The 461,373-nt window shown below is 36.4% G+C and carries 434 protein-coding genes, 11 pseudogenes, 1 CRISPR repeat array, 1 riboswitch and 3 other annotated features (2 of these 450 only partly in view); of the genes and pseudogenes, 85 read left to right on the top strand and 360 right to left on the bottom strand.

Annotated elements, in window-relative coordinates:
• The 4 genes from IGJ34_RS03035 to IGJ34_RS03020 all read right to left on the bottom strand — a co-directional run.
• Nucleotides 1–766: the 5' portion of a YveK family protein gene (locus IGJ34_RS03035; RefSeq protein ID WP_111246904.1), read on the bottom strand. The gene continues 56 nt to the left of window position 1, outside the view; 766 of the gene's 822 nt are visible here — the first part of the coding sequence; its start codon is at nucleotides 764–766; its stop codon lies off the left edge, out of view.
• A gap of 154 nt (nucleotides 767–920) precedes the next feature.
• Nucleotides 921–1,736 (bottom strand): hypothetical protein, encoded by an 816-nt coding sequence (locus tag IGJ34_RS03030; RefSeq protein ID WP_430598100.1) that lies wholly within the window; start codon nucleotides 1,734–1,736, stop codon nucleotides 921–923.
• Nucleotides 1,737–1,830: 94 nt separating this feature from the next.
• A complete protein-coding gene (gene dapF / locus IGJ34_RS03025; RefSeq protein ID WP_430598099.1) occupies nucleotides 1,831–2,805 on the bottom strand; it encodes a diaminopimelate epimerase in 975 nt (324 codons plus the stop codon).
• Nucleotides 2,806–2,935: 130 nt separating this feature from the next.
• The gene (locus tag IGJ34_RS03020; RefSeq protein ID WP_430598098.1) at nucleotides 2,936–3,544 is read right to left on the bottom strand and encodes a superoxide dismutase; all 609 of its coding nucleotides are present in this window, start codon (nucleotides 3,542–3,544) and stop codon (nucleotides 2,936–2,938) included.
• 168 nt (nucleotides 3,545–3,712) lie between these two features.
• On the opposite strand from IGJ34_RS03020, the gene IGJ34_RS03015 reads away from it, so the two are divergent.
• The 4 genes from IGJ34_RS03015 to IGJ34_RS03000 all read left to right on the top strand — a co-directional run bounded on the left by IGJ34_RS03015 (nucleotide 3,713) and on the right by IGJ34_RS03000 (nucleotide 6,796).
• On the top strand, nucleotides 3,713–4,525 hold the full coding sequence (locus tag IGJ34_RS03015) for a DUF1189 domain-containing protein (protein WP_430598097.1): 813 nt from the start codon (nucleotides 3,713–3,715) through the stop codon (nucleotides 4,523–4,525).
• Nucleotides 4,526–4,642: 117 nt separating this feature from the next.
• Complete coding sequence (locus IGJ34_RS03010; RefSeq protein ID WP_430598096.1) at nucleotides 4,643–5,365, top strand: flavodoxin-dependent (E)-4-hydroxy-3-methylbut-2-enyl-diphosphate synthase; 723 nt, start codon at nucleotides 4,643–4,645, stop codon at nucleotides 5,363–5,365.
• Nucleotides 5,259–5,735: a flavodoxin-dependent (E)-4-hydroxy-3-methylbut-2-enyl-diphosphate synthase gene (locus tag IGJ34_RS03005; protein WP_430598517.1), complete on the top strand. Its 477-nt coding sequence runs from the start codon at nucleotides 5,259–5,261 to the stop codon at nucleotides 5,733–5,735. Before IGJ34_RS03010 ends, IGJ34_RS03005 begins: the two co-directional genes overlap by 107 nt.
• A gap of 98 nt (nucleotides 5,736–5,833) precedes the next feature.
• Nucleotides 5,834–6,796 carry a phosphoglycerate dehydrogenase gene (locus IGJ34_RS03000; protein ID WP_206838451.1) on the top strand — a complete coding sequence of 321 codons (963 nt, stop codon included), beginning with the start codon at nucleotides 5,834–5,836 and terminating at the stop codon, nucleotides 6,794–6,796.
• 59 nt (nucleotides 6,797–6,855) lie between these two features.
• Here the strand turns inward: IGJ34_RS03000 and IGJ34_RS02995 are convergent, their stop codons facing one another.
• Nucleotides 6,856–7,788, bottom strand: a complete 933-nt coding sequence (locus IGJ34_RS02995) for a glycosyltransferase family 2 protein (RefSeq protein WP_069653691.1) — start codon at nucleotides 7,786–7,788, stop codon at nucleotides 6,856–6,858.
• A 407-nt stretch (nucleotides 7,789–8,195) separates the two neighbouring features.
• On the opposite strand from IGJ34_RS02995, the gene IGJ34_RS02990 reads away from it, so the two are divergent.
• Nucleotides 8,196–9,683, top strand: a complete 1,488-nt coding sequence (locus IGJ34_RS02990) for a helix-turn-helix domain-containing protein (RefSeq protein ID WP_430598095.1) — start codon at nucleotides 8,196–8,198, stop codon at nucleotides 9,681–9,683.
• A 152-nt stretch (nucleotides 9,684–9,835) separates the two neighbouring features.
• Here the strand turns inward: IGJ34_RS02990 and IGJ34_RS02985 are convergent, their stop codons facing one another.
• From IGJ34_RS02985 to IGJ34_RS02940, 10 genes and pseudogenes are all read right to left on the bottom strand, one after another.
• The gene (locus tag IGJ34_RS02985; RefSeq protein ID WP_069653689.1) at nucleotides 9,836–10,147 is read right to left on the bottom strand and encodes a HesB/YadR/YfhF family protein; all 312 of its coding nucleotides are present in this window, start codon (nucleotides 10,145–10,147) and stop codon (nucleotides 9,836–9,838) included.
• 183 nt (nucleotides 10,148–10,330) lie between these two features.
• Nucleotides 10,331–10,996, bottom strand: a complete 666-nt coding sequence (locus tag IGJ34_RS02980; protein ID WP_069653688.1) for a potassium channel family protein — start codon at nucleotides 10,994–10,996, stop codon at nucleotides 10,331–10,333.
• A gap of 157 nt (nucleotides 10,997–11,153) precedes the next feature.
• Complete coding sequence (locus IGJ34_RS02975) at nucleotides 11,154–11,786, bottom strand: response regulator (RefSeq protein ID WP_069653687.1); 633 nt, start codon at nucleotides 11,784–11,786, stop codon at nucleotides 11,154–11,156.
• On the bottom strand, nucleotides 11,761–12,864 hold the full coding sequence (locus tag IGJ34_RS02970) for a sensor histidine kinase (RefSeq protein ID WP_430598094.1): 1,104 nt from the start codon (nucleotides 12,862–12,864) through the stop codon (nucleotides 11,761–11,763). The genes IGJ34_RS02975 and IGJ34_RS02970 overlap by 26 nt, the downstream gene beginning before the upstream one ends.
• On the bottom strand, nucleotides 12,861–13,592 hold the full coding sequence (gene liaF, locus IGJ34_RS02965; RefSeq protein WP_069653685.1) for a cell wall-active antibiotics response protein LiaF: 732 nt from the start codon (nucleotides 13,590–13,592) through the stop codon (nucleotides 12,861–12,863). The genes IGJ34_RS02970 and liaF overlap by 4 nt, the downstream gene beginning before the upstream one ends.
• Nucleotides 13,593–13,790: 198 nt before the next feature.
• Nucleotides 13,791–14,264 carry a transcription elongation factor GreA gene (gene greA, locus IGJ34_RS02960; protein ID WP_069653684.1) on the bottom strand — a complete coding sequence of 158 codons (474 nt, stop codon included), beginning with the start codon at nucleotides 14,262–14,264 and terminating at the stop codon, nucleotides 13,791–13,793.
• Nucleotides 14,265–14,524: 260 nt separating this feature from the next.
• On the bottom strand, nucleotides 14,525–15,961 hold the full coding sequence (mltG, locus tag IGJ34_RS02955; protein WP_430598093.1) for an endolytic transglycosylase MltG: 1,437 nt from the start codon (nucleotides 15,959–15,961) through the stop codon (nucleotides 14,525–14,527).
• A gap of 175 nt (nucleotides 15,962–16,136) precedes the next feature.
• Nucleotides 16,137–16,339, bottom strand: a pseudogene (locus IGJ34_RS02950) (H2O-forming NADH oxidase); the annotation flags it as partial.
• A gap of 142 nt (nucleotides 16,340–16,481) precedes the next feature.
• The gene (locus IGJ34_RS02945) at nucleotides 16,482–17,135 is read right to left on the bottom strand and encodes an HAD family hydrolase (RefSeq protein WP_430598092.1); all 654 of its coding nucleotides are present in this window, start codon (nucleotides 17,133–17,135) and stop codon (nucleotides 16,482–16,484) included.
• A gap of 65 nt (nucleotides 17,136–17,200) precedes the next feature.
• Nucleotides 17,201–18,070 carry an SPFH domain-containing protein gene (locus IGJ34_RS02940; protein ID WP_069653681.1) on the bottom strand — a complete coding sequence of 290 codons (870 nt, stop codon included), beginning with the start codon at nucleotides 18,068–18,070 and terminating at the stop codon, nucleotides 17,201–17,203.
• Between the two features lie 164 nt (nucleotides 18,071–18,234).
• Between IGJ34_RS02940 and IGJ34_RS02935 the strand changes: the two genes are divergently transcribed.
• Together IGJ34_RS02935 and IGJ34_RS02930 are read left to right on the top strand one after the other, a co-directional pair.
• Nucleotides 18,235–19,209, top strand: a complete 975-nt coding sequence (locus tag IGJ34_RS02935; protein WP_430598091.1) for a ring-cleaving dioxygenase — start codon at nucleotides 18,235–18,237, stop codon at nucleotides 19,207–19,209.
• A 20-nt stretch (nucleotides 19,210–19,229) separates the two neighbouring features.
• Nucleotides 19,230–19,850, top strand: coding sequence for a flavin reductase family protein (locus IGJ34_RS02930; RefSeq protein ID WP_430598090.1), 621 nt, complete (start codon nucleotides 19,230–19,232; stop codon nucleotides 19,848–19,850).
• Between the two features lie 32 nt (nucleotides 19,851–19,882).
• Here the strand turns inward: IGJ34_RS02930 and IGJ34_RS02925 are convergent.
• The 5 genes and pseudogenes from IGJ34_RS02925 to IGJ34_RS02905 all read right to left on the bottom strand — a co-directional run bounded on the left by IGJ34_RS02925 (nucleotide 19,883) and on the right by IGJ34_RS02905 (nucleotide 24,633).
• Nucleotides 19,883–20,068: pseudogene (locus tag IGJ34_RS02925) on the bottom strand (hypothetical protein).
• A 6-nt stretch (nucleotides 20,069–20,074) separates the two neighbouring features.
• Nucleotides 20,075–20,440 (bottom strand): iron-sulfur cluster biosynthesis family protein, encoded by a 366-nt coding sequence (locus IGJ34_RS02920; RefSeq protein WP_206836021.1) that lies wholly within the window; start codon nucleotides 20,438–20,440, stop codon nucleotides 20,075–20,077.
• 77 nt (nucleotides 20,441–20,517) lie between these two features.
• Nucleotides 20,518–21,009: a gamma carbonic anhydrase family protein gene (locus tag IGJ34_RS02915; RefSeq protein ID WP_430598089.1), complete on the bottom strand. Its 492-nt coding sequence runs from the start codon at nucleotides 21,007–21,009 to the stop codon at nucleotides 20,518–20,520.
• Nucleotides 21,010–21,139: 130 nt separating this feature from the next.
• The gene (gene efrB / locus IGJ34_RS02910; protein ID WP_069653676.1) at nucleotides 21,140–22,906 is read right to left on the bottom strand and encodes a multidrug efflux ABC transporter subunit EfrB; all 1,767 of its coding nucleotides are present in this window, start codon (nucleotides 22,904–22,906) and stop codon (nucleotides 21,140–21,142) included.
• Complete coding sequence (locus tag IGJ34_RS02905) at nucleotides 22,903–24,633, bottom strand: ABC transporter ATP-binding protein (RefSeq protein ID WP_069653675.1); 1,731 nt, start codon at nucleotides 24,631–24,633, stop codon at nucleotides 22,903–22,905. Before IGJ34_RS02905 ends, efrB begins: the two co-directional genes overlap by 4 nt.
• Nucleotides 24,634–24,827: 194 nt before the next feature.
• Between IGJ34_RS02905 and IGJ34_RS02900 the strand changes: the two genes are divergently transcribed.
• The 3 genes from IGJ34_RS02900 (at nucleotide 24,828) to rnjA (ending at nucleotide 27,395) form a co-directional block, all read left to right on the top strand.
• Entirely contained in the window at nucleotides 24,828–25,217 is a 390-nt protein-coding gene (locus IGJ34_RS02900) for a YbaN family protein (RefSeq protein ID WP_111246894.1), read from the top strand.
• A 293-nt stretch (nucleotides 25,218–25,510) separates the two neighbouring features.
• On the top strand, nucleotides 25,511–25,723 hold the full coding sequence (locus IGJ34_RS02895; RefSeq protein WP_010760376.1) for a DNA-directed RNA polymerase subunit epsilon: 213 nt from the start codon (nucleotides 25,511–25,513) through the stop codon (nucleotides 25,721–25,723).
• Nucleotide 25,724: 1 nt separating this feature from the next.
• Nucleotides 25,725–27,395: a ribonuclease J1 gene (rnjA, locus tag IGJ34_RS02890; protein WP_069653673.1), complete on the top strand. Its 1,671-nt coding sequence runs from the start codon at nucleotides 25,725–25,727 to the stop codon at nucleotides 27,393–27,395.
• 57 nt (nucleotides 27,396–27,452) lie between these two features.
• On the opposite strand, the gene IGJ34_RS02885 is transcribed toward rnjA, so the two are convergent.
• A complete protein-coding gene (locus IGJ34_RS02885) occupies nucleotides 27,453–27,902 on the bottom strand; it encodes a universal stress protein (protein ID WP_069653672.1) in 450 nt (149 codons plus the stop codon).
• Between the two features lie 176 nt (nucleotides 27,903–28,078).
• Here IGJ34_RS02885 and IGJ34_RS02880 point away from each other — a divergent pair, with 176 nt between their 5' ends.
• Nucleotides 28,079–28,228 (top strand): hypothetical protein, encoded by a 150-nt coding sequence (locus IGJ34_RS02880; RefSeq protein WP_167351501.1) that lies wholly within the window; start codon nucleotides 28,079–28,081, stop codon nucleotides 28,226–28,228.
• 639 nt (nucleotides 28,229–28,867) lie between these two features.
• On the opposite strand, the pseudogene tnpA reads toward IGJ34_RS02880, so the two are convergent.
• The 5 genes and pseudogenes from tnpA to IGJ34_RS02855 form a co-directional block, all read right to left on the bottom strand.
• Nucleotides 28,868–29,341 (bottom strand): annotated as a pseudogene (tnpA, locus tag IGJ34_RS02875) (IS200/IS605 family transposase).
• 180 nt (nucleotides 29,342–29,521) lie between these two features.
• On the bottom strand, nucleotides 29,522–29,722 hold the full coding sequence (locus IGJ34_RS02870; protein ID WP_010760372.1) for a cold-shock protein: 201 nt from the start codon (nucleotides 29,720–29,722) through the stop codon (nucleotides 29,522–29,524).
• A 148-nt stretch (nucleotides 29,723–29,870) separates the two neighbouring features.
• On the bottom strand, nucleotides 29,871–30,539 hold the full coding sequence (gene radC, locus IGJ34_RS02865) for a RadC family protein (RefSeq protein ID WP_069653727.1): 669 nt from the start codon (nucleotides 30,537–30,539) through the stop codon (nucleotides 29,871–29,873).
• A gap of 87 nt (nucleotides 30,540–30,626) precedes the next feature.
• Nucleotides 30,627–31,286, bottom strand: coding sequence for an HAD family hydrolase (locus IGJ34_RS02860; RefSeq protein WP_069653670.1), 660 nt, complete (start codon nucleotides 31,284–31,286; stop codon nucleotides 30,627–30,629).
• 75 nt (nucleotides 31,287–31,361) lie between these two features.
• On the bottom strand, nucleotides 31,362–32,681 hold the full coding sequence (locus tag IGJ34_RS02855) for a bifunctional folylpolyglutamate synthase/dihydrofolate synthase (protein ID WP_069653669.1): 1,320 nt from the start codon (nucleotides 32,679–32,681) through the stop codon (nucleotides 31,362–31,364).
• A gap of 374 nt (nucleotides 32,682–33,055) precedes the next feature.
• On the opposite strand from IGJ34_RS02855, the gene IGJ34_RS02850 reads away from it, so the two are divergent.
• The 3 genes from IGJ34_RS02850 (at nucleotide 33,056) to IGJ34_RS02840 (ending at nucleotide 37,053) form a co-directional block, all read left to right on the top strand.
• Complete coding sequence (locus tag IGJ34_RS02850) at nucleotides 33,056–35,623, top strand: YfhO family protein (protein WP_430598088.1); 2,568 nt, start codon at nucleotides 33,056–33,058, stop codon at nucleotides 35,621–35,623.
• A gap of 21 nt (nucleotides 35,624–35,644) precedes the next feature.
• A complete protein-coding gene (locus IGJ34_RS02845; RefSeq protein WP_430598087.1) occupies nucleotides 35,645–36,238 on the top strand; it encodes a TVP38/TMEM64 family protein in 594 nt (197 codons plus the stop codon).
• Between the two features lie 191 nt (nucleotides 36,239–36,429).
• Nucleotides 36,430–37,053 carry an immunoglobulin-like domain-containing protein gene (locus IGJ34_RS02840; RefSeq protein ID WP_430598086.1) on the top strand — a complete coding sequence of 208 codons (624 nt, stop codon included), beginning with the start codon at nucleotides 36,430–36,432 and terminating at the stop codon, nucleotides 37,051–37,053.
• 69 nt (nucleotides 37,054–37,122) lie between these two features.
• Here IGJ34_RS02840 and IGJ34_RS02835 read toward each other — a convergent pair whose 3' ends face one another.
• The 7 genes from IGJ34_RS02835 to IGJ34_RS02805 all read right to left on the bottom strand — a co-directional run bounded on the left by IGJ34_RS02835 (nucleotide 37,123) and on the right by IGJ34_RS02805 (nucleotide 46,779).
• A complete protein-coding gene (locus tag IGJ34_RS02835; RefSeq protein ID WP_430598085.1) occupies nucleotides 37,123–39,768 on the bottom strand; it encodes a valine--tRNA ligase in 2,646 nt (881 codons plus the stop codon).
• A 151-nt stretch (nucleotides 39,769–39,919) separates the two neighbouring features.
• Nucleotides 39,920–40,139: a binding site (T-box leader), on the bottom strand.
• 45 nt (nucleotides 40,140–40,184) lie between these two features.
• Nucleotides 40,185–40,676 (bottom strand): thiol peroxidase, encoded by a 492-nt coding sequence (tpx, locus tag IGJ34_RS02830; protein WP_430598084.1) that lies wholly within the window; start codon nucleotides 40,674–40,676, stop codon nucleotides 40,185–40,187.
• Between the two features lie 126 nt (nucleotides 40,677–40,802).
• Entirely contained in the window at nucleotides 40,803–41,456 is a 654-nt protein-coding gene (locus IGJ34_RS02825) for a redox-sensing transcriptional repressor Rex (RefSeq protein ID WP_430598083.1), read from the bottom strand.
• 160 nt (nucleotides 41,457–41,616) lie between these two features.
• Nucleotides 41,617–42,822: a tRNA uracil 4-sulfurtransferase ThiI gene (gene thiI / locus IGJ34_RS02820; protein WP_430598082.1), complete on the bottom strand. Its 1,206-nt coding sequence runs from the start codon at nucleotides 42,820–42,822 to the stop codon at nucleotides 41,617–41,619.
• A 43-nt stretch (nucleotides 42,823–42,865) separates the two neighbouring features.
• Nucleotides 42,866–44,014, bottom strand: coding sequence for a cysteine desulfurase family protein (locus IGJ34_RS02815; RefSeq protein ID WP_430598081.1), 1,149 nt, complete (start codon nucleotides 44,012–44,014; stop codon nucleotides 42,866–42,868).
• Between the two features lie 148 nt (nucleotides 44,015–44,162).
• On the bottom strand, nucleotides 44,163–45,884 hold the full coding sequence (gene ezrA / locus IGJ34_RS02810) for a septation ring formation regulator EzrA (RefSeq protein WP_069653929.1): 1,722 nt from the start codon (nucleotides 45,882–45,884) through the stop codon (nucleotides 44,163–44,165).
• A gap of 229 nt (nucleotides 45,885–46,113) precedes the next feature.
• On the bottom strand, nucleotides 46,114–46,779 hold the full coding sequence (locus tag IGJ34_RS02805) for an HAD family hydrolase (protein WP_430598080.1): 666 nt from the start codon (nucleotides 46,777–46,779) through the stop codon (nucleotides 46,114–46,116).
• A gap of 194 nt (nucleotides 46,780–46,973) precedes the next feature.
• On the opposite strand from IGJ34_RS02805, the gene IGJ34_RS02800 reads away from it, so the two are divergent.
• Nucleotides 46,974–48,326, top strand: coding sequence for an aspartate kinase (locus tag IGJ34_RS02800; protein WP_111246884.1), 1,353 nt, complete (start codon nucleotides 46,974–46,976; stop codon nucleotides 48,324–48,326).
• Between the two features lie 273 nt (nucleotides 48,327–48,599).
• Here IGJ34_RS02800 and IGJ34_RS02795 read toward each other — a convergent pair whose 3' ends face one another.
• The 4 genes from IGJ34_RS02795 to IGJ34_RS02780 all read right to left on the bottom strand — a co-directional run bounded on the left by IGJ34_RS02795 (nucleotide 48,600) and on the right by IGJ34_RS02780 (nucleotide 51,922).
• Nucleotides 48,600–49,118 (bottom strand): HAD family hydrolase, encoded by a 519-nt coding sequence (locus tag IGJ34_RS02795; RefSeq protein WP_111246883.1) that lies wholly within the window; start codon nucleotides 49,116–49,118, stop codon nucleotides 48,600–48,602.
• A gap of 205 nt (nucleotides 49,119–49,323) precedes the next feature.
• The gene (locus tag IGJ34_RS02790; RefSeq protein ID WP_430598079.1) at nucleotides 49,324–50,163 is read right to left on the bottom strand and encodes a Cof-type HAD-IIB family hydrolase; all 840 of its coding nucleotides are present in this window, start codon (nucleotides 50,161–50,163) and stop codon (nucleotides 49,324–49,326) included.
• 41 nt (nucleotides 50,164–50,204) lie between these two features.
• Nucleotides 50,205–51,038, bottom strand: a complete 834-nt coding sequence (locus tag IGJ34_RS02785; protein WP_430598516.1) for a DUF72 domain-containing protein — start codon at nucleotides 51,036–51,038, stop codon at nucleotides 50,205–50,207.
• A gap of 125 nt (nucleotides 51,039–51,163) precedes the next feature.
• Nucleotides 51,164–51,922 (bottom strand): acyl-ACP thioesterase domain-containing protein, encoded by a 759-nt coding sequence (locus IGJ34_RS02780; protein ID WP_069653934.1) that lies wholly within the window; start codon nucleotides 51,920–51,922, stop codon nucleotides 51,164–51,166.
• A 418-nt stretch (nucleotides 51,923–52,340) separates the two neighbouring features.
• On the opposite strand from IGJ34_RS02780, the gene IGJ34_RS02775 reads away from it, so the two are divergent.
• The 3 genes from IGJ34_RS02775 to IGJ34_RS02765 all read left to right on the top strand — a co-directional run bounded on the left by IGJ34_RS02775 (nucleotide 52,341) and on the right by IGJ34_RS02765 (nucleotide 55,086).
• Nucleotides 52,341–53,186, top strand: a complete 846-nt coding sequence (locus IGJ34_RS02775) for a helix-turn-helix domain-containing protein (RefSeq protein WP_069653935.1) — start codon at nucleotides 52,341–52,343, stop codon at nucleotides 53,184–53,186.
• Between the two features lie 235 nt (nucleotides 53,187–53,421).
• Nucleotides 53,422–54,006: a lytic polysaccharide monooxygenase gene (locus IGJ34_RS02770; RefSeq protein WP_069653936.1), complete on the top strand. Its 585-nt coding sequence runs from the start codon at nucleotides 53,422–53,424 to the stop codon at nucleotides 54,004–54,006.
• A gap of 30 nt (nucleotides 54,007–54,036) precedes the next feature.
• A complete protein-coding gene (locus IGJ34_RS02765) occupies nucleotides 54,037–55,086 on the top strand; it encodes a glycosyl hydrolase family 18 protein (RefSeq protein ID WP_430598078.1) in 1,050 nt (349 codons plus the stop codon).
• Nucleotides 55,087–55,148: 62 nt separating this feature from the next.
• On the opposite strand, the gene IGJ34_RS02760 is transcribed toward IGJ34_RS02765, so the two are convergent.
• The 5 genes from IGJ34_RS02760 to IGJ34_RS02740 form a co-directional block, all read right to left on the bottom strand.
• A complete protein-coding gene (locus IGJ34_RS02760; protein WP_430598077.1) occupies nucleotides 55,149–55,769 on the bottom strand; it encodes a recombinase family protein in 621 nt (206 codons plus the stop codon).
• A 43-nt stretch (nucleotides 55,770–55,812) separates the two neighbouring features.
• Nucleotides 55,813–57,954 carry a peptidase domain-containing ABC transporter gene (locus IGJ34_RS02755; protein WP_111246878.1) on the bottom strand — a complete coding sequence of 714 codons (2,142 nt, stop codon included), beginning with the start codon at nucleotides 57,952–57,954 and terminating at the stop codon, nucleotides 55,813–55,815.
• A 12-nt stretch (nucleotides 57,955–57,966) separates the two neighbouring features.
• Entirely contained in the window at nucleotides 57,967–61,080 is a 3,114-nt protein-coding gene (gene lanM, locus IGJ34_RS02750; RefSeq protein ID WP_430598076.1) for a type 2 lanthipeptide synthetase LanM, read from the bottom strand.
• 107 nt (nucleotides 61,081–61,187) lie between these two features.
• Entirely contained in the window at nucleotides 61,188–61,376 is a 189-nt protein-coding gene (locus IGJ34_RS02745; RefSeq protein WP_139844071.1) for a serine-rich class II lanthipeptide, read from the bottom strand.
• Nucleotides 61,377–61,488: 112 nt separating this feature from the next.
• Nucleotides 61,489–64,245, bottom strand: a complete 2,757-nt coding sequence (locus tag IGJ34_RS02740) for a SpaA isopeptide-forming pilin-related protein (protein ID WP_430598075.1) — start codon at nucleotides 64,243–64,245, stop codon at nucleotides 61,489–61,491.
• A gap of 254 nt (nucleotides 64,246–64,499) precedes the next feature.
• On the opposite strand from IGJ34_RS02740, the gene IGJ34_RS02735 reads away from it, so the two are divergent.
• Nucleotides 64,500–65,375 (top strand): Rgg/GadR/MutR family transcriptional regulator, encoded by an 876-nt coding sequence (locus tag IGJ34_RS02735; RefSeq protein ID WP_069653942.1) that lies wholly within the window; start codon nucleotides 64,500–64,502, stop codon nucleotides 65,373–65,375.
• Between the two features lie 29 nt (nucleotides 65,376–65,404).
• Here IGJ34_RS02735 and IGJ34_RS02730 read toward each other — a convergent pair whose 3' ends face one another.
• From IGJ34_RS02730 to IGJ34_RS02705, 6 genes are all read right to left on the bottom strand, one after another.
• Entirely contained in the window at nucleotides 65,405–67,624 is a 2,220-nt protein-coding gene (locus IGJ34_RS02730; RefSeq protein ID WP_430598074.1) for a VWA domain-containing protein, read from the bottom strand.
• Nucleotides 67,625–67,698: 74 nt separating this feature from the next.
• Nucleotides 67,699–68,358, bottom strand: coding sequence for a hypothetical protein (locus IGJ34_RS02725; RefSeq protein WP_069653944.1), 660 nt, complete (start codon nucleotides 68,356–68,358; stop codon nucleotides 67,699–67,701).
• 257 nt (nucleotides 68,359–68,615) lie between these two features.
• On the bottom strand, nucleotides 68,616–69,488 hold the full coding sequence (locus IGJ34_RS02720) for a BsaA family SipW-dependent biofilm matrix protein (protein WP_069653945.1): 873 nt from the start codon (nucleotides 69,486–69,488) through the stop codon (nucleotides 68,616–68,618).
• A 58-nt stretch (nucleotides 69,489–69,546) separates the two neighbouring features.
• Nucleotides 69,547–70,311 carry a hypothetical protein gene (locus IGJ34_RS02715; protein ID WP_083241757.1) on the bottom strand — a complete coding sequence of 255 codons (765 nt, stop codon included), beginning with the start codon at nucleotides 70,309–70,311 and terminating at the stop codon, nucleotides 69,547–69,549.
• Between the two features lie 35 nt (nucleotides 70,312–70,346).
• Nucleotides 70,347–71,393 (bottom strand): BsaA family SipW-dependent biofilm matrix protein, encoded by a 1,047-nt coding sequence (locus IGJ34_RS02710; protein ID WP_069653946.1) that lies wholly within the window; start codon nucleotides 71,391–71,393, stop codon nucleotides 70,347–70,349.
• A 93-nt stretch (nucleotides 71,394–71,486) separates the two neighbouring features.
• Nucleotides 71,487–72,218, bottom strand: coding sequence for a signal peptidase I (locus tag IGJ34_RS02705; RefSeq protein ID WP_240485858.1), 732 nt, complete (start codon nucleotides 72,216–72,218; stop codon nucleotides 71,487–71,489).
• Nucleotides 72,219–72,709: 491 nt separating this feature from the next.
• On the opposite strand from IGJ34_RS02705, the gene IGJ34_RS02700 reads away from it, so the two are divergent.
• On the top strand, nucleotides 72,710–73,279 hold the full coding sequence (locus tag IGJ34_RS02700; RefSeq protein WP_069653948.1) for a recombinase family protein: 570 nt from the start codon (nucleotides 72,710–72,712) through the stop codon (nucleotides 73,277–73,279).
• Between the two features lie 158 nt (nucleotides 73,280–73,437).
• On the opposite strand, the gene IGJ34_RS02695 is transcribed toward IGJ34_RS02700, so the two are convergent.
• The 3 genes from IGJ34_RS02695 to IGJ34_RS02685 all read right to left on the bottom strand — a co-directional run bounded on the left by IGJ34_RS02695 (nucleotide 73,438) and on the right by IGJ34_RS02685 (nucleotide 76,120).
• Nucleotides 73,438–73,752, bottom strand: a complete 315-nt coding sequence (locus IGJ34_RS02695; RefSeq protein ID WP_430598073.1) for a DMT family transporter — start codon at nucleotides 73,750–73,752, stop codon at nucleotides 73,438–73,440.
• Nucleotides 73,749–74,084 carry a DMT family transporter gene (locus tag IGJ34_RS02690; RefSeq protein WP_069653950.1) on the bottom strand — a complete coding sequence of 112 codons (336 nt, stop codon included), beginning with the start codon at nucleotides 74,082–74,084 and terminating at the stop codon, nucleotides 73,749–73,751. Before IGJ34_RS02690 ends, IGJ34_RS02695 begins: the two co-directional genes overlap by 4 nt.
• A 707-nt stretch (nucleotides 74,085–74,791) precedes the next feature.
• Nucleotides 74,792–76,120: an aminopeptidase C gene (locus IGJ34_RS02685; RefSeq protein WP_430598072.1), complete on the bottom strand. Its 1,329-nt coding sequence runs from the start codon at nucleotides 76,118–76,120 to the stop codon at nucleotides 74,792–74,794.
• 144 nt (nucleotides 76,121–76,264) lie between these two features.
• Here IGJ34_RS02685 and IGJ34_RS02680 point away from each other — a divergent pair, with 144 nt between their 5' ends.
• The 3 genes from IGJ34_RS02680 (at nucleotide 76,265) to IGJ34_RS02670 (ending at nucleotide 78,689) form a co-directional block, all read left to right on the top strand.
• A complete protein-coding gene (locus IGJ34_RS02680; RefSeq protein WP_430598071.1) occupies nucleotides 76,265–76,639 on the top strand; it encodes a GntR family transcriptional regulator in 375 nt (124 codons plus the stop codon).
• 14 nt (nucleotides 76,640–76,653) lie between these two features.
• Nucleotides 76,654–78,042: a DUF5808 domain-containing protein gene (locus IGJ34_RS02675; RefSeq protein ID WP_430598070.1), complete on the top strand. Its 1,389-nt coding sequence runs from the start codon at nucleotides 76,654–76,656 to the stop codon at nucleotides 78,040–78,042.
• Nucleotides 78,043–78,209: 167 nt separating this feature from the next.
• The gene (locus IGJ34_RS02670; protein WP_206849182.1) at nucleotides 78,210–78,689 is read left to right on the top strand and encodes a GNAT family N-acetyltransferase; all 480 of its coding nucleotides are present in this window, start codon (nucleotides 78,210–78,212) and stop codon (nucleotides 78,687–78,689) included.
• Nucleotides 78,690–78,821: 132 nt separating this feature from the next.
• Here IGJ34_RS02670 and IGJ34_RS02665 read toward each other — a convergent pair whose 3' ends face one another.
• The 14 genes from IGJ34_RS02665 to IGJ34_RS02600 all read right to left on the bottom strand — a co-directional run bounded on the left by IGJ34_RS02665 (nucleotide 78,822) and on the right by IGJ34_RS02600 (nucleotide 90,183).
• The gene (locus tag IGJ34_RS02665) at nucleotides 78,822–79,022 is read right to left on the bottom strand and encodes a cation transporter (RefSeq protein ID WP_069653955.1); all 201 of its coding nucleotides are present in this window, start codon (nucleotides 79,020–79,022) and stop codon (nucleotides 78,822–78,824) included.
• A gap of 31 nt (nucleotides 79,023–79,053) precedes the next feature.
• A complete protein-coding gene (locus IGJ34_RS02660; protein WP_430598069.1) occupies nucleotides 79,054–79,500 on the bottom strand; it encodes a CopY/TcrY family copper transport repressor in 447 nt (148 codons plus the stop codon).
• Between the two features lie 203 nt (nucleotides 79,501–79,703).
• A complete protein-coding gene (locus tag IGJ34_RS02655) occupies nucleotides 79,704–80,243 on the bottom strand; it encodes a dihydrofolate reductase family protein (RefSeq protein WP_206835057.1) in 540 nt (179 codons plus the stop codon).
• Between the two features lie 129 nt (nucleotides 80,244–80,372).
• Entirely contained in the window at nucleotides 80,373–81,053 is a 681-nt protein-coding gene (locus tag IGJ34_RS02650) for a uroporphyrinogen-III synthase (protein WP_430598068.1), read from the bottom strand.
• Nucleotides 81,050–81,958, bottom strand: coding sequence for a hydroxymethylbilane synthase (gene hemC / locus IGJ34_RS02645; protein WP_430598067.1), 909 nt, complete (start codon nucleotides 81,956–81,958; stop codon nucleotides 81,050–81,052). The genes IGJ34_RS02650 and hemC overlap by 4 nt, the downstream gene beginning before the upstream one ends.
• Nucleotides 81,959–82,005: 47 nt before the next feature.
• Complete coding sequence (locus tag IGJ34_RS02640) at nucleotides 82,006–82,791, bottom strand: formate/nitrite transporter family protein (protein ID WP_430598066.1); 786 nt, start codon at nucleotides 82,789–82,791, stop codon at nucleotides 82,006–82,008.
• A gap of 253 nt (nucleotides 82,792–83,044) precedes the next feature.
• Nucleotides 83,045–84,025, bottom strand: coding sequence for a uroporphyrinogen-III C-methyltransferase (gene cobA / locus IGJ34_RS02635; RefSeq protein WP_430598065.1), 981 nt, complete (start codon nucleotides 84,023–84,025; stop codon nucleotides 83,045–83,047).
• Nucleotides 84,026–84,027: 2 nt separating this feature from the next.
• Nucleotides 84,028–84,333, bottom strand: coding sequence for a nitrite reductase small subunit NirD (nirD, locus tag IGJ34_RS02630; RefSeq protein WP_069653962.1), 306 nt, complete (start codon nucleotides 84,331–84,333; stop codon nucleotides 84,028–84,030).
• A 1-nt stretch (nucleotide 84,334) separates the two neighbouring features.
• On the bottom strand, nucleotides 84,335–86,737 hold the full coding sequence (nirB, locus tag IGJ34_RS02625) for a nitrite reductase large subunit NirB (RefSeq protein WP_069653963.1): 2,403 nt from the start codon (nucleotides 86,735–86,737) through the stop codon (nucleotides 84,335–84,337).
• A gap of 175 nt (nucleotides 86,738–86,912) precedes the next feature.
• Nucleotides 86,913–87,347, bottom strand: coding sequence for a precorrin-2 dehydrogenase/sirohydrochlorin ferrochelatase family protein (locus tag IGJ34_RS02620; protein ID WP_430598064.1), 435 nt, complete (start codon nucleotides 87,345–87,347; stop codon nucleotides 86,913–86,915).
• A complete protein-coding gene (locus tag IGJ34_RS02615; protein ID WP_069653965.1) occupies nucleotides 87,335–88,072 on the bottom strand; it encodes a sirohydrochlorin chelatase in 738 nt (245 codons plus the stop codon). Before IGJ34_RS02615 ends, IGJ34_RS02620 begins: the two co-directional genes overlap by 13 nt.
• Before the next feature lie 10 nt (nucleotides 88,073–88,082).
• Nucleotides 88,083–88,730 carry a response regulator transcription factor gene (locus IGJ34_RS02610; protein ID WP_069653966.1) on the bottom strand — a complete coding sequence of 216 codons (648 nt, stop codon included), beginning with the start codon at nucleotides 88,728–88,730 and terminating at the stop codon, nucleotides 88,083–88,085.
• The gene (locus tag IGJ34_RS02605; RefSeq protein WP_430598063.1) at nucleotides 88,727–89,740 is read right to left on the bottom strand and encodes a sensor histidine kinase; all 1,014 of its coding nucleotides are present in this window, start codon (nucleotides 89,738–89,740) and stop codon (nucleotides 88,727–88,729) included. The genes IGJ34_RS02610 and IGJ34_RS02605 overlap by 4 nt, the downstream gene beginning before the upstream one ends.
• Nucleotides 89,741–89,754: 14 nt before the next feature.
• Complete coding sequence (locus IGJ34_RS02600) at nucleotides 89,755–90,183, bottom strand: GAF domain-containing protein (RefSeq protein ID WP_430598062.1); 429 nt, start codon at nucleotides 90,181–90,183, stop codon at nucleotides 89,755–89,757.
• Between the two features lie 101 nt (nucleotides 90,184–90,284).
• Here IGJ34_RS02600 and IGJ34_RS02595 point away from each other — a divergent pair, with 101 nt between their 5' ends.
• From IGJ34_RS02595 to IGJ34_RS02575, 5 genes are all read left to right on the top strand, one after another.
• Nucleotides 90,285–91,799 (top strand): amino acid permease, encoded by a 1,515-nt coding sequence (locus IGJ34_RS02595; protein ID WP_430598061.1) that lies wholly within the window; start codon nucleotides 90,285–90,287, stop codon nucleotides 91,797–91,799.
• Nucleotides 91,800–91,946: 147 nt separating this feature from the next.
• Nucleotides 91,947–92,705: a MurR/RpiR family transcriptional regulator gene (locus tag IGJ34_RS02590; protein WP_069653970.1), complete on the top strand. Its 759-nt coding sequence runs from the start codon at nucleotides 91,947–91,949 to the stop codon at nucleotides 92,703–92,705.
• Nucleotides 92,706–92,871: 166 nt separating this feature from the next.
• Nucleotides 92,872–93,291, top strand: coding sequence for an effector binding domain-containing protein (locus IGJ34_RS02585; protein WP_430598060.1), 420 nt, complete (start codon nucleotides 92,872–92,874; stop codon nucleotides 93,289–93,291).
• A gap of 337 nt (nucleotides 93,292–93,628) precedes the next feature.
• Nucleotides 93,629–94,954 (top strand): PTS sugar transporter subunit IIC, encoded by a 1,326-nt coding sequence (locus IGJ34_RS02580; protein ID WP_111246859.1) that lies wholly within the window; start codon nucleotides 93,629–93,631, stop codon nucleotides 94,952–94,954.
• Nucleotides 94,955–95,124: 170 nt separating this feature from the next.
• Complete coding sequence (locus IGJ34_RS02575) at nucleotides 95,125–96,555, top strand: 6-phospho-beta-glucosidase (protein WP_430598059.1); 1,431 nt, start codon at nucleotides 95,125–95,127, stop codon at nucleotides 96,553–96,555.
• 824 nt (nucleotides 96,556–97,379) lie between these two features.
• Here IGJ34_RS02575 and IGJ34_RS02570 read toward each other — a convergent pair.
• The 3 genes from IGJ34_RS02570 to IGJ34_RS02560 all read right to left on the bottom strand — a co-directional run bounded on the left by IGJ34_RS02570 (nucleotide 97,380) and on the right by IGJ34_RS02560 (nucleotide 99,504).
• Nucleotides 97,380–97,913 carry a DNA-3-methyladenine glycosylase I gene (locus tag IGJ34_RS02570; protein ID WP_430598058.1) on the bottom strand — a complete coding sequence of 178 codons (534 nt, stop codon included), beginning with the start codon at nucleotides 97,911–97,913 and terminating at the stop codon, nucleotides 97,380–97,382.
• A gap of 237 nt (nucleotides 97,914–98,150) precedes the next feature.
• Nucleotides 98,151–98,585: a DUF2188 domain-containing protein gene (locus tag IGJ34_RS02565; RefSeq protein ID WP_430598057.1), complete on the bottom strand. Its 435-nt coding sequence runs from the start codon at nucleotides 98,583–98,585 to the stop codon at nucleotides 98,151–98,153.
• Nucleotides 98,586–98,616: 31 nt separating this feature from the next.
• Nucleotides 98,617–99,504, bottom strand: a complete 888-nt coding sequence (locus IGJ34_RS02560) for an SDR family oxidoreductase (protein ID WP_206849211.1) — start codon at nucleotides 99,502–99,504, stop codon at nucleotides 98,617–98,619.
• A gap of 335 nt (nucleotides 99,505–99,839) precedes the next feature.
• Between IGJ34_RS02560 and IGJ34_RS02555 the strand changes: the two genes are divergently transcribed.
• Complete coding sequence (locus IGJ34_RS02555) at nucleotides 99,840–100,436, top strand: LemA family protein (protein WP_430598056.1); 597 nt, start codon at nucleotides 99,840–99,842, stop codon at nucleotides 100,434–100,436.
• 340 nt (nucleotides 100,437–100,776) lie between these two features.
• On the opposite strand, the gene IGJ34_RS02550 is transcribed toward IGJ34_RS02555, so the two are convergent.
• The 4 genes and pseudogenes from IGJ34_RS02550 to IGJ34_RS02535 form a co-directional block, all read right to left on the bottom strand.
• On the bottom strand, nucleotides 100,777–102,225 hold the full coding sequence (locus IGJ34_RS02550) for a glycoside hydrolase family 32 protein (protein WP_430598055.1): 1,449 nt from the start codon (nucleotides 102,223–102,225) through the stop codon (nucleotides 100,777–100,779).
• 26 nt (nucleotides 102,226–102,251) lie between these two features.
• Complete coding sequence (locus IGJ34_RS02545) at nucleotides 102,252–103,688, bottom strand: PTS transporter subunit EIIC (protein ID WP_069638981.1); 1,437 nt, start codon at nucleotides 103,686–103,688, stop codon at nucleotides 102,252–102,254.
• Between the two features lie 117 nt (nucleotides 103,689–103,805).
• Nucleotides 103,806–104,798: a LacI family DNA-binding transcriptional regulator gene (locus IGJ34_RS02540; protein ID WP_111247585.1), complete on the bottom strand. Its 993-nt coding sequence runs from the start codon at nucleotides 104,796–104,798 to the stop codon at nucleotides 103,806–103,808.
• A gap of 349 nt (nucleotides 104,799–105,147) precedes the next feature.
• A pseudogene (locus IGJ34_RS02535) lies at nucleotides 105,148–105,309 on the bottom strand (VOC family protein); the annotation flags it as partial.
• Nucleotides 105,310–105,574: 265 nt separating this feature from the next.
• Here IGJ34_RS02535 and IGJ34_RS02530 point away from each other — a divergent pair.
• Nucleotides 105,575–105,970, top strand: a complete 396-nt coding sequence (locus tag IGJ34_RS02530; protein WP_206838406.1) for a pyridoxamine 5'-phosphate oxidase family protein — start codon at nucleotides 105,575–105,577, stop codon at nucleotides 105,968–105,970.
• A gap of 160 nt (nucleotides 105,971–106,130) precedes the next feature.
• Here IGJ34_RS02530 and IGJ34_RS02525 read toward each other — a convergent pair whose 3' ends face one another.
• From IGJ34_RS02525 to IGJ34_RS02510, 4 genes are all read right to left on the bottom strand, one after another.
• Nucleotides 106,131–106,976: a VOC family protein gene (locus IGJ34_RS02525; protein WP_430598054.1), complete on the bottom strand. Its 846-nt coding sequence runs from the start codon at nucleotides 106,974–106,976 to the stop codon at nucleotides 106,131–106,133.
• Nucleotides 106,977–107,000: 24 nt separating this feature from the next.
• Nucleotides 107,001–107,597: a nitroreductase family protein gene (locus IGJ34_RS02520; RefSeq protein WP_069653894.1), complete on the bottom strand. Its 597-nt coding sequence runs from the start codon at nucleotides 107,595–107,597 to the stop codon at nucleotides 107,001–107,003.
• Nucleotides 107,598–107,758: 161 nt separating this feature from the next.
• Nucleotides 107,759–108,124, bottom strand: a complete 366-nt coding sequence (locus IGJ34_RS02515) for a DUF1304 domain-containing protein (protein ID WP_430598053.1) — start codon at nucleotides 108,122–108,124, stop codon at nucleotides 107,759–107,761.
• Between the two features lie 11 nt (nucleotides 108,125–108,135).
• A complete protein-coding gene (locus IGJ34_RS02510) occupies nucleotides 108,136–108,774 on the bottom strand; it encodes a nitroreductase family protein (protein WP_069653896.1) in 639 nt (212 codons plus the stop codon).
• A 103-nt stretch (nucleotides 108,775–108,877) separates the two neighbouring features.
• Between IGJ34_RS02510 and IGJ34_RS02505 the strand changes: the two genes are divergently transcribed.
• Complete coding sequence (locus IGJ34_RS02505) at nucleotides 108,878–109,186, top strand: ArsR/SmtB family transcription factor (RefSeq protein WP_430598052.1); 309 nt, start codon at nucleotides 108,878–108,880, stop codon at nucleotides 109,184–109,186.
• Nucleotides 109,187–109,231: 45 nt separating this feature from the next.
• On the opposite strand, the gene IGJ34_RS02500 is transcribed toward IGJ34_RS02505, so the two are convergent.
• The 9 genes from IGJ34_RS02500 to kdpA all read right to left on the bottom strand — a co-directional run bounded on the left by IGJ34_RS02500 (nucleotide 109,232) and on the right by kdpA (nucleotide 121,643).
• Complete coding sequence (locus IGJ34_RS02500; RefSeq protein WP_430598051.1) at nucleotides 109,232–110,173, bottom strand: NADP-dependent oxidoreductase; 942 nt, start codon at nucleotides 110,171–110,173, stop codon at nucleotides 109,232–109,234.
• Between the two features lie 193 nt (nucleotides 110,174–110,366).
• On the bottom strand, nucleotides 110,367–111,650 hold the full coding sequence (locus IGJ34_RS02495; protein ID WP_069653899.1) for an ABC transporter permease: 1,284 nt from the start codon (nucleotides 111,648–111,650) through the stop codon (nucleotides 110,367–110,369).
• Nucleotides 111,651–112,331: an ABC transporter ATP-binding protein gene (locus IGJ34_RS02490; RefSeq protein ID WP_069653900.1), complete on the bottom strand. Its 681-nt coding sequence runs from the start codon at nucleotides 112,329–112,331 to the stop codon at nucleotides 111,651–111,653.
• Nucleotides 112,332–112,586: 255 nt separating this feature from the next.
• Complete coding sequence (locus tag IGJ34_RS02485; protein ID WP_430598050.1) at nucleotides 112,587–113,708, bottom strand: glycerate kinase family protein; 1,122 nt, start codon at nucleotides 113,706–113,708, stop codon at nucleotides 112,587–112,589.
• A 117-nt stretch (nucleotides 113,709–113,825) separates the two neighbouring features.
• A complete protein-coding gene (locus tag IGJ34_RS02480; protein WP_430598049.1) occupies nucleotides 113,826–114,512 on the bottom strand; it encodes a response regulator transcription factor in 687 nt (228 codons plus the stop codon).
• Entirely contained in the window at nucleotides 114,497–117,172 is a 2,676-nt protein-coding gene (locus IGJ34_RS02475; protein WP_430598048.1) for a DUF4118 domain-containing protein, read from the bottom strand. The genes IGJ34_RS02480 and IGJ34_RS02475 overlap by 16 nt, the downstream gene beginning before the upstream one ends.
• Nucleotides 117,173–117,216: 44 nt before the next feature.
• Complete coding sequence (locus IGJ34_RS02470; protein WP_430598047.1) at nucleotides 117,217–117,735, bottom strand: potassium-transporting ATPase subunit C; 519 nt, start codon at nucleotides 117,733–117,735, stop codon at nucleotides 117,217–117,219.
• A 145-nt stretch (nucleotides 117,736–117,880) separates the two neighbouring features.
• The gene (gene kdpB / locus IGJ34_RS02465; protein ID WP_430598046.1) at nucleotides 117,881–119,941 is read right to left on the bottom strand and encodes a potassium-transporting ATPase subunit KdpB; all 2,061 of its coding nucleotides are present in this window, start codon (nucleotides 119,939–119,941) and stop codon (nucleotides 117,881–117,883) included.
• Nucleotides 119,942–119,960: 19 nt separating this feature from the next.
• Nucleotides 119,961–121,643 carry a potassium-transporting ATPase subunit KdpA gene (gene kdpA, locus IGJ34_RS02460; RefSeq protein WP_430598045.1) on the bottom strand — a complete coding sequence of 561 codons (1,683 nt, stop codon included), beginning with the start codon at nucleotides 121,641–121,643 and terminating at the stop codon, nucleotides 119,961–119,963.
• Between the two features lie 296 nt (nucleotides 121,644–121,939).
• Between kdpA and IGJ34_RS02455 the strand changes: the two genes are divergently transcribed.
• Entirely contained in the window at nucleotides 121,940–122,026 is an 87-nt protein-coding gene (locus IGJ34_RS02455) for a type I toxin-antitoxin system Fst family toxin (RefSeq protein WP_111248499.1), read from the top strand.
• A gap of 141 nt (nucleotides 122,027–122,167) precedes the next feature.
• Here the strand turns inward: IGJ34_RS02455 and IGJ34_RS02450 are convergent, their stop codons facing one another.
• The 3 genes from IGJ34_RS02450 to IGJ34_RS02440 all read right to left on the bottom strand — a co-directional run bounded on the left by IGJ34_RS02450 (nucleotide 122,168) and on the right by IGJ34_RS02440 (nucleotide 125,062).
• A complete protein-coding gene (locus IGJ34_RS02450; RefSeq protein WP_430598044.1) occupies nucleotides 122,168–122,641 on the bottom strand; it encodes a glutathione peroxidase in 474 nt (157 codons plus the stop codon).
• 84 nt (nucleotides 122,642–122,725) lie between these two features.
• Nucleotides 122,726–122,866 carry a hypothetical protein gene (locus IGJ34_RS02445; RefSeq protein ID WP_430598043.1) on the bottom strand — a complete coding sequence of 47 codons (141 nt, stop codon included), beginning with the start codon at nucleotides 122,864–122,866 and terminating at the stop codon, nucleotides 122,726–122,728.
• 111 nt (nucleotides 122,867–122,977) lie between these two features.
• Nucleotides 122,978–125,062 carry a helix-turn-helix domain-containing protein gene (locus IGJ34_RS02440; protein WP_430598042.1) on the bottom strand — a complete coding sequence of 695 codons (2,085 nt, stop codon included), beginning with the start codon at nucleotides 125,060–125,062 and terminating at the stop codon, nucleotides 122,978–122,980.
• A 189-nt stretch (nucleotides 125,063–125,251) separates the two neighbouring features.
• Here IGJ34_RS02440 and IGJ34_RS02435 point away from each other — a divergent pair, with 189 nt between their 5' ends.
• The 3 genes from IGJ34_RS02435 to IGJ34_RS02425 are packed head-to-tail and all read left to right on the top strand — an operon-like array spanning nucleotide 125,252 to nucleotide 129,007.
• Nucleotides 125,252–126,454 carry a M20 family metallopeptidase gene (locus tag IGJ34_RS02435; RefSeq protein WP_430598041.1) on the top strand — a complete coding sequence of 401 codons (1,203 nt, stop codon included), beginning with the start codon at nucleotides 125,252–125,254 and terminating at the stop codon, nucleotides 126,452–126,454.
• Complete coding sequence (locus IGJ34_RS02430) at nucleotides 126,451–127,848, top strand: MFS transporter (protein ID WP_430598040.1); 1,398 nt, start codon at nucleotides 126,451–126,453, stop codon at nucleotides 127,846–127,848. The genes IGJ34_RS02435 and IGJ34_RS02430 overlap by 4 nt, the downstream gene beginning before the upstream one ends.
• Nucleotides 127,849–127,861: 13 nt before the next feature.
• A complete protein-coding gene (locus IGJ34_RS02425; RefSeq protein ID WP_430598039.1) occupies nucleotides 127,862–129,007 on the top strand; it encodes an ArgE/DapE family deacylase in 1,146 nt (381 codons plus the stop codon).
• 85 nt (nucleotides 129,008–129,092) lie between these two features.
• On the opposite strand, the gene IGJ34_RS02420 is transcribed toward IGJ34_RS02425, so the two are convergent.
• From IGJ34_RS02420 to IGJ34_RS02410, 3 genes are all read right to left on the bottom strand, one after another.
• Entirely contained in the window at nucleotides 129,093–130,337 is a 1,245-nt protein-coding gene (locus IGJ34_RS02420) for an MFS transporter (protein WP_430598038.1), read from the bottom strand.
• A gap of 275 nt (nucleotides 130,338–130,612) precedes the next feature.
• Nucleotides 130,613–131,941, bottom strand: coding sequence for a dihydrolipoyl dehydrogenase family protein (locus IGJ34_RS02415; protein WP_430598037.1), 1,329 nt, complete (start codon nucleotides 131,939–131,941; stop codon nucleotides 130,613–130,615).
• A 220-nt stretch (nucleotides 131,942–132,161) separates the two neighbouring features.
• Nucleotides 132,162–133,598 (bottom strand): glycoside hydrolase family 1 protein, encoded by a 1,437-nt coding sequence (locus IGJ34_RS02410; RefSeq protein WP_430598036.1) that lies wholly within the window; start codon nucleotides 133,596–133,598, stop codon nucleotides 132,162–132,164.
• A 586-nt stretch (nucleotides 133,599–134,184) separates the two neighbouring features.
• Here IGJ34_RS02410 and IGJ34_RS02405 point away from each other — a divergent pair.
• Nucleotides 134,185–134,727: a LysM peptidoglycan-binding domain-containing protein gene (locus IGJ34_RS02405; protein ID WP_069653915.1), complete on the top strand. Its 543-nt coding sequence runs from the start codon at nucleotides 134,185–134,187 to the stop codon at nucleotides 134,725–134,727.
• A 117-nt stretch (nucleotides 134,728–134,844) separates the two neighbouring features.
• Here IGJ34_RS02405 and IGJ34_RS02400 read toward each other — a convergent pair whose 3' ends face one another.
• From IGJ34_RS02400 to cas3, 21 genes are all read right to left on the bottom strand, one after another.
• Nucleotides 134,845–136,380 carry a bifunctional metallophosphatase/5'-nucleotidase gene (locus IGJ34_RS02400; protein ID WP_430598035.1) on the bottom strand — a complete coding sequence of 512 codons (1,536 nt, stop codon included), beginning with the start codon at nucleotides 136,378–136,380 and terminating at the stop codon, nucleotides 134,845–134,847.
• Nucleotides 136,364–137,599, bottom strand: a complete 1,236-nt coding sequence (locus IGJ34_RS02395) for a metallophosphoesterase (RefSeq protein ID WP_430598034.1) — start codon at nucleotides 137,597–137,599, stop codon at nucleotides 136,364–136,366. Before IGJ34_RS02395 ends, IGJ34_RS02400 begins: the two co-directional genes overlap by 17 nt.
• A 17-nt stretch (nucleotides 137,600–137,616) precedes the next feature.
• Nucleotides 137,617–138,399, bottom strand: a complete 783-nt coding sequence (gene phnE / locus IGJ34_RS02390; RefSeq protein WP_430598033.1) for a phosphonate ABC transporter, permease protein PhnE — start codon at nucleotides 138,397–138,399, stop codon at nucleotides 137,617–137,619.
• Entirely contained in the window at nucleotides 138,396–139,175 is a 780-nt protein-coding gene (gene phnE / locus IGJ34_RS02385) for a phosphonate ABC transporter, permease protein PhnE (protein ID WP_206834176.1), read from the bottom strand. The genes phnE (IGJ34_RS02390) and phnE (IGJ34_RS02385) overlap by 4 nt, the downstream gene beginning before the upstream one ends.
• A complete protein-coding gene (gene phnC / locus IGJ34_RS02380) occupies nucleotides 139,175–139,939 on the bottom strand; it encodes a phosphonate ABC transporter ATP-binding protein (RefSeq protein WP_430598032.1) in 765 nt (254 codons plus the stop codon). The genes phnE (IGJ34_RS02385) and phnC overlap by 1 nt, the downstream gene beginning before the upstream one ends.
• Before the next feature lie 173 nt (nucleotides 139,940–140,112).
• On the bottom strand, nucleotides 140,113–141,051 hold the full coding sequence (locus IGJ34_RS02375) for a phosphate/phosphite/phosphonate ABC transporter substrate-binding protein (RefSeq protein ID WP_430598031.1): 939 nt from the start codon (nucleotides 141,049–141,051) through the stop codon (nucleotides 140,113–140,115).
• Nucleotides 141,052–141,527: 476 nt separating this feature from the next.
• Nucleotides 141,528–142,535, bottom strand: coding sequence for an ABC transporter substrate-binding protein (locus tag IGJ34_RS02370; protein WP_430598030.1), 1,008 nt, complete (start codon nucleotides 142,533–142,535; stop codon nucleotides 141,528–141,530).
• Nucleotides 142,536–142,574: 39 nt separating this feature from the next.
• Complete coding sequence (locus tag IGJ34_RS02365; protein WP_069653923.1) at nucleotides 142,575–143,339, bottom strand: ABC transporter ATP-binding protein; 765 nt, start codon at nucleotides 143,337–143,339, stop codon at nucleotides 142,575–142,577.
• 2 nt (nucleotides 143,340–143,341) lie between these two features.
• Nucleotides 143,342–144,433 carry a FecCD family ABC transporter permease gene (locus IGJ34_RS02360; RefSeq protein WP_430598029.1) on the bottom strand — a complete coding sequence of 364 codons (1,092 nt, stop codon included), beginning with the start codon at nucleotides 144,431–144,433 and terminating at the stop codon, nucleotides 143,342–143,344.
• A 26-nt stretch (nucleotides 144,434–144,459) separates the two neighbouring features.
• Nucleotides 144,460–145,083, bottom strand: a complete 624-nt coding sequence (locus tag IGJ34_RS02355) for a nitroreductase family protein (protein WP_430598028.1) — start codon at nucleotides 145,081–145,083, stop codon at nucleotides 144,460–144,462.
• A 324-nt stretch (nucleotides 145,084–145,407) separates the two neighbouring features.
• Complete coding sequence (locus IGJ34_RS02350) at nucleotides 145,408–146,031, bottom strand: PepSY domain-containing protein (RefSeq protein ID WP_069653926.1); 624 nt, start codon at nucleotides 146,029–146,031, stop codon at nucleotides 145,408–145,410.
• A 108-nt stretch (nucleotides 146,032–146,139) separates the two neighbouring features.
• Nucleotides 146,140–147,507, bottom strand: coding sequence for a sensor histidine kinase (locus IGJ34_RS02345; protein WP_069653927.1), 1,368 nt, complete (start codon nucleotides 147,505–147,507; stop codon nucleotides 146,140–146,142).
• Nucleotides 147,494–148,204, bottom strand: coding sequence for a response regulator transcription factor (locus IGJ34_RS02340; protein ID WP_069653928.1), 711 nt, complete (start codon nucleotides 148,202–148,204; stop codon nucleotides 147,494–147,496). The genes IGJ34_RS02345 and IGJ34_RS02340 overlap by 14 nt, the downstream gene beginning before the upstream one ends.
• Before the next feature lie 144 nt (nucleotides 148,205–148,348).
• On the bottom strand, nucleotides 148,349–148,885 hold the full coding sequence (locus IGJ34_RS02335) for an HdeD family acid-resistance protein (RefSeq protein WP_069653989.1): 537 nt from the start codon (nucleotides 148,883–148,885) through the stop codon (nucleotides 148,349–148,351).
• A 170-nt stretch (nucleotides 148,886–149,055) separates the two neighbouring features.
• Nucleotides 149,056–152,332: direct repeats of the CRISPR family, unit length 33 nt; unit sequence ATTTCAATCCACTAGCTCTATACAGAGCTAGAC.
• A 166-nt stretch (nucleotides 152,333–152,498) separates the two neighbouring features.
• Complete coding sequence (gene cas2, locus IGJ34_RS02330; RefSeq protein ID WP_206834183.1) at nucleotides 152,499–152,789, bottom strand: CRISPR-associated endonuclease Cas2; 291 nt, start codon at nucleotides 152,787–152,789, stop codon at nucleotides 152,499–152,501.
• A gap of 9 nt (nucleotides 152,790–152,798) precedes the next feature.
• Nucleotides 152,799–153,827: a type I-C CRISPR-associated endonuclease Cas1c gene (gene cas1c / locus IGJ34_RS02325; protein WP_430598027.1), complete on the bottom strand. Its 1,029-nt coding sequence runs from the start codon at nucleotides 153,825–153,827 to the stop codon at nucleotides 152,799–152,801.
• Nucleotides 153,824–154,477 (bottom strand): CRISPR-associated protein Cas4, encoded by a 654-nt coding sequence (gene cas4 / locus IGJ34_RS02320; RefSeq protein ID WP_430598026.1) that lies wholly within the window; start codon nucleotides 154,475–154,477, stop codon nucleotides 153,824–153,826. Before cas4 ends, cas1c begins: the two co-directional genes overlap by 4 nt.
• 1 nt (nucleotide 154,478) lies before the next feature.
• The gene (gene cas7c, locus IGJ34_RS02315) at nucleotides 154,479–155,336 is read right to left on the bottom strand and encodes a type I-C CRISPR-associated protein Cas7/Csd2 (RefSeq protein WP_430598025.1); all 858 of its coding nucleotides are present in this window, start codon (nucleotides 155,334–155,336) and stop codon (nucleotides 154,479–154,481) included.
• 3 nt (nucleotides 155,337–155,339) lie between these two features.
• Nucleotides 155,340–157,238, bottom strand: a complete 1,899-nt coding sequence (cas8c, locus tag IGJ34_RS02310) for a type I-C CRISPR-associated protein Cas8c/Csd1 (protein WP_430598024.1) — start codon at nucleotides 157,236–157,238, stop codon at nucleotides 155,340–155,342.
• Nucleotides 157,235–157,954 (bottom strand): type I-C CRISPR-associated protein Cas5c, encoded by a 720-nt coding sequence (gene cas5c, locus IGJ34_RS02305; RefSeq protein WP_207120875.1) that lies wholly within the window; start codon nucleotides 157,952–157,954, stop codon nucleotides 157,235–157,237. The genes cas8c and cas5c overlap by 4 nt, the downstream gene beginning before the upstream one ends.
• A gap of 17 nt (nucleotides 157,955–157,971) precedes the next feature.
• Nucleotides 157,972–160,407, bottom strand: coding sequence for a CRISPR-associated helicase Cas3' (gene cas3 / locus IGJ34_RS02300; protein WP_430598023.1), 2,436 nt, complete (start codon nucleotides 160,405–160,407; stop codon nucleotides 157,972–157,974).
• 1,284 nt (nucleotides 160,408–161,691) lie between these two features.
• Here cas3 and IGJ34_RS02295 point away from each other — a divergent pair.
• Both IGJ34_RS02295 and IGJ34_RS02290 read left to right on the top strand, forming a co-directional pair.
• On the top strand, nucleotides 161,692–161,964 hold the full coding sequence (locus IGJ34_RS02295) for a hypothetical protein (RefSeq protein ID WP_430598022.1): 273 nt from the start codon (nucleotides 161,692–161,694) through the stop codon (nucleotides 161,962–161,964).
• Nucleotides 161,965–162,063: 99 nt separating this feature from the next.
• Nucleotides 162,064–162,201, top strand: a complete 138-nt coding sequence (locus tag IGJ34_RS02290) for a hypothetical protein (protein ID WP_430598021.1) — start codon at nucleotides 162,064–162,066, stop codon at nucleotides 162,199–162,201.
• Between the two features lie 272 nt (nucleotides 162,202–162,473).
• On the opposite strand, the gene IGJ34_RS02285 is transcribed toward IGJ34_RS02290, so the two are convergent.
• The 4 genes from IGJ34_RS02285 to IGJ34_RS02270 form a co-directional block, all read right to left on the bottom strand.
• On the bottom strand, nucleotides 162,474–162,887 hold the full coding sequence (locus IGJ34_RS02285; protein WP_034683529.1) for a DUF3224 domain-containing protein: 414 nt from the start codon (nucleotides 162,885–162,887) through the stop codon (nucleotides 162,474–162,476).
• Nucleotides 162,877–163,497 (bottom strand): type 1 glutamine amidotransferase family protein, encoded by a 621-nt coding sequence (locus IGJ34_RS02280; RefSeq protein ID WP_430598020.1) that lies wholly within the window; start codon nucleotides 163,495–163,497, stop codon nucleotides 162,877–162,879. Before IGJ34_RS02280 ends, IGJ34_RS02285 begins: the two co-directional genes overlap by 11 nt.
• A 608-nt stretch (nucleotides 163,498–164,105) precedes the next feature.
• A complete protein-coding gene (locus IGJ34_RS02275) occupies nucleotides 164,106–165,044 on the bottom strand; it encodes a helix-turn-helix transcriptional regulator (RefSeq protein ID WP_430598019.1) in 939 nt (312 codons plus the stop codon).
• A 170-nt stretch (nucleotides 165,045–165,214) separates the two neighbouring features.
• Nucleotides 165,215–165,871: a Crp/Fnr family transcriptional regulator gene (locus IGJ34_RS02270; RefSeq protein ID WP_430598018.1), complete on the bottom strand. Its 657-nt coding sequence runs from the start codon at nucleotides 165,869–165,871 to the stop codon at nucleotides 165,215–165,217.
• Between the two features lie 251 nt (nucleotides 165,872–166,122).
• Between IGJ34_RS02270 and IGJ34_RS02265 the strand changes: the two genes are divergently transcribed.
• Both IGJ34_RS02265 and IGJ34_RS02260 read left to right on the top strand, forming a co-directional pair.
• Nucleotides 166,123–167,319 (top strand): MFS transporter, encoded by a 1,197-nt coding sequence (locus IGJ34_RS02265; protein ID WP_069654001.1) that lies wholly within the window; start codon nucleotides 166,123–166,125, stop codon nucleotides 167,317–167,319.
• Nucleotides 167,320–167,344: 25 nt separating this feature from the next.
• On the top strand, nucleotides 167,345–167,527 hold the full coding sequence (locus tag IGJ34_RS02260) for a hypothetical protein (RefSeq protein ID WP_206834195.1): 183 nt from the start codon (nucleotides 167,345–167,347) through the stop codon (nucleotides 167,525–167,527).
• 113 nt (nucleotides 167,528–167,640) lie between these two features.
• Here IGJ34_RS02260 and IGJ34_RS02255 read toward each other — a convergent pair whose 3' ends face one another.
• The 10 genes from IGJ34_RS02255 to IGJ34_RS02210 all read right to left on the bottom strand — a co-directional run bounded on the left by IGJ34_RS02255 (nucleotide 167,641) and on the right by IGJ34_RS02210 (nucleotide 182,674).
• Entirely contained in the window at nucleotides 167,641–168,462 is an 822-nt protein-coding gene (locus IGJ34_RS02255) for a MetQ/NlpA family ABC transporter substrate-binding protein (RefSeq protein ID WP_430598017.1), read from the bottom strand.
• Between the two features lie 17 nt (nucleotides 168,463–168,479).
• The gene (locus IGJ34_RS02250) at nucleotides 168,480–169,154 is read right to left on the bottom strand and encodes a methionine ABC transporter permease (RefSeq protein WP_083241759.1); all 675 of its coding nucleotides are present in this window, start codon (nucleotides 169,152–169,154) and stop codon (nucleotides 168,480–168,482) included.
• Nucleotides 169,151–169,882 carry a methionine ABC transporter ATP-binding protein gene (locus IGJ34_RS02245; protein ID WP_069654004.1) on the bottom strand — a complete coding sequence of 244 codons (732 nt, stop codon included), beginning with the start codon at nucleotides 169,880–169,882 and terminating at the stop codon, nucleotides 169,151–169,153. Before IGJ34_RS02245 ends, IGJ34_RS02250 begins: the two co-directional genes overlap by 4 nt.
• Before the next feature lie 15 nt (nucleotides 169,883–169,897).
• Nucleotides 169,898–170,911, bottom strand: a complete 1,014-nt coding sequence (locus IGJ34_RS02240) for a lipoate--protein ligase (protein WP_430598016.1) — start codon at nucleotides 170,909–170,911, stop codon at nucleotides 169,898–169,900.
• A gap of 359 nt (nucleotides 170,912–171,270) precedes the next feature.
• Complete coding sequence (locus IGJ34_RS02235) at nucleotides 171,271–174,564, bottom strand: KxYKxGKxW signal peptide domain-containing protein (protein ID WP_430598015.1); 3,294 nt, start codon at nucleotides 174,562–174,564, stop codon at nucleotides 171,271–171,273.
• Nucleotides 174,565–174,878: 314 nt separating this feature from the next.
• Entirely contained in the window at nucleotides 174,879–175,970 is a 1,092-nt protein-coding gene (locus IGJ34_RS02230; protein WP_430598014.1) for a tyrosine-type recombinase/integrase, read from the bottom strand.
• Nucleotides 175,971–176,801: 831 nt separating this feature from the next.
• On the bottom strand, nucleotides 176,802–178,229 hold the full coding sequence (locus IGJ34_RS02225) for a family 1 glycosylhydrolase (protein ID WP_430598013.1): 1,428 nt from the start codon (nucleotides 178,227–178,229) through the stop codon (nucleotides 176,802–176,804).
• 80 nt (nucleotides 178,230–178,309) lie between these two features.
• Entirely contained in the window at nucleotides 178,310–180,169 is a 1,860-nt protein-coding gene (locus IGJ34_RS02220) for a beta-glucoside-specific PTS transporter subunit IIABC (protein WP_206834201.1), read from the bottom strand.
• A gap of 5 nt (nucleotides 180,170–180,174) precedes the next feature.
• Nucleotides 180,175–181,023 (bottom strand): PRD domain-containing protein, encoded by an 849-nt coding sequence (locus tag IGJ34_RS02215; protein WP_206834202.1) that lies wholly within the window; start codon nucleotides 181,021–181,023, stop codon nucleotides 180,175–180,177.
• Between the two features lie 202 nt (nucleotides 181,024–181,225).
• Complete coding sequence (locus IGJ34_RS02210) at nucleotides 181,226–182,674, bottom strand: glycoside hydrolase family 1 protein (RefSeq protein WP_430598012.1); 1,449 nt, start codon at nucleotides 182,672–182,674, stop codon at nucleotides 181,226–181,228.
• Nucleotides 182,675–182,834: 160 nt separating this feature from the next.
• Between IGJ34_RS02210 and IGJ34_RS02205 the strand changes: the two genes are divergently transcribed.
• The gene (locus IGJ34_RS02205) at nucleotides 182,835–183,632 is read left to right on the top strand and encodes a MurR/RpiR family transcriptional regulator (protein WP_069654012.1); all 798 of its coding nucleotides are present in this window, start codon (nucleotides 182,835–182,837) and stop codon (nucleotides 183,630–183,632) included.
• Between the two features lie 40 nt (nucleotides 183,633–183,672).
• A complete protein-coding gene (locus IGJ34_RS02200) occupies nucleotides 183,673–184,275 on the top strand; it encodes a hypothetical protein (RefSeq protein WP_430598011.1) in 603 nt (200 codons plus the stop codon).
• A 112-nt stretch (nucleotides 184,276–184,387) separates the two neighbouring features.
• Here the strand turns inward: IGJ34_RS02200 and IGJ34_RS02195 are convergent, their stop codons facing one another.
• The 16 genes from IGJ34_RS02195 to IGJ34_RS02120 form a co-directional block, all read right to left on the bottom strand.
• Nucleotides 184,388–184,576 carry a carbohydrate-binding protein gene (locus IGJ34_RS02195; RefSeq protein WP_430598010.1) on the bottom strand — a complete coding sequence of 63 codons (189 nt, stop codon included), beginning with the start codon at nucleotides 184,574–184,576 and terminating at the stop codon, nucleotides 184,388–184,390.
• A gap of 91 nt (nucleotides 184,577–184,667) precedes the next feature.
• Nucleotides 184,668–185,459, bottom strand: a complete 792-nt coding sequence (locus tag IGJ34_RS02190; protein WP_069654015.1) for an LssY C-terminal domain-containing protein — start codon at nucleotides 185,457–185,459, stop codon at nucleotides 184,668–184,670.
• A gap of 22 nt (nucleotides 185,460–185,481) precedes the next feature.
• Complete coding sequence (locus IGJ34_RS02185) at nucleotides 185,482–185,634, bottom strand: hypothetical protein (RefSeq protein WP_206834206.1); 153 nt, start codon at nucleotides 185,632–185,634, stop codon at nucleotides 185,482–185,484.
• Between the two features lie 289 nt (nucleotides 185,635–185,923).
• Nucleotides 185,924–186,493 (bottom strand): LysM peptidoglycan-binding domain-containing protein, encoded by a 570-nt coding sequence (locus IGJ34_RS02180; RefSeq protein WP_430598009.1) that lies wholly within the window; start codon nucleotides 186,491–186,493, stop codon nucleotides 185,924–185,926.
• 382 nt (nucleotides 186,494–186,875) lie between these two features.
• Nucleotides 186,876–188,102 (bottom strand): hypothetical protein, encoded by a 1,227-nt coding sequence (locus IGJ34_RS02175; protein ID WP_430598008.1) that lies wholly within the window; start codon nucleotides 188,100–188,102, stop codon nucleotides 186,876–186,878.
• Between the two features lie 24 nt (nucleotides 188,103–188,126).
• Nucleotides 188,127–189,896, bottom strand: a complete 1,770-nt coding sequence (locus tag IGJ34_RS02170) for a glucosaminidase domain-containing protein (protein ID WP_069654019.1) — start codon at nucleotides 189,894–189,896, stop codon at nucleotides 188,127–188,129.
• Nucleotides 189,897–189,914: 18 nt separating this feature from the next.
• Nucleotides 189,915–191,057 (bottom strand): hypothetical protein, encoded by a 1,143-nt coding sequence (locus IGJ34_RS02165; RefSeq protein ID WP_430598007.1) that lies wholly within the window; start codon nucleotides 191,055–191,057, stop codon nucleotides 189,915–189,917.
• A 919-nt stretch (nucleotides 191,058–191,976) separates the two neighbouring features.
• Nucleotides 191,977–193,383 carry a glycoside hydrolase family 1 protein gene (locus IGJ34_RS02160; protein WP_430598006.1) on the bottom strand — a complete coding sequence of 469 codons (1,407 nt, stop codon included), beginning with the start codon at nucleotides 193,381–193,383 and terminating at the stop codon, nucleotides 191,977–191,979.
• A 22-nt stretch (nucleotides 193,384–193,405) separates the two neighbouring features.
• On the bottom strand, nucleotides 193,406–195,268 hold the full coding sequence (locus tag IGJ34_RS02155) for a beta-glucoside-specific PTS transporter subunit IIABC (RefSeq protein ID WP_069654021.1): 1,863 nt from the start codon (nucleotides 195,266–195,268) through the stop codon (nucleotides 193,406–193,408).
• A 95-nt stretch (nucleotides 195,269–195,363) separates the two neighbouring features.
• A complete protein-coding gene (gene licT / locus IGJ34_RS02150) occupies nucleotides 195,364–196,197 on the bottom strand; it encodes a BglG family transcription antiterminator LicT (protein ID WP_206834210.1) in 834 nt (277 codons plus the stop codon).
• 399 nt (nucleotides 196,198–196,596) lie between these two features.
• Nucleotides 196,597–198,531 carry a heavy metal translocating P-type ATPase gene (locus tag IGJ34_RS02145; RefSeq protein WP_069654023.1) on the bottom strand — a complete coding sequence of 645 codons (1,935 nt, stop codon included), beginning with the start codon at nucleotides 198,529–198,531 and terminating at the stop codon, nucleotides 196,597–196,599.
• A gap of 185 nt (nucleotides 198,532–198,716) precedes the next feature.
• Nucleotides 198,717–200,357, bottom strand: a complete 1,641-nt coding sequence (locus IGJ34_RS02140; RefSeq protein WP_430598005.1) for a peptide ABC transporter substrate-binding protein — start codon at nucleotides 200,355–200,357, stop codon at nucleotides 198,717–198,719.
• Between the two features lie 77 nt (nucleotides 200,358–200,434).
• Nucleotides 200,435–200,812 (bottom strand): OsmC family protein, encoded by a 378-nt coding sequence (locus IGJ34_RS02135; protein WP_069654025.1) that lies wholly within the window; start codon nucleotides 200,810–200,812, stop codon nucleotides 200,435–200,437.
• A gap of 146 nt (nucleotides 200,813–200,958) precedes the next feature.
• Nucleotides 200,959–202,221, bottom strand: coding sequence for a metallophosphoesterase (locus tag IGJ34_RS02130; protein WP_430598515.1), 1,263 nt, complete (start codon nucleotides 202,219–202,221; stop codon nucleotides 200,959–200,961).
• Between the two features lie 155 nt (nucleotides 202,222–202,376).
• A complete protein-coding gene (locus tag IGJ34_RS02125; RefSeq protein WP_083241760.1) occupies nucleotides 202,377–202,706 on the bottom strand; it encodes a thioredoxin family protein in 330 nt (109 codons plus the stop codon).
• Nucleotides 202,707–202,765: 59 nt separating this feature from the next.
• Nucleotides 202,766–203,545, bottom strand: coding sequence for a MerR family transcriptional regulator (locus IGJ34_RS02120; protein WP_206848461.1), 780 nt, complete (start codon nucleotides 203,543–203,545; stop codon nucleotides 202,766–202,768).
• Nucleotides 203,546–203,643: 98 nt separating this feature from the next.
• Here IGJ34_RS02120 and IGJ34_RS02115 point away from each other — a divergent pair, with 98 nt between their 5' ends.
• Together IGJ34_RS02115 and IGJ34_RS02110 are read left to right on the top strand one after the other, a co-directional pair.
• Nucleotides 203,644–205,386, top strand: coding sequence for an ABC transporter ATP-binding protein (locus tag IGJ34_RS02115; RefSeq protein ID WP_430598004.1), 1,743 nt, complete (start codon nucleotides 203,644–203,646; stop codon nucleotides 205,384–205,386).
• Nucleotides 205,386–207,161 (top strand): ABC transporter ATP-binding protein, encoded by a 1,776-nt coding sequence (locus tag IGJ34_RS02110; RefSeq protein ID WP_069654206.1) that lies wholly within the window; start codon nucleotides 205,386–205,388, stop codon nucleotides 207,159–207,161. The genes IGJ34_RS02115 and IGJ34_RS02110 overlap by 1 nt, the downstream gene beginning before the upstream one ends.
• Nucleotides 207,162–207,271: 110 nt before the next feature.
• On the opposite strand, the gene IGJ34_RS02105 is transcribed toward IGJ34_RS02110, so the two are convergent.
• The 13 genes and pseudogenes from IGJ34_RS02105 to IGJ34_RS02045 all read right to left on the bottom strand — a co-directional run bounded on the left by IGJ34_RS02105 (nucleotide 207,272) and on the right by IGJ34_RS02045 (nucleotide 216,675).
• Nucleotides 207,272–207,517 carry a hypothetical protein gene (locus IGJ34_RS02105; protein ID WP_069654030.1) on the bottom strand — a complete coding sequence of 82 codons (246 nt, stop codon included), beginning with the start codon at nucleotides 207,515–207,517 and terminating at the stop codon, nucleotides 207,272–207,274.
• A 473-nt stretch (nucleotides 207,518–207,990) separates the two neighbouring features.
• Nucleotides 207,991–208,086, bottom strand: a complete 96-nt coding sequence (locus tag IGJ34_RS02100; RefSeq protein ID WP_206834263.1) for a hypothetical protein — start codon at nucleotides 208,084–208,086, stop codon at nucleotides 207,991–207,993.
• Complete coding sequence (locus tag IGJ34_RS02095) at nucleotides 208,062–208,454, bottom strand: hypothetical protein (RefSeq protein ID WP_206834215.1); 393 nt, start codon at nucleotides 208,452–208,454, stop codon at nucleotides 208,062–208,064. The genes IGJ34_RS02100 and IGJ34_RS02095 overlap by 25 nt, the downstream gene beginning before the upstream one ends.
• Nucleotides 208,455–208,481: 27 nt before the next feature.
• Nucleotides 208,482–208,745, bottom strand: a complete 264-nt coding sequence (locus IGJ34_RS02090) for a hypothetical protein (RefSeq protein WP_206848453.1) — start codon at nucleotides 208,743–208,745, stop codon at nucleotides 208,482–208,484.
• 15 nt (nucleotides 208,746–208,760) lie between these two features.
• Nucleotides 208,761–209,072 (bottom strand): hypothetical protein, encoded by a 312-nt coding sequence (locus tag IGJ34_RS02085; protein WP_206848452.1) that lies wholly within the window; start codon nucleotides 209,070–209,072, stop codon nucleotides 208,761–208,763.
• A 19-nt stretch (nucleotides 209,073–209,091) separates the two neighbouring features.
• Nucleotides 209,092–210,450: a triacylglycerol lipase gene (locus tag IGJ34_RS02080; RefSeq protein ID WP_430598003.1), complete on the bottom strand. Its 1,359-nt coding sequence runs from the start codon at nucleotides 210,448–210,450 to the stop codon at nucleotides 209,092–209,094.
• Nucleotides 210,450–210,968: a hypothetical protein gene (locus IGJ34_RS02075; RefSeq protein WP_206848448.1), complete on the bottom strand. Its 519-nt coding sequence runs from the start codon at nucleotides 210,966–210,968 to the stop codon at nucleotides 210,450–210,452. Before IGJ34_RS02075 ends, IGJ34_RS02080 begins: the two co-directional genes overlap by 1 nt.
• Before the next feature lie 180 nt (nucleotides 210,969–211,148).
• A pseudogene (locus IGJ34_RS02070) lies at nucleotides 211,149–211,862 on the bottom strand (Mbeg1-like protein); the annotation flags it as partial.
• Nucleotide 211,863: 1 nt separating this feature from the next.
• A complete protein-coding gene (locus IGJ34_RS02065) occupies nucleotides 211,864–212,304 on the bottom strand; it encodes a hypothetical protein (protein WP_258379349.1) in 441 nt (146 codons plus the stop codon).
• A 217-nt stretch (nucleotides 212,305–212,521) separates the two neighbouring features.
• A complete protein-coding gene (locus IGJ34_RS02060; RefSeq protein WP_430598002.1) occupies nucleotides 212,522–213,265 on the bottom strand; it encodes a hypothetical protein in 744 nt (247 codons plus the stop codon).
• A gap of 2 nt (nucleotides 213,266–213,267) precedes the next feature.
• The gene (locus tag IGJ34_RS02055) at nucleotides 213,268–213,774 is read right to left on the bottom strand and encodes a hypothetical protein (RefSeq protein ID WP_430598001.1); all 507 of its coding nucleotides are present in this window, start codon (nucleotides 213,772–213,774) and stop codon (nucleotides 213,268–213,270) included.
• A 457-nt stretch (nucleotides 213,775–214,231) separates the two neighbouring features.
• Complete coding sequence (locus IGJ34_RS02050) at nucleotides 214,232–214,741, bottom strand: hypothetical protein (RefSeq protein WP_430598000.1); 510 nt, start codon at nucleotides 214,739–214,741, stop codon at nucleotides 214,232–214,234.
• A 605-nt stretch (nucleotides 214,742–215,346) separates the two neighbouring features.
• Nucleotides 215,347–216,675, bottom strand: a complete 1,329-nt coding sequence (locus IGJ34_RS02045; protein ID WP_430597999.1) for a hypothetical protein — start codon at nucleotides 216,673–216,675, stop codon at nucleotides 215,347–215,349.
• 775 nt (nucleotides 216,676–217,450) lie between these two features.
• Nucleotides 217,451–217,622: riboswitch (Lysine riboswitch) on the top strand.
• A gap of 154 nt (nucleotides 217,623–217,776) precedes the next feature.
• Here IGJ34_RS02045 and IGJ34_RS02040 point away from each other — a divergent pair.
• Complete coding sequence (locus tag IGJ34_RS02040) at nucleotides 217,777–219,360, top strand: ABC transporter permease subunit (RefSeq protein WP_206848444.1); 1,584 nt, start codon at nucleotides 217,777–217,779, stop codon at nucleotides 219,358–219,360.
• Nucleotides 219,361–219,403: 43 nt separating this feature from the next.
• Nucleotides 219,404–220,144 (top strand): amino acid ABC transporter ATP-binding protein, encoded by a 741-nt coding sequence (locus tag IGJ34_RS02035; RefSeq protein ID WP_069654034.1) that lies wholly within the window; start codon nucleotides 219,404–219,406, stop codon nucleotides 220,142–220,144.
• A 121-nt stretch (nucleotides 220,145–220,265) separates the two neighbouring features.
• Here the strand turns inward: IGJ34_RS02035 and IGJ34_RS02030 are convergent, their stop codons facing one another.
• Nucleotides 220,266–220,832, bottom strand: coding sequence for a TIGR00730 family Rossman fold protein (locus IGJ34_RS02030; RefSeq protein ID WP_430597998.1), 567 nt, complete (start codon nucleotides 220,830–220,832; stop codon nucleotides 220,266–220,268).
• 48 nt (nucleotides 220,833–220,880) lie between these two features.
• The gene (locus IGJ34_RS02025; protein WP_430597997.1) at nucleotides 220,881–221,519 is read right to left on the bottom strand and encodes a histidine phosphatase family protein; all 639 of its coding nucleotides are present in this window, start codon (nucleotides 221,517–221,519) and stop codon (nucleotides 220,881–220,883) included.
• A gap of 152 nt (nucleotides 221,520–221,671) precedes the next feature.
• On the opposite strand from IGJ34_RS02025, the gene IGJ34_RS02020 reads away from it, so the two are divergent.
• The 4 genes from IGJ34_RS02020 (at nucleotide 221,672) to IGJ34_RS02005 (ending at nucleotide 225,833) form a co-directional block, all read left to right on the top strand.
• Complete coding sequence (locus IGJ34_RS02020) at nucleotides 221,672–222,013, top strand: MazG nucleotide pyrophosphohydrolase domain-containing protein (protein WP_430597996.1); 342 nt, start codon at nucleotides 221,672–221,674, stop codon at nucleotides 222,011–222,013.
• Nucleotides 222,013–222,501 (top strand): GNAT family N-acetyltransferase, encoded by a 489-nt coding sequence (locus IGJ34_RS02015; RefSeq protein ID WP_069654038.1) that lies wholly within the window; start codon nucleotides 222,013–222,015, stop codon nucleotides 222,499–222,501. The genes IGJ34_RS02020 and IGJ34_RS02015 overlap by 1 nt, the downstream gene beginning before the upstream one ends.
• Nucleotides 222,502–222,616: 115 nt before the next feature.
• Nucleotides 222,617–223,969 carry a branched-chain amino acid transport system II carrier protein gene (gene brnQ / locus IGJ34_RS02010; RefSeq protein ID WP_430597995.1) on the top strand — a complete coding sequence of 451 codons (1,353 nt, stop codon included), beginning with the start codon at nucleotides 222,617–222,619 and terminating at the stop codon, nucleotides 223,967–223,969.
• A 355-nt stretch (nucleotides 223,970–224,324) separates the two neighbouring features.
• The gene (locus tag IGJ34_RS02005; RefSeq protein ID WP_430598514.1) at nucleotides 224,325–225,833 is read left to right on the top strand and encodes a helix-turn-helix domain-containing protein; all 1,509 of its coding nucleotides are present in this window, start codon (nucleotides 224,325–224,327) and stop codon (nucleotides 225,831–225,833) included.
• 162 nt (nucleotides 225,834–225,995) lie between these two features.
• On the opposite strand, the gene IGJ34_RS02000 is transcribed toward IGJ34_RS02005, so the two are convergent.
• The 59 genes from IGJ34_RS02000 to iolA all read right to left on the bottom strand — a co-directional run bounded on the left by IGJ34_RS02000 (nucleotide 225,996) and on the right by iolA (nucleotide 270,563).
• Complete coding sequence (locus IGJ34_RS02000) at nucleotides 225,996–227,210, bottom strand: ammonium transporter (RefSeq protein WP_430597994.1); 1,215 nt, start codon at nucleotides 227,208–227,210, stop codon at nucleotides 225,996–225,998.
• 81 nt (nucleotides 227,211–227,291) lie between these two features.
• Entirely contained in the window at nucleotides 227,292–228,038 is a 747-nt protein-coding gene (locus tag IGJ34_RS01995) for an ABC transporter ATP-binding protein (RefSeq protein ID WP_430597993.1), read from the bottom strand.
• A complete protein-coding gene (locus tag IGJ34_RS01990; RefSeq protein WP_430597992.1) occupies nucleotides 228,016–228,846 on the bottom strand; it encodes a dipeptide/oligopeptide/nickel ABC transporter ATP-binding protein in 831 nt (276 codons plus the stop codon). The genes IGJ34_RS01995 and IGJ34_RS01990 overlap by 23 nt, the downstream gene beginning before the upstream one ends.
• A gap of 14 nt (nucleotides 228,847–228,860) precedes the next feature.
• The gene (locus IGJ34_RS01985) at nucleotides 228,861–229,688 is read right to left on the bottom strand and encodes an ABC transporter permease (protein WP_206834230.1); all 828 of its coding nucleotides are present in this window, start codon (nucleotides 229,686–229,688) and stop codon (nucleotides 228,861–228,863) included.
• Nucleotides 229,688–230,620 carry an ABC transporter permease gene (locus tag IGJ34_RS01980; RefSeq protein WP_430598513.1) on the bottom strand — a complete coding sequence of 311 codons (933 nt, stop codon included), beginning with the start codon at nucleotides 230,618–230,620 and terminating at the stop codon, nucleotides 229,688–229,690. Before IGJ34_RS01980 ends, IGJ34_RS01985 begins: the two co-directional genes overlap by 1 nt.
• A 20-nt stretch (nucleotides 230,621–230,640) precedes the next feature.
• Nucleotides 230,641–232,236 (bottom strand): nickel ABC transporter substrate-binding protein, encoded by a 1,596-nt coding sequence (gene nikA, locus IGJ34_RS01975; protein WP_430597991.1) that lies wholly within the window; start codon nucleotides 232,234–232,236, stop codon nucleotides 230,641–230,643.
• Nucleotides 232,237–232,256: 20 nt separating this feature from the next.
• Entirely contained in the window at nucleotides 232,257–233,021 is a 765-nt protein-coding gene (locus IGJ34_RS01970) for a class I SAM-dependent methyltransferase (protein WP_430597990.1), read from the bottom strand.
• Between the two features lie 91 nt (nucleotides 233,022–233,112).
• Nucleotides 233,113–233,961 (bottom strand): urease accessory protein UreD, encoded by an 849-nt coding sequence (locus tag IGJ34_RS01965; RefSeq protein ID WP_430597989.1) that lies wholly within the window; start codon nucleotides 233,959–233,961, stop codon nucleotides 233,113–233,115.
• A gap of 1 nt (nucleotide 233,962) precedes the next feature.
• Nucleotides 233,963–234,574 carry an urease accessory protein UreG gene (gene ureG, locus IGJ34_RS01960; RefSeq protein ID WP_069641212.1) on the bottom strand — a complete coding sequence of 204 codons (612 nt, stop codon included), beginning with the start codon at nucleotides 234,572–234,574 and terminating at the stop codon, nucleotides 233,963–233,965.
• A 14-nt stretch (nucleotides 234,575–234,588) separates the two neighbouring features.
• Nucleotides 234,589–235,293: an urease accessory protein UreF gene (locus tag IGJ34_RS01955; RefSeq protein WP_069654046.1), complete on the bottom strand. Its 705-nt coding sequence runs from the start codon at nucleotides 235,291–235,293 to the stop codon at nucleotides 234,589–234,591.
• On the bottom strand, nucleotides 235,283–235,738 hold the full coding sequence (locus IGJ34_RS01950; protein ID WP_069641210.1) for an urease accessory protein UreE: 456 nt from the start codon (nucleotides 235,736–235,738) through the stop codon (nucleotides 235,283–235,285). The genes IGJ34_RS01955 and IGJ34_RS01950 overlap by 11 nt, the downstream gene beginning before the upstream one ends.
• Before the next feature lie 146 nt (nucleotides 235,739–235,884).
• Nucleotides 235,885–237,606: an urease subunit alpha gene (gene ureC, locus IGJ34_RS01945; protein ID WP_069641209.1), complete on the bottom strand. Its 1,722-nt coding sequence runs from the start codon at nucleotides 237,604–237,606 to the stop codon at nucleotides 235,885–235,887.
• 18 nt (nucleotides 237,607–237,624) lie between these two features.
• A complete protein-coding gene (locus IGJ34_RS01940; RefSeq protein WP_069641208.1) occupies nucleotides 237,625–237,951 on the bottom strand; it encodes an urease subunit beta in 327 nt (108 codons plus the stop codon).
• Between the two features lie 35 nt (nucleotides 237,952–237,986).
• Nucleotides 237,987–238,289, bottom strand: coding sequence for an urease subunit gamma (locus IGJ34_RS01935; protein WP_111248422.1), 303 nt, complete (start codon nucleotides 238,287–238,289; stop codon nucleotides 237,987–237,989).
• A 21-nt stretch (nucleotides 238,290–238,310) separates the two neighbouring features.
• The gene (locus tag IGJ34_RS01930; RefSeq protein WP_430597988.1) at nucleotides 238,311–238,829 is read right to left on the bottom strand and encodes an AmiS/UreI family transporter; all 519 of its coding nucleotides are present in this window, start codon (nucleotides 238,827–238,829) and stop codon (nucleotides 238,311–238,313) included.
• 462 nt (nucleotides 238,830–239,291) lie between these two features.
• Complete coding sequence (gene truA / locus IGJ34_RS01925; RefSeq protein ID WP_430597987.1) at nucleotides 239,292–240,038, bottom strand: tRNA pseudouridine(38-40) synthase TruA; 747 nt, start codon at nucleotides 240,036–240,038, stop codon at nucleotides 239,292–239,294.
• 19 nt (nucleotides 240,039–240,057) lie between these two features.
• A complete protein-coding gene (locus IGJ34_RS01920; protein WP_069654049.1) occupies nucleotides 240,058–240,855 on the bottom strand; it encodes an energy-coupling factor transporter transmembrane component T family protein in 798 nt (265 codons plus the stop codon).
• On the bottom strand, nucleotides 240,852–241,721 hold the full coding sequence (locus IGJ34_RS01915) for an energy-coupling factor ABC transporter ATP-binding protein (RefSeq protein ID WP_430597986.1): 870 nt from the start codon (nucleotides 241,719–241,721) through the stop codon (nucleotides 240,852–240,854). Before IGJ34_RS01915 ends, IGJ34_RS01920 begins: the two co-directional genes overlap by 4 nt.
• A complete protein-coding gene (locus IGJ34_RS01910; protein WP_069654051.1) occupies nucleotides 241,697–242,536 on the bottom strand; it encodes an energy-coupling factor ABC transporter ATP-binding protein in 840 nt (279 codons plus the stop codon). Before IGJ34_RS01910 ends, IGJ34_RS01915 begins: the two co-directional genes overlap by 25 nt.
• 255 nt (nucleotides 242,537–242,791) lie before the next feature.
• Nucleotides 242,792–243,961, bottom strand: a complete 1,170-nt coding sequence (locus IGJ34_RS01905; protein ID WP_430597985.1) for a M20 family metallopeptidase — start codon at nucleotides 243,959–243,961, stop codon at nucleotides 242,792–242,794.
• A 15-nt stretch (nucleotides 243,962–243,976) separates the two neighbouring features.
• The gene (locus IGJ34_RS01900; RefSeq protein ID WP_430597984.1) at nucleotides 243,977–245,176 is read right to left on the bottom strand and encodes a hypothetical protein; all 1,200 of its coding nucleotides are present in this window, start codon (nucleotides 245,174–245,176) and stop codon (nucleotides 243,977–243,979) included.
• 288 nt (nucleotides 245,177–245,464) lie between these two features.
• Nucleotides 245,465–245,848: a 50S ribosomal protein L17 gene (gene rplQ, locus IGJ34_RS01895; RefSeq protein WP_010761666.1), complete on the bottom strand. Its 384-nt coding sequence runs from the start codon at nucleotides 245,846–245,848 to the stop codon at nucleotides 245,465–245,467.
• Nucleotides 245,849–245,875: 27 nt separating this feature from the next.
• Nucleotides 245,876–246,814, bottom strand: a complete 939-nt coding sequence (locus IGJ34_RS01890) for a DNA-directed RNA polymerase subunit alpha (protein ID WP_010761667.1) — start codon at nucleotides 246,812–246,814, stop codon at nucleotides 245,876–245,878.
• Nucleotides 246,815–246,894: 80 nt separating this feature from the next.
• Nucleotides 246,895–247,284 carry a 30S ribosomal protein S11 gene (gene rpsK / locus IGJ34_RS01885; RefSeq protein ID WP_010761668.1) on the bottom strand — a complete coding sequence of 130 codons (390 nt, stop codon included), beginning with the start codon at nucleotides 247,282–247,284 and terminating at the stop codon, nucleotides 246,895–246,897.
• A 27-nt stretch (nucleotides 247,285–247,311) separates the two neighbouring features.
• Complete coding sequence (gene rpsM, locus IGJ34_RS01880) at nucleotides 247,312–247,677, bottom strand: 30S ribosomal protein S13 (protein ID WP_010766211.1); 366 nt, start codon at nucleotides 247,675–247,677, stop codon at nucleotides 247,312–247,314.
• Nucleotides 247,678–247,695: 18 nt separating this feature from the next.
• Nucleotides 247,696–247,812 (bottom strand): 50S ribosomal protein L36, encoded by a 117-nt coding sequence (rpmJ, locus tag IGJ34_RS01875; protein WP_002288710.1) that lies wholly within the window; start codon nucleotides 247,810–247,812, stop codon nucleotides 247,696–247,698.
• Between the two features lie 32 nt (nucleotides 247,813–247,844).
• Nucleotides 247,845–248,063, bottom strand: a complete 219-nt coding sequence (gene infA, locus IGJ34_RS01870) for a translation initiation factor IF-1 (RefSeq protein WP_002356224.1) — start codon at nucleotides 248,061–248,063, stop codon at nucleotides 247,845–247,847.
• Nucleotides 248,064–248,256: 193 nt separating this feature from the next.
• Nucleotides 248,257–248,907, bottom strand: a complete 651-nt coding sequence (locus IGJ34_RS01865) for an adenylate kinase (protein ID WP_069654054.1) — start codon at nucleotides 248,905–248,907, stop codon at nucleotides 248,257–248,259.
• Nucleotides 248,908–248,993: 86 nt separating this feature from the next.
• The gene (secY, locus tag IGJ34_RS01860; protein ID WP_069654055.1) at nucleotides 248,994–250,292 is read right to left on the bottom strand and encodes a preprotein translocase subunit SecY; all 1,299 of its coding nucleotides are present in this window, start codon (nucleotides 250,290–250,292) and stop codon (nucleotides 248,994–248,996) included.
• Nucleotides 250,292–250,735: a 50S ribosomal protein L15 gene (gene rplO / locus IGJ34_RS01855; RefSeq protein WP_069635452.1), complete on the bottom strand. Its 444-nt coding sequence runs from the start codon at nucleotides 250,733–250,735 to the stop codon at nucleotides 250,292–250,294. Before rplO ends, secY begins: the two co-directional genes overlap by 1 nt.
• A gap of 36 nt (nucleotides 250,736–250,771) precedes the next feature.
• Nucleotides 250,772–250,951, bottom strand: a complete 180-nt coding sequence (gene rpmD, locus IGJ34_RS01850; RefSeq protein ID WP_010761673.1) for a 50S ribosomal protein L30 — start codon at nucleotides 250,949–250,951, stop codon at nucleotides 250,772–250,774.
• 13 nt (nucleotides 250,952–250,964) lie between these two features.
• Nucleotides 250,965–251,465, bottom strand: a complete 501-nt coding sequence (gene rpsE / locus IGJ34_RS01845) for a 30S ribosomal protein S5 (protein ID WP_010761674.1) — start codon at nucleotides 251,463–251,465, stop codon at nucleotides 250,965–250,967.
• Between the two features lie 20 nt (nucleotides 251,466–251,485).
• Complete coding sequence (gene rplR, locus IGJ34_RS01840; RefSeq protein WP_010761675.1) at nucleotides 251,486–251,842, bottom strand: 50S ribosomal protein L18; 357 nt, start codon at nucleotides 251,840–251,842, stop codon at nucleotides 251,486–251,488.
• A gap of 96 nt (nucleotides 251,843–251,938) precedes the next feature.
• Nucleotides 251,939–252,475: a 50S ribosomal protein L6 gene (rplF, locus tag IGJ34_RS01835; protein ID WP_069645935.1), complete on the bottom strand. Its 537-nt coding sequence runs from the start codon at nucleotides 252,473–252,475 to the stop codon at nucleotides 251,939–251,941.
• A gap of 31 nt (nucleotides 252,476–252,506) precedes the next feature.
• On the bottom strand, nucleotides 252,507–252,905 hold the full coding sequence (gene rpsH, locus IGJ34_RS01830; RefSeq protein ID WP_010761677.1) for a 30S ribosomal protein S8: 399 nt from the start codon (nucleotides 252,903–252,905) through the stop codon (nucleotides 252,507–252,509).
• A gap of 35 nt (nucleotides 252,906–252,940) precedes the next feature.
• Nucleotides 252,941–253,126 carry a type Z 30S ribosomal protein S14 gene (locus IGJ34_RS01825; RefSeq protein WP_002356214.1) on the bottom strand — a complete coding sequence of 62 codons (186 nt, stop codon included), beginning with the start codon at nucleotides 253,124–253,126 and terminating at the stop codon, nucleotides 252,941–252,943.
• Between the two features lie 18 nt (nucleotides 253,127–253,144).
• Nucleotides 253,145–253,684, bottom strand: a complete 540-nt coding sequence (rplE, locus tag IGJ34_RS01820) for a 50S ribosomal protein L5 (RefSeq protein ID WP_010770625.1) — start codon at nucleotides 253,682–253,684, stop codon at nucleotides 253,145–253,147.
• Nucleotides 253,685–253,710: 26 nt separating this feature from the next.
• Nucleotides 253,711–254,019, bottom strand: a complete 309-nt coding sequence (gene rplX / locus IGJ34_RS01815) for a 50S ribosomal protein L24 (protein ID WP_010761679.1) — start codon at nucleotides 254,017–254,019, stop codon at nucleotides 253,711–253,713.
• Nucleotides 254,020–254,053: 34 nt separating this feature from the next.
• Complete coding sequence (gene rplN, locus IGJ34_RS01810; RefSeq protein WP_010761680.1) at nucleotides 254,054–254,422, bottom strand: 50S ribosomal protein L14; 369 nt, start codon at nucleotides 254,420–254,422, stop codon at nucleotides 254,054–254,056.
• A gap of 59 nt (nucleotides 254,423–254,481) precedes the next feature.
• Nucleotides 254,482–254,748: a 30S ribosomal protein S17 gene (gene rpsQ / locus IGJ34_RS01805; protein WP_010761681.1), complete on the bottom strand. Its 267-nt coding sequence runs from the start codon at nucleotides 254,746–254,748 to the stop codon at nucleotides 254,482–254,484.
• Nucleotides 254,749–254,771: 23 nt separating this feature from the next.
• Nucleotides 254,772–254,960, bottom strand: a complete 189-nt coding sequence (rpmC, locus tag IGJ34_RS01800) for a 50S ribosomal protein L29 (RefSeq protein ID WP_010766220.1) — start codon at nucleotides 254,958–254,960, stop codon at nucleotides 254,772–254,774.
• Complete coding sequence (gene rplP, locus IGJ34_RS01795) at nucleotides 254,950–255,384, bottom strand: 50S ribosomal protein L16 (RefSeq protein ID WP_010761683.1); 435 nt, start codon at nucleotides 255,382–255,384, stop codon at nucleotides 254,950–254,952. Before rplP ends, rpmC begins: the two co-directional genes overlap by 11 nt.
• A gap of 2 nt (nucleotides 255,385–255,386) precedes the next feature.
• The gene (rpsC, locus tag IGJ34_RS01790; RefSeq protein WP_010766221.1) at nucleotides 255,387–256,043 is read right to left on the bottom strand and encodes a 30S ribosomal protein S3; all 657 of its coding nucleotides are present in this window, start codon (nucleotides 256,041–256,043) and stop codon (nucleotides 255,387–255,389) included.
• Between the two features lie 208 nt (nucleotides 256,044–256,251).
• Nucleotides 256,252–256,599 (bottom strand): 50S ribosomal protein L22, encoded by a 348-nt coding sequence (gene rplV / locus IGJ34_RS01785; protein WP_010761685.1) that lies wholly within the window; start codon nucleotides 256,597–256,599, stop codon nucleotides 256,252–256,254.
• 21 nt (nucleotides 256,600–256,620) lie between these two features.
• The gene (gene rpsS / locus IGJ34_RS01780) at nucleotides 256,621–256,899 is read right to left on the bottom strand and encodes a 30S ribosomal protein S19 (protein ID WP_010761686.1); all 279 of its coding nucleotides are present in this window, start codon (nucleotides 256,897–256,899) and stop codon (nucleotides 256,621–256,623) included.
• 42 nt (nucleotides 256,900–256,941) lie between these two features.
• Nucleotides 256,942–257,772 (bottom strand): 50S ribosomal protein L2, encoded by an 831-nt coding sequence (rplB, locus tag IGJ34_RS01775; protein WP_430597983.1) that lies wholly within the window; start codon nucleotides 257,770–257,772, stop codon nucleotides 256,942–256,944.
• Nucleotides 257,773–257,810: 38 nt separating this feature from the next.
• Nucleotides 257,811–258,101, bottom strand: coding sequence for a 50S ribosomal protein L23 (gene rplW, locus IGJ34_RS01770; protein WP_010761688.1), 291 nt, complete (start codon nucleotides 258,099–258,101; stop codon nucleotides 257,811–257,813).
• A complete protein-coding gene (gene rplD / locus IGJ34_RS01765; protein ID WP_010761689.1) occupies nucleotides 258,101–258,724 on the bottom strand; it encodes a 50S ribosomal protein L4 in 624 nt (207 codons plus the stop codon). Before rplD ends, rplW begins: the two co-directional genes overlap by 1 nt.
• 25 nt (nucleotides 258,725–258,749) lie before the next feature.
• Nucleotides 258,750–259,379, bottom strand: coding sequence for a 50S ribosomal protein L3 (rplC, locus tag IGJ34_RS01760; protein ID WP_010766222.1), 630 nt, complete (start codon nucleotides 259,377–259,379; stop codon nucleotides 258,750–258,752).
• Nucleotides 259,380–259,403: 24 nt separating this feature from the next.
• On the bottom strand, nucleotides 259,404–259,712 hold the full coding sequence (gene rpsJ / locus IGJ34_RS01755; RefSeq protein WP_002389727.1) for a 30S ribosomal protein S10: 309 nt from the start codon (nucleotides 259,710–259,712) through the stop codon (nucleotides 259,404–259,406).
• Between the two features lie 428 nt (nucleotides 259,713–260,140).
• Entirely contained in the window at nucleotides 260,141–260,446 is a 306-nt protein-coding gene (locus IGJ34_RS01750; RefSeq protein ID WP_069654057.1) for a PTS sugar transporter subunit IIB, read from the bottom strand.
• A gap of 50 nt (nucleotides 260,447–260,496) precedes the next feature.
• Nucleotides 260,497–262,098, bottom strand: a complete 1,602-nt coding sequence (locus IGJ34_RS01745) for a solute:sodium symporter family transporter (RefSeq protein WP_083241767.1) — start codon at nucleotides 262,096–262,098, stop codon at nucleotides 260,497–260,499.
• 24 nt (nucleotides 262,099–262,122) lie between these two features.
• Nucleotides 262,123–263,016: a myo-inosose-2 dehydratase gene (gene iolE / locus IGJ34_RS01740; RefSeq protein ID WP_430597982.1), complete on the bottom strand. Its 894-nt coding sequence runs from the start codon at nucleotides 263,014–263,016 to the stop codon at nucleotides 262,123–262,125.
• Nucleotides 263,017–263,049: 33 nt separating this feature from the next.
• Nucleotides 263,050–264,078: an inositol 2-dehydrogenase gene (gene iolG, locus IGJ34_RS01735; protein WP_430597981.1), complete on the bottom strand. Its 1,029-nt coding sequence runs from the start codon at nucleotides 264,076–264,078 to the stop codon at nucleotides 263,050–263,052.
• 56 nt (nucleotides 264,079–264,134) lie between these two features.
• Complete coding sequence (locus IGJ34_RS01730; RefSeq protein ID WP_111248414.1) at nucleotides 264,135–265,139, bottom strand: Gfo/Idh/MocA family protein; 1,005 nt, start codon at nucleotides 265,137–265,139, stop codon at nucleotides 264,135–264,137.
• A gap of 216 nt (nucleotides 265,140–265,355) precedes the next feature.
• Entirely contained in the window at nucleotides 265,356–267,269 is a 1,914-nt protein-coding gene (iolD, locus tag IGJ34_RS01725) for a 3D-(3,5/4)-trihydroxycyclohexane-1,2-dione acylhydrolase (decyclizing) (protein ID WP_206835453.1), read from the bottom strand.
• Nucleotides 267,270–267,290: 21 nt separating this feature from the next.
• Entirely contained in the window at nucleotides 267,291–268,250 is a 960-nt protein-coding gene (gene iolC, locus IGJ34_RS01720) for a 5-dehydro-2-deoxygluconokinase (protein WP_069654062.1), read from the bottom strand.
• A 14-nt stretch (nucleotides 268,251–268,264) separates the two neighbouring features.
• Complete coding sequence (gene iolB, locus IGJ34_RS01715; protein WP_206848415.1) at nucleotides 268,265–269,083, bottom strand: 5-deoxy-glucuronate isomerase; 819 nt, start codon at nucleotides 269,081–269,083, stop codon at nucleotides 268,265–268,267.
• Nucleotides 269,084–269,102: 19 nt separating this feature from the next.
• On the bottom strand, nucleotides 269,103–270,563 hold the full coding sequence (gene iolA, locus IGJ34_RS01710; RefSeq protein ID WP_069654064.1) for a methylmalonate-semialdehyde dehydrogenase: 1,461 nt from the start codon (nucleotides 270,561–270,563) through the stop codon (nucleotides 269,103–269,105).
• A gap of 280 nt (nucleotides 270,564–270,843) precedes the next feature.
• Between iolA and IGJ34_RS01705 the strand changes: the two genes are divergently transcribed.
• A complete protein-coding gene (locus IGJ34_RS01705; protein WP_069654065.1) occupies nucleotides 270,844–271,599 on the top strand; it encodes a DeoR/GlpR family DNA-binding transcription regulator in 756 nt (251 codons plus the stop codon).
• A gap of 23 nt (nucleotides 271,600–271,622) precedes the next feature.
• Entirely contained in the window at nucleotides 271,623–272,015 is a 393-nt protein-coding gene (locus tag IGJ34_RS01700; RefSeq protein WP_430597980.1) for a tautomerase family protein, read from the top strand.
• Nucleotides 272,016–272,122: 107 nt separating this feature from the next.
• Here the strand turns inward: IGJ34_RS01700 and tuf are convergent, their stop codons facing one another.
• From tuf to rpsL, 4 genes are all read right to left on the bottom strand, one after another.
• Entirely contained in the window at nucleotides 272,123–273,310 is a 1,188-nt protein-coding gene (tuf, locus tag IGJ34_RS01695) for an elongation factor Tu (RefSeq protein ID WP_010761693.1), read from the bottom strand.
• Between the two features lie 139 nt (nucleotides 273,311–273,449).
• Nucleotides 273,450–275,537 (bottom strand): elongation factor G, encoded by a 2,088-nt coding sequence (gene fusA, locus IGJ34_RS01690; RefSeq protein ID WP_069654067.1) that lies wholly within the window; start codon nucleotides 275,535–275,537, stop codon nucleotides 273,450–273,452.
• A gap of 80 nt (nucleotides 275,538–275,617) precedes the next feature.
• On the bottom strand, nucleotides 275,618–276,088 hold the full coding sequence (rpsG, locus tag IGJ34_RS01685; RefSeq protein ID WP_010761695.1) for a 30S ribosomal protein S7: 471 nt from the start codon (nucleotides 276,086–276,088) through the stop codon (nucleotides 275,618–275,620).
• 56 nt (nucleotides 276,089–276,144) lie between these two features.
• Complete coding sequence (rpsL, locus tag IGJ34_RS01680) at nucleotides 276,145–276,564, bottom strand: 30S ribosomal protein S12 (protein WP_010761696.1); 420 nt, start codon at nucleotides 276,562–276,564, stop codon at nucleotides 276,145–276,147.
• 352 nt (nucleotides 276,565–276,916) lie between these two features.
• Here rpsL and rpiA point away from each other — a divergent pair, with 352 nt between their 5' ends.
• The 3 genes from rpiA (at nucleotide 276,917) to gpmA (ending at nucleotide 279,219) form a co-directional block, all read left to right on the top strand.
• Complete coding sequence (rpiA, locus tag IGJ34_RS01675; protein WP_206835424.1) at nucleotides 276,917–277,594, top strand: ribose-5-phosphate isomerase RpiA; 678 nt, start codon at nucleotides 276,917–276,919, stop codon at nucleotides 277,592–277,594.
• Between the two features lie 130 nt (nucleotides 277,595–277,724).
• Nucleotides 277,725–278,309 (top strand): recombinase family protein, encoded by a 585-nt coding sequence (locus IGJ34_RS01670; RefSeq protein WP_069654069.1) that lies wholly within the window; start codon nucleotides 277,725–277,727, stop codon nucleotides 278,307–278,309.
• A 223-nt stretch (nucleotides 278,310–278,532) separates the two neighbouring features.
• Entirely contained in the window at nucleotides 278,533–279,219 is a 687-nt protein-coding gene (gene gpmA, locus IGJ34_RS01665; protein WP_025869861.1) for a 2,3-diphosphoglycerate-dependent phosphoglycerate mutase, read from the top strand.
• 413 nt (nucleotides 279,220–279,632) lie between these two features.
• Here the strand turns inward: gpmA and IGJ34_RS01660 are convergent, their stop codons facing one another.
• From IGJ34_RS01660 to IGJ34_RS01605, 12 genes are all read right to left on the bottom strand, one after another.
• Entirely contained in the window at nucleotides 279,633–280,823 is a 1,191-nt protein-coding gene (locus IGJ34_RS01660) for an iron-containing alcohol dehydrogenase (protein WP_206848409.1), read from the bottom strand.
• Between the two features lie 328 nt (nucleotides 280,824–281,151).
• Entirely contained in the window at nucleotides 281,152–281,859 is a 708-nt protein-coding gene (gene deoD / locus IGJ34_RS01655) for a purine-nucleoside phosphorylase (RefSeq protein WP_069654071.1), read from the bottom strand.
• A 26-nt stretch (nucleotides 281,860–281,885) separates the two neighbouring features.
• A complete protein-coding gene (locus IGJ34_RS01650; RefSeq protein ID WP_430597979.1) occupies nucleotides 281,886–282,704 on the bottom strand; it encodes a purine-nucleoside phosphorylase in 819 nt (272 codons plus the stop codon).
• Nucleotides 282,705–282,714: 10 nt separating this feature from the next.
• Nucleotides 282,715–283,881, bottom strand: a complete 1,167-nt coding sequence (deoB, locus tag IGJ34_RS01645) for a phosphopentomutase (protein WP_069654073.1) — start codon at nucleotides 283,879–283,881, stop codon at nucleotides 282,715–282,717.
• A 131-nt stretch (nucleotides 283,882–284,012) separates the two neighbouring features.
• Nucleotides 284,013–284,975: an ABC transporter permease gene (locus IGJ34_RS01640; RefSeq protein ID WP_206848408.1), complete on the bottom strand. Its 963-nt coding sequence runs from the start codon at nucleotides 284,973–284,975 to the stop codon at nucleotides 284,013–284,015.
• On the bottom strand, nucleotides 284,975–286,108 hold the full coding sequence (locus tag IGJ34_RS01635; RefSeq protein ID WP_181429529.1) for an ABC transporter permease: 1,134 nt from the start codon (nucleotides 286,106–286,108) through the stop codon (nucleotides 284,975–284,977). The genes IGJ34_RS01640 and IGJ34_RS01635 overlap by 1 nt, the downstream gene beginning before the upstream one ends.
• On the bottom strand, nucleotides 286,101–287,666 hold the full coding sequence (locus IGJ34_RS01630; RefSeq protein WP_069654076.1) for an ABC transporter ATP-binding protein: 1,566 nt from the start codon (nucleotides 287,664–287,666) through the stop codon (nucleotides 286,101–286,103). Before IGJ34_RS01630 ends, IGJ34_RS01635 begins: the two co-directional genes overlap by 8 nt.
• Before the next feature lie 180 nt (nucleotides 287,667–287,846).
• On the bottom strand, nucleotides 287,847–288,944 hold the full coding sequence (locus IGJ34_RS01625; RefSeq protein WP_069654077.1) for a BMP family lipoprotein: 1,098 nt from the start codon (nucleotides 288,942–288,944) through the stop codon (nucleotides 287,847–287,849).
• Nucleotides 288,945–289,350: 406 nt separating this feature from the next.
• Entirely contained in the window at nucleotides 289,351–289,746 is a 396-nt protein-coding gene (locus tag IGJ34_RS01620) for a cytidine deaminase (protein ID WP_069654078.1), read from the bottom strand.
• Between the two features lie 24 nt (nucleotides 289,747–289,770).
• Complete coding sequence (gene deoC, locus IGJ34_RS01615; RefSeq protein ID WP_069654079.1) at nucleotides 289,771–290,433, bottom strand: deoxyribose-phosphate aldolase; 663 nt, start codon at nucleotides 290,431–290,433, stop codon at nucleotides 289,771–289,773.
• 17 nt (nucleotides 290,434–290,450) lie between these two features.
• Nucleotides 290,451–291,752, bottom strand: coding sequence for a pyrimidine-nucleoside phosphorylase (locus IGJ34_RS01610; RefSeq protein ID WP_430597978.1), 1,302 nt, complete (start codon nucleotides 291,750–291,752; stop codon nucleotides 290,451–290,453).
• 122 nt (nucleotides 291,753–291,874) lie between these two features.
• A complete protein-coding gene (locus IGJ34_RS01605) occupies nucleotides 291,875–292,903 on the bottom strand; it encodes a LacI family DNA-binding transcriptional regulator (protein ID WP_111248403.1) in 1,029 nt (342 codons plus the stop codon).
• A 249-nt stretch (nucleotides 292,904–293,152) separates the two neighbouring features.
• Between IGJ34_RS01605 and add the strand changes: the two genes are divergently transcribed.
• Complete coding sequence (gene add, locus IGJ34_RS01600; protein ID WP_069654082.1) at nucleotides 293,153–294,163, top strand: adenosine deaminase; 1,011 nt, start codon at nucleotides 293,153–293,155, stop codon at nucleotides 294,161–294,163.
• Between the two features lie 257 nt (nucleotides 294,164–294,420).
• On the opposite strand, the gene IGJ34_RS01595 is transcribed toward add, so the two are convergent.
• Both IGJ34_RS01595 and IGJ34_RS01590 read right to left on the bottom strand, forming a co-directional pair.
• Nucleotides 294,421–295,026, bottom strand: coding sequence for a class I SAM-dependent methyltransferase (locus IGJ34_RS01595; RefSeq protein WP_069654083.1), 606 nt, complete (start codon nucleotides 295,024–295,026; stop codon nucleotides 294,421–294,423).
• A gap of 10 nt (nucleotides 295,027–295,036) precedes the next feature.
• Nucleotides 295,037–295,627: a GDSL-type esterase/lipase family protein gene (locus IGJ34_RS01590; protein WP_069654084.1), complete on the bottom strand. Its 591-nt coding sequence runs from the start codon at nucleotides 295,625–295,627 to the stop codon at nucleotides 295,037–295,039.
• Between the two features lie 158 nt (nucleotides 295,628–295,785).
• On the opposite strand from IGJ34_RS01590, the gene coaA reads away from it, so the two are divergent.
• Nucleotides 295,786–296,709, top strand: coding sequence for a type I pantothenate kinase (coaA, locus tag IGJ34_RS01585; protein ID WP_430598512.1), 924 nt, complete (start codon nucleotides 295,786–295,788; stop codon nucleotides 296,707–296,709).
• A 136-nt stretch (nucleotides 296,710–296,845) separates the two neighbouring features.
• Nucleotides 296,846–298,402, top strand: a complete 1,557-nt coding sequence (gene guaA, locus IGJ34_RS01580) for a glutamine-hydrolyzing GMP synthase (protein WP_430597977.1) — start codon at nucleotides 296,846–296,848, stop codon at nucleotides 298,400–298,402.
• Between the two features lie 91 nt (nucleotides 298,403–298,493).
• Here guaA and IGJ34_RS01575 read toward each other — a convergent pair whose 3' ends face one another.
• Nucleotides 298,494–299,750, bottom strand: a complete 1,257-nt coding sequence (locus IGJ34_RS01575; protein WP_430597976.1) for a hypothetical protein — start codon at nucleotides 299,748–299,750, stop codon at nucleotides 298,494–298,496.
• Nucleotides 299,734–300,150 (bottom strand): hypothetical protein, encoded by a 417-nt coding sequence (locus IGJ34_RS01570; RefSeq protein WP_206835371.1) that lies wholly within the window; start codon nucleotides 300,148–300,150, stop codon nucleotides 299,734–299,736. The genes IGJ34_RS01575 and IGJ34_RS01570 overlap by 17 nt, the downstream gene beginning before the upstream one ends.
• A gap of 136 nt (nucleotides 300,151–300,286) precedes the next feature.
• On the opposite strand from IGJ34_RS01570, the pseudogene IGJ34_RS01565 reads away from it, so the two are divergent.
• Nucleotides 300,287–300,629 (top strand): annotated as a pseudogene (locus IGJ34_RS01565) (glutamine-hydrolyzing GMP synthase); the annotation flags it as partial.
• 232 nt (nucleotides 300,630–300,861) lie between these two features.
• Here the strand turns inward: IGJ34_RS01565 and IGJ34_RS01560 are convergent.
• Nucleotides 300,862–301,836 carry a hypothetical protein gene (locus tag IGJ34_RS01560; protein ID WP_430597975.1) on the bottom strand — a complete coding sequence of 325 codons (975 nt, stop codon included), beginning with the start codon at nucleotides 301,834–301,836 and terminating at the stop codon, nucleotides 300,862–300,864.
• A gap of 312 nt (nucleotides 301,837–302,148) precedes the next feature.
• Here IGJ34_RS01560 and IGJ34_RS01555 point away from each other — a divergent pair, with 312 nt between their 5' ends.
• Together IGJ34_RS01555 and IGJ34_RS01550 are read left to right on the top strand one after the other, a co-directional pair.
• A complete protein-coding gene (locus IGJ34_RS01555; RefSeq protein WP_430597974.1) occupies nucleotides 302,149–303,207 on the top strand; it encodes an AAA family ATPase in 1,059 nt (352 codons plus the stop codon).
• Nucleotides 303,207–305,450, top strand: a complete 2,244-nt coding sequence (locus IGJ34_RS01550; RefSeq protein WP_430597973.1) for a S8 family peptidase — start codon at nucleotides 303,207–303,209, stop codon at nucleotides 305,448–305,450. The genes IGJ34_RS01555 and IGJ34_RS01550 overlap by 1 nt, the downstream gene beginning before the upstream one ends.
• Before the next feature lie 118 nt (nucleotides 305,451–305,568).
• On the opposite strand, the gene IGJ34_RS01545 is transcribed toward IGJ34_RS01550, so the two are convergent.
• Nucleotides 305,569–305,802: a helix-turn-helix domain-containing protein gene (locus IGJ34_RS01545; RefSeq protein ID WP_430597972.1), complete on the bottom strand. Its 234-nt coding sequence runs from the start codon at nucleotides 305,800–305,802 to the stop codon at nucleotides 305,569–305,571.
• A 104-nt stretch (nucleotides 305,803–305,906) separates the two neighbouring features.
• Nucleotides 305,907–306,131: a helix-turn-helix domain-containing protein gene (locus IGJ34_RS01540; protein ID WP_010761745.1), complete on the bottom strand. Its 225-nt coding sequence runs from the start codon at nucleotides 306,129–306,131 to the stop codon at nucleotides 305,907–305,909.
• Between the two features lie 785 nt (nucleotides 306,132–306,916).
• Between IGJ34_RS01540 and IGJ34_RS01535 the strand changes: the two genes are divergently transcribed.
• Nucleotides 306,917–307,705, top strand: a complete 789-nt coding sequence (locus IGJ34_RS01535) for a hypothetical protein (protein ID WP_430597971.1) — start codon at nucleotides 306,917–306,919, stop codon at nucleotides 307,703–307,705.
• 484 nt (nucleotides 307,706–308,189) lie between these two features.
• Here IGJ34_RS01535 and IGJ34_RS01530 read toward each other — a convergent pair whose 3' ends face one another.
• From IGJ34_RS01530 to IGJ34_RS01495, 8 genes are all read right to left on the bottom strand, one after another.
• Entirely contained in the window at nucleotides 308,190–308,579 is a 390-nt protein-coding gene (locus IGJ34_RS01530) for a hypothetical protein (RefSeq protein WP_430597970.1), read from the bottom strand.
• A gap of 285 nt (nucleotides 308,580–308,864) precedes the next feature.
• Nucleotides 308,865–309,170, bottom strand: coding sequence for a hypothetical protein (locus IGJ34_RS01525; protein ID WP_430597969.1), 306 nt, complete (start codon nucleotides 309,168–309,170; stop codon nucleotides 308,865–308,867).
• A gap of 51 nt (nucleotides 309,171–309,221) precedes the next feature.
• Nucleotides 309,222–309,638, bottom strand: coding sequence for a hypothetical protein (locus tag IGJ34_RS01520; RefSeq protein WP_430597968.1), 417 nt, complete (start codon nucleotides 309,636–309,638; stop codon nucleotides 309,222–309,224).
• A 140-nt stretch (nucleotides 309,639–309,778) separates the two neighbouring features.
• Complete coding sequence (locus IGJ34_RS01515) at nucleotides 309,779–310,102, bottom strand: hypothetical protein (RefSeq protein ID WP_430597967.1); 324 nt, start codon at nucleotides 310,100–310,102, stop codon at nucleotides 309,779–309,781.
• A gap of 193 nt (nucleotides 310,103–310,295) precedes the next feature.
• Nucleotides 310,296–310,796, bottom strand: coding sequence for a hypothetical protein (locus tag IGJ34_RS01510; RefSeq protein ID WP_430597966.1), 501 nt, complete (start codon nucleotides 310,794–310,796; stop codon nucleotides 310,296–310,298).
• Nucleotides 310,797–312,251: a T7SS effector LXG polymorphic toxin gene (locus IGJ34_RS01505; protein ID WP_430597965.1), complete on the bottom strand. Its 1,455-nt coding sequence runs from the start codon at nucleotides 312,249–312,251 to the stop codon at nucleotides 310,797–310,799.
• Entirely contained in the window at nucleotides 312,244–312,606 is a 363-nt protein-coding gene (locus IGJ34_RS01500; RefSeq protein ID WP_208929529.1) for a hypothetical protein, read from the bottom strand. The genes IGJ34_RS01505 and IGJ34_RS01500 overlap by 8 nt, the downstream gene beginning before the upstream one ends.
• Nucleotides 312,607–312,613: 7 nt before the next feature.
• Nucleotides 312,614–312,880 (bottom strand): DUF3130 family protein, encoded by a 267-nt coding sequence (locus IGJ34_RS01495; RefSeq protein ID WP_430597964.1) that lies wholly within the window; start codon nucleotides 312,878–312,880, stop codon nucleotides 312,614–312,616.
• Between the two features lie 294 nt (nucleotides 312,881–313,174).
• On the opposite strand from IGJ34_RS01495, the gene IGJ34_RS01490 reads away from it, so the two are divergent.
• Together IGJ34_RS01490 and IGJ34_RS01485 are read left to right on the top strand one after the other, a co-directional pair.
• Nucleotides 313,175–313,948, top strand: a complete 774-nt coding sequence (locus tag IGJ34_RS01490) for a helix-turn-helix domain-containing protein (protein WP_430597963.1) — start codon at nucleotides 313,175–313,177, stop codon at nucleotides 313,946–313,948.
• Nucleotides 313,949–314,012: 64 nt separating this feature from the next.
• Entirely contained in the window at nucleotides 314,013–314,369 is a 357-nt protein-coding gene (locus IGJ34_RS01485; RefSeq protein WP_430597962.1) for a VOC family protein, read from the top strand.
• 849 nt (nucleotides 314,370–315,218) lie between these two features.
• Here IGJ34_RS01485 and IGJ34_RS01480 read toward each other — a convergent pair.
• Nucleotides 315,219–315,854, bottom strand: coding sequence for a putative bacteriocin export ABC transporter (locus IGJ34_RS01480; protein ID WP_430597961.1), 636 nt, complete (start codon nucleotides 315,852–315,854; stop codon nucleotides 315,219–315,221).
• A 14-nt stretch (nucleotides 315,855–315,868) separates the two neighbouring features.
• Nucleotides 315,869–317,917: a DUF1430 domain-containing protein gene (locus IGJ34_RS01475; RefSeq protein ID WP_430597960.1), complete on the bottom strand. Its 2,049-nt coding sequence runs from the start codon at nucleotides 317,915–317,917 to the stop codon at nucleotides 315,869–315,871.
• Between the two features lie 139 nt (nucleotides 317,918–318,056).
• On the opposite strand from IGJ34_RS01475, the gene IGJ34_RS01470 reads away from it, so the two are divergent.
• Both IGJ34_RS01470 and IGJ34_RS01465 read left to right on the top strand, forming a co-directional pair.
• Complete coding sequence (locus tag IGJ34_RS01470; protein ID WP_430597959.1) at nucleotides 318,057–318,527, top strand: hypothetical protein; 471 nt, start codon at nucleotides 318,057–318,059, stop codon at nucleotides 318,525–318,527.
• 841 nt (nucleotides 318,528–319,368) lie between these two features.
• Nucleotides 319,369–320,064: an arylamine N-acetyltransferase family protein gene (locus IGJ34_RS01465; RefSeq protein ID WP_111248058.1), complete on the top strand. Its 696-nt coding sequence runs from the start codon at nucleotides 319,369–319,371 to the stop codon at nucleotides 320,062–320,064.
• A 413-nt stretch (nucleotides 320,065–320,477) separates the two neighbouring features.
• On the opposite strand, the gene arsB is transcribed toward IGJ34_RS01465, so the two are convergent.
• From arsB to IGJ34_RS01450, 3 genes are all read right to left on the bottom strand, one after another.
• A complete protein-coding gene (gene arsB, locus IGJ34_RS01460; protein ID WP_430597958.1) occupies nucleotides 320,478–321,536 on the bottom strand; it encodes an ACR3 family arsenite efflux transporter in 1,059 nt (352 codons plus the stop codon).
• A 144-nt stretch (nucleotides 321,537–321,680) separates the two neighbouring features.
• A complete protein-coding gene (locus IGJ34_RS01455; RefSeq protein ID WP_111248060.1) occupies nucleotides 321,681–321,986 on the bottom strand; it encodes an ArsR/SmtB family transcription factor in 306 nt (101 codons plus the stop codon).
• A 330-nt stretch (nucleotides 321,987–322,316) separates the two neighbouring features.
• Nucleotides 322,317–323,825 (bottom strand): DUF1846 domain-containing protein, encoded by a 1,509-nt coding sequence (locus IGJ34_RS01450; RefSeq protein ID WP_430597957.1) that lies wholly within the window; start codon nucleotides 323,823–323,825, stop codon nucleotides 322,317–322,319.
• A 295-nt stretch (nucleotides 323,826–324,120) separates the two neighbouring features.
• Here IGJ34_RS01450 and IGJ34_RS01445 point away from each other — a divergent pair, with 295 nt between their 5' ends.
• Both IGJ34_RS01445 and IGJ34_RS01440 read left to right on the top strand, forming a co-directional pair.
• Nucleotides 324,121–324,447, top strand: coding sequence for a winged helix-turn-helix transcriptional regulator (locus tag IGJ34_RS01445; protein ID WP_111248062.1), 327 nt, complete (start codon nucleotides 324,121–324,123; stop codon nucleotides 324,445–324,447).
• 91 nt (nucleotides 324,448–324,538) lie between these two features.
• On the top strand, nucleotides 324,539–325,147 hold the full coding sequence (locus IGJ34_RS01440; protein WP_111248063.1) for a hypothetical protein: 609 nt from the start codon (nucleotides 324,539–324,541) through the stop codon (nucleotides 325,145–325,147).
• A gap of 289 nt (nucleotides 325,148–325,436) precedes the next feature.
• Here the strand turns inward: IGJ34_RS01440 and IGJ34_RS01435 are convergent, their stop codons facing one another.
• On the bottom strand, nucleotides 325,437–328,544 hold the full coding sequence (locus IGJ34_RS01435) for a hypothetical protein (protein WP_430597956.1): 3,108 nt from the start codon (nucleotides 328,542–328,544) through the stop codon (nucleotides 325,437–325,439).
• A gap of 618 nt (nucleotides 328,545–329,162) precedes the next feature.
• Nucleotides 329,163–330,947 carry a collagen binding domain-containing protein gene (locus IGJ34_RS01430; protein WP_430597955.1) on the bottom strand — a complete coding sequence of 595 codons (1,785 nt, stop codon included), beginning with the start codon at nucleotides 330,945–330,947 and terminating at the stop codon, nucleotides 329,163–329,165.
• A gap of 450 nt (nucleotides 330,948–331,397) precedes the next feature.
• Between IGJ34_RS01430 and IGJ34_RS01425 the strand changes: the two genes are divergently transcribed.
• Nucleotides 331,398–332,396 (top strand): linear amide C-N hydrolase, encoded by a 999-nt coding sequence (locus IGJ34_RS01425; protein WP_430597954.1) that lies wholly within the window; start codon nucleotides 331,398–331,400, stop codon nucleotides 332,394–332,396.
• 326 nt (nucleotides 332,397–332,722) lie between these two features.
• Here the strand turns inward: IGJ34_RS01425 and IGJ34_RS01420 are convergent.
• From IGJ34_RS01420 to IGJ34_RS01330, 19 genes and pseudogenes are all read right to left on the bottom strand, one after another.
• Nucleotides 332,723–332,852, bottom strand: a pseudogene (locus tag IGJ34_RS01420) (MerR family DNA-binding transcriptional regulator); the annotation flags it as partial.
• A 22-nt stretch (nucleotides 332,853–332,874) separates the two neighbouring features.
• Nucleotides 332,875–333,453: a histidine phosphatase family protein gene (locus IGJ34_RS01415; RefSeq protein WP_430597953.1), complete on the bottom strand. Its 579-nt coding sequence runs from the start codon at nucleotides 333,451–333,453 to the stop codon at nucleotides 332,875–332,877.
• A gap of 103 nt (nucleotides 333,454–333,556) precedes the next feature.
• Complete coding sequence (locus IGJ34_RS01410) at nucleotides 333,557–334,123, bottom strand: YdeI/OmpD-associated family protein (RefSeq protein ID WP_206848274.1); 567 nt, start codon at nucleotides 334,121–334,123, stop codon at nucleotides 333,557–333,559.
• Between the two features lie 11 nt (nucleotides 334,124–334,134).
• The gene (locus IGJ34_RS01405; RefSeq protein ID WP_111248069.1) at nucleotides 334,135–335,214 is read right to left on the bottom strand and encodes an acyltransferase; all 1,080 of its coding nucleotides are present in this window, start codon (nucleotides 335,212–335,214) and stop codon (nucleotides 334,135–334,137) included.
• Entirely contained in the window at nucleotides 335,211–336,173 is a 963-nt protein-coding gene (locus IGJ34_RS01400) for a glycosyltransferase family 2 protein (RefSeq protein ID WP_430597952.1), read from the bottom strand. The genes IGJ34_RS01405 and IGJ34_RS01400 overlap by 4 nt, the downstream gene beginning before the upstream one ends.
• Nucleotides 336,174–336,204: 31 nt before the next feature.
• Nucleotides 336,205–337,545: a hypothetical protein gene (locus IGJ34_RS01395; RefSeq protein ID WP_430597951.1), complete on the bottom strand. Its 1,341-nt coding sequence runs from the start codon at nucleotides 337,543–337,545 to the stop codon at nucleotides 336,205–336,207.
• A gap of 5 nt (nucleotides 337,546–337,550) precedes the next feature.
• Nucleotides 337,551–337,826 carry a hypothetical protein gene (locus tag IGJ34_RS01390; protein WP_430597950.1) on the bottom strand — a complete coding sequence of 92 codons (276 nt, stop codon included), beginning with the start codon at nucleotides 337,824–337,826 and terminating at the stop codon, nucleotides 337,551–337,553.
• Nucleotides 337,827–338,027: 201 nt separating this feature from the next.
• A complete protein-coding gene (locus IGJ34_RS01385) occupies nucleotides 338,028–338,780 on the bottom strand; it encodes a hypothetical protein (RefSeq protein ID WP_430597949.1) in 753 nt (250 codons plus the stop codon).
• Nucleotides 338,777–339,751: a DUF5067 domain-containing protein gene (locus IGJ34_RS01380; RefSeq protein WP_430597948.1), complete on the bottom strand. Its 975-nt coding sequence runs from the start codon at nucleotides 339,749–339,751 to the stop codon at nucleotides 338,777–338,779. The genes IGJ34_RS01385 and IGJ34_RS01380 overlap by 4 nt, the downstream gene beginning before the upstream one ends.
• The gene (locus tag IGJ34_RS01375) at nucleotides 339,748–342,351 is read right to left on the bottom strand and encodes a YfhO family protein (RefSeq protein ID WP_430597947.1); all 2,604 of its coding nucleotides are present in this window, start codon (nucleotides 342,349–342,351) and stop codon (nucleotides 339,748–339,750) included. Before IGJ34_RS01375 ends, IGJ34_RS01380 begins: the two co-directional genes overlap by 4 nt.
• Before the next feature lie 26 nt (nucleotides 342,352–342,377).
• Entirely contained in the window at nucleotides 342,378–342,923 is a 546-nt protein-coding gene (gene lepB / locus IGJ34_RS01370) for a signal peptidase I (RefSeq protein ID WP_258379324.1), read from the bottom strand.
• 126 nt (nucleotides 342,924–343,049) lie between these two features.
• Complete coding sequence (lepB, locus tag IGJ34_RS01365) at nucleotides 343,050–343,820, bottom strand: signal peptidase I (RefSeq protein WP_430597946.1); 771 nt, start codon at nucleotides 343,818–343,820, stop codon at nucleotides 343,050–343,052.
• Nucleotides 343,821–343,843: 23 nt separating this feature from the next.
• A complete protein-coding gene (locus tag IGJ34_RS01360; RefSeq protein ID WP_430597945.1) occupies nucleotides 343,844–344,509 on the bottom strand; it encodes a YccF domain-containing protein in 666 nt (221 codons plus the stop codon).
• Nucleotides 344,510–344,536: 27 nt separating this feature from the next.
• Nucleotides 344,537–345,610, bottom strand: coding sequence for a DUF916 and DUF3324 domain-containing protein (locus IGJ34_RS01355; RefSeq protein ID WP_430597944.1), 1,074 nt, complete (start codon nucleotides 345,608–345,610; stop codon nucleotides 344,537–344,539).
• Nucleotides 345,611–345,729: 119 nt separating this feature from the next.
• Complete coding sequence (locus tag IGJ34_RS01350) at nucleotides 345,730–346,539, bottom strand: WxL domain-containing protein (RefSeq protein ID WP_430597943.1); 810 nt, start codon at nucleotides 346,537–346,539, stop codon at nucleotides 345,730–345,732.
• A 31-nt stretch (nucleotides 346,540–346,570) separates the two neighbouring features.
• The gene (locus IGJ34_RS01345) at nucleotides 346,571–347,365 is read right to left on the bottom strand and encodes a WxL domain-containing protein (protein WP_430597942.1); all 795 of its coding nucleotides are present in this window, start codon (nucleotides 347,363–347,365) and stop codon (nucleotides 346,571–346,573) included.
• 1 nt (nucleotide 347,366) lies between these two features.
• Nucleotides 347,367–347,687, bottom strand: coding sequence for an LPXTG cell wall anchor domain-containing protein (locus tag IGJ34_RS01340; protein WP_181429493.1), 321 nt, complete (start codon nucleotides 347,685–347,687; stop codon nucleotides 347,367–347,369).
• 21 nt (nucleotides 347,688–347,708) lie between these two features.
• Nucleotides 347,709–350,873, bottom strand: coding sequence for a MucBP domain-containing protein (locus IGJ34_RS01335; protein WP_430597941.1), 3,165 nt, complete (start codon nucleotides 350,871–350,873; stop codon nucleotides 347,709–347,711).
• A 331-nt stretch (nucleotides 350,874–351,204) separates the two neighbouring features.
• Complete coding sequence (locus IGJ34_RS01330) at nucleotides 351,205–351,894, bottom strand: winged helix-turn-helix domain-containing protein (protein ID WP_111248082.1); 690 nt, start codon at nucleotides 351,892–351,894, stop codon at nucleotides 351,205–351,207.
• Nucleotides 351,895–352,156: 262 nt separating this feature from the next.
• Between IGJ34_RS01330 and IGJ34_RS01325 the strand changes: the two genes are divergently transcribed.
• The gene (locus IGJ34_RS01325; protein WP_111248094.1) at nucleotides 352,157–353,644 is read left to right on the top strand and encodes a helix-turn-helix domain-containing protein; all 1,488 of its coding nucleotides are present in this window, start codon (nucleotides 352,157–352,159) and stop codon (nucleotides 353,642–353,644) included.
• Here the strand turns inward: IGJ34_RS01325 and IGJ34_RS01320 are convergent.
• Nucleotides 353,634–355,169: a helix-turn-helix domain-containing protein gene (locus tag IGJ34_RS01320; protein ID WP_430597940.1), complete on the bottom strand. Its 1,536-nt coding sequence runs from the start codon at nucleotides 355,167–355,169 to the stop codon at nucleotides 353,634–353,636. The genes IGJ34_RS01325 and IGJ34_RS01320 overlap by 11 nt on opposite strands.
• A gap of 629 nt (nucleotides 355,170–355,798) precedes the next feature.
• Between IGJ34_RS01320 and IGJ34_RS01315 the strand changes: the two genes are divergently transcribed.
• Nucleotides 355,799–359,260 carry a M60 family metallopeptidase gene (locus IGJ34_RS01315; RefSeq protein ID WP_430597939.1) on the top strand — a complete coding sequence of 1,154 codons (3,462 nt, stop codon included), beginning with the start codon at nucleotides 355,799–355,801 and terminating at the stop codon, nucleotides 359,258–359,260.
• Between the two features lie 139 nt (nucleotides 359,261–359,399).
• On the opposite strand, the gene IGJ34_RS01310 is transcribed toward IGJ34_RS01315, so the two are convergent.
• The 4 genes from IGJ34_RS01310 to IGJ34_RS01295 all read right to left on the bottom strand — a co-directional run bounded on the left by IGJ34_RS01310 (nucleotide 359,400) and on the right by IGJ34_RS01295 (nucleotide 362,464).
• Nucleotides 359,400–360,317, bottom strand: a complete 918-nt coding sequence (locus IGJ34_RS01310; protein WP_430597938.1) for a helix-turn-helix transcriptional regulator — start codon at nucleotides 360,315–360,317, stop codon at nucleotides 359,400–359,402.
• An 86-nt stretch (nucleotides 360,318–360,403) separates the two neighbouring features.
• Complete coding sequence (locus IGJ34_RS01305) at nucleotides 360,404–360,898, bottom strand: DUF1456 family protein (RefSeq protein ID WP_206834133.1); 495 nt, start codon at nucleotides 360,896–360,898, stop codon at nucleotides 360,404–360,406.
• A gap of 118 nt (nucleotides 360,899–361,016) precedes the next feature.
• A complete protein-coding gene (lacD, locus tag IGJ34_RS01300) occupies nucleotides 361,017–362,006 on the bottom strand; it encodes a tagatose-bisphosphate aldolase (protein WP_430597937.1) in 990 nt (329 codons plus the stop codon).
• Nucleotides 362,007–362,095: 89 nt separating this feature from the next.
• On the bottom strand, nucleotides 362,096–362,464 hold the full coding sequence (locus IGJ34_RS01295; RefSeq protein ID WP_069654130.1) for a hypothetical protein: 369 nt from the start codon (nucleotides 362,462–362,464) through the stop codon (nucleotides 362,096–362,098).
• Nucleotides 362,465–362,689: 225 nt separating this feature from the next.
• Between IGJ34_RS01295 and IGJ34_RS01290 the strand changes: the two genes are divergently transcribed.
• Both IGJ34_RS01290 and IGJ34_RS01285 read left to right on the top strand, forming a co-directional pair.
• Nucleotides 362,690–362,845: a hypothetical protein gene (locus IGJ34_RS01290; protein WP_430597936.1), complete on the top strand. Its 156-nt coding sequence runs from the start codon at nucleotides 362,690–362,692 to the stop codon at nucleotides 362,843–362,845.
• Nucleotides 362,846–362,863: 18 nt separating this feature from the next.
• A pseudogene (locus IGJ34_RS01285) lies at nucleotides 362,864–363,774 on the top strand (LacI family DNA-binding transcriptional regulator).
• A 158-nt stretch (nucleotides 363,775–363,932) separates the two neighbouring features.
• On the opposite strand, the gene IGJ34_RS01280 reads toward IGJ34_RS01285, so the two are convergent.
• The 5 genes from IGJ34_RS01280 to IGJ34_RS01260 all read right to left on the bottom strand — a co-directional run bounded on the left by IGJ34_RS01280 (nucleotide 363,933) and on the right by IGJ34_RS01260 (nucleotide 366,988).
• Nucleotides 363,933–364,331, bottom strand: coding sequence for a DUF1801 domain-containing protein (locus tag IGJ34_RS01280; protein ID WP_430597935.1), 399 nt, complete (start codon nucleotides 364,329–364,331; stop codon nucleotides 363,933–363,935).
• Between the two features lie 173 nt (nucleotides 364,332–364,504).
• Nucleotides 364,505–365,230 carry a YebC/PmpR family DNA-binding transcriptional regulator gene (locus tag IGJ34_RS01275; RefSeq protein ID WP_111248088.1) on the bottom strand — a complete coding sequence of 242 codons (726 nt, stop codon included), beginning with the start codon at nucleotides 365,228–365,230 and terminating at the stop codon, nucleotides 364,505–364,507.
• A 408-nt stretch (nucleotides 365,231–365,638) separates the two neighbouring features.
• On the bottom strand, nucleotides 365,639–365,848 hold the full coding sequence (locus IGJ34_RS01270) for a hypothetical protein (RefSeq protein WP_430597934.1): 210 nt from the start codon (nucleotides 365,846–365,848) through the stop codon (nucleotides 365,639–365,641).
• 77 nt (nucleotides 365,849–365,925) lie between these two features.
• Complete coding sequence (locus tag IGJ34_RS01265) at nucleotides 365,926–366,321, bottom strand: YxeA family protein (protein WP_069654133.1); 396 nt, start codon at nucleotides 366,319–366,321, stop codon at nucleotides 365,926–365,928.
• 202 nt (nucleotides 366,322–366,523) lie between these two features.
• Nucleotides 366,524–366,988, bottom strand: coding sequence for a VanZ family protein (locus IGJ34_RS01260; protein ID WP_069654214.1), 465 nt, complete (start codon nucleotides 366,986–366,988; stop codon nucleotides 366,524–366,526).
• 161 nt (nucleotides 366,989–367,149) lie between these two features.
• Here IGJ34_RS01260 and IGJ34_RS01255 point away from each other — a divergent pair, with 161 nt between their 5' ends.
• Nucleotides 367,150–368,955: a M3 family oligoendopeptidase gene (locus IGJ34_RS01255; protein ID WP_069654134.1), complete on the top strand. Its 1,806-nt coding sequence runs from the start codon at nucleotides 367,150–367,152 to the stop codon at nucleotides 368,953–368,955.
• 92 nt (nucleotides 368,956–369,047) lie between these two features.
• On the opposite strand, the gene IGJ34_RS01250 is transcribed toward IGJ34_RS01255, so the two are convergent.
• The 8 genes from IGJ34_RS01250 to IGJ34_RS01215 all read right to left on the bottom strand — a co-directional run bounded on the left by IGJ34_RS01250 (nucleotide 369,048) and on the right by IGJ34_RS01215 (nucleotide 383,471).
• Nucleotides 369,048–370,349, bottom strand: a complete 1,302-nt coding sequence (locus tag IGJ34_RS01250; RefSeq protein WP_430597933.1) for a coiled-coil domain-containing protein — start codon at nucleotides 370,347–370,349, stop codon at nucleotides 369,048–369,050.
• A gap of 372 nt (nucleotides 370,350–370,721) precedes the next feature.
• The gene (locus tag IGJ34_RS01245) at nucleotides 370,722–372,041 is read right to left on the bottom strand and encodes a coiled-coil domain-containing protein (protein ID WP_430597932.1); all 1,320 of its coding nucleotides are present in this window, start codon (nucleotides 372,039–372,041) and stop codon (nucleotides 370,722–370,724) included.
• A 244-nt stretch (nucleotides 372,042–372,285) separates the two neighbouring features.
• Nucleotides 372,286–372,801, bottom strand: a complete 516-nt coding sequence (gene mreD, locus IGJ34_RS01240) for a rod shape-determining protein MreD (protein ID WP_069654137.1) — start codon at nucleotides 372,799–372,801, stop codon at nucleotides 372,286–372,288.
• 1 nt (nucleotide 372,802) lies between these two features.
• The gene (gene mreC / locus IGJ34_RS01235; protein ID WP_069654138.1) at nucleotides 372,803–373,663 is read right to left on the bottom strand and encodes a rod shape-determining protein MreC; all 861 of its coding nucleotides are present in this window, start codon (nucleotides 373,661–373,663) and stop codon (nucleotides 372,803–372,805) included.
• Nucleotides 373,664–373,849: 186 nt separating this feature from the next.
• Complete coding sequence (pnp, locus tag IGJ34_RS01230; RefSeq protein ID WP_206834127.1) at nucleotides 373,850–375,964, bottom strand: polyribonucleotide nucleotidyltransferase; 2,115 nt, start codon at nucleotides 375,962–375,964, stop codon at nucleotides 373,850–373,852.
• A gap of 210 nt (nucleotides 375,965–376,174) precedes the next feature.
• Complete coding sequence (gene rpsO / locus IGJ34_RS01225) at nucleotides 376,175–376,444, bottom strand: 30S ribosomal protein S15 (RefSeq protein ID WP_010770485.1); 270 nt, start codon at nucleotides 376,442–376,444, stop codon at nucleotides 376,175–376,177.
• 155 nt (nucleotides 376,445–376,599) lie between these two features.
• Complete coding sequence (locus IGJ34_RS01220) at nucleotides 376,600–380,223, bottom strand: BspA family leucine-rich repeat surface protein (RefSeq protein WP_430597931.1); 3,624 nt, start codon at nucleotides 380,221–380,223, stop codon at nucleotides 376,600–376,602.
• Nucleotides 380,224–380,852: 629 nt separating this feature from the next.
• The gene (locus IGJ34_RS01215; RefSeq protein ID WP_430597930.1) at nucleotides 380,853–383,471 is read right to left on the bottom strand and encodes an Ig-like domain-containing protein; all 2,619 of its coding nucleotides are present in this window, start codon (nucleotides 383,469–383,471) and stop codon (nucleotides 380,853–380,855) included.
• A 293-nt stretch (nucleotides 383,472–383,764) separates the two neighbouring features.
• Between IGJ34_RS01215 and def the strand changes: the two genes are divergently transcribed.
• Entirely contained in the window at nucleotides 383,765–384,328 is a 564-nt protein-coding gene (gene def, locus IGJ34_RS01210; RefSeq protein WP_069654140.1) for a peptide deformylase, read from the top strand.
• Nucleotides 384,329–384,380: 52 nt separating this feature from the next.
• On the opposite strand, the gene IGJ34_RS01205 is transcribed toward def, so the two are convergent.
• From IGJ34_RS01205 to IGJ34_RS01195, 3 genes are all read right to left on the bottom strand, one after another.
• Nucleotides 384,381–385,157, bottom strand: a complete 777-nt coding sequence (locus IGJ34_RS01205; protein ID WP_430597929.1) for an HAD family hydrolase — start codon at nucleotides 385,155–385,157, stop codon at nucleotides 384,381–384,383.
• 119 nt (nucleotides 385,158–385,276) lie between these two features.
• Entirely contained in the window at nucleotides 385,277–385,390 is a 114-nt protein-coding gene (locus IGJ34_RS01200; RefSeq protein ID WP_240485862.1) for a hypothetical protein, read from the bottom strand.
• A 263-nt stretch (nucleotides 385,391–385,653) separates the two neighbouring features.
• Nucleotides 385,654–386,451, bottom strand: a complete 798-nt coding sequence (locus IGJ34_RS01195; protein WP_430597928.1) for a formate/nitrite transporter family protein — start codon at nucleotides 386,449–386,451, stop codon at nucleotides 385,654–385,656.
• A 338-nt stretch (nucleotides 386,452–386,789) separates the two neighbouring features.
• Here IGJ34_RS01195 and IGJ34_RS01190 point away from each other — a divergent pair, with 338 nt between their 5' ends.
• Together IGJ34_RS01190 and rpsD are read left to right on the top strand one after the other, a co-directional pair.
• Nucleotides 386,790–388,130 carry a TPM domain-containing protein gene (locus tag IGJ34_RS01190; protein ID WP_430597927.1) on the top strand — a complete coding sequence of 447 codons (1,341 nt, stop codon included), beginning with the start codon at nucleotides 386,790–386,792 and terminating at the stop codon, nucleotides 388,128–388,130.
• Nucleotides 388,131–388,495: 365 nt separating this feature from the next.
• The gene (rpsD, locus tag IGJ34_RS01185; RefSeq protein WP_010766410.1) at nucleotides 388,496–389,107 is read left to right on the top strand and encodes a 30S ribosomal protein S4; all 612 of its coding nucleotides are present in this window, start codon (nucleotides 388,496–388,498) and stop codon (nucleotides 389,105–389,107) included.
• A 137-nt stretch (nucleotides 389,108–389,244) separates the two neighbouring features.
• Here the strand turns inward: rpsD and IGJ34_RS01180 are convergent, their stop codons facing one another.
• Both IGJ34_RS01180 and IGJ34_RS01175 read right to left on the bottom strand, forming a co-directional pair.
• Nucleotides 389,245–389,916 (bottom strand): ABC transporter ATP-binding protein, encoded by a 672-nt coding sequence (locus IGJ34_RS01180; RefSeq protein WP_069654144.1) that lies wholly within the window; start codon nucleotides 389,914–389,916, stop codon nucleotides 389,245–389,247.
• A gap of 17 nt (nucleotides 389,917–389,933) precedes the next feature.
• Nucleotides 389,934–391,019, bottom strand: a complete 1,086-nt coding sequence (locus IGJ34_RS01175; RefSeq protein WP_069654145.1) for an ABC transporter permease — start codon at nucleotides 391,017–391,019, stop codon at nucleotides 389,934–389,936.
• A gap of 191 nt (nucleotides 391,020–391,210) precedes the next feature.
• Between IGJ34_RS01175 and lepB (IGJ34_RS01170) the strand changes: the two genes are divergently transcribed.
• Complete coding sequence (gene lepB, locus IGJ34_RS01170; protein WP_069654146.1) at nucleotides 391,211–391,756, top strand: signal peptidase I; 546 nt, start codon at nucleotides 391,211–391,213, stop codon at nucleotides 391,754–391,756.
• Nucleotides 391,757–391,810: 54 nt separating this feature from the next.
• Here lepB (IGJ34_RS01170) and IGJ34_RS01165 read toward each other — a convergent pair.
• The 13 genes and pseudogenes from IGJ34_RS01165 to IGJ34_RS01105 all read right to left on the bottom strand — a co-directional run.
• Nucleotides 391,811–392,218 (bottom strand): annotated as a pseudogene (locus IGJ34_RS01165) (plasmid recombination protein); the annotation flags it as partial.
• Between the two features lie 152 nt (nucleotides 392,219–392,370).
• Complete coding sequence (locus IGJ34_RS01160; RefSeq protein WP_430597926.1) at nucleotides 392,371–392,709, bottom strand: hypothetical protein; 339 nt, start codon at nucleotides 392,707–392,709, stop codon at nucleotides 392,371–392,373.
• Nucleotides 392,710–392,767: 58 nt separating this feature from the next.
• On the bottom strand, nucleotides 392,768–393,100 hold the full coding sequence (locus IGJ34_RS01155) for a hypothetical protein (RefSeq protein WP_111248182.1): 333 nt from the start codon (nucleotides 393,098–393,100) through the stop codon (nucleotides 392,768–392,770).
• A 4-nt stretch (nucleotides 393,101–393,104) separates the two neighbouring features.
• Nucleotides 393,105–393,392, bottom strand: a complete 288-nt coding sequence (locus IGJ34_RS01150) for a hypothetical protein (RefSeq protein ID WP_111248183.1) — start codon at nucleotides 393,390–393,392, stop codon at nucleotides 393,105–393,107.
• A gap of 15 nt (nucleotides 393,393–393,407) precedes the next feature.
• Complete coding sequence (locus IGJ34_RS01145; protein WP_430597925.1) at nucleotides 393,408–394,964, bottom strand: cutinase family protein; 1,557 nt, start codon at nucleotides 394,962–394,964, stop codon at nucleotides 393,408–393,410.
• 18 nt (nucleotides 394,965–394,982) lie between these two features.
• A complete protein-coding gene (locus tag IGJ34_RS01140) occupies nucleotides 394,983–395,366 on the bottom strand; it encodes a hypothetical protein (protein WP_430597924.1) in 384 nt (127 codons plus the stop codon).
• 72 nt (nucleotides 395,367–395,438) lie between these two features.
• Nucleotides 395,439–395,748, bottom strand: a pseudogene (locus IGJ34_RS01135) (WXG100 family type VII secretion target); the annotation flags it as partial.
• Nucleotides 395,749–395,870: 122 nt separating this feature from the next.
• A complete protein-coding gene (locus tag IGJ34_RS01130; RefSeq protein WP_430597923.1) occupies nucleotides 395,871–396,209 on the bottom strand; it encodes a hypothetical protein in 339 nt (112 codons plus the stop codon).
• 211 nt (nucleotides 396,210–396,420) lie between these two features.
• A complete protein-coding gene (locus IGJ34_RS01125; RefSeq protein ID WP_111247019.1) occupies nucleotides 396,421–396,834 on the bottom strand; it encodes a hypothetical protein in 414 nt (137 codons plus the stop codon).
• Between the two features lie 72 nt (nucleotides 396,835–396,906).
• On the bottom strand, nucleotides 396,907–397,224 hold the full coding sequence (locus IGJ34_RS01120; RefSeq protein WP_430597922.1) for a WXG100 family type VII secretion target: 318 nt from the start codon (nucleotides 397,222–397,224) through the stop codon (nucleotides 396,907–396,909).
• Between the two features lie 128 nt (nucleotides 397,225–397,352).
• Nucleotides 397,353–397,904, bottom strand: a pseudogene (locus IGJ34_RS01115) (hypothetical protein); the annotation flags it as partial.
• 1 nt (nucleotide 397,905) lies between these two features.
• A complete protein-coding gene (locus IGJ34_RS01110) occupies nucleotides 397,906–398,307 on the bottom strand; it encodes a hypothetical protein (protein WP_242596470.1) in 402 nt (133 codons plus the stop codon).
• Between the two features lie 69 nt (nucleotides 398,308–398,376).
• Nucleotides 398,377–398,694 (bottom strand): WXG100 family type VII secretion target, encoded by a 318-nt coding sequence (locus tag IGJ34_RS01105; RefSeq protein ID WP_430597921.1) that lies wholly within the window; start codon nucleotides 398,692–398,694, stop codon nucleotides 398,377–398,379.
• Between the two features lie 560 nt (nucleotides 398,695–399,254).
• Here IGJ34_RS01105 and IGJ34_RS01100 point away from each other — a divergent pair.
• Complete coding sequence (locus IGJ34_RS01100) at nucleotides 399,255–399,698, top strand: hypothetical protein (RefSeq protein ID WP_069654147.1); 444 nt, start codon at nucleotides 399,255–399,257, stop codon at nucleotides 399,696–399,698.
• A 90-nt stretch (nucleotides 399,699–399,788) separates the two neighbouring features.
• Here the strand turns inward: IGJ34_RS01100 and IGJ34_RS01095 are convergent, their stop codons facing one another.
• The 11 genes from IGJ34_RS01095 to IGJ34_RS01045 form a co-directional block, all read right to left on the bottom strand.
• Nucleotides 399,789–400,412, bottom strand: a complete 624-nt coding sequence (locus IGJ34_RS01095) for a DUF1054 domain-containing protein (protein WP_206834122.1) — start codon at nucleotides 400,410–400,412, stop codon at nucleotides 399,789–399,791.
• Nucleotides 400,413–400,440: 28 nt separating this feature from the next.
• Nucleotides 400,441–401,010 carry a GNAT family N-acetyltransferase gene (locus tag IGJ34_RS01090; RefSeq protein WP_069654149.1) on the bottom strand — a complete coding sequence of 190 codons (570 nt, stop codon included), beginning with the start codon at nucleotides 401,008–401,010 and terminating at the stop codon, nucleotides 400,441–400,443.
• Between the two features lie 74 nt (nucleotides 401,011–401,084).
• Nucleotides 401,085–401,852, bottom strand: coding sequence for a tryptophan synthase subunit alpha (gene trpA / locus IGJ34_RS01085; protein ID WP_111247165.1), 768 nt, complete (start codon nucleotides 401,850–401,852; stop codon nucleotides 401,085–401,087).
• A complete protein-coding gene (gene trpB, locus IGJ34_RS01080) occupies nucleotides 401,849–403,042 on the bottom strand; it encodes a tryptophan synthase subunit beta (protein WP_430597920.1) in 1,194 nt (397 codons plus the stop codon). Before trpB ends, trpA begins: the two co-directional genes overlap by 4 nt.
• 37 nt (nucleotides 403,043–403,079) lie before the next feature.
• On the bottom strand, nucleotides 403,080–403,670 hold the full coding sequence (locus tag IGJ34_RS01075; protein ID WP_111247163.1) for a phosphoribosylanthranilate isomerase: 591 nt from the start codon (nucleotides 403,668–403,670) through the stop codon (nucleotides 403,080–403,082).
• The gene (gene trpC / locus IGJ34_RS01070) at nucleotides 403,667–404,425 is read right to left on the bottom strand and encodes an indole-3-glycerol phosphate synthase TrpC (protein ID WP_430597919.1); all 759 of its coding nucleotides are present in this window, start codon (nucleotides 404,423–404,425) and stop codon (nucleotides 403,667–403,669) included. Before trpC ends, IGJ34_RS01075 begins: the two co-directional genes overlap by 4 nt.
• Nucleotides 404,426–405,439 carry an anthranilate phosphoribosyltransferase gene (gene trpD, locus IGJ34_RS01065; protein WP_069654154.1) on the bottom strand — a complete coding sequence of 338 codons (1,014 nt, stop codon included), beginning with the start codon at nucleotides 405,437–405,439 and terminating at the stop codon, nucleotides 404,426–404,428. It abuts the gene before it with no gap.
• 1 nt (nucleotide 405,440) lies between these two features.
• The gene (locus IGJ34_RS01060; protein WP_111247160.1) at nucleotides 405,441–406,016 is read right to left on the bottom strand and encodes an anthranilate synthase component II; all 576 of its coding nucleotides are present in this window, start codon (nucleotides 406,014–406,016) and stop codon (nucleotides 405,441–405,443) included.
• A complete protein-coding gene (gene trpE / locus IGJ34_RS01055; protein WP_430597918.1) occupies nucleotides 406,013–407,377 on the bottom strand; it encodes an anthranilate synthase component I in 1,365 nt (454 codons plus the stop codon). Before trpE ends, IGJ34_RS01060 begins: the two co-directional genes overlap by 4 nt.
• 326 nt (nucleotides 407,378–407,703) lie before the next feature.
• Nucleotides 407,704–407,930: a binding site (T-box leader), on the bottom strand.
• A 69-nt stretch (nucleotides 407,931–407,999) separates the two neighbouring features.
• A complete protein-coding gene (gene pepT, locus IGJ34_RS01050) occupies nucleotides 408,000–409,235 on the bottom strand; it encodes a peptidase T (protein ID WP_430597917.1) in 1,236 nt (411 codons plus the stop codon).
• 38 nt (nucleotides 409,236–409,273) lie between these two features.
• Entirely contained in the window at nucleotides 409,274–410,950 is a 1,677-nt protein-coding gene (locus tag IGJ34_RS01045) for a peptide ABC transporter substrate-binding protein (RefSeq protein WP_430597916.1), read from the bottom strand.
• A gap of 144 nt (nucleotides 410,951–411,094) precedes the next feature.
• Nucleotides 411,095–411,330, bottom strand: a binding site (T-box leader).
• A 326-nt stretch (nucleotides 411,331–411,656) separates the two neighbouring features.
• Here IGJ34_RS01045 and IGJ34_RS01040 point away from each other — a divergent pair.
• The 3 genes from IGJ34_RS01040 to IGJ34_RS01030 are packed head-to-tail and all read left to right on the top strand — an operon-like array spanning nucleotide 411,657 to nucleotide 412,629.
• Entirely contained in the window at nucleotides 411,657–411,944 is a 288-nt protein-coding gene (locus IGJ34_RS01040; protein WP_430597915.1) for a zinc-ribbon domain-containing protein, read from the top strand.
• Between the two features lie 51 nt (nucleotides 411,945–411,995).
• On the top strand, nucleotides 411,996–412,295 hold the full coding sequence (locus tag IGJ34_RS01035) for a zinc ribbon domain-containing protein (protein ID WP_069654161.1): 300 nt from the start codon (nucleotides 411,996–411,998) through the stop codon (nucleotides 412,293–412,295).
• A complete protein-coding gene (locus tag IGJ34_RS01030; protein WP_083241771.1) occupies nucleotides 412,285–412,629 on the top strand; it encodes a DUF2085 domain-containing protein in 345 nt (114 codons plus the stop codon). The genes IGJ34_RS01035 and IGJ34_RS01030 overlap by 11 nt, the downstream gene beginning before the upstream one ends.
• Nucleotides 412,630–412,895: 266 nt before the next feature.
• On the opposite strand, the gene IGJ34_RS01025 is transcribed toward IGJ34_RS01030, so the two are convergent.
• The 4 genes from IGJ34_RS01025 to IGJ34_RS01010 all read right to left on the bottom strand — a co-directional run bounded on the left by IGJ34_RS01025 (nucleotide 412,896) and on the right by IGJ34_RS01010 (nucleotide 416,770).
• A complete protein-coding gene (locus tag IGJ34_RS01025) occupies nucleotides 412,896–413,858 on the bottom strand; it encodes a siderophore ABC transporter substrate-binding protein (RefSeq protein ID WP_430597914.1) in 963 nt (320 codons plus the stop codon).
• Nucleotides 413,859–414,102: 244 nt separating this feature from the next.
• The gene (locus tag IGJ34_RS01020; protein ID WP_069654163.1) at nucleotides 414,103–414,861 is read right to left on the bottom strand and encodes an ABC transporter ATP-binding protein; all 759 of its coding nucleotides are present in this window, start codon (nucleotides 414,859–414,861) and stop codon (nucleotides 414,103–414,105) included.
• On the bottom strand, nucleotides 414,858–415,826 hold the full coding sequence (locus tag IGJ34_RS01015; RefSeq protein ID WP_069654164.1) for an iron chelate uptake ABC transporter family permease subunit: 969 nt from the start codon (nucleotides 415,824–415,826) through the stop codon (nucleotides 414,858–414,860). Before IGJ34_RS01015 ends, IGJ34_RS01020 begins: the two co-directional genes overlap by 4 nt.
• The gene (locus IGJ34_RS01010) at nucleotides 415,823–416,770 is read right to left on the bottom strand and encodes an ABC transporter permease (RefSeq protein WP_111247152.1); all 948 of its coding nucleotides are present in this window, start codon (nucleotides 416,768–416,770) and stop codon (nucleotides 415,823–415,825) included. The genes IGJ34_RS01015 and IGJ34_RS01010 overlap by 4 nt, the downstream gene beginning before the upstream one ends.
• 198 nt (nucleotides 416,771–416,968) lie before the next feature.
• On the opposite strand from IGJ34_RS01010, the gene IGJ34_RS01005 reads away from it, so the two are divergent.
• Nucleotides 416,969–417,418 (top strand): YueI family protein, encoded by a 450-nt coding sequence (locus tag IGJ34_RS01005; RefSeq protein ID WP_430597913.1) that lies wholly within the window; start codon nucleotides 416,969–416,971, stop codon nucleotides 417,416–417,418.
• Nucleotides 417,419–417,563: 145 nt separating this feature from the next.
• On the opposite strand, the gene gshAB is transcribed toward IGJ34_RS01005, so the two are convergent.
• Nucleotides 417,564–419,831: a bifunctional glutamate--cysteine ligase GshA/glutathione synthetase GshB gene (gene gshAB, locus IGJ34_RS01000; RefSeq protein WP_069654167.1), complete on the bottom strand. Its 2,268-nt coding sequence runs from the start codon at nucleotides 419,829–419,831 to the stop codon at nucleotides 417,564–417,566.
• 229 nt (nucleotides 419,832–420,060) lie between these two features.
• Here gshAB and IGJ34_RS00995 point away from each other — a divergent pair, with 229 nt between their 5' ends.
• Complete coding sequence (locus IGJ34_RS00995; protein WP_430597912.1) at nucleotides 420,061–420,555, top strand: cysteine hydrolase family protein; 495 nt, start codon at nucleotides 420,061–420,063, stop codon at nucleotides 420,553–420,555.
• Between the two features lie 197 nt (nucleotides 420,556–420,752).
• Nucleotides 420,753–421,631 carry a YitT family protein gene (locus tag IGJ34_RS00990; protein WP_069654169.1) on the top strand — a complete coding sequence of 293 codons (879 nt, stop codon included), beginning with the start codon at nucleotides 420,753–420,755 and terminating at the stop codon, nucleotides 421,629–421,631.
• Between the two features lie 453 nt (nucleotides 421,632–422,084).
• Here the strand turns inward: IGJ34_RS00990 and ftsY are convergent, their stop codons facing one another.
• The 35 genes from ftsY to IGJ34_RS00815 all read right to left on the bottom strand — a co-directional run.
• The gene (gene ftsY / locus IGJ34_RS00985; RefSeq protein ID WP_430598511.1) at nucleotides 422,085–423,281 is read right to left on the bottom strand and encodes a signal recognition particle-docking protein FtsY; all 1,197 of its coding nucleotides are present in this window, start codon (nucleotides 423,279–423,281) and stop codon (nucleotides 422,085–422,087) included.
• Between the two features lie 33 nt (nucleotides 423,282–423,314).
• Nucleotides 423,315–424,142: a Cof-type HAD-IIB family hydrolase gene (locus IGJ34_RS00980; RefSeq protein WP_430598510.1), complete on the bottom strand. Its 828-nt coding sequence runs from the start codon at nucleotides 424,140–424,142 to the stop codon at nucleotides 423,315–423,317.
• 146 nt (nucleotides 424,143–424,288) lie between these two features.
• A complete protein-coding gene (gene smc, locus IGJ34_RS00975; RefSeq protein ID WP_430597911.1) occupies nucleotides 424,289–427,867 on the bottom strand; it encodes a chromosome segregation protein SMC in 3,579 nt (1,192 codons plus the stop codon).
• Nucleotides 427,868–427,890: 23 nt separating this feature from the next.
• A complete protein-coding gene (gene rnc, locus IGJ34_RS00970; protein WP_069654172.1) occupies nucleotides 427,891–428,583 on the bottom strand; it encodes a ribonuclease III in 693 nt (230 codons plus the stop codon).
• A gap of 247 nt (nucleotides 428,584–428,830) precedes the next feature.
• The gene (ndk, locus tag IGJ34_RS00965) at nucleotides 428,831–429,238 is read right to left on the bottom strand and encodes a nucleoside-diphosphate kinase (protein ID WP_111248041.1); all 408 of its coding nucleotides are present in this window, start codon (nucleotides 429,236–429,238) and stop codon (nucleotides 428,831–428,833) included.
• A 285-nt stretch (nucleotides 429,239–429,523) separates the two neighbouring features.
• Nucleotides 429,524–429,934, bottom strand: coding sequence for a hypothetical protein (locus IGJ34_RS00960; RefSeq protein WP_206848223.1), 411 nt, complete (start codon nucleotides 429,932–429,934; stop codon nucleotides 429,524–429,526).
• A 1-nt stretch (nucleotide 429,935) separates the two neighbouring features.
• Nucleotides 429,936–430,565 carry a hypothetical protein gene (locus IGJ34_RS00955; protein ID WP_430597910.1) on the bottom strand — a complete coding sequence of 210 codons (630 nt, stop codon included), beginning with the start codon at nucleotides 430,563–430,565 and terminating at the stop codon, nucleotides 429,936–429,938.
• 319 nt (nucleotides 430,566–430,884) lie between these two features.
• Entirely contained in the window at nucleotides 430,885–431,427 is a 543-nt protein-coding gene (locus IGJ34_RS00950; protein ID WP_430597909.1) for a hypothetical protein, read from the bottom strand.
• A 77-nt stretch (nucleotides 431,428–431,504) separates the two neighbouring features.
• A complete protein-coding gene (locus IGJ34_RS00945) occupies nucleotides 431,505–431,663 on the bottom strand; it encodes a hypothetical protein (RefSeq protein ID WP_430597908.1) in 159 nt (52 codons plus the stop codon).
• A 128-nt stretch (nucleotides 431,664–431,791) separates the two neighbouring features.
• Nucleotides 431,792–432,259: a hypothetical protein gene (locus IGJ34_RS00940; RefSeq protein ID WP_111248036.1), complete on the bottom strand. Its 468-nt coding sequence runs from the start codon at nucleotides 432,257–432,259 to the stop codon at nucleotides 431,792–431,794.
• A gap of 360 nt (nucleotides 432,260–432,619) precedes the next feature.
• The gene (locus IGJ34_RS00935; RefSeq protein WP_430597907.1) at nucleotides 432,620–433,264 is read right to left on the bottom strand and encodes a hypothetical protein; all 645 of its coding nucleotides are present in this window, start codon (nucleotides 433,262–433,264) and stop codon (nucleotides 432,620–432,622) included.
• A gap of 309 nt (nucleotides 433,265–433,573) precedes the next feature.
• Complete coding sequence (locus IGJ34_RS00930) at nucleotides 433,574–434,152, bottom strand: hypothetical protein (RefSeq protein ID WP_430597906.1); 579 nt, start codon at nucleotides 434,150–434,152, stop codon at nucleotides 433,574–433,576.
• 411 nt (nucleotides 434,153–434,563) lie between these two features.
• The gene (locus IGJ34_RS00925) at nucleotides 434,564–434,734 is read right to left on the bottom strand and encodes a hypothetical protein (RefSeq protein WP_206848216.1); all 171 of its coding nucleotides are present in this window, start codon (nucleotides 434,732–434,734) and stop codon (nucleotides 434,564–434,566) included.
• A gap of 319 nt (nucleotides 434,735–435,053) precedes the next feature.
• Complete coding sequence (locus IGJ34_RS00920) at nucleotides 435,054–435,362, bottom strand: DUF4176 domain-containing protein (RefSeq protein WP_111248395.1); 309 nt, start codon at nucleotides 435,360–435,362, stop codon at nucleotides 435,054–435,056.
• Complete coding sequence (locus tag IGJ34_RS00915; RefSeq protein WP_111248396.1) at nucleotides 435,355–435,948, bottom strand: hypothetical protein; 594 nt, start codon at nucleotides 435,946–435,948, stop codon at nucleotides 435,355–435,357. Before IGJ34_RS00915 ends, IGJ34_RS00920 begins: the two co-directional genes overlap by 8 nt.
• A complete protein-coding gene (locus tag IGJ34_RS00910) occupies nucleotides 435,945–437,372 on the bottom strand; it encodes a T7SS effector LXG polymorphic toxin (protein ID WP_430597905.1) in 1,428 nt (475 codons plus the stop codon). Before IGJ34_RS00910 ends, IGJ34_RS00915 begins: the two co-directional genes overlap by 4 nt.
• 29 nt (nucleotides 437,373–437,401) lie before the next feature.
• Nucleotides 437,402–438,112 (bottom strand): DUF4176 domain-containing protein, encoded by a 711-nt coding sequence (locus tag IGJ34_RS00905; protein WP_430597904.1) that lies wholly within the window; start codon nucleotides 438,110–438,112, stop codon nucleotides 437,402–437,404.
• Nucleotides 438,112–438,423, bottom strand: coding sequence for a TIGR04197 family type VII secretion effector (locus IGJ34_RS00900; protein WP_111248113.1), 312 nt, complete (start codon nucleotides 438,421–438,423; stop codon nucleotides 438,112–438,114). The genes IGJ34_RS00905 and IGJ34_RS00900 overlap by 1 nt, the downstream gene beginning before the upstream one ends.
• A 22-nt stretch (nucleotides 438,424–438,445) precedes the next feature.
• Nucleotides 438,446–438,880, bottom strand: a complete 435-nt coding sequence (locus IGJ34_RS00895; protein ID WP_430597903.1) for a DUF5082 domain-containing protein — start codon at nucleotides 438,878–438,880, stop codon at nucleotides 438,446–438,448.
• A 34-nt stretch (nucleotides 438,881–438,914) separates the two neighbouring features.
• Nucleotides 438,915–443,378 (bottom strand): type VII secretion protein EssC, encoded by a 4,464-nt coding sequence (gene essC / locus IGJ34_RS00890; protein ID WP_430597902.1) that lies wholly within the window; start codon nucleotides 443,376–443,378, stop codon nucleotides 438,915–438,917.
• Complete coding sequence (gene essB, locus IGJ34_RS00885) at nucleotides 443,359–444,531, bottom strand: type VII secretion protein EssB (protein WP_069654465.1); 1,173 nt, start codon at nucleotides 444,529–444,531, stop codon at nucleotides 443,359–443,361. The genes essC and essB overlap by 20 nt, the downstream gene beginning before the upstream one ends.
• A 13-nt stretch (nucleotides 444,532–444,544) precedes the next feature.
• The gene (locus IGJ34_RS00880) at nucleotides 444,545–444,805 is read right to left on the bottom strand and encodes a type VII secretion protein, YukD family (RefSeq protein ID WP_069654466.1); all 261 of its coding nucleotides are present in this window, start codon (nucleotides 444,803–444,805) and stop codon (nucleotides 444,545–444,547) included.
• Between the two features lie 14 nt (nucleotides 444,806–444,819).
• Nucleotides 444,820–445,314, bottom strand: coding sequence for a hypothetical protein (locus IGJ34_RS00875; protein WP_430597901.1), 495 nt, complete (start codon nucleotides 445,312–445,314; stop codon nucleotides 444,820–444,822).
• A 31-nt stretch (nucleotides 445,315–445,345) separates the two neighbouring features.
• Nucleotides 445,346–448,720 carry a type VII secretion protein EsaA gene (gene esaA, locus IGJ34_RS00870; RefSeq protein WP_430597900.1) on the bottom strand — a complete coding sequence of 1,125 codons (3,375 nt, stop codon included), beginning with the start codon at nucleotides 448,718–448,720 and terminating at the stop codon, nucleotides 445,346–445,348.
• A 283-nt stretch (nucleotides 448,721–449,003) separates the two neighbouring features.
• Nucleotides 449,004–449,300, bottom strand: a complete 297-nt coding sequence (locus IGJ34_RS00865) for a WXG100 family type VII secretion target (RefSeq protein WP_010761887.1) — start codon at nucleotides 449,298–449,300, stop codon at nucleotides 449,004–449,006.
• Nucleotides 449,301–449,482: 182 nt separating this feature from the next.
• Nucleotides 449,483–449,902, bottom strand: coding sequence for a DUF6075 family protein (locus IGJ34_RS00860; RefSeq protein ID WP_206850205.1), 420 nt, complete (start codon nucleotides 449,900–449,902; stop codon nucleotides 449,483–449,485).
• A 364-nt stretch (nucleotides 449,903–450,266) separates the two neighbouring features.
• Nucleotides 450,267–452,045, bottom strand: coding sequence for an ABC transporter substrate-binding protein (locus IGJ34_RS00855; RefSeq protein ID WP_206834109.1), 1,779 nt, complete (start codon nucleotides 452,043–452,045; stop codon nucleotides 450,267–450,269).
• A gap of 17 nt (nucleotides 452,046–452,062) precedes the next feature.
• Entirely contained in the window at nucleotides 452,063–452,968 is a 906-nt protein-coding gene (locus IGJ34_RS00850) for an ABC transporter permease (RefSeq protein WP_430597899.1), read from the bottom strand.
• A 31-nt stretch (nucleotides 452,969–452,999) separates the two neighbouring features.
• The gene (opp4B, locus tag IGJ34_RS00845) at nucleotides 453,000–453,962 is read right to left on the bottom strand and encodes an oligopeptide ABC transporter permease (RefSeq protein WP_069653298.1); all 963 of its coding nucleotides are present in this window, start codon (nucleotides 453,960–453,962) and stop codon (nucleotides 453,000–453,002) included.
• On the bottom strand, nucleotides 453,962–454,906 hold the full coding sequence (locus IGJ34_RS00840; RefSeq protein WP_069653297.1) for an ABC transporter ATP-binding protein: 945 nt from the start codon (nucleotides 454,904–454,906) through the stop codon (nucleotides 453,962–453,964). Before IGJ34_RS00840 ends, opp4B begins: the two co-directional genes overlap by 1 nt.
• On the bottom strand, nucleotides 454,906–455,913 hold the full coding sequence (locus IGJ34_RS00835) for an ABC transporter ATP-binding protein (protein WP_430597898.1): 1,008 nt from the start codon (nucleotides 455,911–455,913) through the stop codon (nucleotides 454,906–454,908). The genes IGJ34_RS00840 and IGJ34_RS00835 overlap by 1 nt, the downstream gene beginning before the upstream one ends.
• A gap of 400 nt (nucleotides 455,914–456,313) precedes the next feature.
• Entirely contained in the window at nucleotides 456,314–456,553 is a 240-nt protein-coding gene (acpP, locus tag IGJ34_RS00830; protein ID WP_010761893.1) for an acyl carrier protein, read from the bottom strand.
• 143 nt (nucleotides 456,554–456,696) lie between these two features.
• Nucleotides 456,697–457,695: a phosphate acyltransferase PlsX gene (plsX, locus tag IGJ34_RS00825; RefSeq protein WP_111248944.1), complete on the bottom strand. Its 999-nt coding sequence runs from the start codon at nucleotides 457,693–457,695 to the stop codon at nucleotides 456,697–456,699.
• A 334-nt stretch (nucleotides 457,696–458,029) separates the two neighbouring features.
• Complete coding sequence (recG, locus tag IGJ34_RS00820; protein WP_430598509.1) at nucleotides 458,030–460,084, bottom strand: ATP-dependent DNA helicase RecG; 2,055 nt, start codon at nucleotides 460,082–460,084, stop codon at nucleotides 458,030–458,032.
• A gap of 235 nt (nucleotides 460,085–460,319) precedes the next feature.
• A protein-coding gene (locus IGJ34_RS00815) for a DAK2 domain-containing protein (RefSeq protein ID WP_430597897.1) crosses the window boundary here: on the bottom strand, nucleotides 460,320–461,373 show its 3' portion. It continues 620 nt past the right edge of the window; 1,054 of the gene's 1,674 nt are visible here — the last part of the coding sequence; its start codon lies beyond the right edge, outside the window; the stop codon is at nucleotides 460,320–460,322.

Below are 461,373 nucleotides of genomic sequence, written 5' to 3'. Positions count from 1 at the left end.
CTTTTGGTATCTCTCTATTAAGATTTCGCGGCTCTGCTGAAGGTATCCCTAAATTTGATGGTGTACGAATTGCTTTCGCATTTAATTCTTTCACCGTCATATTTGGGACTACACCTAGTATTGTAAAACCAAGTTCATCTTCCACAAAACTGTCATCTTTGATTGTTTTATCAAATAATTCTAAAATGAAGGCTAACGCTATTCCGAACATAATACCCAGAGCTAACCCGATGATCAAGTTGATTTTATCGTTTGGCGAGACAGGCTTTACATTCGCTATTGCTGCTGATATAATCGTAATTTTATCAACATTTAGCATATCTTTAGCCTGCTCTTGGAAAACTAAAGCAGTCTGATTCGCTATATTTTGGGCCACGATTGGATCCGTTACTTTAGAAACAATCGAAAACATCTGTGAATTTTGTGATTGATTTACTGAAATACTTGCTTTTAATTCTTCGACAGATAAATCATTTTGATGCTCTGTTTTCATCCTTTGTTGTACTTCGGTCATTACGGTATCACTTTTGATCAAATCTTTATACGTGTTGATCATTTGTAGGTTTCCATTTATATCATTGACATTCGTTGTTTCATTTTGCGGTAATCGAACGATTAATTGCGCTTGAGAACTATACTTTGGCGTGATGACAAAGTAAGTCAATATTCCAGCAACACCTAATCCCAAAAACATACTGATAATGATTAAGCCAATACGTTTTTTTAATACTCCAATTAATTCCTGTAAACTGATTGTCTCTTCCATTTTTTCCTCCAATTAACTACATACAAATAATTATAAATTCTAGCTGAATCAAGTACAAGGTTATTCACGAAGAATCATTATCAATTATTTCAGCATTTGTTAAAATAATTGATAGATTATATTTTTAAATTATAAAATTACTTTAATATCACGGTTATTCACTTCCTAGAACTTCTTCTTGTTCCTCTAGGGATTCTGTAGTTTCTTCTTTTTCTAGCAGAGTATCGATTACATCTAATTTGTCTGACAAGTCTTTTTTTAATGTTTCATTTTTTATCTGAGGCAATTGATTAAAAATAAGAATAACATTTTCGATCGTTGCGTTACTCGTCAACACACCATCTTGCTCCATCATATCAATGGATTGTTCTATATCCTTATATTGTTTGACTTGTGCATCCATTTCATCTAACAAAGATATGATCGCTTGGTTCCATTGCGTTTCAGCTTTAGAAACACTATGCCGTATCTTTAAAATCTTTTCTGCCGTTGTACTTTCCTTTATGATCGCTTCTTCATTATTTGCTGCCCAGTTAGTCGGCGTTTGCATTAATAAAGCAGTCACTTGGTTTTGAATGTTTTTTTTATTTTTGATATCTTCTATTTTAGCTACTAATTCTTCTTTTGCTTGCCTTACTTCGGAAGTATCTGCAGTAAAATCTTTCTTTTCTACACCAAAATCGTCCGCTTCAGTCTTCAAGGTATTAATATTTAGTTGAATATCCTTTAGTTCATCTTCTTTGATTCGATCTGCTAAAAATTCTTCCTGATCGTTTTGATAAAATTGACTAATTTGTTTAGTTAGCTGGTTGATTTTTACCGTTTCATCTTTTAACGTTGATTTTATATGCTCGATTTTTCGTTGCTGTTCCTTTTTACCATTCGATCTAATTCCTAAAAGACAAATACTAATTGAAATAAGAATGACAATTATGTAAATACCTTTCCCAACCCTATTACTTTTTATCACCTTTACACCCCTTTTAACGATACCTTTCTTTAGATGTTCCATTTCTTTTGTTAGGATATTTTAGGCATACCAATCCCAAATATCTGCAGTTCATCTACTTTATTGATGCTAAAAATTCTATATAATCTGCTTGTTCAGTGGTTTCTTTAATCATTGCTTTTTCAAAGTGACCTTTGGTAAAGTCTGTTAAAGTGCCAGATATCAAATGAGTAATTGTTGCATTGCCAATTAATTCCATCCAATATCCATCTGAATCATCTTCATGTACCACTGTTTTTACCATGCCACCCGTATTTTTGACAGTGATTGTTTCATTAAATTCACCATTATTTAACAATACATACATTAAACTACTGGCACACATGGCAGTTCCACACGCACTGGTAAAGCCAACGCCACGTTCGAAGGTCCGAACAAATAGCTCGTTTTTTCCTACTATTTCTACAAAACTTACATTAACACCATCTGGAAAAATTGGATTTTCGCCATTTACATAGGTTGCAATTCGTTCAAATTCTGTTCCCATAAGCGTTTTGTGATCTACAAACGCTATCAAATGAGGATTGGGAACTGCTACGACTGAAAATCTCAGCTCACTAGATAATTCTGGGATCACTTCATCAATGATCGTATTATTTTTAGTATGCATCGGAATTGCTTCTGCTTCAAAGCGAACAGGAGAAATCTCCACTTGATATGTTGCCACTTGAGCAGCTAAATTAGGCGCTTGTCTTACTTTAAGATCTGCAAACATCGTTTCTACAGTGAACGATGTTTTGTTGTATTTTTCGGCTAAATATCTTGCAACTGTGCGCAGTCCGTTACCACACATACTGGCTTCGCTACCGTCACTATTGATTACACGCATCTTCGCTAATGATTCACCTTTAACTACTCTTTCTACAAGTAATAAGCCGTCTGCTCCATTGAGTAAACCAGTCTCTCTATCACACAAATAAGTGCGTAAATCCTCGATTTCTTCATCTGTAAAGGAACGTTTCAATTGCGTTTCATCTAATAAAAAGAAATCATTTTCTGACCCATGAACTTTTTGCATCGTTATATTCATTATAAACTCCTTTACACAGTGCTTTCTGTATTTTTATTCCTAAGTATTAGTATGCCATAAACAAAAAGAGGAAAACAGTGTAATTTACTGTTTTCCTCAAAAATTTTCTAAAAATTCTATTTTTTTCAGATTATTTAGCTGCAACGAAGCGTTTATTTACTTCATCCCAGTTTACTAAGTTCCAGAATGCTTCGATATAATCTGGACGTACATTTTTATAATTTAGGTAGTAAGCATGTTCCCAAACGTCTAAACCTAAGACAGGTGTTTTGCCATCCATCAATGGTGAATCTTGATTAGGTGTTGACGTAATTTCTAATTTGCCGTTATTTAGAACTAACCATGCCCAACCAGAACCAAAACGTCCAGTTGCAGCTGTTTTAAATTCTTCTTTTAATTTATCAAAGCTGCCGAATGCTGCATCAATAGCCTCTTTGATATCGCCAGTTGGTGCGCCGCCTGCGTTAGGGGCCATGATTTCCCAGAAGAATGAGTGGTTCGCATGTCCACCGCCATTATTACGTACAGCTGTACGAATATCTTCAGGAATACTATCCATATCAGAAATCAACTCTTCTACAGATTTAGTCCCAAGTTCAGAGTGCTTTTCGATTGCCGCATTTAAATTCGTCACATAAGTGTTATGGTGTTTGTCATGGTGTAGATGCATTGTTTCTACATCAATATAAGGTTCTAATGCATCATAAGCATAAGGTAAATCTGGTAACGTGTAAGTCATAAAAAATTCCCTCCATTAATTAGGTATAATGTTTCATACAATTATAGCATAACAGATTTTATGGTAACCTTCAAAGTAATTGCTTACAAATTTTGGGCAAAACTTGTATTTAACAGTTATCTCCTTTAAAATGACGAGTATACTCAATTTCAAGTCAGGAGAGAATTTATGAGCTCATTTATCCTTTTTAAACAGTCATTATTTCAGTTAACGCATCTCCATCAGGCTAAAAAAATGCCCTTTTGGAAAGTCATTTTATATGTTGTTTTTTTAAGCGCTATCCTTGCTCTTCCAATAACCAAACAACTTTTTTCTATAATGCAAGATATCAAAAGTGATGGTCAAAAAATTGCTTCAAAGTTACCAGATTTCACTATCACTGATGGAAAACTAAAAACAGCTAGCAAAACTGAAGGATTCATTTATCAAACAAACTCCATCATTTTTACCTTTGATCCTGAAGGGAAACGATCACTTAACGATGTCACTGCTGATTCCGTCGGCACTGCTGTTGGTTTAGGATTGTTGCAGGATGAATTTGTTGTGGCTTTCCCTAAATCAGGCGCTGCAGATTCGTTACTGGGTGCTAATCAATTTGAAATTCCTTATTCCAAAGGGACCTTAGATGGTTTAAACAGTAAAGATTTGAAAGAATCTTTAGATGGAGCTAGTTTTCCTTTTTGGATTAAACTAATTGTGTTTGTCTTTACTTTATATCCTACATTTCTTAACTTGATTTTTAATTTGCTTATGATCACAATCGGTGCAAATCTTTATAGTAAGATTCGCTTGTACAAACTACGTTTTTTAGATTGTCTAAAGATTTCAACCTATTGCGCTACACTTCCTGTGATTGCCAGTAGTATTCTACATTTTATTAACCGTTCTTTCGACGATAGCTTTTTGATTGTCTTCGTTTCTTTGGTAGTCTTTTTCTTTGCTACGCGTAATGAAACACGTCAAGAACCACCCTTAGCTTAATGTTAAATCAGATACATCTTCTTACTTTCACTGGTGTGTGGATACATGATAAAATAAATGATGAATAATACTGGTTAATCCGCAATATAATAGAGCAGTAGTAAGGAGAGAATCATTATGGGAGACTTGACTCATCGTAAAAACACACGTCACGTTAAGGTTGGAGACATAACCATTGGTGGAACTGACGAATTATTTATTCAAAGTATGTGTACAACTAAAACACATGACATTGATGGTACTGTAGCCCAGATCAAGCGTTTAGAAGAAGCTGGCTGTCAAGTTGTTCAGGTGGCAGTACCAGATGAAGCCGCGGCAGAAGCAATCGGTGCTATCAAAAGTCAGATATCGATTCCTTTAGTTGCTGACATTCATTTTGACTATCGTTTAGCCTTAAAAGCGATTGAACAAGGTGTTGATAAAATTAGAATCAATCCTGGAAATATCGGACGCAAAGATCGTGTGGAAAAAGTTGTCACTGCATGTAAATCTAAAGGTGTCCCAATCAGGATCGGTGTTAACGCGGGTTCTCTTAAAAAAAATTTCTTGCAACAATATGGTTATCCTACTGCTGAAGCGATGGTCGCTAGTGCTGTTGAGCATATAAAAATACTTGAAGATTTGGATTTTTACGATATTATTGTTTCATTAAAAGCAAGTGATGTTCAGTTAGCCATTGAAGCTTATACTCTGGCTGGGCAAACATTTGATTATCCTCTACACTTAGGAATCACTGAAGCAGGGGACCAAATTTTCTGGTGGAATAAAATCTGCAGCTGGACTTGGTGCTCTACTGTCTTTATGTATTGGAAATACTTGTCGTGTATCATTATCTGCTGATCCTGTAGAAGAAATCAAAGTGGCTAAAGAAGTCTTGAAAGCATTTGGCTTAGCAAGTAACGCGGCTACGTTGATTTCTTGTCCTACTTGCGGACGCATCGCAATTGATTTGATTCCAATTGCGAATGAAATCGAAGAATATATCGAAAAAATCAAGGCACCAATTAACGTTGCGGTTTTAGGTTGTGCCGTTAACGGACCTGGTGAAGCACGAGAAGCTAATATTGGAATAGCTGGTGGAAACGAGAAAGAGATGCTTTTCAAAAAAGGAAAGATCATTCGAACAGTTCCGGAAGAAATCATGGTTGATAAGTTGAAAAAAGAAGTTGATAGTCTTGCAGCAGCATATGCTCGTGGCGAAAAAAGATAATTTATGTAGGTGGAAAAAAGATTGTTACTTGCAATAGTTCAATCTTTTTTTGTTTGAAGGGCTTTTTTGTTACAATGAATGAGCGAGGGGGAATCAACATGGGACAACCAGTCATCTATCTAAATGAACAGATGAAAACAGGACAAGTTGAAACAATCAGACAAAGTGCTCCTGATTATATTGTTATTGATGCTACAAGAGAATCACCACAAGTGATTGAAGATGATATCGAGATCATGTTAGGTTGGGACAAAAATTTAGGTCAGCGTTTATTGGATTCTGAAACAAGCCACTTAAAGTGGGTTCAATCTATTTCTGCTGGTGTGGATACATATGATTTAGATCGCTTTTCTGAAAAAGGTATCTTACTGTCTAACGCTAGCGGAATTCATAGCATTTCAATTACAGAACATGTTTTAGGTGTTCTACTAGCTGAGTTTAGAGGTATTCGTACTAGTATCAACAATCAAGCAAATAAAGAATGGACAAGAGAGACTATTTCCTATAAACAATTGTCCATGCAAAAAATGCTAATTGTCGGCACTGGCCATATCGGTCAACAGCTTGCTAGCTTTGCAAAAGGCTTAGGTATTCAAACTTACGGTGTGAACACTTCTGGTCATGTAACGAATGGTTTTATCGAATGCTATTCTCATACAAATATGAGCCGCATCGTGAATGAAATGGATATCGTCGTGAACATTCTTCCTCTGACCGAAGATACTTATCAAATGTACAATGAGCGAATGTTTTTGGCAATGAAACGCGGAACCGTCTTTGTAAATGTTGGACGGGGACCTTCTGTTAATACCAATGATTTGATTCATGCACTAAACACAGAACAGTTACGATTTGCTGCTCTAGACGTTTTTGAAGAGGAACCGTTGCCTTCTGATAGTCCGTTATGGGACATGGACAATGTTTTGATTACGCCACATATCTCTGGTTTAACACCTGAATTCAAAACAAAACTATTAAAGATTTTTAGTCAAAATCTTACTCAATTTCTAAAAGATGGGACACTAGCTAAAAATGAAATAACCTTACATCAAGGGTATTAAACGATAAAAAATACTGTTTCGAATCATTTTATAGTGATTCGAAACAGTATTTTTTATTATTATTGATCTTTTTCCGTTTCCTTCACGAGATAAATTGGGCGTTTTTTTGTCTCCAAGAAAATTTTCCCAATATATTTTCCGATGATTCCTAGACAAAGCAACTGAAGTCCGCCAACAAATAAAATAATGCAAACCATTGATGGCCAACCACTAGTAGGATCTCCTTCGATAATCGTTCTAAAGAAGATAATCAGCATCGCAATGACTGATCCCACACATGAAAAAGCGCCAATATAAGATGCTAAATTCAGTGGTGCTTCTGAAAAGTTGACGATCCCATCAATCGAATAACTTAGTAGACTCCAAAAGGACCACGAAGTGGAACCAGCTATACGTTCGCGATTTTCATAAGAAAGATACTCTGTGTTAAACCCAACCCAACTAAAAATACCTTTTGAAAAACGATTGTACTCAGTCAATTCTAAAATAGCATCCACCATTTGACGTGTCATCAGACGAAAATCTCTCGCTCCATCTACCATCTCTGTTTCGCCGATTTTGTTCACTAATCGATAAAACATTCTAGCAAAGAAACTACGAATAGCAGGTTCACCTTCTCGATCTCCTCGTCTTGTCCCAATGCAATCCAACTCTTTATTTGTCTCTAACATTTGAATCATTTTTGGTAACAGCTCAGGTGGATCTTGCAAATCCACATCCATCACTGTAATCAAGTCCCCTTTGGCTTCTTTAAGTCCTGCATAGAGTCCCGCTTCTTTTCCAAAATTTCTAGAAAAAGAAAGATAGCGAACTTTTTCAGGGTGCTCTTTATATAACTTTCTCAGTGCGCTTAGTGTTTGATCTTTTGATCCATCATTAATAAATATGTATTCTATGTTATGTTGAATGTGTGAGCTTACTTTCTCCACTTCTTCAAAAAACAACGGAATTGATTCCTCTTCGTTGTAACAAGGAACAATAATAGATAGCATGAAATTTCCTCCAAAAAAAGTATTCTTTGTTGATTATAGCATACATCTACGACAGAATAATATAAAAACTATAAATAGTATTGCGTATTCTAATTTGTATTTACATCCAAAAACAAATCTCGAAAAAAATCAGCGTAATATAAATAACAAACATTGTTTTATCCCAATCAGAGAAAAATCATCACCGATATTAAGGACATAGCTTTTCTAAGCAAAAAAAGAATTATTTAACTATTTTTAAATAATTATTACGTTTTTTATTTTTGTTTAATTTCTAATTGAATTCCCGCAGGTAAATGGTTATCATAGATACAGTAAATGATTTTCATATACAATCCATTATTTTTGTAAAGTTAATCACTTTTATTATTAAAAAATCATCATTCATTATTAAAGGGAGACTAAATATGCTAGCAGATATTTTATTAGATGATGTTGCTCAACGTAAAATCAACGTCTTCAATCACTTATTGAGTACGGCTGACGGTACATATAGCATACATTATTTTGAGCAATTTACAGATTTTTCATACGCCCGCTTGAATTCATTATTTTCTGAAATACATGCAGACCTTATGGAAAAGCAAGGTCTTGAGTTATTAACGGTTCAAGGAAAAGTACATATCGACTCTTCAACGTTGCGTGATATTCCATATTCTCAATTTTTATTTCGCAAAAGTCTACCTTATAAGTTTTTACTTGCAACAATTTTAGAAAGAAATTACACGATAGAAAACTTTTGTAAGGACCACTTTATTAGTCGGGCATCCATTATTCGCAGACTCCAACCACTGATCAATTATTTAAAAGATTTTGACATTCAACTAAATTGTACCAAACTTCAGCTGACTGGAAAAGAAAACTTGATCCGCATTGTTTATTTAAATTTCTTTTGGATTGCCTCTTACGGAGAAGACCTATTTCTAGCTTTAGATGAAACAAAAAGAGGCTTTGATTTATTTGATCCGGAAGATCATCAGTGGATGACTTATATAGAGCCTAGAGAATGGTATTTATTAACGACAATCTCTCAATTGAGAATCAAAAAAAAGCACTTCATTATCGAACCTCCATTTAAACAACTAACTTTCCCAAAAACAAATATGTCCTTTGTAAAAGAACTAGAAAAAGCAAAAGTTCCTCAGCATTTCATCGAATGGGAAGCGACTTTTCTTTCATTTATGATGTTTTACTGGAATATTTATTTTTATGCAGACGATCCTAGAATTCGCTATGTAAAAGAATATATGGAAAGTGATCAGCAGCCATTAGGTTCTTTAATTGAGCATTTTGAAGCATTTTATCAGCCTCTATTTACAGAAAAAGCATTATCCGAAGATGAAAAAGATGTGTTGAATATAAATATTTTCACTACTTGTCTAAATCATTTTGCAATAAAAGATTCCTTACCCCTCACTATCAATTTTATGGAATCTTGTGTGAAAGAACAAAATCCTTTGTATGGACCTCTTTCTAGCAAAGTTAGAAAGTTTTTAGAAGAGATTATTTCAAATCCAGAATTTGCTTGGATTAAAAATTGTTTAGAAGATTTAGTTTATATTTGTTCATTTTTATTACTTCCTTTTTATGAACGAAGCAATACAAAATATCAATTAAATGTCGGCATTATCTTGTCACCCAACGCGATTTTCCTACAATCTCTACACGATTTTTTAGAACAAATTTCATTTATTTCCGTCTCGTTCGTTACTTCAACGTCTGAGGATGACTATGATTTTTACATAGCAGCATCAAAACTTTTATTACCAAATAAAATTAAACAAAAGGGCAATTTCCAGATAATACCCTTATCTCCCACATTAGATTATCAAGTGGCGCTTATCGATACATTACATAAAAGATATACAGCAAAATCTTCTTCTTTAGTCGTTTGATAGGTCTGTTTCTTTCTTTAGTATCGCTATCTATCCGTACTAAAAAAGTGGGGGTGGCAGCAGAAGTAACTCCCCATTATTGCTCGGAGTTAAACACTTCTGTCCCAACCTCACTTCTTTTTGTCTTTTTAATGCGTCAAAAGATGATCTGGCTATTGTTTCAAGTCTTCTTTATTTTCAGCAAATTTATAATTCGGCTCGTCTTTTTCTTCGTCGTAATCAACTAATAAATCATATCCTTTAAAAAACCAATCGTCTGTTTCTTCGATAAAGTACGTAATCTCATCAATCTCTTCTTTGACTAATGGTTGATCTGGCGCTTCTACAGACATCGCAATAGAAAAACCTTCGTGAACATCTGTCTTCCCATAAATCTTACCGTAAAATCGAATACCACTATCTGAAGTAACCCCTACTTCATCTTTGAACCATTGTTGCGCACGCGGCGTAATTGTTAATTTCATCTTAAAGTTCCTCCTAATTTAAAAACGTAGCGGGCTCGTTCAGCTCTGACTGAAAAAAAGGAAAATATGATCAAGGCGTTTTTTATCTCATTCATACTCCATCCGTTTCTTAGAGACTAGCCCACTTATCACACCTATCATTTTAGCATAGAGTCTGATTTACGAAGAATAACTTGCTTGAATTTAACCATTCATCTTTTCATCTAATAAATCAACATCGTCTGTTTCACCAACTACTAGTAAATTATCATTTTCTCTGACAATTTCTTCTGCCGCTGGAGATGCAATCACGTCTGATTTTGAGCGACGTATCGCAACTACCGTCAACCCAAAACGCTGGCGAAAGTTTAAATCACCTAACGTTTTGCCGTAAAATTTTGGATTAGAAACGCGGACTTCTGCTAACGATACTTCATTTGATAATTCAATATAATCTAAAATATTTCTAGATACTAATTTATGTGCTACTCTGATGCCCATGTCACGTTCTGGATGGACAACTAAATCAGCACCGATTTTGTCTAATACTCTTGCATGGTATTCATTCACAGCTTTAGCTAAAACATTTGGCACGCCCATTTCTTTGACCATTAATGTAACCAGAATACTTGCCTGTATATCCTCACCAATCGCAACAACAACATGATCAAAATTACGAATCCCTAGAGAGCGAAGGGTTGCTTCGTCTTGAGCATTCGCTACAACAGCATGTGTTGCGATATTCATATATTCATTCACTCGATCTTCATTACTATCAATAGCTAAAACTTCTTGCCCCGATTCAATCAAAGTCTGACAGATACTACCGCCAAATCTTCCTAAACCAATAATTGCAAAATTTTGCTTCATGTTTATGTCTCCTAGCGTTAAATTTAATTTAAGTATAACAAACAGAGTGGTAATTGAACAGAATCAGGAGGCTCCATCCCCTTACCTCAGTATTATAAAAAAAGTGAATAAGACAAACTAATACAGTTTATCTTATTCACCATAAATCGACATTTTGTTATTTTGCTAATCCGTGTTGAAACGCATAGATAGCCGCTTGTGTACGATCTTCAACGTCTAACTTTGCTAAAATATTCGAAACATGGGTTTTGACTGTTTTCAGTGTAATAAATAGTTCATCAGCAATTTCTTGATTACTACGTCCTTTGGCAATCAACATTAAAATTTCATGCTCACGATTTGTCAAATCTTCATGTAAAACAGGTTCTTGCTTTTTAGTCAAACGTTCCATCATTTTAGTCGTTACTTCTGGTTCTAGAACACGTTCTCCTCTAGAAATCGCTCGGATAGCATCTGCAATCTCATGGGCCGTTGAAGTTTTCAAGAGGTAGCCTGCAGCTCCAGCTTCGATTGCTGGATAAACTTTTTCGTCATCAATAAAACTAGTGACAATAATGATTCGTGCTTGCGGCCAATCTTTTAAAATCGCCTTTGTTGAGTCGATTCCATCCATCACATCCATGACTAGATCCATCAAAATCACATCCGGCCGTAATTCTAACGCTTTTTCATAACCGATCTGGCCATTTTCAGCTTCTCCAACTACTTCAATATCCTCTTGGATCGATAAATAGGAAGATACACCTAATCGTACCATCTCATGGTCATCCACTAACATTACTTTGATCACTTGCTATTTCCTCCTTTATTACAGGCACCTTGATTTCTACGCTCGTTCCTTGTCCTTTAAAGCTAATGATTTTAACAATACCGCCCATTCCAGCTACCCGTTCTCGAATATTTTTTAAACCGTAACTACCAGCTTTATTATCGTTTTCACTCATATCAAAGCCCACACCGTCATCTACTAAACGTAATAACACGTTTTTGTCTACTTGATGGAGATAGACTTCAAGTTCTTTTGCTTTAGCATGACGAAGTGTATTTGACAATAATTCTTGAACGATTCGAAATAAATGATCCTCAATACTATTATTTAAATGAACATCTTCAACATCCCACGTCAATTCGATTTTGATCTTCGTCTGTAATTCTTTTAATAATTGCTCGATCCCTTTACGTAAACTCTTTCCTTCTAAACTCACTGGCCGTAAGTGAAGCAATAAAGCACGCATCTCAGATTGAGAAGCATTGATGATATCGGTTACCGTCACTAATTGTTTACGAAACAATTCTGGCGTCTCACTTCGTTGCGCTTGTTCATTAAGCGCTGATAACATCATCATTGCAGCAAACAACTGTTGACTGACCGAATCGTGAAGCTCTCTGGCAAGCCTATGACGCTCTTCTTCTAATATTTCTTCTTTGGTTTCCCCGTCCATTAGCTGCGGACGGCTATTTAATAATTGCAATTCTTTTGACATTTCTAATAATTTTGTTTGGATTTTTAAAATATCTTGGTCAACTTCGCCAATGCACTGATCGTTACTCGCATGAGGGACACTTTTCGCAAGAGCTGGACTTTCATAACTGCCTCTTGCTAGTAACCGAAGTTTTTCTTCAATTCTACCATATTGTGACTTTTGTACAATAGATACAAGTAAAAATGTCGACAATCCCACCAACAGCGAGATCAAGAGCATATGGAAAATCAAAGGAATGTAAAACACTTTCCTTTGAAGTAATTCCAACATCCAATTTTTTTGTTTAATTGAATAAAAATATGAAAACAGTGTAAGTAACACAACAATAAACGTACTACAAGCAGCGTACAAAGAAAGCATCTGTCGAGAAATTTTACCCATCATACGCGAATCACCTCAAGATCACCAACCAATGTGTTTGTGATGATTTTCAAGCGGCGATTATTTGTATCAAAGTCATTACTGTATACTTTCAATGATTCATTTTTCAGATGATATTTTTCTTCTTCAAAGTTAACATTTCCGTAAAAAGTGGAATGTTCGAGTGTTACGGCAACACCTAGTGGCACTAATATTCTCGTACGGCCAAAGCCTTTACGAATAATAATGATGCTGTCATCTTTAGGCAATAATGTGTTCCCTAAATCAACGATTGTATCACCTGAAAGAACGTCTATATTGATATCATCCCATTCATAAACATTACTGCCGATCCGTTCATTGGCAAACCATGGACGTTTGAACCGACGCCCGCTTTTAGATTCAACATTCGTTGTTTCCACCATGATCATTTGTTTCTTTCTCCAAGGTGCTCGCTGCGTGATATCGACACCCGCGATTTCAACCCCTTTTAAACCAATAAATAAAACACCAAAAACTAACATCAACCAAAATGCAGGACTATTCATTACCCCAATCAAAATCAAGATAACACCCAATACTAATTGAAAATTATTAAAATTGCTACGATGAACTTTTTTCAGCGCATAGAGTGTACTTAAAATACCCAGTACTAATACGATTGCCAAGCCTGGGTTATGTATAATTTGCCATAAAGCTAATAAAAAAAGTAATGCTTCTACTACGATGAAAAAACGCCATGGGTTATTCATTTATAATCCCCCTTCCGATGAAATTAGTATACCTCGATTCTCCTATTAATGTTAGTTGCTAAAGCCCCATTTTACTATAGGACTTTAGCCCTAATTTTTTTTAACGAACCGAAACTCGTGAGCTATTTAGTCAGGTTTAAAGGGCAAGTCAAAACTAATGATAGCTTCGACTCGCCCTTCGTTCTTACTGACTGTTTGTTAACCAACCTTTATGATTCTTACTTGCATGTCTCCACCAGGAGTAGCAATTGCAACTTGATCGTTTAATTTTTTGCCGATCAATGCTTGTGCAATAGGTGAATCATTTGAAATTTTACCAGAAAAAGGATCAGCTTCTGCACTACCTACAATCGTATATTCTTCTTCATCACCATCAGGTAGTTCAATAAATGTTACTGTTTTTCCAATTGAAACTTCGTCTGAATCAACACCATCATTATCAATGATTTGAGCAAAGCGAATCATATTTTCTAATGTTGTGATGCGTCCTTCCACGAAAGCTTGTTCATCTTTCGCTGACTCATACTCAGAATTCTCAGATAAGTCGCCAAAGCTTCTTGCAATTTTTATACGTTCAACGATTTCTTTTCGTTTAACTGTTTTTAGTTCTTCTAATTCTTGTTCTAACTTTTCTTTGCCTTCAAGTGTCATAGGAAATACTTTTTCTACCATGTTAATTTCTCCTTCTTAACTTACTACAATGTTTTATTTTTATTTTCATTGAAAAATTCCGCTTTCAATCCAGAAAAGAGTACCACGCTTTAAGCAAATTGTAAATAATATTCACTTAATTTTTATAAATCTGCTAGATTTTCTTCTAATCATCAACGCTTACGGTATCTCTCTTACGCTCAAATTGTGAATCCCAAGGAAAGCGAAACGAGCCGCCTAAATTCTAGGTTGGCTCGTAATATATTACGCAAACTTAAAAGTTATTCACTTTTTTCAGTTTCTGTTTTATTTACATATTGTTCTACGTACTCTTGATGTTGTTCATAGGTCTCTGCAAAGTAAACATTCCCAGTTGAGATATCCGCAACAAAGTACAGGTAGTTATTTGGTACTGGATTTAACACAGCGTTGATTGCTTGCTCACTAGGACTATCGAATGGTCCTGGACCGTATCCGGTATTTTTGTACAGATTGTACGGTGAGTCTACTTCTAAATCTTTATATGTGACCAATTCTTTATGTTCACCTAATGCGTATAAAATAGAAATATCTGATTGCAATGGCATATTAGCCGCAATTCGATTAAAGAACACTTGAGCAATTTTTTTGCGGTCTTCTTCTTTCACGCCTTCTTTTTCTACCAATGACGCAAGTGTTAATACTTGTTGAATCGTCATTCCTTTTGCATGAACCATTGGGATAAACGGTTCAATCACGCTGTTAGACTTCGCAATCATCTGATCCACAAAATCTTCTAGTTTTGCTTCTTTGTAATAGTCATATGTTGCTGGGAATAAATACCCTTCAAAGCGATAACGAACATCTTTTGCTTCAGCAGCACTTGTTAGTAACTCCGGATATTTTTCCTTCATCGTGTCGAAGAATGCTTGATCTTTCATCAGCTCAATAAATTGATCCTTCTTAAAATTAGTGTTTTTTTCGATGGCATCACCGATTTTGTCAATATCAAAGCCTTCTGGAATCGTTACTTTTCCATCTGCAAGCTGAGTTGGTTCCGCGGTTCCACCTTCTCTTAAAAGTGCACCGATCTCATCTAACGTCATGTCTGGTGACATTTGGTAATAACCTGCTTGAAAATCCGTTAGATTTTTAAATTTCGCATAGTAATTGAATACCATCCCGCTTTTGATGACTTTACTGTCTTCTAAAATGTTGGCGATTTTCTTATTCGACGAATCCTCTGGAATGTGTACTTGAACTAATTTACTATCCTTTTGGTCAAGTGGTTGTAAGCCAGCATTGACATACTTATAGAAAGTAAACCCAAAAATGGCTATCACTAATAACAACACAGAGGCAACAATCAAGACAATGCGGCTGACAATGCGGTCTTCTTTTTTTCTAATTCGTTTATCGGAATTATCTTCTTTAGGGCTCCGTGTACTCCCAAGCTGCGACTGTTCTTCCGACGAATCTGATCGTCTTGTCTGATGTTCTGCACTGCGCGAGCCAACTGATTCCATCTCATCCCGTTTTATCGGGTCTTCTTGAGTATCTGGTTGAGAACGGTACGTTCTATTATATTCTGCTTCGTTATGCTGTGATACGTTCTGAGCATTGTGTTCAGAAGAAGCTGAATCATCATTCTCTATTTCTTCTCCCCGCAAAGAACGCAAGACCTGATCTTTGAATGAAGCGTTGGAATGATCTTGATTATTTTGGTTATCTTCTGCCAAAACAAATCCTCCTTACTTTCTATGTATCTTGTTTAACTTTTACCATTATACATGAAAGCTTTTTAAATTTAAACTTTTTTAGAGAAACGTCACTAACTTGTAAGATTTGATTTCTTTCTAAAATCAACTAAATAGACTGAGAACTTGTGTCCTCAGCCTTGAAAAAAAACAATTATTAAGCACTAAACTTAACCATTCTACTATAATTATAAGGTTGATTAAAGTGGCGTAAGAAGAAAATATCGAGTAATTTAGTTTAGTGATTGTCACTTTTTCTAAAATTGCCAGTGAGAACCCATGGAGTCCCATTGAGATATCTTCAAATGACACCATCTGCGTACCAATGATACGGCGCGAGTCCTCTTCGTATACGATTCGATTTGACGCCCTCCCTATACTGCTTTTCCCGCAGCGTTTCCTGCATGATTAGCACCCACAATAACTGTTTTTATTTTGCTCATAAAGCGTTCCTATTCGTGCTATATTGAACTTAATTACGCCAAATAAGAAGGCTTTCTTTTTAGTTTCTCATGATAATCTTCTCTACATCTTTTGGCGTTATAGCTAAATAATCAGCACCCGTTGATTCCAATTCTACTTGATCTCCAAATCCATACAACACACCCATGCACGCTAATTCATTTTCTTTTGCGCCTATCATATCATGGCTGCGATCACCAATCATCAATGTTTCATTTAAATTCGTGATACCTGCTGATTGGAGGGCATATCGTATGACATCCCCTTTTTTTGAACGCCCACTATCTAAACTTGCTCCATAAATCCCAACAAAATAATGATCTAAATCAAAGTGAGTCAAGATTTGCTTGGCGTAGATTTCTGGTTTAGATGTTGCAATATAAAGAGCGCAGCCAGCTTGTTTTAAATCAGCTAGTACTTCGACAATCCCCTCATATAGGTGATTTTCATACATTCCTTTGGATTGATAATAGTCACGGTAATAACTTACTGCCTGCTCTGAAGTATGACGATCAAAATGACAAACCGTTTTAAATGAGTCAATTAAAGGCGGTCCGATAAAAGAATATAACTCTCGCTGTTCCGGTACATTTACATTCATTTTTTTTAAAGCATAAAGAACCGAGTTGATGATCCCTTCTCCGGAATCTGTGATGGTTCCATCTAAGTCAAACAAAATTGTTTTATACTGCATAGATGTCTCACTTTCTATTGTTTTATCTTGTTTTTTTAAATTAGAAACAGAAATATGGATCCATTTTACTTTTCATGAACATCTCCAGTATTAATCACTGGTTGGGTGCCTTTATCTGTAATGATCGAAACGAGTAGATTGTTGATTAATTGAACTTTCCGATCGTCAGTAAAGTTGATTTCTTGTCCATCTTCTATTTGTTCCAAAGCCATTTGAGTCATCGAAACTGCTCCTTCAACAATGATTTGTCTTGCTGAAAGAATCGCTTTTGCTTGTTGCCTTTGCAGCATAGCACTAGCAATTTCAGTCGCATAGGCTAAATGGTTTAAACGGGTTTCAATGACTTCTACTCCAGCAACAGCTAAACGTTCTTGCAATTCTTTCGCCATTTCTTCTGAAACTTCGGTTGTATTTCCTCGTAGAGTCAAATCATCCTCATTAAACGTATCGTAGGGATATTGTGTTGCAATGTGACGAATCGCCGTTTCACTTTGGATTTCTATAAAATCTTGATAGCGGTCCACATCAAATAGGGCTTTCGCGGTATCAACTACTTTAAATACAACAACTGCAGAAATTTCGACAGGATTTCCGTCTGAATCATTTACTTTTAATAGTGAGCTATTAAAATTTCGGACTTTCAAGGAAACATTAATTTTTTGCGTTAAAGGTGTTGTCACAAATAAGCCATTCTCTTTAATGGTGCCTAAGTATTGACCAAAAAACAAGATTGCTTTTGCTTGATTCGGACTAACTATTGTTAAAGAACTCAGAAATAAAGCTGAAATCACCCACAACACCAAACCAATTGCAATCATACCAAAACTTTCGATTGTCACTCCAGTATAAGTACAGTACCCGCCAATTATAATTAAGCTAACCAACACGACTAATGCAGCATAGCCATTCACATGAAATGTTTTTTTCTCTTTCATGATTTCCCCTCACTTTCTTTTTCCAGTTATTATTCTTATACTACTCTTCTTTGTTCCTTCCATCAATAGTTAAAAAGGATAAAACAGTTGCTTAATTATTAGTTTAGATGTAAACTTACTTTTAGTAAGTAAATTTCATAACAAACAATTGGAGGTTTTATATTATGCATACACAAATTCGTGGAATTCATCATGTTACAGCAATGACATCTAGCGCAGAAAAAATCTATCGCTTTTTTACAGACACTTTAGGGTTGCGCTTGATCAAAAAAACAGTTAATCAAGACGATATCCAAACCTACCATCTCTTTTTTGCTGATGATCTTGGATCAGCCGGTACTGACATGACCTTTTTTGATTTCCCAGGTATTCCACAAGGAACCAAAGGAACCAATTCTATTTCTCGCACATCTTTCCGTGTTAAAAGCGATGCTTCTTTAGATTTTTGGGTCGATCGTTTTAATGAGCATCGAATCGACCACGGCGAAATAAAACAACGTTTTGGAAAAAAATACCTAGAATTTGAAGATTTCGATAAACAACAATATCAATTGATTTCTGATGAGAATAATTATGGCGTAGCTAGCGGGACGCCTTGGGAAAAAACAGATGTTGTAGCTGAACATGCGCTGATTGGATTGGGGCCTGTTTTTGTCACTGTAGCAGATTTTGAACATATGCAACGAGTTTTAGTCGAGGTATTGGGATTTAAGCTAGTTGACGCGGAAGGAAGTTTCCATTTATTTGAGGTAGGTGAAGGGGGCAATGGTGGCAGTATCATTGTTGAACATCGAGACGATCTTCCAGAAGCACAAGAAGGCTTTGGGAATGTTCATCATTTAGCTCTTCGCGTCGCGGATCAAGATGCTTTACGTTTTTGGATCAATAAAATCAATCAACTTCAATTTCCTAACTCTGGCTTTGTTGAACGTTTTTATTTTAAATCTGATTATTTTAGAGCCGCTCCACATATTTTATTTGAATTAGCAACCGATGGACCTGGTTTCTTAGAAGATGAAACCTATGAAGCCGCCGGAGAAAAATTATCTTTACCACCGTTTTTAGAAGGAAAAAGAAAAGAAATCGAAGAATTTGTCAGACCCTTTGATACTTCTGATGCGAATAAAATTCGTCAATAATTAGGAAATGGAGAAGCCATATGTTGCATTATTCAACTAAGCATTTATCAGCAAAGCAATCGTATAAATTTCTATCAGGCAGCATCATTCCACGCCCAATCGCATGGGTAACCACATTGAATAAGGTTCATGATACGGTAAATGCCGCACCATTTAGTTTTTTTAACGCTGCAGCTTCTGACATTCCATTAGTCACCTTATCGATTCTTAGGCGAAATGGCGAAATAAAAGATACTGCCAGAAATATTATAGAAACAAATGAATTGGTGATTCACTTGGTTAATGACCAAGTAGTTGAATCCATGAATCAAACAGCCGCTTCTTTGAAGTCAGACCAAAGTGAAATCATCGTCAACAAATTAGACACAACAACAAGTAAAACGGTTAAGGTTCCTGGAATTACGGCTGCACCTATTCGTATGGAAGCGAGATTACATCAATATGTTCCAGTGAAAAATCATGATGACCAGATTATCACTGATTTGTTTATCATTGAAATAACCGATTTTTATTTTGATGAAGCTGTATTTGATCAAGAAAGCGAGTATATCCTACCAGAAACCTTTAATCCGATTGCTCGTTTGGCTGGTAATACGTATGCTCATATTAGCAACTTATTTGATTTAAAAAGACCAAATTAAGGAGCCTGGGACATAACTAAAAACGTTATGTTTCAGGCTCTTAGTAACCGAATAAACGGTGGGCGCAGAAGCAACTCCTTCGGAAATAAGCCGAAATTGCTGTAAAACACAACAAGGAACAAGTTGATGTTGCACAGTACCTACTTGGTCACAAAGATTTGAAGAGCAATTTTCGTAAATCCCTTCTTATTTCTCGGAGTTAAACACTTCTGCCCCAACCTCTATTATGATATGCCTTTTTCTGGTCGTAAATCTACGATTGGGACATTTCCGTCCAAAACACCACTAGGACTTTTTAACTTAAATACTTGTAATCGAGGATCTACTTCTAAGATCATCTCTTCATCTAAATATCGTTTGGAATAATCCTTGATATAAATAGCTCCCATATCTGAATCTACAGTTAAACCAAAATCAGATTTATCCTGTACTTGATCCAATACCAATAAACGAAAACTTGTATCAAGAGAACAAACACCCATTTTAGAATAGTTACCCACACCATCATCTAAATCCAAAATAATCACTGCTTTACTTTCGATGTAAGGTGTCAATTTTACCTGCGCTTCATTACTGATTTTTAAATACATCTTTGCTTCGCCTCTTTCTTAAAGAATACGTCTGTGATTGATAAGTGCCAGTAAATGGTTTGGACTAGAATTGCTTTCTATTCTAATCGCGCATAATTTCCAGCAGCAAATTCTTTCGACAATGTCACGTAATGCTGGGCATTTTCTTTATTTTTCCGAATTTCTTCTCTGGTTAACGGACGAATAACTTTCGCTGGTCGCCCAAATGCTAAAACGTTTGGCGGAATCTCTGTTCCTTCTGTGACTAAGGAACCTGCACCTATTAAACTATTCTTTCCAATCACCGCATGGTTCAGCACCGTTGAACTCATACCAATCAAGGCACCCTCTTCTATTGTACAACCATGTAGCATACAGTGATGACCAATCGTTACGTTTTCACCAATAACAACTGCAGCATCTTGATCGACATGGATCACTGTCCCGTCCTGCACATTACTTCCTGCATTGATCGTAATCGAATTGTTATCGCCTCTAAGGACAGATTGAAACCAAATACTAGTATCTTTAGCCAGCACCACATTCCCGTAAACATCGGCACTTGCCGCAATAAAATATTCTGTTGTCATCCTATTCACCTCTTCTACTAACTTCAGTATAACAAATTTAACTCAATTACGTAGTTGAAAAGTCTTCTTTGTATCAATAAAAAAAGAGGATAAGATATGACTCTACGAGTCACATCTCACCCTCTTTTGATTAATCGTAATCGCCATCTTCTGCAAATTGGCTATTATATAGTTTCTCATAGAAACCGCCTTGCTCTAATAGCTCATTGTGAGTTCCTTTTTCAATGATTTCACCTTGGTTCATCACCAAAATCAAATCAGCTTCACGAATCGTTGATAGACGGTGAGCAATTACAAAGCTTGTGCGCCCTTCCATCACTCGCTCCATCGCTTTTTGAATCAAGGCTTCTAAACGAGTATCTACAGAACTTGTCGCTTCATCTAAAATAAGGATTCTTGGATCGGAAATCACTGCTCTGGCAATCGTCAGTAATTGTTTTTGTCCTAGAGAAACATTATCTCCTTCAGAATTGATTTCCATCTCATACCCATCTGGCATTGTCCGGATAAAATGATCAACATTGGCCGTCTTCGCTGCATCAACTATTTCATAATCCGTCGCATCTAATTTACCAAAACGAATATTATCAGCAATCGTACCTTCGTATAACCAAGCATCTTGTAAGACCATACCAAAAACTGAACGAACATCACTGCGATCCATTTTTTTCGTATCGATACCGTCAATTTTGATAGCTCCTTCATTGACATCATAAAAACGCATCAGTAAATTAATCAAGGTTGTTTTACCCGCTCCAGTTGGTCCTACGATTGCAACAGTCTGTCCTGCTTGGACTTCAAAGTTCAAGTTCCTAATCAATGGTTTCGCTGGATCATAGCTAAAGCTGACATTATCAAATTGAACCGATCCTTGCACATTTTCCGGTAATGGGATATCTTGTTCATTTAATTCTTCTTCCGGCTCATCTAAAATTTCAAAGACACGGGTAGTCGCCGCTGAAGCACTTTGTAACGCCGCTGACAATTGTGTGATATTCCCCATTGGCTGACTAATCTGCCAAATGTATTGGATGAACGCTTGTAATTGTCCAACTACGATAGCACCTGTAATCACATAGTAACTACCTAACACAGCCATACCGATATACGTACCATATGCTGTCATCTGAACCAGCGGCAACATCAATCCTGAAATAAACGTTGCTTTAAAGCCAAAGCTATTCAGATTGTGATTGACGTTTTTAAACCCTTGTAACGTTTCTTTTTCACGTCCATACAGTTTTAAAACGCTAAAACCAGTCATATTTTCCTGAACATATCCATTTAGATTTCCAAGTGCATTTTGCATACCTTGGAAGTATTTTTGTGAAATACCGACAATCGTTTTTGAAATAAATAATGATAATGGAATCATGATGATCGAAATCAATGCCATCAGCCAATTGATATAAAACATCATCACAACAGCCATCACAATACCTAAAATAGCTGAAACGATATTGATGAAACTTTGCTGCATCGCATTACTCACAGCATCTACATCATTAGTCACGCGAGACAAAATGTTTCCTTGTTGATTTTTGTCAAAATAAGAAACAGGTAATCGGTTGATTTTTTCATCGATATCTCGACGCAAATCTCGCATTGAATGTTGAACAACTGTTGCCATCAAAAATCCTGACAAAAATTGTGCCCCACAATACCCAAGCCCTACAATCAGTATCCAAATTAGGCATTTGATGATATAGGCGTAATTCAACCCATTTCCAGCAGCAACATTTTTACTGATTTCTGTTATGGGCAACCCTGAAACATATGGCATTGCAGCATTAAAGGCCACAGTTAAAACAGTAAAGATAATCACTAAAATAAAAGTTCCTTTGTAAGGATTGATGTATCTGCCTAAACGTCTAATAGAAGAGAGTGCGTTTTTCATGCTAATTCCTCCTCTGACAATTGAGAAGCAGCAATATCATAATAGATAGGGCAATTCTCAAGTAATTCACGATGGGTACCCATGCCAACGACATCCCCTTCGTTTAAAACGATAATTTTATCTGCATGCATAATCGTTCCAACTCGTTGTGCGACAATCAAAACAGTTGATTCGGTCGTTTCTTTTTTCAAACGAGCTCTTAACTTCGCATCAGTTTGATAATCTAGCGCTGAAAAACTATCATCAAATATATAAACTTCTGGGCGACGAATCACAGCTCTAGCGATTGCCAAACGTTGTTTTTGACCACCAGAGAAATTAGTTCCACCTTCTGAAAGAAGTTCATCATATCCGTCAGGCTTTTGTGAAATAAATTCTGTCGCTTGTGCGATATCTGCTGCTAATTCCATTTCTTCGATCGTCGCATCTTCTTTCCCATATCGCATATTTTCCGCGATCGTTCCTGTAAATAGCAACGCTTTTTGTGGAATATAACCGATTTTATTACGTAATGCACTCAATTTATAATCACGTACATCTACTCCATCGAGAAGTACTTCTCCTTCTGAAACATCATAAAAGCGTGGAATCAGTTGGATCAAAGTAGATTTCCCACTCCCAGTACTCCCGATAAATGCAACAGTTTCACCAGGGGAAGCTGTAAAGCTAACGTTACGAATCACTGGACTTTCTGAGTGTCCAGGGTATGCAAATGTAACGTTTTTAAATTCTAAATAGCCTTTTGTTTTTGTTTCTGTAACGCCTGCTTCATTTTCACGAATCACAGGTTCCATATCGAATGCTTCTTGAATTCGGCGAGCTGAAACAGCCGCACGAGGATACATCATAAACACGCTAGCAAATAACATAAATGAGAAAAGAGCATGAAAAATATATTCGATAAACGCAATCAAATCCCCAACTAACAAACTGCCTTGGTCGATTTGAAGTGCACCATTCCAAATAATCAACACCATCACAATATTGAACAGGAAGAAAAATCCTGGTTGTGCTGCTGCCATCAAACGGAATAGGCTTTTTGAGCTTTTAGTATAGTCTTCATTGACTTTACTAAAACGACTTTCTTCGAACTTCTCATTGACAAACGCACGAATCACTCGTAACCCAGAAAGATTTTCTCTTAAAATACTATTGATTCCGTCTAAGTTTTTTTGTTGTTTGTTTGATAACGGTTCAGATATTTTAGCAATCAATACCACTGCTGCCAAAAGAAATGGCAAGGCTCCTAAAACGAACCATCCTAAAGATGGGCTTGTCCGCATAACCATATATAAGCTGACAATAAACATCATCGGAGTCATGAACCCAATCCGTAAAATATTTCCCATAAACAACATGATTTGGTACGCATCATTCGTTGTTCTGGTAATCAATGATGATACACCAATCGTTTCATATTCACGATGGGAAAAAGTCTGTACTTTTTCAAATAAATCATCCCGAATATCACGAACAATATTCGTTGTCATTCGTGCGCCAAAATACCCCAACATGATATTCATAACTACACCGACAACTGTGATTCCAATCATCAATAACCCTTGCTGTTTTACATAGTCAAAGTCATTATTTTTGATCCCAACGTCGATCATTCGTGCCAAAATCGTTGGTAAGCCTAGTTCTATCAATATAAATCCAAAAACACAAATGAAATCTAAAAACAATAATTTCTTATATCTCATCGTGTAACGCCACATCAATTTCAATCAATCATCTCCCATTTCAATTTTTGATCCAGTGCTTTCACTATAGCATAAAACTAACAGCTAGGTAAATTATATTTAAGTGAAATTTGAACACTTTTTAGTAGAATAATAAACAGGACTATTTTTGCTATGGTATAATAGTAATTACTTTAATTTCAGTACTAAAATCAGGTGAAAGTGATGGAAATAAATCAATGAAAAAAATGCTTTATATTTCTTTAGGCTGTCTCACATTTGGATTGGGTACAATAGGGATTTTTCTGCCGATTTTGCCTACAGCGATTTTTTATATTTTGACCGCTTTTTTCTGGATGCGTAGCTCTGACTATTTATATACAAAATTTATTAAATCGAGCTATTATCAAAAATATATCCAAGAATCTATTGTAGAAAAAAAGATTACGCCTTTAGGTCGAGTAAAGTTATTCACAACGTTGTTTGTGGTTTTTGCAATTCCTTGTGTCATCGTCCGTAATCCATTCATGACGATTACCTTAGCCATTGTCTTTTTGTTGCATCTAATTGGTCTAAATTTGTATTTCAATAAAAAGAACGCTATACCAACAAAAGAACCGATTGAATAATCATCTTTTCTTTAAACTAATAGTTCTGTTTCTATACTTATTTACTCTTTTGTGATAAAATACGATTAATTGTTGTACAACACAACACAATGGACGGTTGAAAGAAAGTGCAGTTTCCATAAAACAAGTAAAGTGAAGCAAAGTCGAGGCTTCATTTCATCATTAACGACTGTTTTTGATGCCAATTGTTTTTAAGGTGGACAACCACCTCATTTTGTTGTGTTCAAAAATTACAGTAAGAAATAATAAAAATAAATCATTAACTGCATTAGCAGATAAAGGAGAAAAAACATATGATATATAAAGTTTATTACCAAGAAACAAAAGTAAGAAACCCAAAAAGAGAAGATACAAAATCTATTTATGTTGAGGCAGAGAGCGATGTTATCGTGCGTCAACAAGTTGAAGAAAATACCCCATACAATATTGAATACATTCAAGCGCTTGATGAAAATCACTTAGCTTATGAACAAGAGCACGCGGAATTCTCTTTAACGGAGTTTTAATATGAAAGTAAATATTAAAAATAATGAAACCGGCGTTTTTGCAATAGGCGGTTTGGGCGAGATCGGAAAGAACACTTATGGGGTTCAATTTCAAGATGAAATCATCATTATTGATGCGGGAATCAAATTTCCAGAAGATGATTTGCTTGGGATAGACTATGTTATTCCAGATTACAGCTACATCGTTCAAAATCTGCATAAAGTCAAGGCGTTAGTTATCACTCATGGACACGAAGATCATATCGGTGGTGTACCTTATTTACTACGTCAAGCAAATATACCGATTTACGCTGGACCATTGGCATTAGCTTTGATCACCAACAAATTAGATGAACATGGTTTATTACGAGATGCTGAACTTCATGAAATCAATGAAGATACTGTAATTCGTTTCCGTAAAACAGCGATTAGTTTTTTTAGAACAACCCATAGTATCCCAGACGCTTTAGGTGTCGTTGTGAAGACACCTTCAGGTAATATCGTAGCAACAGGTGACTTTAAGTTTGACTTTACCCCAGTTGGTGAACCTGCGAACTTACACCGCATGGCAAAATTAGGAGAAGAAGGCGTTCTATGTCTGCTTTCTGATAGTACAAATGCAGAGATCCCAACGTTTACGAAATCAGAAAAAACGATTGGTTCTTCTATTCTAAAGATTTTTGAAAAAATCGAAGGAAGAATTATCTTTGCCAGTTTTGCTTCCAACATTTTCCGTCTTCAACAAGCTGCTGATGCTGCTGTGGCAACTGGACGTAAGATAGCTGTGTTTGGTCGCAGTATGGAAAATGCGATTGTTAACGGTGAACACTTAGGCTATATCAATGTACCTAAAGGAACGTTTGTGGATGCAAGTGAGTTAAACCAACTACCTGCTGGCGAAACGATGATTTTATGTACAGGATCCCAAGGTGAACCGATGGCTGCCCTAAGCCGAATTGCTAACGGAACGCACCGTCAGATTTCAGTACAACCTGGAGATACAGTGATCTTTTCAAGCTCACCGATCCCTGGAAATACAACAAGCGTCAACCGTCTGATCAACTTGCTTTCTGAAGCAGGTGCTGAAGTTATTCACGGAAAGATCAATAATATCCATACTTCTGGCCATGGTGGTCAAGAAGAACAAAAACTAATGTTAAGTTTAATGAAACCTAAATATTTTGTCCCCGTTCATGGTGAATTTAGAATGTTAAAAATTCATGCTTCCTTAGCTCAAGATGTTGGCGTTCCTGCTGAAAATTGTTTCATCATGGAAAATGGCGATGTGCTAGCTTTAACAGCGGATGATGCGCGTATTGCTGGGCACTTCAATGCCAACGATGTTTACGTGGATGGTAATGGCGTCGGTGATATCGGTAATGTGGTCTTACGCGATCGTCGAATTCTATCTGAAGAAGGATTAGTCTTAGCAGTAGCGACCGTAGATATTAAAAATAAAGAAATTCTAGCGGGGCCAGATATTTTATCTCGCGGATTTGTCTATATGCGAGAATCAGGCGAAATGATTCATGAAGGACAACGTTTATTGTTCAATGCAATCCGCGAAGCATTAAGAGATGAACAGTGTACAGAAGCGAAATTGTGTGATGCGATTTCGGCTGCGTTACAGCCATTCTTGTTTGAAAAGACAGAACGTCATCCCATGATTTTACCAATGATCATGACTTCATGAGTTTGACTACCAAAAAAGCAACAGATGGATTTTTATCCGTCCGTTGCTTTTTTATCATTATACTGTAATATTTACCACTAAAACATTGGCTTTTGTGTGATTCACAACATAAGATGTCGTTGATCCAACCATCAGTCGTTCAAACCCATTTAAACCTGTTCTGCCTATTACAATTAGGTCGATCGGTTCTTTTGATTCTGTAAACTCAGCAATCAAAGTTTTCGGATAACCGTACATTACATAGGTAAAAACGTCAGATACTCCTAGTTCAAGAGCTTTTGACTCTCTTATTTTCATTTTGGCTTCTTCTTTTGTACGAATATCTTCCATCAAGTTTCCCATCGATAAGGTCAGTTCGCCAAAGTAATTTCCCGTCTCTTCTATAACAGACAAAATATTTAAGGTAGCACCATTTCGTTTGGCTATTTTTATCGCTTCTTGGAACGCATTTTCAGACTGCTCAGAACCATCTACCGCAACTAAAATATTCTTGTAGGTCTCTTCCATGATAAAAACCTCCTTCTTGGTACCTTCATTATACTACGTAAAAAGGCTTTCAACAAAAATACTGCCAAATCAAAAACTTTCTTCTTTACACTGATAAAAAGCCGTGTTATAGTAATCATGGAATTTCGTTATCAGATATCGTTGCCTTTCATAAGAATCAAGAAAGGAGAATTATTATGACATTTGGTAATAAAGTATTAAAATACCGTGTAGCGCTTGATACAGAGAAAAATTTGTTTATGGCTATCGATGCAAATAACCAAGCAAATATTGCTTATGGTATCACGATTACACAAGCAGTAAAAGAATTGAAAAAATCTATTTAAGGAGTTATCAACCTAAATGAACGATTCAAGTTCTAATACGATTTAAAGGCATCCAGTGAATGGTAAATCACGGATGCCTTTTTTGTTTTCTTAATTCTTTACTGACTATTCCAATCTTCTTTTAGTAGAATAGTCATTTTGGGTAATTGAGATAAATCATTATCAAGCTGACTACTAGCAATACAAAGCCAAATGCGCCTAGTGGAATCACCATACCGTTCCATGCTTTTTTATTAGTAAAGGCTCGCCAACGATAAAGAATACTTGCTAATCCAAGAAATGCCCAGGATACAAAAAAGATTATTAAAGAAATATTTAACATGTTTACCACCTCTTACTAAATAGTCTACAACTTCTAGTAGAAAAAGATAGTAACAAAAATGTAAGAACTCACTAAGTTCAAACGGAATAGGCTCCCCCATCAAGCGAATGACACTTCTCTTCTTCCGTTCACTAAGTATTGTGCATCTTCAGCTCTGCAATCAGTCACTGTGTTTGACAAATCAAAACCTCCAGTGAGAACTGGAGGTTTGCTCTTCGGCTGAAAGCCTCTTTTACCGGACACGGCCTGAAAGGCCTTCTGAGCGGATCTCCCTTGCGCACCACTTCTTCTCGCTGATTCTTAAAGAATTTCATTTTTTATTTTTTGCTATTTTTATTACCTGTGAACGGATCATACTCCTCAAACAACGTCAGCTGATCTGCTATATGATCTTCCTGAACTTGATTGCGTATATATTCTTCTATTTGTTTTTTGTTTCGGCCAACGGTATCGACATAATAGCCACGACACCAAAACTTACGATTGCCGTATCGATACTTTAAATTCGCATGTCTATCGAAAATCATTAAACTACTTTTTCCTTTTAGGTAACCGATAAAACCCGAGACACTTAATTTCGGTGGAATACTGACCAACAAATGAATGTGATCTCAACATGCATTTGCCTCGATGATGTCGACGCCTTTTCTTTCACATAAAAGTCGAATGATTTCTCCGATACTTTTCTTGTATTTGCCATAAATGATTTGGCGACGGTATTTTGGCGCAAAGACGATGTGATACTTACATTTCCATACGGTGTGTGATAAACTTTGATTGTCCTTTTTCATAAAGGAACCTCCTTTAATGTTGATGATACGGTCGGGAAACCTATATCAGTTTAACATTTTAGGGGGCTTTTTTATTACCTCGCTGGAAGCTCTATGGAACCACCCGCATAGCAGGTGGTTTTCAGAACACACAATAAAAAAACACTTAGCAAATTTGCTAAGTGTTTTGGAATGGATTGATTAGTTTTTTACAACGTTAACTGCTTGAGGTCCACGATCTGAATCTTCAACGTCGAAGCTTACTGATTGTCCTTCTTCGATTGTTTTGAAGCCTTCACCTTGAATTGCTGAGAAATGTACGAATACATCGCTACCGTCTTCGCGAGAGATAAATCCAAATCCTTTTTCTGCGTTAAACCATTTTACTGTTCCTTGTTCCATTCTGTTGTTCCTCCTCGTGCTTAAGCACTAAATATTGTAACATTGCTCGTGTACGATAGAGGGTTTTAAAATTAAAACTTCTATATTGTCCCAAACAAGATTACACATATATTGTACATGCGAACCTTTATTTTTGCAAGAAATCTAGCTAGTCTACCGCAAAAAAATTTTCTTCTCTCATGCTGATGTAAACTTGTTCTCCGATGATAATGTGATCTAAAACTTCGATTCCCATCATCTTTCCACACTCTTGCATTCTTTGCGTAAAATGAATGTCACTTTCTGACGGCGTTGGATTGCCAGATGGATGATTATGGGCAAGGATCAAGCGTGCCGCAGAACATTTAACAGCGCTACGGAAGACTTCTCTTGGGTGTGCAACACTTTGGTTCAAGGATCCTTTAAAAACTGTTTCTTGTTTGATTACTTCATTTTTAGTATTTAAATACAAACAGACTAAATGTTCCTGCTGAAAATCTTGTAGTTCATAAATTAAATTTTGCGCGATTTGATAACTGGAAGAAACCTTGCCAAATTTCATCTGGGTACTTTGCTGGATACGATAACCAAACTCGATGGCTGCTCTTAGCTCAATCGCTTTGACTCGGCCAATACCTTTGATTTCCATCATTTCGGTGAGTGTCGCATTTTTAAGTTCAAATAAATGATTAAAATAATTTAAAAAATTTGACGCTACTTTCATCACATTCATATTCTTGGAACCTGTTCGTAATAAGATTGCCAGTAATTCCTGATTCGATAATGCTTTTTCTCCCACAACTTCGAGCCTTTCTCGAGGCAAACAATCTTCTGGCATCTCTCTGATAAATAGCTTTTCGTCTTTGATCAAAAAAATCACTCCTTAATACGCTTCTACTATAAGATACGCAAAGGAGTGAAGAGTTTATTTTTTTAAATAAGCTGGAACTTGAGTCAAACTCTCAAAAATTTCCAATGTTTTTTCTCTAATTTCGTCGGTGGGTGCTAATAAATCTGGTACCATGATTACTGGAATACCCGCAGCATCAGCCGCTGTTACACCGTGAAACGAGTCTTCAAAAATCAAGGTATTGTCAGCCTTTGTACCCAGACTAGCTAAGGCTTTTCGGAATATTTGTGGGTCTGGTTTTGCTCGAGTCACATCTTCTGCTGAAACAATGCCAGAAAAACGATCTTTAATTCCAGCTCCATCTAATAATAATTCAATTGCCGGGCGAACATTACTTGACGCAACGATTCTTGGAATGTCTTGTTGATCAAGAAAATCAAGTAATTCTAAAACCCCTTCTTTTAAGGGAACTTTCCCCGCTTCAAATACTTGATACGTATCGTCATATGATCGTTGGATAAACTCATCCACTTTTTCCTTACCAAACTCCTTATAGATTCGATGATAGTTCTCTTGTACTTCTTCATCTGACACACCTAAAAACTGTAAGTAAACTTCTTTACTATAGGGAAAATTCATCGCATCTGCTATTTTTTGAGTTGACTGATAATAAATCAGTTCCGTATCAAATAATAAACCATCCATATCAAAAATCACGCCATCAATTTTTTTCATCTTGTCCTCCATTTATAATTATTGATTACCATTTTTTCAAAGTGCTGAACCACGCAAGCCCTTTTTATCGATAATCTACTCCGTATTGCCAGATCCTATATTCAATAATAGTTCACGTACTTGGGAAACAAAATAAAGAGAACCTGTCACTAGCATCAAGTCATCTGCAGACATTTTTTCTAAAATTTCCCCTAAGCCAAATTGCCATAATGAAACAATTTCTGTTTTATCGTCTTCAAAATGTTCCATTTTTGTTAATTCGATTGCGCGTGGATAATCAAATGTCGTTAAATACAAATGAACATTCGGTACTTTTCTTAATAATGCAATCATTTGATCGATATTTTTTGACGATAACGCTGAAAATAAAATATGGATCTCTCGATTTGGAAATTCTTTTTTTAGATTTTCTGCTAGTCGTCGCATCGCATGATCATTGTGCGCACCATCTAAAACAATTAAAGGTTCATCACTGATTTTTTCCATTCTAGCAGGCCACTGGGCTTGAGCCAGACCTTGATACACCGTTCTGTCGGTAAAGTTGATTTGCTGAGTCCTACAATAAAGATAAAACAATTGAATCGCTACTGCCGCATTTTCTACTTGATGACGGCCTAATAACGGAACTTTGACTTTCGGTAATTTGCCCGCTTCCCCATAAAAATCAAAGATTTCACCCCAATTTTTATCTGGACGTTGGTATTCCGCTTTATAGTCTTTGTCATAGCGATAGACTTTGCTTTGTTTTTCAGATGCGACTTCATCGATCACGACAAAAGCCTCTTCTTCAATATTACCTGTTACTACAGGAATCGTATCTTTAATGATCCCAGCTTTTTGAAAGGCTATTTTCTGAAGTGTATCACCTAAAATTTCTGTATGGTCTTTTCCAATTGTAGTGATTGCGGTTAACATTGGTTTCACAACATTCGTACTATCTAACAATCCGCCAAGTCCTACTTCTACAATGGCGATATCAACTTTTTCATCTAGAAAATAGTCAAGTGCCATCACAGTCAACGTTTCAAATTCAGTAATTCCCGCGCTTTCTGGTTGGCGATCCATCTCACTGATTAAGGATTGATATTTCTCTACATACTGGATGATATGATTGTCTGAAATCCCTTTTCCGTTAATGGCAATTCGTTCATTGAACTGTTCGATATAAGGTGAAGTAAAGGTTCCTACGGTGAGTCCTAATTCTTCTAGCATACACCGTAAATAAGTTACAGTAGAGCCTTTTCCATTCGTGCCTGCAATATGTATCGTTGGTACTTTTTCTTCTGGATTACCGACTCGTTTCAATAAGGCTTCCACCCGATCAAGACCGGGTCTCGTTCCAAACGGCAGTCTACTATGAATCCAATCGATTGCTTCTTCTATCGTTAATGACATCTTATCAACTCCTCAGTCTCTATTATATCGAAAGCTGTAGTGCTTTTCACTAATTAACGCTTTTAATTCCGTAAATGAGCGATTGAAGGATAAAAAAATGCGATTGTATAAAAAATCGTAAATAAAATAACTGATTGCTTTTAAATAAATACAGATGTGATAAAATAATTAGACCTATATGTATGAACTGGAAACGGATTCTTTTGCAACAACTCCTAGACCCATGATAAACTAGGTTGTTAGTGTGATATTTCCACAACGTTCGTTAAAAAAAAGTAGTATTGTTGCAGGTAGTTCGCTTGATTTATCAAGATTAATTGAACCTTTATCCTAAAACAGTGACACATTATTAGAATAGAGGAGCAGTATTAACTATGTTAAAAAACAGAAATAATTTATTGATTTGTGGGAGTTTCCTCCTGCCCTTCTTATTGTTGATCATTCTTTGGTCGATTTTAGGTTTAGCACCAATTGGGAATAATAATCTATTGGTCAGTGATTTAGGGACACAGTACATGCCATTTTTAAGCTTATTTAAGCAATTTTTCCAAGGAGATACCTATTCGCTCTATTCTTTCTCTGATGCCCTAGGTGGAACGATTTTACCGCTGAGTGCCTATTATTTACTAAGCCCATTCAATATTTTAGTCTTACTATTCTCTTATGAACAATTACCAATTGCGATTTTGCTGATTATTACGCTCAAAATTTCGTTTATGGGTAGTTCGATGTTCTACTATCTTCAAAAAACATATGCGCAATCCACGATTTCTACGTTACTCTTTTCAACATCCTATAGTTTATGTGGCTTTGTAACGGTTTATTGTTTGAACTTTATGTGGTTGGATGCGTTGATTTTATTTCCTTTACTTATTTTGGGGATTCAGAAATTATGGGACCATCAAAAGTACGCCTTATACTCCGTCACATTATTTCTGAGTATCGTAACAAACTATTATATGGGCTACATGCTATGTATTTTTGCAGTCTTCTATAGTGTGTATTGGTATTATCAAAAAACAGACTCGGCAAAAGAGAAAAGTATTTGGCAGTTTATTAAAGAAGGCCGCTTGTTTTTTGTCACGTCTTTTCTCACTGGCATCAGCACTAGTTTTATTTTAATTCCTGCCGTAGAAGGCATGTTAGCAACGAAAAAGACAAATTTTGATTGGCAGACATTTTTACCAAGACCTAACTTTGGTTTTAATTTTCTTTCACAATTCGGTCTTGGTAGTGTTAATTTCGAGTGGCGCTTGGAGCATTTGCCGACGATTTTTTCTGGCATCTTGATGGTTTTACTCTTTATCGCTTATTTTCAGCTCTCAACTATTTCTAAAAGGGAAAAACGAGGAGCGGCTTTTTTGATCGGGTTTATTTTCTTAAGTTTCTGGCTAGAATTAATTAATACGATTTGGCATATGTTCCAAAGTCCAGCTGGATTTCCTTATCGAAATACGTTTATCTTTAGTTTCTTGGTCATAAAATTTGCTTATGAGGCCTTCCTTAAATTAAAACAAGGTGTAAACCTAAGTCTACGGGTTCCTACTATTTTTTCTATGTTACTCACAATTGGGTATGTCTCTTTAAAGCTTTCAAAAGAAAAAGTATTTCTTTTGTCTGATCATTATTTTATCATCAGTCTGCTTAGTGTTTGGCTAACGTTTGCTTTAGTTGTTTGGATTCAAAAAATGACTGGTACAAAAAAAGGTTGCTTATATGGACTCTTATTTTTAGTCGTCTGCTCTGAGTTAGTCTTTAATTTTTGGATCAGCTTTAAGGATATTCCATTTGGTAACCAAGAAAAATTTGCGCAAACTTATCAGATTCAGAATAAGATCATTTCAGATTTGGAAGAGACAAACCCGAATCTCTTTCGGATAAAACAAACAGTTGATTCAGATGCAGCCGGCTATCATGAAAAAAACAATGGCTACAACAATCCAATTTTATACGGCTATGCAGGTGTTTCAAGTTACACTTCTACATTAGATGCAAAAACGCAAGACACGCTTCAAGCGCTAGGATTGTATCAAAAAAATGACCGTAGAATTGCTTATGTAGATGACTCCAAAGTGATCAATTTACTATTAAACGTGAACTATCAATTAACACCTGAAGTTAAACCTCATCAAAAAAATAGTTCAGGTGATCCTTCAACAAATGTTTACAAAAACGATGAAGCAATCGGTATGGGCTTTTTAGTCCCGCAAGACTTTCATTCGTTTAAGTTAGTGAAGAATCAACCGTTAAAAAATCAAGAAATGATTTTACAGCAGATTCAACAAAACGATGATGCCTATTTTAAGGATACACAAAAAATCGCATGGAGTGAACAAGATGATACACACTACACGCTTACAACAAAAACAACCGCTAATGGTGAACTGTACCTTTATGCACCTGAAATCGATTGGGAAAAAATCACTTCGTTTACAGTAAATGGTGAAAAAATCAAACCTGCTGTTTATATAGCAACCAATCAATTGTTTAACCTTGGTTATTTTGAAAAAGATGATATCGTTAAATTACAACTTGAGTCTAATAAAGAACTTGAGGACAAAACGATCGAACTGAAGACCTTACAACAGGAGTCTTTTGATTCGCTTATTACTAAGCAAAAATCTCAAGCAATCCAAATGAAAGAAGAAGTTTCTGGTACATTGACCGGTGAAATTACTGTAAATAATTCTGAGGGCTCCTTGCTTTACTTAGCCATTCCATATGATAAAAATTGGCAAATCACAGTAGATGGAAAAAAAGTGAAAGCAACATCTGTTTTAGGGAATTTTACTGGAATTGACTTAACATCTGGCAAACATCAAATCACCATGCATTATCAACAACGAAACTTTATCGTGGGCGTTTTTATTAGCATTTCTGTGTTTTTAGGCGTATTATTTTATCAACTATTAAAGCATTTTATAGGTCGAAAATCCAAGTAATATTGAGAGGAAACTGAAGCCATGGGTAGAAAAATTCTGAATCGGGTCATCTATGTACTGCCTATTATAGGTGTTATCTGTTTTGTTGTTCTAGTGATTTACGGTTATTCTAAAGGAATTTTCCATTCCGTTCAGTCTTTGCAAGCTTTTATAAAACAATTCGGTGAAAATGCGGTGTTTATCTTTATCTTTTTGCAAATGGTTCAAGTAATCGTTCCGATTCTTCCTGGAGGAATTTCAACAGTTGTCGGTATGTTGATGTTCGGCAATATTCAAGGATTAGTTTATAGTTATATTGGCCTGATCATCGGCGAAATCATTGTTTACTGGCTAGCTCGTTATTATGGCAAGTCCTTTGCGCGATTGATTTTAACTAAAAAACGTTACTTGACGTTCGAGAAAATGTTGGATCGTCCTGAAAAAGGCATTAAGAAATTAATGATCGTCACATTGCTCGTTCCTTTTGCACCAGACGACTTAGTCTGTTTAGTCGCAGGACTTGCAGACCTTCCTTTTAAAGAGTATATGAAAATTTTACTTGTCTTTAAACTTTGGTCAGTGGCGACTTATGGCTATGCTATTTTGTTCTTGTTTAATCGTTTTTTGATCCAATAGAGGTACAAACAATTGTATAAAATACGTAAAACAGCAAGTTAGAGATGATGCTTGCTGTTTTTTTATGTGCTTTTCCTATCTTTTTTAACTATTATCTAAACACTCCGAAATAAATCGATTCCAAAAGATATATTTTTTAAACTATAAATATGTTATAGTTTACACAAATGTATAAATAAGGAGGTGAAAATATGAAGAAAGAATGGAGAGTCAATGGACTAATCAAAAATGTAACGGATAAAGTCGAAGTAATCGCATTAGACCGGAAAAATAAGGAATTAGAGCGAGCAACTGTGACTATTGAAGAAAAAGCTTATTCTTTGACTGTGAATCCTTACACCTTATATGAAGATACAACAATCACAGGTGGAACTGATTATTTTCATACGCATGTCGCTTTGATGATCAATGGCGAAGAAATCGAACGTAAGTTACTATCTTCAACCAGACAATTTACTTTTGATGTTGAAGGTTTGATTGACTACACAGATGACGAAGTAAAAATCGTTGGTTATCGTTATGAAGATGAAATCACTCGAAATGACTTAGGGATTCAAGAACCTACGGTAGAGATGACACTAAGCCCATACAAAATAGATGATACTTTTGTAACGGGTAAAGTAACAGGCAAGTCCGCTACAACTGTTCGTCTCTATGTAAATAGAAGACGACAACAAACAGTGAAAATAGCCGAAGATGGCACATTTAGCTTATTAGGTGTTGCTATTACCTCACCTACAGATAAAGTTGAGCTAGCTGTATTGAATGATGCTGGTATTGAGATTCAACGATTTACTGTTAAGGTGACGAGCTAGTAATTGAGTGTAAAGAAAAGTGGATCGTTAATCAGATTTTTTTCTGACTAACGATCCACTTCTTTATAATTAATTCACTGTACGCAGTTGCGCAATTCGTTCCTTCACAACCACTTGTTTTTCTAGATAATCTTTTTCTTTTGCTTTCTCAGCTTCTACAACATCATCTGGTGCGTTAGAAACAAAGCGTTCATTCGCTAATTTCCCTTGTACGCGTTTGACTTCTTGCGTCCATTTGTCTAATTCTTTCTCTAAACGGGCAATTTCTTCTTCTACGTTGATCAAACCTGCTAATGGTAAATATAACTCTGCTCCAGTTAGAACCGCTGACATCGCTAGTTCTGGTGCAATGATATCACTTGCAATCGTCAACTCTTCTGGATTACAGAAACGCTCGATATAATTGGTATTGTCGATCAAGAATTTATCCACTGCCTCATCACTTGTTTTGATCAATAATGTGATTGGTTTAGACAGTGGTGTATTCACTTCCGCACGAATATTACGTACTGCGCGAATCACTTCTTTTAAGACTTCCATTCCACGAGCGGCTGTTTCATCTGAAAATTCTTCGTGCACGACAGGATACTCAGCAACAACTAGCGATACACCTTGATGGGGAATGTTTTCCCAAATTTCTTCCGTCACAAATGGCATGATTGGGTGTAGTAAACGTAAAATTTGATCTAGTGTATAGACTAAAATGCTACGTGTTGTTTGTTTTGCCCCTTCATTTTCACCGTACAGAATTTCTTTACTCATTTCAATATACCAATCACAGAAATCATCCCAGATGAAATTGTATAACTGACGACCTGCTTCACCAAATTCAAAGCGGTCAAATAAATCAGTCACACGAGCAACTGTTTCGTTTAGACGCGTTAAGATCCAGCGATCTGCTACGGTTTTCTCCCCACTGAAGTCGATATCTTCATAAGACATACCTTCAACATTCATGATCACAAAACGGCTGGCATTCCAAATTTTATTGATAAAGTTCCAAGATGCATCCATTTTTTCATAACTAAAACGCATATCTTGACCAGGTGTAGAGCCATTGGACATAAACCAACGCAACGCATCTGCCCCGTATTTATCGATGACTTCCATTGGATCGATTCCGTTTCCTAGAGATTTACTCATTTTACGTCCATCTTCTGCTCGGATCAAGCCATGCATCAAGACATTTTTAAATGGTGCTTGTCCTGTAAATTCTAAACTTTGGAACATCATGCGGCTAACCCAGAAGAAAATAATATCGTAGCCTGTTACCAAAGTACTTGTTGGGAAATAACGCTGATAATCAGCTGCTTCTTCATCAGGCCAACCCATTGTTGAAAATGGCCATAATGCTGAACTAAACCATGTATCTAACACATCAGAATCTTGGGTCCAATTCTCTGAATCGGCTGGTGCTTCCATGCCAACATACATTTCGCCTGTTTCTTTATGATACCAAGCAGGAATTTGATGACCCCACCATAATTGACGTGAGATTACCCAGTCGTGGACATTTTCCATCCAACGCAAGAATGTTTGATTAAAGCGTGGTGGATAAAATTCTACTGCATCCTCTGTATCTTGATTTTTGATGGCTTTTTCAGCCAGTGGCGCCATTTTAACAAACCATTGTGTGGATAAACGAGGTTCAACAACGACACCTGTACGCTCTGAATGACCAACACTGTGATTCATTGTTTCAATTTTAATCAGACGACCCATTTCTTTTAGATCAGAAACGATCAATTTACGTGCTGCGAAACGGTCCATCCCTGCATATTTACCTGCTAAATCATTCATAGAACCATCTTCATTCATGACATTCACACGAGGTAAATCATGACGATTACCCACTTCAAAGTCATTTGGATCATGGGCTGGTGTGATTTTTACGACACCTGTTCCAAATTCCATATCTACATACTCATCTGCAATAATCGGGATTTCTTTGTCTACTAATGGCAATGTGACTGTTTTTCCGATCAAGGCTTGATAACGCTCATCATCTGGATGAACAGCAATCGCCGTATCGCCTAACATTGTTTCAGGACGTGTTGTTGCGATTTCCACAACGCCTGTTCCGTCCGTCAGTGGATAACTCATATGATAAAAGGCCCCTTCGATATCTTTGTGGATTACTTCGATATCAGATAAGGCTGTTTTGGCTTTTGGGTCCCAGTTGATGATGTATTCCCCACGGTAAATCAGGTCTTTTTCGTATAAAGAAACGAAGACTTTACGGACAGCTTGAGATAATCCGTCATCTAAAGTAAAACGTTCACGGCTATAATCTAGTGATAACCCCATTTTTGCCCATTGTTCACGTATATGAGAAGCATATTCTTCTTTCCAATCCCAAACTTGCTCAACAAATTTTTCACGACCTAAATCGTAACGAGAAATATCTTGTTCAGCTAATTTTTCTTCAACTTTTGCTTGGGTTGCGATACCTGCGTGATCCATTCCCGGCAGCCATAATGTATCAAAACCTTGCATTCTTTTTTGACGGATGATCATATCTTGTAAAGTGGTGTCCCATGCATGACCTAAATGTAGTTTCCCTGTAACATTTGGCGGTGGAATCACGATTGAATAGGGTTTTGCATCTTTATTGCCGTTTGGTTTGAATAAATCTTGGTCTAGCCATTTTTGATAACGGCCTTGTTCTACTTCTGTAGGTTGGTATTTTGTCGGTAGATTTTTTTCTTCTGACATACGCGTTCCTTCTTTCTGATTCTAATTTAAATGAATGGTGAAACGATAAACTAAGGTAACAACGCTCCTTATAAGTCGCCTTGTACTGTTCAACATCAGATTGCTTCACAATCTATGATGAACATGTAAAAAGCCCTAAAATACTTTCGTATTTTAGGGCGTAAACTTCTGTACGCGGTACCACCTAAATTGTGTCTGACGATTCAGACACCGCTTCATTTGTGAGGTAACGATCACTACTCGAATCATTCTACTCCATTCAAATCATTGACTCCCAAGCTACCTTCTTACTGGTTATGTGAAAATCTTCCACCGATTGATTCTCTCTCTAGAACGATGCCAGTAATACTCCTCTTGTTCATAGTCTTTGAATCATTTTAACATTGAAGTTGAATAGAAGTCAATTTGAAAAATAATTAACGTGCGGCTTTAGCTTGTTCCAACGCAGTAGCATAATCAGGCTCTTCTGAAATTTCTGCTGAAATTGCTTCGTAAACTATGTTACCATCTTTATCGATCACGAAAATGCTACGAGCTAAGTGCCCCATTGTAGGAATAAACAATCCATAGGCTTCACCAAATTCACCTTCAGTATCATGTAAAATTTCCATATCCACGCCCTCAGCTGCGCACCAATTCGCTTGCTCTTCTTTTGTGTTATTAGAAATCGTGATAAATTTTACACCTTCAACATTCGCAGCTTCTTGATTGAAGCGTTTTGTTTGTAGTGAACAGATTCTAGTATCAATATCAGGTACAACACTGATCAACACAGGCGTACCAGTGAAATCTGATAGGTTTACTACTTCATCATTTAAATTTCCTAATGAAAAATCTGGCGCTTTAGCACCGACTTCGGGTTGGGCTCCAATTATTTCCACTTTTTCGCCTTTTCTTGTAACGTTCATTGTATTTTTCCTCCTCTAATTTAAAAGCTGAGCAAGCGTTTCAAGCTACGAATACTCAACAATTTGACATTCTCTCTCTTTATTTAGTATAGAGGAAGTAGGAACAGATGACAAAGTTCTTGCTTTCTAGTTTTTTTGACTCGCAAACGTTTCATCAAAATAAATCAACGTCTGCAATTCTGTTGTCAAATCGATGTATTGGACATTCACATTGTGAGGCACAGTTACTCTATCTGGAGCAAAATTCAAAATAGCTGTAATACCAGCATCGACGATTTTATCGATCGCATCTTGTGCAAACTGGCTCGGTACCGTAGAGATAGCCACCGTGACACCTGTTTTTTTGACTTCTTCAGTTAGATTTTCCATTGGTTGTATGACGATATCATCTACAGAAAACCCCACAAGTTCTTTTTCAGTATCAAATGCACAAACAATATTCAAGTTTTCATTTCTTCGAAAGTTATTTTTGACTAGCGCTTTTCCTAAATTGCCACACCCGATTAGCGCAATCCGTTTTTCTTGTTGTGTATTCAAAATATGACTAAAAACCTCGATTAAGTAAGGAACATCATAGCCATAACCACTGCGCCCAAGTTCTCCTAAGTGAGAAAAATCACGACGAATGGTTGCGGGTGGGACTTGAATCACGTCACTAAATTCTTTTGATTTGATTCGCGTTACACCAGAATCTCCTAGCATTTTCAAATATCGCAAGTACAACGGCAACCGCTTGGCTGTCGCTTTAGGCATTGTTTTTTCTTTAAGTAATTCCTTCATTTCCTAGCCTCCTTGTTACTCATTTCACATATATATATTTATAGTTTATCATGCTTACAAGTCGTGGGCAACTTGTTTGTGAAAAAAATAGGAGGTATTAGAAAAAAACTAATAAAAAAGAACAGAATCGATAACGTTATCAAGCCTGTTCTTCTAGCTTTTATAGCAAATCAGAAAATTCTTTGTTTTGTTCACTTTGTTCAGTTATTTCACTAACTTTTAAACCAGCCATTGATCGGGCCATCAACCCTTCTATATCAAGTCTAGCTTCATAGGCTTGAGCTTTGTCTAATTTAGGTCTTGTTTTAGGTTGTGGCGGTGCAAAAATCGTACAGCAATCTTCAAATGGTTGGATTGCTAACTCAAAGGTATCGATTTTTTCAGCGATTTCGATGATTTCCCCCTTGTCCATCGATACGACTGGGCGAATAATCGGAGTTGTCGTCACTTCGTTGATTGCAACCATACTTTGTAAGGTTTGTGATGCTACTTGCCCCAATGATTCTCCATTGATGATTACTAAGCCCTTTCTTGCAGCACGTATCGCATCAGTCAAACGTAGCATCATTCGGCGTGTCACCGTCATTAGATAACCTTCTGGAACTACTCGTTTGATTTCTTCCTGGATTTCAGTGAATGGAACTTCAATAAATTGGATACTACCAGCATAAGGGGCGATTTTAGCAGCTAAGTCCTTCGCTTTTTGTAACGCCTGCTCACTTGTGTATGGTGGGCTAGCGAAATGAACAGCTTCCACTTCTACACCGCGTTTCATTGATAAATACCCCGCAACAGGCGAATCAATTCCACCAGAGAGCATTAACATACCACGTCCACTCGTTCCAACAGGTAATCCACCAGCACCACGAATCGTTTCATAAGATAAGTATGCTCCTTCTTTGCGGATTTCTACACAAATTTCAATGTTTGGCTTTTTCATTTGGACAGTTATCTCTGGGAAAATTTCAAAAACGGCACCGCCAAGTTCTCGATTCAATTCATTTGTATCTAATTCAAAACTATGGTCAGACCTTTTAGAAGTAATTTTGAATGTTTGACCTGGTTGGTAAGCAGATTGGATCATGGTTTGAACCATTTCACGAATTGCTGGCATTGTTTTTTCGACACGTACGCTTGGCGAAAAGGTTTGGATACCAAAGACTTTTTCTAATTTGGGTAAGATTTTAGCGCTGTCTTCACCATTTAATAATAGGTGCATCCGATCACGATCAGCATGGATTTTGACAGCTGGAAAATCACCAAGTACTCTTTTGACGTTTTGTGCTAGTTGGGAAATAAATATTTTCCTATTTTTTCCTTTAGTTGAAAGTTCACCGTAGCGAATCATAATTTCAGTATAGTTCACAATTTTTCAATCCTTTTCTATAACGCTTGATTTTTTTGCTTTCTTAGCTATTTAACACTAGGAACTTTTTATATAGTTGATTAAAAATAATCATAAACTGTTCCGCTTCTGCAATTGTATTCGATTCGTCCAAGCTAACCCGTATGGCCGACGTTGCGAACGAATCAGGTACTTTCATAGCATGTAATGTGCTACTGGTCATTTTCTTTCGACTGGAGCATGCACTAGTTGTTGAAGTGTAGATCAGTTTTTCCTCTAATGCATGTACAAGTACTTCTCCTCGAATTCCTTTTAACGCAAAACATAAAATATGAGGGGCGAAGTCCACAGTTTCTTTTGAAAATACTCTGACATTCGGATATTCTTGTAATGCCTCAAGCAAATATCGCCGAATAGTTCCAGTATGCTCTGGTTTTTCTGCGTTTTTATCTTTATATAAACGTAAAGCTTTCGCCATAGAAACAATTCCAGCCACATTTTCAGTTCCACTTCTTTGATCATTTTCTTGCCCGCCACCAGTTAAAAGCGGTGCAAGTTTACGACCGTGTTTCCAATAAATAAACCCTATTCCTCGGGGACCGTGAAATTTATGAGCAGAAAATGTAGCGAAATCAACTCGAGGCGTCAACCATTGTTCTTGAGCAACTTTGCCAATAGCTTGAACAGCATCAACATGAAAATGAATTGATGGATAGTCTGCTAGGCAATTACTAATTGCTTGAATTGGCTGGATCGAGCCTATCTCGTTATTGACCGCCATAATGGAAACAAGGATCGTATCTTTTCGAATCAACTTGGCTAATTCATCCACTATCACAAATCCACGTTCATCAACAGGTGCGATGGAAACTTCAAACCCATTCTCTGCAAGCTGCCTTGCTGTTTCAGCAACAGCAGGATGTTCAATAGCTGAAATAATAATATGGCGACCAAACGTTTTTTTCTCTACAGCTGTTCCTTTCAGCACCCAATTATCCCCTTCAGTTCCACCGCTTGTAAAAAAAATCTCATCTGGCTTCACTTCGATCAAATCTGCTATTTGCTTACGGGCTTGTTTCATTAAACGATTTGCTTGATTACCTATGTCATGCAAACTAGACGGATTTCCAATAATTCGTTGACTGACTTTTATATATGTATCTAAAGCTTGAGGGTAAATCGGTGTTGTTGCGCTGTTGTCAAAATATATCATTTAAAAAAACCTTCTTCTTTTGAAATTCTTTCCTATTATATACTTTCTATTTTACTAGTTCAACCTAACAATCAGAATTCATTGCATAATCATTCGAAACAAACAAAAAGACGAGACCACGGTCTCGCCTTTTAACAATCAATCACTATTACATTACACCAAGATTTTTGAAGTAGAAATCTTCGATTCTTCTAAATGCACCTGGCTCCACTCGTTCAAGTGCAGTACCAATCTCATCTAGCGCATCTTGATATCTGTATTCTTTTGAGAATAGTTCTAAACTATTTTCCATTGCTACACGAATTGCTTCATGTGTATGACGATAACGATTCGCATATTGCATCATTTGTTCTGTCAATGCAGCGGAGTTGATTAAATCATTAGTTTTCTTATCCAGTAATTCTAAATCTTCATTACACAAATCAGAAAGTTTTTTGATTTCTTCCATATTGATACGGATTCGATTCAAGGCTTTGCTCAATTCTTCGATGCGATCTGTAGCTACAAAGAAAAACTCTAAGTAATCAGCCGGTAATCCCGGTAAACGTTGTTTCTCAACATGGCGTTTGATATTGCGTAGTCGGAAATCATACTGATCAACTTTTTCTTGGGCAACTTTTTCGCCTTTGCGTAATTCTTTTAAGGAATCATCGATTTCAACTTGTTGATTTTCAATGTCATCTAATATCTTGTAGCAATCTTTAAAGAATGCTTGAACTTCAGAATAAGGAATCGTGTGTTCGTTCATTTTTGGTTCAAAATCTTCATAACGACGAATCAATTCTTCGATCTCTGTTTGGAAGCCTCTTGAACGTCCTAACTCATTATGATTCAATGTGTAACTTTGGGAGGTGTGATCTAATTCAATCATCAACTGACGGTTATTTTTCAGTGCATGGGCAATATAGTCACCCACTACTTTATGGTTCGTCATCACATATTTCTTAGCATTGATCTCACGTTCCATGATTTCATATAATGCATCGATTGCATTCGCTGTATCACGATTGGCTACTTCTACTGCATCAACTTCCGTCTTCTCTAAATCAACGGTTGAATTTTTAACGCGTTTTTGAACACGTCTTAATTCGTCTTCGAAATTCTTTTCAGGGAATACATAGTGATCTGCAAGCAGACGTTTGTATCCTTCTTCGATTTCTTTTAGTTGATCTGGGAAGGTCCGATTCAATTCATCATAAAGTGGCGGAATGCGTTTCATTACATCATCTAATTCATAAGTATGACGTTCAGCGTTTTCCAATACTTCACGCGCTTCAATTGGGTCACCAGAAGTATTTAATGTGACAAACTGAGTAAATTCGATTTCGATATTTTTGATTTGTTTTTGTAATTCAGGATAAGCAGAACCAAATTCTGCTTTTTCGTCATGAAGTAATTTGCTGATTTCTTCGTAAACGTCTAAAGCTTTTTGCACTTCAAGTGAATTACGTTCTTCACTCTCGCGCAGTTCTTTCAAACCATTACGGATGATCTCAACTTCTGATTCCATCTCTGTCATCGTCTGCTCTGCTTCAGCGACTGCTTTTTTCGCTTTCATAAAACGGAAGGTTTCATTTAAATTTTCGACTTCAAAAATCTGACTTTCTAGCTCTGCAAAAGAACGAGTAGAAATCTCAGTCCAACGTTGATTCCATTCTCTAAACGTGTTCTGACTTTGACCGACCATGTGCATCTTTTTGACATCATCGACCTCTTCAATCACTGGCAAGTCGAACAGCTCTTCTTTCCTCTTTTCCAGATCATCGAGTTTCATTTGATTTTTCTTTCTCATAAAATAACCAACTAAATACAAAACTGCTGCGATGATTATTATAGCTAAAACTACGATAATGATCAGATTATTCTTCATTCATGGTTCCTCCGTTTATTTATCCATATATGATTATACAACTGCTAATAAATAACAAAATCACTTCTATCTGCAATTGTATCAGTCTCTTATCTACATAAAATTCTTAAAAACACCTACAGAAAATTATACCACAATCCACTCTATCAAGCACTAGTTAATTGTAATTTCTTAATAATTGTTTTGAGTTTGTACTATTGTACCCTTTCTATCCTCATTCTTAATAAGTTTAACCGATATATTCCACATCTTGCAACTTTTTACACAACTCACTTAAGGTATCTAATTGTGCATCAGCTAACTGCTGATTCATGCCAAAACGGTTATCTTGAATGGCCCAGACTGTCATTCCTGCATCATGTGCCGACCGTATTCCTTTTTCAGAATCTTCAAGAGCAAGACAACTTTCAGGATCAATCCCTAATTCGGTAGCAGTATATAGATAAATTTCAGGGTCGGGCTTACTTTTTTTAAATTGGGTTCCACTGACGATCACGTCAAAGTAACTAGCCAATTGTCCAGCTTTCAAAACATCTTGAATCGCATCCATCATTGAGGACGAAGCCAAACCGATTTTGTAGCCTTTTCTTTTAAGAAATTGTAATACTCGTTTTGCATCTGGGTCGATCATATACCCGTAATCAATGGGGTGTTCGATTTTATAGTGTAAATATTTTTCATTCAGGAAATTTTTGTCATACGTTGTATCATTTACTTTTAGAATCGTATCCCATAGACTTCGCATATCTGCTCCAACAAATTCAGGAATTGGTATTTGCTCAATGGATAGATCGTATTCTTTGAGGAAGGCTTTTCTACGTTGGTAGTAGAATTCTTCACTATCGACCAATACGCCGTCCATATCGAAAATAATTCCTTCATATCTTTGTATCATTATTGGTGCTCCTTTTTTGCTATTCTTATTCAGCTCTATCAGTCTAACAAAAGTTTGAAAAAAAATGAAGAAATTTGTTGAAAAACAACGGAAAAGATTAATTAATTGTCTATTTTACGGTTGCTTTTCGAGGGATATTTCGGTATTCTTTTACTATTATAATGAAAAATCTATTAAAATTAGGAGTGAAAAAAGTGAAAGTCACAAAATTTGGGGGAAGCTCGCTTGCTTCTGCAACACAATTAGAGAAAGTTTTACACATCGTAAAAGAAGACGTTTCACGAAAGTTCATCGTTGTTTCAGCTCCTGGTAAGCGTTCTTCTGAAGACATCAAAGTAACAGATATGCTTATTTCTTATTATCAAGCGTACATCAATAATGAAAATACTACTGAAATCGTCGCTAAAATCGTTGCCCGTTATGAGGCAATTTTAGATGAACTAACCCTTACTAAAGATGTTTTAACTGATATTCAACATGCAATCCAACATTTAGCGACTTTGGAAAAAGAACATAATCCTCATCTTTTAGATGCTTTTTTAGCCAGTGGAGAGGACAATAATGCCAAATTAGTGGCTGCATTTTTCCAACAACGAGGCTTGAATGCTCGTTACACAAATCCTTTAGATCTTGGAATCATCGTTTCAGATGAACCTGGAAATGCTCGAATTTTGCCATCTTCTCTAAACAAGATCTACCAATTCGCTACGACTGAAGAAATTTTAGTGATTCCTGGCTTTTTTGGTTTTACAGAAACTGGTGACATTTGTACATTTTCTAGGGGAGGATCAGATATATCAGGATCGATTGTTGCAGCAGGTGTAAAAGCTGATATTTACGAAAACTTTACGGATGTCGACGGTATTTTTGTTGCACATCCGGGGATTATTCACGAGCCAAAAACAATCAAAGAACTGACTTATAGAGAAATGCGCGAATTAGCGTATGCTGGATTTGCCGTCTTACATGATGAAGCGTTGATGCCGGCTTATCGGGCCAATATTCCGGTAGTCATCAAAAATACGAATAATCCTGAACACCCTGGCACATTGATCACGACTTCTAGAACGGTCAAACACGATCCAGTTGTGGGAATTGCCAGCGACCAAGGTTTTGCTAGTATCTACATCAGCAAGTATTTAATGAATAGAGAATTAGGTTTCGGTCGCCGCTTGCTTCAGATTCTTGAAGAATTAGGGCTGAGCTATGAACATATGCCTTCTGGAATCGATGATATTTCCATCATTTTAAGAGAAGGTCAATTGACAATTGAAATAGAAAAAGAATTAATGACACGCTTAGAACAAGAACTTGAGCCTGATGAGTTGCGGATCACGCATGGTTTGTCGATGTTGATGGTTGTTGGAGAAGGAATGCGCCAACGAATCGGGGTCATGGCTGACAGCACAGCCGCTTTAGCTTTTAATAAAATCAACTTAGAAATGATCAACCAAGGTTCCTCCGAGGTCAGCATTATGTTTGGTATTCGTGAGGATCAAGAGCAAAAAGCGATTCAGGCTTTATATCAAACATTTTTTAAATCATAACTAATAATGAGATTGGGACAGAAGAATTTCATTCCGAGAACCAAGTAGGTACTGTGTACATCAACTCGTCCTCGTTGTGTTTTACCGCAATAAGAAGGAATTTACGAACATTGCCAAGCATTACAGTAATCCTGTAAAAGGGGGACAATTGGGAACTACTTGATGCGCTTTAAATTTTTGTGAATTGCCACTTTGCTTCTGCTCCCACCATTCATCTGGCTTCCTTATAGGGTGGGGTGTGACTCGTAGAGTCATGCCCCACCTCTGTTTCATTTAGTCCTCCGAAGCTTTACATTGACGTTCCAATTCTGCTTTAATTTTGGGTTCTGGCGCAAAATCAGCTTCCCAATTGTCAGGCTTCAATACCTTATGGGTCACTGGATGATAACGCGGAGTGCCATCTGGAAACAGCTTCCCCATATTTGCTTCATGAACAATAGAAAATAGTTCAGTAGGATCTACCCCTAGCAAAGAGAATGATCCATAAGTAAAATACAACAAATCAATCAATGCATCTACTTGCTCAACTAAAGGATCGGTCACTTCTTTTTCCTTACTGAGCACCTTTTTTTCAGCCTGATCGACAGCTACTTTCAGCTGACTTACTAATTCTTTAAAGACTGCTGGATCATTATTCGCTGCCCCGTATAGAAATTCAACTAATTCTTCGGCTTTAAAGCCAGCTCTATCTGATGCTTGTTTGGCAGAAAAGTGTGTTGGAATTTTAGGTTTTCTATTATCAAATCTTTCGTGAAACAGTTCAGTTTTTTCAAATGGATTATCGATTTTCATTGGGTTCCTCCTAAACTTAAAAGCGGAATGGATTCTTGTAGATCCGCCTGAAAAATAGAAAGAACTGACTGAAATGCTTTTTGCCTCGCTCAATTTTTTCCTTTTTTTCAGCCGGAGCTAGCGGATCCATTTCGGCTTAAATAGAAAACAAGAAAACTTACCTGTGTCGTTTCTTGTCTCTTTAAATTTTAGCTCATTCATGTAGCTAAACAATCACCCCATAATGTAATAAGGCTTGATAAATTCCGTCCTCTTCATTTGTACCGGTCACGTATTGTGCCACTCTTTTAACTTCCACTTCGGCATTGCCCATTGCAATACCAAGTCCCACACCTTCCAACATCTCTAAATCATTCCAACTATCACCAAATGCCATTACTTCCTCTAATTCAATATCAAACTGTTTAACACATTGTTGAATCCCAGCTAACTTTGAACCACCTGCTGGAATAATGTCTACCGTAAATGAGTTAGAGCGTGTGATGTGACTATCCAACAGCTGTTCTTTTAACATTGTCTCCTCTGATTTCGGGCTTAAAAGCACACACTGATAAATTGGTTCTTTCAATAAATCAAGATCATGATAACGCTTTGTCTTCTTATGAATTGAAAAACGGCTGGTCAGATTTTTGAAAAGTGCCACTGGAAAACGCTTTGGCAAAAAGCGTACAACTTTTTTTGCCCATTTATTTTGACCAAAACGCATCAACGAACTTCCTTCTATACTACGTCTTGAAGCAAATATAATCTGCCGATGATGATGGTCGGAAAAAGAAATAATTCGACTCAAGGCTTCATCTGAAAAAGGATCAGCCCAAATGGTGGTCTCATTTGTATAAACCAATTGACCATTGTACGTTACAAAAATATCAAAATTTAGCCCAACTATTTGCTGGCTTAAATGAACAGGACCGCGTCCCGTTGCTATACCGCAAAGGATTCCTTGCGACTGTGCTAATGCGATCCCTCGTTTAGTTGATTCTAAGACCTTATCATTCTTATTTACTAATGTACCGTCGATATCAAAGAAAATAGCTTTTATCATAAATTCCCTTTCTTTGTTTGACTCATCCGTTTTACAATTGACTAAAACAAGCCCATTTGTTTTGGATTTAAATCTGTATATTCCAACCCAAGTGCAGCCTTCATTTCTAATAGATTCCCGGCCGCATCTCCGCCAGAATTATTATTGAAAATCACACCCACTTCTTGCGTCTCACGCGCCACTTTTTCCACAGCTTCACTCAAGTCTGCAATTTCTTCTGCATTGTATCGATACAACGTTCTTTTTTTACGCCAATCTTTGTCATTTGCCATCCAACCTGCAGCATTACGCCCATGAAAACGGAATAACGTAAATTGATCATTGGTAACATAAGGGAAAAATGGAACGGGATTTGTCGGAATCTGCGGCTCATCAACAACTACTAATGAAAATGCATTGGTTTTCATAAACGATAGTGTTTGTTTAATATATTTAGCTGTATACCATGAACCATTTCGCAACTCTATCGCAATCGGAAATCCAGCAAACCATTGTCGAATCTTTTCTAAATACTGAACATTTTCCTTCATACAGCTAAACGTTCCCGAAAATTGAATCAAAAAAACAAACAACTTCCCTGTTTCGATTATGGGTGCCATACTTGTTAAAAAAGCTTCAATCATTTCTTCTTCACTTTGATAGTACTGTTGCCATTCACCTTGGCAACTGATGCCACTATAGACTTTCATTACAAAGCGGAAATTCTCTGGCACTGATTTAGCCCACTCTCTAACAGAGTCTTGTTTGGGAATACCATAGTATGCCGTATCCATCTCAACTAGCGGCAGATAACCTGCATACTCATATAAAGTAGAACGTTTTTTTCCGGTTAATTTGTCATGTTCATTAAAAGAAGTCAAACCTAAGCGAATCATCGTCATTTTATCCTTTCTCTTCACAAAACTACTATTATAGACATATCGTTAAAATGATTATTCTTCACTTATTTTATACTAAAAAAGACTAAGACAAAACAAAAAGTTGTCTCAGTCAAAAAAAATTAATTGCGCGAATCTTTTTCTTCGCTTTTTTTCCATTTCATGTTGGCTTCACAATAAACTTGACCCTCGATGCGGATTTCATGACGCGTCGTTTGTCCTTCATCTGTATTGAGCATGTCATAATGACTTTCTACTACCTGACCATATTCAACTTCCTTATCAAATTTGACATTGATAAAGGTCGGCTCATGTGTACTTAAGAAATCATAGCCTAATACGTCTAGCAACCAATTAAAATAAATGGCATTATTAACATGCTGATTGCCATCAATATCGAAATATCGGACACGGTAGGGTAAAAATTCACCAGCTTCCACTTTTTCGATTTTTTCACCGCGGTAAATTTTCTTGATTTTTTCACTTTCATACGGCTCGATGATTTCAGGTAATACACTACTCATTTTACGATTTTCTTTATCCATCAATACAAACGTTGACTTGATTAAAACGCATTCGTTTCCTTGTTCATCATGAATCCAAAAGTTTCGATAACAAAAGTATTTATTATACGCTATAGCTTGTGTCGTTACAGCAAGTTTTTCTCCAACTTTGGGTAATCGTGTGATATGGATTTCGTAATTGGTAATGACCCAGCCAAGACCAAACGAAGCCACAAAGTCGCTTCCTCTATCTAAGGCATCACTTTGTTCTTCAGATGTTTTGATTACAACAGCCAGCATTGACGGGATCGTCATTTTCCTTGTAATATCGCCATCATAATAAGCTACTTCATACGGGGTCGTAAATTTTTTTGCCACTGGATCTCCTCCTTTTCTATACTGATATGACTCGTTAAATTATACCATAATCTACCAAACCAGTGATAAAATAAAAATCTGCAAACGGTTACTCTTGCTTAATATATAGCTCAAACCCGCACAAAAAAGCTATCACATGCACTATTTAAATACATTAAAAAAACTTTTCAACACAGAAGTAAAATTCCTCCTATTTTAAAAAGTTTTTCAGTCCTACCTATTTGTAAAAGAACAACCTTTAATAACTAATTTTTCCACTCTATACGTGACCTGTATTACCATAGCCAAATACTTCTCCTAAGACTTCAGAAAGCACTTCCATCTTTATCCCTCCAAAAAAATTAGTTGATTCCAAAAGAATAATACCATACTATTATATAAACTAGTATTATAATGCATAAACATAGAGGGGAAAAATATGAGAATCAAAGGAGATATCATTCGCACAGTCAGAAAACAGAAGAAATTATCGCAAGTAACTTTGGCCGCTGGAATTTGTACACAAGGAACGGTTAGTAACATTGAAAATAAAAATGTTTGCGATAGCTTGGAAATCCTTGATGCAATCTGCAAAAGATTAAACCTCAGTCTCGAAAGCGTATTAGATGATAATGATGAAAAAAAGCTCACTTCCTTATTGAATCGCGTAGAAGACTTGTGTAATACTTTTAAACATAAAGAAGCTCATTTACTTTTAAAATCTACCTCAATCGATGTTTCTGATTTTCAAAATAGAGAATTAGAAGTTCGTTGGTTTTACTTTATGGGTATCACAAACTTGTTGGGCTATAACAATACAACGGATAGCTTGTTTTATTTTTACAGAGCTGATGAACTTGGTGACTCAAATTCGATATATGCAATCCTATCTGTCAATAGTTTAGGAATTGTATATGAGATGGTCAATGAATTGGATAAAGCACAAGTTTATTATGAGAAATCAATCGATATGCTGAACAAAATGACGGTTAAAATGCCCATTGAAGCAACTAAAATTTTCTTCAATACAGCTAAATTCTATTCATTAATCAAGAATTATGAGACAGCTTTTACGTTGGCTACTGAAGGAATGGCCTTGAACAGATCCTATCAATCATTATATATGTTAGATCTTTTAACGTACGAAGCTGCTTTTAATGATTTCATGAAATCCCCTGATTTAAAAGAACCCGATTTTAGCCACGCTAAAGTTTTTGCTACTTTTAATGATAATCAAAATTTACTCGATGTGATAGAGAATGATGAAAAAATATTAACTCGTTAAATTGATCACAATTACAACCCGCAAGTTTAGAGTACAGGTTCTATCTGCACTCTAAACTTGCGGGTTTCAATTTTTTGTTTAAAAAAAGATAATTACGTTCTACTAATGCTATTTTTTGCAAAACATCATTATTTTATAACCGAAAAAATATAATCTTATTATTTGAATAATATAAAACGTCATGTTACATTATCTATTGTAAGCGCTATAAAAAATACTTTTAGGAGGAATCACAATGAAAAAAACAATGCTCAAAGCTGTTTTAACACTTGGATTATTGGCAGGAGGTTTATCTCTTTCAACCACTGTCACACATGCTCATGGATATGTTTCATCCCCAGGGAGTCGTGCATACTTCGGTAGTACTCAAGGTGGAAAAATCAATAAAAATGTTGGTCGTGCTGAATGGGAACCTCAAAGCATTGAAGCAACTAAAAATACGTTCACTCCTGGAAAATTGGCTAGTGCAGGCGTTAGCGGGTTTGAACCACTAGATGTTCAGACAATGGACCGCTGGTATAAATCTGATATTTCAACTGGTCCTCTTGCAATCAATTGGACTTTAACTGCTCGTCACAGAACGTCTACATGGGATTATTACATGACGAAACAAGGTTGGAACCCAAATCAACCATTAGATATCAAAAACTTTGATTTAATTGGCCAAGTCGATGACAAAGGGACTATTCCTGAAGCATCTGTGAAACATACGGTTACCGTGCCAAGTGACCGCAAAGGGTATCACGTCATTTATGCGGTTTGGAATGTTTTTGATACTACAAATGCTTTTTATCAAGCCATTGATGTTAACGTTAAATAATCAATCAAGGAAACCAAAGGAGCCATGCACATGAAAATCAAACAACTTATTCCAGCCTTTCTAGTAGTTTCAGGTATTGGTATTGCTAGTTTGTCTACTGCAACACCTACTATGGCTGCAGATTCTGCTAGTGAAATGGTCAGTATAACAAATAAAAAAGTCCTTGTCGGCTATTGGCATAACTGGGCTTCTAAAGGTAGTGATGGCTACAAACAAGGAACCTACGCAACGATTTCGTTAGCCGAAGTGAATAAAGCCTATAATGTAGTACCCGTCTCATTTATGAAGAGTGATGGCGTCAGCCGCATTCCAACCTTCGCTCCATACAATAAAACAGATGCTGCATTTAGACAAGAAATTGGAACACTCAACAGTCAAGGTCGTGCCGTTTTACTTGCCCTTGGCGGTGCAGATGCTCATATTCAATTAAAAACAGGAGATGAACAGGCCTTTGCTAATGAGATTATTCGTCAAGTTGAAACATATGGTTTTGATGGCCTAGATATCGATTTAGAACAATCAGCAATTACAGCTGGGGACAATCAAACTGTTATCCCGACAGCGCTAAAAAAAGTCAAAGATCACTATAGAGCGCAAGGAAAAAATTTCATCATCACAATGGCACCAGAATTTCCTTACCTAAAACCAGGTGCTGCTTATGAAAAATACATTACTTCTTTAGATGGTTATTATGACTATATTGCACCTCAGTTATACAATCAAGGCGGAGACGGTGTTTGGGTAGATGAAATCAATAAATGGATTCCACAAAGCAATGATGCTTTGAAATATGAGTTCCTTTATTATATGTCTGACTCTATGATCCACGGCACGCGAACCTTCTTGAAAATTCCAAATGACAAACTTGTTTTAGGACTTCCTGCAAATGTTGACGGTGCCGGCAGTGGCTATGTGATCGATCCAACAGCTGTCTATAAAGCACTCGATCAATTAGCGAAAGATGGCAATCCGATCAAGGGGTTAATGACCTGGTCTGCCAATTGGGATGTTGGCACAAACGTAAATGGTGGATCTTATAATAATGAATTTGCGACACGATATGCTCGAATTTTACAATAAGTAATAATAGAAGAGACTGGCTAAAACTCAACGAGTTATTTTCAGTCTCTTCTTTCTACTATTTATTTTTCTCCACTACTAACTAATACTTTATCACTTACTGATAGATCCGTTATCTTCTTCGTTCGATAAATCCCTTCTTTTCTTAGATGGTGGTAAATCGTCGAAGTAGAAATACCACAGCGTTTCGCTATTTCTTCTGTTGACAGGTCTGTATTATGATATAACTTGAGTGCTTCTTTAACTTGATTAACAAGTGGTGGTCGGCCTAAAATTACGCCATTTTTCTTAGCGGCACTTAAGCCTGCTAAGACACGTTCACGAATCAATTCAGCTTCCATTTCAGCGAATGCCCCCATGATTGTAAAAAAGAACCGTCCCATTGGGGTTGAGGTATCGATGTTATTTTCAATACTGACAAAATGAATGTTTCTTCGATCGAATTCTTCTAATAACCCTAAAAGTTGCTTGGTTCCTCTAGCTAAACGATCGAGTTTAAAAATCACAAACGTATCGCCTGGCTTCAAAATCATCAATGCTTTATTCAACTCATTACGAAAACTTTTCCGTCCACTTTCATATTCTTTGAAAATTCTATCGACACCATACTCTTTCAGTGCCTGTTGTTGCGAATCAAATTTTTGATAATGTGTACTTACACGCATATAGCCAATAACTGCCATTTATTCTCCCCCTTATTCACCTTATCTTCCAACCGTTACTTTTTTAGATAGTACTTGTTGGTTCAAAATAGATCGAGTGATAATGACCTCCCAAAGCCAATAACTCTTGATGCGTTCCTTCTTCTACGATTCTCCCTTGATCCATTACCAAAATCCTGTCGAAATGTTTGATTGTATTCAAACGATGGGCCACGACAATACACGTAAAATCATAGGTCTTCAAACGGTTCATAATAAAGTTTTCTGAAATATTGTCTAATGAACTAGTTGGTTCATCCATCAGCAATAAACTAGTTTCTTTTACTAATGCACGCGCTATAGAAATGCGCTGCATTTGACCACCGGATAAATTCATCCCGCCTTCTGAAATTTGTGTTTCCAGTCCCAACGGTAAATTCATGATAATTTCATCAACTCTTGAATCAAAAATGGCTTGTTCTACTCGTTCTCTCTTTGCTTCTTCCTGATTCAACACGATATTCTCATATAGAGAAGCATTAAAAATCGTCGGTTTTTGATTCACAATACTAATACAGTTTTTTAAGGACACATCGTCAACCTGTTTTAGATCGATATCATTGAATTTGATTTGTCCTGAAGAGGTATCATATAAGCCAGCCAATAGTTTTAATAATGTGCTTTTCCCTGAACCACTTTTACCAACGATGGCAACTTTATCTCCTTGTTTAATTTGGAAGGAAACAGAATGTAGGATGTCTTCTTCAAAATAACTATATTTAAACGAAACATCTTCAACGACCACTGAATCGATGGCTGTTATTTTTTTTCCTTCAATCGCTAGGCGAGGGTCGTCTTTTGCTTCTAAGATTTCATTTAACTTACCAAAGTAAGAACGCAAAAGTAAAAACTCTGTGTAAGAATCAAAAACTGTAACAATTGGTGCAATAAAAGCTCCTGATAATGCATTAAAACTAATCAGTTCTCCCAATGTCAATTGGCCTTTTGTCACTTGGAATAATCCAACGTAAATCAATACGATCGGTAAAATAAATTGAATTGAGGTTTGAATCGTTCTGACCCACGTAGAAAAGCGATTTTTCTCCGCCCGCAACATGATTTGGTTTTTGAATTCACTCCGCCATTTTGTATAAAATTGATTTTCGGAACCAGATGATTTAACAGTTTCCATACCTTCAAATAATTCTACTAAAATCCGCTGTACTTTAGATTGAGCAATCAATTCTTTATTGGTAATGCTTTGGACTCGTTTAGAGTTAACAACTGAAATTGCGCCCATCATAAAAGCACCAAAAATAGCGATCAACGTTAAATTTAAAGATAAATTAATCATTAAAATCAGATAGACGAAAACAAATAGAAAATCAACTGAAATCGTCAGCATCCGTTGACTCATGATTTGCTGAATAATTACACTAAGATTAGCACGAAAAATCAAATCTCCAGTTGATCGATTAACAAAAAATCTCAGTGGTAAATGAATGATTTTTTTCATAAAGGCTTTCATCAGAGTTAAATCAAACAGATTTTCTAGCACGATCAGAACTAGACCTCTAGCTACCTGCAGTAGATAATACGCAATAAAGAGAATTGTGATTGTTGTACCGATTTGAAAGATATTAGAGACTGCAATAGTAGAATTGTCGATGATTGTTTGTGTTAATCTTGGAATTGCAATTGTCACCATTTGTATCAGAAGTGTTAACGTGATAAACAGTGCGACTTTCGCTTTTTGATCATTTAAAATATCTTTTAAGATTGTCCAAGTTGCATTATTTTGCGTCTTCCGTTGTGTGCTTGTGACATCAACATCAGTTAGAATCAAGGCAATATTAGAGAAACTAGCTTGAAATTCAGAGCGCTTAATTTTTTTTCGTCCGCTTGCCGGATCCAAGATTGTTGCATCTTGCGCTGTCAATTTTTCTAATACAACATAATGGCGTTCTTCCCAGAAACAAATAGTCGGCGTTGTTTGCTCCTCTAAAATTTCTAAATCCAGTACTCGAATCGCTTTTGTTTCGATTCCGCGATCCAATAAAATCTGATTTAGATTCGTCAGCGTATTCCCACCTTTCGGCACACCGTAAAGATCACGGAGATGGCTCAGTGTGACGTTGTCATCATAGTAATTTAAAACCATCGCCGTACATGCTAGTCCGCATTCACTATGTTCACTTTGTTCAGTAAATGGTACTTTTTTTGTCACTATAATCTCTCCTTATTTCTTTGGCAATTCCAACGTTAATAGATCAGCCACCTGATTTGCATCATGAATTCGTAAAAGTTGATGCCCGATACCTGCTAATCCTGTGAATAAACCATATTTAGGGATTGTTGGTAGCCCTTCAAAAGTATACTGCTCTTCGATAATTTTATGATGCGCTTTTTTGATTTTTTCTTGTATCTGTTCTTTTTGCTTTTTTGTTGCCAGTTTTGTTTTACTGTATTCGATTAAAAATTCTATATCCCCAAAATTTCCGTGACATAAACAGTCATTTCTTTTATCCCGTTTGATTAATCGTTTCGCAGCAATTTGAATTTCTTCGGCTAAGCGAGAATCCTCGAACCCACTATTAAATAAGTCTAAGTAAGCTAAGCCTATTCCTGTAGAGCCATAACACCATAAATCATTGACCATTGGTGGGATTGGTCGAATATCTAACCACCCTTTTTGAATAGGGTCAAATGTCGTTCTTTCTTTGACTAAACATTTTTTGATCAAGTATCTGATTTCAGGATCATTCTCGATTTTCAGCAAACTATTGGCCGCATGAATCACACCTGAGTAGCCATGAGCAAAACCACCTTGCGTGATTTTGTCAAGATCCAAGTCTAATAGTAACTGCTTCGCAAAGATAAAATAATTTTCATTGTCTGTTAATTGATACAGGTGAATAAACACTTTTATGATCGAAGCTGTGCCACCGTTCCAATCATACCCCTCTATTGCTTCTTTTTGGTATCTTTCTATATATTTTTTAGCAATTGCTTCGGCTGTTTTTAATAATGTCAAATTATCATTATAACAATACGAATAAAGCAACGGATAAACAGATGCAAAGGAACCGTAGAATGCTGATATACTATCCACATAATCGTCTTCAAGTTTTAAAACTAGTGCTTCAGCTAATTCATATGGCTGTCGGAATCTTGTATCTCGAGTAACATGGTATAGCTCGCTAAAATATAAGTACATTCCAGTAATACCATCATAAAAGTTTTCATTCATCACATTCACTACATAATTATCTGAAGAGGTTTCTTCAATATCTTTCCATGCAATTGATTCTTTACCAAGAAAAGCTGCATCAAGTACAGCTTCTCCTACTGCAACTGCACCATCCAAAAAGTTTGCTTGCTGAATCTGTTGTTTTAACGGTACAGCTTTTTCTTGTAGATCTGTCGAATGATATCTTCCAAATGAAGTCTTTAAATAATCCAATTGCTTCTGTTCTTCTTCTTTTGAAAAGTTCTTCAAACACTGTACCTCAAGATCGATTGCTCGTTTTTGGTACATATCCTTGATGATCTCCCCTTGGCTTGCCATTAAATCTTTTGTACTTGTGGAATTGAAAAAAATTGGAACGTCATGCTGCAACATATCTCTTACTTCGTAAGGAACTGGGTTAGAATTAGAATAGCCGTGCATCCATAAGTTTTCAAATAATTTTTCACGCTCAATATAGTCGACCATACAACTAGGATGTGTCGAATAATCTAATAAGTCTCCGTAACTTTGCGTTGTTTTTATCACATTCCGAACAAGACAATCTGAAAAAATTTTCTTTGCCATAAAAGCCAACGTCTCTCTATTGTTCATCGCAAATGTAGAAAATTCTTTAAACCCTTCGATGATTGTTTCGATATAGGGAACAAAATCGACTTTTTCTCCCTGAAATAAAGGAATATTTTCAGCAGCATCTGTTGTATGTTCCTGGTACTTAAATTGCATATTAACTGAATCGAAATTAATTAACTTCAATACTTTGTATGGTAATTTCTGTTCACCGCCACTAAGAGCACTTAGTTGGATTCCTTTAGTTGCACCTTCAACATCTGCTTCAGCTCGTTCCTCAAATAAATAGATTGGAACAAGACCGCTCATCACAACAGATTCGCCATTCTCTTGCATCACTTTAACAATTGCATTTTCACTATCTGGCATGGGAAAATGATTTTGAATAATTGTTTCAAGATCAATCAAAACAGGATGTTTTCCATACGCAAGAACATTTTCTAAGTGAAAATCATTTCCATTCAATAAGTAAACTAAAGCAACCGTCTGACCAAATTGACGGTAGTAGTGCCTCACTTCCTCTTCGGATAGACATTCAGAATAAACCAGACATTCTTCAAATGTGTACTCTTCTTTGACTATTTTTGTTGTTAAATAAAAATCAAAAGCGGGTTCCATCTTTTTAATTTCTTGAACAAAAGAATCGAAACGTTCGCCAATCATTAGATTTTTTGGTTTAAATACAACGTTAATATGATTACTAAAGGTCAAGATAGCTACTGATTTACCGCGATCATGCGAATCTCCTGCACCCATCTTTAATCTAGTCAAACAAATCGGGCTTTCTACTTGAAATACATCAGTCAGGTCTGTTTCACTATCAGTTAGTGCCTGTAATAATTCTCGGAAATTAACTAACTGAAACTCTATTGTCTCTGCATAAAGTCTAGTCAATACTGGATAATAATCAAAAAAAGCCACTAATTTTTTTTGATTATCAAACCGCTCTCTTAAATATTGTCTAAATCCTTCTTTTTCGTTTATCATCTCAGTAAAAGTCAATTTATCTTTTTCCACATGCAAATCGTATACAAAAGTTCGCAAGCCTATGTCCATAAATCGATTGATCACTTCACCTATATAATCATCTAATGCAGTTTTTTCAACTTGAATCGTAGGGAATTCTGCTATGATTTGATCTAATTTCGTTTCTAAATAATCAATATGCAGTCGTAATGCATACGTAAAGTTTGCCTTTTCATCATCAAAAATATCAGTTACTAATCGATCTTCTTGTGCTAAGATTTGCTTCGTTGTCTTTACCCATGAATCCTCTGATATACTCATTGTTATATATTCTTTTTCAACGGATGTTAATTCTTTTATTGCTAAATCAAACTCCTCTTCAGTCAAACGCATCGAGGCTAATATTTCTTTAAATCGTTCGTCAGTTACAGTTGTCGGACGACTACGCCACTTTTTATAATTTTCAAGTTCATTGTTAGAATAAGTCAGATGATTGTTTAAATAATAATTTTTTAAACTATCATATCGTTGTCGTATTGACGTCGCTTTTGCTAAATTTTTAAGACTCATGCCAAACTCCTTCTATCTGTTTATTTATGTATAATTACTTTAGTTAAAAACAAGTGCTAGATAAAACATCTACAAGATGTTTCACCTAGCAACTCGTCTATTTTAAATTACCATCCGCAGCATCTTGAAGAGCAGCAGCTATAGCTACATCTTGTAGAGTAACAGCTACTTGATGAAGATGATGAAGATGATGAAGACCAACTCCATCCAAAAAAGCTTCCTTGTACTTTATTCATTTCTTCTGGTGTTAACTCTTCGAAAGATTTTCCTACTTTTTTTTCTGCTTGTTTGTTCATAACATTTTCCTCCTGTGTCTTTTTTTAGATAATAAAACCTGCACTTTTTATTATCATATATTTAAAATAGATAATTAAATCTATCTTAAAACATTTTTTTGACTGATCCAACTTAAATCAGCAATTTGATCATTGTGAACTTATTTGCTTCGATTTTGAATCTTGTTGTTTCTGGTTTAGTTGAAAAGTTTTTGATAACGGGCATAATCTCATACTCACCAGGCGGTAAGTATATACTCATTTGACCAAATGCATTAGAAATAACAGATGTTTCAAATGCTGCTCCTTTTATACAAGTAATGCTATATTCCAATCCTTTTAGAGATTGTTTGGCATCATTACTTGAAAGATAGACCAAAGCTCGCCCTTGTTGTTGTTTCGGTTTATTATAAAAAGTTGCTTCTGCAATTTCTTGCACAACGATTTCTTTATTTTGAACGGCACCATCAATTTCGTAGCCGTCTGGTGCTTTTGTTTCAGTTATAGTAACCTTCCCGACCGGTAAATCTGGGAAAAACAGTTCGCCTTGTGTATCAGTTACACCTCTGTGAACGTTCCCAGCAGAATCAGTTACTTCAAATTCAGCATTTGGCAAAACTGTATCTGTTTCAAATCCATCTTCATCTTTGGCAAATTTAGTGATTTTCAGTCCGCCTAAGTTCTCTTTTTTACTATTGGCATGTCTAATTTCGACTACCGTTCCTGACTCCACTGTCACTTCGTAAAAAGTTGAATCTTCTTCATAGCCTGGCGGTGCTTCGACCTCGACAACATAATATTTGCCTGGTTCTAAATCATTTAAAAGAATCTCACCGTTGGTATCTGTCGTGTAAGTACCGATCAATTGAGTATCATTGTCGTAGACTTCAAAAACAGCTCCTGATAAATAAATTGTTGGATTTGAATCCTTCACATACTTTGTGATCTTTAAAGCACCCAGTTTAGGCAATTCTATTTTTTTATTGATTACGTCGATTGACGCTTTACCATTTGGATCTGTTTTCGCTAATGTAATGAATTTCTCTGTGGTATCTAGCTCGTACCCTTCTGGGGCTTTAGTTTCGATTAATTTGTAGGTCCCATATGGTAAATCAGTTAATTGACCAATCCCATTTGCATCAGTTGAGATTTTACCAACTAGCTCATTCGCTGAATTATAAACCTCAAATTCTGCTCCTTCTAATACAGTTCCAGCCTCATCTTTTTTAACAATCTCAAGTGAGCCTGTTGTTTTTTCTTGTTTATTTTTAACTGTAATACCAATAACTCCGTTTGGATCGTCTTTTGAGACTACAATCGTTTTTGGTGTCATATCTAATTCGTAGCCAGAAGGGGCTTTAGTTTCAACTAATTGATACGTACCGAATGATAAATCACTTAAGATAGCTGTCCCGTTTGCATCAGTCGTAATCTTACCAACTACTTTATTTGTGGCATCACGCACTTCAAACTCTGCTCCTGCTAATCTCTTACCATTTTCATCTGTTTTGATAACTTCAAGAGCACCTGTTGTGATTTTTTTCTTATTCACAACAGTAATACTTGCTTTACCATTTGGACTTTTTTCAGATAAAATGACCGGTCTTAACGTTTGATCTAACTCATAGCCTGCTGGGGCTTCAAATTCAATTAACGTATAAGTGCCATAAGGTAGGTTTGTACTTGTTGCAATACCATTCGCATTTGTTGTGATCATCTCAACTACCTTATTATTGCTATTTACCACAAAGAATTTTGCACCGGCTAAGACTTTACCAGCTTCATTTTTTTTAATTACTTCTATCGTACCCGTTGTGATTTTTTTCTTATTCACAACAGTAATACTTGCTTTACCATTTGGACTTTTTTCAGATAAAATGACCGGTCTTAACGTTTGATCTAACTCATAGCCTGCTGGAGCTTCATATTCACTCAACATATAAGTGCCATAAGGTAAGTTTGTAATTGTTGCAACACCATTCGCATTCGTTGTGATTTGTCCAACTACTTTGTTACTGCTATTTATTACAAAGAATTTTGCTCCTGCTAAGACTTTACCGGCTTCATCTTTTTTGATTACTTCTATCGCACCTGTTTTCACAACTTTTTTGTTTAAAATGCTAATGCTAGCAACTCCACCTGGCGATAAAGCCGATAGAGTAACGTATTTTGGTGTTGTATCTAATTCATAACCGACTGGTGCTTGGAGTTCAATCAATTTATAAGTACCATATGGAAGATTACCTAATGATGCAATGCCATTAGCATTTGTGGTTATTCTTCCTACAATTTGGTTGCTTGCATTGTAAACATTAAATATAGCGCCTGCTAAAACTTGATTGTTTTCATTAGTTTTAATAACTTTTATACTGCCTTTTTGAATAGGTAATTGTGTATTGCTTTTCTTTAAGCAAATAATTTGACCTGCTCGTATTAGACTAAAGCGCATGCTACTTGTTTCTAATTGATAGCCTGCTGGTGCTTTAGACTCCCGAATAGAATAATTTCCTAATGGAAGTGAACGTGTTTCAGCGATACCATTGTAATTCGTTTGAATAACTTGAATAGCCCGATTCCAACGATCATAAATTGTAAATTGAGCTCCAGCTAATCTTGCATTTGTTCTTGCATCATACTTGATTACTTGAATACCACCACATGAAACTGGAGAAAAAAAACGCGGTGTTACACTTGTAGGAGCTAAAAGATTTCTTTGTATCTCAGAGATATTGTTATTTGATAAATTGTTTTCTGACTGTTCGTTTATAAAACTGGCTGTTGACCAAGTTGAGTTATTTTGAACGGCTTCAGCTTGCTTTGCTCCTAATACAACGATTGTTAACAAAATTAAAACGAATGAAAAAAATAAATAGCTAAATTTCTGTCTCATTTAATTAAAACTCCCCCGATGATTTTGGTTTTTGAATTCTTTAATAATAGATTTAATACGTGATAAACCAAATAAATAAATTGACCATCTTCTTCAACCCCTCTCATAATGAAATTATTTTTAAAAAAAGGATAATTAATTTAAAAATTATTTCATTACCTACTAGTTATTTAATGTTTTTGCTATAATAACATAATCAACACAAATTTTTCCGCTTGGTAAAGTATTTTATACCGTTGGAAAGGAGAATTATTTTGAAGAATTATGGAACAATGCTAAAAAAAATACGACAAGAAAAAGGACTCAGCCAAAAAGACATTTATGATGGAATCATGACAAGGCAAACTTACTACTTGATTGAAACCAATGTCAGTATGCCTTCTTTTGATAAGTTTCTACTAATTTTAGAAAAACTTTTTGTTTCTGTTGATGAATTCCTCTATTTACTCAATCATGAAACGTTCCCAACCGATCATCATTTGTATCATCAATTAAGCCAAGCTGTTTTTAAACACGACCAACAGATGTTTGATTCACTTATCGAAAACTCTCGACAGGTTTTTGAAACAACAAAGAATCAAAAATTTTTCCACCTAAACTTAGTCACTCAAGCAATGAGTCGTTTAACTAAAGCGCCCAACGATCCTGATACTATGAAATTTTTGAAGCAAATGATGTCTCCTATCAAAGATTATTTGACTGGTATTGACAAATGGTATCTTTATGAACTAAAGTTGCTAAATAATTCTCTCTATTGCTTTGAATTATCTGAGGCAATCGCATTAGGTACTTTGGTTGGAAGAAAAATCGACTCTCTCAGTCATTTAGAACAGTATCAAGACATAAAGTTAAGAATCTACTTAAACCTTTCTAGCTTATGTTTAACTTGCCGAGACTATGAAAATACTTTATTTTTTTCAGCTTTGGCCAAAGAAAATGCCAATACCGATTACCGATTATTTGAAATGATCATTGCAAATTTGAATTATGAAATTGCCCAAACAGTGATTAAAAAACATAAGGAAAATTCTAAAATCACTAATTATCTTGTCCTATTGGAAACGTTAGATTATCAAGTAACGGTAAAAGAATATAAGAATATATTGGCAACGCACCTCACCAGCATTTAGTACTCGCTTATTTTCTTAATAATATCGCTTTAATAACCAAATTGATTTACTTTATAATCCCAACTATAAGGCCTAGGTGAAATTGAATGCTCACCAGAACTATCGCTACCAAGTTCTGGTGTAATAAACATGGTTACCCAATACTCACTATTTGTTTGAACATCCAGATCAGCTTCATTATTTTTTATAAGAGTTGATGTATTACTTGATAAATGGGTCGTATTTAAGTTCAAATTCGTTGTCGTTGCAATGTAGCCAAAAAAATTATAATATTCAGGAACTAAATCTATTATCTTAAGTTGCTTTTGTTCTCTAGCTAGTACGATGTTATATTTAGTAAATAGTGCTTCAGACACTTCGGTCTTAGTATCTTTCGTACTACTTCCAGAAATTAAATTCATTTGTTGTTGGGTTTCGCCAATAATTAAAGAACGGTAAAACGCTTTTGAAGGAATCACTAATTCTGAATTTGGTTTGAGTACACTTTGACGTATATTCAAAATAATTGTTTTAGTCTCAGATATTTTTTTGTTCGTGACAACTATTTGTTGATGGGCATACGAACTGACGTCGGCAGCAAATTTAAAATTAGCTTTAGTATTTTCTGTTTTCAAGCCATTAATATCGACCGTAGTTTCATACTCTTGCTCATTTTTTAAAATTTCTTCAACAAAATAATCTTGATCGGCTTTCCAAGGATGAACTATTTTTTTCACATCATTTGGATAGAGTGAAAAGTAATCATTAGTCGTATATTGATCATCTCCATAATGAAAATCAAATGCCTTCGTGGGATCTTCTATTTCCTCGTTTTTTTCATTGCTTAATTTTTTTTGTAAACTGACAATGATTGGTCTAACTTCTGGTCTCGGAAATTCTTTTTGCTGTACTTTATCGTTATAATCTTTATAAACAATCGTTGCTTTTCCATTTGTTTTTGCTAATCCATTTGCATCAATAATCAAGGGCTCTAATACACTATTATTTGCATTCACACGATAGGTGATTTCAGCGAACATCACATTTTCATCAGGCTCACTTGAAACTGGTGTCTTAAGTGGTCCTACAGTCCAATTGATTGTTTGTCGTCCGTTCACTTCTTTAATTTCAGTTGTTCCTTGGGTAGCATCGACATTCCCCTGTATTTCAAATCCTTGACCCATTGGATCGACAACAAATCCAGATTTGATAGCACCAACAATTTCCCCAGCGATACCACTTAAAATATCATCTAAATTATCTGCCGTTGCTGCAAAACTCTTATCGTCAGAAGAGGCAATCTCTTTCATTGTTTGATTTCCTGTGACAACTTCATCATCTTGAGAGGTGGAATCCATATCTACCCCAATCGTATAAAAATCAGTGAGTAAATCGTCGCCAACCGCTCTTTTTTCATTTTTTGCGATTGTAGCTTCTGCTATAGCACTATGTGCATGGTTTACCATCAAGCGATTTTTAGAACCGGACGGCATTGCCTCAAACTCAGGAGCAAAACCACCGATTCGATATTTCGCACCATTTCCAAAATAGTTATTCCCCTCTTTATTGCGATAATCATAATTAAAGTTATCTTTTGGAATAGTTTTAACTGTTTCATAATAATCATAACCATTTTGCAGATAATCAAATTTTTCCATACCTGCTAATTGATTGTAAGGAGCTGTGGGTGGATAGCTATAGGTTGGTACACCATCGGACACAAGTACCACATTCCTTTTTTCCCCAGTGGCTTGTCTCATTACTTCTGTTGCAGTTTTAATCGCAGATTGTGTAAAAGTTCCTCCATTTTCAACGGGTTTTAATTCTTTTATCTTATCGATTAACAATCCTTTATGTTCAGCATCTACAAAACGACCACTCCAACCACTCTCATTAAAAGTATAATTGGTTATATCTGTATTGTACGTAATCAAAGCAATACGATTAATATAGTCTTCCCGCAATACCATATTGACAAACTTTTCAGCTGCTAATTTTGCTTTGTTCATTCGATCGTTTTCATTCATACTCCATGAGGTATCCATGATCAACACAATATCTGTAGGTGCCGGTGGAAACTGATTACGTCCCTCAACACGCAAAGTGATATCCCATTGATTGACCATTCCAGCCACCGGTTCTGCTTTTTTACTTAAATTAATTTCTCCAGGTAGTAATTCAGTTTTTTTAGCAGCTTTAACTGGTCCATTCGTATCAAGCATAGCTGATTGAGTAGCGTAGATAGATCCGATCAAACAAAAAACAATCATGAGCCACCTTAAAAATTTAAATCGTCTCTTTTCTCTCACCAGGGTATTCACCTCATTTTATTTATGGATTTTTTTTAATCATTAATAGTTTGATTTTTTAATAGATTGTCTAATTCTATGAGAGGTTCAGTTGCTGGGATTTGTCCATTCCACCAAGCGTCTCTATAAGCAAATTTTGTTGTACTGATTCCTTCTGATTTTATTTCAAATGATAGCAAGACTTCTTCATATTCTTCCGTGATATTTGCTTTATTCATTCTTACTTTAGTAAATAAATTTGTTGTACGCTCGTCTTTTAGCAACTTCTTTTTATAATAAAAGTAACCATCTTTACCATCGATCCAATCAATCAAGTTATAATCAATGCTCAAAACGGGTGCTGATCCGTCAATTGTTACAGGTAATAATGTAAGTACATCATTCGATTGTTTTTTGATAAGCATAGGTAATGCCAAAACTCTTAGGAAGATTGATTGCTCTCCAGTATTCCTTATAGCTACTTTTTTTAGATAGTCTTTCTCTGGTTCGAATACCTCTGGTGGATAAAATTCTTCTTCTATTGATGATTCAAGGTTGCCTATTCTAAACTCATTACGCTTTTGGTCACTATCGGTCAAGGCTGCGTAAGTTTGATATAAACCGAAGGAAAGACAGAGAATCATTATCAAAAAGCCTGTAAATAAGTAAAATTGTTTTACACTTATATACTTTTTAGTATTCCGCTTTTTTTTCATTTTCCATACCCTCCTTTTACTCACTTATTATCCCTAATTCCTCATCCTTCACGAATGTCCGAGTCATATCGACACTTCAATTTAGAAACATTAAATCCAGATAGTAAAATGGCTTTGTAAAAGTTACTTATTACTTAATAGATTCTTCTGAGCGTTTCAAACGATAGCCTTTGAGCGAGTCTTTTTGACAATATTTACATTCTGGGATATCTGTTATTCCTTTTTTTAGACTTGGTTTTGTTTAACTATTTTAGCCTTTAATCTCTCAGATGACCGTAATACATGTCATATAAATCTCCTACATTGCCAATATTCCATGAACTTAAAAGCTCTTTTGTTCCGTCATGTGCATCCATCATCGGATTTAATTGATATAGTGCTCCTTTTAATTTGTTAGGTGCATCTGGAGCTAATTGAACACTTTTCAGTACTGGTGTACTTAGTTCGTTCGGTTGGAGTAACTCTGAGTAATAAAAATAGCCTTCTTTATATAACCAGTATTCTTTTGTTTCTTTTGTAGGAGCAACAGTGTATATATTATCCGGGAACGCTAAACGAAACCACCTTAAATCTGTTTTTTCTCTGTTAGTATCATTAAATTTGTACATCTCTGAACCTGTCAATACATTTGGTACAATCGCTTTTTTAGCAATTAATTGTTGCCCTCCATAGAAATAAGTTCCTCCAGCATTTGCTGCGGCTTCCCAAGTTTCTGTTTTCTTTTCGTCCACTTTCGGTTGTATTTCTTGTGTTGCCTTTGCTAAATTTCCGTTACCACTTTGGTCTAAGATATCTATTTCGAATAACAACAGGTATTCATATAAACTCATCCGAACAAAAGCTGGAATCGTACCAGTATTTTTGACTTGAATCACTTTTTTCGTTGTTAAACCTGGTTGCCATTCAAGTTCGGGTTCAAATTCTTCTATAATTTTTGCAGATAATCTTGCACCAACGAAGTGGTTCACCTCGCTGTCTTCCGAGACAAACCAGGCATATGTACTTCCTAGAACCATCAAACCAGAAAAGAGAAATGTGCAAATAGCGATGAGTAGTTTTGTGTTTATTTTAGCTCGTTTTTTTTTTCTATTTTGATTTATTTGTCCTGAGTTTCGCTTTTGCTTTTTCACACCATACTTCCTCCTAATTATTTAATCGTTCTAAAAAATTCAAATTAAAAAATCTTATTTATCTATGTCTCTTTATCTTTTTAGGTTGAATTTCCTCTTGTTTTTTATGTTTAAGTATCAATAAGAAAACTAGAATTAGGAATAATCCAATGCACGAGAAAATCATTGCGTTGCGCCATTCTTCACCTGTTCTTGGAAATTTTATTTTGCTCATCAACTTTTCTGCTAAAGGTTTGTCTTGTTCATCTGGATCTTTAGTATCTGGCAATTTATTTTTTACAGCTTTAAAATACCAAATATTCTCCACGATGTTCTTTTTAAAAAAATCACGATTTGTGTACATTTTTCCATCTAATTCAAAGTGAGCTTCTAACATTTTTGTATCTCCACCTTTGAATGTTCCTAAATTTAACGGAGTTGATTTATCTTGCAAATTTACTGTTTTAGTAACACCTGACAATGGTCCTTTATATCGTTCTTGGCCATCGTAAATCAAAGTCATTTTAATAGCTTGAGACAAATCTAATGAGCCTTCAATAAGTGTTGGCTTACTTATGCTCATTGTTAAATGGTAAGGTATATCTTCTTCTATGTTGATGATTGTGATTTTTGTGACCCATTTTTTTCCTGGCTCAACATCTCGAAAATCAATTAAATATTGACCATCATTTTTAATTTTTATTCCTTGATCGTCGCCAGCCACTATCCCAGAGGGAAGATTGGACTCTGAATTCGCTTCAACAGGTTTTAATATAAAGAGCAGACCGATTAATACAAACAGGACTGTCATTACCCAATTTTTATTCCTGTATCTTCGTTTCATCCTTTTTCCCCCTTAAAATAGATAGCTTCTTTTCTTTATTTAGCAGGTACTAAATTTTTCAATGCTGTTGCCAGTGAATCATTGACACCTGCTGGTAACCATTGATCTACTGCATCTTTGTATGCTGCAAGCCCTTGTCCTTTTACAGTTAAGTCGTAAATCAATTTACTATACTCATTACCGGCTGTCCCTAATAATTTAACAGCGTCCATCAATTGTGCTGTATTCGCACCTGGTGCTAAAACACTTGTATAATAGAAATAGCCATCTGCTGCATTAAAATACCATTTATCAGCAGTCTTAGGATCTTTTGTAATATTATTGAATGAAATTTGGATATTTCCTGAACCTGTTGCTGCTGGTGCATTCCAAATCAACGTGCCATCTTGTGTAAATGTTGGCGCATAAACTGGTGCTATCGTCCATTCTTTTTCGTCAGCCGCTTTGTATTCTAATGATACATAGCTTAGTGATGGTGTCCCTGATTTTACTTTGATTTGATTTGATGTATTACGAGTAAATCCATCAATCCCACTCGCGTAATATAGAACCCCATTTTTTTCAAATGTGTAGCGGTATGTGTAAGTCGTTTTAGTTCCAACCGTTTCTGCTTTTTCCTTAACTTTCAATGTATACGTTCCGGCAAATTCTCCAGCATCTACTTTTAAAGTCGGTGCACTGCCTTCAAAAGTAGAATCTGTAAATCCAGCTGAAGATTCTGTTCCTGGTAATACATAAACTTCCTTGCTTGTTTTACCTTCAAGTTCAGCACCCGTTGTTAATTTAACTTGATAATCTTTTAGCAGTTGCAATGATTCCTTTAACGAAACACGAACTAACGTTTTGTACTCACCGATATTCTGGATTGCTACATCTTTATTTACTTCTGATCCTGGATCCCAGTCGGTCGGCGGATCAAAGGTTTCCACTACTTCAATATCTTTTCCAGTTGCAATTTGTCCTTCAAAATGGTTGTTTTTTTGGTCTTCACTCGTAAACCAAGCGAATGTTCCCGCTGCAATTGCAGCAAGCGCAAAGACGCTTGCTAAAGCAAAGACTTTTTTCTTTCTGTTTTTATTCATTCTTAAGTTCCTCCCAATGTTTTTTATTATCAACCTTTTAACAATAATGCTTAAACTATTTTTCGCACTATATTAAAAAGTAAATACCTTCTTTTATTTGTTTAAAATGTAATAACGGATGATCGTGATAAAACCGAAAACTGAAAGTAAAAAAACAATCGAAATAAGTGTATTTTCACGAACAAATTTTAAAAATGCTCCCACTTTTGGCATCACTGCGATTTTTTTTCCGACTACTTGTTTTTCATTGACCGGAACATCTTCTGCTAAGTTGGCATCTCCTTGCGTAATATAATAAGTTCCTTTAGTTTCGCCTAAGTGATCTAACTTTTCTTTCACTCTGTGGGTCAAAAAAGTTTGGCTTTTGATACTAGGTCTAAATGTGATTATATCTCCTACCTCAGCTTCATTACCTGCGATGTTTTTTACTAAAATTATGTCTCCAGAATAAAAACCACCCTTTTGTGTTTTAGGATCTCTTGGCACCATAGAATCAGTTAATACACCAAAGAATCGATAACCTAAAATACTTTTATCCGAATTTTTAGTCGTTGCAAAAATAACGGAACCAAAAATCATAAATAAAATGAAACCATAAAAAATAATGTTAAATACTAACCTATAAATAGAATTTTTGGATTTAGATGTTTTAATTTTTTTCTTTGAACCTGAATGCTTTTCTTTTTTTCTATTTTTCGTCATTGCTTTTTTAGCAGTTTTTTTTGAACCAGATGATATCTTTTTCTTTTTCAAAGTTTGTTTTGTCGTTGCTCTTTTCGCTCTTTTTTTTTTGTTCGACTGTGGTTTCTTGCTCCGTTCTTCCATCACATTCTTAAACCCTCACTTTGCCTTAGACTTACAAAAAAACAGTCATTCACTAAGTTGAAAATTAAGAAAAGCAACTAATTCGGTATGATTTCAGCTCATTTTATCTATCAGTTCTTATTAATAAAAGATTTATACTTTGAGCGTTGTAATCATTTTGATAGTCCAAAAAACTATTGATATTAAGAAAATCAACTAAAACGCAAAAAAAGAAATACGCATGAATGGATAAATCCCTTCACTACGTATTTCTAGACCGTTTCCTCTAAAAAAAAAAGTATGTGTTTTAGCTGTATAAAAAACAATAGTTTATTATAGAAGAAACTAAAAGTCAATAGTTTTTAAAATATTTTTTACTCTTTGTAGAATCAAGATAAAGGCGGTGATTACGGTGGATTGACAGACTTTATTCAATTGTTTAAGAATTGAATGATCAAATAAATTCTCATTATTTTTACTAACAACTATCAATAATTTAGAGGTGTATATCTATGGCAGTGATCGGTTACATGCGCGTTAGTACGCATCAGCAAAAATTTGATTCTCAACAAAAAGCACTTGAACGATATGGTGTAGATTTAATCTACAAAGAACGCGAAAGTGGCAGAAAAACATCTAGAAGTGAACTTAACAAAGTCTTAGCTTGTTTAAAATCTGGTGATACTCTTGTTATTTTTAAACTTGATAGATTATCCAGAGGAACAAAGCAATTGCTGAGTTTATTAGAAGAGTTTGAACAAAGGAATATTCATTTTGTCAGTATTCAAAATAATATAGACACTACAACTGCAATGGGACGATTTTTTTTCACAGTAATGGGTGCCTTCGCAGAAATGGAAGCTGAATTGATTCGAGAAAGGGTGATGGCAGGCCTTGATGCCGCTAGGGAAAGTGGTCAGCAGTTGGGACGGCCACCACGAACAAAAGAAGTGAATGAAGCATTAAAATTGTACGCAAATTCTGATTTAACTGTTCCAGAAATCGCTAAAAGATGTAATCTATCTGTCCCTACAGTCTATAATCACATTCGAAAACAAAAATTATTAAAAAGAAACAATTAATACACACACATGCTCTATCATAAAACACAAAGGGAAAACTAAGAACACTTTAATAATATAATAATTTTATATACGAAAGCTCTTATAATAATACATATTGGATATAAGGATCGAGGCATAGAGGGATATTAATTATTCTTGCCTCGACCCTATTTTAATCAGCCGATCAATTTCAAGCCAACAACAGATGCTAAAATGATCCCAATGAAGACAATTCTACGCCAATCTTTTGATTCCCCGTAAAAAAGCATTCCTAAAATAGCGCCTCCCGCTGCACCGATCCCCGTCCAAATAGCATATGAAACCCCCATTGGCAAACGCTTCATAGCTAAGTAAAGAAAGATAAAACTACAGCCAAAAGTAAAGAATAAAAGGAATAAAGATGTTTTATTTTTGTTTAGATTGAAGCGGTTGATCGATCCAACGCCAAGCATTTCAAAAATTCCTGCCATCATTAAAAACACCCAACTCATTTTTGATCCACTCCTTTCTCTCCTGTTACAACTTTCAAGCCCATTACACCAATAAGCAGTACTACAATCAGCAAGATTTTAGATAGCTTAAATTCTTCACCAAAAAAGAGGATTCCTGTGAGTACTGTACCTGCTGTGCCTAACCCCACAAATACCGCATATGCCGTTCCAACAGGCAACGTTTCTCCTGCTTTTATCAACGCGTAAAAACTAATAAAAATAAAGACCACCGTCAATACTATTTCCCACCATGTATGACTATGTTTCATTCCAATGACCCATAATACTTCAAAAAAAGCACCAATCATTAATTTTAACCAATCTTTGTTCATATAAAAACCTCCTTATTTTATCTGGAACAACGTCCCGCTTTAGTTCGCCTTGTGTCATACAACACTGGCTATTTCTTAAATAGTTCAAAAGAGAAAATAAAAAAGGTGTCAACCAACAATTCCATCTACGGCCTAAGAATTGTTGATCCACACTTTGACTGATAATCAGCCGGCGCTAATTATCAAAAGTTAGTTGATTTAGTTGTATTCATTCTCTTAAAACTGTTTCTCATTTTACGCCATAATAAACGAATTGGCAATAGCCCCGTTCTTTGTTATTTGTTAAATAAAATTTAATAAGTTAGAAAAACTGTATAACACGCTATTTTACTTTATTAAGCATATAAATTGTCTAACAAAGCTATCATTTTTACCGATATATATTCTAATTGATGTCCTCATACCTTTACCTTCTTAGATAGGAAGTCTCATTCGATCAGATAATTCAGAAAATTTTTATCTGATGATTTTGTAAATCTAATCAACATATGATACACTTATCTTATCAAAAAAAGATTCCTAGTGAATCAGTCAACGTTGATATTACTTACTTTAGGCGGTAGTAATGTCAGCGTTTTTCTTTGCCTATACAAATTATAACACACTAAAATCTTTTTGAAAATATCAGCGTACTTAGCGTAATAAAAAAAATCTCACCCTATTTAAGGTGAGATTTTTCATTAAAAGTAGGCTCTATCACTCTCTTTTTATGCTAAAGCTCCCATTGGATCCCATGGGGCTAAGACAGTTGGCTCTTGTTTCCATATTTCCTGTAACTCCGGTGATAAGAATTCTTTACGAACAACGATTTGATAGGTGTATTCGTCCATCCAAGCGTCACTCATTACAAAGAACCCTTTGTCTCCGACTTTTTCACCCCAGCTATTCTCTACTTTCCATTTAGTAGAAGTGCCTTCGATCAAATCTACACCTGTTAAAACCATCGCATGAGTCATCAAACTTTCACCAAAGTCTAAACGTTCAGCTTTCGTCATCGTGAAATCAATATCGAATAAATCATTCATATCATAAGCATCTAACGACATAATTCCACTATCTCTTGTGGAAGACTGACCCACATCACAACCAAACCAAACAGATTCGCCTTGTTCTAACTGCGCAACTGCTAATTTCTTGAATGTCGTCATATCCACATTGATGTATTTCACTTCTTTGCCACCTACAACATTTCCTAACATTTCGACAGTATATGTTTGGTTGTATGGTTTATCAGCTGTTGGGGCATTGATCACACTTACATAGTCATCAAGATTCACACCCACATATTTTTCATAGAACGATTGCGGTGTTAACTGTTGATCCAAATGATATTTTTTCTCTTCGTCACGGTACTCAAAATCAAATGTATCTGGCGGTGTACCTAATGAAATCGCTAAAAAGTTATACACTTCTGCCAGCATTTCCTCTTTGGCTGTTTGAACGTCTTCCACTGTTTTCCCACTAGCGATTAACGCACGCAAAATCGTTGCATCTTTTCTTAATTTTTTATTTAAGTAATTGTTTAAGTCACGTGAATTTGAGCTATTACTACTTTCAGGCATGGCTGTTTTTGGCACAACCCCATATTTTTGGAAAAGAGAAACGATCATATCCCATTGTCCACCATCTTGTTGAGGTGTTGCTAATAGGAAAGCAACTTTACGGCTATCTAATGCTTGATCTGCTGTTGCAATAATATTTTCATAGAAGTAATTGGACTTTTCATATTTATCCCAGAAAAATGTATAGTTTTGAGAAAGTTCAAAATCTTTTAAATTAAAGCTGTTGATCATTTTATGTCTAAATGTATTCAACGCTGCAAACATCCAACAACGTCCGCTTTGTTTTTGATTGGCTACTTTTCCAGTTGCAAGATCTACTGAAAAGACGGGCACATTATTGACTTCAGCGATCTGATTTTGTGCGGAAGCCGAAATACCATTTTTAACTACTCCACGCTGTAGGGCATTTTGCTTATTATTTTCCACAAATGTATCGTGAAATTTTTGTGTTACTGTAGGGTCGATTACTGACATTTTGATTCATCCTTTCACTCATCGTATTTCTTTTTCATTATATGCCTCAATTTTCAAACTCACAAGTTTTTAATAAAATAAAATTGCTTTTTTGCATCACTTGTATTATCATATGCAATACAAAGAAGTAAAAGAGGTGACTATATGTTATTAGAAATAGATACTCAAAGCCAAACGCCGATTTATCAACAGATTTGTAATCAACTTATCCTTGGGATTGCAACGCATAAACTGCAGCCAGGCGAGCTCCTTCCCTCCGTTCGGCAAATGGCGGATGAAATCGGCGTAAATATGATGACTGTTTCAAAAGCCTACTCTCTATTGAAACATGATGGCTACATTTTAACAGATCGTAGAAATGGTACCAAGGTTGCTGAAAAGCAAGTACTCGATTCTTCCTTTCAGGAACGATTTATAAAAGATTTGGAATTATTACTAGCTGTAGCTTCTATTCATAAACTTTCAGAAAGTACCGTACAAGAAGAAGTGAAACAGATGTATCAAAAATTTGAACAGTAAAAGGTGTGTTGAAAATGAATTTCTTTCTCTATTTATTGCTTGTTGGGGTCAACTTTTTAATGGCATTTACCGGTAGAATCCCTGCAAATCCGCATAAAAATGTTATTTTAGAAACAACGTTACCAAAAGATAAACTTCAAGATGAACAGGTTTTACTCGTTAGTAAAACGTATAAGAAAAGATTAGTGCAATTGGCATTTATTTTCAGTATTATCGCTCTACCAATTCTATTGATTCCTTATGATTCTTTGACTTTGTTCTATTTTATGCTGATGACTATCGGATTGATCGGGGCTTTTTTTTACTTGGAGGTTGTTTATATTCGTAAAATGACGGCTGTTAAAGTCAAAAATGATTGGATTTTACCCACGAAACCGATATTAGTCGATACACGACTAGTGGTGAATAAAAATCGCAAATTGATTTCTATTTGGTGGTTTTTACCAAGTGTTTTGATGACTCTAACTGGTTGTATTTATTCTGTTCAAACACTTGGTTTGTCTAATGGTACTTGGCTCATTTGTCTGATTTCCATTCTTATGACAGGAATGTTTTTGCTTTTCTATTACTTTATTGCTCGCTTTCCAGTCAAACCTGTCACGAGTGATGAAATGATCAATCAAAAGGTCAACGATCAAATGCGCCATCATTGGTCTGTTCTAATGGCTGTTTCAGCATTTGTTTTGAGTCCTTTCGCTTTTTTGCCAACAAGTTCAGTTACGATTCCTTATGAACGAATGATGGTATTTTCAATTGGCTATGCTGTGCTTATACTCGGATTTGTCATTTTCACTTTTTATTATTTATTTTCTTCTAGAAAAAAACAAGATTACTTGATTGCGCAAGCTACGGAATACCGCTACAGCGATGAAGATCAATATTGGAAGTATGGCATTTATATGAATCCAAATGACAAAAGAATCATGGTACCCGATCGTATTGGCATGAATATCTCCGTCAATTTAGGTAGACCTGCTGGAAAATTGGCGTTAGGCATCACAGGTATTTTGGTTTTGATTGCGTTAATTGCATCAAGTGTACCAATGCTGATCAGCGATTTTTCAAGTAATCCATTTGACTTAACGACAACCCACACTGGTATCTCCTTATCAGCGCCATTAAATCAGCGTAAACAGATTGCTTGGAGTGACATTGAATCAGTGAAACTAGTCGATAGCCTTCCTAGCGACAAACTCCGTATTTACGGAACGGCAACCGAAAATTATTTAACGGGAGAATTTCAAGTGAATGGTCAACCTGCTTATTTGCTTGTTTTAACAAATAAAAAACCGATTCTAGAAATCAAAACCAAAGAAAAGTTCTATTATTATACAAATAAAGACAGTACATTAACTAAAAAATACTATCAGAATATCCAAGCGATTCGAGAAAAAAAGCAATAGATTGGGACTGAAACTTCGCTCTTTAGATTGCTTGAAGCCCTAATACAGAGTGGCGTTAGTCAAAACAGTCATTATTTTGCCAAAAAATCCAGTATTCTTTCATTTTTACTTTGACATATTTCTCTTATGTGATTAAACTAGTCATAATGAATAGGAGTGAAGGAATAATGACTGTATTCAGTTTAAGAAAATACCAAAAATCTGATTTAGAAAACATACTTGCTATATTTAACGGAACTGTTCAAGCAATTAATAAAAAAGATTATACACAACAACAAATCGAACAATGGGTTCAGCTGGATCCTGATTATGAAAAATGGGATGCCAGACTCTCATCGACCTATAGTATTGTTGCGCTGAATCGCATGGAAGTGATTGGCTTTGGCAATATTACCGACACAGGTGAACTTGATTTATTGTATGTCGACAAAAAATGGATTGGGTACGGAATCGGTAAGATGCTAGCCCAAGATTTGATGGCTCATGCATTGAAAAGTGGCGTAAAAGAACTGACTGTCTACTCATCCATCACAGCGAAACCTTTTTTTGAATCACTTGGATTTGAATTAGTGGAGCAAAAAGTAAACTATCGTAATGGCGTAATGCTGATGAATTATTTGATGGTTTATCGTAAAGATAAACAGTAAGTGATTGTTTTATCGATTTGAAACTAGAGTTTTTCTAGATTAAGTGCAGTGAGACCTCAATTTCAGTAATGTATGTTATTAAAAAACATCTACCAAGAGTAAACTCTCAGTAGATGTTTTTTTGCTACGCTCCTACGCAACAGTAAATTTTGTTTCGGATAATGACTCTTGTAAAGTATCCTTTGAAACTTCTCTATCACTTGTTATTACGGCTGATTTTTTCGCCAAATCAACACTGACAGATTGAACACCTTCAATTTTTTCAACGTTTTCTTTGACGATAGTAGCACACCCCTCACATTTCATGCCGTTGATCGTTACAGTTTTTTCCATTGAGAAACACTCCTTCTAATTTTGATCTTATCTACTTTACTAAGTGACACTGACATTGACCTTGTATACAGTTGCAGGGCACTTCTTTTACGGCGGATTTTCGTTTTTCTTTCAATAGTCTTTCCAATTGTTCGATATCATCGAAACTTAAAATAGTCTCATCGATTATTGAGGCAAGAACACTTCCGACCTTTTTACTACACACCTTGGTCAATAATTCTTCAGAAAGCGCCTCAATACTTTTGCGTTCTTCTACCAAAGGAAAATAGGTAAACTTATTGCCGTTACGAGTAGTTCCCAGCATCCCTTTCTCCACTAAACGACTCAGTAAAGTCTTGACCGTAGTACTTTTCCAGTCCGTTTTTTTATTGAGAATATCTGTTACTTCTTTACTTGTTGTTTCTTGTGTCGCCCAAGCAACACGCATGACTTCCCATTCTGCGTCAGTGATAGTCAATGATTTTCTCTTATCTGACATAAAAAGTCTCCTTATTACCGAATTCTTCACGAAGGAACTACATATGTAGTCACCTCATATATTAATAATAATTCTTTTTTCTTCCATTGTCAAAAGGAAGATTTTTTCAGTCCTTTTCGAATACCATTCAGTAACGTAAAACAATATAAAAAAACGTAAAACAGCGGTCGGTGTTTTACGCTTCTTACTCCTTTCATTGGAAATTAATGATTCTGATTTGAGTACGTTGTATAGACCATATCGTTTTTCACATACACTTGCTCTACTTTTAACTCTACAGATCCATTGAATTCATTAAATAACGGAATTCCTTTCCCTAAGATCTTTGGAATAGTTGTAAGAATATACGTGTCGATCAATTTTGCTTCTACTAATGGTGCAATGATACTAGCACCGCCCACGATCCAAACCGCCTTCCCCTCTTGTTTTTTTAACTCTTGGACCAAGGCTACAGGATCTTGGTTCGTAAAAATTAGTTTTTCAGCATTTTCCTCTGGATGACTTGTAATGATATAGGATATTTGCTCTTCATAAGGATATTGCTCCGGAGATAAGTCATTGACGACTTGATCGTAGGTTGTTCGACCCATCACGACTGTATCGATTTTTTCCATCAATTCTTGGTAACTAGTGTCTTCTTCAACTAATTCAATTCCACCGCCTAAAAAGTCAATACTACCATCTGCTTCTGCAATATAGCCATCAACGCTCGCTGCAATATATAGAATAATTTCTCTACTCATAAAAGAACCTCCATCTAGCTCAAAATAGGTTTAGCCTTTGAACTATTCATTGTACCTGATTTAGAACATTCGTCAACTCGTTTGGCTGACAAAAAATAGAGCTGAAAGGCAACTCCATCATCCTTTCAACTATATGTCACACCTTAAAGTTGCTTCATAACCGTCCTCTATAATAACTTGCCTTGTTGTCTCACCTAAACAATAGAGTTTAGGCATTTCTTTTAATTCAGTCGTTCTAAAAACAGATAAAAATCGCTGCCACAACGACGGACTTGCTAGATAAACTGCCTTTAGTTTTGTCATCAGTAAACACTCCTGTAGCAATCGTTGATTTTCTTTTGGAAAATAATTATCGTAAAGAATTGGTGTAAACAATTGATGCCCACTAGCTATTAATTTTTTCTCTCCACTGTTATCTGCTAAATTGCTTTTGGGATAAAAAATTCTAGTTGGAACTACATAATTGGCTGTCCAAGCTTCAACTAAATTCTTTTTCGTCGGAGAGGTGGCCTGAAATACTGGCTTTATATCACTGGCTAAAAGAACTTGTGCAGTCTTTTCACCAATTACAGCGAATTTTTTCATTTGAAGAGTACTTTTGCTTATTTGTTGCAAAAAAAAGACAGCTGCATGTTGGCTTGTTAAAAAAATCCATTCGCTTTGTTTTACCATTGATTCGAATGACGGTCCTACTTCTCGTTTTTCCAATCGAATCAATGGGATTTCAACTGTCTCAAATCCTTTTTGCTGAAAATAGAAACGATCTTCTTTATTATCTTCTATCAAACGGGTTAAAAGGATATTATTCATATTGATTCCCGATCCATTTCATTTAATAATTCTTCGGCTATTTGCTTTCCAACACCTGCTAAATCTTGCACAACGATACTTTTAGTAAACGATTGTTCTAACTCTTTATCTCCTAAAAATCCCGAAAAACGATAGCCATTTTGTTCTTGGACCGCAAAAGCTCCGATAGGAATATCGCAGTTTCCGTTTAACACCGCCAAAAAATTACGTTCTTCCATGACCAAGCTTCTAGTTAACGAATCATCGATTGGGCTTAAAAAGTCCTTCATCTCGTGGTCTTGACCGCGACATTCCACAGCTAAAGCTCCTTGTCCGACGGCTGGAATACATTGTTCACAGGTTAAAAAAAGATAGGGATGTGTTGGTTCCGCAAACCAATCCAATCGTTTTAAACCAGCTACAGCCAACACAATACCATCTAAACCTTGCTCTTCCATCCGTTTTAAACGAGTTCCCACATTTCCTCGAATCGATTCTACTTGAAGGTCTTCCCGTAGATTTTTCATTTGAAATTCTCGTCGTAGACTACTCGTCCCAATTCTAGCGCCCTTTGGCAACTCGTCTAAAGAGGTTTTTTCTCTAAAAATCAGACAGTCAGCTGGATCACTTCTTTCTGGAATTGCGGCTAATGTCAATCCATCTGCGACTTTTGCTGGCATATCTTTTAAACTATGGACCGCAAAATCGATCGACCCTTTCAATAAAGCCTGCTCAACTTCATTGATAAATAATCCCTTTCCACCAATCTTAGATAAGCTGACTGAAAGCATTTGATCTCCTTTAGTGGTCATCGGTACAATCTCAACCGGAAAATCTCCATGTACTTTTTTTAATAAATTTAGAACAATCGTTGTTTGTTTCATCGCTAATGGACTATTTCTGGTGCCGACACGGACGGTTTTCATTTCATTTACTTCCTTTTTCTTTTCTCATCTTTTCATCATACTAAATTTTATTTTTTTGACAACTGGCCTGTGCCAACCTTATATGCAAAAAAATACAGACCTGCTACAAAAAAGCCGCCACCAAGGATATTTCCCAGATAGACACTAACCATATTTTGTCCAAAAGCTGCCCACGTATTGCCACCTAATAAAATCCCCATTGGAATCAAAAACATATTCGCTACAACGTGCTGAAATCCACAGATAACAAACCCCATAATTGGTAAGAAAATCCCCACGATTTTGCCAATAAAATCTTTGGCTGCAAAATTTAAATACACCGCTGTACTCACTAAAAAGTTACAAGCGATCCCTGAAAGAAACCCTTGTAAAAACGTATCTTTGGTTCTGCCTAGCGAAACTTGAATCGCACGTTCAGCAAAATCCCCTTGTAAAGCACCGCTTAAATAACCAAAAAAGTAGGCTACAAATAAAGAACCAATCAGATTGAAAATCGTCACGATCACAATATTTCTCAACCATTCTTTCCCACTGATTTTTCTGGCAAACAGCGCCATTGATACGACCATCATATTGCCAGTAACCAACTCTCCTCCGGCTAATAATAAACAAATCAATCCAAATGGAAAAACAGCTGCACCAATCACATTTACTAACGACCCCCATTCTTTGGGCATCGTTCCCATTGCCCGGATCATCGCAATTCCTGCAACAGCGATAAAAACACCTGCTAAAAAACCTAACACTGCTAAAGTCAAAAAACTAGCCCGCGCTTTTTGAACACCTTTTTCAATTGTAACATCAACTATTTCTGGTGGTTGAAGTGAACCCATAATATTTATCTCCTTTACTTTAAAAGCGTAGCGGGCCCGTTTAGATTCGACTAGAAAATAGGGAAAATTGACTGTGGCGCTTTTTGTCACATTCCATTTTTATCTTTTTCTCGAGAATCTAGCCCGCGAAGCTAGATAGATTTAAAAGCGTAGCAGGCTCGTTTAGATTCGACTAGAAAATAGGAAAAATTGACTGTGGCGCTTTTGTCACATTCCATTTTTATCTTTTTCTCGAGAATCTAGCCCGCGAAGCTTACTTAATTTGTTCATTTAAAACAGACCATTGATCTTTGTACATTGTCATTAAATCTTGATCCAAATACACCATTTCATCAAAATAATGATCATTCAAATACTGTTTATGCACCTCATCAAACCGTAGGTCACGATTGTCACCCACTTGAATCCCATACACATCTGCTCCTTTTTGCGTATAAGTAAGAATCGTTTCAAAAGTGATTTTCTCAGTATCAAGCAACAAAATCTTATGCCCAAACAACGGCAATTGCTCATACCAATCCGCGCCATTCCGACAAGAAACGACATCACCCAAAATAATTAGGGAAGGGTTTTGGATTTTATTTGCTTCGATTACTTTAGTCATCGTTTGAACGGTTGCTGTGACTGTACGTTGACGACCTAAAGTTCCCCACTCAACGATTGCCACTGGTAATTGTGGCGCAACATGTTGCTCTAAAAGCTTTTGTTGTGTGCTCTTCACTTTTTCGACACCCATATATAAGCACATCGTCCCGTTTTCCGTCAGTCCTTTAAAATCAATTGTTTCACCTACTTGACGATGAGCCGTTGCAAGCGTTACTTTACTACTGTGCTCACGATGCGTTAAAGGGATGCCACTGTAACTACTAGCAGCAGAAGCAGCGGTAACCCCTGGAACGATTTCATAGCTGATTCTTGCATTTTGAAGTGTGTTGATTTCTTCTCCTACACGACCAAAAATACCTGGATCACCGCCTTTTAACCTCACCACGATCTGATCTCGTTGTCCTTCTTCTAGCAATAATTGATTGATATTTCTTTGCTTTAATACATGATGTTTGGGATATTTTCCACTATAAATAAAACGCGCCGAATCTTTGGCAAGGTATAATAAAACTGGATGAACCAGCCGATCGTAAATGATTATATCTGCTGATTCCAGTACTCTTTTCCCTTTTAGTGTTAGTAATTCAGGATCGCCAGAACCTGCTCCAACAAAATAAACTTTTCCCATCGCTACACCATGACATAAACAAGGGTATCTTCGACAATCGTTTCATAGGCGCGAACACACCCTTCATCTGGCTCTTGGACTTGCCCATCATCCAAATTGATTTTATAGTCATGTAATGGACAAAATACATAGTCACCAGAAACGGTTCCTTCAGCTAACGGTCCTTGTTTATGGGGACAAACATTTTCAATTGCTTTAACACGATCATCGCTTAAACGAAATACAGCAATTTTCTGCTGTCCAACGATCACTTCTTTGCCCATTCTAGGTGCTAACTCTTCTAATTGCCCAACATAAATTTTTTCCATTTTATACTCTCCCCACTGTGTATAACTCTTGCTGTGTTTTATGATCTTCAACCACTTCGTCCCAAGGATTTCCACGACGTCCTGCAACTGCTTCCTCAAGTGCTTCTAGCAATTCTTGACGTTTTTCAGCATCTAACAATACTTCTTTTACAACCTCAAAGCCCATACGTTCTAGCCACGGAGCAGTTCGTTCTGCATAGATACCCGTTTCTCGGTAATATTGCAGCATAGCTCCACAAATATCGATTACTTCTTGCTCTGTCTCCACAGTCGTTAGTAATACCGCTTCTTTGACTTCTGTTCCGCCATTTCCGCCAACATAAATTTGGAAGCCATTTTCCACGCCGATGATGCCAAAATCTTTCACGCCGCTTTCCACACAACTTCTCGGACAAGCAGAAACACCCATTTTGAATTTATGTGGTGTATCAATAAACTCATACCGTTGTTCTAGCTTGATTCCAAGTCCCATTGAATCTTGCGTACCAAAACGACAGAAATTCGCACCCACACAGGTTTTCACTGAACGAACCGCTTTTGCATAAGCACCTGCTGCTTTCATATCTAATTCTTCCCAGATTTTTGGCAAGTCTTCTTTTTTCACACCGTACAAGCCAATTCGTTGGCTACCGGTTACTTTGACCATCGGTACATCGTATTTTTCTGCAACTTTGGCAATCAACAGTAATTGCTGAGGGTTGGTTTTTCCACCACGCATTCTTGGAATCACCGAAAAAGTACCATCATTTTGGATGTTAGCATATAGCCGTTCGTTGACATAACGAGATTCTTTTTCATCCTCGTGTTCTTTAGGCCATGCAACATTTAAATAAAAATTGATTGCAGGTCGGCACTTTGGACAACCTTCTGGATTAATAAAATTCAGTTCACGATAAACTTCTTCAGAAGAAGTTAGTTCTTTTGCGTAGATTTGTGTCACGATTTGATCTCTCGTTAAATCTGTACATCCGCAAATTCCAGTTGGCGCTGAAATGACTTCGCCACCTAATGCATACCCTAAAACATCGCCAATCACTGATTTACATTTTCCACAAGAACCGCCTGCTTTGGTGTGTTTGGTCACATCTGCCACAGAGGTCAAGTCTTTTTCATTGATTGCGGTCATGATTGTCTGTTTATCGATGCCGTTACAGCCACAGATCACTTCATCATCTGGCCATTCACTCACATCCGCACTCGCTTCTTCACCTACCATATGCAAGAGAGAAACCGGTGTATAGTCTTCAATGCTTTCGTTTTTCTTTAGAATATTATAATAGCGATTGCCTTCACTTGTATCTCCATAAAGAACAACACCGACAATTTGATTGTCTCTCACAAAAATCTTTTTATACGTGTAATTGATTCCGTCAAATGCTTCAATACTGTTGATGCCTTCTGCTTCTCGAATAGTTCCGGCAGAATATAAATCACAACCAGAAACTTTTAGCGAAGTAAATGTAGTACTACCTTGGTATGGTTTGGTTTCTTTGTCTGTCAACACATCAGCCAGCACTTTTCCTTGTTCGAATAACGGTGCAACCAAGCCGTAAACATTGCCATTATGTTCCGCACATTCACCTACTGCAAACACATCTGGACTATTGGTTTTCATAAAATCATCCACAACGATTCCACGATTTACTTCGATCGTTGTTGTCCTTGCTAGCGTTGTTTCTGAACGAATTCCGATCGACATTACGACGATGTCGGTTTCGATCGTTGTTCCGTCACTAAATGCTAATCCTGTAACACGAGTGTCCCCAAGAATTTTTTGAGTTGCTTTTTCCATTAAGAATTTTAATCCTTGTTTTTCTAAATCAGCTTGTAGCATTTTTCCTGCTTTTTCATCTAATTGCGTTTCCATCAGCCATTTTTCTAAATGAACGACTGTGACTTCCATCCCTTGATCTAGCAATCCTTTTGCCGCTTCCAAGCCCAGTAACCCACCGCCGATAACAACTGCTTTTTGGTATTTTTGAGCCGCTTCAAGCATATTTTCTGTGTCATCGATTGTTCTAAACCCAACAACTCCTGGCAATTTAGCCCCTTCAATAGGTAAAATAAAGGCTCTAGAACCTGTTGCCAAGATACATTTATCATAGGGTATTTCTTTACCAGATTGTGTGGTGATTTTTTTATTGTTTGTATCCATTTGAACAGCAGGATCATGATTGATTAATTCAATCTGATTTTCTTCATACCATTCGAGTGGATTGGTGATAATTTCTGAAACCGTCATTTTCTTTTGTAAGACATTGCTTAGCATGATTCGGTTGTAATTCGGGTATTGTTCTTCCCCGACGATCGTGATTTCATAGCGATCAGGATCACGGTCTAAGATTTCTTCAATCGTACGGACACCAGCCATTCCATTTCCAATTAAGACAAGCTTTTCTTTCATTTTATGTAAACTCTCCTTTTGTGATTTTTTGAGCAATATAATCGATGCGTTGTCTTTTTTAGAATAGCAAGAATGACAAACCTTGACTATTAGGGAATTACCTAATAACTCACGAGCATGTACTAAAAAAATACTTCGCCAAAAGAAGCGAAGTAGCTTGGTATCAAATAGATACTTATTTTTTTTCAAGAATATGCATCAACGCTTTTCTCAAATTCTTTGTGGACTCAGGATCTTTTCCATAAGAAGATAAGGCAATCATATGCTCTTCTTGTTCAATCGTACTCATATTATAAAAATCACTATTTTCTTTTTGGCTACAGTCATTGACCCATTGATGTTCAGAGGCATCGTTGACGATTTGATGATTGACTGCTTTAGAATCTGTGCACGCAAAAATTAGATGGGCTTCTTTGATCTGTTCAGCAGTGTATGTTGCTGTGATTATCATGACATTTTCTAATTCATAAAATGCATCCAGAAATTCAGGTGCAACCAAGGTTACTTTTCCATTAGCGTTTAAAATCCTTTTTGTTTTTCGTAAAGCGATTTGCCCACCACCAATAATAACGATTTTCTTCCCTGTTAGTTCGAGCATTATTGGATACATGAGACTGCCTCTGTAACGATTTGTTCCAAGTCACTTAAAATTCGTGGATCGAACTCTAGCGTTCGCGTGATCGTAAATTCAGTTGTTGGGAACGCTTCGCTTAATTTATTTTTCATATTTGTTATCAAATGCCCATCGAATAAAAAGAAGGGCACAATCACTATTTTTAGTTGCTTCGATAATTGTTTTTTGATATCTGCTAGAAAATCTTCTTGCCCTTTTAGACTTGTCGGGATAATCGAAAATCCAACTTGTTGCTGAATGTCTTTTGCGATTTCAGTTAAAACGTTTTGTGGTTCAGTAGTTTGTTTGGTGCCATGGGCCACTACTATTCCCACTAACTCTTCATCTGGATAAGAAGCCGCTACTTCTTGGAATCGTTCCAGTAAAACTTGACGACTGCCTACCTTACTACCAAATGTTTCTGTTTGACTAAATTGAATAGTTGGATACTTGTTTTTTACTGGTTCAAGTTCAGCTGGAATATCCACTAAAGCATGTTTAGCAGCAAATAATAGTACTGGCACAACGATCACTTTGGTTACGCCGTTTTTGATCATGTTTTCAGCAATACTGGCAATCGTATCCGGGTGGTTTTCTAAAAATGCCGTTGCTTGATACAAACGTGGATCAAGTCTATTTTCCAGTTGTTGAATAAATGTCCTTGCAGCCTGATTTTTTTCGTTTTTTTGACTGCCATGAAATACATAAAGAATACCAATCATTTTTCTCACCTCATAAGTCGATTAATTGATGTTTCATACTATATTGCAATAATTCACTGAATGTTTCAACTTCTAATTTTTTCATCACATGGGATTTGTGAACTTCGACTGTTTTCACGGAAATAAATAATCGTTCCGCAATTTCTTTGTTGCTGTAGCCTAAAGAAACGAGCGGTAAAACTTCCCGTTCTCTTTTGGATAGACGTTGGTATTTTTCATCCTGTTCCTCATTATCCGCTTTTTTTAGCCAATGGTCTTTAGTATAAGAACCAAATAGTGGGTCGATTGAAATGTTTCCTTCCGCCACTTGTTTGATTGCCTCTAATAAAACAATATCTTGCGAACTTTTGAGAATATAGCCTTTTGCGCCGTATTCTAAAGCTGTGCGAACGTATTCTTCTTCATCATGCATACTCAAAATAATCGTCTTCACCTTTGGAAAATGTTCTTTGATTCGTCGTGTTGTTTGTAAGCCATTTTCACCTGGAGGCATCCTCATGTCCATTAAAACCACATCCACTGGATATTTTTCAAGAAGTAAAAATGCTTCGGTGCCATCCGCTGCATCTCCTACGACGGTGATCTCTTTTTGACTTTCTAGCAACAAACGCAGACCACTTCTAACGACTGCATGATCATCTGCTATTATAATGTTCATTGTACGACCTCCCCTTGGATAGGCAACCATAATGTCACTGTAGTTCCTTCTGCTTTTTCGGAATGAACGCTTAGGCGTCCGCCGATTGATTCTGCTCTTTCCTGCATATTTAAAAGACCTAACCCTTGGCTGTTCTCTTTTACTTTTTGAAAATCAAAGCCTTTGCCATGATCCCGAACGGTGAGTACCACATGACCGTTTTGCTCACTCAAGGTTACCCATAACTCCTCCACTGCAGCGTGCTTTACACTATTCATCACACTTTCTTGTACTACACGATAAGTGATTGTTTCTACACTGTCAGGAAATCGTTTATTTTCAATCATCGGAATAAAATGAAGCGCCAATCCAGTTGTTTCTGTCAAACGATGTAATAACGTTTCAACTGCTGGAATCAAGCCTAAATCATCTAAAGCTGTCGGTCTTAAATCAATAGCGAGTTGTTTTACTTCCCCGAGTAACGCAACAAAATCTTCATCGATTTTTTGTAATTTTGTGGACAAGACTTCTGATTGATCCTGCCATTTTAATTGTCTCGTTTCTAGCATCAGGCTATAAATACTTTGAGCTAAGCCATCATGTAGTTCTTGAGAAAGGGCGCGGCGCTCATTTTCGTGGGCTTGATTGACGTATTCGATCAATCGTTTGTTTTGGATCACTTGCTGCAGACGATCTTGGACTGCCAGACGACGAATACTTAACAATGAAGTATGCAGATCAATGACCGTATAACTGCCACTGAATTGTTCCTGTCGCCCTTTTAAATCCTCCAAAATCAAAGGAAATGCAGCTTGATCCCAATCAGCTTTTACTTCACAGTCTAAACATTTTTCCATCGTTGAATGCAGCATACAGCCTTCCCCTTTGGCTATATCCAAAACTTTTTCTAACGTAAACGGGTAGGTTTCGGCTAATTCAGATGCCGCTTTATTTTTTTTGATGCATTTCGTGACTTCAATCAAAAACAATGCATCTTTTGCTTCTTCAAATACTTTTTTCATTATGCTCATTTTCATTTTTTCACCTATAAATAAACAGCGATTTCATCTGTTTTGCCTTGTGCAACTGCCAAAAAATCATCATTAATAATTGTTGTTTTTCGATACCCTATTAGCAAAACACCTTTTACCTCACCACGTTTTAGCGCTGGAAAAGCTGCAATTGTCTTTAATTTTTCCATCCGAGTAATGGGTAGTTCAACTAATTTCCCTGGTTGTTTTTGTAGATTTGTCGCTTGGTATGCTCTGCCCGTTCGCCAAACGATGCCACCAATTCCCTTCCCAACTTGTAGCCGAATTCGTTGATACTGTTGATTGGTGTTGCCAGATACATACTTCCAGCGGATCATACGTACTTTTGTCATTTCATTGAGTGTAGATAGCGCTAAAGCGATAAAATCAACTTGGAGTTCCTCTTTTAGTTGATCGATTCTTTGTTGAATTTGATCCGTCATTTGACTACTCCTATTCCCTAATTTTTGATAAAAAGCTTGTTTTTTACGAATGATTCTCTTATTCTTAAGCCAACATCATCTTATTTTTAGAAGGATTTTTTATGAAAACGACAACTACTTTTAGTCCCAAACGTTTGGTCATGATCATTACTATGACTGTTTTTTCATTTTCAAGTATGACGACTGCCTTTTTCTTAATGGGTATCAAAGCTTTTCCTTATTTTATTGGCGCGGCTTTATTCTACTTTATTCCCTACGCTATTATTATAGCAGAATTTACAGGGGTTTATAAAAATCATATTGGCGGATTATACCAATGGCTCGCGGGTCATCTCTCTGAAAAAATTGCTTTTATTGCTGCTTTTTTATGGTATTGCAGTTATTTTATTTGGATGATCAGTCTGTTTATGAAAGTTTGGATTCCCTTATCCATTTTACTTTTTGGTGAAGATTTAACAAAAAAAAGCACCTCTATACCAAATATATCGACGTCTATTCTCATTGGTCTTTTCGCTATCTTTGCTGTTGCTGTGATGTTGTTTTTTGTCAGCAGAGGATTTAAAGGCATTGCTTCTACGTTATATTTCAGCGGGATCTTGATGACTATTTTGATTGTTACCAGCCTTGGCGGTAATTTGTTGTTATGGCTCACCAATCGGTCGGATATTTTACCAAATCTTACTGCTATTTTTAAAGGAGTTGAAATAGATTCTTCCTCTGAACAAACATTGGTCAGACAGTTATCTTTTCTGATTTTTGCCATTACCGCTTTTGGCGGTTTAGATACGATTGCAAGTTTAGTTGATAAAACAGGAAAACAAAAGAAACAGTTTCCTAAATTATTGATCTATAGTAGTTTGTTCGTTGTTGCTTGTTATTTTTTAGGTATCCTTTTATGGAGCGGTGGAACGGATCTAACTAGTTTAAAAGCCAATCATACGATTCATTTAGGAAATTTAATGTATGAATTAATGGAGAATTTGGGGTATGCTTGTGGTCAAGCTCTTTCATTGTCTTCTGCTCAGTCTCAACTTCTAGCTCAACTATTTACTCGATTTACAGCTTTAACCTTATTACTCTCTTATATCAGTTTACTATCGACTATTTTTTATTTGCCGATTCGAACTCTTGTAGAGGGAACGCCAAACCATTACTGGCATCCTCGTTTAAGACAAACGAATAAATACGATATGCCGATTTATGCTTTACTAATTCAAGGTATTCTAATCAGTTTATTTATCTTAGGCATTAGCTTGGGTAGTCAATATGTTGTCTTTTTGTATAATCAATTGACTTTGATGACCAACATTTCACGAGCCATTCCTTATTTATTAGTAGCACTTGCCTATCCAGCGTTTAAGAGAAAACAATTAATAGATGATCCAACATCCATTTTGGTTCAATCCCCTCTCGTAGCAACGCTTATTAGCAGTAGTGTTATTTTTAGCATTGCCTTAGCGATCGGCTTTCAACTTTACCACCCTCTTTCCGAAGGGAATCTACTGCAAAGTTTCACGTTATTGATTGGACCTTTACTATTTGCATTGATTGCTTATTTATTGTATCAACGCTTTCATAAGCGAAAAGAATTGACTCGAAACAGTTGGGAGAATTAGTTTCCCCTCACTGTTTTATTTTTATTGATTTAAAAATAGTCATCACAAGCGAAATAAAAAGGTTTCCTGTACAATATAACTTGAATACATGTTTATTTCTTCTTTATACAATGAAGAGATAATAATCTTTGCGCAGGAGGGATCTTTTTGTTTGATTTAGAAAAAGTGCAGTCGTTAAATGAGCTTGAAATGCTTGTTTATCAATATATATTAGAACATATGGACAATGTTCCGATGTTAACGATTCGTCAACTTTCTACAAATTGTCACGTGTCTACCTCAACGATTTTACGGTTTTGTTCGAAAATGGGATTTGATGGGTTTTCAGAATTAAAATATGCTATCAAAAAAGAAAAACAACAGGAACATTCCTTTGAACAATACTATGATGCTACGGTTCATGTTGATTCTTTTTTAAAACGCCTGAATCAACAAACCTTTTACGAAACATTAAAACCCGCAATCACGATGATCGCCTCTGCTCGCCATACCGTTTTTTCTGGTATCGGGACAAGCGGTATTTTAGGAAATTATGGTAGCCGCTATTTTGCTAACATGGGTATTAATGCTTATAGTATTGATGATCCTTTTACACCGATTCCACAAAGAGGCTTTGAAAATACAGTAGCAATCATTCTCTCTGTTTCAGGAGAAACCACCGAAATCATCAAACAATCAACTGATTTTAAACGTTCTGGGGCTAAAATTCTAAGCATTACTAATGATGAGCATTCAACGATTGCTCGTTTAGCTGATTACAACATTTCTTATTACATGCCTGATGAACGATCGATTTATACTGATCCATATATCAACATCACGACGCAAATTCCTGTTATTGCCTTGATTGAACTCCTGGCCCATCAAGCAGGTAAAGAATTTGCAGAAAAAGCGAGTCAAAAGTAGAACCGACCAGACTATCCTATTTAATGCTGATCGTGATACCAAAATTTTGACAAAATGCTGAAGTGTTGCTATGGTTTTTGAGATGAGATTTCACCTATCAAACACCAAACAAAGTCAAGCAATGCTAGGATATCTGGCCTATTAAAAAAGAGGAGTGTGACTATTCATGTCAATTACCATCGACTATTTGAATACAGAAGTGATCACTGGAAAACAGTACAAATTTGCTATTCCTAAAACACCAGAAGACTTTATTGAAGTGAATAACCAGAAATTAGAGATTCTCCCAACTGATAAAAAAAATGTCAGAGCAATCATTATCAATGATCCTGATGAACGCAATGGCACATACAACTATTTTATCGAAGCGAATGAAGGAAATCGTACCTTTACGCTTGAATCTGGTGATTATGCTGTCTTCACAGGAACTTGGGACACTTTAGCAGATATCGATAACTTTATTGGTGCTAGTTATGCCGAACTGTATCAATCCCCCGAATATGAGATCGGTGGCACACATACTATTCAATTACTTGATTTTGACCCTAAAAAAATCATCTTAAAATTACCAGCGATTCGTAAATAAATGTCCAGGATGTCAATCTGAATAAACGTGTAAAAAAGTTAGGTTCCTCAATAATTCCCTAAAAACCCCACAATGCATAAACCGCATTGTGGGGTTTTTTAGGCCAATTATTTGAACCTAAATGCCTTCGGTCACCACTGCATCTTTTTGATGATTTTGTTTTTTTACATGGTACATGTTTCTGAACATGCTTTACCTATTTTAAATAGGAAGGATTTCTTTTATAGTATGAATGTAAACGTATTCAGTAGATTCAAATTAGAGCGGCCGTTCAATTGAACTACTACTACACGCACTTATTTTTCGTTACGTTAGATAACCAAAGGAGAGGTTTAGAATGAATGAATGGATCAATGAAAAAGTTCTACCACCCGTTTTAAAATTCGTCAATACTAAAGCGATTACAGCATTAAGAAATGGTATGTTGTATACCATGCCTTTTACGATCGTCGGTTCGATTTTTCTATTATTAGCTAATTTACCGATCGAATCTGTGGCAAAATGGATCACTGATAGTGGTTTAGTTGTTTATTTTAATCAGGCGTATGGTGCCTCTTTTGCTATCATGTCCGTTTTTGCAGTGATCGGGATCGCCTACTCGTATGTAAAAACTGAAGGTTTCGAAGGCTTACCTGCTGGAATGATTTCACTTGTTGTCTTTATTTTATTTATGTCTTCTGAAATGACAGATGCAGATAGCGGTGTGACGATCGGAAACATTATTAACAAAGATTGGACTGCTGGTAAGGGTATGATCACAGCAATTATTGTTGGATTGATTGTTGGTTGGGTTTACAGTTGGTTCTTGCGTCATGATATTCGTATCAAATTACCAGAAGCTGTTCCTGAAAACGTAGCAAACTCATTTACAGCATTGATTCCTGCTGGTGCTTTGATTACCGGTGCGATGTTTGTGTATATTTTCTTTGACAAAGTCTTTAAAACAACGTTCTTTGATTTCATTTATGATGTTTTACAATCGCCACTTCAAGGGGTGACCGATTCCTTGGGTGGGGCTTTAGTTCTAGGATTCCTAGTTCCTTTATTTTGGTTTTTCGGAGTACACGGTTCAACAATTGTCGGCGGAATCATGGGACCCATCTTACAAGCAAACTCTTTGGAAAATACAGATATCCTAAATTCAGGAAAAGAATTAACAGTGGCAAATGGTGGACATATCGTGACACAACAATTCTTAGATCAATTTTTAACTGTTACAGGAGCTGGTATGACAATGGGATTAGTCGTATTTATGGTTTTTTTTGCAAAATCAGCTCAATTCAAACAACTAGGTCGTCTATCAATTGGGCCTGCTATTTTTAATATCAATGAACCAATCGTTTTCGCTACGCCAATTGTAATGAATCCAATCATGGCATTGCCGTTTATTATTACGCCAGTCGTGTCTTCAGTCATTACTTACTTTGCCTTGTATACCGGTTTAGTGCCATTGTTTACAGCGGTTCAAGTACCTTGGACAACACCTCCAATCATCTCTGGTTTATTAGTTGGTGGTTGGCAAGCAGCTTTACTTCAATTATTTGTCTTAACATTAGGATTCTTTATTTATCTTCCTTTTGCTAGAAAAATGGATGCCATCAACTATGCACAAGAAACAAATCAACCGATTACAGAAGAAGTCTTGGAAGGGATAGAAGCTTAGCTATTTTGTTCTAACATGATTCAAAAAACACTGCATAGCTGACTCCGTTCAACTAATTCCTCCCAACTATGCAGTGTTTTTATACTCAAATGTTTCGATCTTTACGCATTTCATGTGCTAAGGCACTAGTTGTTGAAGATCGGACATACAATTTTAAAGGAGAAGAGAATATGTCAATTTTAAGAGAGAATTTCCTTTGGGGCGGCGCGGTTGCTGCTCATCAATTAGAAGGTGGTTGGGATCAAGGTGGTAAAGGTGTAAGCGTTGCTGACGTGATGACCGTCGGTGCCCATGGCGTACCTAGAAGAATCACAGATGGCGTTTTACAAGGGGAAAATTACCCGAATCATGAAGCCATCGATTTTTACCATCATTACAAAGAAGATGTAAAATTATTTGCCGACCTTGGGTTAAATTGTTTCCGGACATCCATTGCCTGGACACGGATTTTTCCGAATGGAGATGAAGCGGAACCAAATGAAGAAGGATTGCAGTTTTACGATGATTTGTTTGATGAATGTTTAAAATATGGGATCGAGCCTGTAATCACTTTATCTCATTTTGAAATGCCTTATCATTTAGTTACCGAATATGGCGGCTGGCGTAATCGTAAAATGATCGATTTCTTTGCGAAGTTTGCACGTGTTTGTTTTGAACGTTATAAAGATAAAGTTAGGTATTGGATGACCTTCAATGAAATCAATAATCAAGCGAATTACGCTGAAGACTTTGCGCCTTTTACCAACTCTGGTATTAAGTACCAAGAAGGTGAAGATCGTGAAAAAATCATGTATCAAGCGGCTCACTATGAATTAGTAGCGAGTGCTCAGGCAGTCAAGATCGGTCATGAGATCAATCCTGATTTTCAAATTGGTTGTATGATTGCCATGTGTCCCATTTATTCGTATTCTTGTGATCCAAAAGATATGATGATGTCAGTCAGTGCGATGCAAAAACGATACTGGTTTACAGACGTTCATGTTCGTGGTCATTATCCTAGCTTTATGGAAAACTATTTGGCGCGTAAAGGCTTTGATCTGGATATTACAGAACAAGATTTGACTGATTTAACCCAGGGGTGTGTGGATTATATCGGCTTTAGTTACTATATGTCATTTGCAATTAAAGATCATGAAAAAGGACCTGCTTTTGATTATGATGAGTCGAAAGATTTAGTGAAGAACCCTTATGTAGAAGCCTCTGACTGGGGTTGGCAAATTGATCCGTTAGGCTTGCGTTATGCCATGAACTGGTTTAATGAGCGCTATGAATTGCCGTTGTTTATTGTGGAAAATGGCTTTGGTGCCATTGATGAAATTGAAGCAGATGGCACGATCAATGATCAATATCGCATTGATTATTTGAAAGCGCATATTGAGATGATGAAAGAAGCGGTTGAATTTGACGGTATTCCATTGATTGGTTATACACCTTGGGGCTTTATTGATTTGGTTTCTGCAGGAACTGGTGAGATGAAGAAACGATATGGTTTTATCTATGTGGATAAGGATAATGAAGGACAAGGGACGTTGAAGCGTTCTAAGAAAAAATCATTTGACTGGTATCAGCAAGTGATCAAGAGTAATGGTGAAGCGTTGTAAGATTTTTTGATAAAAAAAGTGAGTGGATAAAACAAACAATTTTCGTTTGTTTTATCCACTCACTTTTAGCTAGTTACGCCTTTTTATTATCCATTTAAATACAAGATAAAGACTTACTAAGATAAAACAAACTTCACTGATTTTAATTAGAAGTATCCCCAGATCATAATGAATAGAATACTCTTTTTGAGCTTCTACTTGTTGAGCATAAGTTAGCGTTCCAAAATCTTGTATAGGCATTAAATTCAAGGTTAATATAATACCTATAAGCCATAGAATAAAAATAGTGATATATACATATTTGAATACTTTTTTATTAAACAACGCTTTTCCCCTCTAAATGTTTTTTAACAACTTTGATTTGTAATACAATTGTTAATCTCCCAAGTTGTTCCTCTGCCTCTTTTATTCGTCTATAGAATCTATAGCCTTATTAAATTTAGAATAAATGAGATTTCCACCAATATTTACCAAACCCACGTGCTTGCATCATAGGATTGAAGCCTTCCATTGCTAAATAATAATCAACTGCTTGATCAATTTCCACTTCATCTTCTGGTGTGAGTGTGTCTATTGAAAACGATGAGGTGCCGGTCTGATTGTTTTTTGTTTGCCTATCTAGTTGGATTTTTGTGGTTTATCAAAATTTTGGCGCATTATTGGTTGAGACTGGGGAACGATTGAATAAGATAATTTAGGAACTATAACTGAATAGTTCCTGAAAAATGAAAAACAAATTGTGTAGGTTAAATGTTTTACACAAGTTGTTTTTATTCTTAAAAAACCTAAGTTTCGATTTTATAGACTTAAAACGTTCTGCCTTGCTATTTTAATTCCCGATTCAACACTTCATCTTGAATCATCCCACTGGCTTTCATAAACATATACGTCACAACCGGTCCGACAAAGGTGAACCCATGTTTTTTCATATCCTTAGCGACATGTTTAGATAACGGTGTGACATTTAAGACTTCATATGCTTCTTCATACACATTCAACCGAGGAACACCCCCAACAAAATCCCACATATACTCTGCGAAACTACCATATTCGTGTTGCACTGCTAAAATCGCTTGAGCATTCTGAATTGTCGCGTTTATTTTTCTTGGGTTGCGAATCATTTCAGGGTCTTGCATGATTTTTTCCACATCATCCGGCATCATCCCAGCAACTTTTTGAATCTCCATATTATGGAAGTTTTGTAAAAATACGTCTAATTTACCAGCGGCTGCCTTCCAACTTAATCCTGCTTGAAAGGTTCCTACAGTAAGCAAAATAAAAAGTAAACGGTCATCTTGTGTGGGGGTGCCCCATTGATTATGGTACCAATCAAATTTTGACGATTGATTCTTTTTCATCTTTATCTCCTACACTCAATTATTTCTTTTATCATAGCACAAAAGAAACTATCGATACGAATTCGTCAAATTCCACCTAAAAAAGAACGCAAAACAAAACCAAAAGTCAGTTTTGTTTTGCGTTCTACATCCGAATAAATGGCGAGAAAAAAGCAGCTCCCTCTTATTTCTCGGAGCTAAACGCTTTTGTTTCTGCCTGATTTTATTTGTCCTCTTCAAATCTCTGCTCTTACATGCTCAACTAGTAGGCTTTTCATCTTTCTTGTAAGCAATAACTTTAGACTCTTTATTTCCAGCAATTTCTTTTGCTCTTTTCATTGCTTGTTCTTTCGTATCAAACGAGTCGGCTGCTTTTTCAGCTTGTTTTGTCTGAACATGCCATCGATTTTCCTGATAATAAACCAACACATCATTATCCAACAAATCTGTGTTGATTTTTTTACCGCTATGTTTGTCCGTTTTTTCAGGATCAGCCTCTTTCTTAAAAGCAGCTTTTTCAGTATCCGTTGCTTCACCTAACCACCTATTAGCTTGAGAGATGGCAATCGGAATCGCCTTGTCCTCTGGATAATCTTCACTGACTAATGCATTGGCAATCTCAATGGCTTTCTTTTTTAACAGAGGGGCCATATTTTTAAACGAACTCGGATAATCCTTTAAATCCCAAGGCATGGTGACTCATCTCCTTAAATAACGGAATCAATTAAGCAAAGAAACTTCCGCCTGTAATTGAATAGACTTGTCCTGTGACATAACTTGCTTCATTAGAAGCTAAAAATACATAAACAGATGCCAATTCAACAGGTTGCCCAGCTCGTCCAATCGATTCTTGCTGTCCAAATTCAGGGATATTTTCTGGTGGTTGTCCACCACAAATTTGTAACGCTGTCCAAATTGGACCTGGTGCAACAGTATTGACACGAATTCCTGAAGAAGCTAATTGTGCCGATAAGCCTTTACTAAATGAAGTGATGGCACCTTTTGTCGCAGCATAATCTAATAAATTTGCACTTGGTTCAGCACTTTGAATCGAAGTTGTTGTGATAATGCTCCCGCCTTTTGGCAAGTAATCCAAAGCTTCTTGCACTGCCCAATACATTGAGATAATATTTGTCGTATACGTATCCATGATTTGTTGTGTTGATAGGTCTTTGATATGCTCTACAGCCTGCTGCATTCCTGCATTCAAGACTAAAACATCCAACCCACCTAGCTCTTTTGCTGCATCATGAACGAGTTTCCGTGTAAATGTTTCTTCTTTTAAATCACCTGGTAATAAAACCGCTTTGCGTCCTTCTGCTTCAATCAAGGCTTTGACTTCCTTCGCATCTGCTTCTTCAAAAGGTAAGTAATTGATTGCTACATCCGCGCCTTCTCTTGCATACGCAATGGCTGCAGCACGCCCGATTCCAGAGTCTCCCCCTGTGATTAACGCTTTACGTCCTTCTAATTTGCCTGATCCTTTATAAGATGTTTCTCCGCAATCAGGTACAGGAGTCATTTTTTGTTGTAATGCAGGTGCCTCTTGTGATTGTTTTTCAAATTTCCCATCGTAGAATCTTGTTAACGGATTTTCAATTTTTTCTGTCATCTTGATTCCTCCTCTAAATTTGTTGCCAATAAAAGTAACTACCAGCTTACTCTTTAACACTAATACAAAATATAAGTGCTGACAAATCATATGTTTTATACTTTAAGAAACGTTCATAAAAGTGGATTTCTTTGGCTGATACGTTAAAACCTCCTATAATTAACTGTATACAACCATTTATTTATAAAAAATAGGTCTTAAGTTGGATGCCAAAAGATTGCAAAAACATTACAATAACATTACATTGAATTAAAAATGCTCGTTGCTTTAAGTATTTATCACTATCTAGCGTCACGAGCTATCCTGTTACAATTTAAATTTTAGGAGGAAAAGACATGAAAAACAACAAAACAAGATTTGGCTTGATTGCTGTAATCGTCATTGTTTTATTAGGCGTTTTCGGGGTCAGTCAATACAACGGATTAGCCAAGAAAGAACAGTCAGTAGAGTCTCAATGGAGTCAAGTTGAAAACGTGATGCAGCGTAGAGCCGATCTCGTTCCAAACTTAGTCAACAGTGTAAAAGGCAGTATGCAACAAGAACAACAAGTCTTTGGTGATATTGCTAAAGCACGTGAAGCATACGGTTCTGCGAACAATGATTCAGATAAAATAAAAGCTAGCCAAGAGTTAGACCAATCTGTAGGAACGTTGATCAATGTCATCAATGAAAATTATCCTGAACTAAAATCAAATAATAATGTACAAACATTAATGACCCAATTAGAAGGGACTGAAAATCGTATCTCTGTTGAGCGAAAACGATATAATGACGTTGTAAAAGAATACAACGAGCAAGTGGTTTCTTTCCCTAAAAATATCTTTGCAAATATGATAGGTCTAGGTAAGAAGGATTACTTTAAAGCTGATCCAACAGCAAGTACTGTACCTTCTGTAAATTTTGATAATTCGACTAGCACTTCCCAAAAATAAGTTTCATAAGATATTGCCAAAAATTAGAGGGCACTATCTATTCGTTGATATAAAAATGTTTAGCCAAATGCGGACAATAAAGGAGGTGTTTTTACATGATAGAATTATTTGCTTGGTGGTGGCCATTTAAACCAGGTGGTGGATCTTCTGGTGGAGGTGGCGCAAGTATTTAGAGCTGAAACCATTCATCTGGTAAGCCCAGCCTTATACTCCTCTCAGACAGATTTAATTTCTGCTGAACACAAGGACAGAATAAAAAATGTTACGCATATAAAAAGTTGCAAAAAAAACGCTATACGCATCTTGATGAAATCTATCAAGATGCGTATAGCGTTTTCTATTATTCAAAATATGCCCACGTGGCTTCAGTTTCTTTCGAAAACGAAATAGTGGTTTGTTCTGATTCTAAGAAGACCCTAAAACTAAAAACACGTTCGCCTTCATTCAAATACAGTTCTATAAAACTATTATCAACAAACACATCAACTGTGATATTATCTGCTAATTCAGCTATTTCACATGTTCGTTTCATGCCATATTCGGTATCAATTTTTTTAGCTAAATGGCCACGATCAATCGTTATTGTCTCTTTTTTTCCATCTAAATTCAATTGCCAAAAATCATCTTTTGTACCAAAGCAAATAGTCGAATCTTGTTTTTTGTTCAATTCAAATTGAAGATGATAATAGGGGTATTCTAAAAGAAGTTGGTCAGTTCTTATTGTTTGTTTATCGGCAAACTGTTTTTGTACTTCTTCTGTTGGAAAACGTCTTAATTTTCCATCCACTACTCTCATTTCTTGTGCAGTCGTTAATCCATGTTTCCAACCTTCAGTGTCAATTGGATATACTTGCTCACCACAGCCAAACCAACCAAACGTTAATGGCAACTGATTCTTTCCATAAAATGATTGAGGGGCATAATAATCAAAGCCAGCATCCAACTCATCCACATGCTCTAATTCAAACGTTCTTTTTTCAACATCCAATTGTCCTACTAAATAAATGGAAGAAAAACGATTTTGGTAACGATACGTTTCTTTCTCATAGCCCATCGGTGATAGAAATAAAACATCTTTTCCATCAATCGTTACAAGGCTCGGACATTCTAACATATAACCTTTATCGATGGGTAAATCAATCGTTCCTTGATACGTCCAATCCACTAAATTAGTACTCTTATACAAAAGCAATTCACCAATGTCGCCAAAACCCGTTTGTTCTCCCTTCACAAAACGACCTCCGCCAAGTAACATATAAAAAGAACCGTTACGCTCAAAAACAAAAGGATCTCTTAATTCTTGACTAAATCCTTTCGGTGCACCATCAAGGATTGGATTCTTCGGATATTTCGTAATAGTCCCTTTTTTATCCATGATCGCCAAAGCTTGTTTCGCTAACTTCCCTGTATCTGTTTTATAGTTCGCTGTATAAAACAAATAGAGTTCGTCATTATATTCGAAAGCATTACCAGAATAGGCACCATTTTTTTCATATTCTTCATCGGGAATAAGAGCAAAACCTTCATCTTTGAATTTAACCAAGTCTTCGGAAGTAGCATGTCCCCAATGTTTCATTCCATGAAAAGAGTCAAATGGAAACCATTGATAAAATACTTGATACTTGCCATTAAAATAGCTCAAACCATTTGGATCATTCATCAAGCCTGTCTTGGGATATAAATGATACTTTGGGAGATAGGCGCTCTCGTTTATTTTTTCTTCTAATTGACTTAAATATTCTTGCCATTCCGTCGTATAAAATGTATATTTTTCAATTTTTTTACTCATCAATTGCTCTCAGACGTCCCTTCTTTTTATAAGGTACTACCTTTCCCTATTTCTGCTCCTTTTACCCCTTTAACGCGATTCCAAACAATCAAAATAATAATCGGTAAAATAAATGCCATTAAATTTCCGATGATATAAAAGATCAATCTAGGTGGGTATACGATCGTCAAACCTGGTAGACCTGTTAAAGCAAAACTTGTTGCTTTGACATCAAATATTTTCATAAAAGCACCACCGATCCCTGCTGAAAATGAAGCAGCAAGAAATGGAATGATCGAGTCACGTAAATTGACTGCAAAAATTGCTGGTTCTGAAATGCCAAATAATGTTGGAACAAAACTAGACATTGCTGTTTCACGACGCTTAGAATTTTTCTTCGCAAGGAAAAACATACCCAATGCTGCTCCACCTTGTGCGATGATTGAAACGGACCATAATGGTTGAATGTAGTTGAATCCTGTGGCTACCACTAATTGCGCTTCAATGGCCTGGATCGCGTGTTGTGTGCCCGTTACAACAAGTGGCTGAAGCAATGCTGCAAAAACAAAGGCACCCACAAATCCTGTTTTGTTGTATAGAATATCAATGATCCATCCTAATCCCGTGCCGATTGCATTACCGATCGGACCAAATACTAAGAATAAAGCAAGAGCAGAGAATAAAATAGTAACTGTCGGTACCAAAATAAAACTCAACGCTTGTGGTGTTTTTTTCTTCGCAAATGCTTCTGTTTTTGATAAGAACCATGCTGTTAAAATTGCTGGAAACACGCCACCTTGGAACCCAACTTGTGGGATGGATAACCCAAATACATGCCAAGAGGATAAGGTATCATAATTGCCCAAGACAAAGTCATTACGATTCATCAAATCTGGTGTAATCATCACAAAACCTAACACTAAACCTAAGATTGGATTTCCACCAAATCGTTTGGTTGCTGAATACATGACTAAGACAGGAAGATAAGCAAATGTTGTCGCAATAACGCCTAGAAAACTAGCTAAATCTTGCGCCCAAAGCCATTCCTCCGCCATTGAGCCGCCTAAAAAGCCAAATTGTGTCGTTAATAGTGACTTCAATCCTAAAATCATCGCCGCCCCAACAAAAGCTGGAATGATTGGAATGAATATATCAGAGAATACTTTAAATGCTTGTTGTAATTTATTCTGTTGCTTCGTTCCAGAGGCTTTTACATCTTGCAATGAAGCTTCCTTTATCCCTGAAACTTCTTGAAATGCAGCAAAAACCTTTTCTACTGTTCCTGTACCAAAAATAATTTGTAATTGTCCACTATTAAAAAATACTCCTTTAACGCCTTCGATATTTTCTAATGTTTCTTTATTATAATTATTACTATCATTCAATACTAAGCGTAAACGCGTAACGCAATGAGCAGCATTCGCTATATTTTCTTTTCCCCCGACACCTTCTAATACTTCTTCAGCAATTTTTTTATAATCCAAACTATTCATCTCCTTGATTGTTTTAGAAAAAACCGTTTTTGGAACGTTCCATATATAATTATTATAATACTTGGAACGTTCCAAAAAAGCAAGGGCTTTCAAACAAAAAAATTGGATTTATTTTTCATCCAATTTTCTAGTCGTTTTAAATGCTGTAAACTTCACTGGTAATATATGTTTCTTTTGTATAGCTAAGCTATCATCAAATTCCACTAACTCTTTCACACTTAAACGAGCAATCTCACGCACATCCTGAGACATTGTTGAAATAGTCAATGACTGATTAGAAAAGCTTCTAGCACCATCGAAACCAACTAATTGTACATCTTCTGGAATCGACCACGGTAAATGTGCAAATGTATTAAAAACAAATTCTGCATATCGATCTGTTACAGTAAAAATCCCATCAAAAGGACAATTCTCTGAAAATTTTTCAGTTAGAAATAGATCCAGTCTTTTGGGAAAATCAATTGAGTTTCCTTTATCTAAATAAACTTCATATTCCAATTCATTATGAGTACAATAATCAATAAAACCATTCATTCGTTCAAAAATACCTAAATTATTGGGTAACTCTCTTAAAATTAACAGCAGTCGTTTTGACCCTCGTTTATGCAATTCTTCTGCTGCTTGTCTAGCGCCACCAAAATTGTCACTTGTTATAAATGGAATAGCGCTATTAAAGTAACGCTCAATTGAAACAATCGGTATGTTTGAAATAAGATAGGGTTCTATATCACTGTAGGAAATAGTCAAAATTCCTTTGACTTTCTGTTCTTGCGCCATTTTTATATAGTCTAACTCTAAATTATAATCATTTTGAGAATTACATAATAACATTTTAAAATTTTGAATTTGCAATTCTAACTGGATATAATAGGCCAATTCAGAAAAAAATGGCGTCCATATCGTTGGTAATATAAATACAATGATGTCACTTTCTTGTTTTTTTAATGATCTAGCCGCTTGATTTGGTATATAATTCAACTCTTCAATTGCTTTTTCTACTCTAGCAGCTAATTCTGGCTTGATTTTTACGTGATTGACATAATTGGATACAGTTCCTCTAGAGACGTTTGCTTTTTTTGCAACATCATTCATATTGACCATTCACCTTCACCTCAGTAGATAGTATATCATAATAAAAAATGTGGCATGATTATTTTAAGCTGTTATTCATGTTCATTCGCAGAAAATTAAACATTTTTTTATAACAGAAATGCTTGCTTTGGGTGAATCTAAACCTTCAATCTCTCATAAAAATTGTTATGGAAGCTGGTGCAGGAGAAAACCCATAATCTGTATAGTCTGTAACTAGAACATCATTTTCTGTAACGACTATTTTTACTGTATTGTATTTTGTCCAGTACCCTTTCTCGAAAAATTCAATCAATACACTATCTCCATCATTTAATGGTTCCCACTTTCTATCTCGATAACCGCTATATTTACTATCCAAATGATACTCACCTGCTGCGAAGAATTTCGCGCGCCTTCCAAAATTAGTTTTCAAAGAAAAAATGAGCTGTTCATAAAATTTCTCTGTCTCATCCAAGTCAGCGACCTGTAAATATACATGACCGATTCTTGATCCTGGGGCTATGCCTAACTTCTTGTCATCCTCTAAATACACTATTTACACTAGATGATTCTATAATAATTCCCTCACGATCGCCCTCAGTTTCGTTGATTGATTTCTAATTCGTGTGTTTATATCAAATGGAACCCCAAGAAGCGTTGAATTATTCCAATATCCTAGATCTTTAGAATTATACTTAATTAACCTGAAATAGAAAATAAATTAAAAATATCTTTTTTTTTCAAAAATTGACTATTTTTTCATTCGTGCTCCATGATAGAATGTTGAATAATATGGAGGCGGAACTATGATAACTGCAGAAACAATTTTAGAACGTACACACGCATATGGCATTTCAACAGTCAACGAAAATGGATTTCCAAAAACCTTGATTTTACCATCCGTTATGAGTCGGTTCGGTTTTGTAACGTTGTATTTTTATTTAGATAAAAATTATGATGTCGTTAAAAATATACAAGTAAATCCAAAGGCTACAATTGCTTGTTATGCTGAACTAGAAAATGAATACGTCACAACCCTTAACTTAAATGGAACATTTACACTTGTTGAGTTAGATGAAGCCAAAATTATATCGGAAGATTACAAAAGATATGATTCTAACCTGAGCTATGAGAATCCGTGTATTCTATTATTCGAAACACTAAGTTTTAATGTAGAAAAAATAAAAAAATTTAATAGATAAGAGGTCTATACTTTCTGTATGTTGGTGATAAATTATCAGCATCCTTTTTATGTAAAGCAGCAAAAACACTTCAAATCTCTTAAAACGATACTGTTTCAAATCAAACACTCAACTAATTTACAAACAAAAAGTCAACTTCGATTACGAAGTTGACTTTTTACTAATACCCAAACTTAATCTGCATCCCATTTGGATCTTGTATCATTACTTGCTCATTTACCGTCACATATTCAACAGATGTTTCATCAAGTTGTTTGTTAAAAAGCTGAAACGCTTCTTTAGATGGCAACTGAAATTTATACCACGCCAAGCCCAACTGATTTTCACCAATTAGAGCCACATGTTCACCATTCCAAGTGTTCGTCCCAATATGATGATGGTACTCGCCTGCTGCGAAGAATTTCGCACGTCTGCCAAAATTAGATTTCAACGAAAAACCAAGTTTTTCGTAAAACGTCTCCGTCTCCTCTAAATCTGCAACCTGTAGATGAACATGCCCGATTCTTGATCCAGGTGCCATACCTAACCATTTTCCATCCGCTGCTGCAACAACAGCGTCACCATCTAGCTCTTCCGTCACACCGATGATTTCTCCATCTTTACGAATGTCCCATTCAGTCATCGGCTTATCACGATAGATTTCAATGCCGTTCCCTTCTGGGTCAGCTAAATATATCGCTTCACTGTAACCATGATCAGCCGCGCCGATTTCACTATTGTTTTGTAGTAGCCACACTAAGCTATTGCCTAGATCTTTACGCGAAGGTAAGAGAAAAGCCGTATGGTACAATCCCGTCGTTTTATCTTTTACCACAGGATCAACAAGTTCTTCCAACACAACGATTGCCTCCGAAGAATCTTGTGCACCTAAGAAAGCTGTCTTTAGTTCTTTTTTAAGTAAAACAAGTCCAATCATCTGTGTATAAAATTCTGTCATTTTCTCCAGATTTTGTACGTTCAATTTCACTTGTTTTACAATCGTTTCTTTAGGTAATGTGACCGCCATGCTTCTCTCCTCCATTTGCGTTAATTAGTTAAATTCTAGGAAACGTGCGCTATCTTCCATGTATTCTTTTTCGCCAGCTTCGGCTTCGATTGAACCGAAAACAAGTTGCGCTCTTAATTTCCAGCTGCTTGGAATTGACCATTCGTTTGCTACTGCTTCATCGATGACTGGATTGTAATGTTGTAAGTTTGCACCAATATTTTCTTGCGCCAATGCAGTCCAAACATTTGCTTGTGTTAAACCACTTGCTTGTTCTGACCATACTGGAAAGTTGTCTGCATATAATGCAAATTGTTCTTGTAGATTTTTTACAATATCCATATCTTCAAAGAAAAGCAATGTACCTGTTCCAGCTGCAAAACTTTGTAATTTAGCTTGTGTATTTGGGAAAGCTTCTGCTGGTGTTAAAGGTTTCAACGCTTCTTCTGTGATTGACCATAATTTTTTATGTGCATCACCGAATAAGAAAACCACACGTTGTGTTTGTGAGTTAAATGCTGTTGGGCTTTCTCTCACTACTTCTTTGACTAACGCTTTGATTTCTTCTTGTGATTGAGGAAGTTTATTTCCTAGAGAGTAGATTGAACGACGTTTTTTTAATGCTTGAGTAAATTCTGTCATGTGTATTGCTCCTTTTCGATTCGAATTCTTTTTTGATTACTTTCATAGTATAACCTCTTACTAAAAGTAAGTAAAGGGTTTTGACTTACTTTTTATAAGTTTTTTTAAAATGAAAAATAAAAAGCCTAAGACAATGGATTTTGTCTCAAACTTTTCTTTGATTATTTAAAAATCATTAATGCTAGTAACGTGATAATTGCTGGTACACCTTGTTTCAATAGAATTGATTTCGAAGAGGTCATTCCCCCGTAAACTGCGGCCACAATCACACACACAATAAAAAATGTAACAACACTCCAACTATTTGAAGCAAAAAAGGCGCCCCATAAAATTCCTGTTGCTAAAAATCCATTATACAATCCTTGATTTTTAAAAAGAATTTGTACTCGGGGATCTTCTAAAAATTCTTGTTCTAATCCAAATGAACGTTGTGCTGCAGGTGAAGTTGTCTGAAACATTTCTAGGTACACTATATAATAATGTTCAATTGCAATAATAACGGCTAACACGAAGGGAATGATTTGCATACTTGCTCCTCCTATTTCCAGGTTGTGATATCAGTTGCTGGCAGTCGATACGAAGGGTAACCTTCTTCATTTGCTTTACCAATTGAAACGATCATGACTGGATAATAACGTTCTTTATCCATTCCCAAGGCTTCTGCAATTTTTTCACGTTCGAACCCACCGATTGGATTTGTATCATATCCATAAGCACGCGCAACAAGCATTAGGTTCATTCCTGCTAAAGCACCGTCGATAATCGCCATTTCTTTTTTATCTTCTGTCGACATTTGCTCAAATAAAGGACTCAATACTTCTAGTTGGCGGTCTTTGACTTCTTGTGGCATTAGGTTTTGTTCAACAGCAGTGCCATAAATTTTTTCTGCGTGTTCAAAACTGTTTAGATCGCCAAAAATCACGATCATTGCAGCGGATGTTTCATTTTGCAATTTATTAAAACGAACAAGTGGTGCTAAGGCTTCTTTTCCTTCATCACTTTCAACCACAGTAAAACGCCAAGGTTGCATATTGACAGAAGAAGGTGCTTTAACCGTATCATTAATGATTTGCTCCATCTCTTCGCGCTTGATTTTAACTGTCGGATCATAATGACGAATTGATCTTCTCCCTTTCATGATCGTATCGAAATTATTTTCTTTATATGTGTTTTCCATAATATCCCTCATTTCTTCCTTTTGTTCGATTTTTTTCGAACATTAAAAATATAGCACGCTCTCAGCAATATGTAAAGTAGAATGTTTGTGTTATAATCTGTTTATGAAAAATAAATCGACCGACAACCAGGATCCTGTTCTTCAAGCGCTACAAGCAGTCAGTGACCCAATCCGTTTAAATATCCTTACTTGCTTGTTACTTGATGGTGAAAAACGGATTACCTCAGAAAAATACAATATTGTAAAATCCACTTTATCTCACCATATAAAATTGCTTAAGGATGCTCAGCTGATTCAAGAAATCAAGCTAGGAACAACCAAAACATATGTGTTAAATCAAGAATACATCCAGCAAGAATTACCTGGCTTACTTGAATTGATTCGCTTTAGAGCAGGAACTACCACCAAATAAACCGTCCTCAACATTTTTCTTTGCTGAGGACGGTTTGTTGTGTGGTTAGTCCGCCATTTTAATGACAATTTTTCCCACTGCATGGTGGGTTTCGCTTAATGCATGTGCATCGTAAACACCTTGTCTAGAAAAAGGAAATACTTCTCCGATCACTGACACTAGTTTGCCTGAAGCCATTAATTCTGCAATTTCTTGTAATTGTTTTCCATTCGTTTGAAGCCAGATGCTTTCTGCTTTGATATTTTTTTCTTTCGCCACTTCTTCATCTGCGATCCCAACAATTGAAATCAAGCGTCCTGTGTTTGGTTTTAGTACCGAAAAACTAGCTTTTTGAATCTCTCCGCCCATTGTATCAAAGACTACATCGATATCGCTTAAGACTTCTGCGAAATTGGTCGTATGATAATCAATCACTTCATCTGCACCTAATTTTTTGAGTAGTTCATGATTTTTTTCACTCGCTGTTGTAATAACGTACGCCCCCGCTTGTTTCGCTAATTGGATCGCGTACGTTCCTACACCCCCAGCACCTGCGTGAATCAACACCTTTTCGTCTTTTTGAAGTTTTCCATGGTCAAATAGTGCTTGTAATGCCGTTAAACCCGCTAAAGGAACAGCTGCCGCTTCTTCAAACGAGATATTTTCAGGAATTTTCGCTAATAAATGGTCATCAACAATTGTTTCTTCTGCATACGTACCAAATCGGGTTGTTTCTGGACGAGCGAAAACTTTATCGCCGACTTTCCAATCCGTCACGCCACTACCGACTTCTGTGATAACACCTGCAACATCCCAGCCTAAAATGATTGGAAATGGCCAGTCAAACATTTGTTTTAAATAGCCTTCTCTCAATTTCCAGTCGATTGGATTGATAGAGGTTGCATACTCTTTAACAAGTACTTGGTTTTCTGTTAATTCAGGTAAGGTCACCTCTTGTTCAATTAATTCATCTTTGCTGCCGTATTGATTAATCACTACTGCTTTCATATTTATAATCCCTCCGTCTTTAAATTAAAATGTGAACTTAGTATACTCCTTCTTTTTCATTTAGGTAAAAAATATGCTTACAAAAAATGGGTGTGAGACAAAAGTAAAAATCACTTTTGTTTCACACCCTAAATGGGAATAAACGCTAGGAGCAGAAGCAATCCCTTCTGCCCCAGCCTCAGTAATGTAACTCTTATTCATAACGCAATGATTCAATTGGGTCTAATTTAGCTGCTCTTCTAGCTGGCAAAGTTCCTGCAAGGAATGCGATACCCATGATTACTAGAATAATAACAGCAGATGAAGAAGCCGAGAATTGAATCAGCGTAAAGCCTGACAAGGATTCTAAGAATGAATCCGCTGCGACTTGATTTATCAATGCACCTGCACCAACAGCTCCTAAAATACCTAGAAGTGAACCTAAAAATCCAATCAAAGCCGCTTCTACACTGAAGATCGTGAAGACTTTCCCACTGCTAAGTCCCATCGCTTTCATTAAACCGATTTCTCTAGTCCGTTCTTGCACGGACATGTACAATGTATTGATGATCCCAAAGCTAGCTGCTAGTAATGCAATCGCCCCAAACATCGTTAAGACGCCTGTAATCGCATTGATCACATTACGAATCATACCAATTTGATCTTCAACTGTTTGTCCCATGTAGCCTGCTTTGTCCAAACGTTCTTTTACATCTGCGATTTCTGATTTGGTTACATCTTTGCTCATTTCACCCATGATCAAACCGTATTGACCGGTCATCGCTGCTGGTAAGCCTTCTTCGTTGATTTTTGAAATTTCATCAACAAGAGCTCGGTTCATTAAAGACATTCCGCCTTGGATCAAGCTCGTATTACGCACTCCAACGATAGTCGCTTCGACTACTTTTTCTTCTCCAGTAGCCGCAGAAGGTGCTGCAATTTTCACCGTTTTACCGATTGCATCTTCACTTGATTTATACCCTAAAGATTTCACGTATTCTGGTGCTAAATTGAGTTGTAATTCTGAACTTTTTTGATCTAGTTCTTTCCCTGCTTCAAGGTCTACATTTATTTCTTCTACCATTGGCATCCCTGAAAACACATATTTTTCATTGTTTTCTCCTGTAATGTAAGTAGTTGAAACAGATTTCATTGCTTCTGCGCTTTTGATACCATCAATCTTTCTGATTTTTTCGAGGTCTTTGCTATCTAACGCTTCTTGTTGTTGCATTGAGCTTGTTTTTTTCGTTTCATCATACTTTTGTGGTTCACCGTCTTCACTAGTTCCTCCAGTCATTTTAGGCTGAATCATGATTTGATTTTGGCCGCCAACACTTCCGACTTGTTTGTCGATGTAATCATTAACCCCAATATTGACACCTGTTGTTAGTGAAATGGTAAATGCACCTATAAAAATAGCTACGATCGTTAGAATCGTTCGCCCTTTATTACGCATTAAATTGGAACTGGCTGATTTTAAAATATCACTAAATTTCATCTACTCATCCCCTCCTACAATTAATCCATCACGCACATGAATTTGTCGATCACAGCGTGCTGCAAGGTCTGGATCATGAGTGACAATAATCAGCGTGATCCCTTTTTCTTTGTTCAAATCGAATAACAGCTGTTCAATCTTATCCCCTGTTGTTGAATCTAGATTTCCTGTCGGCTCGTCTGCAAAAATAATTTTAGGATTGTTTACCAACGCACGTGCAATACAGACTCGTTGTTTTTGACCACCGGATAAATTATTGGCTTTATTGTTGATTTTATCGTCTAATTCCACAGCTTTCAATGCTTCAAGCGCCATTTCTTTGCGTTTGCCATTTGAAATACCACCGATTTTTAGCGGTAACATCACGTTATTTAACACAGTATCTTTTGGATTCATAAAAAATTGCTGAAACACAAAACCAAATTGTTTATTTCTAGTTTTGTCTAATTCTTTTTTACTGATACTTGTTACGTTTTGATCATTTAATAAAATTTCTCCAGAAGTTGGTTTATCTAATAATGCTAAAATATGCATAAATGTTGATTTACCTGATCCACTTTTACCAATGATCGCAACGGATTCACCTTCTTCAATTTTTAGATCCACGCCTTTTAATGCATCAAATTTTGATTCATTGCGGCCGTAACTTTTCTTTATACCTCTTGCTTCGATTACAGACATGTTTTCCCCTCCACTGATTCTCATTCTACGCTACCTACAAAATTGTGTTTGACTGATTGTTCGCCCTTTCAACATTTATCCTCCTACTTCTCTTATCATTTTGAAGGAATACACCGTCCTTGTCATGGTACTTAAGACCTATATTTGACGAACTTAAGGCGGAGATAAAAAAAAACGGATGTGGGACAAAAGGAAAAATCACTTTTGTCTCACATCCTAAATGCGAATAAACGACGGGAACATTTTTTAGATAAGTTATTTCTCCATTAGAGTCAAGAGTTGCACTGTACGCCTAGCAGCATTCGCTAAATTACTTTCTGCATTATTCATCGCTTCCTCCAATGTTGTTATTCGATCGACCATTGGCACAATCACCGAAATACCTTCTTCTCGAAAAAGCTGTTGATCTCCAGTAAAGCTTCCCACAAACGCCACAACTGGAACCTTATATTTTTTTGCGATCTGTCCAATACCAATAGGAACTTTCCCTTGTAAACTTTGGTTGTCCATTTTCCCTTCACCCGTAATCACTAAATCAGCTGTTCTGATCGCTTCCTCTAAGTTTGTTTGTTCTGAAATAAAGGCAAAACCTGATTGAACCACGCCTTTTAAGAACACCCTGATTGCAAAACCAAGTCCCCCAGCTGCACCATCTCCGGCTACAGAAGGTCTTGTTCCGCAAACTTTTTCTTGATAGTGCTTCATTCCATTTTCATACTGAGCCAATTCATTTTCAGCCACTCCTTTTTGTTGGCCAAACATATAAACAGCCCCATTTTCACCTAGTAATGGACTCGTGACATCTGATGCACTATAAAATGAGGTATTTGCTAGACGTGAATCTAAATGTTCTACAGAAAAATGATCAATGGCCGCTACATTGCTTCCTTTAGCAGATAACAACTGATTGTCTTGATCAAAAAACTCAACACCTAAAGCACTTAGTAATCCGATACCGCCATCTATTGTCCCTGTTCCGCCTAAGCCGATGATAATTGTTTTAGCCCCTTGATTTAAGGCTGCTAAAATCAATTCTCCAGTACCATATGTGGAGGTATTGAGTGGATGGGTCGCCAGTGTACCATCTAAATATTGAATCCCCGAAGCCGCAGCAGATTCGATCACAGCTATCTTTTCGGTACTAAACCAACCAAATTCAACAGTCACGATTTGACCGTCTAAAGCGTGTACTTCTGCTGGGATTTTCTCACCATCACCATTTTTGATCACCGCTGCAACTGTCCCCTCACCACCATCTGCAACGGCAATGGCTTTGACTAGATGTCCTTGCTCGGAAAAGACTTTGGTAACAATTTGATTTGCTTCAATACTAGATAAGGATCCTTTCATAGAATCAATCGCTGTTACAACATTCATTGTCGTTCCTCCATCTTTCCGTGTAGCCTATCGTCTTTATTTTACCATCCTTTGACTTTGGCTACTCGTAATCTTGTCACAAAAAAACTAAGACAATCATTGCCTTAGCTTTTTACATTATTTTTCTAACATTCGATAGCCTATCCCGATTTCAGTCAAAATGTATTCTGGTTCGACGGGATTATCTTCGATTTTTTTACGAATATTCGACATGTTTACTCTTAGAGTCTGACTTTCATTGCTGTATGGCCCCCAGACTTTTTGAGAAATATACGTGTGGGTCAGTACTTTCCCTACATTTTCACCAAGAACTTGAATAATCTTGTATTCATTTGGGGTCAAATGGATCACTTGCCCTCTTTTACTAACCGTGTGGTGTTCAATATCGATACACAAATCACCATTGTTAAGCTGTTTTACTTCGTTTTGAACACCCGCATTCCTCGCAGCATGTCTTAGTGCTGTTCTGATTCTGGCCAGTAATTCTGGCGTTCCAAATGGTTTGGTAATGTAGTCATCTGCTCCTAAATCTAGCGCTTCGACCTTATTATTTTCATGATCCCGTGCTGAGATAATAATGATGGGTACAGCAGCGGTTTCTCGGATTTTTTTCAATACTTCGATTCCATCTTGATCGGGTAAACCGAGATCAAGTAATATCAAATCCATCGGCCACATCCGAAAGGTCGATAATCCTTCCAATGCCGAATGTGCTAGATGAACTGTATGCTTTTCTTTTTCTAAGACAGCACCCATGAATTCAGCAATCAAATCGTCATCTTCAATAATTAAAATCGTTGCCATTCTAATTGCTCCTTTCTTTCTAATGGTAAAGCGAAAGTGAATATCGCACCACCTTGGGGTCTATTTCCAGCTTTAAGTGTTCCGTCATGGGCCATGATAATGGTTTTAACAATTGATAAACCAATTCCCATCCCACTTTTAGAATCGACGGGTGTATTTTGTTTGGTCATGCCACTAAACAATAATTTGAGTTGTTCTGGGGTCAAACCTTTACCTTGATCGGTTATTTCAAAAGTCACTTCTTTTTCAGTTAACGTAACCGTAAGGAAAATCGGAGAATCGCTCTCCGAATGTCTGATTGCATTTTCCATCAAGTTAAATAGGACCTGTTCAATCAAAATCGAATCCATCGGCACAAGTACAAACTCTTCAGGTAATGTGACCTTGATTTCACTATGAGGATAGCTTTTTCTAATCCTCTGAATCGCGGTTGAAACAACTTCTTCAGCGGCTTCTTTGCTTTTAGCAACTTTCATCGTTTCTTCATTGATCCGAGTGATCGATAATAAATTTTCCACCATACGGATCAACCAATCTGCATCTTCTTTGATCCTAACAAGTAATCTGCGTTTCGTTTCTTGCGGAAGTTTGGCTGTCTCATCATCATTTAAAATCGTTTCGACTGATCCTGATATTCCAGTAAGCGGCGTTCGTAAATCATGTGAGATTGCCCGCAGTAAATTGCCTCGCATTCGTTCTTTTTCATTTTCAACTAAGATTTGCTGGCGCTCTGATGTTAGTTTATTTTGTTCGATTGCGAGCGAAAGCTGCGTGGAAATCAATTCTAAAAAGCTAATGATTTCATCTGTTATCGGATTTTCATTTCTTTTTTCGATACCGATGACCGCTAGCGTAACGCCGTTTGATAAAACCGGTAAATAGAGTGCTTTGGCTCCCATTAACGTATCCGTCCCGTAGCCCGCTTGTTTTTGGTTGATGAAGACCCAGTTAGCGACCGCTAATTCTTCCAAACTTCTTAACGGTCCTTTGATTGGCGCACCTTCTGGATTTTTCAGTTCTTGTTCACCGTATAAAACGACTTCTCTATCTAGCATATTAGACAAGTATTCAGCTGTTGTTGTGAAGATTTCGTTTTGGTCCTGAGCAATTAAATATTTTTTATTCAATTCATACAAAATCTCTAATTGGTGCTCTCGTTTCATGGCATAGAATGCTTGTTTTTTGATTTGCATCATTAAATTACTGACTAACAAAGCAACCAGTAGCATGAAAACCAATGTTACTGGATACCCTTGTTTGTAAACGGTTAAAGAGTACAGCGGTTCGACGAAAAACCAGTTAAACATCAAAACACTAGCCATCGAAGAGAGCGCCGCCCATAGATAACCAGTTGTTATTCTGGCTACTAACAAAACAAAAAGAATATAGATCAAAATTAAATTCTGATCGCCAATATGAAAATAAGATCCCAATTCGGAAAACAATGTCGCTAAAGCGAGTAAGCCAATCGTCATATACAGGTCTTTCCAAGTAAAAATACTTTGTAAGTTCTTTTTCTTGGTGGCGTATTTATTCAGCAAATACTTGTTTGATTGATAAGGTACTAAATGAATATCCACATCTGGTATAAAGGCAACCAACTCATCCTCTAAGTCAGGTCGATACAAACGGATAAAGCGAGAGCGCTTAATGATTTTCCCCATTACAACATCCGTCACTCCACGCATTTTTACGTATTGAACGATTGTCTCTCGCTGGTTGTCACTTTCTAAAGTGACCACTTCACCACCAAGTTTCGCTGCAAGTTTTGAATTGTCAGACTCTGAATGTTCAGACATGTCTTCTAAAATCTCCAGTGCAATCCATTCCGTCCCTAATGCTTGAGCTAAACGAGCCGTCCAGCGGAGGCATTTTTTTGTCATGTCTGGATTCTTTTCATCGATAATCGTGAGTAATTTAGAATGGATTCCCGTACTTTTTTGTGTTTCTTGCTGATTCGTTGTATTGATGTGGTCGGATGCTTTGCGAATGGCTAAGCCTCTTAAAACGATTAAGTTATCTGTTTTAAAAAAATTGGCCATGGCTTTTTTGGCGTTTTCGGAATGATAGATTTTGCCTTGTTTCAATCGTTCTAGTAATTCCTCTGTTTCAATATCTACTACTTTTAATGAACTGGTTTCAAAAAATGTATCAGGTACGGTTTCGGAAATATGAATCCCTGTCACTTGCTCCACTACATCATTTAAACTTTCGATGTGTTGGACATTAACGGTTGTATAAACATCGATACCTGCTTTTAATAGTTCTTCGATGTCTTGGTATCTTTTTCTATTTCTAGCCCCTACTGCATTGGTGTGGGCAAGTTCATCCACCAAAATAATCTCTGGTTTTGCTTGTAATGCGGCATCTACATCAAACTCGTTGATCGTAATCCCTTTATATTCATACTTTTTGGTTGGTAATGTGGGTAATCCTGCTACCAAGTTTTCCGTTTCAGGACGTGCATGGGGTTCTACATACCCAACTAAAACAGTTTTGCCTTCTTCAAGTTGTTCATGGGCTTCTTTTAACATCGCATAGGTTTTCCCAACACCTGCCGCATAACCGAAGAAAACCTTCAGTCGACCAGACCTCAGGCTTTGTTCGTTTTTCTTCCATTTTTCTAGTATCTGTTCCGGATCTAAACGTTCATCTTCCACTATTTATGCCATCCTTTATTTCGAGGTTGAGACAGTCCAATCGGTTATTTAGACTTATCCAATGATTGATTTACACCTAAAACATTCACACGTCGTGAATCAACTGGTCCGATTTTAAGTCCTGTGATATTTTGTTTGATTATAGCATGGACTTGGGTATTTTTCATATTTCTACTCGTCGCGATTCGCTCCACTTGTGCCATTGCCGCTTCAATTGAAATTTCAGGATCGATACCGCTCGCTGAGGCAGTAACGAAATCGATAGGAACTTCTTCTACGTCAAGTTCTTGTACACGTTTCTCAATACGAGTTTTTTGTTCTTTAGATACAGGTGATAGTTGACTTACTTTTTCAGGACGTCCATGGAGATAGTTTTCTTCTGAGAAGGATTGTCCAATCAATTTTGACCCTATGATACCCGTTTCTTCTTTGATCAAACTGCCGTTTGCTTGCGCTGGAAATAATACTTGCCCAACGGCTGTTACAGCTACGGTGTAGATGGCACCGCAGATTATCGTAAACAATAAAATACTCTTTAGTGAAGCAATCATTATTTTTTTCATGGGATTTCCTCCTTAATTTTAAAGGTGAATAGGCTCATTTAGTCTTGACAGAAAAATAGGAAAAATAGAGAATGGTGCTCTTTGCCAGACTCTATTTTTATCTTTTTTCCGAAAGACTAGCCTATGAACCTAAGGTAAGTAACGTTTAATACAAAACGAGTGTCAATAGAACATCGATTAATTTAATCGCAATAAACGGTGCTACCACGCCACCTACTCCATAAACAAGTAAATTGTGGCTTAAAATTTTACTGGCTGGTTTTTCTTTATAAGAAACACCTTTCAACGCCAATGGGATCAACGCTACGATGATTACAGCATTGTAGATGATCGCTGATAAAATCGCCGTTGTTGGACTCGTTAATTTCATGATGTTCAAGGCATCCAAAGCTGGATAGATACTGAAAAATAAAACTGGGATGATCGCAAAATATTTTGCAATATCATTGGCAATACTGAATGTTGTTAAAGCACCTCGCGTCATCAATAATTGTTTCCCAATTTTGACGATACTGATCAATTTTGTTGGGCTGGAATCTAAATCAATCATATTTCCGGCTTCTTTGGCTGCTTGGGTACCTGTATTCATAGCAACTGCAACATCTGCTTGAGCTAACGCAGGTGCATCGTTTGTACCGTCACCTGTCATTGCAACAAGATGTCCTTTTTCTTGGTAGTCACGAATCAAACTCATTTTATTTTCTGGTGTTGCTTCTGCCAAGAAATCATCCACGCCTGCTTCAGCGGCAATTGCGGCTGCGGTCATTGGATTGTCGCCTGTAATCATGATTGTTTTGATTCCCATTTTGCGTAGATCTTCAAATTTTTCCTTCACACCATTTTTGACGATATCTTTTAAATAAATCACACCGAATACTTGATTATTTTTGACGACAACTAAGGGCGTCCCGCCTTCGTTTGCAACACGCTGAACGATAATATTACATTCTTCTGGATAGCGATTGCCTTTTTCTTCTACATATTGTTTCATCGTGTCTGCAGCACCTTTGCGAATTTCGTCCCCTTGGTAATTGATGCCGCTCATCCGCGTTTTTGCTGTAAACTCGATAAATTCAAGCTCTACTTGATTTAGTTCTCGACCACGGATATCAAATTGTTCTTTGGCTAAAATAACGATACTGCGCCCTTCTGCCGTTTCATCTGCTAAAGAGGATAGTTGAGCAGCATCTGCTAAGTCATATTCGCTGACACCTGTCACTGGAATAAATTCACTTGCTCGGCGATTGCCTAGCGTGATGGTACCTGTTTTGTCTAGTAATAAAATATCTACATCCCCAGCTGCTTCGATTGCCCGTCCACTCATCGCAATTACGTTTTCCTTGTTTAAGCGGCTCATTCCGGCAATTCCGATAGAAGAAACCAATGCACCAATAGTCGTTGGCGCTAAGCAAACAAGTAAAGCGATAATTGTAGTTAACGCTAAAGCAGAACCGGTTCCCACCAGTTCACTTGAAAATTTGGTAAAAGGAATTAATGTCGCTGAAACGACTAGAAAAATAATCGTCAACATAATCAAAATAATTTGGAGCCCAATTTCATTCGGTGTTTTTTTCCGTTCGGTTCCTTCCACCATAGAGATCATTTTATCTAAAAAGGATTCGCCATTTTCAGCAGTCACTTTAATCACTAAATAATCTGAAACAACGGTTGTTCCGCCAGTGACAGCACTACGGTCACCACCAGACTCACGAATAACAGGAGCCGATTCACCTGTTATTGCACTTTCATCCACCGAAGCCGCACCATCGATCACATCGCCATCCATTGGGATTTGTTCGTTTGATGCTACATAAACCAGATCTCCTTTTTTCAGTTCAGAGGACTTGATTTGAGTGAATTTTTTTGCTACAGCGTCTTCGATTGAAGCAACTTTATGTGCGGTGACTTCTTTCTTCGCTTGTTTTAAACTTTCCGCTTGGGCTTTTCCCCGACCTTCTGCGATTGCTTCAGCAAAGTTAGCAAATAAAATCGTTAGCCATAAAATAATGGCAATCGCTAAAATGAAGAATGGCTCTGTATCTGTATAGCCAGCAAACGTTAAAACGTACAAAACCGTCGTTAAAATAGCACCCAGATAAACAACTAACATCACTGGATTTTTTAATTGAATCGTTGGTGCTAATTTTTTAAAAGACGAGTTGAAAGCTTCTATATAAACATTGTGTTTACTTTGTGTATTTTTCACTTGTTTCCCCTTCTTTGCTTTATTTTGTCATAAAGTGTTCTGCGATTGGTCCTAATGCCATTGAGGGCAAGAAACTTAGCGCGCCAATCACTAAAATCACAATGATCAACATCGTTACAAACGTTGCATTGGTCGTTGAAAGTGTGCCTGAACCTGTTGCTACTATTTTCTTTTTCCCTAAATTAGAGGCTAAATAAATCACGGCTAACATCGGGATAAAACGGGAAAGGATCATAATGATTCCACCAAGGATATTCATGAATGGCGTATCGGTGGTTAAGCCTGCAAAGGCACTTCCATTATTATTCGCTAGTGAAGAAAAACCATAGAGAATTTCTGAAAAACCGTGGGGGCCTTGATTTGTTAACCAAGACATTGCTTGTGGATTCAAGACAAACAACATCGTTCCCATCAAAGTCAATAACAACGGCGTTAAGATCACTAGACAAGCCATTTTCATATCGAAAGGTTCGATTTTCTTTCCAAGATATTCAGGTGTTCTTCCGACTAATAAGCCAGCAATAAAAATAGCAAGCAAGATAAAAACAATCATTCCATAGAGTCCACTACCCGCACCACCAAAGATAATCTCTCCTAGTTGCATCAAGAACATTGGAATCAATCCGCCAAGTGGTGTGAAGCTATCCAGCATAGCATTGATAGAACCATTGGAAGCAGCTGTCGTACTAACTGCCCAAAGACTTGACCAACCAATACCAAAACGTGTTTCTTTACCTTCCATGTTCATTTGACCGATCACGTGACTAAATTGTGGTCCGTAATATTCACTTAACGTCACACCAATCAAAGCTGCAATCAAAAAGCCAAGAGAAACGATCATGATTGTTCGACCTTGTTTCCAATCTTTCACAAACAGTCCAAAAGCAACGATCAGAGCTGCAGGAATCAATAGAATCGAACTATTTTCAATGAAATTACTAATCAAGTTAGGATTTTCAAATGGATGAGCTGAGTTGTCACCAAAGTAGCCACCGCCATTTGTTCCTAATTGTTTGATGGCAACTTGACTAGCAACAGTTCCCAAAGGTAAAAAGATCTTTTGGCCGAGTTCTAGACTGGTCGTTTCAACAGAACCAGCAAATGTTTGAACAACACCTTGGGAAATCAATAGTAAGGAAATGATAAAAGATAATGGTAATAATATATATAAAATAATTTTTGTTAAATCTTGCCAGAAATTGCCAATTTGCTTTGTTGTCCGTTTTGTAAAACCACGAAGTAAAACAAATAATACCGCAATCCCTACAGCAGCGGATACAAAGTTTTGAACAGTTAATCCAAAGGCTTGTGTAAAGATCGATAATGTCTCTTCACCAGCGTAGGCTTGCCAGTTGGTATTGGTGATGAAACTTGCTGCAGTGTTAAACGCCAATGAAACACTTGTCCCTGGCAATTTTTCAGGATTCAACGGCAAAAAGCCTTGTCCCAAAAGCATAGCCATCAAAAGAATAAACGAAAAGAAACTAAAAAAGAGAACACTCAAGCTATATTGCTTCGCTGTCATTTCTTTTTGCGCTGGTGTTCCTAAAAATTGATAGATTTTCGTTTCGATTGGATGGATCATTTTTGTCAAAATTGTCTTTTGGTTTGTCATTACTTTGTGGATATAAATACCTAGTGGAATTGCTAAACCGATCAAGACAATAAAAAAGATTGTTTGTTGGATAAAAATTGTACTCACCGTTGATCCCCCCAAAATAGTTGGTAAAATAAGTAAATAAGCAGTAATCCTGCAATTATTCCAGATATAATCGTCATCAAAATCCCTCTCCTTCATTTGATAAAAATAGCATATCAACTTTCCTATAAAGATAGTGTTAAAGTTAAGTGGGCTTCTTTATACCATCTTTACATCGGTAAGGGCTTTCAATCCATTCAATACCAAAGTATTTCTAAAAAAGTATTCAGACTTAAATTTGCGTATTTTATTTTGTCGCCTATCTTACAGTCTTGCGACTGGATGGAGATGTCCTCTTTATGTTCGTAGCATTAGTCTGTCCGCTTCTTGTTGGAATACTCGTCTCATTATTTGAGTATTGGCTGAATAAAAAACACAAGAAGTAACAGTAGATAGGGCGACATTCGCCACAAAAAAGCCCCTGGAGAATCAGACTCTCCAAGGGCTTACTCTTTACGTTCTATATTACTTAGCAAAATTATTATAACATGAGATGATAATTAATATCAAGAATAAAAAAGTATTTCTTACAATAAATTTTCTATATCTCCAGCAATTTTTTCTGGCTCAACAGTTGGTGCAAAGCGTTTTACCACATGACCATCACGATCTACTAAAAATTTCGTAAAGTTCCACTTGATCGCACCACCTAAAAGCCCACCTTTTTCACCTTTTAAAAAAGTGTACAACGGATCAGCGTTTTCTCCATTTACATCGACTTTTCCAAACGTTTGAAATGTCGTTTGATACGTCAATTGACAAAACTCACTGATTTCCTGATTGGTGCCAGGAGCTTGATGCCCAAATTGATTACATGGGAAATCTAGTATTTCTAATCCTTGTTCACGATATTTTTTATATAACTCTTCTAATCCCTCGTACTGAGGTGTAAACCCGCAACCTGTCGCAGTATTTACAATCAGGAGAACTTTTCCACGATACTCTTCTAACGAAACCATTTCATCTGTTGTCGTTTTTACTTGATACTCATAAATACTCATTTTACTTCTTCCTCTCCAATAATCTATCTTAACTAAATACTAGCTAGTAGAGCACTTTTCGTCAAGGAAACACGCTTTGATTGCTCATACCGTTGGTGTCAATTCCAATAGCATAATACCGTTTGTATCAAGTGTTACATAATAGTTAAATAGATGTTCGATTTGAGTATCGAAGACTTTGATTTTCGGTCTCGTACTCTCAACAACATATTTTTGTGTCTCCAAATCCAGAGCTTCGGCATTCCGAAACTCTTCATAGGTATAAAATAAGGCACCATTATGACGGTTAAAATCAATTTGCTTGATTTGATAGTGTGCTGGTTTAATCGCTGCTAGTTAAATTTCAAAGGTCACTGCCTGACTTTCAAGAAATGCCTCTTCAGATGAAAGATGGGGATCAAAATAATTCGCATTAAACAACAACAACTGATATTTCCCATCAACTGAGGTCAAAAGATAGTCTTCTCCTTGAGCGAGAATCTTCCCTGTCATCCTTCTAGCCAACCATAAACAAAAATAAGTAGGTCTTTTTCCACTGTAAAAATGAAACAGTTCAAGCCCATCATTTTTTAGTGGTCGTTCTTGTGTTTGTTTTTCATACAATTCGATATTCAACCAAAAACCGAAACCTGCTACTAATGTATCCAACAATAACAGATCTTTTAAAATAATGGCCCCCCTAAAAAAAGTTCCATTACTGTTTCTGGTCATTCCAGTCAGTGTATTCCATTCAGTAAGGTAAAGTGGTAGCTTGATTTCGTACTCTTTTAGAATATGCTTGATACGAAGAGTTTTATTCAACACATATTGATGATAGTTTTTTAAATCAGGAAAGGGATTATCTAAATTTTGAAACACATAATTAGGCTCCGCAGAAAAAGATAGAAAGTCACACTTTGTTGCAATCATCTCACAGAAAAATTGTGTTTGTTCTGGTTGTTGTTGCTCAAAAAATGGGTCCGCTATGGGAAATTCTGCGCCTACAGCTATTTTCGGTGAGAGCGCTAAGAATCTTTTTTTCACTTCTAGAAACTCTGGGTAATACTCCGCAAGATTTTGTTCTTTAAATAGACAATTGATCTTCCATTGTTCCGTCATTTTGGTTCCAAACTTATTTTGAACATGTCGAAAAAATTTGCGGCAGATATCTTTGACACGTTCATCTAGTTGCTTAAATTCTACAAGTGACACCTGGAAAAAAAGCGCTAACTGAGCGGATTCTAAAAACGCTAAGATGTAGTCCCACTCTTCAAATGCGGGAAATGAATTCATCGCAGCTTCTTGATGGATCTGAACTGTTAAGGGAATTTGGGTAAATAGTGATTGAATACTGATGTATTTGATGCCCATTTGTTTTTTTATGTCTAGAATTTCATTTTGAATTTTTCTAGAGGCTAATGCTTCCCACGAACCAACATGAATGATGACGTCTTTTTTTAAATGGTCTGCTTCAGATTGTTCTGCGGTAATATGAAGTTTTTTGGTCTTTAGTGATAATTCTGAAGGGCGTGATTCTTCCAATCCCGTTTGAATAAAGCTGTACAGAGGGACCAAAATTTCTTTGATTTGAAGCGCTGATGTTTCCGTTACTTGTTTGATTTTCTCCGGTGCCTTCGTCTGGACTAAATGAGTGGATCGATACTGTGTGGGCGAATCGCTAAAGATTTTTTTAAAGTGTTGCCGATAGGTTTTGCTATTGCTAAAACCGTTATCTAAGGCAATTTGCTCGATACTTTTTTTTGTATACAGCAATTCTGATAAACTATGTTTTACACAAATTGTCCGTACGTAATGAGAAAAATATTCGCCAGTTTCCTTCTTGAAAAACTTCGATAACGAGGATTCCGACATAAAAAAATAGTCGGCCGCATCAGATAATAAGATTCCTTCATGGTAATGTGCATCAATATATTCCAAAATCTCTCTTAATTTTTGATTATCTGAAGGATGGTAATCTATAACATCTTCTTTTTGGAAATGATGTACGAGAGACAAAATGATTTGAGTTAAAAACAACGTGATCTTTAATTTTTTTGATGGATCATCACTAAATTCAACTAAACATAATTCCGCAATTTGTCTTCTCAACGCAGCAATCTCAGGCATCTTGCCATGTTCGTTTTGAATTGGTCTGCAGTCAAAACGAGTGTAGAAAAAAGCAGGAAATTGAGTCGCAAAAAAGACACTGTTGATCCTCAGCTCTAAATAAATACTACTTTGTTCTAAACCAACATTCAAAAGAACACGTTCTCCTGTATTCATGACAAACAGTTCTCCTGCACTTACTTGATCCGTTACTTCTTCTATAGTAATAAACAAACTTCCTTTTAAAATGACTAAAAGGGTCGTTTCTTTGCAAAGTATATCTTGTTTCGTCCGTAATTGTTGATAATTAATCTGATAATTTTCATTTACAATCATTTGCATCCCTCTTTTGTTTGTTTCTTTCTTAATTATAGCATGCAACAAAGAAAATATCGTTCGTTTGCTAGCCTTATAATTTCCGATCTTTAGAATTTAAAAGGAATTCCTGAAATTTAGAAATTCCTATCATTGTGAAGTTTTTAATTAAGCTTAGAATATATAGTGTATTTGAAAGGAGAATATCCAATGGACGATTTACGCGCACAATTATTTACATTGCTTCAACAAAAAGAGGCTGAATTAATCAGGATTCGCCGACATTTTCACGAACACCCTGAGTTATCTTTTCAAGAAACAGAAACAGCAAAATATATAGCTGATTTTTACGCTGACAAAGACTGTGATGTTCAAACAAAAGTGGGCGGCGGTAATGGTATTTTAGTCGATATCCACGGAGGTAAAAAAGGGCCTTTCTTAGCGATTCGAGCAGATTTCGATGCGTTGCCGATTCAAGAAGATACGGGTTTGCCCTTTGCTTCCCGCACACCAAATGTCATGCATGCTTGCGGACATGACGGACATACAGCCTATATGATGATTTTGGCAGCGTCGCTGATTGAGTTAAAAGATCAATTAGCAGGAACGATTCGTATCATCCACCAACCTGCCGAAGAAGTGCCACCCGGTGGTGCAAAAGGAATGATTGAAGCGGGTTGTTTAGATGGTGTAGCTCATGTTTTAGGGATTCATGTGATGAGCATGATGCCGCTTGGTGATGTTCTCTATCATGCTGGATCTGTTCACACAGGTCGGGCAACGTTTAAAGTGGTCATGCATGGAAAAGGCGGTCATGGCTCAACACCGCAAGATGCCAATGATACGATCGTAGCTGCTTCTCAATTTGTAACAGCTGTTCAAACCATCGTCAGCCGCAGAATCGATCCTTTCGATACGGCAACCGTTACAATCGGTTCATTTGACGGCAAAGGGTCAGCCAATGTTATCAAAGATTCTGTTACATTGGAAGGCGATGTACGAATCATGAAAGAAGAAACACGCGCTATCGTGGAAAAAGAATTTAAACAAATCCTTAGTGGCATTTGCCAAAGTTTCGGTATCAGCTATGAACTTGATTACGCTAATGATTATCCAGTTTGTGTTAATGATGCCAAAACTACTGAAATGGTTGCTAAAGCTCTAAATGAAGCGAAAATTCCAGAAGTGAAACAATTAGTTAAATGCGGACCACAAACTCCTTCTGAAGACTTTGCTTATTATGCCAAAGAACGACCAAGTTGTTTCTTTTTTGTTGGGGCTCACAAAGAAGGAACGCCAATGTATCCTCATCATCATCCAAAATTTTATATTGACGAAGATTGTTTATTGATTGCTGCAAAATCAATGGGGGCAGCTGTTTTATATTATTTATTTGAAGGAGTTTCACTATGAAAGCAACCACACCCACAGCAGAGGCGACTCCCTATAAAGGGACAAATAAATTACTGATAGGGATCGTATTAAGCGTTTTGACCTATTGGTTATTTGCTCAATCTTTATTAAATATGGCACCCACGGTTCAAAGTGACTTAGGTATTTCCTCTGGTGTTTTAAGCATAGGAATTTCCATGACTGGTTTATTTTCCGGAATTTTTATCGTCGTAGCTGGCGGTTTAGCGGATAAATTAGGTAGAATGAAATTAACGTATATTGGTCTTATTTTAAGTGTTATCGGTTCGGCAGCTTTGATAGCTGCACATGGCCCTGTATTATTTGTAGGTGGTCGAATCTTCCAAGGCTTATCAGCTGCTTGTATCATGCCAGCGACAATGGCCTTAGTCAAAACGTATTATGAAGGAAAAGATCGCCAACGAGCGCTAAGTTATTGGTCGATCGGCTCTTGGGGTGGTTCTGGTTTATGTTCATTCTTCGGTGGCGCTATTGCAAGTTCTTTGGGATGGCGTTATGTCTTTATTTTTTCGATCATTGTTTCAATTTGTAGTGCTCTGTTGATTTTCGGCACACCTGAAAGTAAAGTTACAAGCGATAGTAAAAGTAAATTTGATTCGATTGGCTTACTTTTATTTATTGTTTCAATGGTTGCCTTAAATGTAGTTGTTTCTAAAGGTTCTGAATTGGGTTGGACTAGCCCGATTGTACTCATTTTAGTAGCAGTCGTGATCATTGGCTTAGTTGCATTTTATAGGGTGGAGCAAACCATTGATAATAGTTTTGTTGAGTTTTCTTTATTTGAAAACCGCGGTTATCTTGGGGCAACGATTTCTAATTTCTTATTGAATGCCGTTGCAGGTACTTTGATCGTGATCAATACCTACGTTCAACAAGGTCGTGGACTTTCTTCCGCTAAAACAGGGATGTTATCGATTGGTTACCTCTGTTTGGTGTTAATCACTATTCGAATCGGAGAAAAATTATTACAAACCGTTGGGGCGAAAAAACCAATGTTATGGGGAACGATCCTTTCTGGAACAGGCGTTGGTTTGATGGCCTTAACGATGGTGACTGGTACTGCTTATTTTGTGTTAGTTTTTATTGGGTATAGTTTGTTTGGGATGGGTCTTGGGATGTATGCAACACCTTCTACGGATACCGCGATTTCCAGTGTTCCAAATGAAAAAGCAGGAGTCGCTTCAGGTATTTATAAAATGGCCAGTTCTCTTGGCGGAGCATTAGGTGTGGCAATTTCAGCGGCAGTGTACAATGGTTTTAGCGTTAGTGGCAATTATACACAAGGAGCAACGTTTGGTTTATTGACAAATATTCTGTTCTGCGTTTTAGCCTTAGGTTCAATCGTATTTATTATTCCAAAAGAAAAACAAGTGTAGGGAGAGAGACGCTATGAATAATCAAGAAGCGTTACAATTATTGAAAGAAGTCGTTCAAATCAAAAGTATTCTAGGCAATGAAAAGGTGGTTGCCGATACATTACAAGCTCTTTTTGAAACACATGATATTCCTTGTGAACAAGTGGAATATAGCGCCGGTCGAAATCAATTAGTTGCGACTTTAAAAGGCACTAAAGAAGGTCCTGTCCTAGGTTTTTCTGGGCATATGGATGTCGTTCCTGTGGGTGAAATTCCTTGGGATGAAGATCCTTTTGCAGCAATTGAAAAAGACGGTTTACTTTATGGTCGTGGAACATGCGATATGAAATCTGGCTTGATTGCGGCAGTTGTTGCAATGATTCGTTTAAAAGAAGCAGGTTCAAACTTTAAAGGAACCATCAAACTTTTAGCTACGGTTGGAGAAGAAACGAGCGCTATCGGTTCTGGTCAATTAGTTGATAAAGGCTATACAGATAATCTAGATGCATTAGTGATTGGTGAACCTACAAATGTTGAGATCGGCGTGGCGCACAAAGGTGCTTTATGGCCTCGTATCACAACGTACGGGAAAACAGCGCATGGCTCAATGCCAGATCAAGGAGTAAATGCAATTGAACATATGCTTTTAGTTTTGAATGCCTTTAAAGAAACCTTTGATTTTTCTCAATCTGTAGATGAATTAGTCGGTGCTTCAACTTCTAGTGTGGATATTATCAACGGCGGCAATGGAACCAATGTCGTACCCGATAAGTGTACAGTAGAAATCGATATCCGTACCATCAAAGCACAAGATCATACTGAATTAAAACAACAATTTAAAGAAATGCTGGATACCTTAGCCACAACCGTTCCAGATTTTAAGGCGGAAATCGAGTTCATCAATGACTTACCTTCGATGAAAACAGAACTTGACGATCCATTCACTGTATTAACTCAAAAAGTTGTTGCAGATGTTACTGGCCAAACGGCAAATACATTTGGTATGACAGGCTATACCGATGGTTCTCAATTTGGTCGTGTCAACAAAGCGTTCCCTATTTTAATTCTAGGTCCTGGCGAAACAAAATATGCACATCAGCCGAATGAATTCGTGACGATCAATGACTTTTACCAAATGATTACAATCAACGAAAACATTGCAAAAGCATTTTTAAACTAAACAAGATTGAAAGGGCGAAGCCATACTCAAAACACCTGAGTATCACTTCGCCCTCTTTTATACCTACTTATATATGTTTTTTTGATTATTGAGTGATTTCTTTTAATGCGATGGCATCTTGCGATTCTTTCATTACTTTCTTATAACGGTATCGAATGATTATCGCAGCAACAACACCCACTGCAGTCAATGCAATGTTTAACCAAAAAATTAGCGAAACATTTATTTTTTCCAGTTGTCCTGTAATATATGGAATGACCATTACGGAAACAGATGTTGCAATCGAGTAGTAACTAGTGATTCGTCCTTTACCTTTTGAAAATAACTCCAACAAAACTGCCAACCCTAACTGCCAAATTCCACCCGCAGCAAAAACACCAATACCGATTGAACCGATCAAAAACATCGGCGTACTTGGAAATAAGGTCATGCCCAGCAGTAAGAATAAGGAAATTGTAGTACACCAAACAAGTAATAAGGTTGGGGCAACGCCTCTTTTTACGATCAATGACGTTAAAAATACTGATGCAAACGAACCAATACTATAGGCACTGACTAAAACCAAGCTATTGGAATGGTTCATAAGATTCAATGATTCTGCAAAAGATGGTACCCACAAAATAAAAATATTGAAAGTAGACACGCAAGTAAAACTAAAAACTAATAACGCTAAGCCTTCAACTTTAAACAGTGGTTGTTTCCCTTTCGTATTCACTTCTTCTTTGATGATTTGTGGTATATTCGCCTCTATCTCTGCTCTTTCTGGAAATCCCAGTTTTGAAATATAGAGTAAATTAAGAAACAAACCCAACGCACATCCAATAAAAACAAGTCCGTAATAAATCTCATGATTCAACATAAATCGTGTCAACAGCGGTAAAATAAACTGACCTAAAGAAATGAACGCTTTGTTCAACACACTAAGAGAACTATTGTCCTTTTCATTCGGATAAGCCTCCATCAACGTCGGGTATGTACTTGTATCTAAAAATGCATTACTAAACCCAGCAAACAAGGCAAAAAAGAGTCCTTGTACATAATTTTGACTGACCAAAATTCCTAAGAAAAAGATCAAATAACTAATAATTCCCAGTTGGACCGTTTTCTTACGTCCAAATTTATCTGAAAAATAACCGGCAAAATACAAAATCAACACGCGGCCTAAACCAATACCGCTAATGACCAATGTTACTTGCTGTACCGTTGCTTGCCAGCTATCCATCAATGCATTCAGGTTTTGAGATAGAATAATCGCTGCCATACCTTGAAAAATAAAATTCGTATATAAAGAACCAATCAAAGGGGTGTAATTTTTTTTCGTTGCTTCCATCGCCATTCTCCTAGCTGTTTAAAATTGACTTTGTTCACTTTTTCACTATCTTTATTTTAAAAAGAATCGTCTATAATATCTAATGTTTTATTTTCATGTAATCAATAAATTATATTTATGGATCATCCGTTTATAAACACTTTTCAATACCGTTGACGTAATTATCCTATTATTGCTTACAGCTTAAAGCAAGTCAACAGTTAATTTTTAGGCTATAAAAATAATTAAAAACAAACGACAAACGAAAGGTTTTAGATTTCGTTTGTCGTTTGTTTTTAATAAAGATAACTTAAATCGCTAGCGACCGTTGGATAAAGCAAGATCATTTCATTGATTTTTTCAGCTGGTAATTTTTGATTGATCATCAAAGTAAACAGATTGATCAATTGATCCGCTTCATTTCCTAGGACTGTTGCGCCAACCAATAAACCCGTACGCTTTTCCGTAACTATTTTTGCTTTGACAAGCGGTTCGTTGATCCGTTTATACGTAAACCATTGACTTAAATCTAAGTCACTCACTTCATACTCTGTACTTTTTAAAGCGGACAAATCAGTTAAACCTATTTGAGCTAATTTAGGAGAACTGAATATGATTGTTGGAATCAAAGGATAATGGATTTTCTCATTTTTACCAGTAAACCGATTAGCCAGATAACTTCCTTCAAAACTAGCGACAGGAGTTAATTTTGGCTGTTGTTTTTCCAAGCAATCACCTAGAGCATAAATAGTTTCAACTGTCGTTTGCAAATAATCATTTACCACAAGTCCTTTATGCGTATACTCAACCCCAATTTCAGTTAGTCCCATGCCTTCCACATTCGGGATGCGCCCAGTTGCACAGAAAATTCGATCCACCAATAGCGTCTCCTTACTTGTCAAAGACACTTCAAACTGAGCCCCAGATTTGCTGATTTCCTCAGCCGATTCATTAAAGTGAAACGTAATTCCACGGCTTTTTAAATGCTCGATCAGCTCTTCAGTCAACAGTTCATCAAAGCCTTTTAGCGGTCGTTCATTATGATGAAGTAAATGTACCTCACTGCCACAACTGCTTGCAATATTGGCCAATTCAAGTGAGATATAACCCCCTCCAACAAAAGCCAATTTTTTCGGTAAGTCCTGCATACTCAGAAAATCAGTACTCGTACTAAAATATTCTTTACCAGGAATATCCAAAATCGCCGAACGTTGTCCTGTCGCTAAAATAATTTTGTCCGCTTGATACAGTTCCCCACAAACTTCGATAGTTTGGGTATCTTTAAAAAAAGCTTTCCCTGTGATTGTGTGAATCCCTGCACTTGTTAACCCTTCTTTTTGCTCAGTCGGTACCGATTTCGTAAAAGTCTCTTTAAACGCCATCAAATCTGTCCAGTTGATTTCCGGTATCGTGTTGAATCCTCGTTTTTCTAACTGCAGTAAATTATCTCTAGCTTCAACTGCTCCATACAGCACTTTTTTAGGATCACAGCCTCGATTTGGACACGTACCACCCCATAAATCAGCTTCAACGACTGCCACGTTTTTCCCTTTATCTGCTAAATCATAGGCCGCTGCCATCCCGCCAGGTCCACTTCCAATAATGATGACGTCAAATCTTTCCATGAGAACTTCCTCCCTTATTTTAAACGTTCTTATCACTTGATTCGTACTTCGACCGATTGATACAATATGGATTCATTATAACAAGTGATTGGGGAAAGTTCATATGATAGACCTTCGCTCCTTTCATTTCCACTGAAAAATTCATTAATTCGAAACGGCAAATAAGCTGAATAAAAATCAGAGAGATTTGCTCCAGCTTATTCACTATTCAACTGACCTTTTAAATCGTGTTACCATTGTTTTGAATCACTTTTTGGTACCAATAGAAGCTATCTTTTTTGTATCGATTCAAAGAGCCATCTTGGTTTTCATCTTGCGCAACATAAACAAAACCATATCGTTTTTGATAGCCATTCAACCAGCTTAGTAAATCTGTATAGGACCATGTGCAATAGCCTAAAACATCCACACCATCTGTGATTGCTTCTCTGATTGCATGTATATGTCCTTTTAGATAATCAATCCGATAATCATCATGGATTTCTTTAGCCTCCGTTAGTTTATCATATTCTCCAAGTCCGTTTTCAGTGATCAACACAGGAATTCGATAACGACTTGTGATTCTTCGAAGCCCAATACGCAACCCTTCTGGATCGATTTCCCAATCCCAATTAGTACGTTCTACGAATGGATTTTCCACACGTTTGAAGACACCTGGTAGACCTGATTCTTCTGAAGACCCTTTCTCACCTGTCGTATTCATTCTCCCTAAGCCAACACCATCAAGCGGATTGAAGACAACCGTATTGGTTTGATAATAGTTGATTCCTAAAAAGTCCGGTTTGCCAGCAGCTAAAAGTTCGTCATCCTCAGGTTCGATTATAGGCGCTACCCCTTGTTCTTTCAACAATTTTAAAGCTGCAATTGGATATTTCCCAAATAAATAAACATCCATCCAAAAATGCGCATTTAAATCTTCTGAGTCCTCAGATGCTAACACATTTTGTGGATCACTATCTAACGGATAATTTGGACTATAAGCAAAACTTGGTCCAATTTTCCCTGGCATATCCATGTCATGGAATTTCTTGATTACTGCTGCGTTGGCTAAATTAGCATAATGATTCGCCTGATACATTCGTTTGGGGTCACTCACTGCCGGTGGATGAGAAGCCATTAAATAACCGTGACTGATAAAGATATTTTGCTCATTTAAACTGACCCAATACTTTACTTTTCCACGTAACGCTTCGAATAAAACCTGTGCATAATTTGTAAAGTCTGCAACGATTTTTCTTGATTCCCACCCTTGGTATTCATCTTGTAGCGCTTGTGGTAAATCCCAATGGTACAGCGTTAAAACGGGTTCAATTTGATTTGCGATCAATTCATCCACTAAATCAATATAAAACTGCAACCCAGCTTGATTGATTTCACCCCGACCGTTTGGAAAAATCCGTGTCCAAGCAACAGAAAAGCGGTAGGCTTTTAGGCCTTGCTCTTTCATTAACGCAACATCTTCCTTATACCGGTGATAATGATCGACTGCTACATCCCCATTGGTCCCTTTGAATGTTTTTCCAGGAATTCGAACAAATTCGTCCCACACAGAAACACCTTTGCCATCCTCTTGCCATGCACCTTCTACTTGATAAGCAGCAGATGCTGATCCCCATAGAAAATCCTTTGGAAATTGATCCAGTTGTTTATGCTCCATCGTAATGCCTCCAGTTTTATCGTGCTTCTAGTGAAATCGTCAGCACTGATTGCGCCAACGGACACTTAATTACACGCTCATTTTCGTGGATGTAAACGTAATTTTCTCCGACTAACCCTTCTGTACGGATCACCACGTTTTTAGTATCCTTCTCTATTATAATCTTAGTAAGAGGATTTCCACTACTATTTATGTTTATTTGTTCAAGGGGATTTTCTGATAACTAGTAAAAACGAACTGCTGTATAACATTAGTTGGGAGTCTATCATTTTGACGATAAACTGATTATGATGAAAAAAAATATGGACTAGTAAAAAAATATATTTTTCTAAACAAAAAAACAAAGAAAGAAATTTCTCCTTGAAATAAAACAATTTAGCTCTAGAAATCAACAGATAATTACATAATAAACTTTTTTTTATTTTCATACGTTCTTTTATTTTGTTTTTTCATTTAAATAAATAATCATTGATATACACTCCAATTATTTTCCTATTGGAGTGTGCTATACTATTGTGATATACTATAGTTGCTTTATTTCACAGTGTTTCTCTTGTGAACTTGTTAGGAAAGGAGTGAAAGTATTTTGGAAGAAGAATATTCAAGACGGAAGCAACAGCGTCCAGTATCCAACTCGAAATCGACGATTATAACTGTTATTTTATTGTTATTTATAAATACACTTGCACTAGGCTTTTTACTATTCTTAAATGTTCAAGCAAGCGCGAAGCAAGAAGAACAATTAAACAGTATAGAAAAACAAGTCAATCAGCTTGAACAAGCGCATGGAACAACAACTCAGTCATCGGTAGCTGATAACACAGAGCGCAATGTTCCTGTAAGAGAAAGTTCAACAACCGTGAGCAGACTGGAAGAATCTAGTTCGACCACTGAAATGTCAAGTCAACCAGATCAAACAACAACCCCTTCATCAGAGGTTGCTGACGAGCAAACTGAAAGCTCAACTGAACAAAACGCCACACCTCCAGCAACTACTTACACTGTTCAGCCTGGAGATACACTCTCTGTAATTGCTGAAAAGAACAAATTATCACTTCAAGATTTAATGTTGAAAAATAATTTAAGTGATTCAACCGTTTATATCGGACAAGTTTTATCATTACAATAGGCAATGATTTTCCCCTACATACGGTTTATCCAATTGATAAGCTTCGTTATTCATAAAAAATGCGTTACAAAACTAAAAAAAGTTTTGTAACGCATTTTTTCTTGAAACAACCAACATTCATCCCTCTTGAGCGCACGAATGATTGATCTTGTAATTCATATTTTTAGGCACTACTATCTCTTCTTTTGCCTGAATGTACGCAACAATCAATCCAACAATTTCTTCTGCCCCTTCATTAAGAACAGGACATTCCAGATAGGTTTTAAACCCGCCACCACCACTTGCTCGATAATCACTTAAAGCAATCGTAAATTCATCTGTATCTTTGATCGGCTGGTTATTATAACGCAACTCGGTTACACGCTTTCCAGCCTTTTGGCAGAGATCGATCGTATAATCAATTCCAACGAAAAAGTCAAAATGATAGTGTTCAATTTTAGGATACAAGTAATGGGTTGAAATGTTCACTTTATTTTGTTTGTCCAAACTAAAATAATCCATATTTTTGTCCACAACTTCTTTTAATTGAGCCCCAGTGATGTTTAGCGTAATCAGCTGATTCGTGTATGGATACGTCGCAATCACATCTCGCATCGTTACCTCTTTATGAAATCCAGGTGATGTATTTGCTAAAGAAACTACTGTGATTTGAGCATTACTAGCTTGTAATTGAATCGCTCCAATTAATTCTATCACTGGACTTCCATGCAGTGCCATCTCTAACTTGTCGCTCGCTAATGCATCGCTGTCCAGTTTGCCAATTGCTTGGTCCAAAAAGCTTTGTACTTTTGCTTCCAAAGGCTTTAATTCATTTACCAAATCAGAATCTGGAACAGCACTAGGTTTGCCTACACTCGCTGTTATATCTATGATATTATTCGTTTTTTCAATATCGATTTCAAAATAATTTAGCGCATTCGATGACGGTTGTACAACATAAGTACCATGCAGCAATTGTCCCTCGATCAATAAATGCTGATGTCCTGTCAACAATAAATCAAAATCAAGTTCCTCACAGATTTTATAGCCAATATTTTCACGTGTTTTAGACAAGAGCTTCCCTGATTTCACGTCTCTTTCAAACCCGCCATGATAAATACAAATCGTAAGATCAACTTGTGGTTTCATTTCCTCTAGCGCCTTTTTTGCCGCTATAAATGGATCAGCTATCGTGATATCTTTGATATTGTCAGCTTTTTCCCAAACAGTGATATACTCTGTCACCACGCCGACAATGCCTACTCTTAAGCCATTCGCTAAGGTTTTGATCGTCCACGGAAATTTTTTGGTATTAGTGCTTTTATCTAAGATATTCTCGCACACACAGGTTGCTTGAAGGGCATCTAAATACTGATACAAGTAACTTGTGCCATAATTAACATCATGGTTCCCTAATGTGACAAAATCATAGCCAGCTTGATTCAAGACCGTTGCTTGAGGAAACCCTTCCTCCGGATGAGCTTGACAGTAGGTTGCTAAAGCTGAGCCTTGCAGCATATCTCCACCATCAATAATCAATGTATTCTCATCTTTTTGAAAGTTTGGCATACATTTTAATAGCCCCATATCTTTTTCTTGTGTATCCGCATAATTGGTTGGAAATAAATAGCCGTGAACATCTGATGTATAGTAAATTTTAAGTTGTTGCTTCATCTTGTTTCACCTCATTCCTGTATTGATTCATATTAATCCAAGCTATATATTCGTCAAACAGATTATAAATATAATTTGTTTCCAAACGATAACTTGGAAAGATTGGTTCATTAGTCGTTACTCGATAACTCGATTGGTCAGGTATGAGTTGGCCATTTACTATGGTTAGACCTTCAATAGGTTGTCTTAACAGTAGCTCTTTCAGTTCGCTTTGAGAGACATGGTAGGTTGATAGCGTATACGGTGGCCTAAAGCTGCTTAAAAAAGAGCCAATTGTTGTTCCTTTTACGTTAACAGCATAAAACGTTCCTGGAACTTTCTTCGCTAAATATTGTGGAAAACAGCTTAGATCAAGTTTTTTTTCCAACCATTTTTTGTAATCTGACTGATCGTACAAAGAGTAACTAGCTGGTGCAACTTTTTCGGTACTGATCAATTGAGCTTTTTTATCTGTCACTTGATTTTCTTGAATCGAAAAAGTTAATTCTCCAATGTAATTGCCTCGATAGCCAGGTTGGACAAATGCTGTATTGTTTACTATTCCTGCATTGATTCGATGCTGATGCCCACATACCACACCGTCGATCCCAACTATTTCACTAATGATTCGATAAGTCTGATCTTCTCCTGTATCGTATTGCGTAGGCTGCCCTGTGTCCATATCCCGTTCAATCCCGCCATGGTAGCTGACAATCAACACATCGACCTGTTCACGCACAAGCGGTACCCAGCGGTTCAAACTCTCAAGCACATTGATGAATTTCAAATCCTTAATTTGATCATAATCAGTGATTTGGGGCATTGCACCAGTGATCACACCAATTACACCAACTTTCAACTCACCACGTCCAATAATCGTATACGGCTCAAAAATCAATTCATCTGCTAAATCTAAGACGTTGGCGCAAAGGTACTGACCGTTAAACGCAGCAACTTGACGCTTCAAAAAATCAATTCCATAATCGAAATCATGATTTCCTGGAACCATTACATCAAATCCAATAGTATTGGCTAATTCAATCAAAGGCGAAATAGCCATAGTGGTATTAAAAAAAGTAGTCTCAGGACTACCCACTAAAAAATCACCATTGTCGATCAGAATCGGTTCATGATACTTTTCAGCAATCGCAGGAAGAGAACAAAGACCGTTCTCTCCATTTGCTGCGGCTGTTAAAAAACCATGGACATCTGTTGTACTTAATATCGTTACTTTATCCATTTTTCTATCCTCACGAATTACTGTAGTTTTTTACGTAAATAACCAGTTACAGCATCGATTAAAAATACTGTAATAATGATTCCAAACAAGATAATCCCGACTTTATCCCAGGCTCTTGCCTGAATCGCAAAAATCATTGGCGCACCAATTCCACCGGCTCCAACTAACCCAAGTGTTGCAGCACTGCGAACGGCTATTTCAAAGTGGTTCAACGCTAATGACAAAAAGGTTGGAATCAATTGAGGCAAGCGCGCATAAAACATTGTCTGCCAAAAATTAGCCCCCACAGCAGTCATTGATTCTACTGGCGCCTCATCCATCGCTTCGATTTCTTCGGTATATAATTTACCTAACATTCCGATCTGATGAACGCCGATTGCCAAGACCCCAGCAAACGGGCCAGGACCAACCATCTTCACAAAAATAATAGCATAAACAAGTTCTGGAAAAGCTCTTAAGACATTACAAATGAACTTACCGATTTTTGAAACGATCGTATTTGATTTCCATAGGTTGTGGGCACTGATAAACGTTAGAGGTAATGCTAATACTGTCGCAATAACGGTTCCTAAAAAAGCGATCCCGATCGTTAACAATAACAAACTTAGTAAATCTTCACCGCTTCCATCATAAATGTATCCCCAATCAGGTTGGAATAATCCTGAAAATACGGATTTAACCATATCAAAAGACATATTTCCAGCTTCAGAATAATCAATCCCCGCTGCCGAATAAAAAATGATTGCTAAAACAATAATGATCGGCAAATAGCTTTTTAACTTTCGATTCATGCGCATCATACCAACCTCTTTCTGATCATTTCACTGATCCAATCGATTGTGATCACCACAACTAAAATAGATAAAATAATGATCGACACTCGGTCATAGCGCATCAAGCTCAATGACGAATTTAAAATCACACCGATTCCACCAGCACCAACATAACCTAGAATCGTTGATGCACGAATGTTGACTTCAAATGCATACAAAGAATAGCTGGCAATTTGGTGCGATATTTGCGGTGCAATTGACCAAAAAGCAATCTGAGTCTTTGTTGCACCAACTGATTCAGCTGCTTCGATTGGTCCATGATCGATTGTTTCGATAGCTTCGTAAACTAATTGTGAAACCATCCCAAATGTGAAAACAGCAATCGTTAAGACCCCCGTGAATTCACCGATCCCAAACATTGCTACAAACAGTGCCGCCAGCAATAGGTTAGGAATTGTCCGAACGATACTCATAAAAAAACGAATGATTGTTGTTATAAAAAAGTTTCTGGTTACAACTGTTGTCGCTAGAAATGCAAACGGCACAGCACATATTACGCCAAGCGTGGTTCCAACTACAGACATTTTGATTGTTTTCAACATCGGCTCAATGATTTTAGGAATATACCCCCAATCAGGACTAAGAAAACGTTGTAAAAAAATGCCCATCTGATCTAAGTTATTAAAAACATCTGCCATTTCGGCGCCAGTCACACGTGCACTTGAATACACACATAAAAGGAGCAATACTACGATAAATAAATGCTTATATAAATCACGGTGAATCGTATCTTTTACCTTCATTACGCAACACCTTCAGTTTGTTTCAAAATATCCGCACCATAAATACTCGTCAAGACTTCATCAGTCGCTTCTGCTACAGTCCCATCAAAAACAACTTCTCCATCACGTAAACCAATGATTCGACTAGAAAATTCACGGGCTAAATCGACAGAGTGAAGATTGATCACTACTGTGTGATTCAACTCCTGATTGATTTTCTTTAAGTCTTTCATGATTTTTTGTGTCGTGATTGGATCTAATGACGCTACCGGTTCATCTGCTAAAATAATCGATGCTTGTTGAACCAACGTTCTTGCGATCGACACACGCTGTTGTTGCCCACCACTTAACTCATCACTTCTTGAATGAAGCTTATCTGCTAGGCCAACACGACCTAACGCGTCATTGACTAATGCATAGTCCTCTTTTGAGAAAATCCCAAAGATACTTTTCAGCGTGGAATAATAGCCTAGTCGACCTGAAATAATATTTTTTTGAACAGAACTTTTTTTTACTAAATTAAAATGTTGAAAAATCATGCCGATATTTCTACGAATTCTGCGTAAATCTCTTTTATTGGCTTTCGTGATCGAAGCACCATCGATGTTAATATTGCCTTCAGTGATTTCATTTAACCGATTGATCGAGCGTAACAATGTACTTTTACCCGCGCCACTTAATCCAATCACTGACACAAACTCACCGTCGTTGATGGTTAAATTAATATTTTTAAGTCCTTTGACCCCATTATTGTAGGTTTTTGTTACATTTTCAAACTGAATCATGATTTCTCCTTTTTAATAAAAAAATAGAAAAGGCTGAGACAAAACTAATTCCTAGTTTTGTTTCAGGCTCTAAATCCGAATAAACGGCGAGAAAAAAGCAGCTCCTTTTTAATTATCAAAGCTAAAGGCTTTTGTCTCGTCCTCGTTAGGTCACTCATTCATGTCGCAACGCTTTATTCTGCTGCTTTTTCTGTATATTCTTCGACTGTATCGTAATTTTTATCGTCCGCTTCTACATAGCCTTTGTGTCCCCACATTGCCATCGCTTCTGCGCCTTCTGAATCTTTGGGCATTGCCAAGAAAACCTCTTTGACTTTTGCTTGTAGGTCTTTATCCATCTTAGGTTGAACGGCGATTGCATCATTTGGAATATCACCATCTGTTAGATATAAGACTTTTAACTCTTTAAACAAGTCATCTTTTTCAAATTTTGAGGCAAACACATTACGTGCTCCTTCAAAAACAAAACAAGCGTCTTGCTGGCCATTCAAAACAGCGGTAATTTCACTTGGAATATCATTAACCGTTGTCAGTGTGACATCCTTCGTTGGATCGATCCCTAATTCTTTCATTTCAACAACTGGATAAATATAGCCGCTGGCTGAATTGGGACTTAAGCTCGCGATTTTTTTGCCTTTTAAGTCTTTCAAAGAATCGATTCCGCTATCTGCTCGTACAAGCACTTCACCTTTGAAGGTGCTAGATAATTTATCCGCTTCTGGTTTCCCAGTTTCACGGTTGAACGCGCCTAGTTCAGAAGATAGAATCGCTGTGGCAGCTTTTTGATTACGTGCTTGAACGTATGCTGATGGCGGCATGATCCCGATATCTACTTTGCCTGATGCCATAGCCTCAACGATTGTTGAATAATCTGTTGCTAACGTAACATTGACGTCACGTCCTAATTTTTCTGACAAATAGTTTGCGAAAGGTTTCGCTTTTGCTTCCATTGAGCCATCGTTGTTGGTTGGTACAAATTGTAATTCTAATGGCTTCGTATCATCCGCAGCTTTTTTATCGCCACCTGACCCACATCCTGTAAGTAACCCCACACTCAAACCAATAACAGATAGCAACCCTAACAATTTCGTTCTCTTTTTCACTCTTTCCATCCCTTCGCATGTCGATATTCCTAAAGTTGAAATTACTCTCCTACTTTAGCTATATCCATTGTATTTTAGTGGTGTAAATTTATCATAATAATGGCGTAAATGTTGTGTAAATTTTCTGAAATCCGCTTCATTATTATTTATGTAAATCAATCGTGCAATTGCCTGTTACTATTCAGTAAATTCTACTGTTTTTATCCTTAAAAATGAACGTAACAAACTAAATTTAGTATAGCATAAATCTCCTTTTTTTCTAGACTAGTTTTCATTTCTCTCTTATTTTATGGTCTGATCTATTTTTATTTTAAAGTAGAAAAAACCTTTATTACAAAGGTTTTTGAGTGTTTCGTACTATTTGTTGTTCTTCAATAACACTAAACTCTTGTTATCCTTTCATTCTTTGAATGTAGTCAAAAAAAGGGGGGCTATTACTCATAGAGTCTTGACCCAACCTCCTTTGATACAGAATAGACGATTGCTTATTTTTCCGGATACATTTGATCCGCTAATTTTTCAATTCCATCTAATGATTGGTAGCCATAACCAAACATATAATTATAATCCATCGCATAAACTTTTTTGTTTTTTATGGCTTTCATACTTGAAAGTTTTGGATTTTTCAAGACTTCATTGATCATTTTATCGCCAGAAATCCCTTCTTTCAACGTGCTCCAATCTGCTACAATCAAAACATCAGGATCTGTTTCAATCAATTTTTCTATACTGACTTCACCTTTTTCATCTCTGAAAACATTGTCTAGTTTCACCATTTTGAAAATGTCATTGAAAAACGTTTCATTATTTGCAGGATAAACATATAATTCAGCTGGATCTGTTGTATGAAGATAAGCAAACGTTTGGTCTTCTTTGATTTTCGTAAGTTTTTTCTCGACATTGGCTTGACGCTCTTTCAACTCTGCCTTGAATGTGTCTGCTTTATCCGTTACATTGAATACTTTGCCTAAATTATCGATATCATCATAAACAGAATTAAACGTGCCACCCGTTACAGAAGAATTCAATACGAAGGTTTTGATTCCCATTTCATTTAGCGTATCAACGGTACCGACACCCCAGTCTTGGTTATCAAACAGCCCCCCGCGTCCATAGATCAAATCTGGATCAACACTTAGCGCCATTTCTTTGCCAATATAATCGGTAGATAAATGATTCAATTCATTAAACTCTTTTTCGACTGCTTTATCAGGTTCGCCAAATACTGCACCGACACCAACAATTTTATCTTTTAAGCCTAAATGCAGTAATAACTCTGCTGCAGGTTGTGTATTCGCTAGAACTTTTTCTGGTGCTTTATCAAAAGTTTGTTCTTTCTTTTTCCAACTTTCCGCACCTTCTGCTTTCGTAAAATTTTGAACCGTTACAGGATACCCTTCACTTTGTTTTGTTTCAGCAGACTTTTGCTCTTTTTGACCGCAACCTGTTAAAATCGTTACCCCTATTAAACTAACAATAAGTGCTTTTTTCATTTTTTTCGCTTCCTCTACATATAAATTTAAACCTTGGGACTAGTCTAATGAATAAGAAAATCCTAAACCCCGGGTCACTGGATTTTGATAAATCGTGCATTTAACACCGTAAATCTCTTCAATCAAATTCGCGGTAAATAAGTCCGCAGGTTTGCCTTCCGCAATGATTTTCCCTGCCTTCATTGCATAAATATAATCACAATAATGAGCTGCGAGTTCTAAATCATGGAGTGCGGCTAAAACTCCGATTCCAAGATTTTTTACACAACTCAATATTTCAAGCTGATAGCGAATGTCCAAATGATTCGTCGGTTCATCTAAAATCATATAACTAGGCTGTTGTGCAATCGTCCGAGCTAAAATCACCCTTTGTTTTTCACCACCAGATAGTGACAAGAAGCTTCGCTCAGAATAGCTAGTTAAATTGGTCTTAGCTAACGCATCCATCACAATCTCATTATCTTCTTGTGTATCTGATTCTAATAACTTCTTGTGCGGCGTTCGCCCCAATAAAACCATTTGAAAAACACTTAAATCAAAATTTAATTCATTAAACTGATTCACTACACCTAATTTTTGAGCCACTTTCTTTTCAGAAACCGCTAAAAGATCCAACTCATCTAAAAATACACGGCCAGCTTGCGGTTTGATTCCTTTATATATCCCTTTTAACATCGTTGATTTGCCACAACCATTCGCTCCGATAATCCCCACAAATTGTTTTTTTTGTGTTTGAAAAGAGATACTTTTAACGATCGATTCTTGTCCGATCAAGATTTCTAAGTCGTTTACAGTTAATTCCATTGTTAGCCTCCGAAATTGTAGCCTTTTTTGACAATAATGTAGATAAATAACGGTGCACCGATCACGGATGTAATAATACCGATTGGCAGTTCTACACTTGGAATAATGACTCTTGAAAGCAAATCAGCCCAAATCATAAAGAGAGAACCTGACAAAGCGACAATCGGTAGCAACCGTTTATGATCTGACCCGATAAACCCACGGACGATATGCGGAATGATCAATCCTACAAAACCAATCATGCCAGAATACGCCACAATCACTCCTGTCAAAAGAGCAGACAATAGTAAATACAATTGACGATATTTGCTCAAAGGAACCCCCAAAGTAACCGCCGCTTCATCACCTAACAACATCACATTCAAGATACGATGTTGAAATAAAAAGAAACCCGTGATCACAACAACCATGATCGACAAAACGCTCAACTTATTCCAGCTTGCAGAAGCTAAACTCCCCATTGCCCAAAATGTTACAGTCTTCATGCCTTCCGCATTATTCGCAAGATAAACAATGAAGCTTGCTATTGAACTACAAAGAGCACCAATCACCGAACCGGATAGAACCAATTTAACCGAAGTCATGCGACCACCGATTCCCGACAAAATAAGCACACCAAATGCCGCAGCCATCGCACCAACAAATGCTCCAAAAGCTAACCCAAATTGAGAAAAAATACTTCCAGTACCAAATCCGACCAAAATCGCAAAAGTTGCACCCAGTGAAGCGCCCGAGGAAATGCCTAAGATATAAGGATCCGCTAACGGATTTTGAACAACAGCCTGCATCACAGCTCCAGTAATAGCCAACCCCATGCCCACAAAAACGGCTAAAATCACTCTTGGTGTCCGAACAAACCAAATAATATTGACCGCTGAATTACTCGCGATTCCATCAAGCGATCCAAATCTACCACCTGATATTTTGGTTAACAGAATTTGAAATACATCTTCCATAGAAATATTCGCTTGCCCATTGATCAACGAGTAAACAATTGAAAAGAAAATAAGTGCGATCAATACTAACAACATCAACGAAAAAAATTGCTGATTTTTCGTCTTGTTTCTTCTATCACTTGCCTTGATTACTTGCAAAAAAATACGCCTCCTGTGTATCAGAACTACTCATTGCCTTCACTCATTTCCGCTATTTTATCAGACAGTTGAGCTGTCCATTGATCTACCGATTTTCTCCGGCTTGTCGGGATTTTCATCGTTTCATCTATTGCACTGATATCAAGCAACCCGATAATTTGTCGCTCTGCTGTCACGCCAACAGCCTGTTTGAACTTCTCATCAAAAATAACTGGAATCGTCCGCCAAGTCACGCCGATTTGTTTTGACCAAGCAGCCAATTGAAAATTTTGAATAAACGCTGAAACAGCCCCTACTGCTTCCAAGTTCATTTTTTCACTTTCATGTGTAGGCGCTGTGACAATCAAGGTCAAAGGAACCGCTAGAAAATAATCACGTGTTCTTTTTTTGGCTGTTGCTAGATTTTGCTGATCATAGTGTGCCCATGTATTCAATCGATCATAGCTTTCCATGATTTTTTCAACAAATAGCTGACGATCTTGCGCAACATTGACGATAATGACTTCCCACGGTTCTTCTTTCGAATGATAAGGGGCATAACTTGAACTTGTTAATAGTTCATCTATAACTTCCATAGAGATTGCTTGATTGGATAATGTCCGAATCGTCCGGCGCTCTCTAATGGCTTGCTCAATTGAATCAATGTCCATCATTTTTCTCCTATTCTTTTATCCTTTATCTGTAGTATCATTTTAGAATAAACCATCGTAATAACTGACAATGAAAATCATTCTCAATTAGGAATTAAGAGTACCATTTCATTATTTTATTTGCAAGTCTCTTTTCTATTTTTAGATTAAAAAAATGAGGCTTAAACACAACTCTACGAGTCATATCTAAGCCTCAAGGAATCCGAATAAACGCTTGGAGCAGAAGTAATTACTTCACTTTGCTTCGGAAATAATCCCTTCTGTCCCAACCTTAACTTTTGTTGCATCCTTTTACAGTCCATAAAAATAGAATCTGTTCCCTTTTTAGTCGTCTAATTTTTTCTCCAAAACATCTCCTGTTTGAGCGTTGATTTTTACAGTCATCTCTTTATTTCCAGTTTGTACTTTTACTTCCCAATAAGTAACGGATAGGTCTCGTTCTAACGACCACTCGATTGCTGTTCCTTCTCCGACACTGTCTTGCGCAATTTTTGAGACATCTTCTAAAGATTTGATGTTCTTCAAATCTAAGGATTCATTCGTCTTTTCGACACCATTTTGTTCATCTTCATCTAATGTTTCTTCACGATCTTTTTTAAGATCGCCCGTTTCTGCATTGATTTTAACTTCATATTCCTTAAAATCATCTACACCTTTGATTTCATAATAATAGACACCAAATGAAGGATCTAACTCCAAAGAGGTGATTGATGTATTTGGGTATGCCTCATTATAAGCTTTGATTGCATCCTCTACACTTACATTTATCTGTATTTGTTTTTTCGTAGCGCTGTTTGACGTGCTACTAGAATTTTGCGTTGTTGATTGGCTCACTTCTGTACTCACTTTACTTTGTTGGTTTGTCTCTAACGACTTATCTGTCTTTGTACAGCCCGCTAGAGCAAAACTTAAACATAGTGTACCTACTACTATCATCTTTTTATTCATTTTATCCATCCCTTTCAATTTTCCATTTCTGATTTGCTTTACATTATTATTTTAGCAGGTAAATCCTATTAAAAAATAAATCAACATGAAAGTTAAATGAAGAAATCTTCATTTTACAAGCGTCACGACAAAACGAGTTCCTTTAGGCAATACATCTGTCACAGCGATGGCCCCTTGATATTTTTCAACAAGCTCCTTCACAATCGATAAGCCAATTCCTGTACCAAAAATCTCACTGGAGCGGGATTGATCCACTCGGTAAAAACGTTCAAATATTTTTGCTTTCTCCTCATCAGGAATTCCCATACCGGAATCTTCAACAATGAAGCGAATCGTAGCCTCATCAGAAAATAGTTCAACAGTGATTGTCCCAGCAGCATCTGTATATTTCATAGCGTTTTCCAGTAAGTTCCGTGCAATCTGATAAAAATGTTCTGCTTGCCCTTCAACAAAAATTCCTGATTCAATGTTAAGGATGACCTCTTGTGACATCATGACTTTCAGTTCATCGACTGTTTGTTGAATCATCAAAGATAAATCCACCGATTCTGTATCAACTTGTGTATCTAAACGGCCTAACAAAAGTAATTTCTCTACAAGTAATTCTAGTCGTTTTGATTCTTTATCCACATAATCAAGCGAGATTGGGATCACTTCTGGATGTGACACGCCACGGCGTTTGATCAAATTAACATGTCCGCGAATTGCAGCGATCGGTGTTCTTAGTTCGTGAGAGGCATCTGTGACGAATTGTTGCTCTCTTTTCAAATATATTCTTTGCTTCACTAGTAACTGATTGAACGACTTTGAGATATTTTGAACTTCCTGCGGTGTTTTTGGTATCGTTAGCTGTTGTTTAGAATCCGAGATATTCAGTTGATTGATTTCCTCATCCATGATCACCAATGAACCACTTAATTTTTTAGAAAAACGATGTGTTACCAGCGATCCAAAGACAATTACAGCCAACGTGATAAAAATCGTTAACGAAAAAATACGCCCAATCAATTCAAATTGGTCTTCCATATCTATTAAAATCGTTACTTTTGCCCCTTCCTTTTTAAAACTTTCATAGTAGTAAGGCTCGATTTCACTTGTCCATAAAATACGGTCAACTAAAATGAATTGTTTCAACTGGGGAAATTCCTGAAATACCTCTTCGGCATCGTCGGAAGAATAAATGACTTCCCCAGAGTTCAACTGAACGTAAATGAGATAAAGAGAACTGTCCTTTGAAGTATTTTTCACTAGAACTTCTTGCCATTCTTTAGCCTCTTTTGCATCACTATTTTTTAAAGAATCTTCCAACAATTCTGCCTGTTTTTCCGTTGATTCGTATAGTTCTGCTACTGTAATGCCCATAATCGCTAGACTTAAAATTAGTACAGCAGAAATAAGTAATCCAATAAAACGAATGGTCAATTGAAATTGTGTTGTATTTTTTCGTTGTTTGAGTGTCGTTTTAATTTTTTTCATTATTCATCCTCAATACATAACCTACTCCTCGAACCGTTTGTATCAATCGGCAAGATGAATCATGGTCCATCTTATTTCTTAGTGAACGTATATAGACATCTACAGTGTTCGTTTGCCCAAAATAATCATATCCCCATACTGCATTCAATAGTTCATCCCGTGAACGTACTTCTTCTGGATGTTTGATTAATTCTGCCAGTAACTCAAACTCTTTTTGAGTCAATTGAATGTCTTCATTATATCGTTTGACTACTCGTTTCGTTATATCTAAGGTTAAATCACCATACTGAAATAGTACAGGTTGTTGCTGAAGTTTCTGGAATTGTTCTTGGCGACGAATAATCACTCTGATTCTAGCCAATAATTCTTCGATATCGAATGGTTTTGTAATATAATCATCTGTCCCAGCATCCAATCCAGTAATTTTATCTGTTACTTGGTCTCTGGCGGTCATCATAATAATCGGGACTTGGCTCGCTCGACGAATCCTTCTAGCAACTGTGATTCCATCATATTTTGGCAACATCCAATCTAATAACAGCATCGTGATTTTTTCTTGATTTTGTTCATATAGCTCTAATGCTTGTTCACCATCCGCTGCGTGTAGTACTTCATATCCTTCAAATCGAAGTTCTTCCGAAATAAAATTAGCTAGACTCGCTTCATCTTCCACTAATAAAATGACTATGTCCTTCATTTTTCCACCCGCCTTTTTGTATAGAGTACCCAGTATTTAAAGCGAGGTCAATCAAATCATGATGAAAATTTTTTCATTTATTAGATTCCGCTAAAAGTTCTACTATGTAAAAAAAAAGAAGCCAAAAATTCAGCCTCTTTTTTGCTAATTAATTTTACGTAATTGGAAATATGCAACAATTTCGCCAATTCCCATAAAAATCAAAATACCACCAAATAATTGGAAAAGTACCAGTAAACTACTAAATGGATTAAACGTTAATACTAATCCAGCAATAATCAAAACTACACTATAAATCAACATCGGCATCCAACTAACATTGACATATGTTCGTAAGTTTACGGATTGAATCGCACGAGTCACGCCAATAATCACGATCATAAGACCTAGGAAAATCGGTAAAATACTTACGATTCCCTTCGCAAAAACAAGCACGATTCCTGCAATCACTAATAAGACGATTCCACCTAGAAAACTCATTCCATAGGTACCGGTTGCTTTTTTGACTTTAACACCATCGTAAAGATTTAATACACCGCTGATTGCAATATAAGCTGATATAAAGTAAACAGCGACTTGGAACACACTCCTAGGATTGATCACAATCAACAATCCAAAAATCATATAAACAATTCCTCGTAATAATGCATATTTCCTTAATTGTTCCATCACGTTATTCATTCATTTCCCTCCACTACCGTTTTACTTGTCTCCATTTATATTGTATAGAATTTTTTTAAATAAGACGAGCAATATGAATCAGTAATTGTTATTTTGGAATCTTAGGTAGTGTCTAGCTCTATACAGAGCTAGACGAGTACAAGGAAATCGATAGCGTAGACTGTACGAGCATTTCAATCCACTAGCTCTATACAGAGCTAGACCGCAATCTGCAAAGCTACATTGATCGATGGCAGATTTCAATCCACTAGCTCTATACAGAGCTAGACTTGTTTTGGAATCCGCAAAAGTCAACTTACCAACAATTTCAATCCACTAGCTCTATACAGAGCTAGACTATACAACAAATAGACTATAAATCACCACTAATTATTTCAATCCACTAGCTCTATACAGAGCTAGACAGTCTTTGCCATCCGCTGACCCACTTGTTAAGAGCATTTCAATCCACTAGCTCTATACAGAGCTAGACATATGATTGCTTCACGTGGGATCGTGCTAACGTCTATTTCAATCCACTAGCTCTATACAGAGCTAGACCTACGGATTCGAAGTGAGCCAAGCCTCGCTCTGCTATTTCAATCCACTAGCTCTATACAGAGCTAGACTTAGATATCAGATTTCTCTATCAAATGACAACAAGTATTTCAATCCACTAGCTCTATACAGAGCTAGACATCTTGTTTTGGCTGAATCGGGACATTCTCAACAGATTTCAATCCACTAGCTCTATACAGAGCTAGACCATCTGACAGCTCGCTATCATCGATGTCAGGCTTGTTATTTCAATCCACTAGCTCTATACAGAGCTAGACGCTGTTCACGTTAATCAAGCCATCCTCTTTGCTGAATTTCAATCCACTAGCTCTATACAGAGCTAGACGAGGAGGGGTTTCATGGATCAAATAATAATATTGGATTTCAATCCACTAGCTCTATACAGAGCTAGACTCATGATTAAACACTAAATTGCTTTCCAAATATTATTTCAATCCACTAGCTCTATACAGAGCTAGACACGGTATTTTGAGATTTAAAAGTGGGTTGCTTTTATTTCAATCCACTAGCTCTATACAGAGCTAGACCCAGATAAAAACGATAGTAATCGATCACGTTGGGCTATTTCAATCCACTAGCTCTATACAGAGCTAGACTTGATGTGATAGCTCACATATTTAGTTTTATGCCAATTTCAATCCACTAGCTCTATACAGAGCTAGACGTTTTGACGAGTTAGCGGGTAAAGTTGCAGTTTTAATTTCAATACACTAGCTCTATACAGAGCTAGACATCCACCAGCAATCAAGGCATTATAAACAGCACTTATTTCAATCCACTAGCTCTATACAGAGCTAGACGTTTATCTGGTGCTGATATTTTTAACGTAATACCATTTCAATCCACTAGCTCTATACAGAGCTAGACTCAAAATAATTGTCAGAAGAAACCGTCAAAGTTATTTCAATCCACTAGCTCTATACAGAGCTAGACATGCTGTTGACAAAGCAGAAAGATTAGTTTCAGCAATTTCAATCCACTAGCTCTATACAGAGCTAGACATGGCAATTGATTAATAGCTAGGATATAACGACATAATTTCAATCCACTAGCTCTATACAGAGCTAGACCTGCACTGCATGGATAGCGTCGTATACATCTGCTATTTCAATCCACTAGCTCTATACAGAGCTAGACTCAGGTTTCTTTTGAACCTCTGTAACGATTGCAATTTCAATCCACTAGCTCTATACAGAGCTAGACCTTCGTGGTTGAGCAGTCCCTTGACGTTCTCAAGATTTCAATCCACTAGCTCTATACAGAGCTAGACAGATTTTCTAAAAGAAGCTAAACCAGCCACCACCATTTCAATCCACTAGCTCTATACAGAGCTAGACTGCAATGCGGTATCAATTCGGGGATATTTTGGAGATTTCAATCCACTAGCTCTATACAGAGCTAGACTAGCTCTCCTTCATACTTCACTATGTCTCGGTCACATTTCAATCCACTAGCTCTATACAGAGCTAGACAGCAAGCCATACAACTTTCCACTTCTAAACCGAGATTTCAATCCACTAGCTCTATACAGAGCTAGACTTTATCTGCTTCTTTATCTTCTAACTTAAAGCCATATTTCAATCCACTAGCTCTATACAGAGCTAGACATTTAGGTAAACCGTGGATTCCTAAAACAGGTGGTATTTCAATCCACTAGCTCTATACAGAGCTAGACGATATATATAATAATGCTCTTCCAGATAATTGGACATTTCAATCCACTAGCTCTATACAGAGCTAGACAATGTGTTAATCTTTTATCGTTTAGTTGGTTAGTTATTTCAATCCACTAGCTCTATACAGAGCTAGACAGCCATATTATTTTCACCTCCTTATGTTTCACGTATTTCAATCCACTAGCTCTATACAGAGCTAGACAGCCATATTATTTTCACCTCCTTATGTTTCACGTATTTCAATCCACTAGCTCTATACAGAGCTAGACCTAAAAATGTGGATTTATATGTGGATGGTTCACCAATTTCAATCCACTAGCTCTATACAGAGCTAGACTGCTTTAAAAATAAGATTTTACCCTTTAAACGGAATTTCAATCCACTAGCTCTATACAGAGCTAGACTACGAAAAAGCAGAGACGGCAAGAGGTTGAGGTATTTCAATCCACTAGCTCTATACAGAGCTAGACAAGCCAATCAAAACAAAATGTTGTTAACGGAAATATTTCAATCCACTAGCTCTATACAGAGCTAGACATGTTGGGAGCCGGACATTATAGATAAGGAGTTTAATTTCAATCCACTAGCTCTATACAGAGCTAGACTCGTTTTAGACTAAACCTCTTTGTTTTTCACAAAATTTCAATCCACTAGCTCTATACAGAGCTAGACATGGATGAACTCTGCAGCAATTGATAAGTCTTTATTTCAATCCACTAGCTCTATACAGAGCTAGACGTTCAAGCACTAATGTATTTGCACTAGTACGACCAAATTTCAATCCACTAGCTCTATACAGAGCTAGACATGATATTGGTAAATAAATTGGTGCTTTACTCATCTATTTCAATCCACTAGCTCTATACAGAGCTAGACGTTCAGTTATCTCTGGTGTAATACCTTTCATAATATATTTCAATCCACTAGCTCTATACAGAGCTAGACGACAATCATGATAAACAAAACTTTAACTCGTGGTATTTCAATCCACTAGCTCTATACAGAGCTAGACACCGTACTCTGATTTTGTCGGTACTCCAGGAGATATTTCAATCCACTAGCTCTATACAGAGCTAGACTATAAATTTTGTGTTAAAACCCATTGTTTACATTATTTCAATCCACTAGCTCTATACAGAGCTAGACGTATTAATGTATCAGAGACACGAACCGTCACTATATTTCAATCCACTAGCTCTATACAGAGCTAGACCGTGAAAACAGCAAAAATATATGACATATTCTTACTTTCTCACAAAAAAATACTTTGAAAATTAAATTCACATGAGAAAAAAGCTTTTTATTGATCAAAAATGACGAAATTATGGTGCGGATCCCCCAGTGATTTCATGAGCACTTGGGGTTCGCACCAATTTTACTTAAAATATCAAAGGAGCTTCTACATCAAAGCTTTCTTTTGCACCAATATGCTCTATTTTATTTTGATAATTATTCCCTAATCTATAAATACGTAAACTATCTAATTCTTCATCAATTAAATCAATCAACTCTTTTTTTAAGCGAGTTAACTCCGTTGCATCAACAACACACTCAAAAACAGAATTCTGAACACGCTGTCCATAATCTTGGCACTTTTTTGCTACCTTTCTCAAACGGCGAGTTCCATTCTTCGAGCTTGTCGCGACATCATAAGTGATCAACACTAACATACTTTTCACCTACTTCCATAAGAACGGTGGATAACCATCTAAATCATCTCTTAAAAAGCGACTTAATAACAATGCCTGAGCGTAAGGAACTAATCCCCAATTGATTTTCTCACCTAAAAATGGATGCTGAATTTGTTCTTGTTTCTTCTCTTGCCATTTTTGAAAAAAGATACGCCTACCATCATCCGTCAAAATGACTGCACCACTTTCTTTTTTGACAAAATGCTTTTCGGTCACCATTTTCTTATTAATCAACGTTAAAACAAAACGATCCGCATAAATGCCTCGCAACTCTTCCATCAAATCTAGTGCTAAAGAAGCTCTCCCCGGTCGATCTTGATGCATAAAGCCAACATAAGGATCCAGTCCAACCGTTTCTAATGCAGCAGCACATTCTTGCGCTAACAAAGTATAAGCTAAGGAAAGCATGGCATTTACATTATCCAAAGGTGGTCGGCGGTTTCTACCATAAAAACCGAAATCACTTTTTTGCTGTAAAATCATTTGATCAAACAATAGAAAATAACGATTTGCTGCTTGTCCTTCGATTCCTCTTAACGATTCTAAATCGCCAACTTGGCGGATAGCTTCAATGTATTTTTTTAATTCTCCGGAAATTTGTTTAAACCGTTCGACATCAATTCTCATCGGATTTTCTCTCGTCATCCGTTCCAACATCCAACGTTGATTGTACAATTTACCAATAATAAAATGACGAGCAATTGCCAAACTTTCTGTTTCACTATCCGATAGACGATATTGCTTTTTCCGCAATGTGACATTACCAGTTGTGCCGCCAGTCACTCGACTGCCAAACTTACCAGAAGTCGTTAAAAAGGTTATGCCTATATTTTTTTCAGCGCATTTACGCATCAACGCTGGACTAGCACCTAAATAACCAGAAGTGACAATCGCTTCTATATTATGAAGTGGAACTCTATTTTTCTGTTCATCAATTTTGACCACAATATTCTCACCGTCTAAAGCTAAATAGGCATCTCGGGTTGTTACAAATAAGGTATTCAACAGTTTTTTCACTCGCATAACCTCCGATCTAAGTAACCTTTAACGGTTTGAACATTCATTAATTTAGGTAAACAGATATTTTGTAGGGAACATTTTTTGCAAAAGTTTCCAGTTTTTACCTTTGGTGTATAGCGTCTGGTCCAGTACTGATGCATTTCTGCTACATTTTTTTGTAATTCTTCTCGTAAAGCAGGTGTAATTTCGATTTCTTCTCGGCGTTTCGTTTCATGATAATATAAATATCCTTTAGGTACTTCACAGACTAACATTTCTTCTAAGCAAACGGCTTGAGCTGTTAATTGTAATATATCACTAAGCTCTTGTTTGGGTTTACCATGCTTGTATTCAACTGGTACAGGTAAATAAGTTCCCGTTTCTCCGTTTAATGTTACACCGTTTGGATCTTGCACAAATTCCACCACATCACAGATTCCAGTAATTCCTAAAGTTGGTGAATGGATCGGCAATGCGCGAACAATCAAACGATCTTTGCGCTTTTCACGAATTGTTGGTTGATCGGCTTTTTCATGTAAATACTGACCTTCCAACGTCAGCACATTTTCTTGCCATTGCTGTTCAATATGAATCAATGCCCACTGACGACGGCAAAAGAGGAAATGTTGAATCCCTGAGATCATCAAATAATCTTGTTCATCGTACATGTCACAAACCTTCGATAACCGTTAACTCGATTCCTTCTAGTGGTTCCACGGTGACTGTATAATCGTCAAATGATTTTGCACGATCAACTTCAGGAATTTTTTCGATTTTTACTGAGCGATGGACTTTCGCGGATGATGCTTTGCCCATTTTGCTTGGGTGTTCCCACCAGTAAACCTTTTCGACTGCCATACTGCCATCTGGACGAGCGGATGATGCATCGTTTTCGAAAAGAGTGGTTAGGGCTTCTTTGATTTTTTCTGCATCTGCCTCGGTAAAACCTGTTTTTTCTGCTAGTTGGACGTTGATGCTGCCGTTGAAGACATAGACGCCAAAATCTACGAAATGTTTGGTTCCCATGGTGTCTGAGCCTTTTTTATCACCAGTAACAGAATTCACACTTTTTGTAATTTGCATCGTGTTGATGTCAATTGGATCTATACTGACAGCTGTTTGTATCGAAACCGGTCCACGAACACCAACAGACAAATCAGAGCCTTTAAAAGCAAATACTTGTCCAAAACTTCTAGTATCCATAAATGTTTTACAAGCGACTTCTGCGTAACGATCTGCATCTTTTTTCTTGTCTTTAATGATTGCTTCTAGTTCTTCGACTGCATCTGCTCGGTCTTTCAAACTTTTAAATCCATCATCTGCACGGTCATCAGACTGAACAAAAATATGTTCACCTAAGTCTTGCAGTCGATTACGAATTTTACGTTTGATTGCGACATCTGATATTTCACCAAAACCATCAAAATTTTGTCGTGGGCGATTCCCGTTTAATGGATCACCGTTTGGGTTGGCATTTGTTACTGAAACAATTACTTTAAAATCAATTTTATTTTCTAGTGTACTCATTGTTTATTCCTCCGTTTTATCTTTTTTATTTTCTAGTTCGTATTTTTGACTATAGTACCCTAATAGATACTTACCATTTAGATGTTCATCATTATACTGACTTATCTCAAATTTATTTCCTATTTCTTTCAATATATCTTGAAATTTTTTACCATTTCCCCACAATCTAGATTGATAAGGGATTAAATTTTGTTGAATAATTTTCCAAGTAGTTTCTGGATGCATACTAAAAGCGTTCATATAGCGAATTGCATTTGTTTGTCTACTTCCCAACTTCCCATTTGCTGCTAAGGCATCTTCCTCTAATTTATCTGCTACAGCTAACATTCTGCCAAATAAATAACTTCTCTCTGTCTCATTTTTATCTAACGCCACATTTCTTTCCTCCTTTTTGAAATTAAAGTGTTTATTCATTACCGCACACGCAATGCTCAACGTTTTTTGCCATTCCCAATTTTCTATACCAACTGGATTGGATGCCCGTTTTAATAAACTTTGAACAATATTTTTAGGAATCATTCGACCATCTATAACGCAAGGAAATAATTGTTCCACAGTGTTTTTAACTAAGGTTTCATTCCCTCTTGCACCATAAACTGCTTCTGCAATATCTCTTAGCGCAGGTGCGCCCCAAAACGTATACCGCTGCTTATTCTTACTACCATAAGTATGCCGCCAAAAACACGTTTGATGCCACTGCTCAAAGCGTTTAAAATAGTCCACATGTTGAATTGAACGATAATATAAAATCCCCATTCGCCCAGGTGTTGCTGCATCTAAAATCATGATATAAATAGGTGCATCACGAGTTAAATCCTTTTGATACCCTCTCATTGCTTGCTGAAATAATTCTGCAAACTGTTGTGCTGTTGTTTCTGCAGTAACAACCTCGGTTTCTTCTGGAAATAAATTTGCAAATACATCCATACTCGATTCTTCTGGTGATGGAACAGCCAATTGCGTTTTACCCCAAACCAAAAATACACGCCCGTCTAAAATAAATCCTTGCTTACCAATCAACCATTTCAGCGCATTATGTGCTTTTTGTGAAGCCTCATAACTAATCATTGCTACTTGGTTTTTATCTGAAAATCTACCTCTAAATGTAAAATTTTGTAGATCATTTCCTGAAATAATTTTGGCCATGTCTCCGCCGTAGCGAACTTTTGATGGATGATTTTCAGTAATTGGCAATTGTTGCCCCGTCACATAATCTAACCCCGCTTCTGGAAGATTCTGACTATAGTACTGAACATAAGATTCAATCACAGATAAATCTTGCCACACTTCATCGGTTATTATTTCTGCATCATACACAGAAAAACGAACAAATGTTGAAAATTGATCGCCAGCAAGAACTGAAAAAATCTCTGGTTTTTCTCCAAATTCAGCTTCCAATTCTTTTTTCCATTTTGGAATGAGTTGGTGATCTTTAGCAAGTAATACTCGTTCTTCAACCAGATCGCTGATTAATGTTCCTTTTTCTAAATAGGTGAAAATCGCTTGTACTTTTGGATGGGCTTCTGGAGACTGACACCACTCCCTAAGGTTTCCCATGTATGTTTCATACGAATTATTCCCTTTTTTGTAAATACCACCATAAGATTCAAAATCACCAGCTACATACTGCAAGCCATCATGTATCCCGTGCGGTGTCGGTTTACTTGTTCGTCCTGCGGATTCAATCGTTACCGGAATCACAGTTGGCGCATCTTCTTTAGGAATTACTTTCGCTTCATAAAATTCTCCTTGAGGTGTTACTCGAACTTCAATTTGGGCATTTTGATAAGCATGAGCAACTGGTAAAAGAACGATTTCTTTTCCCCATGATGTTCTAATCGGTTTTCCAACTAAGTCTTGATTTGCTTCGTAAGTTTGATATAGGTCATACAGCCAACTCATTCCTCCCCCTCCAATACTTCAGTTAATTGATCGACAGATTCGATTTCATTAAAAGTGAAAGGTTTCATCTGCATGCTTTTTAATGGTCTAATCAGTTCACATGTTTCAGGACGTAGAAAATGAATCACACCATTCTCCATAATCGGTTGCCATAACCGAACTGCTAATTCATCTTTTCCAGTTTCATCTGGATAGGATAATCCATGAACCATCGTTCCAAAATGAAGTTCCCCATAATGATCGTAAAAGCCTTCTGACTCACCGAAATCTACAGGTTCTACGTAGCCTTGGCATTCTCTAGTACCTAGGAAAATATCTCTTCGGCCTCCCGCTTTGATTGCTCGTTTTAAAATTTGAAAATGCTTATGTTCATTCCAATCTTGTTTTAAATCTGGTCGATATTGATTAAATTCAAAATGCACCTTCACTTCATAACACGGCTGTTTTAAATACGTGTAATAGGCTAAATCACTGGCGCTACTATCATTGTATTTCATAGGACGAATGCCTTTTGATTCCATTTGAATAGGATTAACAATCCGAACTTCGTCAACATAATACGTAATACTCGGCTTCCAATAAATCGACTCTGTGATTCCTTTTAATGCCTGATATGTGGGTACTTGATAGGTCATTTTTTCCCCACCCATTTTTGTGACAGGATCAGTGAATAACGCATACTCACCATAAACTTTGAAACTTACCTGATTTCTCACTGCTTTTCCTCCATTCATTAAAAAATAAGTTCGTCACTTGCTGCTAAAGCTGTTGGATCAGTTCCAAATTCATTTGAATATGAATTTTCGGTCAAAGCAAAAATATTCCCATTATACAGAGGAAAAATAGCACCGTTTTTGTTCAATTCTGTTATTTCATAGTCAAATAAATTCACCATGTATTGTTGTGCTTCTTTTATTAACGGTACAACCTCATTCGGGGATAATTCGCCATTCAAATCTTCGATGATTCTTGCTCCTTGGGCATTGTCTTTTTTATAAGGGACAAGAACGGATGTCGTAAAATCTTCGATTACTTCAAAATGATGACCTATTGTTTGAGGACTACTACCTAATACTAATCCCAATTTTTTCCGATGCTTGTCAAGATATTGTTGAGAAGCATTTTTTTGGTTCCCAAGCAAGGGAAATAGCGTTAACGAACTTTTTTTGACGGGATACACAAGCTCATTTTCAATCTTTTCATGATTATAATAACGTTCAAAATAGCTAGTTTGTGCTTTAGCGGAAAGTAATTCTCCGTCATATAATCTTGGTTGCTCATTATTATCTTTTATCATTCGTTCTGTCACTTCTTTTCCCACCGAAATTTCTTTTAAACGGGAGAGTTTTTCAAGTTCTGATGAAACATTGACGAGATAAACTGCTTGTTTTCCAGCTTCTCCATTTCGATTACAACGACCTGCCGCTTGCGCCATTGAATCTAATCCTGCTGTAGAACGAATCACTGACTCAAAACTGATATCTACCCCTGCTTCAATCAGTTGTGTTGTGATGCATACTATTTTTTGATCTTTTTTAGTATTTTTAAGTTGCTTTCTTAATTCTTTTAGAATATCTTTTCGATGAACTGGACACATCGCTGTACTTAAATGAAAGATTTTTACATTACTAAGTGAGCGTTCTTTTAATTCTTGATACATTTTCAGAACAGCTGATTTTGTATTTAATATCATTAACAAACTATTTTTTTCTTCCAAAATTTCCTGACTAAAATCAGCTAACTCGTTTAATGACCACGCGCCATTTTTCAGTTTTCCTACAAGATCTACACGCTTAAATGACTTTTCTATCTCCGATAAGTTCTGAATCATCTCACCATCTTTTTCAAGTTCTTTGGGTAATTTATCTAATGAAGGTTGTGTTGCGGTACACAAAACACTGGTTGTTTGTCCGTGATTTTTTAAATAGTTCAAAGATTCCGTAAACATATGAGTACATTTGATTGGAACGCCTTGTGCTTCATCAAAAATAATCACTGCATTTTGTAAATTATGAAATCGTCTTGGATTTCTAGTCCCACGACTATAAATAACGTTAAGAAACTGTACCATTGTTGTAAAAATGATTGGTGAATCCCAATTGTCTTTCATTAATTCCTGCGTTTGTTCTAATAACTCTGATTCATCTTCTTGATCTACTCTTTCTTCTGTAAATACATTGGAATGATGTTCTAGGATATGCTGATCATCCTCTAGGATATTCCGCACGACTTGAGCATTCTGTTCAATAATTGTAGTGAACGGGACAACAAAAATAATTCGATCTTTGCTATGTTGAAGAGCATGTTTTAAAGCAAAACGTAAACTTGCTAACGTTTTACCTCCTCCAGTCGGGATCGACAGACTATAGATTCCCGTTGGTTGTTCAGCGAAATGCTTACATGTTTCAGACATTTCTGTTCGTAACTGATTGATAGCTGTTTTCGATGCGGATTTCTCCAATTCTTCAATATGCTCTTCTAAATGTTGCTGATAGTTTTTCAGTAAAGTGTGCGTATCTACTTCTACACTTTCTTCTTCTCGATGTGCTTCAAACAACATGGTGTTGGTTCGATCTGCATCAAGTAAACAGCTATAGACAAATTTTAGTAGAAAAAAGTAAGCGTGTTCCGTTTTTATGTTTTGATGAAATTGTTCGATTTCTTTACTCGCTACTCGTAAATCGCGCTGAAATTCAGCTTCTGATTTTACCTCTTTAAAAAATCGTTCTTTCATTAAATCATACTCTGGAATTGTTTTTTCTACTACTCGTTCTAAATAAACAGAGCGCATATCGTCTGGTTTATAAAAATCTTGTAGCCCATTACTACTATGATGGGAGATAATCGCATCGCCAATAATTTCAGCGAGGAATAATTGAAATGGATTCACTTCTTCTTGATGTAAATACTCAAACAGTAACTTACCGCCAGCTGTTGAATGATCCACACTACCTCGATTAACACTGTTTGGGTCTTTTACAGCTTGTCTTAAATAATATTGAAATTCGTCAGAGTACTTGCCGAAATCATGAAGAAGACCAGCTAAATAGCAAGTCTTTTCTAAATTGAATTTTTTCCCCCAGTGACCACTTAGTTTTGCGCTATTTTTTAAATGATTTTTTAATAATTGCTCTTCTCCATCCAATTCCCTAATATGTGCTATAAACATACCAAAACTCCTTAATTGTCGTCTAAATGTCTTAAATGTATTATATCATTCCAGAAAAAAATAGCGATATTTTTTTCAATATCACTCCTTGGTTTTTCTAGCGATAATCTGCCAAACAAAAATGCCAATAATTAAAATCACTAGGACATATCCTTCTATATACATTGTGGCAACTCCTTTTAATTCTTCTTTTATGTATTTTGTTCTTTGTAAGAAAAATCCACTGTTCTATATCATTTTATCCTTTAAGAAAGAAATAGTAAATAATAAATTAATATATACCGACTAAAAGAATTTTTTACACAAAATTTTATGCTATAATATTCTGTAAACACTGATTAATTAATGTCGTAATCTATAGTAAATTTTAGAATGCGTGGATTGAAATTTTTAAGTATTATGTCTTTGTACGTAACTACAAGGAATAGCCTAGGATAACTACTATCCAGGCTTTTTTTGATTTATTTTTGTTAAATAACAGTATGAAAAAATGACTCAGATATTTTATGTCTCTTCTAAATAAAAAACAATAAGCCATTGAGCTCATCTCTTTTATGCGATACATATCTACATCACAAAAGAAAAAGCGAGCATTTTAGCTTAATAAACAAAAAATAATCGACCACTCTAAAAAAAGTTTTGTTATTTTTCCTTATATATAAGGAACCTAATTTCCCTGTTATTTAATCCCTTCCCTCAAAAAAATTCATTGTGAACAAGCCACTCTTTCTGTATAATAAAACGCATAGGATAGAAATAACTAACATTAAAAATAAATAAATTGGCTCTTCGTGGTCTGGCGCCAACCAAACCAGAAGCCTTGTTTAAACAGCAATCCCTGTAAAACAATTTTGCCAATAGCGTAAGAATCCATCTATTTTTGTTGAACACTGTTATAGTGACGACACATTTTATAGTTTCTTTATCTTGCCTATTTGTAGACGATTACAGGTCACCTGTGGATCGTCTTTTTTTGTTTCTATCCTATAAATTTTGAGAAAAAGAAAAATAGGCACTTCATTGTTCGGCGCCAACCGTTCAATGAAGCCCTGAATAGAAAGCAATCCCTCTCTATCCAAGTTGCCCATTTACCAGTACCGTAGCACTAGCTTCTTTATTGTACCTAATTCTTGTAAGAATTTCTAGACACTTTTTGAATTTTTCTCTGTTTACACAAAGAAGTTCCCTACATACTGGCATAATTCAACAATAGAGACGGACAGCTTTCCACTTTTTCTTTCGCTCTACATACAAAAATCAAACAAAGAGAAAAGGAGCATTACCTTGAAAAATTCCGCCATCTGCATTAAAACTGTCCCGTATCAAGAGATTCTAAATCTTCGAGATTCACTCGAACGTTTAGAATCTTGGAAAGAACCATTGGAAGTTCTTGAAAAATATTTTACCAATCCAACAACACCAATCAATAAAAAACAGGTCGTTAAACAGTATTACGCTAGTGCCAAATTATTTGAAATATTTAATAAAGAATTTGAGTTATTGATAGCAGAGTCGCAAAAACAATTGGCTATTATTACACAAAATCAAAATAGTTGATTAAAAAAATGAAAGGAATGATCTTTTGCGTATTTAGATAGTGTCAGGAACAAAAATATGATTGGACTATTTTAAGTCACATTAAAAATAGGAGGGATTATGTTGAATTTACTAAAAGCAACAAAACAAGGAGAGAGAATTGTTATTATCTTTCCAAAAAAATTAGCTATAAAAGAAAATCAAGAATTCTACTACTATAAAAATAAAGAAGGAATTATTTCATTTATTCCAAAATAGAACGTCTTTCTCGCAAAACAATTCATTAAAAGTTTTAATAGGCGCTTGCTTTCAAGTAGTTTTCGTATAAAAGCGGAAGACCTAGAAATGAATACTATTTTCTAAGCCTTTCGCTACTATTACTGATAAACAGTTTTCCTATGCAAAATCACTGTGATAAAAATTGTTATTATCTTGTCCTATCACGATAAACAACCTGTCCACTTATCATTTTACTGATTATCGTAATATATTTACATACATTTTGGATTGTTCCGCTACTAACAAACACCTTACTTCTCAATCCCATAATCAATCTCAATAACCAAGTTGTCTCCATCTAAAAAATACTTGCCCGTACCTTGAATTCCTGAAAGTTCTTCCGTTCCAGTGTTCTCTTTTATCACTAATTCATTGTGCGGAAGTCCCTTTTCAAAAGTCCCTCGTTCTTCTAAGACAAACGTGCCTTTGCGGCCTTTTAGCACCCCTTCAAAGAACAGATACCCTAAATAGGTTGCTTCTGATAGATGAGGGTTTTCTTGATTGTACTGCGAGTAATGCAACAAATAATCTGCTTTGAAACTGCCTGTAATTTCTTGTAAGGCTTTATACCAAGCAGAAGCTTTCGCCACTGGTTGTTCAGTCGGGATATCTGCCAATAATTCTTCCTCCCATGAAACAAGCTCAAAGGTACTTTTAGCCAACATGATCCTCACCTGCATTTCTTAATTCTTGTTTGATTGCTTCATAGTAACCTAACTTGTAAAAGTTATACCATTGTTCCACTTCTTTTTCAGGCATTACTTGAAGTGCCAACAAAATTTCTCTTGCAAACTCTAAATGCCCAGTTCCATTAGCTGTAATCAGGTTGTTTGCTCTTATTGCTTGAACTTCTAAATAGTGATTCCCACCAGTATAACGCGCGCCAGCGTAATCTTGTAAGTCTTGTAATTGGTTACTTGTATGCTTGTGATCATTTAGTAACCCTAGACTTCCCAGATAGACAGTCGCATCACAAATCGCTGCAATCACAGCACCTTGTTGCTCCGCTTTGGCTACTAAAGCATCGACTTCTTTGGCTTTATCCGTTCGCCAAGATTTTCCACCAATTAAAATCAACGCAGCAAACTCTTTTTGACACGCTTCGGCAAGCGTATAATCTGGTAATGTCGAAAAACCGCCCATTGAATGAATCGCTTGTTTTTCATTTGAAACAGTTTTAACCGTGAACCCCTCTTGCTGATTCAAGACTGCTGCGATCGATGCTGCTTCCCAATCTGCATAATCTTCTAATAATACAAAAAACACTTCTGTCATGATTTATTCCTCCTTAATTTAAAAGCGAAGCGGGCTCGTTTAACTCTGACAGGAAAATAGGAAAATCTAACTGAGGTGCTTTTTGCCTCATTTAGATTTTATCTTTTTCCCGAAGAGTTAGCCCGCGTAGCTAGATAACATACGGTAACAACGTTCCGCTATGCTACACCTTGTACTTTTCAACATCTTAATAACATGAGGAAGCAACGTTCCTTTCAGTCACCTTGTACCAATCAATATCAACTCATAACTTCGTTGTATTTCTTGGCATGTTTCAAAGCAAAAGCGAAGCGAGCTCGTTCAGCTCCGACTGGAAAATAGGAAAAATCAATTGTGGTGCTCTTTACCACAAACTATTTTTGTCTTTTTCCTAAGGAGCTAGCCCGCATAGCTAGATAACATTAAAAGCGAAGCGAGCTCGTTCAGCTCCGACTGGAAAATAGGAAAAATCGATTGTGGTGCTCTTTACCACGAACTATTTTTATCTTTTTCCTGAGGAGCTAGCCCGCATAGCTAGATAACGGTAACAACTTCCCGATTTGATGGAAAAAGGATAAGCTAGATACCTGTTGGAGTTCATCATACAACAGAAGTGTGACAACTGGTTGTCAGCTTTTGTAAAGAAAATACATTTCTTCGATTTTCGCTTTGACTGCCTCTACTATGCTCCGCGGTTCAACAACTCGTACCTTATCTTGTAAACGTAAAATGAAATCGACCGATTTTTTATGATTTATCAGTGGAAATACAATCGTTCCAGTAGTTGATTTCTTTTCATGCTCCTGAAAAAATTCTGCCCCTAGTTTATCAATCAAATATAATTTATCTTTTTGCTCATAAGTTAAGACGATTTGCTGAACGTCTGGCGATACCATCGCTTCTAAATAATCAATTTCAGACTCTCTGGTTAGCTCTACAGGGTCTAGTGGTCTAGATTCAAATCTCTCGCCTAACAGCGCGTATGTTTGAATCCTTGTCAGTTTAAATAAGCGAAACGCCTTTCTTTTTAAACAAAAACCATACAGATACCAATGTGAAGCTTTAAAAATAAGCTTATAAGGCTCTATTTCCCTTTCAGAATAGCCTTTCTTGGAATGGTATTGAATCACAATGATTTGCTGTGTTGCTATCGCTTGTCGTAAATCATCTAATTTATTTTTTCCGTCATTTGGTTTATACCAAGAAGATAGATCGATCAACAAATCACTTTGCGGCTGTTGTACCTTCGTATTCGGGGCAATTTTTGCCAGCAAAGGACTAATTTCAGAGGATGTTGAAATACTTTGAATCGCTGAAAGACCTGTCATAATCGTCGAAATATCCTCAGTTGAGAAAACATGTTTACTTACTTTGTAACCATCGACAATTCCGTAACCACCATGAATCCCTGAATAAGAAATAATCGGAATCCCCGCTAAATTCAGGGTTTCGATATCACGATAAATGGTTCGTTTAGATACTTCCAGCCGTTCTGCCAACCCTTTGGCGGTCATTCGGTCATTTTCCGCCAATAAATTTACCAAGCTGAGCAAGCGATCTATTTTCATAATTTCTCCTTTTCACTGTATCTATACAGATAAAAAAGGAATCCATTTGCTAAATGCTCATCGATTCCTTCTTTCTTGATTTTTCTATTATCATTATACTTCGTAACAGATTATCACACAATTTAATCCAGTAAACAAACAGTCCAAAATCAGAATTTATCTACGTGGCTCTATAAAATAATATTATCCTTCAAAATCTCCAGATCCGTAATCACAATCTTCCGTTCCAGAATCTTGATTGCGCCTAAGTCCTTCAACTGCTGCATCATTCGATTGACGCTACTAGCAGAAGTAATGCCACAAAAATGAGCAATCTCTTCATTTGTCACCACAAAATCAATCAATAATCCGTCATCTATTTGCACACCAAACGTATCATATAACTCATAAATCTGAGTGCAAACCGCACCAAATTTCCCATTCATCAACATCTGCTGCATCTTTTTCATCGAGTACATCAAACGCACACGATAATAATCTTTCACATACATCTGCAGGTCTTTACTCTGATTGATATCCTTCCAAAACTGAACACGATCAATCTGATACAACTCTGCCTGCTCTGACTCAATTCGAATGTTAAACGGCGCATCAATAAACTGAGAATATTCATCCCGTAAAAGCGAAACGATTTCCAAGCTATTGATATATCTAAGATTGAATTCTCGTCCATCTGGCGAAATAACGCTAGTTTTGATAATGCCGCTTTTTAAAATATAAGCATAACGGTCTTGTAACCCTTCATAAGTAAGATACGTTCTCTTTTTCTTCACTACGATTGGAAACGAATGATCATCTAAGTATTCTTGCAACACGTGGCTATCCATTTAGTAACTCCTCACCATTTATATGAAATTTCCTGTAAAAGCTATTCTTATTTAAGATGATAACACATCGAAAAGCAACAACAAATGTATATGACTTTTGTTGTGCTTTTTTGTTAATAACTTTTTTTAAAAACAAATCCGCATTTTTATTACTCGTTTTTTTCGTATAGTATCTATACAACTAGCTTTCAGAAAAGAATTGTAATTTGCAATTTAAGCTTATCCTAACAAGAAAGAAGGAACGTGCAACAATGACGGAACATTCAGAAGAAAAGTTATTCAATAAAGGGTTTATCAGCATCACGTTGATCAATTTTGTGGTCTATCTCGTTTATTACTTATTGATGGTAATCATCGCAGTAATTGCGCAAGATACGCTTCATGCTTCACTAGGTCAAGCAGGTCTTGCCTCAGGGATCTATATTATCGGTACCTTATTTGCACGGCTATTTATGGGAAAAATGTTGGAACTGCTTGGTAGAAAAGCGGTCTTGCGATATGGCGCTTTGTTTTATCTCATTACAACGATTGCTTATCTCTATATTCCAAGTATCGGGATTCTTTATTTTGTTCGTTTACTTAATGGCTTTGGTTATGGAACGGTGTCGACTGCGACAAATGCGATTGTGACGGCGTATATTCCTAAATCCAAACATGGGGAAGGAATCAATTACTATGGACTAAGCACTAGTTTAGCCGCTGCGATCGGTCCATTTATTGGGATGATTTTATTAAATACAACGAGTTTTTATTTTATTATTCTGTTTTCGATCGTGCTGATTTTCTTGACAACGATTGCTTGTTTTATCTTCCCTGTAAAAAATATTCAATTAAGTGCTGCTCACAAAGCTAGTTTATCTCGTTGGACAGTTGATAGTTTTATTGAAAAAAAAGTGCTATTTATTTCGTTTATTGCCTTTTTGATGGGACTTTCTTATTCCAGCGTCCTTTCATTTCTTTCCTCTTATGCCAAAGTGATCGATTTAGTCAGTGCTAGTTCTTTTTTCTTTGTGGTCTATGCGTTGGTGATCACAGCGACTCGTCCAATGTCTGGCAGAATCTTTGATGCGCGTGGTGAAAATGCGGTCATGTACCCTAGTTTTATTTTTCTAACGGCAGGATTACTCTTATTGAGCGTGACCACAAGTGGTTGGATGTTGCTTGTTTCAGGTGGATTGATTGGTTTGGGATATGGTACGTTTATGTCAAATGGCCAAGCGATTTGTTTAAAAGCCAGTCCTAATAGTCATCGAATCGGCATTGCATTGTCTACTTACTTCATTGGTTTAGACCTTGGTTTAGGTGTTGGACCGTACGTTTTAGGCGAATTACGGAGTCTACTTTCCTTCCAAGGGTTGTACTTCGTTGCAGGGTTGATCCCTGTGGTTTGTACGGTTCTCTATGCTTTATTTTACCAGTCAAAAGCACCCACTTACGAAAGTAAATGAAACGAACAATAAAAGGAGCGATAGTATGAATACAGATGAACGTATGCTAGAAGTGTTACAGCAAACTTTAGTAAAAATTGATGAATTGAATACTCGGATAGGTCATATCGAAAAAGATATTACATCGATCACTATGCACCAACTAGCTATGGATCATTACGCACAAGCGATTCAAATGGCTACAGAAAATAATAACATCATGGGTTAAAATCAGCGAAGATCAAACGCTCATTGACTCTACTACTTAGCTTTGTTGCATTATCACAAAAAATAATAATCAGCGTCGCTTATCAGGGTTAACCTGTTGGCGACGCTGATTTTTTAAAATGCAGGTGTTAATGTTTCACTGTATTTTGTTTCCAGTAATTCTCGAACTTTATCGCTCGTCATCGCTTTTTTCAGCGCTTTGATTTTATCTGAATCTTTGTTGTCTTCTCTGGCAACCAAGCTGATTGCAAAACGATCATCTACTTTCTTCTCCAATAGAATAGCATCTTTTGGTGTCAACCCAATTTTCGCAATATAGGTTGGATAATTGTAGACCATCGCAATATTATTTTCGTTATACGCTTCAGCTAGATTTAATAAATCAACAGAAACCCATTCCAATTTTTTCGGGTTTTCAACAATATCTTTGATTGTTCCATTAAAGCCCACGCCATCTTTTAATGTGATCAGACCAGCATCATCTAGGATTGCCAAAGCCCGACCTTCATTTGAAACATCACTTGGCAAGGCGATTTTTGCTCCTTCTGGAAGCTCTTTGATGTCTTTATACTCCTTAGAATAAAACCCAACTTTAGCATTGTATATTTTTTGTACGACAACTAAATTACCGTCTTTTTCCTCATTGAATTTTTGCATAAACGGTTCATGTTGTGCAAAGTTCGCATCGATTTCTTTGGCATTCAATAATTCGTTGTATTGAATATTATCATTTACTTGCACTAATTCTACTTTATAGCCAGGTTCAATTTCTTTTGCGGCTAACTCAACTACTTCAACGGTTGAGGGAATATGTGAAGCAACTTTGATCACTTTATCTTCTTTTTTCTCTGTATTTGCTTCTTTTTTCTGACCTCCGCACCCGACAATTACCACTCCAGCCAACACTAACATACTGATCCATACTTTCTTTTTCATGATTTTGCTCCAATCTATTATTTTTTGTTTATTTTTTTAGCTAACCAGCTACCGCTGATTTGAATCACACTGACAAAAACGATCATCAAGACAATTGCCGTATACATGACGGCATATTCATAACGTTGATAGCCATAACGCAAGGCAAAATCGCCAATTCCGCCACCACCGATCACACCCATTACAGTCGAATAAGAAACCATACTAATAATTACTGATGTCAACGCTAGAACTAATCCAGAGCGTGCCTCCACATATAAAAAACGAAAAATCAATTGAACCTTGGTACTGCCTAAAGAACGTGCTAGTTCTAAACTATCGTTTGGCATTTCTAAAAGCACTTGTTCCACAAGTCTGGCATATATTGCAACTGCTACAAAACTTAATGGTAACGCTGCTGCATACGTCCCAAATGCCGTTCCTAGTACAAAGCGAGTAAAGGGAATCAGTGCCACTACAAACAATAAAAAAGGGAATGAGCGAACAATATTAATATAGCCATTCAATAAAATCCCTATCCACTGACTGGACTTACTCGGTAATATTTTCGTTAAATACACAAAGGTTCCAAGTGGTAATCCCAGAGCTACCGCAGCGACGATTGAAATTAAAATCATGATGCCACTTTCAGAAAGAGCTTTTGTAAGTTCTGGAAGGTAGTAACTAATTTTATCTATATATGCTGTCATCATCCCAAACTCTCCCGAACTCTTTCATAATATGTGCCAAATTGCAGCTGTTGTTGCTCTTTTTGAATCGCTAGAGTTTCTAGCACTTTGCCTTTTTCCAAAATCGCCGTTCGATTACATAATTGCTTGATCAATGTTAACTCATGGCTAACAATGACCATCGTTGTCCCAAACGTTTGATTGATTTTTCGTAATAATTCCATGATGTCATAGGCATTTTGGCCGTCTAACGCGGAAGTTGGTTCATCACAGAGTAAGATTTTAGGTTGTGTAATCAACGCTCGCGCAATCCCCACACGTTGCTTCTCACCACCGCTAAGCTGTCTGGGATACTGTTCTCCCTTCTCTGACAGACGTACAAAATCCAGCACTTCCTGCACCCGCTTTTGATCATAGGTTTTATTTAAACGTAAAGGAAGTCCTATATTTTCATTCACCGTTTGATTGTAAAGTAAATTGAATTGCTGGAAAATCATGCCGATTTGTTTTCGATTTTGACGCTGTTCTGCTTCGCTCAACTGCATCAAATCTACTCCCGCAACTTTGACTGTGCCTTGACTTGGCCGTTCTAGGGTATTGATCATACGCAATAGCGTTGATTTCCCAGAACCACTTTCACCGATCACACCAAATAATTCATGGTCGTTTATTTGCAAATCAACATTATCTAATGCTTTGACAGTCACTTTCTTGTGGCTATAGCTCTTTGATACTTGTTCAAAACGAATCATGTTATTCCCTCCAACTTAATCGACCAATAACTGAATAAATTCTGCTTTCGAAATATTACTAAAATAATCGTCTACAGTGATTTCAGCTAAGACATGTTCCAGTGCTTCTCGATCATACCTACAGCCAATCAATAAATCGGCTATTTCTTTCGTATCTTTTTGGCTAAAATAATCACCATAAATCGCAATTGCTGAAATACGTCCTTTTTCCACAGAAATATTGGCTTCCATTAGTCCACCTGTGAACTTCTCTTCTCTTTTTATTGTATACTTCGGTTCCTCACCAAATACCCAATCATCATTTCCATAAATGTCTAACACCAATTGGTCGATAGCTTGCTCATCTTCTTGTGTAAGTTGATACTCTTGTGACTTGATTGATTCCATCGTTTTCGCGTTAAATAAATGCAGCAATAATCGATCTCGAAACGCTTCTGTAGAAATCCCTTGATATTCTTTCGCCAGATATGGTTTGAGATTAGTTACTCGGCTTCTGACAGATTTTGTCCCTTTTGATGCTAGCTTTTTTTCGGAAACAGTCAATACCCGGCTAACTTCGTCTAAGTCAACATCCAACATCAATGTACCGTGAGAATACATTTTTTTATTTTTCGTATACATAGCATTTCCAGAGAATTTTTTCCCATCAATCAACAAATCATTTCTACCACTGACTTCGGCCCCCGTTGCGCCCATTTCATGTAAGGCCTCAATGATTGGTTGTGTGACTACTTTAAAGTTCCCAAAAGATTCATGATCTGCATTCACAACAAAGCTAAAACTCAGATTCCCCAAATCATCATACACCGCACCACCGCCAGATAACCTTCTGGTAATTGTGATTTGATGTTCTTTTGCATAAGCCAAATCAACTTCCGCTCGCACATTCTGATTGCGTCCAACAATGACACAAGGTTTTTGAATATAAAACAAAACAAGTGGCTCGTCAAACGTTGATTGGTTCAGTAGATATTGTTCTGTCGCCAAGTTTCGGCGAATATCGTGAGAGGGCATCATTACATAATACATTCTATTCCTCTTTTCTTATTTTTTCGCTTTTTTATAAAAGTGCTTTCAATAGAAGAAATAAAAACTTTCTGATTATTCCAACAACAGATTCAGTCTATCATTCCTAATTATAATATTACACATATTTGCTCAAAAAAGCTCTATATTATGAGGAAAATAGATATTTTATATAACAGAAATTTCCGTTTACGACAGATTTTAGTACACAAGAACTCTGAGAACTTTAGAATTCATAGAGCTAAGTAAAATAAAAAACCGCTCCAATGATCTGAAGATTCTGATCATTAGAGTGGTTTCTTCTTATAAGAGATTTAATTTTCAGGTGAGGATCTCAACCTAATTAGCGAATCTCTTCCCAATTATTTTTTTTCTACTAATCGAACTTGAAGAGCTTCCATACGCAATGATTTGCCAACAGTACCAGCAGTTGCGCCGTTTGAAACATATTTTTGCCAGCCATAGTTACGTCCATGAACACGATACTGAACATCGTATCGTTTAGCTAATTCACCCGTCAATTTGATTTGGATAGCTTCCATTTGACGAACTTGCCCAACAGTTCCTGCTACGGCGCCATTTGAAACGAATTTTTGCCAGCCAATGTTTCTAACGTGTGCACGGTATTTGATACCACCTGCAACTGACTTAGCCGATTTAGGCATTTCAACGTCTGATAATGTTAATTTTACAGCTTCCATTTGTAAAGATTTTCCAGTTGTCCCAATCACTTTATTGGCTCCAACAGGTTTCATCCAGCCTTTATTACTAACATGAGCTGATCCTCTGAATGTTGGTACTACTTTTTGAGCGTTTTCTAATTGTTTTTGCAATGCAGCTTTAGTATCCGCGTCACGGATTTGTTCAATGGTTTTCGCTGCTTTGGCAAAGTCTTTTCCTTTGATTTGTGCTTCTGCCAACTCAATCAGTAGCTTATCGTGAACAAGGTTATCTGCTTTTACGAGTGCCTTAACTTCCTTCTCAACTGCAGCTTTTGTTGTTAATTTAGAGATTTTTTCTTTCGCTGCTGCTTTTTCTTCAACAGATAAGTTTTCTAAAGCATCGATTTGTTTATTCGCATCAGCTTTCGCATCCGTCAATGCAATACTATCATTAAGTTTCTTTTGGTATTGTTTACGAGTAGCATCTGATTTTAATTGGTTGATTACTTTTTGAGCCTCTACATAAGAGCCAGAAGCAATCAATGAGTCAACGTCATTTGTCTTTTCTTTATCAAAGATACGGATATCTTCTGCTTTTGCGGATTCATAAATTTTTACTGCCGCAGCTTTATCTTTAGTAGCTTCAACTTCTTTTTGATAGGCCTCTTTTTGTCTTTGAGATAAACTTGAAAGACCATCAATCGCCTTTTTAATTACAGCTTTATAATTATCTGCTGCATTTGATATCTCACGGTCTAGGCATAGCTGAGCAATTTTTTCACTTAATGTAGTAACCTCATCTACAGATTTGCAATCAAACGTTTGTGAGATAAATTGTTTTTTCTCTGCGTCCGTTAATTCTTTGTAATTTTTAATCTTGCTAATGAGCGTATTTTTTTCTTTATCTACTTCAAATTTCTCTTGTTCAATTTGCTTATTCGCCGCACTGGCTTTGTTAAATACGTCATCCACTTCGTCTCTATCTGTAGCTAAATTGATTTCTGCTTTATAGCCATTTTTTTCTTCTTTGGATAAAAATTCTAGTGTATCGATTTCGGCTTTTTTATCCTCTTTATATTTTTCTAACTCTTTGGCTAATTCATTTGCTGATGCATTGCCTTTATCTAATTCTTTGGCTTGATCTAATGCATCAGTAATTTGTTGTACTGTAGTTGCCTTATCAATATCTTTAAATGCCACTGTTTTTTCAGCTGCAGTTAGATTTTCCAATTTATTTATAACTTCCTTAGCTAAAACTTTGGCATCTGCTAGATCAGCATCATCGATCGCACCAACTCCAGCTTTGTAATCAGCATAGATTGCATCATTCAAAATTGCTGTGATTGTAGCTGAACTTTCTGCTTTATCAATACTATCAATAAAAGGTTTTTGCTCTTCCTCTGACAAATAGTTAAACTTTTTGATTTTTGATTTTGCCGTTTCTTTTTCGTTGTTTAATTGAACGATCGCATCTTCTGTTTTAGCACTAACTAATTGCTCTGCTACCTCAGCTATGTTGATTGCTTTGTCCACATTCTCTATCAGTGTTATTTTGGCGTCTTTTGATAAATGTTTCAATGCGTTAATCTCTTTGATTGCTTGCTCTTTAGCAGCTTTTAGCTCTGCTTCATTTTTTTCTTTCCATTCACGTGCAGCGTTTTGTGCTTCGACCACTATTTTTGCTATTTCTGTTGTATCATTCGTTAATCGAATAGATTCTAAATAATGATTTTTTTGAACCTCATCTAATTCTAGCTTATCGACTAAATCCTTCGCTACTTGTTGTGCTTTTCCAGTATCTTGCTCTTTTTCAATGTCTTTAACGGCAACAAGCGCCTTCCACTCTGATTGTACTACACTCAGTTCTTCTAGCGTCTTACTAGCTTCTACACGAGTAGTGAATTTTCTCACTTCTGCATCTGTAATCAACTCATTTGCTTTCTTATCATTCAAAATAGTTGTTTTTAAAGCTGTTTTTTCCGTTTTTAGTTGTGTTGCAAGAGCACCTTCTAGAACGTCCTTCACTTCTTTGGCAATAACCGATTCTAGCGAGATTAATTTACTTAGTGTTTCAGCGTTGGTTTCTTTTCCTACGCCGTTGATCATCGCTGTTAATTCATCATGTTTTGTTGAATCAACTTCTTTAATTTCTGCTACTTTCGTTTCTAACTCAGCAATTTTCCCTGTTATTTCCTCACTTAAAAGAGTAGTGTTTTCAGCTGTTGCCTTTGCTACAATAGCGTCAATCTCCACTTTTGTTTCTACCGCATCAATTCCTTTATTATAGTTATACTTTTGTAGTTCTGAAAGGTACGTTAGATTGTTTATAACTGCTTTTTGTTCTATTTTGTATTGTGGAATGTTCGCAAGTGCAGTGTCTTCTGCAATTGCTTGTTCCATAATTTCATTTGCAGCTACTTTGATTTCTTCTAATTGTGTGTCAAAACTTGCTTTCGCTGTCGCATAATTTTTATCCACTACTACTTTTTCATATGTTTTTATTAACGCATCGAACCCAAGTGCTGTAATCTTGTTGATATATGTTGTTTTCGTCCCATCAGATAAGAAACTCAATGCATTGATTTTACTCGCATATTCCTCTTTTTCATTCGCAACCGACTGAACTACATCAGCTTGGCGTGCCTCTTTGAGTGCGATTTTAATTCCGCTATCGTTCGTAGCATCCTTAACCGCTTTGATAAATTGGTCTTTCGCCTCTTTTGTTAGTGAAACTAATACTAAAATATTGGTTTCAGCCTCTGCTTTTAGTGCCTCTAAATTATTAGTAGATACCGCTCTTGCTTGCTCTGCTTTAAGAGTTGTATCAGTATCTGTTACCGCTAATGCAGCTACAGGACTAAGTGCATTAATCAATAATCCAAATACGACAGGAGCTACTACCCATTGTTTCTTTCTCTTATACATCTTGTAAATTTTTTTTGTGTTACTTTCAAGACTTAAATCATCTTTTCTGACATTTTTGTTACTCTTCATGAATCCTTACCCCCATAATAATTTTTTTTAAATACCACTTTGAATTAATTCTCACTCAAAGTAAAATAATGGACACAGCCAAAAAAATCCATATAATAAAGTACATAGGCTATTAGATTAAGCCGTATCCAAGTTGTTTTCCATTTCTTCTTTTTTGAAGGAACAAGAATTGGCTTTTTATTATGGGTTCCATGCGCTTTATAATTTGTTTGACGGCTCAGTTGACGGTTATAGATCGATATTCTAGGGCAATATAAAAACCACTTGAGGGCATCAAGTGGCTTCTAATCAATTTTTGAGCATGAGCAACTAAGTTAAAGGGTAGATATTTTTTCTATTGCTTGTCGCTCATCGTTCATAAATGAATTGGTGTATACATCTAACGTCATTTTTGTTGATGTATGTCCTAGCATTGAACTGATTGTCGCAATGTTCACACTTAACTCTAAACAACGAGTTGCAAATGTATGTCGCAAAGCATGGAAAGGCAATTGTGCTATTTGAAGTTGGTCCAACAGTTTTTTAAACCGATACGTGATCGTTCGTGGTTCTGTACAAGATTCTGCTAACCCTACAACATACAAACTTTCTGATGTTTGTTTGATTTTACTTAAATAAGCTTCTAGTTGCTTTGACAAGGGTAAGATTCTCTCTGATTGGAATGTCTTCGGCGTTCCTTCGATAATAGCCGTTTTGCCTTTATCCACCTGCAAACGTTGCAGCGTTCGCTTAATGTGGATTGTTTTTTCTGAAAAGTCTATATCTGTCCAGCGTAATGCACTGATTTCTCCTATTCGCATACCGGTTTCCAAGGCCAGTATAATAGGTAAATATCTTTCGTCTTTTCTAGCGGCTTCTTTGATCTTTTTTTGTTGTTCAATAGAAAAAGCACGGACTCTTTGCTTTTCTAATTTAGGTAAATCAATATTTAAAGTGGGATTCTTTTTTAGCAAATCCTGTCGCTCCGCTTGAGTTAACGCAGTTTTTAACACGCGATGAACGGCATGTACAGAGCTTGGTGATAGCGTTAAGCTCAATTGTAAAATCCATTGATTGATGTCTGCGGGCACTAATTCATGCAGGCGAATATTCCCGATGGTTGGGGTAATATGCAGTTGAACTTTACTTTTATAACTATTGTACGTACTTAGTTTAACTTTGGGTTTAGCAATTGTATCAAGCCATACTTCTAGCCACTCAGTCAGCGTTCCAGCATAGTAGGATTGGAACGCTGTATCTCTTAAGGAGTCCGCTTTTAACAACATTAGCTTATGCTTCACTTCTAAATATTTTCTGGAGTAAATGTAACCATAACGAATTTTCCCATCTGTTTTTCGTTCTTTTATATACCGGCCTTCCCATCGGCCATCTTTTCTCTTATAGATATTTTCCCCTCTTTTTGCCATGGCAGTCCCTCTCTCATTTTTTATTTGTGACGGCGCATTTGACGGCGTTGAAACTGAAGAACTGAAACGTTGATTTTCCAGTATTTTTCCAACTAAATAGACGCTTTCACACTTTGTAAGGGAGAATTTTTTGTTCATAAACGATCAAAGGAACTGAGCCTGTTCTTTGATAAACTATTTTTTTACCTTTGATAAAATAGCATTATGAACGTTTTTTTAATAACAATAAGAGATAAAGACTTTTTTTATAAAACCAATTACACCAATACCTATTGACATTGAACATACTTAAATAGTACAATACTAGGTGTTGAATGAGTAAAGCTGTTTCTACAACCAACATTTTTATTCATCAAAATTTCATTTTCTCATTTCTTGTTCCTTCAAAGAACAAGAAAATCTCCAATGAGTGTTATCTCTAAACTAGACGTGATCAAACCACATACATCTATTGTTCATTTGTCACTTCTCATAGCTGAATAGCTACTCCCCCTGTACCACACAAAATAATTCTTATTCAAAACTTTTTAACCAACACAAATTCCACCTAATTATTTATTTATCACTCACCTTTTTTATGATTTCTTTTGAGGATCCCTTTATGATCCTTAAATTAAACTATCTAACATGATATATAAAATTATGATTATGAATGTTATTAATCACAATGTTATCGTATTCACACCAAATATACCAACTATTTTTTACTTTTTTACTAAAAAAGTAAAAAAACTGTCTATTCTTTTACATATTCAATTTAGTTTTCAACACAAAAAATGGACCAAAACGTCTCTCGTTTTGGTCCATTCTCTTGCTTTTCACTACAATTTTCTATACTTTAAATGTTGGATTATTTTGTATGACTTCTTGATACCAGGTAAATGATTTTTTCCTTTTCCGTTCTAAGGTTCCTGTCTGATCATCATTTTTATCTACATAGATAAAGCCATAACGTTTTTTCATTTCACCAGTTGTTGCACTAACTAAATCAATGGGTCCCCACATTAAATACCCAAAGCACTCAACATAATCTTCGACGATTGCTTTTTCCATTTGCTCTAAATGTTTTTGTACATATTCGATGCGATAATCGTCTTGAATAGTGCCATCTGCCTCCAACTGATCAACTGCTCCTAATCCATTTTCAGTGATAATGATCGGCAAGCCATATCGTCTAAAAATATAGTTCAATAGATATCTCAATCCAGTCGGATCAATTGCCCAGCCCCATTTGCTTTGCTCTAAATAAGGATTTTGGACACCACCGAATAAGGTTTCTTCATTGTCATCATCCCCCTCATAATGAGCCACACTAGAGGAGTAATAATTCAACCCAATGAAATCTAATTTTCCTTCTTTAAAAGCTAATTGGTCTTCTTTTGAAACAGTTAAATCGATTCCTTGCGCTTGATATTCTTTCAGTTTATACTCAGGGAATTTCCCCATACACATAGCATCGATCTGATAGAATTCGCGGTCTGTCTCTTTCAATGAATTCATGACATTTTGCGGATCACAATTTAAAGGATAAGCAGGTGTCAAACCAAATACACAACCAACCTGATTAGTAGGATCGATCGTGCGTGCTAATTTAACAGCCTTAACACTGGCTAATGTCATATTATAGCTGATTGTTGCAAGTGTTTGTTTTTTATTGTCCATTTCCGTATACTTTAGTCCTGCAATAATGTAAGTAAAAATGTCTGAAGCTTCTGTCTGTGGATCAATATGATTCATTTCATTGAAAGTAACCCAGTAACGGACCTTACCTTTTAAGGCTTCAAACATCGTTTGACAATAATTTAAGTAAAACTCGATCACTTTTGGATTCGTCCATGAACCATATTCTCTAACCAGGTGAACTGGCATCTCGAAATGATATAACGTCACAATCGGCTCAATGTCATTTTGTAATAACTCATCAACAACCTTTTGATAAAACTGAATCCCCAATTGATTTGGCGTTTCTTCATCGCCCTTAGGATAAATTCTTGACCAATCAATTGAAATACGTAACGCTTTAAACCCCATTTCAGCAAACAATGCAATATCTTCTTTGTATTTATGATAGAAATCGATGCCGTCATGAGAAGGATAATATTTCTCTGATTCGATCGTTTTGCAAATTTCTCGTGGAACTTCATGAGAGCCTTGTGTAACAAGATCCATGATTGCTACACCTTTTCCATCTTGGTCAAAAGCCCCTTCACATTGGTGAGCAGCAATACTGCCTCCCCATAAAAATTCGTTTTTATTCATTCTAAACCCTCCTTGATTCCTTAGTAACATTAGACCAGAAAGAGGCTGAGTAAATCCCAATCCCCTTTCTAGTAATTCTTCTATAAAATAACCGTTAAACATTCATCTCCAACAGTTACATCTTCTTGTACTGCTGGAATCACATCTAGATAATCCATTGTATTCGTAACGACCACAATAACAGTTGGATCATAACCGTCTTTTTGAATTCCTTCAAAATCAACAGTAGATAACAATTGTCCTTTTTCGATAATCGCGCCTTGCTCTACGATCGTATCAAAGTGTTTGCCGTCCAATTCTACGGTATCAATCCCAATATGGATCAACACTTCAACGCCTTCTTCTGTTTTAATCCCAATTGCATGTTTTGTTGGGAAAACAGCTGAGACTTCACCAGAAACAGGTGCAACAATTTTATTGTCTGTTGGAATGATTCCTAGTCCTTTACCTAATGCCCCGGTTGAAAATGCTTGATCGTTGATTTCAGCTAACGGCACTGCTTTTCCTTCAACGACAGAGTTTAAAGGAACTTTTTTTAATTCACTCTTCTTTTCACTCGTTGCTTCTTTTGATGTTTCTTTTGGCTGAGCTGCTTTTTCATCTTGAGGAATCCCTAAAATATAAGCTGCAACTGCCGCTGTAACAAAACCGATTACAACACTAATGACCATAAAAATTAAGTTAGAAAAATCTTGGTTGTCGGCATACGATGGCAAGCCCATCAATCCCCAAACAATGGAATATGTTTTAACGTTCATTAACCCTGCAAACAAACCACCAAGACCACCACCGATCATAACAGCGATGAACGGTCTTCTAAATTTAATAAATGCACCATAAATAGCAGGTTCTGTCACACCCATCAACGCACTGAAGCTGACTGTCCCAAATAATTGTTTTTGTTTAGAATCTTTCGCTCTTAAAAAGTATCCTAGCATTGCGCCAGATACAGCTAAATCAGAAATTGTAGCTGCTGCTAAGAAAATTGGATCATACCCCATTTTATTCACAAAGTTCAATGCTAACGGCATCATAAAGTTCCCAGCTCCCAACATGATCAAGAATGGTTGGAATGCTGCATAGAGCATCACTACGATCCAACTACCAAAAGTATTATGCAGGACTTCAAAGAACCACCCAATACCGTCACCGATCCAAATACCGATTGGACCAAAAATCAACAATGTCACGGGTAAACAAATCACCATGATCAATAATGGGTTTAAAAAATACTGTAAAAACTTAGGTACATATTTATTTAGCAATACAGTTAATTGCCCCATAAACCATACCGCTAAAATAATTGGAATAAATGAGTTCGCATAAACCATTTGTGGTAGCTGAATACCAAAAATACTTAAACCAGCTACATCATTGATTGACGTTGATACAAGCGTTGCAGCTAGTGCCACTGCTAGATAAGGACTAGCTTTTAAACGCTTTGCACAAGACATCGCAATAAATATTGGTAAAAAGAAGAAGACGGCTGAACGAATCGAATCTAACAATTGATACGTTGGACTATCTGCAGAAATTAGCCCTGTAATTGAAAATAACGATAAAAATCCAGCAAGTAATCCAGAAGCAATAATCGGTTCGATTACCGGTGTCATGGTTTCAGAAAGTAAATCCATTGCTGCTTTCAAAGGATTTTTCTTCTCTTTTACTTCCGTTTCCTCATCTGTACTAGATGCTAATCCGAGCATACTGATTAATTCAGCGTGCACTTCATTGACATGTGTCCCAATAATCACTTGATAGGCCACATTATTGGAAACAACATCGATCACACCATCAAGTGCTTTCAATTCTTCTGTGTTCGCTTTTTCGCGGTCCTTCAAGGTAAAGCGTAAGCGAGTCATACAATGTACCACTGCTTGGATATTTTCTTTTCCGCCCACTAGACGGATGATTTCTTCATTAAATGATTGATATTTCATTTTTCTTATGTCCTCTCTTTTTGACTCCGATTCGTCACTCGATGGATATGGAGCATAAGATAGGTTTCTTCATCGATCGTTAGATCACAGGCGTACTTTTGCTTAATGTAGACTCTGATTTTCTGCACACATTCAAACGAACCTGCATACATTGATTTTATTTGTTCATTTAAAATCGTGTCGCTTTCTTCATAACTATTTTTAGTCATGATTCGTTGAATAAAGTATTGCAGATGGGTCATCAGTCTCATATAATTCATAGAACCTTCGTCTAATTTGAGTTGAAAATGGTACTGAATGATCGATAAGATATCTCTTAGACTTTCCATTGAGCGGATCGTTTCGTCCAAATTGTTCTTATCCTCTTGCAGATTGACAAAGTGTAAGGCAATTGAAATGGCTTCGTCTTCTGGAAACGTTAGTTGAAATTGTTCATTGATCAAGTTCAATGCATACATGCCAATGTCAAAATGTTGCGGATAAAATTTCTTTACTTCCCAAGTTAATGGGCTGCGGATAAATTGTCCTTTGGCTGCACGTTTCAATGCAAATTCAATATGATCCAGTAAGGTCAAACTGAGGTAATCATTTGATTTTTCACCCAACATTTCTTCTCCGTAAGCAATGATTTGATTGACTAAAGTAATATGATTGGCGTCAGAATGGGACAACAAATAACTAAAATGCTCCAGCATATCATTAGAATCTAGAACATAGGTCTTTTCGATTTCATTTTCGTAAATGACCTGTCCAACTTTTTTTCTAAAGGCCAACCCTTTAGCATAGACAATGACCTCATTATCTCCTCGACTTACGATTGCTACGTTGTTGTTTAAAATTTGACTTACTTTCACTTGTTTTACTCCTTTCCAGAAAAAAAACTCAAACTACCCAGGAAAGGACATTCCTAGGTAATCTGAGTTCTGCCTGCATAAATTCAGTAACATACTCTATAAAATGACTGCTTCGTCATTAACGTTTTTTTTCTTGCTTTCAGTATAAGCCATTCAATTGAAATAAGCAACGCTTACATGACTATATTTCGGGATTATTTACTTAATCTAAGTTCGCGCCATTTGTTTCAATCACTTTTTTATACCAATAGTAAGAATCTTTTTTCGAACGAGCCAATGTTCCTTTTCCTTCATCGTCTAAATCAACATAGATAAAGCCATAACGTTTGGACATTTCACTGGTGCTTGCACTGACTAAATCGATACAGCCCCATGGTGTATACCCCATCAACTCTACTCCTTCGTCAATTGCTTGTTCCATCTGTTCAATATGACTTCTTAAATAGTCGATTCGATAACTATCATGGATACTTCCATCTGCTTCAACAACATCTTTTGCGCCTAATCCATTTTCTACAATAAACAACGGTATTTGGTAACGATCATATAATTTATGCAATGTCACTCGAAGTCCCACTGGATCAATCTGCCAGCCCCAATCACTTGCGTTTAGATAAGGATTTTTCTTGGAAGAAAGTAAGTTTCCACTTGTTGTGTCTCCCTCTTTTTCATGTGATGCGATACTACTCATATAATAGCTAAAGGACATAAAGTCAACGGTACCTTCACGTAAAACTTGATCATCTCCCGCTTCTTTTTGGATCGTAATAGAATGATCACGGAAAAACTTGTTCATATAACGTGGATAGTCTCCACGAATTTGAACATCTGAATAAAACAAGTTATTGTGATCACTATTGATACTTTCCATGACATCTAGCGGATTACAGGTTTCTGGATAAGCTTCCATGCGAGCTAACATACAGCCGATTTGAGCATCTGGAATAATCTCATGACAGGCTTTGACTGCTAAGGCACTCGCAATAAATTGATGGTGCGCTGCTTGGTATTGCGCTTGAAGCATATTTTTTTCCCCATCCGCTAAAATACCACCGCTTAGATATCCGGTCATCCCGATGATATTGATTTCGTTAAAGGTTAACCAGTATTTCACTTTATCTTTATAGCGATTAAACAGAACACGAGCATAACGTTCAAATGCCGCAATCGTCTCACGACTCTCCCAGCCATTTTGTTTAAGGGCTAACCCTAAAGGAAACTCATAATGAGAAATCGTCACTAAAGGTTCAATATTGTATTTCAAACATTCATCGAATACCGCATCATAAAAGGCTAAACCTGCTTCATTTGGCTCCAACTCATCACCGTTTGGAAAGATACGCGGCCAAGAAATCGACAGACGGAACGTTTTAAAACCCATTCCTGCAAATAATGCGATATCTTCTTTGTATCTGTGATAAAAATCGATGCCGTGACGTTTAGGATAAACCCCTTCTTTGTCCTTCATCGCAAATTCAACATCTGCTTTTGTTGTTGGTTTTAATAGCTCTGCCATGCTGATTCCATTTCCCTTGATAAAACGTGCTGTATCCGCTGTTGACCAGCCTTTACCGTCTTCTAAAAACGCCCCTTCAAATTGATTTGCTGCAGTTGCGCCACCCCATAAAAAATTTTGTGGAAATCCACTCATATTTCCCATCCTCTCAGTCATTGATTTAGTGTATAATTGACTTATTAAACTTATCTTAACATGAGAAAATGCAAAGGTATTTTTATCTTTCTTGCATGATTTTCATTATTTTTGTTCATTTTCATCTTTATGAAAATGAAGTACTTTAAAGGAGTTTTTTATGCTAGACCTATTCGATTTTCTCCATTATTTAAATACAACCAAACGAGATGCGACGTATTCACGCATCATCATTTACCTCTTTTCACATCTCAATGAAATTCGATCATTGACGATTACTGAAATTGCTGAACGCTGCTTTGTTTCCCCTGCAACGCTAACACGATTCTGCCGTCATTTTGGTGTCTCCAGCTTTGCTTCTTTACGGGAATCATTAGTTTCTTTAGGAACGATGAAAAAGCACAGTGGTTTACGTATGAAAGAACAAGAATTAACTGATCTAAAAAATGATCCTAAGGGCTATCTTACTTCATATAGTGCTGAGATTATCACAGCCATAAATGATGTTCTACAAACACTCGATATTGCACAAGTCGATCAAATTTTAGCAGATATCCACGAAGCAGAGGAAGTTGTTCTTATTGGATATAGCTCCACAATGGAACTAGCAAAAGAGTTGCAAACTTCTTTTCTGCTAAGTCAAAAGCTGATTTTTGTAGGTGAAACAGAAGAAACCCAAGAAGCCTTCGTAACAGAGCTCAGCGAAAAATCAATCGTGATCGTCATTTCATCGTATGGCTCATTACTTAATCGCAGCAGTGAACTAATGAGGAAAATCAGTGATAGTCCAGCCAAATCAATTCTTTTAACACAACATACACAAAATACGTTGACCAATCAATTTGATCTGTCCGTTAACGTGACCACGACAAATTATGTACGTATTGGTAATTATCCACTAACATTTTTTCTGGATTACTTTGCACGACGATATGCAAGTTTGTATCAACCAATATAGCGATGATCATGTGACTATTCACTAAAAAAAGGAGAACAAAATGGGCTTATTTAACTTTTTTAAACAGAAAGAACCGAAAGGGGTAGTTGATTTAGATAAGGAACTAGCTAAAATTATTGCAATTTATGCGTCATATCCTGAATTTCCAGTGATGTCAGAAAATCGGAACGTTGATGACTGGCTAAAATCAATTGCGAATGGCACAAGCAACCTCGTACCCAGGGAAAGCATGATTCGTAATGAAGATAGTTTACTTCCGGGGGAAGTGATTTTACTTGATTGGCTCAATGAGAAAGAGTCAACTATTATCGATTTTCCAGATTTTTTTGAAATGGAGCTTGGAATTGATCCTGTTGCAAGTACCAATGAGTTATTGTTTGCCGATTATCTAACTATTGTAAACGATACCTCGGTTATTGATTACTGGTCTTTAGGTCAATTAAATAGCGTTTTTGAAGATAATGGACTAAATACATGTACGACTAAAGAAGAAGCAATTAAATTGCTGAAAACAGAATTCACTACGGATTATATTGTCAATATGGTCGATCCTGGTATTTATATTTTGATGAAAAAAGGACAAATGATTGTTGAAAAATATGCGGCGCTCATTCATGACTATTTAGATACACCGCCAGAATAGAAAAAGAAGCTAGGTAACAATCGCTGTTATGCCTAGCTTCTTTTTTGTTTTTCTAGCTATCCTATTCCCACGGCCCCCATTGTTCTGTTCCTGGTACATTTCCTTGTGTCCGCTATTTTGCTTTATAGGTTTTGCCTTGATACGTCACAACGTCTCCACCGTTGTATGCTTTTGCTACATCCCATGCGTTAGTTACAAGAGATGTTGTACTTTCTTTTGTTTTCACTGCACCCGTTCCAACCAATGCGCCATCACGGTATATCTTATCCCCCACAAAAGGTAGTACTGTTTTCGGTAACAATTTCTGTCATTGTCGGAGTAGTTGCTTCTGTCCACCATTTATTCAATTTCTATGTTTAGCTTATAAAGGAATGTTCTAAGCATTTTTCTGATTATTTGTCTATTTTAATAAAGGGTAGCGCACCATCCGTATAAATTTCATCCCCACCACCGTTACGGCCATGATAACTTGTTGTAAAGTGTTCTACTATTTCAATCGATACGGCTTCAGTCGATTGTTTAAATGTCTCTAAGACAAAGTCTCGTTCTTGATCCACATCTGAATTGATTTTATGTGTCACTTGGCCTGTAAAAAAGGAAAAGCCAACTTTTTTATCGTACGTTGCAGCACCGAGCCAACCAGCTTCTCTTCCTCCAGGTAAATACCAGTTATCTGGTGTTTTCCAAAAACGGACATGATGTCTCCGTCTTGGATTATTGTTGATTTCTTTTTCAAATGCTAGATCCTGTTTCTTATTGAATAAGAATAAGGAACTGACTGGCGCGCTAGGATAAGATTGACCAAACACGCTTGCCGTGACCATGTTTACACTTGAACGTAAGGACAAAGGTTCTGCTTTTGTCCATCCAGCACTTAAAAAGAGTTGTTCCAATTCCGCTGGTGATCCTGTAAAAGCAAGATTGATAGGATCACCAAGCAATCCATCACTGGTTCTAGAACGACCGATGAAATAATCAGGCAGATAGCGCCCGGTCATTAATTTATTGATAAAAGGAATCACTAGATAGGAGCTAAACAGCCACAAAATAATGTATAGAAAGAGATGAATTTTTCTTGTTAAAATTTCTGAGAATAATGACTTATAAACTAAATACCCTATTACAACAATAAAAATAAAGCGAACTAATCTAAAAATACTGTTCAGCAATGTTTGTTTTTTCATATAAACCTCCTACTTAAAATGACTATTGTACTTTTGTCTCTGGATCATATGGAACATATTGACTATAAACTTCAAATACATCGTTCACAATACTACCATAGGAACCTACATCCATCGTTCCTAGATCAGCACTTGTTTCTGCCGTATTATTCATGACTTTTTCTTGGTATTTCACACCCGTGATGACAGCTCCTGTTTTGAGGTTTTTATAAAAATTTAGTCATTTTGCTTCATCCTTTCTTAGATAAAGTCCAGTTACTTAATTATACTCACATCTCAAATAAAGTCGCCTAATAACATTTCGCTCCTAAAAAAAACGACTGAGACATCACTCTTAGAGTCATGTCTCAGTCTCAGCTGAAAACAGGATAAATGACAGGAAGAAGCATTTCTTTAGAAATAGACTGCTGTCCCAATTTTTACTTTTGAAGCTTTCTAGAATACTAATGAAGGGGCTATTTTGCTTAGTACCAACCGTTAGCCATCCAGAATGCTTGTGCTGCTTCCCATGAGCCATAACGTCCAGCCACATAACTATCTGCTACACTTTCTTGATTGGCTTCAGAGTAATCTCCATTTAAGTAAGAAGCATCTAATTGATACCTACCAATGTATCGACCATTTGTAGCACTGTAAGAACCACTAGATTCTTTTTGTGCGATCCATTCTTTTGCAGATGAAGTAGTCGCAGCTGGTGCTGGTGCTGCTTCTTCTACTACTGGTGCTGCTTGCTCTTGCGTTTCTTGCACAGGAGCTACTGCTTCTTGTTGGGCTGGCGCTGGTGCTGCTTCATCAGCAGTGCGGATCGTTAACTGTTCTCCCTCAAAGATCATATTTATATTAGAAATATTATTATCTTTTGCAATTAAATCGATCAGGCTATTGTCTCCATTAAATTGGTGAGAGATCGTAGATAATGTATCACCAGTTTTTACTGTATATAAGCTATCAGCGTGCGCGTCAGTCGTTCCCATAAAAATGCCAAATCCTGCAGTCAAAGTTGTTGCTAATAAAATCGTTTTAAGTGATTTCATGTTGTTTCTCCTTTGTAAAAAGTATTTTCGTCGTTTATTTATCGACTTTGCATACTTTAACATCTAAAAATATTTCATAGGTGAACATATAGTGACAATTCGTTACGAGTGTTTTCATTACGTAACAGTCTGTAAAAAACATTCAGAAAAACACTTGTTCGTACTGGATTTGCGTTTCATTTATAGAATGTAAAAAATCATGTTTTTTTCTGAAATTTTCTTCTTTTTCATTTTATAACAATCGTAATGTTACAAAAAAATAAAATTGTTACAGCCTTTCTACTCAAATTTTCTTTGCATAATGTTTTTCTCTAACAAAATTGATCGACAAAAAAACAGAAACACATCTAGCTTCCTAGTGTTTCTGCTTTCTCATTTACTATCATGTATTGAGTTCTTTTTGTTCAATCACTGACTCTAATAATCTATTTTCAGTTTGAATGATATCAAAAAAGGCACTGATTTTCTGTAATTGTTCATAGTCTATTTGATATAACTTTACCCTAGGCTTCAAAAATAAGAAACCTGGACGAATTTTAACCCGTTCATTGATTAGATGGCATTGTTCCATCATTGACCGTAAATCCATTTCGGAAACACTGTTTTTGATTTTTTCAATACGAGCTCGTTCATACACCCATTGATCTTTGGTTACGGTCATTTTTTCAGTGGTTGTTACTAATTGTCGATTCAAGCGCCATGATTGCTCAATAAACTTTGCTTTTTTATAGAGATCATCATACTGAATCAGATCAATATAAACAGGTTTATACCAATCTTCTTCATCAATTGACGTTTTCTGATGCTTCTTGAACCGTTTTAATCCACTAACGAGTAAGCTGTTTTCTATGGCGAGCAGCTCGTACTCTAATTTTTCTTTTGCTACCCGCACACGTTCCTTTGACGCTTTCTCTCGCTTTAAACTTTCTTTTAAAAAGCGGACTTCATTTTCTTCTGAACGAACAATAGGCATTTGTTCAATTTCAACTTTCGGTTCAAGTTCAAGTATTTTCTCATTTTTCGATTCTTCTTCATCTAAAAATGAGTAAGTAGGCTCTACTTTTTTTTCAACTGTTTCTTCTATAGACACTTCTACGGGAAAACTAAGTGTTTCATCAGAAAAAGGGGCTTCTTCTTCTCTAAAAATAGATAAAAGTTTTGCCTCCAAAATGCTGCTGACAGACTCACCTGTTGAATACCCCATCTGCTTTAAGCTAGCAGAAACCATAAATTGGATTGGTTCCTCCTTCGAGCTAAACGCAACAGGTATCAATTCACAAAAATATGTACTAAAAATACCATCGACCTCTTCGACTAGTTTCGTCCATACAAACTGTGGGAAAAGTTCCTTCAATTCTTCCAGTAAAACCTCCCAATTTAATTGAGCCTGAAAAAATTGAATTTCTACATGTTTTTTAATAGACGAAGAAATGACTTTTCGGGAAACTTCATCGTTCTCCCGAAAAGTAAGAAGCTCACCTGTTGAACGTTCATAGAGTGTTTCACACGCTTCAACAATTTCTTCCGTGTTATCTTTTTGATAGAGAACGGTTCCCGCAGTGGATGGGATTGCTTGTTGATGAAAAAACACATCGAAATAATCATTCATTAAACCGTTCTCCTCTCTTGTTTTTTATGATTGAAGATCATAAACTGGCGCTAGGATAAGCTGCTGCCCTTCAGTTAAGAAATACTGATCTAGATCGTTCCACTCTTTTAACGACCAAACTGAAATACCAGTTTTTTTAGAAATACTTGCTAGAGTATCTCCTTTTTTCACTTCATACGTTTCTTTTGTCTTCTTACGCGTTGCGCTTACTTTATACTCTTTTGCTTCTTTTTTAGTCGTTGCTTCTTTTTTAGCCGATGAAGTTGTTTTGGCTGCTTTTTTTACGTTTGTTTGACTCGTTTCTTGATCATTAAACGCATTCGATAATTTTTGAACCATATTTAATGAACGATCTACAGCATCTTCTTTCGCTACAGTCGTCACTTTTTCTTCTTGTTTAGGCACACTCAATTTTTGGCCAATAAATAGCATACGTCGATCTAATTGGTTTTTTTCCAAAATAGCCAGCGTAGAAATATTATACAGCTCACTGATTGATTTAAGTGATTCCCCTTTTTTCACGATGTGAGTAAGGTATTCGATATTTTGATCTTTTTTATCTTCTTTCTTCTCTAATTTATCAAAAGAAGTATTCAACGTGATTTTTTTAGCTTTTTTCGTTTTCTTTTTATCTTTTAACGTATCATATTGCGTTAAGTCATATGCATCGATCAAGCCATTCAATTTTGAATTATAGCTAGTATCTGTTGCATAACGTCCAGTTAAAAACTTGGTCGCATCTTTATAGGATTTTGTGTTACTTTTCCAAGTACCACTATAAAATCCACTGCTAGCGTCGGTTCCGCCTCTAAGAAGTTTTACATAATCCCCTAAAGATTCTTTATAGGATGGATATTTTCTAAAATTAGAACGAATCGTAAACATACTACCAGATCCATTGTCTTCACTGGTCAAGAAATTAGCGCTTGCGCCTTCATAGCTACCTTTGATCCCAAATAAATTGTAGTTTGGTGCTGAAGCTAACGCACTGTTTCCAGAAGCACTTTCCAAAATTGCCTGCGCAATCATTACTGAAGCATATAAATTATTCTCGCCAGCAATTGAGCGGGCATCTTCGCCAATGACTTTTACAAAACTTTTAGTCGTCAGATTAGGACTGATATGAAATACCTGATCTGAACCGCCCGTTGAAGTACCACTGGCAGTATTTCCAGTGACCGTTCCAACGGTAGGATTAGGCATAGGTCTACTTGGTTGCGGAGTTGGTACACTCGGCTGTTGGATCGGTCCTTGAACTGGCAGATTTGGTTTGCTTGGAGCTGGTTTTGGTTTGCTTGGCTTTGGTTTCGGTTTACTTGGTTTTGGTTTAGGCTTTGGCTTACTTGGTTTAGGCTTTGATGGTGCTGTTGTCGTACTCGTTGTACTTGAGTCGGTACTGCTACTTGTTGTACTTGTCGTTGTATCTGTCGTTGACGTATTTGTCTCAGATGTACTTGTTGAGTCTGTTGGCTCTTGAGTAGAACTCGGATCATCCGACGAATTGGACGACTCACTACTCGTTTCTTCAGTCGGATCATCGGTTGAAGAAGTTGTACTATTTTCGGTAGAAGAACTATATTCTATCTCTTCTATTGTACTTTCTGTTGTTTCATGTTCCTTCGTTGAAGATAAAATTTCTACACTCTCTTCTTCTTCCGATCCTGAAGTTATTTGATCCTCAATTTCTTTGGCAACAACTGGTTGAACATCGCTAACAGAAAGGACAGCACTTGAAGTAAGCAACCCTACACTTAATAATCGTAAATTTTTACTGTTTAGATTTCTTTTTTTCATTTTGTGTCCTCTCTTATTTTATTGATACGGATCTTCTTTCACCAAATTGATGATTTGGTTGAATGCTTGTTCCGATTCTTCTTTCACATCTTTGATGCGTTTGTAGTAATTTTGGTATTCTTGTTCTGCACGTTCTAAGCGTTTTAAGACACTCGCTTTTTTCTTCGTTTCTTCATTGATAAGTTGCGCACGTTGATTTGCTTGGTTGATGATTTCTTTTGCCTGTCTCTTCGCATCCAATAGCACTTCACCGATATCTTCTTTAGACAATTGTTGATCGACATCGATCGTTTTTTGAGCAAGTTGGCGTTTTGCCGTTTCTAATTCTTGACGAACTTTTGCTAACTCTTCATAGGCACCTGTATCTTGTGGTGTATCAGATGCCATAATTACGATACGATCTTCTGCAAGTTTATCGATTTCTTCTTGTTTCGCTAAAAGTTCTTGTTCGTACTGTCTGATCTTATTCGCAAAACGCTCTGCTTTTTTACGGTTTAAATCAGTTTCGTCGATTTGACGATTACTTTCACGTAGCAAGCTGTTGTATTTACTTTTTACTTGTTCAAGTTCTGCCATACGCGCGTCGTAATCTTTTGGTACAGCTTGCACCATTGATAATTCATTTTCTAATGATTCACTTATTTCACGTACCGCTTCTATTTCGTTTTGCAATTGAGAATTTTCTCTCTTACTCTTACGTAGTTCTACTTTTAGCTCTCGAAGTTCATTTTGAAGTTGTTCATTTTCTTCTTGAAGTTCTTCTAATTCATCATCATCGATCACTTCATTGACTGGCGCTCTCTTTCTCTTTGGTTTAGGCTTTCTCGGTGCTGGAACCTGCTTTTTCTTTTTCAATGAGAATTTCGGACGTTCGTCTTCGTCATAATCGTCGTCATCTTCATCATCGTAGTCTTCATCATCGTCATAATCGTCGTCATCTTCGTCATCGTAGTCTTCATCATCGTCATAATCGTCGTCATCTTCATCGTCGTCGTAGTCTTCATCATCATCATCATCATCGTAGTCTTCATCATCATCATAATCATCGTCGTCGTAGTCTTCATCATCATCGTAATCATCGTCGTCATAATCTTCTTCATCATAATCGTCGTAATCGTCATATTTTTTTCTTTTTTTACCTTTGCCAAATATTTTTAGCATATGCTCACTTCCTTCTATAAAAATCGGGCTACCTCATTCATTTTTCTAAATGTACTGATAGTAAATACTAAGTAAATTATGTGAATTGTCTATATATGTAAATATAGTGACAAGTGCAGGAATTTTTTATTGTAAAAGTAATCACCTTCACTTTTAAGTATGTTTTTCAGCAGATGAAAAGTTTCTCATTCAACTTTTAGTTCACTTGATAAAAAACAATGCAAAAAAGGAATCAAAAACATGCCTACCTTTTTCTATTTTATCAGATAAAGCTTAAACAAACAAACTGAATTAGCTGTTTATTTTTATTTTTAAGAAACTAAAATCAGCTTTAACTGTGTCTCTCAAACATATTCAGCTAAAAACTCATTAAATAAATGTTTTTTTATCATAATATCATTAAAAAATATCACTTTTTTTTGATTTATATACCATAATAGGTAAATTTAAAAAGACATTCAATACTTCATCCTCTCTCTTTTAATAAAAACAGCCTTTCGTTCTTTCCCATTCAAAAACATAATACCACCTTCTCTTATGTTAAATAACCTCATTTTCTACTCTATGATTACACAAAAAGAGAAGTGCTTTCTAATAAAAAAAGAAACCACTTCTCTTAAATATTAATTTTCCCATCCCTTAAATTATGATTATTCAAAAAAATCAAAATTTAAAACATTGTTTTATTTGTTATTTTTTTATTTTCCTAATATCAAGCTCTTGCAATTGTTTTTTTACGATTCATTATTTCTTCACATAAAATCCTCATTTTTTTCACACTTTATAAAGGCACTTCTAACTAAATTTACATCCACCTTGATTGCACTAGCACCCTCAGTCTTTTGAGCCCCTTTATTAATCAAATCACCTCTAGTATGAACAATTCGAGTCAAGGTGTTTTTTCAATCTTATTTAAAAATCAACCAAGACTTTCCCCATTTGTTGCAATAACTTCTTTATACCAATTAAAACTTTTCTTTTTGTATCTATTCAGAGTACCTGTTCCGTCATCATGTCGATCCACATAAATAAATCCGTAACGTTTTTTTAATTCCGCGGTTGTAAAGCTGACTAAATCAATACAGCCCCACGAAGTATAGCCCATGATCTCAACGCCATCTTCAATCGCTTCAGCGACTTGGACTAAGTGATCATTCAAATAATCGATACGATAATAATCATTTACAGTTTTAGTCCCGTCTTTAAGCTCTATCAACTCATCCACTGCGCCAAAGCCATTTTCAACAATGAAGACGGGCTTTTGGTATCGATCATATAAGATATTCAAATAATATCTCAACCCTTCTGGATCGATTTGCCACCCCCATTCACTCGCTTTCAAATATGGATTAGGTACTCCGCCTAAAATATTTCCTTCTCCTGTTTCCAGTGACGGATCTGAAGATTCACACGTACTCATATAGTAACTAAAGGATATAAAATCTACTGTCTCAAGTAAATCTTGTTGATCTTGCATTGTAATGTCCAAACAAATATCATGTTCCTTGAAAAATCTCTCAGCATACGTTGGGTAAGTTCCTCTTACTTGAATATCAGAAAAGAAAAAGTTTTCTCTTTCTGTCTGAAGCGCCGCTAGTACATCAGCAGGTGCTGGTGTCAACGGATAAACTGGCATCCCAAGAATCATACAACCAATTTGAGCATCTGGGAGTATCTCATGACACGCTTTTACTGCTCTGGCACTCGCTACTAATTCATGATGAATCGCTTGATACAAGTCTTGTTTTGAGAGTTTTTCTTTCGGTGTATAGATCCCTCCGCTTAAAAAAGGCGCATGTGTAATCGAATTGATCTCATTAAATGTTAACCAATACTTTACTTTTCCTTTGTAGCGCGTAAAAACAGTTCTGGCATAGTGCTCAAAAAAAACAATCGTTTTGCGATTACGCCAACCATCATAGGTTTTTGACAAATGAAGCGGCGTTTCATAATGCGATAGTGTAACTAATGGCTCCATTCCATATTTATGACATTCATCAAAGACTTTATCATAAAATTCCAGCCCTTTTTCGTTCGGTACCTGTTCATCCCCTTGTGGAAAGATTCGTGACCAAGCAATTGATAGTCGGAAAACTTTAAACCCCATCTCAGCAAATAATTTAATATCTTCTTTATATCGATGGTAAAAATCGATACCGACTAGTTTCATGTTATCTGAGGTTGGTTCGCTTGTTGGCAGCCCCTTCCAGCCATGGGGGGCAACATCTTCTACGCTTAGCCCCTTCCCATCTTCATTATACGCGCCTTCACATTGGTTAGCGGCAATAGCACCACCCCACAAAAAATCTTTTGGAAATTTAGACATAATTGATTCTCCTTTATTCTTTTTATACAACATATAAAATCGTCTCTTGACTCTTCGTTTTAGTTATTTCCTTTGCTACAATATCGATATATGAATCAGTGTTCGTAACAACAATTGGTGTTGTTGTGTCATATCCAGCTTCTTTCACCTTGGCAAAATCGACTGCCAGAATTTTTTGTCCTTTTTTTACTTTCTCTCCGGTTTCAACAAAAGCGGTAAAATGCTCTCCTGCTAATTCTACTGTATCAATTCCTACATGGATCAAAACTTCGATACCATTTTCACTTGTTAAACCAATAGCATGTTTTGTCGGAAATAACGCAGTTACCTCACCATCAAAAGGTGCTGTGATCGTGTCTTCTTCTGGGATGATCGCAACGCCTTCTCCCATCATTTTTCCTGAAAATGCAGCGTCATTCACTTGTTCTAGAGGAATCACTTGTCCTTTCATCGGTGCATAAATTTTTTTTGGGTCGTTACTACCTGTTTCTACAGCTTCTGAAATCTTAACTGATTGTTCCGTCTCGTGTTTTTCTACTTCATCAATTCCAAATATCCATGTTAAAACGAATGTTAATACAATTGAAATCCCTGCTACCACGATCGCATTGATAATATTTCCGTTATCTTGTCCCCCGATAAATTGAGGTAAAGCGACCAATGATGGCACAGCGAATGCATAGGATTCTAACCCAGTAATTCCCATATACACACCACAAATTGCCCCTGAAATCATTGCAGCATATAATGGTTTTTTGTATTTTAAGGTTACACCGTACAGTGCAGGCTCAGTCACTCCCGCTAGTAACGCTGAAATACCAGAAGCCGCAGCCACTTGTTTTAAATTTTTATCCTTTGTTTTAGCAGAAACAGCTAAAGCTGCCGCCCCTTGCGCTAAATTTGCCGCCAACATTGCTGGAAGAATCAAAATATCAGGAGTTGCTGGGGAAGCAATTAGGAAAATAGGGGCAAAAGCCCAGTGCATACCAGTCATGACGATCAATGGCATAAAGGCCGCCATTAAACCTAGCGCTAACCAACCTGCTTTTCCTTGGATCCAAATAATAGCAGATGACAGCAATTGTCCTGCAAATGTTCCTAACGGTCCGACTACGACCAACGCTAAAAGTCCTGAAATCAATAAAATAAGTAATGGTTTTGTGAAGCTTTTGATCACATTAGGAATAATTTTGTCAAAGAAACGCTCAATATATTTCATTAACCAAACCATGATCAAAATTGGAATCACCGAGGAGCCATATGATGCAAGCGTTACTGGTAATCCAAAAAAGTGGACTGGATCACCAAGATTGACCATCTCAACAAAATTCGGATGTAGCATAATTCCAGCTACTGTGACCGCTAGCATTGGTGTCACATTGAACTTTTGCGCTGCTGTAAAAGCCAGCATGATTGGCATAAAGTAAAATGGTGCATCACCAAAAAACGATAGAATCGCAAATGTTTGACTGCTGTCATCTAAAATCCCTATTAATGGTAACAAGATCAATAATACTTTGATCATTCCGCCACCTAACATCGCAGGAATCAGCGGTGACATACAACCTGAAATTACATCCACAAAGGCCTCAAATAAATTCTTCTTTTCCCCACTATTTTCAGTTGGTGCTTGATTGCTGAAATGTCCTAATTTTTCTAGCTCTTTATAATAAGATGCAACATCGTTTCCCATAATAACTTGATATTGACCACCTTTTCTCATCACACCCATCACACCTGGAACTTCTTTGACCTGGACATCTTCAACGGAACTTTCATTGCGTAAAACAAAACGTAAGCGTGTCATACAATGCGTCACTGACTGTACATTTTGTTCCCCTCCGACTAAGTCGAGAATTTGTTTTGCTGAATCTTTATAGTTCATTTTTTTCATCCTTTCTAAGTAAAAAAGACCTAAAACAGCCCCGCTTTTGGGTACTGCTTTAGGTCATGCTCCTAATGGATAACAATCCTATTTGGTTATAAATTTTTCGTAATTCTTCTGATATGTGCAGTAAGATATACTAACTCTGTCGAACTTAAGCAGTAATCAAACGCCTTTTGAACATATTCGCTGATTTTTAATGAACAGCGATATTCCAGTTCATACTTTTTCTTGAGTGTATCAAGCAACTCAGAATCCTCATCTTCATAATGTTCTCCAATTAATAACCTTTGGGCAAAAAATTTAACGTGGGTTATAAAGCGATAATAGTCTAAAGAGGATTCATCAAATTCTGTATTGTATTCCTTTTTTACGATGTCTTCGATAGTTTTAGTAATTTCTGCGATTTCATACGCTGAATCAAAACTTTTAGATTGCTCAGCATTCACAAAGTGAATAGCAATAAACGCAGCTTCGTCAATAACAAATTCGACACCTAGTTCTTTCCGAACGATTTCCAGCGCCTTTTCTCCTACCACGTATTCATCTGGATAAAAACGCTCAATATCCCATCTCAAAGGATTTTTCAAGATGATTCCCTCTCGATAACGCTCAATAGCTGAATGAATATGATCGGTCAGATTAACGTAAATTGTTTCACTTAAATTTTTTCCGAGCTTGATTTTGCCGAAATTAATAATTTTTTCCGCTACTAGGATATGCTCCATCGGCACATCTATCAATAGCTCTGTAAATTTATTTTGTGTAGCCTTATCTCTTAATAAAAAAGTTTTTTCAACCCGCTCCAGATCAACAGGTTGACCTTTTTTCTGTCCAAAAGCGATTCCTTTTCCCATTAAAAGAACTTCTACACCCTTACTATTGCTCGAAATAACTGTATTGTTGTTTAGTACTCGTTTTATGATCATAATAAGTCCCCGATTACAAAAAAATCCCATTTACCCGTCGTCAAATAACGGTGCAAATAGGTCTTGCTCACTTTCGTGATAACATCCAGTTAAAAAATTAAAGAGTTGCAACATGCTTACCCAAAGTAATAACATCTGCTACTTGAAAACTAGCATAACAAATATTGGAAGGGCTATCAATATAAAAAATGCTCTCTTTTTAAAAGAGAGTTAGACATTCATTTCGTCCAACTCTCTAAATACGAATAAACAGTATGCCGCTTCAATCATAACGAATTCAATGTGCTAAATTCGGAAATATGCTTGAATCTCCAAGACATATTATGAAGACTGAATTAACTTTGCACAATCTCTACTTAGTTCTCAGAATTGAGCACTTTTGTCTCACCTTTCTTTTCTCTAGTCTTTTGACGGAATCAACAAGCGTAATCCATTTAAAATCACGAGCAGTGTACTTCCTTCATGTGCGATAACACCGATTGTGATATCCATTTTTCCTAGAATATTCAACGTAATCAATAGAACAACTATCAACATGGAAAAGAGGATATTTTGCCACACCACTCGATCTAACCGTTTAGAAATTTTATGAGCATAGCTGAATTTGGTCAAATCATTTTGCATCAATACCGCATCTGCTACGTCGATTGCTATATCTGTCCCTTCACCCATTGCTACACCGATATCCGCAGTGACTAAAGCTGGGGCATCATTGACACCATCACCTAGCATCGCTACGTTGCCAAATCGCACTTGTTGGTCTTTAATGATTGCAGCTTTATTTTCTGGTAAGACATTTCCAACGACTTCATCGATCCCAATTTGACGTCCAACCGCTTGTCCTGTTAATTCTGCATCTCCAGTGATCATCGTGGTATGGATCCCTTGTGTTTTTAGATAGCTGATTACATTTTTCGCATTTTCATTTGGTACATCCATCATAGCGATCAGTCCGATCACTTCATTATTTTTAGCAAAATAAACAACGGTTTTCCCTTCTTTTGCGTATTGTTCATTATAAGCATTAATTTGTATACTAACTTGACCGAAAATTTCAGGTTTACCGATTTGATAAGTATCACCTAGGTATTCTGCTACCAAGCCTTTCCCAATTTCATTCTCAACGGTTAATGTCAAATCGGCTGTCGCATTAAATCGGCTTAAGATTGCATTTGCTAACGGATGATTGGCTGTTTTTTCCATAGCAACAATGATATCGATACACGTTTGCTCAGATAATTGTGCCAATTCAGTTAAGAAATAAACGTCCGTAACGGATGGTTTACCTTTCGTCAACGTGCCTGTTTTATCAAAAGCGACAGACTTGATTGTAGCTAAGTTAGCTAAATATGAACCACCTTTAAATAAAACACCTCTTTTAGCTAAGTTAGAAATTCCTGATAATGTTGCGGGTACAGCACTCGCTGCTAGTGCGCATGGTGATGCAGAGATCAAAAATACCATACCGCGGTAAAAACTTTCATCCCATGTCCAATTAAATAGGGCAGGCCCCGCTACTATAAAAATCGGTACGACAATCAAAACGATCGTCACGTAATAAGGTTCTAGTTTTTGGATTTTAGTAGCCGTTTTGGATAAATTAGATTGCGATTGATTGACTAATTGAAGAATTTTAGCAAATACGGTATCATTGCTGTCTTTTGTCACTTCCATGGTAAATGTACCACTGCCATTGATTGTACTCCCAAATACTTCGTCACCAACTGTTTTTTCTCTTGGTATGCTTTCACCATTGATAGAAGATTCATCAATAGACGTTTGTCCAGATAGTATAATGCCATCTGTCGCAATTTGGTCACCGTTTAGCACTTGCAGTTGGTCCCCGACCTTCAATGTTGCCACGTCGACAATTTTCACAGTCCCATCTGTTTGAATCAGACGTGCCTCTGTTGGATTTAGTTTAAGTAAATTGGTAATCTCTCGTTTACTGCGGTCTTCTGCATATTCTTCAAGAAAATGTGCTGCTGCGAAGATAATAATCAGTAATGCCGCTTCTTCATAATTCCCAATAATGGTCGCACCAAAAGCAGCTAAGGTCATCAAAATATGAACATTAGGTACAAACTTTCGTTGCTCTTTGGATTCAGTCATGGTATCCACTATACCTTCTACCATAATGTGGTACCCAGATAATAACATTGCACTGACAAAAAGAATGTTCTGTACTAAAGATCCTTTATTGATAAAGAACGCGATACTAAAAATAGCTAATCCTATAAAAAATAAAATAACGGGGGATTGTCCGTGGTCGTGATCGTGTTCATGCCCTTTTTCGTTTGAGCAATTGTGATCGTGTGCTTTCATTGTTTCCATTATACTCATCCTCCTTTTTGGTTATTTTCTGAAAAGATACATCTTGTCCTTTTCAAATGAATAACCGTTCATATATCATATAGCTATAATACATGAACGACCGCTCATGTGTCAAGAGAAAACCAAAATTTTAGTGCAAAAAAAGACTAAAACAAAGGTTCCATCCTTTTATTTTAGTCTTTTAGTTATTTTGATTCGTCTACTTGAATGTATTTAAAGCTGTATGGTGAGCCAAAACTATGTTTTACTACACCGCTGATATTTTTCTTTTGCAACAATGCTGTTTGTTGTTGGTAAATTGGAGCAATCGTGTAATCTTTTGCTAATAGAAGCTGTTCCGCTTGCAATAGATCCGACCAACGTTTTTCTTCCTCTGCCGCATCTGTATCTGAAGCTGCTTGAATCAAACGATCATAGGCAGGATTTTTGTAATTGACATGGTTTAAACCTGATGTGGAAGCAAACATATCTAAAAAGGTGATTGCATCTTTAAAATCAGGCATCCACTGACCAAACGCAATATCATAGTCGCCAGATAAATAGCGTTCCTGCAAGTTATTACTTGGCAAGGTTGTGAGTTCAAATTTAATGCCTGGTAGTACTTCAGCGATTTGACTCGCTAGATATTCAGCTGTTTTTTTCTCTGTATCTGTATCTTTTGTTAAATAAACGAGTGTGATATCGGTCTTATGCAGCTCTTCTTTCGCTTGTGCAAATGCCTTTTGTGCTGTATCTTTGTCAAATGTTTGTTGCACACCATTTTCTTTGCGAAAATCTTCACCTGTTTTGGGATTTTGAACAAAATTTTTCGGAACAAATCCCGTTGCTGCAATAGAGCCGTCTCCTAAAACATTTTTTACGAACGTATCACGGTCGATTGCTAAAGCGATTGCTTTCCGTAAGTTTTGATTTTCTAATAGCTTGCCTTGCGCTTGATTAAAGCGCAGGTACCCCATTTTTGTATCATTTTGATTTTGAAAATCTAAATCATTTTTATATTGTTTCGAGAATTCTCCATCTAATATCACTCGATCAAGTTCGTCTGTTTGATATAAATTGACTGCTGTACTGGTTGATTTTACAACGGTCGTTTGGATTTCATCGACGTGCACATTCTTTTTATCCCAATAGTTTTGATTTTTGACATAGGTCCACGTATCGAAATTTTGTTCCCACCCTTCCAACACAAAGGGACCATTATAAAGCGTTGTTTTAGCTGACGTCCCATAGCTACTCCCTTGTCTCTCCGCGAACGCTTGATTGATTGGGAAAAAGGTTTCGAATGTCAATAAGGAAGTGAAGTAAGGAATCGGTTTGATTAGATGGATCACCAATGTATGCTCGTCAGGTGTTTCTACCCCAAGTTGGTCTGGAGCCATTTTTCCTTGATAAATGGCATTGGCGTTTTTTATAGAAGAAACGAATAGACTAGCATATGATGGAGCCGTTTCTGGTGTTACAGCTCTTTTAAATGCGTATAAAAAGTCTTTCGCCGTGACCGAGTCCCCGTTTGACCATTTCGCATCCTCTCTCAAAACAATCGTATACGTTTGTTTGTCCTCACTGATTTTTGGGAGTTCTTTGGCCACAGCCGGTATCGTTTCATCTTTTTCATTTAATTGATAAAGCCCTTCCAAAACCTGATTTTGAGCATTAAAGCTAGTGAAATCCTCTTCTTGTGTTGTATCAAGCGTTAGCAGTTCAGCTGGCTCGGTAAAATGAACGATTGCTTTTTTTGATTCAGCCGATTCTGTTTTCCTAGCTGAGTTACAACCTGTTATAAAAACTAACAGTGCCAGAGTAGTAATCGTAATGAACTTTTTCATTCTGTTCCTCCTTGTATCACTTAAAAGTGTCATGCGTTTATTTAGCCGAAAATAGCCAGTGAAACGCAATCAATCAACTAAACAAAAATCACATGTTCAACCACCGTTATTGCTGGATCTAACGATTGCATGACTGGGCAATTTTTGCCAATCAATTTCAAGGCGCGCTCTGCTTTTCCTTGTGCTTCATCTGAAACCCGAATCGAAAAAGCAATAACGACGCGACTCAAAGGTTTCGCTGGTTTTTCTTCTGCTCGTTCATAAGAGATTGCTACTGTTTCAATAGAAAAATCAATATGAGAATTCGTTAATATCTTTTCATAAACGTACGCTCCGCATGCACCAATAGATGCCACTAACATTTCAACTGGAGAAAAACCAATCTCTTTTTTTAATACCCAATTCCCACTGTCATGTACCAATTCAAATCCTTTTTCGCCTGAAATCAATTCCATTTTTTTGCTCCTCTACTTGAAGTTATCTTCATTTTTTTAACCTTTGCTTTATCTTATTATGATAGTACAAAACCTAAGAAACGGATAATACTTTATTCCCAGGTATGATAACCAAAAGCTATCAATAAAAACATTCTAAACACAAATTAATCAAAATTTTTCTTCAATCGATTGTCATTTTGGTTTGTATCTTGGATGATCGAATCGATGTATTCTTTTAAAAATGTGCTATTTTTACTGATAATTTGATAACCCGTTTCCGCTTTGATTTTTTCTACTTCTTTATCCGTTATAAAATCATTACCTGAGAAAAAGCGATAATTTACTCGACCAACGAATTCAGCAGCAATGTCTAAATCTTTACTATCTGATAATCCTGCATCAATTAATTGGCTGTAGCCTAAATGCTCCCCATCCTTTATAAAACGTTCTTTTATGTATTGTGGATACTCTTTTATCTCAGAAACCGAATGTGCGTTTTCTAATTTTTGGTACTCAAATGAGTCATTTTTTAAATTCACTACACCATAGCCTTGAGGGGCAATCGAAAAAGAGCTGGACGCAATTTCCGTCAATTGGTGCTCATCGATTGTTTCAGACATAATATCTTGCGCATGAATATGACCAGAAAAAACAATAGGCACTTGGTAGTCTACTAAAAGTTGTTTGAATTCTTTTGCATTATTGAGGACAAAACCGCTTGATAACAATTTATTATGAGCAAAAACATTGTGATGCACGAAAACCAATGTTTTTTTCTTTTCTTGCTTAGCTATTTCTAGTTGGTTTTTAACCCACTTCATTGTTTTCCCACGGATTGTTCCTCCCGTCGTAGGTCTTGTTTGCGGTTGTTTGTCATCGGGGTATATATTCGAATCAAGAAAAAGAAAATTGTATGTTTGATTGACTGCTACGGAGTAACTTAATGAATTTTTGTCGTAGTTCATAGCATTTTGATACCCAAAATCGACAAAAATTTCTTTAAAATCAGCGATTGAGATGGACTCCGTTTTTTCCTGCTTCTCCTCAACAAATCTTCTAGCCCAGCCATCATTGACATCGTGGTTTCCTGGAATTACAAATACCTTGATCCCTTCTTTTGTCAGTTGTTTGAGTTGTTCTGCTAGCTTTTCCGCACTGATTTTTTCCCCATTTAAGGTTAAGTCGCCCGTAATGACCAGCATATCTGGCTTTTGTTCAATTGCTTTTCCGATGAAGGCTTGCCAGCTTTCTTTTTGATAATCCAATTCTTTGCCTGCTGCCGTCTGTTTGATTTTTTTGAAGGCTAAACCTGTATCTGTTAGGCTTTTATCAATGTAATGAGGATCACTTACTACCCAAAATTCAATGGCTTCTTTTTTAAATAGCCTTTCTTCACTTTGTTCTGTCTCTTTGCCAAAATAAACGATTACCGCTGTTATCGCTATTACGCCGAGTAAAATAAACGCCAGCCTTTTTTTTATTCATTCATTCTCCATTCTTTATTATCCCACTTGATTTTATGCAAAAAAGCTCTCACTCTATTTAGTTGACTAAAATAAAGTGAGAGAGAGTAATAAGAGCTTTAATGGATTTCTTCAAAGGAATAAATCTGCTCTATTGCATTAGCTAATTTTTTAAACTGAACAAATTTTCCCTCACGAAGATATTCTTTTCCATCGATAAAAAAAAGGGACGTTGGTGCTGAAAAAATCAAATATTCAGCTGAAATCGCTTTGACTTTATCTGCTTCCACTTCTCTTACTTTGATTTTGGGATAGCTTTTTAAGAGCTCTGTCACTTTTGGCCTAAGCGCATGGCACACCGAGCAGTCTTCTTGTGATACATATAAAAATGCAAAGTGAGTTTCATTGATAAAGGTTACTACGTCTTGAATTGTTTGTAATTTTTCCATTGATATCATCCTTTTGTGATTGGCTAAATCATAGCACCATTTTAGCAAGTTTACGATATTTATGCCCGATATCCCCTACTTACTTCGACCCACGTTTTATAATAGTCTCTATAACATCCATCTTGATCCTCTGCTGTCATGATATAACGACCAATCATTGTGCCTGTTTGATACCCTTGTTTTTCTAATTTCTCTTTTATTGATTGAAAATTATTTTCTAACGGATCATCTGACTTAATTGTGAGTAGGAATTGTTTGTATTGGTATTCCACTTGCTCTGGTTGTTGCCAAATCGTCTCTTCTTCCACAAATTCTTTGGTGGTTACCGCAAATCCATATATGAGCTCTTTTTCATGGATAGAGTCGCTATAAACGACTAAGCTTGATGGCGTATCAATGTAGGTCTGTAATTCGTTTGGATCACTTAAATCAATTGGGATGATCCGTTCTACATCTAATGGTTCGTCACTAAACTCTTTCTCTTTTAACTCGATCAAACTCAACAGTTGATCTTTTCTATGCTTTATCCCTTGCTTTTTTTTCTTTAGTTCTGCTAATTCTGCTGCAACACGTGTTTCAGTTTCATCTAATATCGTCCATAATTCCTCTGGTGATTTTCGATAAAGATTCGTCATTTTATTAATGGGAATGTCGAGCCTACGGTAAAAATCAATATCACTGATCGTCAGGATATCCTCCATATCAAACAGCCGATAGCCGTTTTGTCTATTTCTGGAGGATGTCAGTAAGTTCATATCGTCCCAATAACGGATTTTTGATTTTGGTAACTTCATGATTTCAGCTACTTGCCCCACAGTTAATAACTTCTCTTTTTCCATACCCTCACCTCCGATTTTAATTATAAACGAAAATCATTGACATTCAAGTAACTTGAAGGTGTAGAATTCCCTTTGAGTCTTTAAAAGGAGGAATTTAAATGAAGATCATTCATTTTTTCATTAAAAAGAACCTGACACTTATTTTAGCGACAGTTCTTTGTTTATGTTTACAAATTATTGGAACACTTGGTGTACCGTTACTAGTAGCGCAATTGATCGATGTAGGGATTGCAAGTGGTGATGAACAATCTATCAAAACGATTGGGCTTAAAATGTTCGCAATGGCTTTATTTGGTGCGCTCTCAGCGATTGCTGGCAGTTATCTTTCAGCTAAAGTAGCCGCTAAATTTGGCTTAGAAACACGGGAGATGTTTTTCAGCAAACTACAAACATTTTCTATTAAAGATGCCGATTATTTTGGGACTGGTTCCCTATTGACCAGAATGACAAATGACGTTGACAATATTCAGCAAATGATTGTGTTGTTTCTACAATTGATTTTACCGGCACCAATCATTGCAGTCTTTTCGCTTTATATGACATTTACTTACTCAGCAATGCTCGCTTTAGTTCCACTGATTGCCATTGTAGCGTTTGGCTTGATTGTGTATATCTTGATGAAAAAAGGGACTCCTCTTTCACTGTCGATTCAGCCAAATATGGATAAGATCATTGTGACGTTACGTGAATTCTTTACTGGAATCAATATGATTCGTGCGTTTAACAATCAAGAGTATGAAGAAGAACGAACGAATAAAACATTTTCTGACTATGCAAACGGCATGATTCGAGTCAATAGCATTTTTGCGTTTATTACGCCAGTTGCTTTCTTGTTAATGGGTGTGGTTTTTTCTTCAATCTTATGGTTTGGCGGAAACTTAGTGGCTCTTGGCACGTTGCAAATTGGTACGGTTTCTGCCGTTGTTGAATACTCTTTACTAACTCTTGCTTACTTAATGATCGCTGCAATGGTTTTAGTAATGTTGCCTAGATCACTTGCTTCAGTAAAAAGAATTGAAGAAATTTTAAACACCCAAGATCAAATTCTCGATACTGACCAACCTGTTTTGCTTGAAGAAACTGACCTTAACGATACTTTGATCGCATTGAATCATGTGACGTTCAGTTATGATCAAGCAGATGAACCTGTTTTGGAAAATATTCATTTCAACATTCCAAATGGCAAAACAACTGCCATTGTCGGAGGAACTGGCTCTGGTAAAAGTACGGTTGCCAAATTATTGTTAAGACTGAGCGATGTCTCAGAAGGGGCGATTTTATTTAATGGGGTGGATATCAGAACGGTTACACAAGAAGAATTACGCTCTAAAATCAGTTATGTTCCTCAAAAAGCCTTTTTATTTAGTGGAACTATTAAAAGTAATTTATTGATGGGGTATCCTGAGGCAACGAAAGCTGATATGGATCGGGCAGCTGAAATTGCGCAACTTTCTCCTTATCTCAATACATTAGAAGACGGTTATGATTCGTTTGTGGCACAAGGCGGAACCAACTTCTCTGGAGGGCAAAGACAGCGGTTGTGTATCGCTCGCGCATTGATCAAACCTGCGGATATTTATATATTTGATGATAGTTTTTCAGCGCTTGATTATAAAACGGATGCTGCATTAAGACTGGCATTAAAAGATGAAATGTCCGATAAAACTCTACTGATCGTCGCTCAACGACTAAGCACGATTCAACAAGCCGATACGGTCATCGTTTTAGATGAAGGGAAAATCGTTGGACAAGGAACCCACGATCAACTATTACTAACGAATAAAACGTATCAAGAATTTGCCCGCTCACAAGGGATTATCATAGAAGGAGCACAGTCATGATGGAAAAAGTAAATAAACAAACACTGAAACGATTCTTTCAATTGATTCGACCTGAACGCCCTATATTTTTCGGTCTAATTCTATGTAGTTTAGTTGGGAATGCCTTGGTCATTGCTATGCCTTTCATTATGGGGATTGCTATTGATGATTTGCTTATGCTAATCAAGACTCATGGAGTTAGTCACATCACATTTCCAATGGTGCAAGAAGCGTTATTGATGCCTGTTTTGATATTGGTTGTCTTTTCGATCATCAGTAGTTTGATGTCTTATACGCAAGAACGTGTAATGGCTTCTTTAAGCGAACGGATCACATTAAGAGTCCGAAAAGAAGTCACGAAAAAATTTAAATCATTACCGATGGCGTTTTTTGATCAACATCAAGTTGGAGATATTCTCAGTCGAACAACGACCAGTTTAAATCAATTGTCACAAGTTTTCCTAACAGGGATCAATCAATTCTTCACTTCGATTTCAACGATTGTCTTTGCTGGGATCATGTTGTTCTACATTGATGTAAAACTAACCTTGGTTGTCGTTGTCCTGATTGCCGGAAGCTCATTCTTAACTGGTAAAATTGCCAATAAAAATAAGAAACTAGCCGAAGCAAGTCAGTCAGAACTTGGGATTTTAAATAATAAAACAGAAGAGTTTTTATCTGGGAATTTAGTGACAAAAACCTTCAACCAACAAGAGCACGCAAAAGACATTATTTCTGAAACAAATCAAAAACATTACAACGCATTTTTGAATGCTCAATTTATGAATTTTGCGATTTATCCCGCGATTCGTTTGATCAATCAATTAGCCTTTATTGTCAGTGCAATCATCGGAGCACTCTTAGTGTTACAAGGTGGTATCACGATTGGGCTCCTTCAAGCATATCTACAATATATCAATCAAGTTTCTGAACCAATTTCTACAGCATCTTATGTTATTAACTCCATTCAAGCAGCGCTAGCAGCCGTCGATCGGATTTTTGAGATTTTAGATGCAGAAGATGATGTTCCAGAAAAAGCGAACGTGCAATCCATCGATCACCCAACTGGTGCAATAGCTTTTGATAACGTTCAATTTGGTTATACTAAGGAAAAAATTTTGATGAAGCAAGTTGATTTCACCGTAAAGCCAAAACAAATGGTCGCGATTGTCGGACCAACAGGTGCTGGCAAGACAACGTTAGTGAACTTACTGATGCGTTTTTACGAGTTAAATGGAGGACGGATCACCTTTGATGGCGTAGATATCACAAATCTTTCAAGAACAAATCTACGTGCGATGTTTGGGATGGTTTTACAAAATACGTGGTTATTTGAAGGAACAATTGCAGAAAATATCGCGTATGGACGAATGGATGCGACGCGAGACGATGTGGTCGAAGCCGCTAAAATCGCACAATGTGATCATTTTATTCGAACATTACCAAACGGTTATGATTCAATTATTTCTAGTGAAAACGGCTCATTGTCACAAGGACAGCAACAACTTTTGACGATTGCCAGAATCATTTTGGCAAATCCTCCTGTAGTTATTTTGGATGAAGCAACGTCTAGCGTGGATACTAGAACAGAAGCGCATATCCAAAAAGCGATGGATGAAGTAACGAATAATCGAACTAGCTTTGTGATTGCGCATCGTTTGTCTACGATTGAAAATGCTGATTTGATTTTAGTGATGAAAGACGGTGATATCGTGGAGAAAGGGAATCATCAAGAATTGTTGGCGAAACCTTCGTTGTATGCTTCATTGTACAATAGTCAGTTTCAACAGACATAAGAGGTAAAAGATACTAAGAATCACAGGGTAAAATCATCAACGGATGATCCTCCCCTCTACTCTTAGTATCTTTTTTCGGTATAAAAAATGATTATTACGTACTACGCTATTTAGCAATCTGCTTTTCGAACTAAAACACAATAGCCGTTTTTAAACAGAACCTCATAATCTCCTAAAATACGAATAATCTTTTGTTCTAATTTACTGATTCCAATTTTTTCATACATTTTACGCTGCGATCTCCAATGAATCATCCAAAAAAGAATACCGCCAGAAAACCAAACGAATTGATCAACTTCTGTTGGACAATGACTAACTAATTCTGGTAATCGTTCAACGATTTCACCTGAAAACACGTAGTCCTCTTTTCTTTTTTTTAGTTGGTTGTATAGTGAGTCTATATCATTTAACTCTATTGTTTTTTCCTCCGTTTTTTATTCTTGTGTTAGGTAGGTCTGGACCATTTCATCCAGTAATGCCCTTTTCTAAACCCTCTTTATTACTGCTGGGTGTAGATATGGATAGTGAAAAGCAGTAGCATGGAAAAAATAATGGATACATGTAGAAAAAAATTGAACAATTACATGTATAGTGGTCTTTTTTTTGAACAGGTGGAGAATCTCTCGAAAATTCATTCGATAGTCTTTGGGAGTATACTCATCAACCATAATCAATTTAGGCTCGTAAGTAGTGGTATCACGTACTTCATACCGCATAGTAAACTCTGATATATCTTTTTTTGTGGCAATCCAATCGGTCTTCCAACGTTCTGAGAAATAATCAAGGGCATCTTGAAAAAAGATTCCGTGTTGGCGGTCTCGAAAAAAATTCAATCGCTGTTAATAATTTCTTGAATTTTCTCTCGATACTCGATTGCATTGGTATTTACTAGGTCGTAATTTAAATACGAACAAGTAACGTCGATATCTTTGTTTGAATGATTGTCCGTTTCTCTTGATTATGTTGTTGTATCCCACCTGAATTTTCACGTTTCGTTTTTTCCGTGCGCGCCACAATTTGGGCCATTTTCTCCCCATCCGAACACCTAACAAGGCAGTTGTATTTCGGAATCACTTCCACGTAGAGTATAAACGTACTATACTTTACGATGTAAAGGTGCGCTCTGCCGAGCGCTGTTGCCTGTTTCCGAACGGTCGCTTTTCGCTCCCAATCGTTATCTAGGCAATCCGTAAAAAAATTGGTTTCCATTTTTACATTCTTAGAAATTTCAATCCAACTTTTTTTACTCCGTTCTCGAACCTTTTGACGTTGTTCTAAGTCTTTATCCGCCACTAGAACGTCTCCCTTTTTTAATTCCAATTAAAATTTATCAAGCATTTTCCCTTGCAGGTCTAACACTTGTGTGACCTTTTTTCCAAATTGCCCTTTTACTACATCACCTAGACCACTTGTTGCAGAAGTAATTGAACTTTTTGCACTTTCTGATTCCGTTTCTCCAGATTTTTTTGTTTTTTTCACAAGACTATCTTTTTTTTGAACAAGTGCCATTGCAGTGGCTTGAGCGCTCATCTTTTGTAAATTCTTTTTATATTCTTTTAATAGTTTTTCGATTGCTTCTAACACGTAATCATACTCCTTTTACGGCTTCATTTGTTCTTGAAGTTTTTTACGATAGGCTTGTTCTGCTTCGTCTTCTTTTAACGAAAGGGTCCGTTTCTCTCTGTCTAATTCTGAGAAAAAATCTTCTTCAAGACGTGATAGCTCACGTCTTGCCCATTCCATAGGCTCATTTGTTTCACCAAATCGTTGTACTTGCCGTTGCATTTCAGAATAGGTATCATTCGTTGCTTGTTCCGCTTGTCGCCTAATTCTTGTCAATGCGTCAGATTCTTCTTCAAGTTGTCGTCTCGTTTGTTGATAATCCGCTAATGCTTGCTCTTCTTGATCCATACTCGTATCTCTCCCTTTTTTAGGCGAGTTGTTTCGCTAATTCTTGGTCTCGTTGAACTAATTCACCTATTTTTGCAGTAATATCTTTGGTTAGGGTACTAAATTTACTACTCATTTGATGTGCTAAACTTAGTTTTTCTTGAAATTCTTGTGAAGGAATCGTCACCATTGTTTGTTCCGTACAACCCATTGCCTGCATAGCATCTAAAACTTCACCATAAGATAAGTCAGGACAATTACGTTGAATCGTCGAACGTCCTTCTTGCCATATTTCTTCTAATTCCCTAACGGCATCTTTATAGAGCTTTACGACGTTCTCCATTGCCAGTTCAAATTTTGAAGATGCAAGCTTTACAATGGTTAGAGCTTGGCTATCGTCTAAATAGATTTGTTCATTTCCAGATAAACCGCCACCACTAGCAGTAAATTTTTTACGTAAAACGTTCAATTTGGTAAAACTATCAATTTGAGTTTGAAGCCACTCATTTTCTTTTTTTAATTGTTGGTACTCTTTTTTACTGCTACTTTTATGTACACCATACTGTTCTAATCTGCGCATTTGCATCTTATTTTCAACAATACTTTGCGCTAGAAGGGTTTGTTCAATTGAAATACCACCATTCAAATCAGAATAAACCACGATATCGCCATATTTGTTGATATAGTTCCCTTTTTTATCTACTTTGAATTGATCTCTTGAATGACCAAATAACTTCCACCCTTTATTATCGATGCCTATACTTAAGAATGGTATTTTCTTCTGACCACCAGTCATCCAACCACTAGTTACCGTATCAGATGTATCATAGATATTAACAATAACCCCTTTATAATTTTTAATCTGTGCATCCGTTAAACCCGAACCAGCAGCACCATATGTAATAGCATTATATCCTTTTAAAACAGCAATATAGATAGCTTCTGCACCACCTAATGAATGTCCTGTAGTAGAAATAGTGTAACCATCTTTTTTAGAATAACGTTGCTCAATAACATTAGCATAATCTAAAGCAGACTGAAAAGCACCATTTGCATGTTTGTCATTTTGAGCGATTTCTCGGACATCGGTTTTTATATCCTGCCATCCACTTGTTCCTGCATAGGCAATCGTTATGTCTTTTTTTACGACTGATTCAGGATACCCAGGTATTTGCTTCAAATATTCTGTTTTTTTATCCTTATATTCATCCCTAATTTCTGCTACAACCATGGCTTGCATACTGTTGTTTTTTGGAGCTTTATCTGTACCAATTTTATCTTTATTCGTGTCTACTTTATCTAGAATGATATACTCTTTATTTTGTGATCGTTCATTAACTGGTACATTTCCGTTTTCAACTTGATAAACTTGATCAGAAAATTGTCTATTTTGATCCATTAGTTCACCGTCCCGTGATAATAAACAATTTTTTGAGTAGGCATACTAGCTTCTATTTTTTCTGGTTTCTCCTCAAGATAATAAGGTCCTTCTCCTGAGAGTGTTCTTATATTGTAGATTAATTTATCAGTTTCTGCCGAAACAGTATCTAGAGAAACACTATCTTCATAAACATTGTTTAGTTTAAAATAAACTTTAACTGTATTCATTGGAGTAACTGAAAAATTCGTAAATTCAACGCTTTCAATACTAATCTTTTTTTCCATTTCTTCTAATTTTTCAAAAAATTGAGACTCCGTTAAATTACCGTTTCCATTATTAAATTCGTTAAATATTTTCTTTTTTTGTTTTTCGTCAATAGTAGATAGTACGTAATTATTATACAAATAATTAGCTAAATCAGTTTGAATCTCTATTAACTCTTGTTTGTCTTTCTCTCTGTCCATGTACCATTTACCTCCAATTATTAAGCCTACTAAAATTATTATAGCTAAAGCTATGAATGCATTTTTTTTCATCCGTTTCTCCTTAAAGTAAGAGTAATTTAACTATAACATAATTATTGAATTCATAAAACTACGTATTAACAATATCTAGAGTATAAAATTAGTGTTGTATAATCAACATTCTCTCAATCAACTAAACATTGACAACCTTCATTTTATTTTCTTACCACCTAATTAAAAATTTCAAAAATAATCCAATTGAAACTGATCTAATGAATGTCCGGCTGTTCTCCACCATGGATTGTCGATACCCATACTCAAAAAAGGGATTTTTTTCCGACCACCAGTCAACACACCACTCGTCACAGTATCCCTTGTATCGAAAAGATTCACAATCGTCCCTTTGTACTGTTTAATCTGTTCGGCTGTTAAGCCTGAACCAGCAGCACCATAAGTGAAGGCATTGTATCCTAATAATACCGCAACATAAATAGCTTCTGCACCACCTAATGAATGACCTGTAGTTCCAATGTTAAAGCCATTTTCTTTTGGATACTTCCGTTCAATTTCTTTGGCGTAATCTATCGCTGAAGAGAACGCCCCATTCTCATATTTAGCCTCTAGTCCAATTTCTATGACATCGGATGTCCAATCCTTCAAGCCACTTGTGCCAGCATAGACAATGGTTACGTCTTGTTTTACGACTGATTTAGGATAGCCGGATACCTTTTCTAATCTTTTTTCTGTTTTATACTCATCTTTAATTTCAGCCACAGCCATAGCTTGCATACTATTTTTTCTAGGGGCAGATTCTGTTTTTAAGGTATCTTTGTTTGTGTCTATGGTGTCCAAAACTAAATATTTATCTTTACCAACCGTACTACCTACTTGAATTTCTCCAGATTCCACATCATAAGAATCTTTGGAAAGAACATTGAAATCATTCAGCTCTTTCTTTTTTGCCATACTATTTTACTCCTTTATTATCATAAATAATATTTTTTTCAGGCATCTTATCTGTTCTACTTTCTTCTGATTCATTTAAAAAATAATTATTTTGCCCTTTTCCAGTATTGAAATCAAATATAAGCTTTCCGGTTTCTGCCGATACTGTATTTGACGATGCACGAAGAGTATAAATATCATTAATAATTAATCTCACTTCTAGCGAGTTCATCGGTCCAACAGAAAATCCTGTAAATTCTATTTTTTCTATATCTGAGTATTTAGCTATTTCATCTACACGTTTAGAATATTCAGGAAACGTCATTTTCTCATTGTCATAATCTTTATCTAATTGATCTAATTCTTCTTTGTTAAACGTGTAAAGTCGATAGTTGTTATACAAATAATTGGCTAAATCTGTTTGAATATCGTGTAATTTTGCTAAATCTTTTTCTCGTTTCATATACCATACTCCTCCAATGACTAAAATGATTATACTTAACGCTATGAGGGTTTTTCTTTTCATCTTTTTCTCCTTAAAGTAAGAGTAAGCTAACTATAACATAATTATTGACTTCATAAGACTACCTATTAACAATAATTAGAGTGTACAATCGGTGCTATATTGTCAACATACTCTCAATTAACCAAACATCACTAACTTTTATTTCATTTTCTTACTATTTTTTATTTACTTGAAACTGATCTAATGAATGACCAGCGGTTCTCCACCATGGATTGTCGATACCCATACTCAAAAAAGGGATTTTTTTCCGACCACCAGTCAACACACCACTCGTCACAGTATCCCTTGTATCGAAAAGATTCACAATCGTCCCTTTGTACTGTTTAATCTGTTCGGCTGTTAAGCCAGAACCAGCAGCACCATAAGTGAAGGCATTGTAGCCTAATAATACCGCAACATAAATGGCTTCTGCACCACCTAATGAATGACCTGTAGTTCCAATGTTAAAGCCATTTTCTTTTGGATACTTCCGTTCAATTTCTTGGGCGTAATCTATCGATGAAGAGAACGCCCCATTCTTATACTTAGCGTCTAGTCCAATTTCTATGACATCTGATGTCCAATCCTTCAAGCTACTTGTTCCTGCATAGATAATGGTTACGTCTTTTTTTACGACTGATTCAGGATAGCCTTTGAGATCTTTGAGTTCATAATCTTCATAATTCTTATACTTATCTTTAATTTCAGCCACAGCCATAGCTTGCATACTATTTTTTCTTGGGTTATTTTCCCCATTTAGGACATCTTTATTTGTGTCTACCGTATCTAAAACTAAATACTTATCCTCTACTAATCGGTCACCAGTCTGAACGTTATTACTTTCCACTTGATAAGACTCTTTCGATAATTTGTTATAATCGTCTAACTCTTTTTGTGGTGGTTTTCCTATATTAGCCATAATTATTCCACCCCTTTATTCTTGTAGATAATGTTTTCTTCAGCCATTTTTTTGTCAGTGCTTTTTTCTTTTCGTTCTAAAACATACCCATTTCGGGTATTCATAGAATTGAAGCTGTACAACCATTTCCCTGTTTCTGCAGAAATGGTACTTAATGTCGTATCGTCAGGGTACACATCATTGATTTTAAAATTAACGACTAAATCTTTCATTGGTCCAACAGAAAATTTAGTAAATTCCACTTTTTCGATATCTGAGTATTTAGCTATATCATCTACACGTTTAGAATATTCAGGAAACGTCATTTTTCCATTGTCATAATCTTTATCTAATTGATCTAATTCTTCTTTGTTAAACGTGTAAAGTCGGTAGTTGTTATACAAATAATTGGCTAAATCTGTTTGAATATCGTGTAATTTTGCTAAATCTTTTTCTCGTTTCATATACCATGCTCCTCCAATGATTACTAAAATTATTAAAGCTAGAACTATGTTTTTTTTTGGTTTCATTCGTTTCTCCTTAAAGTAAAAGTAAGATAATCATAACATAGCGATTAGATTCATAAAACCACGTAACAATGACCGTTAACAAGCTGTCGCCTTGTTTGGTGGTACTCTGCTAGTGCCTGGTCTTCATTCCTCATGTTGGGTTCACTCCCTTTGAATTTAAGCGAGTTGTTTCTCTAAGTCTTGGTCTAGTTGGACTAACTCGCCTATTTTGACCATAATTTTTTTCAATAGCGTGGTGAATTTACTCCCCATCTGATTCGCCAAACTAATTTTCTCTTGGGGTATATTCTGCTTTTAAGGTATCTTAGTTTGTGGTAATGGTGTACAAAACTAAATATTTATCGTCTACTAGTCGATCACCTGTCTGAACATTATTATGTTTCACTTGATAAGACTCGTTCGATAATTTGTTGTAATCAACCAATTTTTTTGGGCAATTTTTCTGTCGTACCCATAATTATTCCACCCCTTTATTGTTGTAGATAATGTTTTCTTCAGCCATTTTTTTGTCAGTGCTTTTTTCTTTTCGTTCTAAAACATACCCATTTCGGGTATTCATAGAATTGAAGCTGTACAACCATTTCCCTGTTTCTGCAGAAATGGTACTTAATGTCGTATCGTCAGGGTACACATTATTAATTACAAAATTAACGTCTAATCCTTTTATTGGTCCAATAGAAAACTTAGTAAATTCTATTTTTTGTATATCGGAGTATTCTTTGAGTTCATCTGATTTTTTTAGAAACTCTTCAGTAGTTAAATTCCCTTCCCCCTTATTATATTCTGAATTTAATTTGTCATCTTTGTCTTTATCTACAGTATATAACCGATAGTTGTTATACAAATAATTAGCTAAATCTGTTTGAATATCATGTAATTTTGCTAAATCTTTTTCTCGTTTCATATACCATGCGCCTCCAATGACTAAAATGATTATACCTAAAGCTATTAGTGTCTTCTTTTCCATTCTTTTCTCCTTAACGTAAGAGTAAGTTAACTATAGAACAGGCATTAAAATAATAAACTCATCTAATATTTATAAAAAATTGTTTTTTAACCTCAAATTCCGATTAACCAAAGTAGCCCGCCTATCAAGCGATAAGCGGGCTCTCTTTGTCAATGTCAATTGGTCTACCTAACAAGACTCCGTCAATCCTCACTTCTCAACTCAAAAAGATTGTGAAAAGTAAGGAAGTACAGTGACGGCATTTGTTATTTTAAGTTAGTCAGTTATGGACTACTCCATGCAAAGATGAAAGCTAAAGCTGAAGTAATAGCTAGCACATTCGTTCACTCTTTAAACAAATTCATGTCATAATATTTCTTCTTACATTATGCTATAATTTCCATGAGAAATTGCTCTTATGAGCCATTTTGGTTAAGCATAGAGAAGTCATTTTGCGGTGAATTTTCTCTATGCTTTTATTGTAGCAATATACATGTAATAGCTCATTTTTTTCTACACATATCCATTGTTTTTTTTCTAATTTGGTTTCTGTACAGTATTAATTTGGAATAAACACACGATATGTAGTTATTTGTTCTGCCTTCACTAGTAAGAGTTTTCATACCTTACCATTCTTTGTAATCAGAACCAAAACTTCCTAAATCATCAGTTGGTTCACGTAACATCGAACTACTTAAAAACTCTTCTACTTCATTCATCTGATGATTTTTTACAAGAAACAATTGTGAATCGTTTGATGATCCTACCTTTATCTCATAATACCCATCCATTAACTTAGAGTAATCTAGGTTTTTTATGACTTCATCACGATACTTCAACGCATTTTCTTCTCGTTCGTCAAGGTCACTCTCTTCCACATAAGGATATTGTATCGGGACATTAGCAATGATCATCTGGCTTTTCATCAATTGCTCGACTGTCACTGATGCATACCCACCAAAGACTGCCTGTTTTTTGTTTGTAGATTGACTATTTTCTTTCGCCCATTGCTTTATTTTTTTAGTATTACTCTCATTGTTATAAGCTAGATAAGGTAAGTCATATGCTGTTCGAATCTCATTTTTTTCAAGTGGTTTATTTAGCCCTATCTCTTTTGTTAATCCACTCTTAACAATACTTTTTTCAACTTCTTCTGAAAATCCATCCAGAAATGCTTTCGCTTCTTTTGAATAGGCTGGTACTTGAAGAATCGTTTGAATCGAGTTGTCATAGGTAGTCAAGGTACTATCTGTTAGCTCCCACTTATCATTTTGATTCGAGCGTTCTAAAACACCTTTGGCAGATACAGAAATACCTGCTTGCGTTACAGCATAATCCAACTGAACATAGGTCGACTTTGAAGAATCATATGCTTTGACAATCTGTACCTCGCCCTTTGTTCCAACACTATGAAGCTTTTCTTCAATCACTTGTTGGTATTCATCATTTCGATTATTTTGAGCCTGTGTAAGGAAGCCTAAGCGTGTTCCAACAGTCAAAATTATAAGAATAACTGGAAGCGTTCCGCCAAAAACAACAGATTTTATACGAACAGATTTTACTTTATCACTCGTGAAATCACTTGACCGATCAACGACTAGCCACCCCGTCACAGCTACAAAAAAGACCATTAGCCCTACACCAATCGTTCCAGGATTAAACAGTGTCGTATACGGAAACAGAGCAGAATAGCCAATCTTCCAAAATAAAACGAGTAATAAAAGCCAAGATGTTACATAAATACTGATTAAACGTTGAACTTGTGGCTCCTTTTGATTCATTTTTCTCAAAAAAAAGACCGCCACAATTCCATTTATGACAAATGAAACGATATAACCAATAAAAACAAATTGTAGTACCACAAAAGAATAAATCAATCCGTATGGCTGATTGGACGTGTTCCCTGAAACATCAAATTTCAATAATCCATAGATAAATGTTGCAATAAAAATCAAGAGCGGCAACAACACCGCTGTTTTTGTTAACTTTTTAAATTTTATGATACCAATTCCTCCCTACTTATCATTAAAACTATTTTTTGATTCCTCCCGTAACTATTAGTTTACCATAAGAAATAAGTTGGTCTAGTTATTTTTTGAGTTAAGCTTACACCCTTCTCTTAACCAAAATTGCTGGGTTATTTGGATTCACGATATACGGTTGGATTAAAGCATGAGTTACGATGTTAAGCCCCATTCCGATTAGAAACACTGAGACTCAACCAAAGACTAATGCATGATTATCAGCTCTAAAGTTCGCTTATTTTGTACTGATAATGATGGCAAATCTTTTTCTCCTTGAAATGATTTTAGTTTGCTAGAAAACTTGCAAATCTCAACTCCGCTTTACTTCCTCTTACAAAACCATTATGTATAATTGAATTGTTGACTGTTCTTATTTTATTGAGACTTGAACTCTATCCCTTGTTTTCTCATTTCTTCGTCCAAATCGCTATCAAACAAAGCAGATCATTAAATTGCCCGCTCGTAACCCGTTCAAAGACCACTTTATCACGTTCTCGAAATCCTATATGAAGTTTTTCGTAGATGTTTAAACCTTTTTTCCTTGTTCAATCCGTTTAAAATAGATTAGTTTTTTGAAAGAAAATAAGCACTTTTCTTCTTTGACATCCAGATTAGAAAATACTCACTCTAGCTTCTCTAAACATTGACTTTTCTAGCTAAATAACGTACACTGATTACTTGAATCTGATAATTAAATAGTACCTCAAATCGAGGTAGAGGTTGCGTTTTTTATTAAGCTTGCGGAGTGAGAGGACACGTCGAAGCAAGTCTAGGAAAAATCGCCGAAATGCATAACAGCCTCCCTGTTATGTGTTGGGACGTAAGCGAACAACTTACGGACTGTCTTAGTAGTGATGCTAAGTTGCGCTATGTTTTTGTTGAGAGTACCTGACGATAGTAGGCAACCATGCATTTTCGTATGGTTGTTTTTTTACGTGTAGAAGAATAGGTTCGACACCTTCTTCAAAACTCTTTAAACTAAATAATAGTAGAACAAATTAAGTCGTTAAACAGAAAGGAAGAAAGAAAAACATGAACAAGAAATCATTTTCACTTGGCTTACTATTTGCAATTATTTTAAGTGTCTTCTGTTCTCCAGTATTCAGTCATGCAGAAACGAACGGTGAATTCCGTGTCGGGATGGAGGCAGGTTATGCTCCGTTTAACTGGTCCCAAAAAACAGACGCACATGGTGCTGTACCTATTCAAGGAAATTCTTCTTATGCAGGAGGATACGATGTCCAAATCGCTAAAAAAATTGCGGAGGGATTGGATAAAAAACTTGTTATCGTACAAACAAAATGGGACGGTTTGGCTCCTGCCTTGCAATCTGGAAAAATCGATGCCATTATTGCTGGGATGAGCCCTACCGCAGAGCGTCGGAAAGAAATTGATTTTACTGATCCTTATTACGAATCACAATTGGTGGTCGTTGTTCAGAAAAAAGGACAGTTTGCCGATGCGAAAAATTTGAACGATTTAACTGGTGCTAAAATTACTGCACAGCTCAACACGTTTCATTATAGTGTGATCGATCAAATTCCTGGCGTTAATAAACAACAAGCGATGGATAATTTTTCAGCAATGAGAACCGCTCTTGCTTCTGGTATGATCGATGGTTATGTCAGTGAGCGACCAGAAGGTGTGACTGCTACAAGTGTTAACAAAGACTTAGAAATGCTTGAATTCTCTAAAGAAAATGGTTTCCAAACCAATTCTGAAGATGTTCAAGTCGCAGTTGGTATGCGTAAAGCAGATCCCGAAATCAGCAAGGTCAATCAAATTTTATCCACTATTTCTTCAGACGAACAAACAAAAATCATGGATCAAGCAGTGAAAGATCAACCCGCTGCTGAAACAAAGGATAGCGAAAAATCAGGTATATTAACAGACTTTAAAACTATTTGGGATCAATACGGTGGTATGTTCTTACGTGGTGCAGGTTTAACCTTATTTATCGCCTTGATTGGAACGGTTGTGGGAACAGCTTTAGGTTTATTGATCGGAGTAGTCCGCACGATTCCAGAATCTGAAAATAAAGTGAAACGGTTCTTCCAAAAATTAGGAAATGCCTTGCTTTCGATTTACATTGAAGTATTTCGCGGAACACCCATGATGGTGCAAGCAATGGTTATCTTCTATGGTTTAGCCTTAGCTTTTGGGATTTCTCTAGACCGAACGGTTGCGGCTCTGTTTATTGTTTCTATTAATACGGGGGCTTATATGTCTGAAATCGTTCGTGGCGGAATCTTCGCTGTTGATCCAGGACAATTTGAAGCAGCACAAGCGATTGGAATGACTCATGGCCAAACAATGCGTAAAGTCGTTGTTCCTCAAGTATTGCGTAATATTTTGCCTGCAACAGGAAATGAGTTTGTGATCAATATCAAAGACACGGCTGTTTTAAGCGTTATCGGGGTAGCAGACTTATTCTTCCAAGGAAATTCTGCATCTGGCGCAAACTTCCAATTCTTCCAAACCTTTACGATCGTTGGAATCATGTATTTGATTATGACATATGCGATTACGCGTGTTTTACGTATTGTTGAGAAGAAAATGGACGGCCCTTCTGCTTATGTGAAACTAGACGAAGTAGAAAATCAAAAAGAAAGCTAATCATCTAGCTTCGCAGACTCGTTTAAATTAGGAGGATATAAGGATGAATCAAATGATTGAAGTCGAACATTTAAGAAAAAGCTTCGGTGAAAATGAAGTGTTAAAAGATATCAATGTAACTGTAAATAAAGGAGAAGTCGTGACAATCATCGGCTCTTCTGGTTCAGGTAAATCAACCCTTTTACGTTGCATAAACTTACTAGAAAAACCGACAGGCGGCAAAATCATCTATAATGGTGAAAATGTGTTAGAACGTGGCTATAACTTACCAAAATATCGTACACATTTAGGGATGGTATTCCAATCATTCAACCTATTTAATAATATGAATGTGTTAGAAAATTGTACTTCTGGACAACTCACTGTCTTGAAACGAGGCAAAGATGAAGCCAGAAAGATTGCCTTAGAAAATCTTGAAAAAGTTGGGATGGAGCGTTTTATTGATGCAAAACCATCACAGCTTTCTGGTGGACAAAAGCAACGTGTCGCGATTGCCCGTGCCTTATCTATGAATCCTGATGTGATGCTGTTTGATGAACCAACTTCGGCCCTTGATCCTGAAATGGTCGGTGAAGTATTAAAAACAATGAAAGATTTAGCACATACAGGATTGACGATGATCATCGTGACCCACGAAATGGAGTTTGCAAAAGAAGTTTCTGACCGAGTAATCTTTATGGACAAAGGTGTCATCGCTGAAGAAGGTACATCTGATGATATCTTTGTTCATCCTAAAGAAGAACGGACGAAAGAATTTTTACACCGTATCCTGTCTAAATCCTAAGAAAAAAAAGGTGTGGAACAAGAGTACAAATCACTTTTGTTTCACACCTTAAATGCGAATAAACGGTGGGATAGAAGCAACCCCTTCGGAAATAAACACTTCTATCCCATCCCCTTTTTTCTTATTTATATTGTCTAATAGTTGGTGGCATGAATGTATCAATAAATTGTTGGATTTCTTCTAAAGAATCTGAAAAGAAAATTTTTTCCCGATCTGCTGCTGTTAAAAAACCTTCTACAACCATTTTATCAAAGAAATCCGCTAATAAATCATAATAGCCATCGACATTAAAAAAAAGACATGGATGTTGATGTTCCCCTACACGGCCCCAAGAAACAACTTCTGATATTTCTTCTAGTGTCCCCGGCCCTCCAGGTAATGCTAAATAACATTCTGCCAAATCAATCATCTTTCGTTTGCGTTCATGCATATCGTTCACTATATGCATCTCAGTAATATTTTGATGCGCTAGTTCTCGCTCTAATAGAAATGTTGGCATTACACCAATCACTTTCCCGCCATTTTCAATAACCGTATCAGCCAACAACCCCATTAAACCAACATTGCCGCCACCGTAAACAAGATCATAATCATTACGACTCATCCATTGCCCTAATGCCTTTGTTTGTTCCTGATAAATTGTCTTATTCCCTACACTGGCACCACAATAAACCGCCATTTTCTTCATAAAATCCCCACCTACTCTAATTAAATATACGTCTTCACTCGATTCATTTTATGCCTCTTCACTTGTGGATTGATATGAAACATCGTTAAATGATCTGATTGTAAAACGTTCTTGATTGTTTTCGTTTTCTAAAATAGTAATACTAGTATTGGCAAGTGGTCCGCCTTCACGCCATTTTGCTTTTTCTTTGCCTATCAGTGAATTGATCAACGTAATCAGTAACACCCCGTGAGCAATAATCAGTACATTGCCATCTGGATAATCTTTGCTAAGCTTTTCAATCGTCTGAGTTGAACGTGATACTAAAGAGTCAATCGTTTCTCCCCCAAATGTTGTAGGATCATATAAATCTGGCCGCTGGCGCAAATAAGCCGTTTGTTCATCCATATGATCGATTTCGACCCCTTCACGTTTGCCGAATTTGATCTCTCTTAAGCTGTCATGATACTGTACCGTTAGACCATCTAAAAAATTATTTTCTTTAAGAATATAATTTGCTGTATCCATTGCTCTTTTTTGAGTACTGACTGCTACTACATCAAATGAACGATCACTAAGATAGCGACCTGCCTGAATCGCTTGTTCAATTCCGATTGGCAATAATGGAGAATCGATGTCCCCACCTTGAAATCGTAAACCTAAATTCAATTCCGTCTTACCGTGTCTAACAAAATAAAATGTAGTCATTTGTTTCGCCCCTCCATTTTTGAACTATTGCTTATACTTGAATATGATACTACAAATAAAAAATCTCTGCTTTGTTAAAAAATTGCTTGTAAAGTATTTCCACATTGTTGATTCTCTATGCTACCATAGTAAAATAGACTGGAGGAATTTATGTGGAACTTCAACACTATCAACAATGGATCAGTGAATTTTACAAAAAAAGAGGCTGGTATGAACTCAATTCATTTGTTCGTATAGGCTTTTTGTCTGAAGAAACAGGTGAAGTCGCGCGAGCTGTACGTGCCTTAGAAATCGGGCGTGACCGCCCAGATGAGGAAGAAAAATCGACGGAACATCTGGTTCAAGATTTGACGGAAGAACTCGGCGATGTTTTGGATAATATTTTTATTTTAGCAGATAAATATGATATTCGTTTTGAAGATATTTTAGCCTCACATAAACAAAAACTAGAAGAGCGTTTTGGTGAGCTGAACGGTATGGAAGAAGGGATATAATGGACAAACATATTACAATCCGATTCGTTAAAGAACGTGATTTTCTATCATTACTAGAGATAGAAAATACGATTTGGACAAATGAAAATTCTCCGGTACTTCACTTCTATGAGTCGGTTGAGGAATACAAAGAAAAGAGCGAGGGACGACTTATTTTTGTCGCTACAGATGAAAACAACGTTCATGGTTTTGTTGCTGTTCATCATCCAACCTCTTTGCCTTCACATAAAAAACAATGGATGTTTGGGATCGGTGTTCATCCAGATAGTCAGTCATTGGGTATTGGACGTCAATTACTGGATTTTTTAAAAGATATTGCAGCTGAAGAGGGGATTCATAAGATTTCTTTGCGCGTTATGGGGACCAATACGAAAGCGATTCAGTTTTATCGTAAAAATGGATTTGTCCAAGAAGCTTTATTTAAAGATGAATTTTTTATCAATGGTGCGTATTGTGATGATTATCAGTTTGCTTATTTTGTCGATTAGGCTCATCAATTTTTAATGTTTACTGAAAACATCAAACTTTTTCTGAAAATTCGCTTGCTGTGGTCTTCTTATTCTGGTACTTTTAGTAAGGATAAATTTTAAGGAGTGTTGAAGTGTGACAAAAAAATTATCATGGCGTGATTACCTTTACGTAGGTTCCATGCTATTTGGCTTATTTTTCGGGGCGGGAAATTTGATTTTTCCAGTTCATATGGGACAAGAGGCTGGTGCTACTATTTTTCTAGCGAACCTCGGCTTTTTGATCACAGGTATCGGCTTGCCATTTCTAGGTGTGATTGCCATTGGGATTTCCAAAAGTAACGGGGTGTTTGACTTAGCAACTCGGGTGAATCGACGCTATGCTGTTGGTTTTACTGTATTATTATATCTAACGATTGGGCCTTTTTTTGCCTTACCTCGTCTGGCAACAACGTCTTTTGAAATTGGCTTAGTGCCCTTTATTCCAAGTGATCAGCATAAATTAATTTTAGCAGTCTTTTCGGCGCTATTCTTTCTGGTTGCTTGGGCCTTTTCACGTAAACCGACTAAGTTATTAGGGTATGTAGGAAAATTTTTAAATCCATTATTTCTATTTTTATTGGCGATTTTGATTTTATTTGCTTTCTTAACGCCACTCGGAACGATCTCTTTAGCACCTGTTGCAGATAGTTATGCGGCCAACCCTTTTTTTAAAGGATTTACTGAAGGCTATAATACATTAGATGCACTAGCTTCTCTGGCTTTTGGAATCATCATCGTTTCAACGATTCGAGGTATGGGTGTTGAAAAACCAAATGATATTGCGAAAGATACGATAAAGTCCGGCGCAATCAGTATTGTCTTGATGGGGATCATCTATACTTTGTTGTCTTATATGGGCACGATGAGTTTAGGGAAATTCCCGCTTAGTGAGAATGGCGGAATTGCTTTAGCTCAAATCGCTAACCACTATCTAGGTAATTTAGGTAGTATTTTACTTGCACTTATTGTTATCCTTGCCTGTTTAAAAACAGCAATCGGATTGATTACCGCTTTTTCTGAAACATTCAGCGAACTGTTTCCAAAAGGTTCCTATTCATTTTACATTGCGATAGCAAGTATATTACCTTGTTTGTTTGCAAATGTTGGATTAACAAATATCATTCAGTTTTCAATCCCTGTCTTGATGTTCCTTTATCCATTAGCGATGACCTTGATGATTTTAGTCATCGTCAGCCCGCTGTTTCATCATCGCAAAGAAGTCTATCGCACAACAACTTATATCACACTATTTGCTGCCTTACTTGATGCTTTGAACAGTGCGCCCGATTTTATTAAATCAAATACAGTGGTTACAACTATTTTAACCGCTGCTGAGGAATACTTGCCTTTATTTACGATTGGAATGGGCTGGGTTGTTCCTTCAGTACTTGGATTTATCATTGGTTTAATTTGGATCAAACTAAAAAAAGAACCTGATCTTAACTGATAACTGGAAAGACTGGGCAGAAATATTTAACTGCTAGAACCAAGTCCTTCAATTCTTAGTGTCTTTAGCACCTAAAAATTGATGAGATCGGAACGAACGGTAATTGCTTCTGCTTCAACCATTTATCAGGCTTTCTTAGGAGTGTGGTGTGACTCGTGGAGTTACACTACACTCCTTTTTGCTTCATAAGACGTCACGTCTTCTCTTTTCTGTGCGCTCAAAACAATAACTTTCTTCATTAGGATATAAAATCATCCTTTTAGAACTATATGAATGACTACGCAAAAACTAATTATCGTCTTAGCTGACAATTGACCATAAAGTACAGTAGAATAGGGGCAAGGAAGTGATTAGCATGCTCTATGAGGAATTGATGATGGATTCTGGAATGCTTACCAAATTTAAAGTATTCAAACGAATTACACAAATCAATCAGTCAGATATTTCTATTACTCAGTTATCTGAGGAACTATCTTTGAATTATCAACAGGTATTTATTATTATGAATGAAATCAATCATGATCTAGCTAAAGTAATCTCAACGCACCCCTCGATTTTACAAAAAGCTGGCAAGATCGACAGTACTAACTTACTCGTAACAATCGATGAATACCGGTATTTTCTATTAAAAAAATCGGTTCCGTTTCAATTTATTCTCTATTTTTTAAACCATGATTCTCCTAACATAGATGATTTTTGTCAACGCTATTACGTGAGCCGTTCAACAGTCTCTAGAAAGATGCTGCCTTTGAAAAGACACGTAAAGCAATATAATCTGCGGTTTACATATACTGAAGCCAACTTGATTGGTGATGAACGTGCGGTCAGAGTCGCACTATTCGATGCCTTGTGGCTAGGAACCAGAGGAACGATCTGGCCATTTAAAAGTGTTCCCCGTGAAGAAGCGGAAAGACTGGCAGAAGCATTTTCTGAATATTTCCCATTATCCAGAACCTATTTAGGCTCTAAAGAATTGCCTTATTTTGCAGCGATTTTTCTCTGTCGCACTCGGAAAAAGATTTTTGTTTCGTATGATGAACGGTATGATTTCTTGATGCAGGATAATCCTTACTATGATTTTGAGCGTCTCAACAAAGAACTAGGGCCACATCAAGCTTTGCCTCCTAAATACACAAAAGGGGAAAGCAGCTTTATCTTTTTTCTCGCACATTATGCGCCTTTTTATACCTTAGATGATGATCCGTCCTTGTCTCAAACACTACACGATTTCTCAATAAGACCAAATCCTGTCTATGAATTGGTTCAAGAATTTTTAGACTATGCTAAAATCAACATCTTTAAAAAAGAGCCAGAAGTTCTTGATAAACCCGTTCTTATTGGAAATTTACTGAATATTGCCTTTACTTTTTATGTTTTGCGTCAACCCTTCCCTAACCTTCAAAAATTAGTGGAGTTACCACGTAAAAAGAAAAAAGCGGACGAACTTTTGGAAACGAAAATTCAAGTTTTTTTTGATGAAAAAGTAAAGGAAAAAGAATATAAATTTATTTATACCATCAAAAATCCGCTGGTTAAAATGTTCAAAAGTGTATTACTTCCTGTTTATGACAAACCAAAACATTCAGAGCATTTAAACATCGGTGTGGCTTTTGAGCATAATTTTCTTCTAGTTAGAAGGATCTATCAGTTCTTAAATGATTTAGGTTTTGTGGATTCTGCTCCTTATCAGGAAGAGCTAAATGAGCAATACGATTTGGTGATCAGTTCTTCTCTATTACCAAGGAAAAAATACCCAGAATTACCGCTTTACTTCTGGGATCTCTCTTATGATGAAGAAGAATTAGCTGATTTATATCGGACGTTACAACAGCTTTTTGAGAAAAAAAATATTGTTCAAGAATAAGTACAGAATTGTACGATTATTAAATGTCTCATCATGCATTACATGAGCATTGCTAAGCACATGCGGTTTTATCTATTTATTTTAAAAAAATCTAAGGGTCAAGAGCAAGACATATTAGCTTTTGCTCCTTCCCTTAGATTAACTACTTATATAAGATGAAATTCACTCATCATAGGTAGACTGGTGAAAAAATTCCATATCTAATCCTTTTTCTTGTTCTTCTTCTGTTGTCTCTATTCTTGTTATTTTTGATGAAACAATTAGAATAAGTCTTGTTATGATGAATGCATACGCTGCGACGAAGCAGACACCTAAAATTTGAACCAGCAGTGCATTTAAGCCGCTAGCAGTTACTAATGAAGCACCTGTTCCGAAGATACCAATTAAAATAGTTCCAGTGAATCCACCAATACCATGGACCCCCCATACATCCAATGCATCATCCCAACCTTTTTTCTTGCGAAAATCAACAGCAAGGTTACAAATAATTGCTGCGATGGCACCAATAGCAATTGCTTCTGTTGGTTTTACATATCCTGCGCAAGGGGTTATCGTTGCTAATCCTGCAACTGACCCAGTCAAAATATCCACAAAATCATAGTACCCCTTCTTAAATTTGGCAAATAAAATCCATACAGTTAAAGATGTAGCAAGTGCAACAAACGTTGAAACAAATGCATTCACTGCTTGAATATCTGCACGTAATGCACCACCAGAATTAAACCCAAACCAACCAAACCATAAAAGTCCAGTTCCGATTGCAGCGATCATCAAATTATTGTGTTGGCTTTTTTGTTGTTCCGTCAACTTTCTTTGTCCTAAGTATAAGATCGTTGCAAGAGAACCAAATCCAGCCGTCGTATGAATAACTGTACCGCCAGCAAAGTCTTTAAAGTTGAAATTACTTAAGAATCCACCACCCCAAACCCAATGGCAGACAGGAAAATAAATCAATAAATTCCAGCCGATTAACAGTAAAATATACCCTTTCATCGTCAAACGATCTGCAAAAGCCCCTGTCATAAGAGGGACGGTGATCACACAAAACATCAATTGAAAAGCAAAAAACATTAAAAAGGGAATCGTTGCCCCATGTAAAAGGTTCGCTAACGTGCCGACATTTTTCATCAAGAAGAAATCAGCTGGATTTCCGATAATACCATGAAAATCTGAACCAAATGCTAGCCCAAACCCTCCAAAAATCCACATTAACGTTGTGACTCCAACTGAAACAAATGATTGTCCCATAATGATTAATATATTATTTTTACGTGCCAAACCTCCATAGAAAAAAGCTAAACCTGGTGTCATTAAACACACCATTGCTGTACATAAAATCATAAATGCTGTATCGCCTGTATTAATTGAATTTGACATGAATTCCATTCCTTTCTTTGAATCTATTTCAATATAGTAATTCATTTTGCTACACTACTAGCAAATTATACTATTTGGCGCTCAAATTTGAGCATCAATCAAAGCTTGGACATAAGCAGATTTCGCATGCATCAATTGACTCGTTTCTATCACTTCTTCTAAATGTCCCTCTTTTAAAAAAATAAGTTTGTCACAAAAATAAGTAGCCAGTTCTAAATTATGAGTAACGACTATATAATACAAGTTAAATTCCTTTTTTAAAGCAAGTAACAACTCAAGCATACGGTCCACATTAAATAAGTCTAACGAACTAAAGGCTTCATCCAAAATCAATACCTTTGCTTCCGTTAAGATACTTCTCGCAATACAAACACGCTGAATCTGCCCACCACTTAAGTTTCTTGGCTTCTTGTCTAAGAGTTCTTCAGATAATCCCACTTTATTTAAAACAGTAATTATCTTTTCTTTTGTTTCTTGTGTTTTATTGTTTTTACTAACTGATTCTACTAAGGCTTTTTCTACAGTAAAGTCCGGATTGATTGCAGAGGTGTACTCTTGAAATATCATGCTCACTGGGTTCTTTTGTTTGAGTGGCTCGTTTAGTTTAAATATGATTTCCCCTGACCCTTTATCTGGTTTTTCAATACCAGCTATTAGTTTAGCTAATGTTGTTTTCCCACTACCACTTTCTCCTAAAATACCAATAATCTCTTCTGAAATACAAAGTGAAAACGGCTTTAATCCACCGTCCATATTTTCTCTTGGCTTGAATAACCGCTTTTTGTAATACGTCTTTGATAATTGCTCAAGAACTAACCAATTTTCCATCTTTTAATCTCCAAAATGTCGAACCTATTTTATTTTTTATTCTACGCATTTTTACCAAATATGAGGTTGGATCAGTATCCATTTTATCTATTTTTTTGTGTTCAATTTTTCTACCTGCTTCTAAAACCAGCGCCGTATCGCATAAGTAATCTACAATAGCAATATCATGTGTCGCCAAAAGTAGAGTCGTCTCATTTCGTTTTTTTAGCTGCAAGAAGCTATCTAGAATTCTCTTTCTATTTACCGTGTCCAATGCACTCGTCGGCTCATCTGCAATAATCACTTTGGGTTTCAAAATAAGTGCTAACCCAATTGCACAGCGCTGTAACGTTCCACCAGATAATTGAAAGGGGTATTTGTTTAAAATACTCTCAGGTAAATCCATACTTTCCAATAACTCTTGAATCATATTTGTTCTTTCACTTACAGAAAATCGATTTTCTGTCAATGTTTCTTTCAATTGCACACCCATTTTTTCAATAGGATCAAATGCTTCTGAAGCATTTTGAGGGATGTATGTTAATTCGCGACTTAATACCGCCGAAAAATGAACATTGGTTTTCTCCTGAATAACGATTTTATTTTTAGTATCCGGAAAATAGGCAATTAATCCACTTGAATGAAGTGATTTTGGACAGATTCTCATAATCGTTTTAAGAAGTGTTGTTTTCCCACTTCCACTTGGTGCAAGAATGCCTAAAAACTCATTTCTTTCTACTTGAAAAGTTAGGTTATCAAGGACTCTTTTATTTGTTTTGAGTTCATTTACGCTCAACTCTTCCACTACCAAAATTAGTGTATTTTCCATTACTTTCTCCCTCGTTACTCGCTATTCGCTTCGTTGATTCCTTCTGCAACCGCGTCTCCGATATAATTGAGCATCGCTATCACAAGAAATAGTGTGATCCCAGCAGGAATCATCTGCCAAGGCTCAACTATAGCGATTTCTCTGGATTCGTTTAACATTCTACCCCACTCAGCTGTTGGTGGCTGAATCCCAACCCCGAGAAAAGATAGCGCACTAATACTCATAATCACTGCACTAATATCTAATGTAGAATAAACAATGATTGCCCGAATAATCGGGGGAAAAATGTGTTCTTTAAATACCCATCCTTTAGACTTTCCAGAACTTAGGGAGAAGACAACATAATTTTTTGTTTTATAATTAAGGACTTCTGTCCTGATCATTTTAACGTACCACGGAAATCGTACTACTGTCAGTGCTAAAATAATCGTCAGTAAACTAGGGCCTAAAATACCAATAATACATAAAGACATCATTTCATTCGGTAAAGAAAGCATCAGGTCACAAAATCGCATCATTGAGGCATCGATCCAACCACCAAACATCCCAGAAATTCCACCAAAAATGAGCCCGATCAAAAGAATCAAGAAAACAATCAAAAAGGAGAGAAGTAACGTCACTCTACCGCCATATAATATCCTCGAAAAAATATCTCGACCTAACATGTCTGTTCCAAAAAAATGTTCACTACTTGGATGAGCCAATTTATTCATAATATCTTGTTTGTTTGGATCATACGGTGACAAGACATTCGCAAAAATAATACCTAACATTAAAAGACTTAAAAAGAGAATAGAAACAAGAACTATTCTATCCTTGACTATTTTTTTCATTACATCCATCAGCTGCCTCGCTCTCTTAGTCTGGGATCAATCCTTTTGTTTAAGGAATCAATCAACAAACTACTGCTAATAAAGAACAATGACATAATGACAATATAGGCTTGCAAAACAGGTAAATCGCGGTTTCTGATTGAATTAATACAGAGAAGCCCCATACCAGGCCATGCAAAAACACTTTCTATAATAATGCTACCAGCAATCAGTTTGGGAATACTCACGCCAATCGAAACAACAGAAGAACGCAAAGAATTTTTCAATAAATGTTTCGTGATCGTTTTTTTTGAAAATCCTCTTGTAAAATAATAGTCGACATATGGCAACTGCTTATTTTGCAATAAATCATTGCGAATCAACCGAATATACGAACTAGAGTAGGCTAAAGAAAGTGTTAATGCTGGCAAGAAAACTGATAATAGCCCTTCGGCCCCTCCCGTTGGTAACCAATTTAGCTTTACAGAGAACAAAAAGATCAGTAACAACCCTAGCCAAAATGATGGAATTGCATTTAAGACAAAGGTGATCAATCTTAAGACTTTTTCAGTCCAATGATTTTGATAATTAGCTGCCAAAATCCCAAGTACTAAACAGGTTACAATAATGATGATCAGTGTCACTAGAGTCAAGAATACTGTATATGGAAAAGCCTCACTGATCATACCAGCAATCGATTTACCAGTAGCATAGCTTTTACCTAAATCCCCTTTTAGAGCCTGTTGAACCCAATCAATGTATCTTGAAAAAAAAGGTTGATCTAACCCCAATTCTGAACGCATCTGACGCACATTTTGTTCAGTTGGTGTGATTGCTTGGACTCTTAGTGCTACTTCAGCTGGATCATTGGATAGATACGTCAATAGGAAAAAAGGAATAAACGTTATTAAAAAAAGGAGAAGAAGGATTTTTCCACAATTTTTAATAATAGATTTAATCATTGTCACCCAACTTTCTATCCTTATTCAAAGAACATTTTTTCAAATGGTATTTCATATTGCGAATCATTAAACGTGATATTTTTAAGGTTAGCTTTACCGATTGCTTTCGTTTTCGAATACGAAATTGGGATATATACACATTGCTCGTTGATGTACGTCAAAATTTCGCTATAATCTGTTTGTCTCTGTTTTTCATCTGGCTCAATCATCACTTGTGTGATTTTATCATCCAACCATGCTTTTTTATCCAAGCCTAATTGTGCTTGATAATCTCCATGTGCCGGTATTCGCCAAGAAGAAAGATAAGATTGCGGATCGTAAGGCGTTCCCCACGACAACGAATACTGTAAATCGAACTCTCCATCTTTTTGACGATCAAGAAAATTCTGTTTTTCCTCAGAAATAATGGCTAAGTCCACTCCCACCTCTTTAAGATCCGCTTGAATCGATTGAGCGATCGTTCCTTCTTGTGCATTTTGTGAATTATAGGAAAAAGTTAGTGCTAAAGGTTTATCATCCTTCATACGTATTCCATTTTTTCCTACTTTCCATCCTGCTTCATCTAGTAATTGGTTTGCTTTTTCCACGTTGTAATTATAGCTCTTTAATTCAATATCACAATAAGGAGCCGTTTTTGGCAATAGCGCATCTGCTTTGTCTTCTGAATTGTTTAGTACACCTTTAATAATCTTCTCTTTGTTGACTGCGTAAGTTAACGCTTCTCTAACCTTTAGTGAACTCAGATTTTCTCGTTTACTATTTAATAGTATTGCACGAGAGGCTACCGGTTGGCTAGATACGGCTGTAAAAGCATCCTTGTCAGCTTTCATTGCGTTATAAGCATCCATATTTAATTGGTCGCCATCTGCACCATAAATAAGATCAATTTCTCCTTTTTTTAGAGCAAGTAATAATGCTTGTGAATCTGGAATTACTTTCCAATCCACTTCTGAAACTTTTGGTTTTTCACCCCAATAATCTTCATTCACTACAAAGTGTGCATATTGATTGTCCTTGTGTGTTTCCAGTTTAAACGGCCCAGTCCCCACATAGCTTGACACACCAGTTTTAGATCCTCCCTCAATGAAACTTTTAGGCGAGATAAAACGAAATGGCCTAGTCAACCCAAGTTCAATCAAGGTTGGGTAGTAGGGATGTTTTAATGTCAATTTGAAAGTCTCATCATCTATTACTTGTGTCGATTCGATTTCATTCACCATATCTAACCAAGCATGACGTTCCTTATTAGCCAAAACTGCATCAAAATTTTGCTTCACAGCATCTGCATTAAATGCCGTACCATCCGTAAATTTCACATTAGTTTGTAAAGAAAAGGTATATTCTTTACCATCATCAGAAATAGCCCAGCTTTTTGCTAACGCAGGTTTGACTTTTCCCTCTTCATTTTTGGTCAATCCTTCGAAAACCATATTTTGCGCAGCCATTTCCCCATTGTATAAATGCGGATTAATATCTCGTATATCTTTTGTACTACCGTAATTTATTTGATTAGAAGATCGACTCTCTTTTTTTGATGAATTACAGCCTGCTAAAATTAGTAGCATCATAGAGAAAGTAAAAAAGAAGACTGGCATCCATTTTCTTTTCTTTGCCAACAACTCATCTCCTTTGCCATTTATTTTATTGCTTCTATTAGGAATATAGGGGAAAACAAGAAATTGATTTTCTGAATATCACTTAGTAATTGGTCATTCATATTCTCATGAATTGTAATAGATTGGAATCCACACTCTTTCAATACCTTCTTATCCCATATAGGACGGTTAATTTTTGATAAAGGCATTTCTTTAGCTAAGTCTTCCATCCAATCAATGTCTGTCCCTTCATAATAATCTTTAACAGCCATCTCTTGCGTCAATTCTCGATTTTTTTCATATTTCTCCCGAAGCGTTTCATCGTAAAGATATTTGTACCAATTTGAATCAAAATTTAGTAAGATTCCTCCTGGTTTTAATACTCGATACCATTCTTTATATGCTTCCTTTGGATTTTCTAGATTCCAAGTGACATTTCTTGTGACAATTGCATCGAAGTGTGCTGTATCAAATGTCAACTTATGGGCATCCATCAATGTCCATTCGATTTTTTCAACGAGATCACCCGCATTCAACTTCGCTTGAATCAACATTTCTTCTGTCATATCGATTGACGTCACTTCAAAACCTTTTTCAGCAAGCAATATGGAGAGAAAACCTGGACCAGTACCTATATCAAGAATTTTTTTAACTGGTTTTTCGTTTGCATTAAAAGCACTAAGGATGACATTTTGCCATAATGTTTTTGGTTCTCCCAGTAATTCTTCATGATGCTGTTGTCCATATGTTTCAGATCTCTTTGACCAGTAATCAATAATTTCATTTTTAAATGTCTTCTTAGCCATTTCCACACTACTTTCCCCTTTTTACTACATAACAGAAAAATACCTCGCCATTTCTTACTAAAAAGTTCGTAAAAACCCTTCTTCTTGTCCATTAATTCTGAATGTAGTTGTCATTTTTACTAAGAATCAATTCAGGATAATGAAGCTGTTCTATTCGAAAATGATTGAGAGCTTGCATCAGGATATAGCGATTTTCTTCTCCACTTTTCCCCAGCGCTCGAAGCACAAAACCAGGTTTTTCTAAACTTGAAATGCCAAAATTGACAGTTGTTTCAATTTTATTTAATTTCTTTCTAATTGTTTCAATAACCTCTTTTGTACAAGAAGGACTGATAATTATCAACGTGTTATAATTCAAGCCGTCTTCAAAATAACCTAGTGCAGACATATCATTTTTCAATGGCTCTGATAGTAAATGGTCATTGTAGATTAATTCTTCATCCATATATATACTTGTTTTCATCTGTAATTCAGCGTATTGAAACGGTTGCTCATCAGCAGACCAGCCCGCTGTTACACCATCCATTAAAATTAGCGTTGCATTTTCTTTCATCTGAACGATTGTTTCTTGTTTGTAAATTGAATTTTTATAAGGAATTACTTCATCTGTTAAATATTCAAATGTGCTATTTTCTTCTAAAACCAGCTGTGTTTTTTGTGTTGTTTGTATTTTATTATCACATTTGTATACGTAAGTTGGTGCTTGAGTTGTCACGATAGCATGCGCTTCTTTGGCTACCGTAACATCCAGTTCATATTTCTCTCCCTCAAGGAAACCCCCACCCGTACTAATAAAGAAGTAATATGGTGTTTTCTCATTCGCTAATGGAATATTCGAGGACACGCGAGAATTGCCCTCATGATAAATTCTAGACGCAATGGTTCGGTTATTACGATTGGTAAATGCCATTTCAATAAGTCCGTCTGTATCTTGCCTCATATTATAATCCTTCTAGTAAAACATTTTTACGGATCCATTCATTTACGGCTGCTACCCCTTCTTGATCCTTTAAGTTAGTAAATAAAAAAGTATTATCTTCTCGAAAAACCTCGGTGTCTTTTTTCATGACATCTAAATCAGCACCAACATACGGAGCCAAATCGATTTTATTGATGATAAATAAATCACTCTTGATCATTCCTTGACCTGCTTTTCTAGGAATTTTTTCTCCTTGGGCCACATCAATAATATAAATAGAGGAATCGACTAATTCTGGACTAAACGTTGCGGCTAAATTATCCCCACCACTTTCCAAAAAAATTACATCTAAATCTTCAAATCGTTCTTCTAATTGTTCAATAGCTGCAAAATTCATTGATGCATCTTCACGAATTGCTGTATGTGGACATCCTCCAGTTTCTACACCGATAATACGATCTTCACTTAAAACAGAGTTATCACATAAGAATTTTGCATCTTCTTTTGTATAGATATCATTGGTTATTACTGCGACGTTCAAATCCTCATTCATTTGTCTAACTAAACGTTCAATAAGTAATGTTTTCCCTGATCCAACAGGTCCACCGACACCAATTATTACTGTTTTTTTCATCTGTTATTTCCTCCCTATGACATAAAAAGTCTGAATACTTGTGTTTCATGGTTAATTTGTGACAATTCGATTCCAGGTACATTGGCTCCTAAATAAGATGCGTCCAATTGCTTCATTTCTGCTACTATCTCTTCTAGAAGTGGGATTGTTCTTTGTAGAATTAATTGCCCGCTTTTTTGCCCTAGAGGGACTGCTCTGACAGCGTTTTGAATCATCGTAGAATTTATACTATAGCCATAAAGTAAGATTGCTTCATCTGCATCCAGTCCTTTATAATGAGCAAAAATAGCAAAAACAATCGCTGGATTTCCATAAACAGTAGCCTTTTTGATTTGTTGCTTATAATCATCTAGTAATGGAATATCATGTAAGGTTTGAACTAAATCAATCATTTGCTTCGCAATCATTTTTGTCCCATTTCTTGTTTCAGCTGCTTGTGAGGAACATGTAATGATTTTATCGTATTCCCAAATTACTTCTATTTTTTCTTCTTCCAAAGCTTTAAAACAAAGATTTATAAGTAACCCTTCACCGTATTTAAATTGTGTTTTTAAATACGTATCTAACCAAATTTCAAAATCATCTGCATTCGTTATTTTATCTGTTCTCAAATAATTTTCCATACCAAAGGAATGATTGAATGTCCCAATAGGAAAAGTGGAATCGCAGACTTGTACAACATCTAAAAAATTTTCAAACCTTTTTACATTAATGTTCATGCGACAAGTCCACATGTTTCAAAGCTTTTTTCAACTTGATTTTTTTAATCTCGTAGTCTATGTCCTTTTTATTTAAAAGATCAACTACAGTTGGATCTACTTCTAAAACAATTTTCCCGTCTTCTACAACAACAGGTTTATGTGTATTTCCAAGTAAGTGAGCAATTTCACCCATTTCATCCATCGTTGACGGTTTAATAATAATCATTTCTTCAGAGCGTACCGCAATGACTAATATGTTATGGTCATCGACAAAAAAGATAGAACCATTACGCAACGCTTCACTTTCACTTGTTAATCGAATACCATAATCGTTGCCATGATCTGTGGTTACCCTTAAAATTCTTTTGTTTAAATCATCACTGTTTAATCTAACCGTTTCAACATGATATTTCGTAATATCATCAATTTCATCAAGATTTGAATCAATAGCTGTCAAAATCATATTCTTCCTCCTGTAATAACATATTGATAATTTAACAGAACAAAAGTGGCATTAGCTTCCTTAAAATTTCTTCTAAATGTATATAGATATCATTTTTTTAAAAGAATTTTTGATAGCTTGCCACTTTTGTCCCAGCATTTTTCTGTTTAGAATAGGTAATATCTTTGGCTTAACGCCACAGTGTCGACGGGATCACAAGTAATCAATTCGTCATCAATCTTCACATCAAATGTATGAGGGTCAACAGTAATCGTTTTTGGACTGAAATTATTTAATTTCATGTCTCGCTTGGTTAAATTTCTTGTATTATGAACAGGTAAAACTACTTTTTCAAGTCCAATGTTTTCCTTGATTCCATGATCGTATGCAAACTGTGAAACGAATGTAATATTTGTGGCAGTCACAGCCTTGCCGCATGCCCCAAAGAGATCTCTCATTAGACGAGGTTGTGGTGTAGGTAGACTTGAACTTGCATCTCCCATCACACCATAACTAATCATGCCCATTTTTAAAACCATTTTGGGTTTTGCTCCAAACTTCGCTGGTTCCCAAATGACTAAATCAGCATATTTTCCTACTTCAACGGATCCAATATAATCTGATACACCGTTTGTGATGGCTGGATTTATTGTGTATTTTGCAATATATCGTTTGATTCGATTATTATCGTTAAATTCACTATCTCCATCTAATGGTCCACGTTGTTTTTTCATTTTATCGGCCAATTGCCAACAACGCATTGCAACTTCACCAACACGTCCCATAGCCATTGCATCAGAAGTCATAATACTTAGTGCGCCCATATCATGTAAAACATCTTCTGCTGCAATCGTTTGTTTACGTACACGAGATTCTGCAAATGACACGTCTTCTGGTAATTTCGGATCCAAGTTATGACAAACCATGACCATATCAAATAGTTCACTGATTTCATTAATCGTATAAGGATTTGTTGGATTCGTTGATGAAGGCAATACATTATCGTGCCCCGCTACTACCATGATATCTGGTGCGTGTCCACCACCTGCACCTTCAGTATGGAATGTATGCACTGTTCGTCCTTGAAAAGCATCTAACGTATTTTGAACGAATCCCCCTTCATTAAGCGAATCAGTATGAACCGCAAATTGAACATCGTATTGATCAGCAGCTTTCAGTGAATTATCAATTCCAGCAGCAGTTGCGCCCCAATCTTCATGGTTTTTTATCGCCATGGCACCTGCTTCAATTTGTTCTGCTATCGTTTCAGGTACAGCACCCGCACCTTTTGCCATAACACCTATGTTGATTGGTAAGTTTTCGGCTGACTGAAGCATTCGTTCGATATGCCATTTACCAGGTGATGTAGTCGCTGAATTTGTTCCATCAGCTGGACCTGTTCCCCCACCGAATAATGTTGTAATGCCATTATCAAGTCCCGCTTGTGCTAAACCTGGTGAAATAAAATGAACATGAATATCCAATCCACCCGCTGTTACGATTAGACCCTCAGCAGAAATTGCTTCCGTACTAGCACCAACAACAAAGTCTATGTCATCCATATTATCTGGATTTCCGCCTTTACCAATGGCGATGATCTTACCATCGCGGATCCCTATATCCGCTTTAATAATTCCTGTATAGTCAATGATTGTTGCATTGGTGATAATTGTATCTACAACCAGTGGATTTGCTGCACGGGTTTCTGTAGCGCTTTGCCCCATGCCATCTCTCAAAACTTTTCCTCCACCAAACTTGCTTTCTTCACCGTGAATCGTATAATCCTTTTCAATTGCTGCAAATAAATCCGTATCTCCTAATCGAACACTATCCCCGACTATTGGGCCAAACATTTGCGCGTATTTACTTCTATCCATTTTAAAGCTCATATTTTTCCCTCTTTTCAGCTATTTTGTGCGGTCATCATCTAAAAAACCATTTATTTTATCATTGAACCCATAAATACGGCGTTTTCCACCTACGTCAATCAAATTCACTTTACGGGTTTCACCTGGTTCAAAACGAATTGCAGTACCTGCAGGTATATCTAGACGTTTGCCTCTTGCTTTTTCACGATCAAATTTCAAGCCTTCTTCGTTTGCTTCATAGAAGTGAAAATGCGACCCCACCTGAACAGCTCGATCACCAACATTTTTCACCTCTAAAGTGATGGCATCATACCCTTCATTACATACAACTGGTTCTTTTGCTAACTTATATTCTCCTGGAATCATAACTTTTCCTCCTTCATCGAATCATTAAAATGAATTTATTGGATTGGATCATGAACGGTAACTAACTTTGTTCCATCTGGAAATGTTGCTTCTACTTGAATCATTGGAATCATTTCTGAAATACCTTCCATGACATCTTCTTTTGTTAAAAGATTTCTACCCTCGTTCATTAATTCAGAAACTGTTTTTCCTTCACGTGCGCCTTCTAAAATCAAATCCGTAATCAAAGCGATACTTTCTGGATGATTCAATTTTATTTTTTTGTCTTTTCTGCGTTGGGCGATCATCGCTGCCAAGCTGATCATCATTTTTTCTTGTTCTCTTGTTGTTAATTGCATAATAAATGCTCCCTTCTCATTTTATTTTGGCCATAAATCAAGTAGCATTAAGAATCCTGGAATCCAAGCAGTAATGATTCCTTCCCCTACCGATAGATAACCCACAAATTTCCCCAGATTTTTTCCGAGTGTATTTTCAAGAAATCCCGTAAACCAAAGAATTCCCCAGAGAAACCAAATTATTCCGTATAGCGTATTTCCGCCATACCCATAAAAACATAATATTCCTGCTGGAATCGCGTTGATTGCTACAAATAAACTGAACCAGCCATAAAGCTTCTGATCTAAATCAAACATCGAATTAATTGCTGTATAAAGATACGTAAACGCAAATAATAAACCAGTCGCACTGGCATAAAACCACGATGACTCTTTATTCGCCACTATCCCGTAAGAAAGAGCTACTAGGTTTAAAAGTAAACTTAATCCACCTGTAAATAGATTCATCACCACGACTGATTTATCTTGTGTTCCTTGTAATCGGTAAAGACCATTGCTTATTAACACCATTCCTACGTACAATAAAATAACACCAAGCATTTTTATCCTCCTATCTTCATTCAAATACGTTATTTATTAATTTATATACTATTTCTATACAATATACGTATAAAAGATTGTTTTATGGAAGCTTTGAAATGAGTAATCTATCAAAATGAGTAATTTTCCGATAAACCCCAACTAAATTTACTGACTTAAAAATAACTTTATAACGATTTATTATATGGAATACATTATCTACAAAAATTAAACTAGCTTGGTACACCAGCATTTATCCCTAAAGAAAAGGAAATTATTCTGCTCCATCGATTATTCTTTCCCAATCGATTTTATGAATTATATCTTACTCCTGTATACTGAAATATACAAATATTTTTCACGTTTTTAAATTTTTTTAAGAATTAATATAAAATAAAAAAGGAGAGTAGCTACAACTCTTTGAGTTATAGCTACTCTCCTTTTTTATAAAACGTTTGGTTATTTTACTCATAAAAAACTTATTCATTCATATCTTACTTCAACCAAATACAATCCTTCCGGATGTGCAGTTGGTCCAGCTAAATTCCGATCTTTAGCGGCAATGATTTCAGGAATTCTTGTTTCATTCATTCGACCATTTCCCATTTTAAGAAGTGTTCCTACCAATATTCGGATCATCTTATACAAAAAACCATCTCCACGAAATGTAAAAACCAGTTCGTCTCCCGCTTCATTGATCTCAAGTCTTGCTTCATGAATCGTTCGAACTTTATCCTCAATCTCGGTCCCAGAAGCACAAAATGACGTAAAATCATGCGTTCCAACTAAATCAGTCAACGCTCTCTGAATCTTTTTAATATCAACCTCATAAGGAAAATAACTAGCGTAGAATCGTTTAAACGGACTTCTTGGTTTCCCGATATCTACCCGAAATTGATAGATCTTCTCAACAACATGATAACGAGCATGGAAATCATCTGGTACGATTTCTACACTTTTAACAGCGATATCTTCAGGTGTTTGAGTATCGAGAGCATAACGCATTTTTTCCAAATCTCTCGTCTGTGGATAATCAAAATGAATCACCTGCCCTGCAGCATGAACACCTGCATCCGTCCGACCAGATCCAAAAATCGTGATTGTTTTGCCATTGTTCATTTTTCTTACTGTTTTTTCAACTTCTGCTTGAACTGTTCGTCCATTTGGTTGAGACTGAAATCCATTAAAATTGGTTCCATCATACGCAATAACTGCTTTATAGCGCGGCATTTCTTTTCCACCTTTACTTCTAACTTCTTATAAAAATCAATACTACTGTTAATACAGCGAATGCGAGCATCACGACCGTATCTTTTAAATGCCAATGAAGAATCCGATATTTTGTCCGACCGTCCCCACCTTGATAGCCACGTGCTTCCATTGCCGTTGCTAAATCTTCTGCTCGATTAAAGCTGCTGACAAATAACGGAATCAATAGCGGTACAACAGCTTTCATTTTTTGAATCAGATTTCCCTCACCAAAATCGACGCCACGAGCACGCTGAGCATTCATGATTTTCTCTGTTTCATCCATCAAGGTTGGTACAAAGCGCAATGCGATCGACAACATCAATGACACTTCATGCACAGGAAAACGAACTACTTTTAACGGACGTAATAAATACTCGATCGCATCTGATAAATCCAGAGGTGGTGTTGTCAACGTTAATAATGTAGACATGAAAATAATCAACACAAAACGACAGAAAATAAACAACCCATTAATTACACCAAATTCAGTGATTGTAAAAATTCCCCACTTAAAGTAAACTTCTCCACCTTGGGTAAACAACATCTGTAACGCAACCGTGAACAGAATCAACCAAATCAACGGTTTGATTCCCCGAATAAAGAAACGGATATTCACTTTGGATAGAAAAATTGCAAATAATGTAAAAATAGCTAAAACACCATATGTTTGCCAGTTATTCGCTAAAAATATAATGCCAATAAAATAAAAACTAGCAATCAATTTGGCTCTTGGGTCCATCGTATGAATAAATGAATCACCAGGAATATAACGCCCAAAAATCAACTTATTCATCACAGGTCTTCACCTGCCTTTTTTAGTCCTTTTAATAAATCCTCTGCTAGAGCTTCTGCGGTCAACGGTAATTCTCCAAAAGAAAAACCTTTTGCTAACAATTGCTCTGCAAAAGTCGCAGCCGTTGGTACACCTAATTGTTTTCCTTTCAACCAGTTAATATCTTGAAAAACTTCTTGGGGTGTACCTGCCTTAACAACCTGACCTTGTTCTAATACGATGACATGATCTGCATAATTAGCTACATCATCCATTAAATGTGTCACCAAAACGATTGTCATGCCGCGCTCTTCGTGGAGGCGTTGAAACATGGCCATCATTTCTTTACGTCCTTGTGGATCGAGCCCAGCTGTAGGTTCATCTAAAACCAATACTTCTGGTTCCATTGCCAAGACTCCCGCAATCGCCACCCGACGCATTTGACCTCCTGATAATTCGAATGGTGAACGTTCTAGATAACTTGCCTCCAGACCAACCAACTCAAGCATTTCAGCAGCTAATCGTGCAGCATCTTCTCCTGATACACCAAAATTCTTCGGTCCAAAAGCAATGTCTTTCGCTACAGTTTCTTCAAACAGTTGTGCTTCTGGAAATTGAAAAACAATTCCCACTTTTTTACGAATCGGCTTTAAATTTTTATTATTTGTTTCAGGAACAATCACTCGATCTCCAATCGTCACTGTCCCTTTTGTTGGCTTTACTAGAGCATTTAAATGTTGCAACAATGTCGATTTACCACTACCTGTATGCCCAACGATTGCTGTATAAGAACCATTTTCGATTGTCAAATTCAAATCAAATAATGCCCGCTGTTCAAATGGTGTATTGGGTTGGTACGTAAAATCTACTTGTTCAAAACGGATGTCCATAGCCAATCCACCATCCTTTCTTCAGTCAAATATTCATCTGGCACATCAACGCCTCGTTGTTTTAAGGCAATTTTTAACTTTTCTGGAAAAGGAAGATCTAAACCCATCTGAATCAACTCAGTTCCTGCTGAGAAAATTTTCTCGGGTGTGCCTTCACTGACAAGTTCCCCTTGCTTCATGACTAAAATCCGATTTGCATTTGCTGCCTCATCAATATCATGTGTAATTGAAATAACTGTCAAATTACTTTCTTCTTTAATTTTTTTGATTGTCGAAATCACTTCATCTCGTCCCTCAGGATCAAGCATACTTGTTGCCTCATCCAAAATGATGATATCTGGACGTAACGCCACAACACCCGCAATCGCTACTCGTTGTTTTTGACCGCCAGATAAACGAGCTGGTTCACGTGTGGCAAAGGTACTCATTCGCACCTTTTCTAGCGCATCCTTAACTCTGACAAGCATTTCCTCACGCGGAATCCCTTGATTCTCTAAGCCAAATGCAACATCATCTTCTACGGTTGATCCTACAAATTGATTATCTGGATTTTGAAAGACCATCCCAACCATCTTGCGGATATCCCAAACATTGGTTTCATTCAGCTCTTTGCCACCAACTGAAATACTTCCTGAAGCGGGTAACAATAATCCGTTGATTGTTTTTGCTAATGTTGATTTCCCTGATCCATTATGTCCAATAATTGCAATCCACTCACCTTGTTGGATGGAAAAAGATACATCTTTCAAAGCGGGAGAAGCATCTTCTGGTTGATAGTTAAAATCGATATTTTTTAATTCAATTATCGGTTGCATCGCGTACTCCCTCAATTATTTAGTCTTACTAACACTAACAAAAAATCAGTGTTTTTTCAATCATCTATTCTTATCTTTGTACTATTCTATATTATAACAAAATAAGTCGATTTATGTGTATTCTTATCTGTCAAGACAGAAAGTTTTTTAGGAATATCCAGTTATTTACTTATTAACAATAAAAAAAGATGAAAGAAAACTAAATTAGTTTTCTCACATCCCTTTTACTATTCCTACTTTTCATTGTGGCAATAATTATTTATTCAAATACTCAAATGCATATTGTGCATATAATTCCGCACCTATCTCCATAGCATCTTCATCCACATTGAAACGTCCATGATGATGAGCCCATTGCGTATCTTTCTCTGGATTTCCGCAACCTACTAACGCAAAACAACCAGATGTATTCTCTGTAAAGTAACTGAAATCTTCTCCTCCTGTGGTCGGTGGTTCTTGAATCAATGCTGATTCACCAAAGCTTTCTTTGATGATTGCTTGAGCAAATAATGCATCTTCTTCATCATTGATTACTGGTACAGTCCCGTAATTATACTCTACTATAGCTGTACCGCCATAAACAGCCGCCGTTTGTTCAGCATAGCGTTTTAAAGCTTTTTCCACACGATCACGCGTCTCAGTACTAAAACAACGTACCGTGCCATCTAAACGAGCATTTTCAGCGATGACATTAAATCGAGTACCAACATCCATTTTACCTACAGTCACTACGACTGGATCAAGCGGATTGATTTCTCTAGAAACAATTGTTTGGACATTCATCACAAAAGAAGAAGCAATCACAGCAGCATCTACGCAAGCATCTGGCATGGCGCCGTGTCCGCCACGTCCTTTAAAGTCGATTGAAAAAATATCTGCTGAAGCAAAAGACGAGCCCACAACACAAGAAGCTGTTCCAGAAAGCATCTGTGACCAAATGTGAATCCCAAAAACATCATCCACACCTTCTACAGCTCCTTGGGCAACCATTGCTTTAGCTCCTTGAGCATTTTCTTCTGATGGCTGAAAGATAAAGCGAACGGTTCCCTTGATCTCTGCTTGTACTTCTTTTAAAGCTTTCGCTGCAGTCAAGAGCATTGCTGTGTGAGCATCGTGACCACAGGCATGCATTTTTCCATCTTCTAATGACTTATAAGAAATACCATCTGTTAATTCTTGAACGGGTAAAGCATCCATGTCCGCTCGCAACGCAACCGTCTTTCCAGGTTGACCCCCAACAAGCTCCGCAATGATTCCTGTAGGTTCCGTCTTGCGATAAGGAATACCGATTCTATCTAACGTTTCAGCAACTTTTTCTGTTGTTCTAAATTCTTCAAACTGTAATTCCGGATGTTGATGTAAATCTCTTCTAAAATCTATCATTTCCTTTTTGTACTTTTGAACCAACTCTTTTAATTCTTTCAATTTATTCCCTCATTTCTATAGACTCAATAAAATACTCGAAAAGATACCTGCTAACACAACCGAAACAATCGTAACGGTTATAAATCCAGCGACTAACATCGGTGGCATCATATGACTTGTCAATGCTTCTTTTTCCTTTTCATCTTCGGTTAATGACTGAATAACTTCATTGGTGATAATGTAATCTGCTGGAAAGCCATATAAAGCAGTTAATGAGACTGCAAAAGCCATTTCTTTACTCACCCCTAAAAACTTCCCGACAATTGCAGAAAAGACATACATCCCTATCACACCAATCACAATAATGCCCACCATCGGTAATAATAATTCCTCTAGCATTTCTGGTGTTGCTTTTTTTAAGCCATCAAAAATAAAAAGCATTAATCCCAAAATAGCAAAACCAAAGCTATTCGCTTTTTTCAATGGTTGTTTTTCCAAAAAGCCTAATGTAGATGCCACAACACCTAAGAATAAGCATAAAACAAACGGGCTAATTGTTACAAAAGGTGCACACCAAACTGAAACGTAATACGCAATTAAAGTCACGATCGCCAAACGAAAGATTCGTGAAAAATCTGTATGGTATTTTTTAGGAACCTTGGTAAACATCTTAGGTGTACCTTCATCTGTTTCAGACGCTTCATTCTCTTGTTCATGAACCGGTGTCCATTCCCCACTGCGGTATTTTTCAAGCATTCGTTTTCCTTCTTTTTTCAACATGATCGACGTTAACGGATAACCTGCAAATCCTTGCATCACATAAATCAAAATAGCTAATACTGATAATGAGGTTAGACCGACTGATTGCGCCGCTTCTGACATGATCAGTGAGGATACGATCCCTCCAACGAGTGGTGGAACAGCAACTAGAACCGTTTTAAAATCGAAAAACAATGAACCCACTGTTAATAATAATACAACAATTCCTACAATTCCTGAAAATGTGATTACGATTGTTTTCCATTGATTTGCTAGTTCCTTGATTGATAATAATGTTCCCATATTCGTAATTAACAAATACATCAATAATGTTGCAACGACTGGTGGAATTCCCGCAATCTCAACGATATTTTCTGGAAAAAATGTCCAGTAACCAATAATAAATAATACTGCACAGATAAAAACAGATGAAACCCATGCTTTGGTTTTGATTGAGACAACATCCCCAATATACAAAATGGCCATCAATAGCGTAAAAGCTGTCATTTGTGCCATATTACTCCCCCTTTTTATAGCTCATTTATTTTGTCTGAAAATTCCGACTAACGAAAGTATACTAAAGATTACACTTAGATGCAATAACATAACAAATATTATTGAATTTATCCTTATGCAAAAAAGTCCTAAGAAAAAATCTTAGGACAAAAAAATACACCTTATACTATGATGAGTGCTTCCCTGCCAAATCAAGTCTGGCAGGGAAAGCGTTGAGCTAGACTAGGAGTCGCCTCCAACATCATAACACTCTAAAAGAATCATCTATAAAGTGACGGTATAGTTTGATTATTTAACAAATTCGATAATTACCATTGGTGCTGCATCTCCGCGTCTTGGTTCTGTCTTCAAGATACGAGTGTAACCACCTTGGCGTTCAGCGTAACGAGGTGCAAGATCATTGAATAACTTTTGTAAAGCTGATTCAACAACGATTTTTTCATCTTCTTCACGTACACTAGCAACTTCGTTTCGTACAAAAGTAGCTGCTTGACGACGAGCATGAAGATCTCCGCGTTTGCCTAAAGTAATCATTTTTTCTGTAGTTGAACGAATTTCTTTCGCACGAGCTTCAGTCGTAACGATACGTTCGTTGATAATTAAATCAGTAGTTAAGTCACGCAACATTGCCTTACGTTGGCTTGATGTGCGTCCTAATTTACGATAACCCACGTTGGTTTTCCTCCTTCGTAAAAAGTATTAATCGTCTTTACGTAAGCCTAAACCTAAATCATGTAGTTTTAGTTTAACCTCTTCAAGAGATTTACGACCTAAATTACGTACTTTGATCATTTCTGGTTCAGATTTATTTGTAAGTTCTTGTACAGTGTTAATACCTGCACGTTTTAAACAATTGTATGAACGAACAGACAAGTCTAGTTCTTCGATGGTCATTTCTAGCATTTTTTCTTTTTGTGTTTCTTCTTTTTCAACCATGATTTCAGCGTTTTTCGCTTCATCAGTAAGGTTAACAAAGATGTCTAAATGCTCCGTCATAATCTTAGCAGCTAAGCTAAGGGCTTCTTGAGGAATGATTGAACCATCAGTCCATATTTCCATTGTTAATTTGTCGAAGTCATCACGACGACCAACACGAGTGTTTTCTACTTGGTAGTTTACACGACGAACTGGTGTATAGATGGAATCAACAGGTAGAACACCAATTGGCATATCTTCCTTTTTGTTCTCGTCTGCTTGAACATAGCCACGACCAGGTTTCACTGTTAAGCGAGCATGGAAAGTAGCTCCTTCAGAGACACTACAGATAATTAAATCTTTATTCAAGATCTCAACATCGCTGTCAACGATAATATCGCCAGCAGTTACTGTAGCAGGTCCTGTAATATCGATCTCAAGGGTTTTTTCTTCTTCTGCATAAAGCTTTAATGCTAACCCTTTGATATTCAAGATAATTTGAGTTACATCTTCTCTTACACCTTTAATGGTAGAGAATTCGTGCAACACACCATCGATTTGAATATTGGTAATAGCAGCTCCCGGTAAAGAAGATAATAAAATACGACGTAGAGAATTGCCTAAAGTAGTCCCGTAACCTCTTTCCAGTGGTTCAACGACGAACTTGCCATAATCTCTATTCTCATCAATTTTTTCGATTCTTGGTTTTTCAAATTCAATCATTCTTATCTATACCCCTTTCAAAACGAAAAGTGTCTTGTTCAATGACGTTCTTAATTCAAACTCAGAATGAGTGGCACTCATTAAACACGACGGCGTTTTGGAGGGCGGCATCCATTATGAGGAACTGGAGTCACGTCACGAATTGCAGTCACTTCTAAACCTGTTGCTTGCAATGAACGAATAGCTGCTTCACGTCCAGAACCAGGTCCTTTAACTGTTACATCAACAGTTTTAAGTCCGTGTTCTTGTGCTGCTTTAGTTGCAGCTTCTGCTGCCATTTGAGCTGCAAACGGTGTTGATTTTTTGCTTCCTTTAAAACCTAATGAACCTGCAGATGACCATGCTAATGCATTACCATGACTGTCAGTGATCATTACAATTGTATTATTGAATGTAGAATGGATATGTGCAATCCCAGTTTCTATATTCTTTTTCACACGGCGTTTACGACTAACTTTTTTTGCTGCCATGAGGATCTAACCTCCTTCACTTAGGAATTATTTTTTCTTGCCTGCTACAGTACGAGCTGGGCCTTTACGAGTACGTGCATTGTTTTTCGTGTTTTGTCCACGAGTTGGTAATCCACGACGGTGACGGATTCCACGGTATGAACCGATTTCCATCAAGCGTTTGATGTTCAAGTTCACTTCACGACGAAGATCACCTTCAATTTTTAACTTATCAATTTCCGCACGGATAGCATCTGTTTGTTCGTTCGTTAAATCGCGAACACGAATATCTTCAGATACGCCAACGTTTGCTAAAACTTTTTTAGCTGTAGTGTTACCAATACCAAAAATATAAGTAAGGGAAATTACTACACGTTTATCACGAGGGATGTCTACTCCTGCAATACGAGCCATTCTACGTTACACCTCCTATTATCCTTGACGTTGTTTATGTTTTGGATTTGCTGGGCAAATGACCATAACACGTCCTTTACGGCGAATTACTTTACAATGTTCACACATTGGTTTTACTGATGGTCTTACTTTCATGATAATACCTCCCTGAATTTTACGGAGTACAATTATTTAAAGCGATAAGTGATTCGACCACGAGTTAAATCATATGGAGATAACTCTACAGTTACTTTATCTCCAGGTAAAATTCGAATGTAGTGCATACGGATCTTACCGGAAACAGTAGCAAGAACTTGGTGTCCATTTTCTAGTTCAACTTTAAACATTGCATTCGGCAAAGTTTCGACGACTGTACCTTCGACTTCAATCATATCTTCTTTAGCCACGCACAGTACCTCCTTGTACTTGTTTCGCATTTTCACACGATAAAATGGCGGAAACTTCAGCTCCCACCTAGAATTTTCAATTAAGCTTCCACAAAAAGGTAGAAGTCGGACTGATACATTCTATCATAAACTATTCTATTTGGCAAGAGAATCTGTATCAAACAAAATGGTAAGTTTGCGGCAATTCAGAAAACTATTTTTTTTCAATGATTTCTTTCACTTCTGAAAAAACAGTATCGATCTCGCGATTCCCATCTATTGTATGCAATACATTTTTAGCCTTATAAAAGTCTAAAATTGGTGCACTGCTTTTGATGTTGACTGCCAGACGGTTTTTGACCGTTTCAGGCTTATCATCTTCTCTTTGATAAAATTCATGTCCGCCGCAACGATCACATGTCCCTTCCACAGTAGGAGGATTGAAGATTTTATGGTAAGTTGCTCCACATGAACGGCAGATAAACCGTCCTGCTAAGCGTTCAACTAAAATTTCCTCTTCAACATGGATGTCGATGACAGCATCAATTTTTTTATTTAATTCTACTAACATTTTATCTAATGCTTCTGCTTGATCCAAAGTACGTGGAAAACCATCTAATAAAAAACCTTTATCAGTATCAGGTTCTGCCAAACGTTCTTTGACAATTCCATTCGTTACATCGTCTGGAACCAAAGCACCTTTATCGATATAAGATTTCGCTTCTAAGCCAAGAGCAGTTTCGTTTTTCATAGCAGCACGGAACATATCTCCTGTAGAAATATGAGGAATACCATAAGTATCCACGATCTGTTCTGCTTGAGTACCTTTGCCTGCCCCAGGCAGTCCCATTAAAATGAGGTTCATTTCATTTCCTCCTAATTTTAAAGGCTGGCTTTTGAAGCTAGCCCAGAAAGAGAATGGTGCTGAGGCAATCCCTCAACACACGACTCTTACTTATTGATAAAGCCAACATATTGACGTTTCAACATTAAACCTTCTAATTGTTTCGCTGTTTCTAATGCAACACCTATCACAATCAGTAAGCTCGTTCCCCCAAGACCGATAGACTGCGGTAATTTCCAGATCATTTGAGCAATGATTGGCAATAGCGCAACTAAGCCTAGGAATATCGAACCGACAACACTTAGTCTCATTAACATTCCAGAAATATATTCTTCTGTCCCTTTACCTGGTCGTACACTTGGAATATAACTTCCTTGTTTTTGCAAGTTTTCCGCTAATTTCTCAGGGTTAACTTGAACAAAAGCATAGAAGAATGTGAAAGCAACGATCAGTACAGTATAAATAATTGCACCTGGAACGGTATTGTAACTAAAAATTTGTGTCATTACATCATACCAACCTTCACCAGAATAACTCTTAGAAAAGGCTTGTAAAACAGCATTCGGCGTTGCAATCAATGAACTGGCAAAAATAACTGGGATAACCCCCGCAGCATTTACTTTTAACGGTAAATAACTACTAGTCGGCGCACCTGAAACACGTTTTGTATATTGGATTGGAATTTTTCGTTCTGCTTGCTGGAAAAACGTTACTAATGTAACGATAACCAAAATTGCAATAATTAAAATTGCAATAAAAATAGCAGATTGCCAAATTCTAGAAGATTCAATATTGATAAAGTAATCGTCAACGATTTCTTTGATACCTTCTGGTACCCGAGAAATAATCCCGGCGAAAATAATCATTGAAACCCCATTACCGATTCCTTTTTCAGTAATTTGCTCTCCTAACCACGTAACAAACATTGTTCCACCAGTTAAAATGACAGAAATCATCACAAACGTGCTGATGTTAGGATTTTTTACGATCCCAACTGAACTTAATTGTTGAAATCCAGCAGTAATCCCAATAGATTGAGCAATACCCAAGACAATCGTTAGATACCTTGTTGCTTGATTCAATTTCTTACGTCCAACTTCACCTTGCTTAGACCATTCTACGAATTTTGGTACGATATCCATTTGTAATAATTGAATGATGATCGATGCTGTAATATAAGGCGAAACCCCCATCGAGAAGATGGAGAAATTTTGCATCGCACTACCACTGACCATATTCAACATATTTAAAAATGGCAAATTGCTTAAGTCTTGCAAACCTTTTGCATTTACGCCTGGTACAGTTATATGCGCACCTAAACGAAATACAAAAAGAATGAATACAGTAAACAAAATTTTTGATCTAATGTCTTTGACTTTAAAAGCGTCTTTTAATAGTTTAAACATTAGATCACCTCGATTGTTCCACCAGCTGCAACAATTGCTTCTTCTGCTGCTTTAGAGAATTTAGCTGCTTTCACAGTTAATTTTTTAGTTGTTAGTTCACCATTAGCAAGAACTTTGATCCCAGCTTTTTCGTTTTTCACGATTCCAGCTTCGATCAATCCAGCAGGTGTTACTTCAGTTCCATCTTCGAAACGATTTAAGACATCTAGGTTGATGACTGCATAATCTTTACGGTTAATGTTCGTGAAGCCACGTTTTGGTAAACGACGGAATAATGGAGTTTGACCCCCTTCAAATCCTAGTCTTACACCACCGCCTGAACGAGCTTTTTGCCCTTTTTGTCCACGGCCGGCAGTTTTACCATTACCAGATGAAGTACCACGTCCAACACGGTTACGTACTTGGCGTGAACCTTCAGCAGGTTTCAATTCATGAAGTTTCATTGGTTTGGCACCTCCTTAACAATGTACTATTGTAAATTAAACTTCTTCAACGTCCACTAAATGTGACACAGTGTTGATCATACCTTTGATTGCTTCGTTCGCAGGTTTCACAACAGAGCTGTTTAGTTTACCTAAACCTAATGCTTTAACTGTATCTTTTTGGTTTTGAGGACGTCCGATAACGCTGCGTTTTAAAGTTACTTTTAATTCAGCCATTATTTTGTCCTCCTTATCCTAAGATTTCTTCTACAGATTTACCACGAAGTGCTGCCACTTCTTCGGCACGTTTTAATTGTTTTAACCCTTCAACTGTTGCGCGAACAACGTTGATTGGTGTATTTGAACCTAATGATTTTGATGTAATATCTGCTACACCAGCTAATTCCAATACGGCACGAACTGGTCCACCAGCGGCTACCCCAGAACCTTCTACTGCAGGTTTCATAAGGATACGGCCACCACCAAATACCCCGATCACTTCGTGAGGGATACTAGAACCAACCATAGGCACTTCAACTAAGTTTTTCTTCGCGTCTTCGATTGCTTTACGGATTGCTTCTGGCACTTCTTGTGCTTTACCAGTCCCAAAGCCAACGTGACCGTTTTTATCTCCCACAACAACTAGTGCTGCAAAGCGTAGACGACGTCCACCTTTAACAACTTTCGTTACACGGTTGATAGAAACCACGCGGTCTTCTAATTCCAAGTGTTTTGGATCAATATAAACCATGAATGGTGTTCCTCCTTCTCCTAAAATTCTAGTCCATTTTCACGCGCTGCTTCAGCTAAAGCTTGCACGCGGCCATGGTAAAGGTATCCACCACGGTCAAAGACTACTACTTTAACGCCTTTTTCAGCGGCACGTTCAGCGATTAATTTACCAACAGCTGCGGCTGTTTCTGTTTTGTTTCCACCTGAAATTTCTTTATCTAAGGCAGAGGCACTTGCTAGCGTTACACCCGCTACGTCATCAATGATTTGCGCGTAGATGTTTTTGTTAGAACGGAATACGTTCAAGCGTGGGCACTCAGCAGTACCAGAGATTTTGTTACGTACACGACGATGTCTCTTTTGACGTGTTTTGTTTTTGTCTGGTTTTGTAATCACAATTGTCACCTCTTTATATTTGCTAGCTATTAAGCTGCGATAGACAACGGATCGTTATTTTTCAAACTGAATTGAAAAATAACTCTCAAGCTGCTATTATTTACCAGTTTTACCTTCTTTACGACGTACGAATTCGCCAACATAACGGATTCCTTTGCCTTTATAAGGTTCTGGAGGACGAGTACCACGAATATTTGCTGCTAATTCACCAACGTGTTCTTTGTTAGCGCCTTTTACAACTACTTGTGTATTCGAAGGTACTTCTACAGTTACACCAGCTGGTGGTGTGATTTCTACTGGATGAGAATACCCAACGTTAAGAACTAATTTAGTCCCTTGCATTTGAGCACGGTACCCAACCCCGATAAGTTCAAGACCTTTTTCAAAGCCTGTACTTACACCAACAACCATGTTGTTGAAGTTTGCACGAGTTGTTCCGTGGATTGTTTTCATGTCTTTGCTATCGTTTGGACGAGTGAATGTTACTTCGTTTCCTTCGATATTCATCGTGATATCAGAAGAGAATTCACGTGTTAATTCACCTTTAGGTCCTTTTACAGTAATGTTGTTTCCTTCTTGTTTGACTTCAACGCCAGCAGGAAGTACAACGATTTTATTACCAATACGGCTCACTTAGAGACACCTCCTTGTGTGTTTTTTTAAATTACCATACGTAGGCGATTACTTCGCCGCCGATGTTTTTTGCTCTTGCTTCTTTATCAGTTACAACACCTTCAGAAGTAGAGATAATCGCGATTCCTAGACCATTCAATACTTTAGGTACTTCGTCAGATTTGACATAAGCACGTAAACCTGGTTTAGAGATACGTTTTAAGTTTGTGATAACACGTTCTTCGTTTTTACCGTATTTAAGGAAAACACGAATCACGCCTTGTTTGTCATCTTCGATATATTCTACATCGCGTACAAAACCTTCACGTTTCAAGATTTCAGCGATATCACGTTTGATTTTTGACGCAGGCACTTCTAAGCTTTCATGTTTAACCATGTTTGCATTACGAATGCGCGTTAGAAAATCTGCAATTGGATCTGTCATGACCATTGAACTATTTACCTCCTTTATGCGAGTTTACTTGTTTACCAGCTAGCTTTCTTCACGCCGGGAATTTGACCTTTATAGGCAAGTTCGCGGAAGCAAATACGGCAAAGATGAAATTTACGATAAACTGAATGTGGACGTCCGCAACGTTCACAACGAGTATATGCTTGTGTTGAATGTTTTGCAGGGCGTTTGTTTTTAGCAATCATTGATTTTTTAGCCACGTAGTTCGCCTCCTTTTATTATTTTTGGAATGGCATACCTAATTGTGTCAACAATTCACGAGATTCTTCATCTGTGTTTGCTGTCGTTACAATAACGATGTCCATACCGCGTACTTTATCTACTAAATCATAATCAACTTCTGGGAAGATTAATTGTTCTTTAACACCTAAAGTATAGTTACCACGTCCGTCAAAAGCTTTTTTGCTTACTCCGTGGAAGTCACGTACACGAGGTAGAGAAACAGATACTAATTTATCTAAAAATTCGTACATTCTTTCTCCGCGTAAAGTAACTTTTGCACCGATTGGCATGCCTTCACGTAGACGGAAACCAGCGATTGATTTCTTAGCTTTAGTGATCAATGGTTTTTGACCTGTGATCAATGCTAATTCTTCAACTGCTTTATCTAAATTTTTTGCGTTTGAAACAGCGTCACCCACACCCATGTTAATAACGATCTTATCAACTTTTGGTGTTTGCATAACTGAACTATAATTAAATTTTTCCACTAATGCTGGAGTAATTTCTTTAATATATTTTTCTTTCAGGCGGTTCATTTAGTAAGCCCCTCCTTCCTTTTAATCTATTTATCTAAGACTTCACCGGTTTTTTTAGAAACACGGACTTTTTTTCCATCGACTTCTTTGTAACCTACACGACCAGCTACACCTGTTCCGTCAATCACCATTACATTAGAAACATGAATCGGCGCTTCGACTTCTAGGATTCCGCCTTGCGGCGCTGCTTGATTTGGTTTTTGGTGTTTTTTCATGATGTTAACACCTTCAACGATGACTTTGTCTTTTTTAGGAAACGCTGCTAATACAACGCCTTCTTTATTTTTGTCTTTACCAGTGATAATTTTCACTTTATCGCCTTTTTTAACAAACATTACTGTTTCGCACCTCCTTTGATACGTGTCCTGATTATAATACTTCTGGTGCTAGAGAAACGATCTTCATGAAGTTGTTTTCACGTAATTCACGTGCAACAGGACCGAAGATACGAGTTCCACGCGGGCTCTTATCATCACGAATGATTACAGCAGCATTTTCATCAAATTTAATGTATGAACCGTCTGTACGACGAGCTCCTGATTTAGTACGAACGATAACGGCTTTTACGACTTCACCTTTTTTGACAACCCCACCTGGCGTTGCATGTTTAACCGTAGCAACAATCACGTCACCAATATTAGCAGTTTTACGTCCAGAACCACCTAGTACTTTAATCGTTAAGATTTCACGAGCACCTGAGTTATCTGCGACTTTTAATCGGCTTTCTTGTTGGATCACGATGTGTATCCCCCTTTCAGATTTTATGTCTCAATCTATATAGGAAAATCTCGTTTTTATTAGATAATAACTGCTTCTTCGACTACCTCTAGTAAACGGAAACGTTTTGTAGCTGATAATGGACGAGTTTCCATGATTCTTACGATGTCTCCAACTTTTGCAGTGTTGTTTTCATCATGAGCTTTATATTTCTTAGAATATTTCATACGTTTACCATAAATAGGATGGTTTTTCTTTGTTTCTACGACAACAGTGATAGTTTTATCCATCTTATCTGAAACAACACGACCTTGGTAAACTTTGCGTTGATTTCTTTCTTCAGTCATACGCGTTTGGCCTCCTTCCACTATTAGTTAGCTTGTTCACGCAATACTGTTTTGATGCGTGCAATCGATTGACGTACTTCTTTAATACGTGCAGTGTTTTCTAATTGACCTGTTGCTAGTTGGAATCTAAGATTAAATAATTCTTCTTTGAATTGCTTTTCTTTTTCAAGCATTTCGGCAGTGGTTAATTCTCTGATTTCTTTAACCTTCATTCGATTCACCACCCATTTCCTCACGTTTTACAATTTTGGTTTTCACCGGTAATTTGTGGGATGCAAGACGAAGAGCTTCACGAGCTACTTCTTCAGGTACGCCTGCGATTTCAAACATGATTTTACCACGTTTAACTGGTGAAACCCAGCCTTCAGGAGCCCCTTTACCTTTACCCATACGAACACCGATAGCTTTACTTGTGTATGATTTGTGAGGGAAAATTTTAATCCATACTTTCCCACCACGTTTCATATAACGAGTCATAGCAATACGGGCAGCTTCGATTTGACGGTTAGTAATCCAGTGAGATTCAGTTGCTTGTAAGCCCCATTCACCAAATGTTACTTCTTTTCCACCTTTGGCTTCACCACGCATTTTACCTCTAAATTCACGACGGTGTTTTACACGTTTAGGTACTAACATGATTATTTCCCTCCTTTCTCAGTGTTTTTTTTCGTTGGAAGAATTTCTCCACGGTAAATCCACACTTTAACTCCTAATTTTCCGTAAGTTGTGTCTGCTTCTTCCCATGCGTAATCAATATCAGCACGCAAAGTGTGAAGTGGAACTGTACCTTCAGAGTAACCTTCTGAACGAGCAATATCAGCACCGTTTAAACGACCTGATACTTGTGTTTTGATTCCTTTAGCGCCTGAACGCATAGTGCGTTGAATCGCTTGTTTTTGAGCACGACGGAAAGCAACACGGTTTTCTAATTGACGTGCAATTCCTTCGCCTACTAATTTTGCATCTAAATCTGGTTTTTTGATTTCAATGATGTTGATATGAACTCTTTTACCAGTTAATGAATTTAATGATTTTCTTAGGTTTTCGACTTCAGATCCGCCTTTACCGATAACCATACCTGGTTTAGCTGTGTGGATTGAAATGTTCACACGATTTGCAGCGCGCTCGATCTCAATTGTAGACACAGCGGCATCAGCAAGTTTTGTCGCGATAAATTTACGGATTCTTAAATCTTCGTGTAAGAACTCAGCATACTCTTTTTCAGCATACCATTTTGCATCCCAGTCGCGGATGATGCCTACACGCATTCCAATTGGATGTACTTTTTGACCCACTGATTGTCCCTCCTCTTATCTTTTGACACCTATTTATTTTAATAAATAGGTCTCATCTTGAGGTCCGGTAGCCATTGCTGTAACACACAGTGACTGCTTCGCAGAACTGATGTGGCACAGTACAAGGTAACTGAAAGGAACGTTGTTCCCTTAATAACCTTTGTACTAGGCTCCTCCTCTTATTAAGTGACGTCTGTTTAAAAACAGATTATTTTTCTGATACGACTACTGTAAGATGACTTGTACGTTTATTGATTGGTGATGCTGAACCTTTTGCACGTGGACGGAAGCGTTTCATTGTTGGTCCTTCGTTGACAAATGCTTCAGATACTACTAAGTTTTCAACGTCTAAGTCAAAGTTATTTTCTGCGTTAGCAACTGCTGACATTAAAACTTTTTCAATGATTCCAGCAGATTTGTTTGGCATGAATTTCAAGATAGAAATTGCATCCGCAACGCTTTTACCTCTGATAAGATCGATTACTAAACGGGCTTTACGAGGTGAAGTGCGAACTGTTTTTGCAGTTGCCTTAGCTGATGTAATTTGTTCTGACATTTGCATTTCCTCCCCTCAAAATTAACGTCTAGTTTTCTTATCGTCGGCTCCGTGGCCACGATAAGTTCTAGTTGGTGCAAATTCACCTAATTTATGTCCTACCATGTCTTCTTGGATGTATACTGGAACGTGTTTACGTCCATCATATACGGCAATTGTAAATCCAACAAATGTTGGAAAAATTGTAGAACGGCGAGACCAAGTTTTAATTACTTTCTTCTTTTCGGCACCTTGTTGAGCTTCAACTTTTTTCATTAAATGCTCATCAGCGAAAGGTCCTTTTTTCAAACTACGACCCATGGTGAACCTCCTCTCAAAATGTACGACACATGGTCAAAAAAATTATTTAGTACGACGACGAACGATAAGTTTGTCTGATTTAGCTTTTTTATTACGAGTTTTCAAGCCGATAGCAGGTTGACCCCAAGGTGATACTGGAGCTTTACGTCCGATCGGTTGTTTCCCTTCACCACCACCGTGTGGGTGATCGTTCGGGTTCATTACGCTACCACGTACAGTTGGGCGTTTACGCATCCAACGTGAGCGGCCTGCTTTACCAATGTTGATTAATTCGTGTTGTTCGTTACCAACAGAACCAACTGTTGCACGGCAAGTTGCTAAGATCATACGAACTTCGCCTGAATTCAAACGGATTAATACATATTTGCCTTCTTTACCAAGTACTTGTGCACTTGTTCCAGCAGAACGGATTAATTGACCGCCTTTACCAGGTTTCATTTCAATGTTGTGGACAACAGTACCGACTGGAATGTTTTCCAATGGTAATGCGTTCCCTACTTTAATATCTGCATCTGTACCGGAAACAAGGCGCATGCCTACTTCCAATCCTTTTGGTGCTAGAATGTATGCTTTGATTCCATCTTCGTAATGTACTAACGCGATGTTAGCAGAACGGTTTGGATCATACTCAATCGTTTTGACAACCGCTACAACGTTATCTTTATTACGTTTGAAGTCGATCATACGGTATTGACGTTTGTGACCGCCACCTTGATGACGAACTGTAATACGACCATTGTTGTTACGACCGGCATGGTTTTTTAATGGCGCCAACAACGATTTTTCAGGTGTTGATGTCGTGATTTCAGCGAAATCAGATGCTGTCATATTACGACGGCCATTTGTGGTAGGTTTATACTTTTTAATCGCCACGTCTTTTTCCCTCCCATTTAATAGTTAACATGGACTGCTTATTCAGCAGCATCGAAAATTTGAATTTCTTTTGAATCATCTGTTAATGTCACAACAGCTTTGCGACGTTTTTTTGTGTAACCAGCGTGTTTACCCATACGTTTAAATTTAGGGCGCACGTTAATGATGTTTACGTTTTTAACTTTAACATCAAATGCTGCTACAACAGCTTGTTTTACTAAAGTTTTATTTGCGCGAGTGTCCACTTCGAAAGTGTATTTCTTTTCGTCCATAGCAAGCATGGATTTTTCAGTGATCACTGGGCGTTTGATTACGTCTAGTAAGTTCATTATGCAAGCACCTCCTCAATTTGAGTAAGAGCAGTTTGTGTTGCCAATACTTTAGTATTAGAAACGATATCTAAAACACTTACGTTATCAGAAGTTACTACAGAAACGTTTGGTAGATTACGTGCAGACAAAGCTGCAAAATCATTTCCAGTTTCTAAAACAACTAATACTTTCGCATCAATAGATAAGTTTGTTAGAACTTGTTTGAATTCTTTTGTTTTTGGTGCATCAAAGCCTAAAGCTTCAACAGCTACCAAATTGTTTTCAGCAACTTTATCTGATAATACAGATTTCATTGCTAAACGACGAACTTTTTTAGGAAGTTTGTAGCTGTAAGAACGCGGTGTTGGTCCGAAGACTACGCCACCTCCACGCCATTGTGGTGAACGAATTGAACCTTGACGAGCACGACCAGTTCCTTTTTGACGCCATGGTTTACGGCCGCCGCCACGAACTTCTCCGCGGTGTTTTACTGAGTGTGTACCTTGTCTTAATGAAGCACGTTGCATGATGATTGCATCGTAGACAACTGTTTCATTTGGTTCGATTCCGAAAATCTCTTCGTTTAAAGTGATTTCGCCATTTTGAGTTCCATCTTGTTTAAATAATGCTACATTCGGCATTCCTTAGTTCCTCCTTTCCCTACGCTTATTTAGCTTTCACAGCTGATTTGATTGTGATTAATGATTTTTTCGCTCCAGGAATGTTACCTTTAATCATGATTACATTTCTTTCAGCGTCCACTTTAACAATTTCAAGGTTTTGAATTGTTACGCGGTTACCACCCATACGGCCGGCAAGTTTTTTATTTTTAAATACACGGTTAGGTGCAACTGGACCCATTGACCCAGGACGACGGTGGTAACGTGAACCGTGACTCATTGGTCCGCGGCTTTGTCCGTGACGTTTGATAACGCCTTGGAATCCTTTACCTTTCGAAGTTCCTGTAACATCAATAATGTCACCTGCTTGGAAAACATCTACCTTAATTTCTTTACCTACTTCATATTCTCCTAGCTCAACATTTTTGAATTCCTTAATGAAGCGCTTAGGAGCCGTGTTTGCTTTTGCAACATGACCTTTCGCAGGTTTGTTCGCTAATACTTCACGTTTGTCTTGGTAACCGATTTGGATAGCTTCGTATCCGTCAGTCTCAACAGTTTTTACTTGTAAAACTACGTTTGGCGTAGCTTCAACTACTGTTACTGGAATTAATTCACCAGACTCAGTAAAGATTTGTGTCATTCCCACTTTTTTTCCTAAGATTCCTTTGGTCATGAGTACACCTCCATCATCTTGATTTTATAGTTTGATTTCAATATTCACACCAGATGGTAAGTCAAGCTTCATTAAAGCATCAACTGTTTTTGGTGTTGGGTTCACAATGTCGATTAGACGTTTGTGCGTACGCATTTCGAATTGTTCGCGTGAATCTTTGTATTTATGAGTCGCACGAATAACTGTGTAAAGCGAGCGTTCTGTTGGTAATGGAATTGGTCCTGACACGTCAGCTCCAGTTCTTTTTGCTGTTTCCACAATTTTATCCGCTGATTGATCTAAAATACGGTGTTCATACGCTTTTAAACGGATACGAATTTTTTGTTTTGCCATCTTGTTCCCTCCTTCGCCTATTTTGAAAGTAGACATAGCTCCACGAAAATTTTTCCGTCACGCTCGTTCGTGGCAAAGCGTCCGGGCGTGTCGCAACCTCTCGTTTCTTAGCCGGTAGATCAAAAGCTTGATTTACCAATGCTTTTACACTTCTGTAAATAGCACCTTTGTAATTATATTATAGAAACATAGTAATAGCAAGGTTTTTTTCAGAAAAAAGATATTTTTTTTGCAAGCATTCTTTTGATTATTATTCTTTTGTATACAACTGATTCAGTCAGCAATAAAAAACTGTATATATTAATAGAAGGAAAGTGAATCGTTTTGACAACGGAAGCTCCTTGCGCGCAACTATTATTTTGAAGAAAAAAAAAGACAGAGCAAAACTTTTTCGTTTTACCCTATCCCTTTTTAACAAAAATACTTGTTTATAGTTGACTAATCATTCGTTCAACATTCATATACTGAAAATCTTCTGGTTTCATAAAAACAATCTTAGACGTACATTTTTCCTGATCAACAATCCCTCGTATTTGCTCCTCATATCTTGCAACTTGAGGTGTTAAAAGTAATACATCATAATTTTTAAACATAAGTTTCTCTTGAATACGACTTACAGGTGCATAATCGATTGCGTATTCTAACTCTTTTTCTCTAAGAGACTCGAGAATTTTTGAAACCAATAATGAAGCACTGATTCCAGATTCACAGATAATCAAAATCGTTTTTTCCATATCAACCCTCCTGCTAATCGACATTCTTTTTCCCTAACACTAAGCTCACCTTATCGCAAGCTCGCTAAACCTACTGGAGAAAAAGCAACATAAGTCAAAATGACAATTACCACCAAAACAATCGAAACGACTTTCGTATAACGCCAAGGTTTGATGTCTACTTTCGTATCGAAGGACTCCAACACAAATGTTCCATCTGGTTTCCACTTAGAAATTGCCAACATGATCAAAATATCTAAGAAAAATAGCAGACTCAACACATACAAGAAATGAATATCTTTCAAAAAGACTTTTGATAATGCATACAACACAATATGAATCGCAATTGTTGATTTCGCTGCGATAGCTGTCGCTTTTTTCGAATAAAAGGCAAACAGGATAATAACCAACAACGGCATATTATATAATCCGTTGAACTCTTGTACAAACTGATATAATCCTGCTGGAGCGAAGGAAATGAACGGTGCAACAATCACAGATATTACGCCAACTATTATAGTAACAATTTTCCCAGCCCGAGCAATTTGTTTATCATCCGCTTGTTTATTAATCACAGGTTTGTAGAAATCTAACGAAAACAGAGTCGCTGTTGCATTCAATGCACCCGCAAAGGAAGACAGAATTGCCCCGAAAATCACAGCTGCAAATACACCAAACAATGCTTGAGGTAAAACCTCCGTCACAAGATATGGGTATGCATTGTCGGGATTACTCATCAGTGCATCACCGAAAATATTACGTGCGACGATACCTGGAAATACTAAGAACAACGCACCAAATACTTTGAAAAGTCCTACGATAAAAGTTCCTTTTTGCGCTTCTGCTAGATTTTTCCCTGATAACGCTTTTTGCACAATCATTTGATTCGTACACCAGAAATATAAATTATTGAACAACATTCCCGTGATCAACGTTGGCCAAGGGACAATCGCTGAATCGATTGCGCCAACAGAGTTTAACAACCACGGAGTATGGTCGACAATATAATCCACACCACCAATAAAGTTCCCATCACCTAGTTTCATTACACCTAAGATTGGAATCAATAAACCACAAATCAACAACCCAACACCATATACGGTATCGCTATTGGCACTCAATGATAATCCACCAATCAATAAATAGAGAATTCCGATCACGCCGATGATTAAGGCAACCAAAATAATGGCGACAATCGGACGAACACCTAACAATTCATCTATATGAAAAATTTTATTAAAAACGAGTGAACCTGAATATAAAACAACTGGTAAAAATGAAATCATATATGTCACGATAAATAGAATCGAAATAATCCGTTTCGTTACTGTATCATAGCGAATTTCAATAAAATCTGAAACGGTGTTGATACCATATTTGAAATATTTCGGTAAAAAAATGACCGCTAAGGCAACAATTGCAATCGCAGCTGTTACTTCCCACGCCATAACTTCCATACCAGCGTGGTAACTTTGCCCGTTCTGACCAACAATTTGTTCAGTGGATAGATTCGTCATGATAATCGAGCCTGCAATTGGCAAAGCGGTCAAACTTCTTCCACCCATAAAGAACCCTTCTGATCCAGAAGTATCCACACCTTTCGCACGACTGTACGCAAAAATCCAAACACAAGCCACGATGACGACAAAACTAATAAGAGAAAATAGGTTCATAGATTTCCGCTCCTTTTTTTGTTTTTAAATACTCGTGATTTCGCGAATGTAATTTCTCGCTTTCACTGCGTATTCAAAAGGATTAGCCTTCGCCGGATCTTGTTCCGCTTCAACAACAATCCACCCTTCGTAATCACTACTCTTAATAACTTCCCAAATCGGTGCAAAATCAATCATCCCGTCTCCCGGAACAGTAAAAACTCCTGACTTAACTGCATTTAAAAAACTCTGCTCCGTTGCGCTAACTTGTCTTGCTATCTGCTCTCGTATATCTTTGAAATGAATGTGCTTGATGCGATCTTGATATTTTTGATAAATTTCAATTGGGTCTTCGCCAGAAAAGACCAAATGCCCAGTATCAAATAGCAAAGAAACTTTTTCAGGATCCGTCAAGTCCATCAAACGAGTGATTTCTTCGGTCGTCTGCACGCCTGTCCCCATATGATGATGATAAACAATCATCATTCCCTTCGCATTTGCCAACGCACCCAAGCGTTCCAAACCAATTGCTAACGCTTGCCAATCCGACGCAGAAAATACCGGCTTTTCTTTGAAAATTGCCTGGTCCATCTGACCTTGAATACTATCGCCCTGTTCCGACACAACAATCACTTTAGCCCCCATAGCATGGAGAAAATTCATATGTTCAATAAATGCTTGCTCTGTCTCTTCATACGGTTTCGTCGTTAAAAAGGCACTAAACCAAGCACTTGCGACTGACAACCCTCGAACATCAAGATATGGTCGTAAGACATCTGGATCTTTCGGGTATTTATTCCCAATTTCAGTCCCTACATACCCGGACAAAGCCATCTCACTAATACACTGTTCAAACGTATTTTCTTTCCCTAACTCCGGCATATCATCATTTGTCCAGGCAATCGGCGCAATGCCCAAACGGATTTTTGACTCATTCATTTTATTTTTTCTCCCCTTTCAAAAGACTGCTATCTATAGATTTTCAATTGTGATCAATTCATTTGTTTCAAATGATTGTTTACACGCTAGTGCGATTTTAGTTGACTGTAGCCCATCATAAGCTGAAACTTGTGGTTGGCGTTTTTCTTTGATACATGCAATAAACTCTTTCGCTTCATTAACAAAAGCTTCACGAAAGCGTTCAGGAAAATCTTGTGAACAAGCTCGTACAACGCCTTTTTCATCCATGATCGTAACAAGATTTTTTTCTGGCGCCGCTGCCACTCTAAGCATCCCTTTCGTTCCAATCAGCTCAGTTTCTACATGGTATCCATGATGACAATTACGACCTGCAACTAAGATCGCCATCGCTTGGTTTTCCAATTGCATCATGGCCGCTCCTGTTTCCAATTCTCCTACTTTATCCAATTCAGGATATGCAGCATTTTTCCCTAGCGCCCATACTTTACTTACTTCTTTTTCTGTAAACCAACGGACTAAATCGATATCGTGAATTGACATATCCATAAAAATCCCACCACTATCGCTGGCACCCGCAAATTTCACAAAGCTTTCCATACCTGAACTAGGATCGATACTATAACAGCGCATCAAAGTCAGCTCTCCTAATTCCCCATCCTCTACTAATTGTTTGGCATAACGATAAGAATCGTCATAACGGCGCATGAACCCCAACATAAATACTTGTTCCGGACGACTTTTAATTACTCGCTCTGTCGCTTTGATTTCAGCTAAATCCAAGCCAATCGGTTTTTCACTAAAAACGTGTTTTCCATGTTCCATCGCCAATTGAATCTGCTCGCAGTGAAAGCCAGAAGGGGACACAATAAACACCGCATCAATCGTTGGACTTTTGACCATTTCTTCATAGTCTTGATAGGTTTCTTCTACCCCTAATTCCCTGATTGCATAATCTAATTCTTCTTGTACAAAACTACAAGCAGCAATTAATTGACACCCTTGAACATTTTCAGCTAAATTTTTTGCGTGAACTTTCCCTAGACGGCCTAAGCCGACAATTCCAACCTTGATTTTTTCCACTCTTTACTTCCTCCTATAATTAAAAGTTAGATGTTGATTTATTTACTAACGTTGCTTCATTTATATAATGCTGGACATTCAGGTAACTGAATCAATGTTCGCTCACCTGTATCTCTAGCCTTACCACAAGCGTCCATCGTAACGGCCGCCGCATAACCATCCCAAGCAGTCGGTCCATTTAGATTGCCCGTTTGAATCGAACGAATCCATAATTCAAATTCATAGTCATACGCTTCAACAAAACGAGTTTGCCAATCTGGCGCGATCTTGGTATAATTTTTTCCTTTTGCCTTCACATGTGTGTATGCTGGATCTTCTAATCCAATTTCTCCCGTTTCACAGACAACATCACATTTGATATCATAACCAAACTGACAATTAACGAAAATCTCTAAATCGATATGGACACCAGAAACTGTTTCTAAAATCAACATCTGTGGATCATGCAGTTTTTCATGTGTGAAACTCGTTTGTTTAGGCAAAATCATTTGAGCTGAAACATAATCTTCTTGAAGCAACCAACGCAAAGCATCGAGTTCATGGATTCCTGTGTTAATGATCGCCATTGGCGTTAAATAGTTTTCATCTGCCGTTGGGTTTCTATGGGCGCAATGAAGCATCAAGGGTTCACCGAATTTTTTGGTTTCGATGGCTTCTTTCAATTCAATATAACCTCGATCGTATCGTCTCATAAAGCCGACTTGAACTAATTTCTTTCCTGCTTTTACTTCAGCATCAACGATTCGTTTACAACCTGCGCTATCTGTCGCTAAAGGTTTTTCACAGAAAACATATTTTCCATGTTTAATTGCTTCTAAAACATATTTTTCATGGGTTGGATCCCAAGAAGTTACCACAACAATAGCCACATCAGGTGAAGCAATCAATTCTTCTCCTGTTTCAAAAAAGACAGCATCAATCTGATTTGCTAAACGCTGAGCTTGTTCTACATTTATATCTGATACCGCAGTCACGTACGCGCCTTGCACTTTTTCATTGATTCGTTTGATATGTTCGATGCCAATTGCACCTGTCCCAATGACGCCAACTTTTAAATCCATTGTTTTGCCTCCATTTTCTTTTTTACAAACCTGCTGGACAACTTCCTTCGTCATCTCAAATCGTATACGCTTTCAAAATAATTTGCTTATTTGCATCTGGGCTATAACTGATTGAACCATATCCTATAGACCTATAATTTGAATAAACGGTAAGATCAGAAACAACTCCTTCTTATTTCGTGAAGTGAAACGCTCCCGATCCAACCTAATGTCATGCTAATACTCTTTGGCTTTTTCCAACATTTTTTGACTACGCTCATACGCCTCTTGAACTGCCAGACTTTTTGAAACTTCTGCAACCCCAACGTGCCACCAACTGTCATACCCATCTGACATTGTTTTTGGTAAAACCTTCATTTCAATCAGAGTAGATTTTTCTTGTTTTTTAGCATCTTCTAGCGCTGCAATCAGTTCTTCTTTCGTATTAGCACGATAACTTTTGGCGCCATAGCCTTCCGCAACTTTCGCATAATCTATATTCATGATTTGTTCACGATGATCTCTAAATTCACACTTATAGCTACTGCTACCGTTACCCATTTGTAAATTATTGATACAGCCAAATCCAGAATTATCGAATAGCAGAATATTGATTTTTTGCCCATATTGCAATGCCGTGATTAGTTCTGAGTGAAGCATCAAGAAACTCCCGTCACCTACCATGGCATAGACTTCTTGTGTTGGACTGGCTAATTTCACACCTAAAGCACCACTGATTTCATAACCCATACAAGAATAACCATATTCAAGATGATACGTATTCGGCACGAGCGGATTCCATAAACGCTGCATATCACCAGGTAAAGATCCAGCTGACGCAATGACAACACTGTCTTTAGCCACATTGTTATTAACCGCAAGAAATGCACTCGTCTGAGTTAGTTCTGTCTGTAGCGCATCCGAATATTCATTGAGAATTTCTTGTGTGAATTGGTCTTTGATCTCTGGAGAAAAGTTCTCCCTCGAAAAAGAAATATCACCTAGACGCTTTCTTTCAACAGCCCATTCTTCTTTTAGATCCTTGATATCTCCACCAAATGACGTTTGATAGTCTGCCAACATCGGGATCAGATTCTCTACTGTCTCTTTTGCATCGCCGATAAGCTGGAACGCATCAAACTTATAGGCCTGCATGCGATTGACATTGATATTCAAAAATTTCGTTTGGTCATAATTAAAAGCGGTTTTAGAAGACGTGGTGAAATCCGTATACCTTGTACCGATTCCAATAACCAAATCAGCTTGTCGAATTGCCTTATTAGCAGCCAAAGTTCCTAAAACACCCGTACCCCCTAAGTTATTTTTAAAGTCTGCTTCTACAGTTGATTTACCTGCAGGTGTTTCAACTAACGGAATCCCACATTGTGTAGACAAATGAATCAATGCTTCCCGTGCCTGGGAATACTTTGCTCCACCTCCAACGATAATGACTGGCTTCTTACTTGTCGTGATTCTTTCTACGGCACCATTTAGTTCACGCTCTGTAGGAACTTGCCGATCAACGTAATGCACTCTCTTTTTAAAAAATTCTTCATCGTAATCATACGCTTCTGCTTCAGTATCTTGAGCAATACAAATCGTTGCCGGACCACAGCTCGCTGGATTCGTCATGACTTCAAACGCTCGTAGCAGACTACTCATCAATTGTTCTGGTCGTTGAACACGATCCCAATATTTAGAGACCGCTTTAAAGGCATCATTCGTTGTGATTGCCGCACTGGTTTCGTGTTCTAATTGTTGTAAAACTGGATCAGGCTGACGTGTAGCAAACGTATCTGCCGGTAAGATCAGCACTGGAATGTTGTTGGCAAACGCAGTTGCCGCCGCTGTGAGCATGTTGGCAGATCCTGGACCAGCTGAAGCTGTAACAGCAAAAATTTTCTGTCTTAATTTCTGCCGACTATAGGCTACTGCTGCATGTGTCATCCCTTGTTCATTTTTCCCTTGAATTACCTTCAAATGCCCTGGATTTTCTTCAAGTGCTTGACCGATTCCTAAGACATTCCCATGGCCAAAGACATTAAAAATACCTTCAACAAAAGGGCATTCTTCACCATCAACTTGAATATATTGTTGATTCAAAAATTTAATCAGTGCTTGCGCTGTGGTTAATCGAATTTTTTTAGCCATTACTTTCCCGCCTTACTTTAATCAAGATTGATCTGCAATTAATTGTTCGATTTCTTTGGCTGTTGGCATTGCTTCGGATGAACTATGTTTACTAACAACAATAGCCGCCGATGCACTTCCATATTTCAATGCGGTTTCGATGTCTTTCCCTGTATTTAATGCATATAAAAAGGCTGCTGCATAAGAATCACCTGCACCGAACGTTTTCAAGACTTGGGTCTTATACGAACCCGCTTGATAGGTTTCTCCCTTTTTGGTATAGGCATAAGAACCTTTTACGCCGTGTTTGATCACAATCAATTCAGGACGATGCTGAAATAGATAGTCTGTAGTCGCTTGATTTGTTCCACCTTTTTTACCTTCCATTTCATCATATTCATCTCTTGTACCGATCACAATATCAGCATTTTCAGCAACAATTGAATAATAAACGGAAACGTCTTCTGGTGATTGCCATGTGTACGGACGATAATCTAGTTCAAACGCAACTTTCACCTGATTTTTTCTAGCATAAGCAATCGCTTTTAATACCGCCTCTCTGGAAGGACTTTGCGCAAGTGCCGTTCCAGATACCAACAAGAGATCTGTTTGTTTGATGTATTCTTCATCGATTTCTTCCGGCGCTAGGTACAAGTCCGCCACTTGATCTCGATACATCAAAATGCTGCATTCTTCTGGGCTTTTGATCTCCGTAAATGCCAATCCTGCTTTGTGTCCTTTTTGATCAGTGAACAGTTGGCTCGTATCGATTCCAGCTTCGCTCATGTATTCTTTGATAAAACGCCCATGCTGGTCATCTGAAATTTTCCCAATAAAACCAACTTTCACACCTAACTTGGCACTGCCAATTGCGATATTTGCTGGTGAACCACCTACATATTTTTTAAAGGTCATCGTTTCTTCCATCGGTCGATCATACTCCACTGCATTCAAGTCAATACACGCTCGACCAAGGGCAATCATATCAAATGTTTTTGTCATCCTTGTCACTCCTTCTATTCTCTGTTTAAAATCCATTCGTGGTCAGGATCATTATGAAACTGCCACTTTCTAGTTGGGCCTGCCATTACATTCAAGTAATAAGAATCGTAACCATCTGGTACACTTACTGGGTGATACCCCTCTGGAACAACGACGACATCACCATTTTCTATAGCCATCGTTTCATCCAGTAAGCGATCATCTGTATACACTCGTTGAAAAACAAACCCTTGTCTGGGATTCATTTCATGATAATACGTTTCTTCTAATTTCGATTCTAGAGGCAAATTGTCTTGATCGTGCTTATGAGGTGGATAACTAGACCAGTTCCCCCCATCAGTAAACACTTCCACAACTAACAAACGATCAGCAATTGGACTTGTATCTGGTAAAATATTATGCACCAAACGTTTATTCTGATATTTCCCTCTACGTTCAATGGTATTATCTGATGCTTTAATCAGAGTAGTTGTTTTTTTCTTATCAGATGGTGAGTAACATAGAATCACCGTGGCTTCAGTTATCGCTGTAATATCGAACGTTTGCTCTATCGAGATATAGACACTATCCGTTGGAATTTTTTCAAAGACGTTTTTTCGCGTGCCGATTGTCTTAAAGGTTTGTTCTCCATCTGTTACTGTGATTTTTCCTGTTAGGGCAACGATACACACTTCTTGCTTTCCTAATGATTCTTGAAATTTACTTCCACTCGTCATTTTTATGACTTTCAATTCAATGTACTGTAAAGCTGCATTATTTTTATTGATACGCTGAAGTAACGTGGTGCCTTTTGCTAACTCTTGTGGGATAGGTTTATACTTTAAATGAACCATCCTTACACCTTCTTTCCCATTAAATATTTGTCTTAGGATACCTTGCTGTGACTACTTTTTTACGCGTGTAAAATTCTACACTATCTTTGCCATTTGCATGAAGCGTCCCGTAAAACGAGGACTTCCAACCTGAAAACGGGAAGAATGCCATCGGCGCTGGTACACCTAAATTGATTCCTAGCATACCTGCATCAATATTTTCTCTAAAGTAACGAATCGCTGAGGCATTATTAGTGAACAGACAAGCTCCGTTTGCGAATTCAGACTGATTCGCTGTCGCAACGGCTTCTTGTAAGTTTTCTACTCTGATGATCGACAATACTGGAGCAAAAATTTCATCCCGCCAAATCGTCATATCCGTTGTCACACCATCAAAAATAGTTGGACCGACAAAATAACCATTCTGTGGAATATTCTCCCTACCATCCGCAATCAAGCGTGCTCCTTCTTCAATTCCTTTTTCAATATACGCTAGTGTTCTTTTTTGATTTTCTTCACGAATAACCGGCCCCAAAAAGACGCCATCATCCAAGCCATTTCCGACTTTTACACCTGTTGCTTTTTCTTTTAACTTAGCGATAAAGGCATCTGCTATTTCTTCTTCAACGGTTACCACTGCACATGCCATACAACGCTCACCTGCAGAACCAAAAGCAGCAGATACAATATTGGTCACAGCATCATCTAAGTCTGCGTCTTTTAAAACAATTGAATGGTTTTTGGCACCGGTCAATGCTTGCACTCGTTTCAAATTTTTACTACCTTCTGTATAAACATACTCGCCGACTGGTTTTGAGCCAACAAAGGAAATCGCTTTCACTTCTGGATGTTCTAAAATCCCATTCACAACATCATGTGCGCCATATACAATATTAAATACGCCAGCTGGTAACCCTGCCTCTGTAAATAATTCAGCCAATCGTTCAGTTAGCAAAGGCGTTCTTTCCGACGGTTTTAAAACGAAACTATTTCCACAAGAAATCGCCATCGGAAACATCCAACAAGGAACCATCATCGGAAAGTTAAAAGGCGAAATGCCCGCGACTACTCCAATTGGGTAACGATAGTTAGCAACTTCTACATCTGTTGCAATCGAAGATAATGAATCCCCCATCATTAATGTTGGCGTTCCAGCAGCAAATTCTACATTTTCAATACCCCTTTGCACTTCACCTAGAGCTTCGTTAAGATTTTTCCCATTTTCGAGCGTAATTAAACGAGCCAATTCCGCTTTATGTTTAATCAAGAGTTGTTGATAATTAAAAAGAATTCTGGCACGTCTTGGCACAGCTAGCTCTTTCCATGTTTCAAAAGCTTCACTAGCAATTGTGACAGCCTCTTCTAAATCTTCTTTTGTAGAAAGTGGTACTTCACACAACACTTCTTTCGTAGCTGGATTATAAACCGTTTCATATGTTTCTGTACGGCTAGACACCCATTTGCCACCAATATAATTTTTTAACTTTCGTATCGCTGCCATAATAACATCCTCCTTAGTTTCTATTAAAAATCAACACGTTGGTTACATCTTGATATTTTTGGTTAACTTTTGATTACATTGTACAATTCGTTTTTCTAATAGTCAACCCATTTTAGGTGAAAAGTTCTATTTTTTGGTCACTTCTTGCTAACTTACGAGTCTAAAACAAAATAATGTGGATAAAAAATGGCGAAATTACACAAAATTGGTTATATGTTGATTACATTAAGACCATATGTTATAGTGAATCTAATCACACGAAGTGGAAAGGCTACGGAATATGAAATTACAACGTATACAGCAAATTGAAAATTACATACAACAACAAGGCAGTATTTCTCTTGATGAACTGTGTCATGTTTTCAACGTCTCTAAAAATACGATTCGCCGAGATATCAATGAATTGGAAAAAAGAGGAACTATAAAAAAAGTTTATGGTGGCGTCGTTTACGTAGAAAACAACTTGGTTTCTTTTGAAAATCGAACTATCTATAATCAGACAGAGAAGGAGCAGATCGGTGCACGAGCCGCCTCGTTAATCAAAGAAGAAGATTTAATTTATGTTGATTCAGGCACAACAACTAGTCAAATTTTGAAACATATCGATCCAGAGTTATCGTTTACTTTATTAACAAATAATCTCGATATTATTAACCTTGCGGCCGCAATGAAAAATGTCCAACTGATCCTTATCGGTAATAGTTATAAAAGAGATACACGTTCTTTTGTCGGAATCGAGGATGAAACCATCGTGACTAGATACAATATAAACAAAGCATTCATGGCAGCAACTGGGGTTTCGATCACTAGTGGTTTAACAAATTCAGATTTGATGGAATATCGGATAAAAAAAATGATTGTCGAAAGAACCAAAGATGTTTATCTACTCGCCGATAGCTCGAAATTTGACCACTCTACTTTGCTGACCTATTCACCTTTAGAGAATATCAAGGGCATCGTTACATCAAGAGATATACCTGAAGAATATGTAGAGTTTTGTAACTCACATACGATAGAACTTTTATATAGCAACTAGCTAGAAAAAAAGGAGGGCTTAACTTGCCATTACTAAAATTTGATTTGGTCGAAGGGCGCAGTAAAGAAGAAATCCAAACGATACTTGATATTGCTCATTCAGTAGTCTTAGCGTCTTTTGATGTTCCAACAGGCGATAGGTATCAAATCGTTACGCAGCACAAACCTTTTGAAATGGTGTTAGAAGATACCGGGTTGGGATTTAATAGAGATCCCGCTAAGATGATTTCATTAACCATTATTAGTCGGCAACGAACTACAGCTCAAAAAGAAAAATTTTATCGATCACTGGCACAGCAATTAGATGAGTTATGTGGGATTGCCCCTAAAAACTTACTTGTTTCTTTCGTCATCAATGATGATGCAGATTGGAGCTTTGGCTTTGGAGAAGCTCAGTTTCTGACTGGAAAGCTTTAAGATAAAAAAACACAAAAAAGCCGAAGGGAAATCCCTTCGGCTTACGTCCGAGCACCCCGATGTTTTACGTCGGTTTTATTCCTTTATATTAAATCGTTAAATTTAAATTATTTAGTGATTTCAGAAACAACGCCTGAACCAACAGTACGTCCGCCTTCACGAATAGAGAAACGAGTTCCGTCTTCGATAGCGATTGGGTGGATCAATTCAACGTCCATTGCAACGTTATCACCAGGCATTACCATTTCAACGCCTTCTGGTAATTCAACTACACCAGTTACGTCAGTTGTACGGAAGTAGAACTGAGGACGGTAGTTAGTGAAGAATGGAGTGTGACGTCCGCCTTCTTCTTTTGATAAAACATAAACTTCAGCTTTAAATTTTGTGTGTGGAGTGATTGAAGCAGGTTTTGCCAATACTTGTCCACGTTCGATATCTTCACGTGCAACACCACGTAATAAAGCACCGATGTTATCGCCAGCTTCAGCGTAGTCTAACAATTTACGGAACATTTCAACACCAGTAACTGTTGTTTTAGCAGTATCTTCTTTAATACCAACGATTTCGATTTCGTCACCAACGCGAACTTCTCCACGTTCAACACGGCCAGTAGCAACTGTACCACGTCCAGTGATTGAGAATACGTCTTCGACTGGCATCATGAATGGTTTGTCAGTATCACGAGTTGGAGTTGGGATATACTCATCAACTGCAGCCATTAATTCCATGATTTTTTCTTCGTATGAAGCATCGCCTTCCAAAGCTTTCAAAGCAGAACCAGCGATAACAGGAGTGTCGTCACCTGGGAAGTCATATTCAGATAATAAATCACGAACTTCCATTTCTACTAATTCTAATAATTCTTCGTCATCTACCATATCCATTTTGTTTAAGAAAACAACGATATATGGTACACCAACGTTACGTGATAACAAGATGTGCTCACGAGTTTGAGGCATAGGACCATCAGCAGCAGAAACTACTAAGATAGCTCCATCCATTTGTGCAGCACCAGTAATCATGTTTTTAACGTAATCCGCGTGTCCTGGGCAATCCACGTGTGCGTAGTGACGAGCATCAGTTTCATACTCGATGTGAGAAGTGTTGATTGTGATACCACGTTCTTTTTCTTCTGGAGCGTTATCGATATCAGCATAGTTTTGAGCTTCACCGCCACCGTGTTTAGCTAACACAGTTGCGATTGCAGCAGTTAATGTAGTTTTACCATGGTCAACGTGTCCAATAGTACCAATGTTTACATGGGGTTTAGAACGGTCAAATTTTTCTTTAGCCATTTTAAATGTTCCTCCTAAAATATATGAATTTTTATTTTATTTGATAGATAGTGACAACTACCTGATCATCTTTTATAAGTTTAACCGAAATCGTTCGAAAATCCTAGTCATAAATAAGTAACGACTTATTTCTTAACTATTATGCGTTGTTTCCGCCATTTTTCTTGATGATTTCTTCTTGTACAGATTTTGGTACATCTTCATAGTGGTCAAAGACCATCATAAACGTACCGCGACCTTGTGTTGCTGAACGTAATGTTGTAGCATAACCGAACATTTCAGCTAGAGGCACCATCGCGTTAACGATTTGTGAATTACCGTGTGCTTCCATACCTTCAACACGTCCACGACGACTTGTAACGTGTCCCATGATATCACCTAAGTAATCTTCTGGTACAGTGATCGTTACTTTCATCATTGGTTCTAAAATTACAGGCATTGCTTTTTTAGCAGCCGCACGTAGCGCCATAGAAGCAGCTACACGGAAGGCTGTTTCATTTGAATCGACATCATGGTATGAACCGTCGTAAAGTTTTGCTTTGATATCCACTAATGGATATCCAGCAAGAACACCGTTGTTCATTGATTCTGCCAAGCCTTTTTCAACCGCAGGGATGTATTCACGAGGAACCACACCACCGACGATAGCATTTTCAAATTCGAAGCCTTTACCTTCTTCGTTTGGTGTAAATTCAACCCAGACATGTCCGTATTGACCTTTACCACCAGACTGACGTACAAACTTACCTTCTGCCTGAGTTACAGGAGCACGGAAAGTTTCACGGTATGATACTTGTGGAGCACCAACGTTAGCTTCAACCTTGAACTCACGTTTCATACGGTCTACTAATACGTCTAAGTGCAATTCACCCATACCAGAGATAACTGTTTCACCAGTTTCAACGTTCGTTTCAACGCGGAATGATGGATCTTCTTCTGCAAGTTTTTGCAGCGCTACACCCATTTTATCTTGGTCAGCTTTTGATTTAGGTTCAACAGCTACTTGGATAACTGGTTCTGGGAACTCAATTGATTCAAGAATAACTGGTGAATCTACCGCACATAAAGTATCACCAGTTGTTGTATCTTTCAATCCAACAGCTGCTGCAATATCTCCTGAGAACACTTTGTCAATTTCTTTACGAGTGTTCGCGTGCATTTGTAAAATACGACCGATACGTTCTTTTTTGTCTTTAGAAGCGTTCAATACGTATGAACCACTTTCAAGGACACCAGAATAAACACGGAAGAATGTTAGACGACCTACGAATGGGTCAGTCATCACTTTAAATGCTAGCGATGAGAAAGGTGCTTCGTCATCAGCAGGACGAGTTGTTTCTTCGTCTGTTTTAACGTCGATCCCTTTGATCGCTTCAATATCTAGTGGTGATGGCAAGTAATCAAGAACTGCATCAAGCATTAATTGAACACCTTTATTTTTAAAGGCAGAACCAGCCATTACTGGGAAGAACTCAACGTTGATCGTTGCTTGGCGGATGCCCGCTTTTAATTCTTCGATTGTAATTTCTTCACCATCAAGATATTTCATCATTAGGTCTTCATCAGTTTCAGCAACTGCTTCAACTAATTTTTCACGCCATTCAACTGCTTGATCCATATATTCTTCTGGAATTTCAGTTTCTTGAATGTCTGTACCTAAGTCATTTGTATAGATTTCAGCTTTCATCGTAATTAAATCGATGATCCCTGTGAAGTTATCTTCTGAACCAATTGGTAATTGGATTGGATGAGCGTTAGCTTGTAAACGATCATGTAATGAGTTTACAGAGTATAAGAAATCCGCACCGATTTTATCCATTTTATTACAGAAAACAACACGTGGAACTTTATATTCAGTTGCTTGACGCCAAACTGTTTCAGTTTGAGGTTCCACACCTGATTGTGAGTCAAGAACGGTTACAGCACCATCCAATACACGTAGTGAACGTTGAACTTCAATAGTGAAATCCACGTGTCCTGGTGTATCGATAATGTTTACACGGTACCCTTTCCACTCTGCAGTTGTTGCAGCAGACGTGATCGTGATACCACGTTCTTGTTCTTGTTCCATCCAGTCCATTTGTGATGCACCTTCGTGCGTTTCACCAATTTTGTGGATTTTACCAGTATAGTATAAAATACGCTCTGTTGTTGTAGTTTTACCCGCATCAACGTGCGCCATAATACCGATATTACGAGTGTTTTCTAACGAAAATTCTCTTGGCATTCTAGGTTTCTCCTCTCTTTATTTAAATCGATTGTAAAGTGACTGTCTGCAGTAAAGTTAAATTACATACAGAGAGGATCTTACCAACGATAGTGTGCAAACGCACGGTTAGCGTCCGCCATTTTGTGTGTGTCTTCACGTTTTTTAACAGAAGCACCAGTGTTATTGGCAGCATCCATGATTTCTTTCGCTAGACGTTGTTCCATTGTATGTTCACCGCGTAGGCGAGCATAGTTAACAACCCAACGTAAACCTAAAGTTGTACGACGTTCTGGACGAACTTCAACTGGTACTTGATAGTTAGAACCCCCAACACGGCGAGCTTTTACTTCTAATACAGGCATAACGTTTTTCATTGCTTGTTCGAAAACTTCCAATGGATCGTTCCCTGTAGATTCTTTGATGATATCAAATGAATTATAGATGATATTAGCAGCAATCCCGCGTTTACCATCAACCATTACACGGTTGATCAAGCGAGTTACTAATTTTGAGTTATAAATTGGATCTGGTAAAACATCGCGTTTTGTAACAGGACCTTTACGTGGCATCCGTAACTCCTCCTTCCGAAAATTCTTTATTATATAAGACCTTAGTGATTGTCAAATTATTTAGCAGCTTTAGGCATTTTAGTACCATATTTAGAGCGGCTTTGTTTACGATCTGTAACGCCGGCTGTATCAAGCGCACCACGTACGATATGATAACGTACCCCTGGTAAATCTTTTACACGTCCACCGCGTAATAGTACCACGCTATGTTCTTGTAAGTTGTGACCAATACCTGGGATATAAGCTGTTACTTCGATTAAGTTAGACAAACGAACACGGGCATATTTACGTAAAGCCGAGTTAGGTTTTTTAGGTGTCATTGTTCCCACACGAGTACAAACCCCACGCTTTTGTGGTGAGTTTACGTTCGTTTGAGATTTCTTAAAGCTATTATATCCTTTGTTCAACGCTGGTGAATTAGATTTCTCCACCTTTGATTTACGAGGTTTACGTACTAATTGATTAATTGTAGGCATTCCTTGTTTCCTCCTTCCTCTTTTCGCATCTAGTTCCACACATCCAGGTGGTTCTTTTTTAGCGATAAAAAATAATGCAATCTCTGCACTTATTATCAAATATGCTTCGATAGACAGTCAGCACGTCTCAACGAGAGACCTGTAGATAAAGCACCTTTGCTAGGATAGCATGATAATATACGTATGTCAACCACTTACGAAGTTTTTTTGTATAAAACGAGAGATTATTTAGTATCTTTTTTTCTAGGAGCATTTATATAGTAGAAAATAGGAATCTTTCTAATTCATTCTATCTTTTTTTTTCGTTTAACGGTACAATGTGTTTGATTATTTGAAAGGGGTAAACAAGTGGATGAATCTTAAACAAATGGCAGGAATCGAAGCAGCAAGATATGTAGAAGATGGTATGATCGTAGGCCTGGGAACTGGATCTACTGCAAAATTTATGGTGGATGAAATTGGGCGCCGCGTGAAAGAAGAAGGCTTATCTATCGTTGGTGTCACTACATCAAAAGAAACGGAGCGTCAAGCACTAGCATTAGGTATTCCTTTGAAAGGGATCGATGAGGTTCCTTATGTCGACTTAACGATTGATGGAGCAGATGAAATCAGTGAAGATTTCCAAGGTATCAAAGGTGGCGGTGCTGCTTTATTGTTCGAGAAAATCGTTGCAACCTATTCAAAAAAATGCATTTGGATCGTCGATGATTCAAAACTTGTAAAAAAACTTGGTAAATTCCCGTTGCCTGTTGAAGTCGTTCCATACGGTAGCCAACAACTCGTTCGTTTATTTGAAGAAAAAGGGTTTGCGCCTGTTTTGCGTACCACTCCTAATGAAGAACTATTGGTCACTGACGGTGGCCATTCTATCATTGATCTCCATTTAGAAGAAATCACTGATCCGATTGCATTAGGCACCTATTTAGATCAGTTGGTTGGTGTTGTTGAACACGGATTATTTCTTAATGTTGTTTCAACTGTTATCGTAGGTGGACAAGCAGGGCCAAAAACGATTCATGTATCAGAATAGCAAAACATTTGAAATAGATTTGAAAACAAAGAATAGCATTAAAGAAAGATAAAAAAACACCTATCATTCCATTCGTTTATATGCTACATTTTTAGTATCCTATTTTACTTTTTACTAGAAAGGACGAACGATGAAAATAATTGGTTATGCACGTACAACAATCACAGACAACGATTTAGATGCTCAAATCAAAATCTTATCTGACTTCGGTTGCGACGACGTTTATCATGAATCTTTCGATGTTACAAATGACAAACGTCTCATTTCTGAACTTGATACAATCCTCAACAATTTAGAAGCAGGCGATACCTTAGTTATCTGCCGCTTGAATCGCTTAGGCCGTTCAACCCGCCAGTTGACTGAACTGACACAGACCTTCAAAGGATCTGGCATTCATCTAGTTAGCCTAGATGAAGAAATCGACACGCGCCTTCCAATGGGGGATATTTACTTCAAGTTGATGAATGGGTTGGCAAGGATGGAGTGCGATTTAATCACAGAACGTACTTTGATTGGATTGAAGAATGCTCGAAAAAAAGGCAAAATCGGAGGACGTCCTAAAATTGATACACGGACCGTAAAAAAAATCCGTCACTTATATCATGAAAAGAAAGAAACGATCCAATTTATTTCTTCAAAATGCAATGTTTCCGTTGGAACTTGCTACAAATACATCAATTTACCAGAAGCGGATGTTGCTAAAATTTCTCAATAATAGCAAGTTATTAATGGAAGTGCGTGTTAAGAAGAGTGTTGCCTGAATGCAACACTCTTCTTATTTGTTTTCGCTATTATAGATGTCTATTCCTTTAGACTACTATAAGAACTAGCGCCTCCAGTATTTTTTACTAATTTACAATGGAAATCTATTTTAAAACGGTGTACAATAGAACAGGAAATGAAAGTTTCAGAAACTACAACTCAAAGGAGAGCTATACATGCCAAAATTAGTATTTTCTCGTCATGGACTTAGTGAATGGAATGCGTTGAATCAATTTACAGGTTGGGCTGACGTAGATTTAGCACCACAAGGTGTTGAAGAAGCAATCGAAGGCGGCCGCAAAATCAAAGAAGCTGGAATTGAATTTGATGTAGCGTATACTTCTGTCTTAACTCGTGCTATCAAAACATGTAACTTGCTTTTAGAAAACTCAGATCAATTATGGGTTCCTCAAATCAAATCTTGGCGCTTAAATGAACGTCATTATGGTAAATTGCAAGGTCTAAACAAAAAAGAAACTGCTGAAAAATATGGAGATGACCAAGTACACATCTGGCGTCGTTCTTACGATACTTTACCTCCATTGATGGAAGCAACTGATGAGGGTTCTGCAGCGAATGATCGTCGTTATGCAATGTTGGACCAACGTGATATCCCAGGTGGAGAAAACTTAAAAGTTACGTTAGAACGTGCGTTACCATTCTGGCAAGATGAGATTGCTCCTGCTTTATTAGACAATAAAACAGTCTTAGTGGCAGCTCACGGTAACTCTTTACGCGCTTTAGCAAAACATATCGAAGGTATCTCAGATGAAGATATCATGGATCTTGAAATCCCAACAGGTCAACCACTTGTTTATGAATTAAACGATGATTTAACAGTAGCGAAAAAATACTACTTATAACACTTTAAGCCCTCAGAAACGCAAACGTTTCTGAGGGCTTTTTTAGTTATTACTCTACATTTCAGTATAAGTGTTGTAGCCCATTTTTATTAGCTTCTCGTTATGTGACAACTTCAAAATCGGACATGTTGTATTGAACATAGCATTGCTCCTCTAACAAGTGTACCGTGATCGAGGATCTTACTTTTTCTTGCAATGCATCTTTTGCAACGCTTCACAGTAAAATATCCAGCTTGTAGCAAGAACGTCAATAGATGCTTTCAAATCCGTTCGAATAATAGGACTAATCATTTCAAGCAAATCGGGTTGTTCGATATCTTTAAACTAAGCTTCCCAAAGCACCCAGTTTTTTGAATACGTTTCAGCAAACCATTACCTCATAGAAGTATCCCTTCTCAAGTAGAGATTGTTCGTTAAGCAAAACTAGATTCTGTTAAACATTCACGATAAATCGCTTCAACATCTGATTCCGCTAACGGAACAAAAGCCTCTGTTTTGATTGTACTATGTGCTACCGCTTGTTTCGCCATTTCTTCAAATTTTTCCTCATCAATCCCAACTTCTGGTAATGTCATAGGAATATCGCATGTCTTGAAGAAATCATATGTTGCTTGAATTCCTTTTTTCGCTGCAAGCATTGGGTCTTTCTCGTTGATTCCCCAAACGTTGTGCGCAAACTGAGCAAATCTCGTGACTGTTTTTTCATTAAGAACATAATTCATCCAACGCGGCGTTAAAATAGCCAAGCCAATTCCGTGCGTAATATCATAAAACGCACTTAACTCATGTTCCATCGCATGACATGACCAAACACCATGTTTCCCATTTCTGGTTAAACCGTTCAACGCTAAACTACTTGACCACATTAAGTTAGCACGAGCATCATAATTATCAGGTGTGGCAAGTGCAACTGGACAATTTTTGATGACGGCACGCATTATTCCTTCTGAAACAAAATCTTGTATATCTGTCCCTTCTGTAACATTGAAATAACTTTCAAAAAGATGACTTAGTATGTCTGCAGAACCTGCAGCTGTTTGATAAGTGGGTACTGTAAAAGTATTTTTCGGATCAAGGAAAGAAACTTTTGGAATCATTGATGGTCCACCAATACCTAATTTTTGATTTGTAGTTAGATTCGAAATAACTGCACCAGCATTCATTTCACTACCTGTTGCTGCTAACGTTAAGATGGTAACGATTGGCAACGCCTCGCCTTGATATCCTTTTCGCGCTACGATAATATCCCATGGATCTTCATCGCTATAAACGCCTGCTGCAACCACTTTAGCACAATCGATTGTTGAGCCTCCACCTACTGCCAAAATCACATTCACATCATTTTCGCGACATAGCGCTACGCCACGACGGACCGTTTCAATACGAGGATTCGGTTCTACACCGCTTAATTCGACAACTTTATTATGATTTTTTCCAAGTAATTCTATCACTTGCTCGTACAAACCATTTTTCTTAATACTCCCGCCACCATATACAAGCAACACGTTTTTACCATACACATCTAAAACATCCGTTAACTCTGTGTTTAAGCGGTCTTTTCCAAAACGAATATCTGTTGGTACATAAAATCTAAAATTATCCATTTTTTCTTCCTCCATCCAATCTAAAGTTCATCTTATATGATAGAGCAAGATGGCGAAAACGTCTCTTATTTTGCTCTTACTAGAAATCGTGTTTCGACTATTTTACATACTATCGCTGGGATTTCGCCTGTGGAACTTCTCTCCCTTCGCTCGCCAAGTATTGTGCATCATCCGCTCTGCAAGCAATCGCTTTGATTTACAATAAGGGGGTGGGACATGACTCTACGAGTCACACCCCACCCCTAAGGAATCCAGATAAACGGTGGAAGCAGAAGCAACGCTCTCTTATTTCTCAGAGTTAAATACTTCTCTTCCAACCTCCTGACTATTAACTATTGATCGCAGTTTCTAATCCTACTTCGATCATATCATTGAATGTTGTTTGACGTTCTTCAGCAGTTGTTTCTTCACCTGTTACTAAACTATCACTCACGGTCATAATCGCCAACGCTTGCACATCAAATTTAGCTGCTAAATAATATAATGCGGCAGCTTCCATTTCAATCGCTAAAACACCTAATTTCCCTAATTCAAACACACCATCCATACTATCTTTATAAAAGACATCATCAGACAAAACGTTTCCTACGTGCGTGACAAATCTTTTTTCTTTCGCGACAGTGTATGATTTCAATAGCAAATCAAAATCAGCAATTTGCGGAAAATCATATTTCGGAAAGTCATTACGGATCATCGATGAGGGTGTAGCAGCGGCTTGTGCGATCACTAAATCTCTAACGTTCACTTTTTCAGAAATCGAACCGCAAGTACCTACGCGAATTAATTTTTTAACATCGTAAGAGTTGATCAATTCATGGGCATAAATGGTTGCAGAAGGCATCCCCATTCCTGTTCCTTGAACTGAAACACGTTCACCTTTATATGTTCCTGTATACCCTAACATCCCTCTTACTTGGTTGTAACAAACAGGATTGTCTAAAAACGTTTCAGCGATATATTTCGCACGTAGTGGATCTCCTGGTAGTAAAATTTTATCAGCGATTTCGCCTTGTTTTGCTTCAATATGGACACTCATATTTTTTCTCCTTTATAATGACTCTTTTATAATTCAGCTAACGTTGCTTTGATCAATTCTTTAAACTGTGCTTTAACACGTTCTGTTGTTTCGACAACTTCTGCATGATTCAGACTACTTTGCATGCCAGCGGCTAAGTTCGTGATACATGAAATACCCAAGACCTTCAACCCGCTGTGTGCTGCAACGATTACCTCAGAGACTGTTGACATCCCCACAGCATCAGCTCCCATCACACGAGACATACGAATTTCAGCTGGTGTTTCATACGTTGGTCCAGAATACCCCATGTAGACCCCTTCTTGCAGTGGTACATTTTGCTCTTTTGCCACTTTTTTAGCAATTTCAAAGTAAGCAGGTGTATACGCATGACTCATATCTGGGAAACGAGGTCCCATCGCTTCATCATTTTCCCCAATCAATGGATTATCGCCAGTAAAGTTAATATGATCTGTGATCAACATCAAATTACCTGGTGTGAAGGTTTCATTCACGCCACCTGCAGCATTTGTTACGACCATTGAATGAGCACCTATCGCAGCCATTAATCGAACGGGATAGGTCACTTTTTGCATTGAATGGCCTTCATAATAATGGAAACGACCTTGCATTGCTAAAACTTTTTTCCCGGATAGTGTACCGTAAACTAATTTACCAGCATGTCCAACAACTGTTGAAACCGCAAAATGAGGAACTTCTGAAAAAGGAATCGCAATGGCATCTTCCACTTCATCTGCTAACTCTCCTAAACCAGAACCCAGAATCAAACCAAAATCAACTTCGCCAACACCTTTTTCTTTTAAAAACGCTGTTGTCTCTTTTAACATTTCACCTAGTTTTGTCATCATGTCTCTCCTATACTAGTTTATTTAAAAAGCTTTCGCCGTTTTCTGTTTTTGGAACAGCAAAGTTTTCAGCCACTGTTGCTGAAATATCTGCATAATGCCCTTGCGCTAAACTACCTTGTCCGCTCATTTTTTTGCTGTAAACTAATAATGGAACATATTCTCTAGTGTGATCAGTCCCAGGAAATGTCGGGTCATTTCCGTGGTCAGCTGTAATCATCAGCAAATCATCTTCTTCTAATGACTCAATTATTTCTGGAAGTCTCAAATCAAATGCTTCAATTGCATGTGCATAACCAACTACATCACGACGGTGACCGTATAACGCATCAAAATCAACTAAGTTAGTGAAACTCAAGCCTTCAAAATCTCGTTTCATCACGTTTAGCAATTGATCTACACCGTCCATATTGCTTTTCGTACGCACTGAGTCTGTAATACCTTGACCATTGAAAATGTCGTTGATTTTGCCGACTGCAATAACTTCCTTCCCATTATCCTTTAATGAATCAAGAACCGTTTTGCCAAATGGATCTAAGGCATAATCATGACGGTTACTTGTTCTAGTAAAGTTTCCAGGTTCACCAACATACGGACGAGCGATAATTCGACCGATCATATAAGGTTCATCTTTGGTAATGTCGCGAACATACTGACAAATACGGTATAATTCTTCCAGCGGAATGATCTCTTCATGCGCCGCAATTTGCAGCACTGGATCAGCAGATGTGTATACGATCAAGTCGCCCGTTTCCATTTGATGTTTTCCGTAATCATCTAAAACTGCTGTACCACTGTAGGGCTTATTACAAACTATTTTACGTCCTGAAAATTCTTCGATTTGTTTTAATAATTCTTCTGGAAATCCGTCTGGAAATACTCGGAAAGGTTTTTGAATATTCAAGCCCATAATTTCCCAATGTCCAGTCATAGTGTCTTTTCCAACTGAAATTTCTTCTAATTTCGTTGCATACCCTTTATGCTCAGCAACCGCTTCTACATTGTGAAGCGGGGCAATCGTTCCAAGTCCTAGATTTTCTAAATTAGGAATTGTCAAGCCTGCTTCTTTTGCGATATGTCCTAAAGTATCACTCCCAACATCACCAAACTTTTCAGCATCAGGCGCTTCACCAATCCCGACTGAATCCATCACTATTAAATGTACACGTTTAAACATAACCATCCTTCTTTCTATTGATATTTGTTAAAAAATTTTGAAAGTCAGTCCTGCAAAACTAACATAATAACTATTTAGAAAAAGGGCGCGACTTCAGAAAATTTCCCATAGCCCACCCTTTTGTACTAACTTTATTTTGATTTGATATAATTTTTCCCGATTGCTTTAGGTCCAGATGCTTTTCCTAAGAAAACAACTAAAACAACAATGGTTAACACATACGGTGCTGCTTGTAGATAAACAGCTGGTATTGATGAAATAACTGGTAGATTTGAGCCCGCAATACTGATATTTTGCGCAAAACCAAAGAACAAGGCTGCGCCCATCGCGCCAAGTGGATTCCATTTACCAAAAATCATCGCTGCCATTGAAATAAATCCTTGTCCGGCAATCGTTGTAACTGCAAAACGTCCAGCAATCGTTTGAGCGAATACAGCTCCTCCGATCCCACCTAAAAAGCCAGAGATCAAAACACCCGCATAGCGCATAACGTACACATTGATTCCAAGTGTATCTGCTGCTTGGGGATTTTCACCCACTGAACGAAGGCGTAATCCAAAGCGCGTTTTAAATAAAACAAACCAAGAAATAATGGCCACGATAATCGCCACGAAAGCTGGCAAGGTGGTTTGTTTGAAGAATAAATCACCTAAAATCGGAATATCCTTCAAAATAGGAAATGAAAAGTAACCAAATGATTCTGTGATTGTATCTGTTTGCCCTTTTCCATAAATTACTTTGATCAAGAATATTCCAAGAGCAGGTGCCATTAAATTGACTACAGTTCCACTGATGATATGATCTGCTCTTAAATTGATTGTCGCAACTGCATGAAGCAGTGAAAATAACATGCCAACCACACCTCCGACTAAACAAGCGAGCCACGGTGTTGCTGCGCCAAACGTTTCAGCAAAGGTTAAGTTAAATACAACGGAACTAAAGGCACCCATGACCATGATTCCTTCAAGTCCTACGTTTACAATACCACTACGTTCGGAAAAAGTCCCACCCAGAGCCGTAAAAACTAAAGGAGTAGAATAAACCAACGTTTGTGTAATAATCGGCGCTAATACAGCGATTAATGCAATATCCATTAGATTTTGCCTCCTTCTTGACTTGTCGGATCTGATTTTCCAACTAATTCTTCCACAATCGCTACTTCTTTTTTATTTCCTGAAGCTTTCGCTAATAAGAAGCGAATCAAATAGCTGATTGCAACAAAGAAAATGATTGCAGCGATCACAACATCCACTAATTCGATGGGAACACCTGCGCGAAGCGGCATTCCTTGACCACCAAGTTTCAGCACACTGAAAAGAATCGCAGATAGGAATATTCCAATTGAACTTCCTGCTCCCAGTAAAGAAATCGCCATTCCATCAAATCCAATACTCAATGAAGATCCTTGAACAAAGAAGTTGCCAAATGTGCCTAGTCCAAGAACGACACCGCCAAGACCAGCTAAAGTTCCTGAAATAACCATTGACATCACGATTGTCCGTTTACTACTCATACCAGCATATTCAGAAGCAAATGGGTTCAACCCAACTGAACGAATTTCATAGCCCAAAGTCGTTTTCTTCATAAGGAACCATATTAAAACTAAGAAAACAAGCGCCATAAAAATCCCAATATTCAAACGTGACCCGCTACTCAATTCTTTTAGGAAACCTGTACGTAAGCTAGCATTTTCTCCAATTACTTTTGTAACCCCTTTATTCGTCATTAAATCTTTTGCCATCACATTATTAACAATGTGGGTACTTGTATAAAGAAAAACATAATTCAACATGATCGTCACGATTACTTCACTTGTCCCAAAGAAAGCGCGTAGCAAACCTGGGATGGCAGCTGCCAAAGCGCCTGCTAAAGCGCCCGCGAGTACCGCCAACGGCAGAACAACCATTCGAGGGGCATCTGGCATAGCAAGTGCTACCCAAATACTTGTTACCCAACCGCACAAGGCTTGCCCTGAAAGACCGATGTTAAAGAATCCTGCTGAATTTGCTACCGCAAATCCTAATGCTGTAAAAATCAAAGGCCCTGCTGTTACAAAAATTTCCCCGATACTTTTTGGACTTTGAAACGCAGTCTGGAGCATCGCTTGGTATCCAGCAATCGGATTTTGACCTGAAATCAACATAATAATTGCACCGAGAATAAATCCCATCAATACTGATAAAATAGGAACTAAAACATTCCGTAATGTTTCTGATCGATTATTCAACTGCCTCACCTGCCTTTTGACTTAATTCGGCTCTAGCTTCTTCTAATGAATAACCAGCCATTAATAACCCTAATTCATTTTCGCTCGTTTCGTTTGGATCAACGATTCCGACGATTTTCCCTGCATGAATAACCGCAATACGATCGGAAACATTTAAAATTTCATCTAATTCAAAACTCACGACTAATACCGCTTTGTCTTTATCTCTTTGCTCAATCAAGCGTTTATGGATGTATTCGATCGCCCCAACATCTAATCCACGAGTGGGTTGCGAAACAATCAATAAATCTGGATTACGATCGATTTCTCGAGCAATGATTGCTTTTTGTTGATTTCCTCCTGATAAGGCTTTGGCAGGAACCAATTCGTTTACTGTGCGTACATCATATTCTTCAATCAATCTACGCGCATATGAATTGATCTGATTATAGTTCAAAACACCTGTATTACTTAATGGTTTTTTATAGTAGGTTTGTAACGCAATATTTTCAGCTAAGGTCATATCTAAAATCAAACCATACTTATGGCGGTCTTCTGGCACATGACCAACGCCTGCTTCTGTAATTGCACGAGGTTGTTTGTTTGTGATCGTCGTTCCTCGTAATTCAACTGATCCACTTTCTGCTTTACGTAGTCCAGTTAGAGCTTGAATCAGTTCTGTTTGTCCATTTCCGTCGATTCCAGCGATACCAACCACTTCACCTGCTCGCACATCTAAACTAAGACTTTTAACAGCTTCTAATCCACGACTTTCTTTAACGACCAACTCTTTGATTGAAAGAACTACTTCTTTAGGATCAGCCACTTTCTTTTCTGTTTTAAAGGAGACAGAACGGCCAACCATCATATCTGCTAATTGTTGTGAAGAGACATCTTTGACATTTACCGTATCAATACTTTGGCCACGACGAATAACTGTACAACGATCTGCTACTTTTTTGATTTCGTCTAATTTGTGGGTAATCAAGATGATTGATTTGCCTTCTTGAACAAGCCCGCGCATGATTTCCATCAACTCATCAATCTCTTGAGGAGTCAAAACGGCTGTTGGCTCGTCAAAAATTAAAACATCTGCACCACGGTATAACGTTTTCAGAATTTCTACACGTTGTTGTGCACCAACCGAGATGTCACGAATATAGGCACTTGGATCCACTGACAGACCATATTGTTCAGAAACTCGCTTGATTTCTGTCGTTGCTTTTTTGCGATCCAACACACCTGCATTCGTCGGTTCACTACCTAAAATGATGTTTTCAGTTACAGTAAAGGCATCTACCAACATGAAATGTTGATGAACCATCCCGATTCCTAAACGATTTGCTGTAGTTGGTCCATTGATCGATACTTTTGAACCATTCATAAATATTTCACCTGATGTTGGTTCTAATAAACCAGATAAAATGTTCATTAAGGTAGATTTCCCAGCGCCGTTTTCCCCTAGCAAAGCATGGATTTCTCCAGGCCGGACAGTTAAGTTGATATTATCATTAGCCTTAAAAGTCCCGAACTGCTTAGTGATATTGCGCATCTCAATTACATAGTTTTCCTGAGCCACATTTTTCACTTCCTAACAATTTAATCACTTGCATCATCTATTAATACAGTACTTCTTAAAAATAAAGTAGCTTTTAGGCACTTAAAGAAAGAAAATGAATGGTTGTATGATTCGTTTTCCTTCTTTAAAAGCTTAATAAAGTCTTAGCGCTGCTATTACCACAGCGCTAAGCGTAGAAATCTATTCTTTTACATCTTTTGGTACTTCTGGAACAGTGATTTTTTCAGCGATGATTTCTTCTTTCGCTGTATCAACAGCTTTTTGTGCTTCGTCTGATAAGTAGCCTTTTGTCAAATCAACACCGCCATCTTTCAAACCGTAAACTAAGTGTTCGCCACCAGGGAATTTATCTTCTAATGCACGATTAGAGATATCTTGTACCGCAGCACCTACACCTTTAAGAGTTGATGTTAAAGTGAAATTGTCTTCTTTACCGTCTTTTGTTTTGTATTTGCCTTCTTTATCTTGGTCGCTATCTACACCGATAACCCAAACTTTTTCTTTTGAACCAGTTTCATTTAAGTCTTTTGCTTCTTGGAAAACACCTTGACCTGTACCGCCGGCAGCGTGATAAATAATATCAGCGCCTTTTTGATACATAGAAGCAGCTAATGCTTTCCCTTTGGCAGGATCACCAAATGAAGCAGCGTATTCAACTTCAACTTTTATGTCTTTTTTCAATTCTTTTGCTGCATCGTTTACACCTTGGTGGAAACCAGCTTCAAAACGGTCGATTACTGCGCCTTCTTCACCACCGATAAATCCTACAGTGTTTGTTTTTGTTGTGTGTGCTGCTGCCACGCCAGCTAAATATGCAGCTTCTTGGTCTTTAAATGTTGCAGATACTACATTATCTTTTCCTTCGATAACACTATCAACGATACCAAATTGTGTATCTGAATTTGCATCAGCTGCAGTACTGATAGAATCAGCTAGCAGATAGCCAATACCAAAGACTGTTTTAAATCCGTTAGAAACAGCTGTATCAATGTTTGTTACGTATTCTGAAGCATCATTTGATTGAATATAATCAAAGCCATTTGCTCCTTTTTTCAAATCATGTTCTTTCCCCCAAGCTTGTAACCCTTCCCAAGCTGATTGGTTGAACGAGCGATCATCTACACCACCGATATCAGTAACGATAACAACGCTGTGATCTGCGTCCCCACCTGCTGATTTTCCATCTGTTGAATCTTTTTTACCCCCGCCACATGCCGCTAACGCAAGTGTTAATGCCAGTGCAGTCAAGCCAAAACCAAATAATTTTGCTTTTTTCATCTCTGTAAAGCCCCCTAAAATAGTTTTATATTTTCAACAGCCAGATGACTGAATGAAACAAGATAATAATGAAACAACTCTCTCTTCGTTCGTCTTGTACTTTTCAACATCAAATCACTTTGTTCTTTGTGTTTCCAAGCAATGAAACAACTCTCTCTTCGTTCGTCTTGTATTTTTCAACTTCAAAATAACGAATGGAAGCAACGTTCCTTTCAGTCACCTTGTACCAATCAACATCAACTCAAAATTTCGTTGTGTTTCTTGGCATGTTTCTAAGCAAAGTGGAATGAACCGCTCAGACCTCGAACAACCAAAGTAGGTGCCTTTTTACATCAACTCTTTTCATTCGTTGTGTAGCAAAGCAATTTGTCTATTTGTTGAGAGGTTTGGTTCATGTAGCTAGATCTTATAAGTCTTTTTCCGTAAATGCATAAGGCAGTAGCTCGCCCACGGTCATTTCCTTAGACACGCCATGTTCACCAACTAATGTGACCGGCATTTCAGGCGTACAAAATTCAGCCATCACTTGACGGCATGCACCGCACGGAGAAATCGGTTCAGGTGTATTTCCTGCAATCACTAAATGTTGAAACTCTCGTTCCCCTTCTGAAACAGCCTTGAAGATCGCTGTCCGCTCAGCACAATTCGTCAATCCATATGAAGCATTTTCGATATTGACTCCTTGGTACGTTTTTCCTTCTTTGGTAACAAGGCACGCACCCACTGGAAAGTGTGAGTAAGGCACGTATGCTTTTGTTAACGCATCATCCGCAATAGCTAACCATTCTTGTTTTGCTGTCATTTGTCCGCCACTTTCTTCTTTAAATTAATAGCCTGTTCCTGTAGCGCCTTCCATGATTGCAACACCAGCACTTGTTCCGATACGTGTAGCCCCAGCTTCGATCATAGCGCGTGCTTCAGCTTCATTATGGATACCACCTGAAGCTTTCACACCCATATCAGGTCCGACGGTCTCACGCATCAATTTAACATCTGCGATAGTTGCTCCACCTGTTGAAAAACCAGTTGATGTTTTAACAAAATCGGCACCTGCTTCTTTGGCAAGCGTACACACTTTGATCTTTTCTTCATCTGTGAGTAATGCCGTCTCGATGATGACTTTAACTAAAGCTTTACCTTTAGCCGCATCAACAACTGCTTGAATATCTTTTGATACTTTTTTGTATTGCTTCGATTTCAATGCCCCGACATTGATGACCATATCCACTTCTGTTGCACCATTGTTGATCGCATCTGTTGCTTCATACGCTTTGACTTCTGATGTATTGGCACCTAAAGGAAACCCAATTACCGTACACACATCAACAGAAGTTCCTGCTAAGCGTTCTTTGGCCAAAGCAACCCAGCACGGATTAATACAAACCGAGAAGAATTCGTGTTTTTTCGCTTCTTCAATAATTCGTAAAACATCCTCTTCATTTGCATCTGCTTTTAAAATAGTGTGGTCAATCATTTGATTTAATTCCATTATTTTTTACACTTCCTTTATGCTGTTATTATATCATGGATCAGCTCAGGTTCAGTGCCAGAACTGCCGATTTCGATATTTTTATATAAAAGTTCTTTTACGTTCTCGATTGATTCTGAATTGGAATAAATAGTTAGCAGTGACTCGCCGGTCTTAACAGGCATACCAACTTTTTTATGAAGTTTAATCCCCACTGCGTGGTCGACCGAATCTTCTTTCGTTGCACGTCCTGCACCTAAAAGCATCGCGGCGATACCAATTTCATTGGCAACGATTTTTTGTACGACTCCTGCTGTTTTTGCTGGTAATTCTATTTGATATTTAGCCGTTAATAACCGCTCTGGAGCCTCGATGATACTCTCTTCTCCACCTTGATTACGGATCATTTCGCGGAATTTATCCAGCGCTTTGCCAGATTCCAACGCTTCTTTTAGCATTGCTCGTGCTTCATCTAATGTATCTGCTTTTTTAGCTAAAACAACCATTTGACTTCCTAATATATAGCACATTTCCATTAAATCTTCTGGTCCTTTACCGCGAAGCGTCTCAATCGCTTCAACAACTTCTAAACTATTGCCGATTGCTTCGCCTAGTGGTTGAGACATATCTGAGATGACTGCCATTGTTTGACGGTTGGCTAAGTGCCCGATCCGAACCATTGTTTCAGCTAAGCGACGTGCTTCATCAATATTTTTCATGAACGCACCTTCACCTGTTGTTACATCCAGCACGATTGCATCGGCACCCGCTGCAATTTTTTTACTCATAATCGAACTTGCAATCAACGGTATCGAATTAACGGTGGCTGTAACGTCCCGCAACGCATATAATTTTTTATCGGCTGGTGCTAAATCGCCAGACTGACCAATGACTGCTACATGGCTTTCATTTACCAAACGAATAAAATCTTCATCTGGTATTTCCACATGAAATCCAGGAATTGCTTCTAATTTATCCAACGTACCACCGGTATACCCAAGTCCTCTACCAGACATTTTTGCTACACTAACACCCACACTTGCAACAAGAGGTGCTAAAATCAAGGTCGTTGTATCACCGACACCACCAGTAGAATGTTTATCTACTTTGATTCCTTGAATCGATGAAAGATCGATCATCTCGCCTGAATTAGCCATTGCCAATGTCAGGGTGGTAATCTCTTCGTCCGTCATATCTTTATAGAAGACAGTCATTAAAAATGCGCTCATCTGATAATCTGGAATATCCCCTTTGGTATAGCCAGACACAATGAATTGAATCTCTTCATCTGTTAAGGCCTGTCCATCACGTTTTTTCTCGATCAAATCTACCATTCTCATGCTTTTTTCCTCCGAATCAATCCCCAAGGATGTATTATACACTAAAATCATTCAGGTTAAAACCTTTTAGTAAAACAGTTTACTAACGCTTACATAAAATGTAACCGCTTATAAAACGAACATTAAATCAAATCACTCTGATTGTCAATCGATTTCGTACTATTTCTTAAAATAAATGTTGTATCGAAAATTTTATTCGGAATTTTTTTCTCAGGATCGTTGATTGACTCGACCAAAAATTGTGCTGCATAAAAGCCGATATCAAAACTGGGTTGATAAACAGTTGTTAGTCCTGGTACCAAATATTCTGAAATCTCCAATCCATCAAATCCAATAACAGAAATATCATCAGGAATTTTCTTGCCGGACTCTTCAATTGCCTGATACGCTCCCATTGCCATTTCATCATTTCCACAAAAAATAGCTGTAATCGCAGAATTTTTTAATACACCTTTCGCTGCCGTATAACCACCACCCAAATTCAAATCTCCGCTACTCATATATTCTTCCCTTACTGGGATTCCATGATCTTTTAAAGCATGCTGATATGCAGTCACTCTTTCCGTCAATTGATAGTAACCATCATTTTCTTTTAGCATAGCAATATGTTTATGACCTTGTTGGATCAGCGACAAAACCGCTTGATATGCCCCTTCATATTCTTTCACGATCAAGCGACCACTTTCTCTTAGATTGATGCCTCGATCGACAAGAATCACAGGAACTTTTCGTTTACTTTTATTACGTAAAATATGAGTAGCAGGTAAAATGTGAGGGGTTGCAAAAATAATCCCATCCACAGAGCGATGAACAAGTTCTGTAACGTACTGTGTTGCTTTCTCCTCATCGTGTTTCGAATTACATAATAAAATCATATAACCTAATGAATTTAGGTACGTTTCAACTCCCTCAATTACTTTTGCAAAGAAAAAATCGGTCACATCAGGTACAACCATGCCAATTGTTTTTGAGTGACGCGTAATGAGGTTTGAGGCAAAATAATCTGGCTTGTAATCATATTTTTCTACTACAGCTAATACTTTATTTCTCGTTTTTTCACTGAAGCGGCTGCCTTTGTTATTGATGATTTGGGATACTGTTGTGACAGAGACACCCGCCATATCTGCAATTTCTTTAATAGTCAACTTCATTTTTATTCTCCCTTTATTGTCAAGATCTACCAACCATGTCAACGTTTTCAAAATACGTATCGAATGATTCTAGTTTATCAGAATTTATTAGAATAAAATAGTTTAAGCAAAAAGTTTAGCACAAAAACAGCCTAATTTTATTTCCAACGGTTTAGTTAGCCTCAATTTGACAGAGCTCGCGTGGCATGTTAAAGTCTTCAAAATACTTATCGACGAGACGAATAGTACTAAAAGAAAAGAGAGGATGATATGGTGAAACGAGAGCACGTCAAAAAACTACCAAAAATAGAGCTGCATTGTCATTTAGACGGTTCTATACGCCCCGAAACTTTACGGAAAATAGCAGAACCGCAAGGCATTTCCTTACCCGTTGATGATGATCAATTAAAAAAACAATTAGTTGCTCCTGCCGATTGTCAAAACTTAAATGATTACTTAGAACGTTTTGATTTAGTGTTGTCCTGTCTACAAACTGAAGCAGCTTTAACAACCGCCGCACTCGATGTTATTCATCAGGCAGCGGAAGAACATATCCAGTACATCGAAATCCGTTTTGCGCCCTCCCTTCATACTGAAAAAGGACTTTCTCTACCTAAAGTAATCAAGGCTGTATTATCAGGTCTCCAACAAGGACAACAACGTTTCGGTGTAAAAAGCAATGCCCTGCTATGCGGTATGCGACACGAAGACTCTGCAGCTATTGAGAAAATTGTTCAATTAGCTGAATCATTCAAAAAAGAGGGGATTGTAGGCTTTGATCTAGCTGGAAATGAACTGGATTTTCCACCTTATACGTTTGAAGAGACGCTAGAGTTAGTCAATCAATTGACGATTCCTTTAACACTTCATGCAGGTGAATGTGGATGTGGAAAAAATGTTGCTGACGCAGTTTATTTAGGCGCTAAACGAATTGGGCACGGTATCGCTGTAAAAGACACACCTGAATATTTTTCTTTATTGCGAGACAAAAATATTTTGATAGAAATGTGTCCTACCAGTAACTTTCAAACAAAGACCGTTACTAAATTAGCAGATTATCCTTTCCAAACATTTATTGATGCTGGCATCAACGTCTGTATCAATACCGACAATCGTACCGTTTCTGATACAACGTTAACAGATGAATATATGAAACTTCATGAATGGTACGGCATTACTTATGCAGATATGGAGCAATTGAATCATAATGCAGTAAATGGCGCATTTATTCCGGAACATGAAAAACAAGTTCTTCATGAACAATTAAAAAATGAGTATTGATTTACTATAAAACCGAAACGATACATTATTTGTCTTCACAGTTAAATAGCCAGTAACAACTCTTCCGTGTCATACAATAAACCGATCAACTCGAACAGAGTGAAGAATCTGCAACTTTATCAAAACACAAAAATCGCTGGCAACAAGACTCTATATATTTCAGGACAAACACCTCAAACTATCTATAGAATCGCAGCTTTTTCACGATAAAAAATAGACACTCGTAAGCAGCAGAACGTTTACGAGTGTCTATTTAACTATGCTTCTTTCACGCTTCTTAAAATATAGTATCCTTTATCTTTTGTGACAATCTCAACATTCCCAAAAACTTCTGACATTTTCTTCTCAGCGCTTGGTGCACCTTGTTTCTTTTGGATCACGACAGTCAACGTCCCACCGACTAACAGTCTCGGATGCGCTTCACTTAAAATTTCATGAACGACTTTTTTCCCAGCTCGGATCGGTGGATTGCTGATGATTGCAGCGTATTGCTGTTCATGGGTATCAGCGTAGATATTTGAGGTATGGATATCAACATTTTCCACATGATTTTTCTTCGCATTTTCTTGCGCTAAAGCGACTGCTCGCTGATTAACATCGATCATTTCTACCGTTCTTCCACTGAACGAAGCCAACGTTAAACCGATTGGACCGTAACCGCAACCGACATCCAGCAATTTGCCTTCGGGAAGATTTTCCCACTCAAACGCATCAATTAACACACGAGAACCAAAGTCCACTGTATTACGGGAAAACACTCCGCTATCGGTTAAAAACTGGAATTTCTTTCCTTTTAATTCAAACGACCACTGCTCTAAATTATGAGCTAAATCTGGATTTTCTGTATAATAATGATTATTCATTTTCTTCTTCCTAACTATTTTCTTTTGTCACCAGTCTACCTTTTATTTCACGAACAATCAAGGCAGCTAATAGGTCATAACCGGTTTTAGAAAAATGAAGTCCGTCTGCTTGTAAAAATTCATCTGTGCCGGGGTAAACCACCATTGCTTTGTATAAATCAATAACAGGAATTTCATATTTAGCGCCGATTACTTTCACTCGTTCGACATATTCACGAATCCGATCATCAGCACGTGTTGGTTTTCTAGCGCAATCTACATAAGACGGTGTGAGTAAAATCACTTTTTCTTTGCCGATTTTATTAATCATTGTTTCGATGTTTTCTGCGTATTTTTCTAAAGGTACTAGATTGTCGCTATTCGTATCATTCGCGCCGAAAAAGATGGTTACGATATCTGCTTGTTCAGCTACAACTTCTTTGTCCAAACGGTTCATTGCAGCTTGCGTGGTATCTCCTGGCATGCCAGCATTTACGATCATCACCTCTTCATAATTTTGGGCTGCTAGATCTTCAGTGATCAGATTTTGCAAAATCGGCGTGATGGCTTCTTCGCCATATCCAGCTGTGATACTATCTCCAAATAAAACGATTTTTTTCATCAAGCATTTTCCTTTCTCGACTTGTTTTCTTTATTTATCATACCATTGAAAAGGCCGTTTTGCTGAGGCAAAGAATTATTTTAGGAATTGGTGTTAGGTCTAGCTAAATTATGTTAAAATAGGAGCAGAAATAAATGTTGGCTTTGGTGGAGGAACCGATGAACGATAAAATGAATTATTACCCCATTTCACGGAAGGAATGGCAGGGCTTCTATCATAACGGCAAAGCGCCGCTGACAGAAGAAGAATTAGAAGATATTAAAGGCTTCAATGATCAAATTTCATTGCAGGATGTGCAGGACATTTACGTGCCACTGACCCATCTGATTCATTTATATATGAAAGAATTTGAGTCTTTAACTGTTAGCAAAGGGCTGTTTTTACATGAATATGTGCCTGTTCCGCCTTTTATCATCGGGATCGCTGGTAGTGTTGCTGTTGGGAAAAGTACCACCGCCCGTTTACTGCAGCTGATTTTATCCAGAACCTTTAAACGCCGCAATGTCCAACTGATTACAACGGATGGCTTTTTGTATCCGAATAAAGTATTGGAAGAAAAGGGCATTATGGATCGGAAAGGATTTCCAGAGAGCTATGACATGGAAAAGTTGATCGACTTTTTAAACCAAGTCAAAAATAGCCAAGAAGAAATCAAAGCACCGCTTTATTCTCATAGTGTCTATGATATTATTGAAGGCGAATATGAAGTGATCCAACAACCAGATATTCTGATCGTTGAAGGAATCAACACACTGCAATTGCCTGCCAATCAGCAGATTTACGTCAGCGACTTCTTTGACTTTTCAGTCTTTGTAGATGCAGAACCGAAGCTGATCGAAAAATGGTACCTTGAACGTTTTGGTGCTTTACTTGATACGGCTTTTCTTGATCCAGATAATTACTATTATCAATATGCGATTGGAAACCGTGAAGATGCCTTTGCGATGGCTAAAGAAGTATGGAAAACGGTGAATTTGAAAAACTTAGAGGAATATATCTTGCCAACTCGAGGCAGAGCGGATATTATACTTCATAAGACTGAAAATCATATTATTGATGAGATATTTATGCGTAAATATTAAAATCAATTTCGCTAAGCTTCAAACACCTGCTACTATTCCCACTCAACAGTAGCAACACTTAATTTGATTCTAAAAAGGTCAAAAAATTCTTTTTGACCTTTTATTAGATAAATCTAAATGGATAGGGGTAATAAATGTGACCAATGTTGCCGATTTGACAACTGTCGAAAAAATTATTGTTTTAGACTTTGGTAGTCAATATAACCAATTGATTACTCGACGTATTCGTGAATTTGGCGTGTTCTCAGAGTTATTGAGCCACCGAATCACAGCGGATGAAATTCGCGAAATGGCACCAAAAGGAATTATTTTCTCTGGTGGCCCAAATAGTGTTTATGATGAAAATGCGTTTAGTATCGATCCTGAAATTTATGAATTAGGCATTCCAATACTAGGGATTTGTTACGGTATGCAACTAATGATGCATAATTTAGGTGGAAAAGTTGAACCTGCAGGTAACCGTGAATATGGTAAATCAGAGCTATCACTTTTGATTCCTGATTCACCTATTTTTAAAGGCACACCTGAAAAACAAGTCGCTTGGATGAGTCATGGTGACCTAGTCGCTGCCATCCCTGATAGCTTTGAAACAGTGGCAACTAGCGCAGATTGTCCGTTTGCAGCAGTTGAAGATACAGCTCGCAACCTTTACGGTGTGCAATTCCATCCAGAAGTTCGTCATTCTGAATATGGGAATGACTTATTACGTCACTTTACGTTTGATATTTGTCATTGCGAAGGCGACTGGACAATGGGCAACTTCATCGAAATGGAAATCAACAAAATCCGTGAACAAGTCGGCGATAAAAAAGTCCTTCTTGGCCTTTCAGGCGGCGTGGATTCAAGCGTTGTTGGTGTACTTTTACAAAAAGCTATCGGCGACCAATTGACATGTATCTTTGTAGATCATGGTTTATTGCGTAAAGGTGAAGCAGAACAAGTAATGGATAGTTTAGGCGGAAAATTCGGTTTAAACATTATTAAAGTAGATGCGAAAAAACGCTTCTTAGATAAATTAGCTGGTGTTTCTGATCCAGAGAAAAAACGTAAAATCATTGGAAATGAATTCGTTTATCTTTTCGATGATGAAGCAACAAAACTTGATGGAATCGACTTCCTAGCACAAGGAACTCTTTATACAGATATCGTAGAAAGCGGAACTGAGACAGCGCAAACAATCAAATCTCACCATAACGTGGGCGGATTGCCGGAAGATATGCAATTTGAATTGATTGAACCGTTGAATACGTTGTTTAAAGATGAAGTTCGTGCCTTAGGAATCGAATTAGGCATGCCTGAAGCGCTAGTTTGGCGCCAACCATTCCCTGGTCCTGGTTTAGGGATTCGTGTGCTTGGTGAAATTACTGAAGAAAAATTAGAAATCGTGCGCGATTCTGATGCGATTTTACGTGAAGAGATCGCTAATGCTGGTTTAGATCGTGATATTTGGCAGTACTTTACTGTGTTACCTGGCATCCGTAGTGTGGGTGTGATGGGTGATGGTCGTACGTATGATTATACTGTGGGAATTCGTGCTGTGACTTCGATCGATGGGATGACGGCGGACTTTGCGAGAATTCCTTGGGATGTGTTGCAGAAGATTTCTGTGAGGATCGTGAATGAAGTAGATCATGTGAATCGGATTGTTTATGATATTACGAGTAAGCCACCTGCTACTGTTGAGTGGGAATAAAATAAATAACCGAAGAATTCTGATTAATACAGAATTTTTCGGTTTTTTTATTCATAATAATATAGATTAAACAAATAATTTACTTTTCATTCTACCAAAATGCTGTCATACAAGTATTAGTCATATTACTTCCATGAGCTGTAAAGTTAATATATCTTGCACCGATGGTCCAACCATCTGCAATTATTAGGAAGTTTGAATTAACTGTGGTCTTCTTACCGATATGATACCCTTGTACGACAACTGAATGACCTGACCCTTTTACGACACTATAACCAAAAATAAAATTTTTATTATTTCGCAAATAAGATTTCATTTGAGAAAAGACAGGTTTCTGAATTTGAGCAGAATTTACAGTTTTACCTTTTGATCTAGCTAAACTATTCATTGCCGGAATAAGTTTATTATCATATGTCGATCCATAGGAAATCGTTTTACCGTATTTAGTTGCAGTCTTATAAGTTGTTGTCCCTGAATCTTTCCAAAGTTTGTTGTAAGTTGCATTAATCGTTTTAGGATCGTACGTTGCTCCTCTTGCAAGACCAAGCTTTTCAGCAATAATACTCATTGCTGTGACTGAACATGCAAACTTACCTGAGTGGGCTTCAGCATCACCTTGTAACATAGGGATAAATGCTCCAACTCCAAATGATTCAACATAAGAATATCCCGAATTAGAAGGGTAGCTTGTCATAGCATCCTGTGAATGTCCATAAGAAGCTTGATTACTATAGCTAGCATCTTGATTTTCCAACTCTTCAATAAAATTCTCTGGATCTTCTATACCCGTAGCTGTACTAGCAACAACATTTTCAATATTTACACTGTACACGGTAGCTTCATTTGAAATGATAACTTTCTCTTCAACTGAAACATTATTCGTATTGACATCCGTTTCCTCATCTATTACTTCAACCAGATTATTAAATAAACTAGTAGCATTTTCGTTTAAATTAAATTCCGATATATAATCTTCTTTCAATCGATTATCTACTATTACATATCCATGGTCTTTATTATCTATCTGCATCCGACAATCATACCCAATAAAATTTTTGTCTCCATCATAAATAGGAATCATCTCTGAAATCTTAAAATTTTTCCCTACATCCGTACTATTAGAAAATTCGAGTGCAATTTTTGCATAGGCTTCTTTATTTTCAAAATTAAGTAATGGAGAATTTTTAACATCTTGCTCTGAAATTACTTCATCAGAATATTTCTCAGTTGTATCTTCATTTAAAAACTCTTGAAATTCACTTGCTTCCGCGTATCCAGTTCCCATGAGCGAACAAATACCCATTAACCCAGCTACCAACAACGTTAATCTCTTATTTTTCATTTTCATCTTTAACACTCCCTCTGATTATATTTGAAATTCTACTAATTTCTATTTGCTTTTTATTACTGATTCTATCCATCGGATAAAAAATCGTAACATGTTCTCCTATTCTAAGACTGTCAATATAAAAACGAATCTCCGAATCATTTAGCACTGCATTTGATTCATCAAAAACTTCATCAGAAAATTTAACTATGACAGATGTACCTTTCTTTAAATTTTCTACGTCTTCCAACAGCTTAATGAAAAACTCATTATTTCCTTTTTCTTGAACTACTCCTTGAATTTGTAATGGAGGTAATTCATTTCGTACAACTTCTTTTTGTCGGCTTGCATTCCAAATAAAATAGACAATAGTAATTATGATAACAGTAACTGATACTATGCAAAATTTTTTTATGTTCATCTACCCTCCCTCCTTGAAGTTAGTTCTAAATTTAATCTTACGCCAACAATCACTTATCCATTTTGTGCAACATAACTTACATATTATGAATTCAGAATATTCTAAAAAATAAATCGTGTCAAGTCTTTTTTTATGTATGATTGGTGAAATTACCGAAGATAAATTAGAAATCGTGCGTAAATCTGATGCGATTTTACGTGAAGAGATTGCCAATGCTGGTTTAGATCGTGATATTTGACAGTACTTTACTGTGTTACCTGGCATCCGTAGTGTGGTGTGATGGGCAATGGCCGTACGTATGATTATACTGTGGGGATTCGTGCAGTGACTTCGATTGATGGGATGACAGCTGATTTTGCGTGAATTCCTTGGGATGTGTTGCAGAAGATTCTGTGAGGATTGTGAATGAAGTGGATCATGTGAATCGGATTGTTTATGATATTACGAGTAAGCCACCTGCTACTGTTGAGTGGGAATGATGTATATACACCACTTGATGTGTAAACGTTGATTTAACAGGATTTGACAGGTTATGAAATGGATTGAAATGTAATGAATTGATATGGTTTTCCGCCAAAATCCCGCCAAGGATTTTGGCGGACTTTTTGTTATGAGAATCTACCATAAAAATTTTGGCAATAAAAAAAGTTTATCTTCAATAGATAAACTCTTACAATGGAAACTTTCTCAGGAGTGTATTACCTGTATTACTTAACCATTTTTAATAATTTCAGAAATCTCGTCATCAGTTAAAGATTTATTTTTATTTATCAAGCCAGTATTGGTAAAATTACCAAAATATTGACTATACAATTTAGGATTTTGGATTGTCATTTCTAGTGCATATAATTTCCACTTACCAGATACATTCCCATAAGGTTTGTCTATTTCTGCTTCTTGTAAATTTTTCGCAGTGGGTTCAACATAGCTCATTTTCCCACTCTCATCATATTTTGTTCTAGCTAATGAAGTTTGCTTCTCAACATGATAAGATTTTCTCCATGTCCAAACTGTTTTGCGAACATAATCGTTAACAGAAAAACCATATTGACTGGAAGCTGTTTGCTTTGGTGTAAATATTAACGGTTTCCCATCTGAACCTTTAACCCATTCTCCACTGATTTCTTTCCAAGATGATGTCTCACAATCCCAGTATTCACCATAACTGATTATTTCACTCTCAATTGGGATATTCAACCTCTTAGCTTCTTTTAATGTATATGAAACAAGTTCTTTCTTTAGAATACTAACAATTAAATCTGACATACGATCTGGTCCAAAATCATGTGCAAAGATCAAAATTGATATTGGCTGTATCATAATATCTTGTGCCAGAGCACCCGTTTTTTGTATCGTATCAAAAAGCTTAGCTAAAGCCTGCTTAGAGGCCCCATTCCCTCTAGAGTAACCTTTGGAGTAACCCAAATGATTGGCACTACTTTCTTTAGAATTTTCAAACAATTCTTCTAAAGCTTGTCTTCTATGTCCAGCAATGTACAGCTCAAATATTTTTTTAAAGAAAGAATCAACCTTCTTCGGTCCGATTAATGAAATATCAACATCTGTTGACTCACATAGTAAAGCAGGATTAATAAATAACTTACTGTCCCCGTCCATGTTAACATCAACAAAATCAATATCACTCTGTTTCTTGTTCAGTTCAAAATAATCTGTTACTAAATTCATAATTTAACTCCCTTTTAATTGATGTAAGAAAAAAGGAAATTAGATATAGCTGTACAGCAGAATTGCTTAAAAAAATCTTTACAATAATCCCAATTGTTGCTATACTTTGTTTGACAAACATTGATTTGGAGATGCTCCTGAGAAAGTATCGACTATATCTAATTATCCGTTAAGCAGTAGATTGACAGTCTGCTGCTTTTTTTCTTCGTAATTTATAATATCACACAAAAATAAATAATGCAAACAGTCCCGATTTTATGGATTTTTGTCCCAATATATGATATATTAATTTGAGATAGGAGGCTTCATATTGTGAAAAAACAAAATGTATTGAATTTAATTAAGTATCATGTTGAAAGAAATGAAAATGCCTTTAGAAACGAAGCCATTGACATAGCTAAGAGCTTCGATAGTTTAGGGGATTACCAGTTAGCAGAATATATTATGAGCCTAATTACAGAAGCCAACTTATACGCTCCACAAGCAAGTGATTTTGAAACTGAATTTTTGAAAGTCCTAGATGTAAAAACAACAGAACAAATAAAACTTCCTACTGGGATATTGGATGATATAAAAGGTATAATAAATGCTGTCCATCATGGCATAGGGATAAACAAGTTCTTGTTGGAAGGACTGCCTGGTAGCGGAAAAACAGAGGCAGCTAAACATGTTGCTAGATTACTTGATCGTACCTTGTACTATGTAGACTTTGACAACTTAATTGATAGCAAGTTGGGGCAAACAAACAAGAATATATCTGCTGTATTTAGCGAAATTAATAAAATTCCTTACCCAGAAAAAACTGTTATTTTATTTGATGAAATAGATGTTATCGCACTGGATAGAATCAACAGTAATGACGTTCGCGAAATGGGACGAGTTACTTCAGCTATTTTACGAGAGCTAGATAGACTAACTGATCTAAATAAAGATATTGTGATTATTGCAACAACAAACTTATATAACAATTTTGATAAAGCATTATCCAGACGCTTTGATGCTGTAATAAATTTTAACAGATACAGCAAGGATGATCTAATTGAAGTTGCTGAATTTTACTTTTCATCATTTATAAAAAGTTTCCAAAACCTTTCAAAAGATGTGAGACTATTCAGAAAGATACTTATTACCTCAAAAGACTTACCTTATCCGGGAGAACTAAAGAATGTCATTAAAACATCTTTAGCATTTAGCGATGTAAATAATAGTTATGATTATTTGAAAAGATTGTACAATAATCTGATAGGTGATCTTGAAAAAACGAGTATAAAACAACTTCACTTACAAGGGTTTACAGTAAGAGAAATTGAAAAATTAACAGGTGAATCAAAAAGTACAGTATCTAGAAGATTAAATGAAGGAGATAACTAATGCCAAATAAAGTATTGGAATTGAGGGGGAAAAGATTTGTTCAAGCTGCTAGAAGCCTTACCGGAGGCGGAGCAAGCATGAATAGTAAAAAAGTAGTTTCAAATAAAGATTTAATTAGATTACAGAATAAGCTAGGACAAATTAGAGCTTTTTGGTTACAAGAAACAAGACCTTTTAGCGGAATTTTGATTAGTGTTCACTATAATAAGATTGTCGCCAAAAGTAATAGAATTGGCGGCTTGCTTAAAGGGAAACATTCCGACTTAGCAGTTGTGGGTGCCAAATTTAATAACAGTAAAACTAAACACATCATCACTTATTATATTAGTAATGATGATGTGGAGAAAAGTATGCGTTTGCTCCAGAATGCAACAACTGTTCTAAATAGTAAATTTGATGGTCATATAAACAAAGTTACTTTTGATAATCATAAGAAAATGAACAGTATACCTTTTGATAACTCAGTTATAAGTAAATCCCTGTTTAAACAAATAATAGCTGATGTTTCTTATATTGAAGACTTTGAAATAGAACAAGCATCACAAGAAATTCAAGAAAGTATTGTTACTTTATATGATACGAAGATGGACACAAAAGAACTATTGAAAAAAATAGGTATCGATATTTTATCTGGAAGAATCTTAGATGACCACACTATTTTGTTGAATAAAAATGAAATAGAGCTTTTACTTGAGAAAGCGCCATATCTTATAGCAATGTCGACAACTGATTTATCTACTCTATCTCCAGCAGACTTTACTCAAAATTATCCAAAAAAAGCGATGTATATTCCTGAGCCAACTACGGAGCCGACAATAGGTGTCATTGATACATTATTTGACACTACTGTCTATTTTACCAAGTGGGTAGAATACCACCAAAAGGTTGATAATGGCTATCCAATAGAAGTGAATGACTACAAACATGGTACCGCTGTAACATCAATCATTGTAGATGGACCAAGATTAAATCCATGGCTTGAAGATGATTGTGGTAGATTTCAGGTGCGACATTTTGGTGTTGCTGCAGGTAAAAATTTCTCATCTTTTACAATCATAAAAAGAATAAAAGAAATCATTGCAAACAACAAAGACATAAGAGTATGGAATATTTCATTAGGAAGTAATCAGGAAATTAATGATAATTTTATTTCAGCTGAAGCAGCAATATTAGATCAAATTCAATATCAATATGATGTCATTTTTGTTATTGCAGGAACCAACAAGCCTGATGAAAACATAAATAGAATAGGATCTCCTGCTGATTCAATAAATAGTATGGTGGTAAACTCTGTAACTAAAAATGGATTATCAACAAAATATTCAAGAAGAGGAATTGCCTTATCTTTTTTTGCAAAACCCGATGTTAGCTATTATGGTGGAAGTAGCGAACAATACATTAGAGCTTACGAACCTTCTGGAGAAACTAATGTTGCTGGAACATCTTTTGCAGCTCCATGGATTGCTCGTAAATTGTCATACCTTATAGATGTCCTAGGGTTAAATAGAGAAATTGCTAAAGCATTAATTATAGATGCTGCCAAAGGTTGGAATGATAAACCTACAGTTGAAGAAATCTCTTTATATGGGCATGGAACTGTACCAATAAAAATAGGAGATATCATCCAGACAAAAGATGATGAAATCAAATTTTTGGTCACAGATATAAGTGAAAAATGGAATACCTACAATTATAGTTTTCCAATCCCAATTCAAGATGATAAATATCCTTATGTAGCAAGAGCTACTATGTGTTATTTCCCTACCTGTGATCGAACTCAAGGCGTTGACTACACAAATACTGAGCTGAATATTCATTTTGGAAGAATCAATGATCACGGAAAGATTAATGATATTAAAGGGGATAAACAAAATCAAGATGAAGACTTAAATACCGAAAAATACTATCTCTTAGAATCTGATGCTAGATCCAACTTTAGAAAATGGGATAACGTAAAATATATAGCTGAAAAACCGAAAAGTCGGAATAGGCCAAAAAAAGCTTATGAGAAAAATAAAAACTGGGGCATGGAAGTCAAGACTAATAATCGATTAAATCCTAAAGACGGTGAAGGCCTTCGTTTCGGTGTAGTAGTAACTCTCAAAGAAATTAATGGAATAAACAGAATTGATGAATTCGTTAAAAATTGTTATCTGAATGGCTGGTTAGTCAATGAACTCGATGTTCAATTTAGCCTAGATATAAACAAAAAAATAAACGAAGATATAGAATTTAATGACTAGTGGAAGATACTGGGGCAAATATTTTTTTATCAATTTAAATCGATTTTTAATATCGAAAAATTGACACATTTTAGCCAGATATAAAAGCAGTGGTATTCCATTGTAGAATACCACTGCTTTATCTAGCTTTTTTATTTGGAAAATGCACCTTCACATCACTAACCCCACAAATATAATTCATATCAACATTGTAAAACTTAGCAAGTTTAATCATAGACTCTAAAGGGATTCTCGTCTTACCATATTCATAATCAGCATAAGTTCTCTGACCCACGTTTAACAACGCTGCAACTTCTCTCTGTGTATAATCGTTATCCTCACGTAATGCCCTTATTCGCTTAATATAATCCATAGCCATCCCTCTTTTTGATTATTCTATCCTAGAGTTATAAACTCAATTACTTTTTAGAGCTATAAACTCTTAAATTAACTATCTATCATTTAGCATTGAACTAACTATTTTTTAGGAAATGAGTTCTTCACATTACTAATTCCACATATATAATTCATATCAACATTATAAAATTTAGCTAATACAATCATGGAATCTAGAGGTATTCTCGTTTTCCCATATTCATAATCAGCATAAGTTCTTTGTCCAACACTCAACAGCGCTGCAACTTCTCTCTGTGTATAATCATTATCTTCACGTAATTCTCTTATCCGCTTTATATACTGCATGACTTGTCTCCTTTTTTAATTATTTTACGATAGAGTTATAAACTCTATTGACTTTTAGAGCAATAAACTCTAAAATAGATTTAAGAACAAAAACAATGAATGAAAAAATAGAAATCATTAGGAGGTTCAACATGGCTCACCCAGTAAAAATGATCACCTATCAAGATCTACATAAACTAAACCATTCAATCCAACAATTGAAGAACTGGCACGAAACATTCAGTTCACTAAAAAACAAAAACCACAATCACTCGATTCCCGATAACCTCTTTTATGAGCATGAAAGAATACTAAAAACAATAACTCAAGAAACACAAAAACTTAAAAGCAAGAAGAAACTCAAAAACATTTGGATTTAAAATCCTAGCAGCAAAATAGGATTTTAAAGTTCATCAGTATTAGCCCGAACTGATACTGATGAACGATAGATTTAAACAAGTAGTTGGCTATCTAACTACTTGTTTTTTTTGCAAAATATCTACAGACATATACCAATATCTTATGATGTTTACACAAAGCATTTTAATATATAACACAACTTAATTTCAGCTCAAAAAAGGCTAGCGAGAATTCCTCTAAACCTCATAAGACCTATTTTTTCAACTTTTTATAGTTCCTTCCGTGTGAACTATTGAGAACTAATCTGTTGAGCAAATCTAAAAAACGAAATTATACATCATCTTTAGAACAAATTAAATTCCATATTGAACGAAAAATAAATTGACAGAGAAAGCGTTTCATAATACAATTATTTTCCAATCATAATAATAAGGAGTTGTTACTTAATGAAAAAATTTATTCTGTTGTTGTTGTTCGTTGTCGTATTTTTACTCCCCTCGTCAAAAAAAGTATATGCTGATGATTTAAGTAGTGTTATGGATCAGTATGCACTAACTGGAAAAGAGTTAGATGAATTTGAAAAAAATGAACGGGATGTATCACGTTCTACTCGATCATTAGCCCCTCAAAAAACGGAAACTGAGTTAAAAGAACAATATACCTCTTTGCTAGAGAACGGCTACTTAGGTTCTGATGTAACTTTTGAGATGTACAGAGAGTTAGCCACTGCTACACCCCCGACTGATCCTGTAGCTTCAAATGCACGCTCAATTGCTGGTAATCCACAACCTGGCGATATTATGATCACAAATGGGACTTCATTCGGTGGACTAACTGGACACGCCGGCATCTTTCTTAACAATGGAACTATTCTGAGTATACAAGGTGGTGGATACAAGCCTGCTGCTATGTCCATTATTGATTGGGCAAAAAAATATATGAGCAAAAAAGGACAATGGACTAAAATTTATAGACCTGCTGCTAAATACAAACCCAAAGCAGCTTATCAGTGGGCTATAAATAATTATAGAGGAAAAAATTATTCATATGGAATAACTACAAATATATGGTCTAAGAATCCAACCTACTGTTCTAAAATAGTTTGGCAAGCGTATTGGTATTCTTCTGCTGCCGCTCAAGTAGGAGGTATGAAACAACCGTTAATCGTAAGTCCTTATGATTTACCAGCATACTTTAATTCAAGACCTGCTCATGTTGGAACTTGGTCTGCATAGGTCTCCACCTATGTATTAAAAAATATAAAGGATAGTAAAACTATGAACCTATTTAGATCTATTTTTAATATAATTTGGGGCATTCTTGCTTTTTTAATTTCATTTTGTCTATTACGTGTAATAACAAAAGCCAGCTATAATGATTTCTCTGGTAGCGGGACAATTATTTATAGTACAATGATCATCATTTATGTGATTGTAACTATCCTTTTATCCGTAATCTGTTCAAAAAAGTATTTATATTTTTTAGTTTTGCTAGTAATACTTTGTATGGTTTATCCGTTACTATTAATTTATTTCCTCAACAATTTTAAACTGTAATATATAAACAATCGTATGAACTTATAGTTACGTTCATACGATTGTTTTTTGTAAAATTAATATAGTTTATTCAATTGATTTTTCGACTTATACTAGTTTTTAACAAAGTTTTTCGTTTTACTTTCTTTCTTTCTCAGAAAATATATTTCCTTCTGTTTCTTCCCTATTTGACATATACTATACTTTCTTCTCTGCTCTCACTGTTAAGTTCGTAATGGATTGTTATCTTAAGCTCTTTTTCTTTGAGTTTTGAAAGTTCATTAGTCAAATCCAATTCAGTCTCTTCCTCACTCAAAATATTTGTTGTTATTATTGTAAGACCGCGAGTCTCATCAATCAATTCCCATTCGTTATCTTTCTTTATTGAAAACTCAGTCTCTGATTTTAAAATCGTAATAATATCTTTGATCTCATTTTTAATAAACAATTTCATACCTTGAAACTTCAAAATAATTGGAGAGTCTTCATCCTTTGTATCTTTAGTATCACTACCAATTTTTGAACAACCTACAACCAACAATAATAGCATCCCTATTAAACAAAATTTTTTCATCCGTTCTCCTTCCTTGATAACAAATAAATCATATTACAATAAGGCTTTTAAAAAAAACTACTTTAAATTTACTCATTTTTTAAGATGCTCATTTGATACATTTTTATTTACTATACTATTAAAATCAACAATGTTAGATAACCGGCTACTTGTTTTTTGATTACACATCAGCAGTAGAATGAAAATAGTCATGATATTTAGACTGATTATTCTTTTTCTCTAATAACTAACACAACGCAAAAAAGCCTAGAGGAAATCCCCTAGAACTCACCACTACTAAATGAATTAAAATTTTATCTCATTCTCTATTGCAAATTCTCCTTCAAGTGCTTCTTGTAGATAATTTGTTATTTGATTAAACTCATCAAGAAACAATTCTTTTTCTATATCTGAGTTAAACCCAATGTACTTGAAACTAGTATCTGTATCAATAAATAAATCATTATATTTTTCCTGTAAGGAAACTAATTTTCTTTCTAATTCCTTATCTTTCACTAACTCTTTAGGTATATCGTTATATAGAAAATGCCCATCTACATATATCCATATAGAAAAACATTGATACTCTAAATATAGTTTTATTTTTTTCATCTCTGTACTCCTAAATTAAATAGTACATTATTTAAACTGATCTATTTTTCCTTAAATATTTAAATTTATTTCATCTATATCATTTTGCGTAGACATCTGAATCAATCCATTAGCAAATTGCTCTATAAGACCAATTTCACTGTATAGATAAAAACAGCATCTATGTTTACGTTCATCGTTATCGTCTATTTCCATGTCTACTTCTATTTCTATTTTTCCTGTTGCATCTGCTGGAGAAAAATTCAGCGAAAAAGCTGGCGTGAAATCTCCTTCTTTTTTTCCAAACTCTACATAACAACTATCATTAAATTTAAAAGAAAATTCCTTAATTCTGTTTCCAATAATTTCTAAGTCTGTATTCTCAATGTAGCATAATTGATACGCTGAAATATATTTCGATTTAGCGCTAGCTTTTATTTCTAATAAATTTGAATCTTCCCAATTTTTTTCTATTTTAATGTTGTTCATATTTTCTCCATTGGACAGCTTTATATTTTTAATTTGAAGTAAATCTAGCTAGCTTTTGCATATCTGTTTTATCAGCTTTACAGTTTACAATTACGATGAAACCTTTTGATAACTTGATTACCCGCTTTACTTATTCCACATTATTTGTTACTTAGGAATTTTGTGAAATCTTCTGGTATCTGTGGATTACTTGAAAACAGACATTCTACAATTTCTTCATGATCAGTCATAATAACTTCTTGATAATTATTATCACTTTTCCACTCTACTATATCGTATGTCTCATCTGAATATGCTACACTTTCTATAGAAAAGTAATGTTTCTCAACTCCATATTGAACCAAATCATCTAAGAACTTTAATTCATATTTATACTCAATATGAAATAAGTTATATAGTCTTGAAATAATTGCATCTTCCTCTATTGTAGAGCTCAGAAATTCTATCAAATCTTCTTTTTTCATTTTTATCTCCTACTCACTTAGCTAGTTGAAATATATATTACGAAACGGCATCAGCGATTTTCACTCACTAAGACCGTTTCAATAAGTTTATCCTACTAAAATAGCAAATCAACTGTCCGAGCAGCTTTTGTGTGAGTTTAGCCATATTCGTTAATATCTATCCTTTTACTCCCTCTACTGATAGAATACTTTTTTATCTCACTTTCCCTGAAACTAAAGAAAATGTTATATTGTCTCCGTCACTACACTCAATACTAATAGAATCATTTCCCTCTAAATAATAATCTTCAATTATATCTCTAAATCCCATTTTCCATAAAAAAGAACCATCATTTTTATAAATAAATATATCTAACTCACAAACATATATAATATAGTTTGAATCAGAATCTATTAATATATCATATAATAAGGACGGTAGTTTTTCTTCAAACAGCACAGATTTAGTAGTATAGTCTATACACGCAAAAATACTATTTATTCCTAAAAACACCTTATTTGATTGAGGTAATAATTTTATTTGTGGTTCCAAACCAATATCATAATAAATAAATCCTACCTCAGATAAATTGTTACTAAATTTTATAAACTTGTTACTTTCAGACACTTCTTCACTAAATAAGAAAGAATTCTTACCTAAGTTTTTCTCTAACTCAATTGCTGACTCATAATGCTCTATTTCCCAAGAATCCATTTATTTCCCACCTTTAACAATTATTGTTAGTAATCTGTCTCCATCCCAAACAGATTCTATTTTCACACCCCCACTTGGACCTTTTAAAAAACTTTCTCTTACAGTTGTTGTATAATTTACGGTTGGCAGACCTGGTAACTCTTTAGCCACATAGCTTCTTGTTTCTGTTTTTAAAATATTGGAACAATCATTAATAGCATCTTTTAAATGATTATTTAGGAATTCTCTGCTATTCGGTGTATCATAAATTCCAATTTTACTTAACTCACTTTGCATAGTTTGTGATCTTTGAATGTTATGCTTATTTCCTTTAGCTTTTCCAAACAAATAATCAAGTTTATTTCCTAGCTCTGGACTTTTTAGGTTTCCAACCCCACTAGCTTTCCCAACATCTTTCCCTCTATCAACAGTCTTCACAACATCCGCCGACTTCTCAAACTCTTTCAACGCTTCCCACTCTTTAGCAGTCAACTTAACTGCATCCAGCGTATAATCGCCATTTCTAAGCAACTTAGCTGACTTCAAAATATCTTTTACTCGATCAATCGGCAATACTGAGAGTAGTAAGAAAACACCAGAAGATGACCGCTGCATCGTCGTAGAATCTTTCCCAAACAGGATCTCAATATCATCAACATTCGTAAGTATTTTAAAAATCTCTGGTCCATACTCTTTAAACAATTCAACATTATGAACACGAAACAGTTCATGTAATTCTTTTGTTCTTTGAACATCCAATTTCCCATTACGATAAATCTGGTATTCGACGCCATTCGATAATTCTTTGATGACCACATCAATTCGGTCTTTGGGTTGTTCTTTGTTAAAGTCCTTTAGTGCTTTATACCATTTTTGATTTTTAAAATCAATGGTTTTATAACCATCTTTCCCGCCTGAAAAATTCCCGGCACTACCTAGAAAAGCTAACCCTTCGGCAATCGAAGCAATAACTGTCTGCACGTCTAAGAAATCACTGCCATGTGATGCTTCAAAGGCGCTATATTTTTCGAGAATCTCAATTTTCTTTGCGGTTCCTAGCATACTTTGTTTATTAAAAAATTGGTTCACAAATGGCACATCTTCAAAGGCTTTTGCCAAAGCTTCCATAATCACATCATTTTCTGCTTGTAAACGACGTAACTCAGCTTTTAGCCCTTCCATTTTTGCGGTATCTAAATCATTTTCTGCTGGTCCAACTTCTGAGGTAAAGGCGCTCAAGTAAGAGGTGATCGCATCATCAAGGGTATTTAAGGCATTGCCTACCGTCGTTGATACTTCTGAGTAGGCATCAAAATAACTTTTAGTAGAATCCCACCCTGTACCAGATAATTTCCCTGCACTTTGAAACGCTTGTTGCGCCTCTTTAAAGGAATTTAGTTGATCTAATACAGTTAAACGTAAATTTTGCACTTCACTGGCAACTTTTTGCCATTCAGTATATCTAAATTTAGGCATCTTCCTCCTCCTTTTGTGCTTGTTGCTTTTTTTGCAGCCATAGGAGGTCGTCTTCTGCTTGGATTTTTTTACGTTCTGTTTCACTTACTAATTCTGTTAACTCTTCTTTGCCCGCATCAAAGGTTCTGAACGCTTCTGTTCGTTCATCTTCTAGCATTTCTAAATCTATCCTAGCTGAACGTTCTGCTTCTGTTCCTTTGCTGTAATAGAGAAATTCTTCTAATATCTCTGCTTGTTGTTGGTAAACACGTTGTAGATCATTGAGTAGAAAATCACTTTCAGTATCTTTTTTCTTTAACTCTATTTTTCGACCTTCATATTCTTCGATTTTCACTTGTAGTTGTTTTTCTTCCATAAAGCACCTACTTTATTGCATTTTTTTCAGCCTGTTTGATGGCTTGATGTATTTTTTCTAAGTTTCCAATATCTTTTGATGCGTTGCTTTTGAATATTGAGACGATGGTACTAAGAGAAAAAACACTACTTTTCATTGCACTAGCGGCGCTACTTTCAGAAAAACTCATGCTACTTGCTTGTTTTGGTTTGAATGATAAGGATGATAGGCTGCTTGTAAATTTACTTGTTAAGGAATTTACGGTTGCTGCATCGGTACTGATTTTATCTGCCATCTGAATGTCTCCTTTGATCGATTAGTTGATTTTATCCTCTACATAATAGTCATTTTTCAGCTAAATTGCCCAACCATATCATTAGTTTTAAACATATTATGTAAGATAAGAATACCATATTGGTAACTATAGACTTTATCGACTTATTCAGTGTACTTGTAACTTTTTGATAAATCATTGAATCGTTTAAATTTTATTGAAAAACTCTTTCTTTTCGTGCAAAATAAGTAATTGATATAGCTTATTTATTGAGAAGACTTTTAGAAACTAGCGCTCTGAGAAGGAGGAACAAAAATGAAATCAAAAATGCCTGAAATCCTTTCTTTCATTTCAGAAGAAGCTGTTAGTAGAAAAATGACCAGTGAGGAAATTGCCGTTCACTTTGGTTATGATAAACATCACTTTAGTCGGAAATTTAAAGAACTAAATGGATTCAGTGTTGCTGAATTTCTCTCTAGTTTAAAAGTTGAAAAGGCGATCTTTGAACTTGATGAAGAAAAGCGAATACTCGACCTACAAGAACGTTCAGGTTTTGAAAGCAGCGGTAGTTTCACGAATACGTTTAAAAAATATACAGGTAGTTCTCCTAGAGCGTACAAGACTGAAATGAGTGACCTTTTTGATGATATGAAACGCTTTGAAACGGATGATAAGGATCAGTCGATAGCGCATTTTGAAGAAAAGAGTCAGTCTTTTTGCACCGTAACGATTGAAGTACCGGATGGATTTGAGATGGGGATTATATTTATTGGACTTTTCCGTACACTTATCCCGAATCATCTGCCTATATCTGGATTAGCGACTAAAAATTTAATCGGAAATCCATTGAAAAATATTCCAAATGGAGACTATTATTTATTAGCTTGTGGGATAAGCCGTTCCACTAATGTTCTATCTTACTTTAACTTAGGCAACAGCTTGAGAGGGAAAGAAGATGAGCGTCTATCTTTCCCAAACTGTTCTGGCAATCATTACACGATTAAGCTGAGAGAACCGATACCAGAAGACCCACCAATATTAGTGAATGTGGGGAAACTTTTGATCTCCAGTTTAAAGAACACAATCTAGAATAATATTATTTGACCGTGAAATGATAAAATAATTGTACGTTAAGGAAATGGAGGAAATAGTTATGGGCTTAAATGTAAAGAGTATCACTGTAGGTCTACCAGTAAGTAATTTAGAGGAAGCTGCAAGTTGGTATGAAAAACTTCTTATGAGTGAGGAAAAACTTATACCTGTTGAAGGCGTTATTGAGTATCCAATTGGTTCGGTTTGGATTCAATTTTTTGAAGAAAAAATCAATGTTTCAGAGAACGTTTTACGTTTAGAAGTGGAAGATTTAGACACAGAATTTGAACGTTTAAAAACACTTGGCGTAATCGTTGACGAGGCGATAGAGGATGTACCAGGTATTATTCGATACGTTGATTTCTCTGATCCAGATGGCAATAAGTTATCGTTCTATTGGTTATACGCTCAAGAATAGATTTAAATAGTGTTTATATAATGAATATTACGCTAAAACGACGGATCAATGATTCGTCGTTTGTACATTTTAGAAATCATGCTTAGGTGGAGTCAGATATAACTTTTAAGGTTACTCTCAACTGTTTTTGGTTCTTTTATTTTATAGTAATCAACGAATATAAAATAAAATGGAGGGATTACCATTGATAGTTCAACATGGCTCACCCAGTAAAAACGATCACCTATCAAGACCTACATAAACTAAATCATTCAATCCAACAATTAAAGAACTGGCACAAAACATTCAGTTCACTAAAAAACAACACCCAAATTCACTCTATTCCCGCTAACCTCTTTTATGAACATGAGCGGATACTAAAAACATTAGTTCAAGAAACACATAAACTTAAAACCAAAAAGAAAGTGAAAAACATTTTGATTTAAAATCCTAGCGGTAAATAGGATTTTAAAGTTCATCAGTATTAGCCGAACTGATACTGATGAACGATAGATTTAAAAAGATAGAAAGAGCGCTTGTTAATTAGCAGTATGATTCTCAGTCAGAACTCCAGCCAAGCTTTTTCTTCCCAATAGATTCCATAACAAATAAAACTATATATGCATCAGAGCCAGTTAATGAAACAATAAATACGCAAATAACTACACAACTTCAATAATTTAGATAACGTTCTAATTATTGAAGTTGTGTCGTTATTTATTTAAAAACACTCTACGTGAATATAATAAAATCGATTAAATCTGGCACGTAAAAAAAATCAGGTTTAATAATAGTTCAAATAAGTAAGCCACAAAAATTGAAACAAATTAAAGCCTGTCCACTAACAAGTAATTTTATGCTCTAGTTAGGTTACAACAGTTCAATATGCCTATTACATTGATTTAAGATATAGCGATCATGGGTAACAATAATCAGCGTTTTTCCTAACTGATGTTCTTGAAATAATATATCCAATATATTATTTCTATTCTCACTATCTAGGGAACCCGTTGGCTCATCTGCCAAAATAAGTTTACTTGGTTTCAATAATACTCTAGCCAATGCAATACGCTGCTTTTCTCCCCCCGATAATTCATAAACCTTCTTATTCAAAGGTATCGATAAACCTACTTTGTCTAACGCGCCTTCTTTTAATTTAATTTTCTCTTTGTTGGAAAAATCAGTGTAATGAAGGGCTACCTCTAAATTTTTGCCAATGCTTTGACTTTCTATCAAGGCATAGTTTTGAAATAGGTACGAGATACAATTTCTTTTTAGTAGTAGTGCTTTCTTAGAGTTTATTTTAGGCGCCTTTTCACCAAGTAGTTTTAATTCTCCTTTTTGAAAATCATCTAATAAACCCGCAATATTCAAAATAGTTGATTTGCCTGTGCCACTTTTTCCATAAATAGCAAGTATCTCATTTCTTTGTACTTGCAGATTAAAGTTGCTTAGGATTGGTTTATCTCGATAACTTTTATTAATATTTTTAAGTTCTAAGATCATAGCGAATCCTCCTTTTAACTATCTTCAACCTTTTTCACTCTATCAAATTTAATGATTACAATGACACTTGTCACAAATTCAATCATCGACAACAATAAGCAAGTGACAAATGACCCTATCAATCTTTCTGGATATGTTGCCATAAACAATAGGATAAACAACGTATTTTGAATCAGTAATAACAAAAAGAAATTTTTATAGGTTTGAAAAAATGAATAGCCGTGTATTCTCAAAATCGTTATGATTTTTTTCTTTTGATTATAATAGGCTATCGCACATTGTATAATAATAAAAATAGTTAGGCTCAAACTAAATAGTGTTTGAAATAGATAAATATAAAACGTTCCGAGTTGTCTTAATAAAATAACTCTATTTACATCAGATAATTTAACGATGCTTACTAAATTATCATCAAGATATTCTGTATCTATACTATTTTTTAACTGTTTATACATCGATTCAGGAGAACGATTTCCTAACACTATTTTCAATGGGTCAATGCCTCCCAAGCCTTTAATAATAGGAATATCTTCTGGACTTTTTAGAACTTCAATTAATAAAGCACCCGTAAGTTCTCTTTTTTTATTGTTGTATAACGGCAATTTTGTTTTATCAGAGATAACAATAAACGTAATCGTCATATCATAATTGGCTTTGTAATAGTCCCTAATTTCTTGCCTTCTATCCTTTAGCTTTTCCGAAATTAAAAAGAGTGTTTCACCGTCTTTAGTCTCTGTCTTAATTTTTTTATCTTGATAATCTACTTTAATATGATTCTTTAAATAAGTAGTATCAACTTTTATGACCTTATCAAAGAATGAATCTGTTTGTTCATATGACGAAATATCTATGATAAACCCTTTATTTCCAACTATTCTATCTGCGGATTGACTCAAATTTTCGAAAAACACATTCGTATTATATGTTATGTCTTTATTATCTTTACCAATTAATAATGGATAAAAAATACCTACCTTAGAATTTTCAGGAAGATTCTGTTGACTAAGGGATGATGCATATCGCCAAGAGTCTTTTAAAAGCTCTGTTAAAGGACTCAAACTAGTAATAACTGTAAACAAAAAAAAAATTTTTATCGCATATACGACATAAAAAAAATCCTTATCATAATTTTTATAATTTAGAGCATTTTTTGCTGACAAAAAAGAAATAGACTTTAACAAGATAAAAATAATCAGGTTCAATATAGCAGTTAACAGGATAAGCATACTTAGTAATTGACTGTTCAATAAAAAGGTTGAAAATATAACTTTAGCAAGTAATAGACAGAGTAACGTTGCCAACATCCAAGCATTGATATCTCTCAATAAATAGTGCCAGGCTATTTCCAGTACACTATAGCCATTCATCCTTAGTATCTGTATGTCTCGTGTTACTAATAAACTATAGATAACTAAGCAACATAAAAAAAATAACACTCCTAACATTAGTAAAGCTTGAATATCCAAAGTAGGGATCAATTCAATTGGAAGTGTCATTGAATCATCAATCAATTCTTCTGCAACTATTGTTAAACCCATTTGATTTTTAAACGTAGATATACTATCAAGTACCATCTCTTGTATCTGCGTGTCAGTTCCCTGTATAAAATAATCGCCATTTACAATATCAGACCTAGTAACATTTTTTATTTTATTGATTTCAGTGAATACATTACTATTAAATAAATGTTCTGTCTTGCCTTTGATTACTTTTGGGTTAAATTTCGATAAAAAAGATGTTTTAGCATTGTCGTCAATAAAGTAGGTTACTTTAATAATATCCGATGCTAAATCAATTTCTCCTTGATCTCTTTTTACAGTATATTCTGTCACTCTGTTAATGAAAGACGTTTTATTTTTATTCGCACTAGTCAAGAGTATGTTGAAAGCTAGCTCTGGATTTTTTTCTACTGCTGATTCAGGTAGTTTTATCTTGTATCCATCTATATTATATTGCGAATCCACATGTTTTATATTCTCATTATTATTATTTCCAATTATCAATCCAAGTACCATTGTAAAAAAACAAAAAAGCAACCCAATCTTCAAAATTAGCCTTCCCATAAAAAACCACCTTTTAACATAATTTTACAAACAAATAGAAATCTTTTATTAAAAAATATTTACACTACGTCGAATAAATGTTACCATTTTTCACATGAAGCTTCAATACCTCAACAAATAAAAAATCAGGAGTGACTAAATGAAAAAAATTATTTTTTTAACTTTGGGATTAGGTATTACTATCGTAACATCAGGTTTTTCTTTTACTCAAGTTCATGCGAATGAACCTACGGACACATTGAAATCTTTAACACTACCAAGTAATCTAAGCTCAGGCTTTATTGCTACTGATCAAAATGGTACTATCGTAGATTACTCAAACCCTAACTTGTTAACAGCTGAGCAGCCTGCTATTCAAGATCCTTTATCCAGAGCCACAGTTTCTATTAATAGAGGAAAATGGTCTTATAGTGCCAATGTTGTTTGGGGAGGAAAACGAGGATATTCAGGCGTACAACATCCACTGCCACATGCTTCAAAATCCAAATTAGGAAGTTCTGTTGGATATGATAAACAAAGAGGAGCCAATGTCTGGTCAAATGCATATTCTTTTGGCAATTTAAATAATACACATTATGCTTCTTATGATTATGGAAGGCACTTAAAATAGTTAAAAATACCATTTAGTATATTACGTGTAATAACATAAGCAAATCATAATGATTGCTCTGATAATAGTACGATTAGTTATGTTAGTATTGTTATCCTTTATGTGGTGATAACTGTTATTTTATCCATAATCTATCCAAAGAATTATCTATACTTTGTATTGTTTATCCGTTACTATTAATTTATTTCCTTAACAATTTCAAGCTATGATATACAAACAATCGTCTGAACTTATAGTTACGTTCAGACGATTGTTTTTTGTAAAATTACTATCGTTTATTCAATTGATTTTTCGACTTGTAGTAGTTTTTAACACAGTATTTCGTTTTACTTTCTTTTTCAGAAAATAGTTTTCCTTCTATTTCTTCCCTATTTGGCATATACTATACTTTTTTCTCTACTTTCATTTTCGTGCTCTTAAAGAATAGTTACCTTAACTTCTTTTTCCTTAATCTGTGAAAGTTTATTGGTTAAATCCAACTCAGCCTCTTCATCACTCAAAATATTCGTTGTAAACACCGTAAGACCATGAGTCTCATCACTTACCACCCATTTATTATTTTTCTTTATTGAAAACTCAGTCTCAGATTAAACAAAAATTTTTCATCCGTTTCCCTTTCTTTATTTTAATCAAAATATATCACAATAAATGTATTATAAAATACTAAATGAAAATTATTGATGCTTTTAAGAGATTGCTGTTCAGAGATTTTAAATGAACAGGGTTTACTTATAAAAAGTAAGCGATTATACTAGAGACAGATACCCAATTGACGTAACGAACGAGGAGCAAAGGATAGTCATTTTATGGTAAATAAACGGAAAGACTGTGAGGGAAAAAGATGAACAACGAAACAATCATTGCATTACTAAATAATAAGGTAAAAAAACAGCTGCAGACAATTGCTTTTGAAAATATTTCAGAGATGAATGGAGATACGAGTACGCTATCTTATGAATATTTACAAGAGAAGCTACTGGTTCGTGGGGAAGGCGGTCTGTGTTATGACTTGAATACATGGTTTTATCATAAACTAAAAGCGTTGAATTTCGAGGTAAAATTGGTCACTGGAACAATCTACGATCAAGAAAAATCTGAGTGGTTTGCGATTAGTCATACACATGTGCTGATTGTTCTTAAACTTGAAGGTAAACACTATCTAGTAGATATCGGCTGTGGTAAAAATAGTCCCGAAGAAATTGTTGAAATTTCAGCAACTGCTGGCGGCGACAACTATCGCGTACAATTAGTGGATAATGAGCACCACTATTTGAAATTTGATGGAGAAAAGTGGCAAACGATTTATAAATTTAGTTTGTCTACTCCCGAACTAACCTTTGAGGAATTAACTGAGATTAAGAAAACTATTACGATGGACGGTCGTTCGCCGTTTAACAAAAAATACGTAAGTTTCAAACGTCATGAAACAGGCTATTTTTTATTAACAGAAAAAAATTTATCTGTTACATCTAATGGCGAAACAACTAAATACCCGCTTGAACCGGGGCAGTTAGATAAGGTAAGAGGATTAATTTAGTCATCAAATTGTTGACTCTTTCAAAGAATCAACGTAGTTGCTTTGATAGTATTTAAATGGAACAACAAATGGATGAAGAGGACGAGATAAAAGTGTTTAGATCCGAGAAATAAGAAGGAATTTACAAAAATCATTTTTCGAATTTTTGTGAATTCCAGCTTATTTTCGAAGGATCTGCTTTTTTCTCGCTGTTTATTCGGATTTATGGCACACATCAACATTAAAAATTAGTTTTGTTCCACACTTTCTCTAGTCTAACTATATTCTTTATCCTAAACTTTCAACTCCCTTTTCTACCTCATTCCTAGTTCTTCTATACATATCCATGACCTCTTCTTCTATTCCTCTGACTTTTGCGGGGTATTCTAAGCCCCAATGAATATGCTGAACAGATTAAAAAATAGATTTCTTCATTATAATCGTGACTCTTCATTCTCAAAGTAGTTGTCTTTCCATTTTAATGCTACATTCACCAAGGCGATTAATACAGGGACTTCTACGAGCGGTCCGATAACTGCAGCAAACGCTTCTCCAGAGTTAATCCCAAACACTCCTACAGCTACAGCAATAGCTAATTCAAAGTTATTACTTGCGGCTGTAAATGAAAGGGACATCGCTACTGGATAACTAGTACCCATTTTTTTAGAGAGTAAAAATGATACAAAAAACATCAAGACAAAGTATAACAGCAGTGGTATCGCTATTCTGATAGCATCCATCGGTAATTCAATGATTTTATCTCCTTTAACAGAAAACATTGTAACAATCGTAAATAATAAGGCCACTAATGTGAGTGGACTGATTTTAGGAATAAAGACCGTTTCATACCATTCTTCGCCTTTTAATCTTGTTAAGGTAAAGTGAGTGATGAACCCCGCAATAAATGGAATACCTAAATAAAAGAAAACACTTTTAGCAATTTCTCCCATTGTGATACTCAGAGTATGTGCTTCTAAACCAATTGCCTTTGGTAATACCGTTAAAAAAAGATAGGCAAAAATAGGATAAAAAATAATTTGGAAAATGGAGTTAAATGCGACTAGCCCTGCGGTATATTCGTTATCGCCTTTCGCTAATTCACTCCACACAATGACCATCGCAATACAACGTGCTAAACCAATCATAATGAGGCCCGCCATATACTCAGGGTAATCTTTCAAGAAAATCACCGCTAATAGAAACATTAAAACAGGGCCCACGACCCAATTTTGAAATAAAGACAATAATAGCACTTTCCAATCTTTAAAGACGCGCCCAATTTCATGATACTTCACTTTTGCCAAAGGTGGATACATCATTAATATTAAGCCAATCGCTAACGGAATGGACGTTGTGCCATAAGACATGCTTTCCATTACTTTAGGTACACCAGGAAAAACGTAGCCGACACCTACTCCAATTGCCATTGCTAAGAATATCCACACGGTAAGATATTTGTCTACTATCGACATCTTTTTTGTTACACGATTCATTCTTATTCATCCTCCAACTTCCACCAACACATAGATAAACATCTATGTGTTGATTAAAAAAAATTTTTTTTGCCCGTTTGATCATTCGGCTACTTTATCACTCCATCATATGTTTTGAATGCTTAAAAGCCGAATGATTCTCTGTTATACGTTATTTTTCTGACAAACACAGCTATCTGAGTTAAAAAATAATTGATTAAATTCTTTCATGAATATTTTTAACTCCTCTTGATTTAAACTGTAGTGATGCCACTTGCCTTTTTTCGTCACATGTACAAATCCAGCTTTTTCCAATATTTTCATGTGGTGAGATAAAGTTGGTTGAGTAAAATCAAAGTGGACTAAAATATCACAAGCACACATTTCACCACATGAAAGTAGATCGATAATCTTCATCCTTTTAGGATCCGTTATTGTTTTTAATTTCACTGCATGATCTTCATAATTCATTTTTCCACTTCCCTTTTACTTTAATTCTAAATCATGAAATGACCCGCTAACGCTAATAAAATATCAAACAGTCACACTGTTGAACGGCAAATAACCACGTAGTTAAAAATATTCCCATTTCATATAGATGTTCATCAATGTATAAAATTAATATAGAGGAATATCTATGTATTGTCAATAGATTTTCTTTTTTTTGCAAATATGACATCATTTAAACTACTCGCGACAAAATAAAGACAAGTAATTGACTACTCAACAACTTGTCTTTCAATAAAAATTTATATCAGGATTTAACGTTATTATTACAACTTTGAATGATAGTCTACCAGCCTAAATATAATACAAATTCTCAGACGGATAAACCGCATCACTCGTAACATCCAATCCTAACTCTCTTAACGTTTGCTCATCATTCTTACTTAACATCACCGTAGAATGTGCTTGGACACCACTCAATTCAGATAATTTATCATACGCTAATTGTGCTGTAGGATTCGTTACCGCACTAATCGCTAAAGCAATCAAGATTTCATTAGCTTTTAAAGCTGTTATCTTACTGTGTAGGTCTTTCCGTTTCATCGTTTGAATGGTTTCTAGAATCACTGGAGATAACAACAAAATTTCATCCGATACATTGGCTAAGGTTTTGATAGCATTCAAAATTGCCGATGAACAAGAATCCATTAAACTACTTGTTCTCCCTGTTACAATTCTCCCATCTGTTAACTCAAACGCAATGACTGCAGGAGTATCATTACTTTGGGTTTGTTCTCTTAGTTGCTCTGAATACTCTCTAGCAGGAAGTACCGCTTTGCGGTCTTCTTTTTTCAGCTCTACTTCTTCCATGATCAACTTAATGCGATTGACCGTTTCTTCATCGATCAAGCCTTTTTTAAAGTCGCATTCTGTAGCAAAACAGCGGCGAATGATTTCTTGCTTAGAGGCTTCCTTCACTACATCATCATCGATGATACCAAAGCCGACACGGTTCACACCCATATCGGTTGGTGATTGATAAACTGATTCTTCACCCGTAATTTTTTCAATGATTCGTTTGATCACTGGGAACGTCTCCACATCACGATTATAATTCACAGCAACTTTTTGGTATTTATCAAAATGGAATGAATCGATCATATTCACATCTTTCAAATCAACGGTTGCTGCTTCATAGGCAATATTTAACGGATGTTTCAACGGAACATTCCAAACTGGGAAGGTTTCAAATTTTGAATAACCAGCAGTCTTACCATTACGACTCTCATGATAAAGTTGATTCAAACAAGTGGCCAATTTCCCACTACCAGGTCCCGGTGCTGTAACGACTACGATTGGTTTTGTTGTTGGAATGTAGTCATTTTTCCCAAAGCCTTCTTCGCTGACGATTTTCTCAAGATTGGATGGATAATCTTCGATCGCTGCATGTTTATAGACTTTGATATCTCTTCTTTCCAATTTGTTGATAAACATTTTTGTAGAAGGCTGTCCACTATAGCGTGTAATCACCACACTATTGACAGCTAAGCCATATTCTCTTAACTCATCGATTTGGCGCAAAATATCCATATCATAGGTAATGCCATAATCGCCACGAATTTTATTACGCTCGATATCCCCTGCATAAACACAAATCAAAATCTCAGCCTGGTCTTTTAATTTTTGTAACAGTTTAATTTTAGCATCCGCATCAAAACCTGGCAAAACGCGCTTCGCATGCATATCCCCAATCAATTTCCCACCAAACTCTAAATATAATTTATCGTAATGATCGACCCTTTCAAGGATATATTTTGATTGCTCTTCGATGTACTTTTGTGGATCAAAACCTAGTTTTTTCACGTAAGAACCCTCCGATATTTGTATACTGCCATCTATTATAAACTTATTTACGACTGATTACGATACAGAATGTCATTCTTTATTCTCTAAACACATTTTATCTATAATTTCCTACTAAAGTTCCCTATTCGCAATACCTTAATCAAAACAATTAATAGCACTGACTATAGAAATTAAACTACTTATACATAAAAGTTTTTACTAATAGAGAAAACGGTTGAATAATACTCTAAAAAAACACATAATAAATTGAGGTACTAGCACCTTAGACATACTACATAGGAGCTGATTTTCAATGATAAAAAAAGAAGAAATGCCGCTTTGTGATGTGGCGACGACTGTTCAATTAGTCGGTAGCAAATGGAAAACATTGATTATACGAGATTTAATTACTGGGCCAAAAAGAAATTCTGAACTAAAGCGCTCATTATCTGGAATCTCCCAAAAAGTTTTGACCGAAAGCCTCAACTCAATGATACGAGATGGTCTTGTAGAACGCGTTGATTTCCAAAAAGTCCCACCGCATGTCGAATATCAGCTAACTACACTTGGGGAGACTTTTCTACCTGTTATTGAAGCCATGAGACAATGGGGACAGTTTTATAAGGAGCAAATTGGATAGATAGTTACAAATTAGTGCCTACTTAACATTTCCTAAAAAATTGTCTATACTTTTATTTAAGAGATACGCCATTATTGAGGAGGATATTAATATGCACAGTGAAATTACACCTATCGAAGCAATTCATACTAGCATTGAGTATACAACATTAAATGACGAGCCTGTTTTAAGAGTTGTAAAAAAAGACAAACTGATGGAATTTGATGAAAATACGTACGCAAAAGTAGTTGGCTCAACATTTCATAATGGGATAATCGAAGTGAAAATGCTAAGTCGCTTATTGCCAGATGCACCTGATTTCGCGCGTGGCTTTATCGGGATTGCTTTTCGGATCAATCAAGATGATACAGCATTTGAATCTTTTTATGTAAGACCCACTAACGGTCGTATAGATGATCCCATCAGAAAAAATCGTGGTGTACAATATTTTTCCTATCCTAAATACACGTTTGACTATTTCCGCACTCTTGGAATCACTGATTTTGAGGGTCCAGCTGACATCGGTCTGGACGAATGGATCAGTTTAAAAGCGATGATTAAAGAGGCTAAAGCAGCATTTTATGTAAATGATAGTGAAGAACCCGTTTTAGTAGTAGACAAGATGAAACATGGCGCTGAAGCTAAAGGAGCTATTGGATTTTTCGTTGATATCGGTACAGAAGCTTTTTTCAAGGATTTGAAGATCACAGCAATCGATTAGAATAGAGACAGCATTTAGAACTCTTGCTCTTTTGCTATAATAGTGGTCTATTTAGAAATGGTCGACGTTTTATAGCTAAAGTTAGACAATGATATTTAAAATACGCTATTAAGTCATAGTTAAACTAAAAAGCCAGTGTTAAACGATGGATTGGTGATAGAGTAAAAACTGTGTAAGCATTTCACTAGACCAAAATAGCTCAGTGTTAAATACTTACACAGTTTTATGTTTACTCTTGAAATAAACGCTACGAGTAAAAACTTAAATTATAACGTTTACTTCTCAGTTATTATGGTGTTTCACTAAGTTCAAATAACATTTCGCCATGGTACTTCCCTAGCGCATTGACTGCACCAGGAGCAATTTCTAGCTTAAGTCCATCACCTGTAGAACTCCACTCTCCACTAATATCGTATTTCCCAGTGCTTGGTTTTCGAACAACAGGCAATGCTTGGTTGTTTAAAATAGTTTCTGTGTCCCCATGCTTATAGCGAACTGCATTTTTAAGTGGTGTTTTTCCGTCCTCATTTAACAATTCTTGTGTCAATTTCACGTTCAATGACCAACCAGGTTCACTTTCTCTTGTATCCGAAACAATCAGTGGGAGGCCCGTCACTTTAGGATCGTCAATCCGTATCTTTTTAAACGATGCAATTTCTAAACCAAAATCAAATGCTTCTGGATAAGACATATAGGTCAAACGTCCAGTAAATTTGTATTCCCAAAAAGCGGTAGAGCTATCCATATCTATAGGAGTTGATGGTATAGAAGAATCCACCAATGTATATTGTTTTTTTAACTTCGTCAGTGTATCTTGCACTTCATTTTCTAGTGCTAAATCAATTGTCGTTCCTAACTCTCTATCAATTGTGATTTCTGGATGGATGGTCACGCTTTTGCTGTTCACAAACTTGACTTTAAAATGGATGACTTCTATCAAACGATAACTAACCTCTGCTGATTCTTGACTGTAGGCATCAAATCCTTTTACAAAAATCTCATAGCTAGCCCCTTCTGGTAACAAAGAGCCCTCTATTGTAAAACTAAATTTACCAGTTGCTGGATCAATTGTTAGATCCTTATCCGCCACTTCTCTATAAGCAGATCCAGTTTCGCCATTTTTCTCGATCTTATATTGGAATTTTGCTGGGAAGTATTCTGTCTGAATTGTTCCTTTTACGACTTGTGCCTCACCCAGTGATGGGGCATCCTTATTTTCTACTGTTAAAACAGGGCTTTCCGGCATAATGAATTCTACTTTTTGTGGATCAGATGCAATACCAAACTGGTCCACTACTTTAAGGTAAACATCGTGCTTTTTACCAAAAGCTAAAGCTGAGGCTGGTATTTCAATCTTTTGTCCACTTTCAGTCACAGCAGTCATCGAACTAGATTGAGTCGTATTGATTTTTGTTCCAATAGACTGCCAACTGCCAACTTCGTCTATCTTATATTGCATGTCTAATGGATAATAGAATCCTATATGGGTAAAATCCGTAATCGTAATTGGGTAGCTTTTTGCAGTAGGTGATAACACTTTTGTTGCTTCGCCAGAACCTAAATTAAAGGCTGGTTTTGAAGGATTATTAGAAAGCTTCAACACTTCTACGTTGGATTCAATTTCATATTTATTCTTGGCACGAATCGCGAACATGTATGATTTGTCACTATTAACAATTTCGGTCTTAGGAATCAAAAATTCAAAGGTTGATTCCGATCCATTGATGACTGTCGCTTCTTTATATTGACTGTCCGGATCCTGTAATTTTTTATAAAAAACAGTTGTCGGCTTATATTTATCATCATCTATATAAGTCCCAGTCACTTTATAGGTATCTACAGGAACACGTCCATTGTTTTTATCTAATTTTATGACAGGGTTAGAATCAACATAGATCAACTTATATGTCACTACCTCTGATTTCAATGGCTCTTTTTCCGGTTCAGGAAAATCTTCAGCATAGATTAGAATTTCTTGGTCCTCATCTTTTAAATCCTTTGATAATTCTAAAGAAAAATCAATTCCTGTTCCGAGTTCATTTAGAGCAATTTCTTTTTCTTCAAATTTTTTAAAATTCGTCCCACCATCTATAGAATAATACAATTTCATTTTGGTACTGTCTGAATCAAACCATTGACCTGTAATCTTATGTGTTCCTTGATCTGTTAACCTGAATCCTTCATTTGAATCTAAAATAATGGAAGGTTTTTCACTAATTTTCTGTAAACCAACCTTATAAGAATAACTGATAGAATCTCCATATTTTAATGTTGGGACTATAGCAGATTTCATAGCCATCGCTGTATCATATGAAGGTGGTGGAACAATACCGTTTAACAGAATAGGTGTCCCTGCAATCCCATTATCTGCTTCATTCCCGCTACCATTTAACCCATCAAACGCACCATTTGGTTTAAGCATATACAATGCATCGCTATAACTGCTACCAGACCAATTGCTTACTGGATTTGGTACCTGAAAATAATAATTCAAACGATATGTAGCTCTTGGCTCTGGAGCCCAAATTGGTGAATTTGCTAGCGCATCTGTTTGTTCAATATACAGTCCTCTATTATTTCCCAAATAACGAATCGGCACTTCATCATTATCAGACAAAAACGTATCAAAATAAGACATTAACGCCACATTATCTAGCGAGAGATCTCTAATAGCGTCATCTGGTGTAATGTTTTTTAGATAAATTTCAATTCGGATATTGCCTTTCTCGGGATACATTACTTGTGTTAACTCAAATTCGAAGTTCATTATATCCCGCAAGCTCCCTAAACTTGATTCTTTTGGTTTTGCGCGATATTTTGCCATGAGTGCTACGCTACCATTAGCAGTCTCTTTCCTATAAAACTTGGCAGAATTTTTTATCGGGTTAAATGTCTTATAAACCATGTCATCGCCAGTCTCCGGATTTTTCACGCCCAAAACAATAGACTGGCTAGTATTTGGTCCAAAAATATAGTCTCCTTCTTCTGTTAGAATTGAATTTCTATATAAAGCTTGAATATCTCCTGGAGCTACACCATCTGGATAGGTCTTCAAATCTCTTAAAAACACATTGGGAATTAGTTGCAAATATGAGCTAATATTCAATGGAGTATCAAACATATCACCAAATTTGTACACAAGTTGCAGTTCCCCAGTTTCATCTAGATTAACAGATTCACGTCGCGCCGTGTCTACTGGTATCCAGCTAGCATCTAGTGCTGATGGCGCTTGTCTTTGAATAGGTGCCGATAACCCAGTATTATTTGAAGTCTTGTTTTCATCTTTACTAAGGTCTCCAGTTTTTGCCTCTAAGGATGCTCCTTTTGTTATGTACCCGATTGCTAATATGAATGTCATTAATAGTATTAGTGAAAATACTATATTTTTTTTCTTCATCTTTCTTCCTCCTTTAGAAAATTAATTCCTTAAATCAAATAATAGCTAAAAAATATAGCATTCCCGAATTAGACTCTTTTTTATTTTCTCAGTAATTTGATTATCAGTAGTCATTTATATACAAATTGGTTAAGTATTGGCTATATTTTTAAAGCATGTATATGTTGCTAAAACCAAGATACGTATCACTCTCATTTTCATCAAATACCTCCATAACATACGCGTAGATAATTTCTACAAAAATTCTTATTGAGCGAACAGAAAAAGTATCCTTACACACTTCGTTGGAATAAAAACGAACAAATATACTTTCAAAGCATATTTCCCTGTACATACTATATTAACACCGTATTATTATTTATTTTTTCAATAAACGGACAGCTCTAAGAAACGTTTGAAATGCTTTAAGTAAAAAATGAGCGACTTCTATATTAAAATCATTTTGTTTCGATTTTATTAATCGATATTAAACATATTATTCCGAAAAAATAAGGAAAATAACATGAAACTACCACTTATACTTGTTTAAATGTATGGAAATAATGCCTATGAAGGAGAACAGAAATAAAGGATAAGACAAATAGTTAGCACCATTTGTCTTATCCTTTATCTTAATTATTAGTTCACTCTTTTTTTACGATTTAGTACATAAGCCCCGACAGCTAGCATAATTGTTAGCAAACCAACAGTCTTAGCAATGTTGCTCTCTTTGCTTCCAGCTTTTGGTAATTGGTCTTTTGGTTGTACAGCATCTCTTTTAGATGTATTCGAAAGAATGGTATCACCTTTTGATTGTTTTTTTTCTTCTTTTACTAGTGTCCGTTCACCTTCTGCATGTCCATTCGATTTAATCTCTTCTTTGACAGGCTTATCTTGGTGCACCTCAATCTCTTTTCCAGAAATGGCTGGTTCTAATAAAGGTACTTCTGTTACATCAACAGTCTCTGGCTGAATTGGGTTGATTTCTTCTAATTCTGTTGACTCATCATCGATTGTTTCTTTTTGTTCATAAACGTGAATTTCTGGTTGTTCTTCCTTAGCTTCATTCAACTCTTTTTCTTTAATTTCTTTCGCTGTTTCTTTCTCGATTGGTTGGATTTCACTTAACTCACTAGATTCGTCTTCGATCATTTCTATTTGCTCTCCAACATGGATTTCGGGACTATCTTCTTTGGCTTGATTTGACTCTTCTTCGCTTTCTTTTGCCGTTTTTTCCTCGATTGGTTGGATTTCACCTACCTCACTAGATTCGTCTTCAATCATTTCTGTTTTCTCTCCAACATAGATTTCGGGATGATCTTCTTTGGCTTGATTTAATTCTTCTTCTTTCGTCTCTTCTGTTTTTTTAGGATCCAGAGGTGTGATTTCTTCTATCTGATTGGATTCGTCTTCTATGATTACTTCCTGTTCCTCCGGCTCATTTATTCGCTCATTTTCATCACCTGTGGCATTTCCGTCTAAAAAGATATTCTTTACTTTGTGCGTTGCTACTTCATTTGTCGCTTTTTCATAATACAGTTGATACTCAATTTGACAATCGTTAGTAAAGTTCGCTTGTTTTTTCCCAGCCTCTGTTATTGTCGCTGTGTACATAATTGAAAAGGAAGCCAACCGTGCTTTTTCACGATAAAGACGAATTACAAAAGCATTGTCTTCGCCAAATGTAACGGTCCCATATCCATGATTTTCAAACTCTGACAAACTAAGTGTCGACCGACCTAAATAATTATCGACCGTAAACACAAAACTATCCTTATTTAACAGTTGTCCCCCACCAGATTGATCTGTCAAAACGATGTCATTTCCTAATTCTTGTTTATTCAAATTTGCATTTAAAAACCAACGGATTTGACCAGATTTCCCAAGTAGATCCCCAGTTTTATAAAAGAAAGGTTTCTCAACTTCCACGCCACCGCCTGTGTGTCCTTTAACTACAATATTGGGTACAGTGATTGATGTTCCAAGATTTGCTGGTATCTCTTTCACTGTATTTTCTGCAACATTTTTTACACGCACACCGAAAGTAAATTCACCACGAACGTGATCTAACTGATTCACTTTCTCATTAAAGGTCGCAATTACTTTATCTTTATAAACACGGGTTATACCTAACCCATTTAAATCAATTTCACGTGGTACACTATCAGAATCAACGAGGCCTTCAAGCTCTTTTGGTAAGGATAGGGTTAAGGTATCTCCTGCACTTAGCTTAGTAGTAGATTTTTCACTGAACGTTACTCGAATAGAGGTCAACTCGCCATCTGACAATTCTGATTTATCAAAATGGATTGAATCAACAAACCCTCCATTATTTAATTCCGCAGCCAATGACTGCTGGCTAAATCCAACTACTCCTAACAACCCTACAAACATTACAAAAAACCAAGATAATTTCTTTCTCATCTTTTATACATCTTTCCTTCCTCGTGATTGATATAGACTAATATGCATTCTATATTGCTTTTGTGAAGAGCAACTTTTCTGATGTTAAACAAAAAAGGAAGTCGTGTCAAAGATTATATGTTTTACATTAAATTATAATGATTGTTATTTTCATTAAATATATTTTCAATAACAATATTATCGAATTATTATTAAAAATAAGATTGTAAATTGATGATTAAGATTTCTTATTTGACCTGTCATAGATAAAAACAACATGATTAGAACAATTTTTTATCTTGATTCAAGAAAGGTTACTTTTTTTCTTACTTTAAAAACGTTCTTTCATAGTATATTTTTGATTATAAGTATAAATTACGTTAAACTTTTATAGAGTTCATTTTTAATTTATATTATTTTATAATTTTATAATAGAAGGTTTATTTTAGAAAAAAGAGGGAGCGATGATTGATGTGCACAAGTATTACAATGACGACAAAAGATCAACATGTTTTATTAGCTAGAACAATGGATTTTGCGGTTATTTTAGAGGGTGAGCCGACGTTTATTCCAAGAAAAAAATTTGTATTCGTTAATGACGAGAGCTACGACCGTAAAAATGAATACGCCTTTGTAGGAATGGCGCGGCAAGTGAATAAGGAACACTTTGTTTTTGCGGATGGTTTAAATGAAAAAGGACTTTCTTGTGCTGCTCTTTATTTTTCAGGGTATGCTGATTATAACAATCAAGATACTTCTAAAAAATATACCTTAGCACCTCATGATGTTGTCCCATTTTTATTGTCTAATTGTTCAACGATTGAAGAGGTAACACAGACAATGGAAAACGCTCGAGTTGAAAATACGGCCTTAGATTTCTTAGGCATCGTCTTACCTCTTCATTGGGTTATCACTGATAAAACCGGGAAAAGCATTGTCATTGAATACACTGAACAAACCTTATATATTCACGAAAACACAGTTGGGGTCATGACAAATAGTCCCGACTATAAATGGCATACAACAAATTTAAGAAATTATATTGGCCTTCAACCTAGTCAAAAAACAGAAGTTCATTTAAAAGATATGGTCATGAAACCATTTGGTGAAGGTGCTGGTGCTTTTGGTCTTCCTGGTGATTTTACACCACCATCAAGATTTGTTAGAGCGGCCTTTCTAAAGGCTTGCTTACATGATGTTCAGACAGAGTTAGACGGTGTTACGTCTATGTTTCATGTTCTTGCTAATGTGGATATTCCTAAAGGTGTCGTAAAAACAACACAAGCGTATGACTATACGCAATATGCCTCTGTTATGGTGAATAGTTCGCTAAACTATTACTATAAAACGTATAATAATCAACGTATTCGCTGTATCCAACTAGCAAATGAAGATTTCGATGCTACTTCTGGAAAAATCTGGTCTAGTGGTGATACAGAAGACATTTTGTATCGCAATGCTAAAAAATAAAAAGAAAACGAGCCTGGGACATAACTAAAAAGGGTATGTTTCAGGCTCTTAGTAACCGAATAAACGGTGGGCGCAGAAGCAACTCCTTCGGAAATAAGCCGAAATTCATAAAAATTTGAAGAGCAATTTTCGTAAATTCCTTCTTATTTCTCGGAGTTAAACACTTCTGCCCCAACCTCGTTTTCTTTTATTTTTTTAATTCCTCATTTCAAACTCGCCGTTTTTCGTATCATACTAAAAGTTTTGACGACCACAAGTATTCTTAGCACTCTTGGGAGAAAAGATTCTATTGAGACACCTGCATGACGCAAACTTTTTGCTAACTAAATCCAGTTCAACTCTCTTGTAGTGTACGCACGGTACCCATTATTTTCGTGGAATGACACCCACTCGTTCATAGTAACGAATCGTATCAGTCGTTAAACCAAACATTTCTGCAGCTTCTTTGCTATTCAATCGAGTTATCCTCTTTAATTGCTCATTCCAAATTGGAAAAATCGTGATTGATGATTTCTTGTAATCTAAATGTATCATGCTCAAATTCAAATTTCAAAATACAGCAATTTCCTAAACGGTCTTTTTGATCCACATCACTTGTATGGGCCCAATTTCGCATAAATTGTCGGCAAGAGGCCCCATGGGATACAGCTAACACCGTTTTACCCGCTTCTTTCATGATTTTCATCAAGGTTTCCGATACTCGTTCTCTAAATTGACCTTCTTCTTCTCCACCATATCCAACAAAGAAATCTCCATAGGGTAACGGTGGGTTTAGTGCCTCACTTTCTGATTCGAAACGGCCAAAATTCCATTCTTTCAAGCCTTTGACCCTTTTATATGACCTATCTGTCACTTGCTCTAAGGTATCGCTAGCGCGTTCAGATGTAGACGTATACGCATCATCAAAATCAATACCATGATCGTTAAAATAAGCCCCTGCAATCTGCGCTTGTTTGATGCCTTTTTCCGTAAGTGGAGAGTCGCACCAACCTTGGATTTTTTTCTGTTGGTTAAATAATGTTTCGCCGTGTCTCATCAGATATAATGTTTTCGTCATCTACCTCATCCCCATTTCTATACGTTTTACTTATCATAACCCATGAAGTGCGCTCCAAGGCAAGTAAAAAAGCTGAACATAACTGTTCAGCTTAACTTTCTACCTATTCAAGCAAGCGCCCGTTGTCATGCCAAGCACCATATATTTTATTGGCTTTGGTGTTCTCAATAAATTTATCTAATCGTTTTTCAAACAATTCAGGTTGATGTTTGTACGTTTGAATTGTATCAATCCGAATACGCCGATATAATTCTGGAAAGTTTAAGAACATTTCGTAGATTTCCATATCCTCTTTCAGTCGTTCTACGATAACCGTATCGATTTGAAAAGAAGTTGCTGTCATGTCCGGCAAAACATTCCTACCTTGTTCTGTTAGCAAACCTAGTTTTTCCAAACGGCGAACACGTTCTTTATTCAGTTCTGTCCAAGGACTTTTTTTCGCTCTTGGTGAAAGTCGTTGTGCTGTTTGTGTTTCTGAAACTTTCTTTTTAATACCGTCAATCCAGCCAAAGCACAAGGCTTCTTCTACTGCATCTAAATATTGAATTTTATTTGGTTCAGGTTTGATACTGACAATGACCCAACAACATTTTGCGGTTGTGCTATTTGTGTTTAGCCAGTCTCGTAGTTCTTGTCTGGTTGTGATGGGTAGTAGGTTGTCGATTTGCAAGCATTTAACTCCTAATTTATTTTCAACCGATTTTCAATAACACTTTGAATCTTCTTCTCTATAAAAGATACTAAAACATCAAGCTTTATGAAACTAAATAGAGTTGAACGTAAAAAATCAATTGCTGTACAGACTAAGTAAATAAAAATACCATAAGCAAATACTTTCATCAAAGAGACAATAAGAATAGTATCTGCCAAATCAACAAAATAATTTTTTAAAATGAAATAAAAAATTATTGGGTGCGTATGAATTAGATAAACGCCAAATGAAAAGGGTGAAAATGAAAAAACACATTTTGATATCACTTTATTGCTCGTTTCCACTTTAAGAAAGAGAATAAATAAACAAATAGAACTACTTAAAATCAAGGGTGATACGTAATCAATAAACCAATTTTCCCCTTTGCTCTCATTGAAAATAGGATTAAAAGTACTCATTATTATTAGTAATATAGATAATGCATTGACCCCTAGATAACTACGCATTAATTTCTTTACTGATAATTCTTCAATCGTTATATGAAGTTTTATATACGCACCAATAACGTACATAAAAATCAACCAGATCATACTATATCCTTTATACAAGTTAAAAGGATCACTGCTTGAGAAAATGGAAATACTGCCTATCAAAAAGATTATCCCTATCCCATACCTTAATTCTGCCTTGGTTAATTGATGAATCCCTTTGTTTAATAGTGGAATAAATAAAAACAGACCTACATAAGCTGTAAAAAACCAATAACTTTTAGTAGCCACAGGAAATAGTGCATTGATTGGTACTACCGGTTCTGCTCCTATGATCAATTCAGCTCCCACACTTAAGAAAACTGAATAAAACAAGACTTGAAACCATAAATAGATTAATTTTTTCAATCGCCATTTAGCTTTTATCATAAGATAACCAGAAATCAAGGCAAAACAGTTTACTCCTACAAAGCAGAGTGTCTCGAGCCCCCAAAAAACAACATAATTAACGCTACCATACTCCACATTTTCTAATATCCCTCCGATACCTAATATATGAAGGATGACGACCATAAACATTGAAACTATTCTAAGTAAATCTATTCCTAAATGCCTTTTCAACTCTTTACAACTCCCTCTTTCTCGATACTATTTCCTTGGTAATATTCATTTACAAAATATAATGGTCTATTTTTGGTTTCGTTAAATACTCGACCTAAATATTCTCCAATAATTCCTAAAGAAATCAATTGAAGTCCACCTAAAAAAAGAATACCAATCATTAACGAAGGATATCCTGAAACACTTGCCCCCAGCAACAAAGTTTGAATCAAAACGATCATCATATAGATAAAGGCAACGAAAGAAACCACAACTCCTATCATCGCTGATATTCTTAAAGGAAGAGTTGTATAGGATGTGATCCCATTCATTGCTAAGTTCATTAAAGTAGTGGCTCGCCATTTAGTTGTACCACCGGCCCGTTCATCCGCATCATAAAAGAGTTCCTTTTTCTTAAATCCAACCCAGCCATATAAACCTTTTGTATATCGTTCTTGCTCTCTTAGCTGTTTCAAAGCATTAATCATCTTACGATCCAACAGTCGGAAATCACCAGCATGAGGATAAATATTTATGTTACTAGCCTTTTGAAGTATTCTATAGTAAAGAGAAGACGTTATTTTTTTCAAAGCAGATTCGCCTCTTCTTTCTTTTCGAACAGCATATACATCCGAGTAGCCTTGTTCCCACCAGTTAATCATTTCTTTGATCATCTCTGGTGGCTGTTGTAAATCTGCATCGATGATAACCAAAGCATCTCCTTTGGCATAATCAATGCCTGCTAACATCGCAGTTTCTTTTTCATAATTTCTAGACAAGTCTAAAAGAGCAATTCTTGAATCTTTCTCTTTCAACTTTAAAACAATAGGTACACTTTGATCTTGACTTCCATCATTTACAAATAGAAAATCAAAACGATACTTAGAACATTGCTTCGTTAATCTCTCAAGACGGTTATATAACTGTTCCAAAACCATTTCTTCGTTAAAAAAAGGAATCACTATCGTTAGTCTTTTCATCCTCATTTTCACCTCCTAAATCCCACTAATTTCATTCTTTGTACAGTAGAACAAAATCTTTATTTTCATATGCCTCAAAATCTTTTAGTTCCTCTAACTCATCTAAATCTGTCCCGCTATGCCCTAGATAACCTACAGAACCTTCAGTATCCTCAATTTTCTCTCCATCTTCTAAAAAAACATATCGACCATAGTGCTTAATTGTCATGTTCTCTAATCTGTCGTATGGCGTATCACGTGTCGCCTGGTATGCTTCTGGGGAAATAGGATCATAAAAACGAAAGAAGATAAAGGTCCAATTCTTCAATTGTTTGAAGCTAGATCGATCCACGTAAATTGTTTCTAATTTTTTTTCTTCTCCTACTTTAAGCACATCACCTAAAGTAATTGGTGCCATATACGTACTGTCTTGTTGTTCTTCTTTGTATTTAGACGTGTAATTAAACAGAAACAGGACAAAAAGAACCGATAAAACAATAAAAGAGGATTGAAATACTTCTACTTTTTCAAGGGAACACAAAGCATATAATCCGTATCCCATAATAATCGTCATCGGAAAAAGTATCACATTCCAATGATGAACAACCGGCACTACTATTAAAAGCAACGGAATACATGACCAGAACCAAAGGAGAGTAATCTTACTAAAATGTGTTTTTTCTTGATTTATTTTTCTTAAACCAATACCGACCAGAAACACTCCTGCTAAATTATAAATAAAACCAAATCCTGGTATTGAACTAAAGATCAATCCATCGCCACCATAAATAATAAAGACTACTATTCGTTTTAGATTTTCAACTAACGCAGATAAAAAATCTTCTTGAAATAAAATTGTTTGTCCTGTATTTTGACTCCCTATAAGCTTTGGAAAAGTTATTCCTAAAATCGAGATACTATCTTCTCCAAAATATTGAATAAATGCAAACAGTAAAATTGGTAAGATTGTTACCACTAAAGTAGCAATCAATATGATCATTTGTTTTGTATCAATTAAACGATTCTTCATAAAATAGATTAGAATCAAAATTAGAAAAATTGGTAAAAAATACCAAGTAGCAATATAAGCATAGGCAGTCAAACCTAATAAAAATACAGAAAAACTATAAAAAACCATCTTTCTTTTCCCTAGAGCTTCGATTCCGAGTTGAATAAAACAAAAAGCAAGCAAGAGTAAATGAGGTGCAACATTCGCATCTAAACCAAAGCGACTAATCATTATGTGCCATGGGCTAATAGTTAAAACAAAAAAAATTGCCAGTGACAAGTAACGGGGAATTTTTAGTTTAAGTAAGGTCCACATAACCACTAATAACGTAATTGATGACAGACTAAGCATTGCTAATCGTGTACTGATTAAATTTAATCCCATAATTTTTACAAAAGGTAATGAAAGATACGAATATAATGCATTTGGGCCCGGCCCGTACCGTAACCTATCAGGTAAATGGGCCATGAATTCAAGGCACTATCCGTTCCATAATTTGCCAACGCCCATGTATCATATCCAGACATTGCCTCATCGATCTGTAATCCTGGAAGTTCCCCTAAATTGAAATACCTAACCAAAAGTCCTACACACAGTAACATGAAAAGCAATTGATTAAACCTATTATGTTTTCCAAATAACGCCTTTCCCGATTCTTTCTGCACAACGAACCCACCTACTAATAAAAAAACCAACAGCAGCCCATACAAAATTATTGTCATTATTTTCTCCTTTTTTGAAGAAAATGGGGTAAAACTAAAGCTTAGTTTTGCCCCATTCTCTATACTATTCTCCACTAGTGATTCTGTTTCAAAACACTAGTATTTTGCTTTTTCAATTGATAGATTTATGCCCAACTCTTTCGTTTATTCTCTTTGTTCAGAAATTTCCGCATATATTTCTCTGACTGTACCTTCTTGATCATAAACCACAGCAATTTCCTTTAGAAACTCTTCATTTTTTTTCAATCCAGATGAGTTAGAAACTACCGGTAAATAGTCTTCTGTTATTGGCTCTACCGCTTCTTTTACTCTCTTTTCATATCCTGCCACGCCACTTACTATTGCCTTTTCAGGGAGCTTCATATTTTTTCCTAATTCTCGAATCAATTCACTTAGGTTATCCTTAGGTAACTTCCCTTTTACTTTAGAAATTGTTATTTTAATAATTTGCGATTGTAAATATGCTTGTTTTTGATCAACTGAATATTCATAGTTCAAATTAACTTCAGCAAACACTTCCAATTCTTTCTCTTTATAAAAAGGATATACCGTCTTAAACTCTAAGGATTTATTTCTAGCAAAAACTGAATATTTGTTTTCTCCTGCTTTAATGTTTTTCGTTGGAATCATTTGATTCACAAGTTTTTTAGTGTCCTCATAATAAGTTGGAATACTTAGTTGGTATTTATCTTTTAAAAGAGTGAAGGCTTCATCTTCTGTTTTTAAGTTTGAATAATCAGAATCTCCAAAAGATCTTTCCCGTTTGTTAGTCCAGCTCAATGATTGATCTGTTTTCGAAAACTGTTCATAACGTTCTGGTTTCGTACAACCTACAAGAGCAATTATAAGTACAAAACTACAGACTAGCATTCCTATGATTTTTTTATTTTTACTCATTCTGGCACCACCACTCTAGTTGGTTCTTTACCAGGAAAGGCCTCTTGTAAATATGTTAGTTCAACAGTACTTGTATCCACTAATTCATACAGTACCACAGATTCAAGACTCTCTCCTTGCTCCACAGATGCTGACTGTGTTGCAACTAGTTCTTCAACATCTAAAAACGCATTATCTTGTGCGAGCTTTCCTACTGAAAGAATTTCATTGTTTTGTTTGGCTGTCACGAATTCTTTCCAAACAGAAGGTTTAACAGCTTTTTCATCAAGATTTGTAAAGGTGTAGCGAATAGCTAATACGTTCTTTTTATCCGCTCCTTCCAGTTTCCGAACTGCTGTAATTTCCATTTTCAACTCTTTATTTTCGATAGTAACTATGTCGCCCTCTTCTTTTTCTAATGCTTCTTGCGATTTCGTCGCTTTCGTCTCATCAAAACTAACTTCTTTAAATGTTTCAACAGCTGCATCTATTTTTTCAGAACGTTTTCTATAGGAATTGTCCTCAGCAGAATAAAAGGTCATTTGAACAAAACCATGTTCCGTCCATATATAATAAAAATGAGCCCATACTGATTTTTCTTTAAATTGTGTGTGTACTGTGTATTTACAAACTGGATAATCGCCCACTTTATATTCTTTCATGTAGACATCTTTCGCTTTTTTATACTTATAGCGTTCTTTTATTTTTTTTCTGGTTTCTTCACCAAACCCCTTTTGTTCGACTTCATCTACAGGAGTTGTTGTAATAAATAAGTACGAGTTACTTTTACTATCCTCGGCGCTAAATGCTGTTTGAAGTCCATACTCACTGTTTACTTCCTTATCTTTTTTCCAGCCAGCTGGCAACTGCATCTCATACGAAACACCACGATCTTCAAAACTCTGCGCTTTCTTTTCTAACGTTCCTGTACAACCCATTAAAAGAAACAAAGTTACTGGTAAAAATAATGCTATTTTTTTTAGTTGTTTCATACACTTTTCTCCTTTTCTTTGACGTTATACTTTTTCCGGCAGTAGTAGGCATATATACTAAACAGTAACAAACAGACCACAAATAATACTGCTCCTAATTTCATTCCTTTTGGATAGTACGTCAACTGAACCTTATGATCTCCTTTTGGAACCTTGATCGCAATCATCGCTTCCTGTACAGCTTCTACTTTGACCGTTTTACCGTCAATTTTCGCTTGCCAACCTTGATCATACGGAATCGTTGTAAAGATAACTTGTTCTTTTTTCGTAGAAATATCCGCTTGGACGTGATTCCCCTTAACTTTAAACGAAACATCTTTATTCTTGATTTTTTGTATCGCCTGATCTAAAACGTTTGTTTTTAAGATCAACACGGATGGTCTAATCATTTTGACCACGGGTTGCCCAGAAAATGTTGCCGTCACTTTTACTTTTTCTGCTTTTTCATAGTAGCCGAGATTATAATATGCTCCTGTTGATGATAATCTCCCTCTACTTTCATGTCCAGGAACACTAACTTCTACCAAACCCATATCGCCAGAAGAAGAACCTACATCCAAATTCAAATAAGCTTGAGTCTTTTCTGGTATATTGACTTCCCATGTTATGCTTTGAGCTTCATCATTGTTACTTTCTTCTGAAAAATATGTAGCATCTCCATATTCACGAATATGCATATTTTTTCTAGATACTTCATTTAAACCTGTAAATTGAAAGATTGGCTCTTTTATTTCTGAAAGGTGCTGAATCAATGACGTTTGATTGTTGTTATTTTTTTCTTGATAAATCTCTTTATCTGTTAACATCCCTAGAGGTAACGCTGCTTTATTTTCATACAGTGAGTATTCTCCATGTGTAGCGATTTTTTCAAACCCATATTTCTTAGGATCTTTTTTAGCCAAATTATATTTAATTCCCATAAGATCATCCATTAAAATAGTATTATTCGGGTACATAATAGTAAGATTGGTTCCTGGCGAACGATAGCCTAACTGATCCAAATACTGTGATGAATGTCGATTACGAATAGATGAAAACATGGTGACTCCTGAATAATCGTAATTAAAACTATCGGTTCGACTAATCGCATCCATATTCTCTAGTCGATAAAACGAATCGTTATCGTTCTTTGTCTTACTCACCAAAGCTTCAATATCTTTATAGGATGTTGTGTAGCGTTCTCTATACGTATATCCCCATTCCTTATCGATTCCGCGTAGCGTTTGATTCGTATTGAAAAACGCTTCCCCACTGATAAAGATAAGAAGTACTATTGGAATAATTTTGGCTAACGTTTTAAACTTATCTTTCACTATAAATATCAAAAGATAAACAATTAAAAGAACAAGCGTCAAATTTAAAGATTCTTGCGTAATATATCCATATCTTTTCTTATTCGAGACATTCACAACTAATAAGAAAATACCAATAAGCGTAAGCGTAATATTTCCAAGCGTATTCAAATCTTTTGTCTCAAATTTTTCTAATCCACTACCGGCTAAAATAAGAACAAGTGCAGAATAAAGAAAGCTAAAACGAAATAGAAACATGTTAGGTGAATGGAGCCCTTGCCACAACAGATTTAATGGCTGAATATAGACACTTAAAATCATAAATAGAAGTAAGCTACCATAGAGCAGTTTATTTTTTAACGGGATCTTCTTACTAACAAAATAAAAAATACAGAACAATAATGGGAATAGACCGACATATATAAATGGAGCACTTCCATACTTTGATGTATCATAAACACCTGGCATACTTTTTACAATAAAATCCCAAATACCTAGATTGTGTGTAAAAAAAGTACTAATCGCATCAGTTTTTTCTCCATTCATTTTTAAATCGATCACTGAAGGTAAAATAATCACCATTGAGGCTCCACCAGCCAGTAAAGAAGTAATAAAATATGGGATGATCGAGTGTTTATATCGTTTCCAGTCTGTCAATACACAAATTACAAAATATAAGAAGCTAAAAAGGCCTACCATAAATGCCATGTAGTAATTTGATACAAATAAGAGTAGGTAACTTACAAATAATAGAGTAGGGCGCTTCTTATCCATCATTCGCTGAATTCCTAGTAAAACTAACGGCAAGTAAATCAAAGCATCCATCCACATCAACATGATCGAATAGGCAATCGTAAACCCCATCAAGGCATAGCAAATACTCAAAGCTATTTTAGTCCATTGCGGTAATCGGTATATATTATGAGCATATACCCAAAAAGTCACACCCATCGCTCCGATTTTTGTTAAAAGGATCATATACATCGCATCTGGCATATGTAAGTTATCGAAGAAAAACACCAAGAAACTGAAAATACTATTTACGTAGTAACTCATCAATGAGACAAAATTTAGTCCTAATGAACCAGTCCACGTATAAAAAAATGATTGTTTTCCATGTAATACATTATTAAATCCTGAATAAAAATTAAGCAGCTGCCCAAATCCATCACTAGCCAACATCGTTCGGTCACTAGTTGGGTAAATTCCTAATTGAAAATAACTCACCGCCATAATTATAATCGGTATAAAAAAGCTAACCCCGATGGCCCAACCATTCTTTTTTACAAATACTTTCCACTGCTGCATTTTCTACATTCACATCCTGATATATTTTAGTCGATTGGTCCCAATCGGTTGAATGGATAATACCTATATTGGACCACGCCTTCTATTTGTTTTAACTTGATCAATCCTAGCTGTCGGCTATCTGTCGAATTAGACCGGTTGTCTCCTAAAACAAAAAATTGATTTTCCGGAATTGCAGATAGACCGTCTAATTTTGCCGCGGTTTCCCAAGTTACCCGCACTTTTAATGTACCATCTGGCAGCTCTTCACCTGAAAGATACCAATTATTCTGCGGCGTTGGATTGGTATCACTCATTTGGTAGTTCAAATACAGCGTATTGTGGTCCAACCAAATTCGATCACCTGGCATCCCCATTACTCTTTTAACATACGATTCTTCTTTTTCTTCTCTAGGCTGAAATGTAATCAATGAATAGCGATTAGGGCTCTTTCCCTTCGCTATAAATAAGCGGTCATTCGTTTGTAATGTTGGCAGCATCGATTCCCCACTAACCATATGTGTTTTAATTTTTATCAAAAAAAATACCCCGATTATCATAAATGAAATAAACAGTATTTCTTTTAACAACATTCGTGATTTTTTAATGTTGACTCTTTTTTCCCTATTCATTTGATTCTTTTTTGACCGGTTAGTGAAGTGCTTTTGCATATATACTCTTATTTTTGACATTATTTACTTCCTTCTGACCAACTAAGATTAAAATTGTTTGATTTGATGTATAGGAAATACTCTCATCTCTACAATACCTACAATTTCTTTTTCATCAATATAACCATACTCTCTACTATCTGTTGCATAGGGTCGATTATCCCCTAAAATTATGTATTTTCCTTTGGGAATATAGTCTGTCTTTAAATACCAATCAGCTGTATATAAACTGTTACTTTCTTTTGCTCGTTTCACTTCCGCATCTAAATAACGTTCATAAACATCTTTATCATTAATATACAGCTGATCATCTCTGTACGATATTCTTTCACCAGGTAAACCAATGATGCGACGTACAGACGTTTCTTTGCTTTCCGGGTCTTTATAAAGAATCAATTTATGTCGCCTGATTTTCGCTAATTTATTGACAAGAATCCATTCACCGTTATTTAGTGTTGGCACCATTGAATAGCCCTCAACTTTAACCATTGAGAATGTAAAAAAAGATAGAGCATACAAAACTATTCCTAATAAAACGAAACTGACACCCACCTCGACTAAAGTTCGCTTCATGCGATCATGCCAATGTCTCCTTCGTAGATTCGTTTTTTTCTTAGGAATACGTTTAGTATTTTTTTTATTGGTATTCTGTTTAGTCGGCCGTCTTTTTTGATCACGGTGTATTTGTTTCTTCAATACTCGTTTTTTTCCATCCATTTTTGGAGGATGGGAGGACTGGACAGCCGACTTCAGTTTCTTAGCTTTATTTTTTGAATGTTTAGGAGCTGAGTGCTGCTTATTTGTTTGTTCTACACTCACGTAAAAAACTCCTTTTGTGCATGTTATTTTTTTTGTCTCAGGGCTGATTCATTTACACTGAATTGTTTAAAAATCTTCTTTTGCGTTTGTTTGATGCGTTTTAGGTCTTCAAGATACCCTGTAATTCTTTCCGGCTCACTTAATTGTTCTGAACTTAATGAATAGATATTCACACCATACTCTCGTATCTGTACATAATAGCGGTTCATCATTTGTTGACCTTTTTGGGATAGACCATTTTCAGGAAGTGTACCTCCATATGAAACCAATAATGAAGATAGCTCCAGTAATTTTTCTCTTGTTTTATCCACATCTGCTCCGTTTTGTAAACTCGTTAGACTTTTTTCCACTTCATCTGTAATGAAATAACTTTGAACAATGATGTTACCATCAGCAGATGATAGATTTGTCAATTGGTAATAGCGAGCATAGACAGCACCACTAGCAAATGACGCTGAGATAATTAGTAACGTTATGCTTCGTTTTATATAACTATTTTTTTTATTTTTCAGTTTACGCCGCGTGCGTACCCAACGTTTTTTTTTTTTCTTATTTTTTGGTCTCTTTTTCCCTAACTCTGTATACTGTTTCATTAACCCAAAAATTAAAATGAAAAAAAATACACCTATAACGAGACAAAGAAGGGCAGTAGACAATCCCCCTACAAATAGCCAATCTAAAACGGTCATATTCGGTCTACTCCTTAAGTGTTATTTTTACTGCTTTTTTCTCTTCTTTTTCTTTTTAGAAATCTTCTTCTTTTTCGAAATCGTTCGTACTGCTAAATAAATAATTAACAATATTGCTAGAACTGCTCCAACAATCATCGAAATTAATTTCCAATTAATTCCTCGCTCTTGAATCAGCGAAACATCTTGCGCATTGTATTTATCGGCATCTTCTTTTGTGACGGTAAAGTCTTCATTCCATTCCCATTTTTGGTCACCTGAAGTAATCAAGACATGACCTGTATAATCCCCAGCTACAAGTAATTCTCCATTTAAACTCACTGGGAAATCCATGATTGAATTTGGAGCCATACGGAAGTTTTCTTTTTTAGAATCATATAGTGCGTCATCTGAACCCTTTTTAAAAATTTGGACATCTACTGTCATACCTTCTACATAAACAGCTTTAATATTCGAAAAGTTAACCATAAAGGCGTTTCGATAGTTTATTAATCCAGCAGATATTTTATTAAATGACAACTCTGGTTTCATCGTGACGTCTGATTCACTTAATAACATCCCAATAAGAAACGCATATTTATTTACTACACCTTTTACTTTTTCATTCTTTTTCTTTTCTGCTTCTGTTTCGGCTCTTTGTAAATAGATTCCTCCAGCAACATATCCTTCAAATCTTTCAGCTGGCATCTCAATTTCCACGGCAACCTTTTCTGTTGCATTTGGAGCAAGTTTTACAGTTTTTGGTACTTTAACAATATCTTTAATATTATGTTTCAGTGATGGGTCATTTTCGATTTTTGTAGGACCATACTCAATGACTCCATTACTATTCGTTTTTGCAGTGTTTATAGACAGGTCCACAGCAAGCTCTTTATTCGTTATATTCGTTATTTCAACTTCTACTGCTTGCTTTTGTCCAGGGGTCATCCGCAAATCAAAATACCCCGCACTGCCTACCTGATTTTCTGGTTTAAGAATCTTGTAACTGTAGCCAATCCCACCAGAGGACTCCTCTGCTAGTACTGTTTGTGGTGCAATAAGCAAAAAAAAGATTATGTATAATAATAGAAAAAAAATACTTCGTTCAAAATAATATTTCATAATGTCTCCTTCTATTCCTAGCTTTAGAAAAATAAGGTACCAACCCACAGTATGCGGGCTGGTAGACCTCTATTTTAAATTACAATGTCATTAACTGACCCAATATAGATATATTGGAATTATTTAGTTTCAGCCATAACCCAAGTAACTACGCCTTTGTAATCACCTTGGAAGATAGATTTTTCTTTACCGATTGTTAATTGAACAGATTGTGTTGATGCGAATTCACCAGTTGCATTCAATTTACCAAAGTGGATATATGATTGACCTTGGCCTTTTTCATTCATAGTATCTTCTGGTTTAGCCTTTTTATTGTCTACAAAAACTGTTGCTGCTCCTTGTGTTACTTTAGCCTCTCCCTTTACAGAGTCACCTGATAGAGCAATTTCTTTAGCAACATTCGTTTTCACACCAATATTTTTGTAAAGTAATGTTGCTCCAGTAAGATCTTGCTTAACTTCATTAGCACCATCTTTTACCATTGTTGTTAATGGAGTTGTGATTTCAGCTGTTAATGTATAACTGTGATCTAATGTACTACGAACGTCTTTAATTGCAACGTTATTTGCCATTACACCATTTGGTTCTTCATAGTTTTTAGCCCAGAATACACGGTCATTTCCGTCAGTAACAATTGCTTGTTTACCAAAGCTTAGAGGTGTTACGTCTTGAATACCGAAGATTACAGGACGAAGTGGTCTAGTAATCGTACCAGAGATGATATCTGAATCGCTATTACCATCGGAATCTGTCAAGTCTGGTCTAGACGTGTCAGTATTGTCATCACTATTTGCAGTGAATTGGATATCCATATCGCCAGCAAATTGCTTGTCCGCTTCTGCATCCGCTTTTGTGATTCCTGGTACTGCTACTGCTACTCCTACAGCTGCTAATAATACAGCGCCGCATAATTTGTGTGTTAATTTCATTTGTGTTTCCTCCTAGTATTTTGTAATTTATTTATGGTAGCTCGGATATGATCCAAGTTAACACCGTTGAATAGGTTCCAGCTTTTATTTCTTCAGCCTCTGGAATAGCTAACTTTACAGCACTATTGCTATAAATATTTTTTTTAAGTTTTTGATCAATCACTGGTTTCCCTTGATCGTCTAGTTTTGGAGCCAACGTGGCTTTTTGCCCACTTGAATTTTCGCCAGAAGCACCGAATACAATGCTCCAAGTTCCTCCACCTTTTCCAAACTCTGCTTTAGCCAAGTCATAGGTTTCTCCAATGTTATTCAAGTGAATAACTTCTTTTGAAACATCTGGTGCTTGTGCAGCATTAGTTTTAGAATTAGTCCAAGAATTATCGAAAGATAAAATGGCTCCTTTTAGCGTATTGTTTTCAGCGCTTTTAAATTGCTCTTCTTGACGTATTTGTAACGCCCAGCCAGTTGGATTTGGTCGATAATCAGAGACTTGAATAAATTGGCCTCTAGAAGTCGTACTTCCTTTGAATTGTTGCGCATTTACTGGAAAAATGACCTTTTTATTTACGACTTTCCCCTTACCAAAATCTAGTTGCGGTACAAAATCTATTCTCAAAGGACCTTGTGTTCCATTGGCTATTCCTGGATCAACTGCTTCATCTGGATTTTCAGGATCTTTGACTCCAGATTTTACGTCCTTACGTCCAGAGAACTCCACATTGACATCCCCATCTACACTTTCAGCTAAAACAGTCGAAGGCGTAAGTGTTCCTAGAAAAAAAGAGAAAAATAGTAACGTTAATGTTTTCTTTTTTATCTGCATCATCTTACTCCTCTCCTTTTTGCGCTGCGCTTTTTTTGCGTTTCCACAAATAGCTGACAAAAATGACAATTAGCAAGGCAATACCACTAATAGACAAACTAGTTTTCACTAAATCACCTGTCGAAGGCAGTCGCCCTATTGGCTTTTTCACCTTAGGAGAATCTACCTTAGATGAAGTTGTTGTCTGCATCGTTTCGTCTTTTTCAATGATGATTTCTCCATTTGTTTGGACATTCTCAGCCTGCACAATCGTAGGAATCCCCCAGAAAAAGACACTTATGACAACTAAGGAAAAGATAACCATACTATAACTATTTCGTTTCATCTTTATCATCCTTCCTTATCATCATGGTGTCTCACCAAGCTCAAACAGAATTTCACCATGGTACTTCCCTAAAGCATGGACTGCACCAGGGGCAATTTCTAGCTTAAGTCCGTCACCTGCAGCACTCCAATCCTTGCTAACATCGTATTCTCCAGGATTTAGCTTTTGAACAACTGTTAATGCCTGGTTACTTAAAATTGTCTCAGTTTCACCCGATTTGTAGCGAATTGCATTTCTAAGTGTGGTTTTCCCATCCTCATTTAACAATTCTTCTGTCAGTTTCACTTTTAGTGACCAGCCTGGAGATTTAGCTCTGGTATCTGAAACAATAAGCGGCATACCTATGATAGTTGGATCATCTACTCGTAGTTTTTTGAAAGAAGCAATATTCAGTCCAAAATCAAAGATTTCCGGTGAAGAAACATACGTTAATCGACCTTTAAATTTAAACTCTGCTATCGTTGTATCCGATTTAAATTCAACAACACCAGGAGCTGGTAAAATTTGCTCATATTTTTTCTTCAACTTCTCAATTACATCTTGTACTGATTTTTCTTTTGATAAATCGATTGTCGTACCAATTTCTTGTGTAAACGTTAGCTCATCCGCAATCTGCGGTGTATCAGCACTCTCGTCAATAAATTTCACAATGACTTGTGACTCCAGTGTGACCAGTGTTTCTGCTGGCGTTTTTGTCGAAACGTCTATGGTACCATCTGCAAGATAACCTGCTTTAAAATTAGCTGTTTGCGAGATTACATCATTTGCTGTTGCAGTTGAAGCCACTTTCGCATCGAATTCGATCGTTGACTCATGATTAAAAGCAATTCCATCTGTTGGTGAGGTTGCTGTGATTTTACGAGTTGCTTCATCATACGTGATTGAATCATTAGGAATCTCTACATTCTCTTTTGATTTCCAAGTAAAGTTGGTTGGATTTTCCAACTTCGAATCTAGTACCTCTGTAATTTTTAGTGAATTGTAGTTTCTCGATGAACGATATTTAAATACGTGTTCATCGGGTGATGTTGTATCAAAGGTAACAGGATAACTTTCTTGTCCATCACTTATCACATACCCTGGAATTACTTTCGCTTTGACTGAATAATTTGGTATATACTTATCTCTTCCTAGATAGGTTACATCATCTGAAATGGGTTGATCATTTTCATCCACATATCGGACTTTCTTTTGTACAAGCATATCAAGAGTCGCTTTAAAGCCACTTATTTTAATCACAATATCGTCATCACTAACTGTGCCTTTTGCATTAGAAGTGACTGTTGCTGCAATACCATCGAACCCTTCAACAGCTGGTATCTCACTAAAATCATAGCTTGATCCCTTTTTCATCGTATAGGTACTGTCTGTTCTGATTTTTTGTCCCAAATCATCCCAGTATTCAACAGATATTGTTCTTGTGTCTAAGTCCTTAGGTGTTTCTTGTACAGACCCAATGTTCAATTTATAATGTAGGGTTTCGCCTGGTTGTGCTTTGGCTTTATCTACTGATTTTTCAAGCGTTACATTCGGCGTCACTTTTTCATACACATAATCGACATTCTTTTCTGTATTTGTAAAATTATCCGTTCCATCCACTTCTTTAGGAGACTTTAAATTATAGCCTTCAATAGTAGGTGCACTGTAGGTAACAGACTCCCCTAAAAATCCTAATTTAGTTTGTGATGCTTGTAAGCTTTTGCCTAAATCGTCTTTGTAATTTATAGTGATTTTCTTCAAATTGATATGTCCAAAAGCAATATTTGAATCTAACTCTATTAAATTACCCGAATCAACTCCACCAGCATTGGCATATTTCAACTTCATCTGGAAAGGAATCGTCAATTGCCCCGTTGCGTTATTCTGATACTTCTTATACGCATCATTCGTTTTATTAAGCGTTGTTTTAATATCAATACGTAACTGATCTGTTTTATTAACTAAAGTATCCGTGTATGCAGGGAGTGCCACCAATGTAAATTTTTGCGGATTTTTTGGATCTAAGGCTGAGATAAAATTGGTAGTGATATTCTTGTTATCTTTGTCATAAACCTGAATATCTGATTTGATAAAGCTCATACTGTCATCTACAGTCCCCTCAAATGCAAGGCTTGTCAACTTCCCTATTGATGCTCGATATGGTATTGGTTGAATCAGTGATGATGTAATCACTTCATCCTCTAAATTACCATCGACATCTGACACAAGACTGGGTGTTTCTAACTCAAACATGGCTTCTGGCACCTCTAACTGCGACAGATTGATTGCTGTACCGCCAGTGTAGTACTGAATATCAAGAGAATCCACATTGCTATATCCTATGGTAAAAAAACGTGTAAAGTCGTCGTCTGCCACATTTGAATCTTCTGGTGAAATCATCGTTATCTGCTCAGAAGTGAAATTGGCTGTGTCCGTTAAAATTCCGTTATCATTTCTCGCTGAGATATAGTCAAACTTCCCACTACCCGTTGGCGTTACTTTCATCCATTCGGTATAATCGATATCATTAAAAGTCACATGTCCTGAATCCATTTTGACTGGCTCTCCAGTCTCGTGATCAATAAAACTCATCCTAAAGATAGGCTCCGTATTCTTTGAACTTGCTACAGCAAACGCTAGATGGACTGTCCCCATCCCCGCTGTTAGAGTCTTGTTCGTTCCAACCGTCACTGTTTCAGTTGTAGATTTCACAGGCCCGATATCTGCATATTCTAATTTAAGATCAATCCAACGACCGTTTTTGATTCCCATATGAGTGCCGAGTAAATAGTACCCAACGTCAGTTTGCTTAAGAGAATCATACGGTGGCCAAGATCCGGGCTTTATAAGTTCTTCGGCTCTTCCAGGTCTTTTTCTATACAAATCTGTTAAAGCAGTGATTTTCGGCTGAAAAGAGTACTTATTGGGAAAACTTTCTGCTACACCAGGAATCATAGATTTATACAAATCTGGTCGTGTCGGTCCAAAAATAGCCAGTGGCGCACTTGGTTTTGCTCCCCAGGCACCCCTCAACTCAGGTTTTAAAGGAGAATTTTTTTCTGTCTTTTTCTCAGAATCACTTGTTGATACCGACGTTTCCTTCGTCGGAATTTCTTTTGCTTTGATACTGTTATTACTTGCAAGGAAACCCCAACTTACCAACATTATTGAAGCTGCAACTGTGCTCCATAATACTTTTTTCTTCATTTCCTTTTCCTCCTTTCTTAAAAATTTAGTCTCTTCATTGGTACGTTTTCTCCCCCAATGAGCTACTTTTTATTTATTTCAACTTTCAAATTATATTTAATTTAAAAGAAGAAAGCTCAAATTAAATTTATACTTTATATTTACAAAACAATTTAATAAACAAACAATCAACAAATATTATGATATATTATTTAACTCATCTTTTCTTTCAACATCGTCAGAGGAAGAAGAACTATTTGAAACGAAATCCCTTATTTACTGCTAGATAATCTTATTTTTGAAAACTCTCTTCCTATATAACTATTACCGATTTAAAAACAAGACACTCTGTCTAAATACTCAACATATAGCCTTTCGAACGGACTGTTTTTATATATTCAGGTTTTTTAATATTTTTTTCAACTTTACTTCTTAAATGATACACAACGTTCGCTACACGATATTGTTTGTTTTCTAATAAATCGTCATTCCAAATTTTTTGGTAAATGGTTTCATAGCTAACCGCTGTATTTGGTGTTTTTAAAAGAACTTCTATTATTTTATATTCAAGTTTCGTTAAAACAACTTCTTTTCCTCCATCTATAAAAACACTAATGTTACTAGGATTTAATTCGAATATATCTTTCTTGCCAAAAGATGTTTTTGTAGAAGAGCTTTCTACTTTCTTTTGACCCATTCGAGATAGCGCATTATCCATGATCAATTCGATTTCTTTCACTTCTTTATGGGCGCCAAATACTGCATCTGCCCCTAACTGTAAATAAACAAGCTTCCCTACTGAATTTTCTGTTGCAGTAGCAATCCAGATATAGCAGTCTGATTTCTTTTTGATTTTAAAAATCAAATCACAAATAGTGCTTAAATCTGACGTTTCTTCTTCTCGCATAAATACCGCATGTACTTTATCGATCTCTTCAATATTCTCGTCTAGATCAACTACATTATATTTTTTTCTTAATGCGTCATAATCAATCATGTTCTCTGCTGGTTCGTTTGGATAAAGTATTCCTATGTTATACATCTTAGTATTCTCTCCTATTCAACGTTAGATAGACATTATTTATATTTCATTTTCGTATCTATTTTATATTCATTATGATAAATCATTTTGATTTATATTGTTTTCAACATATTCAGAGGGGTCGGAGCTAATTGAAATTTCATCTGAAAATCATTCAAAATAGACGTTACAAGCTTCCTAAAAGAGTTTATGTTATTATACGTATGTATTTACGCAATACATGAATCGTTAAAGGAGCTGTTAGGCTATGGAATCGCTCTTCATGAAGAAAAATGAAGCCCTTCGCTTTGAGTTATTAAAACAACTTCTCTATGCCCAAAACGGAGCAACTACTCAGGAAATGATGAAAAAATTTACTATTTCTAGCAAAACTTTTTATCGATATAAACAAAAACTTACAGATGATCTCAATAGTGTATTCACTCAGAAACAAGTGAAAATACGCAAGAGAAAACTCGTTTATACTGTTGAGTTAGCAGATTCGCTAACTTTCAGTTATGTGATTGATTCAATGAGACTCTACTATATTAAGAATTCCCAAAAATTTTCGATTTTAGCAGCTCTTTTAAAAAGACATTATGTATCCGTTGAAGCACTCGCACAGGATCTAAATCTAAGCCCTTCCCATGTCTATTCGAATTTGAAAAGTTTAAAAACGATGTTAGCGCCTTTTCAATTAAAAATTTCTTTTTCAGCTACGCTTTATCAAACGAATATCATTGGGGAAGAAAAAAATATTCGTGTGCTAGGTTTTATTCTGTTTTGGATCGTTTTTAAAGGAGTGGAATGGCCATTTGAAAAAACACCAAGTACTTTCCAGACCCTTCCAATAGTTGTACATGATGATAGATTGTCATTCTCACAAAAAAATAGAGTCCGATACTTTCAAAATGTTACTTTCTGGCGTGTCCTTTATAGAAAGGAAAGCTTATCTCTTTCTGACGAATTTATGGACTATCTTAATTTTTTCGAACAAACCGCTCCAACACAGTTGTTTTTAGAATTGAAACAAGTCGATTTAGAGTCCATCGATAAACAAAGTGAAGCCTATTTCTTTGGGTTTTTATCACGGTTTCTTGTCGCAAATATTGATTCGGATGAAGAAAAACAGAGTATTGCACAACATTTTATTAACTCTGAACTTCCACTCGCTCTCTTGACCACAAAAATCTTAAATAAATTATTAGCATCGTACAATATAAGACTCACAAGCGATAATTATCTAAAAAATTATTATTTATTAATCATAAATTTATTATATATTCGCTATATTGGTGTCGATTTTAGACGTTTTCTAGTAAATGACTCCAGTGAGTCGAAAGCAAAATGGTTTTCTCCAAACGAAGCTTCTTATCGATTATTCGTAACAGATTCCTTAGTCTCTGAGCCCCTATTAAAAAAATATATGAAGCCAGGTTTTATCTCTTTGATGGCTAAATTTTTTCATTCTATTTTGAAAAATGCTGAAAAAGAAGCTAAATTACTGATTTTTATTCAACATTCGCCTAATAATTTTATTTATGACTTTGTTAAGAATAACTTATTGATTATTTTTGGCGACTCGACATTAGGTTTTACGTTTGATTCTGATAAAGCGGACATCATTATTTCTGACTCCTTTGAATCGGAACGAACAAATGCAAAAACATTCCATTTTGAGTATTCTCATGATCCTGACACTTGGAATGCTTTGATTTTATTTATAAGTGGTAAAATTTATTCACTTCATAATCCACAATTCAAGTACTAGTGACCCACTCATTTTTTACTACTAGTGTTCTTTCGTAGTAAAGCATTAAAATCTTTTCTTCTATTTCTTCTAGCAACAGAGAAAAATCAAAGCTGTTTGAAAAAGATGAAATAAAGATTACTTTCGCTTCTGGCTCCGATTTTTTTAGCTGAACATCCGTCACAATAATATCCGGGGACGCGCTTTTATTTTCTACAAATTCAACTTTGTCGCTAAAAATCAAATTAATTTTTTGACGTATAATCGGCTCTACGAATATTTTAGAGTTTCGAATCAAGATTTTCACTTTCGGAAAGTCCATTTGTAGGAATTTCGTTAAAAGTGTATAGACTACTAAATAGACATAATCTATCAATGTTTCTTGATTGATAGATTTTTTGATTGATTCAAAAAACAGGCCATATTCTGTCTCTTCAATCAATTCATGCATAAGTTTTTTTATGCTTAACTGAATTTTTTGTTCAGCTGTGTCCGCATAATAAAAACTTTTTTCATCGTAAATGTAATAGAACATTCTTGGATCAACAAAGCTAGTCTCAAATAACAAGTGCATCATATCTATTTCTTTTCTTATCTCCCAATAAATCGATGAATTCGTCACTCCTTGAAAAAAAGTAGCCATTATTTTATTCGTTAATAGATTACTGTACTTCGTAAACTGAAAATTCGTTTCATTGAAATATTTAGGATATTCTTCAATTTCAAATGCTTCTTCATGTGATAATCGTTCTTTATACATTAAAAATAATACTGAACTCGTCTCATCCCATGACTGTTGTTCCGTTCTCTTCTTATGTAAGTGAAAGTAGTCAAATAATAACTTTGTATAAAAACCCTCCTGAAATTGTTCCGATAACTTCGATAGAATACTTTTCTCTATATATTTTTTATGCCCAAAACGAACATTACAAATATAAAGCAATAAGCATAATTTCCCTTTTTTAATACTATCGATCTTGTCCCACTCTTTTATATTGCTACTTAGGTAATCATTTATCTCTACATAGCTATCTGTATCGAATGCCCAGCTGTTTAAAGCATTTGAAAAAAATAGAAAAAAGAAATTACGGATTCTTAATTCATCGCCTTCTATCTCATTTGTTCGCGTTAAACTTAATTCACATCGACTCAATATTTTCTTAAGTCTTCTTCTATGACGAGAGAATGTCGCCGGGCTTATAAATTCTATATCACAAAAAGTGATGGCGTCGATCCTATTCATCAAAAAAAGATGTTTGATCATTTTATACAAAATAGAATGTTTTAAATGTTTGTTACTAATACTCACTATATCTAAATTATTTGCATATACACCTTGCATTGTTTGATTAGTGTAATATACTTCAAATTGCTCTTTCGAAACATCTAATTCTTGTTCAAACTGCTTAATAATCATTGAAACGGTCTTCTTTGAAAGTTTGGTTGCTTTACCAATCTCCGATAAGCTCACTTCCTTTCTTTGATTATCTACATAACTTAAAACACTTATACGTCTATCATAAACATCGTCCAAAAAAATACGCACATTTATTCACCTTCTTTTTATGGTTTTCATTTCTTTTTCCAACATTTTCGACATCTTTATTATCATAACTGTTTCTTATTTTTCGTTTTTTCCTTTTCTTCCACTTGTTAAGAAGTTTTTGAAATAACATTAGTTAATAATATAATATTTTTATTTTTTTATTTACTTTGTTACGTCCTTTTTTTCGACAAAAAAAAAGAATGGTTATTTATCGAAATCCATATTTTATCGATATAAACCTATAAGAACCCATCTATGTAGGTGTTTTGCGTGCGTTCTTTTTCACGATCATCAGAATATTTCAAACTCTTTTTTATTCGTATTTTTCTGTAAAAAGTTATATTTATATTATAAAATTCACATATTTAATTCTTCATTCTCTCTATAAAATGCTTAATTCACTAAATAAATAATTCTAAAAAAATTATTAAATGAAGAACACCCTCGCTCATTTAGCCTTCACTTCTTATATATATGACTTTTACTCTATTTTTCTTTTTTTTCTTCCTATATAAATTTAGTTGAAAGAACTTTTTTCCAAAAAATTATATAATGTATTATCGCCACAATACATATTAGCGTTCATTGTAAATACTCACTATGACAGAACGATAAGGAGAATTACTTCATTGAAAATTAAAAAAAAGCATTTATTTTGGCTAGTTACTCTTGCCACCCTTGTTAACATAGCGTTTTACTCGCGTGTCGTTTACGCTGAATCAGCTGATTTATTAAAAATGACAATCATTCCTCGAGGCGACGCAAAAACGGAACAGGGAAAAGATCAACGAAGGAATGCTCACACCTCTTTTGAATCTACAGGTATTTTTTTACCAAAAGACGAAGAAATCATCATTTACGTAGATGAAGCACCAGAGAATTTAGAATTGCGCGTTGGGCAATGGGGAAATTATACAAATGTTGTTGGACTTACAAATGGAAAACTTCAGTTCAATTCTGGAAAAGCAAAACTCCAACAAGGAGAAAACCGCTTCACCAATACGCTGACTGGCGGAATGGTTTATTTAGTCAATTCCTCTACAACACAAACGATCCATGTCAGTCTCTCTAAAACCATCAATGTTCCTTATTTCATACAAGGAAAAACTTCTATTGAAGATTTTAAAGCATCCTTGGAACTATTTAGTGATGTGCCTTTTATGGAATTCGTGAACGATGATACGATTGCCACTATCCGAATGGATCGGGCAAAAGATATTTTTCTAAAAGGGGAACAAGTTGATCGTTTTATGAAGTATGTGTCCCAAGCTCTGCATCTTGAAAACAATGCGGCTGGACTTGACTTCAACGGCCTTGGTATTACGAAAAAAGCGCCACAGCGGATTCATATAGCCAATCCTTCAGATGGTATCGGAAAATTTTACTGTACAGATTTTTATTTAGGCATGCATAGTGCGACAACAGGCGATAGAGAAGTCTTTAATTCTGGAGAGAATATGACAAACTGGGGGCTATTTCATGAGATAGGGCACTCTTACCAGAATCCATTTTACACTTGGGATAATATGAGTGAGGTAACTGTTAATATTTATTCAGATTATGTACAATCTAGTCTTGCTGGCAACAATAGTCCTTATGACGCCATCATGAGTCCAAATAACAAAAATAATAATTATAGAGCAAAAGTCGCTCGTTATTTTACCAACGTACAAAATGATCCTTTATGGAACATGGATGCGGAAATCGCTAAATACCCAACAGATTTTTATTTTGCTGCATTAGGTATGTATGTTACTTTGCCTAGAACTTTTGGCTATAGCTTTTATCCTGAGCTTAATAAACTATATCGAGCAACTCCTGCATCTGATTTACCAAGTACTAGTGATGAGAAAAAACAATTTTTTATTATCATGGCTTCAAAAATAGCCAATCGGGATTTGACTCCCTATTTTGATTTTTGGCGTTTCTCGTTAACGGATGAGACGAAGCAAGCCTTGGCAGACCTTCATTTACCAAAACTCGAAAAAGAAATTTGGAAAGATATCCTAGCAACAGAACAAGAAGAGCTAAACGGGACATATCGCATTTCAGATCACACTTATACCTTGCCTTATGCAGACCTGAATACTGCAACCACTTTTCTTAAGGTTCCTTTTGAAGAAATGAATCGATTTTCCTTGGAATCATACTTTTCTAATCTTCGTTCTGAACCGATTGCTTCTCCCGTTCGCTATCTAAAAAGTGATATTGCTGATCCTACAAATTTTGCTATCCAAGACGGCTATGCCTATTTTGAAAACGAACGGATGATTAAAAATAGATTCAGCGTTCCAACTCAAATCATCCCGAACAATACGTATGTGATGGCTGGGCAAAATGGTCCTTACGCTGCTATCGATTATGATCCTAGTACACAAGAGCTTGTTGCTATCGGAAATCACAAGCAGATCTTGCAAAATATCCCCAATAATATCTACCCTAAAGTAACGGTTTATAGTGCAAAAATGAAAGAGAAAAAACTATATGCTGAAGGATATGGTCGAGATACAGGAATTGGTTTTGCCAATAAATTAAATACATTTAAAGTAGCCGAAAACGATATTATAGAGATTTATCACCGGGAATCAACCAGACGAGTGTCTCGATACATAAACGGTAAAAAGGTTACAACAACCAAGGATACCTACTATTACATCATTACTCCTGAAGGGTGGAAAGAGCTTGATTTCACCCCCGTAGTCAAATGGAAACAAACAGAATTTCCTATCTCAAAAGCCTTGACTACAGACGATTTTATTGATAGCTATGATAATCCTGTTAATGGAGATGTGACGTTTTCTTTTGGAACAACACTTCCTGTGCAAAGTATCAAACAAGGGCAAACCTTATCTAGCTATCTTAGCCAGACAGTATCGATCACAGCTCAAAATAGTCTGTTTGGCTCTGTAGGAGAGTATTCGGTTCCTTTTCACTACTATTTTGAAAATACGATCGTTATCCCTCGACATGGCGGATATGGAACACTTTTGACATATGATAAAGACAAAAAAAATCTTGTTGCCCAAGGAGCAGATCCTTATACCATGAATGGAACAGATCCTTCAACAACGCCTTTAGTCACTATGAAAGTAACCTATCTAAACAAAGAGAAAACACCTACTCAAATAGAAGTAAAAAATAATACCCGGGCCAACGCCTTTACTAAAATGGTCAATGATCAACATATCGTATTGGAAACTGGAGATGTGATAGAACTCACACATTCTAGAGTTAATAAAGAGGGTATTTCGCTTGATGCTGACAGCAAACAGTATGTGACAAAAGCTTTAACCGCCTTTGTTGAAGGAAAAAAATATGAGACTTTCAATGGACCTACACAATACTTTTTAGTGACAGATATGGGCTTGAAACTATACGAAAATCCTGAAGAAATAGTTGGGAAAGTTACTGTCAATTACGTAGATGAGCAGCATGTGCCCATTGCAAGTCCAGATCATTTAAGTGGGAAAATCGGTACATCTTTTACAACTTCTCCTAAAGAAATTGAAGACTATTCCTTAAAAGAAGGACCAGAAAAGAGTACTGGACTGTTTACTGTGGAGGACCAAACTATTACTTATATTTATACCAAAGAAGGCAAATTATCCATCGATTTTGTTTCACCTATTCACTTTGGTACTCATCCTATTTCAAGAAATACAATGAATGTTACTGCTGAAAAGTTACCTGCATCAACCTATTATGTTGAAATTACAGATACTAGACCAGAGCCTGGAAATTGGAACTTACAAGTTCAGCAAAGCCAACAGTTCAAAACCTCTAACAATGAGGTTTTAGCAGGCGCTCTCTTTTCTGTCTCGAACCTCTACGCTGAAGAGAAATCAGATGGAACGAAAGTCCCTTCCATCATAAATTCAGAATTCACTTTGACATTTGATGAACACGAACAAGGGTCTATTCAAACTGTTTTAGTAGCTAAACCTGGCGAAGGTGGCGGAACGTATCGTTTTTACTTTAATGAACCAACGACAGATACTCCTAGTATCCACCTCTTGATTCCAGATACAGCAAATAAAATGATCGGTTCATTTTCTAGTGAGCTGCTTTGGACATTGTCAATAGTCCCATAAATAACGGACACTGCAGATAACTTGATCGACTTTATTCGCAGAGGCTGAGACAGAAGGGATTGCTTCTGCTCCCATCGTTTATTCACATTTAGGGTGTAGAACAAAAGTGATTTTTACTTTTGTTCTACACCCTTATTTTTTAATAGGTCTCATTCAGCTTTGTGATTTCATCCTTATGCAGTTTTTGTAATGTTTGAGGTGCTATCACTTTTACACCATTACCAAACATCATTAAAAAGGGTAAAATCGTTTTTTGTTGATTGGCAAAAACTCTTATATCAACATGATTATCGGCTATTATCATTTCATCTTCCGTGTAATAATCGTACAGTTTTCCTAAATCTTCTTTTTTAAAGCGTAATTGAATGATCTCTTCCTCTTTTTCAGTAGGTTTTTGATTGCAATAATCAATAGGGTCAAAGCTTACTTCTTGAATCATAAGTTGTCGAATCCGGGTGACCTTAAAATATCTAAAGGCCTCTCGCTCTTCGCAATAAGAATAGATATACCAACTACCGTTCGTTAACATCAGTTCATAGGGATGGATCGTTCTTCGCGTATGATCCCCTTTATTGTCCACATAATTAATTATTAGCTTTCGATTTTGTTTTAACGCAAGATTGAGGTAATTGATTTTTGTTTTAGTTTCGATCTCAATTTCTGGGCGATGCATCGTTGGTGACTCAAAGGAAAATTTGCTTTTAATTTTTCCGTTTTGATTCGTTTTTTCTTGCAGCAGTGTAATTTTTTCTTTGATTGTCTTTTGTTGATCAGAAATTCCAAAAAGCCCTTCTTGGACATCCAGTGCGTTCAGAATATCTTGTTTTTCTTCTCCACTATACGTGTATGTTCGCAATTTAAAAGAATCTACCAGAGAAAAACCGCCATTACGGCCTGCGTGAGCAACAATCGGAAAACCAGCTAATTCAATCGTTTCGATATCTCTAAAAATTGTTCTTTTTGCCACATCAAAGCGTTGTGCTAATTGAGCAGTTGAAACGATTTCATTTTCTAGAAGTAAAACGATGATGGCCAGTATTCGCTCGATTTTCTTCATACCATTCTCCTCCTCAAATCCGAAAAAGGACAAAACTAGCTTCTTTCACTAGTCTCATCCTTATCATTATTTCACTATTCCTGCTGTTATTCCCGATACTTGATTGCTAATCCTTTTAGGAAATTTCTTGCATATCGGTCCCCACATTCTTTGTAGTTTCGATGACCTTCTTTTCTTAAAATAGCACTTAACTCACTGTCTGAAGCATAAACCCCAGCAAGTCTCAAAACATCCAGCATATCATCACTGGTAAGTGTTAAAGCAATTTTTACTTTCTTAAGCAATACATTATTGACGTTACTTTGGCTAGTGATCAAGAATGTTGGCTTAGGGGCTATACCATTTTTCACAGGTGGTGTCCCTCTTTTATAGGTAATCAAGCCATTCAAGAAAGCTTCTAATGTACGATTATCACAAACTGCATCACGAGGAAGTTCATCTTCTTCATTTTGCTTTATTAATAATACTCGCAACTCTTCTCTTGAGACCTCTAAACCACCCAACTTAAAAATCTTGATCATATCTGTATCTTTAATATCTAATGCATAGCGCAAACGAATCAATATGTCGTTGTTATTCATCTTTCTCCTCCAGATTATCTATCATTAATCCTAGTATAAAGCTTTCCTTCAGAGAATGCATCAATTTGTTTTGATTCGCCAGAATAAATGAATGGTTTTGAAGTTTGTTCTACCTGTACTACAAAACCTCAACCTTCGAACGCCAAGAAGTTCCACAACGATCAACGATTTCATTGAATGTTTCAATATTTTCTTTGCCTTGTGTGGCAAACCAATCACGACCAGCTGCTTCGCCTTTTGTAGCAAATGGTTTCACGCCTTCTCGCCAAGTGGCACGCCCACATAAGACGCCGCTAAACTTTGACCCAGCCTCTTTTGCAAATACTAATGTTTCTTGGAATAATGGTGTAGAAACACCTGCACTTAGAAAAATAAATGGGCGTTCAGTCAAATCGCTTTGTTTTTTGAAATAGCTTAAGGCTTCTTTTTTACTATAAACGACTTCATTTTCAGCAAAACCTTCCACATAATTCATATTAACAGGGACTTCCATTTTTAATACATCGATATGATAGCGTGGTTTAGAAAATTCAATCGTTGATTCTAGTACTTTACGCGGTTTAACTCTAGCAAATGCCGCAGAAGTCGAGTCCGTAATTTCAGCATCATAGGTCACAATTTCAACAAAAAGCGGAATATCTTCTCCTAAACATTCGCTACCTAGCCGTTCAACAAATACATGCTTTAAATGATTGATTGCAGCCGATTCATCAGGATCATAATATAGTAAGAACTTGATAGCATCAGCACCCGCTTCTTTCAAGCGTGAGACAGACCAATCTTCTAATAAACCTGGCATTCTACCCGGTGTTGAAGCATCGTAGCCTGTTTTTTCATAAGCTAATAATAATCCGCAATTCTTATCCCGCACCCTAGTTGCTGGCAATCCGTAATCTGGATCAAGTAAAATCGCCGAAGCATAAGGAGTTAACTCTCGGGAAGCAACTTCTTTAAAATCGACGATTTCTTCTCCAGTGGCTGTTGTACTAGCATCTGCAATCATTTTCTTTAAAGAACCTCGTTGATCGATCGCCAATGCTTCAATTAATCCTTTTTCGTTAGACAAACGATTGAGGGCATCCATTTTTGCTTGACTGATTTTGATCATAATAATAGCTCCTTTACTCTTATTCGAGGAATAAACCTCTCTTACTTTTGAGTATACTCGCTACAATTTAGAAAAACAAAAGCCAAGCCTTATAGGATGACAGTAGTTATAAATCCCCATAATTGAGTAAGAGAATAAACCGTATAAATACTTAAACAAATCAGCGTAAACAGATAGCTATAGATGTTGATCTTATTTAACGAAGATTTTTTTAATTGGAATAAGATGATAAACATACAAATTACTTGAGCATACAATAGAAAATCCTTCAGAAAATGGTATTTAAATCCTAAAATAAAGCTGGTCATATCCAGAGAAATGACAATTAATATTAATAATCCAAATAATCGAAAACTTTTTTTAGCACTCGAGGTCAATTGACTTGGACTTAGCGATCCGTAAAGAACAATCATTGAAATATACGCAATATAAAATAAATTATTAAAAATAAAATGCATTTTCCACTTCCTCCTGACGTTAGTTCGTTCACACATAGTTTACCACATCCACTGAATAGATAGGAATATAGATCCTTATCCAGATAAAAATGTTTAGAGCAAAATATAGTAAATCATTCTTCTTGACCTGATACGCGTTTCATACTTTATAGTAAAAATAAGACAGGAGGTATCACGTTATGATGAATGATATGCTTGAATTAACCGATCGATAAAGCAGTAAAATTGGCTGAAATAGAAGGATTGACGTTTGGAGAAGAAGGTGAGCTTGACTTTATCTGCTTTGATTATGAAGAAGAATATTACCACTTTATAGATTACGGTAATCACTTGATGCTTTTTTTAAGCAATATTTTGCGTCCTATAAGTGGTAGTTACTAGGTGTGAAAGGAGTTCCTTATGGCGAATATTCATGATATTGCCAAACTATCTGGTTATTCAGTCACTACGGTTTCTCATGTTTTGACTAATCATCCTTATGTATCTGAGGAAAAACGAGCAAAAATCACACAGATCATGCATGAGCTTGATTACATACCAAATGCAAAAGCCCCGGATTTAAGTAGTGGAAAATCAAAACATATTGCGGTCATGATTCTTTATGCCAACCAACCTTATTCTGATAAAATTGTCAGCAGCATCTTGAATGCTGCTTTTGATAAAGGCTATAAACCAACTAATTATGATCCTGTAGTCGAAAAACAATATTTAGATGAATTAGCTGCAAAAGCGTGGGATGGCATGATCATTACGAGGCTGGGACAGAAGCGTTTATTCGCATTTAGGGCGCACATCAAAATCATTTTTACTTTTGTCCCACACCCTTGATTGCACGCTATTTAAAGTATGCGCCAATCGTTTGTTGTGGAGATACTGGTGATTTTCCTATTTCCTGCGTGTCAATCAAGCGTGAAGAATCTTATATTGATTTGTTTACAAGTCTGAAAGAACAAGGGTATGAGAAAATTGCTTTAACCGTTGGACGAACGGAAAAAGAAAGTGCCAGCACTGGATTAGTCTTGCAAGCTTACAGGGATATCATCGGCTATTCAGATGAGTCCATGATTGTTAGAAACTGTCGCACATACGAAGATGGGATTCAAGCCGGAATTCATTTCACGGGTTTGAAGAACCTTCAAGTGATCGTTACCAATGGAGATGATGTTGCTGCTGGCATTTTACAGCCTCTTTCTTCAAATTAAGTGACTGTGATTGGCGAGGAAAATTTACTTTCAAGTAGGCTATTCAATTTTTCTACGATCAATCATCCTATCAATCAGTGCGGCAAAGCTGCTTTTCACCTTTTTTGAGAGGAAGAAATTAGAATAGTCTCTATCCCTTATACCGTTATTAAACGTGTATAGAATTGGTGAGGTGAGATATGAAAAAATCATTTCACTCTTTACCAACTAAAAAAAGACTATACCATACAACCGACCATGCCTTGTATTTTATAGTCTTTTTTAGTTTAGCGTTTATGGTAAGTTAAAGCCTGTTCAATACAAAAAGTTAGTTCATTGATAGGCCATTCCTTTTCGGGATCAAGTACAATTGCTCGGTTTTTAGAAAACTCAAAAACATTACTAAACAACGCTCTAAATTCCTCTACTAATGTTGTTTGACAATGAAAGAAAATTGCTACTTTTTCAGCACCAAAACGATCGATACGAACCGGACTACCTGACTTGCTTATTTTTGTAGCGTAGGAAGGTTGATTCCATTTTAAACTTTCTTCCAACTCACCAACAATTGTTAAACGTGCTGCCGTCTCAAAAATCAATTCACGAAGGACCAATAACGGTTTTCGATAATCTTCAGGGTACTGTTCAAAAATAGTTGCCACACTTTCATCTATGATTTCTTTCATGTTATCCCTCTTTTACTATTTTCTAATCACCCATCCTCCACAGTGATAATTTGATGGTTTATTGATTAATGCTGTAATTCATGAGTCAGTTACTACCTCCTTATAAACGGTGAGATCAGGAGCAATCCCTTCGGAAATAAGCATTCTTGTCCCTACCTCACTATTTTAACCATCTACATGTCAGCTGAGGTGAAGACTTCTGACACATCATCGTCTTCTTCCAGTTTATCAATCAGTATTTGCAGTTGTTCCTGTTGCTCCTCTTCTAACTCCACTAACGTTTGCGGTACCATCGTCAATTCAGCTTGTGCCAAAGTATAGCCATCTTTCTCTAAGGCATCTCTAACTGTCGTAAAATCTTCTGGAGCTGTATAGATTTCAAACACTTCTTCAGAAGTCTCCAAATCCTCTGCGCCTGCTTCCAGTATATTTTCAAACATCGTATCTTCATCGATAGACAGTCCTGAACGCTCAATTGCAATATACCCTTTGCGATCGAACATGTAACTAACAGAACCCGTTTCACCTAAAGAGCCACCATTTCGAGTAAACGCAACTCGGACATTCGTTGCCGTTCGATTCCGATTATCTGTCAACGCATAGACTAAAATCGCAACTCCTGCAGGGCCATATCCTTCATACGTAATCTCATCATACTGTTCATTTTCCCCTGCGCTGCTGGCTTTTTTGATTGCACGATCAATATTATCATTAGGCATATTAGCTGCTTTCGCCTTATCCATAACCAGTCTTAACGCAGCATTGGTTGCTGGATCAGCACCACCTGCTTTTGCTGCCATATAAATTTCTCTTGATAATTTTTGGAAAATCTTACCCCGTTTTGCATCTTGTGCATTTTTACGGCCTTGAATATTTTTCCATTTACTGTGACCTGCCATTGTCTGTTCCTCCTCATCAAAAAGTTGAAAGAGCTTGTCCAGTATTATCAGGAAAATAGGAAAAAATAACTGCGGTGTTCTCCGTCTCAATTATTTTTATCTTTTTCCCAAAAGACTAGCTCTTAAAGCTAAATAATCCTAGAATACTTATTCACCTTCTATTTTACTATGCTTCTATATAGTTGCAACCTTTACTCTTGTTTTAAAGCAGATTGCCGTAAAAAAGGGTGTGGAACAAAAAGTAAAAATCACTTTTGTTCCACACCCAAAATGCGAATAAACGGCGGGAGCAGAAGCAATCCCTTTGGAAATAAGCTGAACTTCACAAAAATTTGAAGATCAATTTTCGTACATTCCTTCTTATTTCTCGAGATTAAAAACTCTTGTCCCAACCGCTTTCTTTTCGTTTTAATCTATCACATCTAATCGGACATCCACATCACGAAATCTAACTACTTCTCCATCTTTAAATGGAATTGTACGTTCTTCTTGTTTGCCACTCAGTAATTGAATATTGATACAGCCCGTATCTGAAAAAATACGGTAGGCTACCATTCCTAGTTCAGGTAATGTTGCGGTATCTCTTGTCTGACTTTTATGGATACTCATAATTTCCATGATTCATCACTCCCCTTTGTTATTATAAAAGGGATTCTTTTAAATTAGGCTATCTTCTACATAAGAATTCTTTCATTTCACCATAATAATGGCTTTATTTTCTCTGGCAGTTCTTGTTTTTCGATTTCTTCCCACCCTAAAACTTTCTGACCTTTAACCGTTAATTTAAGAAACTTGTTTGGTTCTAATGCCTTTCCAAATGAAATATACTCTACTTTTCGTTTCTCCCCTTTGTTGGTATAGCACGTTTGAACATATGCAAAATTTTCTATTTTAGTCACTGCATCGGGGTATTTGTACTTATAATTTTCAGTTGTCCTAGTATAAAGCGTTGCAATTTTGACTAACGGATTGAATTGATCGATAATAGTTGCAACAGTTGAGGTGTTATTGCAAGTATAGAGTCTAAGCCCGATCACACTGATTGCTATAGTCAGAATTATCGCTAGTACCGATTGACAGAATTGTTTCATTAGGTGCCCCTCACTTCTCTTCGTCTAATCCCATATACTCTCCTTATAATAGATTTTTTTCTGTCTATCTACATCCACCTAGAGACTGATATTGCATCAAATCAACAAAAAAATGAAGCAAGTAGCTGATTATCACAGCCTTACTTCATTTATTTTTTTAACACGATTACATTATCTATCTTTACGCTTGTTTCTATCAAATCTATTTTTTTCTCAATTTTTTAATCCCAATTACGAGCAAACAAAGAACAACCGCTGTAAGGGCTCCGATAGAATCCAACATCACATCCTGAAATAGGGGGGTACGTCCGCCTGTCATCATTTGATGGTATTCATCTAACCCAGCGTATCCTGTTGCTGCAAGCCATGCAACAACACCGATTAAAAGTGGTTGTTTGAGTTTCATATTTAAGCCAATAAACCAACTACCACCTAATAAAAAGTATGTCCCAAAATGAGCTCCTTTACGAATGAAGAACTCCACAAATTTCGCATACCCTCTTGCTTGAATACTTACTTCGCTTCCTGCATAACTAAACGAAATCCCTTTTAATTGCTCTTTAAATGGATGATTGCTCAACATATTATCTAGTAAGCCTACTTGTGATTGCTGTTCATACGTTTGAGAAGAACTGTAAAATAAAACAGCCATGATCACAAAGGCCATAACTATATAAAAATTACTATTTCTTAATTGTTTTTTCAATTTGTCACCTCGTTTCAGTTACTTTCATTATAGTAGCTTTTCTAAATAAAATAAACAATCGCTCAATCTTTTTTTCTTATGATATACTAGAAGAAACAGAATTAAGAAAGAAGGAATTGGATATGACCTACTCGCTCGTTTGGGATTTAGATAGTATTTTCCCTGGAGGTAGCCACTCGACACAATTAGAACAACGCTTAACAGAATTGAAAGAGCAAAGTAAAACCTATCACCAGTTGATTGAACAATGGACACCTGAAAATGATGCAGATTACCAAGAATTACAACAAATTTTAACTTTACAAGGAACTATTTCTGATGGTTTTTCACAGTGTAATAGTTTTATCAATGCATTATCATCTGCTGATACAAAGGATAAAAAAGCAAAAATCTTATCTGGTGATCTTTTTTCTTTATTACCAGCTATCCAATTAGCAGAAACTATTTTCACGAAAAAATTGACAGAAATTTCTGATGAGCATTGGCAAACTGTTACAGCTTTGCCAGCATTTGAATCCATTGCGTTTCGTTTAAATGAAATTCGTCGCGATGGCATGCAATTATTAACTGAACAAGAGGAAAACATCATTAACACTTTGTCGTTAGATGGACTAAATGCTTGGAGTAGCCACTATGATACCATTGTAGCAAGTATTTTGATTCCATTTAAAGAGGGCGATAACACTACTATGCTTTCAGCTGGGCAAGCTTTTAACCGAATGATGAGTGATCCTAACCCAGAAGTACGTGCAGAATTGTTTAATTCCTGGGAAAAAGCTTGGAGCGACAAAGCGCCATTATTAGCAGATACCTTAAATCATTTGGATGGATTCCGTTTAAGTGACTATAAACTTCACGGTGTGAGCGACTTCTTAGAAAAACCGTTAAACTATAACCGTATGCAAAAAGAAACACTCGATGTTATGTGGGCAACGATTCAAAAGAATAAACAACCCTTTATCGATTTCCTGACCCGCAAGGCACAATTGTTTGGAAAAGAAAAAATGGACTGGCAAGACCAAGATGCTCCAATTATTTTAGGCGATTTACAAGAAAAAACGTATAGTTTTAACGAAGCTGCTGATTTTATTTTAGAAAACTTTGAAAAATTCAGTCCCAAAATGGCAACATTTGCTAAAGGTGCTTTCGAAAAAAGTTGGATTGAAGCGGAAGATCGTCCAGATAAACGCCCTGGTGGCTATTGTACTGAACTTCCTGAATCCCAAGAATCTAGAATTTTTATGACATTCGGAAATTCAATCAATGAAGTTGCTACGTTAGCTCATGAATTAGGCCATGCGTTCCATAGCAGCGTGATGTGGGACCTGCCAAGTCTTGATCGGGAATATGCAATGAACGTTGCAGAGACAGCTAGTACATTCGCAGAATTGATTGTTGCTGATGCAACACTTAAAGAAGCCAAGACTCCTGAAGAAAAGATCAACTTATTAGACACTAAAATGCAAAATGCTATTGCAATGTTTATGAACATCCACTCTCGTTTTATTTTTGAAAATAGCTTTTATGAAGCTCGTCAAAAAGGATTGCTTAGTGAAGATGAAATAACTGAATTGATGCTTGAAGCGCAAAAAGAAAGTTATCAAGATAGTTTAGGGACCTATCATCCTCATTTTTGGGCAAGTAAACTGCATTTCTTTATTGATGATGTACCGTTTTACAATTTCCCTTACACCTTTGGTTACCTGTTCAGCATGGGAATTTACGCCTATGCAAATAAACAAGGTAGTGATTTTGAAGATCAGTACATTGCTTTACTTCGCGATACAGCCTCAATGACTTCAGAGGATTTAGCTAAAAAACATCTTGGGGTTGATTTAACACAACCTGATTTCTGGCAAGCTGGAATCGACCAAGTGTTAAAAGATGTGAATGAATTTATGGAATTGACAGAAGGATATATTAACTAGTGTTGAGAAGCGTCCACGTAATTTCGTTGACGCTTCTTTTTGACTGGTATACAAAAAAAAGAGCCAGACATGAGTCTGGCTCTTACATTTGATTACATACGTACAGCGAAACTTGGTGTAAATGAACCAACATTGCTGTATTCAACACCTGTACTTTCGTTACCAGCGTGGATATAACCGCCACCACCTGTAGCAATCGCTACGTGGTAAGAAGCACCTGGGCTACCCCAGAAGTATAAGTCTCCAGCTTGAGCTTCGCCTACAGAAATACGAGTACCAGCACTTTCTTGTGCAACTGTATAACCACCGACATTACGGCCAGTTGAGTTCATAAATGCGTAGTAGACTAAACCAGAACAGTCAAAACTTCCTGGTCCTTTAGCACCCCAAACATATGGTTTACCAACTTGTGCTGCTGCAACAGAGATTGCAGATCCGCCAGTTGATGGTTGCAAATCTGGTTTTTCTGGTTCTGGATCAGGTACTACAGGTTCTGGCTGTGGAGTTGGCGTAACTGATCCGCTGCCTCCGCCATTATTAGTAGGAGGTGTTACAACACCTGAATTATTATTTTCTGTTGAACTACCAGTTGTTGATTCTTCAGTAGAAGAATTCGTCGTAGCTGGTTTCGTTTCCTTGACTGCTGCCGCTTCTTTAGCTGCCTTTTTAGCATTCGCTGCTACTACTTTTTCTTGTTCAGCAATACGTGCTTGTTCAGCAAGTGCCGCTTCTTTTTCTTTCACTAATCCAGCTTTTTGATCTTCAGCAGTTGCTCTTTCAGCAGCTAATGTTGTTTGTAATACATTCAAATCAGCTTCTGCTTTAACCAAATCACCTTTTTGCGCTTCAAGTTCTACTTGATTATCTTGTAATTCTTGTAATTTTTCTTCATTCTCAGTTTTCTTTGTTTCTACGGCTTTTTTATCTTCTTGTTGTTGTTTTACTAAGTCATTATTTGCATTAACAATTGTAGACATTGCAGTTACACGCGTAATGGCATCAGAAACTGATTTTGCATTCAATAATGCATCCATGTAGCTTGTGCTGTTTCCGTTAACTTGTACGTCACGCGCTTGGTTTTGGATAGCCACTTCACGTTTTTCGATACGTTTTGTTAATTGCTTGATTTCATTTGCTAAGTTAGTAGAGGTTTTTCTTAATTTGCCTTGTTCAGCTAGTAAAATTTCTGCTTTTTCATTAATAGAAGCTACTTGACTTTGTACTGCAGCCACTTGGCTCTGAGCATCAGCTTCTTGAGATTTCAATCCTGAAATTGCTTGATCTTTTTGTTGGATTTTAGAGTCCACTTCATCTGCTAATGAAATCATTGGTGCTGCTACAGATGTAAGGGCTAATGAGCAAATCATTAGTAATGGTAATACACTTTTCTTCACAATTCATTCCTCCGACTTTTCGCTTATAATAAATTCGTTTAGTGTTTGAGTAATTTTCATTCTTATTATTGACAACGAAATCATTGTATCATAGTCACATGTCATACAGATAAAATTAATGTTACAGGAGTATTTCATTTTTGAAAGTTAAAAATGACAGCGACTATTCTCTAGTTATAATCCGTAAATATCGCATTAAACAGGGCTTTTGATTCGGTATTATAGAATAAACTATTTTGTAATTGATTGAGGGTAATTCAAAAAAACGATCCATTCTTTTTCTCAACACTTCATTCGAGAATATATTACAATTATTCCCCGTTAGCAAAACAAATCTATTTTGCTAGCGGGGATCGAATTTTTGTTTTTAAATTATCCTGGGAAACGCCATACAACAGCTCTAAAGTTTGCTGCATATGGACTTGGTGTCCAACCTGTAGTTGTTGACACATAACCAGAGCCAGCTGGATTGTTTGATTCAACGATTTGAACTGAACTACCGTTAACACCAACGACTAAGACTGTATGAACGCCATCTAACCAAGCATCCGGACTAAGAGCGTTTTCGTATTGAACCACATCTCCAACTTGGACATCAGACCAAGATACTTGTACCGCTCCTGATTGTGTATAGCCACTGTGTGGACCACCTGGTGTGAATCTAATGCCTGCTGCATTTAACCAATTTTGTACAGCCACAATACACTCACCACTTTGACCCCAGCCTGTAGGATTTGTCTGTCCAACAGCATTTAAAGCGATTTGCGCAGCTCTTTTCTTCGCCTCTGATACTTTACCAGTACCAATGCTACTACCACCAGTATTTTCACTAGTTTTTTCTGAAACTGGTATTGTTGGTGCTTCAGTTGTGGTTCCATTTTCTTCTACAACATTTGTTCTCGCAAGTCCAGGATTTGCTGCCTGTGCTTCTGCCAATTTTTTAGCAGCTTCAGCCTCCGCTTTTCTTTGTGCTTCAGCTTGTTTTGCTTGTTTCGCTTGTTCTTCTTTTAATTTCTTTTGGGCTGCTGCTTTTTGTTCAACATACTCAGATTTTTTATTTTCTTCTGTTGAGCGTTGTGCTTCTAATTCATTTTTAGCAATTTCTTGTTCAATCTTCAAGGTATTAAGAGACGCTTGTTTTTCATTTAATTCTTTTGCTGACGTTTCTAAAACAGAAATTTGTGATTCTACTGTTTTTGTCTTTTTTTCTACATCTTCTTTATCAGAGGTTTGTTGTTCCAGTAAATCATTATTTGCATTAACTAATGTTGTGATTCCTTGAACACGGCTGATTGCATCTGAAATAGAATCAGAATTGATGATTACGTCTAAATAACTAGTACTTGTTCCACTTACTTGAACATCACGCGCTTGATTACGCATTTGCACTTCTCTTTTTTGAATACGAACGTTCAAATCAGAAATTTCGCCATATAATTTTGTGATTTCTGTTTTAAGTTTTTTTCTCTTTGCTGTTAATTCATCAATTTTAGTCGCAGTAGTTAGCATATCTGATTCGATTGCTGCTAATTTAGTCGCAGCCTCTGATTCTTGTGTTTTTAATCCGTTGATGATTTCATTTTGTTGTTCAATCTTTGTATCGTAGTCATCTGCAACTGCCGCCATCGGCAAAACAGCTGAGGTAAGGGTAACTGAACATACCATCAATGCTGATATTATACTTTTTTTCACTAGTTGATTCCTCCGGTATTCGCTTTAGGTATTTATAATTTATACGTACAATTTCGTTTTATCTTAAATTGGCAACGATGTAATTGTAACATAGCAGTATGACATACAGATAAAAGGGATATTACAAAATTGTTTCATGCAACACATTTAAATAACGATCGATATTTTATTCTGCTGTCGAAAAATTGGTACTCAAGCACTCTCAATCTTAATAGAATCACCTTTCAAGCATAGGAAAAAGAGACTATTCATTAGCGAATAATCTCTTTAGCGGATAAGAAAAAATAACAAAAATTAACATATTAAACAGCAATGTTGGCCCTAAAACCTTCGTGATAAATAATAGAGGCGCTACAGTTGATATGTGGAAAATAACTTGTAGTCCTACTGCAATCAATTCATATGTCGTTACAAAAATAATCATTCCAAAAAATGCTGTCAGTAAATTTGTATGAACCACTCGTTGAAATCGGTACATCATCATCACTGTGGCCGTTAGTGCAACAGTGTAAATACCGATGATTCCAATATAATAACTATCACAAATCATCCCTAAGACCACCGCTGTAATGACCAAATAGCGTTTAGAGAGATTAGGTATTGCCATTAAAAATGCCAGCAACAAGAAATGAGCATTGGCAAAATAGACGTTATCCGTTAAATTCCGCGCACCTTGAGTCAATTGACCATCAATCAGCATCAGTAAAAAGAAAACCACTGGCGCATAGTATTTAACATTTTCTTTTCGGATTACTTGCATCTTACTCCCCCGCTCCAGCTAGTCTCTTAATGATTGTTACAACGGGGATATTATACATTTCGGCGTACGGCTTAACGTAAACTTCTCGATCCAAGCCGTAACTGTCTGGTTTAACTTTTTGTACAACACCGACTGGGAGATTTGCAGGAGAATTTTGTCCTAGTCCAGACGTTTGAACAATATCGCCTTCTTTGATATCCATATCGCCTACCAATTGGCTAACGATCAATGTATTTTCCTTATCATTGTAATCTTTTAGAAGACCATATGAATCTCCTTTTTCAGAATTGATTTGGACTGGAAAATGATTGGAATTTTGATTTTTCGATGTTAATAGTTCAACTTTAGACGTCGTTGCATTTACTTCAACCACACGACCAATCAGTCCTTTTTGCGCTAAGACAGCCATATTTGGTTCGATGCCGTCATTGGAGCCTCGATCGACAATCAATAAGTCTTGCCACATATCAGGAGAGCGGGACACAACTGTTGCTGTTACTTTCTCGTAATTCCCTAATGTCTCATTCAAGGCTAATTCTTTTTTTAAAGTTTCGTTTTCTTTTTTTAAGTTGTCATTTTGGATAGAGAGTTCTCCATACCCGTCGATTCTTTCTTTTAAGCGTTCATTTTCATCGTACGTATTGAACAGTGTAGTAATTGATGAAATACCGCTGCTGATTGCTTTACCTGGAAACGAAATAACTTTATCAACGAACCCTACGCTATCATTGACTGCTGATTGACCAAGATTCGTCTTCCCACTGTTAGTTCTATGTGCTGCGGTCAAACTAATAATCGTAACCACAATGATCACTATGATCAGTGTGATAATTATATTTTTATTTGGATTAAATTTTTTCACATCGACACCCCGAATAATCTTTAGACTGATAGAAATAATTTTACCACTAATTAGAGGCAAACAAAAGAGCTGTGGTGCGTCTTTACATTTTTTTATTAAATAAAGTTATTTTTACAAAAAAACAGAGTAGGCTAAACGCCATACTCTGCTTTAATAAACTCTAAATCAAAAGCAAACTTCTGTTGCTTATTTTTCTTTATTTTCTTCCGTCAATAACGCTTTACGTGAAACATTCACACGACCTTGTTTATCGATTTCAGTCACTTTTACAAGCACTTCATCGCCAAGTTTTACGATATCTTCAACGTTATTTACACGTTCGTTTGCTAATTGAGAAATATGAACGAGTCCATCTTTACCTTTAATCAAGTTAACAAATGCGCCGAATTTTTCGATACGAACAACTTTACCAAGGTAAACTTGTCCAACTTCAACTTCTTTTGTCAACTCTTCAATGATCTTGATGGCTTTTTTGATCATATCTGCATCAGCAGAAGCAATACTTACATTACCTTCTTGATCGATATCGATCTTCACGCCAGTTTCATCAATGATTCCGTTAATCGTTTCTCCACCTTTACCAATAACATCTTTGATTTTAGCTGGAGCGATTTGGATCATTTCGATCTTAGGTGCATACTTGCTTAACTCTGGACGAGGTTCAGCCAATGTTGATGTCAATTCAGCAAGAATTTCCATACGGGCTTTTTTCGCTTGAGTCAATGCTTCTGTCAAGATTTGTTCAGTGATTCCTTGGATTTTGATATCCATTTGTAGTGCCGTGATTCCGTCTTTTGTTCCAGCAACTTTAAAGTCCATGTCGCCTAGGTGATCTTCTAAACCTTGGATATCTGTTAAAATCGTATAGTTTTCGCCATCGCTGACAAGCCCCATTGCGATTCCAGCTACTGGTGATTTAATTGGTACACCAGCATCCATCAATGCTAAGATGCCCGCACAAATACTTGCTTGTGAAGAAGAACCATTTGATTCTAAAACTTCTGATACCACACGGATCATGTAAGGGAAATCCGCTTCACTTGGAATCACTTGCGCCATCGCACGTTCGCCTAAGGCACCGTGACCGATTTCACGACGACCAGGGGAGCCTGCACGACCTGTTGAACCAACAGAGAATTGCGGGAAGTTATAATGATGAATGAAACGTTTGCTATCTTCTACACCTAAACCATCGATGATTTGATGTTCGCCAAGCGGTGCTAACGTTACGACAGACAAGGCTTGGGTTTGTCCACGAGTGAATAATCCAGAACCATGAACGCGTGGTAAAATACCAACTTCTGACGCCAATGGACGGATTTCGTCTAATTTACGACCATCAGGACGGATTTTATCAATCGTGATCAATTCACGAACTACGTCTTTTTCTAGATCTTCTGCGATTTGTTTAACTTCTTTCGCCACTTGCGCTTCTTCTTCGTGACCAGCAAATTTTTCAGCATACGCTTCTTTTAATTGATCTTTGATCGCATCGATGTTGACTTCACGAGCAAGTTTTTCTTCGGTCATAACGGCTTCTTTCATTGAAGCATAGTAAGCCGCGAAGATTTCTTTTTTCAAGTCAGCATCTACTTGTAATAATTTGATTTCCATTTTTTCTTTACCGACAGCGGCAACGATTTCTTCTTGGAAAGCAACTAATTCTTTGATTGCGTCAAAACCGAAAAGTAACGCACCAAGCATATCTTCTTCAGATACTTCTTTGGCACCACTTTCAACCATGTTGATTGCTTTTTTCGTTCCAGCAACGGTTAATTCGATATCTGTTTTTTCAGATTGTTCGACTGTTGGATTCAATACATATTCGCCATCGACACGACCAACATCAACACCTGCGATTGGTCCGTCAAAAGGAATATCTGAAATTGCTAAAGCTAGAGATGAACCAAACATTGCCGCCATTTCTGGTGTGCAATCTTGTTCAACACTCATAACAGTATTTGTAATTTGAACTTCATTACGGAAACCTTCCGCAAACATCGGACGGATTGGACGGTCAATTAAACGAGCCGTTAATGTTGCGCGTTCACTTGGACGACCTTCACGTTTGATAAATCCACCTGGAATCTTTCCTACAGAGTACATTTTTTCTTCATAGTTGACTGTCAATGGAAAGAAATCAAAATCTCTCGCATCTTTTGAGGCAACTGCCGCACTTAGCACTACTGTATCTCCATAACGAACTAATACTGCGCCGTTTGCTTGTTTCGCTAATTGGCCAACTTCAACCTGTAAAGGGCGTCCACCCCAAGTTGTTTTAAACACTTGTTTTTCTGACATGTATCTTTTCTCCTTTGATTCTTCGGAAAAGTTAGACTGCTACTAAACAAATGAAAAGATTCAAACGAATTGAGTCCTTTTATTTGGTTAGTAGATTTATTCAAACTTTCCAAAGATGATTATTTTTTAGTATTTTAAGGATACCGAACCTTTGCTTTTAAATAAGCTAAAAAGCGAGGTTCGTTACGAATCTCGCTTTTCCTTTTTTGATTAACGACGTAATCCTAAACGTTCGATCAATACGCGGTAACGTTGGATGTCAGTCTTACGTAGGTAAGCTAACAAGTTACGACGGTGACCAATTTTTTTCATTAGTCCACGGTAAGAATGGTGATCTTTTTTGTGAACGCGAGCGTGCTCATTCAAGTGATTGATATCAGCAGTTAATACAGCAATCTGTACTTCTGGTGAACCAGTATCTCCTTCATGACGAGCGTATTCGCTAATGATTTCGTTTTTCTTTTCTTTTGACATTGCCATGTTTTTCACCTCTTCTTTAGTAGTCATCTTCTTACTGAGTAATGCGTTGGTGATTCGCACAACCAAGTAAAAGACGGTATGATTTCATACAGGTATACTTTACAGGAAAGTTGTTTCTTAGTCAATAATTACTAGTCAATTCTAGTTAGAAATAATTATTTGGTTTGTTCTCTTACGTATGTTCCAGGTTGTGAACCATCGTAGTTTTGGGTAAATTCTGCTGTTGTGGCATAGGTTATGACAGAAGTTTCCCCTTCGTTTGGTTGAATCCAACGTCCCGAGTATGGTGCTTTGACATTTTCAACCATTCCTGTTTCCCCTTTAAAATGAAACTCTTTCCCCAATGTCAATTCTTCTAGATATTTTGGAAACATATTAGCCATATATCTCACATTACTGGTGTTCCAATTGGATACATCTAGTTTCGTTATTCCAGTCGAATAGAACATTTGACTCATTAATTTCACTTTGGATGTGTCCCATTTGGACACATCTAATGCCTTCAACTTTAATGCATTCGTAAACATATCCGTCATATTTTCTGTGTTACTTGTATTCCAGTTTGATACATCTAAACTCGTTAACTTCTTTGCATGCTTGAACATATTTGTCATTGTGGTTACTTGGCTTGTATTCCACTTTGACACATCTAGCCCATTCAACTCTTGAGCATCATTAAACATAGAATACATCGTAGTCACTTGACCTGTATCCCAGTTGGATACATTCAACTCACTCAACTTCCGAACATTATCAAACATATTGGTCATCTTAGTCACTCGACTGGTATTCCAGTTGGACACATCTACTTTGGTTAACTCTTTTGTATAGTAAAACATGGAGCTCATATTTGTTGTTCTGGCGGTATCTAGATAGTTACCACCTTCAATACTCTCCAGTTCAGATAAATGTGAGAATAGATGACTGGCATTCTCTCCTAATTTTACAGGTTTAGTGAAGATTATTTTCTTAATCTTCTTTCCATCCAACCGCTTTTGAGATTCAATGTGTGATCGGATACTATAACTATAATTGGTTTCTGGAAACTCACCTGCACCAAATTCTATGGTCTGCGTTGTTTCATCCCAGGTCCATGGAGTTGTCCAAAATGTGGTGCTATTTTTCTCCCGCTTATAGATGCCCTCGTGCGTGCCATCATAGTTTCCAACAAACTCTTTAATACTTGAATATGTCACATCCGGTCCGACCCAACGTCCCGAGTATGGTGCTTTGACATTTTCAACCATTCCTGTTTCCCCTTTAAAATGAAATTCTTTCCCCAATGTCAATTCTTCTAGATATTTCGGAAACACATTAGCCATATATTCCACATTACTAGTGTTCCAATTGGATACATCTAGTTTCGTTATTCCAGTTGAATAGAACATTTGACTCATTAATTTCACTTTGGTTGTGTCCCACTTGGACACATCTAATGCCTTCAACTTTAATGCATTCGTAAACATATCCGTCATATTTTCTGTGTTACTTGTATTCCAGCTTGATACATCTAGACTCGTTAACTTCTTTGCATGCTTGAACATATTTGTCATTGCGGTTACTTGGCTTGTATTCCAATCTGACACATCTAGACTATTCAACTCTTGAGCATCATTAAACATAAAATACATCGTAGTCACTTGACCTGTATCCCAGTTGGATACATCTACTTTGGTTAGCTTTTTTGCGTTCTCAAACATGGAACTCATGTCTGTTGTTCGTGTGGTGTCCAGATAGTTGCCTCCTTCAATACTTTCCAATTCAGATAAATATGAAAATAGATGACGTGCGCTATTCCCTAATTTTACAGGTTTAGTGAACACTATTTTCTTAATCTTCTTTCCGTTCAACCGCTTTTGAGATTCAATATGTGATCGGATACTATAATTAAAATGTGATTCTGGAAATTCACCTTCACCGAATTCCACAGTCTGCGTTACATCATTCCATGTCCACGGAACAGTCCCGAAAGTTCCTTTTCCATCTCCAACACGAACTTGACACTCCGCTGTTTTCTGCCCCTCTTCTGAAACAGCTGTAATAGTTATATTTCCGGCTTTTTTAGCTTTTATAACGCCAGTATCAGAAACGCTAGCAATTGAATCATCGGAACTTTTCCAGATAATTTTGGAATTTGTTGCATTTTCTGGTGAAATAGTTGCGTTTACTGTTGTTTCATCGCCTACATTCAATGTTATATCTGTCAGGTCAAGTTGAATAGTTTCTATTGCTACTTTCTTCTCAGTCGTGTAGGCATTTAACCATACATTCGCAGGATTATCCGTCGCTTCTCCTCCAGACATATCCTTCCAGTCCATTTCGTCCTTCATACCATCTGTGCTAACAAATGAACGTCCCTTTTCTAAATGTGGTGTTTCATCTTGATTTGATTCTTTAATCCTCTGCATTCTTAATTGAAAATAAGGAACATCATCTGGATATATATATTTAACAATAATTGTGTATTCTTGGTTGGGAGGGATTTTTTGAGTCGGTACTTTTACTGTTTCAACTCCTCCAAACTCTTTAATACCTTCACCTATTTTGGTCATATCTTTGTAGTTAAAAATTTTCTCATCATGTTTGATTTCTCTATTCAAATAATATAATTCATACTTTATATTATTCTGACTTGTGTATAATGAAATTGCTTTTAGTTCTTCTTCACTTTTTCTAGTTTGAAATACATTACCCAAAAATAGTTCTTTAAAATGCAAATAATAATTCAGTATATCGCCTTGAAGTCCATTCACATATTTATGATTAAAATCATATTCTTTTTTCTCTGTATTTACAGCTACATTAACGGAAGACTGTAGATAAACATCTTCATAACTCATATAGAAATACCCTTTAATATGACTGTATGGTCCCCAAGAACCTTTCATCTTAAATGCACCATTATTTTGTGGTTTTTTTGTAAAGTTTTCTTTCGAATAGTTATCATCCCAACCAACAATCACAATGTTATGATTTGATGTTGCCCATTCTCCACCACGATTTGGCACCACCCCTTGTTTGATATCTTCAATCGGTACATATGAAGCATGTGTTTGTTGATTATAATAATCAGGACTATGTGTGTAGTTGGTATCGTAATGAAAAGTTGTTGCACCATATTCATAAATCATTGATTTTATATCATTTACTTTCTTCTTACGCTCTTCTTCCGTTCCTTTACTATAACTTACGCCTCGAAGCATGGCTATTTTGTCTGCATACATCGGAATTTGTTGCTCTTTTATTGCTAAAAAATCTTGACTTAACATAGGTTTTATCTGAAAATCGAATTGCGGTGTTTTCAGTACATCTTCCGTCACTCCCATGTTGTCTAATGCTGCTTGTTCTAATAATATCTCTGTGTTCCCAGTACCATTCAATTGTCTGCCTTGTGCAAATGGATTGATTTTGTCCGTAAAAGCATTAGTTGCATAAAAATAATTGAAATAGTTTGGAGAAACAGTATAGTCTACCCCAAAATTTTTTTTCAATGAAATTGTTAATATATCTGCTCCTGAATATGCCCAACATAGTTCAACATTTCCCTGATTCCTTACAGGTGTCCCAAAACCTCCATCGTTGAAATCAAATTTTTCTGGTAAAGTCTGCCTTTGCGTTATTTGTTGTTTCGACTGTATCTCCGGATTTGGTATTTCCATTTGCAGGCCTGTTTCTGGATCTGCTGGAAAAAACTCTACTTCCTTCATTTCATCAGCATGTACTCTATTTGGAAACAGCAATGCCAGCCCAACGCCTAACCCCCATAATATTTTTTTCATTTTATTCCCCTTTTTTATTTTTTTATTTCGTATCATAAAAAAAACACACAAAGTATTTTCATTTCATTCGATTTACACTCTAAAAAGCACTCCATTACGATTTACCTGGTGTTTTTTATCGTTATAAAATCGAAGATCCCACTCAACACTTCCTTTATATTCACTTCATATTTCTTTTTGATACTATGTTATTTTAACATAATTTTATATTTTAAAAATACATTTATTTCATTTCGTTTATTAAACCTACGTTTATTATTCTAACTTTTTTCTATAGCATGATGCGTATTTTATGTAGTAATTTTGAAATCCAAAATATTTAGTTACTCTGTCCACTAAACTTTCTTCATTTTCGTTCACGTACTTACATTATTCAAAACTTTATTTTTTCAGAATAGTAAAGAGGCTGGAACAGAAGCGTTTAATCCCGATAAAGTAAGAAGGAATTGCTTCTGCTCCCACCGTTTATTCGCATTTAGGGTGTGAAACAAAAGTTATTTTTACTTTTGTTCCACACCCTTAGAGATTTCTATTCAGCTTTTGAGCTAATCAATGCAATTTGACATAAAACCAAACACTCTATCTTGGCCAGTACTTCTGCTGAACTTTCTGCTTTTTTAATTCTCTCTTTATAAAATCATAATTCGGTATTCGCCTTGACCTAACAAAGATTTAATTTCGATATAGTAAGTCATTCCTTCGATTAAACTCAATTGATTTTTTTGAACGCCAATATTATCATGAAGAATTTCCCCTGCTTCATCCGTCACAGTTAGCCAACAAAACCAATCGCTGTATGCTGGAACAGCTAACACTTGGTAGTTCCTTGTACGACTTGCAACAAATTTATGGTATTTTTTTTCTGATGCTTGGTTAATTTTTCCAAGACTCATCCCATAATCTGGAATTGACAATGCGCTTTCTGGTCTACTTCCTTTTTCACCTACAATGACTTTCATGAACGCTACGCGTTTGTTGTCTTCTGTTATTACAAAGATAGTGGCTATTCCTACTTTTTTAGCAGTAATTTTCCCTTGTTTATCTACTGTAGCGACACTAGTATCTACGCTCCCCCACTCAACAGTTTGATTCGTAGCATTACTTGGAGCGATAGTTGCCTTTGCTTCCATTTGCTGGTCGACTTCAAGGAATAGTTCTTTATCGAGACTAACATCTGTAACACTAATAAAGACTGATTTAACAGTTAGTTCAGTTACAGCGGTTTTCTTGCCATCTTCAGTTGTGGCTGTGATGGTTGCTATTCCAGCTTTAATTGCTTTGACCTTGCCTTCTGCGGTCACTGTCGCAACAGACTCATCACTGCTACTCCATGTTATTTTTTTATTCGTCGCATTTGTAGGTGTAACTGTCGCTGTAATTTGTTCACTTGTATGCTCTTCTAATTCAAGAGCACTTGGATTTAAACTCACTCCGGTTACTTTCACTACTGATGGACGGACTGTAATTTCGCTTGTTGCAGTTTTCTTGCCATCTTCAGTAGTCGCCGTAACAGTGACTTTTCCAGCTTTTTTAGCTTTTGTAATACCTGCATTAGAAACACTAGCAATCGAATCATCTGAACTTTTCCAGTTAATTTTAGTATTTGTTGCATTTCCAGGTAAGATAGTTGCTTTTAATTCGGTTTCTTCTCCTACAGATATTGTTATATTTGTCGGATCAAGTTGAATAGTTTCTATTGCTATTTTTTTCTCGGTCGTGTATGCATTTAACCATACATTGGCAGGCTTACCCGTTGCATCTCCTCCAGACATATCCTTCCAGTCCATTTCGTCCTTCATACCATCTGTGCTAATAAATGAACGTCCCTTTTCTAAATGTGGTGTTTCATCTTTATCTGATTCTTTAATCCTCTGCATTCTTAATTGAAAATAAGGAACATCATCTGGATATATATATTTAACAATAATTGTGTATTCTTGGTTGGGAGGGATTTTTTGAGTCGGTACTTTTACTGTTTCAACTCCTCCAAACTCTTTAATACCTTCACCTATTTTGGTCATATCTTTGTAGTTAAAAATTTTCTCACCATGTTTTATATCGCGATCCAAATAATATAATTCATACTTTATATTGTTCTGACTTGTGTATAATGAAATTGCTTTTAGTTCTTCTTCACTTTTTCTAGTTTGAAATACATTACCCAAAAATAGCTCTTTAGAATGCAGACCATAATTGAGTATGTCACCTTGACCTCCGTTCACATATTTATGATTAAAATCATATTCCTTTTTCTGTGTATCTACAGCTGCATTAAAAGATGACTGCAGGTACACATCTTCATAACTCATATAGAAATATCCTTTATTATGGCTATATGGCCCCCAAGAACCTTTCATCTTAAAGGCACCATTATTTTGCGGTTGTTTTATGAAATTTTCTTTCGAATAGTTATCATCCCAACCAATAATCACAATGTTATGATTTGATGTTGCCCATTCTCCACCATGATTTGGTACTAATCCTTGTTTGATATCTTCAATCGGCACATGCGTAGCATCCGTTTTTTGATTATAATAATCAGAGCTATGAGCGTACTTAGTATCGTAATGAAATGTTGATGCTCCATATTTATAAATCATTGATTTTATGTCTTTTACTTTCTTCTTACGCTCTTCTTCTATTCCTTTACTATAACTTACACCTGGAAGAAAGGCTATTTTGTCAGCATACATTGGAATTTGTTGATTTTTTATCGCTAAAAAGTCTTGACTTAACATAGGTTTTATCAGAAATTTAAATTGAGGTGTTTTTAATACCTCCTCTGTCACTCCCATATTATCTAGCGCTGCTTGTTCTAATAATATCTCTGTGTTCCCAGAGCCATTCAATGGTCTGTTTTGTGCAAATGGATTGATTTTATCTGTAAAAGCATCCGTTGCATAAAAATAATTAAAATAATTTGGAGAAACAACATAATCAACTCCAAACTTTTTTTTCATTGAAATTCTTAGTACATCTGTACCTGAATATGCCCAACATAGTTCCGTATTCCCCTGATCTCGTATAGGCGTTTCAAACCCTCCATCCATAAAATCAAATTTTTCTGGCAATGCTTGTCTTTCTGTTATTTGTTGTTTTGACTGTAGATTAGTATCTGGCACCTCAATTTGTAACCCTGTTTCCGGATCTGCCGGAAAAAACTCTACTTCCTTCGTTTCGTCAGCATGTACTAAATTAGGAAATAGCAAAACAAACCCAACGCTTAACACCCATATCTTGTTCTTCATTTCATTCTTCCTTTCTTATTTTTTTAGTTTATATCATAAAAAATGTATGAACTATGTTTTTTTCTATATCGCATAACAACCTAAAGAATCATTTATTTTACTTTTTTTATGATATTGTATTCAATTTAACATAATTATATAAATTTAAAAACTATTCACACGATAAAAACGAAAAAATATTTTACATTCGATTTATTCACAATTATATTTTTCTGTTTTTTCCACACTCCTTATATGATAAAATAAAGGATAAATAACTTTAATACTTTAGTGTATTGAAAGGAAGAATAGCAATGATTACAATGGATGATATTATCCGTGAAGGAAATCCAACACTCAGAGCAGTGGCTAAAGAAGTTTCTGTGCCGCTTTCTGATGAAGATATCAAATTAGGCGAAGAAATGATGGAATTCTTGCATAATAGTCAAGATCCTATCAAAGCAGAGGAATTAGGATTACGCGGAGGTGTTGGTTTAGCAGCACCTCAGTTAGATATTTCTAAGCGAATCATCGCAGTTCATGTACCAAGCGGTGACTTAGAAAAGCCAGAACCGACATTAAGTGCGGTGATGTATAATCCAAAAATTTTAAGTCATTCTGTTCAAGATGCTTGTCTTGGTGAGGGTGAAGGCTGTTTATCTGTTGACCGTGAGGTTCCAGGTTATGTGGTACGCCACAATAAAATCACGTTATCTTACGTAGATGCAGCGGGTGTCAAACAAAAGATTCGTTTGAAAAATTACGAAGCGATCGTTGTGCAGCATGAAATCGATCATTTGAATGGTGTAATGTTTTATGATCACATCAATCAAGAAAATCCTTATGCGTTGAAAGATGGCGTATTGGTAATCGAATAAAAAAACGATCAAGACAAACATAACTCGTTTGTCTTAATCGTTTTTTTTTTGCTTAAATCGCCTTTAATTCTTTCAATGCTTTCCAAATACCATCATTGTCATTAGTATCTGTCACCATTTTGGCTTCTTTTTGAATATGTGGTAACGCATTGCCCATCGCTACACCGATACCCGCTTCACGTAACATTTCACGATCGTTTTCGCCATCGCCAAATGTAATGATATCGTCACGAGCTATCCCAACTCGCTCAGCTAGATTCAGTAACGTCGCAGCTTTTGATCCGTTCTTAGGTACAATGTCTACACTTTCAGAATGCCAGCGGATAAAACGGAATTTAGAAAATTCTTGGTCAAACAGTCCATCTGCTGAGTGATCATAAAAAGCTAATGCTTGATAAACATCGTTTTCTTTCTGGAAATCCAAATCATACTCAGGCGCTTCAAAATCAATAGACCCCATCGCTTCAACCATTTGTGCCTGACGGTGATGGTTATTTTTTTTCACATCATCCAAGCCAACATAAGCTAAACCAATTTCTCTTTTTTCTACCTCTGCAGCAAAACGATGCAATTCATCTTGATCAAGTAGGTTTTGAAAATACTGTTCGTGATTTAAAAATGCCGCCGCTCCATTGCAAAGAACATAATTAGAAAAATCCAAGTCTATAATAATATCTTTTGCCATAAAACGGCTACGACCTGTCGCAATGGTTACAAGATGTCCTTGTTGTCTCAACATTTTCAATGCTTCTCGTGTACTTTCTAACGGTTGTCTGTCGGTTCCAAGTAATGTTCCATCAATATCAAATGCAAAAAGTTTTCTTCTCATGGCGTAATAACTCGCTCGCTTTCTATGGTTTTGTCAACTATTTCCTGCCTTCTCTAACAGCTAATAGGCTTAATTCGGTTGTCTCGATCAACATTTGGACCAATTGAGGATCAATTTTACTATATTAACCTAAGAACCACAATTGCTTTTTGAATAAAGAACTCATCTGTAGTTTTATCATAAATGATGGCTTTTTTCAATAACACTGTGTTTGTTTTTTCTTTATAGAACAGTTGCAGATTGATGGCAATTCGTCTGTGCCAGAAATCATCTTCTACAAAAAAGCCTCAAAAAGCGGCGACAATGCTGAAATCCCCAAAGGCCAAAAAATTTACGCCAGACGTCCATGCTATCCCACCAAGCTTTGTCGATCACGAACGGTTCGAAACGGTCAACTTCATTCATGCCTTTGCTTTATTTTTACTTCAACTAGCTTTCCACATCAAAAAGGATGGAGCAAAAGCAAATCCTTCTGTCCCATCCCCTACTATTATAATTAATCTAAATAACTTGTATCTGCATTATTCAGCCAAGCATAACCCAAGCCCATTACTAAGCCACCACCGATAAAGTTACCGATCAAAGCAAAGAATAAATTATGTGCTACGCTACCAACTGTCATAGCTGCCATAGTTCCGTGAGAAGCGAAATACGCTAAACTAAACGCCGGGAAGTTGGCTATAACGTGCTCGTACCCTAAGAAAGCAAAGATGAAAATGATAAAAATGATCGCTGCAACTTTACCTGCATCATCTTTCATACGCATACTTACTAACACAGCAGTATTTACCACGATATTTGCAAAAATTGCTTCAACTAAAATTTGTGTCGTTGTTTTCTCTAATTTACCCGCAATTGATGTAAAGAAAAAGCTATCCGCAGGTAAATCTTGGTAAGGAACGGTCAACGAAATCAAGTAGCCAAAAAGAATACCACCGACTAAATTAAAGAAAATACAAGTAAATAAAATTTTCGCTGCAAAAGAGAAGTTAATCTTCTTACGGTAAACGCCAACGGTCATATACAGCATATTCGATGTTCCTAATTCTGCATTCATATAAAGAATCATAACAAGTGACCAGCTGAACATGAACGCATAGAGAATTTTGCCTAAGCCATGGACCATTCCTTCACCTTTGATTGCAATCGCAAAGGCAACCGCCGTTCCTAATGTTAAAAACATACAAGCTAGTATTGCACGAAAAGCATAACGCATAAAACTGCTTTGGAATAAGTTCATTTTTTTACCAATTGATTTGTCGATCTGCTCAAATAATGGCGATACAGGTTTCATTATGTTTCTCCTTTTCAATTTGTTTTCATTTAATATTTTCAAAAACATCCTCTATCATTCTAAAGACCAGCAAGTGTTTTGTCTAGTGCTTTTTCACACAAAGTAACACTTTTTTTCATAGAATAACAAATTAAAGCTAAAAATTCCAAACAAATCAATTAAAAATCCATCTGAAGTAGGATGTTTTTATTTTGGCTGATGGTAAAATAGTAGTAAGATCACTTAATTATTCCAAAGAAGGAGTTGTATGTGAATGAAAGTGAAAACAGTTTTTTTGGGGATACACCATCGTCTAAATGATATTTTGGTATGGTTTTTGAGCAAGGGGGTAGGCTATTATGTATAGATCCGTTGAAAACAATCAACCGCAACAATTAAATCAAAAAATTATTTCTCATTATCGTTCGTTAAAAAGAAGAAATGATATTTTTACGGTCATTTTAGTCTGGATTATTCTATCTTGTGGTTTCCTTTTTACTTTATACTTTGTAACGAATAACCATTATCCAGAAAAGATGGCTTCTTACGACCAACAATTAGTCTCGCTTAAACAAGAACGAGCAGATATTGAGGCAGGAAAAGTAACCGAAACGAAGAAGTCGTTTGATACCATTTTACAAGAAAATCTAGATAACTTAAAAGAGTACCCTACACAGGAAGACAATTACTCTGTTGCTATAGAAGGAACAAATAGTAATCTAGTAATCAACAAAAATAATATATTTGTCTCAGACAATGCAACTATGCTAGATGCTACAGTAAAGAGAAAAATCTATGATTTAAACAAACAATTAGCTGCTAGTACCAATGGGGCTCAATTGGAAGTCGTAACCGTTAGCCAGTTGCCTAACGGTGAAGATATTGAATCTTATGCCAATAAAATTTTCAACCAGCTGGGCATCGGCAACAAAGATGAAAATAACGGGGTCCTGTATTTGATTGCTTTAGATGAACGCGCATTTCGTTTAGAAGTAGGATATGGATTAGAAGGGTTGATCCCTGATGCCGTAGCAGACAATATCATCAATGATGATACAGTCGTTGATGAGTTCAAAGAAGAACAATACGCTACCGCTGTCAATCAAGTGGTGGGTCAAGTTTTTGCATTAATGAATACAAAAACAGCGTTGGTAGATTCTAAAATCAATCAAGTTGAAGAGCAAAAAAGCTCCGCTAAGTTTGCTCATGGAAGTCTATTGCTCTTATTGATCACTACAATAATGGTTAGTTTATTCTTTCTTATCAGAGCAATTCGTGCAAGACAATCTATAAAATCAACTTACAACATGTATCAAGAACAACTAGCCGATTACACTAATGAAATCAATCCAGCTGATACGTCATCACTTCTTGAACAAATAAAACAAACCGATTTATACTATATTATGCTAAGCGGAACCTTCTTAATTTCATCAAGAAGAGGGATACGTCGTGCTATTGCAAGAGGAAGACTATTAAAAAATCCAAAAGCGCAACAAAAAGCATTTGGTCGGATTTTAATTGGAGATACTCTTTATTCAGGCAATGGGGACATTTTAACTACGGCTTATCTAGCGTCCAACTATAATTCTAATAATTGGTCGGATAATGATTCTTCTGGAAGCGGAAGCGGCGGCTCTTCTTGGGGATCTTTTGGGGGAGGCTCGTCTGGTGGTGGCGGTGCTTCTGGCGGATGGTAGTTTATTAGGGATAACTCAATAAAAAGCTTGAGTTATCTCTAGTTTTGCGCTATACTAATCTTTGTGTAAAATAATGCAGCAGAAAAATAATAGACTCGTCAACATTTCATTGCCTTGATAGATGTCTAGCTTCTAAGGCTAAAAAACTCAATGATACGCTGAAAAATCATTGTGACAATACTTGTCGCAACAATTTTCCCTCTTATCACTCGTTTTTTGAACAAGCCTTATCAGCTTTTCTTTTCAGGTTCAACTGCGTAACCCACGGCTGCAAAGGGCGAAGGTTGAAGAATGAACTGAACGAATATGAATTTTTCAGAAGATTATTTTACTCCAAAAAAATTATTTTATTGGAGGAATTTTTAATGTCACGTTATACAGGACCATCATGGAAAATCTCTCGTCGTCTAGGTATCTCTCTATCAGGAACTGGTAAAGAACTAGCACGTCGCCCATACAAACCAGGACAACACGGACCAAACAGCCGTGGTAAAGTTTCTGAATACGGTATGCAATTAACTGAAAAACAAAAATTACGTCATATGTACGGTATGAACGAACGTCAATTCGTTAACTTGTTTATTAAAGCAAGCAAGATCAAAGAAGGTAAACATGGTGTTAACTTCATGATCTTACTAGAACAACGTTTAGACAACGTCGTTTACCGTTTAGGTTTAGCAACTACTCGTCGTCAAGCACGTCAATTGGTTAACCACGGTCACGTGACTGTAGATGGCAAACGCGTAGATATCCCTTCTTACCACGTTGAAGTTGGTCAAGTGATTTCTGTTCGTGAAAAATCTCAAAATGTAGTAACAATCAAAGAAGCTGTTGAAGCTACTGTTGGTCGTCCAGCATTCGTAAGCTTTGACGCTGAAAAATTAGAAGGAAGCTTCACTCGTTTACCAGAACGTGATGAGCTATATCCTGAAATCGACGAAGCTCTTGTCGTTGAATACTACAACCAAAAACTTTAAGATTCGATTTGGAGAAAAGCGTCACAGCTTCTCATACTTTATCGAACTTGCAACCCTTGCTCACGTTGTTGGGCAAGGGTTTTTTGTACAAAAAAACAAAGATGCTTGTATCGCTATCCGCATCTTTGTTTCCTATCTTATTTTTGTTTTTCCAATACGCCGTCTTTCATCACAAATACTTCGTCACAAAATTCAATCAAACGCTGATCGTGGGTCACCATGATTGTCGCTTTATTTTTTTCTTTTGTTTCTCTTGCTAAAATTTTGACAACCTCAAATGCTCTATCTGAGTCTAAACTGGCTGTTGGTTCATCCGCTAAAATGATTGATGGATCATTATATAATGCTCTGGCAATCGCTACTCGCTGACGTTCACCGCCAGAAATTTCATCAGGATATTTTTTCTTTAATTTCTCAATTCCTAACTCTGTTAATAACTTATTGACTTTATCCACATCGGTCTTTTCTTTTTTGACTTTATCGACCAAACGCAGTTGCTTTTCCACAGTTAAAAATGGTACTAAATTGGATGCTTGCAAAATAAACCCTATCTCAGAAAAACGAATCTTTGATCGTGTTTTTTCATTTTCTTTACTAAATGCGTCATTATTGATCTTCACTTCGCCATTTGTAGGTGTTTGTAGGCCGCCAGCAAGCGTTAAAAAGGTACTCTTTCCTGAACCACTCGGTCCGATCACAGCCACAAATTGCCCTTTTTCCACAGAAAAATCTGTGGATTTTAATGCTTCGATCGTTGTATCTCCATCTAAGAACTGTTTATCCACAGATAAAAATTCAATAGCTTTCATTCCATTTCACTCCTTTTCTATCCGATTGCTTTTAATGGATCGATTTTGACAATCGTCCGTACTGAGAACAGTGCTCCTAATACCGCAATAATCAACATTATGCCACCAATCGACAAGAAGAATAGCCAATTCGTTTGAAATGGAACGGCAGTTGGCAACACGAATGAAGTTCCTACTGTTCCAAGTAAGCCGATCGCTATTCCAAATACAGCCAAAACAAATGTCTGAATAATCACAGAAACCGCGATATAAAATCCGGAAATCCCCTGTGCTTTCATGATCCCGAAAATTGTTGCTTTTTGCATTGTTAGAACATAAATAAAGATCCCGATAACAATTGCTGCAATCACAATCAAAAAGCCAATCATAAAGCCAAATGTCAGTACTTGAGCATTATATCCCGGTAGTTTATTAATAAATGTTGCAATACTGTAACGAGTTAATCCGTCCCCTTTTAGATGTACATTTTTTAACGAACCTTCTTTTGCCCGAAAAACAATCGCATTTACACGCGCATTCTCAGAAGTATCTGATTTTTCAAAGCGTATTTGTTGAAAAGCTGCTGTGGATACATATAAAACTGGCGCAACGTTAAATTTAGCATTATCTGTAAAACCAACAACTTTTAGTTTTTTATCGCTGCCTGCTAATTTAATGGTATCACCTAGTTTGACTTCATTTTCTTTTTTCAAACTATTATCCACAACGGTCTCATCTTCATTCGAAAATGCTTTTCCTTCAATAATATTCGGCATCAAAAATTCATCTTTGTTGATCCCAAAAAAACTTGCATTGACTTTTTCTGAGCCTTTTTTATCTAATTGAATCACTGCACCAGTTTGTCCTAATGATGCTTTTTCTTTTGCTTCGACTTCATCTAGTGACTTAATGGGAATCATCGACATATTGATATTCGTATTTGATTCATCCGAAAGTACAATGCCATCCGCCTGCCATTTATCCACAGCCGTTCGATTATCCTCAGCTAAGCCATATGCCAAACCGGTTAAAAAAAAGACTAAATAAGAAATTAAAAACATGACACTAATAATTAGTGCATAACGCAATTTCGAGCGAGTTATTTCATTCCAAGCTAAAAACATAGATTCTCCTCCTCCTTATCAAACGATAAGTTCTATAAAAAAAGTATAGCAAATTTTGGCAATGACAACAAAACATCTGCTTTAATCTTGACTTTAAAAATAAAAGAACACACATTTTTCTAGTTTTCTTCTTATTTCTAAAAATTATTCTGATATACTAAAAGACATAATGAGTAAAAAGGAGTTTGTTCATGAAAAAGAAACACAGTACACTTTATACCGTAATTCAATTTTCATTTATTTTGCTACTTGCGCTTTTTTTGAGGGCTTTTGTTTTGACGCCGGTAGAAGTTGTCGGCATCTCGATGGAGCCAACTTATCATGAATCAGATCGTTTATGGCAGTCTTCTTTTCTGAATCCCAAACGATTTGATGTAGCAACTTTCCCTAGCCCACGAGATGGCAAGCGAATCGTTAAGCGGATTGTAGGTCTGCCGGGCGACACTATTCGGATGGAAAATGATCAATTGTATATCAATGACAAAAAATATGATGAACCCTATTTAGATGAATTTAAGAACGCTTTAACAGATGGTAACCCTTTAACAACTGACTTTACTTTAAAAAATAGCGCGACAGCACCTGCAACAGTTGTTCCTGAAGGAAAATACTTTGTGTTAGGCGATAATCGTCGGAAAACGGATGATAGTCGGTATTTTGGGTTTGTAGATAAAGAAGCGATTGTAGGGGTTGTCTATTTTCGTTATTATCCGTTGAACAAGATTGGAGTACAATAAACTTGTAAAATAAACGCCTGCGCGAAGTTAATTCCCCGTCCCAAAAAGGTTTTCTTATAACCTTTGACAACTAAACAATTGCTTACTACTCAACCTTCCCTCTGTCAGGGGCACGATATCTAAATGTATATGAGGCTTAGCTTCGTCTATATATTCGGTAGCATATGTAATATTCTGTTTCCCACAACGTTCTGAGAAATAATCATGAGGATCTTGAAAGAATGTTTTTGTATCGACAGTCTCGAAAAAAGTTCAATCACTAGTAATGAGCCATTCACCAACGAGCACCGCATCTTCTCTGCCCGCTCATATACTTACTCGCCGAGTGTCAATGATTTCTTGAATTTTCTCTCGATAATTTATTGAGTTTGTATTGACTAAATCGTAATTTAAATACGAGCGGGCAACATCGATATCTTTATTTGGATGATTGGCCATTTCTGGTTGATTAGGTTGAAGAGTCCCACCTAGTTTTTGACATTACCTAACTCCCTGAACGCCTAAAAAGGCAGATATTTTTCGGACTCACTTCCACGTAGAGTATAAACGCACTATATTTTACGGTGTAAAGGCGCTTTCTGCCGAGGGCTGTTAGCTGTTTCCGAAAGGTCGCTCTACCCTCCCAATCTCCAATCAAAAAAAGAATCAGACATTTTTCTGCCTGATCCTTTTTTAGTTATTATAATTTTTTTCGATTTGATAGACAAAAAAATATACATAATGCTGAATGCAAGCAAACTAATAGCAACAACAAGTGATATACAAATAGGGAAATACATAGGTAACCCTATAAAGAAAAAAATCCAACCAGATTCCGGTCCAGTACCAACTCTCTTCATAACGTCAGTATTCACTTGATTAAACCAGAAAATAGTTGAAAGAATTACGCATATATTCAAAAATGAAAGGATAGCGATAGTTATTCGATAATTTTTGAAGTATTTCTTATTCATTTATATCCACATTTCTCCAAAGCTGGCTCCAATTTTGATTCTGTTATAAGTCATATTTTCAGGTTGTTTCTTCTCTCTGATCTATTTTTTCTGTATCTCGTTGATAGATTCGTCTTAGTTCAATCTGTTTATCTTCCACTTTTTGAGTGAAGCGGCGGAAGTCAGATTGAATACTCGTCTGACTTTCTTCCATTTGTCGATAGAACGCTCGTTTATCCCATGAATCATTTTTTGTCAGATAGAGAACTTTATCCATTAACTTTTCTGTGTCTTTTTTGAAATGTTCTACTTCTTCTTCCATCTTTTTCTGCGTTTGTTGAAGGGCTTTTTTTTCCTGTTCATAGCGCTCGGTTGTTTGACGTTGTTTCTTTTTTCGTTCTTCCGGACTCATTCAATTACACCTCTTTTACAGGTGTTTTAAAGGTTGGTTTCGCTAACTGGGTCAAACTCTTTTTCGCAGACGTTGCACTGTTTCCCTGTAAAGCTCCTTCCAACGCTCCTGGAAGGACACTATTACTTTGTTGGTACATGGCTTCTGCCAGTTCATTTAGCGTACTAGTAGACGTTTGTCTGGTTGTGCCTAACCGTGCCTTTTTTGCGGTGATGATTGCTTTTATAGCGATTCGTTCCTGATTTTTGCGTTCTTGCTTTAATTTTAATTGCAAGGCTTTTTCTTCCTCCATACTAAAACTCCTTTGTTACTTCTTCGTGAATATATTTTTCCCTGCATTGCCATCATATTCTTGAATGTTCTTTGCCACAGTCGTTAACGTTTTACTGAATGCAGTCAATTTTTCTTTGTATTTTTTTGCTTCGTTGGTATTGCTTGTCGCCTGTCCACTATCCCATAAATTATTTTTTTTATAAGGAGCAATCAGGGCTTCAACTTCATAGCTTTCTAATGATTGTTGGATTGCTAAGGCACCGTCTCGAATTTCTTGGACGACTAAATCTACTTCATCTTCCGCTTCTTGTTGCTCATTTTTTTGAATCAATACATATTCGTCGCCAACTGTTTTCGCTTTATTTGCGACTTCTTTGGCAAGTTCGCCTCGGAGTTCAATTTTTTTACTCCCAGAAGCTCCACGTATACGCCCTTGTAAACTGGCTACATCTCCTTGCCATTCACTTGCGACTTTAGCATCGGCAACAATTTTGTCATACTCTTTCATAAATTTTTTATATAGATAAAAATCTCCCGAAAGAGCTAATAAAAGTGATTCTGGATTCGAAATACCTGATCCAGTAGTTGCCAATAAGCGATTCATATATTTTTCAATGAGTTGCGATAATTTAATTCCTGCACTAAAAATATACCCATGGTCTTTTAAATTGGCTTCTTTAGGTGTCCCATCTGGATTTAATTGATACTGTCCGAAATCATGACTAGAACCATTTTTACCACCATCAAATGTTGTATTAAAGGATTTTGGCAACAAATAATGTACTTTCCCGATTTCATCCACGCCTTTTTTATTTCGATTTAACATCGAGACAATATCAAACGCATTGACATAATACTCAATTTTACCTTGTTCTTCCAATAATTGAATGTTTTTTTGCGCTTGTTCAGACATTTTATTTATACTTTCCCGAGCATCAGGTCCTTGAAATAAGATCACTTTATCAATTTTACTTATATCATTTTTGGGGAGATTAGCGACAGCTTGAATGGTGACCATTGTTCCTAATGAATGGCCGGTCATCGCCATGGTGGCGTTCGGCGCTTTTGTTCTCATCTCTTCTATTTTTTGGTGCATCGCCTCTGTCGCTAGTTTTGCTTGTGGGATATAGCCATGACCCACTGCGAAGGCAGCATTATTGTTCACCCAATCGTTTAAATTGTTTCCTGCCCATCCTTTTTTTACATCTGCAGAAGCGCCATCACTTCCACGAGTAGTGAAATATGTATGTTTGGTGTCTGTATTTAAAGTAGGGGTATCCGTAACGTAATATGAGTTATACCCTGCTTTTTCATCCGTTAATAACCCTTTTTGGTATTCTTTATCTTTGCCAAAAAACTTCTTTTCAGTCACTGTTTTGACGGTGTTATCCGGTTGTAAATAGACGGAATCAATACTATTACCATGTGCATCTTTTGCATTAGGAAACTCGTATTTAGCATAACCTTCATTTTTTAGCTCTTTATTTTGAACGTTCGTTGGTTTTGCAAACATAAAACCTTCTTCTCTGCCTGTATACGCTCCTTGGGCTAAATCTGCATATATATTAGATTTGTTTTCTAAATTTGCCATAGAATGGTCGCCTCCTAGCTATTCTATTAGTTCAATTTTTTTAGGATTAGAAAGATCGTCTGGAGTAATGTAGATTTCGAATCCATCCAAATTATTGTGATCTTTGTTAAATAGCTCTACTTCAATACTTAATTTTTTTTCTGAAAAAGCCATACTTTGAATTTCTATTACTGAATTCCAATTAAAAACAATCCTGTCCACATTATATTTTTTTAGTTTTACGTATTCACTGTCTTTTTTTATGTACTCAGTCATTTCATCTTCATGTTCTTTGAGAAAAGTAATCTGTTTTTCTTTTTCTGTTGGTTCGGTCATTTTTTGCACTCCTAACACACCTATTATTCCTAAAAGTACGATAATTCCTGTAATTATTCCTAGTTTAACTGCTTTTTTCTTATTCAAACGTTAAACTCCTTTATTAAAAAAAGCATTAGCGCAAGATTTTGCACGAACGCTTTTTTCGTCAATGTATTTACCAAAAGAACTGGCATCTTGTTGGTCACATTGTACCACTGTCTCCGCATATTTGTTTAATTGACTATTAATACTGATAAGTAGTTCTTCCATTTTTTTTCACATTACCTTCTAGCTGATTGTATTGCTCTACGTATGATTGAAACGCTTGTCCTTTCCATTCTTGTGCGATTTGTTGATTCATAGAATTTACTTTACGAATCGCATCTTGAATTTGTTGTTGCGATTGTGTATACACCTTGGCTTGCGATTTTAGTTGTTCAAGTGTGACTGAAATTGCTCCTACTAAATAATTAAATTGTTCACGCAATTAATTATATCGGTCAATATGTATGCTTGTCAATATTTTTTAGAAATAAAATATGATTTAGAGTAATATTTTAAATTCTAATTGAGTATTTTTATTTTTTAAAATGAAATATACTATTTTATTCAATTCATAGATATGGTGGCGTTCGGCGCTTTTGTTCTCATCTCTTCTATTTTTTGGTGCATCGCCTCTGTCGCTAGTTTTGCTTGTGGGATATAGCCATGACCCACTGCGAAGGCAGCATTATTGTTCACCCAATCGTTTAAATTGTTTCCTGCCCACCCTTTTTTTACATCTGCAGAAGCGCCATCACTTCCACGAGTAGTGAAATATGTATGTTTGGTGTCTGTATTTAAAGTAGGGGTATCCGTAACATAATATGAGTTATACCCTGCTTTTCCATCCGTTAATAACCCTTTTTGGTATTCTTTATCTTTGCCAAAAAACTTCTTTTCAGTCACTGTTTTGACGGTGTTATCTGGTTGTAAATAGACGGAATCAATACTATTACCATGTGCATCTTTTGCATCTGGAAAGTTAAATTTTACGGACTCATTTGAATCAATTTTATCTTTCTATTTTTCTAAAAGTGAATTATAAGGAAACGGTCTAGGACGACCTGTATAGGCACTTTGAGCTAGATCTGCATATATATTACTACTATTTTCTAAATCAGCCATTTTTCTCCCCCTTAATATTAGAATATATTGGGTCATTTAAAATCATTAACTCGTTGATATCGCTTAATTTTTCTATATCGGTATCAATTCTAAGTACATACCCTTGATTATCATATTTTGGTTCAGAACTGTTACTGATATCAAACTCAACAGTTAACACAGGACTAGAAAACGCAACACTTTCGTCTACTGTAACTGTATCCCAGTGTATTGCAACTGTCTCGTTTTTAGAACTGTATTTTTTAATATATTCAGTCATTTCATCTGCATGTTCTTTAAGAAAAGTAATCTGTTTTTCTTTTTCTGTTGGTTCGGTCATTTTTTGCACTCCTAACACACCTATTATTCCTAAAAGTACGATAATTCCTGTAATTATTCCTAGTTTAACTGCTTTTTTCTTATTCAAACGTTAAACTCCTTTATTAAAAAAAGCATTAGCGCAAGATTTTGCACGAACGCTTTTTTCGTCAATGTATTTTTAATTTAAACCAAAAGAACTGGCATCTTGTTGGTCACGTTGTGCCACTGTATCCGCATATTTGTTTAATTGACTATTAATACTGATAAGTAGTTCTTCCATTTTCTTCACGTTACATTCTAGCTGATTGTATTGCTCTACGTATGATTGAAACGCTTGTCCTTTCCATTCTTGTGCGATTTGTTGATTCATAGAATTTACTTTACGAATCGCATCTTGAATTTGTTGTTGCGATTGTGTATACACCTTGGCTTGCGATTTTAGTTGTTCAGGTATGACTGAAATTGCTCCTACTAAATAATTAAATTGTTCACGCAATTAATTATATCGGTCAATATGTATGCTTTTCAATATTTTTTAGAAATAAAATATGATTTAGAGTAATATTTTAAATTCTAATTGAGTATTTTTATTTTTTAAAATGAAATATACTATTTTATTCAATTAATAGATATGGTGGCGTTCGGCGCTTTTGTTCTCATCTCTTCTATTTTTTGGTGCATCGCCTCTGTCGCTAGTTTTGCTTGTGGGATATAGCCATGACCCACTGCGAAGGCAGCATTATTGTTCACCCAATCGTTTAAATTGTTTCCTGCCCACCCTTTTTTTACATCTGCAGAAGCACCATCACTTCCACGAGTAGTGAAATATGTATGTTTGGTGTCTGTATTTAAAGTAGGGGTATCCGTAACATAATATGAGTTATACCCTGCTTTTTCATCCGTTAACAACCCTTTTTGGTATTCTTTATCTTTGCCAAAAAACTTCTTTTCAGTCACTGTTTTGACGGTGTTATCTGGTTGTAAATAGACGGAATCAATACTATTACCATGTGCATCTTTTGCATCTGGAAAATTAAATTTTACGGACTCGTTTGAATCTAATTTACTTTTTTGGCTAGGCTTTAATTCGTTGTAAGGAAAGTTATTTTCCCTACCTGTATATGCACCTTGCGATAAATCAGCGTATATATTATAGTCTCTTTCTAAATTAGCCATCTCATTCTCCTTCGTCAGTTAATTGTTGACCATATTTGATAGTACTTAGATCTGGGAGATTACTATCATCTATTTGAATGTCCAATCTAAAATCTAAATTCTCTTTATTATTTACAAAACCGAATATTTGAATAACTTTACCTGCTCCTTTAGGTAGACCATTTCCTATCGTATTCTCTGTTATACTGTCCCAATTATAAGTAATTTTTGATATTTGAAATTTAACACTATTTTCGATATACTCATTCATTTTATTTTCATGTTCTTTAAGAAAATTAATCTGTTTTTCTTCTGTTGAAGGTATTGACAATGCATTCACCCCAATTATTAATGGTTTAGTTGTGATAATTAAAAGAATTGCTCCTATAAAAATGGCTAATATAATTTTTGTGTTTTTTTTCAAGGATATAACTCCTTTCAAAAAAACGTTAGCGCAAGACTTTGCACGAACGCTTTTTTCGTCAATGTATTTTTAATTTAAACCAAAAGAACTGGCATCTTGTTGGTCACGTTGTGCCACTGTATCCGCGTATTTATTTAATTGACTATTAATACTGATAAGTAGTTCTTCCATTTTTTTCACGTTACCTTCTAGCTGATTGTATTGCTCTATGTATGATTGAAACGCTTGACCTTTCCATTCTTGTGCGATTTGTTGATTCGTAGAATTTACTTTACGAATCGCATCTTGAATTTGTTGTTGCGATTGCGTGTAGTCTTTTGCTTGCGATTTGAGTTGTTCAGGTGTGACTGAAATTGCTCCTACTAAATAATTAAATTGTTCACGCAATTAATTATATCGGTCAATAAGTATGCTTGTCAATATTTTTTAGAAATAAACTATAATTTAGAGTAATATTTTAAATTCTAATTGAGTATTTTTATTTTTTTATGGTGAAATATACTATTCTATTAAATCAATCCAAACGTAAACTGATTGCTTGCAAATAAAACTCGCTGAATTTTGCATCAGAAAACTAGTGATTGACAGAATTAATCTTTATGAAATAATGCTAACCTACTATGATAGATATATTCTCAATACTTTCTCTTTCAGCATATATTTCACTAAAATAAGCTCTACTGTTGCTAGACAACTTTAACAAATAATTCAACGAACGTTCTTTCAATAGATTATCTGTTGTTTACACATACCTATCAATAAATTATCGTCCTTAGGTAGTCTTAATTCCTACTTTAACTATGGATACAGCAGATCTAAAAGTATGTAAAAATATATATTCTATGTATCATAAGCTGACTTTGGGCGTGGTTTCTTATAAAAGCTGTATAATATAAAAAATATTGTACAGCTCTAGTTGCGTTTTAAGAATAGGAAGGATTGAAAAAATGGACCATTCATTGGCACTACTAGAAGGTCGCTGGGTTATACGAGGGACTAACTTTCCTCTTTGGCTATCAAAAAAACGGAGCCATCCTACTATACAATATAAGACGCTAGCAAATGATCCTCTTACGTTTTTAGATATCGTGCACTATAAAAATAATAAGGGACGGTTAAAAGAAATTATCGGAGTTGACACGTTAAAAAATAATCGCTTTATTTGGAGAGGGCGCGGAATTTTAAACATTTTAAGTAGTACGTGGTCCGTTTTGGCTATTACAGATACTATTTTAGTAATCAAATTTGAACAATCGTTCGTAACACCTGCCGGGATCGATATTTTAGTTCGAGAACATGCCAACATCGCCGACCCCAAAGAACTCGTTTCAACTTCTCTCGATCAATATTCTCTTACACCAAGTGAATTTGAACAATTAGTCTGGCTTTAAGAAACTTGCAATTGGCGTTGATACAATAAAAAACGGAATGTGAGTGGACACAACTCTAAGAGTCACCTCCACCCACGTTCCGTTTGTACGTTAATCTTTTTGCTGTAATTTAATGGCTAGTTGATATAGTGGTACTAATTCCTCATATGTTTTCAACATATACTCACGGGCTTTTTCTGGATTGTTTAATAAATCATCTGTCTTTCTGATTATTCGACCAATCTGAAATTCGCCTTTCTTTACATCACGAAAACGAGTTAGGTGTTTCGCTAAATCTGCTTCTTTCAACGGTTCGATTTCGGGCTTTGTGTGGTCGACCGACAAGTAAAAGTCATCATCCAACTGTTCAAATAATGCTTGATTTTCTAAGAAGGCTTGTGCGATTTCTTTTTCATTTTTTGGATTATCAATCAAGGATAACCACATGAATAAATAATCCGGCCAAATCCCTAATTGAAAATGAGCTTCCATTTTGTATCCGCGTTTTTTCTGACTTAAAGCTGACCACGTATTTTCTGGTGGGTAAACGGTCCTACGGCGATGTTGCGCGATATGGACGAAAAATTCCGTTTCTACTTGATTCCCTAATTTTTCAGCAAAATGCTCATCTAATTCTTGAAATTTGGGTTGGATCGTCGAACGAATACCTGCCATTCTCGGATCCAACCCTTCAATAGTAAACACATCAAAATCTTTTTCAGTAAACATCAACATGTATTCATTTCTCCTCTGAGCTGTTCTGTTAGTTATGGAGCTGCTGCCATTCTTCTAATGTAATGCCCCGCATGATATCCGTCACGATTTTTCCTTTACACATTCGAGCATTTGGAATATTGCCTTCTATTTTCATGCCGATTTTTTCCATCACGCGACCTGATTGAGGATTGTCGATATCATGAATAGCAAAAATCCGCATCAATTGTAACTCATTAAACCCTAGGCGGAGCAATTCACTGGCCGCTTCTGCTACAAATCCTTGCCCCCAAAATGCTTTATTTAACGAATAACCTATTTCAGCAATATTATGCTGCTCGACTACACGTAAGTCGATTGCTCCTATGAGTTTTCCTGTTTCTTTTAGTTCAATGCCATATTTTCCTAGTGGCGCGGACATAAAATAGTTCGCAATACTTTCTTTTGTATCCTTAATAGACTGATGGATGGGGAAAACATATGCGACTGTTTCTTCATCGGACCCGTATTCGTACATATCATTCGCATCGTTTAATGTGATTGGGCGCAGTTTTAAGCGATCGGTCTCCAAAAAGCGGTTCTTCGCAAAAATCAAATTCCGATTGATGACAATTTCCATAAATTTCACCTGCTTTTCATACTACTTTACAGAAAGAAACTCTCAGAGGCAAGTAAAAAATAAAAAATCCAGAACTAATTGCTTACCACTTCTTTAATGAATGATTTGACTTCTTCTTGTTTTCCTTCACTAAGAAGTTGAACAATTTTACTTCCTACAATCACGCCTGCACAACTTTTTCTAAAACGATCCACATGTTCTTTTGAAGAAACACCAAAGCCTGCTAAAACTGGTTTGTCACTTACACTTTGAATGTACGCTAAATGCTCATCTAAGGTTTCCTGATACTGTCGACCAGTCCCTGTCACTCCATTGACTGCCACAGCATAAATAAATCCTTCTCCAGTGGACACTAATTCCGGAATGCGTTCTTTTGGCGTAGTCAACGCTACTAAAGGAATCAACGCCACATCACTGTCTTTTAACAGCGGCTTCACTAATTCCTGATGTTCATATGGTAAATCTGGAATGATCAATCCTAAAACATTTGTTTCCGCCAAATCTTGAACAAACATTTCCAATCCGTAGCTCAAAATTGGATTAAAATAGGTCATGATCACTAATGGTGTTTTCGTTTTTATTTGTTTTAATTGTTGGATTATTTTTCGAAGTGTCACGTTATTTGTTAAGGATTTTAGTCCAGCAACTTGAATGACAGGACCATCTGCAACAGGATCCGAAAAGGGAATGCCTACTTCGATCGCACTCGCTCCTGCATCTGTCAGTAATTGAATTTCAGAGGCTAATTGATCCAGACCTTGAGCACCTGCCATAATGTATGGTACAAAAATGGTTTCATTCGCTTGCTGCTTCTCTTTTAATTGTTTGGTTAATGATTTCATCGGCTAGCCTTCCCTTCCAACAATTCTTTGATTTGCTGTACATCTTTATCCCCTCGACCTGAAAGGCAAACAATGATTTGTTTGTCTGGTCCAAGTTCTTTTGCGACTTTAAGAGCGTGACTAATTGCATGAGCACTCTCTAAAGCAGGAATGATTCCTTCTGTTTGACATAAAATTTTAAAAGCCTCTAGCGCTTCTTGATCCGTAACAGATTCATAACTTGCTCTTTGTGTTTCGTTTAAATGACAATGTTCTGGTCCAAGCCCAGGATAATCTAACCCAGCTGAAATTGAGAAGGCTTCTAAAATTTGCCCATCATCATCTTGTAGCAACTTCATCATCGCACCATGCAGGACGCCTATTTTTCCTTTATTGATCGATGCTGCATGTGATTCAGTATTCAAGCCTAATCCAGCGGCCTCAACACCAATTAGAGAAACAGCATCATTTATAAACGGATAGAAAATCCCCATTGCATTACTACCACCGCCCACACAAGCTATCACTGCATCTGGCAGTTTAGTTTCTACTTCTAAAAATTGACGCCTAGCTTCTATCCCAATAATGCTTTGATAGTCCCGAACGATTTCTGGAAATGGATGCGGACCTAAAACAGACCCCATCACATAATGTGTATCTTCCACATTCGCAACCCAAAAGCGTAACGCTTCATTCACTGCGTCTTTTAGTGTCTTACTACCCGATGTCACACTTTCAACTTTCGCACCTAATAATTCCATGCGAAAAACATTCAGTGATTGACGAGCTACATCGACCGCTCCCATAAAAATCGTACAGTCCATTCCAAACAACGCTGCGACTGTAGCAGTTGCTACGCCATGTTGCCCTGCTCCTGTTTCGGCAACTACTTTTTTCTTGCCCATTTTTTTCGCTAACAAAATTTGGCCAATCGTGTTATTGATTTTATGAGCACCAGTGTGGTTTAAATCTTCTCTTTTCAAATAAATCTTAGCTCCACCCGCATACTTTGTTAACCGTTCTGCAAAGTATAAAGGATTTTCCCGTCCTACATATTGTTTCAAGTAGTAATTCAGTTCTGCTTGAAATCCCACATCGTCCTTCGAAGCTTCATAAACGTCTTCTAATTCTTTGACGGCATACATCAATGTTTCTGGAACAAATTGACCACCGAACTCGCCATAAAACCCTTCTTTTGGTTGACTATACATAATTTTCCTCCTTATAATTTAAAACCTAGCAAACGAGCTAGATAGATTCCCTTAAAAATGCAATGATTTTTTTTAGATCTTTTTCTCCATTTGTTTCAACACCACTGGATACATCGACGGCATATGGATTAAATGTTCGTTTGGCTTTTTGGACATTCTCTGGCGTTAGGCCTCCCGCGATGATTATTTTTTTGTTTTTTATGGAACTTGTATCAAGTTGTTGCCAATCGAACACTTCCCCGTTTCCCCCCACAAATTGCTTCGGTGGGGCATCAAATAGTAGAAATTCCGCCGATGTTTCCTGAATCATGTTTTCTTGTGTTGCCCCGTCGACAGGTATTGCTCGAATGAGTGGAACTGAAAAACGCTCCGAAGGTACTGTCCCATGAATCTGTACTATATCTAGGTTTGCTTCCTGAATTATTCTTTCAACTTCTGACAGACTTGGCGAAACAAAGACACCCACTTTTTTTACTTCTTCTGGTACATTTTTTGTGATTTCTTTTGTTTTTTTAGCAGTTATTTGGCGTTTACTTTCTGCAAAAACAAAACCAAGATAACTTGCACCATATGCTACTGCAGTATCTACTTGTTCTTGTGTTTTTAACCCACAAATTTTTACTTTCATCGCAAAACCTGCAATTCTTTGACTTTTTCTTGAGGATTATTTTGCCGCATCAGTCCTTCTCCAACTAAAACAGCTTGATAGTTTTCTTTCACTAGAGCCACTTGTTCACTCGTTGAAAACCCAGATTCGCTGATATAAACTGCATTTGTTGTTTGTTGCTGTCCTAATTTCTGGCTGACCTCTATTGAAACATCAAATGATTTTAAATTTCGATTATTCACACCAATTAATGGCGCTGACAAACTTTCCGCTATTGCGAGTTCTTGTGCATCATGAACTTCGATTAAAACTTCCAAACCTAATGCGATCGCTTTATTGTATAATTCTTCTAATTTTGGTTTGGTTAGAACCGAAACAATCAATAAAATAATTGTAGCCCCTGCATTTCTCGCTCGAATCAATTGTTTTTCATCTAGGATAAAATCTTTACACAACACTGGAATAGCTACTTCTGCCGCAACTTTGCGTAAATCCTCGATTGATCCTTTGAAAAAACCTTCATCCGTTAAAACAGAAATCGCTGTAACCCCTGCTTCTTCATAGGCTTTTGCCTGTTGGATCACATTAACCGCCAAATTGATTGCACCTTTAGATGGGGAAGCTCGTTTGACTTCTCCAATAATATGCATCTTTTCAGGATGATCTTTGACGTGTTGGTAAAATGAGTAGGTTTTCCGTAATGGTTGAATGGTTTCGAAAGGCATGTCGTTCACTTCTTGTTTTTTTTCATTGATAATTTTTGCTAAAAAATCCATTTAAGCAACCTCCTTTTGTACTCGGATCAGCTGTTGTAGTTTATCAAAAGCCGCTCCGCTCGCCACACAATCTTTCGCTAATGAAATGCCCTCTTGAACTGACGAAACTTTCCCATTGCTGTAAAATCCCAACCCAGCATTTAATAAAACAGTGTCTAAATAAGGACTCGCCTGATTGTGCAAAATAGATAATAGCGTCTCCGTATTTTGCTCAGCATTTCCTCCACGAATCGCGTCTATAGGAAGACGAGCAAAACCAAACATCTCTGGTTCAATCGTATGCATCGTGATACGCTCGTCTTCCAATAAAGCAAAATGTGTGGTTCCAGCAAGTGAGGCCTCATCTAATCCACCCGAACCATTGACCACAATTGCTCGCTCACGTCCCAATTCACCTAATGTTTTCGCTGTTTCTTCCAGCAAGTCTCGACGATAGGTTCCCATTAATTGTGAATTTAAATGAACCGGATTCGTCAACGGACCAATCAAATTTAGGATAGTTGGTGTCCTTAATTCTCTGCGAACTTTCATGGCATATTTCATCTTTGGATGCATATGAGGCGCAAAAAGAAAGACCAATCCAACTTCATTTAGTACGGTACTTAATTTATCTGGTGGAAGTGAAATCGTTACACCCAAACATTCAAAAATGTCTGCGCTGCCTGATTTACTGGAAATACTGCGATTACCATGTTTAGCGACAGTTACACCGCCTGCTGCTAAAACAAATGCAGCTGTTGTACTAATATTGAAACTACCTGACTGATCCCCACCAGTTCCGCAATTATCCATAACATTCTCTTTTTGGCAGTCGATCATGATGGCTTTTCTCTGAATCGTTTCAGCTATTCCTGCCATTTCTTCCGCTGTTTCTCCTTTGCATTTCAACCCAGTTAAAAAAGCGGCGATTTGACTATCCCTAAGCTGACCTTCAAACATTTGTTCTGCTACTTGCTGTGCTTCTAGACGTGATAAATGTTCCTGCCTAAAAAGCTTCTCAAATATGTCGTTCATCTCATTGTTCCTCCATTCGTTGGATAAAATTATGAATAATGGCTGCACCAATCGTTGTCCCAATCGATTCTGGATGAAATTGAAGCCCAAAAATGGGATATATTTGATGTTCAATCGCCATGATTTCTTGATCATCTGTCGCTATTGCTGTCACGATGAATTCTTCTGGTAAAGTTTTCCGATCAATTACGAGTGAGTGATACCGCATCACTAAGCTTTCATTCGAGATTCCCGCAAACAAGCAGCTGCCTTGATCTGCTTTAATAAGCGATTGTTTCCCGTGACGAATTTCTTTGCCAATTACCACCTTAGCGCCAAAGACTTCACCAATCGTTTGATGGCCTAAACAAATACCTAGTAATGGCTTTTGTTGGTAATATTGTAGAATCACTTCTTTTACATAGCCTGTTTCTGCTGGCGTTCCTGGTCCAGGTGAAATCACGATTGCATCTGCTTGTTCTGCTAAGGAAAAAATATCGCCTGAATCGTTTCGAATAATCACTACATCTTGATCTGTTCCAATCAATTGAGCAAGATTATGTGTAAATGAATCATAATTATCAATCAGTAAAATCATTTTTCTACCTCCAAAAGAGCTTTGGCTTTTTGCAACGTTTCTTCATATTCTTTTGTAGGCTCAGAATCATATACAATTCCTGCACCTGCTTGTACATATGCTTTATTTTGGTGAATGACCATCGTTCTTATCGCAATAGCAAAATCAGCTTGATCATTTTTAGACAAGTAGCCGACTGCGCCTGCATAGATGTTTCGTTTGACTGGTTCGAGTTCATAAATACGTTGCATCGCCCGAATTTTGGGTGCACCGCTTACCGTACCAGCAGGTAACGTTGCCTTTAGTGCATCCATCGCAGTCAATTCTTTTTTTAGTTTTCCGGTCACGACTGAAACTAAATGCATGACAAAGCGATACTTTTCAACTGTCATATAGACTGGGACTTCAACAGAACCTATTTCACTAATTTTTCCGATATCGTTGCGACCTAAATCGATCAACATTTGATGCTCCGCACGTTCTTTTTCATCAGTGAGTAGTTCTTGTTCTAGTATCGAATCCTGTTCTACTGTCTGCCCTCGTTTCCGTGTACCAGCAATTGGATTTGTTGTTACGATTTCATTTTTAATACTGACTAAACTTTCTGGAGATGATCCGATTACATATGTTTCGCCAAAATCTAGGAAATACAGATACGTTGATGGATTCGTGACGCGTAATCTGCGGTAATAATCGAAAGGTTCTTCTTCAAAATCAGCCGTTAAACGTTGCGAGGGAACCATTTGAAACATGTCACCTTGCTTGATATAGTTTTTTACTTTGGCGACGACTTGTTCAAAACTTGCTTGGGTAAAGTTGCTTTGGTAGTGTAATTTTTTTAACTGAATCTCTTTTTGTTCTTCTTCACTCGGCGTTTGCAATTCTTTTATTTTTTGATTGATAGCTTCGTTTAATGTTTCTTCCCCTCGTTTTGAGTATGTATCAGCTTCTACTAACACTATTTTTTCGCCTACGTGATCGAAAATCAAATACGAATCGAATAGATAAAAGTGACTATCAGGAATAGTTAATTCATCAAACGGCAGCTTCCCTAAGTCTTCGTAGCAGGCAATCATGTCATAGCCGACATAACCGATCGCCCCACCTTGGAAAGGCAGTTCTTTTACGACTTCTTCGTTTTTCAATACATGTTTTTCCATTTCTTTTAATGGATCTTCTACCGTATTCGTTTGTCCGTCAATCGTTAACTGACCACCAAAACAAGTGATTTCAGAAACCGCATCCCACGCAATGATCGAATAACGACCTTTGCTTTTGTCTCTAGGAATGCTTTCTAAAAGGCATTTGTTTGTTCCTTTGATTCTTAAAAAGGCGGATATTGCGGTTAGATAATCTGCTTGGATTTCTTTGATCAAATGCATTTGATTTCCTCTTTTCTATTTTTTTAGTATTTGATGGGATACAATCGTTTTGGTGATTCACGAGTATGGGAACTTCGCTCGCCAATTACTATCTATTCTCTACTCTGTCAAAACCAATCACAGCGATGAATAGCAAAAAGCCCTCACAAAACAGATATCGATCTGTTTTGTGAGGGCGAATAATAGTATCCACGGTACCACCTCATTGAAAAGTATCTTTCTTTTTAAGTAGCCTTTGGTCGTCAAGTGCTGTTCATCAGCTACCTCCGGCAAGACCAATTGTGGTGATGAATCACAAAAGCCCCCAAACCACAAAAAATCTGTGGTTTGAGGGCGAAAATTCACGGTGCCACCTCAATGTTGAAAGAAATTCTTTCCTCTTATCAGTCGTCTAACAACGACCTTACTCTATAACGGGAGTTCCCGAAAATGCCTACTAACATTCAACATTTCGCTCGAAAGTCCATTCACAACCCATCCCTTACTGATTCGCAGTACCATCAGCTCTCTGAAAAGTTCCAGTGTTGTTACTCCTCTTTCTCAAAGCTTTACTATTGAGGACAATCATATTAGAAATTTCTAATCTTGTCAACTATTTTTTATATAAAAATTGATTTTTTTCTTAATTTTTTGACTGAGTAGCATTTTCTTTAATGATTTCTACAATTGTTTTTGCAGCCAATTCCATCGATTCTAATGTGATAAACTCATATTGACCATGGAAGTTTTCGCCACCTGTAAATAAATTAGGCGTTGGAATGCCCATAAATGAAATCTTTGATCCATCTGTTCCACCACGAAATGGCTGAATATTCGGCTCGATATTTAGATTTTCCATTGCTTTGACAGCAAGATTTACAGGGGTCATGTCTTTTTCGATAATTTCGCCCATATTGTAATACTGATCTAAGAAATCAATTGTTATTCTGTTTTTATCTAATGTCTCGTTTAATTCTTTCACGATTTTTGAGAGGGTTTGCTTTCTTTTTTGAAACAGTTCTTTGTCATGATCGCGAATAATGTAGGTCAGTTCGGCATGATCCAATGTTCCATTAAATTTTGACAATAGATAGAATCCTTCATGTCCACGTGTTTTTTCTGGTACTTCCTCTTTAGGCAATTGTGCGTCAATGTACTCACCAAGTTTGATGGCGTTGACCATTACACCATAGGCTGTACCTGGATGAACGCTCGTTCCTTCAATCGTAATCACTGCTTGTGCTGCATTAAATGTTTCATACTCAAAACAGCCCACTCTGCCACTATCTATGGTATACGCGAATTGAGCGGGAAAATGTTCAGCATCAAAACGGTCTGCTCCGCGTCCGATTTCTTCATCAGGCCCAAATGCAAGGCGAACTTCGCCATGTGCAATTTCAGGATGTGCAAGTAGATACTCAACAGCATCTACTATCTCAACAATCCCAGCCTTATCATCCGCTCCTAATAATGTTGTTCCATCCGTTGTGATCAACGTTTGACCTACATATTCTTTTAAATTGGGGAATTCTTCTGTTTCCATAATAATGCCACGTTTTTCATTCAACACAACATTTTGACCGTTATAATTCGGAAAAATCTTAGGTTGGATGTTTTCAGCATGATAATCTGCTGTATCTAAATGCGCAATGAACCCAATTGTTGGCACATTTTCATTCGTTGTAGCGGGTAAAACTGCCGTCAAAAATCCATTTTCTTCATTGTACTGAATATCAGAAAGGCCTATTTCTACTAAATCTTTTTCAATGATATGCGCAAAATCAATTTGTCCTTGTGTTGTCGGAACGAATTGACTGGCTGCATCAGAGCGTGTGTTGACTTTTACATAACGGATAAATCGTTCTAATAATTGACTCATTTTTTTATTCCTTCTTTCACACAAGTTCATAACGTTATTTAGTCTTCGACATAAGCTGTTCTAAGATTGAAGTAATCACCATATAAGTGATAGCTGATGCCTTTGATTTTGGGATTGATTAGATAATTAGATGCACTTTGATACAGTGGAACTTGAGCTGCATCTTGATCTAATAAAATTTCTTCGGCTTCTTTGTAATCATCAAACTGTTTGTCTGGTACATTGGCGTTGGTTGTCCGTGCATCTGTAATCAGTTTGTCATAGTCAGTGTTTTGATATGAACCATAATTGTAAGCAGACTCTCCCGCATACAAGTTGAAATAAGAATCTAAATCACTGCTACCAGCAATCCAACCAGATAATGACAGTTCATAGTTTTTATCTTTGCGTGTTTGTAAGACATTGTTTTTTGGTTGAGCATTGATTGTGATTTCGATACCTTTTAAGTTTTCTTGTAATTGACTTTGAACATATTCAGATATTTTTTTCCCATTATCATCATCAGAAACTAAAAGAGATAGTTTGATTTTATCGCCTAAATCAGCTTTGGCTTTTTCCCATTCGACTTGTGCTTTTTTCACGTCATAAACTGAATGGTCACCACTGAATTTTCTGAAGTCTTCAGAGGTTTCTGGATTTTTATATAATCCACTTGGAATCAGACCGTTCAATGGTTTTGAGCCATCATTTAGCACGCTTTTTGTTAGAGCATCTTTGTCGATTGCTTGCGCGATCGCTTTTCGTAAATGAAGGTTGTCAGGCGCTGTTCCATCTTTTTTATTGAAATCCAAATAATAATTAGCGACATCCGAATGAGTTACATAACCGGCATCATCACTATATTGTTGAACGTATTGGCCACTGATTCGGACTAAATCTAATTCGTTTGATTGGTATAAATTGATCCCAGTATTCTCTTCTTTGATTGTGTTGACTTTTACTTCTTCTAATTTCACTTTATCCGCATCGTAATATTCAGGATTTTTCTTTAATGTCCAGGTGTCTGATGAAGCATCCCAATCCGTTAAGATAAATGGGCCGCTGTAAATCAAATGCTCGCTGTCTGTTGCATACTCTTTTCCTTGTTTTTCTACATACGCTTGGTTTTGTGGGGCTAACCAGCCAATGGATGCAACTGTCAGAAACGATGGCTGTGCTTGTTCTAATGTCACTTCAAACTCTTTGTCACTTGGGGCAGAAAGACCAATTTCATCAACTGATTTTTCGCCATTACGAATGGCTTTGCTGTTTTTTACGTTATCTAATAAATACGCATTTGGACCTACTGTTGCTGGCGTTACTAGTTTTTTCCATGAATATAAGAAATCTTGTGCTGTGATTGGTTCTCCATTGCTCCAATTGATTCCTTCTTTAAGTGTAAATTTATACGTTAAACCATCTTCGCTGATATCAACTTTCTCTGCTAAACCAGGAATTGGCGTGCTATCATCGTCAAAACGATATAAGCCTTCAAAAAGATGTTGAACGATCGTAAAGGTATTTTTATCCATTGTTTGGGTTGTATCTAAAGTTGAAAGTGGTGCTGGTGAACTGATTTCGATTTTTTGACTTGCTGCGATTGTACCAGCTTCGCTTTTGGTCGTCTCTTTTTTGTCGTTGCCCCCGCATGCTGTTAGTAATAATCCCGTTAATACTGCACTTACGACTAATAATTTTTTCTTCACTTTGTTTCCCCCTTCAGTATCTATATACATTAAGCTACTCCTACCTTGTCTGTGTAGATGTTGGAAAAGTTGAGTATAATGTACCGTTTCTCCCTTTGGTCGCCAAGTACTGTTCATCATCTACTCTGGCGTAACCAGGCGCAGTGATTCATAGCAAAAAAACTCCCATCCTATAAAAAGGACGAGAGTTTTAAACTTTCGCGGTACCACCTTCAATTGACTTACATAGTAAGCCCACTCTTTCAGTACAACCATACTGAGGCGCTATAACAGGCGCACCTGAATTGATCTTAACTTGTTCGATCAATTTGTTCAAAGGCCATTTTCTCTTCCATATTCACTGTCTCTTCCCACCAAACGAGACTCTCTTTGAGTTATCTGAAAAATACTTTCCTTATCTTCACATTTAATTTTAATAGATAATGTATTATATGGATTGTAGCATATAAGGAGAATAAACGTCAATAATTGGTTATATAATTTCCAAGCCATTTGATTACATCTTTTGAAAATTATAAGAGAGCTGGCTTTTTAAAGTTGTCTCACTACTTAGGATATCATCTCTTGCACTATATCGTTGTCATTTCAACCATGAAGAGTATAGGGAAACATTATTAGGATTTTTATTTTTACGTGTTATAAAATAAAGTTCACATTAACTTTGATTATTGATATAATGAGTAGACCATGTTATTTGATTCATTTATGACTAATATTTTAAAAGGTGGAATTTTGAATGTATTGTTCCAATTGTGGCAGTAAAATTAATGAAAAATCAGTACTTTGTCCACATTGTGGAACAATTTTAAAAAAAGAGTTTTTTAGTAGGAATACTGAAATTGGATGGGGGATTCTAGGTTTTTTTGTTCCTGTTGTTGGACTAATTCTTTATTTAATTTGGCTAGAAACTAAACCTAAAATTGCTAAAACAGTTGGGTTGGGTGCGCTTTGCGGTGTGTCTACGATCATTCTATTTTGGATCTTGTATTTCTTATTTTTTGTTCTTCTACTTCTTGTGATATAAAATCATAAACTACATGAATTAATGGTAAAAATAAAAAAGGAGCTTTTAACTATGTACTGTTCAAATTGTGGTAAAGAAATCGACAAAGCAGCTGTAGTATGCCCACACTGTGGTGTGCCAACGGAAAATGCGAATAAAGATGTCGATAACGGTGGTTTTTTGTGGGGACTACTAGGTTGTTGTATTCCGATAGTAGGTTTAATTTTATTTTTAGTTTGGAAAGATGACAAGCCAAAAACAGCGAAAGCTGCAGGAATTGGTGCTTTAGTAAGTGTTGGATGTGTTGTATTTTTTTATGTTTTACTTTTCATCATAGGTATGTATGGAGCGTCGTTAAGTTCTGGATACTAATTGGTTAGCTAGGATCTTTGGTTGTCATTGTCTTCCAAATAGATCATTTTATTTTCGGCAAAAACAGTTTCCAATATGCGCTAGATGTACTGGAGAATTAATTGGTATTTTAGTTGGTATTATCAGTTTTCCATTTGTACATTTTTCTATTTTATTTTTAATTCTTTTGCTATTACCATTAATTTTTGATGGTTTTTTGCAATTACTAACTACCTATGAAAGCAAAAATGTACGGCGTTGCATTACAGGTATATTGTTTGGTTATGCCTTTTCACAATTAATCATAATGTCGATGGTTTATGTCTATTTATTGGGCTACAATCATGCACGTTAAATGAAACAATCTTGTCCTAAGGGCGTGGGACAAACACTCATGAGGGCTACCGCCCTCATGAGTGTTTGTCTCAGCCTCTTTTTCATGTCCTCAACTGTAATGATTGTGTAGAAGGTTGATAGAGCATATTCCTATCAATCTAACGAGTCCCTTACTTGTTTAAACTGACTTGAACCAAAAAAAAGCATCTCCCATACTCAATTTTATCTTCCTTAGGGTACTAGAAAATCGAGTATCATGTAGATGCTTTTTTTATTTTCCTTGATTTATTTCAACGCTTTTTGTACATCTTCAATCATTAGGTGTGTAGACTCTAATCCTCCACCACTTAGGTACCAAACGTCAGGTTGTAAAGAAATTACTTTGCCATTTTTACCAGCATTTGTTTGTTTAACTAGTTCATTGTTTTCTACGTTATCGTTTGTATCGTCGCCACCAATTGCTTTCGTGCGGTCAACTACAAACAAGATATCCGGATTTTTTTCTAATACATATTCATATGAAACACTTTGACCATGTGTTGAAGCTTCGATATTGTCGTCTGCTTGTTTAAAGCCAAAAGTATCATGGACGATACCGAAACGAGAACCTTTACCATAAGCAGAAAGTTGTCCTTCATTTACTAAAACAACGAGCGCTTTTTCATCACTTGCTTGTGCTTTTTCTTTAACATCTGCAATTTCTTTTTCTAAATCAGCAATCTTTGTTTTTGCTTCGTCTTGCTTGTCGAAAATTTCAGCTAATGTTTCGATATTATTCTTCGTAGAGTTCCACGTATCTTTGGCATCAACTGCAAGATAAATGGTTGGCGCAATTTTGCTCAACTTATCTTGGAAATCTTTTTGACGACCAGAGATAATGATCATGTCTGGTTTTAGTTGATTGATTTTTTCTAAATCCGGTTCTTTGATTCCACCTGCAGATTCTACTTTGTTGTAGCTGTCTAAATATTTAGGTAAGTTTTTGGTTGGCGCACCAACAACTGCGTCCCCCGCCCCTAGTGCGTCGATCGTATCTAGTGATCCATTGTCGAAAACAACCACTTTTTTAGGATTTTTGGGTACTTCTACTGAACCATTTGAATCGTTTACTGTGATTGTTGTTGCTTCTGAACTTGATTCTTTCGAAGCTGAACCGTCTGTTGTTTTTTTATCATTGTTGTTACATGCTCCTAAAGTAAGAAGTGCGATCATTGATACAGTTGCAATTGCTAAGAATTTCTTTTTCATTTTATTTCCCCCAGTTTAAATACTGTTTTTAAATTTTTTCTACCGTAGATTAATGTGTTTGTTCTGTTTTTCTTATGATCTAGCCACACACATGTTAGCCTTCTCAGCAATAACGAATAAAAATAAATTGATCTAGAAAAATACCTACTGCACATCGTTGCGATTTCATCAATTTCTAAGTATCAAAGACACTAAGAATTGAAGGACTTAGTTGTTCGAAATTTAAAGGGTTCGTTCCACTGTTCTAATTAAAGTACATACAAAATCTTTTTCCTTCGATCTCACAAATTCGGATAGTCATATCGTATAGTTTGTTCAAAACTTCTGATTGGATAATGTCATCTGTACTACCATGAGTAAATAGGCGACCGTCTTTCATTGCTACGATCTCATCTGCATAGCTCGCTGCAAAATTAATGTCGTGAAGCACAATAATGACTGTTTTCCCAAATTCATCTACCAAACGGCGTAAGGTCTGCATCATTTGGACCGCAAAATTCATATCTAGATTATTCAACGGTTCATCCAGCAAAATATAATCTGTATCTTGTGCTAAAACCATCGCAATATAGACTCGCTGTAATTGACCACCTGACAATGTATCGATCAATTCATCTGCCAAATCCAGCAACCCAAGATTTGCCATTGCCTCTTCAACTTTTTCATGGTCTTCTTTTTTCAAACGCCCTTTACTATAAGGAAAACGACCGAAATTAACTAGCTCTCGAACGGTAATTTTCAGATTGATGCCATTCGTTTGTTTTAAAATTGATAGCTTTTTAGATAATTCACTTTGTTTCCACGTTTTTACTTCATTGTGATCTAAATAAATCTCACCGGTATCTTTGGGAATTAAACGACTCATCATCGAAAGCAGCGTACTTTTCCCTGCCCCATTTGGACCAATAAATGCTGTTAATTTTTGCTCCGTAATCGGCAATTGAACTTCTGACACAACAATCTTTTCACCATATCTCTTTGACACATTTTTGATTTCGATCATCTGCGCTGCTTCCTTTCACTAATAATTTTTCCGACAAAATAGACACCGCCGCCAAATTCAATCACAATGCTTAACGTCGTATTCAACTGAAACACTTGCTCTACAAGAAATTGGCCGAACACCAATAATAAGATTGACAATAAACTACCGCCTAAGAATAATTCACGATGTCGATAGGTACCCATGAGCTGATAACTCATATTTGCTACAATAAATCCAAGAAATGTGACAGGTCCAACCAACGCTGTCGAAAGCCCGATCAACCCACTAATGACCGTCAACAAGATAAACTGGAACCTCGGAACATTGATTCCTAAACTAGTTGCTTGCTCATTTCCCAAATGCAAGACATCTAGCGCATGACTTTTTAGCCATAAGAAACCTACCAAGAACGTGATCAAAATACCCGCTATTAGTAAATGCTGACTATTCACATTTCCAAAACTGGCAAATAATTTACCTTGTAGTAAATCATATTCATTTGGGTCCATCACCACTTGCAAAAATGTACTAATGCTATTGAAAAAGGTTCCTAAAATAATCCCAATCATCAATAATAAAAATAGATCATTCCCACCTTTGTTCAATAAAAAACGAGACAACATGATACTAGCACTCACCATCAACAAAACATTCAAAAGAAACGTAGCGATTGTTTCATTGCCCAAAAGCTGTTGTCCACCTAAAAAGAAAAACAATAAGGTCTGAATAAAAACGTATAATGAATCTAACCCTAAAATATTTGGTGTTAGAAAGTGATTCTGTGTCATCGTCTGAAAACTGATCGTTGAAAATGTGGCTGCGATCCCGACAAAAACAAAAGCCAGTAATTTTTTCCCTCTCAACTCTAAAGCAAAGGCCCAATTTCCATATGTTTTATAAGACAAATACAATACACAAACCGCAATAACGGCAAACAACAATAACAGGATTTTCACCGCTGATGACTGGAAGATTTTTTTCATGCTGTTTTCCTCCTCATCAATAATGCGATAAAGATAAAGCTGCCTAAAACACCGACAACCACACTAACTGGGATTTCATACGGTGCAATCACGACACGTGCTAAAATATCACACGCCAATAAAAAAATACTTCCGCCAATCGCTGTGATTGCCAGTGTATTTTTCATATGATCGCCATACCGCATCGACACTAGATTAGGTACGATCACACCGAGAAAGGGAATATTTCCAACCATGATCAAGACCACTGCACTGGATAAAGCTACGATACCTAACCCAAATAACTGAATCCGTTGATAATTCAATCCCAGATTCGTCGCCATATCTTCACCCATCCCGACTACCGTAAAACGATACGCAAAAAGATACGTAATGATCAATAACGGAATCGTTAGATAAAGCAGTTCGTAATTGCCTTTCATCACTGTGGAAAAATTCCCCTGTAACCAAGAAGACATATTTTGAACGAGCTGAAATTGATATGCAAAAAACGTTGCCACCGAACCAATGATATTTCCAAACATCACGCCGATCAGTGGAATCATCACTTGATTTTTTGCAGGTAAAAAGCGTGTTAAAAAAATAAAAATCAATGTGCCGCCAAAAGCAAACAAGAAGGCAATAAACGATCGAAATAATAACGGTGCACTCGGAAAAAGGATCATGACGACTAAAATCCCTAGACGAGCACTATCCATCGTGCCTGCAGTACTTGGCGAAACAAATTTATTCTGTGTTAAATGCTGCATGATCAAACCTGAAATACTGATCGTACTTCCAGCAATCACCAAACTGATCGTTCGAGGCAGCCGCGTTGTTAACAATACTAATTGTTGCTGTGAATCCCATTGAAATAGTTGTGTCAGAGAGATATCTTTCACTCCGACAAAAATTGATAATACAATCAAAAGGAGTAAGAGAACAAATAGGCCTATTTTTTTCATATACTTGCTCCATTTTTCTAATTGAGAATGATTTTCATTCTTACTTATTAGTCTATGCGAAATGAGTAAGAAAAGCAATACCTTTTTAGCTTTTATTCCTTCTCAATTAGAGCCAAACATCAATTTTATTCAGGTGTTTCTCTCTTGTTCTATGCTATAATTTGAAGTAAGACTATATGGAAGTAGGTACGATAATTAATGGCACAAGATGACTTACAGAAACATTTAGACAATGCAATGTATGGCACCCCGCTACTAAAACCAGAAGAACAGCGAAAATATATGGGCACCTTTCGCGAAAGATGTTACCTAACAATGACGATTGCACAGATGAAAAACACAGCGGATAAAGCAAATTTCTTAAAAGAACTGACACAACACCCTGACGCTAAGGTTCTTTTGAATGGGGCAATGGCAAGTGATCTGCAATCTCGCTATATTAAATTGATCAATGAGCGAAACATAAAATTTACCGTAGTAAATGATTTTGTTGAAAATACTCCCGAATCTTTTGGATTAGTTTTAACTGCAAAAGAAGCGGTAAATGAGGAAACAATCGATATTGAGGAAAAATATCCGAACCAAACGGATACACCTATCAAAACAGAAGAGTCTAAAAAGGGATTCTGGCATAAACTTTTTCATTAGGAGAAAGGGAACCAAGTAGGTACCTTGCAGTGTCAAGTTATAGAGTTATCCCCTTCATTCGTATTTCTCGATCATTCGTTTGGATAACTAAAAAGCAGCAAAGAAAACAGATTGCTTTCTTTGCTGCTTTTTTATGATTTGCTTTCTAAAATACTTCTGGGTACAACATCTTCAATACATCCATCGTCAAATGACGTCCTTTACCGGTATGTGGATAGGCATGCATATGCATAGCTGGATTAAAGTTTGCTTCTATAATTCCGTAAGTGCGACTATTCTTTATTCCTTTGACCGATTTATCAGGAACGATCAAGTCGATCCCGCAGATTTTTGCGCCTAAAGCTTGAACTGCTTCAATTGCAATCTGCTTGTAGCTATCATCAAAATCATCCGTTACATCGATTGAATCACCGCCAGTACTGATATTGGAATTTTCTCGTAAATAAACGATTTGATCTTTTTCCGGTACAGAAGTTGTTAAGAGATTCTGCTCTTTTAACATTAATCGTTCAACATCACCTAACTGAATCAGTTCCAAAGGTGAGCGATGGTGTGTTCCTCTCAATGGATCAAGATTCTTTTCTGCTACTAATGCTTCAACTGAGCGAATTCCATCACCAACTACATTTGCTGGCACACGTAACATAATGGCACGCACTTGATCATCCAACACAAAGAAGCGGTATTCCGTCCCTGGTAGAAATTCTTCGACCAATACGGCCGAATCTTCTTTGAATGCTAATTTCAAGGCTTCTGTATAATCAGCTAACGAGGCTCCTTCTTTAAAAATCGTAATGCCTAAACCATAATTTGTTGTTTTTGGTTTGATTACAAATGCTTTTTCTGAATATTTTATATACGCCTGTTCTGCTTGTTCGATCGTATCAAATTCATCGCCACCTGGCACTGTAAAGCCAGCTTCTGCCAATACTTTTTTCGTAACCGTCTTATTTTCCATGATCAACGGCACGATATAGTTATCTTTACTTGTCATATTTGCATTTTTAACATATTCGATATGGTCATTATGTTTAAGTTTTAAAAATTGTTCGGCTTCATCTAATACTTCAACTTCTACACCTTTTTGAATAGCATCAAATAAAAATAACTGTGTAGAGAGCTCCATATTTCTAAAACCAGCTAATTGATATGGATGTTCAAACGCCATCCCATGATACTCTTTTCCAAAAATGATCCCTAGTTCTTGGTTCGAGTTGCTTTCAATAATTGTCCACATTTTGCCAGCAATCGTTAAATCAGGTGTTCTTAATTGGGTGCGATGAATCTCTAACAATTTTTTAGCTCTAAACAGACCTAAAGCTTCGATCATTTCATCCATTTCAGCAAAAATTCGATCGCCTTCTGCTAAAAGTTTTACTTGTGCAAACGGATGACCTAACGCTACTTGTTCATTCAAGAAATCCCCAGTTGCTACCCAATCATTCGGAGCTTCTTTTTCATCTGTCCATACTAAATACAACATAAACAAATGAATAAATTCAAGTGACTCTTCGTCCACACCTAATGGCGCAAATGGGTTTAAATCTAGATTTCTAAGTTCGATGTAGCGAACGCCAGTTTTAGGTAAATCAGCCATTTGCTTACCACCACGTAATCGAACCGCTGAATAAAATTCCTTTTCTTCTGATAATATGCCATTTTCAACCATCCGATGAATGTCGTTGATGTAATGTTGCAATGATTCATAAGATACTTTGACATTTTCATTATTTTTGTAGCCAAATGCACTATTACGTAAACTTCTGACGGGTCCATTTGGTCGCTCTTCACGTTCAGTAAAGTAACCAACCTCACTGACAGGTGAAGCACCAAATAAATAGGTGATCAACCAACGGTAACGCAAATAATTACGTGAGACTTTCATATATAAAATATTTTTGAATTCTTCGATCGTTTCATACTCAGTTTGTGCTGAAAACAGCTGTTTGACCAACTCAATATCATACTCAAAGTTAAAATGAATACCGCTGACCATTTGCTTACGTTTCCCATATTCTCTTGCCAAATAACGACGATACAGAATTCCATCATACTGCTCGAGTTTAGCAATTTTTATATCTTCATCTTTTGGTGGTAGTTTGGGCGGCATACTTAACGGCCAAAGCATCTCATGTTTATTCATTGAGCGTATCGCCACGTCATGAATCGCTGCAAGATAGCGCATCATCCCATTAATAGAATTCGCTACAGGTGTAATCAATTCCATTTGTGTTTCGCTAAAATCAGTTTGAATGTACGGATGATATGTTCTATTTCCTAAAACTTCTGGATGATCCGTCATTGCTAGTTGACCATCAAACGTCGTGCGTTGGCTTTCTTTTTCTAATCCAAATCGTGCAGCCATGACATATGGGCGTGCACTTTTTTGCTGTAACAACTCTCTAAATTTCATACTGTCGCCTTTCTTCCCCGTTATTATTCCATTACTCATCATTATATAGAAAAAGAGAAGCAAAAAGAATATTTTAGCTTAAAAATTGTCTAAAAAAAAATAAACTTACTGAATTGGTAAAAAAATAGGTCTTTTTATATTTTTTTATTCACTGAAATATACTCTTTCAAGTCATTCGACTTCATTGTATACTAAAAAGAAAAAATAATTTTAAAGCAGAGGAGTTATAATGGCTAATAAAGCTTTGATTGTTATCGATCTTCAAAATGGTTTAGAAAATACTGGATCTGGGTTGTTTCGACTGACAGATACCCTGAATGGTGTAAACGAACGTATTACAGACTACCGAAATAAGCACCGACCAATTCTATTTATCCAGCATGAAGATACCGATTTAGTTGTCGATAGTAACAACTGGAAATTATTTGAGCAACTTGATGCCAGAGCAGAAGACTTCTATATCGGAAAAACTCATGCCAATTCTTTCTTCCAAACAAAGCTAAAAAAATGCTTAGATGAGCTTTCTGTTACTGAGCTTGAATTTTGTGGCGCTCAAACAGAATATTGTGTTGATACGACGATTCGTATGGCTCACGGCTTAGGGTATACTTGTTTCATGAAACGAGGCCTTAGCACCACATTAAACAATGAATTATTAGGAGCCCAAACAATTATCCAGCATCATGAAAAACTCTGGGACAACCGTTTTCTAACGTTTATTTGATTAAAAAGATACGATATCTCTACTTTCTCTTATTTTACCACATTCAGCGACTAAAAATTAACATTATCTCATGGTATCCTCTAGTCATTCATGATAGTATAACTAGGGGATATTTGTTGAACTATTTTTCTTTTGCTCTTATTATTCGTTCAATGAAGAAATATCCGACATTCTTTGACATTGGAGGAACGTTTTACATGAAATTTTCAAAAAGACAAATCCAAGATACGTTGTATGTAACGATTGGTTCTTTTATTTTAGCGGTATCGATCAATTCGATTTTATTACCAAATAAAATCGTAGCAGGAGGCGCAAATGGGATCAGCGTGGTAATCAATTATTTATTTGGGATCAATCCCGCATTGATTTTATATGCTATCAACTTGCCTTTATTACTTCTTTGCTTTTTATTTTTAGGAAAAGAAGTTGGGATCAAAACGATTTATGGCAGTTTGATTTACCCATTTTTTGTAGGGATCACGACTCATTTGCCCGTCCTTACGCACAATATTTTTCTCGCAACGATCTTCGGTGGTATTTTAACCGGGATTGGGCTAGGGCTTGAATTTAGAGGGAATGCTTCCACTGGTGGGACTGCGATCATTTCACAAATGGTGAATAAGTACTTTAAAATTTCATTAGGTGTTTCGATTTTATTCGTAGATGGTTTAGTGATTTTATCCGCGCTCTTTGTTTTCAATACTGATACAGTACTCTTCTCACTTATTTGTTTATACCTTATTGGGAGAGTGGTGGACATGGTCCAAGTTGGCTTCGTTCGTTCGAAAAATGTCATGATCATTTCACCGAAATATACGGAAATCAAAGAAAAAATCTTAGTCGATATGGACAAAGGCTTAACGATGGTTCCAATTGAAGGGGGTTATCAAAAAAATCCAAGCATGTTGATGATGACAGTCATTAGTGAAAAAGACTTTGCTAAGATCAAAGAGAACGTTCTGGCAATTGATGAAGAAGCCTTTATTGTTTCGATGAATGCCAGTGAAGTTTTTGGTAAAGGATTTAGTTTAAAGAAAATCGCAGAAGACTATGGGATTGAGACAAATAATTTGTAAGCAGAAAAGCGGGATGAACCGTTTAGACCTCGAACAAATTAGGAAACTACTGGAAAGATGCTCTTTATCTTTTCATTAGTTTATCTATTTGTTGAGAGGTCTGGTTCATATCGCTAGATCAAAAAAAAGCGGGATGAACCGTTTAGACCTCGAACAAATTAGGAAACTACTGGAAAGATGCTCTTTATCTTTTCATTAGTTTATCTATTTGTTGAGAGGTCTGGTTCATATCGCTAGATCAAAAAAGCGGGATGAACCTTTTAGACCTCGAACAAATTAGGAAACTACTGGGAAGATGCTCTTTATCTTTTCATTAGTTCATCTATTTGTTGAGAGGTCTGGTTCATATCGCTAGATCAAAAAAGCGGGATGAACCGTTTAGACCTCGAACAAATTAAAAAACCTTTTGAGATTCTACTTCGTTGTAGTTACTCAAAAGGTTTTTACTATTCTCTACTCTTCGACTTTTAGTAATCCTTTAAATAATCCAATCGCAAAATCATTTGCATCGAATGGTTCTAAATCATCGATTCCTTCGCCTAATCCAACTAATTTCACTGGTAGATGCAACTCATTGCGAATCGCTAGAACGATCCCACCTTTTGCTGTACCATCCAATTTCGTTAAAACTAAACCAGTGACATCTGTTGTTTCTTTAAATTGTTTTGCTTGTGACATTGCATTTTGCCCTGTCGTTGCATCTACTACAAGCAACACTTCATGGGGCGCATCTGGCAATTCACGCTGAATCACGCGTTTGATTTTCTCTAATTCGTTCATCAAATTGACTTTGTTTTGCAAACGGCCTGCTGTATCTACAAGTAAGATATCTGCATTTTCCGTTTTCGCACGTTCTACTGCATCAAAGACAACCGCTGCTGGATCACCACCTGCATTGCCTCGAACCACTTCGACACCGGCACGTTCGCCCCAGACAACTAACTGATCGATAGCCCCTGCTCTAAAAGTATCTGCTGCTGCCAGCAACACTTTTTTACCGTCTTGTTTGAATTCATGTGCTAGTTTTCCGATACTGGTTGTTTTCCCAACACCGTTAACGCCTACAAACAACATGACTGTCAAGCCATTCGTCTGAATATTTAACGCATTATTTTCTTCAATACCCTCTGCTTCGTACAAATCAACCATTTTTTCAATGATTGTATTTTGAACTGCTGCTGGTTTTTTCACATTACGTAATTTTACTTCTTGTCGAAGAGATTCCGTGATTTTAATTGCTGTATCAAACCCAACGTCAGCACCGATCAAGGTTTCTTCTAATTCTTCAAAAAAGTCTTCATCTACTGAGCGGAAATTAGCAAATAACTCATTTAACCTTGCGCCAAAGGTTTTACGGGTTTTTTCCAGCCCTTTTTCGTACTTCTCTTGTACAATGATCTCTTCTTCTTGCTCTTCAATCACTTCAGGTTCAACAAGTTCTTCTGTCGGGATAACAGGAGGATCCATCAGATGAGGATTACTTTCCACTTCCTCTGCTTCAGGATTTTCAACAGAATCATTCTGTGTTTCTTCCGTCGTTTCTTGCTCTATTTCCTGTTCGAATTGTTCTTCGGGTTTCGCTTCGTCTTCGACAAGTTCTTTTGCCTCGTCTGTTTCGACTTCAGCGGGTGGTGTTTCTTTTTCATTCATAAACGCTTTTTTAATTTTATCGAAAAATCCCATTTAATTCCCTCCTCTCAATGGTTCTAACACAAATTTTTCAACAGCTTGTGCGACACCGTCATTGTCATTTGTATCTGTAATAACATCTGCCAAGTCTTTCACCTTAGCGACAGCATTTTCCATGGCTACACCAAGTCCTGCATATTCAATCATTGGTACATCATTTTCTTCATCACCGATTGTCATGATTTCTTCTTGCTTGATGCCTAAATCTCTGGCTAATAATGAAATACCATATGCCTTCGTAATTCCTTTAGGCATAAATTCCAGCAAATTACTTCTCGTTTTGATTACTTCATAGCGATCGTAAAATGAACTAGGGATTTTTTTTATTTGCTCATCCAAATAGACTTGATCGACTGCTATAACAGCTTTATTGTAGATTCTATCAGTAGTCAATTGCGCTACTTCATACGACTCAAATGTCAGTAACTTATTTAATTGACTATACAATGATTCATACTCTTGTGTTGTTGACAGTTGCATTACAAGTCCATCCGATAAAATATCTAAAGGGACGTTCAATAATTTGGCTAACTCGTACAACTCGTGTACATTTTCCAAAGCGAGAGAAGATTTCTCTATGATTTCACCCGTGTCATTTTTTTGGACCAAACCACCGTTAAACGTGATACTATAATCTCCATTGTCCCGTAAATTCAATGCATCTAAGTAAATACCGATTGCTGCTAATGGTCGACCTGTACAAATGACGATTTTAACACCCGCAGCTTTTGCTTGTGTCAACGCTTCTTTATTCCTTGCTGAGATTTCCTTTTTACTATCTAAAAGTGTGCCATCTAAATCAATAGCGACTAATTTAATCAATCCAGTCATTCCTCCTTATTAAACGTTTAACAGGTTCGATTTGATCTAATTAAAAAATAGAAAGCATGAATGAAGGACTATTTCCCTCATTCATGTTTTATCATTTTTTAGTAGAGCTATTCTGTAAAGCTAGAAAATAGCAGCCTTTAGCTTTCAGCGACGATTGCGCCGCCTTCTTTGACTTCTTCTAAACGAACAGAAACGATTTTCGACACGCCTGATTCTTGCATTGTAACACCATACAACACGTCTGCCGCTTCCATCGTTCCTTTGCGGTGAGTGACCACAATAAATTGCGTATCTTCTTCAAATTCACTTAAATAATGGCCAAAACGCGAAACGTTCGCATCATCTAAAGCTGCTTCGACTTCATCCAGCACACAGAACGGAACAGGTCTAACACGAATGATAGAGAACAATAAGGCAATCGCAGTTAACGCACGTTCACCGCCAGAAAGTAAACTTAAATTTTGCAGTTTTTTACCTGGAGGTTGTGCTTCGATCTCGACCCCTGTGTTCAACAAATCTTCTGGATTGGTCAAAATCAACTCCGCTCGGCCCCCACCAAACATGTTAGGGAATACGACTTTAAATTGAGCCCGAATCGCTTCAAACACTTCGCTAAAGCGTACTTTGACTTCCTCATCCATCTCACCCATGGTTTCAAACAACTGCTCTTTAGCATCTAATAAGTCATCACGCTGAGATACTAAAAATTCATGACGTTCATTAACTTGTTCATATTGTTCGATGGCATTGAGATTGACAGGACCTAAGCGTTCGATATCACGTTTCAGACGCTTCACTTCAATTTTAGCCTGCTCTTTGTCGATCGTCAGTTCATACTCTTCATTCGCACGTTCAAAGGTCAAACTGTATTCTTCTTGCAAATATTGTAAAGCGTTATCCAATTTGATTTCTGAACGGTTTTTCTCGACTTCAATCTTGGTCTGTTCCGTCAATAAATGCTGTTGTTGTTTATTTTCTTCTGCCAAACCTGTATCAATTTGATCCACTTGTTCTTGTAAATGTTGACGAGCCGTTTTTGCTTCTTGAATGTTTGTTTGTAGCTGCTCTTTTTTCTCAGCTAGTTGTTCTAATTGAACCGCTAAGCTTTCTTCTGTGACCTGATGATCTGTCGAATGATCATTTAATTGTTGCAATTGTTGACGTAAAGCTGTCTCTCTTGCTAAGAATTCATCTAACTGAGTTTGTTTTTCTGCTGCTTGTTCAGTTAAATGAGCTAATTGTTCTGTAACAACAGCTTGATCTGCTTGGACTTGATTGAAACGTTCAAAAGCTTCCGCCCGTAACGTTTCCATTTGGCTAGCTTCTTGATCAACTTGCTTCATTTCTTGATCCAAACGATCTTTTGTTTGATTTAGTTCTTGCTGTTGTTGTGTTAGCTCTTCTTTTCTTACTTGATATTCCGTTAAAAATTGATGTAATTCACGAGCTTCAAATTCAAACAATCGTTGTTCTTTCGTTAAACGTGTAATCGTTTCTTCTTGATTCGCTAGTTTATTTTGTAATTCTTGCTGTTTCAAACGGCTTGTCTCGCCAGTTGAACGTAGTTGTTCTAAGCTTTCATTGAGTTGTTTCACTTCATCGGTCAACTGCTGTACTTCTTTTTCGTTGATGGTCAATTGTTTTTCAGCACGTTCCATTTGTTCCGTCAATGTCTGAAGTTCTTGCGTTTGAGAGAACAAGCTGCCTTGATTGCCTCGCTTATTAGCACCACCGGTCATCGAGCCCCCTGAGTTCATGACATCGCCCTCTAAAGAAACGACACGATACTGGTAATTGACCGCCTTCGCTAATTGGTTAGCGCTCTCTAACGTTTCTGCTACCAAGGTCACACCCAATAGGTTTTGAATCACATTGCTGACTTCATCTGAAAAATGAACTAATTCACTGGCAATTCCTAGAAACCCTGATATATTGCTGACGCGATCGCGTACTGCACTAGATACAGTTCTCGGTTTAATTGTCGTTAGCGGCAGAAAAGTTGCTCGTCCGCTATGTTGCTGTTTCAGAAACGTAATACCGGCACGTCCATCTTTTTCCGTTTCCACAACCACATGTTGTGCTGCGCCACCTAAAGCCGTTTCGATTGCTAAAGTATAGTCTTTAGGTACATCAATCAGTTCGGCAACTGCACCGACGATTCCGGTGAGTTGCTCTTTATGTTTTAATACAGCACGAACACCTTGATAAAATCCTGAATAATTCTCCTGAATTTCTTGCAGGCTTTTTTGACGAGCTTTGGCTTGTTGTACTTGGTTCATCGCTTGGTACATTTGCTTTTGTTTAACAGCTAATTGCCCTTGCTTTTGATCCAACTGATGTTTTAATTGCGTATATTGTTCTCTTTGAGCTGTTAACGCTTGGTCAGATGCAGTTGCGCTTGCTTCTAGTTGTTCTTTTTCAGCTAACGCATCAGTCATTTGTTTTTCCAACGCTTCATGTTTTTGAATAGAATGTTGATTTTTAGCCGTTTCTTGCTGATACTGACGTTCTAAATATTTTAATTCATTGGTCGTATTCGCTTGTTCTTGCATCACTTCAACGTATTGGCTACGTAATTCTTCTAGTAATTCTTTTGACGATTTGCTATATTTTTCGACTTCTAGTTCTGAGGCTTTGATTGCATCAACTAATGATTCACGTTGGGCTTTTTTCTCCGTAACTTTTGTTTGTAAATCTTGAACTTCTTCACGATAACGTGTAATTTTTTCAGCATTTTCTTCTAAAGACTGCTGATATTCACTCGTTGTTTGCATCGTGTGTTTTGAGCGTTCGACTAAGACATTTTTTTGTCCTTCGGTTTGTTTTAATGCTTCTGTAATTTGTAGAAGCTGTTGTTGTTCCGTTTCAATCTGCTCATCCAAATTGTTCCGTTTTCCCCGTAGTTGAAATAGTTCATCCTCTGAATCACGAATTTTTTTGCTGGCATTCTGTAACTTTTCTTCGATTTCAGCAAGTTCCTTTGTCTTGATTTCCCAAATTTCTTTTGCTGCTTCGATTTCCGTTACAGTCAAGCTAACATCGATTTCTGTTAGACTCTCTTTAAGTTTCAAAAACTCTTTAGCCGCTTCACTTTGTGCAGCTAGGGGTGTTAGTTGGTCTTCTAATTCATAGATAATATCTTGCACACGACTTAAATTATCTTCTGTTTCAAATAGTTTTTGTTCTGCTTTTTTCTTGCGTTGTTTGTATTTCAAAACACCCGCTGCTTCTTCAAAAATACCACGGCGGTCTTCTGGTTTACTATTAAAAATCGCTTCGACTTTCCCTTGTGAAATGATCGAAAATGATTCTTTCCCCAATCCAGAATCCATAAATAAATCGTGGATATCTTTCAATCGACAAGCTTGTTTATTGATATAAAAGTCACTTTCACCTGTTCTTCGATATCTTCGAGTCACACTGATTTCAGTAAAATCTAAAGGTAAAAAGTGATCACTATTATCTAATACAACCGTTACTTCTGCAATATTCAATGCTTTACGGCCTTCCGAACCTGCAAAAATAATATCTGGCATCTTCCCGCCTCGAAGACTTTTAGCAGACTGCTCACCTAAGACCCAGCGAATCGCTTCGGTGATATTACTTTTTCCGCTACCGTTCGGTCCAACGACAGCCGTCACACCATTTTCAAACTCTATAACAGTTCGATCCGCAAAGGATTTGAATCCTGCGATCTCAATTCGTTTTAAATACACGAATAAAACGGCTCCTTCCAAGCTTACTCAGGATTTTGTTTCAGCGCTCGTTCAGCGGCATCCTGTTCTGCTAATTTCTTCGATTTTCCCTGACCTGTTCCAATCATTTTTTTGTTGACATACACTTCAACAAAAAAGATTCGATCATGAGCGGGTCCTTCTTCATTGACTAAACGATACTCAATGTTGACGTCCCCTTGTCGTTGTAAAACTTCTTGTAAATGTGTTTTATGATCCATCTCATGTGAAAAAGCACCGGCATCAATTTTGGGAAAAATGACTTCTGCAATGAATTTTTTGACTGCATCCACTTTTTGATCTAAGAACAACGCACCTAAAAATGCTTCAAATAAATCACAAAGTAATGCTGGACGTGTCCGTCCACCAGAATTTTCTTCTCCTTTGCCCAGAAGAATATATTGGTCGAAATGACATTCTTTTGCAAACTTTGACAAACTATCTTCACGAACGATTGCCGCTCTCATTTTTGTCAGCTTGCCTTCTGGCATCTCTGGGAATTGTTTATACAAATATTGAGAAACCAATAATTCTAAAACGGCGTCTCCTAAAAATTCTAATCGTTCATTGTCAGATAGTTTTAAGTATCGATGCTCATTCACATAGGATGAATGGGTAAAAGCCTGTTCTAATAGGTTGACATCATGGAAAACAATGCCGTAACGTTCTTTTAATTCTGTAGTTAGCTGATTGTCCATTTGCTACATTCCTTTAAGTTTATTTACAACCTTCTCTATTATACTTTTTTTTACGGAATTTTTAAATGGTTAGGGAGAAATTGCGCTAAAATCACTGCTAAATTTATGTTATTTGAGGGATTTCCTATTGATTTTAGAGTACAGTATGAGACTTTTTATAATAAACAAGGGGAACCCTAGTAATTTTCGTCATTTAAAAAGGGAAAAAGCGTTCAAGATCATCCTACTATCTTGATACGCTTTTACTTCAATTCGGTTCGTTAAAAAATCGCTTGATCTCAACCATAGCCGATTCTGGTGAATCTGACGCATGGATAATATTTTCGTAACTATTAGCACCGTAATCTCCCCGAATCGTTCCCGGTTCAGCTTCTAAACAATTTGTTGCGCCAACCATTTTACGAACCGTTTTAATGACGCTGTTTCCTTCTAAAACAAGATAAATAACTTCTGATGAAGTCATGTACGTTATCATATCTTCAAAGAAATCAAATTTCCTCACATGTGCGTAATGTTCTTCTGCTAATTCTCTGGACATTGTTGCTACTTTTAATTGAGTAAGCTTTAATTGCTTTTTCTCAAATCGCTGTAGGATTTCTCCAACTAATTTACGTGAAACGCCATCTGGCTTGATGATAACGAGTGTTTTTTCCATATGATCTCTCTCCTTTTTTTTCAAGCGAATAAGTTTGTAAGCGCTTAAATTTAAGGTTATCACGCTTTAGAATTCACGTCTAGGCTACAAATGACAAAAAATGTTTTTTCTTTGTGATTGGTAGATAGTTTTGTGAAACTGATCGAATATCTAAGCGTGATTAAACACAAATAGTTATGAATAATTAACTTTTTTCTCTCTATAGATTTATATTATTTTACATACTAATCTAATCATTCTTATTGAGGCTCGTCTCACCGAACTCTTTATATTACATTTCTCTTTTTAATGTGTTAAAAACTTTTCCGCATAATCATTATAACTTGGTTGTTCCTTAGTATTCATGGCATAAACTAGAGTGCCATCTAGATAATCATCACTATCTATTTTCAAAAATAACGCTAAATCGGTATTATCTTTTTCCGGAAATAGTATAGAATATTTTTCATTATCAATCGTTAAACCATAATATTTAACGCCATTTTCAATTCCTATAACATTTTGTTTGTAGTCTAGTTTTTCATTTTCTTTATCGTTTGAAATATTTATTTCGTTGGCTTTAATTTCTATAGAATACACATTATCCGTCGCATCTTCCGCTTTCCAAGTTTTCTGAATCTCTTTTGACCCTGAACAACCCACCATAATAATCAGAGTTATGCAAACTAAAAGAAAAATTTTGTACTTATTTTTCATATTAATACCTTCCTTCTATAAATTGGGGATTGTACTTACTTTTTAATTCTTTGTTTATCGTATACTTATAATTAATCTCTTTGGATTTGTACGCAACTTCATTTGGCGAATAATATGCATTATCGTAATAAACCGCAAAGAGGAATGCCAAGATTTGATAATGTTTATTTAATGTATTTATTAAGTACGTGCTCTTATTATCGTAGGATATATTGTCTTTTTCAATCAGGCCTACTTGAATGTCCTCAGAGTCATAGATTGGAATTTTTAATCCTTTTTTTCCTAGTCCTATTGCATAGAAGTAATACGTTTCATCATTGTAATTCAATTCAAAAAAAGTATAGCCAAACAACCATTTTGTTCTTCTTTCACACAAAGACCCCACCCAAACATTGTTTTCGTTAAATAGTTGAAATGGTAGTAGTCTCACATTTTTAGTATAATCGAAACGGCTTAATGCATCTTTAATAATGGAAAATTGTAATTTGAAATTTTTATTTGCTATTGAGACATTAATCTGTGTTCTTAAATTTATTGGTATTTTAGTCGTACCAATGATTTTATTTTCTTCTCTTAGTTCGTATATTTTTCCAAAGTTGGCTTTTGTTTGAATAAACCTATTCGTTATCATTGGGTTTCTCCTAACATACTTGTTGGTTAGACAGAGCTATTTTGTAGTTGACCGATTTTTCACTTGAATGAATATTCCCATTAAAAATTTGAATCTGTGCACTATTCAGATTCCTCTAAATTTATTTTATAGGTCACGTTTCTATCTGAACTAACTCTACCATTAAAAAAAGTTATTAATAAAATGCCAATTGTCAAAAATAGCATTAGTCTTTCTTGAACAAGAAAAGGTAGAATTATTGTAAACAGAAATAGAAATAGGCTTAGTCCCACTAAAACTACTGTAGCTCTTAATACATTAACTAGTTTCATCTAATCTTTTACCACCATTTCAATGTCTTTTGTGTAATTTGCAATGGCGTTTCAGCATATCCTGTTCCTACTTTTATCAAATCACCATCAATTTTTTTCAATTCTGTTTCAAACCTTTTTTTGCGATAGAAAGAAATTAAATAAAAGCTTGAAACTAATAATAGCCAAAAAAAAGTCAGATTAGTGATGCCTGTAAACAAATCAATAGGAAAATTACTTTTTCCCCATAACCATTCAGTTGGTATTTTGTTTCTTAGTAAAGCACCTAAAGGAATCGCTAGTGCAAATCCTAGATAGCTTTTCTCAGATTTTTGCTTTGTTCTTTTTATAACTTCTTCTCCTAAGACAGAAAATTCTTTTAATGTTATATTCGATTGATACATTTGTCTGTTAAATTGATATTGTTTAAATCCTACTAAAAAGAAGTTTTGTCGTATCAAATACTCTTCATTATTGTCCGCAATCAATAGTAGCCACCCATAACTAATTTTCTTCTTATCTAAAGATATATTAACCAGCTTTCCTTCTACGGTTTTCAATTTTTTTACCATGCATACACCTCACTAAAAAAGAACAATCCTATCAACTATTTTTCTGATTGGATCATTCTTTTCGTTTATCAACGTTATTATTTTTCTTTTTTCTTTTTAAAAGCTAGATAGTAAAATAGAGCTGGAAATACTATTAAGCTTACAAGACTACCTGCACCATAAGATTCAGATAAATCCATTCCTTTTACCAATTGATTGCCCCTAGTGTAAATAACACCGCAATTACTAATGCCCATTTACGTTGTACCTTTTTTTCATTCATTTTTTTAGTCTCTCCTTTTAGTTGTTTTCTTTTATTAAATTTTAGAGTACTTGCATTTTAATCTGTATAAATTGCTCCCTGATCGATCTTTCTTTTGATTTTTCATTCCACCATTGCTTGGTACCAACTTTCAAGAATTATAGAATATATCTCATCATTTGATTTATTTAATTGTGAATCCATTATATTAATTTCTATTTTTTTGTCATTCTGTAAATTTAAAACTAAAAACTCTTGATTCAGGGTTTTACTTAATTTGATATCTAATACTTCTTTCCATTTCAGAAATTTAACGTTCCACATACAAAATTCAAGTCCCTCTTCATAAACAACAAGCTTCTTGTTTCCGAACCTGATCAACATATTAAGAGTTTGTACACCTAATACTATAAGCATTAAACATATTAAAATTGGAATAATTGCAAAAAATGGTGCTATTTGGATAGCTGCAATTGTCAAAAAAGGAAAAGTAAATAACATAGGTAGTAATAACAAAAGTGGTACAAAAATAGTGATAAAATTCTTCTTAATCACAACTAGTTCAGTTCGGTTATCTCTAGCTTTCTTCATATTTCATCTTCGTCTTTCTCCCTTCAAAAACTGTTTCATCGGTGCGCTTGTTAACCTATTTTTCTCTTACTACAAATTTTCAAGCATTCATATTTTCTGCTTGATATCCTTAACCAAAGAATTGATAATTCTTACTTATATAGCATATAACGACAAACAAAAAATAACAAGTCTATCAGCTATTTTTTCTGATTGACTTGTCCTTTTTTATGTACAGTAAGTTCATCATTATACTTTTGGATGTCAGATACTACTATACCGATTGCTCAAAATCATTACTTTTATAACTGTTTTGAAGGCCATCAGGCTTACTAACTATTTAGATAAAACCTCATTTTAATATTACAACTGTATCATAGATTAAACTCTTTTTTGGTATTTTTCTACTACGTTTAACCATCGTATGAGATTATTTTCCCATAAAAGCAAGATTGAGGAAAAAGGTAATACGCCCATTAGACTTATAACTATTATTTCGCTACCAATTTGGTGACCAATTAATTCCCTATTCTGGTTTACAAAATATGCTACAGGAATAATTGCTACAGTACACACTACTACCACGATAGTTAAAAGCCAGGCTGTTAACTTTTTCCAAATGGTGACTTTCTTATTGTTAAAAATATTCCATATATTATTTTCTTTTATAGCATATCCTAGTTCTTTTTTTGTAGCCGGAACAGCTGATCTTACATTTTTATACAGCGTATTATTAATTAACTTAGTTAAAAGAAATACTTCGAAAATCCATATTATCACTATTAAGGTCAGCGTCACATAAGTGTATCTTCCAGATAAAAAACTTGTTTTAGTAAAAAAAGATATACTGCTGATTATTATAAAAAGTGAAATCAAAATTATAGAACTCCACCAATTATTTTTTTTAGTTTTTTTACTGTCTATATACTGACTATTCGGTGATTTCATAGGGATTTTTTTCTTTACATCAAAATAAATCGTTTCGTCATTAACCTCTCCCATGTAAATCAATTCCCTAAGTAGCAATATTTATCCTCCTTACCAATGATTAAATGATTTAAATTCCAATCACAATGTGCAGTCCATACTATTTCGTTTGCTTTGGTGCAATGCTCAACTTTTGCTTATCTTCTTTTAATTATATGAACCGTTCCTATTTGATAAATTGTTCTTAATTATTCGATCTATCTATACATTTTTATTTGTCTTTCTGTTTACTTTTGATTTTTTTAGCTGTTTTATACCATATTTTGGGGTTATTCACTAAAATTACAGTTAATAATCCTGCAATTGCTACTCCTAAAATTAGAGAAAGAAAAAGCTCTTTTATTATAATCATAATTTCAACCTATTATCTTTCTTAAAATTTACAAGGTAGACCATATAAACAGGTATGCTAATAAATAAAATCATAAATGGTATACGAAAAAATTCTCGTAAGCTATTAAGATTTGGAATTGTCTCGGACAACCCAATAAAACTAAACAATACAACTAAAACCAGTACCATGTAATGAAGCTTTTTGTCTAAAAGCATAAAAATTAAGGGGTTCTTCAAATATCCAGTACTTCTGATTGCATGCATCGCATCTTCAAGGCTAGTATCAGTATAGTCTTCGCTGTTTCCATACATCATACGATTGATGAATAACGTTAATGTAGTTGCAAAAAAGATAGTAAACACTATTATACTAATACTATTAATCTCATTACTAATAACTTTCATTTTAAAAAATGAAGTAATCACTCTAATGATAATAAGACAAACAAATAGTCCACCAATTAGATACTTATTTGATTTGCTTTTCTTTGCAGATACTTTTGAACTTCCATTTCTAACTGCGACATCTCTTTTTTTATCCCAATATACGCTTCCACCATATTTACTATCTCCCAACCAAATATATCTTCTCATAGAAAAACTCCAATCTTAAATATTAACGGTTATAGTTAATTACCAACAAGTGTACCTCAACTGAAAAACTTATTATCTTTAAAATGGACTGCTTTAAAGCTGCGTTTAATACATTTCCAACAAAAAAGCATGCTGCTGCACCAGCGAGTGTGCTTACCACAGGGATAGGAATTAGAGAACCAATAGCTACTCCTGCATAGACAGCACCCACAGCTCCTAAATAACCGAGTCCTTTAAGACCACTTCCAATTTTACCAGTGCCGTTTAAAACTTCATCATAGTATTTTGCATTTTTAACAGCTTTAAATCTATTGACATCACCATTAACTTGTTTCCATGTTTTGAATCCTGATTTTATACTTTTAACAGAAGAGCGATACCAGGTACGATTCTTGATTTTCTTACCACTAGCTATAGTTTCTTTAAAAACAAGATTTGCTGTCGCTGAGTAACTAATAGCATCTGTACCATTTTTAGTTTGTTTAGTGCTGTATAACTAATCCCGTTATTAATATCATTTATCCGCTTCTTCACATCTGGATCATCCACCCCATACTTCGCTATCATTTCTGATGGCGTCATCGAGTTCAGATCTTTTTCTTTCGTTTTTCGTTGCTTTTCATTTGTCTTCTTTAAATAAATAGTAGTCACCAGAACGTGACTGGTGGCTACTACTATTTACTTTATTGCTTGGTTCTGTACTGATGTGCCCTAATTATTATTAAATAGCAAAAAATCAGAATTAAGAGAATTTCTTCTCCATTCTGACTTTTAATTATTTGAACTCATAAGTCCTAGTTGAAAAACCTAGAGTAGTTTCCTCTAAGTTTCATCACCATTGATTTAATTCTTTGGATTTTCTTCACCAAGATTAGTTTACAAAAAAACATTAAAACTTATTTTAATCTTCAACAACTAGTTTTGGATAAGTAATTGTTTCTATATTCTTCTCATAATTATCTGCAAAATCAATTTCCTGACTGTTTCTATAACCTTCAAATATTACTTCATCAATATCTTCTATATTAAAGAAAACAAATTCTTGGCTTCCATCTATTCCTTGCGGATATAATGTTGCTGAATAATCAAAATACCCTATTTTACCATTTTGATTGAAGAGTTGGGCTCTACCTACAATCATTAAAAGAACATCGCCTTTTTTTAATCTTACGATAGAACCAATTGGCAATATATAGTTGTTCTCACTCATCATACATACCTGCTTTCATTTGTTTTTTTAAAATTCTAAATGCTTTGTGTTGGATAAGTGGATGGACAGAATAGTGTAACAGTCCTATTCCAAAACAAAACAAAATTAATTCTATTACAATTTTTGTAGAGATATTTTCCATAGAAAAAGAGTATAATAAAAATAGTATATATCCTACAAAAAATAACCGTTCTATCCAAGCTAAAGGAATTAAATTTTTTGAATTTTTGAGAACTTTTTCTACTTCTTCTTTTTTGAATGTTCTCTTTACAATGGTTCCCTTTGATTTTTCTACTAAAAAATTTGCTAAAAGTTTACCTAAGAACCAACTAACTCCAGAAATACAAATAACTGTTAAATAGATTGGCATAAAAGAAATAAAATTAAACTGCTTTGCTAGTAACGGAATTATCAGCGTTCCCCCTACCATACCAGTTATCCAAGTATTAGATTTGGAATAACTTCTGCCTGCTTTTTCAGTAAAAGGTCCGGTGAACTCTTGAATAAATAATTCATATGTTGATAAATCAAAATAAATAGATTTGTCAGAAGTAATTTTTAACAACGGTGCTACTTTATTTTTCAATTAAATGCTCCTCCTAATGATTTACCAACGTTAGAAAACCATTTACTTGCATTTTCTTTAACATCATTAAACCTCTCTGATACTTCTTTCGACTTTTTATCAAAGCTTTTTTTTGCCTCTCCCGACTCGATCCAATCATATATTCCAGAAACAGCCACTCCGATTCCTGCACCTACTACTGCACCTATTACTGTTCCAACTACTGGTATAGGAATAGCTGTTCCCAGCCAAGCACCAATTTGTCCACCAACGGCTGCTCCACCTGATCCAATTACCGAATGAGCTATTGTATTTTTTATTGCCCTTGCCTGATCATTGTGCTGAGTCATTTGATCATTATAGTCAAATGCTGCCCCTGCTACTGTTCCAACAATTCCTAAACCTTTCCAAATTTTGCTACCAGAGACAGCATTAGAAGTATTTATTAGATCATCTCCCGCACTTTCTAAAGCCCGTGCTCGTTTGCCTATTCGCGATAATTCATTAGGAGATATACTTCTGCTTCCCATTTGCAAAGCATCAACTCTCATGTTTTTACCAGTCATTTTAAGTCCTTGTAAAACACCATCACCTATAGCTTGTCCATAGCCTAGATTTTCAACTGACTTATTAAATGCGGTATAACTAATCCCATTATTAATATCATTTATCCGCTTCTTCACATCTGGATCGTCCACTCCATACTTCGCAATCATTTCTGATGGCGTCATTGAGTTCAGATCTTTTTCTTTCGTTTTTCGTTGCTTTTCATCTGCTTCAGTCACATTTTTTTGAAACGCTTGAACATTGTCTGCTAAAGCAGTACTATTCGCAAATGCGAGGAAACGAGGATCTGTATAGCCTAATCCTCCGACTTTCTGTGCTGCTTTAATTTGTGTGCTTAAAGATTGAATCATGTCTTCATTAGCCGAATTGCCTTGCTTACTATCGAACTGATTGACTTTTTGAATGATTTCATCCGCATATTTCTTCGTCGCATCCGCTACTTGATTAAAATCGCTCTTTGATGCGGATAATGAAATTAGATCAGAAATACTGCTATAAACGGACTGGAAACTCTTCACTTGTTCTTGATAAGTTTGTTTCATCTTATCAATATCTGATTTTGCTTTGGTCAAGACTTCTTCGCTAAGGACTGCTGAATCAGAGGTTTCTCCTGTTGTCCCTTTGAAATCCTGATACGCTTGGCGTAGCTCCATTTCAACGGCTAGATAACTACTTTTCAATCCAACAATTACGGCATTCTGGTTATTATTGATATCCGCTGATATAGCTTGTCCTACTTTACCAGACAGTGCGTTACTGTTAATTATACCATTCATTGCGTTTTTTGCAGTATTTAATTGACTTTGCGCTGTCTTAGAAAGCTTTTGATACTCTTCTACTGCTTTCTTCATTTCTGCTGTATCGACATAAAATCCCATAATACACTCCTTTCCATGCGTTTACCCTATTATTCTTGTTCTGACAACTCAGACAACACTTCAAAATAAGCAATCGTATCTTCTGGTTTCATATACGCTGTTGAAACTTGTTGCTTGGTTACCTGAGTCGTTCGTAAACCATCGAAAGCAAACGCTTCTTCATACTCATTTGTAAGACTTTCCGCAATGACCCGTTTGATCATCATATTCGAAATCAAAATCGGATCATTCCCGGGAATTTCACCGTAAGGCCACAAATGACCTAGATAATCTACAATATATTGCTCAAAACCGCTCATCAGAGGAATCTTCCGACCGCTTAACGTGACAACTGCGCCTAGCTCTTCCTTTTTAAAGAGTTCAGCTAGTTCTTCTGTTAACATACTTTCATCTAATTCAACCGTTGTTCCCACTGGATAAATCGGCGCAAAGGCAACATCGATTTTCCCCATATACTGAAGAAACTGTTCATTGGTCAGTTCTACTTGACTAGTTTGACGATCAAGCACTACACGTTGAGTATCATGATCAAAAGAGACCGTCAATTTAGCACCAACCATTGGCTTATGTTCGAATTGTTCTTCTTCATTACGATAGGCTTTATAAATTCCTTTTAACAAAGGAAAGTTCGTTCCTAATAAAACGCCTGTTGTAATCAACTCATTCGTTACCTCAAAAAGTAAAGAATCATCATTTTCTAGAACCTCTTCGAAGAATTTTTTTGTATCATAACTCGCCATTAATTGAACCTCACTTTAGATGTATTTTGCTCAAATAATGTTGTATTTTGTTTAAATGATTTAGATGCTTGCTTGTCTTCACTAACAATATGTTCCGCAACTTTTTTCATTTTTTGCGTATCTGTTTTCGAAACATTTTTGAAGGATTCTACTGTATTTGCAAGTTTCTTTTGTGTTTCAATTATTTTTTTGAATCGCTTCAATGTTGTTTTCCCTAAATTGTTGATGGTTGGTTTTGAAATGCTTGATACTGTACTCTCCGCTTTGTTAACCGCACCATCCCAGACTTGTTTATCAACACCTATTGCCATAATTCATCTCTCCTTTTTCTTACTAAAAAATAGAGGCTAAGAAATTTTTTGCCATATCAAAGGCGCTTCCGACAGCACTCAACAAATCACCTTGCTCTAACTCTTTTTTGGATATTTCTGCATCTAGTTTGGATAAATTTTGTTGATGGGTGTTTTCTTCTTTATGCAAAGCGGTTCCCATTTTTTTTGCTTTCTGATCAAATTTAGTACGAAGCGTCCCTTTAAACTGCCCTGTACTCAATTTTGTTGAGTATTGGTTGACTTCATTTTCGAATTTAGAGAAGGACGACATTGACTTATTTAACGCTCGTTTTGCTTCTTTCAATCGTTCTAATTTTTTTTGATTTCGATCATAATTTGCTTGTCGTTCATTTGCGATACGTTGCCATTTTGTTGCTTCTTGGCGATTTCGACCATTACTCTCTTGTCGTTTTCTTTCTTCCTCTTCTTTACTCATCGCTTTTACCTCCTTTTACACTTTAAATTATCGATTATTCACTAACCAACTTCACTCGACAAGCATTCCGTCCAACAAAGAAATGAGACTCATCTAGCTCAACTGTCGGTTCACTATAGCCTGATTTCACATTGATAAATCCTTGATCTGCTAAACGTGTACCGATCATTCCTGCTGGGATATTCGTACGTAGTCGCTTATTAAAGTCATCGAAGCTATTTTCAATTTGTTTTTGATTGCCTTGGAAAATAAAGTAAATTTTCACTTTCGCGGCTTTTCTTAGGTACACGTCAATTGCATCATTGGTAATGAATGTCTTATCTCCAAATACATGCGCCTCTGGAACATAGACAAACATTGGTTCAGGATCTGTTGCATCCTGACGAACCTCGATTTCGCTGACTAAATCATTTACAAAGGTACTGTAATCTGGTTCAGCAACCATCATGTCAAAGCTTTCCGTAAAGCCGCCGAAACGTTCTGATCCGTTAAAGACTACTCGTTGCGCTCGTCCTTCAAAATGTTTTAGATTTTCTACAATGACTTTTTCAATATATTCTGTTTGTTGCGGCGAATCGTCTCCAATCACAAAGTAGCCATGCTCTTGTGGGTCAAATCCGACAACATTCGTTGTTTCTTTATCCAAACCAATTGGCAATTGCATATTTTCCAGCATCATTTGTGTTTGTTTTGACTCGTAGAAATCAGCCATTGAAACCACTTTTGCAAGCATCGGAATCTTAATAGGACGTTCACCAGTCCATTCTTGATCCATTGCTTCTATCTCTTGCTCTAAATGATTTAAGCGGTCAATATCATTTTCGCCATGAGTTGGAAGAAAGACTTGAAGTTCATGCGGGTCATCTAATTTGATTTGTGCTCGTCCAATGATTTCTTGTGGAATCAATGCATCTCGCCCAACAACATCTCTGATTGCACCTTCTTCTACAAGGAATAGACCGATATGAGACGGTATATTGCTTGCCATGCTCATCTTGAAGGTAGATGTTCTAAGAACAGATAAAACAGCGTACAGACCTACACTAGCCCCTTCTCGTAGCAACTGATTCACAACAGATTCAATTTCTTCTTCTAATGGACTTTCCTTGATGGCATCAAATCCGTCAATGATGGTAATGACTACAGGAAGTTTATTCCCTGATTTTTCTTCATATTGAGATAGACTGGCTACCCCATAATCGGTAAATGCATCTTTTCGCTCTTGAATCTCTTTTCGGATTCGCTTCAAGAATTTTACTAATTTCTCTTCTTCTTCTAAACGCACTAAATCTGCGACATGAGGAAGTTTTTTCAGCGGAAGTAAACCATTTGTACCGAAATCAAATAAATTAAACTGCACTTGACTCGGTGTGTTTAGTCTCGCAAGATTCATCACTAATGTTTGAAGTGCTGTTGATTTACCAAAACCTGGTGAGCCATAAAACGCCGTATGTGTCAGTTCGTTAAAATTAAAGTTGAACACGACTTGCTCTTGTTTAGAAGGAATATCCATAAAGCCAAACGGAACACTTAATTGTCTTGTATCGCTCCATTCCTTCGATAAAATTGGCGAATCGATCACTGTTTCTAGTGGCGGAAGCCAAGGTTTTTCTGGTAATACCGCGTTGGTTTCTTCTGAATATGCTTGGATTGCTTCTACAATAGCATCCAACTGCGTTTTTTCTTCTTCCTTTTTTACAACGGTATCTTCTTCTTGTGACAGATCCGCTGTTAATAATTCGTATTGTCCCAATTGATTGATTAACCAAATACGTTCATCCACTTTTTCTTCTCGTGAGACAAACGGATCATAATTTGCCCCGCTCCATGCAGATTGGAATAGTTCATAAATTTCATTGTTTCCGACTTGTAAATACGCACGACCTGGTTGCGTGATTGTTGCCGCATCTGGCGTTTTGATGATTTCATTTGAATCATTGGCATCGGCTACTTTCAATGCTAGTTTGAAACGAGAGTTCGACCAAATTTGGTCATCCACAACGCCACTAGGTTTTTGAGTCGCTAAGATTAAATGGACACCTAACGAACGACCGATTCGAGCCGTTGAAACAAGTTCCGCCATAAAGTCTGGTTCATTAGCTTTTAGTTCGGCAAACTCATCACTGATTAAGAACAAGTGTGGCAGTGGATCGCTTGGGTATTTTTTCTTTTCTTCTGGATCTGTAATTGTTTTGCCTTGTTTATATAATTTTGTATAGCCATTGATATGATTCACTCCAAATTGGCTAAATTTACGTTGTCTTTTTTGTAATTCTGCCCGAATACTTTGTAAAGCTCTAGCAGAACTTGCGCCATCTAAATTGGTAATAGAACCCAGTAAATGAGGTAAGTCAGCAAATAAATTCGCCATTCCTCCACCTTTAAAGTCAATCGGTAAAAAGCCAACATCTTCTGGTGCAAAGTTCACGGCTAAAGATAAGATATAACTTTGAACGATTTCTGATTTACCAGATCCTGTTGTACCAGCAACTAACCCGTGAGGCCCATGTGCTCGTTCGTGTAGGTTAAGGTAAACAATATCGTCTTTACCGCGCACACCTAATGGAACCGCTAATGATTTAGACGTATCTGCTTTTGTCCAACGTGTGCCGATGTTTAACTCATCAACTGCTTTTACATCGTATAATTCAAGAAAATCGATTGCTTCTGGGATGGCATTTTTCTCCACTTCAACATGATGTAAATTCGCCAATCTCTGCAACGCTTCTTCAATCGGATAAGCCGTTGGTAAATGAGTCGGTACAAACGCTTGATTCACATATTCATTATTTTGGTTGATCAAGATCGCCGCTTCACTACTTTGGTAATCGATCAATGTCGTCGTTGTTTCAGGCAACATCGGTAAGGCATCTTTCCCCCAAATCACGGTCACACCATACGGACTCATGTCTTCTGCTAAAAATTCATTTAGCCCATGTCCAGATAACCAGCTCTCTTCTAAAATAGAGAATACATAATGCGGCTGGAATCGAATCTTTTCATTGCCATTTTCTTTCAGTTCTTGTCTTCTTTTCGTTAAAATTTGGTAAAACGAGTTAAGCACCATATCCCGTGTTTGGGCATTATGGATGATTCCTCTTAGATTCAAACTGCGAATCTTCAAATGAGGCAGCCAACGCCACGCATGCCAATTGACATCATAGTCATTTTCTGGAACCAGTGTCACAAATTCAACATCTCGGTATGAATGCAGCATTGAAATTTGGAATAAGAGCGTTTGGATCGCTGTTCGTAATACTGGATAATTCCCTGCTAGCCCCACTGTTTGATTCATTAAAGGAATAACAATTGGTGCCGCTTCTAATTGTTGATACGGCCAAACGAGTTGTTTTTCCGCTAGCGAACTTAAATCACTTTCTTCATTCGCTTGATATTTTACAGAAAAACTTGATTTGATTTCGCCAGTCCCAACATGGATTTTCAGGAAATCTTCGTTGGTGGTCATGCGTTCATAAATCCGTGCTTGGTAGTCTTTGGCCATCAAGGCAAGATCATTCATTGAAGGATACATATACGTCAGAGCGTGCTCTTGTTCTTGTTGTAAAAGAGAAATGTCCCCTTTTTTCTGGATCAGGTATTGTCTATAAGAGCCTTCACTACGTTCATTTTTCTCTTTGGTTTCTTTCTTATTGGTAAAATAACTGGAAACAGAAAAACCTGCCGTTAATAAACTAGCGCCCCCCATGCTCAGCATCATGATCGGATTTCCGCCACTTAAAAAGCTTGTAGCACCACTTAATACCACCATTCCTAAAGGAGGAACCAACGTTCTTAAGAGTTCATTTTTTCCTTCTTTTTCTTTCGGTGTCGGTGTCATTACTTCTACATCCATCTTCGGTTCTTTTAAATGGATACGCGGGCTTCGTCTGAATAATGGAAATTCTGATGGGTATTCAGGTTGGTAGCTTTGTTCAATGATTTCAAATGGATTTAATGTAAAGTCAGTACCTAAATTTGTGAGCTTCAGCTGATTTTCTCGTACTTCTATAATCAGTTTATCAATCACTAGCTGATCGCCAGTACCAAAGTTAAATTTTCCTTTAGCAATTCGTTGTCCGTTGAAATAAATCGTTTCTTCATTTGCGTAAATATCAACAGTATAATTAGTCGTTTTTGCCTCAACTGTAACTGAAACAAATGCCGGAGTTGGTAAACTAATTGCGGAGGAAGCCGTAGAAGAGATCGTAAAATCTTTTTTGGGTTTACTCGTCGCGATTGTTTGATATTCCGCTGGTTTTACTATTATAAACGTTGCATTATCTTGTTCAAATGGTTTGTTATCAAGTAAAATTTGTTGTCCATCATAAGATAGTGAATGTCCGTCAATCGTTCGTTCTTGTTTTGAAGACGTTAGCTGGTGGTGCGAAAAGTCATCACCAAAATAGAACACATCCATAAGAACATCGGCAGCTGGCTGCATTTGATCATCAATAGGAACAGTTGACTCATCTTCTGTTTTATTCGTTTTCAGAATCATCGGTTGCCCCTCCTAATAATTTCATATATTTAGCAATCGCTTCTTCGTATTTCGTCAATAGCTCTTGTTTCTTTTCACCATTCATTTTTGTGTCTAGTTTTGTTGCTTCGTATAATTTCGTATAGGCATGTAAAATGAATTGATTGTCTCCTACGTTTTGCGCAATATCAAGGGCTTTTTCGAACGCACCTTTTCCGATGTAGATCCAATATAAAAGTGTATTTTCGTTTGATTTTTGAGAAATATTATTCAAAATCATCTCTTTTTGCTCATTGGATAAATTATCTAGTTGTATTGAGCTTACTGCGTAAACATATTTCGCACTTTTAGGCAAGGTTTCTGGTGTATCTTCTTTCAATGTGCTCAATACTCCTGAATAATCATTGGCAATGTAATTCGCTTCTGCCGTAATGATTCTTTCTTGTGTAGGAACTTCTTTCAATGCATAATTTCCAACAAAGAAACCTAGAACAAGCGTTGCTAACAGCAACACAAGACTGCCCCATTTAAACACTGTATAGCTTTTTTTGTTAACTAATTGATTTTGTTTTTCTTGTTTCATTTTTTGGATAACGACTTGTTCACTGATCATTTGATCGATTTGTTCTGGTGAAAGTGCGGCTTGAATATTTTTAGACAGAGGATCTTGTAATGTGCCAGATCCTTCGATCAACCGTTCGTAATCTAATTTTGGATGAAGAATAAATAGAATCAACGCACGATACTGTTTTAAAAAGTCTTCTTCATTCGTCACATGTGGGACAACTAGATTCATAAAACCTCTATGTGCAATCGAAAGTTCTTCTCCAAAAAGAAAAATATTTCTCGGGTGGATAAATGGTTGAATCGTAGAATGGATAAACGGCTCAATAAAGCGAATTTTTTGTGCTAAAAGCAGTCTCTTAAATGGGGACATTTTTTTTATTGCTTCATCGATTGGTACCGCGTAGTTATCTTTTTCATAGGATAAGACTAACTGCTCTTCTGTTGCCTCCAACAGTTCTCCAGCTAATAATGCGTCTCTTTTTTGGAGAACGGCTTGAAATTGATCCAGCTCTGCTAAGCGGTATTGATTCGCTTGTAATGTGACTAATACCTTGTCTTTTTGAACTTGGATATCTATTTTTTCTGATATATCTTTTACTTCACTCACGTCATAGGCCCCTTTATTTTTTCATTGTCTCTTTCACAATTAATTGATCTCCGTCACCTAGTGCATAATTGGCCAGAAGAACTTCTCCGTTTAACTTAATTGCTTTGTTTAGTATCTCTAATTCAAATGTTTCTGGTAAAGAGATGTTTAGTAATTCTAGTGATTCTCTCAATAACTCTTTTAAACGATTTCCAGAAACTTTGATAGGAATCTGTAAATCAATAATTTGTTTCCCCACATGTAATCCAATACCAATAGATGTGTCTTTCCTCATAACATTCTACCTTCCTATCCTTTTTTTAACCATGTAGGAAATGCTCGACCTAATATGATTCCAAGTCCTACGACAAAGAGGCCGCCAACTACACATAGTAAAATGAACCCGATATTATTGCCTTTTTTTAACCCTGAGTCGCCTGAATCCAAACTATCATTCAGTGTGTAACCATTTGAGAAAAGAAGGGGCGTTATTTCTTGGGTAACAGTACGTTGTGCTGGTGTTTCTTTTACAAAAACTTCTTTTTGTGCATCTGTAATCAACTTCATTTTTTCTTCATCTAATTGTTTATCCTGAGCAGACATGTCTTTCATAAATAATTGATTAATTGTAAAGGTAGTAGAATTATTCTGACTACCTTCATTCTTTTCGTAAATCACTTGATTATTTATTTTTAAATCGCCAATATCTGCATGAACAGGAACACTTTGTAAGAAAATGAACAGTATAGGAACAAACATTCCTTTTAAAATCGTTTTAACATCAATTTTTAGTCTATGTTGCATCGTTTTTCTCCCTTACAAATAATAGAAAAGATCATACGTTTACTTTTTTGTCTTCTGGTTTCACCCAAAAATTCAATAGAATTCCACTCAATGCTAGGATTACAAGTATCAGATAACTTACCCAACCAATACTGGCTCCATTTAGTAATGCCGTAAAGCCATTTTGAATATTTTGTAATGGTGACACTCGATAGAGTATATTTGTAAATGTTCCTGTTTTAGTCGCCACTCCTAGTAATGGTGTCAGCATAAAGAATAAGCCTAATGTTGCTCCACTAAGATAAAGCGTCAGTAATCGGAACTGTCTCATACAGCCAAGGGTCAAAAGTAATCCCGCAAGTAATACTAAAAAGGCGTAACTAAACCAGGCTATTTTAGCATTCGACCCAACAACAAGACTTAAATTAAGGGCAAATGCGATTGACAATGCTACGCTGCTTATTACTATGACCGTCACATTCGACGTGTTATACCAAGCTCTTGATGGATTCATCAATAAATCCGTTTTGGACACGTTTCTTCGCTTCATGTATTTTTGCATCGCTGTTGCGACTAAAATAATAATAAATGCAGCGATGATTGTTGCATAATAAGGAATCAAAGAATTTTGTCTTGCTTTTCCAAAATCGCCTTTTTCTTGAATAGGATTTGACAAGAAGTTAAAGACCGTTGAATTATCTGAACCGCCATTTCTGGTATTTGAAAGAACTTTGTCAAATTTTTCTGCATATTTAGTATTATCATCTGTTTTTTTATGCACTTCTGTAACGGTTTTGTCTAAATTCGTTAAGATGTCATTTGCATCTGTTTGCACCTTATTTGTAGATTCTTTCAACATCTTAATCGTTGGAGCAACGTCTTTGACTTGTGCCGCAGATTCTGCTGTTGCTTTAGCTGTTTCAGTTGAACTACTAACCAATGTCTGGATATTTTTTACCAAGTTTTCTGTAGTTGAATTGATTGCAGCCGTATCATTCTTTTCAGGATGCGCATTTGTATCCGTAATGACAGATTCTGGTGCTACTCGTTCTGTTTCTTTCCATGAATTATAAGTTGCATCAATGTCTTGATTCGCCTTATCGAACCATTCTCCCAATAAAGAGGCTTCCTGTAGCATGGTATCTGGAATCGTCATAAGATTTAACGTGCCGTATAAAGTCAGTGCTTCGCCTTCGTTTTTATCAGTACTTGTTCCGATTGTAGCGTTTAACTTGTTGATCTGCTCTTCAATGTCGTTATATAGACTGTCTCCGTTTGCCCTATAATTTGTGTAGAGCGACTCCGAAATCTGAGAAACTTTTTTTGAGTCAGTGATATTATCATATAACCAGTAAACAGAATCAGGTGTAGCTAACTCATTGAATGTTTTATCTGGGTTACTCGTAACATAATCAGCAAAGCTATTCAGACTTAGCTGCGCTGGATCAGCGTAAAGAGTTGTCAATTTTTCAGCTGCTGACGTTAATGTCGTGAACAAACTAAAGAGTTCAGCTAAATCTTGTTTTAGAGGCTGATCTTTGTCTATATAAGCAGCCAGTTGTCCAGAGTTTGTTGAATTGATTGAACTCCAGGAATAATAGCATACGAAATATTCATAGTCGGTATAATCATTTGGATAAGTCCATTTTATCTGGGAATTAATTTGGTAAGACATCTGAGATTGAGTAGGTTTTTTGGGCGGATCACTACTCCCTGTGTCCTTAAGTATGATGGCTATATTTAGCTGTGTTCCTTCTATAGAAACAGCTGCTGTGTAGTCTGAACCAGATAATTTAGCAATGATTGCCTGTTCCAAATTTGCTCTAATCTTGTCCAAATCAACAATTTCGATCAGACCGCTGCTTCCTACCTCAAAAGTATGTGAGAATTTTAAAGATTGGGTTGTTCCAGGTGTCAACTTTATCTCCACTGTGTTTTTTACATTGAAATCAGATGAGATATCTTCTTTTTCAGCTGTCGATACTATATTGAATTGATTGCCATTACCCGTTAAAGTTGGGTCATAATGTGTCACTATGTTATATGAATCCCTTAACTTATCGCTTTCTGCTTGTGTTAACAATCCTTTAGTCACTAACGTATTTAAAAGAATGGGAAAATCCGTACTTGATGGAAGAGCAAGATTTTGTAATTGCGCAAGTTCATTTTTTACAGCCGTTAAGTATTCCCCGTCTTCCGTAATTTCTGATTCTTTCTCAATAGGTGATAATAACTTTGAGATAGCTAGCTTAACTTGGTCTTCTTTCGCATTATCTGAATTGGCGTTTCTATCGTTGTAATACTTTTCTGCCACATCCTCTTTTAACGTTGTTAATTCCGCTACTTGTTTTTCCAACTCTGTTATTTCACTCGTTAGCTCTTCAATTCTCTTCCCTTGTGATTCTTTAAATGAAGAAGCATTCGTCAAAAAATTGGCATAAACGCCAGAATCATTCGTACCCTCAGATCCCTTTTTAAAAAACAGAGCCAACTGATTTTTTATGCTATCATCGAAACCGTCAAATTGAGCTTTGTATCCGGTTAAATCGTTTTGCCATTGATTCTCTAATTGCTCTGTTTGTAGCTCAAATTGTTCATTAAACTGTTTAATAGCTGTTGCTAATTTTTCATTTGCTTCATCTGCATAATCATTCACAGATTTTTGTACTTCCTCTGTTGACTGGCTATTTGCCTCTAAAGCACTATTGTTACTCTCCATCAATTGCTTCACTGATTGAACAAACGCTTCTTGTTCCGACGTAAACATTTTATTGTCTTCGTCCAATATACTTGCTGTATCAATGACACTTGAAAAATTAGTTGGCACTTCTTTAAAGGGTAGATAAATTGTTTTCTCCAAATTATTTTTGTGATCCGTCTCTAATCCAACAATTTGATTGACGTTTTGTTGTGCTTCAGACAGGTTTCCTACAATACTTGAAAAATACATTTGTACGATTCTTTGATTAAAATCTTTTAAAATGTCATTCACTTTGACCTGAATCGCCTGATTGGTTATCTCGTTTTGACCTTCTCTTACTTGATATTCCACCAAAGCTTTTTCAGGATTTATGCTTTGCAATGAAAGCAATCGTTCAGAGAAATCTTGTGGAATAATAATCTGTGCATCAAATTGTCCATCCGCTACTCCTCGACTAGCAATATTTCTGGTCGTAGTCTCCCAACGGTTAGCGGTATCTTGATTGATCAAGGTGACAAAGTCGGTGCCCAGAGAATATTTCTTTCCTTCAAAAATAGTTCCTTTGTCTTCATTAACTAACACATACTGCATTTTTGTGACCTTTTCATTAGATGTTTGTTGAACATTATCACTTTTAAAACCAATATAAGAAAGAATAAATAAGAACAATAGGCTACCGACAACGATCGAAATAATAGGAAGATATTTTTTTAGTTTATTTTTCAATTTGCTCTTCTCTCCTAATTTAAAAGCGTAACGGGCTCTTATAGCCTTGGAGACAAATATCCTTGTGTCGTTTTTTTCAGGCATATTTTATCTTTGTTCCGAGACCTTCACCAAATCGGTACTACTCTAAATCCATCAATAGTGTTTCATAGCCATCCATAAAGCTTTAGCTCTTAGGAATTGATGTGATTGGAGTAGTCCCTAGTGGCTAACCCGTGTAGCTAGATAATTAAAAAGCGTCCGCGCAATGAATTGCACTGACGCTTTTTATTTCAAAACTAATTTAGTTTAAACCGAAAGAACTTGCATCTTGTTGGTCACGTTGTGCGACTGTATCAGCATATTTGTTCAATTGACTATTGATGCTGATCAACAATTCTTCCATTTTTTTAACGTTTCCTTCTAATTGATTGTATTGTTCTAAATACGATTGAAACGCTTGACCTTTCCATTCTTGTGCGATTTGTTGATTCATAGAATTTACTTTACGAATCGCATCTTGGATTTGTTGTTGTGATTGTGTATACACCTTCGCTTGTGATTTCAGTTGCTCGGGTGTGACCGAAATTGCTCCTGCCATTATAATCTCTCCTACTCTATATTAAAATTGTTTCCATAAATAGTATATCGGTCACTAAGTATACTTGTCAATGTTTTTTAGAAACAAATTACGATTTAAAGGAAATAATAAACTTCCAAATGATAATTTTTAATGTTTTATAGAATAGATATTTTTTTTATTTGTAAAATATTTATATTAAATCAATCCAATCGTAAACTGATTGCTTGTAGATAAAACTCTCTATGATTTTCATCAGAAAATAGATTACTAATTGAGTTTATTTTAATGAAGGACTCCCAATTTTTTTGTTCATGGTTAAAATCGTGAGCTAGTTTATTCTGATATGTTAACTCACTAAAACCAAATAGATAATCCTCATATAAGTTAAATGCTAAAATTGTTAAACGAATAGACTCCTCTGTTTGCCATTCCGCAGAAATAGATTCATATTTAGCTCCTAATTCTTTTGAATAAATTTCGTTAAAGTGAATTCTGGTCACTTCCGCTAATCCTAGCAAATAAATTAAAGAAAACTCATAGCAATTAAATTCTTTGTCTTTAGTATTTTTTTCAAAAAATGTTATATGTTCTTGGTTTTTGAATATAAGATCACGATTCATATTGATATCTCCCATACATTTTTATTCAAACATATTAATTAGATATAGATTAGTTTTCTATTTAAATAGATGTATATATTTATTTTACATTAAGTTTACCATTTGATAGATTATAAGACAATGAGCTTAGTAATATTTTTTCGATATGTATCAAAATTAAAAAAGAGCCCGGGACATAACTAAAAAGGTTATGTTTCAGGCTCTTAGTAATAGAATAAACGGTGGTCGCAGAAGCAACTCCTTCGGAAATAAGCCGAAATTCACAAAAATTTGAAGAGCAATTTTCGTAAATTCCTTCTTATTTCTCGGAGTTAAATACTTCTGTCCCAACCTCTACATTATCGTCATCTTTCATTACAGTAGATTAACGTTTTTCAGCTGTTAATTCAATATCATAGTAATCTCTAGTATCTTCATAATTCCATGTAAATGATTTTACACGGTCATTAATTGGCATGATTTCATTACGGTACAATGTTGGAATAACTGGTGCTTGTTCAAACATATATTCTTGCCATGCATCATATGCTTCTTTACGTTTTGTATCGTCAAATGACGCTTTAGAGTCGATTGCTTTCAATAGTTTGTCATTTTCTTCTGAAGCAAAACGAGAGTAGTTGAATGCTGCGTTACGCCCGTATAAGCCGGCTGGTGATGGTGCACTATTTACTCCCCAAGCCGCTTGGAAAACGTCGATTTCAGGATCATCATTTTTGATTTTATCGTAGAATGCTTGGAAATCGATTAAACGGCCCGTTGCTAATTTCACATCTAAACCAATTTCTTTCCATTGTTGTAGATAGTAATCTGCTAAAGGTTGAGCTGTTTCGCCACCTGCCATTGAGGCAAAGTTGATCGTTAATTTTTCCCCTTTAGGATTTTCTCTAAGTCCATCACCATCTGTATCTTTATAGCCAGCATCATCTAATATTTTCTTCGCTTTATCCAGGTCATATTGATACCCTTTTATGTCTGTATCATGCAATGTTTTAAAAATAGGTGGAATCAAGGTTGTCGCACCAGTACGCAACCCATTATAGAATTTTTGCCCAATTGCGTCGTTATCCATTGCGTATCCCATTGCTTGACGTAATTTTACATCAGCCATTTTTGCATCTGGATTCATTACAACTTCGCCTTTTTCTTTATCATATGTTCCTAATTTAAAGCCAACATATGTGTATGCTAATTCTTCACGACCTAACATTTGATAGCCTTCTGAGTCTTTATATGTTGGATAATTATCTGTTGGCATTGCGTAAACCATATCATATTTTTTCGCTTTTACCGCTTCAACGATTGACGCTGTTGGTACGTTTGTAAAGACGATTTTATCTAACTTAGGCTTCCCTTTATAATAATGTTCATTTGGTAAATATTCCACTGACTCTCCTGTTACGATTTTACTCATGTAGTAAGGACCGAATGTTACAGGATTTTTACGGACAGCATCACTTTTTTCTTGGTCTTTGATTGGAATATCCTTAAAGACATGTTTTGGCATTGCACTCATGTATACACCGCCACTTAATTGAAGCATTCCCGGATTCATTTCTTTATATGTTACTTCGATTGTTTGATCATCTACTTTTTTAATTCCAGAAATAGTATCTGCTTTGCCATCATGGTATTCATCCATCCCTACAACATTCGTAAAGTCGTCATCATAACGAATACCAGTATATTCTTTATTTCCAATTACTTCATATGGGTAAATCAAATCATCAGCAGTTACAGCTTCACCATCTGACCATTTAATATTGTCTTTCAATGTAATTGTAGCCTTCTTATTGTCAACATCTAAATCTAATTTAGCAGCTCCATCATCTGTGATGACGAAATCATCATCATATGAGAATAATCCTTCATGGGAAGGACGCATATAATAATTGTCGTACGCATCTTGGTAATAGACTTCTGAAAATAAGCCTTTAAACTGAGTATCTGACGCAACTGCTACATCCAAAGTCCCGCCTTTGATTGCCTCTTTGTCATTTTTGACCGTCATTGTAAACTTACTGATATCCTCAGTTTCTACATTCTTGTTACCTGAATCTGATTTTTTACCTCCGCCACATGCAGCTAATGTCACTGTTGCCACTGCTGTCAATGTAATTAAACCCAAAAGTTTTTTGCTTTTCACACTACTTCCTCCTCTTCTTAACCTAAACGCTGTCTTGCATCTGCTGAACGCTTGAACGCTTGGCCAATATAATTTATACATAACATCATTACTAAAATCAGTACTGATGCAGGTACCCAGATCCATGTTTTATTCGCTAAAACATCACCATTGCTAGCATATCCGATCAATGTTCCCAAACTTGGTACATTGGTCGGCAACCCAAATCCTAAGAACGTCAGTGTTGTTTCAATCCCGATATTTGCCGCAAAATTGATGGTTAAGTTCGTGATAATCAATGAACTTAAATTAGGCATAATTTCTCGAAACATGATTTTAAAATCACTTGTCCCTAAAGTTTTTGAGGCACTCACATAGTCTCTGCGGACCTCAGATAACGTTTTACTTCTAAACAGTCGGGCTTTTGCAACCCAGTAAAAAGCACTCATAATTCCTACAAAAGACCAAACATTATAATTAGGAATGATTGTAACAAATACAATGATGATCATCATGATCGGTAAAATCATAATAAAATCAACGATACGCATCACTGCATTATCAAACATTCCACCATAATAACCTGAAACAATACCGATTCCTACCCCGATGATTGATGTCAATATCGTGATTGCAAAACCGATTACAACCGAATTACGAGCGCCAATAATCAATTGACCAAGTATATCACGTCCACCTTCGTCGGCTCCTAATATGAAGTTTCCACCAGGCTCGGCATATTTATCTAAAATACTTACTGTCATTACTTTGTCTTGATCAGTCAATAGAGCACCAATAAAAACAACCAACAAAATGGCTACTAACAGTACAAGTGAGAAAATTGCTAATTTGTCTTTTTTAAACTCTCTTGCGATCATTCGAAATCCCATCGGTGGGATCGTTTCTGGTACAGCAACTGCTGTATTTTCTTTATTTTTATCCATCTCGTCTCTTCCTCTCCTTAAAATTGATTTTCTATTGAACTCGAATCCGCGGATCTACAAGACTCATGACGATATCTGAAATCAGATTTCCGACGAGCGTTGCAACTCCTAAAATCAATACTAAGGCGGTGATCACTGCATAATCACGTTGTCCGATCGAGTCGATAAATAATTTCCCAATTCCTGGATAACCAAAGATTTTTTCGATAACCACAGAACCACTGATCAAAGCTGTGATTTCATAGCTAAGTTGAGAAACGATTGGTAAAGAAGCATTTCTGAAAATATGTCTTGTATAGACTTTATTTGTCGGTACCCCTTTAGAACGAGCTGTCCGAACATAATCTAATGATTGAGAGTCAATCACTTCATTCCGTAAATATTGAATCGTGATTGCTGTTCCTAAAAGTGCTTGAGATAATGCTGGTAAAATCAAATGATAGAAACGATCCCAAATATAGGCTCCAGTCCCTGGCTCAACACCACTGGAAACAGACCCTGTCGTTGGGAACCAATCTAAACGGTAACCAAAAATAAACAGCATAACAAGTGCAAAAATAAAGGGTGGTACTGCAAAACTGAAAAAGTTATAGACCACGACAAATTTGTCCAAAATCGAATTTTGATAACGACCTGATAAAACGCCTAATGGCAAAGCGATCGCATACATGATCACAACGGTTACTAAGGATAAAAGAATTGTATTCACTGCACGACTGCCGATCAATGTTGAAACTGGTAATTTAAAAATAAAACTCTCCCCAAAATCACCATGGAAAACATTGACGATCCAACGTACATATTGCGTTGTCCAAGGATCATTCAACCCTGCTGATTCACGCATTTTCTCAATAACTGCTGGATCCGTATTTGGATTGATCAGACCTGTAAAAGGATCTCCTGGCATCATTTTAGCTAACATGAAAATCAGTACACTTAAAATCAAGATTTGAGGAATCATAAAGAGTACACGTCGTAAAATCGTCTTCCACATTAGATTGCACCTCCATCTTTTAACGCTACTTGATGTGTATCACTGATTGTTCGTAAATCATACACACGGCCGTTTTGATCGTAATACTCTTTTTGATGTTCGATATATTCTTTTTCTACTTGACGACGCTGTGCTTTGTGCTCTTCACGATGTGCAACGTCAATTTTAGGGATTGCTGATAATAGCCGTTTCGTATAAATGTGCTGTGGATTTGTATAAATATCTTGACGAGTCCCAATCTCTACAAAGCGCCCTTTGTACATGATCGCAATATTATCACACATATGTTTTACAACACCTAAGTCATGTGAAATGAATAAATAACTCAAGCCATATTCTTCTTGGATATTTTTCATAAAATTCAATACTTGTGCTTGAACAGATAAATCCAATGCAGAAACCGGCTCATCTGCAATAATCAACTTAGGATTCGTCGCAACAGCTCTAGCTACGCCTAAACGTTGGCGTTGTCCACCTGAGAATTCATGTGGGTATTTATACAATGCATCTTCTGGCATCCCAACGATATCTAAAAGCCCTTTGACTTTTTTCTTTTCTTCTTGATCACTCAACCGTTCAAAATTGCGGATTGGTTCTGCTATGATATCCAACACTCTTTTCTTTGGGTTTAAGCTAGACATTGAATCCTGAAAAATCATTTGAACATCTTTATTATATTTCATCGCTTTACGATTATGAGCTTTCGTCACATCTTGATCTTGATATAAAATACTACCACTAGTTACTTTTTCTAACCCGATGATTGCTTTTCCTGTAGTAGATTTTCCAGAACCTGATTCACCAACTAAACCGTACGTTTTACCCTTTTCGATAATAAAGTCAACACCATCAACTGCCAACACATGATCGGTCACTCGATTAAAGAAACCACTGCGGATAGGATAATGAACTTTCAAGTCTTTGATTTGAATGATTTCTGCCATTATACTTCCTCCTGATTGTCTCTAAAATGGAAATGCTGATAACATGTACAGCGAACAAAGTGTCCTTCTGACACCTCATGCAATGTCGGTTCTGCTTCATGAGCGTCCTCTGGAATCCAAGGAATTCTCGGCGCAAAACGACATCCTTCTCTTGGTAACTTGCTTAATGATGGGACCACGCCTTCGATCACGTGCAACTGACTATCATCTGAATTTTCTTGCGGAATAGATTGTAACAATGAGCGTGTATAGGGATGTTTTGGATTATTAAACAATTCTTCAGCAGTTGCTACCTCAACAAATTGCCCAGCGTACATCACAGCTACCTTATCTGCCATTTCAGCTACGACACCTAAATCATGCGTGATCAAAATAATTCCGGAGCCAGTCTCCTCTTGCAAATCCTTCAGTAAATCTAAAATTTGCGCCTGGATCGTTACATCCAATGCTGTTGTCGGTTCATCTGCGATGATGATTGCCGGTTTACATGCAATAGCGATTGCAATGATCACACGTTGACGCATTCCACCAGATAATTCGTGCGGATACTGCTTACCAACTCGTTCAGGATTAGGAATCCCCACCTGTGTCAACAATTCGATCACCCGTGCTTGTTTTTGCTCCGCATTCATATTCGTATGGTAGGTTAGGCTTTCTTTGATTTGATCTTCAATTTTCATTAGTGGATTCAGCGCTGACAAAGGATCTTGAAATATCATCCCAATATCGTTACCACGGATTTTATTATATAGTTGTTCGTTAAATGTAGTTAAATTTAAATCCTTGTATAGAATTTCTCCAGTTACACGAGTATTGTTTGCATCATGTAACCCAATTATTGTTGTAGCTAAAGTACTTTTCCCACAACCCGATTCACCAACGATTGCTAAAATTTCATTTTTTCCTAATTCAAATGACACATCATCAACAGCATCATAGTACTCATCTTTGATACGAAATCCTGTATGTAGATGCTGAACATCTAACAATTGATTGCTATCACTCACTTTAATACACTCCTCTATACTCAATTAAATGGCGTATTACAACAAGAAAACTTATTAAAAACACTTCTTTTTTTAATAATTACTTCTTTTCTACTCATTGTAATCGTTTTTAACAAACTCATATTCTCATTGTACTCATATTTAAGCAATTGTATATAAAAATTGTAAAAATTGCAACATTTTGGTAATGTAAATTTTTTCTAAATAAGCAAAAAAAGTGTGGAACAAAAGTAAAAATCACTTTTGTTCCACACCCTAAATGTGAATAAACGGTGGGAGCAGAAGCAATCCCTGCGGAAATAAGCTGAAATTCACAAAAATTTGACAAACAATTTTTGTAAATTCTTTCCTATTTCTCGGGATTAAGCGCTTCTATCCCAGCCTCTTTCTTCATTTCAACTTATAAGTTATTCATAATATAATCTACAGCGGCACCAACTGTTTCAATTTGCTCTGCGTCTTCATCAGAAATTTCTGTACCAAACTCATCTTCTAGCTCTAAAACAAATTCCATTACACTAATTGAATCTGCATTCAAGTCATCTTTAATGTTTAATTGATCTGTCACTTTCTCAGCTTCAATATCAAAGTGGTTTGAGATAATCTTCGCTACTTTTTCAAGTACTTCTTCACGAGTCAACTGTATTCACCTCCACTGCTTTTGAAAAGCGTTCCTCACGTTTGAGTTGAACGCTATGATACATTGTACTCACAAATGATCGATTTGTCCATCTTTTTTTGCAGAACTATTACAAAAGGGTTGCAAACAGGTTGCGAACAGTACTATTTTTTTGTTTCATAATAACTGACAAGCTGAGGTACAACCTCTGTCTTCAGCATTGTATGGATCTGACGAATCGTATAACGCACTGCTTCTGGCCCTGTCGAACCATGTGTTTTAATGACAGGTGCTTTTAAGCCAAAAAGAACGGCTCCACCATGTTTAGAGTAATCCATCTCATCTTTCATACCACGTAACGCATTCTTTAAAAGCAACGCACCCATCTTTCCTTTGACTCCTTCTGCAAGGATCGATGATTTTAAAAGTCCCATCATGTTTAAGGCTGTTCCTTCAATTGATTTCAATACAGCGTTTCCTGTAAAACCATCTGTCACAACAACATCTGCTGCTCCACTTAACAACTCACGCGCTTCCACATTACCGATAAAATGAATTCCCTCTTCTTCTGAAAGTAATTCAAATGCTTTTTTAGTTAACTCACTGCCTTTGGTTTCTTCTGCGCCATTATTTAAAAGAGCCACACGAGGTTTTGAGATATTTCTAACTTTTTCAGCGTAAAAAGAACCTAGTACAGCATATTGAACAAGATGCTCTGGTTTATTATCAGCATTCGCTCCCAAATCTAACATATCAAACCCACCATCCGGTTGACCGATTACTGGTAAAGTCGACATCAATCCCGGACGTTCAACATTTTTGATCCGTCCAACGATAAATAATCCAGCAGCTAATAACGCTCCTGTGTTACCCGCAGAAAAAATGGCATCCGCCTCTCCCTCTTTTACTGCTTGTGCAGCGAGTACCATTGAAGCATTTTTCTTACGACGAATGGCCTTGACTGGCTCATCATCACTGTTGATTTTTTCATCCGTATGAATAATCGTAATATTCGTTTCATCTGTTACATATTTTTTAATTTCATCTTCTTTTCCATAAAGCAAGAACTCAACCTCTGGAAAATCCTGTTTGGCTAACATTACGCCTTCAACAATAGCTTGCGGCGCATGATCGCCACCCATTGCATCAACTGCAATCTTCATAACATAGTCCCTCCTAGGTAAATTACAATAAATAGTATAACATATTGAAAAGCGGAACAAAGCGTTTAACTCTCATGAAAATTAGGAATCTGACTAAGAAACGCTTTTGGTTTCATAGACAGATTGTCTATTTTCCTTGAGAGTTGATTTGTGTAGCTGGATCAACGAAAAGCTGAATGTGTCGTTTAGCTCTGGCAGAAAAATAGGGAATTCTGTTTGTGAGTTCTTTATCACCAATAACATTCATCTTTTTTCCGAAGAGCTGACTCATACAGCTAGATCAACGAGAATGCATTCATACTTGCCTTCAGTTCTTTGTAATGTCTTAATACGATTAGTCAAAAAACTGTTGCTCGTCATCATTTGGCTTAATCTTATCAGCAATACCACGATACTCTGGCAAGACCCACCATTGCTCTTTTGTCCAAATCGTACTCGCTTCTTGACGCGCAACCTCCAAAATATTGACGTCTGTCACAATATCGCCTACAGCAAATTGCGGCACACCTGATTGTCTAGCGCCAAAGACTTCGCCTGGTCCTCGCAACTCTAAATCTTTTTCACTTAGTACAAACCCATTATTCGTTTCTGTCATAATTTTCATTCGCTCCACACCCATTTCGTTCTTTGGGTTAGCAACTAAAATACAATAAGAAGCTTCTGAACCTCGACCAACGCGTCCACGAAGCTGGTGCAATTGCGCTAGTCCAAATCGATCAGCATCCATAATAAGCATGACTGTGGCGTTTGGAACATTGACTCCGACTTCGATCACTGTTGTAGAAACTAGCAACTGCAAGTTATTTTCTTTGAACTCCTGCATAATTTCTTCTTTTTCTTGGTTTTTCATTTTTCCATGAAGCAAACCAACTTGATATGTAGGATTAAAGAATGCCGACATATGTTCAAAAATCTCCGTAGCATTCTTTACATCTAGCGCTTCTGATTCTTCGATCAACGGGCAAATCACATAGGCTTGGTGCCCACGTGCCAATTCTTTTTCCATCCACTCTAAAACTGTATCTAGTTGAGGAGGTCTTATCCAGCGTGTCTCTATTGGAATCCGACCTGCTGGCATTTCATCAATGATCGAAACATCCATCTCACCAAAAGCCGTAATGGCCAATGTTCTTGGGATCGGTGTTGCGGTCATAAATAAAACATCTGGTTTTAACCCTTTTTCTCTTAAGATTCGGCGTTGATTCACACCAAATCGATGTTGTTCATCTGTAATGACTAAACCTAGTTGCCGGAAACGGACATCTTCTTGAATCAATGCGTGCGTTCCAATAATAATATCGATCTCACCTGTCGCAAGCTGTTCAAGAATCATTCGTCGCTCTTTAGTTTTAGTCGATCCAGTTAGTAGGGCTGTACGAACTTCTAAGGGATCGTACAATTGCTGAAGGCTTTCCATATGCTGTTGCGCCAAAATCTCTGTCGGCACCATTAAAGCACCCTGAAAGCCAGCTGTCATCGTCGCGTAAAGAGCAATTGCCGCAACAACCGTTTTCCCACTCCCTACATCGCCTTGTAATAAACGCTGCATATGATTCGGGCTCATTAAATCCCGACAAATTTCGTTTGTTACTTTCTTTTGAGCGTCCGTCAGTTCAAAAGGGAGTTTCTGCGTAAATGTCTTTAAGCGATCCACATCGTACTGAACACTCAACCCATTTTTTTCTGCTTTTTCTCTTCTCTTCAACCCTTGCATTTTCAATTGGAACAAGAAAAATTCTTCAAAAACAACACGCCGCTTCGCTTGATGGCTTTCTTCTGGATTATTTGGAAAATGCATTGCAAACATCGCTTCTTTTCTTGGCATTAAGCGATATTTCTCTACTAATGTTTCTGGCAAAAACTCTGGAATAAAATTCCCGTACTTTTCAAAGCCAGTGCGAATCAGCTGGATCAAACTACTTTGTCGAACTTTTTTGTTTACATGATAGATCGGAGCAAAATCTTCTCCGTCATTTTGAGCTGCTAAAATTTTCATGCCGTTTAATGATTTCCGTTTCACATCCCATTTTCCATAAATTGCGATTTCTTCAGACATCACGATTTTGTCTTTTAAATACGGTTGATTAAAGAAGGACACGTTGATTACCGCATGGTCTTGCATCATCCGAAACATCATGCGACTTTTTTTATAGCCATAACGGCTCACGACTGGTTCAGATACAACTAAACCTTTTAGCGTGACTTTTTCTTGATCCTGAATTTCATTTAATTCCTTTTCTTGGATATCATCATATCGAAAAGGATAGTAGGACAATAACTCTTCTATTGTATAAATGCCTAATTCCTTTAAATTCTCAGCACGTTTTGGCCCAACGCCTGTCAAGACACTGATATTATCCGATAAATTCACCACTCTTCCTCCTCTCATTAAATAGATATGTGTATTACTTTTCATTTGTTTATTCTCTATAGAAAAAGAGGTTGGAACAGAAGTGTTTAACTCCGAGAAATAAGAAGGAATTTACGAAAATTGCTCTTCAAATTCTTGTGAATTCCGGCTTATTTCCGAAGGAGTTGCTTCTGCGCCCACCGTTTATTCGGGTACTAAGAGCCTGAAACATAACCTTTTTAGTTATGTCCCAGGCTCTTCAATAAGTCATTTATTATTCCGCTGAAAACAGGTATGGATAAACCGGTTGTCCGCCCTCATGAAGTTCTGTTTCTATCTCTTCATATTCAGCAGCCAACGCTTCTACAAATTTTTCAGCTTCTTTCATTGTACCACCTTCACCGACAATGATTGTTACGATTTCTGTGTCTTCATCGATCATGCGTTTCAATGTGTCCAATGATGCTTTAAACATATCTGGTTCAGATACTACGATTTTGCCGTCGATCATCCCTAGATAGTCATCTTTCTTAATTTCTACATTATCAATCGTTGTGTCACGTACAGCTGTTGTTACCTGCCCGCTAACAACACTTTCGATCATTTCTGTCATTGTTGCATTATTTTCTTCAAGTGTTTGTTGGTCATTGAATGCAAGCATCGCTGTCATTCCCTGAGAGATTGTTTTTGTTGGCACGACCGCTACTGGAATATCTGCTACTTCTGCCGCTTGATCAGCTGCCATGAATATGTTTTTGTTGTTAGGCAAGATAATCACTTGGTCAGCGTTTACTTCTTTAACAGCTTTCAAGATATCTTCAGTACTAGGATTCATTGTTTGACCGCCACTAATGATATAGCTTGCACCAAGGCTACGGAATAAGTCTTGAACACCTTCTCCTGCTGCTATTGCAATCACTGCGTAAGGAACGCGTGCTTTTTGAACAACTGCCGCTTGGGCGTCATGCTCAACTAACGTTTCATGCTGTAAACGCATGTTATCTACTTTGATTTTCACTAATGAACCGAATTTTTGACCATAATTCATCACTTCACCTGGATGTTCAGTATGCACATGAACCTTGATGATTTCATCGTCGTTTACGACAAGTAACGAATCACCCAATTCGTTTAAGTAGTTTCTAAATGTTTCATAATCGAAATCACTGTCCACAGTTGGACCTTCACCGATTTGAACCATGATTTCTGTACAGTAACCGAACTTGATGTCTTCAGTCGCAACATGTCCGCTAACGCCACGGTGATGTTCAGCATTGACCATCTCGTCCATTTCACCAGGACTTGGCTCATACACTTCTGTTGCTAAA

The sequence above is a fragment of the Enterococcus sp. AZ177 genome, assembly GCF_050544585.1.
In the GTDB taxonomy this organism is placed as follows: domain Bacteria; phylum Bacillota; class Bacilli; order Lactobacillales; family Enterococcaceae; genus Enterococcus_L; species Enterococcus_L plantarum.
The sequence above is the reverse complement of the archived record's forward strand: the minus strand, read 5'-3'. Positions and strand labels throughout refer to the sequence as shown.

Excerpts from the sequence above, each read along its gene's own strand:
- IGJ34_RS02920 (WP_206836021.1), bottom strand. The coding sequence starts at position 20,440 with ATGTATTTAAAAATCAGTAATGAAGCGCAGGTAAAATTGACACCTTAC.
- tpx (WP_430598084.1), bottom strand. The coding sequence starts at position 40,676 with ATGAACGTTACAAGAAAAGGCGAAAAAGTGGAAATAATTGGAGCCCAA.
- IGJ34_RS01100 (WP_069654147.1), top strand. The coding sequence starts at position 399,255 with ATGGACCATTCATTGGCACTACTAGAAGGTCGCTGGGTTATACGAGGG.
- IGJ34_RS02765 (WP_430598078.1), top strand. The coding sequence starts at position 54,037 with ATGAAAATCAAACAACTTATTCCAGCCTTTCTAGTAGTTTCAGGTATT.
- IGJ34_RS02805 (WP_430598080.1), bottom strand. The coding sequence starts at position 46,779 with ATGATACAAAGATATGAAGGAATTATTTTCGATATGGACGGCGTATTG.
- IGJ34_RS02175 (WP_430598008.1), bottom strand. The coding sequence starts at position 188,102 with ATGAATGATTATTTCGATGTGTTTTTTCATCAACAAGCAATCCCATCC.
- def (WP_069654140.1), top strand. The coding sequence starts at position 383,765 with ATGATTACAATGGATGATATTATCCGTGAAGGAAATCCAACACTCAGA.
- IGJ34_RS01375 (WP_430597947.1), bottom strand. The coding sequence starts at position 342,351 with ATGCAGCAGTGGAAAGTATTTGTAAAAAAGAATGGTTGGGCCATCGGG.
- IGJ34_RS01025 (WP_430597914.1), bottom strand. The coding sequence starts at position 413,858 with ATGAAAAAGAAATTCTTAGCAATTGCAACTGTATCAATGATCGCACTT.
- IGJ34_RS02565 (WP_430598057.1), bottom strand. The coding sequence starts at position 98,585 with ATGCCTTGGGATTTAAAGGATTATCCGAGTTCGTTTAAAAATATGGCC.
- IGJ34_RS02525 (WP_430598054.1), bottom strand. The coding sequence starts at position 106,976 with ATGGCGGTCACATTACCTAAAGAAACGATTGTAAAACAAGTGAAATTG.
- gpmA (WP_025869861.1), top strand. The coding sequence starts at position 278,533 with ATGCCAAAATTAGTATTTTCTCGTCATGGACTTAGTGAATGGAATGCG.
- lepB (WP_258379324.1), bottom strand. The coding sequence starts at position 342,923 with ATGTTGTTAAAAGAAATACTGTTTATTTCATTTATGATAATCGGGGTA.
- IGJ34_RS01275 (WP_111248088.1), bottom strand. The coding sequence starts at position 365,230 with ATGGCAGGTCACAGTAAATGGAAAAATATTCAAGGCCGTAAAAATGCA.
- radC (WP_069653727.1), bottom strand. The coding sequence starts at position 30,539 with ATGCCAGAAGATTGTTTGCCTCGAGAAAGGCTCGAAGTTGTGGGAGAA.
- IGJ34_RS01515 (WP_430597967.1), bottom strand. The coding sequence starts at position 310,102 with ATGAAAAAAGAAGATTTGATAGAATTTCTGAGCTCTACAATAGAGGAA.
- IGJ34_RS01605 (WP_111248403.1), bottom strand. The coding sequence starts at position 292,903 with ATGAAGTTGACTATTAAAGAAATTGCAGATATGGCGGGTGTCTCTGTC.
- IGJ34_RS02410 (WP_430598036.1), bottom strand. The coding sequence starts at position 133,598 with ATGGAGCATAAACAACTGGATCAATTTCCAAAGGATTTTCTATGGGGA.
- IGJ34_RS02740 (WP_430598075.1), bottom strand. The coding sequence starts at position 64,245 with ATGAGACAGAAATTTAGCTATTTATTTTTTTCATTCGTTTTAATTTTG.
- IGJ34_RS02540 (WP_111247585.1), bottom strand. The coding sequence starts at position 104,798 with ATGGTCAATATGAATGATGTTGCAAAAAAAGCAAACGTCTCTAGAGGA.
- IGJ34_RS02080 (WP_430598003.1), bottom strand. The coding sequence starts at position 210,450 with ATGGATCAAAATAGACAATTTTCTGATCAAGTTTATCAAGTTGAAAAC.
- IGJ34_RS02140 (WP_430598005.1), bottom strand. The coding sequence starts at position 200,357 with ATGAAAAAGTTCATTACGATTACTACTCTGGCACTGTTAGTTTTTATA.
- rpsO (WP_010770485.1), bottom strand. The coding sequence starts at position 376,444 with ATGGCAATGTCAAAAGAAAAGAAAAACGAAATCATTAGCGAATACGCT.
- IGJ34_RS02375 (WP_430598031.1), bottom strand. The coding sequence starts at position 141,051 with ATGGAAAGAGTGAAAAAGAGAACGAAATTGTTAGGGTTGCTATCTGTT.
- hemC (WP_430598067.1), bottom strand. The coding sequence starts at position 81,958 with ATGAAAACCGTCCGTGTCGGCACCAGAAATAGTCCATTAGCGATGAAA.
- efrB (WP_069653676.1), bottom strand. The coding sequence starts at position 22,906 with ATGAAAAACGCACTCTCTTCTATTAGACGTTTAGGCAGATACATCAAT.
- IGJ34_RS01220 (WP_430597931.1), bottom strand. The coding sequence starts at position 380,223 with ATGAAAAAAATATTATGGGGGTTAGGCGTTGGGCTGGCATTGCTGTTT.
- IGJ34_RS02515 (WP_430598053.1), bottom strand. The coding sequence starts at position 108,124 with ATGCAAATCATTCCCTTCGTGTTAGCCGTTATTATTGCAATTGAACAT.
- IGJ34_RS02000 (WP_430597994.1), bottom strand. The coding sequence starts at position 227,210 with ATGTCAAATTCAATTAATACAGGCGATACAGCATTTATGATTTTATGT.
- IGJ34_RS01330 (WP_111248082.1), bottom strand. The coding sequence starts at position 351,894 with ATGTATAACATAGGAATACTTTATCCAAACGAACCAGCAGAGAACATG.
- rplP (WP_010761683.1), bottom strand. The coding sequence starts at position 255,384 with ATGTTAGTACCTAAACGTGTAAAACACCGTCGTGAATTTAGAGGTAAA.
- IGJ34_RS01470 (WP_430597959.1), top strand. The coding sequence starts at position 318,057 with ATGAAAAAAATTATTTTTTTAACTTTGGGATTAGGTATTACTATCGTA.
- IGJ34_RS02855 (WP_069653669.1), bottom strand. The coding sequence starts at position 32,681 with ATGTCATTAACGATAGAAGAAGCAATCGATTGGATTCATAGTAGACTG.
- IGJ34_RS01495 (WP_430597964.1), bottom strand. The coding sequence starts at position 312,880 with ATGGCAGATAAAATCAGTACCGATGCAGCAACCGTAAATTCCTTAACA.
- IGJ34_RS01180 (WP_069654144.1), bottom strand. The coding sequence starts at position 389,916 with ATGAAAGCTATTGAATTTTTATCTGTGGATAAACAGTTCTTAGATGGA.
- nirD (WP_069653962.1), bottom strand. The coding sequence starts at position 84,333 with ATGGAAAAAATTTATGTTGGGCAATTAGAAGAGTTAGCACCTAGAATG.
- IGJ34_RS02430 (WP_430598040.1), top strand. The coding sequence starts at position 126,451 with ATGAAAGCAACCACACCCACAGCAGAGGCGACTCCCTATAAAGGGACA.
- secY (WP_069654055.1), bottom strand. The coding sequence starts at position 250,292 with ATGTTTAAACTATTAAAAGACGCTTTTAAAGTCAAAGACATTAGATCA.
- IGJ34_RS01355 (WP_430597944.1), bottom strand. The coding sequence starts at position 345,610 with ATGAAATATTATTTTGAACGAAGTATTTTTTTTCTATTATTATACATA.
- IGJ34_RS02265 (WP_069654001.1), top strand. The coding sequence starts at position 166,123 with ATGACGGAACATTCAGAAGAAAAGTTATTCAATAAAGGGTTTATCAGC.
- rpsD (WP_010766410.1), top strand. The coding sequence starts at position 388,496 with ATGTCACGTTATACAGGACCATCATGGAAAATCTCTCGTCGTCTAGGT.
- IGJ34_RS02560 (WP_206849211.1), bottom strand. The coding sequence starts at position 99,504 with ATGACAGAAAAAATTGAAAATCCGTTAACAAGATTCTACGATGGGAAA.
- IGJ34_RS02990 (WP_430598095.1), top strand. The coding sequence starts at position 8,196 with ATGCTAGCAGATATTTTATTAGATGATGTTGCTCAACGTAAAATCAAC.
- rpsJ (WP_002389727.1), bottom strand. The coding sequence starts at position 259,712 with ATGGCAAAACAAAAAATTCGTATCCGTTTAAAAGCGTATGAACACCGT.
- IGJ34_RS02660 (WP_430598069.1), bottom strand. The coding sequence starts at position 79,500 with ATGTCAGATAAGAGAAAATCATTGACTATCACTGACGCAGAATGGGAA.
- IGJ34_RS02155 (WP_069654021.1), bottom strand. The coding sequence starts at position 195,268 with ATGAACTATAAAGATTCAGCAAAACAAATTCTCGACTTAGTCGGAGGG.
- IGJ34_RS02450 (WP_430598044.1), bottom strand. The coding sequence starts at position 122,641 with ATGAGTATTTATGAGTATCAAGTAAAAACGACAACAGATGAAATGGTT.
- IGJ34_RS02205 (WP_069654012.1), top strand. The coding sequence starts at position 182,835 with ATGCTAGACCTATTCGATTTTCTCCATTATTTAAATACAACCAAACGA.
- IGJ34_RS02695 (WP_430598073.1), bottom strand. The coding sequence starts at position 73,752 with ATGAGTTGGGTGTTTTTAATGATGGCAGGAATTTTTGAAATGCTTGGC.
- IGJ34_RS00955 (WP_430597910.1), bottom strand. The coding sequence starts at position 430,565 with ATGATAACGAATAGGTTTATTCAAACAAAAGCCAACTTTGGAAAAATA.
- mreD (WP_069654137.1), bottom strand. The coding sequence starts at position 372,801 with ATGCAAGTAATCCGAAAAGAAAATGTTAAATACTATGCGCCAGTGGTT.
- IGJ34_RS01045 (WP_430597916.1), bottom strand. The coding sequence starts at position 410,950 with ATGTATATAGATACTGAAGGGGGAAACAAAGTGAAGAAAAAATTATTA.
- opp4B (WP_069653298.1), bottom strand. The coding sequence starts at position 453,962 with ATGTGGAAGACGATTTTACGACGTGTACTCTTTATGATTCCTCAAATC.
- rpsS (WP_010761686.1), bottom strand. The coding sequence starts at position 256,899 with ATGGGTCGTAGTTTGAAAAAAGGACCTTTCGCTGATGAGCATTTAATG.
- IGJ34_RS02040 (WP_206848444.1), top strand. The coding sequence starts at position 217,777 with ATGAACAAGAAATCATTTTCACTTGGCTTACTATTTGCAATTATTTTA.
- IGJ34_RS00875 (WP_430597901.1), bottom strand. The coding sequence starts at position 445,314 with ATGCAACATAGACTAAAAATTGATGTTAAAACGATTTTAAAAGGAATG.
- IGJ34_RS02290 (WP_430598021.1), top strand. The coding sequence starts at position 162,064 with ATGTTGAATTTACTAAAAGCAACAAAACAAGGAGAGAGAATTGTTATT.
- IGJ34_RS01335 (WP_430597941.1), bottom strand. The coding sequence starts at position 350,873 with ATGAAGAAAAAAGTATTATGGAGCACAGTTGCAGCTTCAATAATGTTG.
- rpsQ (WP_010761681.1), bottom strand. The coding sequence starts at position 254,748 with ATGACTGAAGAAAGAAATCAACGCAAAGTTTACCAAGGTCGTGTTGTT.
- IGJ34_RS02440 (WP_430598042.1), bottom strand. The coding sequence starts at position 125,062 with ATGATTGTAAATGAAAATTATCAGATTAATTATCAACAATTACGGACG.
- IGJ34_RS02510 (WP_069653896.1), bottom strand. The coding sequence starts at position 108,774 with ATGGAAAACACATATAAAGAAAATAATTTCGATACGATCATGAAAGGG.
- IGJ34_RS01400 (WP_430597952.1), bottom strand. The coding sequence starts at position 336,173 with ATGAAAAGACTAACGATAGTGATTCCTTTTTTTAACGAAGAAATGGTT.
- IGJ34_RS02280 (WP_430598020.1), bottom strand. The coding sequence starts at position 163,497 with ATGACAGAAGTGTTTTTTGTATTATTAGAAGATTATGCAGATTGGGAA.
- IGJ34_RS00920 (WP_111248395.1), bottom strand. The coding sequence starts at position 435,362 with ATGAGTGAGAACAACTATATATTGCCAATTGGTTCTATCGTAAGATTA.
- IGJ34_RS02125 (WP_083241760.1), bottom strand. The coding sequence starts at position 202,706 with ATGGAAAAATTACAAACAATTCAAGACGTAGTAACCTTTATCAATGAA.
- IGJ34_RS02710 (WP_069653946.1), bottom strand. The coding sequence starts at position 71,393 with ATGAATAAAAACAGAAAGAAAAAAGTCTTTGCTTTAGCAAGCGTCTTT.
- rpsM (WP_010766211.1), bottom strand. The coding sequence starts at position 247,677 with ATGGCTCGTATTGCAGGAGTAGACATCCCTCGTGATAAACGTGTAGTA.
- gshAB (WP_069654167.1), bottom strand. The coding sequence starts at position 419,831 with ATGAAATTTAGAGAGTTGTTACAGCAAAAAAGTGCACGCCCATATGTC.
- IGJ34_RS02355 (WP_430598028.1), bottom strand. The coding sequence starts at position 145,083 with ATGGACATTGATTCAATTGAGCAAGCCATTAGAGAGCGCCGGACGATT.
- IGJ34_RS02115 (WP_430598004.1), top strand. The coding sequence starts at position 203,644 with ATGAAGATCATTCATTTTTTCATTAAAAAGAACCTGACACTTATTTTA.
- IGJ34_RS01640 (WP_206848408.1), bottom strand. The coding sequence starts at position 284,975 with ATGGATATTGCATTAATCGCTGTATTAGCGCCGATTATTACACAAACG.
- IGJ34_RS01485 (WP_430597962.1), top strand. The coding sequence starts at position 314,013 with ATGGGCTTAAATGTAAAGAGTATCACTGTAGGTCTACCAGTAAGTAAT.
- IGJ34_RS01550 (WP_430597973.1), top strand. The coding sequence starts at position 303,207 with ATGCCAAATAAAGTATTGGAATTGAGGGGGAAAAGATTTGTTCAAGCT.
- IGJ34_RS02160 (WP_430598006.1), bottom strand. The coding sequence starts at position 193,383 with ATGTCTAAATTTCCAAAAGATTTTTTGTGGGGTGGTGCTATTGCCGCT.
- IGJ34_RS01435 (WP_430597956.1), bottom strand. The coding sequence starts at position 328,544 with ATGAAGAAAAAAAATATAGTATTTTCACTAATACTATTAATGACATTC.
- IGJ34_RS03010 (WP_430598096.1), top strand. The coding sequence starts at position 4,643 with ATGGGAGACTTGACTCATCGTAAAAACACACGTCACGTTAAGGTTGGA.
- IGJ34_RS02255 (WP_430598017.1), bottom strand. The coding sequence starts at position 168,462 with ATGAAAAAGAAAGTATGGATCAGTATGTTAGTGTTGGCTGGAGTGGTA.
- IGJ34_RS01415 (WP_430597953.1), bottom strand. The coding sequence starts at position 333,453 with ATGACGAAAACATTATATCTGATGAGACACGGCGAAACATTATTTAAC.
- IGJ34_RS00930 (WP_430597906.1), bottom strand. The coding sequence starts at position 434,152 with ATGAGAAGATATATTTGGTTGGGAGATAGTAAATATGGTGGAAGCGTA.
- deoD (WP_069654071.1), bottom strand. The coding sequence starts at position 281,859 with ATGAGTGTCCATATTGAAGCAAAACAAGGCGAAATCGCTGATAAAATT.
- IGJ34_RS00960 (WP_206848223.1), bottom strand. The coding sequence starts at position 429,934 with ATGAAAAATAAGTACAAAATTTTTCTTTTAGTTTGCATAACTCTGATT.
- IGJ34_RS02420 (WP_430598038.1), bottom strand. The coding sequence starts at position 130,337 with ATGGAAGCAACGAAAAAAAATTACACCCCTTTGATTGGTTCTTTATAT.
- IGJ34_RS01095 (WP_206834122.1), bottom strand. The coding sequence starts at position 400,412 with ATGTTGATGTTTACTGAAAAAGATTTTGATGTGTTTACTATTGAAGGG.
- IGJ34_RS02085 (WP_206848452.1), bottom strand. The coding sequence starts at position 209,072 with ATGGATCAAGAAGAGCAAGCATTAGCGGATTATCAACAAACGAGACGA.
- iolE (WP_430597982.1), bottom strand. The coding sequence starts at position 263,016 with ATGAATGAGTCAAAAATCCGTTTGGGCATTGCGCCGATTGCCTGGACA.
- coaA (WP_430598512.1), top strand. The coding sequence starts at position 295,786 with ATGAACGATAAAATGAATTATTACCCCATTTCACGGAAGGAATGGCAG.
- IGJ34_RS02825 (WP_430598083.1), bottom strand. The coding sequence starts at position 41,456 with ATGAAGGAATTACTTAAAGAAAAAACAATGCCTAAAGCGACAGCCAAG.
- IGJ34_RS01950 (WP_069641210.1), bottom strand. The coding sequence starts at position 235,738 with ATGATTTTGACAGCTATTGATTCAAATCTTGATGAAATTGATGATATT.
- IGJ34_RS02700 (WP_069653948.1), top strand. The coding sequence starts at position 72,710 with ATGGCAGTGATCGGTTACATGCGCGTTAGTACGCATCAGCAAAAATTT.
- IGJ34_RS01670 (WP_069654069.1), top strand. The coding sequence starts at position 277,725 with ATGAAAATAATTGGTTATGCACGTACAACAATCACAGACAACGATTTA.
- IGJ34_RS01625 (WP_069654077.1), bottom strand. The coding sequence starts at position 288,944 with ATGAAAAAAGCAAAATTATTTGGTTTTGGCTTGACTGCACTGGCATTA.
- IGJ34_RS01270 (WP_430597934.1), bottom strand. The coding sequence starts at position 365,848 with ATGGAAATTATGAGTATCCATAAAAGTCAGACAAGAGATACCGCAACA.
- IGJ34_RS02915 (WP_430598089.1), bottom strand. The coding sequence starts at position 21,009 with ATGACAACAGAATATTTTATTGCGGCAAGTGCCGATGTTTACGGGAAT.
- IGJ34_RS01990 (WP_430597992.1), bottom strand. The coding sequence starts at position 228,846 with ATGGAAAATACACTAATTTTGGTAGTGGAAGAGTTGAGCGTAAATGAA.
- IGJ34_RS01865 (WP_069654054.1), bottom strand. The coding sequence starts at position 248,907 with ATGAACCTCATTTTAATGGGACTGCCTGGGGCAGGCAAAGGTACTCAA.
- IGJ34_RS02680 (WP_430598071.1), top strand. The coding sequence starts at position 76,265 with ATGTTATTAGAAATAGATACTCAAAGCCAAACGCCGATTTATCAACAG.
- ftsY (WP_430598511.1), bottom strand. The coding sequence starts at position 423,281 with ATGAATGAAAAAGAAACACCACCCGCTGAAGTCGAAACAGACGAGGCA.
- IGJ34_RS00910 (WP_430597905.1), bottom strand. The coding sequence starts at position 437,372 with ATGGGATTTTATGTCGATACAGCAGAAATGAAGAAAGCAGTAGAAGAG.
- IGJ34_RS02670 (WP_206849182.1), top strand. The coding sequence starts at position 78,210 with ATGACTGTATTCAGTTTAAGAAAATACCAAAAATCTGATTTAGAAAAC.
- IGJ34_RS01340 (WP_181429493.1), bottom strand. The coding sequence starts at position 347,687 with ATGAAACGAAATAGTTATAGTATGGTTATCTTTTCCTTAGTTGTCATA.
- IGJ34_RS02840 (WP_430598086.1), top strand. The coding sequence starts at position 36,430 with ATGAAGAAAGAATGGAGAGTCAATGGACTAATCAAAAATGTAACGGAT.
- IGJ34_RS02060 (WP_430598002.1), bottom strand. The coding sequence starts at position 213,265 with ATGGCTAATATAGGAAAACCACCACAAAAAGAGTTAGACGATTATAAC.
- IGJ34_RS02250 (WP_083241759.1), bottom strand. The coding sequence starts at position 169,154 with ATGATGACAGCATATATAGATAAAATTAGTTACTACCTTCCAGAACTT.
- IGJ34_RS02470 (WP_430598047.1), bottom strand. The coding sequence starts at position 117,735 with ATGAAAAAAATAATGATTGCTTCACTAAAGAGTATTTTATTGTTTACG.
- IGJ34_RS02730 (WP_430598074.1), bottom strand. The coding sequence starts at position 67,624 with ATGATTGTTTTTTGTTTGATCGGATCTATCTACGCTACTCAATCAGCT.
- IGJ34_RS01900 (WP_430597984.1), bottom strand. The coding sequence starts at position 245,176 with ATGGCACAAATGACAGCTTTTACGCTATTGATGGCCATTTTGTATATT.
- IGJ34_RS02400 (WP_430598035.1), bottom strand. The coding sequence starts at position 136,380 with ATGAAGCAACAACTTAAAATTTACTATACATCAGATGTTCACGGCTAT.
- IGJ34_RS01750 (WP_069654057.1), bottom strand. The coding sequence starts at position 260,446 with ATGGAAAAAACGATTTTGATTATCTGTGAATCTGGAATCAGTGCTTCA.
- IGJ34_RS01260 (WP_069654214.1), bottom strand. The coding sequence starts at position 366,988 with ATGGCCTTTGTGATCATGGCTGTTTTATTTTACAGTTCTTCTCAAACG.
- rpsG (WP_010761695.1), bottom strand. The coding sequence starts at position 276,088 with ATGCCACGTAAAGGTCCTGTTACAAAACGCGATGTTTTACCAGATCCA.
- ureG (WP_069641212.1), bottom strand. The coding sequence starts at position 234,574 with ATGAAAAAAACAGTAATAATTGGTGTCGGTGGACCTGTTGGATCAGGG.
- rnc (WP_069654172.1), bottom strand. The coding sequence starts at position 428,583 with ATGGACAATCAGCTAACTACAGAATTAAAAGAACGTTACGGCATTGTT.
- IGJ34_RS01540 (WP_010761745.1), bottom strand. The coding sequence starts at position 306,131 with ATGCAGTATATAAAGCGGATAAGAGAATTACGTGAAGATAATGATTAT.
- IGJ34_RS02030 (WP_430597998.1), bottom strand. The coding sequence starts at position 220,832 with ATGAAGAAAATGGCGGTTTATTGTGGTGCCAGTGTAGGGAATAAGACA.
- IGJ34_RS02620 (WP_430598064.1), bottom strand. The coding sequence starts at position 87,347 with ATGTATCCAATAATGCTCGAACTAACAGGGAAGAAAATCGTTATTATT.
- IGJ34_RS03000 (WP_206838451.1), top strand. The coding sequence starts at position 5,834 with ATGGGACAACCAGTCATCTATCTAAATGAACAGATGAAAACAGGACAA.
- cas7c (WP_430598025.1), bottom strand. The coding sequence starts at position 155,336 with ATGAGTACACTAGAAAATAAAATTGATTTTAAAGTAATTGTTTCAGTA.
- IGJ34_RS02610 (WP_069653966.1), bottom strand. The coding sequence starts at position 88,730 with ATGAACATTATAATAGCAGATGATCATGCAGTCGTTAGAAGTGGTCTG.
- IGJ34_RS02615 (WP_069653965.1), bottom strand. The coding sequence starts at position 88,072 with ATGATTGGTATTCTTTATGTATTTCATGGCAGTCAAAAAAACGAAAAA.
- IGJ34_RS02570 (WP_430598058.1), bottom strand. The coding sequence starts at position 97,913 with ATGAAAAAGAATCAATCGTCAAAATTTGATTGGTACCATAATCAATGG.
- IGJ34_RS00860 (WP_206850205.1), bottom strand. The coding sequence starts at position 449,902 with ATGAATCGTGATCTTATATTCAAAAACCAAGAACATATAACATTTTTT.
- IGJ34_RS02270 (WP_430598018.1), bottom strand. The coding sequence starts at position 165,871 with ATGGATAGCCACGTGTTGCAAGAATACTTAGATGATCATTCGTTTCCA.
- rplC (WP_010766222.1), bottom strand. The coding sequence starts at position 259,379 with ATGACCAAAGGAATCTTAGGAAAAAAAGTGGGAATGACACAAATCTTT.
- IGJ34_RS01510 (WP_430597966.1), bottom strand. The coding sequence starts at position 310,796 with ATGGATTCTTGGGAAATAGAGCATTATGAGTCAGCAATTGAGTTAGAG.
- IGJ34_RS00905 (WP_430597904.1), bottom strand. The coding sequence starts at position 438,112 with ATGGCGAGTTATGATACAAAAAAATTCTTCGAAGAGGTTCTAGAAAAT.
- IGJ34_RS01350 (WP_430597943.1), bottom strand. The coding sequence starts at position 346,539 with ATGAAATTAACACACAAATTATGCGGCGCTGTATTATTAGCAGCTGTA.
- rnjA (WP_069653673.1), top strand. The coding sequence starts at position 25,725 with ATGAAAGTAAATATTAAAAATAATGAAACCGGCGTTTTTGCAATAGGC.
- IGJ34_RS01535 (WP_430597971.1), top strand. The coding sequence starts at position 306,917 with ATGAAAAAATTTATTCTGTTGTTGTTGTTCGTTGTCGTATTTTTACTC.
- IGJ34_RS01915 (WP_430597986.1), bottom strand. The coding sequence starts at position 241,721 with ATGGACATCCGTTTTGAACAAGTAGATTTTACGTACCAACCCAATACA.
- trpA (WP_111247165.1), bottom strand. The coding sequence starts at position 401,852 with ATGAAATCATTAACCAAACAATTAAAAGAGAAGCAGCAAGCGAATGAA.
- IGJ34_RS02165 (WP_430598007.1), bottom strand. The coding sequence starts at position 191,057 with ATGCTAAAAATATTTGGCAAAGGTAAAAAAAGAAAAAAATATGACGAT.
- rplW (WP_010761688.1), bottom strand. The coding sequence starts at position 258,101 with ATGAACTTACTAGACGTAATCAAACGCCCAGTGATCACTGAAAAATCC.
- pnp (WP_206834127.1), bottom strand. The coding sequence starts at position 375,964 with ATGTCAGAAAAACAAGTGTTTAAAACAACTTGGGGTGGACGCCCTTTA.
- iolA (WP_069654064.1), bottom strand. The coding sequence starts at position 270,563 with ATGGCAGCGATACGAAAGTTAAAAAATTATATTGGTGGCAAATGGGTG.
- IGJ34_RS02260 (WP_206834195.1), top strand. The coding sequence starts at position 167,345 with ATGAATACAGATGAACGTATGCTAGAAGTGTTACAGCAAACTTTAGTA.
- trpC (WP_430597919.1), bottom strand. The coding sequence starts at position 404,425 with ATGGATTTTTTAGCAAAAATTATCAATGAAAAAAAACAAGAAGTGAAC.
- IGJ34_RS02935 (WP_430598091.1), top strand. The coding sequence starts at position 18,235 with ATGCATACACAAATTCGTGGAATTCATCATGTTACAGCAATGACATCT.
- IGJ34_RS02600 (WP_430598062.1), bottom strand. The coding sequence starts at position 90,183 with ATGACGGATCAAATTCAACAAAGAATCGATCAACTAAAAGAGGAACTC.
- IGJ34_RS01360 (WP_430597945.1), bottom strand. The coding sequence starts at position 344,509 with ATGACCGTTTTAGATTGGCTATTTGTAGGGGGATTGTCTACTGCCCTT.
- IGJ34_RS02580 (WP_111246859.1), top strand. The coding sequence starts at position 93,629 with ATGAATGAATGGATCAATGAAAAAGTTCTACCACCCGTTTTAAAATTC.
- tuf (WP_010761693.1), bottom strand. The coding sequence starts at position 273,310 with ATGGCTAAAGAAAAATTTGACCGTTCTAAACCCCATGTAAACATTGGT.
- IGJ34_RS02575 (WP_430598059.1), top strand. The coding sequence starts at position 95,125 with ATGTCAATTTTAAGAGAGAATTTCCTTTGGGGCGGCGCGGTTGCTGCT.
- arsB (WP_430597958.1), bottom strand. The coding sequence starts at position 321,536 with ATGAATCGTGTAACAAAAAAGATGTCGATAGTAGACAAATATCTTACC.
- IGJ34_RS01545 (WP_430597972.1), bottom strand. The coding sequence starts at position 305,802 with ATGGATTATATTAAGCGAATAAGGGCATTACGTGAGGATAACGATTAT.
- lepB (WP_069654146.1), top strand. The coding sequence starts at position 391,211 with ATGAAAAAGAAACACAGTACACTTTATACCGTAATTCAATTTTCATTT.
- IGJ34_RS00950 (WP_430597909.1), bottom strand. The coding sequence starts at position 431,427 with ATGGTAAAAAAATTGAAAACCGTAGAAGGAAAGCTGGTTAATATATCT.
- IGJ34_RS02870 (WP_010760372.1), bottom strand. The coding sequence starts at position 29,722 with ATGGAACAAGGAACAGTAAAATGGTTTAACGCAGAAAAAGGATTTGGA.
- phnC (WP_430598032.1), bottom strand. The coding sequence starts at position 139,939 with ATGATTCAGTTTGAAAATGTAACAAAAACCTACAATAATGGGGTCAAA.
- IGJ34_RS01060 (WP_111247160.1), bottom strand. The coding sequence starts at position 406,016 with ATGATTTTACTGATTGATAATTATGATTCATTTACACATAATCTTGCT.
- IGJ34_RS01430 (WP_430597955.1), bottom strand. The coding sequence starts at position 330,947 with ATGAGAAAGAAATTATCTTGGTTTTTTGTAATGTTTGTAGGGTTGTTA.
- IGJ34_RS01650 (WP_430597979.1), bottom strand. The coding sequence starts at position 282,704 with ATGACAAAACTAGGTGAAATGTTAAAAGAGACAACAGCGTTTTTAAAA.
- IGJ34_RS01020 (WP_069654163.1), bottom strand. The coding sequence starts at position 414,861 with ATGATCGAAATCAAAAATGTGTCAAAGAGATATGGTGAAAAGATTGTT.
- cas3 (WP_430598023.1), bottom strand. The coding sequence starts at position 160,407 with ATGTTTATAGCACATATTAGGGAATTGGATGGAGAAGAGCAATTATTA.
- IGJ34_RS01745 (WP_083241767.1), bottom strand. The coding sequence starts at position 262,098 with ATGAACCTATTTTCTCTTATTAGTTTTGTCGTCATCGTGGCTTGTGTT.
- dapF (WP_430598099.1), bottom strand. The coding sequence starts at position 2,805 with ATGAATATAACGATGCAAAAAGTTCATGGGTCAGAAAATGATTTCTTT.
- IGJ34_RS02795 (WP_111246883.1), bottom strand. The coding sequence starts at position 49,118 with ATGAAAATCGATAATCCATTTGAAAAAACTGAACTGTTTCACGAAAGA.
- IGJ34_RS02675 (WP_430598070.1), top strand. The coding sequence starts at position 76,654 with ATGAATTTCTTTCTCTATTTATTGCTTGTTGGGGTCAACTTTTTAATG.
- IGJ34_RS01295 (WP_069654130.1), bottom strand. The coding sequence starts at position 362,464 with ATGCATTTTATTTTTAATAATTTATTTTATATTGCGTATATTTCAATG.
- IGJ34_RS01475 (WP_430597960.1), bottom strand. The coding sequence starts at position 317,917 with ATGGGAAGGCTAATTTTGAAGATTGGGTTGCTTTTTTGTTTTTTTACA.
- IGJ34_RS02350 (WP_069653926.1), bottom strand. The coding sequence starts at position 146,031 with ATGAATAAAAAGATGATAGTAGTAGGTACACTATGTTTAAGTTTTGCT.
- IGJ34_RS00945 (WP_430597908.1), bottom strand. The coding sequence starts at position 431,663 with ATGGGCATTAGTAATTGCGGTGTTATTTACACTAGGGGCAATCAATTG.
- IGJ34_RS02050 (WP_430598000.1), bottom strand. The coding sequence starts at position 214,741 with ATGGAAAAGAAGACACTAATAGCTTTAGGTATAATCATTTTAGTCATT.
- IGJ34_RS01660 (WP_206848409.1), bottom strand. The coding sequence starts at position 280,823 with ATGGATAATTTTAGATTTTATGTACCAACAGATATTCGTTTTGGAAAA.
- IGJ34_RS01445 (WP_111248062.1), top strand. The coding sequence starts at position 324,121 with ATGATAAAAAAAGAAGAAATGCCGCTTTGTGATGTGGCGACGACTGTT.
- IGJ34_RS02980 (WP_069653688.1), bottom strand. The coding sequence starts at position 10,996 with ATGAAGCAAAATTTTGCAATTATTGGTTTAGGAAGATTTGGCGGTAGT.
- IGJ34_RS01500 (WP_208929529.1), bottom strand. The coding sequence starts at position 312,606 with ATGGAAGAAAAACAACTACAAGTGAAAATCGAAGAATATGAAGGTCGA.
- cobA (WP_430598065.1), bottom strand. The coding sequence starts at position 84,025 with ATGGGAAAAGTTTATTTTGTTGGAGCAGGTTCTGGCGATCCTGAATTA.
- IGJ34_RS02120 (WP_206848461.1), bottom strand. The coding sequence starts at position 203,545 with ATGGAAAAAGAGAAGTTATTAACTGTGGGGCAAGTAGCTGAAATCATG.
- phnE (WP_206834176.1), bottom strand. The coding sequence starts at position 139,175 with ATGAAGGTAAAAGATACGATTCACCGTGATTTATATAAGCATTTATTT.
- fusA (WP_069654067.1), bottom strand. The coding sequence starts at position 275,537 with ATGCCAAGAGAATTTTCGTTAGAAAACACTCGTAATATCGGTATTATG.
- IGJ34_RS00995 (WP_430597912.1), top strand. The coding sequence starts at position 420,061 with ATGGCTAATAAAGCTTTGATTGTTATCGATCTTCAAAATGGTTTAGAA.
- IGJ34_RS02055 (WP_430598001.1), bottom strand. The coding sequence starts at position 213,774 with ATGAAACCAAAAAAAAACATAGTTCTAGCTTTAATAATTTTAGTAATC.
- IGJ34_RS01090 (WP_069654149.1), bottom strand. The coding sequence starts at position 401,010 with ATGGAAATTGTCATCAATCGGAATTTGATTTTTGCGAAGAACCGCTTT.
- IGJ34_RS02705 (WP_240485858.1), bottom strand. The coding sequence starts at position 72,218 with ATGGAAGAACGGAGCAAGAAACCACAGTCGAACAAAAAAAAAAGAGCG.
- IGJ34_RS01965 (WP_430597989.1), bottom strand. The coding sequence starts at position 233,961 with ATGAGGCAAGATACAGACGGACTTATTGAAATGGCATTTACCAATCGT.
- IGJ34_RS02985 (WP_069653689.1), bottom strand. The coding sequence starts at position 10,147 with ATGAAATTAACAATTACGCCGCGTGCGCAACAATGGTTCAAAGATGAA.
- IGJ34_RS02170 (WP_069654019.1), bottom strand. The coding sequence starts at position 189,896 with ATGAAAAAAAGAAATCTAAACAGTAAAAATTTACGATTATTAAGTGTA.
- rpiA (WP_206835424.1), top strand. The coding sequence starts at position 276,917 with ATGAATCTTAAACAAATGGCAGGAATCGAAGCAGCAAGATATGTAGAA.
- IGJ34_RS01465 (WP_111248058.1), top strand. The coding sequence starts at position 319,369 with ATGAACAACGAAACAATCATTGCATTACTAAATAATAAGGTAAAAAAA.
- trpB (WP_430597920.1), bottom strand. The coding sequence starts at position 403,042 with ATGTATAGTCAACCAAAAGAAGGGTTTTATGGCGAGTTCGGTGGTCAA.
- IGJ34_RS02745 (WP_139844071.1), bottom strand. The coding sequence starts at position 61,376 with ATGAACAAACAAGCAGAAAAAAAAGTAGGAAAATCTTTCGAAGAGTTA.
- IGJ34_RS01205 (WP_430597929.1), bottom strand. The coding sequence starts at position 385,157 with ATGAGAAGAAAACTTTTTGCATTTGATATTGATGGAACATTACTTGGA.
- IGJ34_RS01995 (WP_430597993.1), bottom strand. The coding sequence starts at position 228,038 with ATGGAAAATTGGTTAGTTCTTGAGCAATTATCAAAGACGTATTACAAA.
- IGJ34_RS02075 (WP_206848448.1), bottom strand. The coding sequence starts at position 210,968 with ATGAAAAAAAATGCATTCATAGCTTTAGCTATAATAATTTTAGTAGGC.
- lacD (WP_430597937.1), bottom strand. The coding sequence starts at position 362,006 with ATGATCAAAATCAGTCAAGCAAAAATGGATGCCCTCAATCGTTTGTCT.
- pepT (WP_430597917.1), bottom strand. The coding sequence starts at position 409,235 with ATGAGTCAATTATTAGAACGATTTATCCGTTATGTAAAAGTCAACACA.
- IGJ34_RS00900 (WP_111248113.1), bottom strand. The coding sequence starts at position 438,423 with ATGGCAATAGGTGTTGATAAACAAGTCTGGGATGGTGCGGTTAACAAA.
- IGJ34_RS01015 (WP_069654164.1), bottom strand. The coding sequence starts at position 415,826 with ATGAAAAAAATCTTCCAGTCATCAGCGGTGAAAATCCTGTTATTGTTG.
- IGJ34_RS02035 (WP_069654034.1), top strand. The coding sequence starts at position 219,404 with ATGAATCAAATGATTGAAGTCGAACATTTAAGAAAAAGCTTCGGTGAA.
- IGJ34_RS02225 (WP_430598013.1), bottom strand. The coding sequence starts at position 178,229 with ATGAATAAAAACGAATTTTTATGGGGAGGCAGTATTGCTGCTCACCAA.
- add (WP_069654082.1), top strand. The coding sequence starts at position 293,153 with ATGGTGAAACGAGAGCACGTCAAAAAACTACCAAAAATAGAGCTGCAT.
- IGJ34_RS01575 (WP_430597976.1), bottom strand. The coding sequence starts at position 299,750 with ATGAAAATGAAAAATAAGAGATTAACGTTGTTGGTAGCTGGGTTAATG.
- IGJ34_RS01325 (WP_111248094.1), top strand. The coding sequence starts at position 352,157 with ATGAAGAAAAATGAAGCCCTTCGCTTTGAGTTATTAAAACAACTTCTC.
- IGJ34_RS02245 (WP_069654004.1), bottom strand. The coding sequence starts at position 169,882 with ATGATTCGTTTTGAACAAGTATCAAAGAGCTATAGCCACAAGAAAGTG.
- IGJ34_RS02595 (WP_430598061.1), top strand. The coding sequence starts at position 90,285 with ATGAAAACGACAACTACTTTTAGTCCCAAACGTTTGGTCATGATCATT.
- iolD (WP_206835453.1), bottom strand. The coding sequence starts at position 267,269 with ATGGCTAAAAAAATTCGATTAACCACAGCGCAAGCACTGATTAAATTT.
- ezrA (WP_069653929.1), bottom strand. The coding sequence starts at position 45,884 with ATGAAGAATAATCTGATCATTATCGTAGTTTTAGCTATAATAATCATC.
- IGJ34_RS01930 (WP_430597988.1), bottom strand. The coding sequence starts at position 238,829 with ATGCTTGGTGTTATTTTATTGTACGTAGGAATGGTGTTAATAAGCAAT.
- IGJ34_RS01530 (WP_430597970.1), bottom strand. The coding sequence starts at position 308,579 with ATGAAAAAATTTTGTTTAATAGGGATGCTATTATTGTTGGTTGTAGGT.
- IGJ34_RS01345 (WP_430597942.1), bottom strand. The coding sequence starts at position 347,365 with ATGATGCAGATAAAAAAGAAAACATTAACGTTACTATTTTTCTCTTTT.
- IGJ34_RS02690 (WP_069653950.1), bottom strand. The coding sequence starts at position 74,084 with ATGAACAAAGATTGGTTAAAATTAATGATTGGTGCTTTTTTTGAAGTA.
- rpmJ (WP_002288710.1), bottom strand. The coding sequence starts at position 247,812 with ATGAAAGTAAGACCATCAGTAAAACCAATGTGTGAACATTGTAAAGTA.
- IGJ34_RS02895 (WP_010760376.1), top strand. The coding sequence starts at position 25,511 with ATGATATATAAAGTTTATTACCAAGAAACAAAAGTAAGAAACCCAAAA.
- IGJ34_RS01310 (WP_430597938.1), bottom strand. The coding sequence starts at position 360,317 with ATGAAGAAAATCGAGCGAATACTGGCCATCATCGTTTTACTTCTAGAA.
- IGJ34_RS01010 (WP_111247152.1), bottom strand. The coding sequence starts at position 416,770 with ATGAAAAAAATAGGCCTATTTGTTCTCTTACTCCTTTTGATTGTATTA.
- rplO (WP_069635452.1), bottom strand. The coding sequence starts at position 250,735 with ATGAAACTTCATGAATTGAAACCTGCTGAAGGTTCACGCCAAGTACGT.
- ndk (WP_111248041.1), bottom strand. The coding sequence starts at position 429,238 with ATGGAAAAAACACTCGTTATCATCAAGCCAGATGGCGTTTCACGTAAA.
- IGJ34_RS01910 (WP_069654051.1), bottom strand. The coding sequence starts at position 242,536 with ATGCAACCGATAATTGAATTAAAAAATATCGATTTTAACTATCAACCA.
- recG (WP_430598509.1), bottom strand. The coding sequence starts at position 460,084 with ATGAGAGGAGGAAGAGTGGTGAATTTATCGGATAATATCAGTGTCTTG.
- IGJ34_RS02970 (WP_430598094.1), bottom strand. The coding sequence starts at position 12,864 with ATGATGGGTAAAATTTCTCGACAGATGCTTTCTTTGTACGCTGCTTGT.
- IGJ34_RS01730 (WP_111248414.1), bottom strand. The coding sequence starts at position 265,139 with ATGGATTTAAAAGTTGGCGTCATTGGGACAGGTGCAATTGGCATCGAA.
- rpmC (WP_010766220.1), bottom strand. The coding sequence starts at position 254,960 with ATGAAGGTTAAAGAAATCAGAGAATTAACCACTGCCGAAATGCTTGAA.
- IGJ34_RS02235 (WP_430598015.1), bottom strand. The coding sequence starts at position 174,564 with ATGAAGAGTAACAAAAATGTCAGAAAAGATGATTTAAGTCTTGAAAGT.
- rpsL (WP_010761696.1), bottom strand. The coding sequence starts at position 276,564 with ATGCCTACAATTAATCAATTAGTACGTAAACCTCGTAAATCAAAGGTG.
- IGJ34_RS01490 (WP_430597963.1), top strand. The coding sequence starts at position 313,175 with ATGAAATCAAAAATGCCTGAAATCCTTTCTTTCATTTCAGAAGAAGCT.
- IGJ34_RS01145 (WP_430597925.1), bottom strand. The coding sequence starts at position 394,964 with ATGGCAAATTTAGAAAACAAATCTAATATATATGCAGATTTAGCCCAA.
- IGJ34_RS02190 (WP_069654015.1), bottom strand. The coding sequence starts at position 185,459 with ATGAAAAAACAAACATTGCTGAACAGTATTTTTAGATTAGTTCGCTTT.
- IGJ34_RS01075 (WP_111247163.1), bottom strand. The coding sequence starts at position 403,670 with ATGAAAGTAAAAATTTGTGGGTTAAAAACACAAGAACAAGTAGATACT.
- phnE (WP_430598033.1), bottom strand. The coding sequence starts at position 138,399 with ATGATGCGCATGAATCGAAAGTTAAAAAGCTATTTGCCGATCATTATT.
- truA (WP_430597987.1), bottom strand. The coding sequence starts at position 240,038 with ATGCCGCGCTATAAAGCAGTTATTGCGTATGATGGAACCAATTTTAAT.
- rplD (WP_010761689.1), bottom strand. The coding sequence starts at position 258,724 with ATGCCGAATGTAGCATTATTTAAACAAGATGGAACTCAAAATGGCGAA.
- IGJ34_RS02230 (WP_430598014.1), bottom strand. The coding sequence starts at position 175,970 with ATGGCAAAAAGAGGGGAAAATATCTATAAGAGAAAAGATGGCCGATGG.
- IGJ34_RS01155 (WP_111248182.1), bottom strand. The coding sequence starts at position 393,100 with ATGAGTCCGGAAGAACGAAAAAAGAAACAACGTCAAACAACCGAGCGC.
- IGJ34_RS01150 (WP_111248183.1), bottom strand. The coding sequence starts at position 393,392 with ATGGAGGAAGAAAAAGCCTTGCAATTAAAATTAAAGCAAGAACGCAAA.
- rplX (WP_010761679.1), bottom strand. The coding sequence starts at position 254,019 with ATGTTTGTTAAAAAAGGCGATAAAGTGAAAATTATCACTGGTAAAGAC.
- IGJ34_RS02505 (WP_430598052.1), top strand. The coding sequence starts at position 108,878 with ATGAAAAATAAATCGACCGACAACCAGGATCCTGTTCTTCAAGCGCTA.
- IGJ34_RS00940 (WP_111248036.1), bottom strand. The coding sequence starts at position 432,259 with ATGAAGAAAGCTAGAGATAACCGAACTGAACTAGTTGTGATTAAGAAG.
- IGJ34_RS01040 (WP_430597915.1), top strand. The coding sequence starts at position 411,657 with ATGTATTGTTCCAATTGTGGCAGTAAAATTAATGAAAAATCAGTACTT.
- IGJ34_RS02715 (WP_083241757.1), bottom strand. The coding sequence starts at position 70,311 with ATGAAACGAAGATACAGGAATAAAAATTGGGTAATGACAGTCCTGTTT.
- IGJ34_RS02110 (WP_069654206.1), top strand. The coding sequence starts at position 205,386 with ATGGAAAAAGTAAATAAACAAACACTGAAACGATTCTTTCAATTGATT.
- IGJ34_RS02240 (WP_430598016.1), bottom strand. The coding sequence starts at position 170,911 with ATGTATTATGTAATGATGCCCTCTCACGATATTCGCCGAAACTTGGCG.
- IGJ34_RS01265 (WP_069654133.1), bottom strand. The coding sequence starts at position 366,321 with ATGAAACAATTCTGTCAATCGGTACTAGCGATAATTCTGACTATAGCA.
- IGJ34_RS02850 (WP_430598088.1), top strand. The coding sequence starts at position 33,056 with ATGTTAAAAAACAGAAATAATTTATTGATTTGTGGGAGTTTCCTCCTG.
- IGJ34_RS01480 (WP_430597961.1), bottom strand. The coding sequence starts at position 315,854 with ATGATCTTAGAACTTAAAAATATTAATAAAAGTTATCGAGATAAACCA.
- IGJ34_RS01570 (WP_206835371.1), bottom strand. The coding sequence starts at position 300,150 with ATGAACATAAAAAAATTTTGCATAGTATCAGTTACTGTTATCATAATT.
- greA (WP_069653684.1), bottom strand. The coding sequence starts at position 14,264 with ATGGTAGAAAAAGTATTTCCTATGACACTTGAAGGCAAAGAAAAGTTA.
- IGJ34_RS02530 (WP_206838406.1), top strand. The coding sequence starts at position 105,575 with ATGATAACTGCAGAAACAATTTTAGAACGTACACACGCATATGGCATT.
- IGJ34_RS01190 (WP_430597927.1), top strand. The coding sequence starts at position 386,790 with ATGTATAGATCCGTTGAAAACAATCAACCGCAACAATTAAATCAAAAA.
- IGJ34_RS02415 (WP_430598037.1), bottom strand. The coding sequence starts at position 131,941 with ATGGAAAGATTTGACGTCATCATTATTGGAAGTGGACCTGGCGGGATG.
- IGJ34_RS01215 (WP_430597930.1), bottom strand. The coding sequence starts at position 383,471 with ATGAAGAACAAGATATGGGTGTTAAGCGTTGGGTTTGTTTTGCTATTT.
- IGJ34_RS00840 (WP_069653297.1), bottom strand. The coding sequence starts at position 454,906 with ATGGCAGAAATCATTCAAATCAAAGACTTGAAAGTTCATTATCCTATC.
- IGJ34_RS02345 (WP_069653927.1), bottom strand. The coding sequence starts at position 147,507 with ATGAAAAAAATTAAAACGACACTCAAACAACGAAAAAATACAACACAA.
- IGJ34_RS02760 (WP_430598077.1), bottom strand. The coding sequence starts at position 55,769 with ATGGCAGTTATTGGCTATATGCGTGTAAGTACACATTATCAAAAATTT.
- iolB (WP_206848415.1), bottom strand. The coding sequence starts at position 269,083 with ATGGTTCATTTAAAGTATAAACCTATCCCACAAGAGTTAGCAAAAGGC.
- rplV (WP_010761685.1), bottom strand. The coding sequence starts at position 256,599 with ATGTCAGAACAAATTACATCAGCTAAGGCAACTGCAAAAACAGTTCGC.
- IGJ34_RS01520 (WP_430597968.1), bottom strand. The coding sequence starts at position 309,638 with ATGAACAACATTAAAATAGAAAAAAATTGGGAAGATTCAAATTTATTA.
- IGJ34_RS00895 (WP_430597903.1), bottom strand. The coding sequence starts at position 438,880 with ATGAGTAAAGAAGAGGAAGAAAGAAAACGACAAGAGAGTAATGGTCGA.
- IGJ34_RS02395 (WP_430598034.1), bottom strand. The coding sequence starts at position 137,599 with ATGGATAAAGTAACGATATTAAGTACAACAGATGTCCATGGTTTTTTA.
- IGJ34_RS02365 (WP_069653923.1), bottom strand. The coding sequence starts at position 143,339 with ATGGAATTAACTGTAAACGACTTAGAAATCTTGATCGGACAAGAATCG.
- IGJ34_RS02435 (WP_430598041.1), top strand. The coding sequence starts at position 125,252 with ATGGACGATTTACGCGCACAATTATTTACATTGCTTCAACAAAAAGAG.
- IGJ34_RS02900 (WP_111246894.1), top strand. The coding sequence starts at position 24,828 with ATGAAAAAAATGCTTTATATTTCTTTAGGCTGTCTCACATTTGGATTG.
- IGJ34_RS02340 (WP_069653928.1), bottom strand. The coding sequence starts at position 148,204 with ATGAAGGACATAGTCATTTTATTAGTGGAAGATGAAGCGAGTCTAGCT.
- cas4 (WP_430598026.1), bottom strand. The coding sequence starts at position 154,477 with ATGTACGATGAACAAGATTATTTGATGATCTCAGGGATTCAACATTTC.
- IGJ34_RS01970 (WP_430597990.1), bottom strand. The coding sequence starts at position 233,021 with ATGGCTAAGAAGACATTTAAAAATGAAATTATTGATTACTGGTCAAAG.
- IGJ34_RS02220 (WP_206834201.1), bottom strand. The coding sequence starts at position 180,169 with ATGAAATATCAATCATTTAATGAAGAAATCATCCGTCTAGTGGGCGGA.
- IGJ34_RS02995 (WP_069653691.1), bottom strand. The coding sequence starts at position 7,788 with ATGCTATCTATTATTGTTCCTTGTTACAACGAAGAGGAATCAATTCCG.
- IGJ34_RS02490 (WP_069653900.1), bottom strand. The coding sequence starts at position 112,331 with ATGTCTGTAATCGAAGCAAGAGGTATAAAGAAAAGTTACGGCCGCAAT.
- lanM (WP_430598076.1), bottom strand. The coding sequence starts at position 61,080 with ATGAGTCTTAAAAATTTAGCAAAAGCGACGTCAATACGACAACGATAT.
- IGJ34_RS01890 (WP_010761667.1), bottom strand. The coding sequence starts at position 246,814 with ATGATTGAATTTGAAAAACCAAGAATCGAAAAAATTGATGAGAATAGA.
- IGJ34_RS02880 (WP_167351501.1), top strand. The coding sequence starts at position 28,079 with ATGACATTTGGTAATAAAGTATTAAAATACCGTGTAGCGCTTGATACA.
- nirB (WP_069653963.1), bottom strand. The coding sequence starts at position 86,737 with ATGAAAGAAAAGCTTGTCTTAATTGGAAATGGAATGGCTGGTGTCCGT.
- IGJ34_RS02335 (WP_069653989.1), bottom strand. The coding sequence starts at position 148,885 with ATGAATAACGTGATGGAACAATTAAGGAAATATGCATTATTACGAGGA.
- IGJ34_RS00850 (WP_430597899.1), bottom strand. The coding sequence starts at position 452,968 with ATGGATAAAAATAAAGAAAATACAGCAGTTGCTGTACCAGAAACGATC.
- IGJ34_RS02835 (WP_430598085.1), bottom strand. The coding sequence starts at position 39,768 with ATGTCAGAAGAAAAAAATCTACCGACAAAATACCAACCTACAGAAGTA.
- IGJ34_RS01280 (WP_430597935.1), bottom strand. The coding sequence starts at position 364,331 with ATGAAAGAAATCATAGATGAAAGTGTGGCAACTATTTTTGAACAGTAC.
- IGJ34_RS02585 (WP_430598060.1), top strand. The coding sequence starts at position 92,872 with ATGTCAATTACCATCGACTATTTGAATACAGAAGTGATCACTGGAAAA.
- IGJ34_RS02930 (WP_430598090.1), top strand. The coding sequence starts at position 19,230 with ATGTTGCATTATTCAACTAAGCATTTATCAGCAAAGCAATCGTATAAA.
- IGJ34_RS01940 (WP_069641208.1), bottom strand. The coding sequence starts at position 237,951 with ATGATTCCAGGAGAATATAAGTTAGCAAAAGAACCAGTTGTATGTAAT.
- IGJ34_RS00925 (WP_206848216.1), bottom strand. The coding sequence starts at position 434,734 with ATGACGCCATCAGAAATGATAGCGAAGTATGGGGTGGATGATCCAGAT.
- IGJ34_RS01440 (WP_111248063.1), top strand. The coding sequence starts at position 324,539 with ATGCACAGTGAAATTACACCTATCGAAGCAATTCATACTAGCATTGAG.
- IGJ34_RS01425 (WP_430597954.1), top strand. The coding sequence starts at position 331,398 with ATGTGCACAAGTATTACAATGACGACAAAAGATCAACATGTTTTATTA.
- rpsH (WP_010761677.1), bottom strand. The coding sequence starts at position 252,905 with ATGGTCATGACAGATCCAATTGCAGATTTTCTAACGCGCATTCGTAAT.
- IGJ34_RS02685 (WP_430598072.1), bottom strand. The coding sequence starts at position 76,120 with ATGTCAGTAATCGACCCTACAGTAACACAAAAATTTCACGATACATTT.
- IGJ34_RS01195 (WP_430597928.1), bottom strand. The coding sequence starts at position 386,451 with ATGAAACCTGTATCGCCATTATTTGAGCAGATCGACAAATCAATTGGT.
- IGJ34_RS01980 (WP_430598513.1), bottom strand. The coding sequence starts at position 230,620 with ATGATTAAATCTATTATTAAAAATTGTGGAAAAATCCTTCTTCTCCTT.
- IGJ34_RS01985 (WP_206834230.1), bottom strand. The coding sequence starts at position 229,688 with ATGGATGTAATGAAAAAAATAGTCAAGGATAGAATAGTTCTTGTTTCT.
- deoB (WP_069654073.1), bottom strand. The coding sequence starts at position 283,881 with ATGTTTAAACGTGTACATTTAATAGTGATGGATTCAGTCGGGATTGGT.
- IGJ34_RS02180 (WP_430598009.1), bottom strand. The coding sequence starts at position 186,493 with ATGAAATCACTTAAAACGATTTTATTAGCAACAACTTTGACTGCAGGA.
- liaF (WP_069653685.1), bottom strand. The coding sequence starts at position 13,592 with ATGAATAACCCATGGCGTTTTTTCATCGTAGTAGAAGCATTACTTTTT.
- IGJ34_RS01380 (WP_430597948.1), bottom strand. The coding sequence starts at position 339,751 with ATGAAACAACTAAAAAAAATAGCATTATTTTTACCAGTAACTTTGTTT.
- IGJ34_RS02025 (WP_430597997.1), bottom strand. The coding sequence starts at position 221,519 with ATGACTACATTTTATTTTGTTAGACACGGTAAGACGGAATTGAATTTA.
- IGJ34_RS02550 (WP_430598055.1), bottom strand. The coding sequence starts at position 102,225 with ATGAGTAAAAAAATTGAAAAATATACATTTTATACGACGGAATGGCAA.
- IGJ34_RS03020 (WP_430598098.1), bottom strand. The coding sequence starts at position 3,544 with ATGACTTACACGTTACCAGATTTACCTTATGCTTATGATGCATTAGAA.
- IGJ34_RS02425 (WP_430598039.1), top strand. The coding sequence starts at position 127,862 with ATGAATAATCAAGAAGCGTTACAATTATTGAAAGAAGTCGTTCAAATC.
- IGJ34_RS02640 (WP_430598066.1), bottom strand. The coding sequence starts at position 82,791 with ATGGGTTCACTTCAACCACCAGAAATAGTTGATGTTACAATTGAAAAA.
- IGJ34_RS02005 (WP_430598514.1), top strand. The coding sequence starts at position 224,325 with ATGCTCTATGAGGAATTGATGATGGATTCTGGAATGCTTACCAAATTT.
- plsX (WP_111248944.1), bottom strand. The coding sequence starts at position 457,695 with ATGAAGATTGCAGTTGATGCAATGGGTGGCGATCATGCGCCGCAAGCT.
- IGJ34_RS00880 (WP_069654466.1), bottom strand. The coding sequence starts at position 444,805 with ATGAGGAAAGACACATCTATTGGTATTGGATTACATGTGGGGAAACAA.
- IGJ34_RS01505 (WP_430597965.1), bottom strand. The coding sequence starts at position 312,251 with ATGCCTAAATTTAGATATACTGAATGGCAAAAAGTTGCCAGTGAAGTG.
- IGJ34_RS02665 (WP_069653955.1), bottom strand. The coding sequence starts at position 79,022 with ATGGAAAAAACTGTAACGATCAACGGCATGAAATGTGAGGGGTGTGCT.
- trpE (WP_430597918.1), bottom strand. The coding sequence starts at position 407,377 with ATGCATTTGATCAAAGAAATCCAAGCAGATTATCTAACCGCAATATCC.
- IGJ34_RS02210 (WP_430598012.1), bottom strand. The coding sequence starts at position 182,674 with ATGAGTGGATTTCCACAAAATTTTTTATGGGGTGGCGCAACTGCAGCA.
- IGJ34_RS01005 (WP_430597913.1), top strand. The coding sequence starts at position 416,969 with ATGGCACAAGATGACTTACAGAAACATTTAGACAATGCAATGTATGGC.
- IGJ34_RS01955 (WP_069654046.1), bottom strand. The coding sequence starts at position 235,293 with ATGAACATTAATGTAAAAAGGTTTGAAAATTTTTTAGATGTTGTACAA.
- IGJ34_RS02775 (WP_069653935.1), top strand. The coding sequence starts at position 52,341 with ATGAGAATCAAAGGAGATATCATTCGCACAGTCAGAAAACAGAAGAAA.
- IGJ34_RS01305 (WP_206834133.1), bottom strand. The coding sequence starts at position 360,898 with ATGAATAACAACGACATATTGATTCGTTTGCGCTATGCATTAGATATT.
- IGJ34_RS02520 (WP_069653894.1), bottom strand. The coding sequence starts at position 107,597 with ATGACAGAATTTACTCAAGCATTAAAAAAACGTCGTTCAATCTACTCT.
- IGJ34_RS02860 (WP_069653670.1), bottom strand. The coding sequence starts at position 31,286 with ATGAAAAAAATTGATGGCGTGATTTTTGATATGGATGGTTTATTATTT.
- IGJ34_RS01455 (WP_111248060.1), bottom strand. The coding sequence starts at position 321,986 with ATGAATTATGAAGATCATGCAGTGAAATTAAAAACAATAACGGATCCT.
- IGJ34_RS02145 (WP_069654023.1), bottom strand. The coding sequence starts at position 198,531 with ATGGAAACAATGAAAGCACACGATCACAATTGCTCAAACGAAAAAGGG.
- IGJ34_RS01935 (WP_111248422.1), bottom strand. The coding sequence starts at position 238,289 with ATGCAATTAACAACAAGAGAACAAGAAAAAATGATGATCAGCTTGGCA.
- IGJ34_RS02015 (WP_069654038.1), top strand. The coding sequence starts at position 222,013 with ATGGACAAACATATTACAATCCGATTCGTTAAAGAACGTGATTTTCTA.
- IGJ34_RS02485 (WP_430598050.1), bottom strand. The coding sequence starts at position 113,708 with ATGAATGTTGTAACAGCGATTGATTCTATGAAAGGATCCTTATCTAGT.
- cas2 (WP_206834183.1), bottom strand. The coding sequence starts at position 152,789 with ATGTTAGTGTTGATCACTTATGATGTCGCGACAAGCTCGAAGAATGGA.
- IGJ34_RS02885 (WP_069653672.1), bottom strand. The coding sequence starts at position 27,902 with ATGGAAGAGACCTACAAGAATATTTTAGTTGCGGTAGATGGTTCTGAG.
- IGJ34_RS02790 (WP_430598079.1), bottom strand. The coding sequence starts at position 50,163 with ATGATAAAAGCTATTTTCTTTGATATCGACGGTACATTAGTAAATAAG.
- rpsK (WP_010761668.1), bottom strand. The coding sequence starts at position 247,284 with ATGGCAGCAAAAAAAGTTAGTCGTAAACGCCGTGTGAAAAAGAATATA.
- IGJ34_RS02845 (WP_430598087.1), top strand. The coding sequence starts at position 35,645 with ATGGGTAGAAAAATTCTGAATCGGGTCATCTATGTACTGCCTATTATA.
- rplE (WP_010770625.1), bottom strand. The coding sequence starts at position 253,684 with ATGAACCGCCTGAAAGAAAAATATATTAAAGAAATTACTCCAGCATTA.
- trpD (WP_069654154.1), bottom strand. The coding sequence starts at position 405,439 with ATGAACGACATATTTGAGAAGCTTTTTAGGCAGGAACATTTATCACGT.
- IGJ34_RS01590 (WP_069654084.1), bottom strand. The coding sequence starts at position 295,627 with ATGAAAAAAATCGTTTTATTTGGAGATAGTATCACAGCTGGATATGGC.
- IGJ34_RS01255 (WP_069654134.1), top strand. The coding sequence starts at position 367,150 with ATGACCTACTCGCTCGTTTGGGATTTAGATAGTATTTTCCCTGGAGGT.
- IGJ34_RS02555 (WP_430598056.1), top strand. The coding sequence starts at position 99,840 with ATGAAAAACAACAAAACAAGATTTGGCTTGATTGCTGTAATCGTCATT.
- IGJ34_RS02065 (WP_258379349.1), bottom strand. The coding sequence starts at position 212,304 with ATGAAACGAGAAAAAGATTTAGCAAAATTACACGATATTCAAACAGAT.
- IGJ34_RS02725 (WP_069653944.1), bottom strand. The coding sequence starts at position 68,358 with ATGAAAAAAAAGCGGAATACTAAAAAGTATATAAGTGTAAAACAATTT.
- IGJ34_RS02455 (WP_111248499.1), top strand. The coding sequence starts at position 121,940 with ATGTTCGTAGCATTAGTCTGTCCGCTTCTTGTTGGAATACTCGTCTCA.
- IGJ34_RS02940 (WP_069653681.1), bottom strand. The coding sequence starts at position 18,070 with ATGAAAGAGAAAAAAACATTTCATGTGAATGGCTATGCTGCATTAGTC.
- deoC (WP_069654079.1), bottom strand. The coding sequence starts at position 290,433 with ATGGAATTAAATCAAATGATTGACCACACTATTTTAAAAGCAGATGCA.
- IGJ34_RS01160 (WP_430597926.1), bottom strand. The coding sequence starts at position 392,709 with ATGAATAAGAAATACTTCAAAAATTATCGAATAACTATCGCTATCCTT.
- IGJ34_RS01395 (WP_430597951.1), bottom strand. The coding sequence starts at position 337,545 with ATGGGATTAAATTTAATCAGTACACGATTAGCAATGCTTAGTCTGTCA.
- IGJ34_RS02945 (WP_430598092.1), bottom strand. The coding sequence starts at position 17,135 with ATGCAGTATAAAACAATTTTGTTTGACTTAGATGGAACCATCACAGAT.
- IGJ34_RS02605 (WP_430598063.1), bottom strand. The coding sequence starts at position 89,740 with ATGAGCATAATGAAAAAAGTATTTGAAGAAGCAAAAGATGCATTGTTT.
- IGJ34_RS01705 (WP_069654065.1), top strand. The coding sequence starts at position 270,844 with ATGAAATTACAACGTATACAGCAAATTGAAAATTACATACAACAACAA.
- IGJ34_RS02135 (WP_069654025.1), bottom strand. The coding sequence starts at position 200,812 with ATGGAATTGATTTCAGGCGAAAAAGGATTTGAATTGGTACATGACAGT.
- IGJ34_RS00990 (WP_069654169.1), top strand. The coding sequence starts at position 420,753 with ATGAAATTTTCAAAAAGACAAATCCAAGATACGTTGTATGTAACGATT.
- IGJ34_RS02285 (WP_034683529.1), bottom strand. The coding sequence starts at position 162,887 with ATGTTGGCTAAAAGTACCTTTGAGCTTGTTTCATGGGAGGAAGAATTA.
- IGJ34_RS01620 (WP_069654078.1), bottom strand. The coding sequence starts at position 289,746 with ATGACAGCAAAACAAGAATGGTTAGCTATTGCGGATGATGCGTTAACA.
- IGJ34_RS02655 (WP_206835057.1), bottom strand. The coding sequence starts at position 80,243 with ATGAGTAGAGAAATTATTCTATATATTGCAGCGAGCGTTGATGGCTAT.
- IGJ34_RS02370 (WP_430598030.1), bottom strand. The coding sequence starts at position 142,535 with ATGAAAAAAGCACTTATTGTTAGTTTAATAGGGGTAACGATTTTAACA.
- IGJ34_RS01035 (WP_069654161.1), top strand. The coding sequence starts at position 411,996 with ATGTACTGTTCAAATTGTGGTAAAGAAATCGACAAAGCAGCTGTAGTA.
- rpsE (WP_010761674.1), bottom strand. The coding sequence starts at position 251,465 with ATGGTTTATATTGATCCAAAACACTTGGAATTAGAAGACCGCGTGGTT.
- IGJ34_RS02480 (WP_430598049.1), bottom strand. The coding sequence starts at position 114,512 with ATGGCAACGATTTTAATTATTGAAGATGACGATTTGATTGCTGAATTC.
- IGJ34_RS00865 (WP_010761887.1), bottom strand. The coding sequence starts at position 449,300 with ATGGCAGGAGCAATTTCGGTCACACCCGAGCAACTGAAATCACAAGCG.
- IGJ34_RS02770 (WP_069653936.1), top strand. The coding sequence starts at position 53,422 with ATGAAAAAAACAATGCTCAAAGCTGTTTTAACACTTGGATTATTGGCA.
- IGJ34_RS02650 (WP_430598068.1), bottom strand. The coding sequence starts at position 81,053 with ATGAATAATATCCTTTTAACCCGTTTGATAGAAGATAATAAAGAAGAT.
- IGJ34_RS02785 (WP_430598516.1), bottom strand. The coding sequence starts at position 51,038 with ATGATTCGCTTAGGTTTGACTTCTTTTAATGAACATGACAAATTAACC.
- essC (WP_430597902.1), bottom strand. The coding sequence starts at position 443,378 with ATGATTCTGAAAACGAATAAAACAGAAGATGAGTCAACTGTTCCTATT.
- IGJ34_RS01595 (WP_069654083.1), bottom strand. The coding sequence starts at position 295,026 with ATGAATAATCATTATTATACAGAAAATCCAGATTTAGCTCATAATTTA.
- ureC (WP_069641209.1), bottom strand. The coding sequence starts at position 237,606 with ATGAGCTTTAAAATGGATAGAAGTAAATACGCGCAAATGTTTGGCCCA.
- IGJ34_RS02495 (WP_069653899.1), bottom strand. The coding sequence starts at position 111,650 with ATGAAATTTAGTGATATTTTAAAATCAGCCAGTTCCAATTTAATGCGT.
- IGJ34_RS01175 (WP_069654145.1), bottom strand. The coding sequence starts at position 391,019 with ATGTTTTTAGCTTGGAATGAAATAACTCGCTCGAAATTGCGTTATGCA.
- iolC (WP_069654062.1), bottom strand. The coding sequence starts at position 268,250 with ATGACAAAAACATTTGATATGATTGCCCTTGGTCGAGCGTGTATTGAC.
- IGJ34_RS01385 (WP_430597949.1), bottom strand. The coding sequence starts at position 338,780 with ATGAGTAAAAATAAAAAAATCATAGGAATGCTAGTCTGTAGTTTTGTA.
- IGJ34_RS02815 (WP_430598081.1), bottom strand. The coding sequence starts at position 44,014 with ATGATATATTTTGACAACAGCGCAACAACACCGATTTACCCTCAAGCT.
- IGJ34_RS01610 (WP_430597978.1), bottom strand. The coding sequence starts at position 291,752 with ATGAGAATGGTAGATTTGATCGAGAAAAAACGTGATGGACAGGCCTTA.
- IGJ34_RS03015 (WP_430598097.1), top strand. The coding sequence starts at position 3,713 with ATGAGCTCATTTATCCTTTTTAAACAGTCATTATTTCAGTTAACGCAT.
- IGJ34_RS02500 (WP_430598051.1), bottom strand. The coding sequence starts at position 110,173 with ATGAAAGCAGTAGTGATTAATCAATACGGCAGCAAAGATGAATTAATT.
- rpmD (WP_010761673.1), bottom strand. The coding sequence starts at position 250,951 with ATGGCTGAATTAAAAGTAACTTTAAAACGCAGCGTTATCGGACGTCCT.
- cas8c (WP_430598024.1), bottom strand. The coding sequence starts at position 157,238 with ATGAGTTGGCTGTATGACCTATATCAAACTTACGAAGCAAATCAAGAC.
- IGJ34_RS01560 (WP_430597975.1), bottom strand. The coding sequence starts at position 301,836 with ATGAATTTAGTAACAGATTATTTTGAACTGAACAAGAAACAGAGTGAT.
- licT (WP_206834210.1), bottom strand. The coding sequence starts at position 196,197 with ATGATCATAAAACGAGTACTAAACAACAATACAGTTATTTCGAGCAAT.
- IGJ34_RS01525 (WP_430597969.1), bottom strand. The coding sequence starts at position 309,170 with ATGAAAAAAATAAAACTATATTTAGAGTATCAATGTTTTTCTATATGG.
- IGJ34_RS02200 (WP_430598011.1), top strand. The coding sequence starts at position 183,673 with ATGGGCTTATTTAACTTTTTTAAACAGAAAGAACCGAAAGGGGTAGTT.
- IGJ34_RS02275 (WP_430598019.1), bottom strand. The coding sequence starts at position 165,044 with ATGAAAATAGATCGCTTGCTCAGCTTGGTAAATTTATTGGCGGAAAAT.